The organism is Vibrio sp. B1Z05, assembly GCF_052955985.1.
The window spans coordinates 1,903,155-2,364,527 of record NZ_CP130463.1; the positions used below are offsets into that span (position 1 = coordinate 1,903,155).

At 43.6% G+C, this 461,373-nt stretch carries 402 protein-coding genes, 9 tRNA genes, 2 other RNA genes, 5 pseudogenes and 1 riboswitch (2 of these 419 running past the window's edge); of the genes and pseudogenes, 152 read left to right on the plus strand and 266 right to left on the minus strand.

Annotated features, from left to right (window positions below; genetic code table 11):
• From QV280_RS08660 to QV280_RS08695, 8 genes are all read right to left on the minus strand, one after another.
• On the minus strand, positions 1–19,060 hold the 5' portion of the coding sequence (locus tag QV280_RS08660; protein ID WP_152819651.1) for an LEPR-XLL domain-containing protein. Its footprint begins 5,237 nt before the window's first position; the window shows 19,060 of its 24,297 coding nt (coding positions 1–19,060); its start codon is at positions 19,058–19,060; its stop codon lies off the left edge, out of view.
• Between the two features lie 149 nt (positions 19,061–19,209).
• Positions 19,210–19,965: a SapC family protein gene (locus QV280_RS08665; protein WP_021712535.1), complete on the minus strand. Its 756-nt coding sequence runs from the start codon at positions 19,963–19,965 to the stop codon at positions 19,210–19,212.
• 165 nt (positions 19,966–20,130) lie between these two features.
• Complete coding sequence (locus QV280_RS08670) at positions 20,131–21,525, minus strand: TolC family outer membrane protein (protein ID WP_023402660.1); 1,395 nt, start codon at positions 21,523–21,525, stop codon at positions 20,131–20,133.
• 403 nt (positions 21,526–21,928) lie between these two features.
• Complete coding sequence (locus QV280_RS08675; RefSeq protein ID WP_152819650.1) at positions 21,929–23,197, minus strand: sensor histidine kinase; 1,269 nt, start codon at positions 23,195–23,197, stop codon at positions 21,929–21,931.
• 3 nt (positions 23,198–23,200) lie between these two features.
• Entirely contained in the window at positions 23,201–23,887 is a 687-nt protein-coding gene (locus tag QV280_RS08680; RefSeq protein ID WP_152819649.1) for a response regulator transcription factor, read from the minus strand.
• Positions 23,888–24,167: 280 nt separating this feature from the next.
• The gene (locus tag QV280_RS08685; protein ID WP_023402657.1) at positions 24,168–24,914 is read right to left on the minus strand and encodes an ABC transporter ATP-binding protein; all 747 of its coding nucleotides are present in this window, start codon (positions 24,912–24,914) and stop codon (positions 24,168–24,170) included.
• The gene (locus QV280_RS08690; RefSeq protein WP_240432730.1) at positions 24,914–25,996 is read right to left on the minus strand and encodes a FecCD family ABC transporter permease; all 1,083 of its coding nucleotides are present in this window, start codon (positions 25,994–25,996) and stop codon (positions 24,914–24,916) included. The genes QV280_RS08685 and QV280_RS08690 overlap by 1 nt, the downstream gene beginning before the upstream one ends.
• Positions 25,996–27,159, minus strand: a complete 1,164-nt coding sequence (locus tag QV280_RS08695) for an ABC transporter substrate-binding protein (protein ID WP_152819648.1) — start codon at positions 27,157–27,159, stop codon at positions 25,996–25,998. The genes QV280_RS08690 and QV280_RS08695 overlap by 1 nt, the downstream gene beginning before the upstream one ends.
• A gap of 472 nt (positions 27,160–27,631) precedes the next feature.
• Between QV280_RS08695 and QV280_RS08700 the strand changes: the two genes are divergently transcribed.
• The 3 genes from QV280_RS08700 (at position 27,632) to QV280_RS08710 (ending at position 30,217) form a co-directional block, all read left to right on the plus strand.
• Complete coding sequence (locus QV280_RS08700) at positions 27,632–28,192, plus strand: ricin-type beta-trefoil lectin domain protein (RefSeq protein ID WP_152819647.1); 561 nt, start codon at positions 27,632–27,634, stop codon at positions 28,190–28,192.
• A gap of 221 nt (positions 28,193–28,413) precedes the next feature.
• Entirely contained in the window at positions 28,414–28,884 is a 471-nt protein-coding gene (locus QV280_RS08705; RefSeq protein ID WP_447026248.1) for a toxin-antitoxin system YwqK family antitoxin, read from the plus strand.
• Between the two features lie 58 nt (positions 28,885–28,942).
• Positions 28,943–30,217 carry a toxin-antitoxin system YwqK family antitoxin gene (locus tag QV280_RS08710; RefSeq protein ID WP_447026249.1) on the plus strand — a complete coding sequence of 425 codons (1,275 nt, stop codon included), beginning with the start codon at positions 28,943–28,945 and terminating at the stop codon, positions 30,215–30,217.
• Between the two features lie 122 nt (positions 30,218–30,339).
• On the opposite strand, the pseudogene QV280_RS08715 reads toward QV280_RS08710, so the two are convergent.
• Positions 30,340–30,546 (minus strand): annotated as a pseudogene (locus QV280_RS08715) (transposase domain-containing protein); the annotation flags it as partial.
• 46 nt (positions 30,547–30,592) lie between these two features.
• Here QV280_RS08715 and QV280_RS08720 point away from each other — a divergent pair.
• On the plus strand, positions 30,593–31,711 hold the full coding sequence (locus QV280_RS08720) for an IS110 family transposase (protein WP_023403555.1): 1,119 nt from the start codon (positions 30,593–30,595) through the stop codon (positions 31,709–31,711).
• A gap of 256 nt (positions 31,712–31,967) precedes the next feature.
• Here QV280_RS08720 and tnpC read toward each other — a convergent pair.
• The 3 genes and pseudogenes from tnpC to tnpA all read right to left on the minus strand — a co-directional run.
• Positions 31,968–33,302, minus strand: a pseudogene (gene tnpC, locus QV280_RS08725) (IS66 family transposase); the annotation flags it as partial.
• An 84-nt stretch (positions 33,303–33,386) separates the two neighbouring features.
• Positions 33,387–33,731, minus strand: a complete 345-nt coding sequence (gene tnpB, locus QV280_RS08730; RefSeq protein WP_152819645.1) for an IS66 family insertion sequence element accessory protein TnpB — start codon at positions 33,729–33,731, stop codon at positions 33,387–33,389.
• Positions 33,728–34,027 (minus strand): IS66 family insertion sequence element accessory protein TnpA, encoded by a 300-nt coding sequence (gene tnpA / locus QV280_RS08735; protein ID WP_152819644.1) that lies wholly within the window; start codon positions 34,025–34,027, stop codon positions 33,728–33,730. The genes tnpB and tnpA overlap by 4 nt, the downstream gene beginning before the upstream one ends.
• A gap of 73 nt (positions 34,028–34,100) precedes the next feature.
• Here tnpA and QV280_RS08740 point away from each other — a divergent pair.
• Positions 34,101–34,208 (plus strand): annotated as a pseudogene (locus QV280_RS08740) (IS481 family transposase); the annotation flags it as partial.
• Positions 34,209–34,322: 114 nt separating this feature from the next.
• On the opposite strand, the gene QV280_RS08745 reads toward QV280_RS08740, so the two are convergent.
• The 3 genes and pseudogenes from QV280_RS08745 to QV280_RS08755 all read right to left on the minus strand — a co-directional run.
• A complete protein-coding gene (locus tag QV280_RS08745) occupies positions 34,323–35,951 on the minus strand; it encodes a toxin-antitoxin system YwqK family antitoxin (protein ID WP_152819643.1) in 1,629 nt (542 codons plus the stop codon).
• A gap of 5 nt (positions 35,952–35,956) precedes the next feature.
• Positions 35,957–36,439, minus strand: coding sequence for an RDD family protein (locus QV280_RS08750; RefSeq protein ID WP_152819642.1), 483 nt, complete (start codon positions 36,437–36,439; stop codon positions 35,957–35,959).
• A 420-nt stretch (positions 36,440–36,859) separates the two neighbouring features.
• Positions 36,860–37,245, minus strand: a pseudogene (locus QV280_RS08755) (transposase); the annotation flags it as partial.
• Between the two features lie 202 nt (positions 37,246–37,447).
• On the opposite strand from QV280_RS08755, the gene QV280_RS08760 reads away from it, so the two are divergent.
• The gene (locus tag QV280_RS08760) at positions 37,448–37,660 is read left to right on the plus strand and encodes a hypothetical protein (RefSeq protein WP_152819641.1); all 213 of its coding nucleotides are present in this window, start codon (positions 37,448–37,450) and stop codon (positions 37,658–37,660) included.
• On the opposite strand, the gene QV280_RS08765 is transcribed toward QV280_RS08760, so the two are convergent.
• Together QV280_RS08765 and QV280_RS08770 are read right to left on the minus strand one after the other, a co-directional pair.
• Complete coding sequence (locus QV280_RS08765) at positions 37,653–38,426, minus strand: hypothetical protein (RefSeq protein ID WP_152819640.1); 774 nt, start codon at positions 38,424–38,426, stop codon at positions 37,653–37,655. The two genes, QV280_RS08760 and QV280_RS08765, sit on opposite strands and share 8 nt — an antisense overlap.
• A gap of 322 nt (positions 38,427–38,748) precedes the next feature.
• Positions 38,749–38,825: transfer RNA gene (locus QV280_RS08770), tRNA-Arg, on the minus strand.
• Between the two features lie 199 nt (positions 38,826–39,024).
• Here QV280_RS08770 and folD point away from each other — a divergent pair.
• Positions 39,025–39,876 (plus strand): bifunctional methylenetetrahydrofolate dehydrogenase/methenyltetrahydrofolate cyclohydrolase FolD, encoded by an 852-nt coding sequence (gene folD / locus QV280_RS08775; protein ID WP_021714998.1) that lies wholly within the window; start codon positions 39,025–39,027, stop codon positions 39,874–39,876.
• An 81-nt stretch (positions 39,877–39,957) separates the two neighbouring features.
• Here folD and QV280_RS08780 read toward each other — a convergent pair whose 3' ends face one another.
• Positions 39,958–40,959: a lytic murein transglycosylase gene (locus tag QV280_RS08780; RefSeq protein WP_152819639.1), complete on the minus strand. Its 1,002-nt coding sequence runs from the start codon at positions 40,957–40,959 to the stop codon at positions 39,958–39,960.
• Between the two features lie 24 nt (positions 40,960–40,983).
• Complete coding sequence (locus QV280_RS08785; RefSeq protein WP_023402645.1) at positions 40,984–41,271, minus strand: YcgL domain-containing protein; 288 nt, start codon at positions 41,269–41,271, stop codon at positions 40,984–40,986.
• 178 nt (positions 41,272–41,449) lie between these two features.
• On the opposite strand from QV280_RS08785, the gene minC reads away from it, so the two are divergent.
• The 3 genes from minC to minE are packed head-to-tail and all read left to right on the plus strand — an operon-like array spanning position 41,450 to position 43,210.
• Positions 41,450–42,112, plus strand: coding sequence for a septum site-determining protein MinC (gene minC / locus QV280_RS08790; protein WP_023402644.1), 663 nt, complete (start codon positions 41,450–41,452; stop codon positions 42,110–42,112).
• A 17-nt stretch (positions 42,113–42,129) separates the two neighbouring features.
• Positions 42,130–42,942: a septum site-determining protein MinD gene (gene minD, locus QV280_RS08795; protein WP_023402643.1), complete on the plus strand. Its 813-nt coding sequence runs from the start codon at positions 42,130–42,132 to the stop codon at positions 42,940–42,942.
• Between the two features lie 7 nt (positions 42,943–42,949).
• Positions 42,950–43,210, plus strand: a complete 261-nt coding sequence (minE, locus tag QV280_RS08800) for a cell division topological specificity factor MinE (protein ID WP_021715003.1) — start codon at positions 42,950–42,952, stop codon at positions 43,208–43,210.
• Between the two features lie 90 nt (positions 43,211–43,300).
• Here the strand turns inward: minE and rnd are convergent, their stop codons facing one another.
• From rnd to QV280_RS08830, 6 genes are all read right to left on the minus strand, one after another.
• Positions 43,301–44,419, minus strand: coding sequence for a ribonuclease D (gene rnd, locus QV280_RS08805; protein ID WP_039969969.1), 1,119 nt, complete (start codon positions 44,417–44,419; stop codon positions 43,301–43,303).
• 144 nt (positions 44,420–44,563) lie between these two features.
• Entirely contained in the window at positions 44,564–46,246 is a 1,683-nt protein-coding gene (gene fadD, locus QV280_RS08810) for a long-chain-fatty-acid--CoA ligase FadD (RefSeq protein WP_367869520.1), read from the minus strand.
• A gap of 131 nt (positions 46,247–46,377) precedes the next feature.
• Complete coding sequence (locus QV280_RS08815; protein ID WP_152819638.1) at positions 46,378–47,304, minus strand: alpha/beta hydrolase; 927 nt, start codon at positions 47,302–47,304, stop codon at positions 46,378–46,380.
• On the minus strand, positions 47,226–47,777 hold the full coding sequence (locus tag QV280_RS08820) for a Slp family lipoprotein (RefSeq protein ID WP_023402639.1): 552 nt from the start codon (positions 47,775–47,777) through the stop codon (positions 47,226–47,228). Before QV280_RS08820 ends, QV280_RS08815 begins: the two co-directional genes overlap by 79 nt.
• Positions 47,778–47,814: 37 nt before the next feature.
• Positions 47,815–48,531 (minus strand): tRNA (adenosine(37)-N6)-threonylcarbamoyltransferase complex dimerization subunit type 1 TsaB, encoded by a 717-nt coding sequence (gene tsaB / locus QV280_RS08825; RefSeq protein WP_152819637.1) that lies wholly within the window; start codon positions 48,529–48,531, stop codon positions 47,815–47,817.
• Positions 48,532–48,559: 28 nt separating this feature from the next.
• Entirely contained in the window at positions 48,560–50,497 is a 1,938-nt protein-coding gene (locus QV280_RS08830) for an ATP-dependent DNA helicase (RefSeq protein ID WP_152819636.1), read from the minus strand.
• Between the two features lie 177 nt (positions 50,498–50,674).
• On the opposite strand from QV280_RS08830, the gene purU reads away from it, so the two are divergent.
• Positions 50,675–51,508, plus strand: a complete 834-nt coding sequence (gene purU, locus QV280_RS08835) for a formyltetrahydrofolate deformylase (protein WP_023402636.1) — start codon at positions 50,675–50,677, stop codon at positions 51,506–51,508.
• A gap of 82 nt (positions 51,509–51,590) precedes the next feature.
• Here the strand turns inward: purU and QV280_RS08840 are convergent, their stop codons facing one another.
• Positions 51,591–52,166: a VOC family protein gene (locus tag QV280_RS08840; RefSeq protein ID WP_152819635.1), complete on the minus strand. Its 576-nt coding sequence runs from the start codon at positions 52,164–52,166 to the stop codon at positions 51,591–51,593.
• Between the two features lie 206 nt (positions 52,167–52,372).
• On the opposite strand from QV280_RS08840, the gene argS reads away from it, so the two are divergent.
• Both argS and QV280_RS08850 read left to right on the plus strand, forming a co-directional pair.
• Positions 52,373–54,106, plus strand: coding sequence for an arginine--tRNA ligase (gene argS, locus QV280_RS08845; RefSeq protein ID WP_367869519.1), 1,734 nt, complete (start codon positions 52,373–52,375; stop codon positions 54,104–54,106).
• A gap of 186 nt (positions 54,107–54,292) precedes the next feature.
• Positions 54,293–55,324, plus strand: a complete 1,032-nt coding sequence (locus QV280_RS08850; RefSeq protein WP_367869518.1) for an acyltransferase — start codon at positions 54,293–54,295, stop codon at positions 55,322–55,324.
• A gap of 28 nt (positions 55,325–55,352) precedes the next feature.
• On the opposite strand, the gene QV280_RS08855 is transcribed toward QV280_RS08850, so the two are convergent.
• Positions 55,353–56,132 (minus strand): glycine betaine ABC transporter substrate-binding protein, encoded by a 780-nt coding sequence (locus QV280_RS08855; RefSeq protein WP_152819634.1) that lies wholly within the window; start codon positions 56,130–56,132, stop codon positions 55,353–55,355.
• Positions 56,133–56,336: 204 nt separating this feature from the next.
• Positions 56,337–56,627 carry a putative quinol monooxygenase gene (locus QV280_RS08860; protein ID WP_152819633.1) on the minus strand — a complete coding sequence of 97 codons (291 nt, stop codon included), beginning with the start codon at positions 56,625–56,627 and terminating at the stop codon, positions 56,337–56,339.
• A 632-nt stretch (positions 56,628–57,259) separates the two neighbouring features.
• Here QV280_RS08860 and QV280_RS08865 point away from each other — a divergent pair.
• Together QV280_RS08865 and QV280_RS08870 are read left to right on the plus strand one after the other, a co-directional pair.
• Complete coding sequence (locus QV280_RS08865; RefSeq protein WP_152819632.1) at positions 57,260–60,115, plus strand: polysaccharide lyase 6 family protein; 2,856 nt, start codon at positions 57,260–57,262, stop codon at positions 60,113–60,115.
• 379 nt (positions 60,116–60,494) lie between these two features.
• Complete coding sequence (locus QV280_RS08870) at positions 60,495–62,099, plus strand: ABC-F family ATPase (protein WP_152819631.1); 1,605 nt, start codon at positions 60,495–60,497, stop codon at positions 62,097–62,099.
• Between the two features lie 108 nt (positions 62,100–62,207).
• On the opposite strand, the gene QV280_RS08875 is transcribed toward QV280_RS08870, so the two are convergent.
• From QV280_RS08875 to QV280_RS08885, 3 genes are all read right to left on the minus strand, one after another.
• Positions 62,208–63,416, minus strand: a complete 1,209-nt coding sequence (locus QV280_RS08875) for a multidrug effflux MFS transporter (protein WP_152819630.1) — start codon at positions 63,414–63,416, stop codon at positions 62,208–62,210.
• A gap of 343 nt (positions 63,417–63,759) precedes the next feature.
• A complete protein-coding gene (locus tag QV280_RS08880) occupies positions 63,760–64,020 on the minus strand; it encodes a DUF5062 family protein (protein WP_152819629.1) in 261 nt (86 codons plus the stop codon).
• A gap of 122 nt (positions 64,021–64,142) precedes the next feature.
• Complete coding sequence (locus QV280_RS08885) at positions 64,143–65,489, minus strand: MATE family efflux transporter (protein ID WP_152819628.1); 1,347 nt, start codon at positions 65,487–65,489, stop codon at positions 64,143–64,145.
• Positions 65,490–65,589: 100 nt separating this feature from the next.
• On the opposite strand from QV280_RS08885, the gene QV280_RS08890 reads away from it, so the two are divergent.
• The 3 genes from QV280_RS08890 (at position 65,590) to QV280_RS08900 (ending at position 69,995) form a co-directional block, all read left to right on the plus strand.
• Entirely contained in the window at positions 65,590–66,537 is a 948-nt protein-coding gene (locus QV280_RS08890) for a LysR family transcriptional regulator (protein ID WP_023402621.1), read from the plus strand.
• A gap of 350 nt (positions 66,538–66,887) precedes the next feature.
• Positions 66,888–68,318 carry a sodium-dependent transporter gene (locus QV280_RS08895; RefSeq protein ID WP_023402619.1) on the plus strand — a complete coding sequence of 477 codons (1,431 nt, stop codon included), beginning with the start codon at positions 66,888–66,890 and terminating at the stop codon, positions 68,316–68,318.
• A gap of 222 nt (positions 68,319–68,540) precedes the next feature.
• Positions 68,541–68,699, plus strand: a riboswitch (FMN riboswitch).
• A gap of 357 nt (positions 68,700–69,056) precedes the next feature.
• Entirely contained in the window at positions 69,057–69,995 is a 939-nt protein-coding gene (locus QV280_RS08900; RefSeq protein WP_367869517.1) for a DMT family transporter, read from the plus strand.
• 93 nt (positions 69,996–70,088) lie between these two features.
• On the opposite strand, the gene QV280_RS08905 is transcribed toward QV280_RS08900, so the two are convergent.
• The 4 genes from QV280_RS08905 to znuA form a co-directional block, all read right to left on the minus strand.
• Complete coding sequence (locus tag QV280_RS08905; protein ID WP_023403476.1) at positions 70,089–70,310, minus strand: FeoC-like transcriptional regulator; 222 nt, start codon at positions 70,308–70,310, stop codon at positions 70,089–70,091.
• 75 nt (positions 70,311–70,385) lie between these two features.
• On the minus strand, positions 70,386–72,662 hold the full coding sequence (gene feoB / locus QV280_RS08910) for a Fe(2+) transporter permease subunit FeoB (RefSeq protein WP_152819627.1): 2,277 nt from the start codon (positions 72,660–72,662) through the stop codon (positions 70,386–70,388).
• Positions 72,662–72,889: a FeoA family protein gene (locus QV280_RS08915; protein ID WP_023403474.1), complete on the minus strand. Its 228-nt coding sequence runs from the start codon at positions 72,887–72,889 to the stop codon at positions 72,662–72,664. Before QV280_RS08915 ends, feoB begins: the two co-directional genes overlap by 1 nt.
• Positions 72,890–73,015: 126 nt before the next feature.
• Positions 73,016–73,906: a zinc ABC transporter substrate-binding protein ZnuA gene (znuA, locus tag QV280_RS08920; RefSeq protein ID WP_023403473.1), complete on the minus strand. Its 891-nt coding sequence runs from the start codon at positions 73,904–73,906 to the stop codon at positions 73,016–73,018.
• A gap of 161 nt (positions 73,907–74,067) precedes the next feature.
• Here znuA and znuC point away from each other — a divergent pair, with 161 nt between their 5' ends.
• Both znuC and znuB read left to right on the plus strand, forming a co-directional pair.
• Entirely contained in the window at positions 74,068–74,853 is a 786-nt protein-coding gene (znuC, locus tag QV280_RS08925; RefSeq protein WP_023403472.1) for a zinc ABC transporter ATP-binding protein ZnuC, read from the plus strand.
• The gene (znuB, locus tag QV280_RS08930; RefSeq protein WP_023403471.1) at positions 74,846–75,631 is read left to right on the plus strand and encodes a zinc ABC transporter permease subunit ZnuB; all 786 of its coding nucleotides are present in this window, start codon (positions 74,846–74,848) and stop codon (positions 75,629–75,631) included. Before znuC ends, znuB begins: the two co-directional genes overlap by 8 nt.
• Before the next feature lie 97 nt (positions 75,632–75,728).
• Here znuB and sucD read toward each other — a convergent pair whose 3' ends face one another.
• The 8 genes from sucD to sdhC form a co-directional block, all read right to left on the minus strand.
• Positions 75,729–76,601: a succinate--CoA ligase subunit alpha gene (gene sucD, locus QV280_RS08935; protein WP_023403470.1), complete on the minus strand. Its 873-nt coding sequence runs from the start codon at positions 76,599–76,601 to the stop codon at positions 75,729–75,731.
• Complete coding sequence (gene sucC, locus QV280_RS08940) at positions 76,601–77,767, minus strand: ADP-forming succinate--CoA ligase subunit beta (RefSeq protein WP_152819626.1); 1,167 nt, start codon at positions 77,765–77,767, stop codon at positions 76,601–76,603. The genes sucD and sucC overlap by 1 nt, the downstream gene beginning before the upstream one ends.
• Positions 77,768–77,964: 197 nt before the next feature.
• Entirely contained in the window at positions 77,965–79,176 is a 1,212-nt protein-coding gene (gene odhB / locus QV280_RS08945) for a 2-oxoglutarate dehydrogenase complex dihydrolipoyllysine-residue succinyltransferase (RefSeq protein ID WP_152819625.1), read from the minus strand.
• A 13-nt stretch (positions 79,177–79,189) separates the two neighbouring features.
• Positions 79,190–82,015 (minus strand): 2-oxoglutarate dehydrogenase E1 component, encoded by a 2,826-nt coding sequence (sucA, locus tag QV280_RS08950; RefSeq protein WP_023403467.1) that lies wholly within the window; start codon positions 82,013–82,015, stop codon positions 79,190–79,192.
• Positions 82,016–82,139: 124 nt separating this feature from the next.
• Positions 82,140–82,850, minus strand: coding sequence for a succinate dehydrogenase iron-sulfur subunit (locus tag QV280_RS08955; protein ID WP_023403466.1), 711 nt, complete (start codon positions 82,848–82,850; stop codon positions 82,140–82,142).
• Between the two features lie 11 nt (positions 82,851–82,861).
• Positions 82,862–84,628 (minus strand): succinate dehydrogenase flavoprotein subunit, encoded by a 1,767-nt coding sequence (sdhA, locus tag QV280_RS08960; RefSeq protein WP_023403465.1) that lies wholly within the window; start codon positions 84,626–84,628, stop codon positions 82,862–82,864.
• On the minus strand, positions 84,629–84,976 hold the full coding sequence (gene sdhD / locus QV280_RS08965) for a succinate dehydrogenase, hydrophobic membrane anchor protein (RefSeq protein ID WP_023403464.1): 348 nt from the start codon (positions 84,974–84,976) through the stop codon (positions 84,629–84,631).
• Complete coding sequence (gene sdhC / locus QV280_RS08970) at positions 84,970–85,350, minus strand: succinate dehydrogenase cytochrome b556 subunit (RefSeq protein ID WP_021711973.1); 381 nt, start codon at positions 85,348–85,350, stop codon at positions 84,970–84,972. The genes sdhD and sdhC overlap by 7 nt, the downstream gene beginning before the upstream one ends.
• A 400-nt stretch (positions 85,351–85,750) precedes the next feature.
• On the opposite strand from sdhC, the gene QV280_RS08975 reads away from it, so the two are divergent.
• Entirely contained in the window at positions 85,751–87,040 is a 1,290-nt protein-coding gene (locus QV280_RS08975) for a citrate synthase (RefSeq protein WP_023403463.1), read from the plus strand.
• 112 nt (positions 87,041–87,152) lie between these two features.
• Here the strand turns inward: QV280_RS08975 and QV280_RS08980 are convergent, their stop codons facing one another.
• Positions 87,153–87,911 (minus strand): Nif3-like dinuclear metal center hexameric protein, encoded by a 759-nt coding sequence (locus QV280_RS08980; protein ID WP_152819624.1) that lies wholly within the window; start codon positions 87,909–87,911, stop codon positions 87,153–87,155.
• A gap of 88 nt (positions 87,912–87,999) precedes the next feature.
• On the opposite strand from QV280_RS08980, the gene QV280_RS08985 reads away from it, so the two are divergent.
• Positions 88,000–88,776 (plus strand): DUF1853 family protein, encoded by a 777-nt coding sequence (locus QV280_RS08985; RefSeq protein ID WP_152819623.1) that lies wholly within the window; start codon positions 88,000–88,002, stop codon positions 88,774–88,776.
• Between the two features lie 452 nt (positions 88,777–89,228).
• Here QV280_RS08985 and pgm read toward each other — a convergent pair whose 3' ends face one another.
• Positions 89,229–90,875: a phosphoglucomutase (alpha-D-glucose-1,6-bisphosphate-dependent) gene (gene pgm, locus QV280_RS08990; RefSeq protein ID WP_023403460.1), complete on the minus strand. Its 1,647-nt coding sequence runs from the start codon at positions 90,873–90,875 to the stop codon at positions 89,229–89,231.
• A 79-nt stretch (positions 90,876–90,954) separates the two neighbouring features.
• Positions 90,955–91,509, minus strand: coding sequence for a replication initiation negative regulator SeqA (gene seqA, locus QV280_RS08995; protein WP_023403459.1), 555 nt, complete (start codon positions 91,507–91,509; stop codon positions 90,955–90,957).
• A 92-nt stretch (positions 91,510–91,601) separates the two neighbouring features.
• Here seqA and QV280_RS09000 point away from each other — a divergent pair, with 92 nt between their 5' ends.
• The 5 genes from QV280_RS09000 (at position 91,602) to QV280_RS09020 (ending at position 94,505) form a co-directional block, all read left to right on the plus strand.
• Entirely contained in the window at positions 91,602–92,372 is a 771-nt protein-coding gene (locus QV280_RS09000) for an alpha/beta fold hydrolase (RefSeq protein WP_152819931.1), read from the plus strand.
• A gap of 70 nt (positions 92,373–92,442) precedes the next feature.
• The gene (locus QV280_RS09005; protein ID WP_023403457.1) at positions 92,443–92,661 is read left to right on the plus strand and encodes a DUF2788 domain-containing protein; all 219 of its coding nucleotides are present in this window, start codon (positions 92,443–92,445) and stop codon (positions 92,659–92,661) included.
• A 54-nt stretch (positions 92,662–92,715) separates the two neighbouring features.
• A complete protein-coding gene (gene fldA / locus QV280_RS09010) occupies positions 92,716–93,243 on the plus strand; it encodes a flavodoxin FldA (RefSeq protein WP_023403456.1) in 528 nt (175 codons plus the stop codon).
• Positions 93,244–93,458: 215 nt separating this feature from the next.
• Positions 93,459–93,899, plus strand: a complete 441-nt coding sequence (gene fur / locus QV280_RS09015) for a ferric iron uptake transcriptional regulator (protein WP_152819621.1) — start codon at positions 93,459–93,461, stop codon at positions 93,897–93,899.
• 21 nt (positions 93,900–93,920) lie between these two features.
• Positions 93,921–94,505 (plus strand): type II secretion system protein, encoded by a 585-nt coding sequence (locus QV280_RS09020; RefSeq protein ID WP_152819620.1) that lies wholly within the window; start codon positions 93,921–93,923, stop codon positions 94,503–94,505.
• Between the two features lie 26 nt (positions 94,506–94,531).
• On the opposite strand, the gene QV280_RS09025 is transcribed toward QV280_RS09020, so the two are convergent.
• The 3 genes from QV280_RS09025 to nagE all read right to left on the minus strand — a co-directional run bounded on the left by QV280_RS09025 (position 94,532) and on the right by nagE (position 98,988).
• Entirely contained in the window at positions 94,532–95,593 is a 1,062-nt protein-coding gene (locus QV280_RS09025; RefSeq protein WP_023403453.1) for an AbrB family transcriptional regulator, read from the minus strand.
• 86 nt (positions 95,594–95,679) lie between these two features.
• The gene (gene glnS / locus QV280_RS09030; protein ID WP_152819619.1) at positions 95,680–97,344 is read right to left on the minus strand and encodes a glutamine--tRNA ligase; all 1,665 of its coding nucleotides are present in this window, start codon (positions 97,342–97,344) and stop codon (positions 95,680–95,682) included.
• A gap of 150 nt (positions 97,345–97,494) precedes the next feature.
• Positions 97,495–98,988, minus strand: coding sequence for an N-acetylglucosamine-specific PTS transporter subunit IIBC (gene nagE, locus QV280_RS09035; protein ID WP_023403451.1), 1,494 nt, complete (start codon positions 98,986–98,988; stop codon positions 97,495–97,497).
• Between the two features lie 464 nt (positions 98,989–99,452).
• On the opposite strand from nagE, the gene nagA reads away from it, so the two are divergent.
• From nagA to asnB, 5 genes are all read left to right on the plus strand, one after another.
• Positions 99,453–100,589 (plus strand): N-acetylglucosamine-6-phosphate deacetylase, encoded by a 1,137-nt coding sequence (gene nagA / locus QV280_RS09040; RefSeq protein ID WP_152819618.1) that lies wholly within the window; start codon positions 99,453–99,455, stop codon positions 100,587–100,589.
• A gap of 2 nt (positions 100,590–100,591) precedes the next feature.
• Positions 100,592–101,812 (plus strand): DNA-binding transcriptional regulator NagC, encoded by a 1,221-nt coding sequence (gene nagC, locus QV280_RS09045; protein WP_152819617.1) that lies wholly within the window; start codon positions 100,592–100,594, stop codon positions 101,810–101,812.
• A gap of 65 nt (positions 101,813–101,877) precedes the next feature.
• The gene (locus QV280_RS09050; RefSeq protein WP_172972776.1) at positions 101,878–103,479 is read left to right on the plus strand and encodes a cation:proton antiporter family protein; all 1,602 of its coding nucleotides are present in this window, start codon (positions 101,878–101,880) and stop codon (positions 103,477–103,479) included.
• A 246-nt stretch (positions 103,480–103,725) separates the two neighbouring features.
• Positions 103,726–104,898, plus strand: a complete 1,173-nt coding sequence (locus tag QV280_RS09055) for a GGDEF domain-containing protein (protein WP_152819616.1) — start codon at positions 103,726–103,728, stop codon at positions 104,896–104,898.
• A 171-nt stretch (positions 104,899–105,069) separates the two neighbouring features.
• Entirely contained in the window at positions 105,070–106,734 is a 1,665-nt protein-coding gene (gene asnB, locus QV280_RS09060; RefSeq protein ID WP_023403446.1) for an asparagine synthase B, read from the plus strand.
• 99 nt (positions 106,735–106,833) lie between these two features.
• Here asnB and rfaH read toward each other — a convergent pair whose 3' ends face one another.
• The 4 genes from rfaH to htpG all read right to left on the minus strand — a co-directional run bounded on the left by rfaH (position 106,834) and on the right by htpG (position 111,220).
• Positions 106,834–107,325 carry a transcription/translation regulatory transformer protein RfaH gene (gene rfaH / locus QV280_RS09065; protein WP_152819615.1) on the minus strand — a complete coding sequence of 164 codons (492 nt, stop codon included), beginning with the start codon at positions 107,323–107,325 and terminating at the stop codon, positions 106,834–106,836.
• 117 nt (positions 107,326–107,442) lie between these two features.
• Positions 107,443–108,414: a ferrochelatase gene (gene hemH / locus QV280_RS09070; protein ID WP_152819614.1), complete on the minus strand. Its 972-nt coding sequence runs from the start codon at positions 108,412–108,414 to the stop codon at positions 107,443–107,445.
• Positions 108,415–108,496: 82 nt separating this feature from the next.
• Positions 108,497–109,141 (minus strand): adenylate kinase, encoded by a 645-nt coding sequence (adk, locus tag QV280_RS09075; RefSeq protein ID WP_023403443.1) that lies wholly within the window; start codon positions 109,139–109,141, stop codon positions 108,497–108,499.
• Between the two features lie 177 nt (positions 109,142–109,318).
• A complete protein-coding gene (htpG, locus tag QV280_RS09080) occupies positions 109,319–111,220 on the minus strand; it encodes a molecular chaperone HtpG (protein ID WP_152819613.1) in 1,902 nt (633 codons plus the stop codon).
• A gap of 253 nt (positions 111,221–111,473) precedes the next feature.
• On the opposite strand from htpG, the gene QV280_RS09085 reads away from it, so the two are divergent.
• A complete protein-coding gene (locus tag QV280_RS09085) occupies positions 111,474–112,316 on the plus strand; it encodes a winged helix-turn-helix domain-containing protein (protein WP_152819612.1) in 843 nt (280 codons plus the stop codon).
• On the plus strand, positions 112,316–112,843 hold the full coding sequence (locus QV280_RS09090) for a regulatory protein ToxS (RefSeq protein ID WP_152819611.1): 528 nt from the start codon (positions 112,316–112,318) through the stop codon (positions 112,841–112,843). The genes QV280_RS09085 and QV280_RS09090 overlap by 1 nt, the downstream gene beginning before the upstream one ends.
• 72 nt (positions 112,844–112,915) lie before the next feature.
• Here the strand turns inward: QV280_RS09090 and yfcE are convergent, their stop codons facing one another.
• The 5 genes from yfcE to QV280_RS09115 form a co-directional block, all read right to left on the minus strand.
• Positions 112,916–113,461, minus strand: coding sequence for a phosphodiesterase (yfcE, locus tag QV280_RS09095; RefSeq protein ID WP_152819610.1), 546 nt, complete (start codon positions 113,459–113,461; stop codon positions 112,916–112,918).
• Between the two features lie 82 nt (positions 113,462–113,543).
• Complete coding sequence (locus QV280_RS09100; protein ID WP_152819609.1) at positions 113,544–113,954, minus strand: CBS domain-containing protein; 411 nt, start codon at positions 113,952–113,954, stop codon at positions 113,544–113,546.
• Positions 113,951–114,301, minus strand: coding sequence for a P-II family nitrogen regulator (locus QV280_RS09105; protein ID WP_152819608.1), 351 nt, complete (start codon positions 114,299–114,301; stop codon positions 113,951–113,953). Before QV280_RS09105 ends, QV280_RS09100 begins: the two co-directional genes overlap by 4 nt.
• The gene (locus tag QV280_RS09110) at positions 114,291–115,088 is read right to left on the minus strand and encodes a DUF1538 domain-containing protein (RefSeq protein WP_023403436.1); all 798 of its coding nucleotides are present in this window, start codon (positions 115,086–115,088) and stop codon (positions 114,291–114,293) included. The genes QV280_RS09105 and QV280_RS09110 overlap by 11 nt, the downstream gene beginning before the upstream one ends.
• Positions 115,085–115,810 carry a DUF1538 domain-containing protein gene (locus QV280_RS09115; protein WP_023403435.1) on the minus strand — a complete coding sequence of 242 codons (726 nt, stop codon included), beginning with the start codon at positions 115,808–115,810 and terminating at the stop codon, positions 115,085–115,087. Before QV280_RS09115 ends, QV280_RS09110 begins: the two co-directional genes overlap by 4 nt.
• Before the next feature lie 336 nt (positions 115,811–116,146).
• Between QV280_RS09115 and QV280_RS09120 the strand changes: the two genes are divergently transcribed.
• From QV280_RS09120 to QV280_RS09135, 4 genes are all read left to right on the plus strand, one after another.
• Positions 116,147–117,055, plus strand: coding sequence for a TIGR01777 family oxidoreductase (locus tag QV280_RS09120; protein WP_023403434.1), 909 nt, complete (start codon positions 116,147–116,149; stop codon positions 117,053–117,055).
• 550 nt (positions 117,056–117,605) lie between these two features.
• Positions 117,606–118,460 carry a co-chaperone YbbN gene (locus tag QV280_RS09125; protein WP_152819607.1) on the plus strand — a complete coding sequence of 285 codons (855 nt, stop codon included), beginning with the start codon at positions 117,606–117,608 and terminating at the stop codon, positions 118,458–118,460.
• 137 nt (positions 118,461–118,597) lie between these two features.
• On the plus strand, positions 118,598–119,521 hold the full coding sequence (locus QV280_RS09130) for an SPFH domain-containing protein (protein ID WP_152819606.1): 924 nt from the start codon (positions 118,598–118,600) through the stop codon (positions 119,519–119,521).
• Positions 119,518–119,970 (plus strand): NfeD family protein, encoded by a 453-nt coding sequence (locus QV280_RS09135; RefSeq protein WP_023403431.1) that lies wholly within the window; start codon positions 119,518–119,520, stop codon positions 119,968–119,970. The genes QV280_RS09130 and QV280_RS09135 overlap by 4 nt, the downstream gene beginning before the upstream one ends.
• Positions 119,971–120,037: 67 nt before the next feature.
• Here the strand turns inward: QV280_RS09135 and ligA are convergent, their stop codons facing one another.
• Both ligA and zipA read right to left on the minus strand, forming a co-directional pair.
• Complete coding sequence (gene ligA / locus QV280_RS09140) at positions 120,038–122,065, minus strand: NAD-dependent DNA ligase LigA (protein ID WP_152819605.1); 2,028 nt, start codon at positions 122,063–122,065, stop codon at positions 120,038–120,040.
• 79 nt (positions 122,066–122,144) lie between these two features.
• Entirely contained in the window at positions 122,145–123,194 is a 1,050-nt protein-coding gene (zipA, locus tag QV280_RS09145) for a cell division protein ZipA (RefSeq protein ID WP_152819604.1), read from the minus strand.
• Between the two features lie 182 nt (positions 123,195–123,376).
• Between zipA and cysZ the strand changes: the two genes are divergently transcribed.
• The 5 genes from cysZ (at position 123,377) to crr (ending at position 128,138) form a co-directional block, all read left to right on the plus strand.
• Positions 123,377–124,132 carry a sulfate transporter CysZ gene (cysZ, locus tag QV280_RS09150; RefSeq protein ID WP_152819603.1) on the plus strand — a complete coding sequence of 252 codons (756 nt, stop codon included), beginning with the start codon at positions 123,377–123,379 and terminating at the stop codon, positions 124,130–124,132.
• Between the two features lie 131 nt (positions 124,133–124,263).
• Positions 124,264–125,232, plus strand: a complete 969-nt coding sequence (cysK, locus tag QV280_RS09155; protein WP_152819602.1) for a cysteine synthase A — start codon at positions 124,264–124,266, stop codon at positions 125,230–125,232.
• 249 nt (positions 125,233–125,481) lie between these two features.
• Positions 125,482–125,739 (plus strand): HPr family phosphocarrier protein, encoded by a 258-nt coding sequence (locus QV280_RS09160; RefSeq protein ID WP_017029255.1) that lies wholly within the window; start codon positions 125,482–125,484, stop codon positions 125,737–125,739.
• Positions 125,740–125,864: 125 nt separating this feature from the next.
• Complete coding sequence (ptsI, locus tag QV280_RS09165) at positions 125,865–127,589, plus strand: phosphoenolpyruvate-protein phosphotransferase PtsI (protein ID WP_023403426.1); 1,725 nt, start codon at positions 125,865–125,867, stop codon at positions 127,587–127,589.
• A gap of 39 nt (positions 127,590–127,628) precedes the next feature.
• Complete coding sequence (gene crr / locus QV280_RS09170; protein WP_017029253.1) at positions 127,629–128,138, plus strand: PTS glucose transporter subunit IIA; 510 nt, start codon at positions 127,629–127,631, stop codon at positions 128,136–128,138.
• Positions 128,139–128,238: 100 nt separating this feature from the next.
• Here crr and QV280_RS09175 read toward each other — a convergent pair whose 3' ends face one another.
• On the minus strand, positions 128,239–129,144 hold the full coding sequence (locus tag QV280_RS09175) for a Dyp-type peroxidase (RefSeq protein WP_152819601.1): 906 nt from the start codon (positions 129,142–129,144) through the stop codon (positions 128,239–128,241).
• A 16-nt stretch (positions 129,145–129,160) separates the two neighbouring features.
• On the minus strand, positions 129,161–129,619 hold the full coding sequence (locus QV280_RS09180; RefSeq protein ID WP_039970268.1) for a DUF2919 domain-containing protein: 459 nt from the start codon (positions 129,617–129,619) through the stop codon (positions 129,161–129,163).
• A gap of 77 nt (positions 129,620–129,696) precedes the next feature.
• Between QV280_RS09180 and QV280_RS09185 the strand changes: the two genes are divergently transcribed.
• Positions 129,697–130,044 (plus strand): DUF2956 domain-containing protein, encoded by a 348-nt coding sequence (locus QV280_RS09185; protein WP_039970251.1) that lies wholly within the window; start codon positions 129,697–129,699, stop codon positions 130,042–130,044.
• Positions 130,045–130,049: 5 nt separating this feature from the next.
• Here the strand turns inward: QV280_RS09185 and QV280_RS09190 are convergent, their stop codons facing one another.
• Complete coding sequence (locus tag QV280_RS09190) at positions 130,050–130,328, minus strand: winged helix-turn-helix domain-containing protein (protein WP_023403422.1); 279 nt, start codon at positions 130,326–130,328, stop codon at positions 130,050–130,052.
• Between the two features lie 207 nt (positions 130,329–130,535).
• Between QV280_RS09190 and QV280_RS09195 the strand changes: the two genes are divergently transcribed.
• From QV280_RS09195 to QV280_RS09210, 4 genes are read left to right on the plus strand one after another with little or no spacing between them, the layout of a single operon-like run.
• On the plus strand, positions 130,536–130,886 hold the full coding sequence (locus QV280_RS09195; protein ID WP_152819600.1) for an ArsC family reductase: 351 nt from the start codon (positions 130,536–130,538) through the stop codon (positions 130,884–130,886).
• 21 nt (positions 130,887–130,907) lie between these two features.
• Positions 130,908–132,044 carry a succinyl-diaminopimelate desuccinylase gene (dapE, locus tag QV280_RS09200; protein WP_023403420.1) on the plus strand — a complete coding sequence of 379 codons (1,137 nt, stop codon included), beginning with the start codon at positions 130,908–130,910 and terminating at the stop codon, positions 132,042–132,044.
• A 1-nt stretch (position 132,045) separates the two neighbouring features.
• A complete protein-coding gene (locus QV280_RS09205) occupies positions 132,046–132,741 on the plus strand; it encodes a M15 family metallopeptidase (protein WP_152819599.1) in 696 nt (231 codons plus the stop codon).
• A gap of 11 nt (positions 132,742–132,752) precedes the next feature.
• On the plus strand, positions 132,753–132,992 hold the full coding sequence (locus QV280_RS09210) for a DUF2897 family protein (protein ID WP_152819598.1): 240 nt from the start codon (positions 132,753–132,755) through the stop codon (positions 132,990–132,992).
• Positions 132,993–133,348: 356 nt separating this feature from the next.
• Here QV280_RS09210 and QV280_RS09215 read toward each other — a convergent pair whose 3' ends face one another.
• The 5 genes from QV280_RS09215 to dapA all read right to left on the minus strand — a co-directional run bounded on the left by QV280_RS09215 (position 133,349) and on the right by dapA (position 137,269).
• Positions 133,349–133,684, minus strand: coding sequence for a hypothetical protein (locus QV280_RS09215; RefSeq protein ID WP_152819597.1), 336 nt, complete (start codon positions 133,682–133,684; stop codon positions 133,349–133,351).
• Between the two features lie 200 nt (positions 133,685–133,884).
• Positions 133,885–134,265, minus strand: a complete 381-nt coding sequence (locus tag QV280_RS09220; protein ID WP_152819596.1) for a hypothetical protein — start codon at positions 134,263–134,265, stop codon at positions 133,885–133,887.
• A gap of 435 nt (positions 134,266–134,700) precedes the next feature.
• Positions 134,701–135,132, minus strand: a complete 432-nt coding sequence (locus QV280_RS09225; RefSeq protein ID WP_023403415.1) for a GNAT family N-acetyltransferase — start codon at positions 135,130–135,132, stop codon at positions 134,701–134,703.
• Positions 135,133–135,283: 151 nt separating this feature from the next.
• Entirely contained in the window at positions 135,284–136,336 is a 1,053-nt protein-coding gene (bamC, locus tag QV280_RS09230; RefSeq protein WP_152819595.1) for an outer membrane protein assembly factor BamC, read from the minus strand.
• 54 nt (positions 136,337–136,390) lie between these two features.
• Positions 136,391–137,269, minus strand: coding sequence for a 4-hydroxy-tetrahydrodipicolinate synthase (gene dapA, locus QV280_RS09235; RefSeq protein WP_152819594.1), 879 nt, complete (start codon positions 137,267–137,269; stop codon positions 136,391–136,393).
• Positions 137,270–137,501: 232 nt separating this feature from the next.
• Between dapA and QV280_RS09240 the strand changes: the two genes are divergently transcribed.
• Complete coding sequence (locus QV280_RS09240) at positions 137,502–138,029, plus strand: glycine cleavage system protein R (protein WP_152819593.1); 528 nt, start codon at positions 137,502–137,504, stop codon at positions 138,027–138,029.
• Positions 138,030–138,045: 16 nt separating this feature from the next.
• The gene (gene bcp / locus QV280_RS09245) at positions 138,046–138,513 is read left to right on the plus strand and encodes a thioredoxin-dependent thiol peroxidase (RefSeq protein ID WP_152819592.1); all 468 of its coding nucleotides are present in this window, start codon (positions 138,046–138,048) and stop codon (positions 138,511–138,513) included.
• 94 nt (positions 138,514–138,607) lie between these two features.
• Here the strand turns inward: bcp and QV280_RS09250 are convergent, their stop codons facing one another.
• Positions 138,608–139,702, minus strand: a complete 1,095-nt coding sequence (locus QV280_RS09250; RefSeq protein ID WP_152819591.1) for an AI-2E family transporter — start codon at positions 139,700–139,702, stop codon at positions 138,608–138,610.
• 8 nt (positions 139,703–139,710) lie between these two features.
• Positions 139,711–139,932, minus strand: coding sequence for a sulfurtransferase TusA family protein (locus QV280_RS09255; protein WP_023403409.1), 222 nt, complete (start codon positions 139,930–139,932; stop codon positions 139,711–139,713).
• Between the two features lie 203 nt (positions 139,933–140,135).
• On the opposite strand from QV280_RS09255, the gene bepA reads away from it, so the two are divergent.
• From bepA to QV280_RS09270, 3 genes are read left to right on the plus strand one after another with little or no spacing between them, the layout of a single operon-like run.
• Positions 140,136–141,605 (plus strand): beta-barrel assembly-enhancing protease, encoded by a 1,470-nt coding sequence (bepA, locus tag QV280_RS09260; RefSeq protein ID WP_152819590.1) that lies wholly within the window; start codon positions 140,136–140,138, stop codon positions 141,603–141,605.
• Positions 141,606–141,617: 12 nt separating this feature from the next.
• Positions 141,618–141,968 (plus strand): arsenate reductase (glutaredoxin), encoded by a 351-nt coding sequence (gene arsC, locus QV280_RS09265; RefSeq protein ID WP_152819589.1) that lies wholly within the window; start codon positions 141,618–141,620, stop codon positions 141,966–141,968.
• Positions 141,968–142,405 (plus strand): DUF2069 domain-containing protein, encoded by a 438-nt coding sequence (locus QV280_RS09270; protein ID WP_152819588.1) that lies wholly within the window; start codon positions 141,968–141,970, stop codon positions 142,403–142,405. The genes arsC and QV280_RS09270 overlap by 1 nt, the downstream gene beginning before the upstream one ends.
• 117 nt (positions 142,406–142,522) lie before the next feature.
• Here QV280_RS09270 and QV280_RS09275 read toward each other — a convergent pair whose 3' ends face one another.
• Together QV280_RS09275 and upp are read right to left on the minus strand one after the other, a co-directional pair.
• A complete protein-coding gene (locus QV280_RS09275) occupies positions 142,523–143,755 on the minus strand; it encodes a DUF2066 domain-containing protein (protein WP_152819587.1) in 1,233 nt (410 codons plus the stop codon).
• 105 nt (positions 143,756–143,860) lie between these two features.
• Positions 143,861–144,487 carry a uracil phosphoribosyltransferase gene (gene upp / locus QV280_RS09280; RefSeq protein WP_023403404.1) on the minus strand — a complete coding sequence of 209 codons (627 nt, stop codon included), beginning with the start codon at positions 144,485–144,487 and terminating at the stop codon, positions 143,861–143,863.
• A gap of 291 nt (positions 144,488–144,778) precedes the next feature.
• Between upp and purM the strand changes: the two genes are divergently transcribed.
• The 3 genes from purM to QV280_RS09295 all read left to right on the plus strand — a co-directional run bounded on the left by purM (position 144,779) and on the right by QV280_RS09295 (position 147,691).
• The gene (gene purM / locus QV280_RS09285) at positions 144,779–145,819 is read left to right on the plus strand and encodes a phosphoribosylformylglycinamidine cyclo-ligase (protein WP_367869516.1); all 1,041 of its coding nucleotides are present in this window, start codon (positions 144,779–144,781) and stop codon (positions 145,817–145,819) included.
• 2 nt (positions 145,820–145,821) lie between these two features.
• Positions 145,822–146,406 carry a phosphoribosylglycinamide formyltransferase gene (gene purN / locus QV280_RS09290; RefSeq protein ID WP_152819586.1) on the plus strand — a complete coding sequence of 195 codons (585 nt, stop codon included), beginning with the start codon at positions 145,822–145,824 and terminating at the stop codon, positions 146,404–146,406.
• Between the two features lie 166 nt (positions 146,407–146,572).
• The gene (locus tag QV280_RS09295; RefSeq protein ID WP_152819585.1) at positions 146,573–147,691 is read left to right on the plus strand and encodes a S1 family peptidase; all 1,119 of its coding nucleotides are present in this window, start codon (positions 146,573–146,575) and stop codon (positions 147,689–147,691) included.
• Here QV280_RS09295 and QV280_RS09300 read toward each other — a convergent pair.
• Positions 147,675–148,517 (minus strand): class II glutamine amidotransferase, encoded by an 843-nt coding sequence (locus QV280_RS09300; RefSeq protein ID WP_152819584.1) that lies wholly within the window; start codon positions 148,515–148,517, stop codon positions 147,675–147,677. The genes QV280_RS09295 and QV280_RS09300 overlap by 17 nt on opposite strands.
• Positions 148,518–148,552: 35 nt before the next feature.
• Entirely contained in the window at positions 148,553–149,131 is a 579-nt protein-coding gene (gene lpcA / locus QV280_RS09305) for a D-sedoheptulose 7-phosphate isomerase (protein ID WP_152819583.1), read from the minus strand.
• A gap of 304 nt (positions 149,132–149,435) precedes the next feature.
• On the opposite strand from lpcA, the gene fadE reads away from it, so the two are divergent.
• Positions 149,436–151,886: an acyl-CoA dehydrogenase FadE gene (fadE, locus tag QV280_RS09310; RefSeq protein ID WP_152819582.1), complete on the plus strand. Its 2,451-nt coding sequence runs from the start codon at positions 149,436–149,438 to the stop codon at positions 151,884–151,886.
• 105 nt (positions 151,887–151,991) lie between these two features.
• On the opposite strand, the gene dnaQ is transcribed toward fadE, so the two are convergent.
• Positions 151,992–152,714: a DNA polymerase III subunit epsilon gene (dnaQ, locus tag QV280_RS09315; RefSeq protein WP_152819581.1), complete on the minus strand. Its 723-nt coding sequence runs from the start codon at positions 152,712–152,714 to the stop codon at positions 151,992–151,994.
• A gap of 58 nt (positions 152,715–152,772) precedes the next feature.
• Between dnaQ and rnhA the strand changes: the two genes are divergently transcribed.
• Positions 152,773–153,237, plus strand: a complete 465-nt coding sequence (gene rnhA / locus QV280_RS09320) for a ribonuclease HI (protein ID WP_023403396.1) — start codon at positions 152,773–152,775, stop codon at positions 153,235–153,237.
• Positions 153,238–153,255: 18 nt separating this feature from the next.
• On the opposite strand, the gene QV280_RS09325 is transcribed toward rnhA, so the two are convergent.
• Complete coding sequence (locus QV280_RS09325) at positions 153,256–153,981, minus strand: class I SAM-dependent methyltransferase (protein ID WP_023403395.1); 726 nt, start codon at positions 153,979–153,981, stop codon at positions 153,256–153,258.
• A 38-nt stretch (positions 153,982–154,019) separates the two neighbouring features.
• Here QV280_RS09325 and gloB point away from each other — a divergent pair, with 38 nt between their 5' ends.
• Positions 154,020–154,778, plus strand: coding sequence for a hydroxyacylglutathione hydrolase (gloB, locus tag QV280_RS09330; RefSeq protein ID WP_023403394.1), 759 nt, complete (start codon positions 154,020–154,022; stop codon positions 154,776–154,778).
• A 147-nt stretch (positions 154,779–154,925) separates the two neighbouring features.
• Complete coding sequence (locus tag QV280_RS09335) at positions 154,926–156,515, plus strand: LysM peptidoglycan-binding domain-containing protein (protein WP_023403393.1); 1,590 nt, start codon at positions 154,926–154,928, stop codon at positions 156,513–156,515.
• Here QV280_RS09335 and QV280_RS09340 read toward each other — a convergent pair.
• The 21 genes from QV280_RS09340 to rpsB all read right to left on the minus strand — a co-directional run bounded on the left by QV280_RS09340 (position 156,499) and on the right by rpsB (position 179,015).
• Complete coding sequence (locus QV280_RS09340; protein ID WP_152819580.1) at positions 156,499–157,386, minus strand: endonuclease/exonuclease/phosphatase family protein; 888 nt, start codon at positions 157,384–157,386, stop codon at positions 156,499–156,501. The two genes, QV280_RS09335 and QV280_RS09340, sit on opposite strands and share 17 nt — an antisense overlap.
• A gap of 143 nt (positions 157,387–157,529) precedes the next feature.
• Complete coding sequence (gene glnB, locus QV280_RS09345) at positions 157,530–157,868, minus strand: nitrogen regulatory protein P-II (RefSeq protein WP_023403391.1); 339 nt, start codon at positions 157,866–157,868, stop codon at positions 157,530–157,532.
• A 114-nt stretch (positions 157,869–157,982) separates the two neighbouring features.
• Positions 157,983–158,294, minus strand: a complete 312-nt coding sequence (locus QV280_RS09350; protein WP_023403390.1) for a c-type cytochrome — start codon at positions 158,292–158,294, stop codon at positions 157,983–157,985.
• A 16-nt stretch (positions 158,295–158,310) separates the two neighbouring features.
• Complete coding sequence (tilS, locus tag QV280_RS09355) at positions 158,311–159,648, minus strand: tRNA lysidine(34) synthetase TilS (protein ID WP_367869515.1); 1,338 nt, start codon at positions 159,646–159,648, stop codon at positions 158,311–158,313.
• Positions 159,649–159,747: 99 nt separating this feature from the next.
• A complete protein-coding gene (gene accA, locus QV280_RS09360; protein ID WP_152819578.1) occupies positions 159,748–160,707 on the minus strand; it encodes an acetyl-CoA carboxylase carboxyl transferase subunit alpha in 960 nt (319 codons plus the stop codon).
• Between the two features lie 46 nt (positions 160,708–160,753).
• Positions 160,754–164,233: a DNA polymerase III subunit alpha gene (gene dnaE / locus QV280_RS09365; RefSeq protein ID WP_152819577.1), complete on the minus strand. Its 3,480-nt coding sequence runs from the start codon at positions 164,231–164,233 to the stop codon at positions 160,754–160,756.
• 18 nt (positions 164,234–164,251) lie between these two features.
• A complete protein-coding gene (gene rnhB / locus QV280_RS09370; protein WP_152819576.1) occupies positions 164,252–164,872 on the minus strand; it encodes a ribonuclease HII in 621 nt (206 codons plus the stop codon).
• Complete coding sequence (gene lpxB, locus QV280_RS09375) at positions 164,873–166,015, minus strand: lipid-A-disaccharide synthase (protein WP_152819575.1); 1,143 nt, start codon at positions 166,013–166,015, stop codon at positions 164,873–164,875.
• A gap of 99 nt (positions 166,016–166,114) precedes the next feature.
• Positions 166,115–166,906 (minus strand): acyl-ACP--UDP-N-acetylglucosamine O-acyltransferase, encoded by a 792-nt coding sequence (gene lpxA / locus QV280_RS09380; protein ID WP_023403384.1) that lies wholly within the window; start codon positions 166,904–166,906, stop codon positions 166,115–166,117.
• A gap of 1 nt (position 166,907) precedes the next feature.
• On the minus strand, positions 166,908–167,339 hold the full coding sequence (gene fabZ / locus QV280_RS09385) for a 3-hydroxyacyl-ACP dehydratase FabZ (protein ID WP_052029581.1): 432 nt from the start codon (positions 167,337–167,339) through the stop codon (positions 166,908–166,910).
• Between the two features lie 107 nt (positions 167,340–167,446).
• Entirely contained in the window at positions 167,447–168,466 is a 1,020-nt protein-coding gene (lpxD, locus tag QV280_RS09390) for a UDP-3-O-(3-hydroxymyristoyl)glucosamine N-acyltransferase (protein WP_023403382.1), read from the minus strand.
• A gap of 6 nt (positions 168,467–168,472) precedes the next feature.
• The gene (locus tag QV280_RS09395) at positions 168,473–168,985 is read right to left on the minus strand and encodes an OmpH family outer membrane protein (protein WP_023403381.1); all 513 of its coding nucleotides are present in this window, start codon (positions 168,983–168,985) and stop codon (positions 168,473–168,475) included.
• 18 nt (positions 168,986–169,003) lie between these two features.
• The gene (bamA, locus tag QV280_RS09400; RefSeq protein ID WP_023403380.1) at positions 169,004–171,442 is read right to left on the minus strand and encodes an outer membrane protein assembly factor BamA; all 2,439 of its coding nucleotides are present in this window, start codon (positions 171,440–171,442) and stop codon (positions 169,004–169,006) included.
• A 46-nt stretch (positions 171,443–171,488) separates the two neighbouring features.
• Complete coding sequence (rseP, locus tag QV280_RS09405; RefSeq protein WP_023403379.1) at positions 171,489–172,844, minus strand: sigma E protease regulator RseP; 1,356 nt, start codon at positions 172,842–172,844, stop codon at positions 171,489–171,491.
• Between the two features lie 11 nt (positions 172,845–172,855).
• Complete coding sequence (ispC, locus tag QV280_RS09410) at positions 172,856–174,052, minus strand: 1-deoxy-D-xylulose-5-phosphate reductoisomerase (RefSeq protein ID WP_152819574.1); 1,197 nt, start codon at positions 174,050–174,052, stop codon at positions 172,856–172,858.
• A 24-nt stretch (positions 174,053–174,076) separates the two neighbouring features.
• Positions 174,077–174,922: a phosphatidate cytidylyltransferase gene (locus QV280_RS09415; RefSeq protein ID WP_023403377.1), complete on the minus strand. Its 846-nt coding sequence runs from the start codon at positions 174,920–174,922 to the stop codon at positions 174,077–174,079.
• Between the two features lie 10 nt (positions 174,923–174,932).
• Positions 174,933–175,688, minus strand: a complete 756-nt coding sequence (locus QV280_RS09420; protein WP_023403376.1) for an isoprenyl transferase — start codon at positions 175,686–175,688, stop codon at positions 174,933–174,935.
• Positions 175,689–175,790: 102 nt separating this feature from the next.
• Entirely contained in the window at positions 175,791–176,348 is a 558-nt protein-coding gene (gene frr, locus QV280_RS09425) for a ribosome recycling factor (RefSeq protein WP_023403375.1), read from the minus strand.
• A gap of 61 nt (positions 176,349–176,409) precedes the next feature.
• Positions 176,410–177,141, minus strand: coding sequence for a UMP kinase (gene pyrH / locus QV280_RS09430; RefSeq protein ID WP_152819573.1), 732 nt, complete (start codon positions 177,139–177,141; stop codon positions 176,410–176,412).
• A 170-nt stretch (positions 177,142–177,311) separates the two neighbouring features.
• On the minus strand, positions 177,312–178,154 hold the full coding sequence (gene tsf / locus QV280_RS09435; protein WP_023403373.1) for a translation elongation factor Ts: 843 nt from the start codon (positions 178,152–178,154) through the stop codon (positions 177,312–177,314).
• Positions 178,155–178,283: 129 nt separating this feature from the next.
• Positions 178,284–179,015, minus strand: coding sequence for a 30S ribosomal protein S2 (rpsB, locus tag QV280_RS09440; protein ID WP_021712066.1), 732 nt, complete (start codon positions 179,013–179,015; stop codon positions 178,284–178,286).
• 344 nt (positions 179,016–179,359) lie between these two features.
• Here rpsB and map point away from each other — a divergent pair, with 344 nt between their 5' ends.
• The gene (map, locus tag QV280_RS09445; protein WP_023403372.1) at positions 179,360–180,235 is read left to right on the plus strand and encodes a type I methionyl aminopeptidase; all 876 of its coding nucleotides are present in this window, start codon (positions 179,360–179,362) and stop codon (positions 180,233–180,235) included.
• Between the two features lie 62 nt (positions 180,236–180,297).
• Here the strand turns inward: map and QV280_RS09450 are convergent, their stop codons facing one another.
• Positions 180,298–183,447, minus strand: coding sequence for an HD domain-containing phosphohydrolase (locus tag QV280_RS09450; RefSeq protein ID WP_152819572.1), 3,150 nt, complete (start codon positions 183,445–183,447; stop codon positions 180,298–180,300).
• Positions 183,448–183,648: 201 nt separating this feature from the next.
• Between QV280_RS09450 and glnD the strand changes: the two genes are divergently transcribed.
• On the plus strand, positions 183,649–186,273 hold the full coding sequence (glnD, locus tag QV280_RS09455; RefSeq protein WP_039970258.1) for a bifunctional uridylyltransferase/uridylyl-removing protein GlnD: 2,625 nt from the start codon (positions 183,649–183,651) through the stop codon (positions 186,271–186,273).
• 233 nt (positions 186,274–186,506) lie between these two features.
• The gene (locus QV280_RS09460) at positions 186,507–186,890 is read left to right on the plus strand and encodes a DUF3461 family protein (protein WP_023403369.1); all 384 of its coding nucleotides are present in this window, start codon (positions 186,507–186,509) and stop codon (positions 186,888–186,890) included.
• A gap of 94 nt (positions 186,891–186,984) precedes the next feature.
• Here the strand turns inward: QV280_RS09460 and truC are convergent, their stop codons facing one another.
• Together truC and QV280_RS09470 are read right to left on the minus strand one after the other, a co-directional pair.
• The gene (gene truC, locus QV280_RS09465) at positions 186,985–187,716 is read right to left on the minus strand and encodes a tRNA pseudouridine(65) synthase TruC (protein ID WP_152819571.1); all 732 of its coding nucleotides are present in this window, start codon (positions 187,714–187,716) and stop codon (positions 186,985–186,987) included.
• Positions 187,716–188,045, minus strand: a complete 330-nt coding sequence (locus QV280_RS09470) for a YqcC family protein (RefSeq protein ID WP_039970243.1) — start codon at positions 188,043–188,045, stop codon at positions 187,716–187,718. The genes truC and QV280_RS09470 overlap by 1 nt, the downstream gene beginning before the upstream one ends.
• Positions 188,046–188,113: 68 nt before the next feature.
• Between QV280_RS09470 and QV280_RS09475 the strand changes: the two genes are divergently transcribed.
• The 4 genes from QV280_RS09475 to QV280_RS09490 all read left to right on the plus strand — a co-directional run bounded on the left by QV280_RS09475 (position 188,114) and on the right by QV280_RS09490 (position 190,352).
• Positions 188,114–189,157: a DUF3549 family protein gene (locus QV280_RS09475; protein ID WP_152819570.1), complete on the plus strand. Its 1,044-nt coding sequence runs from the start codon at positions 188,114–188,116 to the stop codon at positions 189,155–189,157.
• Positions 189,158–189,454, plus strand: coding sequence for a DUF3301 domain-containing protein (locus QV280_RS09480; protein WP_152819569.1), 297 nt, complete (start codon positions 189,158–189,160; stop codon positions 189,452–189,454).
• Between the two features lie 167 nt (positions 189,455–189,621).
• Complete coding sequence (locus QV280_RS09485) at positions 189,622–189,903, plus strand: hypothetical protein (protein ID WP_023403364.1); 282 nt, start codon at positions 189,622–189,624, stop codon at positions 189,901–189,903.
• Positions 189,903–190,352, plus strand: coding sequence for a YaiI/YqxD family protein (locus QV280_RS09490; protein ID WP_152819568.1), 450 nt, complete (start codon positions 189,903–189,905; stop codon positions 190,350–190,352). Before QV280_RS09485 ends, QV280_RS09490 begins: the two co-directional genes overlap by 1 nt.
• Positions 190,353–190,429: 77 nt before the next feature.
• Here the strand turns inward: QV280_RS09490 and QV280_RS09495 are convergent, their stop codons facing one another.
• A complete protein-coding gene (locus QV280_RS09495) occupies positions 190,430–192,043 on the minus strand; it encodes an NAD(P)/FAD-dependent oxidoreductase (RefSeq protein ID WP_152819567.1) in 1,614 nt (537 codons plus the stop codon).
• Positions 192,044–192,344: 301 nt separating this feature from the next.
• On the opposite strand from QV280_RS09495, the gene fdxA reads away from it, so the two are divergent.
• Positions 192,345–192,668, plus strand: a complete 324-nt coding sequence (gene fdxA, locus QV280_RS09500; RefSeq protein ID WP_023403361.1) for a ferredoxin FdxA — start codon at positions 192,345–192,347, stop codon at positions 192,666–192,668.
• Positions 192,669–192,735: 67 nt separating this feature from the next.
• On the opposite strand, the gene QV280_RS09505 is transcribed toward fdxA, so the two are convergent.
• From QV280_RS09505 to syd, 3 genes are read right to left on the minus strand one after another with little or no spacing between them, the layout of a single operon-like run.
• Entirely contained in the window at positions 192,736–193,473 is a 738-nt protein-coding gene (locus QV280_RS09505; protein ID WP_023403360.1) for an RNA methyltransferase, read from the minus strand.
• Between the two features lie 58 nt (positions 193,474–193,531).
• Entirely contained in the window at positions 193,532–194,308 is a 777-nt protein-coding gene (locus QV280_RS09510; protein ID WP_023403359.1) for a Zn-ribbon-containing protein, read from the minus strand.
• 1 nt (position 194,309) lies between these two features.
• On the minus strand, positions 194,310–194,858 hold the full coding sequence (gene syd / locus QV280_RS09515) for a SecY-interacting protein (protein WP_152819566.1): 549 nt from the start codon (positions 194,856–194,858) through the stop codon (positions 194,310–194,312).
• A gap of 86 nt (positions 194,859–194,944) precedes the next feature.
• Between syd and queF the strand changes: the two genes are divergently transcribed.
• The 4 genes from queF (at position 194,945) to xni (ending at position 200,586) form a co-directional block, all read left to right on the plus strand.
• Positions 194,945–195,799 carry an NADPH-dependent 7-cyano-7-deazaguanine reductase QueF gene (gene queF / locus QV280_RS09520; RefSeq protein WP_152819565.1) on the plus strand — a complete coding sequence of 285 codons (855 nt, stop codon included), beginning with the start codon at positions 194,945–194,947 and terminating at the stop codon, positions 195,797–195,799.
• 3 nt (positions 195,800–195,802) lie between these two features.
• Positions 195,803–198,109 carry a tetratricopeptide repeat protein gene (locus QV280_RS09525; RefSeq protein ID WP_152819564.1) on the plus strand — a complete coding sequence of 769 codons (2,307 nt, stop codon included), beginning with the start codon at positions 195,803–195,805 and terminating at the stop codon, positions 198,107–198,109.
• A gap of 261 nt (positions 198,110–198,370) precedes the next feature.
• Complete coding sequence (ppnN, locus tag QV280_RS09530) at positions 198,371–199,732, plus strand: nucleotide 5'-monophosphate nucleosidase PpnN (RefSeq protein WP_023403355.1); 1,362 nt, start codon at positions 198,371–198,373, stop codon at positions 199,730–199,732.
• Between the two features lie 83 nt (positions 199,733–199,815).
• A complete protein-coding gene (gene xni, locus QV280_RS09535) occupies positions 199,816–200,586 on the plus strand; it encodes a flap endonuclease Xni (RefSeq protein ID WP_152819563.1) in 771 nt (256 codons plus the stop codon).
• Positions 200,587–200,638: 52 nt separating this feature from the next.
• On the opposite strand, the gene rlmM is transcribed toward xni, so the two are convergent.
• From rlmM to thiI, 3 genes are all read right to left on the minus strand, one after another.
• A complete protein-coding gene (gene rlmM, locus QV280_RS09540) occupies positions 200,639–201,727 on the minus strand; it encodes a 23S rRNA (cytidine(2498)-2'-O)-methyltransferase RlmM (RefSeq protein WP_023403353.1) in 1,089 nt (362 codons plus the stop codon).
• 62 nt (positions 201,728–201,789) lie between these two features.
• Entirely contained in the window at positions 201,790–202,701 is a 912-nt protein-coding gene (locus QV280_RS09545; RefSeq protein WP_023403352.1) for a transcriptional regulator GcvA, read from the minus strand.
• A gap of 498 nt (positions 202,702–203,199) precedes the next feature.
• Positions 203,200–204,648, minus strand: coding sequence for a tRNA uracil 4-sulfurtransferase ThiI (gene thiI / locus QV280_RS09550; protein ID WP_152819562.1), 1,449 nt, complete (start codon positions 204,646–204,648; stop codon positions 203,200–203,202).
• A 260-nt stretch (positions 204,649–204,908) separates the two neighbouring features.
• On the opposite strand from thiI, the gene xseB reads away from it, so the two are divergent.
• The 3 genes from xseB to dxs are packed head-to-tail and all read left to right on the plus strand — an operon-like array spanning position 204,909 to position 207,939.
• A complete protein-coding gene (gene xseB / locus QV280_RS09555; protein ID WP_023403869.1) occupies positions 204,909–205,163 on the plus strand; it encodes an exodeoxyribonuclease VII small subunit in 255 nt (84 codons plus the stop codon).
• Entirely contained in the window at positions 205,150–206,043 is an 894-nt protein-coding gene (gene ispA / locus QV280_RS09560; RefSeq protein WP_039970434.1) for a (2E,6E)-farnesyl diphosphate synthase, read from the plus strand. The genes xseB and ispA overlap by 14 nt, the downstream gene beginning before the upstream one ends.
• A 27-nt stretch (positions 206,044–206,070) precedes the next feature.
• The gene (dxs, locus tag QV280_RS09565; RefSeq protein WP_152819561.1) at positions 206,071–207,939 is read left to right on the plus strand and encodes a 1-deoxy-D-xylulose-5-phosphate synthase; all 1,869 of its coding nucleotides are present in this window, start codon (positions 206,071–206,073) and stop codon (positions 207,937–207,939) included.
• A 60-nt stretch (positions 207,940–207,999) separates the two neighbouring features.
• On the opposite strand, the gene pgpA is transcribed toward dxs, so the two are convergent.
• The 14 genes from pgpA to QV280_RS09635 all read right to left on the minus strand — a co-directional run bounded on the left by pgpA (position 208,000) and on the right by QV280_RS09635 (position 220,465).
• Positions 208,000–208,503, minus strand: a complete 504-nt coding sequence (gene pgpA, locus QV280_RS09570) for a phosphatidylglycerophosphatase A (protein ID WP_023403866.1) — start codon at positions 208,501–208,503, stop codon at positions 208,000–208,002.
• A gap of 34 nt (positions 208,504–208,537) precedes the next feature.
• Complete coding sequence (gene thiL / locus QV280_RS09575; protein ID WP_023403865.1) at positions 208,538–209,506, minus strand: thiamine-phosphate kinase; 969 nt, start codon at positions 209,504–209,506, stop codon at positions 208,538–208,540.
• An 80-nt stretch (positions 209,507–209,586) separates the two neighbouring features.
• Positions 209,587–210,060 carry a transcription antitermination factor NusB gene (gene nusB, locus QV280_RS09580; RefSeq protein ID WP_021712095.1) on the minus strand — a complete coding sequence of 158 codons (474 nt, stop codon included), beginning with the start codon at positions 210,058–210,060 and terminating at the stop codon, positions 209,587–209,589.
• A complete protein-coding gene (gene ribH, locus QV280_RS09585; protein ID WP_023403864.1) occupies positions 210,060–210,530 on the minus strand; it encodes a 6,7-dimethyl-8-ribityllumazine synthase in 471 nt (156 codons plus the stop codon). Before ribH ends, nusB begins: the two co-directional genes overlap by 1 nt.
• A 138-nt stretch (positions 210,531–210,668) precedes the next feature.
• Complete coding sequence (gene ribBA, locus QV280_RS09590; RefSeq protein WP_023403863.1) at positions 210,669–211,778, minus strand: bifunctional 3,4-dihydroxy-2-butanone-4-phosphate synthase/GTP cyclohydrolase II; 1,110 nt, start codon at positions 211,776–211,778, stop codon at positions 210,669–210,671.
• 44 nt (positions 211,779–211,822) lie between these two features.
• Positions 211,823–212,479: a riboflavin synthase gene (locus QV280_RS09595; protein ID WP_152819560.1), complete on the minus strand. Its 657-nt coding sequence runs from the start codon at positions 212,477–212,479 to the stop codon at positions 211,823–211,825.
• Positions 212,480–212,492: 13 nt separating this feature from the next.
• Positions 212,493–213,611: a bifunctional diaminohydroxyphosphoribosylaminopyrimidine deaminase/5-amino-6-(5-phosphoribosylamino)uracil reductase RibD gene (ribD, locus tag QV280_RS09600; protein ID WP_152819559.1), complete on the minus strand. Its 1,119-nt coding sequence runs from the start codon at positions 213,609–213,611 to the stop codon at positions 212,493–212,495.
• A gap of 6 nt (positions 213,612–213,617) precedes the next feature.
• Positions 213,618–214,067, minus strand: coding sequence for a transcriptional regulator NrdR (nrdR, locus tag QV280_RS09605; protein ID WP_152819558.1), 450 nt, complete (start codon positions 214,065–214,067; stop codon positions 213,618–213,620).
• 245 nt (positions 214,068–214,312) lie between these two features.
• Positions 214,313–215,563, minus strand: a complete 1,251-nt coding sequence (locus tag QV280_RS09610) for a glutamate-5-semialdehyde dehydrogenase (RefSeq protein WP_152819557.1) — start codon at positions 215,561–215,563, stop codon at positions 214,313–214,315.
• Positions 215,564–215,602: 39 nt separating this feature from the next.
• Positions 215,603–216,712 (minus strand): glutamate 5-kinase, encoded by a 1,110-nt coding sequence (gene proB, locus QV280_RS09615; RefSeq protein WP_152819556.1) that lies wholly within the window; start codon positions 216,710–216,712, stop codon positions 215,603–215,605.
• 112 nt (positions 216,713–216,824) lie between these two features.
• Positions 216,825–217,214: a sigma factor-binding protein Crl gene (gene crl / locus QV280_RS09620; protein ID WP_152819555.1), complete on the minus strand. Its 390-nt coding sequence runs from the start codon at positions 217,212–217,214 to the stop codon at positions 216,825–216,827.
• Between the two features lie 113 nt (positions 217,215–217,327).
• Positions 217,328–218,566, minus strand: coding sequence for an esterase FrsA (frsA, locus tag QV280_RS09625; RefSeq protein WP_152819554.1), 1,239 nt, complete (start codon positions 218,564–218,566; stop codon positions 217,328–217,330).
• 116 nt (positions 218,567–218,682) lie between these two features.
• A complete protein-coding gene (gene gpt / locus QV280_RS09630) occupies positions 218,683–219,147 on the minus strand; it encodes a xanthine phosphoribosyltransferase (protein WP_023403855.1) in 465 nt (154 codons plus the stop codon).
• Between the two features lie 25 nt (positions 219,148–219,172).
• The gene (locus QV280_RS09635) at positions 219,173–220,465 is read right to left on the minus strand and encodes an NCS2 family permease (protein ID WP_152819553.1); all 1,293 of its coding nucleotides are present in this window, start codon (positions 220,463–220,465) and stop codon (positions 219,173–219,175) included.
• Positions 220,466–221,415: 950 nt separating this feature from the next.
• Between QV280_RS09635 and QV280_RS09640 the strand changes: the two genes are divergently transcribed.
• Complete coding sequence (locus tag QV280_RS09640) at positions 221,416–222,888, plus strand: aminoacyl-histidine dipeptidase (RefSeq protein ID WP_152819552.1); 1,473 nt, start codon at positions 221,416–221,418, stop codon at positions 222,886–222,888.
• An 84-nt stretch (positions 222,889–222,972) separates the two neighbouring features.
• Here QV280_RS09640 and QV280_RS09645 read toward each other — a convergent pair whose 3' ends face one another.
• Both QV280_RS09645 and purL read right to left on the minus strand, forming a co-directional pair.
• Positions 222,973–223,509: a DUF3332 family protein gene (locus QV280_RS09645; protein ID WP_152819551.1), complete on the minus strand. Its 537-nt coding sequence runs from the start codon at positions 223,507–223,509 to the stop codon at positions 222,973–222,975.
• Between the two features lie 185 nt (positions 223,510–223,694).
• A complete protein-coding gene (gene purL / locus QV280_RS09650; RefSeq protein ID WP_152819550.1) occupies positions 223,695–227,588 on the minus strand; it encodes a phosphoribosylformylglycinamidine synthase in 3,894 nt (1,297 codons plus the stop codon).
• A 324-nt stretch (positions 227,589–227,912) separates the two neighbouring features.
• Here purL and mltF point away from each other — a divergent pair, with 324 nt between their 5' ends.
• Positions 227,913–229,403 (plus strand): membrane-bound lytic murein transglycosylase MltF, encoded by a 1,491-nt coding sequence (gene mltF, locus QV280_RS09655; RefSeq protein ID WP_152819549.1) that lies wholly within the window; start codon positions 227,913–227,915, stop codon positions 229,401–229,403.
• Positions 229,404–229,597: 194 nt separating this feature from the next.
• The gene (locus QV280_RS09660) at positions 229,598–229,732 is read left to right on the plus strand and encodes a hypothetical protein (protein ID WP_261824290.1); all 135 of its coding nucleotides are present in this window, start codon (positions 229,598–229,600) and stop codon (positions 229,730–229,732) included.
• A gap of 47 nt (positions 229,733–229,779) precedes the next feature.
• Here the strand turns inward: QV280_RS09660 and tadA are convergent, their stop codons facing one another.
• Positions 229,780–230,262 carry a tRNA adenosine(34) deaminase TadA gene (tadA, locus tag QV280_RS09665; protein ID WP_253912515.1) on the minus strand — a complete coding sequence of 161 codons (483 nt, stop codon included), beginning with the start codon at positions 230,260–230,262 and terminating at the stop codon, positions 229,780–229,782.
• Positions 230,263–230,357: 95 nt separating this feature from the next.
• Positions 230,358–231,269 carry a LysR substrate-binding domain-containing protein gene (locus QV280_RS09670; RefSeq protein ID WP_152819547.1) on the minus strand — a complete coding sequence of 304 codons (912 nt, stop codon included), beginning with the start codon at positions 231,267–231,269 and terminating at the stop codon, positions 230,358–230,360.
• 118 nt (positions 231,270–231,387) lie between these two features.
• On the opposite strand from QV280_RS09670, the gene QV280_RS09675 reads away from it, so the two are divergent.
• Both QV280_RS09675 and fghA read left to right on the plus strand, forming a co-directional pair.
• Entirely contained in the window at positions 231,388–232,530 is a 1,143-nt protein-coding gene (locus QV280_RS09675) for an S-(hydroxymethyl)glutathione dehydrogenase/class III alcohol dehydrogenase (RefSeq protein ID WP_152819546.1), read from the plus strand.
• An 85-nt stretch (positions 232,531–232,615) separates the two neighbouring features.
• The gene (fghA, locus tag QV280_RS09680) at positions 232,616–233,452 is read left to right on the plus strand and encodes an S-formylglutathione hydrolase (protein WP_152819545.1); all 837 of its coding nucleotides are present in this window, start codon (positions 232,616–232,618) and stop codon (positions 233,450–233,452) included.
• Positions 233,453–233,547: 95 nt separating this feature from the next.
• On the opposite strand, the gene QV280_RS09685 is transcribed toward fghA, so the two are convergent.
• From QV280_RS09685 to grpE, 8 genes are all read right to left on the minus strand, one after another.
• Positions 233,548–235,107, minus strand: coding sequence for an AbgT family transporter (locus QV280_RS09685; RefSeq protein ID WP_152819544.1), 1,560 nt, complete (start codon positions 235,105–235,107; stop codon positions 233,548–233,550).
• Positions 235,108–235,396: 289 nt separating this feature from the next.
• Positions 235,397–235,801: a prepilin-type N-terminal cleavage/methylation domain-containing protein gene (locus tag QV280_RS09690; RefSeq protein WP_172972775.1), complete on the minus strand. Its 405-nt coding sequence runs from the start codon at positions 235,799–235,801 to the stop codon at positions 235,397–235,399.
• Entirely contained in the window at positions 235,791–236,687 is an 897-nt protein-coding gene (locus tag QV280_RS09695; protein WP_172972774.1) for a hypothetical protein, read from the minus strand. Before QV280_RS09695 ends, QV280_RS09690 begins: the two co-directional genes overlap by 11 nt.
• Positions 236,674–237,291 (minus strand): hypothetical protein, encoded by a 618-nt coding sequence (locus tag QV280_RS09700; protein WP_152819542.1) that lies wholly within the window; start codon positions 237,289–237,291, stop codon positions 236,674–236,676. Before QV280_RS09700 ends, QV280_RS09695 begins: the two co-directional genes overlap by 14 nt.
• Positions 237,272–237,769 carry a hypothetical protein gene (locus tag QV280_RS09705; protein ID WP_152819541.1) on the minus strand — a complete coding sequence of 166 codons (498 nt, stop codon included), beginning with the start codon at positions 237,767–237,769 and terminating at the stop codon, positions 237,272–237,274. Before QV280_RS09705 ends, QV280_RS09700 begins: the two co-directional genes overlap by 20 nt.
• Before the next feature lie 164 nt (positions 237,770–237,933).
• Positions 237,934–239,082, minus strand: a complete 1,149-nt coding sequence (dnaJ, locus tag QV280_RS09710; RefSeq protein ID WP_023403839.1) for a molecular chaperone DnaJ — start codon at positions 239,080–239,082, stop codon at positions 237,934–237,936.
• Between the two features lie 290 nt (positions 239,083–239,372).
• Positions 239,373–241,283, minus strand: a complete 1,911-nt coding sequence (gene dnaK / locus QV280_RS09715; RefSeq protein ID WP_023403838.1) for a molecular chaperone DnaK — start codon at positions 241,281–241,283, stop codon at positions 239,373–239,375.
• Between the two features lie 229 nt (positions 241,284–241,512).
• Positions 241,513–242,139 carry a nucleotide exchange factor GrpE gene (gene grpE / locus QV280_RS09720; protein WP_023403837.1) on the minus strand — a complete coding sequence of 209 codons (627 nt, stop codon included), beginning with the start codon at positions 242,137–242,139 and terminating at the stop codon, positions 241,513–241,515.
• A gap of 149 nt (positions 242,140–242,288) precedes the next feature.
• Between grpE and nadK the strand changes: the two genes are divergently transcribed.
• The 3 genes from nadK to QV280_RS09735 all read left to right on the plus strand — a co-directional run bounded on the left by nadK (position 242,289) and on the right by QV280_RS09735 (position 245,469).
• Positions 242,289–243,173 carry an NAD(+) kinase gene (gene nadK, locus QV280_RS09725; protein WP_023403836.1) on the plus strand — a complete coding sequence of 295 codons (885 nt, stop codon included), beginning with the start codon at positions 242,289–242,291 and terminating at the stop codon, positions 243,171–243,173.
• Positions 243,174–243,276: 103 nt separating this feature from the next.
• Positions 243,277–244,938 carry a DNA repair protein RecN gene (recN, locus tag QV280_RS09730; protein WP_152819540.1) on the plus strand — a complete coding sequence of 554 codons (1,662 nt, stop codon included), beginning with the start codon at positions 243,277–243,279 and terminating at the stop codon, positions 244,936–244,938.
• Positions 244,939–245,109: 171 nt separating this feature from the next.
• Complete coding sequence (locus QV280_RS09735; RefSeq protein ID WP_023403834.1) at positions 245,110–245,469, plus strand: outer membrane protein assembly factor BamE; 360 nt, start codon at positions 245,110–245,112, stop codon at positions 245,467–245,469.
• 66 nt (positions 245,470–245,535) lie between these two features.
• Here QV280_RS09735 and QV280_RS09740 read toward each other — a convergent pair whose 3' ends face one another.
• Both QV280_RS09740 and QV280_RS09745 read right to left on the minus strand, forming a co-directional pair.
• Positions 245,536–245,826: an RnfH family protein gene (locus QV280_RS09740; protein ID WP_023403833.1), complete on the minus strand. Its 291-nt coding sequence runs from the start codon at positions 245,824–245,826 to the stop codon at positions 245,536–245,538.
• Positions 245,827–245,832: 6 nt separating this feature from the next.
• Positions 245,833–246,276 carry an SRPBCC family protein gene (locus QV280_RS09745; protein WP_023403832.1) on the minus strand — a complete coding sequence of 148 codons (444 nt, stop codon included), beginning with the start codon at positions 246,274–246,276 and terminating at the stop codon, positions 245,833–245,835.
• A 102-nt stretch (positions 246,277–246,378) separates the two neighbouring features.
• Between QV280_RS09745 and smpB the strand changes: the two genes are divergently transcribed.
• From smpB to QV280_RS09765, 4 genes are all read left to right on the plus strand, one after another.
• Positions 246,379–246,864: an SsrA-binding protein SmpB gene (gene smpB / locus QV280_RS09750; protein ID WP_021712131.1), complete on the plus strand. Its 486-nt coding sequence runs from the start codon at positions 246,379–246,381 to the stop codon at positions 246,862–246,864.
• Positions 246,865–246,930: 66 nt separating this feature from the next.
• Positions 246,931–247,297: a transfer-messenger RNA gene (gene ssrA / locus QV280_RS09755) on the plus strand.
• 382 nt (positions 247,298–247,679) lie between these two features.
• Entirely contained in the window at positions 247,680–249,029 is a 1,350-nt protein-coding gene (locus QV280_RS09760) for a type II toxin-antitoxin system HipA family toxin (protein WP_152819539.1), read from the plus strand.
• A complete protein-coding gene (locus QV280_RS09765; RefSeq protein ID WP_152819538.1) occupies positions 249,026–249,529 on the plus strand; it encodes a helix-turn-helix transcriptional regulator in 504 nt (167 codons plus the stop codon). The genes QV280_RS09760 and QV280_RS09765 overlap by 4 nt, the downstream gene beginning before the upstream one ends.
• 287 nt (positions 249,530–249,816) lie before the next feature.
• Here the strand turns inward: QV280_RS09765 and QV280_RS09770 are convergent.
• Positions 249,817–250,014: pseudogene (locus QV280_RS09770) on the minus strand (transposase); the annotation flags it as partial.
• A gap of 215 nt (positions 250,015–250,229) precedes the next feature.
• Here QV280_RS09770 and QV280_RS09775 point away from each other — a divergent pair.
• Together QV280_RS09775 and QV280_RS09780 are read left to right on the plus strand one after the other, a co-directional pair.
• Entirely contained in the window at positions 250,230–251,561 is a 1,332-nt protein-coding gene (locus tag QV280_RS09775; RefSeq protein ID WP_152819537.1) for an ATP-binding protein, read from the plus strand.
• 69 nt (positions 251,562–251,630) lie between these two features.
• A complete protein-coding gene (locus tag QV280_RS09780; protein WP_253912494.1) occupies positions 251,631–251,879 on the plus strand; it encodes a hypothetical protein in 249 nt (82 codons plus the stop codon).
• A 112-nt stretch (positions 251,880–251,991) separates the two neighbouring features.
• Here the strand turns inward: QV280_RS09780 and QV280_RS09785 are convergent, their stop codons facing one another.
• The gene (locus QV280_RS09785; RefSeq protein WP_023403825.1) at positions 251,992–252,894 is read right to left on the minus strand and encodes a DMT family transporter; all 903 of its coding nucleotides are present in this window, start codon (positions 252,892–252,894) and stop codon (positions 251,992–251,994) included.
• A 90-nt stretch (positions 252,895–252,984) separates the two neighbouring features.
• On the opposite strand from QV280_RS09785, the gene QV280_RS09790 reads away from it, so the two are divergent.
• The 4 genes from QV280_RS09790 (at position 252,985) to QV280_RS09805 (ending at position 259,094) form a co-directional block, all read left to right on the plus strand.
• Positions 252,985–253,920, plus strand: coding sequence for a LysR family transcriptional regulator (locus tag QV280_RS09790; RefSeq protein ID WP_023403824.1), 936 nt, complete (start codon positions 252,985–252,987; stop codon positions 253,918–253,920).
• A gap of 136 nt (positions 253,921–254,056) precedes the next feature.
• The gene (locus QV280_RS09795) at positions 254,057–254,584 is read left to right on the plus strand and encodes a DUF4823 domain-containing protein (RefSeq protein WP_152819536.1); all 528 of its coding nucleotides are present in this window, start codon (positions 254,057–254,059) and stop codon (positions 254,582–254,584) included.
• Positions 254,585–254,789: 205 nt separating this feature from the next.
• A complete protein-coding gene (locus QV280_RS09800) occupies positions 254,790–255,968 on the plus strand; it encodes an efflux RND transporter periplasmic adaptor subunit (RefSeq protein ID WP_152819535.1) in 1,179 nt (392 codons plus the stop codon).
• Between the two features lie 3 nt (positions 255,969–255,971).
• Positions 255,972–259,094 carry an efflux RND transporter permease subunit gene (locus QV280_RS09805; protein WP_152819534.1) on the plus strand — a complete coding sequence of 1,041 codons (3,123 nt, stop codon included), beginning with the start codon at positions 255,972–255,974 and terminating at the stop codon, positions 259,092–259,094.
• Positions 259,095–259,185: 91 nt separating this feature from the next.
• Here the strand turns inward: QV280_RS09805 and ulaG are convergent, their stop codons facing one another.
• Both ulaG and ulaR read right to left on the minus strand, forming a co-directional pair.
• Entirely contained in the window at positions 259,186–260,253 is a 1,068-nt protein-coding gene (gene ulaG, locus QV280_RS09810; RefSeq protein ID WP_152819533.1) for an L-ascorbate 6-phosphate lactonase, read from the minus strand.
• A gap of 137 nt (positions 260,254–260,390) precedes the next feature.
• Positions 260,391–261,146 (minus strand): HTH-type transcriptional regulator UlaR, encoded by a 756-nt coding sequence (gene ulaR, locus QV280_RS09815; protein ID WP_152819925.1) that lies wholly within the window; start codon positions 261,144–261,146, stop codon positions 260,391–260,393.
• 358 nt (positions 261,147–261,504) lie between these two features.
• On the opposite strand from ulaR, the gene QV280_RS09820 reads away from it, so the two are divergent.
• From QV280_RS09820 to QV280_RS09845, 6 genes are all read left to right on the plus strand, one after another.
• Positions 261,505–263,298, plus strand: coding sequence for a PTS ascorbate-specific subunit IIBC (locus QV280_RS09820; protein ID WP_152819532.1), 1,794 nt, complete (start codon positions 261,505–261,507; stop codon positions 263,296–263,298).
• A gap of 80 nt (positions 263,299–263,378) precedes the next feature.
• Complete coding sequence (locus QV280_RS09825) at positions 263,379–263,852, plus strand: PTS sugar transporter subunit IIA (RefSeq protein ID WP_039970422.1); 474 nt, start codon at positions 263,379–263,381, stop codon at positions 263,850–263,852.
• A 33-nt stretch (positions 263,853–263,885) separates the two neighbouring features.
• Positions 263,886–264,584 carry an L-ribulose-5-phosphate 4-epimerase gene (locus tag QV280_RS09830; protein ID WP_367869539.1) on the plus strand — a complete coding sequence of 233 codons (699 nt, stop codon included), beginning with the start codon at positions 263,886–263,888 and terminating at the stop codon, positions 264,582–264,584.
• Between the two features lie 37 nt (positions 264,585–264,621).
• Positions 264,622–265,443 (plus strand): Cof-type HAD-IIB family hydrolase, encoded by an 822-nt coding sequence (locus QV280_RS09835; protein WP_152819530.1) that lies wholly within the window; start codon positions 264,622–264,624, stop codon positions 265,441–265,443.
• Positions 265,444–265,446: 3 nt separating this feature from the next.
• Positions 265,447–266,094 (plus strand): 3-keto-L-gulonate-6-phosphate decarboxylase UlaD, encoded by a 648-nt coding sequence (locus QV280_RS09840; protein WP_152819529.1) that lies wholly within the window; start codon positions 265,447–265,449, stop codon positions 266,092–266,094.
• A gap of 8 nt (positions 266,095–266,102) precedes the next feature.
• Positions 266,103–267,017, plus strand: a complete 915-nt coding sequence (locus QV280_RS09845; RefSeq protein WP_152819528.1) for an L-ribulose-5-phosphate 3-epimerase — start codon at positions 266,103–266,105, stop codon at positions 267,015–267,017.
• Positions 267,018–267,057: 40 nt separating this feature from the next.
• Here QV280_RS09845 and QV280_RS09850 read toward each other — a convergent pair whose 3' ends face one another.
• The 3 genes from QV280_RS09850 to QV280_RS09860 are packed head-to-tail and all read right to left on the minus strand — an operon-like array spanning position 267,058 to position 267,889.
• Positions 267,058–267,450: a hypothetical protein gene (locus tag QV280_RS09850; RefSeq protein ID WP_152819527.1), complete on the minus strand. Its 393-nt coding sequence runs from the start codon at positions 267,448–267,450 to the stop codon at positions 267,058–267,060.
• Positions 267,450–267,725, minus strand: coding sequence for a membrane protein insertion efficiency factor YidD (gene yidD, locus QV280_RS09855; protein WP_447026250.1), 276 nt, complete (start codon positions 267,723–267,725; stop codon positions 267,450–267,452). The genes QV280_RS09850 and yidD overlap by 1 nt, the downstream gene beginning before the upstream one ends.
• Positions 267,677–267,889, minus strand: coding sequence for a DUF4177 domain-containing protein (locus tag QV280_RS09860; RefSeq protein WP_023403810.1), 213 nt, complete (start codon positions 267,887–267,889; stop codon positions 267,677–267,679). Before QV280_RS09860 ends, yidD begins: the two co-directional genes overlap by 49 nt.
• A gap of 413 nt (positions 267,890–268,302) precedes the next feature.
• Here QV280_RS09860 and QV280_RS09865 point away from each other — a divergent pair, with 413 nt between their 5' ends.
• Positions 268,303–268,689 carry a hypothetical protein gene (locus QV280_RS09865; protein WP_240432728.1) on the plus strand — a complete coding sequence of 129 codons (387 nt, stop codon included), beginning with the start codon at positions 268,303–268,305 and terminating at the stop codon, positions 268,687–268,689.
• Between the two features lie 528 nt (positions 268,690–269,217).
• Positions 269,218–270,261 (plus strand): polysaccharide lyase family 7 protein, encoded by a 1,044-nt coding sequence (locus QV280_RS09870; protein WP_152819525.1) that lies wholly within the window; start codon positions 269,218–269,220, stop codon positions 270,259–270,261.
• A gap of 99 nt (positions 270,262–270,360) precedes the next feature.
• Here the strand turns inward: QV280_RS09870 and QV280_RS09875 are convergent, their stop codons facing one another.
• The 4 genes from QV280_RS09875 to QV280_RS09890 all read right to left on the minus strand — a co-directional run bounded on the left by QV280_RS09875 (position 270,361) and on the right by QV280_RS09890 (position 273,504).
• Complete coding sequence (locus QV280_RS09875) at positions 270,361–271,212, minus strand: amino acid ABC transporter ATP-binding protein (protein WP_152819524.1); 852 nt, start codon at positions 271,210–271,212, stop codon at positions 270,361–270,363.
• Entirely contained in the window at positions 271,205–271,870 is a 666-nt protein-coding gene (locus tag QV280_RS09880; protein ID WP_152819523.1) for an amino acid ABC transporter permease, read from the minus strand. Before QV280_RS09880 ends, QV280_RS09875 begins: the two co-directional genes overlap by 8 nt.
• 23 nt (positions 271,871–271,893) lie before the next feature.
• A complete protein-coding gene (locus tag QV280_RS09885) occupies positions 271,894–272,535 on the minus strand; it encodes an amino acid ABC transporter permease (RefSeq protein ID WP_152819522.1) in 642 nt (213 codons plus the stop codon).
• 111 nt (positions 272,536–272,646) lie between these two features.
• A complete protein-coding gene (locus tag QV280_RS09890; RefSeq protein ID WP_152819924.1) occupies positions 272,647–273,504 on the minus strand; it encodes a transporter substrate-binding domain-containing protein in 858 nt (285 codons plus the stop codon).
• A gap of 193 nt (positions 273,505–273,697) precedes the next feature.
• On the opposite strand from QV280_RS09890, the gene pdxR reads away from it, so the two are divergent.
• Positions 273,698–275,188, plus strand: coding sequence for a MocR-like pyridoxine biosynthesis transcription factor PdxR (gene pdxR, locus QV280_RS09895; RefSeq protein ID WP_152819521.1), 1,491 nt, complete (start codon positions 273,698–273,700; stop codon positions 275,186–275,188).
• A gap of 94 nt (positions 275,189–275,282) precedes the next feature.
• Here the strand turns inward: pdxR and QV280_RS09900 are convergent, their stop codons facing one another.
• Positions 275,283–276,596: an aspartate aminotransferase family protein gene (locus QV280_RS09900; RefSeq protein ID WP_152819520.1), complete on the minus strand. Its 1,314-nt coding sequence runs from the start codon at positions 276,594–276,596 to the stop codon at positions 275,283–275,285.
• A 217-nt stretch (positions 276,597–276,813) separates the two neighbouring features.
• Here QV280_RS09900 and QV280_RS09905 point away from each other — a divergent pair, with 217 nt between their 5' ends.
• Together QV280_RS09905 and QV280_RS09910 are read left to right on the plus strand one after the other, a co-directional pair.
• Positions 276,814–277,518 (plus strand): sulfite exporter TauE/SafE family protein, encoded by a 705-nt coding sequence (locus tag QV280_RS09905; RefSeq protein ID WP_152819519.1) that lies wholly within the window; start codon positions 276,814–276,816, stop codon positions 277,516–277,518.
• Positions 277,519–277,531: 13 nt separating this feature from the next.
• Complete coding sequence (locus QV280_RS09910; RefSeq protein WP_152819518.1) at positions 277,532–278,284, plus strand: SDR family NAD(P)-dependent oxidoreductase; 753 nt, start codon at positions 277,532–277,534, stop codon at positions 278,282–278,284.
• Positions 278,285–278,482: 198 nt separating this feature from the next.
• Here QV280_RS09910 and QV280_RS09915 read toward each other — a convergent pair whose 3' ends face one another.
• The 7 genes from QV280_RS09915 to QV280_RS09945 all read right to left on the minus strand — a co-directional run bounded on the left by QV280_RS09915 (position 278,483) and on the right by QV280_RS09945 (position 285,082).
• Positions 278,483–279,541, minus strand: a complete 1,059-nt coding sequence (locus tag QV280_RS09915) for a polysaccharide lyase family 7 protein (RefSeq protein WP_152819517.1) — start codon at positions 279,539–279,541, stop codon at positions 278,483–278,485.
• Positions 279,542–279,736: 195 nt separating this feature from the next.
• Positions 279,737–281,230, minus strand: coding sequence for a tripartite tricarboxylate transporter permease (locus tag QV280_RS09920; RefSeq protein ID WP_023403800.1), 1,494 nt, complete (start codon positions 281,228–281,230; stop codon positions 279,737–279,739).
• A 9-nt stretch (positions 281,231–281,239) separates the two neighbouring features.
• The gene (locus QV280_RS09925) at positions 281,240–281,686 is read right to left on the minus strand and encodes a tripartite tricarboxylate transporter TctB family protein (RefSeq protein ID WP_152819516.1); all 447 of its coding nucleotides are present in this window, start codon (positions 281,684–281,686) and stop codon (positions 281,240–281,242) included.
• A gap of 78 nt (positions 281,687–281,764) precedes the next feature.
• Positions 281,765–282,691, minus strand: coding sequence for a tripartite tricarboxylate transporter substrate binding protein (locus QV280_RS09930; protein WP_023403798.1), 927 nt, complete (start codon positions 282,689–282,691; stop codon positions 281,765–281,767).
• Between the two features lie 39 nt (positions 282,692–282,730).
• On the minus strand, positions 282,731–283,204 hold the full coding sequence (locus tag QV280_RS09935) for a hypothetical protein (protein ID WP_023403797.1): 474 nt from the start codon (positions 283,202–283,204) through the stop codon (positions 282,731–282,733).
• Positions 283,205–283,547: 343 nt separating this feature from the next.
• Positions 283,548–284,609, minus strand: coding sequence for an ACR3 family arsenite efflux transporter (arsB, locus tag QV280_RS09940; RefSeq protein WP_152819515.1), 1,062 nt, complete (start codon positions 284,607–284,609; stop codon positions 283,548–283,550).
• A gap of 137 nt (positions 284,610–284,746) precedes the next feature.
• Positions 284,747–285,082, minus strand: coding sequence for an ArsR/SmtB family transcription factor (locus tag QV280_RS09945; protein WP_152819514.1), 336 nt, complete (start codon positions 285,080–285,082; stop codon positions 284,747–284,749).
• A gap of 232 nt (positions 285,083–285,314) precedes the next feature.
• Between QV280_RS09945 and QV280_RS09950 the strand changes: the two genes are divergently transcribed.
• Positions 285,315–286,244 carry a LysR family transcriptional regulator gene (locus tag QV280_RS09950; RefSeq protein WP_023403794.1) on the plus strand — a complete coding sequence of 310 codons (930 nt, stop codon included), beginning with the start codon at positions 285,315–285,317 and terminating at the stop codon, positions 286,242–286,244.
• A 63-nt stretch (positions 286,245–286,307) separates the two neighbouring features.
• On the opposite strand, the gene focA is transcribed toward QV280_RS09950, so the two are convergent.
• The 8 genes from focA to guaB all read right to left on the minus strand — a co-directional run bounded on the left by focA (position 286,308) and on the right by guaB (position 296,255).
• Positions 286,308–287,783: a formate transporter FocA gene (gene focA, locus QV280_RS09955; RefSeq protein ID WP_152819513.1), complete on the minus strand. Its 1,476-nt coding sequence runs from the start codon at positions 287,781–287,783 to the stop codon at positions 286,308–286,310.
• A 233-nt stretch (positions 287,784–288,016) separates the two neighbouring features.
• Complete coding sequence (locus QV280_RS09960; RefSeq protein ID WP_152819512.1) at positions 288,017–288,628, minus strand: CDP-alcohol phosphatidyltransferase family protein; 612 nt, start codon at positions 288,626–288,628, stop codon at positions 288,017–288,019.
• The gene (locus QV280_RS09965; protein WP_152819511.1) at positions 288,618–289,268 is read right to left on the minus strand and encodes an ATP-binding cassette domain-containing protein; all 651 of its coding nucleotides are present in this window, start codon (positions 289,266–289,268) and stop codon (positions 288,618–288,620) included. The genes QV280_RS09960 and QV280_RS09965 overlap by 11 nt, the downstream gene beginning before the upstream one ends.
• Positions 289,265–290,959, minus strand: a complete 1,695-nt coding sequence (locus QV280_RS09970) for an ABC transporter permease (RefSeq protein ID WP_152819510.1) — start codon at positions 290,957–290,959, stop codon at positions 289,265–289,267. The genes QV280_RS09965 and QV280_RS09970 overlap by 4 nt, the downstream gene beginning before the upstream one ends.
• Before the next feature lie 6 nt (positions 290,960–290,965).
• Positions 290,966–292,111: an ABC transporter substrate-binding protein gene (locus QV280_RS09975; RefSeq protein WP_152819509.1), complete on the minus strand. Its 1,146-nt coding sequence runs from the start codon at positions 292,109–292,111 to the stop codon at positions 290,966–290,968.
• Positions 292,112–292,390: 279 nt separating this feature from the next.
• Complete coding sequence (locus tag QV280_RS09980; RefSeq protein WP_023403788.1) at positions 292,391–292,912, minus strand: DUF2058 domain-containing protein; 522 nt, start codon at positions 292,910–292,912, stop codon at positions 292,391–292,393.
• A gap of 158 nt (positions 292,913–293,070) precedes the next feature.
• A complete protein-coding gene (gene guaA / locus QV280_RS09985) occupies positions 293,071–294,648 on the minus strand; it encodes a glutamine-hydrolyzing GMP synthase (protein WP_023403787.1) in 1,578 nt (525 codons plus the stop codon).
• 143 nt (positions 294,649–294,791) lie between these two features.
• Positions 294,792–296,255: an IMP dehydrogenase gene (gene guaB / locus QV280_RS09990; protein ID WP_023403786.1), complete on the minus strand. Its 1,464-nt coding sequence runs from the start codon at positions 296,253–296,255 to the stop codon at positions 294,792–294,794.
• A gap of 208 nt (positions 296,256–296,463) precedes the next feature.
• On the opposite strand from guaB, the gene xseA reads away from it, so the two are divergent.
• Positions 296,464–297,813 carry an exodeoxyribonuclease VII large subunit gene (gene xseA, locus QV280_RS09995; protein ID WP_152819508.1) on the plus strand — a complete coding sequence of 450 codons (1,350 nt, stop codon included), beginning with the start codon at positions 296,464–296,466 and terminating at the stop codon, positions 297,811–297,813.
• On the opposite strand, the gene QV280_RS10000 is transcribed toward xseA, so the two are convergent.
• From QV280_RS10000 to trmJ, 20 genes are all read right to left on the minus strand, one after another.
• Positions 297,810–298,043 (minus strand): zinc ribbon domain-containing protein, encoded by a 234-nt coding sequence (locus QV280_RS10000; protein WP_152819507.1) that lies wholly within the window; start codon positions 298,041–298,043, stop codon positions 297,810–297,812. The two genes, xseA and QV280_RS10000, sit on opposite strands and share 4 nt — an antisense overlap.
• Positions 298,044–298,488: 445 nt before the next feature.
• On the minus strand, positions 298,489–299,976 hold the full coding sequence (der, locus tag QV280_RS10005; RefSeq protein ID WP_152819506.1) for a ribosome biogenesis GTPase Der: 1,488 nt from the start codon (positions 299,974–299,976) through the stop codon (positions 298,489–298,491).
• Positions 299,977–300,430: 454 nt separating this feature from the next.
• Entirely contained in the window at positions 300,431–301,591 is a 1,161-nt protein-coding gene (gene bamB / locus QV280_RS10010; protein WP_152819505.1) for an outer membrane protein assembly factor BamB, read from the minus strand.
• Between the two features lie 11 nt (positions 301,592–301,602).
• Positions 301,603–302,217: a YfgM family protein gene (locus QV280_RS10015; protein ID WP_367869514.1), complete on the minus strand. Its 615-nt coding sequence runs from the start codon at positions 302,215–302,217 to the stop codon at positions 301,603–301,605.
• A gap of 11 nt (positions 302,218–302,228) precedes the next feature.
• Positions 302,229–303,497 (minus strand): histidine--tRNA ligase, encoded by a 1,269-nt coding sequence (gene hisS / locus QV280_RS10020; RefSeq protein WP_261822952.1) that lies wholly within the window; start codon positions 303,495–303,497, stop codon positions 302,229–302,231.
• A gap of 42 nt (positions 303,498–303,539) precedes the next feature.
• Positions 303,540–304,661: a flavodoxin-dependent (E)-4-hydroxy-3-methylbut-2-enyl-diphosphate synthase gene (ispG, locus tag QV280_RS10025; RefSeq protein ID WP_152819503.1), complete on the minus strand. Its 1,122-nt coding sequence runs from the start codon at positions 304,659–304,661 to the stop codon at positions 303,540–303,542.
• Between the two features lie 2 nt (positions 304,662–304,663).
• Positions 304,664–305,590 carry a RodZ domain-containing protein gene (locus QV280_RS10030; RefSeq protein WP_152819502.1) on the minus strand — a complete coding sequence of 309 codons (927 nt, stop codon included), beginning with the start codon at positions 305,588–305,590 and terminating at the stop codon, positions 304,664–304,666.
• A 49-nt stretch (positions 305,591–305,639) separates the two neighbouring features.
• Positions 305,640–306,314 carry a type IV pilus biogenesis/stability protein PilW gene (pilW, locus tag QV280_RS10035; RefSeq protein WP_023405593.1) on the minus strand — a complete coding sequence of 225 codons (675 nt, stop codon included), beginning with the start codon at positions 306,312–306,314 and terminating at the stop codon, positions 305,640–305,642.
• A 63-nt stretch (positions 306,315–306,377) separates the two neighbouring features.
• Positions 306,378–307,493, minus strand: a complete 1,116-nt coding sequence (locus QV280_RS10040) for a bifunctional tRNA (adenosine(37)-C2)-methyltransferase TrmG/ribosomal RNA large subunit methyltransferase RlmN (RefSeq protein WP_023405592.1) — start codon at positions 307,491–307,493, stop codon at positions 306,378–306,380.
• A 156-nt stretch (positions 307,494–307,649) separates the two neighbouring features.
• A complete protein-coding gene (gene ndk / locus QV280_RS10045; protein WP_023405591.1) occupies positions 307,650–308,078 on the minus strand; it encodes a nucleoside-diphosphate kinase in 429 nt (142 codons plus the stop codon).
• Between the two features lie 84 nt (positions 308,079–308,162).
• A complete protein-coding gene (gene pepB / locus QV280_RS10050) occupies positions 308,163–309,452 on the minus strand; it encodes an aminopeptidase PepB (RefSeq protein WP_152819501.1) in 1,290 nt (429 codons plus the stop codon).
• Positions 309,453–309,676: 224 nt separating this feature from the next.
• Positions 309,677–309,871 carry a Fe-S cluster assembly protein IscX gene (iscX, locus tag QV280_RS10055; RefSeq protein ID WP_023405589.1) on the minus strand — a complete coding sequence of 65 codons (195 nt, stop codon included), beginning with the start codon at positions 309,869–309,871 and terminating at the stop codon, positions 309,677–309,679.
• A gap of 28 nt (positions 309,872–309,899) precedes the next feature.
• Positions 309,900–310,238: an ISC system 2Fe-2S type ferredoxin gene (fdx, locus tag QV280_RS10060; RefSeq protein ID WP_023405588.1), complete on the minus strand. Its 339-nt coding sequence runs from the start codon at positions 310,236–310,238 to the stop codon at positions 309,900–309,902.
• A gap of 12 nt (positions 310,239–310,250) precedes the next feature.
• Positions 310,251–312,101 (minus strand): Fe-S protein assembly chaperone HscA, encoded by a 1,851-nt coding sequence (hscA, locus tag QV280_RS10065; RefSeq protein WP_152819500.1) that lies wholly within the window; start codon positions 312,099–312,101, stop codon positions 310,251–310,253.
• 22 nt (positions 312,102–312,123) lie between these two features.
• The gene (hscB, locus tag QV280_RS10070; protein ID WP_152819499.1) at positions 312,124–312,639 is read right to left on the minus strand and encodes a co-chaperone HscB; all 516 of its coding nucleotides are present in this window, start codon (positions 312,637–312,639) and stop codon (positions 312,124–312,126) included.
• A 68-nt stretch (positions 312,640–312,707) separates the two neighbouring features.
• Positions 312,708–313,031, minus strand: coding sequence for an iron-sulfur cluster assembly protein IscA (iscA, locus tag QV280_RS10075; RefSeq protein ID WP_023405585.1), 324 nt, complete (start codon positions 313,029–313,031; stop codon positions 312,708–312,710).
• A gap of 45 nt (positions 313,032–313,076) precedes the next feature.
• On the minus strand, positions 313,077–313,460 hold the full coding sequence (iscU, locus tag QV280_RS10080) for a Fe-S cluster assembly scaffold IscU (protein WP_023405584.1): 384 nt from the start codon (positions 313,458–313,460) through the stop codon (positions 313,077–313,079).
• 33 nt (positions 313,461–313,493) lie between these two features.
• Entirely contained in the window at positions 313,494–314,708 is a 1,215-nt protein-coding gene (locus QV280_RS10085; RefSeq protein ID WP_152819498.1) for an IscS subfamily cysteine desulfurase, read from the minus strand.
• Between the two features lie 27 nt (positions 314,709–314,735).
• Positions 314,736–315,239 (minus strand): Fe-S cluster assembly transcriptional regulator IscR, encoded by a 504-nt coding sequence (gene iscR, locus QV280_RS10090; RefSeq protein ID WP_023405582.1) that lies wholly within the window; start codon positions 315,237–315,239, stop codon positions 314,736–314,738.
• Positions 315,240–315,351: 112 nt separating this feature from the next.
• Complete coding sequence (gene trmJ, locus QV280_RS10095; protein WP_152819497.1) at positions 315,352–316,083, minus strand: tRNA (cytosine(32)/uridine(32)-2'-O)-methyltransferase TrmJ; 732 nt, start codon at positions 316,081–316,083, stop codon at positions 315,352–315,354.
• Between the two features lie 156 nt (positions 316,084–316,239).
• On the opposite strand from trmJ, the gene suhB reads away from it, so the two are divergent.
• A complete protein-coding gene (gene suhB, locus QV280_RS10100) occupies positions 316,240–317,043 on the plus strand; it encodes an inositol-1-monophosphatase (RefSeq protein WP_152819496.1) in 804 nt (267 codons plus the stop codon).
• A 119-nt stretch (positions 317,044–317,162) separates the two neighbouring features.
• On the opposite strand, the gene glmM is transcribed toward suhB, so the two are convergent.
• The 4 genes from glmM to rlmE form a co-directional block, all read right to left on the minus strand.
• Positions 317,163–318,500, minus strand: a complete 1,338-nt coding sequence (glmM, locus tag QV280_RS10105; RefSeq protein ID WP_152819495.1) for a phosphoglucosamine mutase — start codon at positions 318,498–318,500, stop codon at positions 317,163–317,165.
• Positions 318,501–318,516: 16 nt separating this feature from the next.
• Positions 318,517–319,347, minus strand: coding sequence for a dihydropteroate synthase (gene folP / locus QV280_RS10110; protein ID WP_152819494.1), 831 nt, complete (start codon positions 319,345–319,347; stop codon positions 318,517–318,519).
• Between the two features lie 92 nt (positions 319,348–319,439).
• Complete coding sequence (gene ftsH / locus QV280_RS10115) at positions 319,440–321,365, minus strand: ATP-dependent zinc metalloprotease FtsH (RefSeq protein WP_152819493.1); 1,926 nt, start codon at positions 321,363–321,365, stop codon at positions 319,440–319,442.
• Positions 321,366–321,472: 107 nt separating this feature from the next.
• Positions 321,473–322,102 (minus strand): 23S rRNA (uridine(2552)-2'-O)-methyltransferase RlmE, encoded by a 630-nt coding sequence (rlmE, locus tag QV280_RS10120; protein ID WP_152819492.1) that lies wholly within the window; start codon positions 322,100–322,102, stop codon positions 321,473–321,475.
• Between the two features lie 131 nt (positions 322,103–322,233).
• On the opposite strand from rlmE, the gene yhbY reads away from it, so the two are divergent.
• Positions 322,234–322,530 (plus strand): ribosome assembly RNA-binding protein YhbY, encoded by a 297-nt coding sequence (yhbY, locus tag QV280_RS10125; RefSeq protein WP_023405313.1) that lies wholly within the window; start codon positions 322,234–322,236, stop codon positions 322,528–322,530.
• A gap of 69 nt (positions 322,531–322,599) precedes the next feature.
• On the opposite strand, the gene greA is transcribed toward yhbY, so the two are convergent.
• Positions 322,600–323,073 carry a transcription elongation factor GreA gene (greA, locus tag QV280_RS10130; RefSeq protein ID WP_023405312.1) on the minus strand — a complete coding sequence of 158 codons (474 nt, stop codon included), beginning with the start codon at positions 323,071–323,073 and terminating at the stop codon, positions 322,600–322,602.
• A 504-nt stretch (positions 323,074–323,577) separates the two neighbouring features.
• On the opposite strand from greA, the gene QV280_RS10135 reads away from it, so the two are divergent.
• A complete protein-coding gene (locus QV280_RS10135; RefSeq protein ID WP_152819491.1) occupies positions 323,578–324,651 on the plus strand; it encodes a porin in 1,074 nt (357 codons plus the stop codon).
• Positions 324,652–324,873: 222 nt separating this feature from the next.
• Positions 324,874–326,247: a serine-type D-Ala-D-Ala carboxypeptidase gene (gene dacB / locus QV280_RS10140; RefSeq protein ID WP_152819490.1), complete on the plus strand. Its 1,374-nt coding sequence runs from the start codon at positions 324,874–324,876 to the stop codon at positions 326,245–326,247.
• Between the two features lie 107 nt (positions 326,248–326,354).
• Here dacB and QV280_RS10145 read toward each other — a convergent pair whose 3' ends face one another.
• Entirely contained in the window at positions 326,355–327,200 is an 846-nt protein-coding gene (locus QV280_RS10145; RefSeq protein ID WP_152819489.1) for a magnesium transporter, read from the minus strand.
• Positions 327,201–327,654: 454 nt separating this feature from the next.
• The gene (gene tyrS / locus QV280_RS10150; protein WP_152819488.1) at positions 327,655–328,842 is read right to left on the minus strand and encodes a tyrosine--tRNA ligase; all 1,188 of its coding nucleotides are present in this window, start codon (positions 328,840–328,842) and stop codon (positions 327,655–327,657) included.
• Between the two features lie 125 nt (positions 328,843–328,967).
• On the opposite strand from tyrS, the gene QV280_RS10155 reads away from it, so the two are divergent.
• A complete protein-coding gene (locus QV280_RS10155) occupies positions 328,968–330,254 on the plus strand; it encodes a peptidoglycan DD-metalloendopeptidase family protein (protein WP_152819487.1) in 1,287 nt (428 codons plus the stop codon).
• Between the two features lie 78 nt (positions 330,255–330,332).
• On the opposite strand, the gene QV280_RS10160 is transcribed toward QV280_RS10155, so the two are convergent.
• From QV280_RS10160 to erpA, 3 genes are all read right to left on the minus strand, one after another.
• Complete coding sequence (locus QV280_RS10160) at positions 330,333–333,428, minus strand: efflux RND transporter permease subunit (RefSeq protein WP_023405306.1); 3,096 nt, start codon at positions 333,426–333,428, stop codon at positions 330,333–330,335.
• A 10-nt stretch (positions 333,429–333,438) separates the two neighbouring features.
• On the minus strand, positions 333,439–334,557 hold the full coding sequence (locus QV280_RS10165; protein WP_152819486.1) for an efflux RND transporter periplasmic adaptor subunit: 1,119 nt from the start codon (positions 334,555–334,557) through the stop codon (positions 333,439–333,441).
• 108 nt (positions 334,558–334,665) lie between these two features.
• A complete protein-coding gene (gene erpA, locus QV280_RS10170) occupies positions 334,666–335,007 on the minus strand; it encodes an iron-sulfur cluster insertion protein ErpA (RefSeq protein WP_023405304.1) in 342 nt (113 codons plus the stop codon).
• 199 nt (positions 335,008–335,206) lie between these two features.
• Here erpA and hemL point away from each other — a divergent pair, with 199 nt between their 5' ends.
• The 11 genes from hemL to QV280_RS10225 all read left to right on the plus strand — a co-directional run bounded on the left by hemL (position 335,207) and on the right by QV280_RS10225 (position 352,434).
• Positions 335,207–336,493, plus strand: coding sequence for a glutamate-1-semialdehyde 2,1-aminomutase (gene hemL, locus QV280_RS10175; RefSeq protein WP_152819485.1), 1,287 nt, complete (start codon positions 335,207–335,209; stop codon positions 336,491–336,493).
• Positions 336,494–336,609: 116 nt separating this feature from the next.
• Positions 336,610–337,695, plus strand: a complete 1,086-nt coding sequence (locus QV280_RS10180) for an AI-2E family transporter (RefSeq protein ID WP_039971153.1) — start codon at positions 336,610–336,612, stop codon at positions 337,693–337,695.
• Between the two features lie 12 nt (positions 337,696–337,707).
• A complete protein-coding gene (gene rsmC, locus QV280_RS10185) occupies positions 337,708–338,727 on the plus strand; it encodes a 16S rRNA (guanine(1207)-N(2))-methyltransferase RsmC (protein ID WP_152819484.1) in 1,020 nt (339 codons plus the stop codon).
• Between the two features lie 110 nt (positions 338,728–338,837).
• Entirely contained in the window at positions 338,838–342,224 is a 3,387-nt protein-coding gene (locus tag QV280_RS10190; RefSeq protein WP_152819483.1) for a response regulator, read from the plus strand.
• Between the two features lie 574 nt (positions 342,225–342,798).
• Positions 342,799–344,472 carry an ABC transporter substrate-binding protein gene (locus tag QV280_RS10195; RefSeq protein ID WP_023405299.1) on the plus strand — a complete coding sequence of 558 codons (1,674 nt, stop codon included), beginning with the start codon at positions 342,799–342,801 and terminating at the stop codon, positions 344,470–344,472.
• 150 nt (positions 344,473–344,622) lie between these two features.
• Positions 344,623–345,609, plus strand: coding sequence for an ABC transporter permease (locus tag QV280_RS10200; protein WP_152819482.1), 987 nt, complete (start codon positions 344,623–344,625; stop codon positions 345,607–345,609).
• 1 nt (position 345,610) lies between these two features.
• Complete coding sequence (locus QV280_RS10205) at positions 345,611–346,645, plus strand: ABC transporter permease (RefSeq protein ID WP_152819481.1); 1,035 nt, start codon at positions 345,611–345,613, stop codon at positions 346,643–346,645.
• The gene (locus tag QV280_RS10210) at positions 346,642–347,628 is read left to right on the plus strand and encodes an ABC transporter ATP-binding protein (RefSeq protein WP_023405296.1); all 987 of its coding nucleotides are present in this window, start codon (positions 346,642–346,644) and stop codon (positions 347,626–347,628) included. The genes QV280_RS10205 and QV280_RS10210 overlap by 4 nt, the downstream gene beginning before the upstream one ends.
• 29 nt (positions 347,629–347,657) lie before the next feature.
• Positions 347,658–348,653: an ABC transporter ATP-binding protein gene (locus tag QV280_RS10215; protein ID WP_023405295.1), complete on the plus strand. Its 996-nt coding sequence runs from the start codon at positions 347,658–347,660 to the stop codon at positions 348,651–348,653.
• Between the two features lie 170 nt (positions 348,654–348,823).
• Positions 348,824–350,554, plus strand: a complete 1,731-nt coding sequence (locus QV280_RS10220; RefSeq protein WP_152819480.1) for a glycoside hydrolase family 9 protein — start codon at positions 348,824–348,826, stop codon at positions 350,552–350,554.
• A complete protein-coding gene (locus tag QV280_RS10225) occupies positions 350,551–352,434 on the plus strand; it encodes a beta-N-acetylhexosaminidase (protein ID WP_152819479.1) in 1,884 nt (627 codons plus the stop codon). The genes QV280_RS10220 and QV280_RS10225 overlap by 4 nt, the downstream gene beginning before the upstream one ends.
• Before the next feature lie 4 nt (positions 352,435–352,438).
• Here QV280_RS10225 and QV280_RS10230 read toward each other — a convergent pair whose 3' ends face one another.
• From QV280_RS10230 to hrpB, 10 genes are all read right to left on the minus strand, one after another.
• The gene (locus QV280_RS10230) at positions 352,439–353,464 is read right to left on the minus strand and encodes an ABC transporter ATP-binding protein (RefSeq protein ID WP_152819478.1); all 1,026 of its coding nucleotides are present in this window, start codon (positions 353,462–353,464) and stop codon (positions 352,439–352,441) included.
• Entirely contained in the window at positions 353,464–355,089 is a 1,626-nt protein-coding gene (locus QV280_RS10235; RefSeq protein ID WP_152819477.1) for an ABC transporter permease, read from the minus strand. The genes QV280_RS10230 and QV280_RS10235 overlap by 1 nt, the downstream gene beginning before the upstream one ends.
• Before the next feature lie 76 nt (positions 355,090–355,165).
• Positions 355,166–356,179, minus strand: a complete 1,014-nt coding sequence (locus QV280_RS10240) for a Fe(3+) ABC transporter substrate-binding protein (protein ID WP_023404988.1) — start codon at positions 356,177–356,179, stop codon at positions 355,166–355,168.
• A gap of 299 nt (positions 356,180–356,478) precedes the next feature.
• A complete protein-coding gene (locus QV280_RS10245) occupies positions 356,479–357,708 on the minus strand; it encodes an ammonium transporter (protein WP_152819476.1) in 1,230 nt (409 codons plus the stop codon).
• 24 nt (positions 357,709–357,732) lie between these two features.
• The gene (gene glnK, locus QV280_RS10250) at positions 357,733–358,071 is read right to left on the minus strand and encodes a P-II family nitrogen regulator (RefSeq protein WP_023404986.1); all 339 of its coding nucleotides are present in this window, start codon (positions 358,069–358,071) and stop codon (positions 357,733–357,735) included.
• A 219-nt stretch (positions 358,072–358,290) separates the two neighbouring features.
• Positions 358,291–358,659 carry a YacL family protein gene (locus QV280_RS10255; RefSeq protein ID WP_152819920.1) on the minus strand — a complete coding sequence of 123 codons (369 nt, stop codon included), beginning with the start codon at positions 358,657–358,659 and terminating at the stop codon, positions 358,291–358,293.
• A gap of 251 nt (positions 358,660–358,910) precedes the next feature.
• Positions 358,911–361,508 (minus strand): bifunctional aconitate hydratase 2/2-methylisocitrate dehydratase, encoded by a 2,598-nt coding sequence (gene acnB, locus QV280_RS10260; protein ID WP_367869538.1) that lies wholly within the window; start codon positions 361,506–361,508, stop codon positions 358,911–358,913.
• 344 nt (positions 361,509–361,852) lie between these two features.
• Positions 361,853–364,159, minus strand: a complete 2,307-nt coding sequence (locus QV280_RS10265; protein ID WP_152819475.1) for a patatin-like phospholipase family protein — start codon at positions 364,157–364,159, stop codon at positions 361,853–361,855.
• A 70-nt stretch (positions 364,160–364,229) separates the two neighbouring features.
• Positions 364,230–366,602 (minus strand): penicillin-binding protein 1B, encoded by a 2,373-nt coding sequence (gene mrcB / locus QV280_RS10270; protein WP_367869513.1) that lies wholly within the window; start codon positions 366,600–366,602, stop codon positions 364,230–364,232.
• 15 nt (positions 366,603–366,617) lie between these two features.
• Complete coding sequence (gene hrpB / locus QV280_RS10275) at positions 366,618–369,092, minus strand: ATP-dependent helicase HrpB (RefSeq protein ID WP_152819474.1); 2,475 nt, start codon at positions 369,090–369,092, stop codon at positions 366,618–366,620.
• Positions 369,093–369,149: 57 nt separating this feature from the next.
• Here hrpB and sfsA point away from each other — a divergent pair, with 57 nt between their 5' ends.
• The 7 genes from sfsA (at position 369,150) to panC (ending at position 375,105) form a co-directional block, all read left to right on the plus strand.
• Positions 369,150–369,866, plus strand: a complete 717-nt coding sequence (gene sfsA / locus QV280_RS10280; protein WP_152819473.1) for a DNA/RNA nuclease SfsA — start codon at positions 369,150–369,152, stop codon at positions 369,864–369,866.
• 141 nt (positions 369,867–370,007) lie between these two features.
• A complete protein-coding gene (gene dksA, locus QV280_RS10285; protein ID WP_021712223.1) occupies positions 370,008–370,454 on the plus strand; it encodes an RNA polymerase-binding protein DksA in 447 nt (148 codons plus the stop codon).
• Between the two features lie 142 nt (positions 370,455–370,596).
• A complete protein-coding gene (gene gluQRS / locus QV280_RS10290) occupies positions 370,597–371,484 on the plus strand; it encodes a tRNA glutamyl-Q(34) synthetase GluQRS (protein ID WP_152819472.1) in 888 nt (295 codons plus the stop codon).
• Between the two features lie 105 nt (positions 371,485–371,589).
• Positions 371,590–372,939, plus strand: a complete 1,350-nt coding sequence (gene pcnB, locus QV280_RS10295; protein WP_152819471.1) for a polynucleotide adenylyltransferase PcnB — start codon at positions 371,590–371,592, stop codon at positions 372,937–372,939.
• Positions 372,939–373,421 (plus strand): 2-amino-4-hydroxy-6-hydroxymethyldihydropteridine diphosphokinase, encoded by a 483-nt coding sequence (gene folK, locus QV280_RS10300; protein ID WP_021712226.1) that lies wholly within the window; start codon positions 372,939–372,941, stop codon positions 373,419–373,421. The genes pcnB and folK overlap by 1 nt, the downstream gene beginning before the upstream one ends.
• Before the next feature lie 28 nt (positions 373,422–373,449).
• The gene (gene panB / locus QV280_RS10305; RefSeq protein ID WP_021712227.1) at positions 373,450–374,244 is read left to right on the plus strand and encodes a 3-methyl-2-oxobutanoate hydroxymethyltransferase; all 795 of its coding nucleotides are present in this window, start codon (positions 373,450–373,452) and stop codon (positions 374,242–374,244) included.
• A 9-nt stretch (positions 374,245–374,253) separates the two neighbouring features.
• Positions 374,254–375,105, plus strand: coding sequence for a pantoate--beta-alanine ligase (gene panC / locus QV280_RS10310; RefSeq protein WP_152819470.1), 852 nt, complete (start codon positions 374,254–374,256; stop codon positions 375,103–375,105).
• Between the two features lie 78 nt (positions 375,106–375,183).
• Here panC and QV280_RS10315 read toward each other — a convergent pair whose 3' ends face one another.
• Positions 375,184–376,641, minus strand: a complete 1,458-nt coding sequence (locus tag QV280_RS10315) for a Na+/H+ antiporter family protein (RefSeq protein WP_152819469.1) — start codon at positions 376,639–376,641, stop codon at positions 375,184–375,186.
• Between the two features lie 268 nt (positions 376,642–376,909).
• A complete protein-coding gene (locus QV280_RS10320) occupies positions 376,910–378,808 on the minus strand; it encodes a YadA-like family protein (RefSeq protein ID WP_152819468.1) in 1,899 nt (632 codons plus the stop codon).
• Between the two features lie 340 nt (positions 378,809–379,148).
• Between QV280_RS10320 and QV280_RS10325 the strand changes: the two genes are divergently transcribed.
• Positions 379,149–379,799, plus strand: coding sequence for a hypothetical protein (locus QV280_RS10325; RefSeq protein WP_152819467.1), 651 nt, complete (start codon positions 379,149–379,151; stop codon positions 379,797–379,799).
• 108 nt (positions 379,800–379,907) lie between these two features.
• On the opposite strand, the gene QV280_RS10330 is transcribed toward QV280_RS10325, so the two are convergent.
• Positions 379,908–380,678, minus strand: a complete 771-nt coding sequence (locus tag QV280_RS10330) for an ABC transporter permease (protein ID WP_119006001.1) — start codon at positions 380,676–380,678, stop codon at positions 379,908–379,910.
• Entirely contained in the window at positions 380,678–381,601 is a 924-nt protein-coding gene (locus QV280_RS10335) for an ABC transporter ATP-binding protein (protein WP_152819466.1), read from the minus strand. Before QV280_RS10335 ends, QV280_RS10330 begins: the two co-directional genes overlap by 1 nt.
• A 95-nt stretch (positions 381,602–381,696) precedes the next feature.
• On the opposite strand from QV280_RS10335, the gene can reads away from it, so the two are divergent.
• On the plus strand, positions 381,697–382,347 hold the full coding sequence (gene can, locus QV280_RS10340) for a carbonate dehydratase (protein WP_152819465.1): 651 nt from the start codon (positions 381,697–381,699) through the stop codon (positions 382,345–382,347).
• A gap of 103 nt (positions 382,348–382,450) precedes the next feature.
• On the opposite strand, the gene hpt is transcribed toward can, so the two are convergent.
• The 6 genes from hpt to ampD all read right to left on the minus strand — a co-directional run bounded on the left by hpt (position 382,451) and on the right by ampD (position 391,042).
• Positions 382,451–382,978 (minus strand): hypoxanthine phosphoribosyltransferase, encoded by a 528-nt coding sequence (gene hpt / locus QV280_RS10345; RefSeq protein WP_023405432.1) that lies wholly within the window; start codon positions 382,976–382,978, stop codon positions 382,451–382,453.
• Between the two features lie 200 nt (positions 382,979–383,178).
• A complete protein-coding gene (gene lpdA, locus QV280_RS10350) occupies positions 383,179–384,603 on the minus strand; it encodes a dihydrolipoyl dehydrogenase (protein ID WP_023405431.1) in 1,425 nt (474 codons plus the stop codon).
• Between the two features lie 247 nt (positions 384,604–384,850).
• Entirely contained in the window at positions 384,851–386,734 is a 1,884-nt protein-coding gene (gene aceF, locus QV280_RS10355; protein WP_152819464.1) for a pyruvate dehydrogenase complex dihydrolipoyllysine-residue acetyltransferase, read from the minus strand.
• A gap of 28 nt (positions 386,735–386,762) precedes the next feature.
• Complete coding sequence (gene aceE, locus QV280_RS10360; RefSeq protein WP_152819463.1) at positions 386,763–389,426, minus strand: pyruvate dehydrogenase (acetyl-transferring), homodimeric type; 2,664 nt, start codon at positions 389,424–389,426, stop codon at positions 386,763–386,765.
• Between the two features lie 64 nt (positions 389,427–389,490).
• Positions 389,491–390,261 (minus strand): pyruvate dehydrogenase complex transcriptional repressor PdhR, encoded by a 771-nt coding sequence (pdhR, locus tag QV280_RS10365; protein WP_023405428.1) that lies wholly within the window; start codon positions 390,259–390,261, stop codon positions 389,491–389,493.
• A gap of 238 nt (positions 390,262–390,499) precedes the next feature.
• A complete protein-coding gene (ampD, locus tag QV280_RS10370; RefSeq protein WP_023405427.1) occupies positions 390,500–391,042 on the minus strand; it encodes a 1,6-anhydro-N-acetylmuramyl-L-alanine amidase AmpD in 543 nt (180 codons plus the stop codon).
• Positions 391,043–391,139: 97 nt separating this feature from the next.
• Between ampD and nadC the strand changes: the two genes are divergently transcribed.
• The 8 genes from nadC to yacG all read left to right on the plus strand — a co-directional run bounded on the left by nadC (position 391,140) and on the right by yacG (position 398,072).
• A complete protein-coding gene (gene nadC, locus QV280_RS10375; RefSeq protein WP_152819462.1) occupies positions 391,140–392,027 on the plus strand; it encodes a carboxylating nicotinate-nucleotide diphosphorylase in 888 nt (295 codons plus the stop codon).
• 239 nt (positions 392,028–392,266) lie between these two features.
• Positions 392,267–392,671, plus strand: coding sequence for a pilin (locus tag QV280_RS10380; RefSeq protein ID WP_152819461.1), 405 nt, complete (start codon positions 392,267–392,269; stop codon positions 392,669–392,671).
• Positions 392,668–394,224, plus strand: coding sequence for a GspE/PulE family protein (locus tag QV280_RS10385; protein WP_367869512.1), 1,557 nt, complete (start codon positions 392,668–392,670; stop codon positions 394,222–394,224). The genes QV280_RS10380 and QV280_RS10385 overlap by 4 nt, the downstream gene beginning before the upstream one ends.
• Positions 394,217–395,425, plus strand: coding sequence for a type II secretion system F family protein (locus tag QV280_RS10390; protein WP_152819459.1), 1,209 nt, complete (start codon positions 394,217–394,219; stop codon positions 395,423–395,425). The genes QV280_RS10385 and QV280_RS10390 overlap by 8 nt, the downstream gene beginning before the upstream one ends.
• A 79-nt stretch (positions 395,426–395,504) precedes the next feature.
• Positions 395,505–396,383 (plus strand): prepilin peptidase, encoded by an 879-nt coding sequence (locus QV280_RS10395; RefSeq protein WP_152819458.1) that lies wholly within the window; start codon positions 395,505–395,507, stop codon positions 396,381–396,383.
• A gap of 26 nt (positions 396,384–396,409) precedes the next feature.
• Complete coding sequence (gene coaE / locus QV280_RS10400; protein WP_023405421.1) at positions 396,410–397,009, plus strand: dephospho-CoA kinase; 600 nt, start codon at positions 396,410–396,412, stop codon at positions 397,007–397,009.
• A 42-nt stretch (positions 397,010–397,051) separates the two neighbouring features.
• On the plus strand, positions 397,052–397,792 hold the full coding sequence (zapD, locus tag QV280_RS10405; protein ID WP_023405420.1) for a cell division protein ZapD: 741 nt from the start codon (positions 397,052–397,054) through the stop codon (positions 397,790–397,792).
• A gap of 85 nt (positions 397,793–397,877) precedes the next feature.
• Complete coding sequence (gene yacG, locus QV280_RS10410) at positions 397,878–398,072, plus strand: DNA gyrase inhibitor YacG (RefSeq protein WP_152819457.1); 195 nt, start codon at positions 397,878–397,880, stop codon at positions 398,070–398,072.
• A gap of 84 nt (positions 398,073–398,156) precedes the next feature.
• Here yacG and rplS read toward each other — a convergent pair whose 3' ends face one another.
• The 5 genes from rplS to ffh all read right to left on the minus strand — a co-directional run bounded on the left by rplS (position 398,157) and on the right by ffh (position 401,781).
• The gene (gene rplS, locus QV280_RS10415; RefSeq protein WP_021712249.1) at positions 398,157–398,510 is read right to left on the minus strand and encodes a 50S ribosomal protein L19; all 354 of its coding nucleotides are present in this window, start codon (positions 398,508–398,510) and stop codon (positions 398,157–398,159) included.
• A gap of 41 nt (positions 398,511–398,551) precedes the next feature.
• The gene (gene trmD / locus QV280_RS10420) at positions 398,552–399,310 is read right to left on the minus strand and encodes a tRNA (guanosine(37)-N1)-methyltransferase TrmD (RefSeq protein WP_021712250.1); all 759 of its coding nucleotides are present in this window, start codon (positions 399,308–399,310) and stop codon (positions 398,552–398,554) included.
• 21 nt (positions 399,311–399,331) lie between these two features.
• Entirely contained in the window at positions 399,332–399,862 is a 531-nt protein-coding gene (rimM, locus tag QV280_RS10425) for a ribosome maturation factor RimM (protein ID WP_021712251.1), read from the minus strand.
• A gap of 33 nt (positions 399,863–399,895) precedes the next feature.
• Positions 399,896–400,144: a 30S ribosomal protein S16 gene (gene rpsP, locus QV280_RS10430; protein ID WP_017027436.1), complete on the minus strand. Its 249-nt coding sequence runs from the start codon at positions 400,142–400,144 to the stop codon at positions 399,896–399,898.
• A gap of 245 nt (positions 400,145–400,389) precedes the next feature.
• Entirely contained in the window at positions 400,390–401,781 is a 1,392-nt protein-coding gene (ffh, locus tag QV280_RS10435; protein ID WP_023405417.1) for a signal recognition particle protein, read from the minus strand.
• A 150-nt stretch (positions 401,782–401,931) separates the two neighbouring features.
• Between ffh and QV280_RS10440 the strand changes: the two genes are divergently transcribed.
• A complete protein-coding gene (locus QV280_RS10440; RefSeq protein ID WP_152819456.1) occupies positions 401,932–402,726 on the plus strand; it encodes a cytochrome C assembly family protein in 795 nt (264 codons plus the stop codon).
• Positions 402,727–402,806: 80 nt separating this feature from the next.
• Positions 402,807–404,069, plus strand: coding sequence for an HlyC/CorC family transporter (locus QV280_RS10445; protein ID WP_023405415.1), 1,263 nt, complete (start codon positions 402,807–402,809; stop codon positions 404,067–404,069).
• A 69-nt stretch (positions 404,070–404,138) separates the two neighbouring features.
• Here the strand turns inward: QV280_RS10445 and luxS are convergent, their stop codons facing one another.
• The 4 genes from luxS to QV280_RS10465 all read right to left on the minus strand — a co-directional run bounded on the left by luxS (position 404,139) and on the right by QV280_RS10465 (position 409,685).
• Positions 404,139–404,654, minus strand: coding sequence for an S-ribosylhomocysteine lyase (gene luxS / locus QV280_RS10450; RefSeq protein WP_152819455.1), 516 nt, complete (start codon positions 404,652–404,654; stop codon positions 404,139–404,141).
• Positions 404,655–404,669: 15 nt separating this feature from the next.
• Entirely contained in the window at positions 404,670–406,235 is a 1,566-nt protein-coding gene (gshA, locus tag QV280_RS10455; RefSeq protein WP_172972782.1) for a glutamate--cysteine ligase, read from the minus strand.
• Positions 406,236–406,334: 99 nt separating this feature from the next.
• Positions 406,335–409,220 carry a M16 family metallopeptidase gene (locus QV280_RS10460; RefSeq protein WP_152819453.1) on the minus strand — a complete coding sequence of 962 codons (2,886 nt, stop codon included), beginning with the start codon at positions 409,218–409,220 and terminating at the stop codon, positions 406,335–406,337.
• A 9-nt stretch (positions 409,221–409,229) separates the two neighbouring features.
• Positions 409,230–409,685 (minus strand): YqaA family protein, encoded by a 456-nt coding sequence (locus tag QV280_RS10465; protein ID WP_367869511.1) that lies wholly within the window; start codon positions 409,683–409,685, stop codon positions 409,230–409,232.
• A 616-nt stretch (positions 409,686–410,301) separates the two neighbouring features.
• On the opposite strand from QV280_RS10465, the gene QV280_RS10470 reads away from it, so the two are divergent.
• From QV280_RS10470 to QV280_RS10480, 3 genes are all read left to right on the plus strand, one after another.
• Positions 410,302–410,613, plus strand: a complete 312-nt coding sequence (locus QV280_RS10470; protein WP_152819452.1) for a hypothetical protein — start codon at positions 410,302–410,304, stop codon at positions 410,611–410,613.
• Between the two features lie 157 nt (positions 410,614–410,770).
• Positions 410,771–411,421 carry an Abi family protein gene (locus tag QV280_RS10475; protein WP_023405664.1) on the plus strand — a complete coding sequence of 217 codons (651 nt, stop codon included), beginning with the start codon at positions 410,771–410,773 and terminating at the stop codon, positions 411,419–411,421.
• A 7-nt stretch (positions 411,422–411,428) separates the two neighbouring features.
• Positions 411,429–412,130 carry a helix-turn-helix domain-containing protein gene (locus QV280_RS10480; RefSeq protein ID WP_447026251.1) on the plus strand — a complete coding sequence of 234 codons (702 nt, stop codon included), beginning with the start codon at positions 411,429–411,431 and terminating at the stop codon, positions 412,128–412,130.
• Positions 412,131–412,666: 536 nt separating this feature from the next.
• Here QV280_RS10480 and QV280_RS10485 read toward each other — a convergent pair.
• The 17 genes from QV280_RS10485 to pncC form a co-directional block, all read right to left on the minus strand.
• Positions 412,667–413,797 carry a sodium ion-translocating decarboxylase subunit beta gene (locus tag QV280_RS10485; RefSeq protein WP_023405662.1) on the minus strand — a complete coding sequence of 377 codons (1,131 nt, stop codon included), beginning with the start codon at positions 413,795–413,797 and terminating at the stop codon, positions 412,667–412,669.
• Between the two features lie 9 nt (positions 413,798–413,806).
• The gene (gene oadA / locus QV280_RS10490) at positions 413,807–415,594 is read right to left on the minus strand and encodes a sodium-extruding oxaloacetate decarboxylase subunit alpha (RefSeq protein WP_152819451.1); all 1,788 of its coding nucleotides are present in this window, start codon (positions 415,592–415,594) and stop codon (positions 413,807–413,809) included.
• A gap of 29 nt (positions 415,595–415,623) precedes the next feature.
• Complete coding sequence (locus tag QV280_RS10495; protein ID WP_023405660.1) at positions 415,624–415,887, minus strand: oxaloacetate decarboxylase subunit gamma; 264 nt, start codon at positions 415,885–415,887, stop codon at positions 415,624–415,626.
• Between the two features lie 271 nt (positions 415,888–416,158).
• Positions 416,159–416,235 (minus strand) — tRNA-Arg (locus QV280_RS10500).
• 63 nt (positions 416,236–416,298) lie between these two features.
• Positions 416,299–416,375: transfer RNA gene (locus QV280_RS10505), tRNA-Arg, on the minus strand.
• Positions 416,376–416,438: 63 nt separating this feature from the next.
• Positions 416,439–416,515: transfer RNA gene (locus QV280_RS10510), tRNA-Arg, on the minus strand.
• 63 nt (positions 416,516–416,578) lie between these two features.
• Positions 416,579–416,655: transfer RNA gene (locus QV280_RS10515), tRNA-Arg, on the minus strand.
• Positions 416,656–416,721: 66 nt separating this feature from the next.
• Positions 416,722–416,798: transfer RNA gene (locus tag QV280_RS10520), tRNA-Arg, on the minus strand.
• Between the two features lie 126 nt (positions 416,799–416,924).
• A tRNA-Ser gene (locus QV280_RS10525) sits at positions 416,925–417,017 on the minus strand.
• A 29-nt stretch (positions 417,018–417,046) separates the two neighbouring features.
• Positions 417,047–417,123: transfer RNA gene (locus tag QV280_RS10530), tRNA-Arg, on the minus strand.
• Between the two features lie 32 nt (positions 417,124–417,155).
• Positions 417,156–417,248: transfer RNA gene (locus tag QV280_RS10535), tRNA-Ser, on the minus strand.
• 182 nt (positions 417,249–417,430) lie between these two features.
• Positions 417,431–417,628, minus strand: a complete 198-nt coding sequence (csrA, locus tag QV280_RS10540; protein ID WP_021712262.1) for a carbon storage regulator CsrA — start codon at positions 417,626–417,628, stop codon at positions 417,431–417,433.
• 77 nt (positions 417,629–417,705) lie between these two features.
• Positions 417,706–418,878 (minus strand): aspartate kinase, encoded by a 1,173-nt coding sequence (locus tag QV280_RS10545; RefSeq protein ID WP_367869510.1) that lies wholly within the window; start codon positions 418,876–418,878, stop codon positions 417,706–417,708.
• 162 nt (positions 418,879–419,040) lie between these two features.
• Positions 419,041–421,632 carry an alanine--tRNA ligase gene (gene alaS / locus QV280_RS10550; RefSeq protein ID WP_152819450.1) on the minus strand — a complete coding sequence of 864 codons (2,592 nt, stop codon included), beginning with the start codon at positions 421,630–421,632 and terminating at the stop codon, positions 419,041–419,043.
• Between the two features lie 162 nt (positions 421,633–421,794).
• Positions 421,795–422,262 (minus strand): regulatory protein RecX, encoded by a 468-nt coding sequence (locus tag QV280_RS10555; RefSeq protein ID WP_023405020.1) that lies wholly within the window; start codon positions 422,260–422,262, stop codon positions 421,795–421,797.
• 114 nt (positions 422,263–422,376) lie between these two features.
• Positions 422,377–423,405, minus strand: coding sequence for a recombinase RecA (recA, locus tag QV280_RS10560; protein WP_023405019.1), 1,029 nt, complete (start codon positions 423,403–423,405; stop codon positions 422,377–422,379).
• A 105-nt stretch (positions 423,406–423,510) separates the two neighbouring features.
• A complete protein-coding gene (gene pncC, locus QV280_RS10565; RefSeq protein WP_172972773.1) occupies positions 423,511–424,005 on the minus strand; it encodes a nicotinamide-nucleotide amidase in 495 nt (164 codons plus the stop codon).
• Positions 424,006–424,087: 82 nt separating this feature from the next.
• Here pncC and mutS point away from each other — a divergent pair, with 82 nt between their 5' ends.
• Positions 424,088–426,655, plus strand: coding sequence for a DNA mismatch repair protein MutS (gene mutS, locus QV280_RS10570; protein ID WP_152819449.1), 2,568 nt, complete (start codon positions 424,088–424,090; stop codon positions 426,653–426,655).
• A gap of 164 nt (positions 426,656–426,819) precedes the next feature.
• Here the strand turns inward: mutS and rpoS are convergent, their stop codons facing one another.
• The 13 genes from rpoS to rlmD form a co-directional block, all read right to left on the minus strand.
• A complete protein-coding gene (gene rpoS, locus QV280_RS10575) occupies positions 426,820–427,794 on the minus strand; it encodes an RNA polymerase sigma factor RpoS (RefSeq protein ID WP_152819448.1) in 975 nt (324 codons plus the stop codon).
• Between the two features lie 46 nt (positions 427,795–427,840).
• Positions 427,841–428,668: a peptidoglycan DD-metalloendopeptidase family protein gene (locus QV280_RS10580; protein WP_023405015.1), complete on the minus strand. Its 828-nt coding sequence runs from the start codon at positions 428,666–428,668 to the stop codon at positions 427,841–427,843.
• A 4-nt stretch (positions 428,669–428,672) separates the two neighbouring features.
• Positions 428,673–429,299 (minus strand): protein-L-isoaspartate(D-aspartate) O-methyltransferase, encoded by a 627-nt coding sequence (locus QV280_RS10585; RefSeq protein WP_023405014.1) that lies wholly within the window; start codon positions 429,297–429,299, stop codon positions 428,673–428,675.
• 1 nt (position 429,300) lies between these two features.
• On the minus strand, positions 429,301–430,041 hold the full coding sequence (gene surE, locus QV280_RS10590) for a 5'/3'-nucleotidase SurE (RefSeq protein ID WP_152819447.1): 741 nt from the start codon (positions 430,039–430,041) through the stop codon (positions 429,301–429,303).
• An 8-nt stretch (positions 430,042–430,049) separates the two neighbouring features.
• Positions 430,050–431,081 (minus strand): tRNA pseudouridine(13) synthase TruD, encoded by a 1,032-nt coding sequence (truD, locus tag QV280_RS10595; protein WP_021712273.1) that lies wholly within the window; start codon positions 431,079–431,081, stop codon positions 430,050–430,052.
• A 16-nt stretch (positions 431,082–431,097) separates the two neighbouring features.
• A complete protein-coding gene (gene ispF, locus QV280_RS10600; protein ID WP_021712274.1) occupies positions 431,098–431,580 on the minus strand; it encodes a 2-C-methyl-D-erythritol 2,4-cyclodiphosphate synthase in 483 nt (160 codons plus the stop codon).
• 2 nt (positions 431,581–431,582) lie between these two features.
• The gene (gene ispD, locus QV280_RS10605) at positions 431,583–432,233 is read right to left on the minus strand and encodes a 2-C-methyl-D-erythritol 4-phosphate cytidylyltransferase (protein ID WP_052029630.1); all 651 of its coding nucleotides are present in this window, start codon (positions 432,231–432,233) and stop codon (positions 431,583–431,585) included.
• A 68-nt stretch (positions 432,234–432,301) separates the two neighbouring features.
• A complete protein-coding gene (gene ftsB, locus QV280_RS10610; RefSeq protein ID WP_021712276.1) occupies positions 432,302–432,577 on the minus strand; it encodes a cell division protein FtsB in 276 nt (91 codons plus the stop codon).
• A 315-nt stretch (positions 432,578–432,892) separates the two neighbouring features.
• The gene (gene eno / locus QV280_RS10615; RefSeq protein ID WP_021712277.1) at positions 432,893–434,191 is read right to left on the minus strand and encodes a phosphopyruvate hydratase; all 1,299 of its coding nucleotides are present in this window, start codon (positions 434,189–434,191) and stop codon (positions 432,893–432,895) included.
• An 83-nt stretch (positions 434,192–434,274) separates the two neighbouring features.
• Positions 434,275–435,915 carry a CTP synthase gene (locus QV280_RS10620; RefSeq protein ID WP_152819446.1) on the minus strand — a complete coding sequence of 547 codons (1,641 nt, stop codon included), beginning with the start codon at positions 435,913–435,915 and terminating at the stop codon, positions 434,275–434,277.
• Positions 435,916–436,066: 151 nt separating this feature from the next.
• Positions 436,067–436,888 carry a nucleoside triphosphate pyrophosphohydrolase gene (mazG, locus tag QV280_RS10625; RefSeq protein ID WP_023405010.1) on the minus strand — a complete coding sequence of 274 codons (822 nt, stop codon included), beginning with the start codon at positions 436,886–436,888 and terminating at the stop codon, positions 436,067–436,069.
• A gap of 72 nt (positions 436,889–436,960) precedes the next feature.
• Complete coding sequence (gene relA / locus QV280_RS10630; protein ID WP_152819445.1) at positions 436,961–439,183, minus strand: GTP diphosphokinase; 2,223 nt, start codon at positions 439,181–439,183, stop codon at positions 436,961–436,963.
• 100 nt (positions 439,184–439,283) lie between these two features.
• Entirely contained in the window at positions 439,284–440,597 is a 1,314-nt protein-coding gene (rlmD, locus tag QV280_RS10635) for a 23S rRNA (uracil(1939)-C(5))-methyltransferase RlmD (protein WP_152819444.1), read from the minus strand.
• Between the two features lie 172 nt (positions 440,598–440,769).
• Between rlmD and barA the strand changes: the two genes are divergently transcribed.
• Positions 440,770–443,526 carry a two-component sensor histidine kinase BarA gene (gene barA, locus QV280_RS10640; RefSeq protein ID WP_023405007.1) on the plus strand — a complete coding sequence of 919 codons (2,757 nt, stop codon included), beginning with the start codon at positions 440,770–440,772 and terminating at the stop codon, positions 443,524–443,526.
• Between the two features lie 146 nt (positions 443,527–443,672).
• Here barA and acpS read toward each other — a convergent pair whose 3' ends face one another.
• The 11 genes from acpS to rpoE form a co-directional block, all read right to left on the minus strand.
• On the minus strand, positions 443,673–444,071 hold the full coding sequence (gene acpS, locus QV280_RS10645; protein ID WP_152819443.1) for a holo-ACP synthase: 399 nt from the start codon (positions 444,069–444,071) through the stop codon (positions 443,673–443,675).
• Entirely contained in the window at positions 444,071–444,802 is a 732-nt protein-coding gene (gene pdxJ, locus QV280_RS10650) for a pyridoxine 5'-phosphate synthase (protein WP_023405005.1), read from the minus strand. The genes acpS and pdxJ overlap by 1 nt, the downstream gene beginning before the upstream one ends.
• The gene (gene recO, locus QV280_RS10655) at positions 444,799–445,518 is read right to left on the minus strand and encodes a DNA repair protein RecO (RefSeq protein WP_023405004.1); all 720 of its coding nucleotides are present in this window, start codon (positions 445,516–445,518) and stop codon (positions 444,799–444,801) included. The genes pdxJ and recO overlap by 4 nt, the downstream gene beginning before the upstream one ends.
• Positions 445,519–445,571: 53 nt before the next feature.
• Positions 445,572–446,570 carry a GTPase Era gene (gene era, locus QV280_RS10660; protein WP_023405003.1) on the minus strand — a complete coding sequence of 333 codons (999 nt, stop codon included), beginning with the start codon at positions 446,568–446,570 and terminating at the stop codon, positions 445,572–445,574.
• The gene (gene rnc, locus QV280_RS10665) at positions 446,563–447,240 is read right to left on the minus strand and encodes a ribonuclease III (RefSeq protein WP_152819442.1); all 678 of its coding nucleotides are present in this window, start codon (positions 447,238–447,240) and stop codon (positions 446,563–446,565) included. The genes era and rnc overlap by 8 nt, the downstream gene beginning before the upstream one ends.
• A 9-nt stretch (positions 447,241–447,249) precedes the next feature.
• Entirely contained in the window at positions 447,250–448,146 is an 897-nt protein-coding gene (gene lepB / locus QV280_RS10670; RefSeq protein ID WP_152819441.1) for a signal peptidase I, read from the minus strand.
• Positions 448,147–448,243: 97 nt separating this feature from the next.
• Positions 448,244–450,037, minus strand: a complete 1,794-nt coding sequence (gene lepA / locus QV280_RS10675) for a translation elongation factor 4 (protein ID WP_152819440.1) — start codon at positions 450,035–450,037, stop codon at positions 448,244–448,246.
• A 109-nt stretch (positions 450,038–450,146) separates the two neighbouring features.
• Positions 450,147–450,641 (minus strand): SoxR reducing system RseC family protein, encoded by a 495-nt coding sequence (locus QV280_RS10680; RefSeq protein ID WP_152819439.1) that lies wholly within the window; start codon positions 450,639–450,641, stop codon positions 450,147–450,149.
• Positions 450,642–450,656: 15 nt separating this feature from the next.
• Positions 450,657–451,604 (minus strand): sigma-E factor regulatory protein RseB, encoded by a 948-nt coding sequence (rseB, locus tag QV280_RS10685; protein ID WP_023404998.1) that lies wholly within the window; start codon positions 451,602–451,604, stop codon positions 450,657–450,659.
• Positions 451,601–452,218, minus strand: coding sequence for an RseA family anti-sigma factor (locus QV280_RS10690; RefSeq protein ID WP_039971018.1), 618 nt, complete (start codon positions 452,216–452,218; stop codon positions 451,601–451,603). Before QV280_RS10690 ends, rseB begins: the two co-directional genes overlap by 4 nt.
• Before the next feature lie 24 nt (positions 452,219–452,242).
• A complete protein-coding gene (gene rpoE / locus QV280_RS10695; RefSeq protein ID WP_023404996.1) occupies positions 452,243–452,821 on the minus strand; it encodes an RNA polymerase sigma factor RpoE in 579 nt (192 codons plus the stop codon).
• Between the two features lie 379 nt (positions 452,822–453,200).
• Between rpoE and nadB the strand changes: the two genes are divergently transcribed.
• Positions 453,201–454,832 carry an L-aspartate oxidase gene (nadB, locus tag QV280_RS10700; RefSeq protein ID WP_023404995.1) on the plus strand — a complete coding sequence of 544 codons (1,632 nt, stop codon included), beginning with the start codon at positions 453,201–453,203 and terminating at the stop codon, positions 454,830–454,832.
• 113 nt (positions 454,833–454,945) lie between these two features.
• Here the strand turns inward: nadB and QV280_RS10705 are convergent, their stop codons facing one another.
• Positions 454,946–455,209 carry an FAD assembly factor SdhE gene (locus QV280_RS10705; RefSeq protein ID WP_023404994.1) on the minus strand — a complete coding sequence of 88 codons (264 nt, stop codon included), beginning with the start codon at positions 455,207–455,209 and terminating at the stop codon, positions 454,946–454,948.
• A gap of 264 nt (positions 455,210–455,473) precedes the next feature.
• On the opposite strand from QV280_RS10705, the gene ygfZ reads away from it, so the two are divergent.
• Together ygfZ and QV280_RS10715 are read left to right on the plus strand one after the other, a co-directional pair.
• The gene (gene ygfZ / locus QV280_RS10710; protein ID WP_152819438.1) at positions 455,474–456,415 is read left to right on the plus strand and encodes a tRNA-modifying protein YgfZ; all 942 of its coding nucleotides are present in this window, start codon (positions 455,474–455,476) and stop codon (positions 456,413–456,415) included.
• A 624-nt stretch (positions 456,416–457,039) separates the two neighbouring features.
• Positions 457,040–457,246: a DUF1107 domain-containing protein gene (locus QV280_RS10715; RefSeq protein ID WP_021712297.1), complete on the plus strand. Its 207-nt coding sequence runs from the start codon at positions 457,040–457,042 to the stop codon at positions 457,244–457,246.
• Between the two features lie 54 nt (positions 457,247–457,300).
• Here the strand turns inward: QV280_RS10715 and QV280_RS10720 are convergent, their stop codons facing one another.
• From QV280_RS10720 to QV280_RS10730, 3 genes are read right to left on the minus strand one after another with little or no spacing between them, the layout of a single operon-like run.
• Entirely contained in the window at positions 457,301–458,503 is a 1,203-nt protein-coding gene (locus tag QV280_RS10720) for an FAD-dependent 2-octaprenylphenol hydroxylase (protein ID WP_152819437.1), read from the minus strand.
• Positions 458,504–458,511: 8 nt separating this feature from the next.
• Entirely contained in the window at positions 458,512–459,636 is a 1,125-nt protein-coding gene (ubiH, locus tag QV280_RS10725; protein WP_253912512.1) for a 2-octaprenyl-6-methoxyphenyl hydroxylase, read from the minus strand.
• Between the two features lie 57 nt (positions 459,637–459,693).
• Positions 459,694–460,260 carry a YecA/YgfB family protein gene (locus QV280_RS10730; RefSeq protein ID WP_023405095.1) on the minus strand — a complete coding sequence of 189 codons (567 nt, stop codon included), beginning with the start codon at positions 460,258–460,260 and terminating at the stop codon, positions 459,694–459,696.
• Positions 460,261–460,548: 288 nt separating this feature from the next.
• Here QV280_RS10730 and zapA point away from each other — a divergent pair, with 288 nt between their 5' ends.
• From zapA to QV280_RS10745, 3 genes are all read left to right on the plus strand, one after another.
• On the plus strand, positions 460,549–460,839 hold the full coding sequence (gene zapA, locus QV280_RS10735; protein WP_023405094.1) for a cell division protein ZapA: 291 nt from the start codon (positions 460,549–460,551) through the stop codon (positions 460,837–460,839).
• Positions 460,840–460,869: 30 nt separating this feature from the next.
• Positions 460,870–461,054: non-coding RNA, 6S RNA (gene ssrS, locus QV280_RS10740), on the plus strand.
• A gap of 1 nt (position 461,055) precedes the next feature.
• Positions 461,056–461,373 carry the 5' portion of a 5-formyltetrahydrofolate cyclo-ligase gene (locus QV280_RS10745; RefSeq protein WP_152819435.1) on the plus strand. Its footprint extends 282 nt past the window's final position, so 318 of the gene's 600 nt are visible here — the first part of the coding sequence; its start codon is at positions 461,056–461,058; its stop codon lies beyond the right edge, outside the window.

Here is a 461,373-nt window from a genome sequence, read left to right on the forward strand (position 1 = left end):
TGTCACCAAGTATCTCACTTAGAGAAACTGTCACCAATTCGCCCACTTCTGGCTCAGTGGCAAGGCGCACATCAAACACGGCGCTTGTGCCGCCTTCAGTGACTTGGTCGCTACCTTGTGGCATTAGGATGATATCGGCTTGGTCATTATCAAATACGTTCACCACCACGTTGGCAATATCAAGACGATCAAAGTCTGGATTATCGCTGCTCACGCTATGGCTAATGACATATTCACTCTCACCTTCCATCGCGCTATCGTCGATGGCTTTCACATAAATGGTGGTGTTATCTTGCCAATTCACGCCGCTTTCATAGGTCACAACCAATGACTCGTAGAAGTTAATGTTATCGGTTGATACCAATATGCTGGCTGCTTGACCATTGGTATTGTCTTTATCACTGCTCGAGGCGCGCGCCGCCGATACCGTCACGTAAGCGACAGTCGCCACATTCGGCTCAGCAATACTCAAAGAGAGATCATAGCTGTCGGTCAGGCTGTCTTCATCTACCGTCAACTGTTGCGAGCTCACCGCAATAGCGCCGTTTTCTTCACTGGCTACATTGAGTGAAACGCCGTCAACAAAGATGCCGTTATAGGCGTCATCATCACTAAACACACTGTGGTTAATAAAGCTGCTACGGCCTTCAACAGAGTAAGAGACAATTGGCTGAGTCACATCGCTGGCGACATTAAATACATCTGCGCCTAGACCGCCAATGATGGTGGTTTCTACATCCGCATTAGTGCTTAAAATATAGAAAGTATCATCACCTTCAAGGCCATCAAGCTCGGCAAATTCCACCCCTTGATAACCAATATTTAAACCTGCGCCAAAGATGCCATCTTCGGTGATCATAAAGTTATCATCACCTTCTGTACCTAGCACCACGACCTTATCGCTACCTGCACCGCCATCAATTTTCAGTGCGGCGTTAATGCTGTATTCGATAGTGTCAGCACCTTCTCCGCCGAACAGTTCCACATCCACACTGTTATTAGTTAAACCGCTATCAGCGAGTAGGAAAGCACGTACCACAAAGCTGTCATCGCCCGCTTCACCGTACAACTTGGTGACCGCTTTGTTTGAGTACACCTTGATGCTGTCTTCACCATCGCCACCGTAAATGATCATCGGTAGACTATTACCTCGGCTCAAGAAGCCCAGCGTAGTTTCGGTGGTTTCAATCTCATCGCCTGCGGCAACCGTACCTAGTGAAGCTTGACGATCGCTACCAAATAGCTGACCAACTTGGAATGAATCATTACCAGCGCCGCCATCTAAGGTGACTATGGTTCCAGTATCATCACTGTAGAAACTGTCTGCTCCGTCTAGACCATTGATGATCAAGCGCGCATTGATATTGCCATCGTAGTTAATGCGCTCAACAGCATCACTGTAACCGCCATTGCCGTCATCATTTAGAGCGGCTACAAAGTTGGCGCGAATTAAGAAAATGTCATCACTTGCCAAACCGTTTAAGGTCAGTACATCGGCGCCATCGTTTTGTGCGCCCGAATCTTGCACATCGATAACGTAATCTTTGTCACTGCCACTGCGATTGATAATGTAGCTATCAGTACCGCCTTCACCATCAAGCACTAGCGCATCTTCACGAGTGTTCAGCTGATTGATGGAAATCTCATCATCACCACTACCAGTGTTAATACGAGTATCGCCAAGCAATGTTTGAGTATCCACTAGCACAGAATCACTGCCAGCGCCCATGTTCACCACAATACTGGTAGCATCCAAACTGCCTTGAATAACTAAGCTATCTTGGTCATCACCAGCTGATAGATTAATGTCACCACCTGAGGTCATTGCACCTTGAATATCCATGCTTGCGCCGACATTGGCATCTTGGTCGCCGGTGTCGCCACTGTCTATCTGCACATTGATATCAAGGTCAGCTTGCAGGGTTGCGCCAGATTGTAAGGTAAAGCCATCGCCTGAATTAATGTTGATGTTTTGCGAGGTTTGTAAGCTCACCCCTGAGACAATGGTAATGTCATCAAAGTCGGAGTTATCGGTAGAGGTTAGGTTGATATCCTGCTGGGCGGTCACGCTTTGCGTAACCGTCAGCGGGCTGCGAGTGATCATATTGATCTCCCCGCCGGCGCTAAATCCGCTAGAGATACCTTCCGCTACGCCACCAACATTCAGTGCACTAGTATTTTCAATATAAGTACTGCCTGTTGTAGATTGACCTTGGATATTGCCAACTTGCGTCGCGAGTGCTTTGTCACTGCTACCAATATCTAATGAAGCAAACAGATAGGTTTTGCCAGAAATGACGTTATTACCACTGGCACTGTCGTTTAAGATGCGCCCAGCTGGTGCGGCAATAAAGGCAATCGCCGCAGCGCCCGTTTGAATGGTATTTAAGTACAAGTCACCGCGAGTTTCGGTAAGGTGCGTGTTATTGGCACTGGATACCGTTAGGTTTTCACCTTGGGTTGAACCCGAGTCCACTTCAATGTCGTTACCAATTTGCCCAACGGTATCAAAGCGAGAGGTCAGCGAGATACTCGCGCCAATAATATCAGCAATCTCGGAGGCATCGTCGGCTACCGCATCCAAAATGGCCAGATGCGCGGCAAGCTCTACATCGCCTTGCGCAGACTCAACATGGTCAACATCTAGGTTCTGGTCGGTTTCATTGATGCGAATATCGTTCTGCGCCGTCGCATTTAATACTCCGCCGGTTAGATTAATATCCAGCAGATTACCTAATACGCCAATACTGCCTGCCTCTGCGGTCAAGGTAATGTCTTGCGCTCGAATATTCTCATAGTCATGGTTAAAGCTATCTAAAATAGAACCGTTTAACGCCTGCAAATCCACCTTGCCACCACTTGAATAGATAGTGGCAATATTAAGGTCTGAATTGATCTCAGTAATGTAGATATCTTGCTCGGCGCGAGCGGTCAAAGTGGCATCATCACCTAAATCGATATTGATGCGATTGCTAGCGCTACCAATGGCGCCTGAGCCTGCCTCAAGAATTAAGGTGCTGCTAGCAGAAATCGAAGCGGCAGTACCTGTGGTGTCGGTCAGCGACTGTTTGGACTTGATGCGAACATTGTCACCAGAGACTGAGCCGATCGCAATAGATTGCTCAGAGCCTAAATACACATTGCCGCTAGCCGTGGCGCTAATCACGCCTGCAACCAACACATCAATGTCTTCGCGCTGGTCAATCACAATCTTGTTCACATTGGCAATGCGGTAATCGCCCGCATCCAGTGCTACTACCGATGAGGCAATACTTGGGTCAACCTCTTCTAAATCCATTACCTGCTCAGCAATGCGATTTACTTGATAGATGTCAGAGCCAATCGAAACAAAGCTATCTTGCACTAAGCCAAGGCTTGCCCAGCTTTCGTTTTGCGTATTAATTAAGGTGGTTAAATCTGGCGTACTACTGATTGCTGCCACATCCATAGTCACTGCAATTTCTACACTTAATGCACTTGATGTCAGTGTCATAGTGCTTGCTGTGACCGAAGCAATCTCATAGAAACTGCCTTCATCGTTCGCATTGCCACTGTCACCTGCAGTGCGGATTTGCATACCACTCACAAAACCATCAGCAATCCAACTGCCGCTAGTACGTACTAGCGAATCACCACTGTCGGCTTCAATCACATTTACTTCTACATTTTGCGCGCGCTCTTCCAATAAGAAGTACACATCGTTTCGTTCAGCGGCGGCCAATTGCACTCGCTCATCGTCGCTGTAATCGCCATCAAGGTCGATTTCAACTGAGCCTACCGCAGTACCGATGTCGTCTTTAGTGACAATGGTAATATCGCCGGCTGCTGAAATGTTGGCATCTTCAATAGTGGCTTGAGTATTGGTGATCGGTTTTAGCAAACTACCGCTAATTAGGTTGGTCAGTTCATCTTCCGTCCACACATGCACGCTGCCTGAAAGTTCAGCGCGTTTCTCATCACTTAGCTGATACTCGTATTCAGAATCGTACGCTTCACCGCCATAAGAGGCGTGCAGTGCATGATATTCTGCGGTGCGTTTATTGACTAAGGTTTGAATAGCATCGTCAACGAAGGTTTGTAGTGCATCGCCTGTCAGACCATCTTCGGTACCAATTGCTTGATACACTTCGCGGTAATAAGCCTCTTCATCCACCGATAAGCTGACTTCTTCATCTGCGGTATAAGTGCCATCAAATTGGCCATTGCGGATGTTCCAGTAGGTGCCGTACTCCATCTCACGCGCGGTCACATAGGCATCAATCACATTATCAATTTTATCTTGCGCTGAGTCACTGCCTGCAATCAGCCCTAGGTTTTCCCATAGACCAGTACTCAACTCTTCATAGGTACGCTCATCTCTGGCAGTGGTGTTATTGGCATCCACCAAAGAGCCGTACGAGACATTGATAGTGACATCACCTGCGCTACTGCTGATCTCTTTCGCCAGTAAATCGCCATCAAGTTCACTGAGGTAAATATCGTTAATAGCCAATACCGTAACGCTGTCGTTGTTACCTTCACCACTGTCGACCACTAAAGCTTGGCTCGATGAACCGACATGTGCTTCGGAGCTGATAAAGATCGTCCCGCCGCGCACAATGCCGTTACTGCCAGACTCAGCTTCAATGCCACCGACAGCAGAAAGATAAACGTTGCCGCCAGTATCATTAGCCAGACCATAGGAGCCCGCAGAAGTGATATTGTTGACCACTAATGGGCCATCAGTTTCTACGATATTGATGCGCCCGCCATAGGTGCGCGCTGTAATACCACCGTTGCCGTCATTATTGAGGTTAGTGCGCAATGCGGTGCTTGCAGCATCAATACTGCCATCAACATTGGTTTGCGCGACACCGCCAATATAAGAGGCAGTGAGTTCGATATCTTTACCGCCGACCGAGCCAGTCGCTTGAGTATAAATACCAGCATTGGTGGTGATTGTGGTGGTGCCTTCTGTGTTACTAATCGCACCCTGCACTATCACATCACCGCCTTGATTGGACACGATATCGATAGAGCCTTGCTCTTTACCGGTAAAGGTAATTGCGACGCCGTAATCGGCTTTTATGGAGTGCGTTGACTCATCGCGCACCTTACTTTCATTAACAAATTTAGCGTAATAAGTTTTCTTACCCCACCAAGTACTCTTAGTCCATTTACGCACTAAAGAGGTTTCTGACGTCAACTCAATATGGTTGGTATCAAAGGTGTAGTCTTCATCAGAATCACTCGGTACATATTCAAAATAAGCCCCTTCACCACGCAGTGTTGGCGAACCTAATGGCTCTGGCTCACCATCAAATACCACGTCATCGGGATCTTTAGCAAAGGCATCAATGCCTAACCATGATGAAGTGGCCTCTGTGGTGTAACGACGTTCAAATTGCTCTTGGCCCATAGTCCAAGAATAACGCCAGCCTGATTTCGGATCGTAAGTCATGTCATCCGAACCTGTGCTAGCAACGCCATTGGTGGTGACCGTTACGCCGTTTTCATCTTTGATGTAGGTGGTTTCTAATGGGTTATCTGATGTGCCTTTGGCTTTATCACGAATGATCAATGTGCCTTTACCGCGTTGTGATGCATCCAATCCAAGGATCTTCACATCAAGGTCGGTATTGTTCACCACATCTATGTCAGCATAGCCACCCAACAGTTCAATTTCAGAGTTGCTATTGGTGTTTAAAATGTGCCCTTCAAGCTCAATGTAACCACCGCTAACGCGCATGTCACCCACTACAATTTGATCGTTAGTAGCGTCATAGAAAACTGAGAAATCTTCGCTCGCCACATCAAGACGGACTAGACCGGTCGCGCCCTTAGCTTTTAGCGCATCAATGGTATCTTCCATCGCTTTATCAATGGTGAGATTAAAGCTCTCTTTACCACTTTGAATTTTGCCATTGATATTGATGTATTCAGCGGTAATTGAAATATTATCTGCATAAATACTAGGGCCTGTAATTGAGCGGCCAATAAGATCGGCGATATCCGCATCAGAGGCTTCATCAAGACCATTGTTGCCAATCTCAGCATTCCATTTGGCGTATTCAGCGCCATCCACAGAATACACCGAACCCGGTGGAAGACTTATTACCGTAGAGCCGCCCGTCATCACAACTTGCTCTTTCACATCAATATCGGCGTAGATATTAATGTCACCTTTACCTAGTGCTGTTGAATCTTCACCACTTAAACTTTTCAGTTCAAGCTTGCCACTGCGGTTGGTGACTTCACCGTTTAAGGTGATTGATGGCCATGTCAGTACCGCATTGTTATCTGGCAGGCTAAGCGCCAATTCGGCTTGCTCTTTAGCTAGATCCACATCGTTGATGATGCTAATAAGCGGCTCATCGTCTGTGCCGACATCTTGTCTTTCGCCATTGAGATACACCCCGCCATTTTCCTGCGGAATCGTAATGTCATTCACCACTAGCGAGGCAAGGGTGTGGTTGATAATTGAAACTGACGCATCGCCCGGTGATAACACAGTACCGGTATCGGCGTATTCTCCAGAGCGAATATCAATGCGTCCTGCTTCTGCATGAATGTCGTCAATGGTAATCACAGAAGTCGACAGCTCGATAGAGAAGTATTCACCGCTTGGCGTAACGTCCATCAAGCCTTTTGCTAGCAACTCTTGTTGTAGGCGGTCAATTTCGGATTTGTAGAAGGCTTCGATATCAGTATCAGTGGCTTCACCATCATTAAAGATAGAGAGCTGCTCTTCGGCATACTCAAGGTCTGTAAATAGGCTTGAGCTAAGTGCTTCAATTGAGGTTGAGAAGCTAATGCCATCAGTTTTGCTGACCTCATCAACACTACCGTCATCATTTAAACTGGTAAATTCAATAGATTGATTACGGCGAATACCCGTTTCCAGCGTACCGGCATTACTGACCGTACCTGTAGTGCCAATAGTGACCTCACCGCCAAGGTCGGCAGTGCCACCAATGGCCGATGCCCAGTTAACGGTTTTGGTTTGCGCATCCATATCAGCAAAGCCAAAACGCTCTGAGTGCAGGTTCATTTGACGAGCGGTTTTTACATGTGCGCCCGCAGCAATGGCAATGCTGTTAGCTTGCGATAAAGTGGCAAATGCGCCCGCATCATCAATTGGAATAACGCTATCGGAGAAGCTATCGATCAGCGCGTGAACTTTATAATCATCGCGATTGAAATCAGTATCAGTACCGGCTGAGATATTCACATCGCCATAAGAGGTAATGTCTGCGCCTAAATCAATCAATACTGTATTAACTGGGGTAAGGTTAACCGTAGCGTTGGTGACCGACACCGATACCGCGCCACTAGAGTCTGCCTCAACATTACCTACTGCCGTGCCTTGACCTCGGGCAGATAACTGCAAATCACCTTCAGTAACTAACACGGCGTTCTCGCCAATGCGCACTTTTGCCAGCAATTCATCATCACTGATTTTCAGGGTTGCGCCCGTACCGGCCAGAGCGCCAGTGGCGTTAAGAACCACTTTATCGGTAATGTCTAAATCATTTAACGCATTTAACGCAATGCCGTCATCATCGCCAGTGCCCCAAGCAGTAAGCTCAGCATCGTCACCCACATCAATGGTGGTTGCCATATCCAATACCGTGCGACTGTCTGCGCCAGCGGCGCTAGCAAGACCTACCGCGACGACATCGATTCGCCCACTTTGATTTTTCTGAGCGCGGTTAATGGCATCCACATTAATGTCAGAGGCGGTAATCACTAGATTATCGCTACTGCTTGCCCCATCACCCAATACTACGGCGACATCGGCCGTAATATCATGATCAATCTCAGCACCTGAACCAGACAGTAAACCCCCAGATGCCACTACAACCTTGGCATCAAACTGCGCAATATGCTCGGCCTTAATGTCTAATACGCCGGTGCCTGAGTTTTCACCCAAGATAATCGATGACTCATCATCGACCGTTACCTTGGTATTACTGGTCGATTTAGTCTCTGCGCCAACGCCTGCTCCGGCTAACACGCCGCCGCTGCCTGCTACCGCCAGTACATAGTTATTTTCAGTAGCATTCGCAATCGCGGTTAAATCACCGCCCTGATAATCAGTTGCCGACATGCTGATTAAGGTATCCACATCAGTTTCACTATCGGCAAATACCACACCGGCAGAAATAAACCCAGCCGAGATACCGTAGGCTTCCGATGTTTGTTTAGCATTGGCAAGGGCTTTCACTTCACCATCACCTGCCACCGTGATATCCGAATCTGTCATACCAACATTGATATCACCCGTGACTTCACTTTCAACAAATACCCCTGCGCCAGAAAAACCTAGCCCTAGAGAAACCGAAGCTGCGACCCCTAGGGTATTCACATCATCGGTTGAACTTGCCGTGAGCGTGAAATCGCCACTGGCATCTAAATCAGAGTTGTCGATATCACTGTTTAGGTCGATATCTACCACATTAATTACGCGTGATGCGCCAATCGAGATGGCAAACCCGACAGGGACAAAAGCGCCAGCTATGGTTGCTGCGGCGGCTGTCGCGTCAATGTCTGACGTGCTTGAAGAGGTCACTGAAATATCAGCGGCATTCACTTGTGAGCTGTCTTTAATGTAGCTATCAACATCGGCATACATCTCATTTTCAACGCGCACTGCTGCGCCTGAAACTGCCGCGCCACCTGCGCCGCCAACCACAGCAGCACTACCAGAGCCAACGCCTGAATTAATGGTCATATCCAGCGTAGAATCGATATTCATATCGCCAGTGGCATACACTTGGCTGTTATCGACATAGCTTTGCACCGTTATGCGATCGCTCTCTTTACCAATGTCATTGATGGCCACCGAGCCACCAAGAGAAACGCCGACACCGCCACCTGCGCCGCCAGCACCTGCGACCGAAACTGCCGCTACGGTTGAGGTGATCTTAGAGGTGTTCTCCGCGGTAACGTCCACATCATCCACTGTGACATTAGCTGCGCCAATAGTGCTATTTGCGATATAGGCGCTGGTATCACCATAAATGTAATTGGCCGTTTCAGCGCCTGCGCCACTAATGGCAACGCCACCACCTACGCCACCTGCGGCGGCAATGGAAGCAGCTACAGAGGTCGCGGTAATAGTATTGTCGGTAGTCGCAGTAACGCTAATATCGCCACTGCTTAACTCACCCACATCGGTAATGTAACTTGAGGTATTGGCATCAACGGTATTTTGCGCCAGTGCTACACCGACACTTAAAGAAACACCGCCGCCCGCACCAAAGGCAGCTGCCAATGATGCAGCTCCGGCTTCTGCGGTAATTGAAGTGGTATTATCCGCATCTAAGCTGACCGAGCCGGTATCTATAACCTTGCTAGAGGCTGAGCTATTGTCGATATAGGTTTCAACATCAGCGTAAATATCATTAACTGTGCTCACTCCAGCGCCTGCGCCAGATAAACCGCCACCTGCGCCGCCTGAAATGGCCATACTGCCTGCGCCAACACCGGAAAATACCGTCATGTTACCGTCAGCATCTAGATTTAATGCACCTGTAGCGCTAATGCCGCTGTTTTTCACATACGAACGTACGCTCTGACGCGAGCTGCTATTACCAATATTATTGCTTGCAAGCGCCGCGCCAATCGCCACACCAATACCGCCACCAGCACCACCTGCGCCAGAAACCGCAACCGCGACTACCGTAGCATCAATATCAGAAGTATCTGAGGCGGTGATATCTACCTTACTGGCACTATCAATTTGTGAATTTTCGATATAAGACTGGGTTTCGCCAAAAATGCTGTTTACCGCTTCTGCGCCTGCGCCACTGATAGATACGCCTCCACCCGCACCTGCGGCAAAGGAGGCTGTAGCCGCTACAGAAGTGGCGTCAATATCGTTAGTTGCATTAGAAGAGACTGAAATTGAGCCAGTGCTATCAACCGAACCCGCTCCTTTAATATAGGCAGAGGTATCAACATCCACACTATTGTCAGCAATAGAGATACCTATGGTTAATGTACCGCCGCCACCAGCACCGCCCGCAATGCCTAATGAAGCGGAGCCGAGCTCTGCGGTCTTGGTTGACTCACTGGTTGCACTAATGGCAATGCTTGCCGCGTCTATACTGGCGCTACTTGCACCTGAATTATCAATATAGCTATCAATTAGGGCATAAACATCATTGGTTGCCACCACGCCTGAACCCGCACCTGCAAGACCGCCACCAGAGCCGCCAGCCACAGCCATACCGCCTGCGCCAACACCGGCTGTAATGGTCATTTCACCATTTGCAGTCACTGATAATGCGCCAGAGGCATCCACGCTTGAGTCGTGAATATAGGATGCAACAACCAGTTTATCGCCCGAGGTCCCTATTTCATTTTCAGAAACAGAAGCGCCAATGGATACGCCAACGCCACCACCAGAACCGCCGCCGCCAGACACGGACACAGACGCTACCGTTGCAGTGATATCCGAAACGTTCTCAGCATCAAGGGTTACCGCGCCAGCACTTTCTACATCGGCTCCATCAAGGTAGGCCAGTGTCTCGCCATTAATGGAGTTAATAGAGTTTGCACCTGCGCCACTGACCGCAATGCCGCCACCCGCGCCAAAGGCAATGCCTAATGAGGCCGCCACTGACAATGTATCGATGGTATTATCCGTGCTAGCGTCTAAATCTAATGCACCCGTTGCCAAATCAACATCAGCACCTGCTACATACGCACGGGTATTATTGTCTATCTCGTTACGAGCCAATGCTACGCCAATCGTGATAGCCGCTGAGCCACCAGAGCTAAAGCCTGCCGCCACCGTTGCCGCCGCTGCCACAGAATCTATATCTGAGACGTTACTTGCGTTAACGGTCAGTGATGTACCTTTCAGGGTTTGATTGGCAGCAGAGCTGTTATCTACATACGCATCTACCTTAGAATAAATGTTGTTAACCGCGCTAACACCCGTACCCGATGCTGCTACGCCAAAACCACTGCCACCTGCGGCAATCGCCATTGAGCCTGCACCAACGCCCGCATCAATGTCTAGATCGGCGGTAGAAGTCACCGAAATATTGCCTGTCGCATCAATATCTGAATCCAAAATATTGGCAATAACACCCAAGCGATTGCCTGAGGTGCCAATATTATTTTCAGTTTCTGCGCCGCCTACAGAGACGCCTAAACCGCCATCGGTGCCGACCGCACCGGCAACCGATACCGCGGCAATTTCTGCATTAACTTTAGAAGTGCTGGTGGCCGTGACTGACACGTCACCCGAGCTGTATACATCACTATTCGCAAGAGTCGCGCTAGTACCGCCCGTGATGCTATTCACCGCATTGGCCCCTGCGCCACTGGCGCTGATGGTGCCAGAGCCCCAACCTAGCGCAAACGATGCCGCTACTGAGGTTGCAGTAATGGTGGCATTAGTGGTCGCTAACACACTGACATTGCCTGCTCTATCATCGCTTGCACCAATATCAACATTATCAATTAAGGCAACCGTATTGTTTTCAATGTCATTTTCCGCCAGCGCAACCCCAATGCTTAGGCTGACCGCACCTGACGTTGCCGAGAAAGTGCCGGCAATAGAAGCGCCGACCACCGCACTAGTAATGGTGCTAGTGTCTTGCGCTGTTACTGAAATCGAATCAGCTATCACGCTATGATTCGCTTGGGTAGCCGTAATGCCTGACGTAGTATCAATTTTCACCGTATTATCGGTGGAGGCGCCCACGCCACTTAATGCACCTGCTACGCCATCATTTGAGTTCGCTAGTGCCACTGATGCCGCGACCACGACGGCGGTGATCTCTTGATTACTTTTGGCAAACGTATCGACCGTGCCACTTAGGTCGACACTAGAATCGGTAATAGTGGTGCTAATCGCATTGCCGTTGTCACCACCAATGGAGTTTTCCGCTAATGCCACTCCGATACCGCCGGAGACCCCCGTACCTGTGGTAGCGCCAGCCCATGCAACAGAAGCAGAGACTACCGTGGCGCTAATGTCACCTGAGGCATCGGCGCTCACAAACAATCCGTTCTCTGCTGTAGATGCATCATTTAGCGTTGTAAATTGGTCAATAGTCGTGCCATCAACCAGTGCAATCGTGTCGCCATACACTTCATTTTCTACCGAAGCACCACTGCCCGATAAGGTAATTGTTGTTTCACTGCCACTTTGTAAACCAATAGAAGGCGCAACTACTACCGCGATAATATCGCTGTCGTTATGCGCTTTAACGTCCATTCTCGATGTGTCTAAATCTTCGCTTGGTAAAGTGATCAGGCTATCAACCACTTTAGAGCGAGTATTCATGCGCACTGTGTTGTAACTGACTGCGGCCGCAACCGATAAGCCCACTTTGGTATCAAAGTTTGGCGAGGTATCTTTGCTAACACCTGCGCCAATCGCTACCGACAAAATATCCGCTTCACTGTTGGCTTGGCTGCGCACTTTACCTGTTGCAACGTCCATATCAACGTTGCTAATTAGGGCGTCAATATCTGAATCAATGGTGTTTTCAGCGTAAGTCACCGCCACCGTGCCATTGCCCGCATAAGCCACGCCGAGTGCTACCGCGTACACTTCTGAGGTATCTTTTGCTTCAATATCTACTGCGAAATTATTGCTATCTTTTCCGTTAATTGAGGCTGAACCGACATCAATTAGGAAGGCATCGATATCGTTAATCACATTGTTCACTGACACATTACCGGTAATGGCAATGCTACTGCTGTTCGAGCCAGGAGGCGTATCGGCAACGCCCGATAGCGCCGCTGAAACCGAGGCACTGACCACAGTCGTGTTGTTGATAGCATCAATGGATAGATTATTTAAAGTAAGGCTGTTAACACCGGAAATGCCGGCATCAATATCTACATCGACATCATTGCGCAGGCCAATACCGGCTGCCGCCAAGGCAAACTTTTGCGCCTCTGAGCTTGAGTAAGCGATAGGGAAAGCAAACACACCCGCGTTATCAGTCGCATCGAGAGTTAACGCCTCGGCATTTAAGCTGTTCAAGTTATAAATAGAAGCGGAAGTGGTGTGATCAACGATATTAAAAATGAACGCACCAGAGACTGAAATCCCGTATGCACTGTTATTGGTTTCTGGGGTATCACCGCCCGATGGCGCCACTTTACCTGTCGCCCACGCGGCGCTAATTGCCGAACCAATGATGAAACCATCACTACTGGCCGCCACTTTGACATCGCCGTTAACATCGATATCACCGCTGCGACTGCTAGCGTCTTGCGAGCCAATTTCCGCTTTGGTTACTTTAGTCACGATATTAACAATCGATGATGCGCCCACACCAATGGCGCCGCCCGAAGCACCGCCTCCGGCAATGGTAATAATGTCCACTCGGTTATCGGCGGTAACACTCAAGCGCTCAACACTGCCAACATTGGTGATGCGCGTGCCGACCATAAGATCAACGCCAGACTCAACTTGAGCGTACACATTGCTATCGACAATGTTATTAATAAACAAGCCTGACAGACCTAAGGTGCCTTTACCGTAGCCGGCTGAATAACCTAGGTTAATGGCAAACACATTACTATCTGCATCCACGCTGAGATCATCGGCATAAACTACCGCGCCATCTTCAATAATCGCTTTACTGTTTAGTGTCACGTTGTTGATATAAACGCTGACACCCGCGCCGTTTAGGGATTCTGACTGACCGGTTTTCTCGTAAATGGTTTTTAAAATTGGGATATTTGAGTTAGTCGCCGTCATCAACCCCACATAATCGACTTGTTGATTGATGGTATCTGATTTGATGGCGATATCACGATTGGACGCAGATAAGTCACCTAAAAATGCGTCCACTATCTGGTGATACGTATCCTCGGTCACTTCATCAAAGGTGTTTTCAAGGTCGGTTCTTTGGTTGATCTGCACTGTGCCCAAGACTTTCGCATTGGCATTTTGCGTCACATCTAAATAAGCAAAGTTAAGACCGATAGAGACTTTTGCCCCTGCCGCTTCTGACTTAACGGTGTTATCGATGAGATAAAGATCGGAATCACCACCTAGCAATTGACTCGGCAAGCTAGTGACCTTGTCACCCAATAGCTCCCACTTGCTGACATCACTAAAGTCGGTGCTCGCTAGACGTAAGGTTTGTTGTTCATCACCAATGTATTTGTACACTGCGCCTAAGTAACCGATATCCGGTTGCTGAGATTCGTTGGCTTGCTGCCAATCGTAATCTTTGTAATGAAAACCAACTAAATCGCCGGGATTAACTGTGTAATCCGTATCGATATCACTTGGCTGAATGTAGTCAGGTTTTACGTATTTAAAGGTAGTATCAGGGCTAATAAGACCAGTGAGATTTTCTGTTTTAGCATCTAAGCTAAATTTATCCAGCACATCTATGCGAGTGTTACCCTGTACCAATGCATTGGCATTGTTATCCATGTCCGCAATCATCACCGACACAGCGCCGCCAAACGGCACCTGACTGAACTCACTCTTAGTACCCGTTGAACCTGAAAGCTGTGAGGTTTGCGATACCGAGCTTGAGGTTGAAGACACACTAGTCAGCTGTCGGCTTTCCACGCTCGCATTTTGCGCCAAAGAGCCGCCTACTTGGATATCTGAGCTCTTATCGGCTAAACCAAGCAGCGCATTAGCATTGTTGGTATCATCGGCATAACCAAAGGCAATACCTAGGGTGAATTTTGTAGCTTTAAGACGATCACTTGGGGCAACACGCTTGGTGATAAATTCTGGCACTATGGTCTTAGCCAGTGCGTTAGCGGCTTTTTGTTTATATTTATCGGTAAAGTTATTCAGAATGCTTGGCACGCGATCAACAATCGCTTCAACCTCGGTGCCCCATACGCCATCCACTCGGCCTTGCTTTTGCTCAGCGCTAACCGTCAAATCACCCGCTACAATCACATTACCGGCTAGCGTGGCATTGGTATCACCGTGTTCAATATGCACAGCTACACTGGCGGCCAACTTACCTTTTGCACCCGCATCACTCAGCGCACCAACATAAGTGAAATCGGAGGTGTAAGCAGAAACCTCTAAATCCCCCTCGCCGATAATGGTGGCAGAATCAGAGACTAAAGTAGTGGAATCACTTTCTAATAAGCCAACCGCAATACTGGCGGCAAAGCCTTTAAACCCAAAGTAAGGTTCTGCAGCCACCTTCATGTAGTTTTCAACTTTTGAGGTGATTAATACATCACCTTCGGCAATCACGGTGCCGTTCATTTCTACGTTAGCGTCAGAGCGAATACTGCCGATAGCCACCGAGAACAAAATTGCTAACGGCTCAGACTTAACCCGAGCAATAGAGCGAGATTCTATGGTGACGTTATCCCCTTTGATGATGGCATTTTCATCAATGGTAATGGTGGTATCGACCTCAGAGCGAGAATAACCAACGAACAATGAAGAGCCTTCTAGCTCAGCTTTAAAGTCTTTAATGCTCAGCTCATCAGATTCTATGGTGTCGCCACCATAGTTAACTGGGCTATCCGGGTTTGTTTCGGCAAAGGCGAGAATAGTAACGTCACGACCTTCAATGGTTGCCGCGCCAATAGTGACGCTGGCACTGACATCATCATAGTTATAAAAACCAATGCCTTTGATTTCGTTTCTTGAGTCAGAGGCTATGATGTTGATGTCGCCATTTTGACTTAGTGACAGGCCTTTCGCGGAAATATTAACCCCATCTTCAACCTTAATATGGCGGGCATAAAAGCTGATATCCCCTGCAGTGTCACTGCTATCATCAGTTTCAACATCAGCGCTGACAGTGATAGTGCCGCCTGCTTCAAATTTGATAGATTGACCGACTAAAAAGACATTTGAATCAATGTTTAAATCGCCACTGGATTCATTGACGAAAGAGAAGTTATCGCCAGTAATAGCGGCAAAGCTAAAGTCGTTAACATCAAAGACATCGCTACCACCATAAAAGACCACATCATTACTGGTTGCACTGTCTGATAGCGTCACGTTTACAATATCAAGTGCGGTACGCGCGCCCACATCAATGCGAAATTCATTAATGCCGCTACTGCCTTTTAACTCGGCGGTGGTTTGCGCTGCATCTAATGTCACGTCAATACTGGCACTGCTGGCATCCAATACAGTGGCGCCAGTGGTGGCAATCACTTCCGCATGCTCAATACTATCTAGGCTAACGCTTTTATCGGTTTGTGCGTCGCCCTTCCAGACCAAAGCATCATCTGCGACATCAACTTGGGTGTGAGTAGCGGTGCTAGAGGCAGAAACGCGATCATAACCGCCTAAACCTGTAACCGATAGATCGTCATCATCGATAACAAACCAATCCACCCCTTGCGAACCGACAAAGGTATCACTGCCGCCATTACCACGTTGTGTGCTCAGTTGCGCTGAGGCCATTAAACTTAGGCTAACCCCTGTCAGCATAGAGCCTGAAATTGTATCTGGGTCTAAGCCTAATACCGTTAAAATTGAAGTGTCATCACCTGAGACATTTAACCCAGAAAGGCCTGATATCGATAGCGATGAGCTTTGCTGATCAAACGAAGCAAACAGCGCTCCCGTTTCTCTGTCATCAGCGATGTTGATCATGGCAATCAACTCTTCAAGGGTTTGCGCGGATTGGGGGTCTATTTCTAGAACGGCGCTATCATCATCTAAAGTAAATAACAGCGAAAAATCACTAACATCACTCCAACCTGAGAGTAAGTTAATCTCTGTAGTTTCAGATAAGCCTGAAAAGTCGGTAGCATCAAAGGTATCATCACCATCAGAGCCAATGAGTTCAGCGCTTTCAATGCCCAGCAAGTTGATGATGGCTAAGTCTGTAGTCAGAATATCGTTATCCAGATCAAAGCTATGCGCCGCGCCTGTATTGCCACTCATATCGGCAATCAGGGTATCTTCACCCTCGCCACCGATAATAATGTCGTTTGACTCACCAGAGACATAAATAAAGTCGTCACCACTGCCCGCATCAATCAGGTTGATCCCTTGTGCGCCAACAATGGTATCGCTGCCTTGCTGAGTGGAAATTTTACTGTTACCTGCAAATGCCGATAAATCGACATCATCCGCGCCCACGCTACCTTCAATATCCAAATAATCATTGGCATCAAAGCCCACTAAGGTATCCAAAACCTTAGTGCCAGTCTGAGAGACTGAAGTGACAACATTACCTGTCGAAGTAATAGATTCAATCATTGGCTGGCCCGAATAAAGGCCGGCAAATTCTATGCTAAAGCCGTCAGTTTCGGTGGTAACAATCAGTTGTCCGTAGGCCAAATCCAGTGCTTTTTCGATAGCGCGAGACACATCACGGGCGCGAGCATCCCAAGCAATTTCTTCAGTGACTATGCTTTGTCCATCGACTTGCATCGTAAAGGTGTAACCAGAGCCGCTGGTGATGGTCGGCAATGAAATGGAAAGGATTTCGTTTTCGCCATGCGACAGATCTAACTCATAGTCCACACCAGACACAGCCACGCTCGCGCGGCCATCAAAGGTTTCTTGCACGGTATCTACGCCCGCGCCTGCGGTAATAGTATCTGCGCCGCCAAGACCAATTAAGGTATCGCCATAAGCTGAGGCATAAATGCTATCAGCAAGTTCAGTACCTTCTAAAGTGATGTCGTAATCATTGGCAAGCCTTGCATCTAGGGTATAACCGCTAACATCATCGTCATTGGATAACGCCTTAACATAGATGCTATCAATATCGGTCAAGGTGTCCGTTTCAGTGTCACCTATTTTAAGCGTGTCGCCATCGAAGACTACATTGGCTGCGCGTACCGCAATCAGTTCGTTGCTACCTTCACCGCCGTCTATAGCGTCACTGCCTGCGCCGCCAATAAAGACATCATCACCGATGCCACCGATTAGGTAGTCATCACCCGCACCACCAAGCAAATGCACATCAAGCTCAGAGGCTGAAAAATCAAAATAGTTGTCACCACTGCCACCTTCGGCAGAAAGCAGGGCTAAATCAAATAAGCGAATGCTTTGGTTTTCGGTCTCAGTAAAGGTGGCGCCATCCCAACTGCCGCCTTGATAGATATAATTTACATCGGCATTGTCACTATCAGTCTGAACCTGTAGATCGATGCCCGTACTGCCAGTGTCTCTAAACAAAGCGGTATCATAACCGCCAAATCCATCGACACTATCGCCAAAGCCCACCACAAAAACGTTGTCGTTGGTATCTCCGACAAAACTATCGGCGTAATCAGAGCCAATAACCGTATTCATACCCGTTACGCTATCAAAACCGCTCACCAACTCATTTTCTAGGTCGACGCTGACGCCTTCGCTGTAAAGGCTGTAGTCTAAGTAATCACTGCCACTACCGCCGAGTTCATCAAAGCCTTTAAAGCTAATGCTCGTGGTGCTAGCAGAGTCTAAAATGCCGCCGACTTGGTCATCTAAGGTAGAAACAACCCCTTCGCCTTCGGCACCTATTTGCCAGTTGTAGCTGTTGTTTAAGGCGGCTAAAACATGGATAGAGTCATCACTTTGCGTCGCTTCAATGGCTTCGGTATTTAAAAACTCCACCGTGCCATTGTCACCAAGATTGCCCTCGTTATCGCCGTTAATTTGCCAGTTACTAGTGACGACCGTACTGCCTAACGCCACAGTATCAGTCCCTTCACCACCATCAAATTGGACAATAAAATTACTTTCACCCAGATCAAGGAAGGATTGATCTACGGTCAATGTATCGTCGCTAGCTGAACCGGTAATGGTGATAACGCTAGCCGCGCCAATACTGTCGAGCTTGCGCTCACCCAACACAGCGCCATTGTCTTTGTTATTGATAAGCTGGATATACTGCTCACTCGACGCATTCTCTACTACCTGCAAAGTAACGTCATTGGAGTCAGCGACTAAGGTTGCTAAAGGATCAGCAGATAAAAGCAATCTCGGCTCTAACTGCTCAATGGCAAAAGTATTATTTTGTGCAGGAGTTAACCCCCAGCGAGATGACTTAATGGCACGATTAATTCCATTCATCAAACTCGTTAAGCGAGGTTGTGAAATGGCCTTAATGCTTTGCTTTGATGATTGATTTGCGCCCATTTGTCTATCCATAACTTTAACCTTCCTTGAGCTCTGCCACCGCAGATACCCATATGCTTTATGCGGTTATTGCATTTCTAAAAGCAAAAATGCACAGCTCAAAGAGCTGTGCTATCTATTTGTTCTTTAAGGGGCAATCGGGTTGCCCCTTCCATCGACGACTAATGAACGCTTCCATGTTCATCAATATTCACTTGTTCTGACCCTGCGTTTTGCAGCATCTTATTCAGGTTACGTAGCGAGTGCAGATGCAGGTAAACCAGCTCCAAACCATCTGAATTAAACAGCTGAGATAGGTCTTCTTGCTGCAACGCTTTTAGCTTCTCTTTATTGATCACTTTAAAGCCTGTTAGGGTGCGCTCTTCGCCTGTCGGCAGAGTAAATTTCGCGCCCATATCTTCAAACAAATCAAGCTCTGCGAGTTTCTTGCAAAAGGCTTGTGTACGTTGATAGTGGCTTTGATAATCTTGTAGGAAGCTCAGCACTTTTGTTAAGTATTGAGTCTGCTCGCCATCGCCATCAAACAGACGTTCGCCTTGGTTTTCTTTATTACAGCCAGAGTAAGACTCGTCCAAACATAAAGTAAGAGTTTCGCCCTCATCAGTGCTGGCAAACACAAACGGATAACGACGAACAAACGCAGGGACGTATTTAGCCACCCATTGCCCTTGATCGTTGACGTATAAGTTTTGATCTTGCTTGATCCCCATAATCACCACAGGGAGTACTTGATCGCCTTCTCCCGCAAACACAATGGCATAGTCTTGCGCGGCATGTGGAAACTCAGCCGCCATCAGTGGTACTGAGTTGACGTTTTTTGCGAAATCATAGTTATTTTCAGCCTTAATCGACCAATCTTGATGACGCTTTTTGTTAACCGCTTCGACCTGTCCATAAATCAATAATTGAGTAGCCACATTGAACTCCTTTTCATCGGTAAAATACTTCTTCTCTCAGCACGCCTTGCCGTTATGAACGAACACTTTCTCTAGGTTGAGAAAATAGCCTGTTGAAAGAAAATTTTGTTGAGCTAAAACTGCTTATTTAAGCGCTTTGCTTACGCTAAATAATGACCGCTCAACCTAGTACAACATCAACCTAGAAATCTCTAGGTCCTCATCTAGAACACTTAAATCTGTTGGTACCTCTTTTCCTTGCAGCGTGTTGTTTATCTGCTGCAGATCAAACTCTGTCAGCGTGCCTACGGCTCGTTTGAGTCGTAAGTGGTTATAAAGATAGTCATAACGAGCAGCGGAATATTCGGTGCGGGCAATAAACAAATCGCGAACCGCATCTAACACAGTAATACTGGTCGCCACACCTGATTCAAAAGATTGTTCTTTAAAATCCACTGCCGATTCATACGCTTCTACTGATTTTTTCAGTGCTTCAACTTTACTAATTGAGCTGGTTACACCAGTAAAGGCATCGTGCGTTTCACGTGAGGTTTGACGCCAAGTTTGCTCTAGCTCGTTACGCGATTTATGGTAAAGAGACTCGGTTTCTCGAACTCGAGATGACACTGAGCCGCCGGCATAGATTGGGATTTTAAGACGTAGCATTACGTCAGCGGTTTCTATCTCACTTTTCCCATCAAACAAGGTGCCGTTGACTTCGGTAATGTTGTAATTGGCCACTAAATCAAGCTCAGGATAATGCCCACCTTTTTGGCTGCGGATATCTTCACGCGCCGCCTCAAGGGCACTTTGTTTTGCAATAATAGAAGGATTATTTTTTTGCGCGCTGGTTAGCCAACTTTCCACTTGAAAAGGATCAGGCTTGACTAATATCAGCTCTTCTCCAAGCGTTGCCATATTTGGCGGAATATAGCCGGTAATTTCATACAAACCTTGCAACGAATCTCGCAGTGAGTTTCCTACTTCAATTTTACGCGCCTGCGCTTGCAGCAATCGAGCTTCGGCATCCAATGCATCTGTTTTACGAGCAAGACCATTCGCAGCTTGGGTTTTTACAAATTCGTTTACTTGCTCTAACGATTTCACTTCGGCGTTGATGCCTAAGTAGGTGTCACGTCTTTTTAACACGCTAAAATAAGCAGTAGCCACTCGCAGCATTAACTCTTGTCGCACCCCTTCTAGCTCAGCAGCTACCCCTTTCACATCTTGTTTTGCTTGCGAAAAAGCAGCCCAATTGCTGTAGCTGTATATCGATTGAGTAAGAGAGAGGTTCAGCTCATTGGTTGGGTAATCCGTTGAATCCCGCGAAGAGAGAATCGGATTATCTGTGCTGATTATTTTTTGATAAGTCTGAGTATGACTCAGCTCTAGATCTAAGGTAGGAAGTAGAAAAGCCAGTGCTTGATCGTACACTTCTCTATCTGCGTCATGCTGGGCAATACCTGCACGATAAATAGGATCGTGTTCCAACGCTTGTTGGTACATATCAAGCAAGTTCTCTGCACTCACACTTGAGGCCAAAGCCCCAAGCGTAACTACGCTGAGGAGTTTCCTAATCATTTAATCCATCCCTGCATCTAAATGAGCATTTTATCTGTCTATGATTATGTAAATGCTCGCTCTTCTATGAGCAAACTTGATTTACTTCTCTACGAAGTATATGCAGGCTTTACAAAATCACACAAAAAATAACACTTATTATTAACACTTATGAATACCCTTACAGAAACAAGGAATTAGTTATTCTTTGTTTGTAGCGCATAACAGGTAAAATCGACTAACTAATGGATTACAGATAGGATAAAGCAGGGATAAGAGTTGATCTGACAATAAAGTAAAAGAGTTCAAATTTTTTAGAATATCTTATGACAAAACAGAAAATACATTATTAAATCCTAGCGGCATTCCTTAACCGGCACGGTTTCTTATTCTTCAATATTGCATAACCATTAGATTTGAAAACTTATGTAGTTTGCTGATGATCAAAATGAATTTCTACACGTCGTCCATCTGACAGCGTTTCATTTTTATAATACCAACCATATTGTTTGATCAATCGGTCAGTCAATTGCAAGCCAAGACCAAACCCTAAGTCATGTTGGTTATCATTATCTGAATAATTATGATTGGTAATAAGTAAGCTTTGTTGTTTTTGTTCAATAACAACATCACCTTCATAAGTATGTTGAAAGGCATTACGAATAATATTGGTAATCACGATTCGTCCCAAGCCTGGCGGTATACTTAGCATTGTAGAATCATGGCTTATGCTGACGTTAACGCTCTTACCTTCCAGTAAATAGCGCAACTCAGATTGAATTTGAAACACCAAATCACCTAATACAATCGATTCTTCAGCAAGCTGTTTGTGTTCTTGACGATTTAGCCACAGCAAGGTTTCAGTTAGATCTGTCATAGTAAAGGAAGCACGGCGGATTCTATCTAATACTTGCAGCTGTTTATCCGTATTGATACCTCGCTCAATCATTTTTTGTAGCAATTCAGCATTACTACGAGTTACTGCAATGGGCGTGCGCAGTTCATGGCTGGCATAACCTAAAAATTCTTTTTCGCGGGTGACGCTTTCTTGTACTGAATTCAAACTGGATTCAATGATCTCTGCTAATACATTGAGCTCACTGTATTGAAAGTTGGGCGTGGGTTCGTTTTTCTGCTTTTTGTCCAACCTTTTTGCCCAGTTACGCAACTGACGAACTGGCTCTGAAACCTGCTTAAGCATGATAAGCAGTATCACACCAAATAGGGTAATTGCTGCTAGCGCAAACAGTAAGATATAAAGAAATTTAGGACGTTCTTCGGCTAACGAACGCTTTACATCGCTATCATCAAAAGAGATGGAGATATAACGAAGCTTGCCATCACGTTCCAACTTCATCAAAAAGTCGCGAACAGAGGGGACTTTCAAAATAGGGATACCATCAATTTTCTTGGCTAACTTCCCATTTTCTAGATGGACATCTTTAAAGCGGTTTTGTATTAATTCTGGTAAATCTTGCCAGCGCGTTGCAATCGTCATCTCTTGCACTTGATAGGGCTTACCATCTTCTGCATCAAATTCGAATGCTTCCGAGCGCATGAAGGTGGTTAATGAAGTATCCAATCCATAAAAGAAATAATTCACCGCTACCGTAGACATGCCCGCCACCAGCAATGTGCCGGATAAAAACATGGCAACAGCGACATACAATCTTAGGCTTGCGCGAATTTTCATACGTTAGTTGCTCTCTCGTCGAAGCGCAAAACCTTGCCCAGTGACAGTATGAATCAGTTTATAGTCCGACTGGCTATCTACCGCTTTTCTAAGATTAAACATGTGCACTTTTAAGCTATTGCTGTCTGGCTGATCATCACCCCACACTACTTGCATTAGTTTTTCACGCTTAATCACATTCGGTGTTTTTCGCATTAAAGCGGCCAGTATTTTAAAACCGGTTGGAGACAACTTTAAGCTCTTCCCTGCTCGAGTCGCCGTTTCTGCTTTAAGGTCGAGCTCTAAGTCGTCCACGGTGAGTTTATTGACTTCGCCACTGCGACGCCGCGACAAAACCTGTATACGTGCCACTAATTCTTCTAACGCAAACGGCTTCACCAGATAATCATCCGCGCCACTGGAAAAACCTTTCAGCTTGTCATCCAGAGTATCGCGAGCAGTGAGCATTAGAATAGGAATATCATAGCCTTGTGCTCGCAGGTTTGAGCATACTTCTAGACCATCCATTTTGGGTAGGTTTAAGTCTAAAATGACCGCATCATAATGATTTTCTGTAATCATATTTAGACCAGATAAACCATTGGTCGCGTAGTCACAAGAGATAGAGTCCAACTCTAAATAATCAATAACCGCTGTCGCCAGATCCAAATCATCCTCGACCAACAACAACTGACAATTTTCTAAACCCATAGTGACCCGCTTACCTTTTATTATTTGTAGAGAAATGCACTGCTAGGGAATTTATCCCAGCATACATAGCATTAACTTAACTCTAAACTGGTTAATCCTAGGTTAAGGCTAAAAAGCATGCGCCTCAAGGCGAATCCAAGATTATATGTAAGATATGGGAGGGTAGATTCTGCTCCGGCTAGTTTCAGGTAGAAACTCAGCGGAGCACTATATTGAAGAGTTGGCGATTACTGTTTTAGAGAAAACAAATACACCTAAGTATGGCTATTTCAGCTTGTGATTAGTGACGCACTACAACAACGGGATGATCTTCAAGTTGGATAACTTGCGAATTAACATTAAACACATCTTGAATCAGTTGTTGGTCGATGATTTTTTTCGGTTCGCCATAAATAAACAGCTGACCATCATGTAATGCCGCCACTTTATGCGAGTATTGAATAGCTAGGTTTAAATCATGCACCACCATCAATACACAAGCGTTATTATCTACTGTATAACTTCTCACGTATTCCAGCAGTTTTAACTGGTTACTCATGTCTAATGCTGAGGTTGGCTCATCAAGAATCAGCACTTTCGGCTGATTGATCACCGCTTGCGCTAGGCCAACCATTTGGCTTTCACCGCCAGAGAGTTCAGTACACAGTTTGTTGGCAAGATGAATGATGCCCACTTGCTCTAACAAAGCTAAGGCTTTTTCGGCGCTGTGCGCTCGGGTAAAAAGTGAGCTGACACCCACATGCATGGTCGTAATTAAAAGCTCTACCACAGTGATACTAGCTGAGATCCTATGATCTTGCGGTAAATAACCAATATCGCCCAAAACTAACGGCTTATCATCAAGAGTCACAGACTTGGGATTTAAGCGAATCAGCTTGGTCATTTGCTTTAGTAGCGTTGACTTGCCTGCCCCGTTTTTACCAATAAGTGAAACCATTTCTCCTGAATGAATTTCCGGAATACTCAGATCGTTTAAAATTGTGTTGCCAGCAAAAGATACGGATATATTGCTAATTTTAAGTCCCATTAAAATCTGCCGCCCTTTTTGATGATTAAGTAAATAAAGAATGGAACACCAATGATTGACATCATTACCGTTAACGGAAGAATTTGCCCCGGCATAATCGATTTACTGGCAATGGAAGCCACTTCAAGTAATACCGCGCCAAGAAGTGCGGATGCCGGCAAGAAATAGCGTTGATCTTCGCCCAATATCATTCGTGCAATATGCGGGGCGACTAAACCCACAAAACCCACCGCACCAACAAAGGCCACTGATATTGAGGTGATTAATGACACTAACAGCAAGGTCTTGTTGCGCAGGCGATTCACATTGATACCCATAGACTCTGCGCGCTCTTGACCAATTTTAAGTGATGATAGCTTCCATGAATCTTTCATCATAATCACTAGCACAGTTGGGATTAAAATGGCTAACACAATGATTTTTTGCCAGCTGCCTCTATCTAATGAACCCATTTGCCAAAAGACCAATGTTTGCAATTGAGTCTCTGACGCTGAGTACTGCATCATGGTCAGCATACCGTCGTATGCAAACATGATGGCCACCCCGAATAACATCACACCTTCAATTGAAATACGTTTCATTGAAGATATGCCCGCAATCAAAAGCGTTGTTAATAAACACATAATGAATGCCATCGTCGCAATTTGATATTCCACGGGAATAAACGGCACCGCCACAATATTCATGATCACCAGTGCTGCGCCAAAGCCTGCCGCTGCAGAAACACCAAAGGTATATGGGTCAGCTAGTGAGTTGTTCAGTGTGGTTTGCATCTGCGCGCCCGCAAGTGCCAGTGCTGCACCAACAAATGGCGCCATTAGAGACATCGGCATGCGAATATCCCAGATGATGATTTGTGTGGCTAAATCGCTATTCTTTGGATAAAAAATACCATTAAGCACTTGTGATAAGGTTAAGCCCTGCGAGCCAATCAATATATCGGCCACCAGAAAAACGATGCTGAGTATAAAAAACACGCCCAACATGGTGACTTTCTTTCGCTCTCGAGTGCGGTGAAATGCCAAGGCACTTTCCGCCTCACTTCCTATACTCGGCGGCGCCGTTTTCTGTCGTGGGTTCACTATTGTATAACCTTAAAATTATCTTGGCCGAAGATGCCAGTCACGGTGCGGTTAGCTAATGTTTGATTCATCTCTTCAAACGTCTGCTCAGGATCTAAATTCTTGAATTGCTCTGGATAAAACCATTTTGCGAAATACTCTAAAGCCACAAGATTGTATGGCGAGTTATAAAACGGCATATAGATAGAGTAGACCTGTTTGTTCTGATACGCAGGAGTCGGTCTCATCCATGTGCGTTGCAATAGCTTATTCGTTGCCGATTTGATGGCGTCTTCATTTGGGTTATAACCAAGTGGGATCCCCGCTTTAGGATCGCCATTTTTATCCACCCAACCTGTTGTTTGCATGATGTAGATATCAGGCTGAGCAATGATGAGGCTTTCCGCTGACATGTTCCCAGAAAACGCACCTTTTAATGGCTTATCCGCAATATTGACCGCCTTTAAAAATGGAACGTAATCACCCATGTTACCGGCAGCAAATGTTTCACAACATGATTCACGTTTACCCGCAGAGCGCTCAATAAACACCTTCTTATTTAGTTCGCTAGCTGGCACTTTGGCAAGACCGGCTAACAAGTTATCTAAGTGTTTCTGATAGTAAGCTGCAAACTTCTGACCTTGTTCATGACGCCCTACCGCTGTCGCTACACTCGTTACAGACTGCACCGTATTTTTAAGCGGGTTTTCACGAAAATCCACCACTAACACTTGAATGCCAGCTCGCTCTAACTTATCAAACAAACCTTCTTCTTCTGCCAATTTCACATTCACGATATCGACAATAAATAAATCAGGCTTGTCCTTCATTTGGATAAAACGTTCAGCATCAAACTCACCCGATTTAATTTTACCGAGTTGCGTTAAATCTTTAAGTTTTGGGTAATCTTTAACATAGCTAGCATACATACTCGGCGCAGAAGTACGCATATCATCACGCCACGCCACTAAATGCGCAGCCGCTTCTTGTTGGTAAACGATGTCTAATAGCGGAAAAACTCGACCGGTTGAAATAGCAATATTCTTCGGTTCATGATCGATAGTGATAGTTCGTCCTGCAACATCAGTGACGGTAACAGGAAACGTATCAGCAAAAGCTACTGGAGAAGAAAGTAGGCACGCCAAACCAGTAAGTAATAGGCGCTTAACAATAGAGTTTTTCATAATGATTTGCATTCGCTTTGGGTGACGGTCTGGGAATGATAATCACTTTCAATTAAGTTGTAAACAATTGTAACCACGTGACACAGATCAACCAATGATTGCAGTATTTGAATAAATCACAGATCTCTACTGCATATTGATTAAGTAAGTAGCTTAGACCGACAATAAATGCCTTAAGAAGAATAGTTTAATAATGAGTTCAAAAACGCGATTTAAATGATAACAACGAGCAAGAAAACTATTTTTATAACAATAGGTTACAATTTAGAGAAACGTAAATTTGCGCGAACACTCACACAACTAAAAGGGAAATCACTAATCACTAGTCGCCCTAAAATATTCTGATATGCTTGCAAAATCTAGTTGCAAATCGAACTGCTTAGCACTCTCATTTAGTTAGAATTACATCGTATTCAACAAGCTATTATTTGACGTATTTTTCAGAAACCCATTACTGTTTAAAGGGCATAATATGAACACTTCAGTTTTAAAAGTTTCAATCCTATCTTTATTTGTCTTGTTTGCCGGACAAGTATCGGCAAAAGCACTCAACATCCCAACCCACGCACCTTACATCGCACTTAGTCAAAACTTAGACGAACCCAACGGATACGGTTTTTGCTTAGACACATTCGGCCGCGGCTATTCAGAACTGATGCACACCCACACCTGTAAGCCGCCATCAAAAGATAAAGACGCACCAAGAAACAACTCAAGCAACGACGCTCGATTTGAATACGACCCCCAAACCAAACAAATCCGTTCTTACGCCTACGAAAACCAATGCATGCAAGTGCTACTAGCAACCGGAAAATCAGAATTCGCCCTACTAGAATGTAGCGACCACCCACACCAAAAGTTTGATTACAATAAAGAAGACAAAACCATCAGATTGGATGTGGATCAAAACCGCTGTCTATCTATCGACACCAAAACCATTAAAGCTGGGCCTTGGGTTAAGCGTACATTGAAACTAACTGAGTGTGATAAAACTGAAGATTCGCTGAAGCAGTGGGATGTTGTGGCGAGCTAGTAAAATTAAAATTGCGGAGGTTACAGCTCTAAGCAACCTTCGTATTTAGAACCGCATATTAATGATTTTTAATATCTTAGTTACCACATATCGATACCTTTCTGGGGTTCGATAAACTTCAACTTAGTACGTTGAAAGCATCGAAACCCCAGACATATTTTTATTCGAAAAACACCTTGTATTTGTAGCGAGGTTTTTGTCGTTTTAGGTATCTAACAACTATGAAACTAAAAATTTTAATTCTCGCATTTCCACTCAGCCTAGCAGCCTGCGCTTCTATTTTCCCCAAAAATGGCGTGGTTGAAACACAATTTGAAAATGGTAGTTTTCAATCTAGCTATACTTACATAAACAACAAAATAGATGGCAAGTGCAAAGTCGCCTCAACGGATAACCCGCGCAATACCGAAATCTCAGAAGGCACCTGTAAAGGCCCAGCTCTAAAAGACTTCTCAGGTGTTAAGACTCGCTACCAATTGGGTCAAATCATATCAACATCCGAGTACACCAACGGCATAAATACAGGTACAACCAAAGACTTCTATCAAGACGGTAAAATTAAAGCTATTTATCATGTTGACCATGGTAAAAAATTTGGTGCTTATGAATCTTACGATGAGCGTGGAAACTTAACATCTAAAGGACAATATTCAGAAGGCAAATTTACAGGTAAAACACTACCAGTGGCATGATAACAACCAAAAAGCTCATGAGGTTACACTATCAAAAGATGTAATAACTGGTTTAGAGTTGCACTGGTTCGACACTGGAATTAAAGCTAGCGAAATAAACCACGACAGCAACAAAGCTGAAACCTACGCTAAGAAACTGAAATTGGAATCAATCCAAAACCAAACTGTCATCCGAAAGTGGGACGCCAATGGCAACCTTATCCAAGATGGTGTAATAAATATCGTAGGTTTTAGTGGCTTCTATTACTCGTACTTTCCAAGTGGCAATCTAAATACTAAGCGCAAGGTTATTAGTCTATTGGAGACTCCTGAGTATCTTTGGTCTGCGACAGCTTATTTCGATAATGCTAAAGGAAATACCAAATCAGAAACAATCGCCGATACAACTATGGACGGCCTTCTTCACTTTAAATCCACTACTAATTTCTATACAGAGCAGCACAAGTTAGAAGCAGTATTGCGCCAGCACATACCCGATGATTCAAACGAAACAATCCAACATTTAACCACATATTATGAAAATGGCTCTAAGGAACAAGAAAGCACTGCGATCGAAGGAAAAGTATTTGGTACAGCAAAAACTTGGTGGCCGAACGGCAAAATTAAAACAATCGAATCCTATAAAAAAAGCAAGCTAATCGGCCCATATAAAGAATGGAATAAGCATGGAAATCTAATGCAATCAGGTATCTATACCATTGAAGGAGGTGAATCGAAATTTACAGGTAAGTCGACTTTCTATAATGAAGACAATAATCGAGTACAATTACAAAAATTAAAAGGTATGACTCACGGCCTTGTCAAAATCACAGACTCCAAAAGTCATCCAGTATCTACCCTACTCGTAGCCAACGACAAAATCTTGCTAAAAACAGACACCACCAAAATAGAACGAAAAAATAAACTTCATCAACACATGTTCGGTTTTGGGTTCTTTGCCGATGATTCCACCTTTTCAATCAACGATTCGAACATAAATAACGTTTCATTAAGTTCTTTTAGAGTCACTCTTAGCAACGGAAATAAGCAGAAAAACTATATTGAATTTGAAAATCTAAATAACGATATATGTAATACCAAAGACCAATTGCCAAACTCTGTAAAAATCGACAATCAGAATATTAAAGTTTTAAGTTGGTGTGATCACAATTCGTATAGTCGAACCCATACCCAACTAAGAATAACTCCATCAACCGCAGCTGGAACCAAATTTCTACTGAATCATCTTAAAAAACATAGCACTATCACTGTTACTTATAACGGTATCACTAGCGAATTGGACATTCGAGGCTTTAATAAGGTCTGGAATACAGCAGGCGGTGATGCGTTGTAATTCAAACTTGAACTGACCAAAACCGGTTTGTCAGAAGATTGGCCTAGCAATATATAAATGATTGATAGCCATAAATCTTTACAGATGATCTAACAGTAAACGCTCAATAAACCAGTGAAGCTCTATTGAGCTTCACTGATCTGCACGTTCCACGGCATTAGATCCGACATATCATCGGTAGGACTTCGCTTGGGTAGCTCATTAAAAAGGTGCTGGAAGTAGTAATATGGGTTCATGTCATTGGCGCGACAAGTCATCACCAAGCTATACAAGTTTGCACTTGCGATTGCTCCGCCCACCGAAGTGGAGAACATCCAGATGGTATGACCTTATATACTTAGATTCACTACTGGTGCGTTTTTGGAGGTCATCAATATGGAATCCGTCAACTATTCTGCTTATATTGGGCTTGATGTGCATAAGGATACAATTGCTGTTGCGATCGCAAGTCCAGAACGGCAGGGAGAAATTCGATTTTATGGGAATATATCTTCAGCAAAAGAGGCCGTTATTCGTCTAATGAAGAAGCTCATCAAGCTTCACGGTTCAATCCTTGTCTGCTACGAAGCAGGCCCAACAGGCTATGGTCTATATCGATTGCTACTTAGCATGAACATAGAGTGTACAGTTGTGGCTCCTTCTAGAATACCTAAGATATCAACCAACAAGATCAAGAACGATCATCGTGATGCGGTCGCTTTAGCGAGGTTGTTGAGAGCGGGTGAGTTAGTTGATGTCTGGGTACCTGACATAACACATGAAGCTATGCGTGATCTTGTGAGAGCCAGAAGTTGTGCAAAGAAAGATACTAAAGTTGCCAAGCAACGAATCCAAAGCATTCTTCTGAGAACAGGTAAAAAGTATGAAAAGAAAATGTGGACTGTGCGCCATCGTGTATGGCTAGCAAATCAATCTTTCCCCTTAGCTTCTCAACAAATAGCTTATGAACACTATCGACAAAGCTTGGAACAAATCGAAAATCGTATTGAGCAATTAGACCAAGAAATTGATAGGTTGCTTCCTAACTGGTCACTGTATAACTTGGTTAATCAACTTCAAGCTCTAAAAGGTGTCGGACGTACGATTGCAATCTCCGTAGTGGCTGAACTGGGTGATTTCTCCCGATTTAGTAATCCGAAACAAATAATGGCATTCCTTGGCCTAATACCTGGTGAACATTCAAGTGGTAGCGTGACTCGTAAAGCAGGGATCACTAAAGCTGGAAATGTTGAGTTAAGACGGCTTTTATATGAGGCAGCATGGGCTTATAGAAACAATGCTAAAGTCGGTAGTTGGTTAATCGCAAATCGACCAAATAGTGTTTGCCAAGAAGCTAAAGATATCTCTTGGAAAGCTCAGCAGCGGTTATGTTTCCGTTACCGAAGCTTGGTAGCTAAAGGGAAAAAGTCACAAATAGCAATTACTGCTGTTGCGAGAGAGTTACTTGGATTCATGTGGGACATTGCTGTCACCACTCGAAATCAGAGAGTTTAAAATTTGCTTGGAAGTGAAGAAGCTCAGGTGAGTAACCCTCGTCAAGAATTTAAGTCGACCACTTGGTTAGATACTAGCAGCCAGATAGAGGTAAACTCATTACGAAAACCATGTTGGGGCTAAAGATCCCCGAATAAGAGTATGTATAATCCAAGTTATTGCTAATTCACTTTCAAGCAATACCTACTCTGAAACTACGCCTCGTCTCACAGAGGAGAGAGAGGTTTTGCCGAAAAACTTGAAAAAGGTCATAAGAGTTTTTTCGACCCGTCGTGAACGGTCTTATATCACGTTCAGTCACATTATTGTCGATACTGATATCACCATCTTCAAGATAAGTGAGTAACTTCGACCATTGGTTTTGAGTGTAAGAGATCGCTTTCCCAAGCAACCCTTTAGGCAAAACATTTTGAGCATCAAGCCATTGCTTGAACTCATCCAAAATAGGTTGGGCTTCTTGTTGTCGTAGTTGGTAACGTGATTGGGCATCCAGTTCTTTGGCGTTCTTTTCAATACCGTATAATTTGCCGATAAAGTTCAGTGCCTTTTCTGGTTTGCCAGCTTTTTTAGACGGTGAAGCTTTCTGAGCCTCGGTGAACTTTCTGCGCACATGTGCCATGCAAGCGGCTTGAGTGACATCTTCAAGTTTGTCGTAAGCACTGTAGCCATCGGACAGCAGATAACCTCTGTACCCAGTCAAAAAGTCTTGCACACATTGAGCTCTGCGACTTGACTGATAATCGTATATGACCACGGGATTATTAACGAACTCACCACTGCGGTAGACCCACATGTATGACTTGGACTGCGCTTTTTTATCTTCTTCTCGTAGCACTTGAACCGTTGTCTCATCTGCGCAGATAAGCTTCTCTTTCAGAAGCTCTTCTTTCATTGCATCAATGATGATTTGGACTTTACAGCCAAGCTGAACACACCAGTTAGCCAGGGTTGCCCGACTAATATCGATACCCGAACGATTGAGAATATCTACTTGGCGATAGAGTGGTAGTGCATCGACGTATTTTGCCGTCACGACAGCGGAGAATGCATCGGCACAACCGATACTTTTCGGGATCATACTAGCTGGTTTTGGTGCAGTAACGATCTTTGTCTTAGTCTGCGTTTTCTCACATTGTCGACAAGCATATTTTGTTCGCTCGTGTCGAATAACGCTGACCTTTTGTGGAATGATTTTTAGCTCTTCAGACGTTTCAACACCGCATGGGTGTAAAGGTTCGTTACAGCAGTCACAATAAGGAGCATTGAGCTCATGTTTATGAACTTCTCTTTCGAGCTCTTTAGGAAGAGGTTTGCGGCCTCGTCTCTTTTTTCCGTCATCAGCTTTTGATTTAGATACGGTATTTTGCTGCTCTGCCTCGTTAAATGTGCCTTTTGGCGTTTTTTCACTCTGTGCAGAGAAGCGTTTTGATTTGTTCAGGTTAAGTTGCTCGATTAAGAGTTGAACTTTAGTCTTGAGCTCTGCAACTTCTTCCTGTTTCGCAGCCAGTAACTTATCTTTAGCTTCATTCTTCTGATGAAGGTCAAGCAACATCGCTTTTAATTGTTCAATATCGTCAGGAAGGTCGGTCATATCAGGGCTCAGATTAAATCAAGACCCTAAGTGTGACAGCGAAAAAAGATCGTTCAAGTGCAAAATGATGATCAATATCAGCGGTCACACTTCTAGACTAAATAAAGGTCGATGAGCTTTGGCATGATTTAACGTTAGCCCTGAAAGTAGCCAACTTAATTGTTGCTTGTTGATATGGATCGCCCCATCATAACTTGGTTTGGGCCATTTGAAGGTGCCTTTTTCTAAGCGGCGGTAATAGAGCCAAAATCCATTGGTGTCCCAAAATAGGATTTTCAGTTTGTATCGGGTTCGATTACAAAAGATAAACCAAGACTCACTGAACGGATCCATCTCAAGCGTCTCGGCGACGATGAGTGAGAGGCCATCGATAGACTTACGCATATCGGTCACGCCCGATACGAGAAAAACTTTACCCGATGGCATCATTGCAGCGCTTCAACCCATTGACTAATTTGTTGAGGACTGAGCGTGGCGGGTAACTCCGCTCGAATGCCATTGCCAAAGGTTAAGATCACACACATCGAGCTATCTGTAGCAGGCTCAGTAACGACAATCGGCTGTACTTCAGTTTGAGGCTCTGGCTGGTTTAGTTTTTTCGCCCAATAGTAAAAGGTTTGATAGCTAATACTGTTATCAATGCAATACTGTTTGATACTTGAGCCGCTGCGCTGTTGCTGCTCAAGAATGGTTGTCCAATACGCCCGTTTATCTTGTTGATTCATAGTACCTCCTTAGAAAGAGATACTATGGCAGACAATCAGTTAGCTTGGTACGTGGGGTTAATTAAGCGCTTACCCTTTCTCTGATGATGTTCAAAAGTGTTATCAGCCCGAGGAAGAAAGAACCCAAGAACAGAACTATAAGCTTGATCTTGAGCTTCAAAAATTGAAACGATCTCTATGAATCAGACAAATGATGGAATATTGTTTAACTCAACTCAAATTTATCTATCGCTTTATCTAAGTCTTTAACTTTTATGTTTTTAATTCCAACTATTTCCCCGCTAAATAAGCGTTATCATCTCAACTCCCAAGAACCGACCAGTTTACCTTTCACATAATTCTCTCTTTTTATCAACGTTCCTTTTTCATTGTAAAATTTTGAAACACCATGAAGTTGACCATTAATATATTCTTGTTCATTAACTAACTTTTTATTGATGAATTTTTTCTGCAACCCATCAAGTTTATTGTCGCTATAATTATTTATAAATAAAAGCTGGCCATTTACGTCATATTGTTTGGAAGGTCCCTCAAGCCCCCCTTTTTTATATGAAGCCTCCCGACTCAGTTTTCCCGAAGGGAAATACTGCCTACCTAAACCTGAAAAAAGACCTTCTTTCATAGGAATTTCCTCATGTAAAACGCCTGTTTCATAGAACCATTTGACTAAACCAGATTCTTTACCGTCAACAAAAGAAGCTTCCGATTGTAAAGCTCCATTTTCGTAATACCACTTACTTAAACTAGACTGCTGTCCTTCATAAAAAGATAGTTCAGATTGTAAAACACCACTTTCATAGTAGCTCTTAACCAAACCGTGCTGTTGCCCATCAATGAAAGGTATTTCAGACTGTAAACCACCACTCTCGTAGTATTGTTTACCTAAACCAGATTTTTTACCATCAACAAATGGAGTTTCTGACTGTAGAGCTCCACTTTCATAATAGCCTTTGTTTACACCAATTGGCTTGCCATCAACAACCGTAACTTCACCCTGCAACGCACCACTCTCGTAGTAGTATTTGATTAAACCAGATTCTTTACCACCAACAAATGGAGCTTCACCCTGCAGCGCACCACTCTCGTAGTAGGATTTACCTAAGCCAGATTTTTTATCATCAACAAATGGAGTTTCTGACTGTAAAGCTCCATTTTCATAATAGTCTTTCTGTAAACCAGATTTTTTACCATCAACAACCGTAACTTCACCTTGCAACGCACCACTCTCGTAGTACCATTTGACTAAACCAGATTGTTTACCATCAACAAATGGAACCTCTGACTGTAAAGCACCACTCTCGTAGTACGATTTGGCTAAACCAGATTCTTTACCATCAACAAATGGAACCTCTGACTGTAAAGCACCACTCTCGTAGTACCATTTGGCTAAACGAGATTCTTTACCATCAACAAATGGAACCTCTGACTGTAAAGCACCACTCTCGTAGTACCATTTGGCTAAACGAGATTCTTTACCATCAACAAATGGAACTTCTGACTGTAAAGCACCACTCTCGTAGTACCATTTGACTAAACCAGATTCTTTACCATCAACAAATGGAACTTCTGACTGTAAAGCTCCATTTTCATAATGTAATTTTCCATTTCCATTAATAGGCAAAATACCTCGGATTTTACCAGATTTATGGTAAAGCGTTTCTTCTGTAACTCTTTTTCCAACACTGTAAGTGCTTTTAGATGCTAGTTCACCTGTATCATAATAACCTTTAACATACCCATCTATTAGATAGTTATTACAAGCGTAAGTGACTGAATAGTCGCCTTCTACCTTAGTGATTTCACCCTCCGACAGTTCGGAACATGGGTTCTCCTTAACAGAAGTTTTAATTTGAGTAGATTGACAACCAGCAACTGTAAAAATGAGCAAGATCGAGGCGAAAAACCTGTTCATAAAATTGGGCATATCAATTAGCCTTTAACAACTAAGGAACCAGCCATAAAATCGTGTAGCCCTTGTTTCTTTTTAGTGAATGGAATCATTATCAAACCGATGAATAAAATTAATGAGCTAAATATCTTACTAATAAATCGCCACATTGCTCGGAAAAAAGATAGTTTTCCTCCAGTTTTAGTGATGATTTTTATTCCCATGATTAACTTCCCAAAAGTAGCTTGTTTTTTGGAACTATCCATAAAAGAAAAGTACAATAACGAAATCAAAAAACCAACTAAGTTGCTTAAGGCGTCAACTGTCGCATCAAGCCTTGCTTGAATTTCGAAACTGCTCATTCCTCCTGCGACCATAGAATCTATAGATGTAGTATTTTGATAAACATTTAATTCAAGAAAATAAACGAATATGAAAATTGGAATAACAAGAATGATAGAGTCGATAATCCAAGCTAAAACCCGTTTAAATGCTCCAGCATATTCAATATTATGATTTAGCATATAGTTACCTTATTAATTAATTTAAGACTCAATAGAAGTAAAGCTTCTTACAACTTTAGAAGCTTCACATGTCATCCTTGAATAGTTTTATAGCTTTTCAAGTGATATGGTGTAGCGCAACCAGACAGAAATAGAACACTTGCAATTGCAGTGGTGATCTATAGTGAGATTCTCAATTTTTTTCTAGGTGATTTTAATTAAAACCACCACCATAAGCAATTGATTGCGTTAGATAATTTGTGATTAATTGCACGGTTTTAGAAATATTGAATTCAGTCATAGACTTTAGAGTTTAAGTTCATGAATATTGAAGAAGTGTAAATTAGGCACAGAATATGCTGAATTTCTTCAAACCATTACTCAATGTCAAGGCAGACCTTTTGGGCAGTTGAATAATTTTACGTTTGGTATTTGTGATGAGGCGCCATACCACTCATCGAAAGCATTGACGATATCGCGAGTACTCATTCCTTGGGCATAGAGCCACAAGATTTTGTCATCCATAGAGGTAAATCGTGATTGGCTCGTTTGACCAGTTTAGGTTCAAACGAGCCAAGGCCCCGAGGGGTATCGAGTTCAAACTCTCCATCTTCGGTTTTTACGCGTTTACTGCTCTTGCCATTACGGTAATTATTAGACTTAGAGGGCTGATTCTTTTCGTAGCCAAGGTGCGCATCCATCTCTGCATTGAGAGCAGCCTCAACCGTGACTTTCTTCAGCATTTGACTGAACTCAGTTAAGTCTTCAGGAGTTTTAATTCCTTTAGCGGCTTCCTTAGCGAAAGCTTCAAGTTCTTTCTTATTCATATTGCCTATCCTTAGCCTTTAAGGCTTAGTTTAGGCAATTACACAGAATTTAGGACAGTCTCCTCACCATAGTTCGCGCATCACTTTATACGCCTTACTGAACGAGATAATGACATTGTTATTGTTTTGTGATGAATTAATCAGAAAATAAAATTTTACTTATGTATATTAACAATTATATTTGAAATTTATGGAGTGTGTAATGTTTTATAAAGCATGGAAACCAACATTGTGGTTTTTAAAGCTAGGTGCAATTGGGACAGTTATTTCAATGTTAATTAACTTTAATCAAGGTGGTGCTGCGATAGCCGAAGCTATGGTTGGTATAGGTGGTGCTACGATTATGTTTTCTATCGTTGTTTACATTATTTCTGCTGTTTATTTCGGAGTTAAAAAATCTATTAGACCTAAATGAAGACCTTTAACACTGCTCTCTTTTTCTTATCCTCAGTAAAGAATCTTTGAACTGTCTTCTTTGAAACTGATATTTTCTTTTCATCATCCGCTAGTTGAGCATTTAACTCATCAGTAAGCTTTGTTGCTACGCGCCCTGCAAGCCAAGAGTCACTTTTAGTTGGATGAACTTGTTTCAAGCTCTGTTGTAGCTCTATAGCCCTTTTCGCTTTCTCTGCACTCTGCTTCTTTCTTTCTTCATTCGCTTCATGAAATGATAATTTACTTGCAGCTGAAATTAATGGCTCATAGCGTGCTGTTGTCAGTTGAGCCCCGCAAAGAAGGCTTTCCATCATCAATTTATAGTCATCATCGGATAACGAAGAGTCAATAAAGCGTTTATAGCAAAAATCAATGTATACGCTTACAGCATCTCCTATGGCCTTATATATCGCTTGATTTGTTTCGTAAGACCCAAGTCTCAATAAGTTATCGACACTTACTTCTCCGTTTTCCACTGGATACATATTATTTAGAGTATTTTCTACTAAAGAAATTCCTACCTGATTCGCAGATGTAATAATTGTTTCCCACACTAAGTTATTCGAAGGTTCGAATACCTCTGGCTTGAAGGCTAACAAGCTCTGTATTTGATGTAATTTATTTGCACTCTCAGACTGAACTAAATCCCAAAAGTCGGGATCTGACAAATCAAACTTTAGAAAAGTTCTGGGATAAATGCCTTCTCCACCATTTATTCGTATGGATTTTAAATCACAATTTCTCATTGATGCTCCTTTGAGTACAAACATACTTAACTGCTGTTCAAATATATTTTTACTTCAAAAGCTCTTTGATGTGCAAGTAAATGAGTACAAACGAACCAGATATGGACCTTGATGCTTGATTTCGTTTTCACATACTTTAGCAAACAAAGCTATTCAGTTACTTTCTAAACCCAGCACTACACTCCACAAAAGCATCAATAAGCTTCATCAGGTAGCACCAAACCCCACCCTTACTTGACCACTTACTTGACCACTAAAGTGAAAAACCACCAAAAACGCAAAAGGCCTGACAACTTGAAAAGCTGTCAGGCCTTATAGAATATGGCGCGCCCTGTAGGATTCGAACCTACGACCACATCCTTAGAAGGGACGTGCTCTATCCAGCTGAGCTAAGGGCGCGCTACAGGAAAGAATTATACGAGTTGAGCGTGATTGGTCAACGGGTTTATTGAACATTTAGAACTAAGTGCTGAAAAAAAGGGCAGTAACATTAAAAATGCATATAAAGCGGACATAGCAAACGTTTGCTATGTAGCAAAAGTGTTTCTTTTCTGCGACAATGCGCCGAAACATTGAACTGCCTAATATAGGGATCGTCATGACTGCTCAAAATATTGATGGAAAACTGATTTCTCAAACTGTTCGTTCTGAAGTAAAGGCTCGCGTTAAGTCTCGTACCGACGCTGGACTGCGTGCTCCGGGCTTGGCTGTGGTGCTTGTGGGTCAAGATCCTGCATCGCAAGTGTATGTGGGAAGTAAGCGTCGCGCTTGTGAGGAAGTGGGCTTTGTGTCTAAGTCTTTTGATCTTCCTGCTACGGCGACTGAAGAAGAGTTGTTATCGCTAATTGATCAACTGAATGTTGATGACGAAATAGATGGAATTTTGGTTCAATTGCCGCTGCCTGCGGGCATTGATTCTACGCCTGTGCTTGAGCGTATTACTCCAGAAAAAGACGTGGATGGCTTCCATCCTTATAATGTGGGTCGTCTAGCGCAGCGCATGCCTAAGCTTCGCTCTTGTACGCCAAAAGGGATTATCACTCTTTTAGAACGCTACAACCTGCCAACGCACGGTAAACATGCGGTTGTGGTGGGCGCATCCAATATTGTTGGTCGTCCGATGACGTTGGAGCTGTTAATTGCTGGCTGTACCACCACTACCTGTCACCGCTTTACTAAAGATTTAGAAGGTCATGTTCGTCAGGCGGATATTTTGGTAGTTGCAGTGGGCAAACCTAACTTTATTCCGGGTAATTGGATTAAAGAAGGCGCAGTGGTTATCGATGTAGGCATCAACCGTTTAGAAAGCGGTAAATTGATTGGTGATGTGGAATATGACGTTGCGAGTCAACGCGCTGCCTACATTACTCCTGTCCCTGGTGGTGTTGGCCCTATGACAGTGGCAAGCTTAATTGAGAACACTATGATTGCTTGTGAAAAATCTTGGTAAATCACTCTTAATTTAACGCACACTAATAAAAATGAGCGAGGATATGTCCTCGCTCATTGCTTTTTAATTTTTCGATTTAAGCTATTTGATCTGATCGGCTAAATGGCTGACTGCTAATCCAAAATAATACGACCGATTCCATTTCATTAATACCTGATAATTGTTGTACACCAAGTACACGCGTCCTGAAGGTGAGTCTGGCGCAATAAGCCATGCCTTAATTGGCGTAGTGAGTTTAGGTAACGCATGCCCTTGCAGGTTACGCACCCCTAACGCTTGCCACTCTTGCAATGTTTTTCCTTGTTGTGACTTTAAGCCAAACAGCGACTTATCTAAAGATGCCGATAAAGTAACTTGTCTGCCCCAAGTGTAGGTATTATCCCAACCAAAGGTGTGTAAATAATTGGCGGCGGATGCAAATACATCTTGTTTGTTGCCCCAGATATTTTTGCTGCCATCACCATTACCATCGGCTGCGTATTTCAAAAATGAACTGGGCATAAACTGTGGTTGTCCCATCGCTCCCGCCCATGAGCCTTTCATATTGGCGGCGCTAATATGCCCTTGATCTAAAATGGTTAACGCAGACATTAATTCACTGCGGAAAAAGGATTCGCGACGCCCTTCATAAGCCATGGTGGATAACGCATCAATCACGTTATATCCGCCAGTGAGCGCACCAAAATTACTTTCTACGCCCCACAGTGCCACTATAAATCGAGGCTGAACACCGTATTGCTCGCCAATGCGCTGTAAGTCAGCTTTATACTGACGATACTTTTGATTGGCTTGCTTTACTTTCCATTGTGGCACCGCGCGTGGGAGGTACTCATCAAGTGTGATTTTATTTTCAGGTTGAGAACGGTCAGCAGAAATTGCTCTAGGTTTAAACTGCACATTTTGAAAAGCACTATCGACCGTTTTAGGTGTTATACCCTGCTCTATTGCTGCATGTTTTAAACTTTCGACATAGCTATCAAAACTGATATCACGCCCCGAAACCTGATCATTGGCCGACACCAACAAACTGTTCGCCAATAACATTAAGCCAAGGCTCTTTTTACACTTAAATATCCTTATCATAGTGTTGCCTCTTTTTTAGTTTCTCTATTCAGCGTTGTCACCTTGCTGTTTTTTACGTAGCTTGTAATTTTCCAGTTCGTTTTCTACTGGAGGTGGCAATTGCAAGAAGTAACCATCTTCAATTAGTGACGCTTTAACTTTCGCCACATCTACAGTCGCAAGATCGCGTTTTGCTAAGTTAATCACCATCACCATAGTGGGTTTGCCAAACATTTCCATCAATTGATCTGGGACAGAAGAGAAGTCATCTTTTTTGGTAATGTAAAGATACATACCTTGCTTTTTGGTACTTTTATAAATTGCGCAAATCATACATGGCCTTGATCTATTGGGTTCATATCTAATCTTAAGTCGTTAAAATGGAGTTTTTAAAGACTTAAGTCGATTTTGAGTCTAAAACTAATATTTGACAACAAGTTTACTTGTCGAGTGTCGCTTCGATGGATAACATGACAAGTAATTGTTTGATTATATGCCAAGGCTAGCTTCGATGTCTCAAACTCCAGACTTAAAGGGAACCAGTTTTCCACTTACGGTGCTTCATATGTATGAACACAGCACTGCTTCAGCAATTTGTTACTTGGATGAGAAAGTAGCCAAAGCTCCAGCTTTTTTTAAATCGGCTCCACTAGTCATTAATTTATCGCAAGCCAGTTCTGAGTTAGATCTGGTACAGCTAAAACAAGGTATTATTAATATTGGTATGGTGCCCGTTGGCGTGACTGAATGTTCCGATAAGCATTTAGAAAAATGCGCCAGGGAAGCAGGGCTTGCTGTTATGACAGGTACCAATCGCCCCGATAAAGCACCTGTTGAAATAACACCAAGTAAAGTAGTGCGTAATCCAGTGCGATCTGGGCAACAAATTTACGCAAAAGACAGCGATCTTATTATCCTCAATCACGTCAGTGCTGGCGCAGAGGTTATCGCTGATGGCAACATTCATATTTATGGTACATTGCGCGGACGCGCTCTAGCAGGAGCAAGTGGGCAAGACGCATCAATAATTTGCCATAACATGCAAGCAGAACTAGTTTCTATCGCAGGAAACTATTGGCTTAGCGAGCAAATCGAATCTCACTACTGGGGAGAGCAAGTGATCTTAAGTTTGACGGATCAAACTCTGCACTGTGACTTTCTCAACATTAAATAAAGGATAAAGGATAAAGTATGGCACGTATCATTGTTGTCACTTCAGGAAAAGGCGGCGTAGGGAAAACCACCTCTAGTGCTGCTATTGCATCGGGTCTTGCCTTGCTGGGCAAGAAGACCGCCGTTATTGATTTTGATATAGGCCTGAGAAACTTAGACCTTATTATGGGTTGTGAGCGTCGAGTTGTTTATGATTTCGTTAACGTTATCAATGGTGAAGCAACGCTTAATCAAGCTTTGATTAAAGACAAGCGTACAGAAAACCTATTTATTCTTCCTGCATCGCAAACTCGTGACAAAGATGCCCTTTCAAAAGAAGGCGTGCAACGAGTACTCAACGAGCTAGATGAAATGGAATTTGACTTCGTTATCTGTGATTCGCCTGCAGGCATCGAGCAAGGCGCGCTAATGGCACTTTACTTTGCAGATGAAGCCGTTGTGACCACTAACCCTGAAGTCTCCTCTGTTCGCGATTCAGACCGCATTTTAGGGATTCTTGATTCTAAGTCTCGCCGCGCTGAGCAAGATCTTGAACCTGTAAAAACTCACCTATTGTTGACTCGCTATCACCCTGCTCGCGTAACACAAGGTGAAATGCTAAGTGTTGAAGATGTAGAAGAAATCCTACACATCAACCTACTGGGTGTTATCCCAGAAAGCCAAGCAGTGCTTAACGCCTCTAACAAAGGTATTCCGGTAATATTTGACGATCAATCTGATGCAGGTATGGCTTACCACGACACTGTGCAACGTCTACTTGGTGAAGAAGTTGAGTTTCGATTCCTAACCGAACCGAAGAAAGGTATCTTTAAGCGTCTATTTGGGGGTTAATTGATCTATGTCTCTGTTAGAATTTTTCCGTCCTAAGAAAAAATCGACGGCCAACGTTGCTAAAGAACGTTTACAAATCATCGTTGCTGAGCGCCGCAGTCATGACGACCCGGCGCCCTCTTACTTGCCAGAGCTTAAAGCAGATATTCTGCGGGTGATCAGTAAGTATGTGGAAGTGGAACCGGATATGGTGAACGTCTCTTTTGAACAAAAGGACGACGATATTTCCGTGCTAGAGCTCAACGTTAAACTTCCTGAAGAAGAATAGCGTAGACAAACCACCAGCATAATAAAGAGAAAGGCGATGAATATTCATCGCCTCTTTTTTGTCTTAAATTTTTACTGCTAATTTGGCTTCTTATTTTAGCTTTTCTAGCAATTTGTCGCCCAGTAACGGCTTGCGCCAACCTTGCATTAAATCAGGGGTATATTCCACCGCCTGATCTTTTCGCCACACCCAAGAAATTAACTGATTCACTTGTTTCTTCGAGGCTAAAAACTCCGGAGCAAGATGCGATTGTTTCACCACCTTATTCACTTCATCTTTGAGCACTTTAAATGTTTGCTTATAAGTGGGTAAATCCACTAAGCGATCCACCTTTTGCGGCCATTCTGACTCTGGCGTCGATTGTGCTTTACGCACAATATTGGCTATCACAGCGCTATATCGGCGCACTGAACGTACGTCGCACTGCTCACGCTCCATATCGCGACTAGAGGTTAGATTAAAGCGAGCGACGGTGAGTAAGTCAGCTTCTTTAAACACAAAGTTAAGTGCTAAATCTTTACGCAGTGCCGTTTCATAACGCCATGTTGCCAATGGCTTAAGTACACTCAGTTGTTTTGGTGACAACTGCCATGCGCCTTTAATATCTAAATATGCTTTTTCTGGCTCATGATGACGAATGCGTTTTGATACCTGCAATTCAGACTCTTGCAGTGCATTGTCCCAATATCCTGACTCTTGCAATGACGCTTGCAGTTTGTCAAATAAAGGTTGCAGATAGAATACATCGGCTGCGGCGTAATCTAATTGCTTTGCGGTCAACGGTCTTGCTAGCCAATCAGTGCGCGCTTCACTCTTATCCAACTCGACGGACAAATACTCATTCACTAGGCTGGCAAACCCTGTAGAAAGCCCGTGCCCTAAAAACGCCGCCATTACCTGAGTATCAACCATTGGCGTTGGTATGGTGTGAAAGTGATGCTGGAATACTTCAATATCTTCACCACAAGCATGCAGAACTTTGAGTAAGTCTGGGTCTTCAAGTAACTCCACCATTGGCGTGATATCGTCAATAACAGAGGTATCAACTAGGCTAAGAAGTTCGCCATCATACATTTGCACCAAGCCAAGCTGTGGAAAAAAGGTGCGGGTACGAACAAATTCTGTATCCAACATAACGGCTGCTTTCTGTCGTGCTTGGTTGCACGCTTGTGCCAGAGTTTGAGTGTCTGTCACTATTTGATAATTCAAAATGCTCTTATACCCTAATTAAAACGCCCCCACATCGCATGCGCCGACTGCGCTTGCTTAGTGAGGGCTTACGTTCCGTATCGGTTTGCTAAGACTATAACTTTACTCGTTATAACTTTACTGGTTATAACTAAGCGAGTTCAGCTATGCCGATTTTTCTGCCGTTACCTCGGTGCGTAATTCGCGACGCAAGATCTTACCCACGTTTGTTTTCGGTAGATCTTCCATAAAGGTAACAATCTTAGGTATCTTATAACCAGTTAGATGCAAACGGCAATGGCTAATTAGCTCATCTTTGGTTAAAGAAGGGTCGCGTTTCACTACGCAGATCTTAACCACTTCTCCTGACACTTCATGCGCCTCACCAATGGCAGCCACTTCTAACACTTTTCCGTGCAAGGCAACCACATCTTCAATTTCGTTTGGATAGACATTAAACCCTGAAACCAGAATCATATCTTTCTTACGATCGACAATGTGTAAGAAGCCCTCTTCATCAAACTTAACCACGTCGCCTGTCGATAACCAACCATCTTGTGAAATCACTTCGCGAGTGGCTTCTGGGCGCTGCCAGTAACCTTGCATTACTTGAGGACCACGAACTTGCAGCTCACCTACTTCGGTATTCGGCAGTACTTCACCGTCATCATTCACAATACGCACTTCGGTAGAAGGCACAGGCAAACCAATCGAGCCATTGTAATCTGACATGTCGTGTGGACAGCCAGAAACCAACGGTGAACACTCAGTCAAACCGTACCCTTCTAGCAAAAAGACACCTGTGGTCTTTTTCCATTTTTCCGCTACCGCTTTTTGCACGGCCATACCGCCACCCACAGCTAAATGCATGTGACTAAAGTCTAGCTCATGGAAATCTTCGTTATTGACCAAAGCATTAAATAAGGTATTCACCCCAGTAATGGCGGTAAACGGTACTTTTTTCAGTTCTTTAACAAAAGTTGGAATATCGCGAGGGTTAGTAATAAGAAGGTTGTTAGCACCCAACTCTAAGAATAGTAAACCGTTCACTGTCAGCGCAAAAATGTGGTAAAGCGGCAATGCGGTAACCACTAATTCTTTACCGACTTCAAGTTTACCTAAGTACGCACCTTTTGCTTGCAGTACATTAGCGACCATATTGCGATGAGTCAGTACCGCGCCTTTTGCTACACCTGTAGTGCCACCGGTGTATTGTAAAAAGGCAATATCTTCACCGCTTAAAAATGGTTTCACATACTGTAGGCGACGACCTTTATATAACGCTTTTCTAAATGACATTGCGCCCGGCAAATCGTACTTAGGTACCATACCTTTTACGTATTTAACCACAAAGTCGACTACGGTGCCTTTTGCTCTAGGAAGCATTTGTCCTAGGCTAGTCAGAACCACGTTTTTCACCGATGTGTTATCAACAATTTGCTCTAGTGTGTTGGCAAAATTAGACACGATAACAATGGTTTCAACCTGGGCATCATTGAGTTGATGCTCAAGCTCACGCGGGGTGTATAACGGGTTTACGTTTACGGCAATACAGCCTGCGCGCAATACACCAAACAAGGCAATCGGGTATTGCAGCAGGTTTGGCATCATTAAGGCAACTCGGTCACCTTTTTTCAGCTTTAATTCATTTTGTAGGTAAGCTGCAAATGCACGACTTCTTTCTTCGAGCTTACGGTAGGTCATTACCGAACCCATATTGGTGAAGGCGGGTTGGTCGGCAAATTTATGCACACTGCTTTCAAACATCTCAATCAAAGAAGAATAAGAATCTGGGTCGATCGTCTCTGGAACGTCAGAAGGATATCGAGAGAGCCAAGGTTTATTCACGTTAATACTCCTGAAAAAAATAGTAGCGCATTATATACGACTATCAGGTTGAATTTATTTGTTTTATTGCGATTCCATTACAAGATAGTAGGAATTTTGATATTCACTCAAACTTGAGTCACAAAAGCTCACTATAACGGCAAAATTAACTCGAAGATTGCGAGAGCGATAGGTTGTGGCGAGGTAAAATGACAATGATGCCCCCCTGCAACCTGTATGATTTTTGTGTTTGATGCGCAATTTACATCCAAATGCTTAAAACCTTTATCTCCTAACACTAGTAAGTTGGAGCTAGGTAAAGCCTCTATCACCTGCTGAGCATGGTTAGGTGACATACGATACAGCGAATTTGCTTTGAGTTTTTTGTCGTGCCGCCATTGCCACCCTTTATCACTACGTTGACTGTCTCGTTCCACCAGCGCTGCTACTTGTGAAGCGGTCAAACCATAACGCATGGCACGCAATTCTTTCATCTGAGTCTGGCTATTAAAATAGCGCTCAGTTTTTTGCATCACACGCTGACGGCTAAGCACGCCTTTTCTCAGTCGCTGCAATGCATTGGGTTCCGGCTCAGAAATAGGCCCGTAACCTTCTATTTGTACAAGATAATCAATGTGCTCAGGAAATGCCGCGCTATAGCAACTGGCTATCAAAGCACCAAGGGAATGTCCAACTAATACCACAGGGCATGCGCACTGCTGCTTAAGCTGAATAATGACTTGATTAAGTGTATCGATATAATCATGAAAGGGATAAAAGCCATCTCTAGCATGAGAGCTTAAACCGTGACCGGGAAGATCCAAAGCCACTAGCTTCATAGCAGAGTTTTGCTTTTGCATCTCCTCTATCAGAGGGAGAAAGGACGCGGCATTATCTAACCAACCATGCAAAAATACAATGCATCTTGTGAACTGTTCAGGTTCGAAGCACAATGCAGATAACGCATAATGTCGAACCTGAAAGGTTTGCTCGGTTAGCACTACTCTACGCTCTGAATAACTTGTCCAGTGCTGTGGCCATAGCCATAACGAGATTGACGACAGTGCAATGAACGACATGGGAAGCCAGTTAATGGCTGATCATACACAATGACTTTTTCGCGAACTTGCCACAAATGGTAACCGCTGGCACTCAACACCGGAAAACGATAATCAAACTCGCCTACTTTTCCTTGCTCGATGCCATCAGATTGACCTAATACAGTCACCAAACGCCCTTCGGAAAAGGTAGTAGGATCGATAAAGCCATCAATGTAAGCCACAAATCGCCCTTTAGGCTCTACGTTAATATCAGGCTTGCCATTCTTGCCTATCGGTAAATTGACCAATTCTAAACGCGTTTTTTGTTCTAAATTAGTCACCTTAGCAATCACACCGCCAAGACGAATCTCAGCAGCATCACCTTGTTCATCATTGAGCCAAGTATCGTAATCGGTAATAACTGCCTTATTTGATGACACTAAAGGTTCTGGTAAAGAACTGCACCCAGCCATCACCGCACTCAAAATCAATATCCCTAAAATCCTAACCATAATACCTCCATGTATTTGCCCATTCATTTTTTACCAATTACTCACGACCCGGTAATTTTTTCCAAGCTACCTTGTCACGTAAATACACAGGAGAAGCTTGCTCTGCGCTCATTTGATGACCGGCTTCAAGTTCATGTTGTGCAAGTACGACAATATCTTGTGATTCAGGATAAAGCACGCCTGTTTCACTACGTTTGAATTTAAGTGCTTTAAATTCATCAGCATACGCATCCCAACCGGTACCAACTTGCGCCCAAATCTGGCTGTTTTCAACTTGGCTATTTTCAAGTTCTTGCTCGGCAAGTTGTTGTGGCGGCACCACACATTCAGCATCTTGAGTTTGCCATTTGCCTGACGCTAAACGATTGTAACGCGCCCAGTACACTTCACTCATACGCGCATCAATTGCCGCAGCAACATGAGTGGCGCCTTGTACACGATACGCGCCTTGCGCCATAGCTTGTAGGGTAGACACACCTAACATAGGTAAGTCTGCGCCAAACGCTAGCCCTTGTGCGATACCAATGCCAATTCTTACCCCAGTAAAGCTGCCCGGACCGCGACCAAATGCTAACGCATCTAAATCCGTCAATTTAACGCCAGCATCCACCAATAATTTATCAACCATAGGTAAGATCTTGGTGGTGTGCTCTCTAGGAGCCACTTCACCGCTAAACAATACTTCGCCGTCAATCATAAGAGCGGCTGAACAAAATTCAGTGGAAGTATCTAGTGCTAGAATTTTTGCTTTCATCTATTTCTCAGTTATTCATTGTACTTATTTATGAGTCTGAAACGCTTTCATCGCTCCCTGACTGCAAAAAATGTATCGTATTTGACAGACTGCGGGTGCGCGGTATCGGCGGCAAACTGGATAAAAACATTTTGCCGTAATCGCGAGTGACTAAACGATTATCACAGATAATCAACGCACCTTTATCGCTTTTGTCTCGAATTAGACGCCCCACTCCCTGTTTTAATGCGATCACCGCATCAGGAAGCTGAACATCAAAAAAGGGTTCACCGCCATTGAGCTTACAATCTTCAATGCGCGCTTTTAATAATGGATCATCTGGAGCGGTAAAGGGTAATTTGTCAATAATAACACAGCTTAACGCATCACCTCTAACATCTATCCCTTCCCAAAATGCGCCCGTTGCCACCAGCAGTGCATCGCCTAATTCCGTAAACTCTTTTAGTAGTGCCTGTTTGCTGCTTTCCCCTTGCATCAATACAGGAAACTGTAGACGCTGACGAAAGCGCTCAGTGAGATCTTTCATCATTGCATGTGAGGTGCATAAGCAAAAACAGCGACCTTTGTTTGCCTCAATGACTGGCGTTAACATCGACACCAGTTTCTGCGCCATTTGCGGGCTATTGGGTTCAGGTAAGTATCGTGGCACGCATAATCTGGCTTGAGACTGATAATCAAAGGGGCTGTTCAGCGCCAAACTGTGCTCAGTATTTAATCCTAAGCGAGAGGTGAAATAATGAAAATCTCCCGACACCGAAAGAGTTGCTGAGGTAAATATCCAAGTGCCTCCATGATTATCCACTTGCTCTTGAAACTTGTTCGCCACCGATAACGGAGTGATGTTGAGGGAAAAATGACGAGGGGTGCACTCAAACCAATACGAATAACCCATGATTGAGATATCACAGACTCGCGTCAGCCTGTTTTGGATCTGGGTGGTGCGATCAAAAGCAGTGTCGAGCAACTGACTTCGCCCCAAGGCCACTTTCAATACTTCTCGGCACAAGGACAGCGCATCTTGCAAACGCTCGATTTCGCGTTGTACTTTAGGATTTTTTAATGCGTCACGCCAATTGCCGCGAAAGCCCGGCTCACCTAATGCTAGGCGCATTTCAGAAGCTGAGCTGATTAATTTATCCGCCACTTTTTGCAATTGACGCATGTCTTTAGCTTCGGTGCGATAGCCAATTTCAATGTCTTTAGCTAAATCGGCAATTTGCTTGGAACTCATCGACTGCCCAAAGTATTGGCTGGCAATATCTGGAATTTGATGCGCTTCATCGAAAATAAACACTTCCGCTTCTGGCAATAATTCACCAAAACCGGTTTCTTTAACCGCCATATCGGCTAAAAATAGGTGGTGGTTAACCACTACTAAGTCTGCCTCTAAGGCTTTGGCGCGGGCTTTAAACACAAAACATTCGTTAAAACTTGGGCAGTCTTTACCTAAACAGTTTTCATTGGTCGAGGTGATATCTGGGATCACCTTACTGTCTTCGGCCAAGTCTTCACACTCACCCAGATCGCCACTTTGTGTCGAAGACGACCAAGAGCGCACTTTAACTAGCTGACTCAACAGTTGCGGGTCCGAGTCATGGCTATGACTTTCCACTAACTGACGACTTAATCTGTCCAAACACAGATAATTTGAGCGCCCCTTTAACAATGCAATGCGCCCAGTAAAACCCAGCGCATCTTTCATTAATGGCAGGTCGCGGTGATACAACTGCTCTTGCAAGTTTTTTGAACCGGTTGAGACTATGGTTTTTTTACCACTTAATAGCGCAGGCGCTAAATAAGCAAAGGTTTTACCCGTACCTGTGCCCGCTTCCACCACCAGCTGACTTTGCTCTTTGATGGCTTGCACGACACTTTGCGCCATGCGCGTTTGCTCATCCCTAGGCTGAAAACCAGAGATTGCTTTACCAAGAGCGCCATCGCGAGAAAAAACCGTGCTGATATTCAAAAAAAGCCTTTAGATCCGTTTTGTGCATCAAAAAATAATTATGTCAGCTTTTGGAGGCAGGCGCGATACCCGACAGCATAAGCGGTTCAATTTGCAAGCTAGACGATAATTCGATACTGTCAAGGAAGAGGATGAAAAAATCATCAATCATTATCAACCTGTTATCAAAGAGTTATCATGGAAAGAAAAACCCTATTAACGCATTGCTCAGACGAGCCTGGCTTGATCGCAAAGATCACCAATATCTGTTACAAACATCAACTGAACATTATTCACAACAATGAATTTGTTGATAATACCAGCGGGCATTTTTTTATGCGTACCGAGCTTGAAGGTAACTTTAACGATGCGGTATTTAAAGAAGATCTCGACTTTGCACTGCCAAATAATGCAGAGAAGACTCTAGTTGATTCGAGTAAAAAGAAAGTTGTTGTATTAGTGACCAAAGAATCTCACTGCTTGGGTGATATTTTGATGAAGACGTTCGATGGCAGTTTGAATGTCGACATTACGGCAGTGGTCAGCAACTACGATATTTTGCAGCCCTTGGTCGAAAAATTTGATATTCCATTTCGTCACGTCAGCCATGAAGGCTTGTCGCGCGAAGGACACGAGCTGAAAGTTCAAGAAGCCATTGATGATTTTGACGCCGATTACATCGTGCTAGCAAAATACATGCGCATTTTAACTCCGAGCTTCGTTGAGCATTATCAAAATCGCATTATCAATATTCACCACAGTTTCTTGCCAGCATTTATTGGTGCAAAACCTTATCTGCAAGCGTATGAGCGCGGCGTGAAAATCATCGGCGCCACTGCGCACTTTGTGACAAATGATTTAGATGAAGGCCCAATCATCAAACAAGATGTGATTCCGGTGGATCACAACTTTAGTGCACAGGATATGGCGCAAGCCGGTCGTGATGTTGAGAAAAACGTATTGAGTAAAGCGCTCAATAAAGTGGTGAATGACCACGTATTTGTGTACGGCAATAAGACGGTTATTTTATAAGAACGCTATTTATAGACGCCACGTAATAGTGGCGCCCTATAAACACTAGACTGTAAGCAACTGCGCTATAACTCGCAGTTGCTTATCCTTGTTCTGATTCAACAATTTGCTTTAAAGAATGCGGGTGCAACTTGATGCAAATTCCGTCTTTTTTAAACGCCACCGTTGGATTAGATAACCGCTCACCTTCGCCTTTCGGGCTCGATAATTTCATTTTCACATCATCATTAGGTAAAAAGCGAGTAAAGCGCTGCTGCAAATCAGCTAAATAGTCACTGGCGTGTTCTTTATCTGACGGCACCACAAATTCAATATGTTCCCAATCTTGAGCCGGATAGATTTTGCCCGCTGCAGGATATGGAAGCTCCAAACACTCGATAGACCAAGCGCCTACCTGAATGGGTGTATTAAAAGCGATGACTACGATTGGTCTGCCATTAATCTGCGCTTCTGACAGTGTCTGCCCCTGCTCTAGCCACGCTTGATGTGCCAATTTGGCTAACTGCGCATCATTAATGCGTAGCGCAATATGATCGGCCTGAAATTGAGTCAGATCTAAGCCTATCTCTTGCCCTAATGCTGCTATCTTTTGCGCAAACGCTTCGACTCGTTCTAGCATCTGTTGTGGGTGCAGACCGGCTGCCACTAAAGGTGTCATTTTTTAGCCTTTTCTTTATTTTTTAGCACTTTTGCAAAAGTTTACCTGCAACACAGAGTTTTACTATAGATTTATTCGAGATTGCACTCATTGGAGCACTTTTAGATTGGGCATTAACTTGTTATTATTACCTACATTTTTGTGAACTACGGCACGAAAGCACTTTATTAGCTTTCTTGACACTCCTTGAATTGAAGGAATTGCGTGTGAATATTCAAGCACTTATTAACGACAAAGTATCTCAAGCACTAGAAGCGGCAGGCGCCCCAGCGGGTAGCCCGGCAGCAGTGCGTCAATCTGCAAAAGCTCAGTTTGGTGACTACCAAGCCAACGGCGTAATGGGCGTAGCAAAACGACTAGGTACAAACCCACGAGAATTTGCTCAAAAAGTGCTTGAGCACCTAGACCTTGACGGTATTGCTAGCAAAACTGAAATTGCTGGCCCTGGCTTTATCAACATCTTCCTTAGCGAAGATTTCCTAGCGAAATCTGCAAAAGCGGCACTGGCAGACTCTCGCCTTGGTGTATCTACTGACGCGCCAACCACTATTGTTGCTGACTACTCAGCACCTAACGTGGCAAAAGAAATGCACGTAGGCCACCTTCGCTCAACCATCATTGGTGATGCGGTAGTGCGTACTTTAGAGTTCTTAGGTCATAAAGTTATCCGTGCTAACCACATCGGTGACTGGGGTACTCAGTTCGGTATGCTGATTGCTAACCTTGAACGCGTTCAAGAGCAAGAAGGCGAAGTTTCCATGAAACTGTCTGATCTTGAAGGCTTCTACCGCGAATCTAAAAAGCTATACGACGAAGACGAAGAGTTTGCGGTTAAAGCACGTAACTACGTCGTTAAGCTGCAAAGCGGCGATAAATTCTGCGTAGACATGTGGAGAAAGCTGGTTGACATCACCATGCAACAAAACCAGCTTAACTACGACCGTCTAAACGTATCACTTACTCGTGACGACGTGATGGGCGAAAGCCAATACAACCACATGTTAGCGAACGTTGTTGCTGACCTTAAAGAAAAAGGCTTAGCGCAAGAAGATGACGGCGCTCAAGTTGTATTCCTTGATGAGTTCAAAAACAAAGATGGCGACCCTATGGGCGTTATCGTGCAAAAACGTGACGGCGGCTTCCTATACACCACCACTGATATTGCGTGTGCGAAGTACCGTTATGAAGAACTGGGCGCAGACCGCATTCTTTACTTCATCGATTCACGCCAGCATCAGCACCTAATGCAAGCATGGACTATCGTACGTAAAGCAGGTTATGTGCCAGAAGAAGTGTCTCTAGAGCACCACGCATTTGGCATGATGCTAGGCAAAGACGGTCGTCCATTTAAGACTCGTGCTGGCGGTACGGTTCGCCTTGTCGATCTTCTAGATGAAGCGGAAGAGCGCGCACAAAAACTGATTGAGTCTAAAAACCCAACGCTTGCGGAAGATGAGAAAAAATCCATCGCAACCACAGTGGCAATGGCGGCAGTAAAATACGCTGACCTATCTAAACACCGCACTACGGACTACGTGTTCGATTGGGACAACATGTTAGCATTTGAAGGTAATACAGCGCCTTACATGCAATATGCCTACACTCGTGTTGCCTCTATCTTCGCTAAAGCAGGCGTGTCTATGGATGACTTGCAAGGCGATATCATCGTTACTGATGAAAAAGAAAAAGCGCTTATCGCTAAACTGCTACAGTTTGAAGAAGCGGTACAATCTGTTGCTCGTGAAGGTCAACCGCACATCATGTGTAGCTACCTATTCGAACTAGCAGGTCAATTCTCTGGCTTCTACGAAGCATGCCCTATCTTAGTAGCAGAACACGAAGAGGTTAAACAAAGCCGTCTACAACTTGCTGCACTAACAGCGAAGACCATCAAACAGGGTCTATCTCTACTGGGTATCCAAACTCTAGAGCGCATGTAATTAGCCGGCTGTGCTTGCCAATGTTTGGTAAGCCAATGTTTGGTGAGCTATAGCAATAATAGTAAAGGGTCTGAATATAGCATTCAGACCCTTTTTTAATGTGCTATGACACATTAGCGTTCGCTGAGCGAGCGAATTTTCGCAAAATAATGTTAGATTGGGCGAAATGACTTCGAGATAAAAATAGTGAACAAAACCCATCACTCACGCCTACTATGGGCCGATAACCTGCGCGCTTTAAGTGTCATTGCAGTGGTGTTATTGCATGTCGCTTCCGAGTTTGTCAGTGACATCGATGTTCACAATCCACTCTATGGCAGCGCCAGTTGGTGGGCAGGCAATATTTACATCTCTATCAGCCTGTGGTGTATCCCGCTATTTGTGATGATCAGTGGTTATTTTTTATTAAATAAAACAGACAGTCACCGTCTGTTCTTCAAAAAACGTTGTCGACGAATTTTAACGCCTTTAATTTTTTGGTCTGTATTTTACTCACTGTGGGTGATAGTAAAACACGCTCTAAACGACGACTTATCCAGTGCTTATTTTACCGTAGCAAAAGGTTGGGTATTGGGAGAGCCTTACTATCATCTTTGGTATTTGTTTATGATACCTTTCTTATATATCATCACCCCTGTATTAAGGATCATCAGCAACTCAATCACGCAAAAAGAGCTATTACTCCTCATTAGCCTTTGCTTTGCATTAGCAATGCTATCTGCTGTGTCCGACATTGTTCTGCTGTATTTTAACTTGAATGCAAAAATCAGCTTATTTACCCATGAGTTTTTAAACTATATCGGTTATTTCTGTTTAGGAGGCTATATTGGGAAATATGAGATAAAGCTGAATTCGAGATGGGCAACCATCGCCCTGATTAGCAGTGTAGTAATCACAGTCTTAGGTAGCTATTTCATTACCCATTTGTATTTTTATTCTTACTTGAGCACCAACGTGGTTATTGCTTCAATTGCGTTATTTTTCTTAATAAAACAGCATCTCAATAGAAACTTAAAACTATCTCAATTGGCAACGTATAGTTTTGGGGTCTACCTAATACACCCTTTATTTATCAAATCTATAACGTCAATGTTTGATCATTGGCTATTGGCATACATAGACGTGGCAATTTATATCCCGCTCGTCACACTAACAAGCGTCAGCCTCTCTTACCTAACCATGCACCTCACCTACCGCACTTGCGGGGTCAGGTCTTGAAATTTGCACCTGCCCCAATCATCTCAGTTTAAGACTGCGCGTCTAACCACTCTCGCGTCACTTGATCAATTTCGCGCCCTTCACGAGAGACTTTATAATCGAGCTCAGCAATGATTTCATTTGAGAATCTTAAGCTATCTAAGATATCTAGCTGATCTTGAGAGAAGACTTTCGCTTGGTCTTCACGCAGCAGCAATACAGCGCGGTCAACAATTCCTAACAAGCCTTTAGGCTCAATCACTTCTCTGATCGCGTATTTATGGTGTAAAAATTGCGGCTTCCATAACGGCACAATTAGCCACTGTTTCTCAGCCACAGCTTGTTCAAACGCGCTAAAGCAATCTTGCTCTGTGCCGGTATAAAAACGATAACCCGCAGCACTCAAACCATACTCTTCCATCATTTGAATGGAAAAACGAGTGATCCCTGCCCCTGCATTAATGCCTTGAATATCTTTATTCATACGCGCTAAAACTTCGGGCTTGAGTAAATCTGCTACTTCTTTGACTGATTGTTCAGGGACATAATCAGGCACACCCCAATGTGCGTAAGGTTCGTAGTGTAACCCTAGCTCAACTAAAGGCTCGACTTGCTCTACATCAGCTTTATAAATGCCGTGACTTGATGGCAACCAAGCCGATGCAATCATTCCCACTTCAGCCGATTTTAACTTAGCAAAATTCTGTTGATGCGGTGAATAAATGCGCTGCACCTGAAACCCCATATCACTCAACACATGGCTAACAATAGAAGCGGTGATACGATGAAAAGAGAGGTCAGTAACCCCCATTTTGATTTGTTTAGACATAAATACACTCTGGTGGATATTGCGGTGGATTATCGTGCTGAATAGTGTTTTGGAATGACTCGATCTTCTGGGCGGAAAATTCCCCCCAGATCAGCAAGTGACACTATCAAGCACAATTAATATTCTCAAATAACGCAAGATACGATTAGTAGGATAGGCTTATTTTTATAGCGCGCTAGGACAAGCCACACTTACTGCAATTAGTTACGCTATATGAGTCATTTCATTTAACGTAAAGCTCGCAACTGCGCCTTCCGTTGCGGCCATATATTCAGCCAAGTGAGTGTTACCCATGTGTGTTTGCCATAGTTCACGAGATGCCCAGTTCTCATAGAAAGTAAAATGAGCTGGGTTTTCATTGTCTTGGTGTAAGTCGTAGTTGATGCAACCTTCTTCTGCACGAGTCACCTCAATCAGCTTTAATAACTCTGCTTTTACCAATTCAATTGTGTCTGGATTCGCTACGATGTTAGCTACGATTGTTAGTTTAGTCATTTGATGTCTCTCTATAATTATCTGCAAATGAAGCGACATGCCTCAAGGTATGCATATAGATTAGAATCTCTAACAAAATACGTAAACATGCTAATAATTGAATTATTATCAAATTTTAATTGATAATAGAGTCACAAGGACCAATCAATCACGATACTGCAAATTTCAAGACCTGACCCCGCACTTTGAGATAATTATTCAACGGGGTCAGGTCTTGAAATTTGCATGCTTTAGGGGTTAAGCAGGAAGAGGCTTTTATCTATTGGGATTTTTAAGTCTAACCTTATATCTTTTATTTAATTAAATAAATTACATTTCTTAACATGCATAAATATTAGAATATTATTAGGGATATTTATCCTAAATCATGGATAAAATAACCTCTACCATTTCAATATATTCGATAATTATAAAATAGAGATCTTTATCACATATATATTAAAATAATACAAGAAATGAAGTGACAGGCAGCAATAATCTAAATATCTGTTTTTACAGGAAAAATAAAGGATAATCACAGTAAACACATGTTATTCAAGACTTTATCAGAAATAAAAATAAGATATATATCACTGTTTAGCGAAGACCCAAGCGTAATATATTGTAAATAAATATTACAAGAGGTCACGAATATGAAAAGAAAAACATTAGCTATATTAATTGGCTTGGCACTCGTTGGGTGTAATAGCGAATCGAATACAGCAGCACCGTCTCAGCAAGCTGTTAAAGCACCAACTAGTACAGCTGCAGTACAGACTAATTCAACAAAACTCACACCGGATACTGAGGTTGTTGACGCAGCAAAAATTGAACCATCAACAGAAATTCCACAAATGGCTGAGATTTCGCCTGCAACCGATATTGTGCAAACACCGACTCTGCCTATTAGTAAATTTGAAGCAAACGACGCGGCATTTAGATCAACCGGTATTCCTGAAGGGGTGACTAAAATCCCTGAAGTAAAATGTGACAAAGTATTTGATTCACTAGAGGATTTAGAAAAGGTTGCTAAGGATTCCGAAAGACATCCTGAGACTTTAGCAGCAGGTTCTACGCTATGTTTAGCCGATGGGGAATATAGTGATGACCTTGACCTAAGAGTGGTAAGAGGCATGACTGTAGCTGCTGAACACTCAGGTAAAGCAATTATAAAAGATGGTGTTATTTCTATCTCATTAAATGGTGAACATAGCCGACTTCAAGGTTTAGTGTTTAAAGACATCACCTATAAAAGTGCCATGATCAATACTCGTGGTCATGACAACACTACTTGTACAGATTGTCGTATTACTGAAATTTCAGTTATTGATCCAAAAACTGTAATAGACAAACGAACAGGACAAGGCAAAGCCGGTAACCTAGTTAAACTTTATGGTGATGGTAACTGGTTTGATCACAGTATTCTAAGTGGTAAAACATCCGCTAACCCTATGATTTCATTAGTGCGTGAAAAAGGTCTGACTGACGAACAAAGAGCGCACAATATCGTGGTTTATAAAAACTATATTGCCAACCGTGCTCCCGCTGATGGCAAAATTTATGCTGGTGCACAAGATAATAACTACGAAGCTATTCGTACCGGTTTAAGCGAAACTCACGAACAAGCCAGCCACTCTTTTGTTGTTGGCAACTTGTTTGAAAACATCCAAGGTGAAGCAGAAGTTATCTCTAATAAAGCCAGTGAAAACACTATTAGTTTCAACACCATCAGAAACAGTAATGGCTCACTCACTAACCGTCATGGTCATGACAACAATATCGAAAACAACTTTATTTTAGGCGAAGGTTACCCTCTTGCCGGCGGTATTCGTATCGTTGATAACGGACACGTTATCCAAAATAACTACATCGATGGCGCACGTTACCTAAGTACAACTCACCATGGTGGTATTGTTCTATTAGGCTCTGATGGTGCAGGTGATGGCGACAACGGCTATCAACAAGTTGAGAATGTTCATATTGCTCACAACACTATCGTTGACAGCGTAAACAGCTTGAACTTAGATGGCGGCGGTAAAAAAACACAGCCTCAAAATGTGTTCATCGAAAACAATATCGTTGAAAAAGCGATTGGTCCTATCTTTAAAAGCTCTGACCGTGGCCTACCACCTAACTCAGAAATCTTAGGCAATATCTTCTCTGGTAATCAATTCGCGGATAGCGATGGTATTAAAGAGTCTCAACTTGCCAGTCAAAATAGCTTTGAGTCTGCTGAGCTTGAACGTAATACACAAGGCGACCACCTATATCGTCCAACAGCCAACACACCAAACTTAGATGCTACATTGCACGTTACCCGCAACTTCACTGCGCCTACTTATGACATGGATGGACAGTTGCGTAGTGCGATGACCACTATTGGTGCCGATGAAAGAAACGCAACCACTCGTACTGTTGCGCCATTATCCTATAAAGATGTAGGTCCAGTGACTTATAAAGTCACCAAACCAAGCCCAATTGTTGTCACCGCTGACATCAAAAATAGCAACTTTGACAACTGGTTAGAAGATTGGCAAGGTCAAGGCGGTTACACAGTGACAGGTGCAGAAGCCTTCTCAGGTCAAACACTTGCTCTTAGTGACAATGGTTATATGCGTCAGGATATTGCCGTAATGCCAAACCATCATTACGAATTAAGTGCATTTGTGAAAGGCAACTACAAACTTTCAGTTGATGGCATTGCAAGCACCAAAGGTGATGTGAAAGGTGACCAATACAAATGGGTAAGAGTACCGTTTGATACTGGCTCAAATGACACAGTGACTGTCTCTCTAGGTATTCCAGAAACAGTAACAGTAAATGCACCTCTAGTTGATGGTGACTTCACTCAATACTACAAAGGCGATAGAGAAAACTGGGTTGAGCATGAAGACAGTGTTGCAGGCCTAGGTGAAGTAGGCGGTTCTAAAGACAGCGCCTTCTCTGGCGAAGGGTCTATTCGTTTACGCTTCATTAATGGTACAGATGAGGATGGCAACAATATCGATGCCAAAAATGACTTTACTGCACAACCTAGTGTAACTCGTGTTGTCAGTGGATTACCAACCAACACAGATGTGACATTCTCTATGTACTACTGTGACAAAATGGGGGATAAATCCCTTGCAACCCTTGGCTTTGGCGCACGTACAGTAGCTGCTGAATCTCTTAAAGGAACATTACTAAAAGAAGATTTTGCGCATAACAAAGACCTAGCCAACGCACCAGAAGGTTCGAACAAAGATTGCTTCAAAAAAGTCACCACTACATTTAATACTGGTGACAATACTAGCATCGAACTCTTTGCCAACATGATAGTCGACAAAGACGGCAGTTTGACCAACGATCAAATTAAAACCGATAGCTTCTATCAAAAAAATAAATTTGAAGTGCGTCTAGATAACTTCGCCGTTTCTTACGAAGCCAAAGCAAGCGATGATTTAACCGCAAGTTTTGATGAAATACGTGCTGCAACTCGTATGGACCAAAAACCTCAACAAGCTGAATAAGTAAATCATCAACAAAGCCATGCCGTTCACTCCTGTGAGCGGCATTTTTTATTTAGGGGGTCAGGTCTTGAAATTTGCACCGACTTATCTTCTATTTTATGTTCAACACACCAACCATTTAAATCAGCGTTGGCAATACATCTTTTATAAATAGTCCTTTCTTGCAAATTTCAAGACCTGACCCCTGTAACTTATTTGCCACCCTATTGACGGTATATCCTCCATAAACAGCCCTTCCGTGCAAATTTCAAGACCTGACCCCGCTTGTGACTTACATCTCATAACTGTCTTTTGTGTGATAAGTCTGTATAATTCGTCGCCTCTAAATTCATTGTCTTTGATTAGGCAATTTCCAACTTCTATACCTAGGAATTCTTCTTTGATATCTACCGCAAACATCACCATGCAATTTGGCGCAGAGCCGCTATTTGAAAACATCTCTGCTAAGTTTGGTAACGGCAACCGCTATGGCCTAATTGGCGCAAATGGGTGTGGTAAATCAACCTTTATGAAAATCCTAAGTGGTGCACTAACACCGAGCTCAGGTAACGTGTCGATTACTCCAGGGCTTAAACTTGGCGTGTTAAGCCAAGACCAGTTTGCGTTTGAGCAATACAATGTTATCGACGTTGTGATCATGGGTGATCGCAAGCTTTGGGAAATCAAACAAGAGCGTGACCGTATTTATTCTTTGCCAGAAATGAGCGAAGAAGATGGCATGAAAGTCGCGGAGCTCGAAAGCGAATTTGCCGAGATGGATGGCTACACAGCAGAAAGCCGCGCTGGGGACATATTACTGCAAGCAGGCATTGAAGAAGAGTTTCACTTCGGCTTAATGCAGCAAGTGGCTCCCGGCTGGAAACTGCGTGTGTTGTTAGCGCAAGCCTTGTTTGCCAACCCAGATATTTTGCTACTTGATGAACCTACCAACAACTTGGATATCCACACTATTAACTGGCTAGGCGAAGAGCTAAATCAACGTAAGTGCACCATGATCATTATCTCGCATGACCGTCATTTCCTAAACTCAGTCTGTACCCACATGGCTGATATCGATTACGGCGAGCTTCGTATCTATCCGGGCAACTACGAGTACTTCCTTGAAGCATCAGGGCTTATTCGCGAGCAGTTATTAGCAAGCAATGCCAAAAAAGCGGCTGAAATTAACGAACTACAAGACTTTGTGAACCGTTTTGGCGCAAATGCTTCTAAAGCTAAACAAGCCAGTTCACGAGCTAAGAAGATGGATAAAATCAAGCTAGACGAGGTTAAGTCTTCTAGCCGTATCAGTCCTTCTATCGACTTTGGTGAAGGTAAAAAGCTGCATCGACTTGCACTAGAACTGCAAGATTTAGGCCATGCATTTGACGACGAACTGCTATTTGAACAAGGTAATCTACTGCTTGAAGCAGGTACTCGCCTAGCAGTGATCGGAGAAAATGGCGTCGGTAAATCCACATTATTACGCTGCCTAGTCAAAGAACTAGAACAAACCCAAGGCGTAGTGAAATGGTCAGAAAACGCCTCAATCGGCTATTGCCCGCAAGACAGCACCGCCGATTTTGACAATGACCTGTCTATCTTTGATTGGATTTCACAATGGCGCACCGTCAAGCACGATGATCTTATGGTACGTGGCATTCTTGGCCGTTTACTGTTCACCGCTGACGATGCCAACAAAAAAGCAAAAAACTGCTCAGGTGGCGAGAAAAACCGTCTGTTATTTGGCAAGTTAATGATGCAAGACATCAATGTACTGGTCATGGACGAGCCAACCAACCACATGGATATGGAAGCCATCGAAGCACTCAATAACGCATTAAAAGAGTACCAAGGCACGCTTATCTTTGTCAGCCATGACCGTGAATTCGTTTCATCATTGGCAACTTCAATTATCGACGTAAAAGATAAGAAACTAGTTAACTTCCAAGGCACCTACGACGAGTACTTAGCTCACCAAAAGAAAGAGCTCGCGATAGCCTAAACTTGCGGGGTCAGGTCTTGAAATTTGCAGCCGGTCCCTTCATTAAGCATTGCCAATAAAAAAGACCTGATTCTCACAAATCAGGTCTTTTTCTATAAATAGTTGAAGCTATTTTTTACTGCTAATAATATTGTGCGTCACAAAGTCACGGTTTTTCACCAGTAACCACATCACCAATCCCAAGCAACCTACTCCAATCTGAATCAATCCAAGATCTTCAATAAGCGATTGCTGACGAAGCGACACTAATACCATGCCCAAAGAACCCGCCATCATGCCGCTGAACTGAATAATTGCAACCGCAGAGCCCGTATCCTTCTCTTGCTGATCTAGCATTAAATTGGTACCAGGAATTCGAGTCGTAATAATTGCCATGGTGATTGGTGCGGCAATAAAAGCGAAAATCCAAGGCGATAGATGACCAATAGTAAGTGTCAACACACCTAAGAATGCAATCATGACATAACATGCGGTAATGATGCTTTGGGTGCGAACGCGCTTGGATACTTTCATGTAGATCGTTGGACCAAACGAGGCAAACAGTGCGTTAAATGCAAACGCGTAGCTAAATTGCTGCTCAGTCAAACCAAAGCCATTAATGTAAATATAAGAACCGGCAGCCAAGAATGCCATTAGCGCCATCGGAGTAAGAGAAAAAATCGCCAGCAACGCAACAAAGCGTGGATTTTTAAATACGATAATAAGACGACTCCACGAACGTATCATCGACCCTTCGTAGCGGTGCTCTAATGTCTCGGTATAGCAAAGCGCCACTAGAGTTGCAACAAGCCCAAACGATGCTAAAAACACAAACATCATGTGCCAAGAAGCCACTTTCAATAATAGTGCGCCAATCACTGGCGCGACCATAGGCGCAATAATCACCAACGACATAATGGTCGCCATGATTTTTTCACGCTCGCGACCGCTGAACATATCTTTGACAATTGCCGTTGCCACCACTGTGATAGCACTGCCACCAAAGGCTTGTAGAGACCTTGCGCCGATTAAAATATCGATATTAAAAGCAAAGGCACAAAGTATGCTCGCCAACATATACACACCAAGTCCAGTCAGCAATATAGGCTTGCGCCCAAACTTTTCACTCAATGGCCCCCAAAATAGTAAGCCAACCGCGTAAGTGACAAAGTAAACACTAAGAGTGAGGTTCACCATTACTTGGGTCGTATTTAAAATCTCAACCATTTGTGGCAATGCAGGTAGGTATAAATCGGTCGTTAAGGGAGGAAAAGCACTGATAATTACTAAAAAGAACAAAGTGCCTTTGTTACCAAGGATTGGTTGGTGTTTTGTCAAAATAAATCTCTATATCAAAGGTTAAGCGGGGTAAATGCGGGGGGTGATTCTGAGCTTAAGTCATACAAGTGTCAATTAGATATCCAATCTAGCCTTTAATTACCACTTTCGGAGAGTCGGCCTATAGAGAAAACTTTAGCTTAAAAATCATACTAGTCATAGTATTAATTCCTATGCCGTAGGTAGTGCCACTTATGTTATTTGATATTTTCTTATTCTGTTACCCCTCAAAACCTGCAAAATTCAAGACCTGACCCCGCAATTACTGCAAAGCTCATCGAGTTCAGGCCTTAAAAGTATGATAAGTGCAAATTTCAAGACCTGACCCCGCAATTTTGACCTGCTATTTTAGAGGGTCGTTGTCTGGGAGGACTTTGTGCATCCATAGGGCTAGGCGTTTTTTGATGTTTGGGCCGTCTTGTTTGTCTTCTGGGAGAGGGGCGATTTGTTTTACGCCGACTAAGAATAGGTAGACAGATTGTACTTTTAAAGGCTGTGTCGAACTTGGCAAATCAAACCCTTGCATCTTTGCCATCTTAAAACCGACTTCTATTGCTTTTTTAACTAGCTTGTCTTCGTTATGGATCTTAGCGGTTTTTGACATAGTAAACTCATCCTTTGCATTGATTTAAGAATGAGTATACCAAACAAGAAAGGTTACACGTATATCTAGATCTCAAGTTGGGAAAGCATCCACAAACTGTCATACACACCTTCGCTCACAAATTATACGGCAGGAACAAGTTTTATCGAGCACACACGTTTCGTTTCAAAAATAAGTACTGTTAACAACAATATACCTGTTACGCCAAGTCCAATGCCTATTCCGCCCCAAATGCCCGCTAAGCCGTAGCTTTTCATTAAAAACCAAGCTGCTGGAAGGCCAAATACCCAGTAGCCGATAGCGGTCATAATAGTGGGCACTACCACTATTTTCATGCCTCGCAGAAGGTTAATGGCGAGCAATTGCCATGCGTCTACCACAAAGCACAATGCCACTACCCAGATAACAGAAATCAGCATATTGCTAAGCTCATGGCTGCTGCCGCTATCGAGCTGGAACAAATTGGCAATCACCTCTGGCCAAATCGCAAAGGCACTGGCAATCACTAGGCTTAATATGGTGACCGCAATAAAGCTCTTACTGGCTATTTTCTTGATGCCCGCAAAGTTATTCGCGCCATATTCTTTACCAACCAAAATGGCTGATGCTTGAGCAAAGCCAAAATTCACATTCCAAGTAAAGGATAAGCACTGCAACATAATTTGGTGTAACGCCAAAGATGCCACGCTGATACTCCCTGCCATCAAGGTTCCGCCATAAATCAACCCATGCTCTAGTAAAGCGGCTAACGCAATTGGGCTTCCCATGGCTAGCATAGGTAATAGCAGTTTTGCTGAGTATTCATCGGTATTTATCCAAGGAGAAAATCGCTGGTATTTATGTTGGCGAAATACCCAAAATCCGTAACCTAAAAGCACAATCCAAGCCGATAACGCGGTGCCATAACCTAGCCCGGCAATGCCCAACTGCAAATTAAAGGCCATGAAGTAACTAATGGGTACATTGATGAACACCGTAATAATAGACATGATCATCACAGAGCGTACATCACCAAAAGTGCTGGTTAATCCTCTGAGTACCAATAGCAATAAAGTAGGCAACATGGCCCATTTAAGCGCATTCAAATATTGCATTGCGACGGCAACTACTTCAGGTGATTGCTTCGCCTCGATTAATAATTGTGGCGCAAAATGAAAACTGAACGTGAGGGCGATGCTTAACAGTACAGAAAGCATGACCGCCCCTTTTACTGCAAAACGTATCTGCTGATGACCAAACTCCGGACGGGCAATACTTTGTCCATAAGCAATCGCAATTAGGTTGGCGACACAACCGACAATGCTTCCTGCCACAAGAAAAACAAACGAATACACCGAAGCACCTAGTCCACCAGCAGCCAAATCAGCGACACTAATATGAGACATCATCCATACGTCGGTGAGCACCAATGCCATACCGATGAGTTGGGATAATGTAAGTGGCAACGCCAATTTTAAAATGTTTTTCATAATGACCTCATTGAATAGCTAGCCAAAGTAATGATTATTGAGCTAGCATTCAATTAACATTTACGCCTCTTGGCATTACTTGAAGTCATGTGAAGTTACAATGAAATCGTATCCAGACATTCCCTATTCTCACAACAGCCTAAAAATGTTTGAAAGTGTGGCAAGGCACTTAAGCTTTACCGAAGCCGCCAACGAGCAAAATGTCACGCAAAGTGCCGTCAGTCGCCAAATAAAGCAGTTGGAACAAGGGATTGGGGTTAACCTTATTATCCGCAAACATCGCAGTATCGAGTTGACGGCGCAAGGCAGTGAATTGTTTGCTGTATTGCAAAGAAACTATCAAAACATACAGACACTGCTTGAGTCGTGGCGACCTGAGACACAAAAGCGCATTGTAATAAAAGCGGCGTTAAGTTATGCCACGCGATCCTTATTGCCTAAGATCCAGCAGTTACAAGAGCGTTACCCTGAGTATGAAATTGTGGTGATCCCAACCATTGAAGAAGACGAAGCGCTAAGCTCAACCGACTATGACCTATTGATCTTAAATTCACGCGTGCCTCATCGTTATAAAGATCGCAGCGATGTGCTCTTTTTAAGAGATGAGTATATGGCTCCAGTATGCTCACAAGAGTTATATGCCCATGACCCCAATTTTGATGCCCTACTGCGTTTGCCTCGCTTGCACCCTACCCTTGATCATCACGATTGGAAAACATGGCTCAGCACTGTTGGGCATCAAGATGCCATTAAGGTGCGCAATACCACCTTCTTTACCTTAGATCTGGCATTAAGTGCCTGCTTATCAGGACAAGGCGTCACCGTGACTGATTTACTGCTCATCTTGCCAGAGCTAGAACATGGCTATCTAGTTTGCCCTAACAAAGCACAAATTCAGCCCAGCGCTTGGCAATACTTTTGCCATTGCAGAAGCACGTCAACTATCGTCGCCGACATAAGCCAGTGGATACAAAGTGAGACAAAGAAAGAGCTCGATACATTACAAAGGCTTAGTCATGATTTTGAATGGTATATGGTGCAGACTTAGCCCATAGAAAGGTGGGTTTTATCGCAATAATAATAGGGTGGGATATTTATGAGATTAAAGTGAATATTCAGTCACATTTTATAAATATCAATATCTTACTGAAATTAGAAAAGGCTTTTACAATGCGGAGGAAGGAGAATAAACAAAGATTTACACAATAAATAAGCTCTTGATCACATTTTTCAAATCAAGCGCTCATAAATACAATTTTCAGGGTTTCAACTTTACCTACAAACTGATTAACTTGCCACACCTAGAGCGTGAGTTAATTTTTATATAAGTGTACACTTTTGTTTACACTCTCTTTTTTAGCGCCTAGTTCTACATATAACAGATAATTTGGAGACATTGTGGCGACTGGAAATACAACCGCAGCCCCTCGTGATAACTGGGGTTCAAAACTTGGATTTGTAATGGCAGCAGCAGGTTCGGCTGTTGGTCTTGGTAATATTTGGAAATTCCCATACACAGCTGGTGAAAACGGTGGCGGTGCTTTTGTACTTATCTATCTTGCCTTTGTTATTGTGATTGGTTTTAGCGTCATGCTAACAGAATTTGCCATCGGTCGTCATACAAGTCGCTCTGTCGTAGGCTCTTTTAAATCTACGGATAAACGTTGGAGTTTTGTCGGCATTATCGGTGTGCTTAGTGGTCTATTAATCATGGGGTTTTACCCAGTTGTCGGCGGTTGGGCACTGGCCTATGTACCAAAGATAGCCACCGGCTTACTCGATACTCCAGAAGCCATCGGTGACAGCTTCGGCGGATTTATTTCTGATCCTGTGCAGCCACTACTATGGATGGCAGCTTACCTAGTCCTCAACATTGTGATTGTGAGTAAAGGCATTTCAGGTGGTATAGAAAAAGCAGGCAAGATCCTTATGCCTCTACTGTTCCTTATCCTTATCGTAGTTGCGGTTAAAGGGCTTACACTACCGGGCGCAAGTGCCGGTCTTGAGTTCCTGTTTAAACCTGATTTCAGCAAAGTAGACAGCCATGTTGTACTGGCCGCACTTGGTCAAGCCTTCTTCTCTCTATCTCTAGGTATGGGCGCGATGATTACTTATGGTAGCTACCTGAAGAAGAAAGAAAACCTAGTACAAACCACAGGTATGGTTGTTGGCATGGATACCGCAGTTGCACTACTGGCAGGTATCGCCATGTTCCCTGCAATGTTTGCCTTTAACATGGAACCTGCAGCAGGCCCAGGCCTAGTATTCGTTGTTGTGCCACAGCTATTTGCTGAAATGGGACACGTAGGTTTGCTATTTGCCCTGATGTTCTTTGTCGGCCTAACAGTGGCGGCACTGACCTCTTCTGTTTCACTACTTGAAGTTGTGGTTTCTTACCTTATTGAAGAAAAAGGCATGAAACGTGTGACAGCGGTACTTTCTGCAAGTTGCGTAATGGCTGTGATGTGTGTGTTTGCGTCACTCTCTCTTGGCGGCATTGGACCGAAACTGTTCGACACAGGCGTGTTTGATATTTTCGATCTTCTGACTGATAAAGTATTCCTAGCGGTTGGCGGCATGTTTATCTGTATCTTTGCGGGCTGGCGTTTAAATCGTATCGATTTGGAAAAAGAAATCACCAACAATGGCAAAGTCTCTTTCCCACTGTTTGGTCTTTGGTACAACCTAGTTAAATACGTGATTCCATTTGCGGTTGCCGTGGTCGCTTGTGCCGGCATATTGAGCGGATTTGAAAGTGGCAAAGGTGCTATCATGATTTTAGCTTTGGTTATTATCGGTAGCACGGCGCTGATTTCTAAGAAGCTTTAAGCTCTAGTTAGTTATTGCAGTTTAAACATTACGGTCAAATCTTTGTGACCCTAGTGCTGAATAAAAGGAGTTCATTATTGAACTCCTTTTTTGCGTTAGGTGTTTGTTTATCACTGCATTGGTTTTAAATAAGAGGGGCTGATTGGTTTCCCCCCCCCCCACCAACAAATACCCACAACCTCAATAAACAGATTTGCCTCATCCACAAAATTTGATACCTTAAACGGACTTCAGGGCGGGGTGAAACTCCCTACCGGTGGTAAAGCCTAGCTTGAGCCCACGAGCGCCTTAGTCTCTACCTTTATAAGTAGCGATTAAGGGACAGCAGATCTGGTGTGAATCCAGAGCCGACGGTTATAGTCCGGATGAAAGAAGTGACACAATTGATTTAACCCAATGACGCCTAGTGATCCTCACTTAAGGCGGTTTTGTGTTTTGCGTAAACTCATCCACTAGCCTTATACCAATCACACTAAGTAAGTGATCAGAGCTAGCGCAGGAAAAATACTCGAGAACAAGGCAGAATTTTTCGATAAGTAGTTATTCTACAATCAAAAATTCTAACGCCGTTATCGAGCATTTTAACAAGCTAGAATGACCAGTTATTTAGTACTATTGGTATTAGTGGCCGTGCAGTTTATCGCGCCGATTGCCTAACCTCTTAGCTCTGTTCACGTATATATCAAACCAAGCACACAAGTCGATTTTGGCTTGCATGGCTTATATTTGGAGATCCTCGTGGCAGGTATTATTTTTGTTATGATCGCAGCTGGTCTTTGGGCTGCCGATACGTTATTTCGCTATCCTTTACTGGAAAGCAACAGCACCTTACAAATCGTGTTCTTTGAGCATTTGGTGTTGGTTGTCATCATTGCGCTATTGCAGATTATGGTGCCTCGTTGGCGGTTTGCTTATATCAAAGGTTCGCTGTTTTCTTTTATTTTAATTGGCGTGATTGGCTCAGCGATTGGCACCCTTGCCTTTACTAAAGCCTTTACTTTGATGAATCCTACCATCGTTATTTTGCTGCAAAAGCTGCAGCCAATTGTGGCAATTTCACTGTCTGTCATTTTACTCAAAGAGAAGCTGCAAAAGCACTTTTTGCTTTGGGCAAGCGTAAGTTTGCTGGGCAGTATTGTGATGATTTCACCGGATATTATGGCGTTATGGTCGGAAAATTCAGTTTGGCATTATGACCCGAAACTGGTCAGTATTTTGCTCGGGTACGGCTGTGCACTGCTTGCGGTTATAGCGTGGGGCGCATCAACGGTTTATGGACGTAAGCTGACTATGATGGGCTATAACACGATGCAAATCCTCTCTGGTCGATATACTTTTGCGCTCTTTGCTTTGACGATTGCAATGCTAGGTTATGGTGAACAATTTTCTCTTTCTCAAGGCAGTTTTAGCCACCTCTTTTATATGGTGATGTTATCAGGCTTGTTGGGGATGTTTATCTATTATAAAGGTCTAGAAAGAATACCAGCGCGCTATGGCACCATTGCTGAGCTCTTTTTCCCTGTATCGGCGGTGGTGATTAACTGGTTTGCGTTTGGCGTCACCTTAACGCCACAACAAATCGTTGGGGCTGTATTGCTTATTGGTGGCGCATTGATGATAAGTCGCGAGCCAAAGCAACAACAGCAATTGGAAACTGACGTTGTTATGGCTCGATAAACAATAGACAAAAAAAAGCTAGGCAACTGTAAAAACAGTGAATGCCTAGCCGATTGGAAAATAGCGGATGTAAGTTGTGATGGTTATAACAACCTACATCTGTACGTTTAAGCTAATGCCTTGGTTGATGGTGTAACGTACGCCTTTTTCTTTACCTCTGATGGTATCGAACATACGCGACACTTTACCTTTCTTGATCCAGACTTGTAACATGGCATCGACGCCATCTTCAGACAAACCGAAGTGGTTAGATAACGTCACTCTATCTGTAGTGCCGTGCTCTTCAAGGTAAGCTTTGAGCTGTTGTAAAATCATAATACTGCCTTACTTCTAGGCTCTATATTTGAACGGTACTGCTGTATCGTACAATCCAATATAGAGCCTTATATCTTATACTGCGGGTTGTGGATCATCGTGCCATTGTTGTTTTCTTGCGTGGTGTTTAAGCCCTAAGAAAGTGGCAAATCCAGCAACAACAATACCGACAATCCAACAAGCACTTGCCACTGGATTCATGCTAAACATCATGATTTGGTAGTAAAGAACGGCACTTGAATACGCAAGTCCCATAGTCCATACCGCAATGAATTTAGCGTAGTCACGACCAAACTCTCTCACGTATGCGCCAAGTGCGGCCACACATGGTGTGTACATCAGGATGAAGAGTAAGTAAGCAAATGCCGCATGACCTGACAAGAATTTACTTTGTAGGTTGGCGAATACTGACTGATCAACATCTTGCTCATCGGCAGCAACTGCTGTGTCATTCAACTCACCGACTTCAATGCCTAGCGGATCACTAAAGCTTAGACCGGATAAGTTTTCAGGAATAGACATCACCGCTTCTTTTAAGCTACCGACTAAATCATATTCAGCGCCTTCGTCCGCTGGAGATGCGTAAAGGTTATTTAGCGTACCTACTACCGCTTCTTTAGCAAAAATACCCGTCACAATACCGACTGTTGCAGCCCAGTTATCTTCTTTGATACCCATAGGAGCAAATACAGGTGTGATAACTTGCGCCACTTTCGATAACGCTGATGCTTCACTGTCTTGGTTACCAAAACTGCCATCGGTGCCGATAGAGTTTAGGAAACTTAGGATAGTGACCACGATAACGATGGTTTTACCTGCGCCAAAGACAAAGCGTTTTAGTTTCTGCCAAGTTTTAATAATGACATTACGTAGACGAGGGATTTCGTAATCCGTCATTTCCATAATAAAGCTATCGTTGCCGCCCGGATAAATCGTGTGTTTTAGCACAAGTCCGGTAAAGACGGCGGCTAGAATACCAATGATGTACAGAGCAAATACTACGTTTTGTCCAGCGCTTGGGAAAAACGCGGCTGCAAATAATGCGTAAACCGGTAGACGAGCACCACAAGACATAAATGGCGCCATTGAAGCTGCTAGGCGACGCTCACGCTCTTGGTCTAGGGTACGGCTTGCCATGATAGCTGGCACGTTACAACCAAAGCCTAAAACAAGCGGTACAAACGCTTTACCCGGCAGACCGACTTTTTGCATCACTTTATCTAATACAAAAGCGGCGCGAGACATGTAACCTGAACCTTCTAGAAGAGTCAGGAACAAATACAAACCCGCAATCACAGGAATAAAGGTAGCAACTGTTTGAATACCGCCGCCGATACCATCAGCAAGGACAGTCACTAGCCATTGTGGTAGCAAAGGATCGAGTAGATGGTGAGTACCATCGACCAGTACTGCGCCAAATGAGATATCAAAGAAATCGATGAATGCCCCACCAATATTAATGGCAAACATAAACATCAAATACATGACGCAGAAGAACAATGGAATACCTACCCATTTATTCAACACAACAGCATCAATGCGCTCACTCAGACGACGAGTGATTTTACCTTCAGTAATTCTAAATGATTTAGTCAACTCATGTAGGAAGGTGAATTTCACATCAGCGATGTGCAGGTCAATATCCAAATCCAGTGAGTGACGAGCTTGAGCCACAATGTCTTTTACTTCAGAAGAAACGTTGTTTAAAACCAGTTTATCGTCTTCTAATGCACGAATCGCCAGAGCGCGTTCATCTACCATTTCATTGGTGAATTGTGAACGAATATCCTCTGCAACCGCTTCAAATTCAGCACCGTAATCAAGTGCTAACGGTTCAACTTCAATACCTTCAGCCAACATGCTATGCAGGTCTGCTTTTAGTTTATTCACTTCGTTTTCACGAGTTGCTGTCACCGTCAGAACTGGACAACCTAATGCTTTAGATAAGCCTTTCGTGTTAACTTTTTGGCCATTTCGAGCTAGCGCATCCATTTTATTTAGGATAACGACCATAGGTCGGCCTAGCTCTCTTAATTGCAAAGTCACGTACAAGCTGCGCTCTAGGCAACTTGCATCAATGACGTTCACAATCACATCTGCAGGTGTAGAAAGAACGGCGCGAGAGGCAATCGTTTCGTCCACACTGTTAGTATCGTTACCGCTGTCTAAAGCATAAATACCTGGCAAATCAGTAAGGCTGAACTCAGCCCCAGCTAAAGAATAGACACCGACTTTTTTCTCAACTGTAACACCGGCCCAGTTACCTACTTTTTGGTTTGCTCCGGTAAAAGCATTAAAAAGTGTTGTTTTACCGCTGTTTGGGTTACCAACGGTTAAAATCGAGTAGTCCATTAGTTAACCTCTACCGTAATTTGATTGGCAGTAGATTTACGAATCGCAACACTTACATCTCGAATTCTGACTTGCAACGGGTCGCCCATTGGCGCTTTACGAATGAGTGTTACTGCTGTATTCGGCAGTAGTCCCATGACCATTAATTTTTTTCTAGTCGAATTATCTAGTTGTTTTAAAGAGCAAATATTTGCTTGTTGCCCAACTGTGAGCTCTGATAGTTTCATAATCTAAATGCCAATTATTATCATTTGCATAAAATGTATCATACATTCTTACAAATTTACTTGTTTTAAATCAAAAAAAGCGCCCTATAGAGAGGGCGCTTTATCATTCATTCGTTTCACCTGAAGCTACTTCAAACAAGTCTCAAATTGTTGAGACAGTTGTTTTAGGAACGTAAAATAAGCGCCTGGTCTTTCTTCTACATCGGTCGCTAGTGGATCTAATTCACCAGAATTAACATGACTACCACGAGTCACTGTTTCAATTACCGCTGGAGTGTACTGTGGTTCACTAAAGACACAATATACGTCGCCTTTTGCTAGGCGTGTTTTAATTTCAATTAGGGTTTTTGCACCCGGTTTTCTTTCTGGACTCACGGTAAAGTGACCTAAATGGTTCAAACCGAAGTAATCTTCAAAATAACCGTAACCATCATGGAAGACATAGTAACCATGACCTTTGACTGATTTTAACTTAGTGCTAATTTCAGAGGTTGTTAGTTGTAAGTTGTTTAAGAAGTTATCAAGATTCACCGCATAACGAGCGGCGTTTTGTGGATCCATTTCGCTCAATTTATTCGCAATCGCCTTCGCCACAACAGCCACGTGTTTTGGACCTAACCAAAAATGCGGGTCTGTATTGCCATGATGATGTCCAGCATGTGAACCATGATCATGGTGATGCTCATGCCCTTCAGCAAAGTGACGAAGATCCAAACCAGAAATTGTGCTAATAGTTAAAGTGTTTGATTGGTCTTTCACGACTGCTGTCATAAAGCTTTCTAGATCTGGTCCAAACCAAATCACTAAATCTGCATTGCGAAGTTTTTTCACATCAGATGGGCGTAAAGAATAGTCATGTGGAGACATCGCCGTCCCCAATAGAGCTGAAGAAGTCCCGATGTTAGTCGTGATCTCTTGAGTGATAAGATGTATCGGTTTGATACTACTTACAACTTCTATCGCTTGAGCGTTATTAATAAACGCAAACGATAACAAGCACAGCAATATACGTTTCATTGATGTGTTCCATTATATTAGAGAAATTTTAGCGCAGATGTTACATTATAACACTCAGGTAGAGCAAATGAATAATATGATTGCAAAAATGGTAAAAAGAAGCTCTTTCAATTAATGAGAAGATACTCATTGCATAACAACTAGATACAGGCCCACTCACTATGACCCAAATCGTCACATTAAAAGACGTGACCGTTCAATTTAATCAACGTAAGGTTTTGGACAACATCAGTCTTTCAATCAACGAGTCTGAGATCACCACTTTAGTTGGCCCCAATGGCGCAGGTAAATCGACCTTAGTCAAAGTGATATTAGGAATACACAAAAAGTATCAAGGGAAAGTCACTAAGGCCCATAAATTAAGAATTGGCTATGTACCGCAAAAGTTGCATTTAAACGAGACACTGCCGTTAACTGTGGATCGCTTTTTACGTCTTGCCGGAAAATACAGTCAACAAGAACGCCAAGAGGCGCTGGCACTGGTTGGGGCAAGTCATCTTATCCATTTAGATATACATAAATTATCTGGCGGCGAAACCCAACGAGTATTGATCTCTAGAGCACTATTAATTCGCCCGCAATTACTGGTATTAGATGAGCCAGCGCAAGGGGTGGATGTACAAGGGCAAATTGATCTGTACAACCTTATTGATACCATACGCCACCGCTTTGGTTGTGCGGTATTTATGATCTCGCACGATTTACACCTCGTAATGGCTAAAACCGACAATGTCATTTGTTTGCAGCATCATATTTGCTGTTCGGGTTCACCCTTAGCGATTTCCAGTCACCCTAGTTATTTAAAAATGTTTGGCGGCGCCCCTGAAGCCAGCTTGGCACTGTATCGCCACCAGCACGACTACCATCACCACGACTTATCCGGCGACCCTGTCTCTGGGGATATTAATACCTGCCACCACCATAAACACGGACACCAACATGATTGAGTTTTTACTGCCTTCGATACTTGCAGGGTTAGGCATCGCCATTATTGCAGGCCCGCTAGGCTCTTTCGTTGTATGGCGAAAAATGGCCTATTTTGGCGATACCCTCGCCCACGCCTCGCTAATGGGTTTAGCGCTGGGCTTTTTGTTTGATGTAAATCTTTATCTCGCCTTGGTTGTTTGCTGTTTGACATTGGGCGTTATTTTAGTGGCATTACAACGCCAACAAATGGTGGCAACCGATACTTTACTTGGGATATTAGCGCATAGTTCATTATCACTGGGCTTAATTGCAGTCAGTTTTCTGGACAATGTTCGTGTTGATTTAATGGGCTATCTATTTGGGGATTTACTGGCGGTAAATTCACAAGATGTGATGTTTATTTTTGTTGGGGTGGCTATTGTGATGCTACTGCTCGTAAGCTTTTGGCGTCCCCTACTTTCAAGTACAGTAAACGAGGAGTTAGCGGCGATTGAGGGCGTTAATATTTCGCTGATGCGTCTGCTCACTATGTTGATGATAAGTTTGGTGATTGCGGTAGGCATGAAGTTTGTTGGCGCACTTATTATCACCTCCTTGCTCATCATACCGGCGGCAACGGCGCGACGTTTTTCTAAGAGCCCTGAGCAAATGGCGGTTATGGCATCGGTTATTGGCGGAATATGCGTCTTATCGGGGCTGAGCCTTTCTTGGCAATATGACACCCCTGCTGGCCCATCAGTTGTGGTTAGCGCTGCGCTGCTGTTCCTCTTAGTTCAGCTTAAACCGCAAAATAATTAGCCTTGTCTCTCAATAAATCGAATCCAAACAAAAAGCCTCTGATGGGAACATCAGAGGCTTCTATTACAGTTCTCTATTAGTAGAGCGAGTTATCTCATTACCAGCCGGTAATTTCGCGTAGCCCTTGACCAATATCGGCCAGGCTTTTCACGGTTTTAACACCAGCGGCTTCCAATGCTTGGAATTTATCTTCAGCAGTACCTTTACCACCTGAGATAATGGCCCCTGCGTGGCCCATACGCTTACCAGGAGGCGCTGTCACACCTGCGATATACGAGACTACAGGTTTAGTGACGTGCTCTTTAATGTAGGCTGCAGCTTCTTCTTCCGCTGTGCCACCAATTTCACCAATCATCACAATAGCTTCAGTTTCAGGGTCTTGTTCAAACAGCTTTAAGATGTCGATAAAGTTAGAACCCGGAATTGGGTCACCGCCGATACCGACACAAGTAGACTGACCAAAACCTTCGTCTGTGGTTTGCTTAACCGCTTCATAAGTCAGGGTGCCAGAGCGAGACACAATACCCACTTTGCCTTTCTTATGAATGTGACCTGGCATGATGCCAATCTTACACTCATCAGGAGTGATGACGCCCGGACAGTTAGGACCAATCATCACTACGCCGGCTTCGTCTAAGCGCACTTTAACGTCAAGCAAATCCAATGTTGGGATGCCTTCGGTGATCGTAACAATCAGCTTAATGCCTGCATCAATTGCTTCTAAAATGGCATCTTTACAAAACGGCGCTGGCACATAAATTACAGAGGCTGTCGCACCGGTTGTGTCTACTGCTTCACGTACGGTATTGAACACAGGTAAACCAAGATGCGTTTGACCGCCTTTACCCGGAGAAACACCGCCGACCATTTGCGTGCCGTACTCAAGTGCTTGTTCTGAGTGGAACGTACCTTGACCGCCAGTAAAACCTTGGCAGATAACTTTAGTCTCTTTGTTAATTAATACAGACATTATTTGCCCTCCGCTGCAGCTACAACTTTTTCTGCTGCTTCAGTCAGAGAGTTTGCAGCAATAATGTTTAGACCACTTTCCGCCAGTTTCTTCGAGCCTAAAGGTGCATTGTTGCCCTCTAAACGAACCACAACTGGCACCTCTACACCCACTTCTTCAACGGCGCCGATAATACCGTCAGCAATTAAGTCACAACGAACAATACCGCCAAAGATATTCACTAGAACGGCTTTTACATTGCTATCAGAAAGGATGATTTTGAAGGCTTCTGTTACGCGCTCTTTGGTTGCGCCGCCGCCCACATCAAGGAAGTTTGCCGGTTGTCCGCCGTGCAAGTTTACGATATCCATCGTACCCATCGCTAAGCCTGCACCGTTCACCATACAACCAATGCTGCCATCAAGAGCTACATAGTTAAGCTCCCATTGCGCTGCGTGTGCTTCTCGCTCATCATCTTGGGATGGGTCGTGCATTTCACGCAGTTTTGGTTGGCGGTACATTGCATTGGAATCGATGTTGATTTTACCGTCTAGGCACAGCAGGTTATCTTCTGCGGTGATCACTAGCGGGTTAATTTCCAATAACGCTAAATCGTACTGTGCAAACATGTTGCCCAGACCTAAGAAGATCTTAACGAATTGTTTAATTTGATCGCCTTTAAGACCTAACTTAAACGCCAGCTCACGACCTTGATAAGACTGAGGCCCTACCAATGGATCGATAGCCGCTTTATGAATCAACTCTGGCGTCTCTTCCGCAATCTTTTCAATATCTACGCCACCTTCAGTGGATGCCATAAATACAATGCGACGTGAAGCGCGATCAACAACCGCACCTAGGTACAATTCGTTGGCAATGTTTGAGGCTTCTTCGACTAAGATTTTAGTGACGGGTTGGCCATTAGCGTCTGTCTGATAAGTCACTAGGTTTTGACCTAGCCACTTTTGCGCAAATTCTTTTACGCCTTCTTTAGTATCATGCAACTCAACGCCGCCCGCTTTACCGCGACCCCCAGCATGTACTTGGCATTTAACCACTTTTTTTGCTGTGCTAATGCGCCCAGCTGCTTCAAATGCTTCTTGTGCTGTATTGCAGGCATACCCCTCAGGTACAGGTAACCCAAATTCAGCAAATAATTGCTTAGCCTGATATTCATGCAAATTCATTAGTATCTTCCATTTTAATTTGTCAGTGATAACAAGGTCATCACCTTCATTATTTCCTCATGCTAAAAGAGAGCTTTAGCAGGTGTGTAGGGGTACTTCTTTGTCTATGACTCAAATGCTAATTGCGATAAATGCCATATTTACCACGACTAATATAAGGTCAAAATAAGGGCGCCAACTGGCACCCTTAATTCTAATTAAACATCAAGTAGAAGACGCGCTGGATCTTCTAGTAGCTCCTTGATTGTGACCAAGAAACCAACCGACTCACGACCATCAATTAAGCGATGGTCATAGGACAGTGCCAAATACATCATTGGCAAGATTTCAACTTTGCCATTGACTGCCATTGGGCGGTCTTGGATTTTGTGCATGCCCAAAATAGCGGCTTGCGGTGGGTTGATGATTGGTGTCGACATCAATGAACCAAATACGCCGCCGTTGGTGATAGTAAAGTTACCACCCATCAACTCGTCGACTGTCAATTTTCCGTCACGACCTTTAATAGCAAGATCTTTGATGCCCTTCTCGATATCAGCAAAACCTAACGTATCACAGTCTTTTAGAACTGGGGTCACTAGGCCGCGCGGAGTTGATACCGCCATGCTAATGTCAAAGTAGTTGTGGTAAACAATGTCATCGCCATCAATAGAAGCGTTCACTTCTGGGTAGCGTTTTAGCGCTTCAGTAACGGCTTTCACGTAGAAAGACATAAAGCCTAAACGGGTATCATGGCGCTTTTCAAAAGAGTCTTTGTATTGCGCGCGCAGATCCATGATTGGCTTCATGTTCACTTCGTTAAACGTGGTCAACATGGCCGTGCTGTTTTTCGCTTCCAGTAGACGTTTTGCTACCGTCTTACGCAAGCGTGTCATTGGCACACGTTTTTGACTGCGAGCCGTCGCCGGCGCTTCAATTGGCGCAGCCACTGGTGCTTCTGGAGCCGCTTTCTTAGCATTAGCTAAGTGCGCGTCCACATCTTCACGAGTGATACGACCGCCAACACCTGTACCTTTCACATCCGAAGGGTTCAAGCTGTGCTCTGCAAGTAAGCGTCTTACCGCAGGACTCAAGGCTTCATTGCTTTCTTCAGTCAATGTCGCTTTATGGCGTTTGTCTGGAGAGGCTTCAGTGGCTTCGGTTGAGTCTTTAGTTGGCTCACCGGCTACCGCGCCCGGTTTGATTTTGGCAAGAAGCTGCTTGGCAAGTACCGTTGCACCTTCTTCTTCTAGGACTTCTTCAAGCACACCGGCTTCTGGAGCTGGCACTTCAAGGACAACTTTATCAGTTTCAATATCCACTAATACGTCATCACGCTCTACTCTATCGCCAGGCTTTTTGTGCCATGTTGCAACGGTAGCATCTGCAACTGATTCAGGTAAATCAGGAACCAGAATTTCAATTGTCATTTGTTGGGCTTCCTTATTCTTCTAGTTCTTTATCAATTGTAAGAGCGTCATCGATTAACGCTTTCTGTTGTTTCAAGTGCACAGACATGTAACCCACAGCAGGTGATGCTGACGCTGGGCGACCGGCATAATTCAAAGTGGTGTTAAATGGCGTTGCTGCGCGGAAGTTGTGTTGGCTTGAATACCAAGCACCTTGGTTTTGAGGCTCTTCCTGACACCAAACGTAATCGGTCACTTGCGGGTAAATAGAGATTACTTCACGCAAATCTGCGATTGGGAATGGGTACAACTGTTCAATACGAACAATCGCCACATCATCAATTTCACGTTTACGTCGTTCATCCAGAAGGTCGAAATACACTTTACCCGAACAGAACACCACACGGCGTACTTTAGACGGTTCAAGATCATCTACTTCAGGAATACAAGGTTGGAACGTACCTTCCGCTAAATCTTCTAACGACGACACACACAATGGATGACGCAGTAAAGATTTAGGAGACATCACAATCAAAGGACGGCGCATTGGGCGAACTACTTGGCGGCGCAACATGTGATACACCTGCGCTGGGGTTGATGGCACAACCACTTGCATGTTTTGTTCCGCACACAGCTGTAAATAACGCTCTAGACGTGCTGAGGAGTGCTCAGGACCTTGACCTTCATAACCGTGTGGCAGCAGTAAGGTAATACCACATAAGCGGTTCCACTTTTGCTCACCCGAGGAGATGAATTGGTCAATCACTACCTGTGCACCGTTGGCAAAGTCACCAAACTGTGCTTCCCAGATAGTCAGGCCGCCCGGCTCTGCGGTGGTATAGCCGTATTCAAATGCCAATACTGCTTCTTCAGACAATACAGAGTCAAAGACTTGGAATGGCCCTTGTTTGTCATGAATGTTGGCAAGTGGCACGTACGTGCTCGCATCACCTTGGTTGTGCAATACTGCGTGACGGTGGAAGAAAGTACCACGGCCCGAGTCTTGCCCTGAGATGCGGATACGCTTGCCATCGTCAACGATAGTGGCATATGCCAATGTTTCCGCCATGCCCCAGTCAATGGCTTTTTCGCCTTCAACCATGGCTTTACGGTCGTTATATAACTTGTTAACGCGGCTTTGCAATTGGTGGCTATCAGGATAATCGCACACTTTTTTGCCTAGCTCTTTTAAACGAGTCAGCTCTAATTTGCTGTCCCACTCAATATCCCATTCATGGCCAATATAAGGAGACCAATCCACAGAATGCAGAGCCATCGGGCGCCACTCTTTCACCACCACTTCACCGTGGTCGAGAGCATCACGATATTCATTCACCAGTTGCGTGGCGGTATCGATGCCAATCTCATCACGCTCCATCATCACATCAGCGTATAGCTTACGTGGCGTTGGGTGCTTTTTGATTTTTTGATACATCAATGGCTGAGTTGCGTTTGGCTCATCGGCTTCGTTGTGACCATGGCGGCGGTAACATACCAAGTCAATCACCACATCACGCTTAAAGGTGTTGCGGTAATCAAGAGCGATACGAGTGACAAAAGCCACCGCTTCTGGATCATCGGCATTCACGTGGAATATCGGCGCCTGTACCATCTTCGCGATATCGGTACAGTACATAGTAGAGCGAGTATCTCTAGGGTTCGACGTAGTAAAACCAATTTGGTTATTCACTACGATTCGCACCGTACCGCCCACTTGGAAACCGCGTGCTTGAGACATATTAAATGTCTCTTGTACCACCCCTTGTCCGGCAATCGCCGAATCACCGTGAATGGTGATAGGTAATACTTTTGAGCCGTCTTTATCAGCCAGACGGTCTTGACGAGCACGTACTGAGCCGATAACTACTGGGTTTACAATCTCTAAGTGAGATGGGTTAAAGGCTAACGCTAAGTGAACGTTACCACCGGGAGTGGCAAAGTCTGCGGAGAAACCTTGGTGATATTTCACGTCACCGGTACCCCAAGTCTCATCGTGCTTACCGGCAAACTCATCAAACAAGTCTTGCGGTTTTTTACCTAGCACGTTGACCAGCATATTCAAACGGCCACGGTGAGCCATGCCTACAACCACCTCACGCATACCACTACGGCCTGCATGACGAATTAACTCTTTGGTCATAGGAATCAGCGCATCACCACCTTCTAGAGAGAAGCGTTTTGCACCGGGGAATTTAGCACCAAGATAGCGTTCTAAACCTTCTGCCGCTGTGAGCTCGTCAAGATAAGTAATTTTCTCTTCTAATGAGAATTCCGGCTGAGATTGAACTGATTCAAGACGCTGCTGAACCCAACGCTTTTGCTCTGTGTTGGTCATGTGCATGTATTCTGCACCGACTGAACCACAGTAAGTCTTGTTGAGCGCTTTATAGAGGTCTTTCAACTGCATGGTTTCTTGCGCGACCGCAAAAGAACCGACGTTGAAATTTTCGTTGAGATCATCTTGTGTGAGATTATGGAACGCAGGGTCCAGTTCAGGCTGAACTGGGCGTTGCCATAAACCTAACGGATCTAGGTTAGCCGCTTGATGGCCTCTAAATCGATAGGCGTTAATAAGTTGCAAAACCCTTACTTGTTTCGCATCGACATCAGGATCACTTACTTGGACACTATAATGCTTAGTCTCTTGTGCGAGTCGGCGAAAGTAGTCACGGACGCGAGTATGGGATTGCTCCCCTTGTTCTGATGCTTGCACAGGCAGTTCATCAAATACGCGTTTCCATTCCTCACTCACCAAGTCTGGATCACTGAGATAAAGTTCGTAGAGTTCTTCTACGTACGTTGCATTGGCGCCAGCCAAGTGTGAAGACTCGAGCCATGCCTTCATCACACTGTTATGCATATATTCCCTTAATCTGTAGATTAATACTTGTTGTTTCGGTCTTTGCCGAACTTATCTTCAACCCAAAAAGGTTGGCTACAACAGGCTTAACAGTAAACCTCGAAAAGCCCGTAATTTCAATAATCTAAACCGAACGATTGACTAACATCGTTTTGATATGCCCAATCGCTTTGGTCGGGTTTAACCCCTTAGGACATACACTGACACAATTCATGATGCCATGACAACGGAAAACACTGAATGCATCGTCTAAACTGCTTAGTCGCTCATCAGTTGCCGTATCTCGGCTATCAATTAACCAGCGATAAGCCGCTAGTAGGCCCGCAGGACCGATGAACTTGTCAGGGTTCCACCAGAAAGATGGGCACGATGTGGTACAACACGCACACATAATGCACTCATATAATCCATCCAAATGTGCACGCTCTTCTGGCAACTGTTTGTGCTCACGTGACGGAGGTAATTCGCCATCAGAAATCAAAAACGGCTTCACTTTGGCGTAGTTGTCATAAAACTGAGTCATGTCGACAATCAGATCACGTACCACTGGTAATCCAGGTAATGGACGAATGGTCAGCGTATCCCCTTTCAATGCAGAAAGTGGCGTGATACACGCAAGACCATTTTTACCATTCATGTTTAAACCGTCACTGCCACACACACCCTCACGACAAGAGCGGCGGAAGGAAAGCGAAGGGTCTTGTTCTTTCAACAAGATCAGTGCATCAAGCACCATCATGTCCGAGCCTTCTTCCACCTCTAGGGCGTACTGTTTCATGTAAGGTTTGCTGTCCACATCTGGGTTATAGCGATAGACAGAAAAATTCAGGTTCATATCTCGCTCCCTTAATAGGTTCTAGCTTTCGGTGGAAACGCTTCACGATGTACAGGTTCCATATTCACATCACGCTTAGACATACTTTCCGTTTCTGGATTGTAAATTGAGTGGCATAGCCACTGCGAATCATCGCGGTCTGGATAATCAAAGCGGGCATGTGCGCCGCGACTTTCTGTACGGTAGTTAGCAGCAACCGCAGTTGCTACAGCGGTTTCCATCAAGTTATCAAGTTCGAGACACTCAATACGCTGTGTATTGAACTCTGTGGATTTATCGCTAAGGTGCGCATCTTGCAGACGCTCACGGATAACTCGCAGTTCTTCAAGTCCCGTTGCCATCGCTTCACCTTCACGGAATACCGAGAAGCTGTTTTGCATGCAACTTTGCATATCTTTACGGATTTGCGCTGGGTCTTCACCACGGGTGCTGTTCTCCCAACGCATAGTACGCGCCAAAGAGGCTTCAAGATCGGACTCAGATACTGGGCGAGCTTCAGATTGTGCATCTAAGGTATCGCCTAGGTGTAAACCTGTTGCGCGACCAAACACCACTAAATCAAGCAATGAGTTTCCGCCAAGTCGGTTTGCACCGTGTACCGATACTGAGGCGATTTCGCCACAAGCAAACAGACCTTGCACTTCCACGTCTTGTCCGTTGTCATCAAGCTTAATCGCTTGACCGGAAACTTGAGTCGGAACGCCGCCCATCATGTAGTGACAGGTTGGGATAACAGGAATCGGTTCTTTCACAGGATCTACGTGGGCAAAGGTACGTGATAGCTCACAAATACCCGGCAGACGTGACTCGAGTACGTCTTTACCTAAATGGTCCATCTTCAGTTTGATGTGAGGTCCCCAAGGGCCATCACAACCACGGCCTTCACGAATCTCGATCATCATCGAACGCGCTACAACATCACGACCGGCTAAGTCTTTCGCATTCGGTGCATAACGCTCCATAAAGCGTTCGCCATCTTTATTAAGAAGATAACCGCCCTCACCGCGACACCCTTCGGTCACAAGTACGCCAGCACCTGCGATTCCGGTTGGGTGGAATTGCCACATTTCCATGTCTTGCATCGGCACGCCAGCGCGCAGCGCCATACCTACGCCATCACCAGTGTTGATGTGTGCGTTAGTAGTAGAAGAGTAAATACGCCCTGCGCCGCCAGTGGCTAAAATAGTGGCCTTCGATTTGAAGTAACACATCTCGCCCGTTTCCATGCAGATTGCGGTACAACCCATCACTACGCCATCTTGGTTTTTCACCAAATCAAGGGCGTACCACTCACTAAAGATGGTGGTTTTGTATTTGATGTTTTGTTGGTACAAGGTATGCAGTAGTGCGTGACCTGTGCGGTCAGCAGCAGCAGCAGTACGCGCAGCTTGCTCACCACCGAACTGTTTTGACTGGCCACCAAACGGACGTTGATAAATAGAACCGTCTTCGAAGCGAGAAAATGGCAGACCCATTTTTTCTAGCTCGATGACAGATTCTGGACCGTTCTTACACATGTATTCGATAGCGTCTTGGTCACCAATGTAATCCGACCCTTTAACCGTGTCGTACATGTGCCATTGCCAGTTGTCTTCGTGAGAGTTACCAAGAGCAACAGTAATACCACCTTGCGCTGATACGGTGTGAGAACGTGTCGGAAATACTTTTGATAGTAATGCGCAAGTTAACCCTTGCTCAGAGATTTGTAGTGCTGCGCGCATACCTGCACCACCAGCACCAATGACAACAGCGTCAAATTCGCGAACTGGAATTGTCATTTATGCCCCCCAAAGAATAAATAGGCCAGAGAAGAAATAACCAAATAGCACCGCAACAAGGACCAGTTGCAGGCTGCCGCGGAGCAGCGTTGGTTTAATATAATCAGTTAATACCTGCCACACTCCAATCCACGCATGAATAAGAATGCAAAACAGGGCAATCATGGTAAACACCTTGGTGAACAGTCCACCGAAGAAGTGTGTCCACTGCAAATAACCTATGTCGCCAGTAAATAAGAAGAAGCCACATAGATAAATGGTGTATAGGGTCAAGATGATTGCTGTTGCACGAACCAACAAGAAATCATGGACGCCATTACGCCCTACGGAAGAAATAGGATTTACCATACAATTACCCCCGCAACGATTGCTAGTACGCCTGTCACAATAAAGGAGATTTGCGCACTTTTTGCGCCGCTCTCTAATTCTTCAAAGTAACCTAGGTCTTGGCAAAGATGTCGAATACCGCCCACGATATGATAGAAAAGTGCAGTCAGTATTCCCCACAAAATAAATTTGACGAAGAAGCCATCCACGTAACTGGCCGCCTCCATAAATCCTTTTGGTGATGATAGAGAAATAGAAAGTAACCAAAGCAAAATCCCTACAGCGACAAAGGTAATAACACCAGATACCCTGTGCAGAATCGAAGCAATGGCAGTGATTGGGAAATGAATCGTTTGCAGATCCAAATTGACGGGTCTTGTTTTTTTCTTGTCCACGGCGTGCTCTCTCAGCTCCTTTGAACAGTTACAAATCGTAAACAATTGCGCTTTCTTAGCAAAAACTTAACAAAAGCTTACATAAGTTAGGGTTAAACCTAATTATTTTGTCACTTTAATCCTCTATAACTTAGAACTACCTCCCACTAACTAAAAGTAGTGATAGAGATAACTCAATGATATAGCTTTTAATTCACCGCCACTATAACGTTTGTTAACAATGACACACAATATTATTAACAAATTTTGTTACATAGGCCTGATTTTTAGTTATTCTACTTATAGAAATCGAGACAAGTGCACACAAAAAGCTATATAAATTGACTTCTAGTGCGAACACCAGTACAAATTTGGTGCACCATTGAATCAAGATGGAAAATAAATAACAAAGGAGAATGTTATGGCAGATAAGCAAGCGACTCTGACTATTGAGGGTCAAGCGCCTATCGAATTGCCGATTATGAAGGGAACCGATGGCCCAGACGTGATCGATGTTCGTACATTAGGAAGCCAAGGGTATTTCACCTTTGACCCTGGTTTTCTTGCCACCGCATCTTGTGAATCTCAAATCACCTACATCGATGGCGACGCTGGTATTTTATTACACCGCGGCTATCCAATCGATGAATTAGCAAACAACGCAGATTATTTAGAAGTTTGTTATATTTTGCTCTACGGAGAAGCACCCACTCGCGAAAAATACGATAACTTTAAGAAGATTGTTGGACGCCATACTATGGTGCATGAACAAATCGCAAGCTTCTTTCATGGTTTCCGTCGCGACGCGCACCCGATGGCAGTAATGTGTGGGGTAGTAGGAGCATTAGCAGCCTTCTATCACGATTCACTTGACGTTAACAATGATGAACACCGCGAAATTGCAGCATTTAGATTGCTATCTAAAATGCCTACACTTGCGGCAATGTGCTACAAATACAGCATAGGTCAGCCGTTTATTTATCCACGAAATGACCTTACTTATGCAGAAAACTTCTTACACATGATGTTTGCAAACCCATGTGAAGAATACGAAGTTAACCCTGTGGTTGCTCGTGCAATGGATAAAATTTTCACTCTGCACGCCGACCATGAGCAAAACGCCTCTACGTCGACCGTTCGTTTAGCGGGGTCTTCTGGCGCTAACCCATTTGCTTGTATTGCCGCGGGTATTGCCTCTTTATGGGGACCGGCACACGGCGGCGCAAATGAAGCGTGTCTACATATGCTTGAAGAAATAGGCAGCGTTGACAACATTGAAGAATATGTTGCTAGAGCAAAAGATAAAGATGACCCATTCCGTTTGATGGGCTTTGGTCACCGCGTTTACAAGAACTACGATCCTCGCGCAACGGTAATGCGCGAAGCATGTCACGATGTGCTTAAAGAGCTAGACATCAAAGATCCTCTGCTAGATGTCGCAATGGAACTGGAACGTATTGCGCTTTCTGATGAATACTTTGTGGAGAAGAAACTCTACCCGAACGTAGATTTCTACTCAGGCATTATTCTAAAAGCCATCGGTATTCCTGTATCTATGTTTACCGTTATCTTTGCCATCTCACGTACTGTGGGTTGGATTGCCCATTGGAGCGAAATGCACGACGATCCGAATAACCGTATCGGCCGACCTCGTCAGTTGTACACAGGTGAAACTAAGCGCGGCTTTAAGCCACTTCACGAACGTGAATAATGTCAGCTAAAAATTGCGCTGCTTACGCTATGATTTAGTACAAGCAGTTCGAATAGAAAAGGCTTGAACACTATGTTCAAGCCTTTCTTTTTATTACACTATTTAAACCCAATTATACTGGGTTATTAATATCAACAAAGGTAACCTCAAAACCGTATTGCTCTGCCAACCACTCGCCTAACGCTTTAATACCATAACGCTCAGTGGCATGATGCCCCGCCGAAAAATAATGAATGCCCTGCTCACGCGCCACAAATGTTGTTCGCTCTGAAATTTCCCCAGAAATAAACGCATCCAGTTGATGATCTGCGGCAAGTTGAATGTAATCCTGACCGCCACCAGTACACCAACCTACACTTTCAATCATTTTATCGGCAAAGTCAGGCGCAATATGCAAAGGTTCACGATTGAGCACTTGCGCAATACGCTGCGCAAATTCCGCGCCAGTGACAGGCGATTTTAGACGTCCATACAGCGCGATAGATTGAGCGTGCCCTTCAAGGCCCCCTTCAATCTCAATATCCAACAGCTCAGCTAATTTTGCGTTGTTGCCTAGCTCAGGATGAATATCTAAAGGTAGATGGTAGCCATAAAGGTTAATATCATTTTTGATCAGTGCACGAATACGACGCCCTTTCATACCCACTATCGGCTCAGGTTCGCCTTTCCAAAAATAACCGTGATGCACCAAGAGTGCATCCGCATTAAGTCGAATAGCTTCATTGATTAACGCTTGGGATGCAGTCACTCCAGTGACTATTTTTTTGATATTTTCAGTCCCCTCTACTTGCAATCCATTCGGCGCATAATCTTTAATTTGTTGGGCACTTAGTTTGTCGTTTAGCAGTGTTTGCAATTTTAAATTGTTCATTTCTATTCCAAATATTTGAAAATGCATCGGATATGTAGCAAGTTAAATAGACCATCCTTGACAGGTTTGTATCTCTAACGGTTTATCTATGCCTAACTATACGGTCAATGCTTCAATTTTAACTCAATTTGCCCAGTGGATTGCAACAACAGCGCCGCTATTTCGAGAAGATGAGATCATTGTGCAGCATTTGCCCTTTCGCAATACAGAGACGGCGCAGTTTGCTGATTACTGCAAAAACTCACGGCTGGGCTTTATTTATCAGCACCTTTGTCAGGAACTGTTCGTACAATGCTCTGACTTATCTGTTGAGCAAACAGAATTACAACTAAATGATGCAGGGCGAACCATAGGCGAGCTGGATTTTGTTTTACGCCACCCGCACCAAAATAAGGCTCAGCACTGGGAAGTAGCGATTAAGTTTTACTTGTTGCATGAAGATAAGTGGTACGGGCCCAATGCGAGGGACCGCTTAGATAAAAAGCTGCGTCATATGTTGACTCATCAGTTGCAACATACGCATATGCCGTACTTTGTAGCGCAATACCCGCAGTGGCAATACCTGTCGCAACACCTGTTAATGCAAGGCCGTTTGTATATTAACCCTTTCCAACAACAGACCATTCCTAGCCATTGTGACGACAAAGAGATAAACCCAAGTCAAATCAATGGTTTTTGGTGCTATCAAAAGCAGTTTGCACAAATTGATGAACCGCTCTATCAACTGGACAAAGCGTATTGGGCTATCGGCAAAACCTCATCGTCACCTCGGGTAACAGAAGCCTCGCAAGGTATTTTACATTGTCAAAGTGAATCAGGTCGATTTTGGTTTGTAGTACCAAATGATTGGCCTAATAATCGCTAGTTAATTATTCAAACAGTGATTGCACTTTCTAGCAAACAGCGATTAAAAATAAAGTTAAAACCAATAAAAACAAAGTGTTAGGTGAATAAACTCAATACGCTTTCGGCACAGGCATTCACGCATGTCTCAGGGCGCATATTGAACCTGACCAAGCATAGGAATAAAGTCGGGCTACATTCAAAGCATTGGCTAGTTTATCTAGAAATTCACATGGCACAATTAGTAGAAGCATTGTTCGTTTTTATGCTGATGGTCTGTATTCCTATCTCAATCGTTATTCTGTTTCAGCGAAAAAACGATAAAAAAGCCGCGCGACGCTTATCACGCTGAGCAACTTCTGTGCAAAACTCTATAGCGCGATAGATTCAAACATAAAAAAACCCATTTACCGTTAGGCAATGGGTTTTTATGATTTGAGCGAATGGCTTAATCGTTATTTAAGGCGATTACGGTTATAAACCTGCTGCCTTGAATACTTGATTCACAATCTCTTGCGCTTCAGTTTCAATCAGTTTTAGATGCTCTGCACCTTTGAAGCTCTCACAGTAAATCTTGTAGATTTCTTCTGTGCCAGATGGACGAGCCGCAAACCAACCATTTGCAGTAGTTACTTTCAGACCACCAATTGCAGCGCCATTGCCTGGAGCATGCGTTAGACGAGCGGTAATCGCGTCACCCGCTAACGTATCCGCAGATACCATCTCAGCAGACAGTTTAGTGAGCACGTCTTTTTGTGGGCCGTTTGCTACCGCTTGAATACGGTTGTAGCTAGACTCACCGTGTTTCGCCGCTAACTCGTTGTAGTATTGCTGAGGGTTTTTACCCGTTACTGCGGTAATTTCAGCCGCTAGTAAACACAAGATGATGCCATCTTTATCTGTTGCCCAAGGCGTACCGTCTTTACGTAAGAAAGACGCACCTGCGCTCTCTTCACCGCCGAAGCCAAACTTGCCTTCGTACAGACCGTCTACAAACCATTTAAAGCCAACAGGCACTTCACATAGTTCACGACCAAGATCAGCCACAACGCGATCGATAATAGCACTAGAAACCAGTGTTTTACCCACGGCAACTTCTGCGCCCCAACCTTCACGGTGACGATATAAGTAATCGATACACACGGCTAGGAAATGGTTTGGATTCATCAAACCTGCTGGCGTTACAATGCCGTGACGGTCATAGTCAGGGTCGTTACCAAATGCTAGGTCGTAATCGTCTTTCAGTGCCAGTAGACCTGCCATCGCGTAAGGCGAAGAACAATCCATACGTACCACACCGTCTTTATCTAAAGACATGAACTGGAAGCTAGGGTCAATGGCTTCACTCACTAGAGTTAAGTCTAGGTCGTACGCTTTTTGAATTTGACGCCAGTAATCAATGCCTGAACCACCTAGTGGATCAACACCGATTTTTAAGTTGGCTTTTTGAATCGCTTGCATGTCAACAACGTTGACCAGATCAGCCACATAAGGAGCTACGAGATCTTTTTCAACGAACAACTCGCTCGCTTTTGCATCCGCAATGCCTACACGTTTTACATCCACCAGACCCGCAGCAATGATTGCATTAGCGCGATCTTCAATTGCTTTAGTCAATTCACCTTCCGCTGGACCACCATGTACAGGGTTGTACTTGATGCCACCATCTTGCGGCGGATTATGCGAAGGAGTGATGACGATGCCGTCAGCTTTAGCATCGTTGACTAAGTTATGAGTCAGGATTGCATGGGAGATACCCGGAGTTGGGGTATAACCTTCATGCTCTTGACAGATAACCTGCACACCATTTGCCACCAACACGTCTACCACAGTAGAAAATGCCGGTTCAGAAAGTGCGTGAGTGTCTTTACCCACGAATAACGGCCCGGTCACTCCGTGACTCGCGCGAACTTCAACGACCGCTTGCGCGATGGCTAAAATATGATTTTCGTTAAAGGTTACCTTGTCAGCACTACCACGATGGCCCGAAGTACCAAATGCAACTTTTTGTGCCGCATTGCCAGCTTCAGGTTGCAACAAATAGTAGTTAGCCACCAACTGAGGGATGTTGTGTAGATCTTCTTGCTGAGCCTTTTGCCCGGCACGAGGATGCATAGCCATTGAGTTGTTCCTTTTATAGTTCTTAAAATCAAAAATACCCACGAACCTGGGGGGATTCTGTGGGTATTATTCCTTGGGATTATATCGAACGTGTGACACGTTCTATTAATTCGGCGGGAAAGGACATTCGTACCATTAACTGTTCAACCATCTGACGTTTACGGCTGGTATTGTTATTGGTGATCACCCAAAACGGTGATCCAGGAATGGCTCTTGGTTTGGTCGTAGTGCCACTTGCCAAGAGTACCGCTTCGTTGTCTGCAAAATAAACACGCTTGCGCCCTTTTACTTGAGTCGCTTCGGCAAATCCGTCTTTATCGATTCTATGCAGCGCAGACAGCATAAACATAAATCTATCAATCGCCTTATCAAGAGAGGCAAATTCATCTGAAATCAATTCGCTGCGGATTTGCTTGATAGGGTCAATGGACTGTGTCGGTTTACCAACGGTGATCGGTGTTGCAGGTCCAGTAGGCTCAGCTTCAGTTACTTCTTGAGCCGCTTCGACTTCTTGTTCTACAGCACCATTCACATCGAGTAAACGTCGTAGAATATCGGATGCACTCTCTCCAATACGTTGGGTTCGGCTCGCGATAAATCTATACAGTTCTTCGTCAACTTCGATGGTTTTCATTCGCTTTTCACAATCTTATTAGTTTAAACTGCTTCAGATTATACCCAGTTATTGAGCAAGTCTCTACGGAAAGAAAAAAGGAAATGGATAAAATGTCGAGCCAGTTGCACTATAAAATCCAAGGTAACGGTAAACCTATGCTTCTGATTCATGGTTTATTTGGCAGTTTAGATAACCTTGGGTTACTTGCGCGCGATCTCAGTCAAGATCATCAAGTGATCAGTGTCGACCTGCGAAACCATGGACGCTCCCCTCATTACCCTGAGCATACTTATGCTGCGCAAGCGGCCGATATCCTCTCTCTTATCGACGATCTTGAGCTTACAGGAGTCACTCTAGTTGGGCATTCGATGGGTGGCAAAGTCGCGATGAAGTTAGCCTCACTAAGGCCGGAGCTCTTTGAGCAATTGATTGTGTTAGATATGGCCCCAGTGGCTTACCATGTTGATCGCCACAGCAATGTATTTGCTGGCATTCAAGAAGTAGCAAAACAAAAACCTAAACTTCGTTCTCAAGCCATGTCACTGCTGGCGCAGCATATTGAGATGGAAGGCGTGAGTCAGTTTTTGAGTAAGTCCCTATATAAAGAGGGAGAGACGTTAAGCTGGCGCTTCAATTACATCGCCTTACAAAATCAATATCAACAGATCATGACATGGGAGACTTTAGCGCCAAATCCAGTCGCTACCCTGTTTATGAAAGGCGCTAATTCCGACTATATTCAAGCCGAACATCAAAGCAGCATCATGCAGCAATTTCCCAATGCTAAAGCGCACATCATTGCTAATACTGGGCATTGGTTGCACGCAGAAAAACCGGACATGGTATTGAGAGTAATTCGCAAGTTTATTGCACAAAATTGAGATTCAAGGGTAAACAGAAGCCGTTAGGTTATGTTATAGTTCCGCGATTGATTAAGCATAAAGGGATGCCATGCTATACGATTACATTAATCAAATTGAATCCATAGGGCTCGATTTGCTGTTTGCTTCCGTATTTATACTTATCGGGTTAGCAATCAAGGATGTTCTAAAGCAGGGCAATGTTCCTCCATTTGGGCGTCGTATCGTATGGTTAGTGCTGTTTCTAGGTTGTGCCGGCTTTGTCACTAAGGGTGTTATACAACTCTCTTGGGAAGGCTCGGGTTTATAATCTATAACGCCAATATAAACGCATCCCATTACATCCAATATAGGTACTGATTCTATGGCAAGTGTAGGTCTCTTCTTCGGCAGTGATACTGGTAATACAGAAGCTGTTGCAAAGATGATTCAAAAACAACTAGGTAAACAACTGGTTCATGTTCAAGATATAGCAAAAAGTAGCAAAGAAGACATTGATAACTTCGATCTGCTACTACTTGGTATCCCTACTTGGTATTACGGTGAATCTCAATGTGATTGGGATGACTTTTTCCCTGAACTAGAAGCAATTGATTTCAGCACTAAACTTGTGGCTATTTTCGGTTGTGGTGACCAAGAAGATTACGCTGAGTACTTCTGTGATGCTATGGGCACGATTCGTGATATCGTAGAAGCGAAAGGCGGTACTATTGTCGGTTACTGGCCTACCGAAGGCTACGAATTTGAAGCCTCTAAAGCATTGGTTGATGATGATCACTTCATCGGCTTGTGTATTGACGAAGATCGTCAACCTGAATTAACCGAAGAGCGTGTTAAAACTTGGGTTGAGCAGATTCATTCTGAAATGTGTCTTGCCGAACTAGAAGACTAAATCGTCTCCATTTTTAAAAGGGGGCCTTGTGCTCCCTTTTTTAGTTTTGCGCGACAATCACTTACAATAAACCCATCAATGGCACATACTGTTCGTGATGGCCTTCCATTTTATAGAGAAAAAGAATACCCACAATTAACACATTGTTTATTGTTGTCTATTCTTTCCATATAATGAACAATTAACAAGCAGCTCAAATTTTTAAAGGAATATACATGCCAGATAACAACAAAGCCCTAAAAGAAGCTGGATTAAAAGTCACTTTACCCCGCTTAAAAATTTTAGAGCTCCTGCAACAACCGGGTTGTCAGCACATCAGTGCGGAAGAGCTGTATAAGAAACTTATCGATATCGGTGAGGAAATTGGGCTAGCAACCGTTTACCGAGTATTAAACCAATTTGATGATGCAGGCATTGTTACTCGCCATCATTTTGAAGGCGGAAAATCTGTATTTGAACTTGCAACTCAACACCACCATGACCATCTTGTTTGTCTTGACTGTGGTGCGGTTATCGAGTTTAACGACGAAGTGATTGAACAACGTCAGCATGAAATTGCTAAAAAACACAACATCAACCTAACCAACCATAGCTTATACTTATACGGTCGCTGTGCTTCAGGTGATTGTAAGACAAATCCTAACGCACACAGTTAATCTGATACAAAAAAGGGTTTTATGTCATTCAGCAAAAATGGATTTACGCTGATTGAGCTAGCCGTCGTTATTGTTATTCTTGCGGTGCTGACTGTTATAGCAGCGCCGCGATTTCTCAATCTCAATGCTGATGCTAGAGAATCAATGCTACGTGGTGTTGCCGCTGAGATGCAACAGGCCATCAATTTCGGACACCAAAAGTGGGCGATTGAAGGTAGAGCTAATCAGCCACAAATTGATCTTCCAAACTACGCCAATGGCGAGGTGGATTTCAATGAAGTGGGCTTTCCTATTGGCACTACCAAACAGGCTGTGTTTAGAGCACCTTATAACATAGGCAGTGGTGAAGTAGCATGTTCACTATTGTTTGATGCCATTCTCGTCACCTCTCTCACCGCTACCCGAAGCTATAATCAAGCCGACAACTTTGACTTTGTTGCCCGCCGAACCAGTAGCGATCTCACCGGTGAAAATAGTGGTCCCTATCAAACCAAATGTCATTACATTTATACTAAAGATGGCTTTGATAGAGATCCTGAGGTTGCCACGCATGTGATTTGGTATAACTCGCGCACCGGTAGCGTGTATTACGTTAACAACGGATAAAACACTCTCCTACCCTATTTTCACACTCAAGCTTGGCTAACACGCATAAATCGCTTAGAAGCAAATTGCGCCATGTGCGGAGCTAATAACACCACCATCAACAAACGTACAATCTGCATACTCATCACAAAGCCTAGGTTGACTTGGGTATGGCTTGACAGCGCTATCGCAGTAACTGCATCTAACCCTCCAGGAGTCGTTGCCAGATAAGCGGTTAAAGGGCTCACATGGAACACCTGCACCAACAGCACTGCCACCAAACCGCATAATGAGATTAATCCCAGGATAGACAATAGAATTTTAGGTAGCGCAAACAAGGCTTGTTTGACTATCTCAGGGCTAAATCTCATACCGATACTCACGCCAAGCACTAAATATGCGATATCCAATATCCATTCAGGCACTTCAAGTACCGCAACGCCGGAGTTAACACAAAAGGCACTGACAAATATCGACACCAGAAAACAGCCGGCGGGCAAACGTGATTTCACGCCAAGATAAGAGGTCGCCACAATAATAAACAGCGTTTCCAGCACCGCCAACAATGGATGTGGATCTAGCCAGTGCTGTATATGTAATTGAGTGGATTGAGCCGCGCCAATCGCTAAAAAATGCGCAACGGTAGCCGCCAGTAAGCTCACCATAACCACGCGCAAATACTGCATGAACGCGACTAAGCTGGGGTCATTACCATAAGACTCCGCCATCACTACCATAGCGGATGCACCGCCCGGGGCGCACCCCCATATCGCTGTACTGCCCGGTAAAATGCGTAACTTAGCTAGGCTATACCCCATCAACTGACAGGCTAATAGCACCACCAGCGCCACCCCAACAAAGATCCACCAAATAGACAAGAACGGCTTTAAGATACTTAAATCCAACACTCGACCTGCCATCAACCCAATCACAGATTGAATCAGGTAAATGGCCGATTTTGGCGTCTTCACTGAGCATTTATAAAAGCTAAATACAATAGCGGCTAACATTGGGCCCAGTAAGGTAGCCGCCGGAATATGCACGCTATCAAACAGAACGCCAGCCAATAAGCATGCGCTATACACAAATAAAGCTCGAAATGAAAACATAAAAAATGCCAGTCAGAGAAACTGACTGGCATTTTACCTATTGCTTATCGCGAATGGTTAAATATTAACGCAATGTAATTTTGTAACTAACTCACTTTAGCCCAAGTATCACGTAAACCAACGGTGCGGTTAAATACCAATGCCTCAGCTGTGCTGTCTTTGCTATCAATGCAGAAGTAACCTGTACGTTCAAACTGATAACCTGCATCTGCAGCCGCACTCACTAAGCTTGGCTCAACAAAACCTTGTTTAGTGGTTAAAGACTCAGGGTTAATCACCGCTTTAAAGTCTTCTGCTGCCGCAGGGTTTGGCACAGTAAATAAACGGTCGTATAAACGAATCTCAGCAGGCACACCTTTACTTGCTGATACCCAATGGATAACGCCTTTAACTTTACGGCCATCGGTTGGGTTTTTACCTAATGTCTCATCATCGTAAGTACAGAAGATAGTGGTGATGTTACCTTGCTCATCTTTTTCGATGCGCTCAGCTTTAATCACGTACGCGCCGCGTAGACGAACTTCTTTACCAAGCACTAAGCGCTTGTACTTTTTGTTGGCTTCTTCGCGGAAATCATCGGCTTCAATCCATACTTCGCGAGTAAATGGTACTTCACGATTACCCATTTCAGGTTTATTTGGATGATTTGCCACGGTCAGTGTTTCGACCTGATCTTCAGGGAAGTTTTCAATCACAACTTTAACGGGCTCAAGAACAGCCATTGCACGAGGTGCGTTTTCATTAAGGTCGTCACGAACACAAGACTCTAAAGAACCAAATTCAATCATGTTCTCTTGTTTTGTTACGCCGATACGTTTACAAAATTCACGAATAGAAGCCGGAGTAAAGCCACGACGGCGCAAACCAGAAATAGTCGGCATACGTGGATCATCCCAGCCGTTAACCAAGTTTTCAGACACCAGTTGGCTTAGCTTACGCTTAGACATAACTGTGTATTCAAGGTTAAGGCGGCTGAACTCATACTGATGTGGTTGAGTTTCGATAGTGATGTTTTCCAACACCCAATCGTATAGACGACGGTTGTCTTGGAACTCAAGTGTACACAATGAGTGAGTAATGCCTTCTAGCGCATCCGAAATACAATGCGTGAAGTCGTACATTGGGTAAATACACCATTTGTCACCGGTTTGATGATGGTGAGCAAAACGCACACGATACAAAACAGGATCGCGCATCACCATAAATGATGAGCTCATGTCGATCTTAGCACGCAGACAAGCCGCACCTTCAGCAAAGCCACCGGCACGCATTTTTTCAAACAGTGCTAAGTTTTCTTCTACTGAGCGAGTACGGTATGGGCTTTCTTTGCCTGGAGCGGTCAAAGTGCCACGGTATTCACGAATTTCGTCAGCACTTAGCTCTTCTACGTACGCTAAGCCTTTATTAATCAGTTCAATGGCATACGCATGCAACTGATCAAAGTAGTTAGATGAATAACAAATCTCACCAGACCAATCAAAGCCTAACCACTGCACGTCGCTTTTGATTGAGTCAACGTATTCAATGTCTTCTTTTTCAGGGTTAGTATCATCAAAGCGCAAGTTACACTGACCTTGATAATCTTGAGCAATACCAAAGTTTAGACAGATCGATTTAGCGTGCCCGATATGCAGGTAGCCGTTTGGCTCTGGCGGGAAACGAGTATGCACGCTGCTGTGTTTACCATCCGCGATATCTTTATCGATAATCTGACGGATAAAATTCGATGGTCGAGCCTCAGCTTCACTCATCTATAGCACCTCATGGTTCAATTTTGCAAAAGTATTCTATGACCTTACATTGTATTCGCCTCATTGATGAAATCTAGATGTTTATGTTCTAAAAAGTAAAAAAAATGCCTCCCGAAGGAGGCATAAGGACAATAATTAACTGTTATTGAATTAAGATGGAAGCTCTACTGCTGTTAAGTCAGCATCTACAGGGATTTGTTTCATTTCGCCTGCAACGATTTCAGCTAGAGGACCTAGGATAACTTGAACGTTATTTGAACCTAGTTTCACCACGCCCATCGCACCTAAATCTTTCAACGTTTTCTCGTTTACAACATTGGTATCGTTCAATGTTAGACGTAGACGAGTAATACAAGCATCGATAGATGAAATGTTGCTGTGACCACCTAGTGCTTTTAGGTACTGTTTTGCAAGCTCAGAAGAGTTTGAAGAACCAGTTACTGTTGATGCTTCACCTTCGTCATCTTCGCGGCCTGGAGTTTTAAGACCAAACTTAACGATAACGGTGCGGAACACTGCGTAGTAAATACCGAAGAACGCGACACCTTGTAGGATAAGCATGTACCAATCTTTCGCCAGAGGGTTACGGCTAGAAAGAACCATATCCACAAGACCTGCCGAGAAACCAAAGCCTGCAATCCACTGCATTTGTGCTGCGATGAATACAGAGATACCAGTTAGTGCTGCGTGCAGAACGTATAGGCCTGGTGCTAAGAACATGAATGAGAATTCTAGTGGCTCAGTCACACCGGTGAAGAAAGATGCAAAGCCCGCTGCAATCATGATAGATGCAACTTTCTCTTTATGCTTAGACTTAGAAGTGTGGTAGATAGCCAGTGCTGCGCCCGGTAGACCAAACATCATGATTGGGAAGAAACCTGCTTGGTACATACCTGTAACACCTAGTGTTGCAGTACCTTCAGCAATAGATTTCGCGCCGCCTAGGAAGTTAGGAATATCGTTAATACCTGCAACGTCAAACCAGAATACTGAGTTCAATGCGTGGTGTAGACCGATTGGAATAAGTAGACGGTTAAAGAATGCGTAGATACCAGCACCTACAGAACCCATGTCTTGAATAGACTCACCGAAGTGTACAAGGCCACCGTAGATTGCAGGCCATACGTACATAAGTACGAATGCCATTACAATACCAGCAAATGAAGTCAAGATAGGAACTAAACGCTTACCAGAGAAGAACGCCAACGCTTTGTGGAGTTCAACGGTAGAGAAGCGGTTATAGATTTCAGCAGAGATAATACCCACAAGGATACCGACAAACTGGTTTTGGATTTTACCAAATGCTGCAGGAACTGCGTCGCCGCTGATCCCTTGAATCTGAGCCACTGCTCCAGGTGATAGTAGTGTAGTTACAACATACATCATAACTAAGCCAGAAAGTGCCGCGGCACCGTCTTTGTCTTTTGACATACCGTAAGCAACACCAACGGCGAATAGCCACGACATGTTATCAATGATTGCTGCACCGGCTTTGATAAGGAAGCCAGCCAGTGGGCTGTTACCACCCCAACCGGTTGGATCAATCCAATAACCAATACCCATTAAGATTGCTGCTGCTGGTAGGGTAGCAACTGGCACCATCAGTGCCTTACCTACCTTTTGTAAATATCCAAGAATGTTCACGTTACTTCTCCTCCTGAGGAACCTATTAAAACTTTTTTTAGTAAATTAATTTAGTCCTCTTCATCTTAAAGAGATAATTTTGCGTCGCAAATTAAAACCCTATAAAGTGTGACCAGTGTCATATGAAAGCGGAGACCTAAACGGATTTTGTTACCTAGATCATAAAACTTATTTCACTATATAAAATAACTGTTTTTTTCAGTATACTCATTTCAATTAAATAAAATTGAATCTCAATTAGGTGTTCTTTCGAGGCTTATCCGAGACAAATTGAGTGTCAGACTAAAAGCGAGCGACAAAAAACATATTGTCAATGCAATCAAAGAGTTTAGTCCTACACTAGGTATAAAGTTATTGATAAGTTTTCACTAGACAAGTGCTGTTGCAAGCACACAGAAGGCCTATGAACTGTTTTACGAATTAGAAGCACATAACATCAAACATTTTTATCAGGAGATGCAATCATGTATGCATTAACGAACTGTACCGTATATACCGGTAGTGACATCTTATACAACCACGCTGTCGTCATAGAAAACGACCGCATTAAAACCGTTTGCTTAGAGCAAGATGTCGATCAAAGCATCGAACGAATTGATCTTAACGGTGCCAACTTAAGCCCTGGCTTTATTGATGTGCAGTTAAACGGTTGTGGTGGTGTGATGCTCAATGACGCAATCTCTCCTGAAACGCTACAAACCATGCACAACGCAAACCTAAAATCTGGATGCACAAGCTTTTTGCCGACCCTGATTACCTCTTCAGATGAAAATATGCGCTCTGCTATTGAAGCTCAAAAACAATTTCAAGAGCAAAATGCCCATCAATCTTTAGGTTTGCACCTAGAAGGCCCATACCTAAACGTTGCTCGAAAAGGCATTCATACCGAATCTTTCATTCGCCAATCTGACGATGAGATGATTGATTTTATCTGCCAGCATGCTGATATGGTGGTCAAAGTAACCTTAGCGCCTGAGCAAAATAATCCAGAGCACATCACGCGCCTAACTGAAGCTGGCATTGTAGTCTCTATCGGACACACAGCAGCAACCTATCAACAAGCAAGAGATAGCTTTGAGCACGGTATTACCTTTGCCACTCACCTATTTAATGCAATGACGCCAGTTACGGTTCGTGAACCGGGCGTTGTCGGCGCTATTTTTGATACTCCGGATGTATACGCAGGCATTATTGTTGATGGACACCACGTCAACTACGCTAATATTCGCATGGCGAAAAAACTGAAAGGTGACAAATTAGTTTTGGTGACTGATGCCACAGCACCTGCTGGCGCGGAGATGGACCAATTTAATTTTGTAGGCAACACAGTGTATGTTCGTGACGGCATGTGTGTTGGCGCAGATGGCACTTTAGGTGGCTCGGCTCTAACTATGATTGAAGCGGTTGAGAACTGTGTGAAGCACGCTGGATTCGCTTTAGATGAAACTTTACGTATGGCAACGCTATATCCTGCTAGAGCAATTGGCCTAGATCATAAGCTAGGACGTATAAAAACTGGTATGATAGCAAACCTTACAATTTTTAATCGCAACTTTGACGTTGAAGGGACCGTAGTAAACGGTCAATTTACAAAAGGATAGTTATGACTGGCGGACAAATTGGCAACGTTGACCTTGTAAAACAGCTGAATAGTGCAGCTGTTTATCGTCTAATCGACCAACAAGGGCCTATTTCTCGAATTCAGATCGCCGAATTGAGCCATTTAGCACCAGCAAGTGTTACTAAGATCACTCGACAATTATTAGAGTATAACTTCGTACAAGAAGTTGCCCAGCAAGCCTCTACAGGTGGCAGGCGGGCGATCTCATTAACCACTCAGGTGACTCAATTTCATTCTATCGCGGTTCGAGTTGGTAGGGATTACATTCAATTGTCCTTGCATGATTTGAGTGGTGAGGTTCTGACCAAAGCAGAATCTTCCATTCAATACAGCAACCAAGAGCAATTAGTTGGTCAACTTATTGATAAGATAAAACTATTCAAGGCAAGCCTTGAAGGTTCCGACTACAACCTAATTGCTATCGGTGTCACTTTGCCCGGCCTAGTAAACCCTGATGAAGGTGAAGTGCAGTACATGCCGAACACCAAAATCGACCACCTACCTTTAGGTAAAATTCTACAAGAGCAGTTCCAACTCGAATGCTTTGTCGGTAATGACATTCGCGCCATGGCACTGGCAGAATATTACTTTGGCGCTACGCGCGATTGTATGGACTCAGTACTGATCAGTGTGCACCGAGGTACTGGCTCCGGTATTATGGCAGGCGGACAAGTCTTCCTAGGTTCAAATCGAAATGTCGGAGAAATTGGGCATATTCAAATTGATCCGCTCGGCGAGCAATGTCAGTGTGGCAACTTTGGTTGTTTAGAAACTGTTGCTGCCAACCCAGCCATCATCAAAGGTGTTAAAACTCGCCTAGCAAGAGGCTATAATTCTACCCTCTCTGATGAACCGAACATTACGATAAAAACCATTTGTGATCATGCACTTCTTGGCGATGCACTGGCTACACAGAGCATTGTTCGTGTTGGTGTTCAACTGGGTAAAGCCATTGCAATTGTAATAAACCTATTTAATCCGCAAAAAATCGTTTTAGCAGGTGATATTACGGCAGCAAAAGAGTTATTATTCCCTGCAATTCAAAGGAATGTGAACAGCCAATCGTTAACAGCGTTTCATAAAGACCTACCTATTGTTTCATCTGAACTCGATCAGTTCCCAACTATGGGTGCTTTTGCAATGGTAAAACGTGCGATGTTAAACGGTATGTTGCTACAAAAATTAATGGATTCAGCACACTAGCTATTCAGCAGACTCGTTTGCGGTTGGGCGGTTGCTGACCCTCAACCACTTCGAGACTGCATAAAATGGACATAATGCTCATCTGTGGCGCTTTTTTAGCTGGATTTATCGCCCAAAGATGTAACCTTCCCCCTTTAGTCGGCTTTTTACTGGCCGGTTTTGCCCTCAATGCCTTTGGTTTTGAAAGCAACAACGCTATCAGCGAAATCGCTGATCTCGGCGTCACCCTACTGCTATTTACTATCGGTTTGAAACTGGACGTCAAAGTTCTGCTCTCTAAAGAGATTTGGGGAGGTGCTACGCTACACAATGTTGCCTCAACCGCTTTCTTTAGCTTATGTCTATTTGGACTGCAAGCGATTGGTGTAAGCCTGTTTGCCGACATGCCCTTTTCTCAACTGGTCATTTTAGGCTTTGCACTGTCATTCTCTAGTACCGTATTTGCCATAAAAGCACTACAAGACAACGGCGAAATCAACTCCACCTACGGAACTATGGCGATTGGTATCTTAGTCATGCAAGATATTTTTGCGGTGGCCTTTCTTACTGTATCAACGGGGAAGACCCCTGAATGGTATGCCATTTTCTTATTTGCTCTGCCTTTGGTTCGCCCGCTATTTTACAAAGTATTAGATAAAGTCGGACACGGTGAGTTACTGGTTTTATGTGGCATCTTTTTTGCGCTAGTGGTTGGCGCAGGGTTATTCGAGCTCGTCGGTGTTAAAGGCGATTTAGGTGCATTGATACTTGGTATGTTGCTAGCCGGTCACTCAAAGGCATCAGAGCTATCTAAGTCTTTGTTTAATTTAAAAGAAATGTTTTTAGTTTGTTTCTTCTTAAACATAGGTCTTTCTGAACAACCGACCATGGCTGGGTTAATCCTCGCCCTAGTATTCATGCTACTGCTACCGGCGAAAGGGCTTTTATACTACGTCATCTTAGACAGATTCAAATTTCGCATTCGCACCTCACTACTCACCTCTTTAACTCTATTTAACTACAGTGAATTTGGCTTGATTGTTGGCGGACTGGCTTATAAAGAAGGTTGGATTTCTGGAGACATCATGGTTTCTATCGCACTTGCAGTTTCTATCTCCTTTGTTTTAGCCGCACCGTTAAACCGCTTTAGTAATAGTATTTATCGCCGCAGCGCGACTTGGCTTAAAGAACACAGTGATAGCAAGATTCATATTCGAGATCAGGCTATCAACATCGGACAATCACAAATCTTAGTGCTCGGGATGGGGCGTATAGGAACTGGCGCCTATGATGAACTCAGCGAACGCCATGGTGATATCTGTCTTGGCATAGAAATACGCAATGACACATCCGAGCATCACGCAAAACATCAACGAAACATTCTCTGTGGTGACGTGACAGATTCCGATTTTTGGGAAAAAGTGCAGAATTTAGAACAAATTAAGTTGATATTACTCGCTATTCCAAACAATAAAGGTAACCGCTACGCGTTAGAACAATTAAGGCTAAGGGGTTATACGGGCAAAATAGCGGCGATTGCGGAATATCAAGATCAGGTGGATCAATTCATAGAGTTAGGGGCAGATGCTGCGTTTAATATCTATCGAGAAGCAGGCAGTGGTTTTGCTCGTCATGTATGTGACACTTTATCGCCTCAATTTGCATCTAAAAATAATTTGAAACAGTGATACCGACTACGAAAAGTATGCAACATAACACGGAAATTATGCTCGATAGCAAAGTAATATGTTTAATAAGTCATTATTATATAATAAAAAATTACAATACAACCATCGAACATAGTAACTGTTAGGATGATAAGCTACTGGTATTGGATACTTCAAATACCTAGCTTTCCTTATTGGCTTAGAGCTTAGTTTTCTACACTTTAAAGATGAACTAAGCTCTAGTCGTAATATCATTATCGAGAACACATGGACAAAGTGACCGGCACTCTCTCAAACTTGCAACAAGTTCAATTTCAGAACTTTATCACAAGCTACAATCGTAAACAGTTAAGAATATGGCTACCTATTATTGCCCTATGTTTATTTTCATTTGGACTAGTTATGCCGTTGTGGAGCCCGAAAAGTGCTCTACTTGATTCTGCAACCGATATACAACACTTTCGTGATTACCTGCTACTGTTCGGCCCGTTCACCTGCTTGTTAATTTGGTTTTTTGTACCTCGCCTGCCATCTAACAACAGCTACAATATACTGTATCTGTTTTTAACCACATGCGTGCTGACCATTTTCCATGCGGCATTAATTAGCCATTCGTACACCCTTGCGCCTATTTCCGTCATTATGATCACCGCTTTAGTGAAAGTCACCATACTCAAAAGTCGCGAGATCGCCATTATTTACGGCAGTAGTATTGTCTGCGGCTGTGCCTTTGTCATGTGGCATCAAGAGCGCACTGATATCCTGAGTGTACATTTACTGATTTCAAACTTAATCATCATTACTTGGTTGCTCTACTTAGGCAAAGATCACTATTCATCTCAAACTCTTACCTTTATACACAATCAACAGCAAAGTAAGGCAAAAAAACAAATCACCTTGCAATTAATGGAGCTAGAAGCACAAAAAGTACAACTTAAAGTGTTACTTGGACGAGATACTCTAACCGGTTTGTATAATCGTCGTTACTTTGATCAACAGCTTATCGAAGAAATTCAGCGTGCTACTCGCGCTCAATCACCACTAGGGTTACTGGTCATAGACATCGATCATTTTAAAATGGTCAATGACACACTAGGCCATCAAATCGGTGATAAATACTTAAAGAAAATCGCTATTGCCCTAAATCAAACCTGCCGCCGAGAAATAGATACCGTAGCTCGATTTGGCGGAGAAGAGTTTGTTATTCTGTTACCTAACACTGACACCAAGGGCTTGACCCTTCTTTGCAACAGGTTGCTGCAAGCGGTGGCTGAACTCAATATCCCCCACCCTAGCCAACCTAAATTGAGTATCAGCATTGGTGGTTGCCAATTTGATGAAACCACAATGAATAGTGCCCAATTTTTTGAAAATGCCGACCAAGCGTTATATCAAGTGAAAACTTCTGGACGTAACAACTTTATGATCCATACTAGTTAACTGGTCTTTTTTGCACCATTAATTAGAAACTATTTGCCAAATAATCACATTAATTAAACGCTATCTAATCAAGAGTGGCTTTTACTATCTAAATGTCGATTTGTGGGTTGATTTTTTTACAAACAATGGCAAATTGAACTTATATAAAGTGAATTTTTTTAAGGAAGAATTATGTGCTCGGTATTTGGTATCCTCGACATAAAAAGTGATGCGGACAAGCTACGTCCAGTGGCGTTAGAAATGTCGAAGAAACTTCGTCACCGCGGACCAGACTGGTCTGGTATTTACTCATCAGAAAAAGCCATTTTGGCACACGAGCGTTTAGCTATCGTTGGTCTTAACAGCGGTGCACAGCCTCTCTATAGCCCAGATAAAAAATTAGTGCTGGCAGTAAATGGTGAGATTTACAACCATAAAGAAATCCGAGCTCGTTATGAAGGAAAGTACGAGTTTCAAACTGATTCAGATTGTGAAGTCATCCTAGCCCTATACCAAGACATGGGTGCTGACCTGCTAGAAGAACTGAACGGCATCTTTGCTTTTGTTCTTTATGATGAAGAAAAAGACACTTATCTTATCGGCCGTGACCATATCGGTATTATTCCGCTATACCAAGGTCATGATGAGCACGGTAACTTCTATGTGGCTTCAGAAATGAAAGCGCTAGTCCCAGTATGTAAAACCGTGAGCGAATTCCCTCCTGGTAGCTACCTTGAATCAGGCGCAGCAGAAGCCACTCGCTACTACATCCGTGACTGGAATGAATATGCTGCAGTACAAGGTAACTCCACCAGCAAAGAAGAGCTGACAGAGGCTTTAGAAGCAGCGGTTAAACGTCAATTAATGACAGACGTACCTTACGGTGTATTGCTTTCTGGCGGTTTAGACTCATCTATCACATCAGCAGTGGCAAAACGTTTTGCAGCCATGCGTGTGGAAGATGACAGCCAATCAGAAGCATGGTGGCCACAGCTACACTCATTTGCAGTGGGCCTAGAAGGCGCACCTGATCTGAAAGCCGCTCGTGAAGTTGCAGATCAAATTGGCACTGTTCACCATGAAATGACCTACACCATTCAAGAAGGTCTAGACGCTATTCGTGACGTGATTTATCACATTGAAACCTACGATGTCACTACTATCCGTGCTTCTACGCCTATGTTCTTAATGGGCCGTAAAATCAAAGCGATGGGTATTAAAATGGTACTGTCTGGTGAAGGTGCTGATGAAATATTTGGTGGCTACTTGTACTTCCATAAAGCGCCAAATGCTCAAGAATTCCATGAAGAAACAGTACGTAAACTACTTGCATTGAACATGTTTGACTGTGCTCGTGCCAACAAATCTTTGGCAGCATGGGGCGTAGAAGGTCGCGTACCTTTCCTAGACAAAGAGTTTATTGACGTAGCAATGCGCTTAAACCCTAAAGATAAAATGTGTGGCAACGGTAAGATGGAAAAACACATCTTGCGTGAGTGTTTCGAACATTACCTGCCAGAAGCTATTGCTTGGCGTCAAAAAGAGCAATTCTCTGACGGCGTTGGCTACAGCTGGATTGATACACTACGTGAAGTGGCTGAAGCTAAAATTACCGATAAGCAAATGGAAACCGCAAGCTTCCGTTTCCCGTACAACACGCCGACGACTAAAGAAGGCTATGTGTATCGTGAAATTTTTGAAGAACTATTCCCTCTTCCATCGGCGGCTGAATGTGTTCCTGGTGGTCCATCGGTGGCTTGTTCATCAGCAAAAGCGATTGAGTGGGATGAATCATTCAAAAACAATGCCGATCCTTCAGGTCGCGCTGTGAAATCAATCCATAACGAAGCCTATTAATTCTGGCTGAACACAGACACAATTAAATGTAAAAGGGGCGCTAACATTAGCGCCCCTTTTTAATGCCTGTCTCGGCTGTTGTCTTGTATGGAAGTCGGTTTACAGATTAAGATCGGTATTATCAACTTTTACCGCAACTTGTTTATTGATCATAGTAATCAATAGTATCGAGCGAGTTTCACCGTCTGCCTCATGATAAATCGCATCAATTCCTGAAAATTGACCTGAGATAATTTCAATCTTGTCTCCAGCATTTGGCGCACTATATTGCACCACATCTGAGACTTCTTCTTGCTGTTTTAAGGTATAGACAAGATCGCCTTGCAGCTCAGTTGGGTACGCCCCAGTACGGATAAAATCAGCCACACCACGAGTTGAGCGCACTGTGGTAAATGAAGGACCTTGCTCATAATCAAAGCGTACAAACATGTAGCTTGGGAACAAAGGCTCTACCTTTTGTTGGCGTTTACCGCGCACTAATTTTTCTGTTACCAGCTTTGGGTAGTACACCTCTACACCTTGGTTTTCCAGGTGCGCTTGAGCACGCTGCTGATCACCACGCTTACAATACAACAAATACCAACGTTTCATGATCGTTACCTCAAAACCTAAATACTGTTCTGCACCGATACTTGGTGGTCGCAGATTACGGTATTTATATTATCAGTTCGTTCAGAAAGTTAAAAATAAACCAAGCGTAAGTGCTCACTAACCACGCAATATTTGTTCGTTAACTAAGCTCGCCATTAAATCTATGTGGGCATCATCGTCATTTAAACAAGCAACGTAGTTAAATTGTTCACCCCCTGCATCCTTAAATATCTGGCAACACTCTTCTGAGATTTCTTCTAATGTCTCTAAGCAATCAACCGAAAATGCTGGAGCCATGATGGTTAAATTTTTAATCCCTTTGTTAGGCAAAGCTTGCAGTGTTTTATCCGTATAAGGTTGTAACCACTCTTCACGGCCAAAACGCGATTGATAGGTCATGCCAATCTTACTGGAATCTAACTGCAGTTCTTTGGCGAGCAAATCCGTTGTCGCTTGGCAATGCAGCGGATAGATATCGCCATTGTCAGCGTAACGCTTAGGAATGCCGTGATACGAACAAAGTAGGTACTCACTTTGCCCTTGCTGTTGCCAAGCACTGCGAACCGAATCGGCTAACGCTTTTATGTATAAAGGATGATCGTGATAGTCGCCGATGACAGTAAAAGAAGGCACTACGGTCATCTGCTTAAAAGCTTTGCCCAGACCATCTACCACTGCCGCTGTTGTTGTCGCAGAATATTGAGGATATAAAGGAAGTACGATAACTTTTTCGACGCCTTGTTTTATTAAAGACTGCATGCCGTCAAGTAGACTTGGATTGCCATAGGTCATACCCAACTCAACCGGAATATTCAGCTTTTGCTTGAGTTTATCGGCTTGTCTAGTGGAGTACACCATCAAAGGTGAACCCTCATCCATCCATACACTCTGATAGAGTTTAGCGACTTTAGGCGCCCGTATTGGCAGTATCACACCATGCAGTAAAGGACACCACAACCAGCGGGTCATATCGACCACTCGCTTATCATGTAAAAATTGACTTAAGAAGCGCTTTACCGCTTTGGGCGTTGCTTGGTCTGGTGTTCCTAGATTAACTAATAACACACCTGCTTTAGGTTGATGTTCCATAAGATCCTGATATTTAAACAATAAAAAGGACGACCAGAGGTCGTCCTTATAGTATCTAAATTTGCGTATCAATAAGCAATAATTAAGATAGTGCTTTTTCGATGTCAGCGCTCACTTCTGCAACTTGCTTAGTACCATCAAATTTAAGGTACTGAGTTTTGCCAGCTTCTGCTTCTTTACCGTAGTATTGAACAAGTGGTGCAGTTTGAGAATGGTATACACCTAAACGAGCACGAACGGTTTCTTCTTTGTCGTCATCACGAACAACTAGCGCTTCACCTGTTACGTCATCTTTGCCTTCTTCTTTAGGCGGATTAAAAGTAACGTGGTAAGTACGACCTGATGGAAGGTGAGCACGACGGCCCGCCATACGCTCAACGATCACATCGTCAGCAACATCAAATTCGATAACGTAATCAACAGCAACACCCATTTCTTTTAGGCCGTCAGCCTGTGGAATAGTGCGTGGGAAGCCATCAAGTAGGAAGCCTTTTTCACAATCATCTTGTGCAATACGCTCATTGATAAGACCAAGAATGATGTCATCAGACACCAATTGGCCAGCATCAATAACATCTTTAGCTTTTTTGCCTAGCTCAGTGCCCGCTTTGATAGCAGCACGTAGCATGTCACCAGTAGAAATTTGTGGGATACCGTATTTTTCCATGATGAACTGAGCCTGAGTACCTTTACCAGCACCAGGAGCACCCAAAAGAATGATGCGCATTGTTTTTCCTCTTTAATGTTCTTCTTTTATACCGAAGCTCACAAACTTAAAGCAACCAGTAACTAACTGATTTTAATGAAAGTTTCGGTATAACTCTGTTTTTAATAACGATTGAGCCCAGAATATTATCACAATTCTGAGCTCAATGTTTAGCTTTGAGTTTATTGACCCTATTGCTTATTTAACCAATAGTTTGTTCACGGCACTCAAGAACTGGCTTGGATCCTCTAAAGAACCGCGTTCAGCAAGCATTGCTTGACCTAATAACAGCTCAACCCAACGACCAAATTCGATGTCATCAGCAGTGTCTGCCATTTGTGTTACTAAATCATGCTCTGGGTTAAGTTCCAGAATGTACTTCACTTCAGGAGCGGCTTGACCCGCAGCTTCTAGAAGTTTCGCCATCTGTGTACCCATTTCCATATCGTCAGTGACCACAACGGCTGGAGTATTGGCCAGTTTAAAGGTAGTGCGAACTTCTTTCACACGATCGCCAAGGTACTCTTTAGTACGCTCAACAACAGATTTAAACTCTTCTTCTGTTTCTTTGTGTTTTTCTTTTTCTTGCTCATCTTCAAACTGGCTTAAATCTAGACCGGCTTTAGTGATGGATTGGAACTGTTTGCCATCAAACTCAGTGAGGTAGTTCATTAGCCATTCATCGATGCGATCGTACATCAATACAACCTCAATGCCTTTTGCTTTAAATTGCTCAAGGTGTGGGCTGTTTTTCGCTGCCGCATAGCTATCAGCCGTTAGATAATAAATCTTATCTTGGCCTTCTTTCATCCGTTCAACGTAGCTTGCAAGGCTCACTGACTGCTCACTGCTTTCCACTTCCGTTGAAGCAAAGCGCAATAGACCGGCTACTTTTTCTTTATTAGCGAAATCTTCAGCAGGACCTTCTTTTAGCACTAAGCCAAACTCTTTCCAGAACGACAGGTATTTTTCATCGTCTTTCTTAGCCAGTTTTTCTAGCATAGTGAGCACGCGTTTTGTACACGCACTGCGTAGCGACTGGGTCACTTTATTGTCTTGTAGAATTTCACGTGACACGTTCAATGGCAGATCGTTTGAATCAATCAAGCCTTTTACAAAGCGCAGGTAAGACGGCATAAACTGCTCGGCGTCATCCATGATGAATACGCGCTGAACATACAGTTTTAAACCGCTCTTATGATCACGATTCATCATATCCCAAGGGGCTTTCGCTGGGACGTATAGCAAACTAGTGTAGTCGTTCTTACCTTCTACTTTATTGTGTCCCCACAATAGAGGATCAGCAAAATCGTTAGAAATATGTTTGTAAAACTCAGTGTACTCTTCATCTTTTATTTCAGACTTAGCACGCGTCCATAGTGCTTGCGCTTTGTTGATCTGCTCCCACTTAGTTTCGCCAGTTTCTTTGCCTTCGTCGTCAGTCACTTTAGTCAGGATAGAAACAGGAATACCAATATGGTCAGAGTACTTGCTGATAACATCACGTAAACGCCACTCAGATAAGAACTCTTTGCCTTCTTCACGCATGTGCAAAATGATTTCTGTACCACGAGACTCTTTAGTGATGTCTTCGATGGTGTAATCACCCTCACCCGCAGAATGCCACTGCACACCTTGATCTGCTGTAAGACCTGCAGCGCGAGTGCGCACGGTTACCGCATCTGCCACGATAAATGCCGAATAAAAACCAACACCGAATTGGCCGATGAGTTGAGAATCTTTTGATTGGTCTTCTGATAGCTTAGAGAAAAACTCTGCAGTGCCGGATTTAGCAATGGTACCTAAATGTTCGATTACGTCGTCACGGCTCATACCAATACCGTTGTCCGATACTGTGATGGTGTTGGTCTTCTCATCAAAAGAGAGTTTAACGCCTAGGTCGGCTTCACCTTGATACAAATCAGGCTGAGATAAAGCCTGAAAACGAAGCTTATCGGATGCATCGGATGCATTTGAAATCAGCTCACGCAGGAAAATTTCTTTGTTTGAATAAAGTGAGTGAATCATAAGGTGCAGAAGTTGTTTAACTTCAGATTGAAAACCTCGTGTTTCTTTATTCGCTGACACAGTTTCGCTCATTTTAACTCCATGGGTTTTATGTTACTCATATACGCACCAAGGCGCACATGCCTTTATGTGATACCTATGAAGAATAAATAAGGGTCATAAGTGCAATTTCAAGGTCGATTGCGACAAAAAAACTGCTTTTTAGATAAAATTTTATTATGCTATGCCTGTCATTCGCTACAAAACAGCGATTCATCTCACACTGCATCGAGAATGAGTGTGACGATTCATCAATCATGCAAACAAAAACTCAAAGAAGATCTAAATGAGCAAAATCGGTATTAAATACTTACTAGCCCAAAAGTATATTTTTGATCCAAAGAGCAATTCACTTATTGATCAATCAGATAACGATAGTTTAGTGCGCCTTGGTAGCAATGAAAGCCGAATTCTTATGTTGCTTTGCGAGCATCCTAATGAAGTGGTCACTCGTGATCAATTACACGAATACGTGTGGCGTGACCAAGGTTTCCAAGTCGATGATTCTAGCTTAACTCAAGCGATTTCTACGCTGAGAAAAATGCTAAAAGATTCTACAAAATCCCCTCAGTTTGTAAAAACTGTGCCAAAGCGTGGTTATCAGCTAATTTCTACTGTAGAAGCGACTTCTCCAACTCTGCAAGCCGAAGAAATTGTTGTTCCAACAGCAGAACCGGCACTGGCTTCAATCACCACCGCGCAGCTAAAAGAGCCAAAAATTGAAGTTGCTGCTAAGAAGCAAGCATTTTGGTCTAATTGGGATTTCAATACGCGTGTAATCCTGATTGTGGCGCTGCTTTTACCTGTTCTAGCATTGTTGTTGCCTCACTCATCTCCGGCGAAATTTCGCTCGGTAACCGTCGTCAATGGCGTTCCGGTAAAAACCACTGAAGGTCATCCACCACTCACCAATTGGTTGGATAGCATCAAAAGTTGCGTGAACTATTATATGGAAGCTTATCCTGATGAATCAGCCCCAGTTGAAGTGATTGCCACAGCAAGCCAATCTCAGCAACTATTTCTCAATTACATACACAGTGCTGAGTTTTCTTCAGAAAATAGCACTGTGCGCCTAGTCGCAAACCAACAAGAACTCTCCAAGATCTGTGCAACAGGAGACCGCAAATAATGAACCAGCGTGTAGCATTAATTCTATTAGCGATTTCTACAATAATCAGTGGTTGGTTATTTTGGGAAAGTGATGTAAAAGTTGAGCAGGTATTAACGGCTCGAGAGTGGCAAACCAACTTAGATGCGTTTGTACACACTGACCTGATTGATGAAAATCTTGTCGGCCCACTCAGAAAAGTTCATATTACGTCAAACGTAAAATATCTACCTAACGGTGAGTACATTCGTTCATCGCGTATTCAGCTATTAAGTGACAATGACCAAGAAGTTCATATCCTAAACATTGATGAGTCTGGTATTTGGCAACTTAGCGACAACTACTTACTGATCGATTTAAAAGAGTTTAAGCAATCTACTGGGATCAGTAGCCAAGACTTTAAAGAGTCACAACTCACTATCATTAAACAAATACTGCGCACCGATGCTCAGCAAAGTCGTCGTGTCGATATTATCAACGACAATTCGATCCTACTGACCAGTTTAGGGCATGGTTCTCGAGTATTGGTCTCTGCGCCAAGTCTTTAAAATAAATTAAACGCATGAAAAAAGGAGACTATAGTCTCCTTTTTTATTGGCTCTTTTTCGCCATGATGTCGTTTAGATCTGTGTGTTAGCCAACACGTCACCCGTAAAGCTCAGCACGCTAAGTTCAGTGCCATCTAATAATCCATAGCTTGCCACATTGCCGCCTTTCGGTATGGTCGAAGAGCCTGGATTAAACAGGGTGTATTCACCCATCGACTCCGCTACAGGTAAGTGCGTGTGACCGTGCGCCAACACATCACCTGACTTCAAAGGTGGGAGTTTGTTTTGGTTGTACAAATGCCCGTGAGTTAAAAATAAGCGCTGACCGCTTTCTAGTAACACCATGGCAAAATCGCTCATTAACGGAAACTCCAACAGCATTTGGTCAACTTCACTGTCGCAGTTGCCACGAACCGCAATAATATTATCTTTATAATTATTCAATAGCTCTGCCACTTGTGCAGGAGCATACGCTTCTGGAACCGGGTTTCTTGGACCGTGATTAAGCACATCGCCCAGTAGAATAAAATGTTCAGCGCCAGAGGCGAGATAGGCTTCCACAACCTTTTTTGTTGACGCAAGACAGCCGTGTAAATCAGAAGCAAAAAACAGTTTCATGGTGAATCACTCTATTATTCTATATTTTCTCAGAGTGTAACAATGCCGGTGCTTGTGCACCAGAGACAAAATGCGCTATCACTTATTCACCTTGGTCTAACACCATGCCTTTAATAACAATATTATTGTAACTGACCATGCCCATCACTTTGCCTTCTTGCACCACCGGTGCTCGGCTTATGCCAAAACGCTCAAACAGACGTGCACAATATTTGACGTTCATCTCTGGTGATACGCACAAAGCCGGTTTACTCATGATTTCGTACACATTAGTGCGCGCTGGCGAGCGGTTCTGCGCCAGCACTTTTTTGGCGATATCATTCATCAGCACTAATCCATACTCATCATCGTCATGACGTTTATTCACAATTAATGCCTTTACTTCATTTGCCCGTGCAATGCCTATCGCTTCCTCTACCGTCATTAAACCATCGACAATGGCGTAGGTGGCCGACATCACATCCTTAACTCTTCGATTGGTTCGGCTTTTCATATTTCCTCCTCGACTATTTTGGTCAGCGTTTCCACCTGATGCGCAACCCCAACCGCATCTTCAACGTCAATTTGCACCGCAATACCCTGCCCTGATTCCTGATCAAACTCGCCAATATCACTTATTTTTTCTAGTATTCGACGGCTAAGATGCTCTTCAACCACAAACAGCAGCACGTCGTTTTGTACTTCCAAAGTCAAACCTAAGAAGGTGCGCTTTTTATTTAGCCCCTCTCCTCTGGCATTACTGATAACCGTCGCACCTGTTGCGCCCGCCTCTCTGGCGGCATCGAGCACGGCGTCTGTTCGAATATCTTCAACAAAAGCTAATATCAATTTAAACCTCATTGGAGTCCTCCTGTTTTATCGGACGGCGCTGATTAAGCCAGCGAGTGATTTGCGCGTAAGCCATGACGGAGATGATAGGAAATAGACTGGCAAATGCGATAAGGCCAAAGCCATCAATTAAAGGACTTCTATCGGGCACAGTAGAAGCCAGTCCTAATCCTAACGCTGTCACCAGAGGGACAGTCACTGTAGAGGTAGTAACACCTCCACTGTCATAGGCAAGGGGAATAATCATGGCCGGGGAAAAGTAAGTTTGGATAATGACCACCACATAGCCTGCGATGATGTAGTAATGAATTGGGTCTCCGGCCACGATGCGGTAACAGCCTAAAGTAATGCCTATTGCCACTCCCAGCGCCACGGCTAAACGTAAGCCATTCACTTGGATACTGCCACCAGAGACTTGATTAGCTTTAATCGCTACCGCAATCAGCGAAGGCTCAGCAATGGTGGTGCTAAACCCAATACAAAAAGCAAATAAATAGACCCAGTAATAATCAAACCACTGTAAAACGCCTATTTCAGAGAGACGCATCTGCTGTAAAAACTGTGGCGTGGTTAACTGCATTGCCATGGTTTCACCCAATGGAAATAGCGCAGCTTCTAACCCCACCAAAAAAAGTGCCAATCCAATAATGACCAATACAAAACCTAAAATAACAGACCATAAATTACGGATTGGTCGGCGCAACACGGCCGTTTGAAAAGCCAGTAAAATAACGGCAATCGGAAACACGTCCGTTACCGTCGAAGCGAATACATCTATGGTGTTGGCTAAGCTAATCATGCTAACCACATGCCATACAACAAAACAAAAATCATCGGTAACAAAGAAGCAAAAGCAATCAAACCAAAGCCATCCAACATAGGGTTGCGACCTTTAATGGCCGAAGCAAGCCCTACGCCTAACGCCGTCACCAATGGCACTGTAATGGTCGAGGTAGTCACACCTCCAGAATCATAAGCAATGCCAATAATGCTTGGTGGTGCAAGAAAGGTGAGAAAGACCACCAGCGCATACCCACTGATGATCATGATATGGATGGGCCACCCCTTAATAATTCGGTACACGCCCAATAACAAGGCACAGCCTACCGATAGCGCCACCGTCAATCGTAAATGATCGGCATATTGCTGCATGCTGTTATTGTTCGCTGTTATTACACCCTCTTTTGCCGCCACTTCGGCCGCTTCTGTCGCCACTGCGGTCAAAGCAGGCTCAGCAATGGTGGTTCCAAAACCTAAACAAAATGAGAAGCACAATAACCAGAACACACTCCCTTTTCGAGCAAAGGCTTGCGCCATAGATTCGCCAAGCGGAAACAGCCCCATATTGAGACCAAGTACAAACAAGGTTAACCCTAAAACGACCAACAACATGCCAAATAAAATCGTCAAAAAATACGGCAAAGGTTGTTGTAGGATCGCTAACTGAAAAAATGCCACCACCAATACAATTGGCGTCAGATCTTTGGCGCTATCAATAAAAGATCGGATAAAGGCATTCATTGGTAATGGTGACTCCTAGTGAATAAAACCCTAAGTAGCCAAAGTCAGCTACTGTTGTAAATAAAGTGGCTGAATTCTCCTTCTTTCAAATTTGCTCACAAAACCAATCAATATTGGCGGATATAAGCGGTAATCTTGTTAGACTTTAACTATGGTTAATTATTCGCCACTTAGGTGTGACGTGAGCCGCGAAATGATAGGTCTATAATTATAAGTTCATTACTCTAACCATAACGTTGCGAACGAAATGTTTAGATGTGATACAAAAGTCTAATTGTGATTTTAAGATGTGGGCTGAGATGTGAAGTGGAATATGAAGTGGAAAGTGGAGTGGGTATGCATATATTGATTACTGGCGGTACGGGGTTTATTGGTCGCTCTTTGATCAAGCAACTGATCCCTCACCAAATGACTATCTTAACTCGAGATTGCGATAAAGCCGCCGAGCAGTTAAAACATGTTAATCCCAACTGCTTACGATTTATCGATTCATTACACTCATTTAACTGCCTATCTGAGTTTGACGCCGTAATAAACCTCGCCGGTGAACCCATTGTTGATAAACGTTGGTCCCAACAGCAAAAGCAACGCATTTGTGACAGTCGTTGGGGCTTAACTCAGCAGTTGGTTGAGCTCATTAATCAAAGTAGCGCTCCCCCTAAAGTGTTCATCAGTGGCTCTGCTGTTGGAATATACGGCGATCAGAAACAACTCATCGTCGATGAAAACAGTCCCTATCAAGCAACCGGGTTTCCAAACTACGTCTGTCAAAAATGGGAAGAGATCGCCAACCAAGCACAATCGCCATTAACTCGTGTTATCACTATCCGAACCGGCATCGTATTGGGCACGCAAGGTGGAGCACTCAATAAAATGCTTTTACCTTACAAATTAGGTGTCGGTGGACCAATCGGCACTGGACAACAATACATGCCATGGATTCATATTGAAGATATGGTGCGCGCCATTCAATTTTTGCTTGATACACAAACTGCGCGAGGCGTATTTAATATGGTTGCCCCTCACCCAACAACCAATAAAGAGTTCAGCCAAGTCTTAGCTAAGACTCTGTCACGACCACACTTTTTATTTACCCCTAAGTTTGTTCTTAAATTGGCGTTAGGTGAATCAAGCTGTTTATTATTTGACAGTGTAAAAGCCAAACCTAAGCATTTAACCGAGCTAGGCTTCACTTTTACCTACTCTAGAGTGCAGCCAGCATTACAGCATTTGCTTTCACGTTGATCTTGTCTGTTTTGAGAAAATTAAAAACCAAAATAATCAATAAATAGCTAAAGGTCAGTTTCTCAATCAAAAACAACAACTTGGCAACATTTACACTCAGAATAATGCGTTTAACTTCAAACTTTATCAAATTAATTTCATAGAATTTTCATTTAGCCATAATTTTGTAATAAACAGTGTGCAAAATATCATCTATTGCAATTAATCCTATTAAAGATTGAAGAGAAGAGTATGTCTTTAAACAAGCTTAATTGGTTAAGCGTAGGGATTGTGGTACTGGTTTTAGTGCTATTGTAACCCTCACATAAACCAAACTTACAGAAACTCAAGCTCACTCCGTTAACTTTCAAGATTAACGTGATTGGCCTGAGTTTTTCTTTTTGTGCAGAGTATTGCTGTATACCAAATCACAAACTGCTGCTGATGTTTTTTGCCAACGCAATTTCTGGACATTTACTGACTATGATTGGCATACATACCTTGAGATTGTATAAACTAACCCAATCTATAACATAATTAGCATACTTATCATTAGTCTAGGGACACGTACATGCATTCAGAATTCATCGTAGAAATGAACCAGCAAAACTTCCAACAAATCTTGGAAGGCTCTATGAGCACTCCCGTTGTTGTCTACTTCTGGGCACCAATGAGCCAAGAAAGTGCGGATCTTGTTCCTCAAATGCAGCAATTGGCGCAAAAATATGCCGGAGCGTTTACACTCGCAACCCTTAACTGCGAGCAAGAACAGCAAATCGCAGGTCAATTTGGCATTCAAGCCCTGCCGACTATTGCATTATTTAATCAAGGACAAGCCGTTGATGGCTTAGGTGGCCCGCAACCGATTCAAGCTATTGAAGCCATGTTACAAAAACACCTTCCAAGCCAAGATGAATTAAACCTGCAACAAGCGCTAACCTTAATCTCAGAGCAAAAACACAGCGAAGCCTTAGCCTTATTGAGCACTCTTCCTGAAGCGCTACAAAACAAAGGCGAAATCAAATTAGCCAAAGCCGATTGTTTACTGGCAACCGCGCAGTTTACTGAGGCTGAAGCCCTGCTGGCACATATTCCATTAGAGTACCAAGACAACTACTACAAAGGATTACTCGCCAAACTAGAACTGCATGCTCAAGCGGCAAACAGCCCTGAGATCCAAGCGTTAGAGTCGCAACTGGCCAGTGACGAAAGTAATGCCAAAATTGCTAATGAATTGGCACTGCAATACCATGAAGTCAACCGCAGTGACGAAGCACTCGCACTTTTATGGTCTTTCATTGCCAAAGATCTTGGCGCACTTGATGGTGAGATGAAGAAAACCTTTATGGATGTCTTATCCGCGCTAGGACAAGAAAACACCACGGCTAAGCAATATCGCCGCCAGCTGTATTCCATTCTTTACTAGAATGTTTGCATAGCCAGTTGATGATAGTTATCTAAAGCGCGAATATTTCGCGCTTTTTTTAATCTTTAAGCGCATAGAACTCGTAAAAAATAAGGTATAGTAAATTCTTCAACTACTCCATTTAGAGGAAAGTCAGCATGGATTCAACCCTCATTACTATCGTTATTTTTATCGCCTTAGTTATTATTGTTCTCGTGGCCGGTATTAAAACGGTTCCCCAAGGAAGCAACTGGACCGTAGAACGTTTTGGTCGCTATACCAAAACACTTCATCCAGGTCTTAACCTAATCGTTCCATTTGTTGACAGTATTGGCAATAAAATCAATATGATGGAGCAAGTACTCGACATTCCTGCTCAAGAAGTCATTTCTAAAGATAACGCTAACGTCAGCATAGATGCTGTCTGTTTCGTGCAAGTGTTCAATGCTTCAAAAGCCGCTTATGAAGTAAGCGCACTTGACCATGCTATTCGCAACCTAACATTAACCAATATCCGTACGGTTTTAGGCTCTATGGAGCTAGATGAAATGTTAAGCCAGCGCGATATGATCAATACCCGCCTACTGACGATTGTTGATGAAGCGACTAACCCTTGGGGCGTTAAAGTAACGCGTATAGAAATCAAAGACGTCCAACCACCAGCTGATCTAACGGCAGCGATGAACGCGCAAATGAAAGCGGAACGTAATAAACGTGCCGACGTATTAGAAGCAGAAGGCGTACGACAAGCTGAGATCTTAAAAGCAGAAGGTCACAAACAAGCGGAAATTCTAAAAGCAGAAGGCCAAAAACAAGCGGCCATCTTACAAGCCGAAGCGCGCGAACGTTCAGCAGAAGCGGAAGCAAAAGCAACGCAAATGGTATCGGATGCAATTGCCGCCGGTGACATGCAAGCGGTGAACTACTTTATCGCGCAAGGCTATACTGACGCACTGAAATCTATCGGCCAAGCAGAAAACGGCAAAGTGATCATGCTACCGCTTGAAGCAACTGGGCTTATGGGCTCTATTGCTGGGGTGGCTGAAATGTTTAAAACCACCAACGACAAGGACAAAGCGTGATAGAACTGCTACAACATGTTAATCACTGGCATTGGCTAGCGTTTGGCCTTGCGTTGCTTTGTTTTGAAGTGCTAGGTACGGCAGGATACTTCTTGTGGTTAGGCATTTCTGCGCTACTGGTGGGTATTCTACTGAGTATTTTACCGCTAGGCTGGCAGATGCAATGGATGAGCTTTGCCAGTTTTGGCTTAGTCACTACTTGGCTATGGTGGCGATACCAGAAAAACAAAGATAAACAAGATGAGAAAACCACCACTCTCAACAAGCGCTCGCAAAGCTTGATCGGTCAATTCACCACCCTTGAACAAGATTTTCCGGTTGGCAAAGGCCGTCTTAGCTTAGGCGATACGTCTTGGACTGCGGTAGCCACCGAGAGCTTCAGCTCTGGCACTACTGTGGAAGTGTATAAAGTGGAAGGGATTGTGCTCTATATTCGACAAAAAGCGTAACTTGATAATATAGAGCAAACATAACGAAATGGGGTCTTAGACGAAAAATCTAAGACCCCATTTTTTATTACGCGATACCGTGCTGCTGCATTAATGTGACTAAGGCTTGTTCGTCTTGCACTTCAACACCTAACTCTTGTGCTTTGGCCAATTTAGAACCAGCCGCTTCGCCAGCAAACAAAATGTCGGTTTTCTTTGATACGCTGCCAGTTACTTTGGCACCCAGCGTTTGCAACGCCGCTTTGGCATCAGAGCGAGTTAATTGCGACAAAGAACCCGTCAATACCACCACTTTACCTGCAAGCGGTAATTCGCCGGCATCCGCCACTTCTTCTATTTCTGGCCAATGAATACCACTTTCAATCAGCTCAGCAATCACCTCTTGATTTCGCTGTTGGGCGAAAAAGGCTTTGATGTGCTCTGCCACAATCGCGCCGACATCAGGCACTTCGAGTAGCTGTTCAATAGTGGCACTTTCGATGTTAGGTAAGCTCTTAAAGTGCTGCGCTAAGTTAGCCGCTGTTGCCTCGCCCACTTCACGAATGCCTAGTGAATACAAAAAGCGAGCTAAAGTTGTTTGTTTAGATTTTTGCAGCGCATCAATAACGTTCTGCGCCGATTTGGGTCCCATTCTTTCTAAAACGGTAATGCGGCCTGCGCTGAGTTTGAAAAGGTCGGCTGGGGTTTTCACCATCTCTTTATCGACCAATTGCTCAACCACTTTATCGCCTAAGCCATCAACATCCATCGCTTTACGAGACACAAAGTGCTTTAACGCTTGCTTACGTTGCGCTGAGCACACCAAACCGCCAGTACAGCGAGTCACCGCCTCACCTTCTGTGCGCTCTGCATCTGAGCCACACACTGGACACACTACAGGGTAAATGATCTCTACCGCATCTTCAGGGCGTCTCTCAAGAACCACTCCCGTTATTTGCGGAATGACATCACCAGCACGACGAATGATCACCGTATCCCCAATGCGCACCCCTAAACGCTGAATTTCATCGGCATTATGCAAAGTGGCATTACTGACGGTTACCCCGCCAACAAACACAGGTTGCAGTTTAGCAACAGGAGTAATCGCGCCGGTACGCCCTACTTGAAACTCAACGTCGTTAAGTAAGGTCAGCTCTTCTTGAGCAGGGAATTTATAGGCAATCGCCCAGCGAGGCGCTCTAGCCACAAAGCCTAGCTGTTCTTGGCGCTCGATATCATCTAACTTAATCACCACACCATCAATTTCATAATCAAGTTGATCGCGGGTTTCTAAAATATGTCGGTAGTAAGCGATCACTTCGTCTAAAGTATCCACCTTGCGTACCGCAGGACACATAGGTAAGCCCCAACCTTTTAGTTGAATAAAGCGTTGGTAGTGACTCTCAACCAGTTCGCCCCCTTCTATCACCCCTACGCTATACGCATAAAACCCTAAAGGACGTTTTGCGGTAATGCGAGAATCCAGCTGACGCAAACTGCCTGCGGCGGCATTTCTTGGGTTAGCAAACGGCTTTTCACCTTTGGCCAATGCTTGCTCATTAATACGTTCAAAACCCGCTTTAGGCATAAAGACTTCACCGCGCACTTCTAAGCGGGTTGGAAAGCCTTCGCCTTGCAGTTTCAATGGAATAGCGCTGATGGTGCGTACATTTTGCGTAATATTTTCGCCGGTGGCACCGTCACCACGGGTTGCTGCTTGTACCAAAACCCCGTTTTCATACATTAAGCTCACCGCTAGACCATCTAGCTTAGGCTCACAGCTGAACGCACCAAGATCATCACTGTTTAAACGGTCTTGCATGCGCTTATAAAAAGCCTTTAGTTCATCATCATCAAATGCATTATCAAGCGATAACATAGGCACTTGATGGCTTACTTGCGTAAAGCCTGACAGTGGCGTGCCGCCAACACGTTGCGAGGGTGAATCTAGAGTGACTAATTCTGGATTACTTTCTTCCAGTTCAAGCAGTTGACGCATTAAGCGATCATACTCAACATCGGGGATCTCTGGGCTATCCTCAACGTAATAACGCACTGCATGATAATGCAATGATTCAGAGAGCTTAGCGTGTTGTTGTTGAATAGAATCGGACATAAGGGTTTCTCAAAAATTGGGAAAAGAAAAGGCTCTTATGCAGAGCCCTTTTTTACTATTTATAGTGTTAACCAGTGAACTAGATAATGTTGCTGGTTTCTTTTGGCTCTTGGCGATGAACAAACTCTTGGATCTGACGTTTGTACGCATCGATACGATTACGAGTCATTAAAGTGCGTTTGTCATCTAATACGTTGCCACTTAAATTATCCGCTATCATCTGCGCAGTATGCAGCATGATCTTAAAGTTCTGCTCAGGGTCGCCATAGCATGGCAAGGTCATGAAAAACGAAATCCCTTTAGTGGTAAAGTCCGCAGGATCGTCATGCGACAATGTACCCGGCTTAAGCATGTTCGCCACGCTAAATAAAACCTTACCTGTGCCTGCGCTATCCACATGGCGGTGGTAAATATCCATAGGACCGTAGTGCAGGCCGTGTTGTTCCATGCTAATAAATAAGTCACTACCCACAAAGTCTTCACTGCCACGTGCTTCAACGTGCAGTACCAGCACTTCCATCTCAGGTTCTTCAACCTTAGCAGGCGCTTCAGGAACCACTTCCACTTCTGGTTCAACTTCTGGCTCTGTTACCGTAAATGCACTATTGCTATTAAAGCCTGCATTGGCTTCATCAGTCGCACTAAACGGCGTCGTGATAGGCGCTTCAGATACCGGCTCTTTGGTAATAAAAGCAGACGATGGTTTATCATCGTGCTTAGAGTATGCATCAGAGCTAATAGTAATAGTAGGTAGCTCATCAGGCTTCACCGTTACCGTAGGTTTAACCACTTCTGCTGGCTGATGCGCTTTACTAAATTTATCACCCTGCGCTGTTTCTAACAGAGGGTCGCCAATATCATCATCAAAACCTGAGAAACTTGGCTCTTTCTTGTCATTCTTTGACGTTACCTTCACCACTTCAAAATCATCTTCTGCAGCGGGTGCTGGTTTAACTGAATTAGTTTGAGGTGCACTTGATCCCGATAACGGCTCATCATCAAGTTTGCTCAGTGGCTTATCTGAAAATCGACCACTTTGTTCTCGTTTATTCGTCCATAAACCATGGATAAGTAGGCCCGCGATGGCTAAGACACCTACGACTATCAATACGATTCGCAATTCCTGCATTTTTTGCTCTCTGCTTTACTCTGGTGAGACACCGAGATTGGGTGACTTAAACTACTTTAACAAAACTCTGATGTAGAGTTGAACCTTTTAACAATATCTATGTACTTTATGCTGTGATTTTGAGCACGCTTTTCTTATATTAGAGCTAATCCGCTGAAAACTCAGTATTTGGGACGAATAAGATGCATCAAAAATTACACACAATGTCCGGTTTCGGTTATTTCTTTTCTGGATTTAAACTGGCTATGCAACCAGGTTTACGTCGCTATGTTTTTATGCCACTACTCATCAATATTATATTAGTGGGCAGTGCGTTATTTTATCTATTTAGCCATCTCAATCAATGGATAGAACAATGGATTGGGGTGTTACCTGAATTTTTAAGTTGGTTGAGCTACATATTGTGGCCATTGCTAACCTTAACTATTTTAGCCACCTTTTCCTACTTCTTCAGCACTTTAGCCAACTTTGTGGCTGCCCCTTTTAATGGGTTATTAGCGGAAAAAGTGGAACAGCAACTAAGCCCAGAGGGCATGCTAGAGCAAAGCGTCACCGACTTAATCAAAGATGTACCAAGAATATTAGGTAGAGAGTGGCGAAAACTGGTCTATTTACTGCCAAAAGCCATCGGCCTGTTCCTGCTATTACTAATTCCTGCCTTTGGTCAAACCGTTGCGCCTTTTGTGTGGTTTATTTTTACCAGTTGGATACTTGCCATTCAATATTGTGACTATCCGTTTGATAACCATAAAGTCGACTTCAATTCGATGCGCTTTGCACTCAAGGCGAAACAAAGTAAAGCCTATGGCTATGGCGCTATGGTGGCCCTGTTTACTTCTATCCCACTTTTAAACTTGATAATCATGCCTATTGCCGTTTGCGGCGCAACCTTGATGTGGGTCACAGAATTCAAACAAGATCAGAAAGTTAGCTATTAGATATAACGTTTTATTCCTTTGTTAGAGCCAAGAACAGCTCTATTCTAAAGGCGTATGATTTAACTAATCAAATTACCGAATAATACAGAAACCCTAATACAATTAGCGTGTTAACCCACAAGGAAGCAAGCATGAGCAAGATTTACGATGATAATTCTCAAACTATTGGCAATACGCCTCTCGTTCGTTTAAACCGCGTCAGCAACGGCAACGTTCTCGCTAAAATTGAAGCTCGTAACCCTAGCTTCAGCGTGAAATGTCGTATCGGTGCCAACATGGTTTGGGAAGCAGAGAAATCAGGTGCACTAAAAGAAGGCATTGAACTTGTTGAGCCAACCAGTGGTAACACAGGTATCGCGCTTGCTTATGTAGCAGCAGCTCGTGGTTATAAACTGACTCTAACTATGCCTGAGTCAATGAGTCTTGAGCGTCGTAAACTTCTTAAAGCATTGGGCGCTAACCTTGTGTTAACAGAAGCGGCAAAAGGCATGAACGGCGCTATCGCAAAAGCGGAAGAAATCGTTGCAGCAAATCCTGAATCTACATTGCTTCTACAACAATTCAACAACCCAGCAAACCCTGAAATTCACGAAAAAACCACTGGCCCTGAGCTTTGGGATGCCACTGACGGTGAAATCGACGTATTGGTTTCTGGTGTAGGTACTGGCGGTACTATCACAGGTACAACTCGTTACCTTAAGAAAACAAAAGGCAAAGCAATTACTGCTGTAGCGGTTGAACCTGCTGAGTCTCCAGTCATTAGCCAAGTTCTTGCTGGCGAAGAAGTGAAACCAGGTCCACATAAGATTCAAGGTATCGGTGCCGGCTTTATTCCTGGAAACTTAGATCTTGAACTTATCGACAAAGTTATTACTGTAACTTCTGATGAAGCGATTGAAATGGCTCGTCGTCTAATGGAAGAAGAAGGTATTCTAGCGGGTATTTCTTCTGGTGCCGCCGTTGTTGCAGCAAATAAAGTTGCGGAACTTCCTGAATTTAAAGGAAAAACAATTGTAGCCGTACTTCCAAGCTCTGGTGAGCGTTACCTAAGTACAGCTTTATTTGCAGGCATATTTACTGAGAAAGAAAATCAGCAATAGCCACAAAAAAACTGTGCCCAAATCAAATTTTCAGTCAAAAAAGCCCCTTTCTGGGGCTTTTTTATTGATTAGTGGTCAGCATTTGGTAGTATTTCTAGGCTTTATTTTTTGCTTCAAAATAAAAGAAGCGATAATTTAGGCTGTAATTAAAAGTCATAAGAACTTACTCAGCCAAGGTCACGAGCCAATACATTTGTAATTGAGTCTTGGACTTCAAAACATAATCTAAATATCAACGGGGTATATCACATGTACGAGAAGCAAGTAGAAATCACTGCAGAAAACGGTCTTCACACTCGCCCAGCGGCGCAGTTTGTTAAAGAAGCTAAATCATTTGATGCAGATATCACTGTGACTTCTAACGGTAAAAGCGCTAGCGCTAAAAGCCTATTTAAGCTTCAAACTCTAGGTCTAGTAAAAGGCACTATGGTTACTATTTCTGCTGAAGGTCCACAAGCTACTGAAGCTGTTGACCATCTAGTAGCTCTAATGGATGAGCTGCACTAAGAGCCTACGTTCATATTATAAAAGCCACTTTGTTGTTCCCAGCTAAGTGGCTTTATTGAAATAGACTCTACAAAAGCTAAAAAAATTAGTTACCCGCCCACAATAGACCAAGTTAAGGTAAAGCTATGATCTCAGGCATTCTAGCATCTCCAGGTATTGCTTTTGGTAAAGCACTACTACTTCAAGAAGATGAAATCGTTCTAAACAAAAACAAAATTTCAGCCGACCAAGTTGACTCTGAAGTACAGCGTTTCTATGACGCTCGAAACAAATCAGCTGCGCAACTTGAAATCATCAAGCAAAAAGCACTTGAAACTTTTGGCGAAGAAAAAGAAGCGATCTTTGAAGGTCACATCATGCTTCTTGAAGATGAGGAACTGGAAGACGAGATCCTTACTCTTATCAAGAGCGACAAACTTTCTGCTGATTTTGCAATTTACTCAATCATCGAAGAACAAGCGACTGCGCTTGAATCTCTAGATGATGAATACCTAAAAGAGCGTGCAACGGATATCCGTGATATCGGTACTCGTTTTGTTAAAAACGCACTAGGTATCAACATTGTTTCTCTAAGTGACATTGATGAAGAAGTTATTCTTGTTGCTTACGACCTAACGCCATCTGAAACAGCACAAATCAACCTAGATTACGTTCTAGGCTTTGCTTGTGACATCGGCGGCCGTACGTCTCACACCTCTATCATGGCGCGCTCTCTTGAGCTTCCTGCGATTGTGGGTACTAACGACATCACTAAACAAGTGAAAAACGGCGACACTCTAATCATGGATGCGATGAACAACCGAATCATCGTAAACCCAACGGAAGCAGAACTAGACGAAGCGAAACAAATTCGTGATACGTTCCTCGCTGACAAAGCAGAACTTGCTAAATTAAAAGACCTTCCAGCAGTGACTCTTGATAACCGTCACGTAGAAGTATGTGGCAACATCGGTACTGTTAAAGACTGTGACGGTATTATCCGTAACGGTGGTGAAGGCGTTGGTTTGTACCGTACAGAATTCCTATTTATGGACCGTACTTCTCTTCCAACAGAAGAAGAACAATACCAAGCTTATAAAGAAGTGGCTGAAGCAATGGCAGGCCAACCAGTGATTATCCGTACTATGGATATCGGTGGCGATAAAGACCTTCCATACATGGATCTTCCAGAAGAAATGAACCCGTTCCTTGGCTGGCGCGCAGTTCGTATCAGCTTAGATCGTCGTGAAATTCTACGTGATCAACTTCGTGGTATTCTACGTGCATCAGCGCACGGCAAACTAAGCATCATGTTCCCAATGATTATCTCTGTTGAAGAAATCCGTGAACTAAAAGCTGCTATTGAAGAATATAAAGCTGAACTTCGTGCTGAAGGCTTAGCATTTGACGAAAATATTGAAATCGGCGTAATGGTAGAAACACCAGCAGCTGCAGCAATCGCTCACCACTTAGCTAAAGAAGTTTCTTTCTTTAGTATTGGTACAAATGACTTAACTCAGTATACTCTAGCAGTAGACCGTGGTAATGAGCTTATTTCTCATCTATACAATCCACTATCACCAGCAGTGTTAACTGTGATTAAACAGGTGATTGACGCTTCTCACAAGGAAGGTAAGTGGACTGGGATGTGTGGTGAATTAGCGGGCGACGAACGCGCAACACTTCTTCTACTAGGTATGGGCTTAGATGAGTTCTCTATGAGCGGCATCTCTATCCCTGCAGTTAAGAAAGTGATTCGTAACGCACACTTCTCGGAAGTAAAAGCAATGGCAGAAGAAGCTCTGCAAATGCCTACTGCCGCAGAAATCGAAGCGCACGTAGCGAAATTTATCGCGGATAAATCAAACTAATAATATAATTTAATAGAATAAACTGCTTAGGAGCATGTAATGGGTCTGTTTGACAAACTTAAGAAGCTGGTATCGGACGAAGGCAACGCTGCAGGTTCAATCGAAATCATTTCACCACTATCTGGCGAAATCGTTAACATTGAAGATGTGCCTGATGTAGTTTTCGCTGAGAAAATTGTTGGTGACGGTATTGCTATCAAACCAACTGGCAACAAAATTGTTGCTCCAGTGAATGGTACTATTGGTAAAATTTTTGAGACCAACCATGCGTTCTCTATCGAATCAACTGACGGTATTGAACTATTCGTTCACTTTGGTATCGACACTGTTGAACTTAAAGGTGAAGGTTTCACTCGCATCGGTTCTGAAGGTCAAGAAGTTAAAGCTGGTGATACTATCATCGAGTTTGATCTTGCATTCCTAGAAGAGAAAGCGAAATCTACTTTGACTCCAGTTGTTATTTCTAACATGGATGAAATCAAAGAACTGAACAAACTTTCTGGCGCAGTAACTGTAGGTGAAACTCCAGTACTACGTGTAACTAAGTAATTTCTACTTAGATTCAAGTGATTAAAAACGCAGCCAATGGCTGCGTTTTTTTATGCTTGTAAATCAGCAACTCCTCAACAAGTAAGGAGCGCTTATTCGCTTAAGCAGCCACTAAGTTTTTTAGCATAGTTTGGCTAGGAGCAAAGAAGTATGCGCCTGTTACCGCTTTAGTGTAATCAAGCAGTTGATCGGTCTTGCCGTCGACTTGGCCATACATGCTTTCTAGCATTGCAGTAAAGTTATGTACGGTTTTACAGTAAGCGATGAACAGCAAACCGTGCGGGCCAGAAACTGTGCCGTATGGCAGGCTGTGACGAACGATTTTAAGGCCTTTGCCTTCTTCTTTGATGTCTACTCGGCCTACGTGTGATTGCGCCGCTACATCGTCTAGCTCAACAGAATCTTCTTTGGTGCGACCTACAATTTTTTCTTGCTGTCCAACTGACAATTTATTCCATGCCGGTAAGTTGTGCTCAAAGCGCTGCACCATAATGTAACTGCCACCAGCAAATGGACCTTCAGGAATCAAAGCCACTTCTGCTCTTTCTTCGCCCTCTGGGTTCTCAGTGCCGTCGATAAAATCGGTCATATCACGAGAATCAAGGTAACGATAAGAATAAGTTTCATCAACAATTGCCACTTCTTCAGACACTTCTGACATCAGCTTGCGTAGCAAGTAGAAATGCAAGTCATGACGATGAGAGTGACAATGCAAAAGCACGTCTACTTCGGTACTTGGCGCAATTTGATCATCACATTCAAGCACTGGGAATGGCACAAGTTCACTTGGAACTTCTTCAGAAATGCTGCTGCTCCAAAACTGATGAGAAAACGCAATGCTGGTTGCTAGAGATGCACCCGGTTGGTTTGCGTTGATTTCCTCAACCCAACCATCTACTTTTTGTAGCGCTGTTAATACTTTGTTTTTATCGCCCGTGACCTTCATAAGGACATATAAAGCAAATGGGCTTGGCTCTGGAACTATAGCCGCTTGAGGTTGAATCATAATTACTCCGTTCAAACTAGTTATCGGAAATACTTTGGAAACAGTCTTTTACTCGTCGACTATTAAATAGATAAATGATTATCCAACTTAAGCCAACAACAGAGAGGGCACTCCCCCAACTAAACTGACCATCTTGTAGTGATATATAATGCAACTCTAACGCGAGTTGCGAAACGCTAAGCAGAATGGAAACAGCTCGTCCTAATCCAATCAACTTATTTAACCAATGTCTGTCTGGGTTTCTGAGCCCTATCACCCACATGAGTAATAAACTAGGAACCCCCATACACATCATCATGTATAAACTGGATGAATTTGGATAGATCATCGCCAGTATATCACTGCCGCGATCTTTGGTTACTCCAGCCAAAGCAAACACTATCCATCCACGAGCCAAAAACAGCCAACATAACCACAACCAAAACGGTGCTTTTAGATAGCCATTCTTATCATACTCTTCAATCAGGTACCGCACACTACTCACTTTATATTGAGGCATTTATTTGTATTTAAAGGCATAATTAACCTCAAATCTTTACTTACTAAACGCTTATGAAGAACAACAATACAACTGTATCATCCCAAACCCAGCAACAAGCTATGCAAGTGGCTAAAGCGACCCAAAAACCGGGGCAAACTAAAGAGCAAACCAAGCTGATTGCTCAAGGAATTGAGAAGGGTATCGCTGAATATAAAAAACGTCAAAAACAGAAATCACGAGACGCCGATAAACTTAAAAAACAAAACCTTAAGAAAAAACAACAGCAACTATCAACGCCAGACAATACGCCATCTGCTCAAGATAACGTATCAACAGCTAAGTCGAACCGACTGCCTTGGGTTTTGTTGGTCATTAGTTGGGTAGGATTTATTGCCTATACCCTACTCACCTCGCACTAATAACGCTAAGAAAGGTGTGAAACAATTGTGGTTGTATTACCAGCAACCCACTCTTCATCCAATGGTCCCCAATCTGAAACCTGATAATAGCCGTCATTATGGCGGCGACCATCTTGGATAAAACACAATGATACCCCGATCCCAGGCAATGCTTTTAACACGTCTTGGATTGTACGGCGAGGCCAACCAGTATATTCCACCAATTTAGGGACATTTGGACGCTCCATACTTGCGACCAAATGCGCAAGATATAAACGACGAGCAAAAACAGGATTGAGTTCCATTGCTACCTCCAAAAATAATTTAACAATTATTGCGAATATCTAAGATAGGAACTTGCGTCTGATCAAATAACCGCAACTTATGTCTATATTCATCTGTTTTTCTATTCTTGTTTCTCGTTCTGCACAAACTCAACTTGACTTAGTGATACACCGCACCGGAATTGTTTGATAGGATTCTACTTTCGATAAACGCACTAAGGACAGACGATGAGCGTAATTATGTATGGTATTCCCAACTGCGATACCATAAAAAAAGCCAAGAAATGGCTGCAAGAACATCAAATCGAATTCACATTTCATGACTACCGCAAACAAGGCATCACCAGTGACATGGTTAGCGAGTTTTGTGACCATTTAGGCTGGGAGTTAGTATTAAATAAACGCGGTACCACCTATCGTCAACTGGATGATGAGCAAAAACAATCCCTCAATCATGACAGTGCCATCACTCTTCTAGTAGAACATCCTGCGATGATTAAACGTCCTATCATTCGTGTTGGTGAACAACTGCATATTGGCTTCAAAGCCGATCAATATGACCGTATTTTTAACGTTTAATCCCCATATTAAGGAAATAGGATGAACTCCAGTCCCGTTTTAGATTTAGCTATCGATCTTATCAGCCGTCAGTCTGTCACTCCTGAAGATGCAGGATGCCAACCATTAATGATTGAACGCCTCAAAGCACTGGGCTTTGACATTGAAATTATGCACTTTGACGACACCCTTAACCTTTGGGCTCGTCGAGGCACACAAGCACCATTATTTACCTTTGCTGGACACACAGACGTTGTGCCTGCGGGTAACTTAAACGACTGGAACACACCACCGTTTGAACCCACTGTCGTTGATGGCTACCTGTATGGTCGTGGCGCTGCCGATATGAAAGGCTCACTGGCCTCTATGGTCGTCGCGGTAGAGCGTTTTATTGCTGAGCATCCTGACCACAAAGGTTCTATTGCCTTTCTTATCACCTCAGATGAAGAAGGCCCGTTCATCAACGGCACAACGCGCGTTATTGACACACTGACTGAGCGCAACGAAATCATTGATATGTGTATTGTCGGCGAACCTTCAAGCACAGATTATGTGGGTGATGTAGTGAAAAACGGCCGTCGCGGCTCTTTCACTGGCGAGCTAACCGTAAAAGGCATTCAAGGCCACGTTGCTTACCCGCACATTGCCAAAAACCCGATTCACCACGCACTGCCAGCGCTAACGGAACTGACGCAAATTGAATGGGACAACGGCAATGAGTTTTTCCCGCCAACAAGTTTCCAACTGCCAAACCTAAACGGCGGCACTGGCGCGAGCAATGTGATTCCGGGTGAAGTACATGCCATGTTTAACTTGCGCTATAGCACCGAAATCCACCACGAACAAATCAAAGAACGCATCTATGAAGTCTTAAATAAATACGACTTTGATTACGATATTAAGTGGACCTTAAACGGCGAACCTTTCCTAACCGATACGGGCGATCTGCTTACTGCTGTAGTTGATGCGGTCACTACCGTAAATGGTAAAGCGCCACAACTATTGACCACTGGCGGCACCTCTGACGGTCGCTTCATCGCTAAAATGGGCGCGCAAGTGATTGAATTAGGGCCAGTCAACGCCACTATTCATAAAGTGAACGAGTGCGTAAAAGCCGAAGATTTAGACCTGTTAGCGGATATGTACCAAAACGTATTGGTTAACCTACTAGGAAAGTAACATGAATGAGACTAGCGATTGGACCCAGCAGCAATTAACCGGTATTGATGAGTCACACCTTACCGCTATCACTATTGATAAGCGTGAGGTAAAGGTTCATCAAGCCGTTAGTGAAGCTCTTTTATCGCTAGTTCATCATGCGGCGCAACACGGCTTTGAACTGAGCATCGCCAGTGGTTTTCGCGATTTTGAGCGACAAAAAATGATTTGGAATAACAAGTACCTAGGCGTGCGACCTATTCTAGACATTGATGGTAATCCACTCGATGCTCATTCTCTTGCCCCGTTGCAGCGCATTCATGCCATTTTAAGGTGGTCAGCACTGCCTGGGGCAAGCCGTCATCATTGGGGCTGTGACTTTGACCTTTATGCTAAGAACCTGCTTCCAGAAGGCGTACAGCTACAACTAGAGCCTTGGGAATACTTACAAGGACATCAAGCGCCCTTCTATGAGTGGCTACTCACTTACGCACCACAACACGGCTTCTTTTTCCCCTACGCCAAAGACAAAGGCGGCGTTGCAGTAGAACCGTGGCACCTAAGCCATCAAGCCACCTCTGATAAAGCATTGGCCACCTTCAACAGCCAAATGCTTGCTGATATTTTGCGCCTTAATCCCATAGAAGGTAACAACGAGGTATTAATGCACCTCGATAAGATCTACACTCAATATGTCAGCAACATCACCACTTCGTAGGAAGGTCACTCATGCTCGTAGACCTGTTATTTAACCCTTGGGTCATTATTTTCATCGCCGTTAGCGTCGTAGCGGGCAACATAGCCGCGCTCAAATACACGGCAAATATGAAAGTAGGCACTATGTCTAAGCAGCAAAAAGACGACATAGAAAAGCTAAAACAGCTTGATGCCGAACGCCAAAAACAGACCAATAAGAACTTGAAAGATAAGAGCCCAGCCGATGGTGAATCGGAAAGTGGGGATGAGTGATTTTGTTAAAATAGGCGATTAACACCTTCTTCGCTAAGTTATGACCTGATTGTGTAATTTGGCCTAGTTGGAATATCAACGGTTAATACACCTACAATGATACTCAGTGTTACGCTACTTCCTACTAAATATTTACTTTTAGTAGTCGATTCTTAGGTAGTTACTTTATAGGTAAGACATAATAAAAAAGCCTCTTTCTGCATATGTCATATCCTTCGCTAAACAAGGTGTTTCTTTCACAAATTACCTGCGAAAGATGGTGATCCTCAAGTCAATATTAAGCAATGACGTCATGTTTGATAAAGACACGACTGCACATTAGCTGTTAGTGCAATAGTCGTTTGTTATAAAGCACGTTAAGTTATTTTCTTATCAACTAACTTTGAAAATTCTTTCATCACATTCAGCTGTTCATTATTAAGGCACTCTCTTGGATGAAAGCTATTCAATACCAAACGTTTTTTACTAAAGGCTGGATGTTTACCGATAAAATTTGAGTAACCTCGAAGAAGTTCAATTTTAGTCGTTGGACGAGAAAGAGCCTTTTTCACTTTTTCCTCGTACCGCTTTATTTCCAACTCATCATCATCCTCAAACTCATCCATGTATAGCTCACGGGCAAGTTTCTTTTGAGACCAGCCTAGAAGGTCAAGTAGAGCCTTAATTTCTCGTTGAGTTTCACTAATGTCCATTTAGTCCCCAATTGTCCCGAAACACTATCGTAAATTATCCCTGTCTGATTGAGACACCAAAACTAACACGATTAAGGAAGACAACATGGCTAACAACACTCCCCAAAATGGTCCAAGCAAAACTGGCAACCCTTCAGGCGGCGGTCGTGGCAATAATCCTCCACGCTCGAAGTAAGTATATGAGTGCTAGGTGCTTGTACCTAGCACTCATGAATATTCCGCCTCAAACTTTGATCAAAAAGGTGCTTAGACGACTTAAAATCTGAATAGCTAATATCATTTATTGCGCCTCGAACAGCACACAAACAGAGCGTTTGCTTTTTCTGATACTGACTTGAACTCAATGATCTTCCTGAGCTATTGATACACGCATCAGTAAGAGAGAACTCAACTTCCATCGGATATCTACTATCAAAAAGAACCGATTCAGCAGATTGACCGACACCATAGCCAACAACACCAATAATTCCGATTAATTTCAGCTTTTTCTTTAGTTGCCATCCTTTTATCGATTTATTGCATGTGGCACATGTATATGATGTCTTTATTTTAGGTGCTCCTTCACATTCGCAATTACTCAAACTTACTCCTCAACTCGAATTGCTGGGTGCTTATAACATTCTTAATAACAGACCCACTCGTTTTCCTAGTTATCTAACTGCCACTCAATCTACCATAAACTACTGATATATAAAGAGTATACGTCACAACTCACATTCAAGGTTTATATAAAAAAGTGGCTGAACCCTCGACAAAACTAGCATTTTCATATTCAAACCTAATAAACGACATAAATACGCAGAAAAACCCCACTTACTATTGAACTAAATACTTCATTTCATCTGTGGGTGAATAAACAAGTTTGACCAGATAGTTGGAGCGCTAGAGATGAAGAAAGGTAAGTCAAATTACTTAGATTCAAAAAGGTGCGATACAACACCCGCACATACGGAAACGCCCAAAGTTATTAGCTTTGGGCGTTTCTTCTAACAAACTTGGTTACGACAAACCGAGCTTTAAAGAGTCATATGCAGAATTGGAAAAGGTTTTCCCATGCCATCAAGGGGTGAGCGTGAAACGACGTTAAAACCCATATGCTGGTAGAAGCCTACTGCCTGTGGGTTTTGTTCGTTTACATCGACTTTGGTTGCGCCTAACTGCTCTATTGCGTGTTGCAGTAGCACCTTACCTATGCCTTGCCCTCTTGCCTCGTTTAGGATGAAAAGCATTTCAATCTTAGACTCGTAGGTACCTACGAAGCCTTGAATTGAGCCACTTGCATTTTTCACACATTGTAACGTGACAGCAGGAAACGCCTGCTCAATGATAATGGGTTTAAAAAACTCAATATCGTCTTCTGTTATGAAGTCATGAGTTGCTCGGACTGAATTTTCCCAAACATTAAGCATTTCTGCGTAATTTTCAGGAAGCACATTTTCTACAATCATTGGGGTTCTCTATAGTTGACTGAAATGAATGTGCAGCCGCGAGTGCGTATTTTATCGACAATATCTATGTCCGTCTATTTTGCATTAACATAAATAACAAAAAAGGAGCACCCATTGAGTGCTCCTTTTGCTATTCATTAAAAAGTATTCACTACTCTTGGTCAGCTTCGCCGTCTTTAGCTGCGCTAGTTTGTTCCATCATCTTAGCTAATACAGGTAGCATTTCTTTTAGCATCTCTTCTGTCACTGGTTTTCCAGCTTCATTGGTAATGTTAATCGAAGTTCGGTTACCTAAATCACCTAACAAGAAGGTGTATGTTTGTGAGTCGTAGCTTAGTGGCTTCATGCCGATGCTTTGCCAGAAATCGTCATTTGGCTGAGCAAAAGATGTTTTGATTGTGCCTTGAGATTGATTACGCTCATCCATGCTAAAGCCCATGGTTGGCAATAGCTCTGGGATACGTTGCCAGAAGACATTGTAAGGTGCGCGCGCAATAATAATAGGCAGACCGCTACGATCTTGTCCCATGCTCAAAGGAATGATCTTCACCAGTTCCAACGCTTTCTTAGCGGCTTCATCACGAACCACTTGGTCGTAACGAGACATCACTAAATTAGTCATAAAGGTGTTATAACGTTCTTTGTTGGTCAAGCTAACTTCTTGCTCTTCACCACCTTCTCTCCACGCAATTAAGCTAATGCGGAATCCAAAGCGAGAGTTTTCTTCAAAGCGTTCGATAAGGTAACGGCTGCTTAGCGTTTCCTCTTCGTCTTCTTCTTCCCAAACGATCCAATCTGTTTCAATGCTGTCGTCAGTAGAGGTTAGGCGTTTGATATCACGAGAATCCATCATATCTTGCGCTGTTTGCCATACTTTATCGCGCTCGTCTTTGGTCAGTAACCATAAGGTCACTACCCCATCAACTTGCTCAGTACGAGCACCAGGAATCAGTTCTAGAACCTGTTGTGGCGGGCGAATATCTACCTGTTTGCCAATACCACCGACATAATCCCCACTCGGGATATTATAGTCAGGGTAAAACTCAAGCTGCTGATCTTGCGCTGATACAAGATCAGGGCGAGGTTCAGCTTCAAGGTATTTAAAGTCGTCTTTTGCTTGACGACGCTCCGCTGCGCTACCAGCACAACCACTTAAAATAGCGACAGCCAGTGTACTAAGCACTAGCTGATTAACAAACTTCATTGAGACTCCTGATCCTTAGCACCTGATTGAGGTTCGAATCGTAGATAATTAGGTTTAACGAATGCCAGCTTGGTCAAGTGCAGCGTTTACTACTTCTTGGCCTGCTTCTGACAATGGCATCATAGGTAAACGCAATGCGCTGTTTCCAACAAGATGCAATTGCTGCGCTGCCCATTTAACAGGCGTTGGGCTAGATTCAACAAATAACCCATGATGTAAGCCCATTAATCGTTCATTGATAATTTCGGCTTCAGCGTACTTGCCTTCCGCTGCTAGGTTAAACATATCAGCCATATCTTTTGGCGCAAGATTGTTGGTCACAGAAATCACACCTTGACCACCCAGCTTCACAAATTCGAGACCTGTAGCGTCATCACCACTCAGTAAGACAAAATCATCGCCACAAAGTTCTTTGTGTTTTGCCACTCGTGATAAATCGCCCGTTGCGTCTTTTAACGCTACGATATTATCTATTTTAGACAGACGAGCTACCGTTTCTGGAAGCATATCTACGCCGGTACGGCTTGGCACATTGTAAAGAATGATAGGTACTGCGCTCACCTTTGAAATTTCAACAAAGTGTTGATAAATGCCTTCTTGGGTTGGCTTATTGTAGTACGGTGTCACGCTCAAGCATCCTGCAATGCCAGAATCATTTAGCAAACGGCTAAATGTGATGGCTTCATGAGTTGCATTTGCACCTGTGCCCGCAATAACAGGAATGCGACCGTTAGCAAATTCGACTATCTTGCCGACGACCTTCACATGTTCTTCAACGGTAAGCGTTGCCGACTCACCTGTAGTGCCTACTGCGACAATTGCAGATGTACCCGCATCAACATGGAACTCAACTAAGTTCTTAAGACTTTGGTAATCTACTTCATCATCTGTATTGAAAGGCGTTATCAAAGCAACAATACTTCCCGAAAACATGACTCACTCCCTAAATTTCATTAATATCGCATGGTACTTGATTGAGATTAGAAAACACAAGCGGATATAGGCACTGGCGTCAAGTTTTTACCAATTATTTGCATTCAAGTTGACAGGATCGACGTTCATCAAAGCCGATATGTTAATTCAGTTAAAGTTTCCAACATTTACCGGCACTAAAACAAATGATTGCGTGTAGACTATTAAAATTCGTCAGTCAAAGGATACTATTATGGCGCAGCATTTAATTATCACTGCCGTTGGTACAGATCGCCCGGGTATTGGCAACAAAATCATCCATCTTATTTCTGAACTTGGCTGTAATATCATTGATACCCGTATTGCAATATTGGGTAACGATTTTACGTTAATCATGCTAACTTCAAGCACACTTTCTCAAGCCACTCGCGTTGAGCATTCTCTTCCCCAACTTGGGGCACAACATGATTTACTGACCATGGTAAAACGTACTTCGCCACATACCGAATTGGCACCCAAATTTACCATTGAAGCGCATATTCAAGCACAAGATAGAATTGGCCTGACGGAACAAGTGACCTTTTTCTTTGCCAGTAAAGAGATTGGGATTAACTCGTTAAGTGCCAAAATGCTCAGCGGAGAAAACAAAGATAAGTTTCAAATTGCATTGAGCGCATCTTTATCAGATGAGTATAATTTAATGCAGTTACAAGAAGACTTTGCCGCATTTTGTGAATCGCTCAATGTGCAAGGGACTCTTAATTTCATCAATAATGGATAATGTTCAAGGACTTTCAATGCAAACATTAACGGCAGGCACACCCGCACCTGATGTCACTCTACTCGATCAGGATGGCAATTCAGTCTCTCTAAAAGACCTAAAAGGGCAAAAAGTTCTGTTTTACTTTTACCCAAAAGCAATGACTCCAGGTTGCACCGTGCAAGCGCAAGGTTTACGTGATGTGAAAGCCGAGCTTGAAGCACACAATGTCATGGTGCTCGGTGTCAGTATTGATCCAGTAAAACGCTTAGGTAAATTCATTGAACGCGATAGCTTAAACTTCACGCTGTTATCCGATGAAGATCACTCTGCAGCCGAAGCCTTTGGCGTTTGGGGAGAAAAGAAATTCATGGGCAAAGTGTATGACGGCCTACACCGCATCAGCTTTTTGATCAATGAAGAAGGCGTGATTGAACACGTATTCAACAAGTTTAAAACTAAAACGCACCATGAAGTGGTGTTGGATTATTTAAACCAAGCTTAATGACTGCCTGCGAATAATAACGACAGACATAAAAATCAAAAGCCAGTCTCATTTAAGCGACTGGCTTTTTCGTTTTTGCTATATGTGCTAAATACTATTGCTGTGACTCTTGTACTTTTTGCTGGTCTTGCAAAGCGTCTAAGTCAGGGTGAGTAAAGGCATTGACTACCGCTTTCACTAACGTGGCAAGTGGGATGGCGAAGAATATCCCCCAAAAGCCCCATAATCCACCAAAGACCAATACCGCAATAATAATGGCAACCGGATGCAGGTTGACCGCCTCAGAGAAAAGTACAGGTACGAGTACATTGCCATCAAGCGCTTGAATAATGCCGTAAGCGATTAAAAGATAATAGAACTGCGGAGCAAGTCCCCATTGGAACAGCCCTACAATTGCCACAGGGATAGTGACAGCAGCGGCGCCAATGTAGGGAATTAACACCGATAAGCCAACGGCAACCGCGAGCAACACCGAATAGCGCAAATCTAATATGGCAAAAGTAATGTAACTGGCACTGCCGACGATAACAATCTCCACCACTTTACCGCGAATATAATTAGAGATTTGACCGTTCATTTCATGCCATACCTGATAAGCAAGATTACGGTTTTTTGGCAATATACCGCTAAGCATACTTAACATTTGCTCTTTATCTTTAAGCAAGAAAAAGATAAGCAGCGGTACCAAAATAAGGTAAACACCAACCGTAGCCAAACTCACCAATGATGCTAATGAGCCTTTTACTGCGCTTTCACCCAGCCCAACGAATTTATTTTTCATGTCGGCAAACATAAACTCAGCGTTAGTGACGGTGGCAAATTCAGGGAAACGTTCTGGGATTGAGTTAATAAAATCTTGCAACTGACGGTACATGTTCGGCACATCATTGAAGAAATTACCAATTTGTTGCCAGATAGTTGGCACTATGCCAATAAATGCAACAAGCACTAAGCCAACAAACAGCAACAACACTAAAATAACAGCTAGAGTTCTAGGTACGCCAATGCGAACTAACTGCACCACAGGCCACTCTAAAAGGTAGGCTAATACGATAGCAACTAGCAGCGGGGCAATAAGATGCCCAAAAAAATAGATGGTGATAAATCCAAATAGAATGATGGTCACTAAGCTAACGGCGTGAGGATCAGAGAATCTGCGTTTATACCATTGCTTCATCATATCAAGCATAGTAAGAGTTACCCTTTGGTTATGGTTAAGGAATAAAAATCAGCACCTTGCTTTACATCCACCAACATACCGTGATGTAAAAAGTAAGCTTTCATATCTTTGATGGAGACTAAATCTAGCACTAAAAAAGTGAGGCTTTGAGACGTTGATAATGCCCTACTTGCACGCTTAGCCAGCAACAAAGTCATAGGACATCGTTCTTCAGTAAGATCAATGATTTCGACTGACATATTTGAACGAGTTCTATTTATTCTAAATACGCCTATTGTAAATCTTTTTTAGTTCAAAACCACTATTATCCCGTGTTAACCTAGTGACTAAGTTGTTAACAAGTGTCATTTTGCTCTTATCAAGAAACCAAATGGACTCAATAGGGTCTTACCATTAGACAGCCCTCTTTAAAATGGAAATCGGATCTCACGTTAATTAAACAATGACTGCCACTAATTTAAAACGCAAAGTATCGATATTAGCCACGCTATTAAGTGCATCTTTATGCTTTAGCGCCCCTAGTCTTGCCAACTCAACAGACTTGCCCGATATCGGCACAACCGCTGGTGCGACCCTGACCATAGATCAAGAACGCAATTATGGCGATGCTTATATGCGTATCCTTAGAGCCAGTCAGCCCATCGTCAGTGATCCCGTTTTAAGTGAATATGTTTCAAGTTTAGGCTATCGACTCGTCGCCAATGCCTCTGATGTAAAAACGCCTTTTAAGTTTTTTTTGATTCGTGACCGAAACATTAACGCCTTTGCCTTTTTTGGCGGACACGTTGCTTTGCATACTGGTCTATTTTTACACGCTAACACTGAAGGCGAACTTGCCTCTGTGGTTGCCCACGAAATTGCCCACGTTACTCAGCGCCACTTGGCAAGGCGCATGGAAGATCAAGCGCGTAAAACGCCAGTAACGATCGCCGCATTAGCCGGTTCTATTTTATTGGCGATTGCCGCCCCAGAAGCGGGAATCGCGGCTATAACTGCCACGCAAGCAGGCGCAATGCAAAGTGCCATTAACTATACTCGCAGTAATGAGAAAGAAGCAGACCGAGTGGGCATGAGCACCTTGATCAAAACAGGCTATGACCCGCATGCGATGCCGCATTTCTTTGGACGCTTAGCCGATCAATATCGTTATGCGAGCAAGCCGCCGCCAATGCTGCTGACTCACCCATTACCCGAAGATCGTATTACAGATACTCGTGCTCGTGCTGACGCATACCCTTCCAAGCCGCATGCTCCAGTACTGGATTTTCACATGGCAAAAGCACGAATCGTAGCCCGCTATGTAGGTATCAATAGCGATGGCGCGTTAGATTGGCTTAAACGCAAAGAAAAATCCGCATCAGCCGAGATAAAGCCCGCCTATCAATATGGTAAGGCACTGGTTTATTTAGACACTAAACAGCTAGACAAAGCCGAAGCTTTGCTCGTGCAATTGCAAAAACAGTTGCCCAATAGCAACTTTGTACTGGATGCGCTGGCCGATTTAAACATTGCCAAGAAAACACCATATAAAGCGCAAGTATTGTTAGAAAACGCATTGAAAACCAAACCGGGTAACCCAACATTAGAGATCAATCTGGCCAATGTTCTGATTGAACAAGATAAAAACAAAGAAGCGATACGATTATTACAGCGATACACGCACGCTAATTCTGATGACAGCAACGGCTGGCATCTATTAAGTAAAGCGCACGCTAACTTAGGGGATTCGGCAAATGAAGTTGCCGCTCGCGGTGAATTGTATGCCCTTAGTGCTAACTGGAATCGTGCGATTCAAAGCTTTACTCAAGCGGCTCAATTGTCACAGCTAGGCAGTAATCAGCAAGCTCGCTTTGATGCGCGTATCGATCAGCTTTTACAACAACGCGACCAGTTTATGGCGCTCCAAAACTAAAAAGGAAATTTCATGTCTGTTGTTATTTTTCATAACCCTCGCTGTTCAAAAAGCCGAGAGACATTAGCTTTACTAGAAGAAAAAGGAATAGCACCAGAAGTGGTTCTGTATTTAGATGCTGAGCTGACCCTAGATTCACTGCGCACTATCTACAGCCAATTAGGGCTAACTGAAGTGCGTCAAATGATGCGTACCAAAGAAGCCATCTATAAAGAGCTAAACCTTAGCGATAGCGCATTAAGCGATGATGCTTTGTTTGAAGCTATGTTAGCCAACCGCAAACTGATTGAGCGCCCGATTGTTGTGGCAAATGGCAAAGCCAAGCACGGCCGTCCACCAGAGCAGGTTTTAGAGATCCTATAATGCCTAATTCTAACGCCATAGAAATGGCCCCTAACACCAAGCTATGGCTACGAACAGCGCAAATAGGTCACTTTTGCTTATTAGTTTGGGTACTGCTTTGGCACAGTGTCATTTCACCTCCGGCTGAAATTAACCCTTGGTTTTTAACCATTGCTTGGTGTGTACCTTTGCTATTCCCTATCAAGGGCATATTGGCGCAAAAGCCGTATACCTTTGCTTGGGCAAACTTTATATTGCTACTCTACTTCCTGCATTCACTGACATTGGTGTATGTGGATGAAGGAGAGCGAACTCTGGCTATTATCGAGTTGGTTATTACCAGTATCGCTTTTATTGGCAACACGCTATATAGCCGATTAAGAGGACGCGAGTTAGGTTTGAAGCTAAAAAAGCTGTCTGAATATAAGCAAGAAGAACAGCAACGCTTTGGTCGCTAGTTTTTCTGGTGGCTAAAAAGCCCATACAACAAACAATAAAAAGCCCCTGTATTATCTATTTTTAGTAGTAATACAGGGGCTTTTTTAGATTACGCTAATTCGTCAGTAATGAAGAAGCTAAGATTGCCACTCATAGTCAAGAGTTTGCGCTTCTTCCTCTGCAACAGGAGTGGCAGGTGCGCTCTCCGTTGTCGCTGGCGTTGCCACAGGCACTGAAACTGCAGTCGACGGCTGTGTTGTGGTATCTGTATTGCTGCTGTCAGCTTGTACTGGTGCAACGGCTTGCGTTTTTTCTGTCGCGGGTGCCGTTGGTACGGGAGCTGCAGGAACAGGCTTAGCCGCTTTGTTCACTTTATTACTTCTAAGTAATTGACGTTCAAAGTCGGCTTTATCGGTAATTAAGTTAACTTGAAAATCAACATCATCACCCACTACATGACTCAGCTCTACCGATGCAACGCTTGGTAAACTTTCTAACATACGTTCAATGCTGAAAAACGAGAACGCGTCATTTACGCCAGAGAATTTAACATCAATTGATGAAGCCACTTCACCGCTGCTTTTGGTTGCGCTTTTGTTCGCGTAGTAACGACCTAGCTCTGCCACTAAAGCTTCTGTTACTTGTTTATTTGTACCTGAAGCCTCGCCAGAAACCGGAGACAATGCACTGTCGTCGATAAACTGAGGTTTATCATCGTAGAGTGTCCAACGCAGACGTTGCTGATGACCATTACGGGCAATTCGAGCCACTACGACGGCATCAACATTGTAGCGACGACTGCTACTCGAGATTTGCTTGGTAAAACCACCCCACAGCTCTGTCGGCTTGATGCTAGTGACATCATCAATATCACCAACAGGAACAATAATAGGAAGCCCTTTTTGACCTGCCACATATCTTAGGTTCGCCACAGAGGTTCGCTCTGACTGCTCCCAGCTAATGGTTCTATCATAGCCATTGTCTTCTACAACCCAAACCAACAAACGGGCGCGCTCTTCCGGCCAATAAGGTAAATTTGCCTGAGCTAGTAAAGATTGGATCTGCTTGGAGTTAAAAGACATTTTTAAGATAGGTTGACCATTTCTTTGAGATGGCATGATCGTCGACAAAAAACGGCTACTTTGGGTAATGGCTTTTTGCACAACTGGATTATCTAAAGAGGCTGAATCACCCGTTGCTCGTACAATAACTTCTCGCATGCCTTCGCGGCGCGCTAACTCTTCACCACTGTGTTTGGCTCCTTCTTGCTGTTCAAAAACGACAGCATCAGTATCAAACACATTCACTTTGGTAACCGCAAGTGCAGAAAAAGAGGTTAATGTTGCTAGCAAACAAGCTAATAATCGCATAAATAACTCAGTAATATTAATTAGTTAGAAAAGGATAAGCGAAGATACTAAAACCAACAAGTAGAGCCTGTTTAAAAGTACCCTACCGTATGGTTTTATTTAGCGTTACTTAGTACCAAAAATCTTGTCGCCCGCATCGCCAAGACCCGGAACAATGTAGCCTTTGTCGTTTAGGCATTCGTCGATAGCTGCAGTGAATAGCTCGATATCTGGGTGCGCTTTTTCTAGCGCTTCGATACCTTCAGGAGCGGCAACCAAAACCAGTGCTTTAATAACTTTACAGCCTTTCTCTTTCAATAGATCAATAGTTGCAATCATAGACCCGCCAGTTGCTAGCATTGGGTCAACAACTAGAGCAATACGTTGATCAATGCATGATGCCAACTTATTAAAATACGGTACAGGTTCTAATGTTTCTTCGTCACGGTAGATACCCACAACACTGATTTTAGCACTCGGCATGTGTTCCAATACGCCGTCCATCATGCCAAGACCGGCACGTAAGATTGGCACTACAGTTACTTTTTTGCCTTTAATTTGATCAACTTCAACCGAACCATCCCATCCTTCGATAGTGACACGTTCTGTTTCAAAATCAGCGGTTGCTTCATAAGTTAGTAGGCTACCCACTTCAGTTGCTAACTCTCTAAAACGCTTAGTGCTAATGTTACCTTCGCGCATTAAACCAAGTTTATGCTTTACAAGTGGATGTTTTACCTCAACAACTCTCATATCTTTCTCCAATCTGAATTCAATAAACCTCCGAATTATATACCCAAACTATGCTAACTTACGAGCTACATAGGTATTAGTGAGCAATTAATTATTGATTGCGAGTACAATCTGCTTATTGCTTCAATTTACCTATCTAATTCGGTTTTTGTGGTTATTTTTCTCTCACATAAGGGGGATAAATCAATAACAAACGTAAATAACCACGCAAACGTTTGCTATTGTCGATTATCCCTTGTTAGAATAGCGCCGATTTTTCTTCCCTAACTTTATCTAAACGAGGAATTTCCCGTGAGTAGTAACAAGGCTTCTCTTAGCTACAAAGATGCTGGTGTAGACATTGACGCTGGCAACGCACTGGTTGACAAAATTAAAGGTGCTGTAAAGCGCACACGTCGTCCAGAGGTCATGGGTGGCATTGGTGGCTTTGGCGCATTATGCGAATTGCCAACCAAATATAAGCAACCGGTACTGGTTTCGGGTACAGACGGCGTTGGTACTAAACTGCGTCTTGCACTAGACATGAAAAAACATGACACCATCGGTGTTGATTTAGTGGCTATGTGTGTAAATGACCTTATCGTTCAAGGTGCTGAACCTCTATTTTTCTTAGATTACTATGCAACAGGGAAGCTTGACATAGATACAGCCGCTGACGTTGTTGCGGGTATTGCTGAAGGTTGTGTGCAATCTGGTTGTTCACTAATCGGTGGCGAAACAGCAGAAATGCCAGGCATGTATGAAGGTGACGATTACGATGTTGCTGGCTTCTGTGTAGGTGTTGTTGAAAAAGAAGACATCATTGATGGCACTAAAGTTGCCGCTGGTGATGCACTTATCGCAGTAGGTTCAAGTGGCCCACACTCAAACGGCTACTCACTAGTTCGTAAAATCCTTGAAGTGTCTAAAGCGGATCTAAACCAAGATCTAGAAGGCAAACCTCTAGGCGAACACCTATTAGAACCAACAAAAATCTACATCAAATCTGCACTTAAAATGATTGAGAAGCACGATATCCATGCTATCTCTCATATTACTGGTGGCGGTTTCTGGGAAAACATCCCACGCGTTCTACCTGAAGGTACTAAAGCGGTTATCGATGGTAACAGCTGGAACTGGCCTACTATCTTCAACTGGCTACAAGAAAACGGTAACGTTGACACTCGCGAAATGTATCGTACATTTAACTGTGGTGTTGGCCTAATCGTTGCTTTGCCTCAAGATCAAGCTGAGCAAGCTGTTCAACTTCTTAAAGAAGAAGGTGAAAACGCTTGGGTTATTGGTCAAATTGCACAAGCAAATGGCGAAGAAGAGCAAGTAGAGATCAAATAATAATGACTAAAATTGTCGTCTTAATTTCAGGGAATGGAAGTAATTTACAGGCTATTATTGATGCTTGTATTAAAGGCGACATTGACGGTCAAGTCAGTGCGGTTATCAGTAACCGCGCTGATGCATTTGGTTTACAGCGAGCACAGCAAGCCAATATCCCTACCCATGTAAAATCGCATACCGACTTCTCTGACCGAGAATCCTTTGATCAAGCGGTGATGAGCATTATTGATGACTATCAGCCCGATATCATTGTGCTAGCAGGTTACATGCGTATTCTTACCGACGGTTTTGTGAATCATTACCTAGGTAAAATGATCAACATCCACCCTTCTTTGTTGCCTAAATATCCAGGTTTACACACCCACCAGCGCGCGATTGAAGCTGGAGATAGTGAACACGGCAGTAGCGTGCACTTTGTCACGCCAAAGCTAGATAGTGGCCCTATCATAGAGCAAGCGAAAGTTGCGATTGAAGCGCACGATTGTCCGCAATCACTATTAGCTAAGGTGCAAAAAGCGGAGCATATTCTTTACCCTAAAGTGGTTCAAGATATCATTTCAGGTCGCGTAGTTTGGCAGCAATAACTACCCCATAACGCTTCTTTTTACCGCAAATAGATTGATTTTTTTCAATACTATTCTCTGTTTTCATGTCACAAATAATAAAAAACCCTTTCTCTGAAAATTTGTTGCATATGGCGAGTATTTAATCAGCATTATAGAATCTTAGTTTTCATATAACGAGGTTAATATGCGCATTCCATGGCTCACTGTTCTTCTTAGTTTATTCACGGTGAGTGCTCACAGCGCACCAACTCCAGAAAATCAAAATAGCGCTTATATAGTCAACGGTATTAATGCTACCGTAAAAGACTATCGCTCTTTTGTTAGCTTATATTATGACCCCTCGGGATATGGCTCCAATGACCGCTATTACCCCTATTGTGGTGGCGTATTAATTGCCCCACAGTATGTGCTAACCGCTGCGCATTGCATTTATAATGATCGAGAAAATCAACTGTATACCTCAGTTGTATTTATGCCGCAAAATCAACGAGTCAATCACCCTACCATTTCAGGCTTCAGTCGCCGCATCAGCAATATTTACTATCGAAATGATTATAATGACGATATAGCGACCAGACTGCCCAATGACATTGCAATATTGAAGCTCGAAGCTCCAAGACAAATTGGTGACCCCGTCGACTGGGCAATTGATGAATCATATCGATATGATGCCATGGCACACTTCATTGCCGTTGGACATGGTCGCAACACATACCAAAAGAAAGAGACCCTTACGCTACAAAAGGTAGAATTATCGTTAGTGGATAACGAAAAATGTCGACAAGAATTCGGCGATAGTATTACCCAATCGCACTTATGCTTTGACGGCGATTATAATCCCATAACTCAGTTAAAAAATTCAACCTGTAGCGGTGACTCAGGTGGCCCGCTTTACTGGACGCACAATGGACGAAATATCTTAGTAGGCATCACTAGTTTTGGTCCTAAAATCTGTGGCACACCTTTGCGTAGCCTTACCTCGGTATTTACTGAAGTCGCCGATTACGACTTCTGGATTACCGATGTACTCAACAACCAAATTGATCCAGAGATCACCACTCACCTGCGCATTAGCGAGGAAAACCGACAATCTGGCATTGTTGAAAAGGTAAATCATAAGGTTGAGAAGGTGACTGTTGAGGAGAAAGAACCAACGCATATTAGTGAGCCAGTAACGGTGGATTCAAGCAGTAATTCAAAAAGAAGTGGCGGTACGATGGGAATGTGGTGCTTGTTGCTAATGGGGCTGTTGGCTGCTCAACGAAGAGCAACCAATAATATCAGCTCTAAAGCGCTTCAGTAGGTGCTTGACTGCGCGGTTTGGCTTCTGCATGGGCAACATCAGACAAAGCCTGCACATTGCTGTCAATCACTTCACCGAACTGAAATAAGGTAAATTCACCCGGCTTAAGTCGGTGCCATACCTCATCTTGCGTCAATGGTTGTGTGGCGATAACGGAAACAACGTCGTTGGGTGTGGTTTCTTCTTGGAAGTTAATCGTCACATCTTCATCAATCAACCTTGCCTTGCCAAACGGGGCTCGGCGAGTAATGTAATAAAGGTGGTTGGTACAGTATGCAAGTACGTACTCACCATCTGAAAGTAGCATGTTAAATACGCCCATCTTTCTTAATTCATCACATTTCTCAACTAAAAATAGGAACACTTCTTTCATATCTTTAGGCGGATGAGGGTAACGAGCTTCTAAATTATCCAAGATCCAACAAAACGCTTTTTCACTGTCGGTTTCCCCTACAGAGCGATGGCGAGATATCGGTAGATCTTGATAACCTGTCAGTTGACCATTGTGTGCAAAGGTCCAGTAACGTCCCCACAACTCACGAGTGAAAGGATGGGTATTTTCCAGATTGACCCCGCCACGGTTTGCTTGCCTAATATGACTAATAACAGCACGACTCTTGATAGGATAGCTTTGCACCAATTCTGCAATTTTTGAATCGCAGCTTGGGTTAGGATCTTTAAAGGTGCGAAACCCTTTCCCTTCATAAAAGGTAATCCCCCAGCCATCTCTATGCGGGCCAGTATTGCCACCGCGTTGAATCAGGCCAGTAAAGCTAAAACAGATATCTGTTGGCACATTGGCGCTCATGCCAAGCAGTTCACACATATAAATCTCCTACTAAGGTTTTCGTTGTATTCTTATTAAGCTTCCATCTCTTTTTCGATTAACTGAATAATAATATGGATAATCTTGATGTGGATTTCTTGAATACGATCCGCATACCCAAAGTGTGGTACGCGTACTTCTACATCCGCAACACCTGCCATTTTACCACCATCTTTACCGGTTAAGGCGATAGTTTTCATGCCTTTTTCTTTGGCCGCTTCAATAGCTTTTAAAATATTGCCAGAATTACCGGAAGTAGATAGACCAAACAGTACGTCACCTTTTTGAGCCACTGCTTCTATATAACGAGAAAAAACAAAGTCATAGCCAAAATCGTTGCTCACGCATGATAGGTGGCTTGGATCTGAAATAGCGATGCCAGGATAACCCGGGCGGTTTTCACGATAGCGACCGGTAAGCTCTTCGGCAAAGTGCATAGCATCACAGTGAGAGCCACCGTTACCACAAGATAAAACTTTACCACCTTGCTTGAATGAGTCGGCAATCGTTTTGGCGGCCAATTCTATCTGTGCAATGTTGTTGTCATCGGATAAAAATGCCTGCAAGACAGTAGCCGCTTCCGATAGCTCACTCTTGATAAGGTCTTGGTACATAGCCGATCTCTCCTAAAATTATATGCTATTGCTGTAACCTCGAATGTAACAAGAAAAGTTTAGCAGTGTCGAGGGGCATGTCGTTAGATTTCTAACTCAATTGTTTCATTGTCTACTATTGCGCCAGCTTTTCCTCCTGTTGCATGCAAACGGCCCAATTCACAAAACCACAACACTTACTCTTTACAAAATCTTAACATTTGCGATACTAAAGAAACTGGTTCGACCTCTTACCTTTACTTGTGCGTATTGAGTTATTGGGTTTTAGGTTGTGATAAACATGGTTAATGGAGAGACCTTTTACATGGATATACTTTTTGCTCTACTCACACTGTTTGTGGTGTCAGGCATTTGCCTTTATCACCGCAAGTCTTTGTTTATTGGGTTTGTCAGTAACGCTGTGGCACTGCTGCTGTGCTCATTTATCGTTGGAGTCTCGTTCATTGCTTGGTTTGTCTTACTGGCAGTTACCGCATTTATGCTATTTGATGAATGGCGTCAAAAAACCGTCACTAAAAAACTGCTCAAAGCATTTAAAAGCGTACTTCCTCCTATGTCTCAAACTGAAAAAGAAGCCTTAGATGCGGGCACAACTTGGTGGGAAGCCGAATTATTCCAAGGCAAACCCAACTGGCAGTTTCTAAAAGACATACCTAAATCTGAACTCAGCGACGAAGAAAAAGCGTTTCTCGATGGCCCAGTAAATGAACTGTGCGCCATGATCAATGATTATGAAATCACTCACCAACAAGCGGATATGCCACCGGAGATTTGGCAGTACTTAAAAGACAACAAGTTCTTTGCCATGATCATTAAAAAACAATATGGTGGCTTGCAGTTTTCCGCTTACGCACAAGCCCTTGTTCTGCAAAGATTGGCTGGCTCATCAATAGTGGTTGCCTCTACCGTAGGAGTACCTAACTCCCTTGGGCCGGGTGAGCTTTTGCAAATGTACGGTACAGAGGAACAACGCAATCATTACCTTCCTCGATTAGCCAATGGCCAAGAGATCCCCTGCTTTGCATTAACCAGCCCAGAAGCGGGCTCTGACGCAGGCGCTATTCCTGATTTTGGTGTGGTCTGTAAAGGAAAATGGCAAGGCAAAGATGTACTAGGGATGCGTTTAACTTGGAATAAACGCTATATTACCCTTGCCCCTGTTGCCACTGTATTGGGTTTAGCCTTTAAACTGAGAGATCCTGATGGACTGCTCGGCGATAAAGAAGATCTAGGCATAACTTGTGCGCTTATTCCGACTCAATTGGACGGAGTTAAAATTGGTCGCCGACACTTCCCTCTTAATATTCCCTTTCAAAATGGCCCTACGCAAGCTAAAGATTTGTTCGTACCGATAGATTTCATTATAGGTGGACACAAAATGGCGGGCCAAGGCTGGAAGATGCTGGTTGAATGTCTGTCAGTAGGACGCGCGATCACCCTGCCATCGACCAATACCGGAGGTATCAAGACCAATGCATTGGCCATTGGCGCCTATGCGCGTATTCGTCGTCAATTTAAACAGCCCATTGGTAGAATGGAAGGTATTGAAGAGCCGTTAGCCCGTATCGCCGGCAGTGCTTATTTGCTGGAAGGCGCCAACCTGCTCACCATGGGCGCGATTGATAACGGTGCTAAACCTTCGGTTATCTCTGCCATTGTAAAATACCATTGTACTCACCTAGGACAAAGAGCAGCCATTGATGCTATGGATGTGGCTGGCGGTAAAGGGGTGATGTTAGGTCCATCCAACTTTTTAGGTCGTGCTTATCAAGGTGCACCTATCTCTATCACCGTAGAAGGTGCCAATATATTAACCCGTTCATTAATGATTTACGGGCAAGGTGCAATTCGTTGTCATCCATACGTTTTAAAAGAGATGGAAATCGCCCATTCAGATGCGCCAGATGCACTGAGCAAATTTGATAAGGCACTCTTCTCGCACGTTGGTTTTGCCATGAGTAACTTATCTCGCAGTCTAGTCTTTGGGATTACCGATGGCATCGGCTCAGATTCACCGGCTACAGATGCGACTAAACGTTACTATCAACAGCTTAACCGTTACAGTGCCAACCTTGCCTTTCTATCGGATATTTCGATGGCCTTTTTAGGGGGGTCACTCAAACGTAAAGAGCGTTTATCGGCGCGCCTAGCCGATATGTTAGGTCAGCTCTATCTATGCTCAGCCATGTTAAAACGCTTTGAGCTAGATGGTAGCCCTAAAGAAGATCTTGCCCTTGTGCATTGGTGTGCTCAAGACAGTCTATTTAAAATAGAATCGGCTATGTATGACTTCTTAGTGAATTTCCCAGTGAAGTTTGTGGGTTTAAAACTGCGTGTATTGCTCATGCCAATGGGACGTGTGCGCAAGGCCCCATCCGATAAACTGGATAGTGCATTGGCTAAAATTTTACAAACGCCAAGTGCAACCCGCAGTAGACTTGGACGCAACCAATACTTTGAACCCTCAAAGCACTGTGTACATGGGCAACTAGAATTAGCGCTAACCGTTGTTCTGCAAGCTGAACCTATTTTTGACAAAATCTGCCAACAACTGGGTAAGCGTAAACCTTTTACTCATTTAGACTTGGTAGCAAAACAAGCGCTAGAAGCGAACATGATTAGCCAAGAAGAGGCCGAAATATTACAAGAAGCCGAGTTACATAGGCTGAAAACCATCAATGTCGATGATTTTGATCCTGCTCACCTCGCGGCAAAAAATAAGCAACATCAGCAACAAGCCGATACCGCCCATTAAGTCTTAACATCAAAAAACAAAATAGCCCTGAATATTCAGGGCTATTTACTGTCTATCGCATTTTAACTATTGCCTGATGAATCAAGGCAAGTCTTGGCTGTTAACTTACCAATTGGGCTCGCCAGAGAGCAAAGTTAAATGCTCAGCGTGAGCGGCAAGTTCTTCATCGCTGGCTTTAATTATGCGCAGTGGCGCACGTCCTGCTTCCACACGTTGAATGGTTGAACCTGCCGCCCCTTCAGAATTACCACCACCAAATTGAATAGCCGTTTGACCACCCGTCATAAACAGATAAACGTCGGCTAAGATCTCGGCATCGAGTAATGCGCCGTGCAATACACGAGCGGAAATATCGATAGTAAAATGTTTTGCTAATGAGTCTAAGTTTTTACGCGCTGGCATATTTGGCAAGCGTTTTGCCATCGCCAAGGTATCGGTAATTTTACAGTAGTCTTGGGTTTTACCTACCGAAGCGCCAATTTTGCTAAATTCATAGTCCATGAAGCCGACATCGAAGGGCGCGTTGTGCGCGACTAGCTCAGCACCGTCGATAAATTCAAGAAACTCTTGATGAACGTCTTTGTATTCTGGCTTATCAAGCAAAAACTCATCGGTAATACCGTGTACCGCAATCGCATCCGGTTGTATTTCTCGATCAGGCTTAATATAAACATGAAAGTGATTACCCGTTAGCTTGCGGTTCACTATCTCAACGGCACCAATCTCAATGATTCTGTGCCCAAGGTAAGTGGGACCGCCTTCACGGTTCATACCGGTTGTTTCTGTATCGAGCACCACTATGCGGCGCGAATTGTTACTAGTATTCATAAAATTAAAACTGTGTCAGACTAAAGGTAAGGCTGTTATTAGGCAATCATATCAAATCATGAATAAACAAGTTGAGATTTTCACCGATGGTTCGTGCTTAGGCAATCCAGGCCCCGGTGGCTATGGCATCGTCATGCGTTACAAAGAACACGAGAAGCTGATTTCTAAAGGCTTCATTCTGACCACCAACAACCGTATGGAGATGATGGCGGCAGTAGAAGGGCTAAAACTTCTTAAAGAGCCATGCAAAGTGGTATTGACCACCGATAGCCAATACGTGCGTCAAGGTATCACCCAATGGATCCATGGCTGGAAAAAGCGCGATTGGAAAACATCCAATAAAAAACCAGTTAAAAATGCCGACCTTTGGCAGGCTCTCGATGCAGAAAGCCAGCGACATGATGTGGATTGGAAATGGGTAAAAGGTCATGCAGGTCACAGAGAAAACGAAATCTGTGACGAAATTGCTCGCCAAGCGGCTGAGTCCCCGACCGATGAAGACACCGGCTATCAGCCATCTTGAAGCGGCAAAAATTAAGAGTTAAGACTTAACTCGACAATTAAGCCTCACTGGCGCAAGACGACGTTTCAGTTTCCAGTGGGGTTTAATCGGTTTTAATGGATAGGTTCTTTTGCGCGCCACAATAAAGTATTGGCTACAAAAAGGAGCGCTCCAATTGCCAATGCCATTTTCTAACCATGTCCAAATTGCCCTTTGCTTTTTCACTGGCACTAAACCATAGCTATCCATATGCACCACTTGGTAATTAAGCACACTGAGCCAATCTTTAACCCTGTGTGGGGTAAACATTCGTCCACACCAAGGCATAGTGCGCCGGCGCCATGGCATCAAGCTATTAAGTCCAGATAAGCTAATTGGATTAAATCCAGTTAAGATAAGATAACCATCATCAATCATCACCCTATCCACTTCACGCAATAAACGGTGCGGGTCCAAGCAATAATCCAATTGATGTGCCATTAAAACCACATCGATGCTTTTTTCTAGAAACGGTAAATCATAAGCATCAGCAATCACATTGTGCACTGGATTTTTGATGTCCAAGTTGATTTGATGCTGAATATTACAGTTACAACTGGTAATCTCACAGCTCAAGCCACCTAACTTAAGCATATGGTAGCCAAATAATTTCGGGCACCACTCATCCAAACGCATCTGTATAGCGTCACGAACCCACTTATGCTTAGGTAGGTCATCCCAAGAATGGGGTTGGGTTATTTTCCGTGATATCCGAGCTGGTCGCATTCAGCAGTCATCCGTAAAGAAACAATAGGAATATCTTAATGTTAGTCGTAAAAAGCATACCTGCATTTAATGATAATTACATCTGGCTTATTCACAATAACCAAGGTCAATGTGCCGTTGTCGATCCGGGCGACGCAACTCCAGTTTTGGCTTACCTCAAAGAACACGATTTGCAACTGAACACAATACTGATCACTCATCACCATTCGGATCATATTGGCGGCGTCTCAGAGCTTAAACGTGAATTTTCTGACGTCACTATTGTGGGTCCGCAAAAAGATGCCGTAGCTGGCCTTACTCACTCTGTAGGCGCAGGGCAACAGTTAGAGTTATTTGGTGAACACTTTATCGTACTTGATTTGCCGGGACACACCTTAGGCCACATTGGTTTTCTAGGTGATGGCAAACTGTTTTGTGGCGATGTGCTATTTTCGGCAGGTTGTGGCCGAGTATTTGAAGGAACACCGGCACAAATGTGGCAATCACTGCAAAAACTGGCATCACTACCCGTGGAAACCGAAGTGTACAGCGCGCACGAATACACCTCGAACAACCTATCGTTTGCCATGGCAATCGAGCCTAGTAACCCGCAGTTACAAATTTACCGCGAAAAAGTAAATCAGCTGAGAGCCCATCAAAAGCCCACTCTACCGACTACAATTGAACAAGAAAAATGGATTAATCCTTTTTTAAGGGTTGATATGCCTGAAGTCATTAACTCAGTAGCACATAAAACTGAAGATCTTTCCCCTGAAGGTGTTTTTACCGCACTGCGTAAATGGAAAGATAGCTTCTAATTAAGTACACTCTGGCACAATATTTTATTTACACCCATTTAATAACCCGTTTCTAACGACAACGGGTACAACACTTTTGTTCATAAAACCAATAACACTGAACAGTGATTACAAATAATGGGAAAGACATAGCACGAAGGCTTTTGCATGAAATTGAAATACAGCTGGATATTAGCTCTGGTACTTACAGGCTGTCAGACACCACAGCAGCCCACAGAAAAAGAGGTCACAGAGCTTCCTCCAACAACACAACAAAGCCAAGTTGAGATTGCGCCACCAGCCCAAGAAAAACCTCAAGAAGTGGCTGTAGAGCCCGTTGAAGAAGTGGAAAAGGCGCCTGAGCTAACCCCTCAGCAACAGCAAGACTTGTGGAAACGTATTGGCATGCAACTTAAGTTGCCTGTCGCCAATGATGAAAAAGTAGAATATTACCGTAACTGGTATATCAAACACCCAAGCCACCTTAGAACCGTCTCTAAAAGAGCCGAGCCGTACCTACACCTTATTGTAGAAAAGATCGAGCAAAAGAACTTACCAATGGAGTTGGCACTGCTTCCTGTTGTAGAAAGTTCTTATGATGCCTTTGCCTATTCTCATGGCAGTGCAGCAGGCTTATGGCAGTTCATTCCCGGAACCGGTAAATGGTATGGGCTTGAACAAAACTATTGGTATGACGGTCGTCGTGATGTTTCTGCCTCTACAGATGCCGCTTTAAAATACCTTGGCGACTTAAATAATCGTTTTGATGGTAACTGGAATCACGCTATTGCGGCCTACAACAGTGGTGGTGGTCGCGTGAGCAGTGCTATTCGCAAAAACCGTCGTCTAAATAAGCCAACGGACTTTTTCTCCCTAGAACTGCCGCAAGAAACCAGCGCCTATGTGCCTAAACTAATGGCAATTGCGGATATTGTGGCTCACCAAGAAAAATACGGCGTTGAAATCCCAGCCATTGAAAACAAACCAGTGTTAGTGCAAGTCGACCCTAAAGAGCAGTTAGATCTTGGCATTGCCGCTCAGTACGCCGATATAAGCGTTAAAGAACTGCAAAGCTATAACCCAGCTTATAATCAATGGGCAACCGCGCCTGATGGGCCTCATAAACTTCTGATTCCTATTGAGAAAAAAGAACAGTTTTTAGCCAAAGTAGAAAAGAACCGTGGCAAAGGCGTTAAGCTGATTCGCTACAAGGTAAAAGCGGGTGACAGCCTAGGTTTGATTGCACAAAAGCATAAAACCACGATTAAAGTGATTCAAACGGCTAACGGTATGTCTAACTCAAATATTCGAGCTGGACACTATTTGCTGATCCCAACATCAACTCAATCAAACAGTGCTTATATACTGAGCGCCGAGAATCGACTCAAACAGACTCAGTCTCGCAGTCGAGGTGATTATAAAGTTTCACATACCGTAAAATCGGGTGAAAGTTTTTGGAATATTGCCAAACAACACAACGTCTCAGTACAATCTTTAGCTAAATGGAATGGTATGGCGCCAAAAGATACTTTGCGCGTTGGCCAGAAGTTAGTAGTTTGGAAAAAAGGCTCTCCTGGCGCTGTGATGCGCACCGTTTACTACAATGTGCGCAGTGGTGACAGCATCAGCAGTATCGCGCATCGCTTTAAAGTACGCTCTAGTGACGTGGTCAAATGGAACAACTTGAACACGTCGAAATACCTTAAGCTAGGACAAAAACTGAAGCTGTATGTCGATGTAACTAAAGTGACGGTTTAGCAGCTATTAACGCAAAACTTGCCAGTAATGGATTATGATCAGAGGCGTCACTTGTTGGCGCCTTTGCTGTTATTAACTGCAGATCACGATAGTAAATATGATCCAATACATGCCCATTCATAAACTCTGAGCGCTGACCACTAGGGAACACTGCTTCTTTAAAATGTGCGGTAGCCATGATTTGGCCAAGCTTTTGCATTCGTTCATCACTCCAAGTATTAAAATCCCCACCAAAAATCACCGGACCTGGGTGCCTTTTTAGTTTGTTCACCAAAGTAATTACCTGTTGTCGATACTCGTCAGTACCCAGCGTAAAGTTAATTGCGTGCAAATTACCTACCGCTAATTCACTGCCATCAGACAAGGGATAAGTGGCGAATAACGCCGACTTTGGCAGTTGTAGCCACGGCTCTGAATCTAACTGAGCACAAATACGAAGCGGATAAACCGGCGCTAAATTGAGTACCCCAGCACTGACATCAAAAGCTTCAAAAGCTTTGGCTTGTTGCCCTATCCACTCAATTTGATACAACCAACTTTTGAACTCATCGGTTAAGCTCACCTCTTGCAATAGAGCTAACTGCTTACCTTTAAGTAATTCACTCAGTACTGGTTTCCAATTTTCTCTATTTTGTTTGTATAAGTTCCACACCAGAACATCAATCTGTCCATTATCATCTAACGTGCGGCCATTTCGCTCAAAGCTCTGGCACTCAAAGCGGCTCTCAACTTGGGTATCTTTCACTCCATCCGTGACCACTAAATGTTCGGCATCAGGCACAGAGAATAAAACTTTAAACACTATTACTGTGGCTATGGCGAGCCCTGCAATAATGAACAAAAACCAACGTGTTTTTTTATGTGCGGACATAGATTACCTGTTGAGAAGATCTGAACTAACGAAGTGTGATGTCATAGTAGCAATTTGGCTAAGTATAGAAAACAACAAGCCCCCGCACTAAGGCAGGGGCTTAAAAGATTAATCTACTATTTAAGGTGCAATACTACCTAAGATTAGATTGCGTCTTCGTCTTCTTCGCCAGTACGAATACGTACAACTCGCTCAACATCAGAAACAAAAATCTTACCGTCACCAATCTTGCCCGTTTGCGCTGTTTCAACGATCTTATCGATACATTGTGCCGCAACATCGTCAGAGACTACGATTTCTAACTTAACTTTTGGTAGAAAATCAACCATGTATTCAGCACCACGATACAGTTCAGTATGGCCTTTTTGACGTCCAAAGCCTTTTACTTCAGATACGGTCATTCCTGTAATACCGACTTCTGCTAATGCTTCTCGTACATCGTCGAGTTTAAAAGGTTTTATGATAGCTTCAATCTTTTTCATTTCTACTCCCTAATTTGCTCAGCCTATGGCAAGTTCAAGTATTATCAATGTTTTTTCCTAAATTACCAAATAGGAATTCATCTATATTGGCCAAGCTAAGACAAAATAGCCTTATTATTTCATTGCTGCATAATAAGCGGCTAGATTTTCCATATCTTGATCATTAAGCAGCGATGCTTGTGCTTGCATTACCACCGCTAGCCCGCCGCTTCTTTCTTTGGCTTTATAAGCCTTGAGTGAGCTAACAATGTATTTCGCATTTTGCCCATTGAGATTTGGGTAACCATCGATCACAGCTTTTCCATCAGCACCATGACAAGCTGCGCAGATTTGAGCCTTTGCTTTACCTGCTTCAATATCAGCAGCGTTCGCCGTTGCACCGATAACCGATGCCAAAAGAGCCGCAACAACCAGAGACTTTTTCATAATATTACCTTGTTGATTATTTTTTCTTCCAATAAAAACGGTGACTTGACCCAGTAAAGTCGCGACATACAAACAAATCGCCAACCGCTACCACTTTATCGTTATACATCAAAATGGGTATAAGTGATCGTTTCCATGGCGGAATTTGATACTCCTGAAACAGTTTTTTTAGTTTTCGACTACCGACGCGCCCTGCAGGATGGGCACTCAAACCACTAGGATTGAACTGAACCCAAGCTTTTTCATCGGCATTAGCCGCACGTACGCCAAGGCCAAGATCGCTGTGATTACCTAATACAACACTGCCTAATTGATGCGGCAGATCTAAGATTTGATTGCTCTTTAACACTGACTGCCACTCTTGTGGCGGCTCAATCTCTTTAACCAAGTGAATCGAGTTTTGGAATCGGCGCACTGTCCTATCTCCAATGACCAACTTAGGATTAGCATCTGCGCCCGCCCCTATCACTTCATTGAACAATAAAATAAGCTGCTTGCGACTGGGCATTGGTTGATTGTGCTGCTTAAACCATTGACGAATTAAGCGATGACGAATCGCTTCAGACACCGCACTTAAACGTTGCATACTCAGGCTATTATCAGGGTTCAGGGTTTGCTGATATTGATGTTGCAGTAATTCATCAAGCAGCTGCTCTTGTTCAAAGCATAGCTCAGCACTGCGCAGGGCATTTTTTTGTATTTCTGGCCAGCGCTTCGATAGTTGCGGAACCACTGCATGCCTTAAAAAGTTGCGATCAAACTTAGTGTCTTGATTGCTTTCGTCTTCTACCCACTGCAATTGATGCTCAACGGCATAATCATGCAGTTGTTCTCGGCGTAAGGACAGAAAAGGCCTTACTAGTAAGCTGTCCTGAAAAGCAGATGACGCCCCCATTCCAGCCAACCCTCTTGGGCCACTACCACGCTTTAATGCCAATAATAGAGTTTCGAGTTGATCATCGGCATGTTGCGCCGTTAATAACAAATCACCGTTCTGCAGGTGCTTAGCCAATAACTCATAACGTGCGTCTCTAGCTTGCGCTTCTAGGCTCTGTTTACTGTTGATATCTAAATGGGCATGTTCTACGCAAAAAACGATTGAGGAGGCTTCACACCACTGCTGACATTGCGTTGTCCAGTGCGCCGCATTTTGGCTTAAACCATGATTAACATGCACCGCCATCACTTTAGTTGTTTGGTTTTGAGTTTGATAACGAGCCAAACCCTGATAACGGGATAAGCAATGAAGCATCACTCGAGAGTCTAGCCCTCCACTTAATGCCAGTACGATTTTTGAATCAGAACTTCGATAAGCTTCAATGACTTTGCAAAAAGTATCGAAAATAATGTCCACGGCATTTCTCACTATATTCATGGTATTCATAAAGCAAAAAAGGCGAGCTAGTGCTCACCTTTCTCATTATTTCATCATTTGCGGTTGAGCAAATTTAGCTTAGCAGTAACCGTAGCTCATCAAGCGCTCGTAACGGCGCTCCTGTAGCTCTTCTTCACTTTTGCTGTCTAGCTCTTTTAACTGCTGAATCAATACCGCTTTAATATTCTCAGCTGTATGGACTGGATCTCTGTGCGCGCCGCCTAGCGGTTCAGTAATGATTTCATCAATCAAGCCGTACTCTTTCAAGCGCGGTGCAACTAAGCCCATTGCATCTGCAGCTTGTGGCGCTTTTTCAGAGTCACGCCATAAGATAGAAGCACAACCTTCTGGAGAGATAACCGAGTATGTTGAGTACTCAAGCATGTTCACGTAGTCACCGACACCAATCGCCAATGCACCACCAGAACCGCCTTCACCTACAACGTTACAAATAACAGGAACAGTAAGACCTGCCATCGCTTTTAGATTCGTTGCAATTGCTTCAGATTGACCGCGCTCTTCCGCACCGACACCTGGGTAAGCACCCGCAGTATCAATAAAGGTAATAATAGGCATGTTAAAGCGCTCAGCCATCTTCATTAGACGCAGGGCTTTACGGTAACCTTCAGGTTTTGGCATACCGAAGTTACGGATGACTTTCTCTTTGGTTTCACGGCCTTTTTGATGACCAATAACCATTACCGGACGTCCATCTAGACGAGCCATGCCACCAACGATAGCTTTGTCATCGCCAAACGCACGATCACCGCATAATTCATCAAATTCAGTGAAGGCATTTTCAATGTAATCATAAGTGTAAGGACGCTGTGGGTGACGAGCAAGTTGAGCCACTTGCCACGCACCTAGATCACCAAAAATTTTCTTTTTCAGTTCTAAGCTTTTCTTTTCAAGAGAAGTGATTTCCTTGTCTAGGTCTACTCCATCTCCTCCGCCGTGGCGACTTACATCGCGTAGGGCTTCAATTTTAGCTTCAAGCTCTGCAATTGGCTTTTCAAACTCTAGAAAGTTCAAACTCATCTAGCATTCCTTCATTTTTTTGCTCTGAATACAGGGTGTTCTGTAATCAGTTAAATTCGAGTTCTACCTGGTCATTCCCAAGTAGCTGCTTTAAATCGTCAATCAACGTATCGCTTGGCGTAACTCGCCATTCAACACCCAAGGATAACTTGGCTCTTGCGTCGCTACGTTGATAATAAATATGGACTGGAATAGTACCAGCGCGATGCGGCTCTAACACTCGACTGAAGCGTTCAAAGAACTGTGCATCAATTTGAGACTCTGATATCGAGATACTGAGTCCAGAAGCGTATTTCTCACGAGCATGGCCAAGATCCATGACTTCACGAGCCGTCATTTTAAGGCCACCATTGAAATCATCAAAGCTGACCTGTCCAGAAACCACTACAATTCTATCTTTTTCTACAAGTTCTGCATACTTTTCTAGCATATCAGAAAATAACATCACTTCCATTCGCCCCGAACGGTCGTCTAAAGTCAGAATACCAATGCGAGTTCCGCGCTTGGTGGTCATCACTTTAGCCGCAATAACTAAACCTGCTAACGTAACAGATTGGTCACGTCTGGTTGGTGTGGCGTTATTTAATCGACAGCTAGTGTATTTTGCCAACTCGCGTAGATACAAGTTAATAGGGTGGCCAGTTAAATATAAGCCGAGCGTTTCTCGCTCCCCTTCTAGCCACACTTTTTCAGGCCATTTAGGCACTTGCGCATAGGCTTGCTCAACATCGGAATGGGTATCGGTTAATACGCCAAACATATCCGACTGTCCAAAGGCTTCTGCTTGGTGGTATTGACCCGCCGCTTTTACCGCTGCATCTACAGAGGCCATCATAGCCGCTCGGTGTGGGCCTAGACGATCTAGTGCGCCTGCTTGAATAAGCTTTTCAATCACACGCTTGTTGCATTTTTTAAGATCAACACGCGCACAAAAATCAAACAGATCTTTAAAGTGGCCGTCTTTGGCTCGCGCCTCGATCATGCTATCAATTGGGCCTTCACCGACCCCTTTAATCGCGCCAATACCGTACACAATCGCGCCGGTTTCATCAACGTTAAAGCGATATAGACCCGAGTTTACATCCGGCGGTAAGATTTTCAGCCCCATACGGATACATTCATCGACCAAGCCGACCACTTTTTCCGTATTATCCATATCCGCGGTCATTACCGCCGCCATGAATTCAGCTGGATAATGGGTTTTTAGCCATAGCGTTTGGTATGAAACCAATGCATACGCCGCCGAGTGCGATTTGTTAAAACCATAGCCGGCAAATTTTTCTACCAAGTCGAAGATTTTCATCGACAACTCGCCATCTACGCCGTTATTTTCTGCCCCTTCTTTAAAGACTGAGCGCTGTTTCTCCATCTCTTCCGGTTTTTTCTTACCCATAGCACGGCGCAACATATCTGCGCCGCCGAGCGTATAGCCCGCCAAAATCTGGGCGATTTGCATAACCTGTTCTTGATACAGAATGATGCCGTAGGTCGGTTCTAGGGTTTCTTTTAATGAATCATGTTGCCATGTTTCATCAGGGTAAGAGATGGCTTCTCGACCGTGCTTACGGTCGATAAAGTTATCTACCATGCCCGATTGTAATGGGCCGGGACGAAATAGCGCCACCAGTGCGATGATGTCTTCAAAACAGTCCGGTTTAAGACGCTTGATCAAATCCTTCATGCCGCGAGATTCAAGCTGGAATACCGCAGTCGTTTCGGAGTTTTGTAGCACTCTGAACGAGGCTTCATCTTGCAAAGGAATCGATTCGATGCGAACCGGCTCTTCACCCATTTTTTCAAGCCTTGGGTTAATTAGCCCTAGCGCCCAATCAATGATCGTTAGAGTACGTAACCCCAAGAAGTCAAACTTAACCAGACCTGCGGTTTCTACGTCATTTTTATCAAACTGAGTAACTGGGAAGTGCCCTTCAGCATCCGCATAGATCGGTGAAAAGTCCGTAATTGTGGTGGGTGAGATCACCACGCCACCGGCGTGTTTACCTGCGTTACGTGTACACCCTTCTAGGATGCGACACATATCGATAAGATCTTTGACCTCATCATCGGCATCATAGAGCTCGCCAAGTTGTGGCTCAGCATCAAATGCTTTGCTTAGCGTCATGCCCGGATCGGGTGGCACTAATTTGGAAATACGATCAACAAAACCGTATGGGTGACCTAACACTCGGCCTACATCACGAATAACCGCTTTGGCTGCCATAGTACCGAAGGTGATGATCTGCGATACCGCATCTCGACCATACAACTCAGCCACGTGATCGATAACCTGATCGCGCTTATCCATACAAAAGTCGATATCGAAATCGGGCATGGAGACACGTTCAGGGTTTAAGAATCGTTCGAATAGCAGATCGTATTCTAATGGATCAAGGTCAGTGATCTTCAGCGCATAAGCCACCAATGAACCCGCACCTGAACCACGGCCTGGGCCTACTGGAATGTCGTTGTCTTTCGACCACTGGATGAACTCCATTACGATCAGGAAGTAACCGGGGAAGCCCATCTGGTTAACAACGCCTAGCTCGATTTGCAGTCGCTCATCATATTCAGGGCGACGCTCGGCGCGCACTTTAGGATCGGGGAATAAAAACTCTAAGCGCTCTTCTAAGCCTTCTTCAGACTTATGCACTAAGAATTCTTCAATGCTCATATCACCGGTTGGGAAGTTAGGTAAGAAATACTCCCCTAGACGTACGGTAACGTTACAACGTTTAGCAATTTCAACACTGTTTTGTAAGGCTTCAGGAATGTCTGAGAACAGCTCACACATTTCTTCTTCAGTGCGCAAATACTGCTGAGCACTGTAATTTTTTGGACGACGCGGATCTTCTAGAGTAAAACCATCGTGGATCGCCACACGTATTTCATGGGCGTCGAATTGTTCTGGGTTTAAAAAGACCACTTCGTTGGTTGCCACGACAGGCAAGTTACTCTGCTGTGCGCATTCTAGCGCAAAATGCAGATAGCTCTCTTCGTCAACGCGGCCTGTACGGGTCAGTTCCAAATAAAAACGATTGGCAAAATGTTGCTGATAAAAATCGATGCACTGCTGAGTCAGGTCGTCGTTGCCTTTTAATAAAGCTTTGCCTAACTCGCCACTTTTACCGCCAGAGAGAACAATTAAACCTTCGTTAAGCTCGGCTAACCATTCTTTATCGATAACAGGTTGGTGTTGAACATGACCGCGCAGGTAGGCTTTAGAAATCAATAGAGTCAGGTTTTTATAACCTTGGTTATTAGCAGACAAGACTGTGATACGGGTTAATTCATCACCAAACTCGGGTGACTGCATCATAAAGTCAGCGCCAATAATGGGCTTAACGCCCTCGCCGTGAGCCTTGTTATAAAACTTCACCAGACCACATAGGTTAGTAAAGTCGGTCAATGCTACCGCAGGCATACCAAGCTCTGCCACTTTCTTGACTAAAGGCGGTACTTTCGACAAGCCATCCACCATGGAATAGTCACTGTGGACGCGTAAATGTATAAACTTCGGCTCTGTCATAATTACTCTGTTGTTCCGTTAGTCAAGTAAACCTAACGCTCGTTTAACTGGCTTAAAACTTTTTCTGTGCTCAGCAATCACGCCGTGCTCTTCGATGGCGGCAAAATGTGCCTTAGTCGGATACCCTTTATGTTTCGCAAAACCAAATTGTGGGTACTTTTCATCAAGCTCAACCATTTCTTGGTCGCGCACCACTTTAGCGATGATAGAAGCGGCGCTGATTTCAGCCACTCTTAAATCGCCTTTCACGACCGCAAGCCCCGGCATCGCGATGGTCGGCACTCGATTACCATCAATTAAGGCAAAGTCTGGCTTAATGGACAGGCCTTCAATGGCGCGCGTCATCGCCAGCATAGTAGCATGCAAAATATTCAACTCGTCGATTTCTTCAGGTGAACAGCGACCGACTGACCATGCTAGCGCTTTTTGTTTAATTTCTGGAAATAACGCCAAACGTTTCTTCTCAGACAGCGCCTTTGAATCAGTCAGCCCTTCGATAGGGTTATTCGGATCTAAAATAACCGCTGCAGTGACGACATCACCCACCAGTGGGCCTCGCCCGACTTCATCCACTCCGGCAAACAAAGAGTAACCTTTTGGGTACTCAAAGGGAGGGTATTCTACTTTTGCTTTTGCCATTTATTTGCCTATTAAATTCAATACCGCGTTGGCTGCTTGAGTATCAGCGTCACGCTTTATCCACGCGTGCATTTCGCTAAACTTATCCGTCATATAGGTGGTATCACCATCGATAATATTCTGCATCGCTGTGAATATTTGCTGTGGATTACATTCTTCCATAATCAACTCAGTAAGTAGCTCTTCATCCGCTAGCAAGTTAGGCAAGCTGTAATACTTATTCAGCATCATACGCTTAGCAATAAATCCGGAAATTTTATTGACCTTGTATGCGGTCACCATTGGGCGATTAACCAGCATGCCTTCTAAAACCGCTGTGCCACAGGCCAGTAAAATAAAATCGGCTGCGGCCATAATATTACGCGCCGAGTTTTCTTCAATGATTTGAAAGTCGAGTTCAGGTGCGGTTTGTTGCCAAACTTCTTCAAACTGAGCTTTTCGTGCTGGGTTGACCGCTGATACGATAAAACCAATCTCTGGGTATTTTTCATGCAGCAGTTTACAGCCTTCAATAAAGTCTTGCGCCATTAACTTTACTTCACCGCGACGACTGCCCGGCAGTACCGCAAGCCAGCGTTTGTCTTGCTGTAGGCCAAAACGTTCACGCGCTTCGCTTTTGCTTGAATGCATAGGGATTGCGTCGGCTAAAGTGTGTCCAACAAACTCACACGCCACTTGATACTTATCGTAAAAGGCTTTTTCGAAAGGAAGAAAAGCTAACACAAGATCGGTTGCGGCATCGATTTTAAAGATGCGCTTCGGACGCCATGCCCATACTGAAGGGCTCACGTAATGCACGGTTTTTAAACCGGCATTTTTCAATTCTAGCTCAAGTCGCAAATTAAAATCAGGGGCATCAATACCGATAAAAACATCCGGTTGCCACTGCTTGAAAAACTTAGCGGTTTCTTTTTTGATGTGCAAAATTCGACGCAACCGCCCTAGGACTTCAACCAATCCCATGACCGATAACTCTTCCATGTCAAACAGAGAGCGACAACCTAATGCCTGCATTTTTGGTCCGGCAATTCCAACAAATTCAGCATCAGGATATTTTTGCTGAATTCCCTTGATAAGACCTTCACCTAGTGTGTCCCCAGACAACTCTCCAACAACAACACCGATACGTAATGGTCGACTCATACATTGCACTCCCAGACAAAAAAAGGAAACAAAAAAGCACACAAATAAAAAGATCGCCCATTACAGCGATCTTTTAAAAAGGAAAACTAAACGCTGTTATTAGCGAATGATGCCACGATTAACATCATTATTTAGGTAATCAATGAATTGCTTAACCGCAGGGTATTCGTCTGCTGATTTGGCAATTTCAACTTTAGCTTCATCTAAAGTTAGACCTGATCGATATAGGGTTTTAAATGCACGACGCACAGCGAGAATATCTTGCTTCTCAAAGCCGCGGCGTTTCATGCCTTCAGAGTTAATACCGATAGGACTACAGTGGTTACCTTGCGCCATCACAAATGGAGGGATGTCTTGCGCTACAGTAGAACCGCCGCCGATGAACGCGTGCGCGCCCAAAGTACAGAACTGGTGCACAGGAACGAGCGCAGTAAGAATTACGTAGTCTTGTACTTTAACGTGTCCTGCAAGAGTGGCGTTGTTACCAAGAATAACGTTGTCACCAATCACACAATCATGTGCAATATGTGCATTCACACAAAATAGGTTATCACTACCTACTTGAGTAATGCCCTTATCTTGAACTGTGCCACGGTGCATCTGCACGCTTTCGCGAATCACGTTACGATCGCCTACCACAAGTTGGGTAGCTTCACCGTGATATTTCTTATCTTGGTTTTCTTCACCTAAAATGGCAAAAGAAAACACGCGGTTTCCATTACCAATTTTGGTTAAGCCTTTAATCACGACATGAGACATAATCTCATTGTCTTCACCAATTTCAACATCGCCACTGATGTATGTAAATGGCCCTACGCTAGTGTTAGCGCCAATTTTTACATTGCCTTCAATAACTGCAGTTGGGTGAATTTTTGCAGTAGGATCAATCATATTAGAATTCTCGACGAGCACATTTTAATTCTGCAGAACAAACAACCTCACCATCAACTTTAGCAACACCGTTAAACATCGCAATGCCGCGACGGTTTTTTAACAGTTCTACTTCGATGATCATTTGATCACCTGGAGTTACGGGTTTACGGAATTTTGCTTGGTCTACGCTAGCAAAATAATACAATTCATTTTCTTTTGGTGCACCAAAGGTTTTAAATGCAAGCAAGCCCGTTGCCTGAGCCATAGCTTCTAGGATAAGTACCCCAGGAAATACAGGCAGTTGCGGGAAGTGACCAGTGAACTGAGGTTCATTAAAGCTCACGTTTTTCAAACCAACTAGATATTTTCCTTCTTCGTAATCGGTGACACGATCAAGAAGTAAAAACGGATAACGGTGTGGAAGAAGAGATTGAATCTCCATAATATCCATGGTCTTTTTTTCAGAAGTCAAAGTGCATTTCCTTTAATGTAACGCTTTAATTTATTTACGAATTATAGACTAAAAAGACCTGCTTATTGCAGGCCTTAATAGAGAATTTAAGAGCCGAGCTTTTTCTCGAGTTCGTTGAGGCGATTGAGCATGTCCTCAAGCCTGTTAAGACGAGCAACAGATTTACGCCATTCTCGATTCGGTTGCGCTGGCATACCTGACGAGTAAACACCTTTTTCCGTGATGCTGCGAAGCACCATTGCACGACCAGAGATCATACTGCCGTCGGCAATTTCTAAGTGTCCTGAAATGGCTGCGCCACCACCAATAATACAATATTTACCAATGTGTGTACTACCACCGACGACAGTGCCACCTGCAATACAAGAGCCGTAATCGATACGTACATTATGACCAATTTGAATTTGGTTATCTAAAATCACATTGCTGCCAATAACGGTGTCGTCTAACGCACCTCTATCGACGGTTGTGCTTGCCCCAATTTCAACACGATCGCCAATTCTGACCGTACCTACTTGAGGAATTTTGATCCATTCGCCACGCTCGTTAGCGTAACCAAAACCGTCTGCACCAATCACTGAGCTAGAATGGAAAACACAACGTTCACCGACTTGCACATGATGATAAATCGTCGCATTGGCCCACAATTGAGTGCCTGCGCCAATGACCGCGTTTTTGCCCACATAAGCACCGGCGCCAATAGAGACATTGTCTCCTAGTACAGCGCCTGAATCGATAGTGGCGTTTGGACCAATAGAAACATTACTGCCTAAAACTGCATCATCAGCAATACTTGCCGATGCTGCAATTCCAGTTGCAGGTAACTGTGGCGTATTTAACGCTTGAGCTACCTTAGCGTAAGCAACATAAGGATCAGCGACGACCAGAGTATTACCTTTACATAATTCTCGTTCGCTTTCCTTTACCATGACTACTGACGCCTTACACTCAGGCAATTGCTTTTTATAGCGCGGATTAGACAAGAAAGTAATGTGCCCTTCTTCTGCCTTATCCATTGCAGCTACCGAAGTAACCTTAGTTGCAGGATCACCGTAAAGTGTGCCACCGGTAATTTGTTCAAGTTGTTGTAGCGTCAGTTCTGTCATAATTTATTACTTATTTAGTTCGTCAATCACTTTTTGTGATAGGTCTAGTTCAGGCTTAGCGTATTGAAGAGCTTGCGCGTCAACAACCATGTCTACACCTTCACGTTTAGCAACAACATTTACCGCGTCTTGAATCACTTTAAATAGTTTTTGCTTCTCTTGAGCTTCACGACGTTTGCCATCACGCTCTAAAGATTGACCTTTCAATTTGTATTCAGCTTCTAGACCAGCGATTTCGATTTGTAGTTTACGAACGCCATCATCACCTAGGAGTGCCGCATCGCGACGTGCTTTATCCGCTTTAGATTTAATCTTAGCTTCAATTGCTTTTAAATCTGCTGTTTTGTCTTTGAACTCTTCTTGCAGAGTTTTCAGAACAGCTTCTCGTTGTGGTAGCTCTTGGAAAATTTGAGCGGTATTTACATAAGCAACTTTTTGAGCAGCTTCCGCGGCGTGCGCAACCAAAGATGTAGACAAGACTACAAGACTCAGGCCTGCTGCTTTAATTAGTTTTTTCAATTTATTATCCTCAAATGTTTAGAAGGTTCTACCAATTGTGAAAGTGAAGACCTCTTTGTCATCACCCTCATAAATTTCAATCGGAGTCGCTAATGAGAACACTAATGGTCCCATAGGTGACATCCACTGTACTGCGGCACCTACTGATGCGCGGTATGCAAATGGGTCTGAATAGTCGTAATAGTATTCAGAGCCCGGTAAGTTATCATCTACGTCAACGTCGTTAAACTCTGTGTCCCATACACTGGCGACATCTAAGAACAAACTAGTACGCAGTTGATTACGGAAGCTATCCCCTGCAAATGGTGTAGGTACGATTAACTCAATACTACCCAACATGGTGGCGTTACCACCCGCAGATTCATCGGTTGCGGAATAACATGGGTTGTTACCACCGGCGTTACCAGAACAGCCTGATGGATCATCGTATACCGCTTTTGGACCCGCACTGTTTGAACCAAAGCCACGCAAGGTAGTGAAACCACCCGCATAGAAGTTCTCATAGAATGGGAACAAGTTATCATTGCCGCCTGTTTTAGCGTAACCGTTGCCATAACCTAAACGACCGCGAAGCAATAAAGCAAAGGTTTGTTTGTGGTTAAGCGGGAAGTACTGTCTCGCATCGTACTGAATTTTATAGTACTGCGCATCAGAGCCCGGAACGGTAATTTTACCGGTCAAACGTTGGTGGTTACCCGACGTAGGGAAGATACTTCTGTTTAGATTATTACGCGTCCAAGTCAGAGAAACGTCAAAATCGTCAGTTTCTAACGTATTTTCAATCGCATTGTAGTTACTACCTTGAGATTGAAGGAAGTTTTCTATCTGAACATAAGGGTCAAGGTTAGATAAACTGTTGTGTGTGTAGCCAATACCCACTTCCACAAAGTTCAATTCATCAAATGGGAAACCCCAAGTTAAAGAGCCACCGTAGCTTTCATTGGTATAGTCAACAATACCCGCTTCAGATGCTTCAAACTTGTTGTAGAAAACCTTACCCCCCAAACTGACACCGTCTAAGTTCCAATATGGGTCACGGTATTCTAAGCTCACATTCTTCTGATAATCGTTCATCATGGCATTAATACCAACGCGATTACCTGTACCTAAGAAGTTGTCTTGTTGCAGACCAACTTGGAAACTAATACCTGATTCAGTACCATAGCCGACACCAAAGTTAACACTGCCTGAGTTGGCTTCTTTTACCGAGTAAACCACGTCTACTTGGTCATCTGTGCCCGGTACACGCACGGTTTGTACATCAACAGTTTCAAAGAAACCAAGACGATTCAAACGTGTTTTACCTGTTTCTAGGTTTTTAGAATTTAACCAGCTTCCTTCCATTTGACGCATTTCACGACGCAACACTTCATCTTTTGTAGAGTTATTACCCACAAAACGAATATCACGCACATAGATACGGTTGCCCGCTTCTACGTTAACCACTAGTGAAACCGTATGGTTCTCATCATCAAATTCAGGGATAGTTCGAACGTTAGGATAAGCATATCCTGACTCGCCCAATACGCGCTTGATGGACTCTTCCATGCCAGTAACGGCGCCACCGCTGTAAACATCGCCTTTTTTGAACGGGTTCATCTGTTCAAATTCATCGCGCTTACCAATGAGCTCACCACGAACTTTTACGTCTTCGACTGTGTACTGTTCACCTTCATCTAAGAATAGCGAGATATACACGCCTTTCTTATCCGGGGAAATCGCCACTTGGCTAGAATCTACTTTAAACTTGAGGTAGCCCTGATTCAGGTAATACGACTTCATTGCTTCGAGATCGCCAGCAAGTACTTGCTTTTGATATTTCTCATCGGCCATGAAGTTCCACCAAGGCACGTCTACATTCAAGTTGAAACGAGATAATAATTCGCTGTCAGTGAATACGGTGTTGCCAATAAAGTTGATTTGCTGGATCTTAGCTGAAACGCCTTCCGAGAAAACAAATTTAAGATCGGCACGGTTACGAGGAAGTGGTGTTACCACCGCTTGTACTGAAGCGTTGTATTTACCTACGCTGTAGTAAAAGTCTTCAAGTCCCTTTTCAATGGTGCTTAAAGCGGTGCGATCTAACGCTTCACCCACTCGAACGCCAGAGGAATTAAGGTTTTGTTGAAGTTGTTCTTCTTCGATGGCTTTGTTGCCCGAAAAAGAAACACTCGCAATGGTAGGACGTTCCGTAACACGGACAACTAAATCGTTGCCGTCACGCATCACTTTTACATCTTCGTAGTTACCAGAGCGGTACAAAGATTTGATGATGTCAGATACATCTTTACTGCCAACAGTATCACCAACACGAACAGGCATCTCCAATAGAGCAGCACCGAGAGCTACACGTTGAAGACCTTCAATTTTAATATCTTGGACCACAAAATTTTCTGCACCGTAAACTGCACTACTTCCAAGTAGTAACGCGGTAAGCAGGATACGTTTTAGCGACATATCGACTTCTAATTTCCTATAAAAATACGCTGTGAGCTCAAAAGAATTACAGACGCATAAAATCGTTTAAAATTGCGATAGACATCAGTGCAAACACTATTGCGCCACCGACGCGGTACCCCATTTCTTGAATTTTTTCTGGTACCGGGCGACGGGTAACCGCCTCGACCGCAAAAAACAACAGATGACCACCATCTAAGATGGGTAGTGGCATCAAGTTGATAATTCCTAAATTAATACTTATTAAAGCCAAAAAGCCTAAGAAATACACCAAGCCATAATCGGCCGTAGCACCTGCTCCTTTAGCTATAGAGATAGGCCCACTGAGATTATTCAATCCAACATCGCCTACCACCAACTTTTTCAGCATATTGAAGGTCAAAGATGTGACTTGCTTAGTTTTTTCAATCGCTCGACCGATAGAATCTAGAGGACCAAACCTCAGATCGAATCGATATTCCTCTGGCCATGTGCCCACTTTAGGTGACACTCCAGCGAATCCTATCTTGCCATCTGCCGTTTCTCGAACGCCAGGAATAAGAGTAATAGGTAACGTCGTGCCATTGCGCTGTATTTCAAGTTGTAATGACCGGTCCGGATTATGGCGGATAATGGAAGCAAAATCTTGCCACTCGCTCACAGAGTTGCCATTCACTGATAAAACAGTGTCCCCTACTTCTAATCCAGCCTTAGCCGCGGCCCCTCCCTCTTGAACATTTGCAAACGTGAGATACAGTTCAGGAGAGTAAGGTCTGAATCCTAAAGTGGTCATCGCCGACTCAGTTTCCAGATCAAAATGCCAATCTTCGATATTAAGAGTGACGGTTTTCTGTTGGCCAATTTCATCCGCTGATGCCACGGTCATTGTCATCTGCTTATCGCCAATACGGGCAATCAGCCCCATATTAACAGATTCCCAATCTGCGGTTTTGACGCCATCAATGGATTTAAGTTCCATTCCTTGTTGAATTCCGGCTTGTGCAACAATGGAATTGGGGGTTACTTCACCAATTACGGGTTTTACGGCGGGAACGCCAATCAAAAAGACCAACCAATAAGCCAGAATAGCGAACAGGAAGTTGGCCATAGGGCCAGCAGCCACAATTGCGCTACGTTGCCAGAGTTTCTTTTGATCAAATGCGAGAGGTTTTTCGTGCTCGGCAACTTCTTCCACGCGGCTATCAAGCATCTTGACGTAGCCGCCTAGTGGTATCACAGAGATAGAGTATTCAGTGCCCGTTTTGCCTATTTTTTTCCAAATAGACTTACCAAAGCCAATCGAAAATTTATGAACTTTTACGCCACAACGACGGGCGACCCAGAAATGTCCGTATTCGTGCACGGCAACTAAGATGCCAAGTGCCACAATAAATGAAGCAAAATTCCATAAAGCGGAGGCCATTACATCTATCCCTAATTTAGTTGCTCACTAGCAAAAATACGTGCCATTTTATCGAGCTCAATCAAGCTTTCCAAGCTATCCAATTGATGAGCGTGTTCAGTTGCACACACCTTGTTCATTACACTTCGGTTCACTTGCACGATATCAGTGAAAGCAATTTTTTGTTGTAAAAACGCATGTACCGCCACTTCGTTAGCCGCATTCAACGCGGTAGTGGCGTGTTGTCCACTATAACAAGCTTCAATCGCTAGTTCCAAGCACGGATAACGAGCAAAGTCTGGTTTGATAAAGGATAGTTCACCCATTTCAGTGAAATCCAATGGCTTAACGCCCGCTTTGACACGATTTGGATACGCCATAGTCAATGCAATCGGGGTACACATATCTGGCTCACCCATTTGCGCCAGAGTAGAACCGTCTTTGTATTGCACCATAGAGTGGATAACGGATTGCGGATGAATAACCACTTTCAGCTGTTCTTTATTGGCATTAAATAACCAACGAGCTTCAATATACTCAAGCCCTTTGTTCATCATGCTAGCGGAATCAACAGAAATCTTAGGCCCCATAGACCAGTTGGGATGAGCAATAGCTTGCGCAGGTGTCACCGATTTAAGTGATTGGATATCGCTATATCGAAATGGACCGCCAGAACCCGTTAACAGAATTTTATGCACGCCAGCATTGTCTAGATCGCAATGTCCCAGATTGGTTTGAATACGTTCAGGCAAGCATTGAAAAATGGCGTTGTGTTCACTATCTACTGGCATAAGCTCAGCGTTGTGTTTTTTCACCGCATCCACAAATAACTGCCCAGACATCACTAGCGCTTCTTTGTTAGCCAGCAGCACTCGCTTACCCGCTTTAACGGCTGCCATGGTTGACAATAGACCTGCTGCGCCAACAATCGCCGCCATCACCATATCCACTTCAGGCAGTTGCGCTATGTGACAAAGGCCTTCGTCTCCAGCCAATACTTGAGCGGTATTGCCAACGGCACGCAGCTCTTTTTGTAATGTAAGAGCCGCTGACTTATCAGCCATCGCAACGTATTTAGGTCGCCACTGCTGGCACAAGGTGAACATTTGCGCGTGGTTTGTGCCCGCGCCTAGCGCGTACACCTGATAATGCTCAGGGTTTTCAGCCACAACCTTTAAGGTGCTGCTACCGATAGAACCGGTAGCGCCTAGAATAGTGATATTTTTCATGCTAATTGACCAATCAAGTGCGGGTTACTGCAACATGAAATAAAGAATGGCAAAGACAGGGAATGCAGCTGTTAAGCTATCTACGCGGTCTAATACACCGCCATGTCCTGGAATGATGTTGCTACTGTCTTTAATACCAGCAACACGTTTAAACATACTTTCTACTAGATCGCCTAGCACTGAAATCACCACAGTCACGAAAGTCAGTAGTATCATCAACCAAGGGGTAGAGAATTTAAGCTCAAACCATGTCGCCATGCCCCATCCGACTAGTAAAGCAACCACTAAGCCGCCCACTAAACCTTCGATGGTTTTATTTGGGCTAACATGAGGGGCCATTTTATGTTTACCAAAGCGTCTACCCGCAAAGTATGCACCGCTGTCTGCCGCCCATACTAATGCGCAGACGTACATAACAAGTTTAGCGCCATAGTAGAAATCCACATCTAAATTAACCGCTCTCAGCGCTACGATGCTCCAAAAGAAAGGCAATAACGTCAGTAGACCGAAGGCAAATCGAAGAATGTCTGAGTCTTTCCATAGCTTGGCGCTTTTGGGATAAGTAATCGCCAAACCGCTGGCGATAATCCACCAGATAGCACCTATGGCAATCACCACCGCCAAACTGCCCATCAAGTCGGGAGCAAGTACGGATTGCGAAGGGATACAAGAAAATGAGGTGAGAAAGCCCGTTAACAACAAAATCATTTTTGTTGCGCGGTTGCCGGATTCAATAAACTGAGTCCACTCCCACAAGCCGATCAAAGTGATTGCGCCTAACATCAGCATAAAACCAATAAATGGCAGCTGAAATACGCCTAAAATGACCAGAGGGCCGAGGATTAAAGCCGTTATAATACGTTGCTTCAAGGCTACTTCCTTATTTGTTATCCATAAGTGCTTTGATCTGCTCTCCAGTACAACCAAAGCGACGTTCGCGATTGATATACCAAGAGATTGCTTCGGCTAAGCCGTCTTCATCAAAGTCAGGCCAGTGTTTGTCGCAAAAGTAAAATTCTGCGTAAGCAACTTGCCATAATAAAAAGTTACTGAGACGAGATTCGCCACTGGTGCGAATCAAAAGATCCACATCTGGTAAATCTGCGAGGCATACTTCTTGTGAAATCAGATCTTCGGTAATATCAGAAGGTTGAATTTCACCGCGCATCGCTTGTTCAGCAATACGTCTTGTTGCCTGTGTAATATCCCATTTACCACCATAGTTGGCCGCCACATTGATAACCAATCCGTTATTATCTTGTGTAAGCGCTTCGGCTTCTGCTATTTTTTTTTGTAAACGAGAATTGAAACCACTTTTATCGCCAATTATTCTCAGTTTAAGATCATTTTTATGCAAACGCTTCACTTCCGTTGATAGCAAAGTGATAAACAATTCCATTAAAAGGCTAACTTCTTCTTGTGGTCGACGCCAATTTTCACTGCTAAACGCAAACAGAGTCACTGACTTAATACCCAGCTTAGCCGCTGCGGTAATGGTTTTTCTGACTGCGTTCACCCCTTTCTTATGGCCATAAACTCGAGGTTTACCATGAGATTTCGCCCAACGTCCATTTCCATCCATGATGATGGCAATGTGTTGAGGAATAGAGCTAGGTGTTATTGAAGTGTCAGACATAGAGAAGATAGTGAATAATTAACAGGTGGGAGATAATAGCAGAAAAAAACGCTGCACTGTAGATGTGCAGCGTTTTAAGAATCAATCGACAGTCAGTTTTGATTAAACTTCCATCAACTCTTTTTCTTTTGCAGCAAGAACTTCATCAACATTCTTAACGGCAACGTCAGTCAGTTTTTGAATTTCGTCTTGTGCTTTACGATCTTCATCTTCAGAGATTTCTTTGTCTTTTAGAAGCGCTTTAAAATCACTGTTTGCGTCACGACGGATATTACGGATTGCAACACGTGCACCTTCAGCTTCGCCACGAACGATCTTAACAAGATCCTTACGACGCTCTTCTGTTAGCGGTGGAAGTGGTACACGGATAACCGTACCTGCAGACATAGGGTTTAGACCTAGATCTGATTGTAGAATTGCTTTTTCTACTTTAGGCGCTAGTTCTCTATCAAATACTGTAATAGCAAGAGTACGAGCATCTTCAGCAACAACGTTTGCTACCTGATTAAGAGGGGTTGGTGCGCCGTAGTATTCTACTGAAAGACCAGATAGAAGACTTGGGTGAGCACGACCAGTACGTACTTTTGAAAGAGTGTTCTTTAGCGCTTCAACGCTTTTGTCCATACGCTGTTGCGCATCTTGCTTGATTTCGTTAATCACGATTTCACCTTTGAAATTGTCTAGGCCAAATGAATGGCCATTCTAAGTTGTGCTAGGGCGATTATTCAGCGCTGCTGATAAGAGTACCTTCAGCTTCACCCATTACCACGCGACGTAGTGCGCCTGGCTTGTTCATATTAAATACACGAATTGGCATGTTGTGATCGCGTGCCAATGTAAACGCCGCTAGATCCATAACTTTAAGCTCTTTATCTAGAACTTCATTGTACGTTAACTGGCTGTAAAGTTCAGCGTCTGGGTTCTTCGCAGGGTCAGCATTGTATACGCCGTCAACTTTTGTCGCTTTAAGTACTAGATCAGCTTCAATTTCGATACCACGTAGACATGCAGCGGAGTCTGTTGTGAAGAACGGGTTACCTGTACCTGCAGAGAAAATAACCACGCGGCCTTGACGTAACTCACGAATGGCATCCGCCCAATTGTAGTCGTCACACACGCCTTTCAGTTGAATAGCAGACATTACGCGAGCGTTAACATAAGCACGGTGCAGAGCATCACGCATTGCAAGGCCGTTCATTACCGTTGCTAGCATACCCATGTGATCGCCAACAACGCGATTCATACCTGCTTCTGCAAGACCTGCGCCACGGAAAAGGTTACCACCGCCGATAACAACGCCCACTTCTACACCTAGTTCAACTAACTCTTTTACTTCCTGAGCCATACGCTCAAGAATAGTCGGGTCAATGCCAAAACCTTCTGAGCCTTGTAGAGCCTCACCACTCAGTTTTAATAGGATACGCTGATATGCTGGTTTAGGATTTGTAGTCATGAAGTATACCTTCTAAAAGAGTTATCGATTAACAGTTGAGGATAGAGACTTGCTGATCTTGAAAGAAGATAGGCTAAATCCCAATTCTCAACCACTAACTATTTAGTGTTTATTCGTAAAAAGACCGCAGCAAAGGCCACGGTCTTTTAAAATATTAACAAGGCTATAAATTAACCTTTTTGAACCGCTGCTACTTCGTCAGCAAAGCTCATTTCGGCAGCTTTCTCGATGCCTTCACCTACTTCCAAGCGAACGAAATCAGATACTGATGCGCCACGCTCTTTTAGGATTTCACCAACAGATTTCTTAGGTTCCATTACGAACGCTTGACCTGTTAGAGAGATTTCGCCAGTGAATTTCTTCATGCGGCCGACAACCATTTTTTCAGCGATAGCTTCTGGTTTGCCTTCGTTCATTGCGATTTCAACTTGAACCGCTTTTTCTTTTGCAACAACTTCAGCTGGTACGTCTTCTGGGTTTAGGAACTCAGGACGAGAAGCAGCAACGTGCATTGCTACGTGCTTAAGTGTTTCAGCGTCGCCTTCACCAGCAACAACTACACCGATTTTCTCACCGTGACGGTAAGAAGCGATAGCAGTACCTTCAACGTACTGTACGCGACGGATGTTGATGTTTTCGCCGATTTTAGCAACTAGAGCAATACGAACTTCTTCGAATTGTGCTTGAAGTTCTTCAGCAGTAGCTTTAGAAGCTAGAGCAGCGTCAGCTACTTCGTTTGCGAATGCAGTGAAGCTTGCATCTTTAGCAACGAAGTCAGTTTGACAGTTAACTTCAAGAAGAACAGCAACGCCGTTTGCATCTTTAACAATGATTTTGCCTTCAGCAGCTACGTTGCCTGCTTTTTTAGCAGCTTTAGCAGCGCCTGATTTGCGCATGTTTTCAATTGCTAGTTCGATATCACCGTCAGTCTCGTTAAGAGCCTTTTTACAGTCCATCATACCTGCGCCAGTACGGTCGCGCAGTTCTTTTACTAGAGCAGCAGTTACAGCCATTCTCTAATCCTCAAGTTGATTCAAAAGGTAAAATTCAGGGGCCTAAATTGGGGCCCCTGATGTATACTAGCACTTAGTCTTTATTAATCGGTATTCCGACAAACGACTAAGTGTGACGCGGAGCAGATATTATTCAGCTTCTTCTACGAAACCGTCTTTATCAGCAGCAGTTGCAACGTCTTTGTTACGACCTTCAGTCACAGCTAGTGCAGCCGCGTTAAGGTATAGTTGTACCGCGCGGATTGCATCGTCGTTACCAGGGATGATGTAATCAACACCGTCTGGGTCAGAGTTAGTATCTACAACAGCGTATACAGGGATACCTAGGTTGTTCGCTTCTTTAACAGCGATATGTTCGTGATCAGCATCGATAACGAATAGAGCGTCAGGTAGACCGCCCATGTCTTTGATACCACCAAGAGATTTCTCTAGCTTCTCCATTTCACGAGTACGCATTAGAGCTTCTTTCTTAGTTAGTTTCTCAAAAGTACCGTCTTGAGCTTGAGCTTCAAGTTCTTTTAGACGCTTGATTGATTGACGAACAGTTTTGTAGTTAGTCAACATACCACCTAACCAGCGGTTGTTAACGTAGAATTGGTTGCTTGCGATAGCAGCTTCTTTAACAGCTTCAGATGCAGCGCGTTTAGTACCAACGAAAAGAACTTTACCTTTTTTCTCGCCAACTTTAGCAATTTCAGCTAGAGCGTCGTTGAACATAGGAACAGTTTTTTCTAGGTTGATGATATGAACCTTGTTACGAGCACCAAAGATGAATGGCTTCATTTTTGGGTTCCAGTAACGAGTTTGGTGACCGAAGTGAACACCAGCTTTTAGCATATCGCGCATTGATACAGTTGCCATTTTATAATCCTCTATTGGGGTTAGGCCTCCACATTCCCCATGAACTCGACTCCATCAATTTGCATAAGCAAACCGTGGAGCACCCCGAATCATGTGTCGAAATGTGTGTGATTTAAATTAAGTAAGTATGTGAGGTAGGTGTCCATATCGCCCAAAAATAGGAAGACAATGGAATCTATCTCGGCGCGCTTTATACCATATTTATCGGCCTGATTACCAGAAATATCCTATTTATTTTACGTTTGAGACTAAAGGTGTCGCTAGCTGAGTTTTATTTTCATTTGCGAGTAAGCACAGTATTGTTAGAATAAAGGTAATTGTAGAAAGAGTTAACTGAGTACAGCATGTCGATAAAAATTAAAACTGAAGCTGAAATCGAAAAAATGCGCGTTGCAGGTAAATTAGCAGCGGATGTTTTAGAGATGATTACCCCGCACGTAAAAGAAGGGGTAACCACCGAAGAGTTGAATAAGCTCTGTCATGAATTTACTTTACAGAACGGTGCCTACTCGGCTCCTCTGGATTACCACGGATTCCCAAAATCAATCTGTACTTCTATTAACCATATTGTCTGCCATGGTATCCCTGCACTAGAAGATGAAGTGGGCAGTAATGGTCAGAAAAAACCGGCTGTACTTAAAAACGGTGACATTGTTAATATCGACATCACTGTGATTATCCCAGACGATGAAAATGCCGATCTTAGCACTCGTCCAGAAGGCTATCACGGCGATACGTCTAAAATGTTTTTGATTGGCGATGTAACGCCAAGTGACAAACGTCTGTGCATGGTGGCGCAAGAGGCGCTTTACTTGGGTATGAAACAAGTAAAACCTGGTGCCACCGTTGGCGCTATTGGCACCGCCATTGAAAAATACATCAAAGAAAACAACAAAAAGAACCCACGTAATAAGTTCTCAATTGTTAAAGATTTCTGCGGTCACGGCATTGGTAACGAGTTCCACGAAGAGCCACAAGTCGTGCACTACAAAAACTTTGACCGTCGCGTGCTAAAAGAAGGCATGTGTTTCACCATTGAACCTATGATCAACGCCGGCAAGTTCGGTTGTTCTATCGATGCCAATGATGATTGGACGGTGTACACCGGTGATGGTAAAAACTCAGCGCAGTGGGAACACACCATTGTGGTGACTAAACAAGGTTGTGAAGTACTGACTCTGCGCAGTGATGAGTCCATTCCTCGTTTAATGAACAACTAATCAACGCGATTAAATGAATAAAAGCCAGCAGATGCTGGCTTTTTGTTTATACAGGTCGCGAATCACACCCAATAATCTTCAATATCCACATCATCTATTTGTTCAGGCGTTAGATACTGCTGAGCATAGTCCAGATAAATCTTGCTGTGTAAGAACAAACGATACACTTCTTTATCCAAATGCTCATCGAGCACCATAAACTTCATGATCTTCAAAGATTCGCTGAGCGTTTTGGCTTTTTTATACGGTCTATCTGCTGCGGTAAGAGCTTCAAATACATCCGACAGTGCCATAATGCGTTCAGGAATGCTCAGCTCTTCACCTTTGAGTTTTCTTGGATAACCAGTGCCTTTCATTGTTTCATGATGCGTAGAAGCGTAGCGTGGCACTTTTGATAACTCTTCAGGGAAAGGCATTGCTTCGAGCATTTTAATCGTACTGATAATGTGCTCATTAATCTTAAACCTGTCCTCTTCTGTCAAAGTACCTTTACGAATGCACAAGTTATAGATCTCACCTCGGTTAGCAAGATACTCGGGCACTTCCATTTTAATGGCAAAACTTGGGTCAAATTCCACCTTCTGCGGATGGGCGATGCAATGCTCAGGTTTATCCGCAAGCAAAGGTTCAATGGCCGGTGTATTTGCCGGCTTTGATTGCGCATAGGCTAAATCAGTTTCGCTATAATGGCGCTCTTCTTCAGGAGATAACCCTATCCGATTATCTAAATAACGAACCCACGTTTTTTGCGCAATTTGCTGGATGCGCTCAATGGCCTCATCATCCATCATTTCTCCACCGACATTGGCTTTAGCAACCAATGAAAACTCATGTTTTAGCGCCTCAATGTTGGCTTGCAGTTGGCTATCCATATCCGGATTTAACTGTGGGGATTGCTGTTGATAAAAGGTAATAATCTGATCGCGAATCATCACCTCAAAACGAGTTCGAATTTCGTGAATGCGGTTATAATTCACCTCTAATTTTGAGCCTTTATCAACAATATGCTCAGGGGTGGTGATCTTGCCACAATCATGCAACCAAGCGGCTATTTTGAACTCCCTTCGCTGCGCATCATTGGCAAATTCAAATTGAGCCAATGAGCCCCTAGCCGACTTTTCCGCTTCATTGGCTAACATAATTGCCAACTCTGGAACTCGATTACAGTGACCTGCTGTATAGGGCGATTTATCATCGATGGCTTGCGCAATTAGCTTGATAAATGAATCCACAAATTCTTGCTGTTGCTGTTCGTAACGGCTCAACTCGTCGGCCGTTGTTTGAATCGAAACCGACAGTTCATCCAACTCCTTAATCATGGTTGGCACTAGCTCAACACTGCTGTATTTACGCTCGCGGACTTTCACCGTTTGTGCAATCAGAGCATGAATAGGCTTTACAATAGGGTTGGAAAAAACATGCGATAACGGGATCAGTAACAACAAAATAGCGGCTGAACCTAATGTCACCGTCATGACGTTACTCAGCGCCACCTTTAACAACGATTCGGCAGGAATGGTAATGCTCAGATATTCGGTGCCGTCTTCATATAAGTTCAGTTGTTGCACAAAGCCAAAATAAGGCACGCCATCCACATTAAATTTAGACAGTTGATTGCGCAGACTAGGATCTTTGGTCGCATCGATGAGGAACTTGTATGGGACTACGCTGTTAGGGCTTCCTGAACCAAACCATTTATTTTCCAGAAAATGAATTTCACTCGGCGTTAAACTTTTGATCGCTAAATTCATGATCTCAGCAAGCTTAGGGTCGATGCTTTTCGCCACAAAATGAAACGAGTTTTGCACCTGCAATAGACTTGCCGAGTCGATACGATGAACCTTAAGTCCCTCTATAAAGTGTCGATCAATTTTACTTTGTAAAATCACCGCCAGATCAATCACGCCATCCAGCTGACCATCTTCTATTTGTATCAGACCTGTGTATATATCATCCAATTCCACCAACTCAATCGAAGGTTGTTCACGTCTAATTTCTTCGACAATTGACCATCCTTTTAAGATGCCAACTTTTTTTCCTTTTAATTCACTCAGCGTTTTAATTCGTGTATTAGAAACCACCACTGCGAAATCAAAATGCGCTAATGGCGTACTCAGTTCTCCCAAGCCTCGACTGGTCGCGTTATACGCCACAGGGAATAAAACCTCAATATCACCGTCTTTATACGCTTGCACCATCTCTAGCCAACTCAGTCCATTAATGAACTTGAACTGGATTCCCGTTTTTAGCGATATGATGCGCATAACATCAATAAAATACCCCGTAGGTTTACCCGAAACGGCAAAATCTAAAGGTGGCCAATCGGTTTGGTTTGATACTTCAAGCGTATCGGAGGCATTAATCAGTGCGTGTTGCTCAGGAGTAAGTTCAAGAGGGCTCACTCCCGGCAATAATGAATATTTATCCTCGTGCGATGAAGCCTTTAACGTGCCAGTTTGATCATAAATAAAAAACTGAGCAGGCAAATGAGTTTGCACCGGTCCTAATCCAGCTTTTACTTCGTGAGCTAAAGAAGCGACCACCACATCAATCCCGACCACACTGCCATATTTTGAATTTTTAATACGCGACGCGTAAGTTTGGCCGTTTAATTGCACATTGTGGAATAAATAGGGATCGGTTTTATACACTTGCGCATGGTTAGCACCTACAAACCAAGGGCGTTCAACCGCATTAAATTTGCTCCTCTCGATAACACTGTCCCTGAGTTCAAAGGCATCACTGTAGTAAGAGGTCACTTTCGTATTGGTCTGCTGATCTTTTTTTATTTCCACCAGCGCCCAACGGTCTTGAGTCTGCGCGCCAATTCGCGGCCGCAATCCTTCTACAGAATCTAAATTAATGAGCTGGTAAAAATGCCCGTTTTTTCTAGCAATATAAACGCTATAAAACATCGGGCTGTTTTCCATCAACTGAGCAAATGCATTGCGCGCGATATGGTTATGCTCAAATTGCTCCAGCTCTTGTTCAAGGCTGGCAAGGACTTTGGTTAGATTGGTCACAAACTCATCAAATTCACGAACTTCATTGCCAATGCTGTGAGAGATACCTTGATACTTTTCTAACGCAGTATGAAGAGCTTGTTGACGACTAAAATAGTATTGCAAACTGATTGCAACACTAGCGGTTATACAAGTTGTCAGGATAAAGAGACTGATCACTGTCACCTTTATCGTAAATCGCCTTTTCATCCAACCCTCATTAATGAAACTCCCTCACTAAATTAGATTAGAACAATAATTATGAAAGTGTATGAATATATTGGTTTTTTTGCCTAATTAACCATATGCAAACGCTTTTGTTTGCTAACTTTATCTTGCTATCACTCACAATTTCAGGAAATATCAATTGTAGTGACTCTACTGCATAAAAGGACTTCGTGCGTGCCAAACATCGATGCTCTATCCCCAGCTCAACTGTCTGATCAACAACTGGATATTCAAAACCTACGCCATTTACTGCACCTTTTTAGTGAACAGCAAAAAAGCGCTTTTCTAGAACGTCAACCTGTCTCTGGGTTGGTTCAACAACGCAGTGATTTTATGGACTCGCTATTAGAGCGAATCTGGAATTACTTCGGCTTTCAGAATATGGAAGGTATCTCTCTGGTTGCCGTTGGCGGTTACGGTCGTAGCGAACTGCACCCGCTATCAGATATTGATATCTTGATCTTGTCTAAACGACCGTTAAAAGAAGAAGTCACACCAAAAATTAGTGAATTTGTCACTTTGCTATGGGATCTCAGACTTGAAGTTGGGCACAGTGTACGTAGCATCAGTGAGTGTATTGAAGTGGCAAAAGACGATTTAACCGTTGCCACTAACCTGCAAGAATCACGTTTAATTTGTGGCAGCCAAAATTGCTTTCAGCTATTGAGAAACGAAATTCATGCTGAGACTTTTTGGCCAAGCGCGGTGTTTTATCGCGCTAAGTTAGAAGAGCAAAAACAGCGTCACGCGCGCTATCACGACACTGGCTACAACTTAGAACCCGATATTAAATCCAGCCCCGGTGGTCTGCGTGATATCCATACATTAAGTTGGGTGGCAAGACGTCACTTTGGCGCATCCTCGTTACTAGAAATGAGCCATCACGGTTTCTTAACCGACGCTGAATACCGCGAACTGCAAGAGTGCCAAAACTTCCTTTGGCAAATTCGCTTTGCCCTGCATATTGAATTAAAACGCTATGACAACCGTCTCTCTTTTGCCTATCAAGCAAAAGTGGCTGAAAACTTAGGCTTTACCGGAGAGAGAAATCAACCCGTTGAGCGCATGATGAAAGAGTTCTACCGCACTTTACGTCGCATCATAGAACTGAACAAAATGCTGCTTAAACTTTTTGACCAAGCGATTTTAAATCAAGGTAAGTTAGTTCCAGCAGACATCATCAATGACGATTTTCAGCGTCGTGGGCACTTAATCGAAGCCAGAAAACCCGCACTCTTTCAAGCTCGCCCCGACACCATATTGGATATGTTTATCCATATCGCCAATGACTCAAGCATTACCGGAGTAGCGCCGCCTACCCTTCGTCAACTGCGCACCGCCAGAAGACGATTAAACCGTTTTCTGCATGATATTCCTGAAGCACGCGAAAAATTCATGTTGTTGGTCAAGCACCCTAACTGTTTAAACAAAGCCTTTAGTCTGATGCATCAACTCGGGGTATTGTCCGCCTACCTGCCACAATGGAGCCAGATTGTAGGGCAAATGCAGTTTGATCTGTTCCACGTGTATACCGTTGATGAACACAGCATGCGTCTGCTCAAACACATCAATACCTTTAGTGATATTCAAAACAGAGAAAAGCACCCTATTTGCTGTGAAGTACTGCCTAGAATTCAAAAACCTGAGTTGTTGATCATTGCCGCTATTTTTCACGATATCGGCAAAGGACGCGGCGGCGATCACTCGGTGATCGGAGAAGGTGAAGCGTATGATTTCTGTATTGAACATAATTTATCGAAACCAGAAGCTAAACTGGTTGCTTGGTTAGTCAGACATCACTTATTGATGTCAGTTACGGCACAAAAACGAGATATTCAAGACCCAGAAGTGATTGCCGATTTTGCGAAAAAAGTAAAAACCGAAGAGTATCTGGAATTTCTGGTCTGCCTGACGGTGGCCGATATTTGTGCTACTAACCCTGAGCTATGGAACAGTTGGAAACGCTCACTTTTGACTGAGTTATTCTATTCAACGCAAAGAGCTTTGCGACGAGGGCTTGAGAACCCTGTCGATGTCAGAGAAAGAATAAGACATAACCAACAACAAGCATCTGCGGTATTAAGAAGCCAAGGCTTCACCCCACGAGAAATTGAACTGCTATGGCAACGCTTTAAAGCCGATTACTTCTTACGCCATACTCCACAACAGTTGGCGTGGCACGCTCAGGCTATTTTACAACAAGAAGATCCAGACTCGCCGTTGATACTGATCAACCCACAGCCAACTCGTGGCGGCTCTGAGTTATTTGTGTATACCAAAGATCAACCGGTATTATTTGCCAGCGTAGTGGCAGAGCTTGATCGTAGAAATTTCAATGTGCACGATGCGCAGGTGATGATCAGTCGTGATAAATACATTTTAGATACCTTTATCATCTTAGATCAAAATAATCAGCCGCTAGAAGAGAGCCGACATGCGGGGATTATTAAGCATCTGCAAGATGTGATCAAAGACGGTCGCTTAACCAAAATAAAACCAAGACGCACACCGCGTAATTTAGTGCACTTTAAGGTAAAAACTCGCACCGAGTTCATTGCCACAAAAAATAACAGCCAAACCTTAATGGAATTAGTGGCACTCGATACTCCGGGGCTGCTGGCCGCGGTTGGTGCCACCTTTGCCAAGCTCGATTTGCATCTGCATGCTGCCAAGATCACCACCATTGGTGAGCGAGCGGAAGATTTGTTTATTATCACCTCTCCCGAGGGGAATAAATTAGACGAACAACTGCAACAACTACTGCGCACTAAACTGATTGAAAACATCAGTAAACTGGCTCCCCATTAATCCCATAAATATTAATGTGAATAAGAGCAGAGTTGGGAGGTAAGTAACTACCTAAGTGCTTGCTTCCCTGCTAAATTGAGGACTCTATATAAAAGGTGTTCTCTTGAATATCAATCACAGTCAATCAACACTCATCTGCGGCCTTTTAGCCGGCTGAGTTATCAATGATTAACTTCGATGGATAACACGACCTTTTGTAAACATCTCCATCATATTTGTCCACAGAGGTGCCTATGTATCCACACCTAACCGGGTTGGGAATCAATGAGCCAACGCAGATTGAACGCTATTCTTTGCGCCAAGAAGCTCAAAAAGATGTACTGAAGATCTACTTTAAAAAGCAGAAAGGTGAATTGTTTGCAAAGAGCGTGAAGTTCAAATACCCAAGACAGGTAAAAAGCGTGTTACTTGATGACGGTAGCGGTCAATACCGCAACAAAACTGAGATCAACCGTAATCTAACCTTAGTGATTGATGAGCTAAATATGCTGACCAAGCCTACTGTGCCAACCAAGCTCACCACTAAACAAAAAATATTGTCCGATTTACGCCATTTAGAAAAAGTGGTTTCAAGCAAAATTGCCGAGATAGAAGCGGATTTAGAAAAGCTGAAATAGTGCATACTGGCTTACCACTAAAAGCGCATAAAAAAGCTCATAAGGATCACCCTATGAGCTTTTTCGTTGAGAAAGCAAATTACTCTCCGGACGATTACTCCTCAGCAAATACCTCTTGCCAAGCAAAGCGCTCAATCAACTGACACCAAGTTTCATCAAAGCGAGCTTCCAGAACTAACTGAACGCCAGTAAACGGGTGTTCAAACTCTAGCCTTGAGGCGTGCAATAGTAAGCGGTCACTTTGCAGATTATCTTTAAACAAACGATTGTGCTTACCGTCACCGTGCGTAGTATCACCGACAATGGGATGACGTAGATGCTTCATATGGCGACGAAGTTGATGCTTGCGACCAGTCAGAGGTTGCAGCTCCATTAAACAATAGCGAGAGGTTGGAAAACGCCCCGTTGAGAATGGCACTTCTACCTTTGCTAGAAGCTTATAATCTGTGATTGCCTCCTGCGCTTCTTTATCTTTGTTGGCAAACTTATCGGCAATTTTGTCGTATTCCACTTTCAGGGCATAATCGAGTCTATCGCCCTCTTCAATCCAACCACGCACAATCGCATGGTAGGTTTTCTGCATTTGGTGTTCGGCAAACATCGGCATCATTTGTGAAGCCACTTCGCTAGACAAGGCAAAAACCAATACCCCAGAAGTTGGACGATCTAAGCGATGCAAAGGGAACACATGTTGACCAATTTGGTCGCGCAATGTTTGCATCACAAACTGGGTCTCTTTTTTATCTAACCAAGAACGATGCACCAACATACCGGCAGGCTTATTGACTGCCACTATGTACTCGTCTTGATAAATAACATCTAACATTACGCACAAACCTCATCAATCTGTCTTAGTACTTCTAACACTGGATGCCAGCGAACATCATCACTACACACTTGCTCAAAATAGGGCGTAATCTCAAACCCGCGCGGCAAGGCTAAATTTGCATTAAGCAGTTGATTCATTCTAGGAATGAAAATCCATTGCAGCCATTGCTCTGGGCGCAAAGTATCAATAGCGAAAGGTTGTTCACTGCTCAACGCCTCTAATGAAGGCCTATCAGCCTCCCACAAATCGGCTTGTTGGAGCCTACTTTGTGCAGATAATAGCAATTTTTGCATTTGTTTAGAGATAGTATTCAAGGTATTTCTCATTTGCTCTTGAAATTCGGCGCAAGATTACCATGTTATAGGGAGAGTATGGGCTATTTAGACGCAGGCAAATGAAAACTATTTCAACACTGACACAAATTTTGAACGACAGCGACTGTCAATTTAAAGTACATGACCTAGGTCGTCGCATTGAATTGATTGCAAACGACGAGTTTGAAAACATTGAATTAGGCCGACAAGCCTACCCTTATCCAATTCAGCGCCAAGCCCAATTTGCCATCACCTATTGGAATGAGCAAAAACAGCCGTGGATATGGTTCCTTAAATTTGACCTCGATGAGCGCGGTCTATTAAGCGCTACCGATATCGGTAATTTTATTAAATTTGTACTAGAAGCAATGGGCTCTAGATTACAAAAAGAGCTCAGCGAAGAAGCTCAAGAGCAACTGGCAAGCAACCCATACACCTTTAAACCCAAAGAAGATAAGTTGGCGGTATTTAACAGCCAAGTAAGCGCAGAGCTTGGCCTATCGGCAAGCCAATACTACGCCCACGCACTGACTTACTTTAAAGGCGATTTAGGTTGGAGCAACTGGCAAACGGTTGGACTGCAAGGTATTACCGATATTTGTGCACGCTTAAAAGAGTCTGGCAATGAGCTGATGGTGAAGAAAAGCTTACCTCACCTACCCACTCAACCATTGTACGCGCTATTAGGCGCATTAGAGCACTGCGATATTAGCGACTCACTAGCCGCTAGATTGTACGACTTAGCCTTAGAGCAGCTTAATAACCCGCAAGGGGATTTGTTTTTATTATCGGCTTTGGTTCGTGCACTTGCCGGAGACAAAGGCAACAAGCTGTCGTCACTGGTGACAGCAATACTGTCGGAAAGTAAGTTCAGTCACCAAGAAGTATTGATTGCAATAGCCGGTCGCTGTTGGAGCCCACTGCAAGACAGCGCGCTGGCGGAGCAGTTTTTAATACGCTTGGCAGAAACCAATAATCAAGAGCTGTTCAACCAGTTGTTTGCTGATTTGGTAATGCAGCCAAAACTGCGCATGGTTATTTTGCCGATGCTACATCAAGCACCATCTGAAAAATTAGCCGATGCTCTTATTCACTTACAAAAAAGTGCAAAAGGGCGAAGCTAAATGGAGCACCTGCTGGCAATACTTGGATGCGCCATATTACTGACCCTGTTCTGGCAACATAGACGACAAGCCGAACTGGCAAAAGTCGCGATTTCGCGTCATTGCAAGCAACTCGAATTGCAAATTGTCAGTATCTCTTCGGGTAGCCATCGAGTTCGTTATCCCGATGGCAAACTAGGTTGGCATACTGTGTTTTGCTTTGAGTTTTCAGCCTTGGGCGACGACTGCTATCACGGTGAACTGACCATGCATGGCATGCGATTAGCGCACTTTTATACCCAGCCTTATCGCATTTAATTTTGCAGCTTAACCCTCACAACAAAATCTAAGAGACTGGCATCCAGTCTCTTAGATTTATATTTCTCATCTGTATAGTGCTCATTGAGATATTACGTATCGAGACAGTGTACTCGTGATACCGATTTCGATAGGATGAACCTAAACCTTCAACGAAAAAACAGACTATGCCAACCAAAGAAGTGACTGACGAACTCAACCAAGTGTTCCTATCCCTAGAAGCAGAAGGCAAAGAGCCGACTTTAGCGCTCGTTAAAGCGCGCCTAGCAAGCAAAATTCCTATGCCCGCTCTAATTAGCGCGATTAAAAATTGGAAGAGCAGCAAACGCGTACCTAAAATTGAAGTGGCTGATGACAGTCGCAGCGCCGACTGCAAAATCGAAGCCCTTGAACAGCAAATAGTGGCGCTAACTCGTCGCATAGAAGCCCTAGAAAAAGGACAGCAGTAATGAAGATTTGGGTTGATGCCGATGCCTGTCCAAAAGTGATTCGAGAAACCTTAATTCGCGCCTCAGAGCGCACCGGTATTGAGTGTATTTTCATTGCCAACCACCCGATCCCGCTTCCGCAACGAAACACCATTCGTTTTGTTCAGGTAAGCCAAGGCTTTGATATCGCCGATGACGAAATTGCTCTGCGCATTGAAGCTAATGATCTAGTAATCACCTCTGACATTCCCTTAGCTGATGAAGTCATTAGCAAAGGCGGACAAGCCCTGAGCAGTCGCGGTGAGCTATTTACCAAAGACAATATTAAAGCACGCCTTAACGTGCGTGACTTTATGGATACCATGCGCTCATCAGGCGTACAAACCGGCGGCCCTAGCGCATTATCACAAACAGATAGACGCGACTTTGCCAATGCGTTAGATAAAATTCTTGCACGTGCTCCGAAGTAAACTTGAGTTACCGTCATTGTTACAGATATAGAAAAGGGCTCTGTTGAGCCCTTAGTGCTATTCGATGTAAATCGAGATTAACCTTGCGCTTTCTCAACCATAGACAGTGCTAACGCTTCTGCGACTTTAATACCGTCGATGCCTGCAGACAAAATACCGCCCGCATAACCAGCCCCTTCACCCGCAGGATAGAAGCCTTTTAGATTAACGCTTTGATAGTCTTTATCACGCTTAATGCTAAGCGGTGAAGATGTGCGCGTTTCTACGCCAGTCAATAAACCATCGGCGCTAGCAAAGCCTTTAATTTTCTTATCAAAAGCTGGGATCGCTTCACGAATCGCTTCGATAGCGTAATCAGGCAGTGCTTTGGAAATATCGGTTAGCTTGATGCCCGGTGTGAATGATGGTTCAACATTGCCAATCGCTGTTGGATCTGAGCCTTTTAAGAAGTCGCCAATTTTCTGCGCTGGTGCATCGTAAGTTTCGCCGCCCAGTTTAAAGGCGCCTGACTCCAACTCACGTTGCAAGCGAATACCGGCCAATGCATCACCTGGGTAATCTTGCTCAGGTGAAATGCCCACCACAATGGCGCTGTTTGCGTTACGCTCAGCGCGAGAGTATTGACTCATACCATTGGTGACTACGCGTCCCTCTTCTGAGGTTGCAGCAACCACAGTGCCACCTGGGCACATACAGAAGCTGTATACCGTGCGACCATTTTTGCAGTGATGCACTAGTTTATAATCCGCCGCGCCCAAAATTGGGTTGCCTGCATTTTTACCAAAGCGAGCTTCATCAATCATAGATTGTTTATGTTCGATGCGAAAACCCACTGAAAACGGTTTGGCTTCCATGTATACGCCGCGCTCATGCAGCATTTCAAACGTATCACGCGCACTGTGCCCGACCGCTAATACCACATGACGAGATTTGATCTCTTCACCATTAGACAAGGTAACGCCCGTCAGTTGGCCATCTTCGATGTGCAAATCATCCACGCGCGTACTAAAGCGGATTTCACCGCCCAGTTCGATAATTTTAGCGCGCATTTTTTCAATCATAGTCACCAACTTAAAGGTGCCAATGTGTGGCTTGCTAACGAATTTGATTTCGGCAGGAGCGCCTGCATCGACAAATTCATTAATCACTTTGCGACTATAAAACTTAGGGTCTTTGATTTGACTGTATAACTTACCGTCAGAGAATGTACCTGCGCCGCCTTCACCAAACTGTACGTTAGATTCAGGGTTTAGATTACGCTTACGCCAAAAACCGAAAGTATCTTTGGTGCGTTCACGCACTTCTTTACCGCGCTCAACAATAATTGGCTTAAAGCCCATTTGTGCCAATACCAGTCCCGCAAACAAACCACAAGGACCAAAGCCAATTACAACTGGACGCTCGGTCAGATTCTGCGGCGCTTGCGCAACAAACTTGTACTCCATATCAGGAGTCACTTTTACGTGCGGATCGCTAATAAAGGCTTCTAATAGCTCAGCCTCGTTTGCCACTTCTACATCCAGTGTGTAAATCAATAAAATCTTAGATTTTTTACGAGCATCATAGCCACGTTTAAATACATTAAAAGAAAGAACTTCTGCTGCGGTAATGCCAAGCTTTTTAGTAATGGCTGCCTGAATCGCCTCTTCCTCATGATCTAAAGGAAGTTTAATTTCGGTTAAACGTATCATAGTGATGTCTCGTAGTCGGTGTCTTAGCTAGGTTTTGATTTATTCTTTTGCTGCAATAAGCGGTGAATAATTGTACGCCTAGCTCACAATGGCAGGAATTTTACGCCAACTTGAAGGTGCTGTCATATTTATTCCCCGTCCCTTGCCATAATTTCACTTCCCTTATCAGTGCTAAACTAAGCAGTACAGCTAAGCAATATAGCCAAAGGTGAGATATGGATATTTTCAGCGACAAATATTGTTTTTTGTAACGGTATCCGTATCATCGCCCCTCAGAAAAACAGAACATAGAGAGCTCATCATGGCGTTTGTCGTAACCGATAACTGTATACAGTGTAAATATACTGACTGCGTGGCGGTATGCCCTGCGGACGCATTTTATGAAGGGCCTAACTTTATGGTGATAAGTCCTATTGAATGCATCGACTGTGGATTGTGCGTACCTGAGTGTGACGCGCAAGCTATCTTTCAAGAAGATGAATTAACGCCAGACCAAGAAGTGTTCATTGCGTTAAACGAAGAACTTGCCGAAGTTTGGCCTAACATCACTGAAGTAAAGCCGGCACTGCCTGAAGCTGAAAAATGGAATGGCGTACCCGATAAATTGGATATGCTCGAAAAATAGAGCCTATAGCAAAAATAGAGCCACTGACGGCTCTATTTATTTAGGTTAGCGGCTTGCTGTATAGCGGCTAGTTACTGTGCTGACGGCGAATATTATCCAAAATAATACCCGTTGCCATGGCAACATTCAGCGACTCTGCCTGACCAAACGCAGGAATGGTCACTTTATCAGTGACAAACTTTGCTGCAGCCTCACGCACGCCGTGCGACTCACTGCCCATCAGTAAAATCCCTTCACTGCTGAACGCTTTTTGATGGGTACTTTCCCCTTCCAAAAACGCGCCATACACAGGAATTTGTGCTTGCTCTAAATAGCTTGGTAAATCTAACTGACTGACGAATACGCGCCCAAAACTGCCCATAGTGGCACTGATGGTTTTAGGGTTGTATGGGTCTGCGCAATCGGTGCTGGCAATAATGTGCTTAATGCCATACCAATCCGCAACGCGAATAATCGTGCCTAAGTTACCCGGATCGGAAACACCATCTAAAGCGATCATCAAACCTTGTGCAACTGGCGTTGCAACGGTTGGGATCTCCACCACCGCAATGGCCGCATTGTTGCTGACCAAAGTGCTGGCTTTAGTTAAATCATCAAGAGAGGCTTCTACGCAGTCAAAGTTTTGCAGAGCTTGACCGTTTGCCTGTAAAAACTCTGAGGTTGCAAATACGGTTTTAACGACTAACTGGCTATTACACAGCTCTAACACGTTTTTCTCACCTTGCACTAAAAACAAGCCATGAGCTTTACGTTGTTTCTTTTGCCCTAGTGCGCGAAGAAGTTTAATTTGGTTTTTCGAGATCATTATTTTTCCACAAAATTTGTTCAGAAAGTCCACCTAAAATACTGCTGAATAAAGCTAGCTACTTTAGGTGATCCCATGAAATATTGGACAGCAAACGGCATTGGTCGCATTTAAAATGAAACATGTCATGCAAAGGCTCATCTAAGCGCCATTCACCACCACATTTAGGGCATTTTCGTTGCTGCTCTTGCTGTAAGTTTTCTCCACCTACTCGATATAGATAGTAGTAGGTTGGGATCTTGGTAATGTATTCAATGCGGCCGCGCAAATCCCAACCACGACGATAAATATCACTGTCGATAGAGGTAAGCTCACGCAAAGCGGCAAATTCGGCCTTACAGCCACCCGCCATTTGCAACTCATCGCAGGCTTGCCATTCTGTTTGCCATTTTACTATGGATTTATGATCGCCATTTAGCGTCGGGGGGTTACGATACAGCGGAATCGGCATAAAAGAATCGCCACTGCGCAGCGGAGAGCAGGTATGTACATAAGTGGTGTACAAAATTTGCCAGCTTGGCTGTTCATCTGGCGCTGTTTGCTCTGAATTAAGATCTTGCCCTAGCACGCGGATCTTTGGTGTTAATACCCCCGCTTCAGAAAGTTTAGCCAGTGAAAAACGCACAAAATCTGAATGATTTCTAGGGTGCAAACTGTCCTCTTCAGGGCAGACACAACGCAGGCTAAAACTGGCGTCGTCCATAGCTAATGGAAATTCTCGACCTAGCACTTGTCCATTAAAGCGCAACGCTTCCATTAAGCCATTTATAGATTTTTCTACTGCGGTGATCGTGGTGTTTTCAAAGCACTCGAACTGCATTTCACACACGAACATACTAAACCTCTACGTCCAATGCTGACAAAAACTCTACAAGATTGTCAGCCAGCACTTCTCGTTTGCTAGTACCTAACGTTTCCAAAACCACATTCCCGCTCAGGTTACAGATAGAGATAACATCCAGATCGGAGTCAATGGCGGCAATAAAAACCGTCGGCTTAATTTTCAAGCGGCGCTGAGTGACTAAATGCCCCAAAATATTTTCTTGCAGACGCATATAATCTTCGTCACTCCACACTTGCAGCAGCGTCAAAGGTTTGCCTTGCCAACTCATCTCAAGATCGGCGCTGTAGTAACTGCCATAAAACTCAGCAATACTTGGATGAAGCAGCAACTCAATGCCCTGCTCTACATTACTAAGGTCGGCTTGCGGGTCTCGCAGTACGGGTTTCCAGTACACCACTTCCCCTGATTTTGTTTCTTCAATACAAGGTGAAGCTACCCCGACTAACTCAGCACTAGCGGGCAAAGTACCGTGCTCTTGCTCAAACGTTTTTAGATATTGTTGATGAATTGAGCTAAGTGCACTAGCGATTGAATTTGACATAAGTAACCCTACAAGCGTTCCGTTGATGACATCTAAGTATCTATTCAGTAAAATTCCCAACATTCTACTCTATAACGCAGTGTAAAATGAGCAAATATTCAGACGCAAAAGAACTCGCCGGCCTAACGCTTGGACAAAAAACGCAATATTCGTCGTCCTATGACCCTAAACTATTGCAAGCCGTACCAAGAAGTTTGAACCGAGATGACCTGAAGCTTGGCGATACACTGCCGTTCAAAGGGCAAGATATTTGGACTCTTTACGAACTGTCTTGGTTAAATAACAATGGCTTACCGCAAGTAGCTGTTGGACATGTGGTGATTCCGGCAAACACGCCAAACCTCATTGAATCCAAATCTTTTAAGCTCTATCTCAATAGCTACAACCAAACCCAATTTGCCGATTGGGATAAAGTACAAGCCTTACTTGTCAAAGACCTGTCTGCATGTGCCGGTGGGGAAGTTTCTGTCTCGCTGAGTAAAGTACAAGATTTTAATCAACAACCCATTGTCGATATGCAAGGCTCTTGTATTGATGAGCAAGACATTACTATCACAGCTTATGAATTTAATGCCGATTATTTAAAAGACAGCGTAAGCGACGAGTTAGTCACTGAAACTTTACACAGCAACCTTCTTAAATCTAACTGCCTGATCACTAACCAACCAGATTGGGGTAGCGTTGAAATTCGCTATACCGGTAAAAAAATCAACCGCGAAGCACTGCTGCGTTACATTGTTTCTTTCAGAGAACATAACGAATTTCACGAACAGTGTGTTGAACGTATTTTCACGGACATTATGCTGTTGTGCCAGCCTGAAGAACTGTCTGTTTATGCTCGCTATACCCGTCGTGGAGGCTTAGATATCAATCCTTTCCGTACCAGTTTGCATAATCCAGATTCTTTACCTGACAGCACTTTACGCTTGGCGAGGCAATAACACATGCTTCGTTCACTCAGGTTCGTTCCGTTTGCATTAGTTGTTTTTGCATTATTTTCGTTTTCGATCCCTGTCACAGCACATGAATCCAGCGTTTATACACCGAAGACTCTACTCGATGCTCGACGACTGGTGAAAGTCACCCCTTTGCAATCAAAAAATAAAGCAATGAGGTTCCTGAGTGATCAAAATAGTCCTAACTATGAAGAAAACTACTCCACCAATGGCGTGCAACGAAAAGTCACCCCGTTGGCCAAAGCCAGTAATCAAATTCATGCCTATCAAACCATCGGTATGGCGGATTATATTCTAGGTAATTACCGTTCTTCTTTGGCCAGTTTGGATAAAAGCATCTCTATTGCAATGACCAAGCATTTATTCGTTCCTGAAATTGAGTCGAAAATATTGCGTGTCAGCCTATTATGGAAAATGACGAGAGATTTTCGCAAAGTTGAAGCCCCATTAAACAAGATTGAGGAAAAGCTAAATACTTTACATATTAAGCATGAAGACAAACTGCGACTGGAGTATTGGCTAAGCCTTGCTCATGCAAAAATATACTCAGATTCCGGGAAAAACGAACAAGCAGAGGCCAGCTATCTTTTTGCTAAGGACTATGCGCAAAACTATGGCACTTATGAAGACGGCTTAGAAGCTAGCTTGCGCTTAGGTAAACACTATCTGAAAGCACACCATTTTAACTTGGCGTTAAAAGAGCTAATAGAAAGCTACTGGGTCGCTATTGGCAAAGATGATGCACAATATATCGCACGCGCTAACCACCTGTTGGCCGATCTGTATTTACAATGCCAAATTTATGATAAAGCCCAGGAGCATCTTTCTCAGGCAGCCAGTTATTATGGTCACTATGAACAATCTCCGATGTTCGCCACCGTGTTACAAAAACTGGCCGATGTGTATTTTATTCAAGGACGTTATAACCTTGCGCTCGTGCATTACTTCAACGTATTGGACCTAGAACTGGCAGAGAAAGACATCAGCAAAATCATCGATCTGCGACTAAAACTGACTGAAACTTACCTAAATTTATACAATTTCACTTTAGCAAAACGCTATCTCAATCGCGCCACCGATCTTCTTGAATATACAGATATCAAAGTACCAAAGGTTAAAGCGATACTATTGACCGCTAAACTGGATTTTCTGCAAAAACATCCCAAAGAAGCGGAACATCAAGCTAAATATGCCTTGCAACAAGCAAAAGCACTCAACAACAGTGACATTCAGTTGCAAACGCTGTCACTGCTTCATTTGATCACCAAGTCTACCAATAACACCAAAGACTCGTTAAATTACCTCGAAGAATACAATCGACTTACTGCGCTTAATCTTCAAGATAAGGAAGAGCAATTAAGTCAGAGTTTTCTGAACCAAATTACCTCTATCGAGCAATCGCTACACTACCAAGATCAAGTAAACAAATTCAATAACTTAAACACAGATTACAGCCAAACCAAGACCCTGACTCTGGCATTGTCCGTATCTTGTATCGTATTGTTCTTCTTGTTTGTATTCAATTCACGTCGATTAAATCGTAAACATAAGTTGATCACTGAACTCAACAAAGAGCTATATACTCACCCTCGTTCGGGTTTAAGAAACATGCGAATGTTAAGTAGAAAACTGCCTGATTCTTTAAACCGCTCTACCACTAATTACGAACAATGGCGTTTTGGACAATTAATTGATGAACCATTAAATGATCGGTTAAAGTTCTCGTTAATTGATATTCCTATGCTGTCGGATATCTACACTAAGCATGGTTATAAAGCGGGACGTAGCGAAGAAAAAGCCTTTGGTGAGCACATTGCAAGTTTGATTCCAGATGAAGCGCGTCTGTATCACCTATCTGATCGTTCATTTTTATATATTGAACCGAACCCCGAAAAACTGCACCAACCTAAACGACTGTTTGAGCAATTTAAAAATATTATTGATAGCTTTGAAACAGACTTTGCGGTCAATCGACTGTTTAGTCTTAGTCTTGCCGACTACCCGTTTTTACCGCGCGCCTATACCGCTATCAATGATGAAGATCTCATTGATCTGTTGCTACTCGCCTCAGACATCAGCAACACCTTAGTGCGATACGAGCAGCAAAGCCAATGGGTCTCTTTTGTGGCAATACCTTTAGCACCAGCGGCCTGCTTTGCCCAAGATGACATGCGCCGCTCCAGTCTGAACGCTATTCAAAAGGGCATGATTAAGGTGCACACATCAGGCTCAGAAGAAAATCTTGCCACTGTATTGAGTGAATTGCCCAAGCATGAACAAAGTGAAGACCAATAAGAATTAACTTAAATTATTAATTCTATTAGTCTTTATCATTGCTATTGTGCGTAAGGTATCTAGTATAAAGATTAGGTTGCGTGTCAACATTTGAAACCAATGGCCATGTTACTGCGTATTAATTGGGAGCTTTTTTGCAAGCTCATCACTGACCTAAGCAACATTGCTGAATCATGCGACATAAAAGTATCAAGCTATCTCAAAGCATCAGCTACTTTAATGTCATGTGGTAGAGGTCAGTACCATGAATAAGGAGCCGTTATGATAACAACGATTAACCCTGTCGGAAGTATGGATCTTCTTTCTCAACTCGAAGTTGAGCGTCTCAAAAAAACTGCCTCGAGTGAACTGTATACCCTGTATCGAAACTGTACTCTAGCGGTGCTTAATTCTGGCAGTCACACCGACGACAGTAAAAAATTACTAGAACAATATCAATCATTTGACGTCAATGTATTACGCCGTGAGCGCGGCATTAAATTAGAGCTCAACAATGCCCCAGAAGAAGCTTTTGTCGATGGCACCATCATCAAAGGGATTCAAGAGCACTTATTTTCGGTACTACGTGACATTGTATTTGTGCACATGAATATGGCGCAAAACACCAGCTTAGACCTTGCAAACCCCGTGCATGTTACCAACCTCGTATTCGGCATCTTACGTAACGCCAAAGTCTTGATTCCCGGTATCGAACCCAACTTGATTGTGTGTTGGGGTGGACACTCGATTAACGAAATCGAATATCAATACACCCGCCTTGTGGGACATGAGCTTGGTTTAAGAGAGCTGGATATTTGTACCGGTTGCGGGCCGGGGGCAATGGAAGGACCAATGAAAGGCGCCGCCATTGGTCATGCGAAGCAAAGACACAAACAAACTCGTTATATTGGCTTAACCGAGCCATCCATTATTGCCGCAGAGCCGCCAAACCCAATCGTAAACCAGCTGATCATTATGCCAGATATTGAAAAGCGTCTGGAAGCCTTTGTGCGTATTGCGCACGGCATAGTGATTTTCCCCGGAGGCCCGGGCACAGCCGAAGAGTTGCTGTATGCGTTAGGGATTATGATGCATCCTAAAAACAGAGATCAGCCACTGCCTATCGTATTAACGGGCCCTAAAGAGAGTGAAGACTACTTCCGCTCTATTGATCAGTTTATCCACGATACTTTAGGTGAAGAAGCGCAAAAATATTACGAGATTGTCATTGATGATCCGGCAAAAGCAGCGCGCATCGTGAAAAGTGCCATGCCAAAAGTAAAACAGCATCGTAAAGAAAACGAAGACGCTTACAGCTACAACTGGTCTTTATACATTGAGCCTGAGTTTCAAATGCCTTTTGATCCGACTCATGAAAACATGCACAACCTCGATCTGCATATGGAGCAAGCGCCAGAAAAGCTAGCGGCTAATCTACGCAAAGCCTTTTCTGGCATTGTTGCGGGCAACGTTAAAGCAGAAGGCATCCTAGAGATTGAGAAAAAAGGACCGTTCATTATCGATGGCGATAAAGAGCTCATGAAGAAAATGGATACTTTGCTTGGTGATTTTGTCAAACAGCAGCGCATGAAATTGCCGGGGTCAACGTATACGCCTTGTTATAAAGTGCAAACCTCAGACTAACCCCTTATCTGTTATTTAACATTAAACAGTTAAGGCAGTTTTCGATACAATAGGGCTACGGCCCTATTTTTTTTACTGATTTTATGTCTATACACCTGGTTATCATTGATGCACTGAACCTCATTCGCAGAGTACACTCAGCCCAGCCTGATGAAACGGATATCCAACGGACAATAGACACCACCTCTCGCACGCTCAAACGCATCCTAAGTGAAACAGAGCCAACGCATATCATCGCAGTATTTGATCACCACCAGCAGGTGCGTGGCTGGCGAGAAGAGCGCTTTCCTGAATACAAACAAAATCGCAAACCTATGCCAGAGCCACTGGCTTTAGGCTTAGATGCTATTCAACAAGCGTGGTGGGAGTTGGGAATTGACTCTTTGCTCTCCGATGGTGATGAAGCTGACGACTTAGTCGCAACCCTAGCGGTTAAAGTGGCAAACCAACAACATCAAGTCACCATTATTTCTACCGATAAAGGCTATTGCCAACTGCTATCCCCTTCACTACGCATCCGCGATTACTTCCAGCACCGCTGGCTCGATCAAGCTTTTGTCGAAAAAGAGTTTGCGGTTAAGGTGGCACAGTTAAGTGATTATTGGGGACTGACTGGGATAAGTGGTACAGGTTTAAGTGGTATTGCTGGCGTTGGACCTAAAGCAGCGCGGGAAATTTTGGCCAATCACGAGACCTTAGAGCAAGCCTTTGCGGATGACGAACTGCCAGAAAAGTACAAAAAGAAAATAGCAGGAAATGAACAGCATGCGCTGTTATGCCGAGAATTGGCATCGTTGAAAACAGACCTAGAGCTAGGCTTTAACTTACAAGATTTACGCTGGACTAAACCGTAGACACTGCCCATACAGCAGGTCTACGATTTTATCGTTTATAGCGCTAAATCGATTACCAACCTAAATTGGTATGCGATTGCACATGTACCGTGATCTCTTCACGGTCATGGTAAAGATGCTTAGCTTGTAGGGTAAACTTGATGCCATTTTCTTTTAAGAACACTTTCAAGTTTTCAATATCACCCAATACTTCATCATAACGGCCTTTCATTGGCAGTTTTAAGTTGAAAATTGCTTCTTTACACCAACCTTGAATGATCCACTCACCCATTAATTGTGCGACGCGAGACGGTTTTTCAATCATGTCACACACCAGCCAAGTGACATTCTTACGTGGTGGTTCAAACTTGAAGCCATCCGCTTGATGGTGTTTCACCTGACCAGTATCCATTAAGCTTTGCGCCATCATGCCATTATCAATGGCGTGGACAAACATAGAGCGCTTCACAAGCTGATAGGTCCAACCGCCAGGACAAGCACCCAAATCGACAGCCCACATGCCTGAAGCCAATCTTTCATCCCATTCATTACGAGGGATAAAGACATGAAAGGCTTCTTCAAGTTTCAAAGTAGAGCGACTTGGCGCATCTGCAGGGAACTTCAAGCGAGGAATACCCATGAAGAACTGAGAGTTGTTACTTGGGTAAGAGTATCCAACATAACACTTACCCGGTTCAACAAAGCACAAGTGCATGACAGGCTTATTCAAATTGTCTTTTTTATACAGAAGCCCTTTACCGCGCATCGCTTGACGCAATGGCACAGTAAACTTACGACAGAACTTCAATAGCTCTTTTGCTTCATTGGTATCAGGTGTTTCGATACGCAAATCACCACAAGTAGGAACGGCTTCTTGCTCAGACAGTGCCTCTAAAATTGGCGTAATACGATCAGATACCGGCAAATCTTCTAGACTTGCTGCCACAGCAAACATTTGGCGAGCAAAAATTAATGTTTTAAAATCAATTTCACGAACCAGACGGTTGGCATCGCCTTCTGTATAACATTCAAATAAAACATAACCACTGTTACGTTTTACGCGTGGAAAGCCAAACACTTCGATGTTGTTTGCCTTATCTTGAATCTCACCAGCACAATCTTTTTCAAAGCCAGCGCGACAATACAAAATAACCTGTTTCAAGTTAAACCTCGTTTTCATGCGCTGAATTTCTTCAGCGCGCGACGCAATTGCGTCAAAATAAATTAGTGTTGACCAATAGAAGGATCGCCTTCACTGGCCGCAATACTTAGCATCCAATCTCTAAATGTCGCAATACGCCCTACGTCAGCTTGCTTCTCGTGGCAAACAACGTAAAACGCATTTTTACTGACTAAGACCTCATCAAACGGGCTAACTAATCGTCCTGCTTCAATATCCGGTTGCGCTAATACGTTATTACCTAAAGCAATGCCTTGCCCATGTACAGCGGCTTGCAGCACCATAGTTGAATGACTAAAAATAGGCCCGTAGTTAACGTTAATCGTATTTAACTGATGCTCTTTGACAAACTGCTTCCAATCTTTACGTGACGTATCATGCAACAGAATATGCGAGCTAAGATCGCTCAATGAATTCAATGGCTTATTGCCATCCAATAAACTAGGCGCACACACAGGAACCAAATACTCTTGATAAAGCTTATCGGCGCGCAAGCCAGGCCAGTTACCCCTGCCATAATAGATAGCTACATCAACATCGTCAGTTAATGAACCTTCGTCCATATCTACCGCTTTGATACGCACATCAATATCGGGCTCTTGAGCATTAAAATCCGCTAATCTAGGCACCAACCATTGAATCGCAAAACTCGGTTGCAAGCTAATAGTCAAAGAACCTTTCTCACTGCGCTCCAATACTTTATCGGTCGCCTCAGATAATGAAGTGAAGATATCTTTAATATCTAAGAAGTAGCTCTGGCCTTCCTCTGTGAGTAACAAGGAGCGATTGCGTCTTCTAAACAGTTTTAAGCCTAAAAACTCTTCCAGTGCTTTGACCTGATGGCTCACCGCAGCTTGCGTAACAAACAGTTCTTCAGCCGCGCGAGTAAAGCTTAAATGCCTTGCGGCTGCTTCAAAAACCTTCAATGATTTTAATGGGGGTAATCGTCTTGCCATTCACTCTTATCTAGCATTAGTTTTTCTTATGTGAAACATTATAAATTGTCCGTTGCTCAACAGCCAGAGAAAATCTATATTGCGTCCCAAGCGATAGGGTCTAAACGGCATGCCTTTGGCATGGATCCGACTCGCAATGTTGTGTTTGTGAGCTCACTTTGAGCACGGTAGTCTCTACCACTGCTTTGGATATACCCCAAAGCACATCCTATTTAATGAACTTGTCTGTCATTTTAACACCGCTCTTTTGAGCGGTGTTTTTTTATGTGCATAAAAAAGAAGGCCGGAGTCAACTTATACCAGTCACACTAAGTAAGTGTTCAGAACTAGCGCAAGAAAAATGCTCGACAACAAGGCAGAATTTTTCGATAAGTAGTTATTCTACAATCAAAAATTCTAACGCCGTTATCGAGCATTTTAACAAGCTAGAATGACCAGTTATTTAGTACGATTGGTATCATGTGCTGACACCGACCTACTAATGACTCAACCCAATATTTACGGGCGATACACCTTCACATTGCTAAAGCCTTGCTCTTGCAGGTACAGTGCTTGCAAACGGCTCATTACGCCTCGGTCACAGTACAGCAAGTAAGTTTTCGATTGATCTAAATCGCCAAACTTAGTGGCTAGTTTATAGAAAGGAATGTGTTGAATTTCAACACTTTCAATTTCCAGTGGTTTATCTTCTTCTTCGTCAGGGCTGCGGATATCCAACACAACAGCTTGATCTTGAACAGCATTCACTTGTTCAACTTCTGGCGCTTGTTCTAGACTCTCTTTTTCAATATCTCTGATATCCATAACGCGCGCTTCACTGACCACTTTTTCAAGTACAGAGAAATCAAATTTCTCTTCTTCAGCTTCTAGCTTACTTTTCACAGCTTTCACTGTAGGACGACGAGAAATAACGCCACAGTATTCAGGCATGACCTTAGCAAAATCTTCAGTACCAATAATGCGAGACAAATCGATAATGTCTTCTTTATCCCAGTTAATTAACGGACGCAAAATCAAAGAATCGGTCACGCCATCAATGTGACGTAGGTTAGTTAGGGTTTGACTCGATACTTGACCTAGTGCTTCACCGGTAACCAAAGCTTCAATTTTAAAACGATCGGCAATCATGCCACCAGCACGCATAAACATGCGTTTTAAGATAACGCCCATTTGTCCGTCTTCGACGTTTTCTAGGATTTCCGCTACCACAGGTTCAAAATCAACCGCAATGAACTTCACTTTTGCCGAAGAACCGTATTTGTTCCACAGGTAGTGAGCCACTTGCTTAACACCAATTTCGTGCGCAGGACCGCCTAAATTAAAGAAGCAGAAATGCGTTTTAGAACCGCGTTTAATGTGCAGATAACTAGACACACCAGAATCGAATCCACCCGAAATCAAGCTCAGTACATCTTCTTGCGTTCCTAGAGGGAAGCCACCAAGACCTTTATGACGCGCTAATACTTGGTTTAGTTTGTCACCCGCCACTTCGATGTTAACCGTCACTTCAGGGCGAGTTAGCTTAACCTTGGCACTGGCAACCGCTTGGTTTAAACCACCACCAACATAACGCTCTAACTCTATTGAGCTAAAGTCATGCTTACCGCGACGTTTAGCACGAACAGAGAAGGTTTTATCTTCAATTCGGCTTGCGCTTAGCTCAAGTACTTGCTCGTAGATGTTATGCATATCAGTAAAGTCTGTTTGCTTAACTTCTAAAGAGTGATGAATACCCGGCGTGCGAGTTAAAATCTCTAGCACTTGTGGGTAGAATTCATCGCTTTCAGAAGAAATCTCAATATGATCTCTACGATTGAATACCGCCACTGATTCTGTGCGACGTTGGATGATAATCCTTAGATTGCACTCCAAAATACGTGTAAAGCGCTTCCTTACTGATTCGCTTTTTACAAAAATTTCTGGATGTGGTTTTACGATAAACTTCATAGATAATTTCACTTCTGATTAGTCAATGACTCGAGTCTAGCCTAAATTATTTTGCCAATTGGCACAGCGTACACAATTGAGGGCGACGAATTATATACTATTTATAGCCGAGTAAAAATAAAACAATATGATAGGCTGTTCATTTATCTAGCAACAAATGAACTAAAGTTAGTGATAAAGCAGGATTTTTAACTGCTAAAATTGACCATAACCCTTGGCTGAGTTACCTTTCCCAGATCCTAGTGTAGAAAAGAATAATCATGGCGACTAAAAAACCAGAAAATATGAGTTTTGAAGAGTCTCTTAAAGAGCTCGACAACATAGTAAATCAGCTTGAACAAGGTGATCTTGAACTTGATTCTGCACTGAAGAATTTCGAACGAGGCATTGCGCTTGCTCGTGCAGGACAAACTAAATTAGATCAAGCAGAACAACGTGTTTCAATCTTGATGGAAAATCAAGTAGAAGCAACTCCTCAGGATTTCAAACTTGACTCTGGCGATGACTCTTTTTAAACAACAACTAGAACAGTATCAAACCCGCAATAACCAACAATTAGAAACTTGGTTAGACTCATTGCAGGCACAAAATAATAGCTTAATCAAAGCGATGCGTTACGGACTGCTACTCGGTGGTAAACGTGCTAGACCGTTTTTGGTCTACGCGACGGGAGCGGTGTTTGGCATTGACACCCCATCTTTAGATACGCCTGCATCGGCAATTGAGTGCATTCATGCTTATTCACTCATTCACGATGATCTGCCCGCGATGGACGACGATGAATTACGTCGCGGTCAAGCGACCTGCCACATTGAATTTGATGAAGCAACCGCCATTCTTGCCGGAGATGCCCTGCAAACTCTCGCTTTTACTATTTTAGCGGAAGGGACTCTTGCCCCTCAGGCTGAGAGTCATCGCATAAAAATGGTGCAAAGTTTAGCCAGTGCTTCTGGCGCATCAGGCATGTGTTTAGGTCAATCTTTAGACCTTGAAGCGGAAAATCGTCAAGTTTCCCTTAAAGAATTGAAGGTTATTCATCGCAACAAAACCGGAGCTTTGATAAAATCAGCGATTCAACTTGGTGCCTTAGCGGCAGGTGAAGCAGGTATTGAACAGCTTCCTCGCCTCAATAAATTTGCAGAAAAGATTGGGCTCGCTTTCCAAGTTCAAGATGACATATTGGATATTACTAGCGATACTCAAACTCTAGGTAAGCCACAAGGCTCAGATGTAGCCTTAAATAAGTCGACCTACCCATCTCTTCTCGGACTGGAAGGGGCACAACAAAAAGCAGCCCTGTTGTTAAAAGAAGCTTTACTTGAATTAGAGAGCATTCCGTACAACACCGATCTCCTAGAGCAGTTTGCTCGCTACGTGATCGAACGCAAAAACTAACTTATTAACTTATCAGCGCGAATACTTATGACACTTGATATATCAAAATACCCTACATTGGCATTAGCCAACACGCCTGATGAGTTGCGCTCTCTGCCTAAAGAGACGCTACCAACACTTTGTGACGAATTACGAACCTATCTATTAAATAGCGTAAGCCAATCTAGCGGGCACCTAGCCTCTGGCTTAGGTACTGTTGAGCTAACGGTAGCGTTGCACTATGTCTACCAAACCCCTTACGATCAATTGTTATGGGATGTAGGACATCAAGCTTATCCACACAAAATTTTAACCGGTCGTCGTGAACAGATGTCGACTATTCGCCAAAAAGATGGGTTGCATCCATTTCCTTGGCGTGGTGAAAGTGAATACGACGTCCTTTCTGTTGGGCACTCATCCACTTCGATCAGTGCGGCATTAGGCATCGCCATTGGCGCACAAAAAGAGGCCAAAGACCGCAAGGTAGTCAGCGTTATCGGTGATGGTGCCATTACCGCAGGTATGGCGTTTGAAGCCATGAACCATGCTGGGGATATCCATCCTGATATGTTAGTGGTGCTTAACGACAATGAAATGTCTATTTCAGAGAACGTGGGCGCACTTAATAATCATCTGGCGCAAGTACTATCAGGTAGCCTTTACACCTCCATCCGTGAAGGGGGTAAAAAAGTATTATCTGGCGTTCCACCAATTAAAGAATTAGTGCGGCGCACCGAAGAACACCTAAAAGGCATGGTCGTCCCTGGCACTATGTTTGAAGAGCTTGGCTTTAATTATATTGGGCCTGTAGACGGTCACGATGTACTTGAGTTAGTCAAAACTCTGAAAAATATGCGCCACCTAAAAGGCCCTCAATTTCTACACATAATGACCAAGAAAGGCAAAGGCTACGAGCCTGCTGAAAAAGATCCTATTGGTTATCATGGTGTACCTAAGTTTGACCCAACTGAAAGCTCACTGCCTAAGAGTAAAGGCGGGAAGCCTACCTTCTCGAAAGTATTTGGCGATTTCTTATGTGATATGGCCGCGCGCGATCCAAAATTGATGGCGGTGACACCTGCCATGCGTGAAGGCTCTGGTATGGTGCGTTTTTCTAAACAGTTCCCTGAGCAATATTTTGATGTGGCTATTGCCGAGCAGCACGCGGTCACTCTTGCGACAGGTCTGGCTATTTCTGGCAACAAACCGATTGTGGCAATCTACTCAACCTTTTTACAGCGTGGCTACGACCAACTGATTCACGATGTGGCTATTATGGATTTGCCGGTATTATTTGCTATCGACCGCGCAGGATTGGTTGGCGCAGATGGCCAAACTCACCAAGGTGCATTCGACCTTAGCTTTATGCGTTGTATTCCTAATATGACCATTATGGCGCCAAGTGATGAAAACGAATGTCGTCAAATGCTCTACACAGGTCATCAACATAATGGACCTGCTGCGGTTCGTTACCCTCGTGGTAATGGTATCGGCGCTGAGATTCAGTCAGAATTTACCGCCCTTGAAATAGGCAAAGGTCGCACCGTTCGTCACGGTAACGGCAAAGTGGCTATTTTAAGCTTTGGTACTTTCCTCGACAACGCAATGCAAGCTGCTGAACAACTTGATGCCACAGTGGCCGATATGCGCTTTGTGAAGCCTCTGGATGAAGCTTTAATCCTTGAACTTGCGGATAAGCATGAAGTGTTAGTGACGATTGAAGAAAACGTTACAGCAGGCGGCGCTGGTAGCGGCGTAGTTGAGTTTTTGATGAGTCAAAAGCAGCTTAAACCTGTGCTAAACCTTGGCTTACCGGATAGTTTTGTCGCGCAAGGAACTCAACAAGAGATGCATCAAGAACTAGGTTTAGATGCGCAAGGCATTCAAGAGAGCATTGAACAGTATTTAGCAAAATAAGCGTATTTTAGTCCTAGAGCTATCCGCTCTAGGACTACTCGCAATTCAAGAAATTAACTTCTAAATCCAGCCAGCGACAAAACCTAAAATAGCCAAACAAATCCCGGCCATCACACCCGCTAGGATATCATCGATCATAATGCCAAAACCGCCATGCACTTGCTTATCTAAGTAGCTGATTGGCCAAGGTTTGATCATGTCAAAAGCGCGGAACAATACAAAACCGGCAATCAACCACTTCCAATCGTTAGCTGCAATACCGAGCAAAGGCACTACGCTCATGGTGATCCAAAAACCGGCAAATTCATCCCATACGATTGAGCCATGATCGTGCACGCCCATATCTTTTGAGGTCACATCACATATTTTGATCCCCACAATGCAACTGATAATCACAAACACCCAGTACGCGCTTAAAGGCAGTTGCACTAAAGCAAGATAAAGAGGAATAGAGGCTAAGGTACCCATAGTGCCTGGAATAATTGGTGACAGTCCACTGCCAAAACCAGTTGCTAATAGATGCCATGGGTTGTCTAGCGAAATTTTATCAAGGGGGTTGCTCATTGAGAGTATCTCTAAGTGGTTATATCAAATAGGTTCAAGAACGAAAGTGGTCAAAGCCAGCCACATCATCCTCTAATGCTTGTCCGTTATCAAATAAGTGTAGGGTATTGGAGTCAGTGATCTCTCCAATTTCAGTAATCATCACATTATGCTGCTGGGCAGACTGACGCACAGACTCTAGCAGATGTTGTGGCAGGGTAAAGCAAAGCTCATACTCTTCGCCGCTTTTTAGTGCGTATTGCTGAGCAAGGTGCTTATCTTGGGTAAATTCGATAAGCTCGGCTGACAGCGGCAGTTTATCGCAGTGTATCTGCGCGCCGACATTCGAACGTTGCATGATGTGCTGTATATCAGATACAAGCCCATCAGAGATATCAATGCAGCTACTTGCTTTTCCTCGCAGCATCATACCTAAAGCGACTTTAGAGCTTGCGCAGTAGTGACGACGTTCCAACTCACTAGCATGGGCGCGTTCTCGCTTGCTGGGATCTAAAATCACTTCAAGACCGGCATGACTGTCACCAAGACAGCCACTGACCAAGATTTTATCCCCCACTTTTGCGCCAGAGCGTAGCAATGCTAACCCCTGCGGAATAAAGCCCTGTACCGTTAAAGTGATGCCCAGCGGGCCACGAGTCGTATCGCCACCAATTAATTGCAGATCATGTGCGTTAGCTAGCTCAAAGAAGCCCTCACAAAAGCCCTCAAGCCAGGTTTCGTCTGCTGAGGGTAAAGTAATAGCCATCGATACCCACGCCGGCTCTGCGCCCATAGCGGCAAGATCGCTAATGTTGGAGGCTAAGGCTTTATGTCCTACCCATTGTGGGTTGGCGTGTTCGAGAAAATGCGTGCCCGCAATCAAAGAATCTGTACTTACCGCTATATGAGTATTCTCAGGTGCCTGCAACAAAGCGCAATCATCCCCTTGGGAGAGCGCTACATCACTGCGTTTAAGTTGCTGATTAGCAAAATACTTACTGATAAGGTCAAACTCTCCAGCCACGTGTTTTCCTTTAAGTTATACAAAAAAAGGCCAGCAGATGCTGACCTTTTCACTATAGAGTTTTCAACAGTCGATTTCGACTATTTTCTGTTTTTACACAGTGTTGGTGCCGCTTTATCAAGCACACCATTAACGAATTTATAGCTGTCTTCAGCAGCAAATACTTTCGCTAATTCAATCGCTTCATTAATTACAACTTTATGAGGTACGTCTTCACGACGAGTCATCTCATAAACGGCTAGACGAAGAAGTGCTAACTCCATCATATCCAAGTCTTGCATAGGACGAGAAAGGAATGGACGTAGTTTGCTGTCAAGCTCTTGGTGAGACAGTGCAACACCAGTTAACAGGTCACGGAAGTATGCTACATCTGTTTCTTGTTCGTTCAGTGCCGGCTCATCAGCTTGGGTTTCTTCTTCCCCGTACTTCCCTGCGGACAAAAACTGTTCTTCTACAGTTGCGATATTCTCTTTAGTGATCTGCCAAGAATAAATAGCTTGTAGAGCAAATTGACGTGCATTACGACGTGCGGCTGGTTTCACACTGGCCCCCATTAGGAATCGATTTCAGAAAGAACGTTGATCATTTCAAGCGCGCTTAGTGCAGCTTCAGCACCTTTGTTACCTGCTTTGGTTCCGGCACGCTCGATAGCTTGATCTATGGTATCAACGGTCAATACACCAAATGCTACTGGTAGACTGTGCTCCAGTGACACTTGCGCAAGACCTTTATTACACTCACTACAAACATAGTCAAAATGTGGTGTTCCACCACGGATAACTGAACCTAGAGAAACGATAGCATCGTATTTCTCGGTACGAGCAACACGTTGAGCAACTAGGGGTAATTCTACCGCACCAGGGCAACGTACTACTGTTATGTTTTCTTCTGCAACCTGTCCATGGCGCTTTAAGGTATCGATAGCACCAGACAACAAGCTTTCGTTGATAAAGCTGTTAAAACGCGAAATAACGATCGCAATCTTAGCGTTGGGTGCTGGAAATCCACCTTCGATGACTTTCATAAGTTTTCCTTCAACTATCTCATGAGTGAGAATCGCCGGATTCTAGCACAATTATGTGACTAGGATCTAATCTCATTTCAGCTAATTCTCTAGTTATTGATTAAACGGGTCGAATCTGCAACCCGTCCATATTAAATGTTATTCACACACATACTCTACAACGTCTAAGCCAAAGCCAGACAAAGAGTGGTAACGCTTGTTGCTTGATGACATTAATTTCATCTTGCTTACGCCCATATCGGCAAGGATCTGAGAACCCACACCCACACGGCGTGATGTACCTTGTTTCTTAGCCATAGCAGGCGCTTCGCCTTTATCTTGCTGTTCAAAAGCTTTTAGTTTGTAGATCAGTTGCTCAGTGGTTTCTTCGTTACCAAGCACAACCAATACTCCACCTTCATCACCGATACGTTTCATCGCTTTGTCCAAAGACCAGCTTCTGTCCGAATTACGGTTTGAGTTAAGAAGATCGGTAAAGGTATCTTGTAAGTGTACACGCACCAAACAAGCTTCTTCGGAAATTTCACCTTTACGCAATGCGTAGTGAATTTGGTTATCGATAGTATCGCGGTAAGTCACCATGTCGAAATCGCCAAACTCAGTTGGCATTTTGCATTCAGCAACACGCTCAATGGTCGTTTCGGTATTGTTACGATACTCAATCAAATCTGCAATAGTGCCTAGCTTAACGCCGTGCTTCTCAGCAAAGATTTCCAAATCTGGACGACGTGCCATTTCGCCATCGTCTTTTAAAATCTCAACGATAACAGATGCTGGCTCACAGCCTGCTAGACGAGCCAAATCACAACCCGCTTCTGTATGCCCTGCGCGAGTCAATACACCGCCGTCTTGTGCTGATAGAGGGAAAATATGACCCGGTTGAACTAGATCGGCTGCTTTAGCATCTGCTGCTACCGCCGCTTGCACAGTCACTGCGCGATCCGCTGCCGAAATACCTGTGGTCACACCTTCAGCCGCTTCAATTGATACGGTAAATGCCGTTGAATATTGAGCGTTATTGTCTTGAACCATAGGTGGAAGACCTAAGCGAGCACAGCGCTCTTGAGTCATAGTAAGACAAATAAGACCACGCCCGTAAGTTGCCATAAAGTTGACAGCTTCTGGAGTAATATGTTCCGCAGCCATGATCAGGTCGCCTTCGTTTTCACGATCCTCATCATCCATTAGGATAACCATTTTACCTAAGCGAATATCTTCAATAATTTCTTGTGGGGAGCTAATAGGCATCTTTTATTTCCTGTTTTAGAGTCAGTCACACGCGTTAATCACGCCTATGCAAATCCGTTTTGTTGTAAAAATTCCATGGTGATATTAGAGGTCTGTTGCTGCTGCTCAGAACCGACTCCGAGCAATCGCTCCATATAACGAGCAAGAACATCAACCTCAAGGTTTACTTTTCTTCCTACTGCAAACTCATCAATAATAGTTTGCTCACTAGTGTGCGGGACGATCGTCAGTTTAAAGCCGTTCTTACGCAGATCGTTGACAGTTAAACTAATACCATCCACCGTTATTGAACCTTTTTGAGCGACATAACGCTCTAATTCAGTGGGTAATTCAACCCAATATTCCACAGCGCGACCGACCGGAACTCTTTCAACAATAGTCCCAATACCATCGACATGCCCTGAAACAATATGTCCGCCAAAACGAGTAGTAGGAAGCATGGCTTTTTCTAGATTTACCCTGTCGCCAACTTGATACTGGCTAAAACCTGTTTTGGTCAGTGTTTCAACCGAAAGATCAGCGGTAAATGAGCGCTGATCAAAACGAACCACCGTCAAACAGATACCGTTAGTTGCAATGCTGTCACCTAACTGCACATCGGACATATCCAAAAGCCCAGTATCTACGGTAATAGAAATATCTTCGCCCTGATTGGTAATGGCACTTAGTGTGCCAACGGCTTCGACAATACCGGTAAACATAGTAATTCCTACTCTATCTTGATGATTTAAACGTAGCGACCAACTTAATATCGGGCCCTACTTGAGTGAGTTGTTCGATATTTAACTCTATCGCCTGATCCATTTTGGTTAACCCCAATAGGTTGACCAAGCCACGACCATCAGTGCCCATAATTTTAGGCGCTAAGTAGACGATAAGCTCATCGACTAAGCCTTGTTCGATGAAACTGGCCGCCAATGTAGCGCCGGCTTCAACCCAGATATGGTTGATATTGTGTTGCGAGGCTAAGTTTGCAAGTAGTTGTGGCAAATCAATTGTTGAATCTGCTTTGGTTTGCTCTGGCCCTGAGATGACTAACACTTCACCTGCACTGTTAAACAAACGCAAATCTTGGGTGAGCTGTTGCTGACGATCTAAAATCACTCTTAGTGGCTGTCGCAGTTTTTGACCTGAATTATCCGCATCAGAACGCTCAGTATCGGGATAAATAGATCGCACCTCTGCAGTAAGATCTTCCCAACGAACATTTAGCGAGGCGTTATCGTCGATCACAGTTTTAGAGGTTGAGAGGATAGCGCCGGCTTGCGCTCGGTATAGCTGTACATCAGCGCGCGCCAAACTACTGGTAATCCATTGGCTGTTGCCATTTTGCAAGGCCGTTTTACCATCTAAACTGGCGGCCATTTTCAATTGTACCCATGGCATGCCGCTGCGCATTTTTTTCAAAAAAGGTCGATTGATACGCTCAGCTTCGGCTTCTAAAAGCCCAACTTGCACCTCAATTCCCGCCGCTTTTAACATGGCAATGCCATTGCCCGACACTTCGGGGTTAGGGTCTTGCATAGCGCAGATAACGCGCGCAACACCGGCATCAATCAAGCCTTTAGCGCACGGTGGCGTACGTCCATAGTGAGAACACGGCTCTAAGGTGACATACGCAGTAGCACCTTTGGCTTTATCGCCTGCCATGGCTAAGGCATGCACCTCCGCATGAGGACCACCAGCACGAATATGATAGCCTTGCCCAACAATGGTCTCGCCTTGTGTGATCACACAGCCAACATTAGGATTAGGGTGCGTAGTAAATCGGCCTTTTTCAGCCAATTTAATCGCCTTTGCCATCATCTGATGCTCAAATACCGAAAAGTTCATTGCGCTTTAATCTTCTAGTCTAGCGATCTCTTCGCCAAATTCTTTGATGTCTTCAAAACTGCGATACACAGAAGCAAAACGGATATAAGCTACCTTATCGAGCTCTTTTAGTTGATCCATCACTAGATTACCTATCATATCGCTAGAGACTTCTCGCTCTCCGGTTGCGCGCAGTTTTGATTTGATAATACTCATGGACAACTCAACTGCATCAGCGCTAACGGGTCGTTTCTCTAACGCACGATGTAAGCCATTAGCCAGTTTATCTTCGTTAAAAGGTTCACGGTTGCCATTGGATTTAATCACCTTTGGCATCACTAACTCTGCGGTTTCAAAGGTGGTAAAGCGTTCATTACACGCGATACATTGACGACGACGACGTACTTGATGCCCGTCAGCAACCAATCGAGAGTCGATGACTTTAGTCTCATTTTCTGAACAAAATGGGCAGTGCATACAAGCTCCATAAGTGTGATAAAAAGGGAAAGGTACTTTGTAGTAAAGTACATTAAATTAGGCTTCTGCATTACAAAGCCACTCGCTATAACCAGTGTAACGGATTTACCGCACTGATTCGAGAAAGATGCTATAAAGCATAGAAATGAAAAAAGGGCTCTGTGATAGAGCCCCCATTACTTTTATTGGAAATAACTCTTTAAAGTATCAATCGGTTAGCCATAACAAGGCAAACGACTTAGCCTCTAAGGTCTTGGTAAATAGTTACCTTTACCCACCCATTTGTAACTGGTGAGCTCTTCAAGCCCCATTGGGCCACGGGCATGCAGTTTTTGCGTAGACACTGCCACTTCCGCGCCTAAACCAAACTGAGCACCATCGGTGAATCGCGTTGAGGCATTCACATACACCGCAGCCGATCCTGCTGTATTGATAAAGCGTTCAGCATTATTGAGATCATTGGTCATAATGGCATCAGAGTGACTGGCGTTGTGATCGCGCATATGTTGAATTGCACCCTCTACATCATCAACCACTTTAACCCCTAGCACAAACGCCAACCATTCGGTGTCAAAGTCACCTTCGGCTGCTTCTCTTACTTTGCTTGCATGAGTTAGATACGGCAATGCAGAGTCATGGGCAACAAATTCAACTTTGTCTTTTAATGATGCCGCCAATTGACTTAAAAAGGTTTCGGCTACAGCTTTATGCACCAATAAGGTGTCTAATGAGTTACACGCCGATGGACGCTGTACTTTTGAGTTTTCTACGACCGTCACTGAGCGTTCAATATCAGCGCTTTCATCCACAAAAATATGAGAAATACCAAAGCCGCCAATAATCACTGGAATGGTGCTGTTCTCTTTACACATTTTATGTAAGCCTGCACCACCGCGCGGAATGATCATATCCACGTATTCATCCAGCTTTAACAGTTGAGAGACCAATTCACGATCGGGCTTTTCAATGTATTGAACCGACGCAATCGGCAATCCCGTTTGTTCTAGTGCAGTTTGAATCACTTTTACCAGCGCCATATTGGAATGGAACGTCTCGCGTCCACCTCGCAAAATGCTGGCGTTACCTGTTTTAAGGCACAATGAAGCAATATCAATAGTAACATTAGGTCGCGCTTCATAAATCACACCGACCACGCCTAGCGGAACGCGGCGACGCGATAGTGAAAGGCCATTTTCCAGTACGCGACTGTCTAATTCACTGCCAATCGGATCATTTAGAGTAATGACATTACGTACGTCATTCGCAATCGCTTTTAAGCGATCTTCATTGAGCAACAAACGATCCAGCAGCGCTTCGCTCATGCCAGCATCGCGAGCGGCTTGAATATCGATAGCGTTCGCTTCAAGAATGGTTTTTGATTGCTTTTCCAGTTCATCCGCCATGACCGCTAATGCATTATTTTTAGTGGCGGTAGTGGTGGTAGCAAGAGCAAATGATGCTTGTTTTGCGCGCTGGCCTAGTTGAATTAAATCCAAAATATTGTCCTCTATAATTTTATCTCGGCTGGTCAGCCGTTAATCTTGCATCATGACTAAATCGTCACGGTGGATGATCTCTGAGCCATAATCGTGCCCGAGAACCTCACCAATTTCTTTGCTGTGCATACCTTGAATTTGAATCATATCTTCACTGGAATATTTAACTAATCCTTTGGCAATGAGAGTGCCTGATTGATTCACAATACGCGCGACTTCGCCACGCGCAAATTCGCCGTTGACCTCAGTCACCCCTTTTGCCAACAAGCTACTGCCTTTACGTTGCAGCGCATTCACTGCGCCATCATCAATGACAATGTCACCGGAAGCGGCAGGGCCTGCCAATATCCAACGTTTTCTATTTTCTAAAGATTCAGGCAACGGCAAGAAGCGCGTACCGCACGGAGAAGCAGACACACTCTCTAAAATCACGTTATCGGCACTGCCTGCGGCAATAATAACTTCAATCCCAGAACGTCTGGCAATGTCGGCTGCTTGCAGTTTGGTTGCCATACCGCCAGTGCCCAGAGTTGTGCCACTGCCACCGGCAATTTTAATCAAGGTTTCATCAATGGTAGAGACTTCACGAATCAGTTTCGCGTCAGGGTTGCTTCGAGGATCGGCGGTAAATAAACCCGGCTGATCGGTCAGCAAAACCAAAGTATCAGCGCCACATAAAATGCCCACCAACGCCGATAGGTTGTCGTTGTCCCCGACTTTGATTTCGGTCGTGGCAACCGCATCATTTTCATTCACGATAGGGATAATGTTGTGTTCAACCAGCGTATTAATCGTGTCGCGGGCATTTAAGAAACGCTCTCTGTCTTCAAGATCGGCACGAGTCAATAACATCTGCCCTATCTTCAAATTGTAGATAGAGAAAAGAGATTCCCATACTTGGATTAGATGTGACTGACCGACAGCAGCTAGCAGTTGTTTGGTGGCCATTGACTTAGGCAAACTGGGGTGACCCAATTGTTCTCGACCTGCGGCAATTGCACCAGAAGATACCAACACTAAATGATAACCACGTTGTTTCAATTCAGCGCATTGGCGAACTAATTCGACCATGTGAGCGCGATTAAGATATTGAGACCCGCCAGTTATTACACTAGTGCCTAGTTTTACAACAACTGTCTTAGCTTGCATTTGTTACTCATTCATATTGATAAAGGAGCTTCTTTTTTAACAAGCTAAGCACAGTTTCACAAGCAAAAAAGCAAAAAGGCACCCTAAGGTGCCTTTATTCTCAAATTTTCATTTAAGCAACCGCTTCAGAATCCTCATGCAGCTCAAACTCAAATGCAAATTGTTCGCTCAGCTGAGCTTGGATTTTGCTTTGAAAAACCGACTGAGTCCGTTTCACTTCCGCTTCCACAGCCGCTGGCAGTTTCTCATCTACCCATGTGCCTGAGGCGTTGTATTTGCCATGATGAAAATGGGCGATACAAGTTGATGCATCATCTTGTTTTTCAAGCTCCATCCACCAGCCCCAAAATTCACGACATTCCGGTGACTTTTTATCATCGACGCAAACGGACAGGCAATCAAACAAAAACAAATTTGGCTGACATTCTGATTCACGTAAATACGGACCGATCGCTTTTAGCTTAGCGATCATACGATGATAAGTTGGTTGCTTCCCTAGCATAATAACTCCATTTTTTATTATTTTTCGTTCGCAATAGCAGAGTGCGATACGTTTTATTGTTGCTCATCAGTTACATAAGCAGGAGTTATAGTGCCATTAAATTAACATTGCTGTCACGACTTTAATTCATTTAACAACCAGTCAACCGCTAAATCTAACGATTTTTGATAACCTTGACTTAAATTCTTCGACGGAACTTTTACCGCTTGTCCCACTTTACTCGACATTGAGATCAACTTGTTATCGCTGTGAGGAGCAATAGGATCGCCATCTAAAGAGATAGCTAACAAAGGCACGCTAGTGCGTCTTGAAGCGAGTAAGCCTTGTGTTTTTAAAGACCATGCCGACATTTGCCCAGCTAAGCTTTGAATATCCAGCGGAGATTTACCCAGTCGCGATCCTAGAACATCCAAATACATCTTAGGCATACTCGCCACTTTATCAGGAGAAGCAAAAATATCATGCACTGGGGCACCGATAGTGACACATGCCTTAATGCGGCTTTGCTCTAAAAAGCTCAACCTAACCAATGCATTACCACCAAAGCGGAAACCCAGTAATCCGACATTCCAGTGATCAATAAAAGGAACTTGGGGTAGATGATCTAATACCGCTTTATGCAAACAACTTGAATCTTCCGATAATGTCCACTTACTGCTTTTACCTATTGATGGCATATCTATGGTCAGCATCGCAAACTCATTTGGCGCAAGGTGCTCTAAGAAGAGTTTCCACATGTCGGTTTGTACGCTATCAAGGCCGGCGCACACGATTACAACGGGCAATGGACGCTCAGTGTGTGGCAAGTGCAAATTCGCCTGAATAGTTTTGCCTTTGTAGGGTACATTGATTTGCTTGAACACGTATTTACTTAAACGTGATGCTTCATCGTAAGCTTTATTCGCCAGCACTTGAGCTTGTGAGGCAAGGTTGTCACCTTTGATGTGTGGATAAGCGGCAATGCTAAAGTACAAACTGGCTTTGTACAGAGCGAGGGCAGCTTCATCCCCTTTTAATTCATTGGCGTGACGCTGATGTTCCATACCGGCCTGAGTCCACTCATAGGCCCAGTTTCCCGAACGAAACCCCGTCACAGTATCTAGCCATTCATCTTTAGAACGAGAGTGTGTTGATGAGGAGATGCGAGCTAATACTTGCTCCTGCTCAATAGGATCGGCACCTTGCCATATCCACTGTAAGCGGCGCAGGTTGCGATACCAAGATTGAGCAGGCTTATCTTCAAGCAGGCTTAAACTGCTTGGCATATATTGAGTCAAGCAGGATGTTTCTTTGGCTTTTAGATGTTTGGTAAACAGTTTTTCAGAAAGGTTCTTATTGTTGTCATCATTCATAAAGGGGTGTCTACATGTTGAACTTATCACTAAGCATAAACAAAAAATGCCTCTAAATAGAGGCATTTTGCATAAATTTTATTTTAAGGCATTAAGCAAAAGCTCAATAACCTTAACTACTTGCGTTTGCGATTGATAGGTTCAACAAACGTTAGCTGCATGTCCCATGGTTGCTCAATCCAGGTTTCCTGTTCAATATCGACAACATAGTCATCTAATAGATCAGCGCCAGAAGGTTTTGCACAAACCGCAATCAGTTTAGCTTTAGGGTACATTTCACGTAATTTACGTGCTGTATCACCGCTATCCACTAAATCTTCAACGATAAGGAAGCCTTCACCATCACCCTCAGGAGCTTTGAGAACGCTCATATCACGTTGGTGATCATGGTCGTAACTTGAGATACAAATAGTATCCACATAACGAATACCTAATTCGCGAGCAAGGATAGCAGCAGGGACTAAACCACCACGGCTAACACCCCAAATTCCTTTCCATTGTTCAGCAGGCATTTGACGCGCAGCAAGTTCGCGACAGTTGGTCTGCATTTCATCCCAAGTAATGATGTGTTTTTTTGGCATAACGGGTAAACCTATTTAAGACTAATTAACCGGCAAAAGCATATTTTAGTATAAAGATAGCTGACATAATCCACACACTTACGGATACATCGCGCCCTTTACCGCTTAACAATTTTATTGCAGCGTAAGAAATAAAGCCTAATGTAATGCCCTCTGCAATAGAGAATGTTAGTGGCATTAGCAAGCAAGTGACTACAACAGGAGCCGCTTCTGTAATGTCACTCCAGTCGATGTTAACCAGACCAGATAGCATTAAGATCGCAACATAAAACAGTGCGCCGGCTGTCGCATAGGTCGGAATCATACTAGCTAATGGAGAAAACAGCAAAGCCAATAGGAAAAGTACGCCAACGGTAACAGCAGTTAAACCCGTACGACCACCCGCAGCAACACCCGCAGTAGACTCAACGTATGACGTTGTGTTTGATGTACCAAGCAAAGCACCAACAGAAGTTGCTGTTGAATCAGCAAGTAACGCTTTGTTTAGACGAGGCAGTTTGCCATCTTCTTTAATCAAGTTAGCTTTAGTTGCCACACCGACCAGCGTACCTGCGGTATCGAATAAATCCACAAACAAGAATGCAAACACAACCGAGATCATGCCCACTTCAAATACGCCAGCAAAATCAAGTTGCATGAAAGTAGGCGCTAGGCTTGGTGGTGGTGCCATAATACCGTGATATTGAACGTCACCGAAAATCATGCCCAAAACAGTGACACAAAGGATAGCAATCATAACCGCGCCGCTTGTTCCACGATGAACAAGTGCAATGGTAATAAAGAAGCCAACCGCTGCTAAGATAGCGTGTAGACCTGTGATATCACCTAAAGAAACCAATGTTGCTGGGTTATCAACGACGATGCCGGCATTTTTAAGACCGATAAATGCAAGGAAAAGACCGATACCAGCAGAAATACCAGTACGTAGTGACATAGGAATTGAGTTAATGATCCATTCACGAATGCGACATAAGCTCAATAGAACAAACAAGATACCTGACATAAATACTGCTGCCAGTGCCACTTGCCACGTGTAACCCATTCCTAGCACAACGCCATAGGTAAAGAAGGCATTTAGCCCCATACCCGGTGCTTGAGCAATTGGATAGTTAGCGTATAGACCCATCACAAAACAGCCAATTGCCGCAGCCAAACAGGTTGCAACAAAGACAGCACCATGATCCATACCTGTTGCTGACAACATAGTTGGGTTAACAAAAATGATGTAAGCCATTGTCAGGAAGGTAGTGATACCTGCAATGATTTCCGTGCGAACCGTTGTACCATGTTCACGTAGTTTGAATAGCTTCTCCAGCATTATCAATTCCTAAAAATATATAAAAGTAAACGTTTGCGTAAATAAATTGGCGTGAATTATAGAGAGTAACATGACGAAATACCATACTGATTGGTCTATTTCTTTACTCAACACTCATTCTGCGTCTATCCCCTTTGCAACTCACCAAGGTAAATTATTGATATCAATAAATATATTTTGATTAAATACACGAAGTTACATTGAGTGTTTTTTATTCAGCTTAAAAGTTTTCAGCTCTGAAACCATTAGCATTTAAGCATGTAGCACATAAAAACCCCCTACTCGCTCTCGGAAAGCTCTCTGAGCAACTAAAGTGTATGATTTACAATTTGAAATAACTAAGACTTCCATTAAAAAACAGAAACGACAGACGAAAAAAAAGCCGTTCCAGATGGACGGCTTATGAAATCAGTAATTAATTTCCAATATATCAGGGGTGAACCGAAGTTCAATCACATGCTTAAAAACCCTATTACAGGGTTGAAACTGTAGATACATAATAATCTCGACCGACAAGTCCAAAAGTTACACATCTATAATCTCAAGGCTAACCAGTTGAAAAACAACAAGTTTGCGCTTTAATTTAGCATTGGTACAGACCAAATAATGAGTGGGGTGACTCACAGAAGGGTGGTCTGTATCGACAGGAAAGATAATACCAATACTGTAATTTAATTACAAGTATATTTATTCAAAAGCGTCAATTTTTCCATTTAGTGCAATTTACGAGCTTGTTTCTGTAATTTAATTTCATCAGTAAAATAAATTAACTAAATACACATTGATTGCAATTAATTAACAACTCACTATAAGCTGACATCACAAACCTTTCTTTGCCTGTCCAACCCTAGCAGTGAGTGATATCCTAACCCCATTAAACTGAGCTATATCAATGCCAGTCAATGTACCGTCTGTAGAGACCGTACTTTTAAGCATGAAGGAGTATCACCATGTCTACATTTCTTAGCCAGATCACTGCGCAAACGCAAAACCCGATCTGGCCATTTTTCGATAAGATTTGCTCTATCCCTCACCCATCAAAACATGAGCAAGCACTTTCTGACCACATTGTAGAGTGGGCAAAAGCACAAGGTCTGGCGGTGAAATCCGATAGCGCTGGTAATCTGTTTATCAAAAAACCTGCCACCGCAGGCATGGAAAACAAAAAAGGGGTTGTACTACAAGCGCACCTCGATATGGTTCCGCAAAAAAACGAAGATACCGAACACGACTTTACCCTTGATCCTATCCTTCCTTATATTGATGGCGAATGGGTAACAGCAACTGGCACTACCCTTGGCGCTGATAACGGTATTGGCATGGCATCCTGTCTTGCTGTACTAGCCGCAACAGATATTGAGCATGGCCCAATTGAAGTACTGCTGACTATTGATGAAGAAGCAGGGATGACAGGTGCATTCGCTCTTCAAGAAGGTTGGTTAGAAGGTGACATCCTACTTAATACCGATTCAGAGCAAGAAGGCGAAGTCTACATGGGCTGTGCTGGCGGTATTGACTCTAGCCTTGAATTTGACGTGCAACGTGAAGCAATTCCGGAAGGCTTTGTCGCGAAAAAGCTGATTTTAAAAGGCTTAAAAGGCGGTCACTCTGGTTGTGATATTCACACAGGCCGTGGCAATGCCAACAAACTATTGGCTCGCTTCCTTGCCGATCACGCTTTACAACTTGACCTAAAATTGATTGATTTCAATGGTGGTAGCCTGCGCAACGCTATTCCTCGTGAAGGCTCTGTCACTCTCGCCGTAGCAACGCAAAACATAGGCAAATTAGAAGCAGCACTTACCGAATATACCCAAACCTTAACCGCTGAGTTAGGTGCCATTGAAACCACTATCGCAACTTTCATTGAAGATGTAGAAGCGCAGTTCGGTGTATTCTCCCAGAAAAGCCAGCAAGCGTTAATTGCTGCGCTAAATGCATGCCCGAATGGTGTAATCCGCATGAGTGATGCGATTGAAGGTGTGGTTGAAACCTCGCTAAACCTTGGCGTGATTACTACCGAGCAAGATAAAGTGACTGCCCTGTGCTTGATTCGTTCTTTGATTGATTCAGGTCGTCGCCAAGTTGAAAGCATGCTCACTTCAGTGGCAACTTTGGCTGGCGCAAAAGTGACTTTCTCTGGCGCTTACCCTGGCTGGAAACCGGATGCAGATTCAGAAATTATGGCGGTATTCCGCGATATGTATCAGCAAGTATACGGACACATCCCTAACATTATGGTTATCCATGCTGGTTTAGAGTGTGGCCTATTCAAAAAGCCTTACCCGAATATGGATATGCTGTCGTTTGGCCCGACTATCCGCTTCCCTCACTCACCGGATGAAAAAGTAAAAATTGATACCGTTGATCTTTACTGGGAACAAATGGTCAATCTACTAAAACACATTCCAAACAAAGGCTAGTTAGCGCTTAGCTATACTCAACAACTATGCCCTAAAACGATAAAAGCCGAGCAATGCTCGGCTTTTTCTATTCTATAGCTAACACTAAGCTTTAGTTGCAGCTAGCTCTTGCAGTTGTGCGAGTGTCGTTTCTGCGACTAAGTCACCATTGTAGTAATAGCTAACTTTGTCACCGTCACGTACACCTTCAATAAGCGCTTTGTCACCATTATTATAAGTGACATTCATTTGCACTGTATTGGCATCAATCGCTTCAAACGTCGATGATTCAACCTGACGCATACTAATAGGATCTAGCGGCGCTTCGGTGAGTGATGGGTCAAGATCATCGTTCATGTTGTACATAGTTTCAACTTTTGAGTCGAAGATATGCGGTTTGCCATTTAGCGGGTTTTTGCCTGCCCAGAATTCAATAGAGTTGAAGATCAATGTATCGGCAGCCACTGACAAAGCATACACAGGCGCAAGTAGCATGTTCACACCACCACGAGCGTAACGGTTATCCACTACTTCAAGGTTAAACTTCATCACGTAACCTGTTACTGCGTTGCTACCAATACAACCAGTTAATGATGCGGCTAACACAGCGGCGCCAATGGCTTTCAAACAAAATTTTCTCATACAAACAATCCCTTATAGAGCATAGAAAAATTAATTAGCTCTATTAAGGTAGTTCACTATTAAACCTTTGCCATTGAAAACTAAGAAATATTTACATTTTTATTCATATTGCATGACCAGATCGCATTTATAAAAAAAGCGACCGTTAAGGTCGCTTATTAAATAATGTTGCTATGGAATAACTATTAGCCGATGTTCTTACGAACATTACGGAACATGCGCATCCAAGCAGAATCTTCACCCCAAGACTCAGGAGCCCAAGAGTTTGCCACAGTTCTAAATACACGCTCTGGGTGAGGCATCATGATAGTTACACGGCCATCTGCGGTTGTTAGACCTGTGATTGCGTTTGGTGAACCGTTCGGGTTGTTCGGGTATTGTTGAGTCGCGTTGCCGTTGTTATCAACGTAACGAAGCGCAACCGTACCGGAGTTCTCAATCGCATTCAGGTGAGCTGAGTCTTTCACTTCTACGCGCCCTTCACCGTGAGAAACAGCGATTGGCATGCGAGAGCCCGCCATACCATCAAAGAATACCGAGTCAGATTTTTGCACTTCAACCAAGCTAAAGCGAGCTTCAAAACGCTCAGATTCGTTGCGTACAAAGCGTGGCCATAAGTCAGCACCAGGAATCAACTCTTTAAGATTTGATAGCATCTGACAACCGTTACATACACCTAGTGAGAAAGTGTCTTGACGGTTGAAGAAACCAGCGAATTGGTCACGAGCTTGCGCATTGAACAATACAGACTTAGCCCAACCTTCACCTGCGCCCAGTACGTCACCGTAAGAGAAACCACCACAAGCCACTAGGCCTTGGTATTCTTCAAGTACCGCTTGACCAGTTAAAATGTCGCTCATGTGGATATCCACAGAATCGAAACCAGCACGGTCAAAAGCAGCCGCCATTTCTACGTGAGAGTTCACGCCTTGCTCACGCAAGATAGCCATCTTAGGTTTAACGCCAGTAGCAATGTAAGGCGCTGCAATGTCTTCGTTTACGTCAAAAGTCAGATCCACGTTCAGACCAGGGTCTGAGTTGTCTTTCTTGGCGGCAAATTCTTGGTCAGCACACACAGGGTTATCACGCAGTGCTTGCATCTTATGCGTAGTTTCAGCCCAGATAGTACGTAGCTCAGTACGTGAACGGTCAACAATGGCTGAGCCGTGAGCGTAGATTTCTACTTTATCAGTTGCTTCAACTGTGCCAATAACATGAGAACATGCTTCTAGGCCGTTGCTTGCCAATACAGTGCGCACAAAGTCTAGGTCGCTATTGTTAACTTGAACAACTGCGCCTAACTCTTCGTTAAATAGTGCTGCTAGAACGTCTTCGCCAAGCTCAGAGATATCTGCTTTCACGCCACAGTGACCGGCAAATGCCATCTCTGCAAGCGTAACAAATAAACCGCCGTCGCCTTTATCGTGGTAAGCCACTAGCTTGTCATCACGAACTAAGGTTTGCATTGCATCGAAGAAGCCTTTTAGCTGCTCTGCATTGTCAACGTCAGCTGGCTTGTCACCCAGTTGTTTGTACACTTGTGCTAGCGCTGTTGCGCCTAGACGGTTTTTACCGTTACCAAGGTCAACCAATACTAGGCTTGATTCGCCTTTATCAGTGCGTAGCTGAGGAGTCACAGTCTTGCGAACATCTTCAACACGACCAAATGCCGTAATTACTAGTGAAAGAGGAGAAGTCACTTCTTTGTCTTCGCCGTTTTCATTCCACTTAGTCTTCATTGACATTGAATCTTTACCCACAGGGATAGTTAGACCCAGTGCAGGACATAGCTCTTCGCCTACCGCTTTAACCGCTTCGTAAAGACCCGCGTCTTCACCTGGGTGGCCCGCTGGAGACATCCAGTTAGCCGAAAGCTTAATGCGTTTAATATCGCCGATATCAGTACCTGCGATGTTAGTTAAAGACTCACCTACCGCCAAACGTGCTGATGCGCCAAAGTCTAGCAGAGCAACCGGAGTACGCTCACCGATAGACATAGATTCGCCGTGGTAAGTATCGTAACTTGCCGCGGTTACCGCACAGTTAGCGACTGGAACCTGCCAAGGACCTACCATTTGGTCACGAGCCACAAGGCCAGTAACGCTGCGGTCACCGATGGTGATAAGGAAGGTTTTCTCAGCAACCGTTGGCAAACGCAGTACGCGATCAATGGCTTCGTTTAGCTCAACACCGTCACGGTTGATAGCAGGGCTATCGACTTTTAGTGTTTTCGCATCACGGAACATCTTAGGTGTTTTGCCAAGCAACACATCCATCGGCATATCGATTGGTGTGTTATCAAAATGAGTATCTTCTAACGTTAGTTCACGCTCTTCAGTTGCAATACCCACTACAGCGTACGGTGCACGTTCACGCTTACAAATAGCGTCGAACGTTGCCATGTTTTCATCAGCAACCGCCATTACGTAGCGTTCTTGAGATTCGTTACACCAAATTTCAAGTGGGCTCATGCCCGGCTCATCGTTTGGCACGTCACGTAGCTGGAATTTACCGCCACGCTCGCCGTCATCCACAAGCTCAGGAAGTGCGTTTGAAATACCTCCAGCGCCCACATCGTGGATAAAGGCGATTGGGTTTTCTTCACCTAGCTGCCAACAGCGGTCAATCACTTCCTGACAACGACGTTCCATCTCTGGGTTTTCACGTTGTACTGAAGCAAAATCAAGATCTTCGGCTGATTGGCCTGAAGCCATAGAAGAAGCCGCGCCGCCGCCAAGACCAATGTTCATAGCAGGGCCGCCAAGAACAATCAGTTTTGCGCCCACTGGGATTTCACGTTTTTGCACGTGTTCGTCACGGATGTTACCCATGCCACCTGCCAACATAATCGGCTTGTGGTAACCACGGATTTCTTCACCGGCGTGAGAAGTCACTTTTTCTTCGTAAGTACGGAAGTAACCCAATAGGTTTGGACGACCAAATTCGTTGTTAAATGCTGCGCCACCTAGCGGGCCTTCAGTCATAATATCCAACGCGGTTACGATGCGACCTGGTTTACCAAAGTCCGTTTCCCAAGGCTGTTCAAAACCAGGAATACGTAGGTTAGATGTGGTAAAGCCCACTAAACCTGCTTTTGGTTTACCACCAATACCAGTTGCGCCTTCATCACGAATTTCGCCGCCAGAACCGGTAGAAGCACCCGGCCAAGGAGAAATAGCGGTTGGGTGGTTATGAGTCTCAACCTTCATTAAGATGTGTGCATCTTCATGGTTGTAAGAGTATTGACGGGTTTCTGGATCTGGGAAGAAACGACCCACTTTAGAGCCTTCCATAACCGCTGCGTTATCTTTATAAGCAGACAATACATGGTCAGGAGTCACTTCCATGGTGTTTTTGATCATTTTGAACAATGACTTGTCTTGCGCGACACCATCAATTGTCCAATCTGCGTTAAAGATCTTATGACGACAATGCTCTGAGTTTGCTTGAGCAAACATCATCAGTTCGATGTCGTTTGGATTACGGCCTAGTTTATTGAAGTTTTCAACTAGGTAATCAATTTCGTCTTCGGCTAATGCAAGACCTAGTGTGATGTTTGCTTCTTCAAGGGCTTTGCGGCCACCAGCAAGCAAATCAACCACAGTGTGTGGCGCAGGTTCTGCAACCGTAAACAATGCTGAAGCTTGTTCCATCTCATTAAAGACCACTTCCATCATGCGGTCATGAATCAATGCTTTCACTGCTTTGATTTGAGCTTCATCTAACGCTACTGATGTCTCAACGTAGTAAGCCGTACCACGTTCTAGACGCTTCACTGTGTCTAGACCACAATTATGGGCAATATCAGTCGATTTAGATGACCATGGGGAGATGGTGCCAGGGCGTGGAGTAACAAGGAATAAAGTCCCTTGAGGTTCATGCTCTTCGATCGTTGGACCATAGGTAAGCAGTTTTTCTAGCTTATCTGTCTCTGAGGCGTCAAGTTCTGCACTTACGTCTGCGAAGTGCATAAACTCAGCATAAATACCTGTAACAGGTAGGCCTTGTTCACGACAAAGTTCTAGTAATTTTTGTACACGAAACTCAGAAAGAGCTGGGGAGCCACGCAAAATTCTCATGTGCTTAGGTCTCTTGATGATGGATTAAAGAAAATATTCAAGTAAAAACAATAGGTTATGATTTCTTATTATTTTTACTTCAGTATTGCCTCTGCTGTTTCGGGCGTATTATAAAGCAAATCTTTTTGTGAAGTAACACAAAAAGCAACCGTTTGCGCAAATTTTTGCGTCAAAGCCTTAGTTGAAGATAAATTACGCCTCATAAAAAATGAAACTGGCGTTAAGTACTTGTTAATACTGTTTCACTTCCCCCTTGATAGTGGGTTTGATATAAAGGCGTATAATTAAAATAATTACCCTCGATTGTTGGAGTGACAAAACACTATGCGCACGTCAGTGTTCACTAAATGGTTAACGAAATTTTGTACATTGGCTATCACCATAGTGACCTTGCTTTCTGTTGTTGGCTGTCAATACGATACCGATACACAAACAGAGCTACAAAAAATCCAAGAACGTGGCGTATTACGTGTCGGCACGCTAAACAATCAACTTTCCTATTACATTGGCCCCGACGGCCCCACAGGTATGGAATACGACCTTGCCTCTGCTTTTGCTAATCAATTAGGGGTTCGTCTAGAAATCAAACCCGCTTATCGCCTCTCTGAACTGTTCCCTGCTCTGCAAAATGGTGAAATAGATATCGTGGCGGCTGGGCTCACCCAAGCGCCCAATCGAGTAAAAACATTTCGTGCCGGACCGGCTTACTACTACGTCAGTCAGCAAGTGGTATATAAAAAAGGCACTTGGCGTCCTCGTAACCTAAAACAGCTTATCGACAGTGGCGAATCTATCACTGTGGTCAAAGGCTCACACTTTCAACAAACCTTGTTGGATTTAGCCAAAACGCACCCCGACCTGAAATACACCATCACCGATAGTTACGATACTAACGATCTGCTAAAACAAGTTTCCACAGGCGAACGTTTATTTACTGTGGTCGACTCTATCGAACTGTCACTTGCGCAGCGCATCTACCCAAACATCGCCTTAGCTTTTGAGCTTACCGAAGATCAGCCGACGTCATGGTACTTACCGCGCGGGGTTGATGAGAGTCTATATGCCTTAGTTATCGAGTTTTTTGGCAACATTCACCAAGACGGTCAGCTGCGTCTTATTGAAGAAAAGTACTTCGGCCACATCGACGACTTTGATTATGTAGATACTCGCGCCTTTGTCCGCGCACTGGACAGCAAGCTGCCAAAATGGGAATCACTATTTCAAAAATACGCTGGCGAATTTGATTGGCGTTTAGTGGCCGCGCTCGCCTATCAAGAATCTCACTGGAACCCTAAAGCTAAGTCTCCAACGGGAGTGCGAGGCATGATGATGTTGACTCTGCCTACCGCCAAAAGCGTCGGGGTAAAAGACCGTCTAGATCCAGAGCAATCTATTCGTGGCGGCGTTGAATATCTGAGAAAAATCGTCAATCGCATTCCTGATAGCATCAACCAACATGAAAAAATCTGGTTTGCCCTGGCTTCTTATAATGTCGGATACGGTCATGTAATGGATGCCAGACGTATTGCTAAAGCTCAAGGAGCCAACCCCGATCTGTGGAGTGATGTGAAAACGCGCCTACCTAAACTGCGCAAAAAAGGCTACTACGAATACACCCGTTACGGCTACGCCCGTGGTGATGAAGCACTCAACTACGTAGAAAGTATTCGCCGATACTACCAAAGCATCATTGGCCATATTGATCAGCGTGATCATAATCAAGTTGAAACAGGCACAGATGATCTAACGGTAATTGAAGCGCCAAACATGACACATTCGGCAGCAAAAACAGCAATAGATAGCGATACAGAATAGCAATCGCATTCAAACGATTGATATAGCTCACATTTTAAATGCAAATATGCAAGAGCTTGCTTTATTTGAGAGATATTTCCTTTGTTTAAATTAATATTACGGTAACAATCATGCTCTATATATGAGTACAGCAAACGATAAGAATGTGAGTAATTCAAACGTTTGCTGCCGTAAATTTCATAGGAGATTGTTCGTTGAAACTGAAAAGAAAACTGTCAAAGAAATTATCAAGTGGCACTGTTTCAGCTAACCGTCGTAAGCGTATGCGAGCCAATAATAAGAAGAAGCTTCTTTGGCGAAATCGTTCTTACGTAACGTTAGCTATCTAGTCATACCCGCGCGCAAACATTTGGCACTTAACTAGCGAAATGTTTGCCTAATCCCCTTTCTGCTGCGCCTCTTTTTGTAAACGCTTTAACTCTTTTTGTTCCTTGCGACGTCGTTTAAAAAACGCTTGTAGTTGTTCCCGACACTCTTGTTCTAATAACCCCGATTCAACATCAGCAAAATGATAGGCTGCTTGGCTAGAGAACAAGTCTAACACTGTGCCTGCTGCGCCCGCTTTTAAATCAGGTGCACCAAACACTACGCGCTTTACTCGGCTATGCAATAGTGCGCCTGCACACATTGGGCAAGGCTCTAGTGTCACATATAAGGTAGTGTCTAATAGACGATAGTTTTGTAGTGACTCACCCGCCTTTCTCAAGACTTGGATTTCTGCATGTGCGGTGGCATCGTGCGTGCCGATACAGCGATTCCATCCCTCAGCGACAATTTGATTATCTCGAACCAATACCGCCCCAACAGGAACTTCACCTTCATTTTCGGCATTGTGTGCCAACTCAATAGCACGACGCATAAATTGCTTATCTTGCTCAGAAAACTGGCTTACTTCTACGTCATTCACTGTATTACTCACTCTCTTTACTGCTGTGCTTATTGAGCATGACTCGTCTACCATGTTGTTCCATTATATGAATTGGTGCAAAACTTACCTTGCGCAAGTTGTTCACTCAAAAACTCTATGGCCAATTTTACTTTGGGTGATAAATGCCTATTTTGTGGATAGAGCGCCCAAATGGTCTCTTTTTCTGCACGATAATCTTTTAATAGTTCAAGCAAGCTATGATCTTGCAAATAGCGGGCAACATAAAAATCAGGCAGTTGCACAATGCCATTACCTTGCAATACCGCTTGGGTGAGCACATTACCGCTATTACAACGAAGTCGCCCTTTCATAGTCAGGCTTAGCTTTTTGTTGTTTTCCGTAAAACGCCACGTAGAGGATGAACCCAATAAGCAGGGATAGTCGGTTAGTTGTGCAGGGTGTGTCGGCTTTCCATATTGGGCAATAAATCCAGCCGAAGCACACACATATTGTTGTCGCTCAGTCAGTTTCTTCGCAATCAATGACGAGTCAGGAAGCGTACCTATACGTATCGCAATATCAAATTTATCGGCAATAAGATCTAAACGTTTATTGCTCAGCTGTAAATCTAATTCTAATTGCGGATAACGGGCAACAAATTGCATTAGCATTGGCGCAATAACACTTTCACCGTAAGTCGTTGGGGCGGTAATTCGCAGACGTCCTATGGGCTGAGAATGCACTTGAGTCACTTCTCTTTCAGCTTCAGCAAGCCCATCAAGTAACATGCGACAATGCTGAGCATAACCTAAGCCCACTTCGGTCACAGAAACGCGGCGAGTCGTTCTTTGTACCAACTTTACCCCTAAGCGAGCTTCTAAAGCAGACAACTTACGGCTCACTTGCGCCACGGATGTATCTAGCATTTGCGCCGCTTTAGTAAAACTCTCGCTATCCGCCACTGCGACAAATTCTTCAATGCCTTCCCACTGCGACATTATTACACCTGCGTAAAAGTGATTTTCATAAAGGCTAGTTTATCACTTCAAAAGAAACAATATAATCGTCCCTATAGTCTAAAGTTTTAATTCATACGTTCGCCAATAGGAAACCATCATGACCAAGACGACCACTGACCAATTTATCAAATCACGCGCCGCTGTTGCATGGGGGCCAAACCAGCCACTGAAAATGGAAGAAGTGGATGTGATGCTGCCTAGAAAAGGCGAAGTTCTGGTTAAGATTATCGCCACCGGCGTCTGTCATACCGATGCCTTTACTCTATCGGGTGACGATCCTGAAGGCATCTTCCCTTCAATTTTGGGGCATGAAGGTGGAGGCATTGTGGAAATGGTTGGTGAAGGGGTGACGAGCGTTGCGGTTGGCGATCACGTCATTCCTCTGTATACCGCAGAATGTGGTGAGTGTAAGTTCTGTAAATCAGGAAAAACCAACCTTTGCCAAGCGGTTCGAGAGACACAAGGTAAAGGCCTAATGCCCGATGGCACCACGCGCTTTTACAAAGATGGACAACCTATTTATCACTATATGGGATGCTCAACTTTCTCTGAATTTACCGTATTACCTGAAATTTCACTGGCTAAGGTCAACAAAGAAGCGCCCCTTGAAGAAGTCTGTTTGTTAGGTTGCGGCGTCACTACAGGTATGGGCGCGGTGCTCAATACCGCCAAAGTTGAAAAAGGCGACAACGTAGCAATCTTTGGTCTAGGTGGCATCGGCCTTTCCGCCATTATTGGCGCAAAAATGGCAGGCGCAAATCGCATCATTGGCGTTGATATAAATGAAAGTAAATTTGAACTGGCTAAACAGCTTGGCGCGACTGATTGCATCAACCCTAAAAATTTCGATAAGCCTATCCAAGAGGTGATTGTTGAGATGACCGATGGCGGCGTGGAGTATTCATTTGAATGTATCGGCAATGTCGATGTAATGCGCTCTGCACTCGAGTGTTGTCATAAAGGTTGGGGAGAATCTGTGATTATTGGCGTGGCAGGCGCAGGGCAAGAGATCTCCACTCGCCCATTCCAATTAGTCACCGGTCGAGTATGGCGCGGCAGTGCCTTTGGCGGAGTAAAAGGCCGCTCTGAATTACCAGAAATTGTTGAGCGTTATATGGCGGGTGAATTTGGCCTGCAAGATTTCATTACCCACACCATGGGTTTAGAAGATATCAATGAAGCTTTTGAGCTGATGCACAAAGGTGAAAGTATCCGCACTGTGATACATTTTGATAAATAGGTCTTTCTTTTGGGCGCTGTACATTATTCATTAATCGCAGCGCCTTTTCTTATTATTAGAAAGCAATATGACTACAGGAAACACTATGTCCATCCAACTTCTCAGTCAAAATACCGTGTTTGGTGGACGCCACCAGCGATACACCCATCAAGCACACTCAACCCATACCCAAATGACCTTTGCCATTTTTTTGCCGCCACAAGCACAGCAACAAGCAGTGCCTGTGCTGTATTGGCTATCAGGCTTAACTTGTAATGACGAAAACTTTATGCAAAAAGCAGGCGCATTTCGTAAAGCCGCAGAATTAGGCATCGCTATTGTTGCGCCAGATACTAGCCCCAGAGGAGAAACTGTTGCAGATGATGCTGAGCAGGCCTATGACTTAGGTTTAGGCGCAGGATTTTATCTCAATGCCACTCAAGCACCTTGGGATAAACACTATCGAATGTATTCTTATATTGTTGATGAACTGCCAGCACTCATTGCAGAGCACTTCCCTGTCACCGATAAAAAATCACTCGCTGGGCACAGTATGGGCGGTCATGGCGCATTGACCATTGGCTTTAAAAACCCACATCAATATCAATCGATTTCGGCGTTTAGCCCTATCACAAACCCAACAGAATGTCCGTGGGGCATCAAAGCATTTTCTCATTATCTGGGTAATGACCAAAGTACATGGGCCGAATATGATGCGTGTAAACTGCTCGCCAAACACGGCAGTCGTTTACCTATCCTGATTGACCAAGGTGATGCGGATGGCTTTTTAGAAGAGCAGCTCAAGCCTAATCACCTTATCGATGTTGCCGCGCAGCAAGACATCAACTTTGAACTGCGTATGCAAGCGGGTTATGACCATAGCTACTTTTTCATTTCTAGCTTTATCGATGATCACTTGAGTTTCCACGCCAAACATTTGTAGTAGCACTGCCTATTTTTAAAGCTTCTTTTTAAACACAAAAAACCCGCTATGTAACATAGCGGGTTTTGTTATTTAGAATCCGTTTATCGCAACGCTTACATTGTATAAGTGTAAGGCGCTTGAATACCTAGCGGGATACCCAGTGCCCAGTACGCGAGCAAGAACACAGTCCAACCAACAAGCATGGCAATGGAGAATGGCATCATCAGTGACGCAAGTGTACCAATACCCGTATTCTTCACGTATCGCTGACAGTACACCACCACCAGCGGGAAGAACACCATCAATGGTGAGATGATATTCGATACTGAATCACCCACACGGTACGCTGCTTGAGATAGCTCAGGAGAAATGCCTACCGCCATCAACATAGGTACAAGGATAGGACCAATCAATGCCCACTTAGCTGATGCTGAACCCACCAGAAGGTTCACAAATGCGGTCAGTAGAATCATGCCCACAACTGTCGCTTCACCTGGCAGATTCATCGCTTTTAGACCTTCTGCGCCATATAGCGCTAGCATAGTGCCTATGTTTGATTGACCAAATGCCACTAGGAACTGAGCACAGAAGAACGACATTACCATGTACGCGCCCATTGTGTTCATGGTTTCAGACATAGATTTAATTACGTCGTTGCTGCTTGAGAACTTACCTACTACACGACCATAAACGATGCCAGGGATGATAAATAGGATAAAGATCAGTGGCACAATCGACTGCATGATAGGGGCTGAGAACGCAGTAATTTCACCTTCTGGCGAACGTAACGCCGAGTTTTCAGGCATGATAGCAAACACTAATAGTGCTATACCTGCCATCATTGACCAGCCAGCATATTTAAATGCTTTTGACTCAAGCTCTGTCATAGAACCCAAATCAGGCGCTTCTTCTGCATCTTCATCAACATTTGTTGTGGCGTTTAAACGCGGTTCGATAATGCGCTCAGTCACAAACCAACCAATAGCAACAATCAATACCGAAGATAGACCAGTAAAGTAGATGTTAGCCAGTGGGTTAACAATATACTCAGGGTCTAATACGTTTGCTGCAGTCTGCGTGAAACCAGCCAGTAGCGGGTCGATACCAGAGGGAATAAAGTTAGCAGAGAACCCCCCTGATACGCCCGCAAACGCTGCTGCAATACCCGCCAATGGATGGCGACCTGCCGCATGGAAAATGATACCGCCTAATGGGATAACTAATACATAACCTGCATCTGCGGCTGTGTGAGACACAATAGCCACTAGGATCAGCATTGGCGTTAACAGTTTTGCTGGCGTAAAGCTCAGCATTTTTTTCAGGCCAGTAGTAATAAAGCCTGAAGAGTCAGCAACACCTACACCCAGCATTGCCACTAAAACGATACCTAGCGGCGCAAAACCGGTAAAGGTTGTGACCATATTAGCTAAGAAACTGGCTAACGCATCACCGGTTAAAAGGTTAGTAATTTCAAGAGGATTACCAGTGCGTGGGTTAACTAAGTCAAAAGAAACATGCGATAGTAAGGCTGAAGATACCCAAACTATAATTAATGCCCAAAAGAATAAAATTGCGGGATCAGGGATCTTATTACCTGCTTTTTCAATCAGGTTTAAGAAGCGATCCATACCACCTTGTTTAGGTGTAGCTGCATCAGCTAATTGGTTGCTCATTGGATTACCACCGTATCAGGTTACAGAAATGTAAAACCGTTAAATATAGGTCTTATTTTTATTAAGGCGGGCATTCTAACCAATTAGTCAGACAAAAACAGAATCTAAGTTTGCAAAATGTGCTACTTAGCGGAAGTTTTGCATATTGAAAACAACTGCAATACAAATAAAAACACAGGCACAAATAAACAAAAACAGAATAGTAACTTTTTATTCACTTGCATTCACCTCACTTATGAGTTTTATCTCATAAGGAAAATTTACCATTAACAAAAAACACACATTTCTATTATTTGAATGCGACCCAAGTAGATAAGGATAAGCTCTGCTGACGACGCCATGGATCAATCCAACTGGCTGAAACTGTAATATGCGTACCCGATATTCCTAGCGATGAAACTGCATATTTTTTCTGACTGGATATTTGAAACTCTGCTATTTGTAGAGTGCTACTGGCGTGCTCATTTTCGAGCGCTATGCTCTCACCTGTTAATATTTCTAATCGGTGTAACTCTAGCCTGTTCTCAACAACATTTAATACTTGTAGACTTTGCTCAGCGAATTTGACTTCTCGCTGTATAAATACGCTACCTTCTATCAGCAACACAGACAACAGCGAAACCAAGGCGCTGGCGGTAAGCACCTCTAATAAGCTAAAGCCGGCTTGCACTTTAGATGCGAAATTAGAAATCACGCCAACTCCCTTGAAGCCAACTTCGCTTAGCAAACTTAACTCTGGCCTCTTGCAGGCTGTACGTATTTTCAAGCACCAGCAATTCGGCTTGGCTTGTATCCATAGGTTCAGCAAGATGCAGCTGTAATCCTCCATCAATGCTTAACGTCCCTTGCATAACCACAGTTTGTGTAGACTCTGTTTGTTGCCAAATAGCCAATATTCCGCGCAATGTACCCGAAACCATCAGCTCAATAGAGTCACCGACAAACAGTAAGTTGAGCGGAGCTTGCTGAGATCTAGCAACAACTTGTTGCCACTGCATAAGATTGATAGCGCAACTGCCTTCTATCACGATATCTGTACTGGCGGTTTGGGTTAAATAAGTCAGCAGCTCACTGCCGCAGGTTTGTTTGGATGTCACCTCTAGAGTGCTCCCCCACCGCGGCTGTAATAATGCAATATCGTTATAAGCATAAAATGACAGTAATGCCGAAGGCTCAACTAAGCTCGAGGTTGCGGTAAATGCACTATCAAGAGCAAAGTTACTTATCACGGCGTAGTCTTGATCCATATCGCCAAATTGAATAACGGCACTGGTGGCAATGCTCTCTTTATGCGCTTCAATTTTATATTGATTAGCAGCTTGTTGTGGCTCAATTACAACCTGCACTTCAGCGTCATTATCACATTCGTTGTTAGGTAAGTTTTGTATCACGCTTAAATGCATAGCCTGACAATTGAGCATGGATTCCAACTCCCAATCCAAACTAGCTCGTCTTTGATACATGTAAGACTGCCCACTTAATGCGTTAGCAAGATAGCGAGCGTTATCCAGCGCCAAAAAGCCTAATACAAACAACAAACTTAAAACCGTTAACAGCACATAACCTTTATTCGAGTGCATTGCTTTGCTCGTCAGTCGAGAATTCAATATTGCGCGAAGCAACCAGCACCTGATGAGTTACAGAGGACTCGCCTTTAATTGCAATGCCGTATTCAATATCAATCAAGTGTTCAGCGGAACCTAAGCCTGTAACGTCCAACTGCCTAAAAGAAAGAAGTTTGTCATTTAGCATCGAGTAATTGATATTTTCTGAGCAGGTTTGCGCGAGAGGTTGCGGTGCGTCAGTAGAGTCTGCGCAGTATTTGAGTTTGTATTGCGCAGCGTCACGCCAAATCAGTATTCGGCGATAACCTCCTTGTTCATCTTGATAACCCAGCCCCAACTTGGATGCTTCAATATAGGTCGATTCCAACTGCTGATACCCCGCACGACGGACTTCCCCGCGTAAATAGCTGGCAAGATAGTGGCTTTCTATAAAACGTTGTGTGTGCTTAATTTGTTGGGCTAGTAATTGTTGTTGATGGACAAGTAAGGTGCACACCGCGACCAATAGCACGCTTGATAACCCTAAGCTCAATACGAGTTCAAGTAACGACAGCCCTTGCTGACAGCGATAAGTTACAGTGCGGGGAGAACATACGGAATTAACACGCTGGATAACCATAGGCTCGCTCCTCAATTGCGCAGATACGCATTCGGCCGGTGATATCGTGGAAGATAACTTTAACTCGTGGTTCGTCATTGAGCCCAATACTGATATTGCCATTACCGTAAGGTCTGCCAGTTACGCCACTAAAACGAAGCGTGCTAAAAGTAGTGCTAATAAAGGTGCCAGCAAGAGTTTGCGGATGAATTGCGCCATTGAACAATGACTCTGAATTACGCTCGCTACTATCTGTGTGTAGCGCAAATAATTGCTGCGAGTTAGACGAGGCGGTATGCAGCCACAGATCTTTTTTCATGCCATACGCACTATCGCTGGCGCTGGTTAATAATCCATGCACTTGAGCGGCGGCGGCTTTTATTTTTTGCTGTGCGAGTTGCTCGGCAATCGAAGATACTGTCCATTGCCCTACTATGCCGAGCACAAGGCAACACACTAAAACCTCTAATATTGAGAAACCATAAGATGCTGTTTTCATCTGCCAAGCGTAGTGCATAAGCCTTAGCAATTATTGATGTAGCCAACGCCTTTGGAGGGAACTCGCAAGCCGTCATACTTTTATAGACGATTTTTAGGCACAAAAAAGCCAACACTAGGTTGGCCTTTGTTTGTACGCTTTTTACTGCCAGCTATTACTTTTAATTAGCTAGTCAGGTCGTCAAAGAATTTCTTAACGCCATCGAAGAAACCTTTCGATTTAGGCTTATGCTTGTTGGCAGCATCACCGCCACAAGACTCTTCAAACTCTTTAAGCAGTTCTTTTTGACGAGCATTTAGCTTCACAGGTGTTTCCACCACTAGCTTCACAATCAAGTCACCTTGTGGACCGCCACGTACGCCTTTCACACCTTTACCACGCATACGGAACATACGACCCGTTTGTGTTTCCGCCGGTACTTTTAGGCTTACTCGACCATCTAAGGTTGGTACTTCAACTTCGCCACCCAGAGCGGCCATAGTAAAGCTAACAGGGACTTCACAATACAAGTTGCTGCCATCACGCTCAAAGATGTGGTGCTCTTTAACATGTACTTGTACATATAAGTCACCGGTTGGAGCGCCGTGCTCTCCCGCTTCACCTTCGCCAGAAAGACGAATGCGATCGCCAGTATCAACACCGGCTGGGATCTTAACGTTAAGTGATTTAGTTTTGTGCTTGCGACCTTCACCATGACATGAGTTACATGGATCTTTAATGATCTTGCCTTTACCATGACAGGTTGGACACGCTTGCTGAACCGCAAAGAAGCCTTGACGCATTTGTACTTGGCCGTGACCATGACAAGTGCCACAAGTTTGCGCAGAAGAGCCTTTCTTAGCACCTGTGCCATCACACACGTCACAACCGACTAATGTAGGAACTTCAATTTCTTTCGAACAACCACGAACCGCTTCTTCTAAAGTCAGCTCCATGTTGTAACGTAAGTCAGCACCACGTTGTGCGCGTTGTTGACCACCGCCACGACGGCCGCCACCAAAGATATCGCCAAACACATCACCAAAGATATCGCCGAAGTCACCGCTACCGCCGCCGCCAAAGCCGCCGCCACCGCCCATACCACCTTGTTCAAAAGCGGCATGACCGTATTGATCGTAAGCTGCGCGTTTTTGAGAGTCTGTTAGAATCTCATACGCTTCTTTCACTTCTTTAAACTTCTCTGCCGATGCTTCATCACCGTGGTTTCTATCCGGGTGGTATTTCATCGCAAGACGTTTATAAGCTTTTTTGATATCACGCTCAGAAGCATCTCGGGCTACGCCAAGTACTTCATAAAGATCACGTTTAGACATGTGTTTCGTCACCAATTTGTTTACTGTAAACGGAGAGACCGTTTAGTGTTTATATCGATATAGATGGCGGTTCTAGGTTCTAGGTTCTAGGTTCTAGGTTCTAGGTTCTAGGTTCTAAAACTATCATCTATAGCGACAACGCTTTTACAAACAGAAGGGCGTTAAGGTTTCCCTAAACGCCCAACTTCAATATTGAAGAGCAAGCTTTCCCGAGTGGGAAACTTTACTAAAGAGATCGCTATTTAATTATCTATCGTTAATCAAGCGTCGACCTCTTTAATCGGGAAGAATTATTTCTTCTCGTCTTTCACTTCTTCAAATTCAGCATCAACTACGTCGTCGTCTTTCGCTTGCTCTTGGCCTGCATCAGCACCTTGTTGAGCTTGAGCTTGCTGTTGAGCGATTTCCATTAGCTTTTGAGCTGCTGTCATAAGCGCTTGAACTTTAGCGTCGATAGCTTCTTTGTCATCGCCAGACTTAACTTCTTCTAGCTCAGTGATTGCTGCTTCGATCTTAGTTTTCTCGTCAGCTGGAAGTGCGTCACCCGCTTCTTCCATTTGTTTACGAGTACCATGGATCAATTGGTCAGCTTGGTTACGAGTAGTTACTAACTCTTCGAACTTTTTGTCCGCTTCTTTGTTAGCTTCTGCTTCTTGTACCATTTTCTCGATATCGTCGTCGCTTAGGCCACCAGACGCTTGGATAGTGATTTTTTGCTCTTTACCAGTTTGTTTGTCTTTCGCTGATACGTGCAAGATACCATCCGCATCAAGATCGAATGTTACTTCGATTTGAGGCATACCGCGTGGTGCAGCTTGGATACCTTCTAGGTTGAATTGACCTAGAGATTTGTTGTAAGACGCTTGCTTACGCTCACCTTGAAGAACGTGGATAGTTACCGCATTCTGGTTGTCTTCTGCTGTAGAGAAAACTTGGTTCGCTTTAGTTGGGATAGTGGTGTTTTTCTCAACTAGCTTAGTCATTACGCCACCCATAGTCTCGATACCTAGAGACAATGGAGTTACGTCAAGAAGTAGTACGTCAGTAACGTCACCCGCAAGTACACCACCTTGAACTGCAGCACCCATTGCTACTGCTTCATCAGGGTTAACGTCTTTACGTGGTTCTTTACCAAAGAACTCAGTTACCTTAGCTTGAACCATAGGCATACGAGTTTGACCACCTACTAGGATAACATCAGTGATGTCGCCTACAGATAGGTCAGCATCCGCTAGAGCAACTTTTAGAGGCTCAAGAGAACGTTGTACTAGGTCTTCAACTAGTGCTTCTAGTTTTGCACGAGTCACTTTAACGTTCATGTGCTTAGGACCAGTCGCATCAGCGGTAACGTAAGGTAGGTTTACGTCAGTTTGAGTAGTAGAAGAAAGCTCAATTTTCGCTTTTTCTGCTGCTTCTTTAACACGTTGCATCGCTAGAGGATCGTGTTTAAGGTCGATACCTTGTTCTTTTTTGAACTCGTCAACCAAGTAGTTGATCATACGAGTATCAAAGTCTTCACCACCAAGGTGTGTGTCACCGTTAGTTGCTAGAACTTCAAAGGTTTTTTCGCCTTCAACTTCGTCAATCTCGATGATAGAGATATCAAAAGTACCACCACCAAGGTCATAAACTGCGATAGTGCGATCGCCGCCTGACTTGTCTAGACCGTAAGCTAGAGCCGCTGCTGTTGGTTCGTTGATGATACGTTTAACATCAAGACCTGCAATACGACCCGCATCTTTAGTTGCTTGACGCTGTGCATCGTTGAAGTAAGCAGGAACTGTAACAACAGCGCCAGTTACTTCTTCACCAAGGAAGTCTTCTGCAGTTTTCTTCATTTTTTTCAAGATTTCAGCAGATACTTGAGGAGCAGCCATTTTTTGGCCTCTTGCTTCTACCCATGCATCACCGTTGTCAGCCTTAACAATTTTGTAAGGCATGATTTCGATATCACGCTGAACTTCTTCATCTTCAAAACGACGACCGATAAGACGCTTGATTGCAAATAGCGTGTTCTCTGGGTTGGTTACCGCTTGACGTTTAGCAGGCTGACCAACCAAAGTTTCGCCGTCTGTGTAAGCAATAACAGAAGCGGTTGTACGCTCGCCTTCTGCATTTTCGATTACGCGTGGTGCGTCACCGTCTAGAACTGAAACGCATGAGTTAGTTGTACCTAAGTCAATACCAATGATTTTACCCATCAGGCTATCTCCAAGAATTTAATTATCTGTTTCTTTATACCCCATAAGTGGGGATGATTGGCTTGGTTTCAACCCCAAGCCTAAAATTTTTTAAAAGCAGTTAGCTTATGATTAATTGCTCTGCACCATAGATAGGGTCTCGATTCTATGTTTCAAGACTTCATGCAAAAAAAAACAAAAAAAGAGGCTGAAACAGCCTCTCTTATTGAGTTTAATCAATCGAAATTGATTACTTAGCAACCATAACCATAGCTGGACGAACTACGCGACCATTTAGCTCATAACCTTTTTGTAGAACAACAGTAACCATGTTGCTGTCGTGATCTGGGCTTTCAACCATAGACACTGCGTTATGCAGTTCAGGGTTAAACGCTTCACCTACAGGATTAATTTCTTTCAGGCCGTTTTTAGACACAACATCAATAAATGATTTATGCGTCATCTCGATACCTTCAAGTACTGGCTTAATCACCTCGTGCTCAGCATCTGCCGCTTCAATAGCGCGCTCTAGGTTATCAATAACTGGTAATAATTCTTCTGCAAACTTGTTGATCGCAAATTTACGAGCTTTAGACATCTCTTGCTCTGTACGACGACGCATGTTCTCAACTTCAGCTTTAGCACGAATAACGCTATCTTGCTGCTCTTTCAAACGTGTTTCTGTTTGCAGTAAAGCGGCTTCTAATTGAGCAACTTTAGATTCTTCAATCTCTTCGGCTGTCTCAAAATACCCATCAAGATCACCGTCATCACCGATAATTTGTGCTTCTTCAGCTGCGTCTTCTGCAACTTTTTCCGCTTCGTTCACCGCTTGCTCTAGTTCTTCTTCGTTAATCTTATTTTCTTTATCGCTCATGATTTCTCCGACATGGGTACGCTAATTTCTGAAAGTGCTATTATTTTCACAGAAATGCCCCCATAAAAATTAGCATCTAAATTCAACTTGCCTTTATTATGGGGATCATCGTTTCTGAATCAAGCCTAACCAATTATTTTGGGACTAAAATGAGTAACCAGTTCTCTACAATCGCTATTTTAGGTAAACCTCGCGACATCAGTGCCACCCAGACTCATAATGAGATCTACCATTGGCTTACTGAGAAAGGTTATCAAATCCTGATTGATGATCGACTTCAAGATCTTATGCCTGAGATCGACGACGCCGTATTTTGCAACTTAATGCAAATAGGTAAAAACGCTGATTTAGCTATTGTAGTCGGTGGTGATGGCAACATGCTAGGGGCCGCTCGTGTGCTTTCTCGATTTGATATTTCTGTCATTGGCGTCAACAAAGGTAACCTTGGCTTTCTTACCGATTTAGATCCTGAAGACTTTAAAGGCCCCCTTGAAGAAGTATTGGCCGGCCAGTATATAAAAGAGCAGCGATTTCTATTAGAAACAGAAATTCATCGCCACGGCTTAATCAAAGGTCAAAACTCAGCCTTAAATGAAGCAGTGCTTCACCCCGGACAAGTTGCGCATATGATTGAATTCGAAGTTTATATTGATGATTCCTTTGCCTTTACCCAGCGCTCCGATGGTTTGATTATATCCACGCCCACAGGCTCTACCGCCTACTCACTCTCTGGCGGCGGCCCTATTTTATCCCCAAGTTTGAACACGATTTCTTTAGTACCTATGTTCCCACACACGTTATCGAGCCGACCATTAGTTGTGGATGGAAACCGACAAATTAAACTGGTGTTGGCGCCGGATAATCGAGGTACACAAGAAGTCAGCTGTGACGGTCAGGTATCTTTACCTGTAGAACCGGGCGATGAAATTCATATTTATCGTAGCGATAATGTACTGCAACTGATTCATCCTAAAGACTATAGCTACTACCATGTTTTACGAGAAAAATTAGGCTGGTCAAGCAAACTTTTTTAATTAACAGCAAAAATTAGCAAAAAAATTCACCACCTGACTTTACTGTATGTAAAACCAGTATATACTGTTCCTATATACAGTGTTTCAGTCAATGGATTTCCGTATGCTTGCTCATCTAAGTGTTAATAATTTTGCTATCGTAAAATCACTACAAATTGAACTTCAGTCCGGTATGACAACCATCACTGGTGAAACAGGCGCCGGTAAGTCTATCGCTATCGATGCCCTAAGCCTTTGTTTAGGTAGTCGTTCCGATTGTTGCATGGTGCGTCAGGGAGAAGACAAAGTCGATCTGTGCGCCAGTTTTATGGTTGAAAACAACCTAAGTGCTCAGCGTTGGTTAGAAGACAATAAACTTGCCGATGGTGGTGAATGTATCCTGCGCCGAGTAATTAGCAAAGATGGGCGCTCACGTGCTTTCATTAACGGCAATCCTGTTCCTGTCTCTCAACTAAAAAGCTTAGGGCAAACACTGGTTAGCATACATGGACAACATGCTCATCATCAGCTATTGAAAAAAGAGTACCAACTGAACCTTCTAGACCAGTATGCCGGCCATCAACACCTAATGCAGCGCGTTCAAGCGCATTACCAAACATGGCGTCAGGCGGATAACACACTCAAACAAACGATCAAAAATGGTCAACAGAATCTGGCACAAAAACAGTTACTTGAATATCAAATCAATGAACTTGATGAGCTAGCCTTATCTGAAAATGAATTTTCTGAACTAGAAGACGAGCACAAGAAACTGTCTAACTGCGGTGAACTTGTCTCTCTTAGTCAATTAAGCCTAGAGCTTATCACTGACAACGACGATACCAATGCCAGCACTTTACTGCACAGCGCTATGAATCAAACCCAGCAGTTGAGTGAGCTAGATAACAACCTCTGTGGTGTCAATCAGATGCTAAACGAAGCTTTGATTCAAATAGAAGAAGCATCCAGTGAGCTTAGAAACTACCTCGACTCTATAGATATGGACCCGATGCGCATGAAAATGGTCGAAGACCGTTATTCTCTGGTCATGTCTCTAGCTAAGAAGCACTTAGTATTGCCAGAAGATCTTTATCAGCATCATCAAGATTTAGCCAAGCAAATTGCCATGCTAGATTGCTCTGATGAGCGTATTGCACAGCTGCAATCAGATGTAGACAACAGCCATGCAAAATACCTGAAAAGTTCTGAAAAACTGAGCACTTCACGTAAGCGTTATGCCAAAGAACTCAATAAGCTCATCTCACAAAGCATGCATCAATTGAGCATGGAAAAAGCGCAATTTGATATTTGTATCAATAGTGATGTTACCTATACCTCTCCTCTGGGCATCGATGATGTAGAATACTTAGTCTCGGCAAACCCTGGTCAACCATTGCAACCTTTAGGAAAGGTGGCATCGGGTGGTGAGTTGTCGCGTATCTCTCTAGCCATTCAAGTGATTACTGCGCAAAAAGTTGAAACGCCAAGTTTAATTTTTGATGAAGTCGATGTGGGGATTAGTGGACCGACGGCTGCCGTTGTTGGACAAATGCTAAGAAAACTAGGGGAAAGTACCCAGATCCTTTGTGTCACTCACCTACCTCAAGTGGCAGGTAGCGGGCATCAACAAATGTTTGTGGCGAAGAAAACCAAAGCAGGCACTACCGAAACTCAAATGTTTACCCTAAATACAGAACAACGTGTTGAAGAGCTTGCTCGATTATTAGGTGGTAGCGAAATCACATCCACAACACTGGCCAATGCCAAAGAGTTAATGGCGGCATAAAGGGAACTCATCTAAATATTGGTGGTCAATAATCATGAAAACTTGGGGAATGTCATGTTTTGCGTGCTCAATAATGGACAATCCCCACTCTCATGGCTGTTTCCCTATACAAGCAGGCTTAGCTTGTTTATTATCTGCCAAGTTTTATTTAGAAGTTAAAGACCTGATTATATGCAGTTTAAAAAATGGTTAATCGCAGTCCCACTAGCACTTTCAATGCTAACGGGCTGTTCTATATTAGAGAAATTGGTGTATCGAATCGATATTAGCCAAGGCAACTTTGTCGAACAATCGGCTGTGGATAAACTGCGTGTAGGCATGTCTAAAGAGCAAGTTCGCTATGTACTCGGCTCTTCTATGTTGATAGAAAATGGTAAACCAAACAAATGGTACTACATCTATCACTTCACTAAAGGGCATGAAGAACCAATACAGAAAAACCTGTTTGTTTTCTTCGGTGCTGATGATCGCTTAGAACGTATTGAAGGTGACTTTAGCCCTGGTGCTAACTTTAACCAAGCGATTCAATAGCCGTCATATTGAATACAAAGAAGGGGGAGCATTTAATGCTCCCCCTTCTGCTTTTTATCACTAATTTTACTTGGCGGATTTTTCTGCGGCCTGTTGCGCTCGCTTACGTCTAATCTCTTTTGGATCGGCAAGCAATGGGCGGTAGATTTCAATACGATCTTTATCTCTCACCACAGCATCAAGCTTAATGTTTCGGCTAAAAACGCCGACCTTATTCACGCTAAGATCAATCTCAGGAAACAAAGTTAATAAGCCTGAGCGTTCAATAATCTGCTCAACCGTTAATTCTTTGTTTACCACCAGTGACACAACGCGTTGATCATCTGGTAACGCATAAACTACTTCTACATGAATCATATAAAATTAATACTCATAACACGGGTATATTTGCTTAGCTCTTTGAGTAAAAGCGCTAACCATATTAGATGTTAACTCATTAAATATTTTACCAAACGCCATCTCAATCATGCGACTTGAGAACTCAAATTCAAGTTTAAGTTCAATCTTACAGGCGCCTTCATCTAAAGGGGTAAAGAACCAATCACCTTGTAAACGTTTGAACGGGCCATCCACCAAATTCATTTCGATACGACGGCCAGCATGCAACACATTATGAGTGGTAAAGGTTTTGCTAATGCCTGCTTTTGCAACATCAACAGACGCCACCATTTTATTCTCATCAGCCTCTTGGACATTAGAACCAGAACATCCAGGCAAAAATTCAGGATAGCGCGCGACATCATTGACCAAATTAAACATCTGCTCAGCGCTAAACGATACCAATGCTGAACGGGTCACCTGCGGCATAACTACTCCTCAACTACTAAATCACTAATTTTTCAGACCTTTACTCAAAACCGAGTAAAAAGAATTTCCCTATAATAAGGCAATACGTATAATGAGCCTATTATGGCAAAGAAAAAATCAAAAACCAAAGCGACTAGTAATACTATTGCGCTAAATAAAAAAGCCCGTCACGAGTACTTTATCGCAGACGAGCTTGAAGCTGGCCTAGAGCTCCAAGGTTGGGAGGTAAAATCTCTACGTCAGGGTAAAGCAAATATCGCCGAAAGCTACGTCTATTTAAAAGATGGCGAAGCCTTCATTAGTGGTATGAGCATTATCCCGCTTAACCAAGCGTCTACTCACATAGTAGCTAACCCTACTCGTATCCGTAAGCTTCTGCTTTCGCGTAAAGAGCTAGACAACCTTTTCGGTAGCATTAACCGAGACGGCATGACCCTAACAGCACTCTCTCTGTACTGGTCACGCTCGTGGGTTAAAATCAAAATCGGCGTAGCTAAAGGTAAAAAGCTGCACGACAAACGAACCGATCTTAAAGATAAAGACTGGGCGCGCGATAAAGCACGAGTTATGAAGAGTAAACTGCGCTAATATTGAGCATACAGTCAGCATGGTGCTAGACAGACTAGTCTTTTCTGGTACTATGCAAGAACACTAGGGGCTGATCTAGGATTCGACGGGAATTCTGAAGTCTGAGGTGCATGTCGTGGGGCGGTTGGCCACGTAAAAAGCCGCAAAAAAATAGTCGCAAACGACGAAAACTACGCACTAGCAGCTTAATAACCTGCTGAGAGCTCTCTTACCCTAGCTTCCGCTTTTAAGACGGGGACCAATAAGAGATCAAACCCAAAAGAGCTAGCCCGGATTCTCCCGCCTGAGAGATGAACGGCGAATTATAATTCAGGATAGTCATTTACTAGCGTGTCGGTTCGCAGGTACTTGGTGAATTTAAAGATCGACTAAGCATGTAGTACCAATGATGAATGATTTTCGGACGCGGGTTCAACTCCCGCCAGCTCCACCAATCGATTGGAACGGGACACCTCAGGGTGTCCCGTTTTTTTGTATCTAAAGCATTGTTTTACATAGTATTAGAATCCTAATTCAACTTATCTTATCCAACCCAGACCCGCTCCCTTTGTTCCTCGTTGCGTTCCCCTCTACTCATTGCTAATTTCTTGGGAGGATTACCCTAGAGCTACCTCCTACCTTTCTGATACAAAAATCAGTTCGAAAATTTTCAAAACCTATTCAAATCATCACCTTTTCTCATAACTAAAGTAGTAATGATTACTTTAGGTTACAACAACCTTTAAAATTTAGATTTGTGAGTAATTAAAGTTACACAATTTGAAATTCAGCACCTTTATGAGTAAAATAGTGCACATAAAGATCTGGAGATAGCTATGGAATCACTCACTATACAAGCTTACATACTAGAGCAATGGACTGATATAGCTTGTGTTACCTTCCCTAAAAGTAATGAAGGTAACTTTATAACCACAGAAGTTCATTACCTAAACGAATATGCTATAGAAAACTTCGAGAAAGATGACAACCATGCCGTTTCACTTAATCACCCTGTTAATTTCTTCTTTGATGATAAAGGGCGCTCAGGGTGGCAGAGGTTTCTCGATGACATAATGCCGAGTGGAGCAAGTAGGCGGTACTGGGTCAAGCAACTTGATATTGGGGATCTAGCTATTGACCAGCAAAATTTCATCCTTTTGAAGTATGGAACTATCTCTCCAGTTGGTAATTTGAGAATAAAGGAATCATTACCAAAGCGGACTGAAAAATCAGATTCACTGTCCTTTGCCCTTAATGATGTAATAGATAGAGCTAGTGATTTTTTAGATTACGCACAAGAAAGGGGGGCTGCCGCTGGAGGTGCGACTGGTGCAGGAGGTGAAGCTCCAAAACTACTACTGCGTTACTCCCAAAAGGGGCGAATCTGGATTGACAGTTATCAAGATGACGTTACTAATCAAGATTTATATTATCTAGTAAAGTATCCGCGAGGATCTAGAGGGAAAACTGACAGCAATATTTTACGAGCTGAATATTATTACTATCATGAGTTAACAAGCATGGGAATAGATACTATTCCAATAGAATCGATGCGATTAGAAGAAGGCGAGAATTACCCTTCTCTCTGGTTACCAAGGTTTGATATCTATGTAGGTGATAAGCAACACATGCAGCGCTATGCCATGGAGTCGGTTTACTCAGTTTTAAATAAAGGACCAGGTAGCCTTCTTGACCATGAGGATACTATTAGACAATTGATTGATAAAATTATAAATAGTCATATGGTTACTGAACAAGGCTATCAATTTAACATCCAAGAATTTGTTATTGAATGGGTAAAAAGGGACTTACTCAATATCATATTTGGCAATAGCGATAACCATGGAAGAAACACATCTTTCATCAAAAAAGAAGGTTTTATCAAACTTGCTCCAGTCTATGATTTTGCTCCAATGAAAGCAGACCCTGAAGGGATACCTAGAGCTACCAAGTGGGAATCACCTTTAGAGGTAGGAGGTGAGTATGATTTTGACGGTATCGCGACTTCACTGTCAGATTTAGTTCCTAAAGAGACTCTATTAAAAGAACTTAAAGTGCTTGCGCAAAACTGCCTTACTTTAAAAGAAAGGTTAGAAGAAAGAGGAACACCAAAGCAGATTTTGGATATGCCTGGTATAGGTATGGATTTCATTGCGGCAAAACTTGGTAAATGGGGGCTGATATGAGTTCTAACACTGACAGTTTAAGCCGATTAGATCGGCTTTCTCTAAACACTTCGGCAGAATCTGTGCATGATGCAATCTCCCGACTTCGTTTGAATAAAGAACACTTAAGTACGGCAATTACAATACCAAAAGAGCATGCTCAAACCTCGATTGGTCAGATTGAAAAAGTGGCAAAGCGTACGCCTAAAAACGTACAACCAATATCAGTATCAGAAAGAAAATATAAGATAAATAGAGTTATTAGATCGTTGCTTATGAACGAACTAACACAAGGATTAGCTCTCAAGGAGCTTAGGATAAACGTGTTAGGTGTCAAACAAGATACTTTTGCCAAAATGGTTGGGGTTTCCAGAAAAACTATATCTGAGATTGAGAATGATCGAGGTACTTTCAAAACTGATATTCTCGATAAAGTATTCAAGCCGTTTGGACTAAAAGTAGGACTAGTACCTGTATCGACTAACCTACTAAATTCAGCACTTAGCAGCCATGACGACTAAATGTTGAGATATAAACAAAGCTTAAATTTTGATGTTATTATTCAATAGACCATTATGAGTACGATCCATTACATTAAAGGTGAAAAACCTATTTAGTGAGTAGTTTTAGTTACACAGATAAATTTTTAACAATGATATATGCTGCTTTTATCAAGCGAGAAAAAATCATTAGATTTTCAGAAAAAAGATACAACCAGTTCGGTTGGCTTTAATTCTAATAGGAAAGCATATCGAAATTAAAGCTAACCAAATTACCGAGGCTGTAACAGATTCTGTGTAATTGCCATTTAGTTAATGTGCTTTTCGAGACGTTCCTCGAACTCGATAATAAACCGACTCATAGCCTGACGCCAGTTTTGAATGGGCATCGTCCATTTCTTGCTGGCGTCTTTGATCGCTAGGTATACCATTTTCGTTGCAGCCTCATCGTTTGGGAAGATCTTCCGCTTTTTTAGTGCTTTACGTATCACGCTGTTGAGAGATTCAAACAAATAATGAGAGCAACGGCATTCTTGATGAAGAAGATTGGTAATATCGTAATTTCCCAAGTGTATAAAATCAAAAATCAACATTTTAATGCGCATATAAAACAACCTTTACCACACTTTTATGCGCATAAAAGTGTAAGATAGAAACACAAATAAGCGCATTAATATGGTAGAGTGAGATTAAGCGTAACCAAAAATACGGGCAATATGGTATGAAGCGATCAATCTTAGACAAACTGCTGAGTTGGAAAAATAAACCATCAAGAAAGCCACTCTTGATCGATGGTGCCAGACAGACGGGTAAAACTTATCTGTTACAGGAACTACTAGGTCAAAATTTTAACAAGGTGATAAGAATTGATTTCTTAGAAGAGCCCCAGTTCAGAGAAGCATTTTCTAACTCTCTAAATCCTGACGATATCATTACCAATATTGAACTATTAACGGGAGAGGTATTTGACCTCGCCACTGATCTACTGATCCTCGATGAGATAGGTGAGTGTCCAAAAGCGGTCACTGCCTTGAAGTATTTTGCCGAAAAAGCACCCCAAGCTTATATCGCGGCAAGTGGCTCTAACATTGGCTTACTTACATCCTTTCCTGTCGGTAAGGTTGAACAACACAACTTAAGACCATTAACGTTTAAAGAGTTTCTATGGGCAAGTGAAGAAAAACCACTCATTAAAGCATTTGAGCAGCAAATGAACTCTGAAGTTGCGCATACAAAGCTATTCGACCTGCTCACTGATTATTACTTTGTGGGTGGAATGCCTGAAGCTGTTGATGCATGGTTTACTCATTCAGACAGAAGTATCATTGAACGAACGGAGCTTGTTTCAGACGTTCACAGCAACTTAATTCAAGGTTACTTACGAGACTTTGGCAAATACTCGGATAAAGTCGATGCCACACTTATAGAGTCCGTATTCAGAAACATTCCTTCACAGTTATCGTCAGTATTTGATGATTCAGTAAAACGTTTCAAGTTTAAAGGCGTCCATCAGCGTAAATCTCGATATGCTGAATACGAAAGTGCCATTACATGGCTACATAAATGCAGGCTAACCTTGAAGAATTACCCTATAGATGGGCAACCTAGATCGCCCTTATCAGCCTATCAAAAAGAGAATGCTATAAAGCTGTTTCTATTTGATGTAGGACTACTTAATCACATGCTCGCGACAAGTTACCGTGAAATAAAGCAACAAGGGTACGAATACAAAGGCTACGTTGCTGAAAACTTTGTTCAACAAGAACTTGCAGCACTAGGCTACGAACCGACTTTTTCATGGGGGGATGCTAGAGCTGAGATTGAATTTGTTATTGCCGATGAAATTGGTCGTATAATTCCTATAGAAGTAAAGAGTGGCAAAAGGACTCGTGCTAGGTCACTGCAATCCTATATAACGAAGTGTAAGCCACACAAGACAATCAAGCTAACAGGAACACAAGGCTCCAATGCACTAGAGCAAGATAATGTTGTAATGCCTTTGTATTACACACAATACTTGAACGACCACCTTAAGGTTCAGATAGAGAGTTAGCCATACTTTATTACATCATGCTATATGGAGGCACAAGTTGGTGGAATTGGAACAGATAGATCAGGTGCCATGATGTTCTTATCCGAAGCTGTTTATCAAGTTCAAACTGAAACCTCTTTCAGCCCAATCGATGATAGTGAATTAATTAAGAAGCTATCTGACCCTGAACTTTGGTATTTAGATGTATGGGAAGGTAAACCAAGACTACCAGTATCGGGGGGGCAATCTAAGCTAAACGTTTTATCTATCGATGGAAACTTAGGGGTTGGAGAGGTTGAGCTATGCTCAACTCATATTGTGAAGTTCGAAAAAAAATGACCACCAACACCTTGTCATAAATGAATTTATGACAAGGAAGTTAGCGAAGCTAATTGGACTAGATGTTGCTGACGTTGAATTGCGATATTTTGACCAATTTTCAGCCTTAATTCTAGGATTTTATCTTTATCGAAGTCATCAACACACAAAATAGGATAATCAGTCCTCCAAACAATTGTATTACACTCAAAGATTCGTCAAGCCAGAGCATCGCGAACGCTGCTCCGAATAATGGCTCACTCCCCATCAATAAAGAAACACGTGTCGGCGAGGTTCGGCGGACAGCGTAATTCTGTACGAAAAATGCAAACAGCGTGCAGCACAACACCAAATAAAGCAGGATCAACCAAAATTTTGGCTGTTCAGGCAGAATCAATTGATTCACAGGCAAATAGATACTTGCTACTAACAATGTGACTAAAGCAACCGTTAGTGATTGTAAGGAAGTAAGCGTACTTGTGGTGATTGATTTACCCTCGATTAAGCATTTAGTTGTCGTAACCATTATTGCCCTCAATACTGCCGCACCTAAAATAAAGTAATCACCGACATTTAAGTTATATGTATTGCTGGGTTGATAGGTAAGCAAGAAAACACCCAACACACTAGCAAAACTCATCCCCCATAAAAGTAACGACACCTTTTTCTTGTTGATTAATAGTTCTGCAAATGTCGTAAAGATCACCGATAAGCTAATCAAAAAAGCGGCATTAGATGCTGATGTCTGTGATACACCAAAAACTTCGCAAAAGAAGATCGCAGATAAAACCAAGCCTGTGGGGATAGCAACTTTCCAATCTCTATTAAGATCTTGCTTAAAGTCCCTTATCACAACGGGTAGCATCACCAGAAAGGTCAACAAAAAACGTAATATGATAAAAACTAAAACGCTAGAATAAGCTAATGCCTCCTTAGTTAGCCCGTAACTGGTTCCCCAGAAAATCGCAACTAGAAGTAACATTGGCTCAGTAAATGATATGGTATTTCGCTGTTCTCGAAGTGATTTGACTAGCATTCCTCATCTTCCTTTATCTATTGACGGTATCAGTATCCGAAACTAACCTCAGAAGAACAATCCATTGAATGTGCAAAGGAATTTTGCGTTTTGAACATAAATCAGATGATTTCTTTGCTGCCAGAAATGGCTATTTTTGTTCATGTTGCTGAGTCTGAAAGTTTCTCCAGTACCGCTAAGTCTTTAGGAGTAGCACCTTCATCTGTGAGCCGCTCTGTCACTCGACTTGAAAATGCTCTAGAGCAAAAGTTATTGCATCGCACCACCCGAAAAATGCGCTTAACCCATAAAGGCGAGGAAATTTATCATATCTGCCGTGACATAATGAAAAGTGCAAAGCTTGTGACAAATGCAGTTAAATCAGACAATGCAAAGATTAGTGGAGCTTTGAAAGTTGCCGCGCCAAAAGCGCTTGCTAAACAAGTTTTAATGCCTGCCATCCTAGATTTTATGACACTGCACCCTAATGTGGATTTTCAACTCAATGTCACAGACCAACCTATTGATTTAATTCGTGATGATATCGATTTACTGATTCATATTACTGATACTCCCATTGAGGCAATGGTAGGAAAAGTTTTAGCGGAATGCCGATTAATTATGTGTGCTAGCCCAGCGTATATTACTCAATATGGCGAACCTCTATCCCCACAGCATCTACTGAAACATAATTGCTTATGCCTTGGTGAAGATCTTAAAGATCGCAATTGGAAGTTAACTTCGTCTAGCCAAACTTGTTCTATTAATGTGGAGGGAACGTTTCATGTCAATCATAGTGAAATTCGAAGAGAAGCAGTCTTACGTGGTCTAGGTATTTCCATTTTCCCTGAGTTTTCTATTCAGCAATATATTCATTCTGGTGAGGTAGTGCCTTTATTAAGTGACTGGCGTATCAGTGGTAATTACCAAGGTGAGATTATCGCGCAGTATCCACAATCAAAATATTTACCGACTCAATTAACGCACTTTGTAAAATATTTAGTGGAGTATTTTCAAAGAAAAAATAGTGAGAAAAATCAACCCTAATTTAAACTATTTATTGCAAGAAAGCTCTGGCAAGCTTAAAGCTAACCCCTTTCACATACTATAGCCAAGTCACTTTGTAGCATTAGCAAAAATGGTAAACTGAAATCAGGGTAAATTAATCTAAATCGGGTTTTATATGAAATTAAAGACATTACTATTTTCCTTGTTGCTCCTTCCTTTTTTATGGGGTTGCGCTGACTCTCACAATCTTGAATTAATGGCATTAAATACCAATATTAAGCTGAAGTCAGGTGACTCCGTGTACATTGCACAGTCAAAAGATGGCATATATGGTAGCAAACACTATCAAGGTTCAGGTCAGATGGTAAACCAAGTCATTCAAGCTGAGCTGCTCACTAAGCTAAACCATATAGACACCGCAACGGCGTATAGTTCTTATAAAGATACTATTCAGTACGCCACAAAAAATGACTATGACTTCCTTATTTACCCAACCATTTTACACTGGGAAGATCGTGCGACGGAATGGTCTGGTATCCCTGATAAAGTGAAATTAAAAATAACGATTATTGACTTAAAAACCCATACCGAAGTAAAAACGGGCATTATTGACGGACAGAGTGGCCTTGCTACATTAGGAGGAGATCACCCACAAGATTTATTACCAGAACCTATCAAGGCATTTATGCAAGACGTCCTATAAGAAGCCACCAATGTCGACAAGCATTAAACTATAAACAGAAAGCACCGCTCTCTAAATTAGCGGTGTTTTTTATTCCCGTTCAAAAAAGACAGACTCCCCCCATTTTGAGATTACCCCCCCCCCCCCCTTAACCCAAACTTAACCATTGAATCGCTATGCTATTTTCATACTTGGGTTATATCTATCATTGAAAGGTGCTGTCTCTATGTCTTTATCTAAATCGCTAAGAATTTCTTGGTGCTTATTACTCTCTGTTCTTTTGCTTGGTTGTGGAGAACAAGGTCGAGATCACAGACCACCACAAGGCCCTTTACATGTGGATGTGTTGACCTTAACACCGACTACATTGCGTTTGACTCGTGAATTACCGGGGCGTGTTACTGCGTTTAAGCAAGCTGAAGTGCGACCTCAAGTAACTGGCATTTTGCAAAGCCGCCTTTATAAAGAAGGCAGCCAAGTGCAGGCTGGTGATGTGCTGTATCAGATAGACCCATCAACTTACCAATCAACGGTAAAAAGTGCTCAAGCTCAGCTAACTAAAGCATTGGCGAGTGAAGCATCAAGTAAGAAAACGGCCGACCGTTACGCTCAGTTATTAAAGAAAAAACTGACCAGTCAGCAAAACTATGATGATGCCGATGCCGCGTATCAAGAAGCTAAAGCGGAAATGGCTATCCGCCAAGCAGATCTTGACTATGCCAACCTAGAACTTTCTTATACTCAAATTAAAGCGCCTATCTCAGGTCAAGTGGGCTTATCTCAAGTTTCGGAAGGTTCACTGCTTACCGCTCAACAAACCTCTTATCTGACGACGATTATTCAAACATCAAATGTCTATATTGATATGCAGCAGTCTTCGCTTGCACTTTCTAAGATCAAACAAACGTTTACAGGGTTAAATAAAAAGCCAAAAGACATCCCTATCTCTATCATTTTAGAAGACGGTACTACTTACGATCAAACAGCGTATTTAGAGTTCTCTAGCACTAAAGTGTCTAACTCAACCGGTACTGTTACTTTACGCGCGATTGTGTCAAACCCACAAAACCGCCTGTTAGATGGCATGTATGTACGTGCTCACATTGCCCTACCAGAAGCGCGTGATTACTTAGTTGTACCGCAATCTGTTGTGGTAAGAAGTCAATCAGGTCAGCCTTTTATCTTTACTGTTGACCAAAACAATAAAACCGTTAAAAAATCAGTCGTGTTAGGTGATGAAGTCGATAATGGTTGGATTGTTGAAGAAGGTCTGGTTGCGGGTGAGAAAGTTGTAATCAGCAACCTAAGCAACATAAAAAATGACATTGCCGTGGTTATCGATAGTGGCGCCGATGACGCGCAATCAGCGCCGGATTCTCAGTCTGCACCAGCAGTAGAGGAGTAAGCCATGTCTCTTTCTAGATTTTTTATTCAAAGGCCTATTTTTGCTTGGGTAATTGCCATTGTCATTATGCTCACGGGTATCATTTCAATTGTCACATTACCGGTTGCACAATACCCAAGTATTGCGCCACCCGCGGTGACGATTTCAGCCTCCTACCCGGGCGCATCCGCTAAAGCGATTGAAGACAGTGTGACGCAAGTTATTGAGCAAAGTATGACTGGTCTTGATAACTTGCTGTATATGTCATCCACCAGTGACTCTGCTGGTAACGCTAGCATTACCTTGACCTTTAGCGCCGATACCGACCCTGACACTGCTCAAGTACAAGTGCAAAACAGTTTACAACAAGCGACCAACCGCTTGCCAACTGCGGTGCAAAACCAAGGTACAAAAGTAACAAAGAGTACTTCTGGCTTTATGTCAGTAACCAACCTTTACTCTCCTGATGGCAGTATGAGCGCGGCGGATATTCAAGACTACGCCAATACCAGCCTCAAAGATGTGCTTAGTCGCGTAAGTGGCGTGGGCAGTGTGACAGTATTTGGTCCTTCTTACGCTATGCGTATCTGGCTTGATCCTGCCAAGCTAAATAGCTACAGCCTAACCCCTGTCGATATTTCTAGCGCAGTATCAGTACAAAATAGCCAAGTAACTGTAGGTCAACTCGGGGGAACTCCCGCGATTGACTCACAGCTAATCAATGCCACTATTACCGCTCAGAGCTTATTGACAACTGTTGACCAGTTTAAAGACATCCTTATTAAGGTTGACGCAGATGGCTCACAGATAAAACTTAAAGATGTGGCTCGTGTTGAGCTCGCCAGTGAAGATTCATCTATGATCCCTAGTTATCAGGGACTAGAAGCATCCGGTATTGCGATTACGCTAGCAACGGGGGCAAACTCGTTAGATACACAAGCGGCAGTTGATGCAAAACTAGCGCAACTAGAAAAAGGTTTTCCTGAAGGCTTAGCTATGATTAAGTCAATGGATAGCAACTCGTTTATCCGTCTGTCGATTAGTGAAGTAGTAAAAACGCTATTTGAAGCTGTAGGCCTTGTATTTTTGGTCATGCTACTGTTCTTACAAAACCTTCGCGCAACCTTAATCCCAACCATTGCAGTACCAGTCGTACTACTTGGCACCTTTGCTATCATGTCTGCACTTGGCTTCTCTATCAATACCTTAACCATGTTTGGTTTAGTGCTCGCCATCGGCTTGCTGGTTGATGATGCCATCGTTGTAGTAGAAAACGTTGAACGAATCATACATGAAGAGAACTTATCGCCATTAGAAGCTACCAAAAAGTCTATGGATCAGATCACCAGTGCTCTGATTGGTATCACTATGGTGCTGTCGGTAGTATTCATCCCAATGGCCTTTATGTCTGGCTCAACCGGGGTAATTTATAAGCAGTTCTCCTTAACCATAGTGTCAGCAATGGTGCTTTCGGTCATCGTGGCGCTGGTCTTAACCCCAGTACTTTGTGCAACGCTACTTAAACCAACCAAAAGTGAGTCAAAACTCAAATTCTTTGGCGCTTTCAACCGCTTCTATGACAAGTTGTCATCGAAGTACCGTGGTTCAATTAATCATGTACTGCTGCGCCCTGCCCGCTTTATTTTGATATACATCGTTTTAGTCGGCGGTATGGCGTACATGTACCATTCCTTACCTAGCTCTTTCTTACCCAATGAAGACCAAGGTGACTTTGTTGTTATGGTGCAAGCCCCAACAGGTACAACGCTAGCCCAAACCCAAAAAGTGATGTTAGACGTTAAAGATTACCTTGAACAAGAAGAAGCAAACACCGTAAGTCATGTATTTACCGTGGCAGGCTTTAACTTCTCAGGTAAAGGTCAAAACGCAGGTATGGGGATCATTAGCCTTAAAGATTGGAGCGAAAGGACCACACCAGATACCAGTCTTGATGCTGTACTGCAGCGATTCATGGGCCATTTCTCTGGTTACAAAGACGCGAAAGTATTTGCCTTTGGTAGTCCAGCTATCAGGGAATTAGGTCAATCAACAGGTTTTGACTTCTACCTAGAAAACGTCGGTTCTTTAAGTCACAACGAGCTGATTGCCATGCGTAATCAACTATTAGGTAAAATGGCGCAAAGTCCGATTTTACAAAACATCCGACCAAACGGATTAGAAGATACTGCGCAACTGTTCTTAGATATTGATTACGAAAAAGCAAAAGTGCTGGGCATTTCTATCTCTGATATTAACCAATCACTGTCTATTGCTTGGGCTTCCTCTTATGTAAATGACTTTATAGACCGCGGTCGCTCGAAAAAAGTTTACATTCAAGCTGACGCTCAATATCGCATGACCCCAGAAGATCTCGATTTATGGTTTGTACGTAATAACCAAGGCGAAATGGTGCCAATTTCAGCCTTTAGTACAACCCATTGGGGACAAGGTTCACCGCAGTTAACTCGTTACAACGGTAACTCTGCTATCGAAATCTTAGGTGAAGCCGCTCCTGGTTACAGCTCAGGAGAAGCGATGGATGAAATTGAACACCTTGCAGCGGAACTGTCAGACCAAGTTCAAGTGAGCTGGACGGGGATGTCATACCAAGAGAAAGAAGCGGGTAATCAGGCTCCTATCTTATATGGCATCTCTATCTTAATGGTATTCCTATGTTTGGCCGCGCTTTATGAAAGCTGGACAATCCCGATTGCGATTATTCTTATCGTGCCATTGGGCATACTTGGCGCACTGTGTGCCATTACCTTACGTGGCCTTGAGAATGACGTTTACTTCCAAGTAGGGGTATTGACCACCATAGGTTTGACCGCTAAAAATGCCATCTTAATCGTAGAGTTTGCCAAAGAATTGTATGAAAAAGGCGTTAACTTGCTAGATGCCACAGTACAAGCCTGTGAAATGCGATTGCGCCCAATCATCATGACCTCGCTGGCATTTGGCTTAGGTGTATTGCCACTTGCGATCAGTACCGGCGCAGGGGCCAATGCGCGAAATGCTATCGGCACCTCGGTAATGGGTGGCGTAATGGCGGCAACCTTATTGGTTATCTACTTTGCACCACTATTCTTTGTCTTAATTCTTAGAATGATAAGATCAATAAAAGCAAAACAAATAGAAGCGAAATAGTACAAATAGAGTGAGCGTTATGCTCACTCTATTTACTAGACAAAATAAAAGGAGCCTAGGCTCCTTTTATTTTTACTTGTTGTTTGTATTTTTATAAAAATGCACGATATGGTAATTCTGGGTCATTTTTAAATATATCAGCAAAGCCTCTAAAGTGTTGGTAATGCATACGACCTTTATCTGTTGGGTATGTATAACGACCACCTACCTGCCAGAAGAAAGGTGCAAATCCATATTGCAGACGCTCTTTTTTCATATTCCATAGCATCTCAATTTCACGCGGATCATTTTGGAAGTTTGCCCAAATATCATGGTGGAATGGCACAACAACTTCACAATTTAAAGACTCAGCCGCACGCAAAATATCAGAAGAGGTCATTTTATCTGTCACCCCTCTTGGGTTTTCACCGTAAGAAAGTAACGCCACATCAATTTTATAATCATTACCATGCTTCGCGTAATAGTTAGAGTAATGAGAGTCACCAGAGTGATAAACAGAGCCACCGGTTGTTTCAACTAAGTAGTTCACTGCGCGATCATCCATACCATCAAGAATGCTCTTATCTAAAGACGATGTCCCTTCTGGAAGCGTTACTAACGCTGTACGATCAAACGCATCTAATACTTTAATTGTGACGTCTTTAATGCTAATTTCGTCGCCAACACGCGCAATCACGCAGCGATCTTCAGGAACTCCCCACTTCATCCATAAATCAACACACGCTTTAGGTCCGATGAATTTAACGTGATCTTCGCAGTTTTGTAAAACAGCCGCCGCGACATTAATATCAATATGATCACCATGATCATGAGAGGCCATCACTGCATCAATCTCTTTAATCGCAAACGGGTCTAGAGGAAAAATCGCTGTACGTAAGTTAGGTTGCAACGCTTCAACACCGCCCATACGCATCATCTGATGCTGATTTTTCATTTTTTGTACTTGCTGAGTTTTTTTACCCGTACCACACCAAAAATCCATTGATAGGTTTGCGCCACCTTCAGATTTTAGCCAGATACCGGTACACCCTAACCACCACATAGAGAAAGTATTTGGTTGCACAACCGTTTGCTCGATCTCTTCATTCAACCAAGTGCCCCACTCTGGAAATGTATTTAGAATCCATGACTCGCGAGTAATTTCATTTACATTGCTCATATATTATACCTTCTATTTCTTAATTTTTATTTTATGTAGGGTGTAAGGTGCTAGGTGTCTTAATTAGAAATTAAGACACTTTGCTTATTTAATAATATTTATGTATTAAGTTATTTAAAATTCAATATTAGAGATTATTAAACTAAAATAACTTTTGTACCTTGTTTTTCAATTGCTCGAATAACATCAGGATCAGCATTTTTACCCGTCACAATGATGTCTATCTGTGTGACTGAACAAAATAACATTCCTGTCCTTTGGCCTATTTTAGAGCTGTCGACCACAACGACTAATTTATCAATTTGTTGCAACATCTGCTGCTCAGCAACCGCTGTCAACATGTCTGCTTTATACAAGCCCGCTTCCGTCAATCCCTTGCCAGACGTAAACATCCAGTTGCCCGCATAACCACTTAGTGAGTTAGGTGCCGGATTTAAAAAGATCCCTTTGGCTTTGTTATATTGGCCGCCCAAAATAATCACATCATCATGATCTTCGTTGATTAAGTAACTCGCGAGTGGAAAATAATTGGTTACAATTTGCACATCATCGCTACACAATTGCTGACCCAGTAAGAAAGCCGTAGAACCACAGTTCACAACCACACTATCACCGGGTTGGCATAACGCCGCAGCTGCTTTCGCGATCAATGCTTTCTCTTCATAAAACTCAGTGCTGTTGATATTTAAAGGCGACCATTTGCTTTTGAAACTCTCAATACGCTCAGCGCCATTACGCACTTTCTTTAGCTTGCCTATCTCATCCAGCTTTGAAATATCTCGCCTTGCTGTAGCAGGAGAAACATTAAAGTTATCAATGATATTGGAAACACTGATTGTCTGCTTATCTTCCAATAGCGACAAAATCCCATTGTGTCTTTGAACTTCATTCATCTTAAACGCTCGATTCATCTCAATGATGATTTGATGACTCACTTTGATTACTTATGATTCTAGTAATCATCAAAGTGATTGTCAATACTCTTGAAAATAGATCTCAATTAGAGGTCAAAAAACGCGAGCTAAATCACAATTAAGGTTAAGTTATTGATTTTATTCGGTTTATACATTTCACAGTGATCATAATCTCGTTTATACGCTTTACTCAGTAGAATAATTGACTCATATCAAAGTAATCACAATCGAGCATTGCATGATTACTTTTGATTGTTAAAGTCTAGTTCGTGAGCAAAAAAATAGTAACTAAATCCTACAAACCATAAAAACAACAAATATTATTAGGGGTAAAGATATGGAGTTCATTTACGATATTTTCTATATTTTTTACAGTCAGGTAATGACCAAAGCACCATTGTTGCTCGGGTTAGTGACTTGTCTGGGGTATATACTTCTCAAACGGGATGCCACAACGGTCATCTCGGGTTCAATAAAAACCATTGTCGGCTTCATGATTGTACAAGTGGGTGCAGGCACGCTGGTTGCAGGTTTTAAACCTGTCATTGCGAAGATGAGTGAAATTCACGGCCTTACTGGTTCAGTGATAGACCCGTATACAACCATGATGGCAACCATGGAAACCATGGGGGATAACTACTCTTGGGTTGGATACGCTGTATTACTGGCGTTAGGACTCAATATCCTTCTGGTTGCGTTTCGTCGTATAACCGGTATTCGAACTATCATGCTAACGGGACACATCATGTTCCAACAAGCGGGTTTGATTGCGGTATTTTACTTCGTACTAGGCACTAGCATGTGGGAGACCATCATATATTCCGCTATTTTAATGGCGCTATATTGGGGTATCTCGGCAAACATCATGTTCAAACCTACCCAAGAAGTCACTGGCGGGGCTGGTTTTTCCATTGGTCACCAACAGCAGTTTGCATCGTGGATTGCAGTTAAAGTTGCACCAAAACTTGGCGACAAAAATGACAGTGTTGATCATATAAAGCTGCCGAAATGGCTGCATATTTTCCACGACAGCATCGCCGCAACTACCCTTGTAATGACGGGCTTCTTCGGCATTATCCTTCTTTCTTTTGGCCTTGATAACCTGCAAGACATGGCAGGCAATACACATTGGCTAATCTACATTTTTGAAACCGGTCTTAAGTTCGCCGTTGCTATCCAAGTTATTGTTACTGGCGTACGTATGTTTGTTGCTGAGCTTTCTGAAGCCTTCAACGGTATTTCACAAAGACTTATCCCAAATGCGGTACTTGCGATTGATTGTGCGGCGATTTATGCCTACTCACCAAATGCAATGGTATTCGGTTTCATGTGGGGCGCTGTAGGTCAGTTTACTGCTGTACTCGCAATGCTTGCCTTTGATGCACCAATCATGATTATCCCAGGCTTCATCCCAATGTTCTTCTCCAACGCCACCATAGGTGTGTTCGCAAACCACTTCGGCGGTTGGAAAGCGGTAATGAAGATCTGTTTTGTGATGGGTATTATCGAAGTCGTCGGTTCGGCTTGGGCAATCCATATCTTTGCACAATCAGGTACTGAGTTTAATGGCTGGATGGGCATGGCCGATTGGGCATTAGTCTTCCCTCCTCTAATGCAAGGTCTGTCAGCTTCAGGTCTATTCTTCTTCCTTATTGTGGCTCTTGCTGGTGTCTACATGTACTTTGCTTCAAAACAGCTGCGCGCTGAAGAAGACGCTGAAATGGAAACTCAAACCATGACAGCAGTTACCCCTGAAGGCATTGAAGTTGAGCTACCTGTTCAACAGGCAGCAACAGCGACACAAGCATCAAGCGTAAGCACTGAAAACCAAACACCGGTTCGCATCTTAGTCTGCTGCGGTTCAGGCCAAGGCTCGTCAATGATGTGTTCCAAGAAAATCAAAGAGTATTTAGATAAGCAAGGCGTTCCAAGCACCACCTTTAATAGCGCTATTACTGATTATAAATCTCACCTTTCTTCATTCGACATCATTGTCACCTCTGTCGCTCTAGCTGAAAAAATCACTGGGCTACCAGAAGGCAAACAACAACTTGCAGTGAAGAATATGATTATGGTGAAAACCTTTGGTGATGAACTGGTTTCATTAATCAAAAATAATTTTCATAAGTAGTCACTAAAAATCTAAATAACAACCGCTCAGTGGGATTCGCCCACTGAGCTATAAAAATAAATAAAAAGATGGGTAAGACTATGAACTTAAAAGAATCTCTAATCCACAACCACTCTATCCTACTCAATGCAAAAGCTAATGATTGGAAGCAAGCCATTAAATTGGGCACAGATGTTTTAGTTAAAGCCAATGTTGTCGAAGAGCGTTATTACGATGCCATTGTCAGCGCCGTCGCCGAAGAAGGCCCTTACATCTGCATTCATGATGCTTTTGCTCTCTCCCACTCTCGCCCTGAAGATGGCGTAATAAAAACTGGCTTTGCATTAACCGTCTTAGAAACCCCAGTATTTTTTGATGGTGTTGATGAGCCTGTTGATGTGCTAGTCACTTTGGCTGGTAAAGATTCCGAGGAGCATATTGAAGGCACCATGCAAATCGCAAATCTGATTGAATTTGACGAAGACTTCTCTTTACTTCGAGCTTGTAAAACTACCGACGAAGTCATTCAGTTAATTGATGCTGCACTTGCCGCAGTGGAAGACGAAGCCGCTTAAGGAGATAACATGCCAGAATGTAATACACCTTCTGTGTACCAAAACCTAAAACAGCGCGTTCTTAAAGCCAATCTACAATTACCAAAGTATGGCTTGGTGACTTTTACTTGGGGCAACGTTTCTGAAATTGACCGCGAACTGGGCGTGATTGCGATTAAGCCATCGGGAGTGGAATACGATGATATGACGATCAATCACATTGTAGTGGTCGATCTAAATGGCGCAATCATTGAAGGAGAATTAAACCCTTCTAGCGACACTGCAACGCATATAGAAATCTATAAAGCTTTTCCCAACGTTGGCGGCGTTGTGCACACGCATTCACGCAGTGCGACAATTTGGGCGCAAGCAGGCATAGATATTCCGGCGCTGGGAACCACTCATGCTGACTATTTTTACGGTGATATTCCCTGTACTCGTCGTTTATCCAACACTGAAATCGCTCAGGAATATGAAAGAAATACTGGCCTTGTCATCGTGGAAGAGTTTTCTCAACGCCGCATTGATCCTATGGCTGTCCCTAGTGCCATTGTTGCTGGGCATGCACCATTTTCTTGGGGTAAAAACGCCAATGATGCCGTGCACAATGCGGTAGTGCTAGAGGAAATATCAGCCATGGCGCTTGCCACCAGAGCGCTCAATAGTGGTATCAAACTGCAACCTGAACTGTCCGATAAACATTATTTACGTAAGCATGGCGAAAATGCTTATTACGGACAGGATAGGCATTAACCAATAAGGGTTAACGCCATGTATGAGAGCCAATTTTATGTATAAAGTGTTAGCGTTAGATCTTGATGGTACAGTGCTGACCGATAAGCACACCATCCACCCCAAAGTAAAACAAGCCATTGCGGATTTAAAGCGCGATTATCATGTGGTCATAGTGACAGGACGACATCATACCGCCGCCAGACCTTACTATTATGAGCTCGGGCTAGATACTCCAATCATCTGCTGTAATGGCACTTATATTTATGACTATCACAATGAAGCCATACTGCAGCAAAATGCCATCAGCCATTTTAATGCATTAACGTTTATTGATTTAGCGGAAGAGTTTCAACTGAAAATGGTCATGTACATTACCGATGCTATGACCTATTCCAACTACAACCCATTTGAATACATGTTGGCATTGGAAAGCTGGGCAGAAACCGCCCCTGAAGCGCATCGCCCCAAAATTTATCGAGTTAATTCATTTATTGAAGCCGCGAATAAGACCCAATATATCTGGAAATTTGTCGTCGAGGGCGATCAGCAATCCATTGATATCCTCATGCAACACTCATGGATAAAAGCCAACTTTAATGGTGAACGTTCATGGGCAAATCGAATTGATTTTTCTGCCACAGGAAACAACAAAGGCCTGCGTCTGGCCGAGTATGTCGAGCGATTAGGTTATCAAGCCTCACAAGTCATCGCAGTCGGTGACAATCACAATGATATCTCCATGCTCGAATACGCAGGATTAGGCGTTGCCATGCAAAATGCTGATGACCTCGTTAAATCTTACGCACAGAAAGTGTGCCCAACAGACAACAATTGCGATGGTTTAGCCCATCTATTACGTGAACAATTAAAAGGATAACCCATGACTAAACCAATGATTCAAATCGCCCTAGATCAAACCAACCTAGCCTCGGCTATAGAAGTAGCCAATAACGTGGAAAGCTTTGTCGATGTAATTGAAGTTGGAACAATTCTCGCTTTTGCTGAAGGGATGAACGCGGTATCCACATTACGCAAAAATCACCCCAATCACATTCTGGTCTGTGATATGAAAACAACCGATGGCGGAGCAATTTTAGCGCAGATGGCCTTTGAAGCTGGCGCTGACTGGATCACCGTTTCCGCAGCGGCTCATATCGCAACAATTGATGCATGTAAAAAAGTGGCCGACAAATTTGACGGTGAAATCCAAATTGAAATTTATGGAAACTGGACCATGCAAGATGCGCAATCTTGGGTTGATTTAGGTATTTCACAAGCCATTTATCATCGCTCTAGAGATGCTGAGCTTGCGGGTGTCGGTTGGACCGAAGAAGACTTAGTCAAAATGCGCGCCCTGTCAGAGTTAGGTATCGAGCTATCAATTACTGGCGGCATAGTCCCAGAAGATTTGTACTTATTTGAAGGCATCAAAGCCAAAACCTTTATTGCAGGACGCGCTCTTGCTGGTGACAAAGGCAAGCAAACAGCAGAGGCGTTAACAGCCCAAATCAATCGCTACTGGAATTAGGTGTCGATATGTATACAAACTTATCACGTCATCGTGTAGGGCTATATGAAAAAGCACTGCCAAACACTATGGGCTGGGAAGAAAAGCTCATCACAACCAAACAGCTCGCATTCGATTTTTTAGAAATTTCGATTGATGAATCCGATGAACGTCGCAGTCGACTTGATTGGACTGATGAGGAGATCTACACGCTAAGAAGGCTTTGTGAAAAACACCAGATTCCTCTGCAATCTATGTGTTTAAGTGCTCACAGAAAATTCCCGTTTGGCTCTGCTGATCCTCAGATTAGAGAGCAAGCGGTAATCCATATGCAAAAAGCCATTACCTTGGCCTACAAGTTGGGCATTCGCACTATTCAGCTTGCCGGTTACGATGTCTATTATGAGCCTGCGAATCAAGAGACTCATCAACGTTTTATTGAAGGCATGAAGCTTTGCGCCCAACTTGCTGAGCGCGCTGGGGTCATGTTGGCTGTAGAGATCATGGATACTGACTATCTAAACTCTTTGAGTAAATTTGAAGTATTAAATAGAGAAATCAATTCACCATACTTTACTGCCTACCCAGATGTGGGCAACATTTCTGGTTGGAACTATGACATTGTTACTGAGCTTAAATTAAGTAAACCCCATATCACCCAGATCCACTTAAAAGATACCTATAAAGTCACCTCTGACTACCAAGGACAGTTCAGAGATCTCATTATTGGTGAGGGTGAGGTGAACTTTAATGCCATTTTTAACACCCTTAAAGAAACCGAATGTTACGTACCATTAGTGATAGAAATGTGGGCGCATGATGACAACTGGAGAAAAAACATCATTACAGCTCAAAGGCGTTTAAATGAGGCTTGTAGCCATGCCCAATTGCCTTGGTTATTTGAACTCAACCCAGATACTTGCTTAAAAGCTATCTTTCGTTAAATACGAGCTTAGGCAATTTATGCACTTGCACAAATTGCCTTTACTTTCCTAGCTGCAAATCAGTATAAATTTGATAGGACACTTGATAGTTGTAGTTTCTGGCGATTCTTTGCGAAAAAAACAGCTGTGGTAGCTCAAACAAAAACAGAGCGATAAAAAACCAAATACCCCAACTTTCTCCAAGCATAAACCCCACTAGTGCCAAAATAGACCCCAGTAATTCAGCAACAAAAAGCCAATACCTTTTTAGGTAACAATGATGAATACCAAATAGGAAAAACCAATTTAAACAGGCATAGGTATCGGGATCTTTAAGTTGTTTAGATTGCTGCTGAAAATAAGATTTTCGATGGCTATCAGACAGTTGAGCAACCAGTAAACGCAGTTGCTCTTCTTTATACTCAACCTTCTCCAGTGAATCATAAAAATGCATCAAGGTACCTTATCTACGATTTTTTCGACTAAATCAGGTTGGCTACAGCGTTTAATCCGAGCCAAACCTAACTGCCAGCCCTTTCGAGCCCCATACTTTTGAATACATTGCTTCGTATATTCAGAGCAGGTCGGCTCAAAATTGCACTCAGTATTAAAATATCGCCGAGAGCCACCGCCTGCTTGATAACGCTTAATCAATGCTAAAGAGATAATCTTAAGCAATATTAGCGGCCTAAAGTAATGATGGCAGCTTCTCGTGACCAAAATAACCAAAAGCGTTTATGTTCAATAACTTGAAACACTAATTGCCAACCATCTTGTGCGTATTTATTAAGTTCTGCCTCAATTTTTTGCATAGGCAAACCACTTGAGCCTAACAAAATAGTGCCACAACCGCCCTCTACAATATGAACTACTTTGTACTCACTAAATCTCATTGATAATTATCCTTATTTGCTAAAATAGATATTGCTTATAGACAAAATCTTACTCCAATTTAACCTAAGTTATAACCTTAACTTTTTACTATTAAGGACAGATGAACATATAATATTCTTTATTAACAAACAGATACAAACATCACTCGTTATCTAGAATAGATAAAATATATTCTAGAATTCATATTTCATAATAACCCTATGATAAAAAAAGAAAACTTCGCCTGAATTCGAAAAGTAAAGTTGCGTAAGCTATGCTCAACTTTAACAATGTTAATATTGTTAATAAATAAACATTCACAGGGGTAAAAAATATGAATATAAAACCGATAAAAATTGGTGTCTTGTTGAGTCTATTAACAATATTGTTTGGTTATGGACTAGGTTGTATATTTGGTGCAGCAAATAGTAGTATGAAAGATTATTTTCACGAACAGGTTTATGTCGTACATGCCGATAACTTCTCTAATGTGAAAGATCAAGATACTGCATTTTCTAAAGCCAAAGATTACATTAAGCGTGCTCACTTACACTCTGCTGCAATGGGTACAGCCTCACTAGTGACTATCTTAGCTTTAGGCTTTTGCAACATTTCGGATAAAAAGAAAAAAGTTGTGAGTACAGTGACAGGCTTAGGTGCATCAGGTTACGGCGTCTTTGTCTGGACATTAATGGCTTTTGTCACACCAATGATTGGCAAATCCGCAGCTCACGAAGCCATCGCAATTCTCGCCATACCGACAGGTTTAGCACTGGTTTTTGGTACTATGGCAACCATATATTACGTCTTCAAAGAGTAATTGTTGTACAAGTCTAAAATAGCGATTGAGCTCAATCGCTATTTTTATTTACCACTATCTATTCAAACAATGAATTTAATTCACTCTCTAAATACAACTTCACTCTAAATTACATTTTACTGTATTGAGCAATATTAATATCACCTTAGTAAAATCCTACTGTGAATTAATCTGTTCAAAAACTCACTTCAATATCCCACCAAGAAATACCTTTAGTTTCATAGCGTAAGCACTAATCACCACTAATTACTCATACCTATTAATCAATAGTAACCCCGATCCTCAATCGATCTAGATCACATAAAATGCCATTATCTAATGTACATTCACATTCATTTTGTTTGCTTGAACAAGTAGCGTAACAGGGACAATTTTCTGGTCTCAATAACCTTAATTGTTCAATTATCAAGATCGAATAATCAATATATTTTAATTTGTGATCAAACAAACATATCCTAACTTAGAGGCTTTTTTTTTAAATCCACCTAACTATTATGTATGACAATAATACATACATGGGGTTACATTATGAAAAAGAGTCTCGTTATAGCTGGTTCGCTTTTATTTGCAGTACCTGCTTTTGCCAACATCAATAGCAATGGGGTTTCTCACCCAGTGCCTGCTGACAAGTTTGATATGACCAACTGGAAAATCACCATTCCTTCTGATATCAACAAAGATGGCAAAGTAGATGAAATTGAAGGCGTAGCAATGCTTAGCTACTCACACGACGATTTCTTTCATCTTGATAAAGACGGCAACCTAGTTTTTGAAGTACAAAACAAAGCTATTACTACTAAAAACTCTAAGAATGCTCGTTCTGAACTGCGTCAAATGCCTCGTGGTGCTAACTTCGATAACATTCTGACGGATTCAAAACTAAACCAGTGGGCTCTATCTAGCCACCCTCAAGCAGATCAATACAGCGCTGTTGGCGGAACGTTAGAAGCAACATTGAAAGTTAACCATGTTTCTATTCACGCTAAATACCCAGAAAAATACCCAGCATTCTCTGTTGTTGTAGGCCAAATCCACGCTAAGAAACACAATGACCTGATCAAAGCAGGTACTGGATATGGTCACGGCAACGAACCATTGAAAATTTTCTACAAAAAATTCCCTGGTCAAAAATACGGTTCAGTATTCTGGAACTACGAGCGTAACCTAGCGAAAAACGATCCAAATCGCCAAGACATCTCATACCCAGTATGGGGTAACACTTGGGAAAACACCGCAGCACCTGGTAAAGCAGGTATCGCACTTGGTGAAGAATTTAGCTACGCGGTGAAAGTTGAAGGCACTATGATGCACCTAACTTTCAAAACAGCAAGACACGATACAGTGACTTACGATATCGACCTAAGCAAAGGTATTGATAAGAAAGACCATGCAACAGGTTATGCTGAAGATGATTTCTACTTCAAAGCCGGTGCATACGGTCAATGTAGCGTACAAGAAAAACACCCTGTTTGGGGCCCTGGCTGTGCAGGTACTGGCGACATCACTATCGACAGACAAAATGGCGACTACAACAGTGTGACCTTCTCTGCCTTGAAACTAAATGGTAAGTAATATTGTAAAACTCCTTCCTAGCAATATTTAACTCCCCACTTTGGCCTTTCACGCACCTACCGTGGAAGGCCTTTTTTTGTCCTTATTCTTTAATAAAGTTCAATCCAGCTTCAAAAACTGTCTTACCCTTGGCGAGTCAGGATCAGTAAAGAATTTCTGAGGCGGGCTTTTTTCTATTAATATCCCTTTTTCTAGAAACACAACTTGGTTAGATACGTTTCTCGCAAACTCCATCTCATGAGTCACCACCACCATGGTGTAACCCTCTTTTGATAACTTCTGCATAACCAATAGCACCTCATCCACCAGCTCAGGATCCAGCGCTGAGGTTGGCTCATCAAACAGTAAAACCTCTGGCTCCATTGCCAGCGCTCGAGCAATAGCAACGCGCTGTTTCTGACCGCCAGAAAGCATGCTGGGGTAACTATCCAATTTGTGTGACATGCCTACTTTTTCTAACTGCACTTTTGCTATCGCTTCCGCCTCTGGCTTGGACATTTTCTTAACGTGTAATAAAGCTTCCATCACGTTTTTTAGTACGGTTAAATGTGGCCAAAGGTTAAAGCCTTGAAACACCATTCCAATGCGCTCTCGCATTTTCGCTAACTCGCGATACTTCAGAGGCTTATTGGTTTTAGGATTAATCCCTATGCGCTCTTCTGCAATATGAATAGTGCCTCTCTCGGGCTGTTCAAGCCAGTTCATGCAGCGTAGCAATGTGGATTTGCCTGAGCCAGAAGAACCTAAAATACTGACAACCTCACCTTTCTTAATGGTTAAATTGATGTCTCTTAACACCTCAATGCCATCGAATTGCTTTGATAGGTTAAACACCTTCACAATATCTTCCGCTGCTATTGCAGGCTCAGTTGGCTTAACAGGCAACTCAACAACAGAGGCCGCCTCTTCATAGGATTCAACTGATGGGGTTTCTCTGTTCTGATTAAGCATGACTTAGCCCTCTTTCCTGAACTTTATTTAGCGTAATTTTAGATAGCTGTTCAATGACGATACTGATCAGCCAATACAAAGCGATGGCGACAATAAACGCATTCAGCGGGATGAAATAAGTAGATTGGATACTATTGGCCGCAGCGGTGATTTCCCCTACCGTGATAATGCACAAAAAGGCGGTATCTTTAAGGCAAATAATCAGCTGATTCGCTATCAAAGGCACAGATTTAAACAACACATTCGGAACGACAACACGTGAAAATATTTTAAACTTAGAAAATCCGCACGCTTGCGCGGCCTCGATGTATCCTGAATCTAACCCCTTGCGAATCCCGCGAAAAATTTCGCAGAAATACGTACCGTGATAAAGGCTTAGTGAAATAACCCCAGCGGTAAATGCATCCATACGAATGCCCACTTGCGGTAAGCCGTAGTACAACAAATACGCCAAAATCAAAAAAGGCAATGTACGCATAATATTGATGGCTAACACCACCCCAGCTTTTAATCCCTTTGCGCCATTTTCTAATACATACAGCAATACCATTCCTAAGCCAAAGCTCACCAGTGATGCAATGATGAACAGCAGGAAAGTGTTGCCAAACCCAGAGATAAATATCTCCTTTTGTTGCCAGATGATTTCCCATTCACTCATAATGACTCCTTAATGTGGTGGTATTAGCTGGTTAAATAGTCAGCTTTACGTTCCGCAATCTGTTGCGCCTTAATCAACATACCGATGATCAGCATATACAGTACGCCAGCACACAAGATAGGCAGCAAAGGCTCATAGGTCACAGCGGCAATTCGGTTGGTCACTCGTGTTAAATCAACTACGCCGATGACAGCAATGGCTGGACTTCCCTTGATCAAAAAAGACATTTCATTAACCAGAGCAGGAAGACTCATGATCACCATTTGCGGAAACATAATGCGTCGAAAATAGGTTAGGCGCTGCATACCCAAAGCTTCCGCCGCTTCTTTTTGACCGTTAGAAAAGTTGATGAAGGCATTTCTCCAAATCTCTGCATTAAATGCCGCGGTGTTTAGGGTTAAACATAAAATGGCTGAAAAATGTTTATCTAAGTTAATGCCAAAAGAAGGAAAAGAGAGAAAAATAAACAACGCTAAAGTCACTAAAGGCGTTGCTCTAGCCCAGCTGACATACACCCCGAGCACTTGGTCAATGATAGGCAGTTTAGCCATTCTCAACAGAGCAATCACAAGCCCGATGACAACCCCTAAAGCAATAGAGACCATTGATATCCATGCCGTTGTCCATGCCCCATGAAACAATTGCATCCATGCGTAGTAATCCATATACACCTACTTGTCTGCTTGACTCATTAAACGGATAAAAAGGTAGGACCAAGGCCAATACAGTGTCAGAACTCTCTCAGCCAAGGTCGCTACAACGAAGATAATGGGGAATTAGTGCACCGCCGTTAGCTTGCGGTACTGCTCAACTGACACAATCGCCTCTGTCGGTAAGTCATCAAAAGACTCTCCAAACCATTTCTCCTGCAGTTCAGCCAAGCGGCCAGTCTGTTTAAGGTGAGCAAAAAACTCACTCAGATACGCCAGCAGTTCTGGGTGGCCCTTAGGCACAGGCCAGCTGACAAAACCTGGGCCTGAAACAGCCTCACCTTTCTTAAAGATTTTCGATTTGGCTTTAACCACTTCATTGACTGAGACCACGCTATTTATGACATAGTCCAAACGGCCATTGGCAAGGTCGGCATACGCTTCAGGGTAAGATTGATACTCAACCACTTTACCGAGTTTTTTACCTTGAGACTCAAGCATGGCCTTTAGCTCAGGCAATCTTTCAAGTAACGCACTGCCTGCTTGTAGACCTAAGGTTTTACCGTCTAAGTCACTGATTGTACTAGTACTGTCATCCTTAGCTCTTGCTATAAAGTAGTGCTGTGCTGACGCAATCGGTGGCGTAAAATCAAAAACTTTTAGGCGAGCATCAGTGATAATCGCCCCGGTCAATGCCAAGTCATACTGACCGGCGGACACAGAGGCAAGCAATCCTGTCCAAGGTAAAATATCTTGCTTCACCTCAAACTGAGAGTAGTTACGAAGCTCGTCCAGTAGGTCTTTGTTAATGCCGGTTGCTTTGCCTTGCGCAATAAAATTAAAGGGAGAGTAGTTATCCTCGGTAGCCACCTTTAATCCTGCACTGGCAAACGATGGCATTTCATCCGCGATGGCTAAGCTAGACATACCTAAAGTCATTGTTGTGGCTGCAATCGCTAGCCATTTTGTCATTCCTTGTCTCATCATTCTTTCCTTGCTGTATTTTGTGGACACCTTCACTTTAGAGATGAGACAGCTTGATGGGTTAGATCCAATTATCAAAACCGCTTGGGACAGCATGTTAAAACAGCCGAATAATACCAAAGAGGTAGGTTGGCTCATTTATTGCAACGACTAACGTAATACCATGAGTAACCAATATAGGGAGATTGACTCTATGGCGATCAATTACAGCTGTTTCATTGAATTTGATAGTAAAAGAAGCCTGCAAGAACAAGTTCGTGAATATTTAGTGAAGGCCATACTTGAAGGTATCTTCTCGGTCGATGAGGCTCTCCCCTCGTGTCGCAAGCTCTCTAGCCAATTGAAAGTATCTCGCAATACTGTCTCATTGGTGTACGAGGGATTAGCGGATGATGGTTACCTGATTAGTAAGCCAAGAAGTGGTTACTATCTGTCTGAAAAATATAGATTTAGACAACAAGAAGTTGAAGATGAGCTGGATCATTATGAAGCAGATAATCCAGTAAGTGCACCAAACTGGGCAAGTAAGCTAAAAATATCCACCGACCGATTTCCACGTATTGTAAAGCCTTCACATTGGAGCTGTTATCAATACCCATTTATTTATGGCCAGCCCAGTATCAACGATTTTCCCTTAGCGCAATGGCGTGAATCGACACGCAAAGTTATTGCCGATCCTAACGATCATGGCTGGTTGTGTGACAAGGTAGATAAAGATGTGGAGTTGCTTGTTGAACAAATTCGCACTCGTGTTCTTCCGCAACGGGGAATTCATGCTAAAAGTGATGAGATTCTGATCACAATAGGCTCACAAAATGCCTTGTATTTAGTCTCTCAATTATTAATGGACAAAGGTTCTCGAGTTGGCGTTGAAAACCCCGGTTACAAAGAAGCAAACAATATTTTTGGCCTTGCTGGAGCGCAGCTCCACCCACATACCGTTGATGAAGAAGGCTTAGTGCTCAATCAACTCTCCGCTATGTGTGACTACTTTTATGTCACTCCTAGCCATCAAGCTCCTACGGGAGTGACCATGAGTAAACAGCGTCGCAATGCATTATTGCAACAAGCACGAAAAAACGATGCCATTATTATTGAAGACGATTATGACTCTGACAGTAACTCTGAATGGGCTCCTTTACCCGCGCTTAAAGCCCATGATAAAGACAATAGAGTCATTTATGTCAGTAGCTTCTCTAAGGTACTCGCTCCGGGGTTACGCCTTGGCTATATTGTTGCTCCTGAAGAGCTGATCTACGAACTGCGTACATTACGACGTTTAATGTATCGACACCCACCAAGTCGAGTACAAATGGAAATGGCGCATTTTATCTCGCAAGGCTATTACGACAGTTTTCTTCGTCGCTTCAAAGAGAACACTCGTCAGCGCTGGCAAACCATTAATGACGCCGTTGAGCACTATCTTCCGGATTGTGCTCGGCTGGCTAAAAATCACTACAGCAACGCATTGTGGTTAGAAACGCCAAACCAAATGAGTAGTCAGCGCCTCGCATCTCGCGCCTTATCCGGTGGCGTACTCATAGAGACGGGGTATTCGCACTTTATGGACCACAAGCAGTCTCATCCCGAAACCAACACCTTTTTTAGACTCGGGTTTCATGCCATAGATAAAGCGCTCATTACTCCCGGAATTGAACAGTTGGCTAAAGTGATACGCAATTAACGCTCCTTAATAGTGTTATCAATAACGGTAAAATAATAACGCCAAGACAGATGTCTTGGCGTTATTAAGATAGGTGTTAACGTCTAATAAACGTTTAATCAAGCTCAGCCAGAGCTTGGCTAATGATAGCAACGCCTTGCGCAATCTCATTTGGCTTAATGATCAACGGCGGGGCAACATGAATTCGATTATTCACGATGAAGGTCAATAGCCCTTTTTCCGTCATATTCGCTTTTAGAGAAGCAATCTTACTGTTGCTCAACGGCTCACGAGTCGCTCTATCCTCCACCAGCTCCAATGCCCAAAACATGCCTTTACCACGAATATCACCAATGCTCGGATGTTGCTCCATTAGCTCAATTAATGCGGGCCCTAACACCTTATTTCCAATCTCATCGGCATAGCGAACAATGCCCTCTTCTTCCATTGCATCTAAAGTGGCCACGATCGCTGACATAGCCAATGGATGCCCAGAATAAGTAAGGCCACCCATAAAGAAATTACTTTTAAAGTATTCCGATATTGCTTCGCTGACTATCACACCACCGGCGGGTACATAACCAGAGTTCACACCCTTAGCAAAAGTGATTAAATCAGGAGTCACGTTAAAGTGTTCAAAGGCAAACCAGCGGCCTGTTCGACCAAACCCAACCATGACTTCATCAAAAATAAGCTGAATACCATGCTCGGTTGCAAGCTCTCTAACCCCTTGCAAGTAACCTTCTGGTGGTAACAAGAAGCCCGCCGTTCCCGGAATGGTTTCAAGGATAATCGCGGCAATGGCGTGCGGGCCTTCACACTCAATGACACGCTTTAGATGTTGCAGAGCGCGTTCACACTCTTGCGCTTCGGTTTGCGCGTTGAACTCAGTGCGATATAAGTAGGGATTAAAAAAATGCACATGCCCACGGCTGTATTCATTAGGTACTCGGCGAAAATCCCCAGTCGCGGCAATCGCGCTCCCCGTATTGCCATGGTAGGAGCGATAGGCTGACAGCACCTTGTCACGACCGGTGAACTGCCTTGCCATGCGGATAGCATTTTCATTGGCATCCGCTCCTGCATTGGTAAAAAACACCTTTTTAAAGTTGCTCGGCGCTCTGTCTAAAATACGCTTAGCCGCCTCACCACGGGTAATATTAGCCGTAGCGGGAGCAATAGTGACTAAGGTTTCTGCCTGCGCTTTAATCGCATCAATAACCTTAGGATGCTGATGACCAATATTGGTATTCACCAACTGACTGCTGAAATCGAGATATTGCTTGCCCTCAAAGTCCCATAAGGTGCATCCCTGAGCACCTGCGATTGCAATCGGTGGCGCTGACTCTTGTACTGACCAAGAGTGGAAGACATTCTTGTCTAATTCTACGACGTACTGATTTGAACTCTCTGTGCCAAAGCCATCCATATTCATTCTCCTGTGCGATACCTAGACCATGTCGTTGTACTTGTTGTGTCCCAATATTTTGGCGATAAGTGATGCGAAAGGCGTAGGGGCAGTTTAAAAAAAGCCTTGGGTCAGGCAACAACAAAGCTCTGCCTCAAACAATCTTTACAACTGGCTCTATGGCGAAATCCAATGCCTGATTACATTGATGAAATAAACAAATGACAGGTGAATGAGCATGGGGTTAGCAGCAGTATTAGTCTTCTTTGCAGGTATTGTCAGAGGGTACTGCGGCTTTGGTTTTGCCATTATTGCCGCCTTGTGTCTTAGCTTTATTTACTCCCCCTTTGACTCTATTGCCATTGCTTTGAGCTTAGATTTATTGAGTAGCCTAGGACTACTTCGCGGAGTGAAACAAGAAATAAACAAGCGACTGCTGCTTTTGCTGATTGTAGGAATGCTAGGGGCAATACCACTTTCCTTGCTATTTATTACACAGGTGTCAGCCTATCAATTGAAAATGATGATCGCCGGCTTATCTTTGCTTGCAGGTGCATTGATCATGCTTAATTTGAAAATGAACTGGTTAAACCAACGTTATGCTTTATTAGCTGGTGCTATCTCAGGTTTTAGTATGACTACAGCCTCTGCCGGTGGCCCACCTCTGGTGTTATACCTGTTAAATCTATCCCTTAACGCCCGCGAGTTAAGGGCAACGGCTATTGTATTTTTTATCTTCAGCTCAACGGCGTCATTAATTGGCTTGCTGTACGTGGGCGCTATCTCTACTCACTCTATACAGTTTAGCTTGTTGCTCTTTCCGGCTGCCATGATTGGCAATCTTGCGGGGAAGAAGCTGTTTCGTCAGTACCCAAATCCATCACTCAGAAAAACCATAGCGCCTATTTTAATGCTATTAGCGCTACTCACTATTTTATTTTAAAAAGGAATTCAGCATGAAAAAGATCGCATTTATCACAGGTGCTACCTCAGGCTTTGGCAAGGCAGCCGCACACCGATTCGCCAAAGAAGGTTGGTCATTGGTGCTGTCCGGTCGCCGCTTAGAGCGACTCTTAGATTTAAAAGAAGAGCTCTGCGTACCGGTACATATCATACAACTGGATGTGCGTGATGCTGAGGCGGTAAAGCAAGCGGTCGATACGTTACCCGATGAGTTTTCAACTGTGACGGCATTACTCAATAATGCTGGGCTTGCGCTTGCGCCGCAAGGCGCGGCAGAAGTTGAACTGTCCGATTGGCATACGATGATCGATACAAACGTTACGGGATTGGTGAATGTCACACACGCATTATTGCCTACTCTCATCAAGACAGGTGCTGGGGCAAGCATTATCAATGTTGGCTCAATAGCCGGTCAATGGCCTTATCCAGGAAGCCATGTTTACGGCGCTAGTAAGGCTTTTGTGAAGCAGTTCAGTTACAACCTAAGATGTGACCTGCAAGGAACGGGCGTGCGTGTTACTGACCTATCTCCAGGCATCGCTGAAACTGAGTTTACTTTAGTGCGTACCAAGGGGGATCAAAGTGCTTCAGATAATCTATACCAAAGCACAACCCCATTAAGCGCAGAAGATATTGCTGAGCAGATGTTCTATATTGCCTCACTACCGGATCACATCAATATAAACCGAGTTGAGGTGATGCCAACGCGTCAAGCTTGGTCTGCCTTTGCCATTGATCGTGATTAGTTATTTACTGACAAAAAGTACAGGCAAAAAAAAGAGCTTGCATATAGCAAGCTCTGAAAAAAACCGCGAGGGAAATCAAGCGTTAATCCTATAACTTACTTAATCCCCTAACCCTCACAGTTAATCAAGATGGCTAGCCCCCACCAGACATCTTGACTTGTTTGGTTGGCATTACTAAATAACGCCACTAAACCAATATTATTGGTCTAGGTTTAGCTTGTAGAAGCTAACTTGAGCGTAATCGCCTGCTTCAAGGCCGTTGTTTGAACAACCTGCTGAACCAGTATTACATTGGTTGTAGTTACCTGCTTTAAAGTACATCCAGTCATTTGCATAACCTTGGTCGTATTTGTCGCCTTTTAGGTGACCTTTAGCTAGGTTAACGTCAAACTCTTTAACTTCTTGGTTTGGCTGACCTGGGTTTTTAGTAAATGTTAGGTGCATGATGTCACCTTTAACGTTTACGTCGTAAGAGAAGATATCACCAAGTTTGATGCCATCAACTGGTTCTGCAGAACCTTGACGTAGGCCGTTTTGACCAAATACGTCTGTGCTGATGTCGTGACGGAATTTATATTCGTCACCTTTAGCGTTTGTTTCGTAGTTCCAGTAAACAGAGCCGTATTCGTGCTCAGGTAGTTTACGGTATACGATTTTTAGAGGTTCGTTTTTAGAACCGTGGATTTGGCCGATAACGGTCGCGAATGCGCCACCTTTTTTGTAGTTACCGCTTGTACTTACCCAATCAACCGCAAGAGTTGCGCTCATGTGACCGCCAATCGCACCGTATTTTTCTGCATCTTTAGTAGATGCAACAGTGAAGTTGTTCTTAGGTGATGAGTAATCGTCAGATAGCATTGCACGAAGTTCACTACGAGCATTCTTAGAGTTAGGTGTTGTCATTGCTTTGTTAGGAGCTTTGAACACCATTGCACCTGTAGTTTGGTCAGTGTAGAACCACTGCGCTTGAGAGAAAGGCTTCTCTTTATTGTTTAGCATTGACTTGTAAATTTCCATTACTTTGCCAGCGCGTTCAGCCTTATCGTCATCCATAGGCAGGTTTAGTTTAAACTTAGATAGGTCAAAGTTCTCAGCAGGAGCTTTGGTTACGTCCAAGTTGTATTGAGCCGCAAGTTGCGGATCTTGGTTAGCCGGTGTGGCTGATGCAGTATCAGGAGAAGAAGCTGTAGAACAACCTGCTAGGCCAGCGACAAGCGCTGAAACAACAACAGCAGCAATCTTATTTTTTGTATGCATTTTAACCTCTAAGATTTTTATTTATAGCATAGCTGGCCACGAGAAAATTCTGGTGGCCAGCAATAAACATGCTAAAACAATACATTAATATAGTATTACAATATAGATGCAAAGATCACGATTTGAAACAATTGCGTCTGAATTATCTACAATCTTACTTTTCGGTTATCGACAACAAAAATATAAAAAGCTCACTTAATCAGTATCAACCTGCATTTGTTTTTTCTTTTTCATCTTCATTGTCGAGTACACCGAGAACACCGCTAGCAAGATAAAGGCTAGTGCTATTGGTCTCTCATATAAGAAGGACCATGAGTTATCGTACATCAACAACGCCTTACGTAGGTTTGTCTCTGCCATTGGTCCTAAGATAATCGCTAATAGTATAGGCGACGATGGGATATCTAGCTTACCTAAAACAAAACCTAAAATACCAAAGCTAATTGCAATGCCTACATCAAACATAGAGTTGTTGATAGCGTAAGCACCCACAACAGATAAGAATATGATGATAGGGATCATCAGCATCTTAGGCACTTCAATAATGCGACAGAAGAAACGAATACCGATAAGACCTACGATCAGCATGACAATATTTGCTACCAGCATTGAGCTAAATACGCCGTACACAACTTCAGGGTTTTGTGCAAACAACAGTGGTCCCGGAGTTAATCCTTGCACAATCAATGCACCAAGCAATACCGCTGCCACCGCATCTCCTGGAACGCCTAAAGTAAGCAAAGGCACTAGCGAACCGCCCGTAACACCATTGTTGCCCGCTTCTGCTGCTGCCAAACCGCGTACCGATCCTTTACCAAATTCTTCTGGATTCTTAGAAGATCGCTTAGCTTCGTTGTAACACACAAAGGCTGAGATATCCGCGCCGGCGCCGGGAACAGAGCCAATAGAGGTTCCCATCAAGCCACTTTTAATTGCGGTAGGCATCATCTCTTTAAGATCTTTTTTGCTTAGCAGTTTGTGGTCAAACTTGGCCACTTTGGCTTGCTTCTCTTTCAGGATTCGTTCGATTTGGTTGATCGCTTCAGATAAAGCAAATAAACCAATAAGCACAGGGATAACATTGATGCCGCTATAAAGATCCATCACGCCAAAGGTAAATCTAGGCACACTACTGATTGGATCTAGACCAACCGTTGAGACAAGCAGACCAATGGTACCGGCTAGCAGTCCTTTCAAAATGTTTTGCGCGGACACACTCGCAATGATGGTTAAACCAAATAACGCCAACGCAAAGTATTCAGGGGCATTAAAGCGCAGCGCAAAGTTTGCCAATAAAGGAGCAATCGCGATTAATACTATGGTACTGATCAGTCCGCCGACAAAAGAGGCGATAGCAGAGATACTTAACGCTCTTGCCGCCTGTCCTTTGGCCGCTAAGGTATGTCCATCAAGGACAGTGGCGGCGGAGGCGGGAGTACCCGGCGTTTTTAATAAAATGGCCGCTATCGAACCGCCATATATACCACCTATGTACACGCCGATCAGCATCACTAGTGCAGCGGTTGGTTCCATACCAAATGTAAAAGGCAATAGGATTGCCACACCCATGGTCGCGGTAAGTCCTGGCAAAGCACCAAGTACAATTCCCCCTACCACACCAAAAATAAGAATAGGTAAAACGGCTGGGCTGAACGCGGTCAGTAAGCCATTCAATAAATGTTCAATCATACCGCCTCCTTAATAAAATAGACCTTCAGGAAGCGCTATGTAGAACACCTCACCAAATAAGTAATAAACACCAAACACAAATGCCCAAGCGACAACGTAATACAGCGGCTTTTTCACTTTGAACAACACAAGGTATACGGTAAAGGCGACCAAACTCGCCAATAGGTAGCCAATCAAGCTAATTAAAAAGGCGTATCCAATTAAGAATGCCACGCCAAATATCGCCATTTTAGAGAAAATGGCGGGCTGTTTTTCAACAGCGATAGATTTAAGTTTGTGCTGCACCAAAAGTGCAATACAAATAAGAATTTGTGCAATCGCAATTGCGGTAGGGAAAAACTTTGCATCGACACTCGCATCTTGAAAGCGAGGCTCTGCGAACTGACCGATAAAAACCAAAATAACTGCGCTTAGGGCAATGATTAGGGAGGGGAAGACAACATTTCTATTAATCATAATGCTACCCGTTAAAGCTAGACTTTAAGGAAATGGGGAGCTCTTAGGCAGAGCTCCCAAGTGGAATCAGAAGTGGAATTAGTTGATCAATGCACCAAGGTTTTTAGTGTCTTGCTCAACAAAAGCTGTGAACTCTTCTGCATTCATGTTGTGGATAGTCATCGCACCTTTTTGCATGAACTCTTTAAATTCAGGAGATGCCATTGCTTGGTCAAATGCTTTACCTAGAGTTTCGATAACAGCATCTGGCGTATTTTTAGGAGCGCCAATACCACGCCATGTACCCGTTACTACATCAACGCCTTGCTCTTTAAGAGTTGGAACTTCTGGCAAGAAAGCGATGCGCTCTTCAGACATAACACCTAGTGCTTTAAGTTGGCCTGAACGTAGCTGAGCAATAGCTTCACCCGGAGTAACCATAGTTACGTCAGTGTGCTTACCTAGTACCGCAGGAATCGCTTCAGATGCACCGTTGTAAGGAATTGCGTTTAGTTTGATGCCTTGGTCTTTTTCTAGAGCCATTAGGTAAAAGTTTGGAGCTGCTGTTGAAGCAAATTTAACTACGCCATCGCCTTTCTTTGCTTCTGCAATAAGGTCGTTAATCGTGTTGTATGGGCTGTCCGCAGAAACTAGCACTACCGCAGGATCAAGGTTAACCATACGAATCAGTTTAAAGTCACTCGCATCGTGCTGCATTAGGCCCATTTGCGGTAGAGAAGCAATTTCACGCGTAACAACAGTAAGCGTGTAACCGTCTGGACGTTGCTGAGCGCCGAAGCTCATACCTACAGCGCCAGCGCCACCGGTACGGTTCATTACTGCAATGTTCTGACCAAGAATGTCTTTTGCTGAATTCGCAAGAGTACGACCTACAGCATCAGTACCGCCACCCGCTCCAAAAGGAACAACTAGACGAATATTTTTGCTTGGGTAATCAGCGGCAACCGCCGTTGCAGATACCATGATGCCAGCGGCAACAAGAAGTGATTTAAGAAGTTTATTCATGATAATTCCTTTTGTTTCAATGTTTGAATATGAAATTGATTAATTTCGAGTAATTTGAGTAGGGTTATTGATTTTATTATTTTGATACTCAGCCATGCACAGCTGCTCTATTGCTACTGCAATCCAACCACTGATTAGCATGTCGTACCATTGCTCAACGCCACTGCAACCTACAACTACGTCGCCATAGACAAAAGAGCCATAGAACAGTAAGTCATCTTCGTTGAGTGATGCGGTGTGTAGAGTTTGATTAGTCATGTTAGCGCGGGAGTTGCGCCATGCTTGTTTTGCTTTTTTGCGAGCAAACTCATCAAAAGGGATGGTCCACTGTTCTGGGTTGCCCAGTGAAGACTCAACTAAAATTGCTTCTTCAAATGAAGATTCCCAAGGTTTTACTCGTGGGTCCATCACTACAATGTGCAACTCTTTACGATTAGTTCGTTCAAATAATCGTTCAATTGCTGGTGTTACTAGTTCAATAGCATCTTTTGCTATCTCTGCATGAGTTTTCATCGCCTAACCTCTGTAATAGACACAAACCTGACTGATGAGTTAACTATATTGTATGACTTGATCGGCTGATATTGGCGACGGAGGCAAATGCTACCTAGATCACCCACCTTGCTCTGAAAGAGTCTAAGAGATCGGATTTTTAAGCAACTATGTACATTTTTATATGACATTACTCACACTCATCACAGAGTAAAAAGTGTGAGTAAGTCGACATTTATTAGCGGTATTTGAACTTGGAGGGATTACGTTTTTCTGGCTTTAGAGAAAAGTCATTGCCTAAAGTGAATTATTGACAATGAAAGAAAGATAAAGCCAGTCAATAACTGGCTTTATCTATTCACAATTAAGCGATTTTTATTGCATATTTTGCTTTCATACGCAGTGCAACATTAACCAATGCAATTAATACAGGCACTTCAATCAGTGGACCAATGACGCCAGCAAATGCTTGATCTGAATTGATACCAAACACGGCAATCGACACCGCAATCGCTAATTCAAAGTTATTGCCCGTTGCGGTATAAGCAATTGAGGCATTTTTGTCATATGGAATGCCTAGACGCTTACCGACATAAAAGCTAACAAAAAACATAGTGACAAAATAAATAGTCAAAGGGATTGCAATACGAACCACATGCATAGGCAGTTCAAGAATCATCTCACCTTTAAGGCTAAACATGAGAACAATTGTGGCCAATAATGCAATAAGAGTAATCGGCGAAATGCGAGGAATGTACACATCGTTGTACCACTGCTCACCCTTAGTCGAAATAAGGATTTTACGCCCTAAGAAGCCAGCTAAAAATGGAATACCCAGATAGATGAACACGCTTTGTGCGATATCAGCCATAGAGATATTCACTATCATTCCAGTGTAACCAAATACCGGAGGTAACACTGTGATAAAGAGCCATGCCATGAAACTGTAAGTGACGATTTGGAATGCACTATTTAATGCAACCAAAGCCGCGCCATATTCTTTGTTTCCGCCACCGATGTCGTTCCACACCAATACCATTGCAATACAACGGGCTAAACCAATCAGGATAATACCGACCATGTAACCAGGGTGATCACCTAAAAATATCAGCGCTAAAGCAAACATTAAGATAGGACCAACTAACCAGTTCATGATCAATGACAGTTTAATCGCCGTCTTATCTTGCGTGACTTTACCAAGCAGACTGTAGTCCACTTTAGCTAACGGTGGGTACATCATTAAAATCAAACCAATTGCCAATAGAACATTGGTACTGCCGATAGACATACTTTCATTAATTTCCGCTACTTGAGGAAATAACGCGCCAATCGCTACGCCAACAGCCATAGCTAAAAATATCCATAGGGTTAGATATCTGTCTAAAAAACCTAGCTTGGGTGTTGCACCCGCTATTTCTTTGCTCATAACCGATCACTCTCTGTGTTTATGAATTGCTATTCGTTAACTTACGTTTGTTAATTTGCGTTCGTCAATCGTCGAATAACGATTGAATTAAGTGTAGTCTATCTCTATAAAGTAAAATAGATCCGCTGTTCTACTGGTTAAAATAAACTATCAAGTAAATGCTGTATTCTTTGCATTGCGGGCATTTCGATGCGGTAACAGACCTTAGGAGGTTGAGGTTCACTGCGCACCAACCCTGCTTGACGTAATATACGCAAATGCTCAGATACAGTAGATTGCGCCAAACCAAGTTGCCCGACTAAAACACCATTCAAACATCCGCCTTGCAGTTCTAACTCTAGAAGTACTCTTAAAATTCTAATTCGCGCTGGATGCGATATCGCTTTTGCCAGTGTTGCCAACTCCTGCTCTTGCTTCTCATCCTCGATAGAGATGCTTGGTGCTTGGCATTTTTTTACTTGGCAATCTGTCATGCTTATCTCTTACTTATCGTCGAATGGCGATTAATATACAAACTAATCAAAAAAACCACAACACTTACTCTAAGTGAATTTTGCTTCTCTTTCATGAGTAATCTCTAAAAATATGCAAGTGGTTACACTTAACCTTTGATATCAATAGAATAAATATTGAACTAACCTTTCAAGTAGCGCAAAATCTAAACATCAGTAAAATTGATACTTAGTTTTCAATAATGGGGGTTGCATGTTTAAATTTTCTTTAAAGCAAATTGCGGTATTTGATGCCGTAGCAAGTTATGAAAGCGTGAGTATTGCGGCTAAAAAACTGTCTATGACACAGTCTGCAGTGAGCATGTCTCTCTCTCAATTGGAATCGGTGCTTGATCGCCCTTTATTCAACCGCCAAGGCAATCGTTTAGTGCTCAGCCATTGGGGACATTGGTTACGACCTAGAGCCAAGCACTTATTACAAGAAGCACAACAAATTGAATTTGGCCTGCATGACCAACACCTGATCAGTGGTACGTTAAGCCTATGTTCAAGCCAGACAGCGGCTAAACATTTAGTGCCCTCACTCATCAGTAAAATTGATAACGACTTCCCAGAAATGCGCATAAAATTGAACATTGAGAATACTGAGAACGTCATAGAATCACTGCTCAACTACGATTGTGATTTGGGTATCATTGAAGGTCGCAATACCGATAGTCGTCTGCAACAAGAGCACTGGCTAGATGATGACTTGGTGATTGTATCATCGCCTAATCACCCCTTCGCACAATACAAGCAAGTGACTCTGGCACAGCTAGAGCAAGCAAAATGGATATTAAGAGAGCCGGGAGCTGGCACTCGCCGTATTTTTGATGGTGCGATACATGGCTATATCGACAACATAAAAGTATGGAAAGAGTATGAGAGTATTCGGGTCATTAAATCGCTAGTAGCCAATGGCAGCTATTTAGGCTGCGTGCCTTATCTGGATATTTTACCTGAGCTGGAAAATAATCAATTGGTAGTACTGCCGACGCCGCAATTGAACATGCAGCGAGAAATCTCTTTTATTTGGCGTAATGACAGTGGTGAGTCACCACTAAGGGAGTGTTTACTTTCTGAGGCGAGAAGATTAACTAAAGGTAAATCTTTCAAGCCACGCAAAGATTGGACCCCTGCGTGACCTAAAAACTTAGTTGTGCTTTTTTAGATAGGGCGTCACAGGCCCTAATGTCATCGCTCAGAATTAAGCGACTGACAGATCCTTCTTTTGTTGCGTTTGTGGCTGATTGTAATTTGCCACCCACTGCGCAATCGCATCACGATTAAGCAGCCCAACATACTGACCATTAAAGACTACCGGATAAGCACTTGGCATTTTACTTGCCGCTTTTGCTAAACGCTCTTTAAATGACAGTACTTCTCCGCCCATGTAGAAACCTCCTTGGTTAACAGGGTAAAGCACATCTTGATCGACAATCATCGGCTCAAGAGCAGAAAGAATGCTTTGCTCTGGCGTCAGGGTGCAAACAGGTGATTGCATGTAGTCTTTAACCGGCATTTCTATCTCTGGGTCAAAATCTTGTCCCCACATTCCTCGAAGTAGATCTTGCTGTGAAATGAATCCCTGCACTTGATGATCTGCACTTAATACTGCGGCTCCTGCTTGCTCGTTATCGATTAATAGCTTTAGTGCAACTTGGCAGTTTAAGTCTTCTGCGAAAGTGATCTGGTTGTCAGAGGCTAGATCAGCAACTCGTAAACGTTTCATTTGTTCTAACATGGCATGCTCCAATGAATTTAAAGATGAAAAATTGATGTCTGTGTTTTTTATCGGATAAATTGACGCAGTTGAGCTTTGTTTTGGCTCTATGCTCCAATAAGCTAGCCCAACCAGAGCCGCTCCCCCGAAAATGTTCCCCAGAGTGACTGGGATTAGATTTGCAGTAATAAATTGTTTTATCGTTAACAGCTCTAGATGAATCCCGGCTGTTAGTGCTGCGTTGAGCAGTTGCGTATCCGCGGTTGCCTTAATCGCAATTCCTAGTGGCACCATAAACATATTGGCAATGCTGTGTTCAAAGCCTGAGCTCACAAACATAGCAACAGGAAGCAGCACCAAAAACGCCTTGCCTGCACTCTCCTTGCTACTAAAGCTCATCCAAATACCAAGGCATACCAATAGGTTACACATGACCCCTAACGAGAATGCTTGCCACCAAGAGTGCTCTAGCTTATGAGTGGCAATGCTCAGTGCATTCAACCCCCAATTACCATGATCAAGGATGTGCATCTTTGCCATCATAATGAAGGTAAGGGTGAGCATAGCGCCCACAAAGTTCCCCGCATAAACACGAGCCCAGCAGAGCAATAACTGCTTTGTAGTGACCCTTTTTTGTGCCCAAGCGACAGAACTCAACACTGTGCTAGTAAAGAGCTCCCCACCGCAGACAACCACCAGCATTAAACCAAGACTAAAAGCCACACCACCGATAAAGCGGGTTAAGCCCCAACCATTGTTATAAGAGCCCGTGGTCACTGTAATGTAGAAGACAAAGGCTAATGCGATAAACGCACCGGCAAATACCGCTAATACAAATGACTGCTTAAAAGGTTTAAGTACTTTTTTGTGCCCATAGTCCGCAGCTTGCATGGTTAGACTCGGCTTCGTCACTGACGAGCTGACATCAACCAATTCTGGGAATGGGCGTTTTATCGGCATAGTTTCCTCCTTCTCTGTAGGTAAATAACTAGGTGAATAACATCACCCGTTTAATTGAGTGCTTTTCGTGAAAGCCCATTCAGATTAAGAGAGTCGAAGTGGAAATAATATCTAGTAGTTTTGAAGATCAGTGTTAGGAAAACTGATGGAGTGCGCAAGGTTGCACAAGCGTGCAGTATCACAAAATAGAAAGAGTGCTGGATTACGGTTTTTAAACTCAGTAACCCAGCAGATTAAGAGTCTTGCAAAGTATGGAAACCAGAATAAATACGAGTTGCAGTAGTAAACCAACACAGACTGCCAAATACAAAAGCCAACTCAGCAAAATACTCAGGGAATAAACACATGACGATAAAGCAGGCAATGGTTTCCGTGCCTTCAGTTAACCCACTCATGTAATACAAAGATTTATGCTTATAAACTGGATTATCAATGCCGCGTTTGCCCGCCATAACCGCAAACGCTAAGAAACTGCTCCCAGTGCCAATAAAAGAGAAGATCAAAAAAGCACCCGCAATACCATTGATATCAGAGTTAGCGAGTACAAAACCAAACGGCACTAAGGAGTAAAACAAAAAATCTAAACTGATATCTAAAAAGCCACCGGCGTCCGTAATACCTTGTATTCTAGCCAATGCACCATCTAAGCCATCACAAATGCGATTTAGCACAATAAATAGCAACGCAATCTTGTATTGCTCTAGTGCCAGCATAGGCAATGCCAAACAGCCTAATACAAAGCCAAAGACGGTGATTTGATTCGCTGTCACCCCAAAATGATTAACAAACTTAGCCCCTTGAGTTAAAGGCCATTTGATCACCTTAATACTATAACTATCCAGCATGAGAACTCTCCCATGGCCAATTCAGTGTCACGCTATTACTCGGAATGTCTTGTTCATCATGGGTCACCATTAATGCAGGGATGTTAGCGCGCTTTAATTGTTCAAATACCCAATCGCGAAACTGTGCACGAAGTTGCTTATCAAGTTTACTGAATGGCTCATCCAATAATGCTACCTCAGGCTTCGCTAGCAACATTCGGGTCAGGCTCACTCTCGCCCTTTGTCCGCCAGAAATTTGCTCTGGGTACGAATCGGCCAGTTGACTCAACGAGATTTGCTGCAACGCGCCAATGGCTTGCTGCTTTCTTTGCACGCCTTTCACTGAATTAGGTAAAGCAAACGCTAGGTTTTCCCAGATATTTAAGTGCGGAAATAACAGATCATCTTGAAATAAGATCCCGACCTTACGCTTATGTGCTGCAATAGAGTCTAAGCGGCGCTGGTTTAACAGCACTTCACCTTGATAGGTGAACTCAGAAGATAAATGCCCCGCAATAATATCCAACAAAGTAGACTTTCCACATCCACTTGGCCCCATTAACGAAACCACTTCACCAGCATGAATACCCATATTCAACTTAGTGAATAACGTACTGCCATCAGATTTATGTACGGTAAGATTTTTAAGACACAGACTCATTTGATCAAAGCCCCTTTATTTTGCTGCAACGCGATCGGTGGGCGTAAACATCGATTGTGAAGTCGACTGCCCAATATGGCGATAAAGAAAAAAATCAGTGGTAACAATGCTTGCCATAACCCGTATATACCGGTCACGCGACGATCAAAGCCACTGGATAACGCCACCGCTTCGGTGGTTAAAGTAGAAATTCGCCCTGCCCCTAATACCAGCGTAGGCAGATATTGAGATAAGCTGACACTGATGGCCACCGCCCAAGCAAATAAAATGGCAGGCAGCAGAAGCGGCAGTTTCACAGTCATAAAAACACTCAGCGGCGTTTTACCAAGACTCAATGCCACTCTGGTCATGGCCTCGTTATAACTGCGCCAAGGGCCATCTAATGACAAATAGACAAAAGGAAAAGCAAAAAACAGATGTGCCCAACAGACCCACAACCAATGATGATCACCATCAATAAATAAGGTGCTTACCTGCAAACCAAATAACACCGAAAGCTGTGGAATCAGCATAGGTATCGCAATAATGTAGCCCGGGATTTGCCAGCGATATCGAATTCGATATTCATGAGCGATAAGCGCCAGCAGCACCGCAATCGAGCCGGAAACCAAGGCTAAACTTAGGCTTTGTTGTATGGTGCTGATAATGCCCGACCATTCGTACTCCCAAAATCTAAGGGAATAACGACTAGGTAAAAGATCAGGAAAACGCCAGCGGTGCGCAACACTCCACAGCATCATCAGCGGCAACATAATCCCCGTTAACAAAAGCATAGAGGTAAACAAACTCTTGCCTGGCAGTGATGCACCTTGCCTGCCAGAGACTTGCCACGCTCTGGCCCACTTGCAGATACTCCACTCCACTACTCTGGCAAACACAATAATCAAAGAGGCAAGCATAAATAGCACGATGGCCCCTGCCGATGCTCTAGGCAGTAGTGATAGATCTGGGTCGTTAAACCACTGCCATACTAATACCGCAAACGTAGGCGGATTGGTTGGCCCTACAATCAAAGCCACATCCACCACCGACAAGCTATAAGCTAATACTGCTAACATAGGAAAGCGCAGCTTAACCAACCATTGTACAAATAAGGTTTTCCACCACATCTGAGTGCGGTTATAGCCCATCGATGCGCTGATTTTCTCAGTCTTTTCGATATTTAATTGCTTTAACACCGGAATACTCATTAACAGCAGAAAAGGCACTTCTTTAAAGGCCAGCATAATGACCAGCCCCAGAGCATAAGGGTCATGAATTAACAGCGCTAATTCATGCGCCGACGCTTGGTTTAAGTCATGCCCAAATAGGCTATGTACCAAACGTACCCCTAGACCTGTAGGATCAAACAAAAAAGCAAAACCAATCGCAAACGCCACATGCGGAATAGACAGCAATGGCGATAACGATAGCTCTATTTTTTGCCACCAGCGCGTGTTCCAACAGCGCTGTAGCACTGCAAAGCTAATCAAGCAGGCAAGATAGCTGCTCACAATGGCAGAAAATAAAGTCAAAGCAATGGAGCGCCAAACACCGTTCCACGCAAAAACCTGCTCAAAACCGGTTAAAGAAACGGAGCTCATACCTAAAGGAGGAATATAGCTGAGTGACGATGAGACGACACCCAGCATGCCCGGCACTGTGGGCAATACGCATACCACTACAACTAATGCGTAAAAAAATCGAAGCATATTAGATCATTGCCCGTAGCGTTTAAGCCACTCTTTTTCTAGCATCACTTGCCAACTTGGGTGAGGCTCATCAATAGAGTCAAATTTCTCGGAGTTTTGCGCGCTGCCTTGTAAGTATTGACGCTCTAACACTGATGGGTCGCCCCATACATCCAAATCCCCTTTGCGTGATTGCGCTTCAGGGCTTAATAAAAAGTTAATCGCCACCAAAGCACCTTCTGTAGCAGAGGCGTTCCAAGGTATGGCTAAAAAGTGAATATTAGACAAAGCGCCACGGCTCATCGCGTAAGGCTTAGTGCTAGGTTCAAGATTACCTGCCGCTTGCGCAGAATAGACCGCATTAGGATTAAAGGTCAGCGCAACGTCTAGCTGTCCATCATCTAATAAACGGATCATTTCAGCTGTGCCAGCTGGGAATTGCTTACCACTGCGCCATGCTAAAGGGTGGAACTCATCGAGGTAGTTCCATAGTAATGGGCTTAATCTTGCAAATTCTTTATCGGTGACAGGTTTAGATAGCGCGGCATCATTGTCTGAAAGCTCAATTAATAACGCTTTTAAAAAGCTCGAACCATGAAACTCAGGAGGCTTTGGGTAACTTAAGCGATTTGGATGCGCTTTGGCATATGTTAGCATTTGTGCAAATGACGTTGGTGGAGTGCTCAATTGCTTTTGATCGTAAATGAACACCAGTTGCCCTACTCCCCACGGCGCTTCTAAGCCCTCGGTAGGTTCAGAAAAGTCCACAGTCACTGGCAAAGTTTTGTCGACGTATTTCCAGTTTGGCAAATTTTCAGTGAAAGGGCCAAACAACAGTTGGTTCTCTTTCATTGATTTGAAGTTTTCACCATTGATCCACACCAGATCAATACTGCCACCTTCACTCTTTGCTACGGCTTTTTCCGCAATAAGACGAGGGGTACTTTCCGCAATATCAGAGACTTTAACGTGCTTTAACGTCACAGCATAGCGCTGCTGAAGCTGTTTATTAGCCCACTGAATATAGCGGTTAATTTCCTGACTACCTCCCCATGCATGGAAGTAGACGGTTTGTCCTTGCGCGGTTTTCTCTATGCTATTCCAATCAAGTGTTTTCGCACCCACCCCAAACGTTGCACATAACGTAAGCATTGCCGTGAGTAATTTATTCATAATGATTTTCCGTTAGTTTCCTTGGCTCAAGCCTTTAACGATGACAGGTAATACGTAAGTAAATACCGATTTATCTCTTAGATATATTCACTAGACCTTACACAGACAGATTTTCTTTCCCTAATCCCGTCTAAGTGGTCAAATAATATCAATCACAGTCCGTCTGTGATCAATAGTGCATAGAAAAATGCCCTATTTGTGAGTTAGACATAGCATTTGTGAGTTTGATATAAAAATGGGCAGCATTACGCTACCCAATTACTGATGATATAAAATCAATTACCACATTAAATCATCTGGTACGACGAAGTCTTTGTACGGATCATCTTCATCTGGCGTTTCTTCTTCAGGCTTGATGGTTTCAACAATCGCTTCAGGCACTCGGGTAGCGATTTTTTCTGCCACAACCGTTGGGATCACCGCATAGCTTTCGCCGTCACGAGCAATGCTCAAAATACCTTTAATAAGCTGAGTGCGATTTAACTCCTCAACGTACAAAGATTTTACTAAAGTACCGTCAGTAAAGTTGTACTTGATCTCACCTTTTGAGGTATCGATGCGGTTCATATCAATCAACTGTTTAACTTGCGCTTTTAGCTCTTTAGCCAAACGTTGCTGTTCACGCTCTTGGTTGATCTTTTTGTCACGCTCTTGTTGAGCTAAACGGTTTTCTTCTGCAGCGGCCTTTGCTTCTCGTGACTGTACGCGAGACTTCTTAGCGCCTTTCTTGGCTTTCTTTAGCTTTTTCTCATTCACTAAGCCAGCTTTTAGCATTTGTTCTTGAAGGGTCAGTTTTGCCATTTCTAATACTTCTATTTACCGATTAATCTAATTGCGTTTATTTTCGCACGCCTACCGCTATATGTCCTAATTTTGCGTCACAATAAAAAAACCCGTAAGACTAAACTGGCTCACGGGTTTTTGTATCACTGATTATCTAAAACGAGAAAAGCGCAGGCTTATTCCCATTCGATAGTTGCAGGTGGTTTACCTGAAATATCGTAAACAACACGTGAAATACTGTCTACTTCGTTGATAATGCGGTTTGAAACCTTACCTAGGAAGTCGTATGGCAGATGTGCCCAATGCGCAGTCATAAAGTCGATGGTTTCTACAGCACGTAGCGATACAACCCAATCGTATTTACGGCCATCGCCCATTACGCCAACTGAGCGTACTGGTAGGAATACTGTAAAGGCTTGCGATACTTTGTGGTAAAGATCGGCATTGTGCAGTTCTTCAATAAAGATAGCATCGGCGCGACGTAGCAAATCACAGTATTCTTTTTTGATTTCGCCAAGAACGCGAACACCTAGACCAGGACCTGGGAATGGGTGACGGTAAAGCATGTTGTATGGCAGACCTAGCTCTAGACCAATCTTACGTACTTCATCTTTAAACAGTTCACGCAATGGTTCAACTAAGCCCATTTCCATATCGTCAGGCAAACCGCCCACGTTATGGTGCGACTTAATCACGTGCGCTTTACCTGTTTTAGAAGCCGCAGATTCGATAACGTCAGGGTAGATAGTACCTTGCGCTAGCCATTTAGCATTTTTCAGCTTCTTCGATTCTTCATCAAATACGTCGACAAATACGTGACCGATAGTCTTACGTTTTTGTTCTGGATCCGATTGACCTTTCAGTGCGTCTAAGAAACGGTCTTCCGCTTCCACTTTGATGATGTTTAATCCGAAGTGATCGCCAAACATATCCATCACTTGCTCGCCTTCGTTCAAACGAAGCAGGCCGTTATCAACGAATACACAAGTCAGTTTGTCGCCGATAGCGCGGTGAACTAGCATAGCCACAACAGAAGAATCAACGCCGCCAGAAAGGCCTAGAATCACTTCATCATCGCCCACTTGCTCTTTAATACGAGCAATTGCATCATCGATGATTGATTGTGATGTCCACAGTTTTTCACACCCACAGATGTTGATAACGAAGTTTTCTAACATACGTGCGCCTTGGCGAGTATGCGTTACTTCTGGGTGGAATTGAACACCGTAGTATTTCTTCTCTTCATTTGCCATCGCAGCAAACGGACAAGTTTCTGTTTCGGCAATCTTAGTAAAGTCAGAAGGAATTTCGACTACTTTATCACCGTGACTCATCCACACATCTAACAGTGCGTTGCCGTCTTCAGCAATAGCGTCTTCAATACCTTGGAATAGAGAGGATTCTTCAACAACTTTAACCTGTGCATAGCCAAACTCACGTTCGTTAGAACCTGCAACCTTGCCGCCAAGTTGTTCAGCCATTGTTTGCATGCCGTAACATACGCCCAATACAGGAACACCAGAATCAAAAACATATTGAGGAGCGCGAGGAGAGTTTGCTTCGGTTACACTTTCTGGACCACCAGAAAGGATGATGCCGTCAGGATTAAATTCACGGATATCCGCTTCTTCTACATCCCAGCTCCATAGCTCACAGTAAACACCAATTTCACGAACGCGACGCGCGACAAGTTGAGTGTACTGAGAACCAAAATCTAGGATCAAAATACGTTGGTCGTGGATATTCTTTGTCATTTAGAAATCTCAATAGTATTAGATGGATGGAGGCAAATGGCCTCCAAAACTTTAAATAATCTGTTACCCCTATAAATAGAGGCAGTTAGGTTGGTTTTTGCTAAGTTGAATCCCTTGAACTCAAGGGATTCATCGACGCAAAATTAACCTAGGCGGTAGTTTGGAGCTTCCTTGGTGATCTGCACGTCGTGTACGTGTGATTCATTCAGACCAGCGCCAGAAATACGAACAAACTCAGCTTTAGTACGCATATCTTCGATAGTTGCAGAGCCAGTTAGACCCATGCTAGAACGCAAACCGCCCATTTGTTGGTGAACGATTTCTTTTAGGCGACCTTTGTAAGCGATGCGACCTTCGATACCTTCAGGAACGAGTTTGTCTGCTGCGTTATCTGTTTGGAAGTAACGGTCAGATGAGCCTTGAGACATAGCTGCAAGAGAACCCATACCACGGTAAGACTTGTATGAACGACCTTGGTAAAGAATAACTTCACCCGGTGCTTCTTCAGTACCCGCGAACATAGAACCTACCATCACACAAGATGCGCCCGCTACGATAGCTTTACAGATATCACCTGAGAAACGGATACCACCGTCAGCAATAACTGGAATATCAAATTCTGCAGCAACTTCAGCAGCGTCTGCCACTGCAGTCACTTGAGGAACACCAACACCAGTAACGATACGAGTAGTACAGATTGAACCCGGGCCGATGCCCACTTTAACTGCACTAACACCTGCGTCGATTAGCGCACGAGCGCCTGCGCCAGTAGCTACGTTACCACCGATAATTTCTAGATCAGGGTAAGCGGCGCGAGTTTCACGAATGCGGTTTAGTACGCCTTCAGAGTGACCGTGAGAAGAGTCGATAAGTAGCACGTCAACGCCAGCTTCTACAAGAGCGGCTACACGTTCTTCGTTACCAGCACCTGCGCCAACTGCAGCGCCTACACGTAGACGGCCACGCTCATCTTTACAAGCGTTTGGTTTACGTTCTGCTTTATGGAAGTCTTTTGCAGTGATCATGCCGCGTAGTTTGAACTCGTTGTTCACAACTAATACTTTCTCAACGCGAGCTTCGTGCATTTTCTCTTGAACTTCTTCAGGAGATGCACCTTCAGTTACTGTTGCTAGACGCTCTTTAGGAGTCATCACTTCAGACACTGTTTTGCTCATGTCAGTCACAAAGCGAATGTCACGACCAGTAATGATGCCCACAAGCTCTTGGCTGTCAGTCACTACCGGGAAACCGGCAAAACCGTGTTTTTCAGTAAGCTTAAGCACTTGATCAATGGTTTGTTCTGGACGAACAGTAACAGGATCAGAAACGATGCCCGCTTCAAAGATTTTAACTTGGCGAACCATTTCGGCTTGCAAAGCAATAGGCATGTTTTTGTGAATAAAACCAATTCCGCCTTCTTGAGCTAATGCGATAGCTAAGCGAGCTTCTGTAACTGTATCCATAGATGCAGAAATCATTGGGATATTTAGATTGATATTCTTCGTCAAGCGGGTGCGAAGATCCGCTGTATTTGGGAGAACGGTGGAGTGAGCTGGAACCAGTAGGACGTCGTCGAAGGTCAGCGCTTCTTTGGCAATACGTAACATTTGCAATATCTCACAATAGAGGTGGTAAAGTAAGGAAACCAATCATTTATACGGGCTGTATTAAATAGTTGGAATTGATATTGCGGATGGATTATACGCAGAGCGCAATCGTTTTGCTACTCATTTTTTGAAATTTAATTTGCCTTTTACCTATTGCTGTGTATTATATTGGAGCTATCTTCCATACCCATGTCTGAAGAGCGTCAATTTGCCCTCCCCGCAATCCAATAATATTTTTACTGTTTCACGCCTCAATGCTGAAGTGCGCTTACTCCTAGAAAATGAAATGGGAGTGGTTTGGCTTATCGGTGAAATTTCCAATTTTTCATCTCCAGTGTCTGGACATTGGTATCTAACTCTTAAAGATTCCCGTGCCCAAGTGAAGTGCGCCATGTTCCGTGGCAATAATCGTCGTGTGACTTTCCGCCCTGAAAACGGCAAGCAAGTTTTAGTCAAGGCGCGCTTATCGCTGTATGAACCGCGTGGTGATTATCAGCTGATCATTGAATCTATGCAGCCTGAAGGCGATGGTCGTCTGCAGCAGCAGTTTGAAGCGCTGAAAATGCAATTGGCCGCTGAAGGCCTGTTTGCCCAGTCGAATAAACTGCCATTACCAGAACACCCAAAATGCATTGGTATCGTCACCTCCTCTACTGGAGCTGCTTTACACGATATTCTACAAGTATTGAAAAGACGCGATCCTAGCCTACCGGTGATCATCTACCCAACTATGGTGCAAGGGGAAAGTGCTTCCATTAGCATTGCCCAGACGATTGGCCTAGCCAATGAGCGCAATGAATGTGATGTATTGATTGTCGGTCGTGGCGGCGGTTCATTGGAAGATCTTTGGTGTTTTAACAACGAGATAGTGGCGCGAACCATTGCCTCTAGCCAAATTCCAATAATCAGTGCCGTGGGTCATGAAGTGGATGTGACAATTGCAGATTTTGTGGCAGATATGCGCGCCGCGACACCATCGGCCGCCGCTGAGCTAGTTAGCCGAGATCAGAGCTTTAAGTTGCAGGGTCTGCTTGCCAAGCAAAAGCAACTGATGAATGCGATGAATCGTTATCTGACACAGCAGCAGCAACAAATCTTGATTCAAGAGCATCGATTAGACAAGCTGCACCCTAAGCATCAATTGCAAAAACAAAGTCAGCAATTAGATGAAAAAGAGGCGCAATTAAAACGTGCAATGCTTGGACAAATTAGCGCCATAAAACAGCGTCTTTCTCGTTTGCAGATGCGCCTTGAAATGCATGCTCCTGCCAACAAAATTGCCAAGCAACAACAAAATCTAGTGTATTTAGAACAGCGACTAAATAAGGCTATTCAAAGCCAAGTTCGTCAAGATAGGCACCAGTTTGAGTTGTTGACAGAAAAACTAGACGCGGTAAGCCCGTTAGCGACTATGCGCCGTGGTTACTCTATCTCAACCAAAAATAACCAAGTGGTTACGCAAGCAACGCAACTCAAACAAGGTGATACCTTAGCCACTCGTTTTGCTGATGGTGAAGTAACGTCAAGCGTACAATCAATAAACGCGGCGCAATCTTAACTGCTTTCTACTCTCGTAAACTCAACACGAGCTCGAGACTTTGACTTGAGCTCGTTGCAAGCGGCATTACAAAAGTAACTGGCTGCGCCACAGGCTTGCAGTTTTTCCAACTCCGCATCGCAATCAGGGCAAAAGGCTAACTTTTTATAGTGCGCCTGACAGCCTGCACAATAATACTGACCATCCCATTGCAGTTCTTGATTACACTCAGGGCAAATGTTTTGTGTCATTCGCTACTCTCCACTGTTGAATGATGCTACTCATCAAAGCCATTAATTTATCTTAAAAATAACCTATAGTTTCACATAGCTTGCACAGATAAAATGAGTTTGATTAAATAGCCATCAATTTATGTTCATTGTTGCTTATTCTTCTATCAAAACCGCCGCATTACAGCTTTAACATGATCTTTGTTTGATCTTCTACTTTATTGCTCGTGATCAGCCTTCTACCGTAAAAAGAACATTTATATAACCACACACCGAAAGCATAAGTTACATATGCTGTTTTTCAATTTACAGAAGATTATTATTCTACCCTCTGTATTTTGAATGGCATTTTAAGAATAAAATAAAAAGATCTCCTATATCGATTTTGTGTAATTGTCCTCTTTTTAGGGTAAAAAAAAGCCGCTTCGGCGATCGAAGCGGCTTTAAAAATGATAAAGCGTAACTGTTACTTTTTGCTACTGCGGCCTTTCAGCATTTGTGACAAACGTTTTTTCTTACGCTCTTGCGAGATTGTCATCTTGCTAGATTTACCCTCAAATGGGTTTTCACTGCTTTGGAACTGAATACGAATTGGTGTACCCATGATCTCTAAAGAGCGGCGGTAGTAGTTCATCAAGAAACGCTTGTATGACGCAGGAAGCTCATTAACCTGATTACCGTGTATAACAACGATAGGTGGGTTATAACCGCCTGCGTGAGCGTATTTAAGCTTCACACGACGGCCTCTAACCAATGGTGGTTGGTGATCGTCGGTTGCCATTTTCATAATGCGAGTAAGTACCGAAGTACCCACACGGGTTGTCGCCGATTTATACGCTTCTTGTACAGATTCGAACAAGTTACCAACACCAGTACCATGCAATGCAGAGATAAAGTGGATACGCGCGAAATCAACGAAACCAAGACGACGATCAAGCTCTTTCTTAACGCGTTCTTTAACGTCAGTATCAAGACCATCCCACTTATTCACAGCAATCACAATAGAACGACCAGCGTTCAATGCAAAACCAAGTAAGCTCAGATCTTGATCTGAAATATTTTCACGAGCATCGATAACCAATAATACTACGTTGGCATCTTCAACCGCTTTCAGCGTTTTTACCACTGAGAATTTTTCTACCGTTTCGTTAATACGACGACGACGACGAACACCCGCAGTATCAATCAATACGTATTCACGCTCATCCCTTTGCATTGGGATATAAATTGAATCGCGTGTCGTGCCAGGCATATCGTAAACCACAACACGTTCTTCACCTAAAATACGGTTAGTCAGTGTCGATTTACCTACGTTTGGACGGCCGATAATCGCCAGTTTGATAGGCTGATCTTGCAGACGCTTGAATTCTTCTTCTGCTTCTTCTTCGGTGTACTCTAGCTGTTCTTCTTCGTCTTCAAAGCCAGTAAGGTCTTCAATTTCGCCTTGTTCTTTTAACAGGGCTTCAACGAATGGATCTAAAGCGCGATCAATCAATGCTGTCACACCACGACCGTGCGCCGCCGCGATTTGATACATATCATCTACACCTAACTGCCAAAATTCAGCACTCGCAGCGTCAGCATCGATACCATCAACTTTGTTTACTACCAGCATCGCTGGCTTTTCAATCTTGCGTAGGTGTTTAGCAATCGCTTCATCAGCAACGGTTAAGCCTGCTCGGCCATCAACCATAAACAGAACCACATCAGCTTCGTCAATCGCCGCTAGCGACTGCTCTGCCATTTTGGTTTCCACACCTTCTTCTGTGCCATCGATACCACCGGTATCAATAACAATAAACTCATGCTCGCCAAGCTTAGCTCGACCGTATTTTCTATCACGTGTCAGACCGGGAAAGTCTGCAACTAACGCATCTCTAGTACGAGTTAAGCGATTGAATAATGTGGATTTCCCTACGTTAGGACGTCCAACAAGCGCAACAACTGGAACCATAATGACCTCAAAGTAAAAGCGTTGTGTAGTTATACCAATCGTACTAAATAACTGATCATTCTAGCTTGTTAAAATACTCGATAACGGCGTTAGAATTTTTGATTGTAGAATAACTACTTATCAAAAAATTCTGCCTTGTTCTCGAGCATTTTTCCTGCGCTAGCTCTGATCACTTACTTAGTGTGATTGGTATTATTGGTAAATATATGCTTATACCAATTCCGATAAGTCAGTGTTCATCAAACCCGATAGCAAACAATTACTGCACAGCAAGCAATGGTTTGCACCTTAATACATAACACAAGGTATCGATGTAATCGGTAAGTACGATCACATATTTATCGGAATGGGTATGACCTATAACTACACTAAAATTAATAACAAAACGGCTCTTAACTGTTTCCAGTCAAGAGCCAATTGCGAATTATATCACGTTATGGGAACGTCTGGAGATCTAATTGATCTTCATCATTTTAACGTCACCGTTGCGTGTTGTGATAACAAAACCATCTTCCACCTCTAAAGGTGCGACGGCAAATCCGCTATCATCTTCCATCTGTTGAGAGATGAACTCACCAGTATTACGATCTAGCCAGTATAGATAACCTTCGCTATCTCCAAGCACTAATTTACGATCGATAACCGCAGGTCCAGTCAACAAACGATATTCAAGCTGACGGTTTTCCCAAAGCTCTGTACCACTGCGAGCATCGACCGCAACAATATGATCTTTATCTGTCACTAGGTAAATATTACGACCATCGGTCGCCATATTTTGTGCAGAAGAATAGTTGCGTTTCCATGCCGCAGAGCCAGAACGAAGGTCGATAGCAATCAGCTGACCGTTAATACCAATAGTATATAACATACCGCCGATAACGAGTGGCTGAGCATCAGAGTCAACTAAGCGATCAATCTCAGTGGCACCTTTTGGTGTACCAACTGGTTGCTGCCAGATCATTTGACCGCGATCCACTAGTGCCGCCGCTAAACGACCATTAGACGTACCCCAGAATACACCACCAGAAACCGCAACCGGAGAACTGGTTCCACGTAAAGTCAGAGTGGGTACTTCAGTACTCACAGTCCACTTTTCGTTACCGGTTTCTTCATCTAGTGCGACTAACGCGCCGCGAGTAGTATGCACAAGCACAAGGTTTGAGTCAGTTTCTGGCACTGATAAGACTTCGCCATCCACCTCTACTCGCCACTTCTCTTCACCTGTGGCTGCATCTAACGAAATCACTTCGCCGTTTTCAGAACCAATGAAAAGCTGTCCGTAAGAGGCTTTAATGCCACCGGCCAAACGAGCTGGGACATCTTTTTCTAAATCGACAGACCACACTTTATCACCGGAGGTGGCATCAAATGCTGCCACATCACCATCACGACTCGCCACAAACACTTTGTCATAAGCGTAAGCTGGCGTCAGCTTTGAAAAGTATTGTCCAACACCATCACCCACTGAGGTAGACCAGACAACAGAAGGCGTAAATTGACTTTCTACAACTGGTACTGGCGCCATAATAATGGTGTCTTCTTCGCTAGCACACCCGACTAACGCTACAGTAAATGTAGTGAGAAGTATGCGACGAAGCCACTTGTTAGTTAGCATGCTAAGCGATCCTATTTGGCTAAATCATCAAGTTTGAACTGGATAGTTTGGCTAGCATCTGTAGCTTGTTGTGCTGCAGAATATGCTGTGTATGCACCTTCACTATCACCGTTGCGAAGCAATAAATCGCCTTTTAGCTCAGCAATACGACCTTCCCAACCAGCTGCTTTTAGCGTGTCTAGTTCAGCAATTGCTGCATCCAGTTCGCCTAGCTCAGCTTTAACACGCACAGCACGCAAAGCGATAACCGGCGTAAGAGCTTCGTCTTTAGTATTGGCTTTTGCCCACTCAAGTTGAGTCAAAGCAGACTTGTAATCCGCTTGAGCTACTTGAGCTTGTGCAAGTTGCAATGCAGCCAGTACCGCGTATTCACGGTCAGAGTGAGCATTGATAAAGGCTTGAATGTCATCAGAAGCTTCTAAACCTTTAGTGTTCAGTGCTTGAATAGTTTCTGCGTACTCAGCCGCTGCGTCTTCTTGACCTGTGACGATTGAATCTTGGTAGTAACGCCAGCCAAATAAACCACCTAGGCCAATTACTACACCTAAAACGACTGCTTTACCGTTTTCTCTCCACCAATCCTTGATGGCTTCAACTTGTTGTTCTTCGCTATCGTACAATTCCACGACGGATCCTCTTAAATGAATTCTTTTAGTTTGTTTACCAGATCTGCTTGCGCGATAGTGATTTGTTCACCGCCGATGAGATCCTTTATTACGACATTATTCTCTGACACTTCGTTTTCGCCCAGCACTAGCGCAACTGCAGCACCGACTTTGTCAGCTCGTTTAAATTGTTTTTTGAAATTGCCACCGCCGAAGTGATTCATAACACGCAGCTCTGGCAATTGCTCACGTAACTCTTCAGCAAGTTTCATTCCCGCTAACATAGTGCCTTCGCCTGCTGTCACAACATAAGCGTCTACAGAGCGACGAACATCAGCAAGCTCTAACGTTTCTAGCATTAGCACTAGACGCTCTAAGCCCATAGCAAAACCAACTGCTTTAGTTGGTTTACCACCTAACTGCTCAACCAGTCCGTCGTAGCGACCGCCACCACATACTGTACCTTGAGAGCCAAGGCTTTCAGTGATCCACTCGAATACGGTGCGGTTATAGTAATCTAAACCACGCACTAAGCGTTGATTAACTTGATATTCGATACCAGCCGCATCGAGAAGTTCACATAAACCAGCAAAATGTGCTTTAGATTCAGGGTCTAAGTAGTCAGCTAGGCGTGGAGCCTCACCTAAAATCGCCTGAACATCAGCGTTTTTGCTATCTAAAACACGCAATGGGTTGGTGTACATGCGACGTTTGCAGTCATCATCTAAAACATCAATGTGCTGTTCTAGATATTCAATCAATGCAGTGCGGTAATTAGCACGCGCTTCTAGAGAACCAATCGAGTTCAGCTCTAAACGTACGTGTTTGTCGATGCCTAACTCACGCCATAAACGCGCCGTCATCATGATCAATTCAGCATCAACATCAGGGCCATCAAGACCAAACACTTCCACACCACATTGGTGGAACTGGCGGTAACGGCCTTTTTGTGGACGTTCGTGGCGGAACATAGGTCCCATGTACCATAAACGTTGTTCTTGGTTGTACAGCAAACCATTTTCGATACCAGAGCGTACGCAACCTGCGGTACCTTCTGGACGTAGTGATAGGCTATCGCCGTTACGGTCTTCAAAGGTGTACATTTCCTTTTCAACCACATCGGTAACTTCACCGATAGCACGACTAAATAAGTTCGTCATTTCGACGATTGGCATACGCACTTCATTGTAACCGTATGCGCTGACCACACGCTTAACTGTCGACTCTAATTTCTGCCAAAGAGGCGATTGAGTAGGAAGGCAGTCATTCATGCCTCGAATTGCTTGGATTGTTTTTGCCACTATTAAATACCGTATATTGTCAGGGCGTGCGCCCTGAAACATTTATTTTTGAATATTGTTCACATCGATGCGATTTTGCGGATCGAGTTGACTCGCTTTAGCGCGGATCTTAGCTTCAAGCTGATCGATGACATTATCGTTATCAAAACGTTCTTTCTGGCGTTTGCCATCAAGATAGTAAGCACTCTTTCTATTGCCACCGGCGATCCCCATATGAGAGACCTCAGCTTCACCAGGACCATTCACTACACAACCAATAATGGACACATCCATAGGTGTAATGATGTCTTCTAGTCGCTGCTCTAGTGTATTGACCGTATTGATCACATCAAATTCTTGACGTGAACATGTAGGACAAGCAATAAAGTTAATGCCACGAGAACGAATGCGTAGCGATTTAAGAATATCAAAACCCACTTTTACTTCTTCAACTGGATCAGCCGCCAGTGACACACGCAATGTATCACCGATGCCTTCAGAAAGAAGCATGCCTAAGCCTACTGCTGATTTCACCGAACCAGCGCGTGCGCCACCAGCTTCGGTAATACCTAAGTGCAAAGGTTGATCAATCTTAGTGGCAAGCAGTCGATAAGAATCTACCGCCAGAAAAACATCCGATGCTTTTACGCTCACTTTAAACTGATCAAAGTTAAGACGATCTAAAATATCCACATGACGCATAGCGGATTCAACCAGCGCTTCGGCTGTTGGTTCGCCATACTTTTCTTGAATTTCTTTCTCTAAAGAACCACCGTTTACGCCAATACGAATAGGGATATTCATATCACGCGCGCAATCGACTACCGAGCGAATTCGATTTTCATTGCCGATATTTCCTGGGTTGATGCGTAGGCAGTCTACCCCGTATTCCGCCACTTTTAAGGCGATTCGGTAATCAAAATGAATGTCCGCGATCAGTGGGACTTCGACTTGTTGCTTAATGATTTTAAACGCTTCTGCGGCATCCATTGTTGGAACAGAAACGCGCACCAAATCAGCGCCTACTTTCTCTAAGGCATTGATTTGCGCAACCGTGGCTGCAACATCCGTGGTACGGGTGTTCGTCATCGACTGTACAGCGATGGGAGCCCCATCGCCAATGGGTACGCCGCCGACATAGATTCGTGTCGAAGGGCGACGCTTTATTGGTGATTCTTGATGCATAATTACTCTGCAGTGAAACGTGCTACTTTGCCCGCAGTATACCTAGAAAGGTCGATAGGTTCACCCGAAATTGAAAGTGAAACCACCTCTGGGGCGCCAAGTACGAATTTGAAAGGACCTTCACCGTCCAACTCAAGTTTCTGTCCTTCTTTTTTTACGCCAGTCCATAGAGTCTTACCACGGACATCTTGGATTTGGATCCAACAATCAGCAGTAAAGCTCATCGCAATTTTAGGCGCATTCTCAATTGCTTTTGCGGCAGTCTCAGTGGTTGATTCATGCTTTGGCACTGTCGCCACCAGCACGGTATCTTTTTCTGTATTCGTCGCCGCTTGAGTACCTGCGTCGCTGTCACTTGCTAACGTTGTTTCTTCATTTGCAGGCTGCGGATTGGCAACTAATTCAGGTGCAACGTTTGCCTCTGAAACTTCGCCATCAACGGGAGCGCTGACTTCGGTTGTCGCAAGATCATTGACAATAGCGTCAGTATTTTGTTCGCTCTGCCACCACCAAACCGCTGAGATACCTATGATGATAGTAAAAATACCCCAAGTGAGCTTCATAATATTATTATCATGCTTCTTTTTCTTGGTCTGTTGAGAAAAGCTCTGCATGCTGTCTTCATGAGGCTGAACTAACAAAGAGCTATCAAGTAATTCAACAATGGCTTTTTCATCAGCACCCACCGCGCGCGCATACGAACGAACGTATCCACGGGTAAATGTATGCACTTGTCCTTCTTGAAAGTCGTTACTTTCAATGCCTTGTATAATGGCTAATCTCAACCGTAAGCGATCTGCGATCTCTTTTTGGCTGATTCCTAAAGATTCTCGCTTGGCACGTAAAATATCACCAATCATGGCTGTGTTCGTATCGCCATCGGTTGAATCAGAATGCTGTTCTTCTACGTTGTTTGAGTCTTTGTTCATTATTTTGATTACTTCATTCTAATTAGGAAGTTAAATTAAGGATCGACCATCAATAATTCATAGATGATTTGCGATCAAGTTCATCTTGTAATTGTTGCACTTCTACTCTTGGACCAAACCTTGAGTGAATAGTTTGCAATCTTTGTCGAGCTTCGCTAAATGCGCCGAAGTGAATCGACAATTTGGCCAACTCAATATGACTTCGGAAGCGTGATGGCTCATACTCTAAAGACTTATGAAAATAAGTTTCAGCCAGCCTAAAATCGCCCTGCATTATTGCACAGATACCTGCATTTTCGTAGCTTGCGGCAACATACTCATAACGGGTCTGTTTTATCGCTTGCTTAAACTGCTTCTGAGCGGATCTGTATTTTTTCTGTCGGCATAAGAATACGCCGTAATCATTTAGCACAGTACCGTCATACGGTGATTGGGCTAATGCTTTTTGATACCAAATATCAGCAACATTAGGCTCTGATACTTGCTGGTAATAATAGGCTATTGCAGAGGAAGCGCGTACATAATTGGGCGCATAACGGTATGCTAAGTCAAGATTTTGCTTTGCTCTGACATTGTACCCAAGGGCAAGGTAGTTTATACCCAGCTCTATACGAGCATCCGCAGCTTTGAGGGGGTTAAATTTCGCGGTTCCAGCCTCGCTATCAACTGTAACACAACCGAAAGTAAGACTGAGTAAAAAAAGTGTGACCAATCCTTTAAACATAAGGTTCCCCGGCAAGTATTATCGGGGAACCTCACGCCATGTAATTAACTAGTTTAATATCTGTTATAGAGTTTTAACAGGAATGGCTTCCCCAGTGTTTCGCTGAGTACGCTTAGTTCGGTCAATAACATCACCGACTAATTGACCACATGCCGCATCAATATCATCGCCACGAGTCTTACGTACAGTTACCGTGTAATCGTATTGCATCAAGGTTTTCATGAAACGATCAATGCGTGAATTACTTGGCTTCTTATAAGGTGAACCAGGATATGGATTAAAAGGTATTAAATTGATCTTTGCTGGGGTGTCTTTTAGCAATTCTGCGAGTTGTCTCGCATGCTCCATGTCATCATTCACATGATCCAACAAGATATACTCAACGGTCACTTTGCCACGGTTCGCATTTGAAGTTGCAATATAACGACGTACCGACTCTAAGAATTCTTCAATATTCCAACGATCATTGATTGGCATGATCTGGCTACGTAATTCGTTGGTTGGGGCGTGCAATGAGATCGCTAGCGCCACATCGATATTACCTGTCATTTGGTCAAGACCAGAAACCACACCAGAAGTAGACACAGTGACGCGACGCTTAGATAAGCCAAAGCCTAAATCATCTAACATGATGTTCAATGATGGCATCAGGTTATTCATATTCAGTAATGGTTCACCCATGCCCATCATTACCACGTTGGTAATAGGGCGACGGCCTGTCTCTTTTTCGATACCAATTTCACGTGCAGCACGCCAAATTTGACCGGCAATCTCAGATACGCGTAAGTTACGGTTGAAGCCTTGCTGACCCGTTGAACAGAATTTACATTCTAGTGCACAGCCTACTTGAGAAGAAACACACAAGGTGGCTCTATCGCCATCAGGGATATAGACCGTCTCTACGTCTTGATCGCCTACGCGCATAGCCCATTTGATGGTGCCATCGCTAGAGTATTGCGCATCAGACACCTGCGGAGCACGGATCTCAGTAAGGCGTTGCAATTTTTCACGCAACTTCTTATTTAAGTTGGTCATTTTCTCAAAGTCATCATAACCAAAGTGGTATATCCACTTCATTACCTGCTCTGCGCGGAATGCTTTTTCACCTAACTCATCAGCGAAGTACTGACGGAGTCCTTGGCGATCAAAATCAAGCAGATTAACTTTAGCTTTAGTCATGGAGCCTCTCAACAACGAACATCAAATCTCGGGGCGCAGATTGTACAGTGTTTGTGCAACCGCAACAACAATTATGTGAGCGAAGTAGAAGAAAGCGAAGAATTGAGTTTTAAAGGCTAGACCCTAATAAACTAGGGCCTAGTCGCTGTTTTAGCTTTAGGTTCTTGGATGGATTTCTGAAGCTGGGAAGAAAAACTCAATTTCACGAGCTGCAGAAATTGGGCTATCTGAGCCGTGTACCGAGTTGTAACGCATGCTAAGCGCATGGTCAGCACGAATAGTGCCACAAGCGGCTTGCTCAGGGTTAGTTTTGCCCATCAACTCACGATAACGAGCAATTGCGTCTTCGCCTTCAAGCACTTGCACCATAATAGGGCCAGAGGTCATAAACTCTTTAAGCTCCGAAAAGAATTCCTTTTCAGCATGTTCGGCATAAAATCCACCCGCCTGCTCATCGGTTAGATGTAGCATTTTTGCGGCTACAATACGTAGACCTGCTTGTTCAATTCGCTGATAAATAGTTCCGATGATATTGCGTTTTACCGCATCCGGTTTCACGATAGAAAATGTTCTTTCAATGGCCATTTATATTCCTTATAGCTCTTGAACCGTCTAAGACAGTTGTTTTGTTTCTATAAAAAAAGGCCCCAAAGGGACCTTAATTTCTAATTATTGATTGTTTAGAAGGTTTGCTAGTGTACGAATACCCATTCCTGTACCTCCAGCAGCCCACTTGTCTGAGGCAGACTTGCGATATGCCCCTGCACAATCAAAATGCAACCAACCCGTTTTATAATCTTCAACAAAGTAGGATAAGAACGCCGCTGCTGTGGATGCACCTGGGGAGTAATCACCGCTACTGATATTGGAAAGATCCGCAAAGTTAGATGGCAACATACCACGATGGAAATCAGCCAAAGGTAGAGGCCATAGACCTTCTTTTTCTTCTGCTGCGCAAGCTAATGCTTGCTCCGATAGTGCGTTGTCAAAGCTAAGCAGTGCGTGGAAATCATTACCTAATGCATTTTTTGCCGCGCCAGTTAATGTCGCGCAATCAATGATCAATTCAGGGTGCTGTTCACTGGCGTAGATAAGGCCATCAGCCAACACTAGACGCCCTTCAGCATCGGTGTTCATCACTTCTACTGTTTTGCCATTTTTATAGGTGATGACATCACCTAGTTTAATTGCACGTCCAGAGATCATGTTCTCCGCACAACACAGGATCAATTTCACGCGTTTGTTTAAGCCGCGAAGAATCGCTAATGCTAGGCCACCGGTGATGGTTGCCGCGCCGCCCATATCAGACTTCATTGCGGTCATGAATTGAGAAGGTTTTAAGCTGTAACCACCTGAATCAAAGGTGATGCCTTTACCCACTAGACACGCCATTACAGGAGCGTCTGGGTTACCCGTAGGGTTAAAGTCCAGTTGTAGCATTGCTGAGGTGCGCGCAGAGCCGCGTCCTACTGCGTAAATACCTTCCCAACCGCCTGTTAGTAGATCTTTATCTTTAACAATGCGGTAAGTTACCTGACCTTCTTCGGCTACTGATTTAATCAGTTCACCAGCCATAGTTGCAAGCTGACGAGGTGCAACTTCTTCTGCACTCTTGTTGATGATGTCACGAGTCCAGTTAGCCACTTTAATGCGGTCTTGAAGCTCTTTTTCATCCGCTTCAGCCAGTGGTTGCCACTCGAGTGTGTTGTTACGTTTTGGATTACGGAAACTTTGTGCAAAAGACCAGATAGTTTCTAGATCCCAAAGCTCGCCTACTAAGCTGACTTCTTTAATACCTTGCCCATCTAATTTACGCGCTGCTTTTTGAATTGCGCTGTAATCAAGAGTTTGGCCAATATGGACTAAGCAACCTTGCTCTGTGTGAGAAAGAACGGCGTTTTCGCCCCATTGAGGTGCTGCTTTATCTGTAGATAATGATACTTGCATTGCTGTCGACATGACCTCTCCTTGCCCTATATTTTACTTATATATTTTCAAGATACAGGAATCCTAGTTCCTCTGACAGAGGAAACTCTGCTATGCCATGAAAAGTAAGATCCCCTTCCTAGCAAGCCCTGCCTGATAACTTACTTATGGAGCCTATTATGCCTAGGCTCAATGCCAAAAACATAAAAATCGGGCGCAAAGGCCCGATTTTTATTAAATAAATGTTAAGTAGACCGTTAATCTGCTTCATCTAGCCAGCAAAGGATGATGGCTTCTAGAATTTTTTCATTCGAATGATTTGGTTCATCATCAAACTCTTCTAGATCTAATATCCATTGATGTAAGTCGGTAAAGCGTACTGTTTTAGGGTCCATTTCAGGAAACTGTTCGACTAACTCAATAGCAATATCACGACTGTCTGTCCATTTCATGTCGCACTCCTTTATTTATGACAATTGATTAATGATCTTCTGAAGCGTGATTTAATGTATAACGAGGGATCTCAACCACAAGGTCTTCATCCGCAACCACGGCTTGGCAACCTAAGCGAGACTCTGGCTCAAGGCCCCACGCTTTATCTAACATATCGTCTTCTAGCTCTTCACTCTCTTCAAGAGAATCAAAACCTTCACGTACAATCACATGACATGTGGTGCAAGCGCAAGACTTCTCACAAGCATGCTCGATGCCGATGCCATTTTTCAAAGCTACATCTAATACTGTCTCACCTGAATTAGCCTCAAAAACAGCGCCTTCTGGACAGAGATCATCATGGGGTAAAACTACAATCTTAGGCATAGTACTTTATCTCTATATATCATCTACTGACTGGCCAGATAACGCCTGGCGAATCGATTTATCCATACGACGAGACGCAAACTCTTGGCTTGCTTTATCCGTCTTCTTAATTCCATCTTCAATTGCATCGGCGTTGTCACTATTACGCAATGCGATCAAATCTTCAATTACGCTAAGCAGTTGGGTGCGCTCTTGCTCACTCAATAACTCATCGCCGTCTGCTTGCAGTGCTGCAATTAGACCTTCAATAACACGATCCGCTTCTACGCGCTGCTCAGCTAACGCTCTAGCGTGCATATCTTCTTTGGCAAACGCCATTGAATCTTTCAGCATGTTAGTCACTTCAGTATCGCTCAAGCCATAAGAAGGCTTAACTTGGATCTCTGATTGAACACCGGTGCTTTTTTCCATTGCAGTAACAGACAATAAGCCATCTGCATCCACTTGATAAGTGACACGAATATGCGCGGCACCTGCGGCCATTGCAGGGATACCTTTTAAGGCAAACTTAGCTAGAGAACGACAATCATCAACCATCTCGCGCTCACCTTGTACGGTGTGCACTGTCATAGCCGTTTGCCCATCTTTGAATGTAGTAAATTCTTGTGCTCTAGCAACCGGAATAGTGGTGTTACGCGGAATGATTTTTTCCACTAAGCCACCCATGGTTTCAATGCCAAGAGAAAGTGGAATCACGTCAAGTAACAGCATGTCTGAGTCAGGTTTATTACCTGCTAGAATATCCGCTTGAATGGCTGCGCCAATCGCAACCACTTCGTCTGGATTAATGCTAGTGAGTGGCTCTCTATCAAAGAAATCACCTACCATTGAACGCACTAAAGGGGTACGAGTTGAACCGCCGACCATAACCACTTCAAGCACTTCATCGGTGCTAACTTCGGCGTCTTTAATCGCGCGGCGACAAGACATCAGTGTTTTCTTCACTAGTGAACGAATCAGATCGTCGAAAGTTTCTCGGCTGATCACGCCTTGCCAATCAAGTACCGAGACTTGAGTTTGTTCATTATCCGACAGTGCAATTTTGGTGCGCGCCGCAGCATTGAGCAAAATACGGGTTTGTTCCGCGGTTGGCGCGTCTAATCCCATTTCATTTTGAATGTGCTCGGCAAGAAGATGATCAAAGTCATCACCACCGAGAGCAGAATCACCGCCAGTAGAGAGCACTTCAAATACGCCTTTAGATAAGCGCAAAATAGAAATATCAAAGGTGCCGCCACCTAAATCATAAACCGCAATCACACCTTCTTGGGCGGAATCTAAGCCGTAAGCAATAGCCGCAGCCGTAGGTTCATTTAGTAGACGTAAGACATTTAAGCCCGCCAGTTTAGCGGCATCTTTAGTACCTGCTCGTTGCGCGTCATCAAAATACGCCGGAACGGTAATGACCACTCCGGTTAAATCGCCACCTAATGTTTTCTCGGCACGTTGCCCTAAGCTACGCAGAATATCAGCCGAAACTTCAATAGGGTTTTTACTGCCATTGTTGGTTTGTAAGATAGGCAAACCATTCTCACTATCCACAATTGAATACGGTAAATTAGGGTAGCGCTGCTTGATATCAGCCACAGAGCGACCAAGAAGGCGCTTCACTGAAATAATGGTGTTTTGCGGGTCACTTTCTGCAGCATCAATAGCTGAATATCCAACACTGACACTGTCAGTTTGATAATGCACCGCTGAAGGCAATATAGCGCGACCTTCAGAGTCTAATAACGGGCTAGCTTGGCCACTGCGCATTGAAGCTACCAGTGAATTGGTGGTACCAAGGTCAATACCTGCCGCAAGCTTGTGTTCGTGTGGTGCAGAACTTTGGCCCGGCTCTGCTATCTGAAGTAATGGCATGACATTCCTATAATTTGTACGACTAACCGAGTAGTCTTTCTTCTAATCGTTCAATTTCTACTAATAATTTAGCGATAAACTTAAGCTTTCTTACGCTGTCTGCAGCTGCAACCCAATCTTCATTATTCAATTGCTGCTCAACAACTTGTAATTGCTGTTTGTGCATTTTGGAGACTTTCTCTGCAAAATCAAACAACCGGTCTTCTGCGCTATCACTGTCACCGATCTCTTCAAGCTCTTCCCTTAATTCCATCTGTTGCATTAAAAATAGAGGGTCTTGCATGGTTTGTTGTTCGGCACGAATATCATGCTGGTTTTCGGCCAAGATATATTCTGCGCGAGAGATGGGATTTTTAAGGGTTTGATAAGCATCATTGATGGTCGCTGCTTTCTGAACGGCCATGAGTCGATCTCGTTCGGAAGCGGTAGCAAATTTATCGGGATGAAAACGACGCTGTAATTCTCTAAATTGAGAAGAAAGAAGGCCACCATCCACTGTAAATTGTGTCGGTAGCCCAAATAGTTCGAAGTGGTTCATAATGAAACTCTCGATATCTTAAAGAGAGAGGGCCCATCTGATGACGAGCCCAAGCCTTAACTCGCTAGTTAAACGTTGAAGCTCTCGCCACAACCACATTCACTCTTAGCGTTTGGATTGTTAAATTCAAATCCTTCGTTAAGACCTTCTTTTACGTAATCTAACTCTGTACCATCAAGGTATACAAGGCTCTTGGCATCGATTACAACTTTCACACCGTCATGCTCGAAAACACTGTCTTCTTCGTTTACTTCATCTACGAATTCAAGCACATACGCCATACCTGAACAGCCGGTAGTCTTTATACCTAAACGTAAGCCGAAACCTTTACCTCGACTGTCTAGAAAAGCTCTAACGCGTTCTGCCGCGGTTTCTGTCATTGTGATGGCCATACTACAACCTTTATTGCCAATGAGGGGGAGCTCCCCCTCTAGTTATTACTCTTGATGTTTTTTCTTATAATCTGATACCGCTGCTTTAATAGCATCTTCGGCAAGAATAGAACAGTGCACCTTAACCGGTGGCAGCTCTAACTCGTCAGCAATTTCAGAGTTTTTAATTGCAGCGGCTTCGTCTACCGTTTTGCCTTTTACCCACTCAGTTACAAGTGAACTTGAAGCAATGGCACTACCACAACCGTAAGTTTTAAATTTTGCATCTTCAATAATGCCCTCTGGGGTCACTTTGATCTGCAGTTTCATTACGTCACCACACGCGGGTGCACCTACCATACCGCTACCTACGTTTGGATCTTCTTTATCAAAAGAACCAACGTTGCGTGGGTTTTCGTAGTGGTCAATTACTTTTTCACTGTAAGCCATAATATTGTCCTCTAATCCTCTACTTCCTTGGAATTAGTGATGTGCCCACTCTACAGTGTCCAAATCAATGCCTTCCTTGTACATATCCCAAAGTGGAGATATGTCGCGTAATTTAGTTACCGCTGTGCAAATTTGCTCAGCAGCGTGGTCGATTTCTTCTTCAGTGGTGTAACGACCAAAGGAGAAGCGTACTGAACTGTGTGCAAGTTCATCATTTAAACCTAAAGCACGAAGTACGTATGAAGGTTCAAGGCTTGCCGAAGTACATGCCGAACCTGAAGAAACCGCTAAGTCTTTTAATGACATAAGCAGAGACTCACCTTCAACAAAAGCAAAGCTTACGTTCAAGTTGTTTGGTACACGTTGCTCAAAATCACCATTCACAGTAACGGCTTCAAGACCTTTGATTTTATCCATCAAACGGTTACGTAGCGCCAGTGCGTGTTGGTAATCTTGTTCCATTTCTAGCTTAGCGATGCGGAATGCTTCACCCATACCCACAATTTGATGAGTCGGTAATGTGCCAGAACGGAAACCACGCTCATGACCGCCACCGTGCATTTGTGCTTCTAGGCGAATACGTGGTTTACGACGAACATAAAGTGCGCCAATCCCTTTCGGACCGTAGACTTTATGTGCAGAAAGAGAGATAAGATCCACTTTCATTTCTTGAACGTCGATAGGTAGTTTACCCGCTGATTGCGCGGCATCTACATGGAAAGTAATTTTGCGTTCGCGACACATTTCACCAATTGAAGTGATGTCTTGAATAACGCCGATTTCGTTGTTTACATGCATGATAGAAACAAGAATGGTGTCTTCGCGAATGGCGTCTTGCAGCTTGTTCAGATCAATTAGGCCATTAGGTTCTGGCTGTAGGTAAGTTACCTCAAAGCCTTCACGCTCTAATTGGCGGCATGGATCTAAAACCGCTTTATGTTCTGTTTTACAAGTAATAATGTGCTTGCCTTTCTTAGAATAGAAATGCGCAGCACCTTTAATCGCAAGGTTATCAGACTCGGTTGCACCAGATGTAAATACGATTTCACGAGGATCTGCATTCAATAAATCTGCGATATTCTCACGCGCCGTGTCGACCGCTTCTTCTGCTTGCCATCCATATCGATGTGAACGAGAGGCTGGGTTACCGAAGTTACCATCCATCGTCATATGCTGGAACATCTTCTTCGCAACACGTTCATCGACTGGGCAAGTTGCTGAGTAGTCTAAATAAATTGGCAGTTTCATTATTTACTCCAAGTAAAACTGTTTGCTCTATGAGCGGACATTGATGCCGATGGCTTCTGCAATTGATCTAGAGCTAAATCCATGATTTGACGCTAAATCCATGTCTTGGCGACCTGAAATTTCTAAAACTTCATTATCTTGCATCAACTCACCTAAGGTGATGTTGTTTAAAAAATCGCTAATTCGAGAACTCAAATCTCGCCACAGGGTATGAGTAAGACAACGTACGCCTCCCTGACAACTAGCTTTACCGTTACAACGAGTCGCTTCTACAGACTCATCAACCGCTGAGATAATAGTGCCAATAGCGATAAATTGCGCTTCTTTGCCCAAATTATAACCGCCACCAGGACCTCGAACACTTGCTACTAAACCTGCTTTACGCAGCTTTGAAAACAACTGCTCCAAATAAGAGAGAGATATACCTTGGCGCTCCGATATATCGGCCAGTGGTACTGGGCCACACTGAGAATGCAATGCTACATCAAGCATGGCGGTTACGGCATATCTTCCTTTCGATGTAAGCTTCATATCACACTCTTTCCGATTACGTTTGATAGGGAAAGTCTCCCATACCCGACAAAAACGGTCAAGTATTTATTTGACCAATTTACTCAAGTATTTATCCCCAAACTTAATACGGTTATTTTTTGTGCGATATTTCCTTTTGTACTGCGGTCAGTACGCCACGTAAAATGTTGATTTCTTGGGCTTCAGGACGAGCACGACTAAACAGTCTTCTCAGCTTACTCATTACCTGATTTGGTTTATCCTTTTCAATAAACTGGGTATCAACAAGGACATTTTCAAGGTGTTGATAGAACATTTCTAGCTCATTGTGTCTTGAATAAACAGCAGGCTCACTCTCTGGGTACTGAGCTTTGTCACTTTCAAGAAAGGCCATACGCACTTCATAACAAAGGGTTTGCACCGCCATTGCTAAGTTTAATGAACTGTACTCTGGGTTAGCAGGGATTGCGACATGGTATTGGCAAAGCTGTAATTCATCGTTTGTCAGGCCCGTTCTTTCACGACCAAACACTAATGCAACTTGTGAATGAGTTCCTTCTTGTACAAACTTAACGCCACACTCACGCGGCTCAAGCATAGGCCAGTTTAAGGTGCGAGAACGCGCACTAGAACCGACAACAAGGGCGCAGTCTGCGACAGCTTCTTGCATCGTAGAAAAGATCTGAGCATTGTTCACCACATCGTCCGCACCGGCGGCTAACGCCATGGTTTGATCGTCTATTTCACATTGAGGATCAACCAACACCAGTTGCTTGAGTCCCATCACTTTCATTGCTCTTGCTGCTGAGCCGATATTTCCTGGGTGAGAGGTTCCCACCAACACCACTTTGACGTTTTGTAACATCAAGCTTACCTCTGTTTATTAGAACCGAAGCATGTTATCACATACCCATAGTGGCGCAAAAAAAACACACGAACAAAAAATAACCACTTCCCTTTTGCCAAGAACTTGCTTATACTCCGCACCGCTTTCGTTCTTTAACATCCGTTGGGTATAACTATGCATCCTATGCTAAATATCGCTATTCGCGCTGCGCGAAAAGCTGGCAATCATATTGCGAAATCTCTAGAAACTGCTGACAAGATTGAAGTCTCGCTAAAAGGCGAAAATGACTTCATGACTAACATCAATAAAGACGCAGAACATGTGATTATCGATACCATCAAGTCTTCTTACCCTGACCACAGCATTGTTGCTGAAGAGTCTGGTTTGACTGCTGGTAAAGATGACGCAGTTCAATGGATCATTGACCCACTGGATGGCACCAATAACTTCGTTAAGGGTATCCCACACTTCGCTGTATCTATTGCTGTTCGCATCAATGGTAAAACAGAAGTTGCTTGTGTTTATGACCCAATGCTTAACGAGCTATTCACTGCACAACGCGGTGCTGGCGCTCAGCTAAACAACTCTCGCATCCGCGTAAAACAACTTAAAGATCTTCAAGGTACTGTGCTTGCTACTGGCTTCCCATTCAAGCAAAAACAACACTCTGAATCTTACTTTAAAATCATGAGCTCTCTATTTACCGAAGTAGCTGACTTCCGTCGCACCGGTTCTCCTGCTCTTGACCTATGTTACCTTGCAGCTAACCGTGTTGATGGTTACTTTGAACTTGGCCTTAAGCCTTGGGATCTTGCTGCTGGCGACCTTATCGCTCGTGAAGCTGGCGTGATTCTTACTGACTTTGCTGGCGGTACTGATTACATGAAGTCTGGCAACATTGTTGGCTCTAGTGCTCGCGGCGTTAAAAACATTCTTCGTCACATCCGTGAAAACGCAAACGAAGGTATGTTGAAGTAATCGCCTCAGCGAATACAAAAAACATAAAAAAAACGGCCATCATCTGATGGCCGTTTTTTTTATTTCGAATTTATACCAATCACACTAAATAAGTGATCAGAGCTAGCGCAGGAAAAATGCTAGCAATTTTCGCGAACGGTATCGGCAATACGGTTAGCAAGGTTTAATACAAGCTCACCATCTTCACCTTCCACCATAACTCGAATCAATGGCTCAGTACCTGACTTACGCAGTAATACTCGACCTTTGTCACCTAGCTCTTGCTCAGCTTGTGCGACTGAATCTAGCACCACTTCAAGTTGCATTGGATCAGATTCACCAGAGAAGCGTACGTTGACAAGCTCTTGCGGGTAAAGAGTCATGCCTTGTGACAAGTCAAACAAGTTCATTCCGCTATCCACGATAGAAGCCAATACTTGCAGTGCTGCTACAATCGCATCACCAGTAGTCACTTTATCTAATAGAATAACGTGGCCCGAGTTTTCAGCGCCAATGCTCCAGCCTTTTTCTTTCAGCTGCTCCATGACATAACGGTCGCCGACTGCTGCGCGAGAGAATGGAATGCCTAATTGCTTAAGGCCATTTTCCATACCAAGGTTAGTCATTAGCGTTCCCACTACACCACCTTTTAGCTCGCCGCGACGCAGTGCATCACGAGCAATGATGTAAGCGATTTGGTCGCCATCCACTTTATTGCCTTTGTGATCGACCATAATGATGCGGTCACCGTCACCATCAAAAGCCAGACCAAGGTCAGCTTGCTCTTCAACCACTTTAGCTTGTAGTGCGCGAACATCAGTAGCACCAACTTCTTCGTTGATGTTAAGACCATTTGGCTCACAGCCCATCAATACGAGCTCAGCGCCTAGCTCTTTAAATACATTTGGAGCGATGTGATAAGTGGCGCCATGTGCACAATCAACCACAATTTTCAAACTCGATAAGTTTGCTGCACTTGGGAAAGTACTTTTACAAAATTCGATATAACGACCTGCCGCATCGGTCATGCGCGCCGCTTTACCGAGCAATGCAGACTCCACACACTCGATGTCTTTATCCAGCTCAGCTTCAATAGCAAGCTCGATGTCATCTGGCAACTTTGTGCCTTCTGATGAGAAGAACTTAATACCGTTGTCATAGTATGGGTTATGCGAAGCGGAAATTACGATGCCGGCTTCAGCGCGGAAAGTCTGCGTTAAGTAGGCCACGGCAGGCGTTGGCATTGGGCCCGTCAAGGTCGCTTTAAGACCTGCGGCCGCTAAACCCGCTTCAAGAGCAGATTCAAGCATGTAACCCGAAATGCGCGTATCTTTACCAATAATGACTTTTTTAGTGCCTTGCTTTGCGAGCACACGGCCAGCAGCCCAGCCCAGTTTTAATACAAAATCAGGAGTGATTGGGTATTGCCCAACTTTTCCGCGAATACCATCAGTACCAAAATAACGTCTTTTAGACATTGTTCATTCCTAGTTATTATTTTAATGAATTCATAAAGCTTACCACGCGCACGGCATCTACCGTTTCTGCGACATCGTGAACTCTAATAATTTGCGCGCCTTTTTGTGCGGCAATAACCGCGCACGCGACACTGCCAGACACACACTCTGCTGGCGTTTTATCTAGCAGTTTAAATACCATAGACTTTCTAGACATTCCCGCCAATATTGGCATATTAAAGCGGTGAAACTCGTGAAGTCGCTCTAATAGATGGTAGTTATTCTGTAAAGTTTTACCAAACCCAAATCCTGGATCAAGGATCAATTTGTCACGACTTATGCCCACTTTTTCACATGCCAAAATACGCTCATCTAAAAACTGAGACACTTCAGAAAGTAAATCATCATATTGGGGATTAAGCTGCATGGTTTTGGGTTGCCCCTGCATATGCATTAAGCAAATCGGCAAACCAGATTTGGCGGCAGCCTCTAACGCTCCCGGCTCTTGCAGTGCTCTAACATCATTAATCAAATCAGCGCCAGCATCAGCGGCTTGCAGCATTACTTCCGCTTTGCTGGTATCAATGGATATCCACACATCCGATTCTGCTCGTAACGCTTTAATCACTGGGATAACACGTTGCAACTCTTGCGCAAGGGACACTTCTGGAGCGTTGGGACGAGTTGATTCACCACCAATATCGATAATGCTAGCACCTGCGGCGATCATTTTTCTAGCTTGGGTAAGAGCGTCTTCGATTTGATTGTATTTGCCACCGTCAGAAAAAGAGTCTGGAGTGACATTGAGTATGCCCATCACTTGAGGTGTGGCAAGGTTGAGTTGTTTGTTTCCGTTACTAAGAATCATGGCACTAACAAGGTTTGAAATTTAACACGATTTTGTGAAGGGGCTAAAACAGAAAAACCCCGAGAAGTCTCGGGGTTTAATTAGCTAAATGCTTATTCTGAGTCTTTTTCAGTTGGCTCTGTTTTAGATTCTTCAGCCTGTTCTGGCTTAGCTTGCGCTTCGGCCTTTGGCTCTTCTTTAACAGCAGCGGTAGGTTGTTCACCCCAACCGGCTGGCTCACGAATATCAGTTCGGCGTTCCATTAGGTCGTCAATCTGACCCGCATCTATAGTTTCGTACTTCATCAGAGCATCTTTCATCGAATGCATGATATCCATATTCTCTTCTAGAATTTGGCGAGCACGAGCGTAGTTGCGGTCAATGATTTGACGAATCTCATCATCGATAAGCTTAGCGGTATCATCAGACATGTGTTTAGTCTGAGTTACGCTACGGCCTAAGAAAACTTCACCTTCTTCTTCAGCATAAAGAAGAGGACCCAGTTTTTCAGAGAAGCCCCACTGAGTAACCATTTTACGAGCAATATCAGTTGCACGTTCGATATCGTTTGAAGCACCTGTTGATACGCGTTCTTTACCGTAGATTAGCTCTTCAGCAAGACGACCACCGTATAGGCTTGAAATCATCGACTCTAGATGACGACGGTTCATGCTCACGCGATCTTGTTCAGGTAAGTACATAGTCACACCTAGCGCACGGCCACGTGGAATAATCGAAACCTTGTACACAGGATCGTGCTCAGGAACCAAGCGACCAATGATTGCGTGGCCTGCTTCGTGGTATGCCGTTGACTCTTTAATGTCGTCGGTCATTACCATAGAGCGGCGCTCTGCACCCATCATGATCTTGTCTTTCGCTTGTTCAAACTCAACCATTGAAACGTTGCGCTTGTTACCGCGCGCGGCAAACAATGCTGCTTCGTTAACAAGGTTCGCTAGGTCTGCACCAGAGAAACCTGGTGTACCACGAGCGATAAGTGAAGGTTCAACGTCACTGGCTAGCGGCACTTTACGCATATGAACTTTAAGAATCTGTTCACGACCACGTACATCTGGAAGTCCTACGACAACCTGACGGTCGAAACGACCTGGACGTAGCAATGCAGGGTCAAGTACGTCTGGACGGTTAGTTGCAGCAACGACGATAATACCTTCGTTACCTTCAAAACCATCCATCTCTACCAACATTTGGTTCAAGGTTTGCTCACGCTCATCATGACCACCACCTACACCTGCGCCACGTTGGCGACCTACAGCATCGATTTCATCGATAAAGATGATACAAGGAGCGGCTTTCTTCGCTTGTTCGAACATGTCACGTACACGAGATGCACCCACACCAACGAACATTTCAACAAAGTCAGAACCTGAAATAGTAAAGAATGGTACTTTTGCTTCACCGGCAATCGCCTTAGCAAGCAATGTTTTACCTGTACCCGGAGGACCGACCAACAATACGCCTGTTGGGATCTTACCACCCAATTTTTGGAATCGGCTTGGGTCACGTAGGTAATCAACCAGCTCTTTAACGTCTTCTTTAGCTTCATCACAACCCGCAACATCAGAGAAAAGCGTTTTGATTTGCTCTTCACTCATCATACGAGCTTTTGATTTACCGAAAGACATTGCGCCTTTACCGCCACCGCCTTGCATTTGACGCATGAAGAATATCCACACACCAATCAGCAGAATCATTGGGAACCATGAAATGAAGATAGTACCAAGAAGGCTTTGCTCTTCTGGTGGTGTACCTGACACTTTCACGTTTTTATTGATCAAGTCATCAAGAAGCTTGCTGTCATACACAGGCATATAAGTCACGTTACGTGAGTTATCGCTGCGATAAAAAACGATTTCTTTATCGTTAATTTTAGCTTCACGAATCTGGCCTTGGCCAACTTCCTGTACAAAAGTGGTGTAATCCACTGATTTCCCGTCACTGTCTCCTGGGCCAAAGCTCTGGAAAACGGACATTAGCACTACAGCTATCACTAGCCACAGAATTAGATTTTTTGCCATGTCACTCAAGGTGTAAGCCTCTCGATAACTAATTGTAATTAAAAGTAGATTACTACAGTTTAGGTGCTGTAGCCAGAATGTAACTCTTTCTCAAGCTAGAAGTTAGACTAGCCTTTGTAACCGGTTGCTACAATAAACACTTCACGAGAACGAGCTCGAGAAGAGTCAGGTTTTCGAACTTTTACAGTTTTGAACATATCACGTACATCTTTTACGTACTGGTCAAAACCTTCGCCCTGAAACACTTTAACAACAAAACTACCATTTGTAGCTAGAACTTGTCGACACATATCAAGAGCTAATTCAACCAAATACATTGCCCTTGGTTGATCAACAGAATTGTTACCTGCGATGTTAGGTGCCATGTCGGACATCACCACATCCACCATGTTAGGCTGAATGCGATCTAGTAACGCCTCAAGAACACTGTCCTCCCTAAAATCACCCTGTAAGAAGCTTACACCAGCAATAGGGTCCATTGGCAACAAGTCACAGGCAATTATTTGTCCATTGTCACCAACTATTTTTGCGGCGTATTGAGACCAACCACCAGGGGCGGCTCCCAAATCCACAACCGTCATACCTGCATTAAACAGCTTATCTTTAGTGTGGATTTCTTCCATTTTGAAATAAGCACGCGAACGATAGCCTTTTTTTCTCGCTTCGTTAGCGTATTTATCATCAAAATGCTCTTTCAACCATCGACCCGAACTGGCCGAATGCTTTTGTTTACTCATTCAACTTCCAAAGTGGTTGGAGTAGGCAATTTGCCTAATATTCCCGTTTAATGGATAAAGTATAGTCTTGAGACCTATATGACGTTAAAATAGGATTTTTCAACCCTTACATAAAAGAAATTGGCCGCGATATGAACTTAAGCACCAAACAAAAGCAGCATCTTAAAGGCTTAGCACACGACCTAAAACCGGTTGTGTTGATGGGCGCAAATGGACTTACTGAGGCTGTTCTAGCGGAGATTGAAATTGCACTGGATCATCATGAATTGATCAAGGTTAAAGTTGCCTCGGAAGACCGTGACACCAAAAACCTTATTATTGACGCTATCATTCGTGAAACCGGCGCAGAGAAAGTACAAACTATTGGTAAAACACTAGTTATATACCGCCAATCAGAACAACGTAAAATCGAAATCCCTCGTAAGTAGGCTGTTTCGATTCATCGTACTAAAAAAGGCTGCTTACGCAGCCTTTTTGCTATCACTAACCAATCTCTATTAAATATACTCTACTTGGTCAATTTCGTAATCTTTTACGCCGCCTGGGGTGCTAATAGCCACATCATCACCTTCCATTTTACCAATCAAACCGCGGGCAATAGGTGACGTTACTGAAATACGGCCTAATTTGATATCGGCTTCATCTTCACCAACGATTTGATATTTAAACTCTTCTTCTGTATCAACGTCGATCAAAGTCACTGTAGTACCAAAAATAACTTTGCCTGTGTTATCCATTTTAGTTACGTCAATCACTTGAGCTACTGACAGTTTATATTCGATATCACGAATCTGCGCTTCACAAATACCCTGCTCTTCACGAGCGGCATGATATTCAGCGTTTTCTTTAAGGTCACCCAGTTCACGAGCTTCAGCAATCGCTACTGAAATTTGCGGACGCAATTTCAATAGTCTTTCTAGTTCTGTTTTTAGTTGCTGTTCGCCACGAACAGTCATTGGCACTTTTTCCATATCAAACCTCTTTGTCCACTAATTTTAGGACAGCAAAAACCTATCAAGCATAAGCTCAATAAGTAAAAAACGAATAGTGATGGGCTAATTGTACAGAAAGATCGGTTTTTTTTCATCTTTATTCGATTTAGCAATAACTATAGGGAGTGTGATGCATATCACGAATAAAAAAGTAAAAAACGAAGCGATTCAATTAGATAAATATAAATTAAAGTAAAAACAAATAATATGAATCGGATTGCACAATGGCAATAAGCTACTGATTTCATTGAAACTGTAATTTTGAGACTCTATTTTGCTATTAAAAGTTCCACTAATTTATATCATTTTACTATCACCCAATTCTTCTTCTAAGTCAGAATCCTAACTCGATGACAAACCTTGATAGATAAAAAATATCGCGAATTACAATAACTTAGCGCGGAAATTTATCAGGGGTTTGTTTTAGGGAGTTGAGGTTTATCAAACCTTTTTTATCGGATAAATACATTCTAGGACTTAGAAATGAACAAAAAAATTATTGCTCTAGCCGTTGCTGCAGGCGCATTCGGAACTCAAGCAACAGCTGTTGAATTATACAACCAAGATGGTTCTACTTTCTCTATCGGTGGTCACGTATCTGTTAGTGCTCTTGGCAACACAGGGGATGTATACAATTCAGATACAAATGCTTACCAAAGCGGTTCTACTGACATCATTGCAAACTCTCCACGTATCAACTTCAACGCAACTCAAGACCTAGGCAATGGCTTTACCGCTGACGCTAAAGGCGAATGGTCGCTAAATTACCTAAATGGTGGCGCGAACTCATTTACAACTCGTTTAGGCTACATTGGCGTTTCTCACGATGATTTAGGTCGTGCTGTAGCTGGTACACAATGGTCTCCATACTATGATGTGGCGGGTATTGCAGATATGCCAATCGCATTTGCCAATGACTTCCTATACGACAACCACGGTGCGCTAGGTACAGGCCGTGCAGAAAACATGCTTTCTTACCGCAACGATATTGAACTGGGTGACAACCTTTCTATCTTCGGTGGCCTAGGTTGGCAGGACAATGCAACGACTGGTTTTGACTCTCGTGGTCAAGTGACTGTCGGTGTGAACTTCCAAGACTTCATGCTGGGCTACGCATACAGCGCAGGTGATCGTACTGACGGTTTAGCAAGCAAAGAAGAAGCGACTTCACACGCACTTTCCGCTAAATACGGTTCATACGGTAACGGCCTATACGTTGCTGGTGTTTACACTATGAACGAATACATGCACGGCACAGCTAACTACAACACTGGCGCAAACACCGGTGATGTTCTAGATGACTCGAACGGTATTGAATTCATTGCCGCTTATGCATTTGCTAACAGCTTAAACCTATCGATTAACTACGAAGCGGTAGAAAGCAACGATAAGAGCGTCGTAGACGGCACAGTATATAGCCAAATGGCGTTCCAAGCTGAATACAACTTCACTCCAACATTCGTTGGCTTTGCCGGCTACCAAGTTGACCTAGGTTCTGACATCGACACATACAAAGAAAATGATATGTGGAACATTGGTGTTCGTTACTACCTGTAATCGCTATTTGTAAGCGCGCCAGTTTGACAGACATTAGGGCATAGGTTGGTATAAGTTGCGGCGAAAAATTGTCTGCTTAATAATGAATGCTATTTAGGCAAGGCCATTAGCCACAACAAATACTTACTTAGATTGCTATAATTATACAAAACACCTGCCTTTTGGCGGGTGTTTTTGTTTATACTGTTTTGCAAACAGCCTAATGCCGTCAGTAAGGATTCTATGCGCGCGCTCACCACCCTAATACTCGCCGGAGTCACTTTCGCGGCATCAGCTTCAATCTCAACGCCTTATGATGTTCTGCCAACAGGACATCTTTCTAGCGTCATTGTCATGCAAGGGAATGAAGTACAATCAAGCACCAATGCCGATCAGCTATTACCTCCCGCCAGTACCTTAAAGTTAGTCACCGCACTCGCGGCTAAACTGCACTGGCCAGACGGGTATCAGTTTTCTACCAAGCTTTATAAGCAAGGAAATGATTACAGCTTGCGCTTTTCTGGCGATCCTAGTTTAACCCGTCAAGATCTTGAGCAATTACTGAGTCATTTAAAGAACAAAACCATTAGTGGTGATTTGTATCTGGATGGTTCGGTATTCGATGGCTATGATCGCGGTGTTGGCTGGCCTTGGGATGTATTAGGTGTGTGTTATGCAGCGCCTGCTTCAGCATTAAGTCTGGAAGGTAACTGCGTACAAGCATCATTAAAAACACTTAAAAATGGCAATACCTCCATTTTTGTTCCTCAATATCAACCTATTACCGTCAAAACCACGGTAAAAGCAGTCACCAAAGAAGAAAAACGAACCAGCTACTGTGATTTAAACCTCTCCACTGAGCCCAATAACAGCTACACACTGAGTGGCTGTTTAACCTATAGAGATAAATTACTGCCACTAAAATTTGCGGTGCAATCACCTAGCCTTTATTTGAAGAAAACCATTGCGGCTATCTTTGCTCAGCAAGGCACTCAACTGGAAGGTAAGATCAAACTGCAAACCGCCAGTGATGATGCGGTATTGGTTGCCGAACACAAATCAGATCCATTAGATGACATGCTGCAATTGATGCTGCACAAATCTAATAACCTTTATGCGGACAATATTACTAAACAGCTAGGCGCTGATTATTATGGCGAACACGGAAGCTTCAATAGTGGCACTTCCGCTATTCGTGAGATCCTGAAAAAACAGGCCAATATTGATTTGGGCAATTCGGTTTTAGAAGATGGCTCTGGCCTTTCAAGAAACAACCGAATATCGCCAAGAGTGATGATGCAAGTGATGCAGTTTATCAAAAACCATGACCAGCAACTGCATATGATTGCTCTACTCCCTACATCCGGTATGGACGGTACATTAAAATACCGACCAAGCATGCAAGATGCACCGATTAAAGGACATATCAAAGGCAAAAGTGGCTCTTTATTTGGCAGTCATAACATGGTCGGTTACACCTATGACGAACAAGGGCATATCAAATATACCTTTGTACAGTATGTCAGTAACTATCACCCAGAGCCGGCAATTAAAGGGGTTAAACCCGCTATAACACGCTTTGAAAAAGCGTTTTATCATTCGCTAGTGACTGAATAACAGCGCTTAATACCTGCTACTTAAAAACTGGGTTACAACTAGGTTAAAACAGCAAAAGGGGCTAAATGATTAGCCCCTTTTGCTGTCATTAATTTGGCTGTTTCAATTCAGCTAATACCTAAGAAGTAATTGACCACGCTAAAGTAAACCCACATCCCAGTAATATCCACAATAGAGGCCAGCACTGGACTCACCAGTACCGCAGGATCAAGCTTAAAGGCTCGGGCAATAATAGGCAGTACGCCACCTAAAATAGTCGAGAATACAATCTGAATAAAAAGCGCAATCGCGATGGCAAACGCTATCATGTTTACATCATAGCCTCCTGTAGAAATGCCATCACTGAACCATAAAATGCGCCCGACAATCACTAGCGCGATCACCACGCCAATGCACAAAGCAACGCGACTTTCTTTCCACAGCACCGATAACCATTGACGTTTTTTAAGCTCACCGGTTGCTAATGCTCGTATCACTAAGGTAGCCGCTTGAGTGCCTGTATTGCCTCCTGCGGCCGCAATCACCGGCATATAAATAGCCAATAAAACCAACTGACTAAGGGTATCTTCATAGCTGGCAATAATCAGCCCAGAGACAATTCCCATCAAGGCTAAACCTATTATCCAGCCAATGCGCTGCTGCACGTGCGCCAGTACGCCCGTAGATAAATAGCCTTTGTTTGGCTCGGCTTCAGAGCGAATAAAGCCAAGCTGATGGGCAAAATGACGCGCTCTGACATCTTCTCCAATCACTTCCAGTTCCGCAATAATATGCTGAACAAAAGCCACAGAGCATTGATGCAGTACTGCGACCGCCTCTTCAATAGGCATGACTTGCAGTAACTTAATCTGCTGTTTTTCTTCGTATTTTAAAAATGCATTGGTCGCTGCATAAATTTCCTCACTCGAAAATAGAGTTTCATCGTGAGTTAAAGCTGTATTCATTACCGTCATGGCGAATCTCCCGATTAGCTGTGTCGACATCTATTTTTAAGCAAGCTCGTCAGCATGATTACTGCCGTTAATAACAGCTAAAAATAGATACAAATGGGGTAACGACCATCGAAATTACACGTACAGTTCACTGCAGAACAGCAAAGCTATTTCTGTGAAATTTTAGGCTAGAGTGTCAGGAGAAAAAAGAATAAGAGAATTCAGAAAGTACTTAGCAAAGTGCTTGGAGAAAGGCTCTCTACCGCTGAGGTAGAGACGTGAAACGTACATACCGACAGTGGCTATTTTTCTCCCTGCATACTAGGAGGATGGTCGGTAGTGTTCATAAAGTTCTCCAATAATTACTGGGGTGCCCAGTGGCGGCTAATATACAAAAATCAGACCGTGTTCACAAGTTGCTAAAATAAAAATAGGCGCCAAAAAGGCGCCTATTAACAGAAGTTTACAAGTTAGCTTACTTGAAGGTTAGTCGAGCAAATTTACGCTTACCGACTTGGAATACGTAAGTACCAACTTGAGGGACTAGTTTGCTATCCGCAACCTTTTCGCCGTCCATTTTAACTGCGCCTTGCTTAACCATGCGCATCGCTTCAGAAGATGAAGCACATAGACCCGCTTCTTTAAGTAGGTTGCTTACAGGGCGACCCACTTCAAATTCAAACTCAGGCATTTCGTCTGGGATTTGACCTTTTTGGAAACGGTTGATGAACTCTTGCTCAGCTGCATCGGCATCCGCTTGTGAATGGAAACGGGCAATAATTTCCTTAGCAAGCAGGATCTTCACATCACGTGGGTTTTTGCCGTTTTCAATGTCGGCTTTGAATTGCTCAATTTCAGCCAAAGGACGGAAAGAAAGTAGTTCGTAGTAGCTCCACATAAGCACATCAGAGATTGACATGATCTTACCGAACATATCGCTTGGAGCGTCGCTCACACCAATGTAGTTGTGTGCCGACTTAGACATTTTCTTCTCGCCATCAAGACCAACAAGAAGAGGCATAGTCAATACAGCTTGTGGTTTTTGACCGTGTGCTTTTTGCAGTTCGCGTCCCATCAAAAGGTTGAACTTCTGATCCGTACCACCAAGCTCAACGTCTGTTTCCATAGCAACAGAGTCATAACCTTGCAGCAATGGGTACATGAATTCGTGAATTGCGATAGGTTGTCCACCCGCATAACGCTTTTTAAAGTCATCACGCTCTAGCATACGAGCAACCGTTTGGTTAGCCGCTAGACGTAACATACCTTCCGCGCCCAATTCACCTAACCACTCAGAGTTAAATGCAATTTTGGTTTTTGCTGGGTCCAAAATTTTGAACACTTGCTCTTTATATGTTTCAGCATTACGCAGAACGTCTTCACGAGTCAATGGAGGACGAGTCGCATTTTTACCTGTTGGGTCACCAACCATACCGGTGAAATCACCGATTAAAAATGTAACATCGTGTCCAAGGTCTTGGAATGTGCGCAATTTGTTTAGAATAACAGTATGCCCAAGATGGATATCTGGTGCTGTTGGATCCGCGCCCAGTTTAATACGTAAAGGACGGCCTTCTTTTAGCTTCGCGATCAGTTCAGCTTCTGGTATTAGCTCTTCTGCGCCGCGCTTAATTTCAGCTAAAGCAGCTTCAAAATTTGCCATATTGGTTTGCTCCCACAAAATCAGGAAAAAATATATCTCGACAGTGTACTTGAATAGCCATTAGTTTTGAAAGCAGTTAGACTGATCAAAGACCATTTTTTACTGATTATTTAATGAATCGGGATATGCTGACCATTTTTCATCGTCTACCCTTCTTACATCAAGCGTTAATCTGCGGTTTTAGTGCCCTCATTGTGGTGGCTTTATTCTTATTGCCGCACCCAAGTCAACTTTACAAACAAGAAAATAATTACCAAGTTGGTCGCCAATACCCATTAGAAATAAATGCCAAAGCGCTCTCTCCTATTGAGGAGAAAAAGCCGATGGTGATCATGCGCTGGGAAACCCATAAAGTTCGCTCCGGAGAAAGTGCCTCGGTACTGTTTAGTCGGCTCGGTCTCTCCCCTAGCCTATTGCACAACATGGTCACCAGTGATCCCGCGATCAATAAGCAGTTATCACGGCTTCGTCCCAATGATGAGCTTGTGTTTGGCTATGACCAACAAAACAACCTCATTCAACTGCAACGTAAGATCAGCCCGTACGAAACATTTAAAGCCGTCAAAAGTGGTGACAAATTTAAAGCCGTCACAGATAAAAAAGACATTAATGTTCAGCTCAATTACGCACAAGCCAATATCAGCTCTAGCTTTTGGAATGCCGCCATTAGCGCCAAGCTCACTCCTAATCAAATCATGAGTATTGCCGGGATCTTTGGCTGGGATATTGATTTTGCGTTAGATATTCGTCCTAACGATAACTTTAAAGTGCTGTTTGAAGAGAATATTGTAGAAGGTGAGTTTGTCGGGTATGGACGTATTTTAGCGGCGCAGTTTACCAACCAAGGACAAACCTTTAAGGCAATTCTGGACCCGAAAAGTGGCAATTATTACGACGATAAAGGCCGCGCGATGAAAAAAGCCTTTCTTCGCTCTCCGGTGGATTTTCGCCGCGTAACGTCTAACTTTAACCCGAACCGACGCCACCCTGTCACCGGCAAAGTAAAAGCACACCGAGGCACGGATTACGCCGCTCCAGTAGGCACGCCAATTTATGCCGCAGGTGACGGGGTTGTGCTTAAATCTGGCTACAACAAATTTAATGGTAATTATGTATTTATTAAGCACAGCAATATCTACATTACTAAATATCTGCACTTACAAAAGCGTCGCGTAAAAGGCGGTCAGAGAGTCAAACAAGGCCAAACCATAGGCACACTAGGCGGCACAGGACGAGTGACTGGGCCTCACTTACATTATGAGTTCTTGGTTAATCACGTACATAAAAACCCTCGTACAGTAAAACTGCCCGAAGCTAAATCGCTCACAGGTGAAAAGAAGAAAGCATTTATGCAGTTAGCTGAAAAACGACTAGGCGAATTAGAACGCTATAGGGTGTTGCTAACCCAATAATAAAGTCAAACAAGTAATAAGATGGCAGATAAGGGGCGAATTTACTCGCCCCTTACTTTATTGAGTGTATTGAACAGTTTATACACTCTTTTCCCCAACCACTTTCCGACCAAACATCAGCAAGCATGGCGTGAGTACTAAGGTTAATACAGTGGCAAATGCCAAGCCTCCCGCGATAGCAGTCGCCAGTTGTGTCCACCACTGAGTACTGGGTGCGCCTATCTCTATTTTTTGATTAATCAGATCAACGTTGGTCTGCAGCACCATTGGCATTAAGCCTAAGATAGTGGTTACAGTGGTTAACATGACCGGACGCAAACGCTGTACGCCCGTACGTAAAATGGCCTCTTCTTTAGATAAACCGCGTCTGCGCAACTGGTTAAAGGTATCAATCAATACAATATTGTTGTTCACTACAATCCCAGCCAGCGCAATCACCCCTATGCCGGACATGACAATGCCAAACGGACGCTGGAAGATCAGAAGTCCAGCAAACACCCCTACTGTTGAAAACAGCACTGCGCTGAGAATTAAAAACGCCTGATAAAAGCTATTAAATTGGGTAATTAAAATCAGCGCCATTACCGCCAGTGCGGCTAAAAAGGCAGACTGTAAAAAGTTGGAGGAATTTTGCTGCTCTTCGTTTTGTCCTTTAATGCTAATTTCGACATTGGCTGGCAGGTTTAAGGCTTGTAACGCTTGCTTAATCTTGGGCAATTCAATCGCTAGGTTATAGCCTTCTCTCATATCAGCGACCACGTTCACAATACGCTTGCCATCTAAACGATTAATAGTGTCTTGCTTAGGCTCAGGTTTTACCTGAGCAAAGTTCGTGATCGGAATAAGCCCTAGCGCTGTTTTCACTCTTAACTCATCAAAGCGCCCAATGTCTCTTTTGTCTTCTGGATAGCGCACCAAAATATCAACTTCATCATCGGTGTCATCAGGCAGATAATCACCTATTTTCAATCCATTAGTTACAAACTGCACCGTATTTCCGACCAATGACGCATCTGCGCCAAAACGCGCGGCATTGGCGCGATTGACATCTATAGTCCAGTCGATACCTTCTTTACTCGAATTATCACTGACATTGGTCAGCGCTTCATTAGCATCAGCCCATAAGCGAATTTGTTTAGCAGCTGCATCCAATGCGCTAGGATCGCGAGAGGTCACTTCAATAACCAAATCATTTTCCACCGGAGGCCCGGCATCTGGGAATTTATACTCGATTTCAACCCCAGCAAATTGATCGGTTTTTTGCCTTAATTGCTCGATGATCTCTTTTACCGAGCGGCGATCTTGCCAATCCACAGGCGTAATCTGAATAGTACCAATCTCATCTTTGCCTCCGGTACGGGTATAAACACTTTCTAACTCGGGATGACCAATAATCTCTTTTTCGATATCGCGCATGATGTGATCTTTTTCCACGATCGACAGATCGCCATGCGAGCGCACTTTAATATTAAAATACGGCGGGTCTACTTCAGGGAAAAACTCGGCGCCTAAACCGGCTTTGTTGTATGCCACACCCACAGCACCCGCTAGCAAAATCGCGCTCAGTAACACTTTAATAGGATGCTTAATAGCTAATGAAAGCGTATTAAAATACAGCTTGGTCATGCCGGTTGCTTTAGAAAAATCTCCGTCATGTAGCTGCTGCATGCGCGTTTGAGTGTGCGCATTCATGTATTGCGGTTTGCCGATTAAACTGCCCAACACTGGTACAAATACTAACGCCATCACCAAAGATGCACTCAAAGTAGCAATCAAGGTTAACGGCAAGTACTTCATAAACTCACCTGTGGTATCAGGCCAAAATAACAGGGGCGCAAAGGCGGCTAAAGTGGTCGCTGTAGAGGCGGTGATCGGCCATGCCATGCGCTTGGCGGCGTCACGATACGCTTCTTTGCGAGGCGCACCTTCTTGCATTTTTCGGTCAGCAAATTCCGTCACCACAATAGCGCCATCGACCAACATGCCAACGGCCATGATCAAAGAAAACAGCACCACAATATTGACGGTTAAACCAAATACCGACAGCACCAACAAGCCGGTAAGAAAAGAGCCGGGAATAGATATCCCCACTAATAACGCGGTGCGCACGCCTAAAATAGCGATAATGACGATCACCACCAAAATAATGGCTGATAGCACGTTATTTTGCAGATCCGTCAACATCTGATCGACGTCTTTAGAGCCATCATAGGTGTATTTAACCAACAGATTACTTGGCCAGTCTGGCATTTTCTGCGCTTCGGCTAATACTGCTTTAACAATATCAACCGACTGAATAATGTTCTCGCCCGCCCGCTTTTTAACGTCTAAAACAACCGCGCTTTCCCCTTCTAAGCGAGCAAAGCTTTCTGGGTCGCGAAAAGAGCGGCGCACCGAAGCTACATCACCAAAAGTGACCACTTGCTTACCATCAACCTTAACCGGCAACTCAAGTACGTCTTTTAAAGAAGAGAATACCGAGGGCACTTTTACAGAAAAACGCCCATAGCCGGTATCGACAAAGCCTGCTGCAACAACTCGGTTACTGGCAGCGATCAGATTATAGATATCCCCTTGATCTAATCCGTAACTCTCCATCAGCAAAGGATCGACAATCACTTCCACAATGTCTTCTCTATCGCCAGCAATATCTACTTCCAGTATTTGCTTGAAGCTCTCTAGCTTATCTTGAATTTGGCGGCCAATTTGCACTATGGTTCGCTCAGGGACCGTGCCGTACAGTGCTACCGATAAAATCGGCTGTTCGCTGGCTAAAGTGACTTCATTAACGGTTGGATCATCACTGTCATCCGGCAGTTTTGATTTCACCAAATCCACCGCTTCACGTACATCGGTCATGGCTTTGTCTAAATCACTTCCCGCCACAAACTCTAACGTGACCGAGCCATGCCCTTCAGACGCTACCGAAGTCATCTTTTTCACGCCCTCAATCGAGCGCAGTTCTTGCTCTATTGGGCGCACTAACATCCTCTCGGCATCAAGGGGAGAAATACCTTGATGACCAACGGACACATAAATAATAGGAATGGTAATATCGGGGCTGGATTCTTTGGGGATGGTGATATAGGTGTACACGCCGGCAATGATCAGCATCACCAGTAAGGTGAGCACCGTGCGGCTACGAGATAGAGCGGCATCAATAATGGCAAGCATACTCTACCCTCTATTCTTTGATGGCGATAACAGGATCGCCATCGCGCACAAAACCTTGTCCTTTGGTGACGATATCAACGCTATCGCCCAAACCACTGAGCCAAACCCCTTCTTTTTCGGCTTTGACTATTTGGATGCCAACAAAACGAATGTGATCTTCTTGCAGGGTTTTCACCCCTAGCTCACCTTTTTCATTTAACGCCAGCATGGCAGGCGTTACCTTGACGGCCATTTTGGTTGCAAGCTTTAGCTCCACTTCTGCGCTCACGCCAGAGGGGAGTCGCTGTGCTTTATTGGCAATTTCTATTTCGATAGGGAAAGTGTTGGTGGTCACCGATGAATTGCGAGAAACGTAGCGTAATACGCCTTCAATTTTCTCACCGCCAAGCAAGGTGATATAGGCGCGACTGCCCTGTTTTACCTGCTGAATATGGCGCTCACTAAGGTCGGCTTCAATCACTAACTTATCAAGATCGATAAGATGCGCGACTTGATCCCCTCGCGCTACATAATCACCGAGTTCAACGTGTAAACGATCAATAACCCCGGCAAACGGCGCACGAATAATGCTGTTTTTAAGCCCCAATTTTACGTTGGCGACGCTTGCTTTGGCATTGGCTAATTCAGCTTCAGCGTTAGTAAAAGCAACTTCGTTCTGTAAACCGCGTTTTTTTAAGGTAGTGGCAGCATTGAGCTCTTTTTGTTTTACCCGTAATAGCGCAGTAGCGCGCTCTAACTGGATATCTAGATCCCCTTTATCTATGGTCGCAATAATTTGACCACGCTTGACCACTTCACCTTTGCGCACTTTTAATTGGTCAATTTTGCCTGCCAACTCTGCGCTTAACTCAACATCACGATTGGGCGCAGTGCGTCCATACAGATCTATTTTTTTAGCTATGGGCTCTGCTTTAAAGTGAGACACCACCACTTTTGCCAGTGGCACAGCTTGATCGTTACTTGCTGAAGTATTCGTGGTATTTGCAGAAGAAGATTCAGGGGGTGTTGCGGTAGATGACTTATCACCAAGCACACCGACTAAAAGCCAAGCGCCCAAAGCAATAATGAGAATAAGTGAGATAATCCAAGGATACTGAGCAAACAGCTGCCTGGTCCTTTGTAACGGCATAATTAAATCCTTTTAATTACCAACGGGCGACCTTGCCACATTGTTTTACGGCACACCTTTGCTAAAGATCAGTGTACCGATATTTGCCTGTCATTACTGAGGGAGGGATCACACGCTAAATGAAGCTCCACAACCACAGGTTGTTGTGGCATTAGGGTTGTTGATGAAAAAGCGTGCACCTTCTAAACCTTCGGTATAATCAACCGTACCACCAATTAGATACTGTAAAGACATAGGATCGACCACTAAAGTCACTTCATCTTTAACAATAATGGCATCGCCTTCATTTACCTTTTCATCGAAGGTAAAGCCGTATTGAAAACCGCTACAACCACCACCAGTGATGTACACTCGTAGTTTAAGTTCTGGGTTTTCTTCCTCTGTAATCAATACTTTAACGCGAGCTGCTGCTGCGTCAGAAAAATTCAAAGGGACATTTAATTCGCTCACCGAGACCTCTCTTTATTCGATGTAGCCGCTAAAAATAGCGGTTTTGATCTGCTGATTATGTAATACCTGAGCAAAGTGTTCAAGTATTGTAATCTTTGTACTTAACCTAATAGTGCGACACAAGCGTTAGACTTGTCAGCAATATTTATTACAATGCTGTCATTCTCAAAATGCTATTCGAAAAGCAAGGATCCTCTAAATGAGCAAGTCAGAAGCACTTTATCAACAAGCCCAAGCCATTATTCCCGGTGGCGTAAACTCTCCAGTACGAGCTTTCAACGGTGTAGGCGGTTCTCCCCTGTTCATTGAACGAGCAGATGGATGCCGTATTTATGACGCTGACGATAAAGCGTATATCGATTATGTAGGCTCTTGGGGACCTATGATTTTAGGTCACAACAACAGCGCTATCCGTGATGCGGTTGTTGAAGCGGCGCAACGTGGTCTAAGTTTTGGTGCGCCAACCGAGCTTGAAATCAATATGGCTAAGCTAGTTTCATCGCTAGTTCCTTCTATGGAACAACTGCGTATGGTGAGCTCAGGCACTGAAGCGACCATGAGCGCAATTCGTCTCGCTCGTGGCTACACTGGCCGTGACAAAATCATGAAATTTGAAGGTTGCTACCACGGTCATGCTGATAGCCTATTGGTAAAAGCAGGTTCTGGCGCTCTAACTCTTGGACAACCAAGCTCTCCTGGCGTACCTGAAGATTTTGCAAAACACACTTTAACTGCCACTTTTAATAACCTTGAATCGGTACAAGCACTGTTTGATGCTAACCCTGAGCAAATTTCTTGCATCATTGTTGAGCCAGTAGCTGGCAATATGAACTGCATTCCACCAGTTGCAGGTTTCCTACAAGGTCTGCGTGATATCTGCGACCAAAATGGCGCACTACTGATTTTTGATGAAGTCATGACCGGCTTTCGCGTAGCATTGGGCTGTGCACAAGCTCACTACAAGGTAAAACCTGACTTAACCACTCTAGGTAAAGTGATTGGTGGTGGCATGCCTGTCGGCGCTTTTGGTGGCCGTAAAGATGTCATGCAGCATATTGCGCCAACCGGCCCTGTCTACCAAGCAGGTACGCTGTCAGGTAACCCAATTGCTATGGCCGCGGGCTACGCATGTTTGACTCAGCTTTCACAAGCGGGCAATGCAGAGCGTCTTAACGAAATCACTGCAAAATTAGCCGCAGGCTTTAAAACTAAAGCGGACAAGCACGGTATTCCGCTACTGGTTAGCCAAGTGGGTGGTATGTTTGGTTTCTTCTTTACTGACCAAGCACAAGTGACTTGCTATGAAGAAGTGGCGAAGTGCGACGTTGAGCAATTTAAGCGTTTCTTCCACTTAATGCTTGAAGAAGGCGTATACCTTGCTCCTTCTGCTTTTGAAGCCAGCTTTACGTCACTTTCGCATACCGATGAAGATATTGAACAAACATTAGCTGCAGCTGATCGCTGTTTTGCCGCTCTCGCCGCTTAACACTTCTGCTGTTTTGTTTAAGAGGAGCCGCAAGGCTCCTTTTTTTATTTGTAGCGATTCAAGTTGCATAACGCTATGATTTATCTTCACAAACACTAATAAGTAGTCGGTTTAACGTGCCTAGAAGAATTCAGCTTACCTCCAGCCAGTGGCTGTTAATTATCGCTTTACTGTTTTTTGCGTATGCTTGTTTTGTCTTAATAAGACCGTATGTGAATTCCATTGTGATGGCATTTATTATTTCGCTGTTGATGTTCCCTATCCATGAACGTCTAGACAAGAAAATGCCGAGCATGAGAAATACCTCGGCGCTACTGTCGTGCGTGATTCTTACCGTCATTATTGTTATTCCATTACTATTGGTTTTTACCGCCATCGTCCAACAAGGCTCTTCTTTTTCTCAAGGGGTGTACCATTGGGTATCGGACGGCGGCGTACAAGATCTGCTCTCACAACCCTTTATCGTCAAAATATTTAATTTTGCCAATAGCTACCTGCCATTTGATACCTTAGAGCCTGCTGAGATTGCACAGAAAGTTGCCGAGCTTGCCAGTTCCTTTGGAACACATTTGGTCGGCATTAGCGCTTCTGTGGTCGGCAGTGCCACCAGCTTTTTGATGAACTTTGGTTTGATGTTATTCGTGCTGTTTTTCTTACTGCGCGACCATGAGCGAATCATCTCAGCCATGCGTCATATCATCCCGCTATCACGCTCTCAAGAAGACCGATTGCTTGATGAGATAGAAAAAGTCTCTAAATCGGCAGTCATGGGCTCGTTTCTGACCGCAATAGCGCAAGGTGTTGCCGGCGGGTTTGCCATGTGGCTGGTGGGCTTCCCCGGACTATTTTGGGGTACTATGATGGGCTTTGCCTCGTTTGTGCCTGTGATTGGCACCGCGCTGATTTGGATTCCTGCTTGTTTGTATTTGCTGTTGATTGGCGATACTGGTTGGGCGATATTCCTATTGATCTGGTCTGTAGCTGTGGTTGGCTCTATCGACAACATCTTGCGTCCACTGCTGATGCAGGGCAGCGCTGGCATGAATACCTTAATGATCTTCTTTTCTTTGCTTGGCGGTTTGCATGTTTTCGGCTTAATTGGTTTAATCTACGGCCCGCTGATCTTCGCCATTACTATGGTACTGTTCACCATGTATGAAGAGGAGTTTAACGACTTCCTTGATAAGCAAGATAACAACTAGTAAGAGTAAAATATGAGTGTCTACACCGCCCCAAGTCAAATCGCCGAACGTCAACTTGCTTACTTTGCAGGTAAACGCATCGTTATCGCAGGTGAAACTGAAGATCAGTTTCCAAAACAACTGCTGCAACACGCGGAATCGGTCACCGTATTTACCACCCACTACGGCTACCATCAGCAGATGCAAGGTATTGGCGTAGACAGTCAGTTTGGCATTGAATTTAATAATGCTAACGATGCCAATTTACTATTACTGTACTGGCCAAAAGCCAAAAGTGAAGCGCAATATCTATTGGATATGATGCTCAGCAAACTGGCACCAGAAACCGAAGTAATCGTGGTCGGCGAAAACCGCTCTGGGGTAAAGAGCATTGAAAAAATGTTCGCCAACTTTGGCCCAATGACGAAGTATGACTCAGCCAGACGCTGCTCTTTTTATGCAGGAGTCATCCAAACACCTCCACAACACTTTAATGTCGACAGTTACTTCAAATCTTATCCAGTGGAATTAGCCGGGCTATCTTTAGAAGTGCAAAGTTTACCGGGCGTATTTAGCCATGGTGAATTTGATTTAGGCACTAAACTACTGCTGGCCAACTTACCAAAACTTAGCGGCAAGGTATTAGACTTTGGCTGTGGCGCTGGCATCATCGGCGCGGCAATGGCATTGCAAAACCCGAATATTGAATTAGAGATGTGCGATGTGAGCGCATTTGCTGTGGAATCCAGTAAACGCACCCTAGACGCGAACGGCATTACAGGTAAAGTGTTTGCCACCGACGTCTACTCACAAGCTAGCAAAGACTATCAATTTATTGTCAGCAACCCTCCTTTTCATTCAGGTTTAGACACTAGCTACAGCGCAACGGAAACACTTTTAAAAGAGGCTCCCAAGCATCTTTCAAGAAATGGTAAGTTATTGATTGTTGCCAATAGCTTTTTAAAGTATCCACCGATAATTGAAAGTGCATTTGGCAATTGTGACACTCTAAATAAAACCAATAAGTTCGCGATCTATCACGCAACGAAATAATAAAACTGTGTGAGGCAACACGCTTTTCTAAGCGTTTGCTTGCCTCACTTTAATTGGCTAGTACATTTCAGCAATGGTGATCTTATTATCAGGGCTTAAATCCGTACCTTATGTCAAAACATCCCTCTCGACCAAAGTTTAAACGACTGAAAAGTACCTTAATGGGTGCCTTTTTGTTGGTTAGCCTTCCCCCAATGCTGCTCATTGCGTTCTTTTTTCTTCAATCTCATATTGAAGATCTTCAAGAGCAGAGCAAAACCTATTTAACTTCGATGAGAGATGGCACCACCACTCAAGTAACCGCCTACGTCAAAAACCTAGACTCAGAAGTGATTGGTTTTGTTCATTCCGAACTTGCTTATGCCAGTGGTGGACGTTTTTACGGGTTGATTGACTCTTTTCGACGCCTAGGCCCTGATATTGAGACATCTCGACTAATTGGTCAGCAGCAATACATTCCAGGTTCTGGAGATAAGGTCAATGCGCAAACCGCTAAAGAAAACAGCAATTACCTTAGCGTAAGGCGCTATCAACTATTACATACTCGCTATCACTCAACCTATCAAAGTCTGTTACAGCGTTCTGATTTTGACGATCTTGCCTTGGTAGATCTCGATGGTAATGTCGCCTATTCAGTGCAAAAACATAATTACTATTCTACCAATTTAAATACTGGGCCTTATAAAGACAGCAACTTAGGTGTGTTATTTCAACGATTAAAGAGTTACGTAAAAACCAATAAAAACACCTTCGATAAATACAATGATATTGTACTAATGAGCGATTTTGCCAAGGACTCAAACTCTCATGATGATAAAGAAGTCGCTTGGTTTGCCGCCCCTATCGTGCAGCAGGGATACCTGCACAGCTATGCATTTTTCCGCTTACCACTCTCCTCTTTAACGCACCTGATCGACAACACCAATAGCGGCTATCCCAAGCTATTATTGATTGATGAATCGCATAAACTCTTAACTCAAACTGCCGCTAAAAACGTAGAAAAAAGCAGTTTTATCACCGAAAAAGCACTGCAAGGGATCAACCAAGTTGAAACCTATTCTAACGCCAAAGGCCAAAGCATGATTGCCGCTTATTCGCCTCTTTATATTCACGATTTGAAATGGGCGGTTATTGCGGAGACACCCGAAAACATCGCCTTTTCTCGGGTGAATAAACTCTACTCTATCTTTTTATTTATCGTACTGAGCGTGACTGTCGGCATTGTCATTTGCTCACATTATTTGTCGAACTTCATTACTCGTCCGCTACTCAAATTGGCATGGACAGCAGAGCGTATCTCTACCGGTGATCTTAATGAGCACGTTGAAGGTACCGAGCACGAAGATGAAATAGGTCGCCTTGCGATTAGCTTTGAGCGTATGCAGCGATCGATTCGAGAGAAAATTGATCTTATCCATCAACAAAACAAAGAGCTCGCCTACAACTTAGAAACCATTGCCATTCAAAACAAAGAGTTGCAGCGAGCAGATAAGTTAAAAGATGAGTTTCTTGCCACGACATCTCACGAACTACGCACCCCTCTACACGGCATGATTGGTGTTGCACAAGCCATCATAGGTGAGGCTCATGGCAGCATCCCTGCGGCGCAACGCTATCAATTAGAAATTATCATCAATAGCGGGCATAGACTGTCGAACTTGGTGGATGATCTTTTGGATTATCACAAAATGCAGTACGGACAATTAAAGCTTGAGTCAATGGCGGTATCTCTGGCTTTAACATCACAATTGGTGATCGAACTCTCTAAGCATTTAATTGATAAGAAACCGGTGCGTATTATTAATCAAATTGGTGATGATCTGCCTATGGTCAGCGCAGATCCACAAAGATTAGAGCAAATCCTATATAACCTCGTGGGTAACGCGATGAAGTTTACCAACGAAGGCAAAATCATTTTGACCGCCGAGCCCGATGGTGATGCCTTGAAAGTGCAAGTTATCGATACCGGGCATGGCATTGCTCAAGAGGATCTTGAACATATCTTTGAGCCGCTGATCCAAGGGCATTCAACGAGTTACCATCAAGGTACGGGACTAGGTTTATCCATCAGTAAACAATTGATAGAAATCATGCATGGCGAGCTTAGCGTCAGCAGTCAGCCTATGCTAGGCACCACCTTTACTATGCGCCTTCCGCTTGCCAATGAAGAACAACTGCAAGCCTTTGATAGCAATCGAGAAGTGGTACACTACACCCGTGAAGACATCTTATTTGAAGAGCCTTCACAGCCTCAACTCAATAACAGCAACGGTAAACGAGTGTTAATTGCTGATGATGAGCCGGTTAATTTAAAAGTACTGGAAAGCTTTTTACGCATTGAAGGTTATAGCGTAATTAGCGCTACCAATGGGCGACAGGTACTCGATATCATCGCGCAAGAAAAGCCTGATATTTTACTACTCGATATCATGATGCCAGAGCTCAGCGGATTTGAGGTATGTAAGTACTTACGCGAGCTGTATTCCTACAATGAACTTCCCATCATTATGCTCACCGCGCTTGGACAAAATGAAGATAAGATCAAAGGCTTTGAATGTGGCGCTAACGACTACTTAGTTAAACCTTTCAATAAACAAGAGTTGTCTGCGCGTATTCAAGTGCACATTGATGCCAGCCTTTCTGAGGAGCGTAAGCAAGAGAATGAATCTCTAAACGCGGAATTAATGCAAAGGGAAAAGGTCGAATCTTTGCTATTGGAAACTCAAGCTAAATTGCTAGAGCAATTAGAAAGCACCCCAGAGGCCATCATCTGCATCAATGAAAGCCACAAGATAACCTTTGCCAATAAAACCGCCATCGACCTCTTTAAGCGCTCTAGTGAGCAGATAAAACGCTCGCAAATAGAAGAGTTTATTGCGCCAAAATATCTGCAATTTGATCAGCCACATCGCAGCGTCAATATTGATTTATTCGTCGGTGGAACTAAGCAAGTGATCGCCAGTGATATCTTTACTCTGCCTCTAGAAACTGGGCTTCGCGGTATGATCATCTTTAACTTTAGCCCTGATGAAGCAAACCAAAGAATCAATAACCTTGAGGTCGCATTAGATGCGCTAGCCAATTACGCCTTTGCCGGCGATAAATCCCAGTTAGAGCAGCTCAAAGAGCTTGGAGATGAGTTCTCTGGCTTAGTGAAAATGATGCACTATGACAAAGAGAGCAAACAAGAAAATATGCGTCAGCTGTTGGTGGATTGCATGTCGAGTGCATTGGAGTATTGGGATAGCCATCAAGGCAACAGCAAGTTTACTTTTGCTGAACAAAGTGGCTTGTGGCGAGTGTATCTAGACAGAAGCACCCTACAAACTCGCACCTTAGATAAATATCTAAGAGTTGAAACTTTACCTAAAACGCCTCGCTGGCGCACGGTACTCAATTCATTAGACTTTATCCTAGCCAATAGCGATAACGACAATGCACAGCGAGCACAACTGCTAGAGCTACGTGAGCAATTACAGCATATCGTTTCTCAGTAACCTCAACGGCAACATTCTTCCTTAATTAAGCGACAGGCTCTTTTTTTACACACTAAAAAAAGAACCTGTCTGTTAGCAAATTTAGATAAATCCATTCTTAAAACTCATTCATAATTGCGCTTTTATTTGAATATGCGAGCACACTCACAACAAATTGTACGCTGTATTTTTAACCAACAAATAAAGTCGCACTTGCTGCTCCTTGCAAAGTCACATCAATACGAAAGCGTAGCGATAAGCTTATTTAAAAAGAAACAGAAGAATAGTAAGCACTCACATAAGACAACAAAAAAGACAAATCCAAAGAAATAACATCAATATGCAATGTGTTGAAAATATAATTGTTTTAACGTTTTTAACAGCAATTGACGCTGTTTTAACGTTTTTGACGGGAATGTAAATTGACGATCTTAGTTTGAAAGATAATTCTAGCGTTAACCAATGGTTCTTCGAGATACATCATACCCTATAAGTAAAAACATAGAGTCATTGGATGGCACTGTAAAAGCCGTAACCTAGGTAATCAAATTTGGTTACTTAATAATAAGAAGCAAACAGAGACAAAGGATATAACATGCTTGCTAATATAAAAAAAACAGCTCTTGCTACAGTAGTAATCGCAACAGCGGCCACCGCCATATCAGCTCCAGCAATCGCAAGATCGGAACTGACTATCGTACCTGATTTTTACCCTACAATGGTTCGCAACTTTAACCCTTATCTAGCGACGAATCTTCGTACTACCACTGACTTCATCTATGAGCCTTTAGTCGTTTTCAATGAGATGCACGGCAACACCCCTGTTATGCGTCTAGCGGAAAACTTTGCTATGGCTGATGATCTAAAAAGCGTGACTTTTGATATCCGTAAGGGCGTGAAATGGTCAGATGGCAAAGCATTCTCGGCAGATGATGTTGTTTTCTCTTTCGAGCTTATCAAGAACAATACCGCGTTGGACCAAACAGGTATCAACAAGTGGGTAAGCAAAGTAGAAAAAGTAAACGACCATGAAGTACGTTTCGTTCTTACGGAAGGTAACTCAAATGTGCCATACGAAATTTCTAAAGTGCCTGTAGTACCTAAGCATGTTTGGTCTAAAGTCGAAGATCCAACGTCTTTCACCAATGAAAACCCTGTAGGCTCAGGACCATTCACTGAAATTGATACCTTTACTCCGCAACTTTACATCCAGTGTGCTAACCCTAATTACTGGGATGCAGATAACCTAGATGTAGATTGTCTACGTGTTCCCCAAATTGCTAACAACGATCAGTTGCTAAGCAAAATCGTTAACTCTGAGCTAGATTGGACTTCGGCGTTTATCCCTGACATCGACCGTACCTACAAAGCTGTGAACCCTAATCACGGTTACTGGTACCCGCCAGCAGGTACTCAATCACTGGTCGTTAACTTTAAAAACCCAGATCCAGCTAAGAATGAAGCATTAACTGATGTGAACTTCCGTCGTGCAATGGGCATGGCTATCGACCGTCAAACTATCATCGATATCGCATTCTACGGTGCGGGTACTATCAATGACTTCGGTTCAGGTCTTGGTTACGCATTTGAAGCATGGTCTGACGAAAATGTGCATAAGAAGTATCAGAAATTCAATACTTACAACCCAGAAGAAGCTAAAAAGCTACTGAAAGAATCAGGTTATAAAGACCTTGATGGTGATGGTTTTGTTGAAACTCCGTCTGGCAAATCTTTTGAATTGCTAATCCAATCGCCAAATGGTTGGACTGACTTTAACAACACTGTACAGCTTTCTGTAGAGCAGCTAAACGAAGTAGGCATCAAGTCTCGCGCTCGTACACCTGAGTTTGCGGTATACAACCAAGCAATGCTAGACGCAACCTATGACGTGGCTTACACCAACTACTTCCACGGTGCCGATCCACACTTGTACTGGAACAGTGCTTATAACTCAGCACTGCAAGAAGGTAGCGGCATGCCTCGCTTTGCAATGCACTTCTACAAGAATGCTGAGCTAGATAACCTACTTAACAGCTTCTACAAAACAGCAGACAAGAACAAGCAGTTAGAAATCGCTCACAGCATTCAGCGCATCATTGCTGAAAACCAAGTAACGATTCCTGTTCTATCTGGCGCAAGTAACTATCAGTACAACACAACTCGATTCACGGGTTGGTGGACTCAAGATAACGCACAAGGTCGTCCAAACATTTGGGCCGGTATCCCTGAGCGCTTACTCCACGTACTAGATTTAAAACCTGTCAAGTAATTGACCTCTAAATGGCGCACCTCCTGGTGCGCCATCATTACCCTTTAAAGTTAACAATAATTATGACGCGATTGCGTTAGGGATTCTTTCACTCAACGGGTGGATTTTATTCGATATATGGACAATAAATCGGATAGTTAAGGTGTAGGTATGGGATATTTTCTAAGACGTTTGTCGTTCTACTTTATAGCGCTATTAGTGGCCGCTACTATCAATTTCATTATTCCGCGAGCAATGCCCGGTGACCCAGTTACCATGATGTTCGCTAACGCAACAGCCCAAGTTACTCCAGAACGTATTGAAGCGATGCGCCAACTGCTTGGTTTTGTTGATGGGCCGCTTTGGGTTCAATACTTCACTTACATGAAGAGCATTCTTAGCTGGGAGCTAGGAACTTCTATTAAATTTTATCCGTTAAGCGTGAATGAATTACTTAGTGGTGCTTTTGGTTGGTCTTTATTCCTAGCCGGAACCGCCGTTATTCTTTCGTTTTCTATCGGTTCCATTCTTGGCATTTTTGCCGCATGGAAACGAGGCAGCAAATACGACACCTTTATCACTCCGGGCATGCTCATTATTCAAGCGGTGCCGCAGGTAGTTATTGCCATGCTCGCGATGTTTATCTTCGCGATTGGCTTAAAGTGGTTCCCTACAGGTTACGCTTATACCGCTGGTGTCACTCCCGATTGGACCAGCTGGGAGTTCATCAAAAACGTCGCCTATCATGCGGTATTGCCTCTGGTTTGTGCCTCGCTGGTGCAGATTGGCGGATTCCTAGTAAACATGCGTAACAACATGATCAATTTACTTTCTGAAGACTATATCACTATGGCAAAAGGCAAAGGCCTGAGCGAAAACAGAGTGGTATTTAACTACGCGGCACGTAACGCACTATTGCCAAGTGTTACCGCCCTTTCAATGTCTTTAGGTATGGCTATCGGTGGCCAGCTTATCATCGAAATCATATTTAATTACCCAGGACTAGGGACGGTCCTATTTAACGCAATTACCTCGCGTGACTACCAAGTACTGCAAGGGCAATTATTAATCATGACCTTGTTCATGCTGTTCTTTAACCTACTCGCAGACATGCTGTATGTGCTGTTAGATCCTCGCCTACGTAAGGGAGGTAAATAAGATGAAAAACATATTAAAGCTAGTTCGTGGCAATACGGTGGCGATGATCGGAGTGGTGATATTAAGCGCTTTCTTATTTATCGCACTGGCGGCACCTCTTATCACCCAACATGCGCCCGATAAACGTACCGGTAATCCGCACGAGTATCCAGGCATGATAGTAAAAGCGGCGCAAAACAACCCTGATGGTTGGATTGCAACCAATTTTGCTGATGACAAACGCACCTTACGCATGTCAAAAGATGCAGAGCATACCCTTGGCACAACTCGTATGGGCCGTGATGTCTGGGCGCAAATTGCCTATGGCGCACGCGTATCGTTAGCCGTTGGCTTTGGCGCAGGATTAACCGTGTGTTTCTTAGCAACCATTATCGGAATTTCTGCCGGCTACTTTGGTGGCAAAGTGGATGAATTTCTCACCGCAGCCATGAACATAATGTTGGTCATCCCTCAGTATCCATTGCTGTTTGTGGTAGCCGCCTTTATCGGGGAAGCGGGGCCTCTGACCATTGCCCTCATAATCGGTTTCACCTCTTGGGCTTGGGGAGCAAGGGTGGTTCGTTCGCAAACTCTCGCACTGCGTGAAAAAGAGTTCGTGAAAGCGGCAGAAGTGCTGGGTGAGTCTTCATTTAGAATTATCTTTGTGGAAATTTTACCTAACTTAATCTCCATTGTAGGTGCAAGTTTCATCGGTTCAGTCATGTACGCGGTAATGATGGAAGCAACAATTTCCTTCTTAGGTATGGGCGATCCAAACACCATTAGTTGGGGCATCATGCTGTACAACGTACAAACCTCATCTTCAATGCTTATTGGTGCATGGTGGGAGCTATTAGCCCCTTGTATGGCCTTAACCTTATTGGTCACAGGACTGGCACTGCTTAACTTTGCGGTTGATGAAATTGCTAACCCGCAACTTCGCTCTCACAAAGGAATGCGTCGCTGGAAGAAGCTTGCTACGCAAGATAAAAAAGTGCGTAAACCTCAACCAGAAGAACTCGCAAACCGTCAAGTAGTACACGGAGAACAATCATGAGTAATCCACTAATTTCTGTTCGTAATCTGTGTGTAGATTACATTACTGATGCCGGTGACGTTCGCGCGTGTAACAACGTCAGCTTTGACATTGCTCCGGGTGAAGTATTTGGCCTTGCCGGTGAGTCTGGCTGTGGTAAATCCACCGTGGCATTTTCACTGATGCGCTTACATAAGCCACCTGCATTTATCACTGGCGGAGAAGTCATCTTTAACGGTGAAGATATTCTGCAATACAGCGATAAAAGCATGCAGGCGTTTCGCTGGAATGAAATGTCGATGGTATTCCAAAGTGCTATGAATGCCTTAAACCCAGTATTGCCGATCTCTGAGCAGTTTTGTGACGTGCTCATGCACCACACAACAATGAGTCGCAAACAGGCACTAAAACGCGCGGAAGGTTTGTTGGAAATTGTCGACATTCACCCTAGCCGTCTAAGTGACTATCCGCACCAGTTTTCTGGTGGTATGCGTCAACGCTTAGTGATTGCAATTGCGCTAGCGCTCAACCCGAAAATGATCATCATGGATGAGCCTACTACGGCGCTGGATGTGGTGGTGCAACGTGAAATATTGCAAAAAATCTACGCCCTAAAAGAAGAGTTTGGATTTTCGATTTTATTCATCACTCACGATTTATCCTTAATGGTTGAGTTCTCCGATCGCATCGGAATTATGTACTCAGGCGAACTGATTGAAGTAGCGCCGGCTAAGCAAATACTGGAAAACCCTTTTCATCCTTACACGCAAGGTTTGGGCAGTTCTTTCCCACCGTTAACAGGGCCAAAAACCAAGTTAACGGGAATACCGGGCAATCCATTGAATTTATTAGAAATTCCACAAGGATGCCGCTTTCAAGCTCGCTGCTCTCAAGTGACGCCAATGTGTAGACAAACAGAAACTCAGTTGCGCCAAATCGAAGCACAACGTTTTTCTAACTGTCATTTATTTGGTGAACCCATTGCACAGCAAAAAGTCAGCTAACGCTAACAAGACGTATTCGGAGAAGTAACATGAGCAAACCAACTGGCGAATTACTCATTGAAGGCAAAAATCTAGTTAAAGACTTTCCTGTGAGTAGTAATGCACTGAAAAACCCAATGATGCGCGCCATTAACGACGTATCGTTCAAAATGTACAAAAGTCGCGGCTTATCTGTGGTAGGTGAATCGGGTTCAGGCAAATCCACTACCGCTAAAATGATAGCGAAAATGTACCCGCCGACTGACGGCTGTATCGAATACCGTGGACGCGATATTCAAACCATCAAAAAGAAAAATGATTTGATGCACTACCGTGAAGGCGTGCAGATGGTATGGCAAGACCCGTTTGGGTCATTAAACCCAACCCATAATATTTTTCACCATATTGCTAGGCCGCTGTTGATCCATAAAAAAGTCACTCCGGGCAATAAAAAAGAGCTCGAAGAACGAGTGCACGATCTTTTAGAGCAAGTGGGACTGATTCCGCCAAAAGAAACCGCGGCTAAGTTCCCCCATCAGTTATCTGGCGGACAGCGTCAACGTGTCAATTTGGCAAGAAACATTGCTGTCGGTGCTGAGGTGGTGTTGGCCGATGAGCCAACCTCGATGCTGGATGTATCAATACGCGCCGGTGTTTTGAACTTGATGGAAGAGATGAAGTTTGAAAAACAAATGTCTCTGTTATACATCACGCACGATATTGCCACCGCTCGTTATATTGCCGAAGACATTGCGGTCATGTACGTAGGGCATATGGTGGAATGGGGAGATACCGATGAGGTTATCGCAAACCCACAACATCCATATACCCAATTATTAGTCTCTGCTGTGCCCGATCCAGCAAAATCAATCCATACTAAGCTTGCAGGAAATAAAGGGGAAATTCCTTTATGGACGCCAGAATCTTTTGGATGCCCATTTGCAGGTCGATGCCAACAAGTGACTGATAAATGTAAAGAGCAACTCCCTAAGGTCACGCAACTGTCCGAGAACCACTTTGTTCGTTGCTATTTGCACGAAAGTTAACAGTGACCTTCCTTTTTTAGCCTCCTTAACCGGAGGCTACTTTTATTTAAAGCGTTTTGCTTATACCAATCACACTAAGTAAGTGATCAGAGCTGGCGCACTTTAACAAGCTAGAATGACCCGTTAGTACGATTGGTATTACACACTTTTTAGGCAAGGGATAGCGACGTATGCAGTTGTTAATCAATCAAATTGGCTACTCAGCGACTGCGCATAAAGTCGGTGTTCTGCATGCACCTTCCCCCCTCTGCTTACAAAAAGTCGATACTGCCGATGTCGTTATTATCGAGGTGCAAACAAAGCAAGAAGTAGCGCGAGTCCCCCTACAACCCGGCCAACTTGTTGAGCAGTGGGACATAGGTTGGAGCTACCCTTTTGATTTTAGCAAACTGAATTTACAGGGTCGCTTTGTGGCGCGCTTTGAACACGTTGAATCTTTGCCCTTTGATATTCAGCCTCAGCTTTTGTATCAGCGCACCTTTTCTGATCTGCTGCATTATTTTAAGTCGCAACGTTGCACGGGTATGTTTGATCACGCCGATAAAAACGTGCGCATATTTGGCAGCGATGCTCGGCGTGATGTCCGTGGCGGCTGGTATGATGCATCAGGGGATGTCAGCAAATACTTAAGCCATTTATGCTACGCCAATTATTTAAATCCTCAGCAAACCCCAATGCTGGTATGGAACTTACTCTCTAGTCTAGAAGTGCTCAGCGCGCGGGATAATTGTGCGCCGTTTACTCGTACTCGTCTTATTGATGAGGCGCTATTTGGCGCGGATTTTTTAGTGCGCATGCAAGCTAACGAAGGCTTTTTCTACACCACGGTATTTGATCAATGGAGCAAAGAGCCTGAAAAAAGGGAGCTGTGTGCCTATAAAACCCAAACCGGTAAAAAGCTCGTCACCTATCAAGCTGGATTTAGACAAGGTGCAGGCATCGCCATTGCCGCACTTGCCAGTGCGGCTCGGCTTCAACAAAATGGCGAGTACAGTTCTCATCACTATCAACAAGCTGCGCAAAAAGGCTATTGGCATTTAAAAGAGCACAACAAAGCTTATTTAAATGATGGTAAGGAAAATATCATTGATGAATATTGCGCTTTATTAGCCAGTGTTGAGCTGTACAAAACTACCCAAGATCAACGCTACTTAGATGACAGTCGCGACTGGGCACTGCGCTTAACTTTACGTCAGCACAGCGACCAAAACTGGTCACATTTTTGGTCTGCTACCGCGCAGGGTGAACGCCCCTATTTTCATCCCTCTGATGCCGGATTGCCTGTCATAGCCCTATGCTGTTTTTTAGACATCGAAACCGATTCTGTTTTTATAGAAAAGAACACCTCCAGCATTGAGGCGGCGCTGTCCTTTGAATTAAAGATCACCCATGCAACTTGCAATCCTTATGCCTACCCAAGGCAATATGTAAAAAATCTCGGCGGAGAAAAGCGCGATGCCTTTTTTATGGCACAAGACAACGAATCAGGCTATTGGTGGCAAGGGGAAAATGCCCGCCTCGCCTCTTTGTCAGCCATGGCATATAGAGCAATACCCTACGTATCAGCGTCATTTTTAAAGCCACTACAAAGCTACGCTCAATCTTGTTTAAACTGGATTATAGGATTAAACCCTTACAATATGTGCATGCTCGACGGGCATGGCGATAACAACCCTAACTATTTACCACACTTAGGTTTTTACAACGCTAAGGGGGGTATTTGCAACGGCATAACCGCAGGCTTTAATCACCCGCAAGGCATTGCTTTTAACCCAACCGCACACGCTGATGACTTACAACAAAACTGGCGTTGGGCAGAACAATGGTTACCTCACAGCGCGTGGTTTTTATTAGCGGTAGCCTATCAAACAAACGATGAATTATCAGGAGACTCACCATGAGCCTATTTCGCCTTGACCTTAAAGTAGTCAATGAAAGCGAGCAACGTACCCGTTTTGCGTTATCTATAGTCAATAACTCTAAGGCGCAACTGACTGACTGGACGCTGCATTTTTCAATGACTCGTTTCTTAGACAGTAGCAGCTGTACGGTAGGGCAACTTTCGCAAACAGGCAGTTTTTGCACCTTGAGCGCCCTGCCTGCTTTAGAAAGTAATCAAACCTTTAACACCGAATTTGAAATGCCAACGCCACCATTGCAACTGCAATGTGACGGTATTCTTGAAGCATTTATTCAATCCTCTGAACGCTATTCAGTCGCAGTAACCCCATTACAGTTACTTGCGCCAAAATCGGTTGCCCACGGCTTAGAGCCCGTAGAAAAGGCCGATATTGCTATCATTCCTAAACCGAACAATCTTGACCTGATGCAAGGGACATTTAAGTTTGTGATAGGCGAAGAATTGCATGTAGAAAGCCCAATCGCCAAAGAGGCAGCCTTATGGTTGTGTGAAAGTGCACCGCAACTAAAGCTAAAACTAACCCAGCAAGGTGCTCGAATCCACTTTAAACCAATGAGCTGCTTATCCGCATCCGCTTATCAACTGGATATCTCAGCCACAAGCCTGACCGTCAGTGCCAGTGATGCACAAGGCTTTGCACATGCGGTTGCGTCTCTATTGCAGCTATTTAAAGATGAAACATCACTCTGTTGCGTAAAAATCTCTGATAGCCCTGCTTATCCTTATCGCGGCATGATGCTTGACTGCTCTCGTCACTTTCACCAGATAGAGCAAATTAAACTCATCATCGATCAGTTAGCACGCTACAAATACAACCATTTCCATTGGCATCTGACCGATGATGAAGGTTGGCGAATCGAAATCAAAGCTTTCCCTGAATTGACCGATATTGGCGCATGGCGCGGCAAAGACTTACCTCTTGCTCCGCAATTTAGACATATAGAGTCCAAATACGGCGGCTTTTATACGCAACAACAGATCAAAGAAGTGGTGGCATTTGCCCAGCGTCGCGGAATCATTGTGGTGCCCGAAATTGATATTCCCGGTCACTGCCGAGCGGCAATAAAGTCTTTGCCGCACTTGTTATTAGACAAAGATGACGCATCCATCTATCGCAGCGTACAGCACTACACTGACAACGTGCTATCACCTGCCCTAGAAGGCACTTATGAGTTCTTAGATAAAGTTATTGCCGAAGTTGTAGAGCTGTTTCCAGCCCCTTATGTGCACATTGGAGCGGATGAAGTGCCGGAAGGCGTATGGGCACAAAGTGACAAATGTCAGGCACTGATGAAAGAACACGGCTATACCGAAGCCAAAGATCTACAAGGGCATTTACTGCGCTATGTAGAGAATAAGCTCAACAGCTATGGCAAACGTATGTTGGGCTGGGAAGAAGCGCAACATGGCGATAAAGTCAGCCAGCAAACCGTGATCTATTCTTGGCAAAGTGAGCAAGCGGCTATCGAATGTGCACGTAAAGGATTTGATGTGGTATTACAGCCGGGACAGTACACCTATCTGGATATGGCGCAAGAATTTGATGCGAGCGAATCAGGCTTTTACTGGGCGAATATTACCCCGCTCAAACACGCCTACCACTATCAACCCCTGCAAGAAATTGCCACCGATGATCCGATTCAGAAAAAGGTATGGGGCATTCAAGCAGCGCTATGGTGTGAGTTGGTTGATAACCCGCAAAAACTACAATATATGGTGCATCCTCGCCTGCAAGCCATTGCAGAAGTGTGCTGGACTGATGCCAGCAACAAAGATTGGACTGACTTTTTATCTCGCCTAAAATCTGATTTAGAACAGCTTGATCAACGAGGAATCCACTACCGTAACCCTTGGTACTAAATCTTTAAAAAGCCAGTAGTTGAGTTGATGTGAGCTGCACATCAACTCGACTACCGACATCCAGCTGTTCAATCGAACTAGACAGTAATCGATGCCCTTTTACATCCACAACATAACGGAAATGGTCACCCATAAACTGCTGTTCCAATACCACAGTTTCTCCCGCCGTATTCGCGGTTAATTGCAGATGTTGCGGACGAAATAAAATCATGGCGGCTTCATTACTGTCTTGCTGTTTGCAAGTTGCCTTCACCACTCCCAAAGCCGTTTGATACATCCCTTGATCTATCTTTGTGCCCTGCAAATAACTACCGCCACCTAAGAAATCAGCCACAAAACGACTTGATGGAGTGTGGTAAAGATCGCTGGCACTGCCAAATTGCTCAATCACGCCTTTATTCATCACCGCCATTTTATCGGCAAAAGCAAACGCCTCTTCTCGACTGTGAGTTACAAAAATAGCCGTCACCCCCGCTTGTTTAAAGATACTGCGGATCTGCGCGATCAACTTGTGGCGTACTTGGGTATCTATGTTAGAAAAAGGCTCATCAAGCAATAATAGATCTGGCTTATAAGCAAGAGATCGGGCAATTGCAACGCGTTGTTGCTGACCACCCGATAACTGGTGTGGGTAACGATCACCTAGGTTCTGTAGATGCACCATAGTCAGCATTTCTTCAATGCGATCTTTTTGCACTTCTTGAGACAACTCTTTGATGCCAAAGCTGATATTTTGCGCCACTGTTAAGTGCGGAAATAAAGCATAATCTTGAAAGATCATCCCGATATTACGCTGCTCTGGCGCTACCCAATGCTCACCATCATCAATCGCAGTGCCATTGAGTTCAATAAAGCCTTTCGTTAGCGGAAGTAACCCAGAAATGGCTTTAAGCAACGTGGTTTTGCCACAACCACTGGCTCCCAACAGACAAACAATCTCACCTTGCTTTACCGTCAAGGACAGTGATTCAAGCACCACTTGATTGTCGTATTTACAGGTAAGATCTTTAATGGCTAGAGTTCGGCTCATCAGTGGGGTTGCTCCAAAGAACGATTGATAATAATTAACGGAATAAGGCCAACCAAAACTAACAACACCGCAGGCATAGCTGCAATTTCCAGTTGTTCGTCTGAGGCAAAGTTGTACACATAGGTGGCGAGTGTTTCAAAGTTGAATGGGCGCAGCAATATAGCGGCATTCAACTCTTTCATCGATTCAATAAACACCAATAAAAAGGCAATTAACGCGCCGCGTTTCATCAATGGAATATGCACTCTTTTGAGCATTTGCGAGCTAGTGCACCCCATAGTGCGCGCCGCCATATCTAAAGAAGGCGATACCTTGCTCATGCTACTTTCAATTGTGCCTATCGCCACCGCTGAAAAACGCACCACAAAAGCAAATACAATCGCAAATATCGAACCGGAGAAAACAAGCCCCGGCCTACCCCAATCCATTGCTTTAGCAATATCATTCACCAAATGGTCGGCACTTAATACAGGTAGCATGACGCCTATAGCAAGTACTGTCCCCGGCACGGCGTACCCCATAGAGGCCAAACGCACAAATAAATTACTGCTGGTTGTGGCCGATAAACGACTGTAAAAATTAAGAACTACCGCAATAATCAAAGCAATCAGGGCCGCAAGTATCGATACTTTTAAACTATTAATGGCATACTGATAAAATTGGCTTGTCCAACTTTCCAAGAAGTAGTGATAGGCGTACAGACAAAGCTGTAACAATGGGAAAATAAACGCCACCGCCACAATCGACCAACACCAAGTCACTGCTGCCCACTTCTTCCAACCCGTCAGTTGGTAACGAAAGTTCTCATGACTATTAAATTGACTCTGAAAGAGCTTTTGTTTGCGACGACTAAAGCGCTCGCCACTGATCAATAAAATAATCACCAGCAACATAATGGCCGAAATTTTCGCCGCCGCACCCAAGTTGGAATATCCGAGCCATGTATCGTACACCGCGGTAGTCAAAGTATTGACGGCGAAATAACTCACTGTACCAAAATCACCAATCGCCTCCATTGCCACCAGCGACAAACCAACTGCAATTGACGGGCGAATAATCGGTAATGAGATTCGCCAAAAGCTCTGCATTGGTGAGCATTTTAAAAGCCTTGCTGACTGCAAAATGCTAACACTTTGCTCCATAAAAGCCGCACGACACAGCAAATACACATAGGGGTAAAGCACTAAGGAAAGCACCCATATCGCACCTCCTAAAGTGCGCATATCAGGGAACCAGTAATCACCGGGGCCCCAACCCGTTACATCGCGTAGAAAAACTTGCAGTGGCCCGGCAAAATCAAACCAATTGGTAAACACATAGCCCACAATATAGCCAGGCATTGCCAATGGCAGCACCATAGCCCATTGCAAAATTCCTTCTGATGGTAAACGACACATCGCCATTAACCATGCACTCGGTATCCCTATCAACAAAGACAGCAACATCACACCAAATACAAGCCAGAAAGTATTCGAGATATAGGTAGGCAATACCGTATCAAATAGGTGCACAAACAGATCGTTGTCACCACCGAGGCTGGTATAAAAAATAGCTAAAATTGGCAAAACCAGTAGCGCGGCTAACAGCGCACTACTGGCTCTAAATAAGGGATATTTTTCTTTCATCAAATAACTTGAAAAGGCGCCTTAAAGACGCCTTTACTCTAAACCTTAAAGTTTATATGTGTTTTCTTGCAGTGTATTACAGGTCGAACTTAGTTTCATCTAGCAACTTCACAGCAATAGCATGATTTTCAGCAATCTTTTCTAAAGGCAGTTTGTCCGCCTTAAAATCACCCCATGAAGCCACAAGCTCAGAACGCTTCACGCCCTCTTTCACTGGGTATTCATAGTTAATTTCTGCATACATCTGTTGCGCTTTATCACCTGTTAAAAATTCCATTAACTTAAGAGCATTGGCTTGGTTTGGCGCATGCTTAGCCATTGCCATACCACTGACGTTGACATGAGTGCCATTGGCTTCTTGACCTGGGAAGTTAATGTAAACAGATTCAGCCCAGCTCACTTGCTTAGGGTTGTTTACCATTTTTCCTAGGTAGTAGCTGTTGCCTAGAGCAATATCACATAGACCTTCTTTAATCGCTTTAACTTGAGCGCGGTCATTACCTTGTGGTTTACGAGCAAGGTTAGCTTTTACACCTTCAAGCCATGTTTTCGCTTCCGCTTCGCCGTAGTGCGCGACCATAGAAGCCACTAAAGAAACGTTGTAAGGGTGCTTACCGCTACGAGTACAGATCTTGCCTTTATACTCAGGGTTGACCAGATCTTTATAATCAAAATCAGAGCCTAGTTTACCCACGCGATCTCGAGACGAATATACGTTACGAGTACGCAATGTTAGGGAAAACCACTCATTTTCACTGTCGCGGTATTGCGCAGGAACATTCGCGTCAATCACTTTACTATCAACAGCTTGAACTACTTTTTTATTGCTTAGTTCAACCAAACGGCTGATGTCAGTCGTCAATACGACGTCTGCAGGGCTGTATTCACCCTCTTGTGCTAATTTCTCTGCAATACCGGTTTTAGAGAACTTAACGTTAACCGCAATTCCTGTTTGCTTAGTAAATTCGTCAAACATAGGTTCAACTAAAAACGGCTGACGATATGAATATACGTTAACCTCTTCTGTCGCTGATGCGATTGGTGCAAATACACTACTAACAGCAGCAGTCAACATAAGTAGTTTTTTCATTACAAGTCCCTTAAGTGAAATTGAGAATGGTTATCAATACGACCATTATATGCAATAACTCCCTGCAATCAATCGCGTATTCCGTTCTATATCTCATTTCCTTTATTTTCATGTAAGCAAATATGACTAATATCAATCAAATCTCAAAACAAAAACAACTTTTTTTAAAAAAATATGCTAGCAAACACAGTCAGTTATCTCCGTTCTATTTCCTCAATACCGCAACCACCCCATAAGATCTTGAAACGAAAAAGGCCCGCTAAAAAGCAGGCCTTCTATTACTAAATGGAGAGTAAAGATTATTTAACTGTCATGAACTCAGGATATGCGCCGATACCACAATCATGTACATCCATACCTTCAAGCTCTTCTTCTTCAGTTACTCGGATACCCATAGTTGCTTTTATGATAGCCCACACAAGCATACTTGCTAAGAATACCCAGCCGAAGATTACAGCAGCACCTAGTAGCTGAGCGCCAAACGTTGCATCTGCATTGCTTAGAGGAACAACCATCAAACCAAAGAAACCACACACGCCGTGTACAGAGATAGCACCTACTGGATCATCAATCTTGATTTTATCAAAGCCAACAATACTAAATACAACCACTACGCCTGCAACTGCACCGATAGCCACTGACGCTAGTGGTGAAGGTGATAGTGGGTCTGCTGTGATAGCAACTAGACCTGCTAACGCGCCGTTTAGAATCATAGTTAAATCAGCTTTACCCCAAGTGGTCTTACACACAAGTAGCGCAGCAATTGCACCGGCAGCGGCAGCGGCATTGGTGTTAAGGAAGATTTGACCTACTGCTGTCGCATTTTCAAAGTCAGACAGCATCAACTGAGAACCGCCGTTAAAACCAAACCAACCGAACCATAGGATAAAGGTACCTAATGTTGCTAGTGGCATGTTTGAACCAGGGATTGGGTGAACAGAGCCGTTTTTACCAAACTTACCTTTACGAGCACCTAGCAAGATAACAGCGGATAGTGCTGCAGCAGCACCTGCCATGTGTACAATACCTGAGCCAGCAAAGTCACTAAAGCCTGCTTCAGAAAGGAAACCACCACCCCAAGTCCAGTAACCTTCGATTGGGTAGATGAAGCCTGTAAGAACCACACTAAAGATTAAGAAAGACCACAGTTTCATTCGTTCCGCTACCGCACCTGACACTACTGACATTGACGTAGCAACAAACACCACTTGGAAGAAGAAATCAGATTCTAGAGAGTGATCTGCACCCTCAGCCTGACTACCAATCAAGTGTCCAAATGAAGGTAACCAGCCACCAGCACCATTATCTACGTACATGATGTTGTAGCCAACTAGCAAAAACATCGTACAAGCTATCGCGTAAAGCACGAAGTTTTTAGTCAAAATTTCGGTGGTGTTTTTTGAGCGAACTAAACCCGCTTCAAGCATGGCAAAACCTGCGGCCATCCACATGACCAAAGCACCTGAAATTAAAAAGAAAAATGTATCTAGTGCGTAACGTAACTCCGTTACTGTCGCTGTAAGTTCCATAATAAGTTCTCTCGTCCGTTAGTCTTAAAGGGCTTCTGAATCCATTTCGCCAGTACGAATACGTACCGCGTGTGATAGGTCGTAAACAAAAATCTTACCATCACCAATTTTGCCGGTGTGCGCCGCTTTGCTTACTGCTTCAATAACACGATCAACATTCTCGGCTTGAGTGGCAATTTCCAGTTTCACTTTTGGTAAGAAGTCGACTTGATACTCCGCGCCACGATATAGCTCTGTGTGTCCTTTCTGACGACCAAATCCTTTTACCTCAGAAACAGTCATACCTTCAATGCCCACATCAGATAGGGCTTCACGGACATCATCCAATTTGAACGGTTTAATAATTGCATTAATAAGTTTCATCGCTTTCCCTCTGCGTAAGTCATATCTGCATTAACATTTGTGCTGATACTTTACTTATACAAAGGACGTGCCAAGTTTTTAAGCCATTGAATTATAAAGAAGTTATTAATAAAGGAAGTGTAAGGGGGATTTTTGCGCACTATTTTGGTGCATAAGACTCACCAAAAAAGCTCAAGTTATTAACAAATGCCACAAAAAAGTGCAACAAGAGGCAGATGCCTATCTTCCTGTGGTCAAAAAGCGTTGCCATTGATGAATAAGCGCAGAAAAATCTTCTAATCCACACGCCGCCGAACTTTCACAATTGTAAAAATCCATATCAGGCTCAAACTCTTGCTCAGTTTGTTGCTGCAACACATTTTCTTGCACAGTAACTTCACCCGCTTCAATGCTCATACTGATCTCAGTACCAGACAAAAGCTGTGCTTCACTTTGGTTGTGGGTGGCTTGCTCAATTAAGGCAAATACCTGTTGCAGTTTGTCTGCATCGCGGCCGATTTCTTCTTGTAACCAACGACCGACGATCTCATGCCCCATACTGGTTTTTATTGAGTACTCACCAAATGCTCGTTTAAATTCAAATTCCATCATCGACCTCAATAATATTGTTCTAAATAAGATGCTTAAAGTACTTGAGCCATAAGTGCTCTCTAGCAGTAATGTAGGCAATTCTACCGTCATTCGCCCTTTGAAATCTACATCATACCAATCGTACTCAATAACGGGTCATTCTAACTTGTTAAAATACTCGATAACTGCGTTAGAATTTTTGATTGTAGAATACAAGCATAAAAAAACCGCTGACTAGCAGCGGTTATTGTGAGTAAGCGTGTTAACGATTAGGCCGGTTCTTGAAAGATCACGGTATCGGCTTTTTCAGTGTATTGCGCCATACGGTGGAAGTTCAAGTAACGGTAGGTGTCGGCAGCTGTCGCATCAATCTGAGAAGAGTACTCTAAGTATTCTGCTTTAGTTGGTATACGCCCTAAAATTGCCCCTACTGCGGCTAATTCAGCTGACGCTAGATACACGTTAGCACCCGTACCAAGACGGTTCGGGAAGTTACGTGTTGAGGTAGACATGACGGTCGCCTTGTCGGCAACACGTGCTTGGTTACCCATACATAGCGAACAGCCCGGAGTTTCAATACGCACCCCTGCACGTCCAAAGATGCCGTAGTAGCCTTCTTCTGTCAGTTGATCGCGATCCATCTTAGTTGGCGGAGCCACCCATAGGCGAGTTTCTAGCTGACCGTTAAACTTATCTAGCAATTTACCTGCGGCGCGGAAATGCCCAATATTGGTCATGCACGATCCGATAAAGACTTCATCGATATCAGTACCTTGTACTGCAGATAGCGGACGAGCATCATCAGGATCATTCGGTGCGCACAAAATTGGTTCATCAATTTCTGCAAGATCAATCTCGATAACGTGCGTGTATTCAGCGTCTTTATCCGCTTCCATTAGCTCTGGATTATCTAGCCACTCTTGCATCGACTTAATACGACGTTCAATGGTGCGCAGATCTCCATAACCTTCAGCGATCATCCACTTAAGCATGGTGATGTTAGAGTTTAAGTACTCTTCGATAGACTCGCGAGACAACTTAACAGTACAACCTGCCGCACTTCGCTCAGCAGACGCATCTGAAAGCTCAAAGGCTTGCTCTACAGAAAGGTGCTCAACACCTTCAATTTCAAGTACGCGACCAGAGAATTCATTCACTTTACCCGCTTTTTCTACCGTCAATAAGCCTTGCTTGATGCCGTAGTAAGGGATGGCATGAACCAAATCACGTAATGTAATACCCGGTTTCATTTCGCCTTTAAAGCGCACCAAAATTGACTCTGGCATATCCAGTGGCATTACGCCTGTTGCCGCCGCAAACGCCACCAAACCAGAACCTGCTGGGAAAGAGATGCCCAGTGGGAAACGAGTATGGGAGTCGCCACCTGTACCTACTGTATCAGGCAGAAGCATGCGGTTTAACCATGAGTGAATAACACCATCACCCGGACGCAGTGAAACGCCGCCACGGTTCATAATAAAATCAGGCAGTGTATGGTGCGTAGTCACATCAACAGGTTTTGGATACGCTGATGTATGACAGAAAGACTGCATCACTAAGTCAGCAGAGAAACCTAAACACGCCAGATCTTTTAGCTCATCACGAGTCATAGGGCCGGTAGTATCTTGCGAACCTACTGTCGTCATCTTCGGCTCACAGTACGTTCCCGGACGAATGCCCGCAACGCCACATGCTTTACCAACCATCTTCTGCGCTAAAGTAAACCCTTTGCCAGTATCTGCGATTTCGCCTGGCTTACGAAATACCTCTGATGGCTCAAGCCCTAGTGAAGTACGCGCTTTGTCTGTTAGGCCACGACCTACAATCAAAGGAATACGACCACCAGCACGAACTTCATCAATAAGCACGTCTGTTTTTAATGCAAACTCAGCGATCACTTCGCCGCTTGCATGATCACACACTTTACCTTGGTATGGGTAAACATCGATAACGTCACCCATGTTCAATTTAGTGACATCCACTTCGATTGGTAATGCGCCTGCATCTTCCATGGTATTAAAGAAGATAGGTGCGATTTTACCACCAAGCACATAACCACCTGCGCGCTTGTTCGGCACGTGAGGAATATCATCCCCCATAAACCACAACACCGAGTTAGTCGCGGATTTACGAGAAGACCCCGTACCGACAACATCACCCACATAAACCAGTTGGTGACCTTTCTCTTTTAACACTTCAATTTGTCCAATCGGACCAACTGTGCCAGCATTATCAGGATTTATACCTTCACGCTCATTTTTTAGCATAGCTAAAGCGTGCACTGGGATATCAGGGCGAGACCAAGCATCTGGCGCCGGAGAAAGATCATCGGTATTGGTTTCACCTGTGACTTTAAACACAGTCAAAGTGACTTTTTCTTGTAGCTCAGGTTTTGACAAGAACCATTCAGCGTCAGCCCAAGACTGCACCACTTGCTTCGCATATTCATTGCCCGCTTTGGCTTTCTCTTCTACATCATAGAAAGCATCAAACATTAGCAAAGTGTGCGAAAGTGCTTTGGTTGCGATAGGCGCAAGCTCTGCGTCATCTAGCAGGCTAATCAGTGGTTCAATGTTGTAACCACCGAGCATAGTACCAAGCAGTTCGGCTGCTTTTTGTTTTGACACTAGCGGCGATATAACGTCACCTTTAGTGACTGCGGTTAAGAAGCTAGCTTTGACATAGGCGGCTTCATCAACACCTGGTGGAATACGATTTTCTAAGAGATCTAAGATGAAGGTATCTTCACCTTGAGGTGGGTTCTTTAGTAATTCAACAAGTGCAGCGACTTGTTCTGCATCGAGGGGCTTTGGAACCACTCCCTGTTCAGCACGCTCAGCTATATGATTGCGATAAGCTTCAAGCACAACTTCATTCCTCTGGTTGTGGTCTGTAGCAAAAACTACAGACATCCTTTGATTAGACACTTCTTCCTATTGTCGTAACATTGCTGTATGCGGTAAGCATTACAGTAAACAAGCGCCAAAATGGTGTAGCGAGAATATCAAATTTAACATCAAATTAAAATCTCACCATTTTGACCAACATAGCAACTTAGGATGAAAGTACGGGGAAATCCTAGAAAAAACTGTAAACCTAAGCAAATCGTTAGGCTAGGTTTACAACCTTACATTTAAACTGATTATTCAGTTCACTCAATGAATGACTCTACATTCACAGGTTTTATACCAATCACACTAAGTCACTGGTATTACTTATAAGCATTACCTATCGAAAGATAAGCGGCGCCCATGCCGTCTTCTGTCTGACCGTACCCCAACAACACCGGGCCGATCGGAGAATCAATACCAATATAAGCCGAGCCTGCGACAAATAACGGCGCATTCTTAATACTGTGTTTTGAACCTGACCAGACTCCGCCATATTCCGCAGATAAACCCACATAAATAGGTGACTGGAACATGCCAAAGTCATTTTCAAACCAGCGATAACGGTACACGAGCATGGCAAATGCTTTGTTTTGGCCTATCAAGCTATTGCGTGGAATACCAGATAGGTGTTGGAAGCCACCAAGATCATATGGGTCAATGGGCGCGACATTATTAACCGAATCAAACAAACCTAATTCAGCATTACCAACAAAGGTGTGCTTTTGATGGAAAGTGACCGCCGATAGCCAGCGAACCTTATATTCATCCACTCGCTCTTCATCGTAACTTGAATCCTCATTATCAACCTTATCAAATGAGGTTAAGTACTCCATAAATAAGTAAGAGCCTGTGGTCGGCAAACTGGAGTTATCTAAGGTGTCTGCGACATACTGTACATAAACACCTTTACGATCGTATGAAATATCTCCGGCGGATGAGAAGGTCGACAGTTTCGCTCTGCCAGTTGTATAACGTAGCCCGACTGATAACTGGTTCCATAACGCTGGCTGCAAACCAATGCTGGCATCGGCTTTAAATTCAGAGTAAGTCACAGGGATATAGTTAGTGACTTCTGATAAATCGGTGATCTCACCACCTTGCACATTGGCAATAGCCACGTTGCGGTTTTCGTCAGAATATTGAACCAATACGGTGTTGTATAGCACCTGATTGGAAAAGAAAGGCGTATATAGATCGGCGGCAATTAACTTGTCGGTACCCAACTCAGCACTGGTTCTCATCTCGCCCCCTTCCCAACCAAGGTCGGTAAAGTTGGCAGAAGCGCCAATGGCATATTGACTAGTGGTTGTAAAATCATCTTCTAGGAAGAAACGAAAGTTTAAGTAGTTAGGACCCCAATCTTTTTCATCGACATCGATCACTAAGGTATTTTCTAAATCTTGCTGTTCGTATTTATAGGTGATTTTTTCAAAGCGATCTAACGCATACAGGCGTGAAACCGCATCTTCAATATCTTCAGATGTAGGGGGATGTTCAGGGTCGATAGCAAGGCGGTTATACAGCACTTCTGAATTGAAATGGGTTTGGTTCACCATTTCAATCTTATCAATCGGCACATCATCACCAAATATGATTTGCTGCGCCTTGCGCTCTTTTTGTTGCTTGTAAGCGGCGTAATCTTCTTCTGATAAAGCAAATTTTCGCAGCTCGGCCTTATGCTTCATCGCATCTTCGTAGCCACGTTGATAGGCTTCAGGCATGGCACTGAAATCCGTCGTGCCTATTTCTCCTATCTCAGGAGTTAACAGTACATCTTTATCTGAAAGCAATTTGCCTTGATCGATAGTGCCGCGTTTGACCAAATAATTCGAAAGCTGCCCGCCAACATCGAGGAAACTCGCCAGTTGTTCTTTGGTTTTATAATCAGAAGAGATATCGACCGCAATGATGTAATCCGCACCCATTTTCTGGGCTAAATCAACGGGCATGTTATTCACCACGCCACCATCAACTAAAAATTGACCATCAAGCTCATAAGGTGGCAATGCACCCGGCACCGACATGGATGCCATCATGGCATCGACTAAGTAGCCTTTATCTAACACCACTTGTTTAAGATTAACGATATCTGTCGCCACCGCACGATAGCGAATAGCAAACTCATCAAAACTGTCTACTTTGAGAGGAGAACGAGAGGTTTCACGTAAAATGCGCAGCATTCCTTGCCCTTGCACTACGCCTTTGGGGGTTTTTATCTTTCCCCAACCTATGCCTAAATCGGCATTGATTTGGTATTGGTCGTCATAGGCCTTATCGCGAATACGTCGGTCAGCGCGATCCACTTGATCGCGATAACCTAAATTCCAATCTATCGAGGTTAAGTAAGATTGAATTTGATCAGCACTTTGTCCCGTAGCGTATAACCCGCCAACGTACGACCCCATGCTAGTACCAGTAATAATATCCACTGGAACTCGCATTTCTTCTAAGGCTTTTAAGACACCAATATGAGCGGCGCCTTTTGCTCCGCCCCCTGCCAATACCAGTCCAATCGTTGGTCGCGATTTAGACGTAGCTTGATTGAACTCTGTCGCCGAAGCGGGGCTAGCACTAACTGCAAATGTGAAGAATACAATTATGCCAACCAATAATGCATTACGCTGCAATTGAAAATCCTATAAATCCATTTACGAGAATATCTACAAATCTAACATACTTTTCGACTTTTCATTGCCACTACCAAGGTAATATTTTTTTAAACCAAGGCTTTGCATTAGATTCACACTCACTTAAAGCTTCACCGCTGGCATCCCAGACCGGTAATTTAAATTGACTATTACAGTCCACAGTAAGGCTGCCATCCTCAAGTTTACGATAACCTAAAGTACGAATACCTTCAGGCCAAGGCAGGCTAAGCACTTCTGGTTCACGTTGCTTCAAGTAATCATCGTAAACTCGCAATGCGCCAGATGAACCGGTTAAATGCGCTTCTTTGTTATCATCTCTGCCCACCCATAGAGTCACCACTTCTCGTCCGTCTACGCCGACAAACCAACTGTCACGACCATCATTACTGGTACCGGTTTTGCCAGCTAAAGCAAAGCGAGAAAAATGATTGGTTAGATAACGACCAGAACCTTCGCTGATTACTTTTTTCATTGCATAGGTTGCCAGCCAAGCGGCCTGCTCTGGCACCACTTGTCGAGCGCGAGGCAATGATTGATACAGCACTTCATCATCTTGGTTTTTCACTACTCGCAGCGCCGTTAACGGCACTTTTTTACCTGAGTTAGTCAGCGATTGATACATCTGTGCCACTTGATATGGCGTTAAGGTAAATGCACCTAAAAACATAGATGGCAATGGTCGAATCTCACCTTCATCAACGCCCAGTTTTTCAATAGTGTGTTGCACATTTTTAATGCCTAAGCTCATCCCTAATCGCACCGTAGGTACATTTAGTGAATGTGCTAAAGAGCGATAAAACGGCACTTTACCTCTGAATTTTCTATCGAAGTTTCTCGGTGTCCAAGTGCTGCCTTTATTGCCTTTTAATGAGATAGGCTCATCAATTAAGGTGGTGGCTAGTTGATACTTATCCGGCTGCATTAAAGCATCTAAATAGATGGCAGGCTTAACCAAAGAACCGATTTGACGTGAAGCATTTAATACCCGATTAAAACCGTCATAACCGGTTCGCCTGCCTCCAACCATAGCGCGGATTTCACCGGTTTTTCTATCTACCGCTATCGCGGCCGCTTCCAGTTGCGAAGGTTTGCCTTTCTCTAGTCTAGGTAAGGTTTCTCGCACTGCTTTTTCCAGCATCGACTGAGATACAGGATCTAAAGTAGTAAATAGACGCAATCCCATATGTTGCTCAAAATCACTGCCTACATTTTTTTGCAATTCATTTTTTAATTGCTGGAAATAGGCTGGCTGGCGGCTGGCGATACGCGGCGTTTTTTGCAGATCCAAATCACGGCTGATCGCTTGTTGATACTGCTCAGCGTTAAGATAGCTTTGCTCAAACAAAAGCTTCAAAATCAGATCGCGACGCTGTTTTGCTCGTTGCGGATGACGTATTGGGTTGTAATACGACGGCCCTTTTACTAAGCCCACCAGCATTGCCATTTGATCAATACGTAACTCTTGAATCGGTTGCCCAAAGTAAAAACGCGCTGCTAAGCCAAAGCCATGAATAGCCTGACCTGCGCTTTGCCCTAGATAAACTTCATTAAGGTAGGCTTCTAAAATTCGATCTTTGTCGTAGCGATGATCAATGATGATCGCAATCAAGGCTTCTCGAACTTTACGCCACAGGGTTTTCTCTCTGGTTAAAAAGAGGTTTTTACTCAATTGTTGAGTTAAGGTGCTGCCCCCTTGCACTGCTCGACCCGCTTTTAAGTTCACTATAAATGCGCGGGCAATTGCGGTAGGAGAAACGCCATCATGATGATAAAAATCACGATCTTCGGTGGTCACCAACGCATCCACCAAAAACTCTGGATAATCTTGCCTTTTGACAAACAGTCTTTGTTCGGTGACGTTTTTCTCTAGCATGCCAAGCATCTTCGGCTCTAAACGCAAAAAGCCTAATTGACCCTTTTTCTCCAAAGATTCAATTTTTGTCACGCCAGTGTTGTTGAAGTACAACATGACATGGCGCTCTGGCTCTGGCCCATCTTGGAATTCAAATGGACGACGGATCAGCTCAATTTTAGTGCTAGAAGCCGAGTATTCCCCAGGAAACTTAGGTGAGCGAACCTTACGATAATGCAGAACATCGAGCTCTTTTAGCATCTGAGAATGGGTGATTTTAGCGTCGGGAGTAAGGTTTAAGATTCGTGCATACACTACGGTAGGCAAATCAAATAACTGCCCTTCAAAGCGTCGCTCGACAATCGTGTTTAAATACACCATCACAAACGCCAATACCGCAAATCCCGCCAAGCTGGATTTCCATGTTATGCCCCATAACGTTTTCTTCCACGATCGAGAATGTTTCGGTTTTGCCGCACGTTTTGAGGAGACGGATTTTTTCAGCGGCTTTTTCTTAGCCACTGTTTTTTTAGTTTGACGAGTTTTTGGCGGAGTCCGTTTTTCTGGCACGCTATGATTCCATTTCTATTTTAAATGACGTTTGGTTTTACTGGTGGCTTGGTGTGACGCAGGATCATCAGGCCAAGGATGTTTAGGGTAGCGACCCTTCATTTCCTTTTGCACCTCTTTGTATGCTCCTTGCCAAAAGCCCGCAAGATCTTGAGTCACTTGCAGTGGTCTTTGCGCCGGTGACAATAACTCAAGAGTTACCTTCACTCTCCCTTCCGCTACGGTCGGTGATTGTGGCTCACCAAACATTTCTTGCAGTTTAACCGATAATTTGGGCGGTTGATCTGCACTGTATTGCAGTGTTTTTGTTGAGCCAGAAGGTACTTTTATGCTTCTGGGCAACAATGTATCTATCTTTTGATTCAATGGCCAACCCAATGTGGCATTGAGAATATCCAACATATTCAATGCCTGTAAGCCCTTAACTGAGCGAATACCGCTAAGGTAAGGCAACAACCATTGTGCTAACGAATTAAGTAGCCCAGCGTCACTCCAATCAGGCCATGACATCTCAGGTAACCATTGCTTGGCACAGTTGACTCGACTACGCAGCAGTATCGACTCTTTGCTCCACGGCAAAACGGATAAACCTTTCTTTGCCACGTAATCGAGCATGCCACTTGCCAACAGTTCAGGGGAAAGATCCGCTGTCGCCATCGGCTTTCTTTGCACCACTAATTGCCCCAAGCTAAGTTGCTGCTCAGCAATTAGAGATTGCTTTTCATCACTCCATTGCAACACCTTTTTCTGCTCAAAGATATGCAATGCTTCAAGTTCAGCGCGACTCACATGTGCGCCAGCCAGTATTCGACTGGACGATTGTCGCCCTTTTTGTAGCAAAGCCGCCACTAGATACTCATCACCTGATAAACGACTGTTGTCATCGACAAATGCGCCATGCCCAGAGGTTAACTGATATTGAGAGCCATTGGCACTGCGTTGCTTAGCGATTCGGTCTGGGTACGCCAAACTTAAACAGACACCTATTTGCGCACTTTTCACCGCTGACAAAGTAAAAGAGCTGTGCATGCGTTTAGCTAAAGTATCCGCTCGCCTTTTTAATAGGCCCTGCTTGGGGTGTTTACGCTCCACAAACAGCGCCACTTGAAAGCCAATGTCATCGCTATTGCGCATCGGCTCTTCGAGCACTACGGCACAGGCTAATGCCGTATCAAATAATTCACTTGGCACTCTTAATAACATAGCGCTAAGGCGAGGTTCTAAGCCCAATTGTAGTGCTCGCTTGCCTTGCTGAGTCAGGGTGAAGTCAGGAGTAAGCAAGGTTAAACTCTGCAATAGCGCGCACGCCACACTCACTGCCGCTGCCGGCGGTTGCTGCACAAACTGCATACTGCTTACATCACAGCTCCCCCACTGCGCCGCCTCTAGCATCAAAGAGGAAAGATCACTGCGCATAATTTCAGGAACTGTGTGTGACGGGTTTTGTTTAAACTGAGATTCAGAATAAAGACGAATGCAAATACCGGGCTCTGTACGCCCCGCACGCCCCGCTCTTTGCACCGCCGATGACTGCGATACCCACTTTTGTTCAAGGCGAGTAACGCCGCTATTTAAATCGAAACTGGCACGATTTTCTAAGCCACTGTCGATGACAATTCTTACGCCTTCAATGGTTAACGAGGTTTCTGCAATGTTAGTGGTTAAGACCACTTTTCTTTGCCCTTGCGGGCTTGCTTGAATCGCTTGCTGCTGAGCAGAAAAATCTAAACCGCCATGCAATGCCATAATTTTGACCTGTTCATTACCAGAACACTCATCAGTTAACGCCTCTAAACACGCATTGATCAAACCTATGCTGGGTAAAAACACCAAAATAGAGCCTTGCTCTTCATGCAATGCTTTCAGGGTTTGCTGACAAATTAACCCGATAATATTTTGATTGGCTTTGGCTGGGGCGTAGCGCTGTTCTATCGGAAAGCCTCGCCCCTCAGAGGTATGCAGCGCGGCATCAGGGATAATCGAGTGTAAGCTGGATTGATCCAGCGTCGCCGACATCACCACGATTTTGAGTTGTTCGTTGAACACTTGCTGAACTTCTAGCGCTAACGCTAATCCCAAATCGGCATGAATGCTTCTTTCGTGAAATTCATCAAAAAGGAGCATATCAACCCCAGTTAATTCGGGATCTGACTGGATCATGCGGGTTAATACGCCTTCCGTGACGATCTCTAGCCGAGTGGCATTGCTGCACTTGCTCTCACCACGCACCCGATATCCGACCCTTTGACCTACCGGTTCTGCCAATTGCTTGGCAATAAAGCTTGCGATACTTTTTGCCGCTAATCGCCTTGGTTCAAGCATGATGATTTTGCCACTGCAACTGGCGTTTAACAGCAACTGCAATGGTAAAAAGGTTGATTTACCCGCCCCCGGTGGCGCTTGAATAATCAGCTGTGAATGCTGCTGCAAAGAGGCAATGATGTCATCTAAGATAGCGTTAATGGGCAGATTGGATAGTACTTGAGTCAAGAGATGGGCCTATGCCATGATGTGTCCTTTCTTTAATTCTACCCAAATGATTTAGAAATGGAATTTTATCCTCCCTTACAAAGCGGAACTTTGATCAAACGCTATAAGCGTTTTCTTGCAGACCTCACCTTAGATGATGGTTCTGAAATCACCATCCACTGCGCCAATACCGGCGCTATGACCGGGTGCGCTGAGCCTGGCAGTAAAGTGTGGTTCTCTACCTCGGATAATCCTAAACGTAAATACCCTAATAGCTGGGAACTCAGCGAAACCAAAGCCGGCCATCGCATCTGCGTAAATACTATCCGTGCTAATGCTTTAGCTGTTGAAGCGATTAACAATGGGGTTATTTGTGAGCTGTCAGGCTATTCAGTTCTCAAAACTGAACAAAAATACGGTTCTGAAAATAGCCGTATTGATATCCTATTGCGTGACGAAAACAAAGCGGATTGCTACGTGGAAGTCAAAAGTGTGACTTTACTTTCTGACGAACAACAACAACTTGGGCAGTTCCCTGATGCTGTCACTACTCGCGGCCAAAAACACCTCCGAGAATTGATAGAAGTTCAACAATCGGGAAAAAGAGCGGTACTTTTATTCATTGTTTTGCATTCAGGCATTGAAAAAGTGTCACCGGCACTCCATATAGATGGCCAATATTCAGTTTTACTAAAACAAGCTCAACAGGCCGGTGTAGAAGTAATTTGTTACAAAGCAGACCTGTCCGTTGAATGTGTGCAAATCTCACGTAACTTACCGTATCTTGGGAGTTAAAGTGACGAACTGTTCACATTTATACGTATATTTAAACATGTAACTTACAGACTTTATTGCTTAGTCAGAGACTTTTTGCTATAGATACCCGCCTTAAAATTAGACCACTTGTGGTTCGATAAGGTTACTAGGAGATGCGGTATGCCAGAATCTAAGAAAAAAGCGCTAGGCATTCTAGCCATAGCAGGCGTCGAGCCGTACAAAGAAATTGCTGGTGAAGAGTACATGTCACCAGAACAAATGGCTCACTTTACAAAAATTTTAGGAGCTTGGCGCGACCAATTGCGTACTGATGTAGAACGTACCGTTGTACACATGCAAGACGAAGCAGCTAACTTCCCTGATCCTGTTGACCGTGCATCACAGGAAGAAGAATTCAGCTTAGAGTTACGTAACCGTGACCGTGAGCGTCGTTTGATCAAAAAAATTGAGAAAACGCTGAACAAGATTAAAGAAGACGAATTCGGCTTCTGTGATTCATGTGGTGTTGAGATTGGCATTCGTCGCCTTGAAGCTCGCCCAACAGCGGATCTATGTATCGATTGTAAGACCCTTGCTGAGCTAAAAGAAAAGCAAATGCAAGGCTAATTGAGCATTACAGTTTTAAACTAATGCCAATCACGGTAATGACAGCATCAGACATAGCCTTTTAACCCGCTAGGATGATAAGTTAGTTGCTACGATTGGTACAAAGGGAGCCTTGGCTCCCTTTTTGCGGTAAAAAGTTTGTATGAAATACGTTGGACGATTTGCACCCTCCCCTTCAGGCCCACTGCATTTTGGTTCTTTGGTAGCGGCATTAGGCAGTTACTTTCAAGCCAAATCTCAAGGCGGTGACTGGCTGGTGCGCATGGAAGACCTTGACCCTCCTAGAGAAATGCCGGGCGCAGCTAAACTCATCCTAGAAACATTGGAAGCCTATCATTTATATTGGGATGGTGAGGTTGTCTATCAAAGTCACAGACACTCATTGTATCAACAGCAAATTGAGCAATGGCTCAGCAAACAGCAAGCCTACTACTGCCAATGCACCCGCAAACAAATTAAAGCCGCCGGTAACTACTATCAAGGGCAGTGCCGAGATAAAAGCCTCACCGCAGACAACTGTTCTATCCGCATCAAAATAGACGCTCCGGTCACTGAATTTGTCGACCTAAAACAAGGTAAAATCGATATTCCAACCGCAATTGCCGCAGAAGATTTCATTATCAAACGTCGTGATGGGCTATTTGCCTATAATCTGGCAGTGGTGATTGATGATATCGACCAAGGCGTAACACAAGTGGTGCGCGGCGCTGACTTGATTGAACCAACCGGGCGACAAATCAGTCTTTATCAATTACTGGATGCTAAGCCTGTGCAGTATTTACATCTGCCATTAGCAGTGACCGCAAACGGCGCTAAATTATCTAAACAAAACCACGCCCAAGGGATTAGCTTATCTAACCCAATCCCTACCTTAATTTGCGCGATGCGCTTTCTTGGTTTTACGTTGCCAAAACAAATAGAAACAGCAGATATTGATGAAATTCTTGCTTGGGGAGTAAAACATTGGCATCTTGAGCAACTGCCAAAAGAGACTCAAGTCACAACCTTGTTCTCAAATCGCATCAGCTAGGCTATTATATGCGCGGATTTGAAGCTCATTCAAACCAAATTCTTATGGAGTGCAATATGATGTATTGCCTTCTTGTTCCTACTAAAAAAGAAACTGACAAACTCGATGACATCTGATTTCGATACCACTAACTCAGTTGGGAAAATAGACCTTAACGTTTACCCAAGAGACCAGCACAATATTTCTAGAGAGCATATCAGTGAGAATGCACTCAAGGTATTGTATCGATTACAAAAAGCTGGATACGATGCATTTTTAGTAGGGGGCGGTGTTCGTGATCTTCTTCTTGGAAAAATACCAAAAGATTTCGATATTGCCACTAATGCTACCCCAGAGCAGATTAAGCTACTGTTTCGTAACTGCCGCTTAATCGGACGACGTTTTCGACTTGCTCACATCATCTTTGGTCGCGATATTATTGAAGTCGCCACCTTTAGAGGCCATCACCAACAACCCGAAAAGCAAACTTCCGTTCAATCAGAAGAAGGGATGTTATTGCGTGACAATGTATATGGCTCTATTGATGAAGATGCAGAACGCCGTGATTTCACTATCAATGCCATGTATTACAACATCGCAGACTTTTCTATCCATGACTATGCCAACGGCATGCGTGACCTCAATGAAGGCATGGTGCGTTTAATTGGTGATGCTGAGGTTCGCTATCGCGAAGACCCAGTGCGCATGCTTCGCGCGGTAAGATTCGCCTCAAAATTGGACATGGACATCAGCTTTGAAACCGCTGACCCAATCAACTACTTATCGCCTTTACTGCAAGGCATTCCTGCGGCACGTTTGTACGAAGAATCGCTAAAACTTCTGCAATCAGGCCATGGGCTAGACACTTACGATTTATTGCGTGAATTTGGTCTATTTGAGCATTTATTCCCGCAAGTGGCTGAACTGTTTACCGAAGAAGAAAACTCTAAAACGGAACAAATGATTGATTTGGTTTTAGAGTCAACCGATCAGCGCATTGCTGAAGGCAAGCGAGTTAACCCTGCCTTTATGTTTGCCGCTATGTTGTGGTATCCAGTCGAAGCCTACGCTGAACGATTGATAAATCAGCAAGGCATGAGCCATTACGATGCCATGATGACCGCAGGCAACTACATTCTTGATGAACAAGTTCGTAGTACCGCTATTCCACGTCGTCATACCGCCACCATCAGAGAAGTGTGGCAATTACAGTCTCGCCTTGAAAGACGCTCAGGTAAACGCGCTTTCCGCCTACTTGAATTAAACAAGTTTAGAGCTGGATTTGACTTCTTAGAGATGCGCGGTCAAGTAGAACAAGGCGACACTCAAAAACTGGCGCAATGGTGGCATACGTTCCAACATTCAGGTCGCAACATGCGCCAAGCTATGGTGACAGATCTTGGCGCTTCAGGTAACCGCTCTGGCAGTGGTCGCCGCCGCCGTCCTGCTAAGAAAAAACCAAAGAAATCCAGTTAATGATTACTGCGTATATTGCCGTAGGCAGCAACCTAGGTGACCCAATAGCACAAGCTCAACAAGCGATTAAGAGCTTGGAGTCACTGCCTAACAGCCGCGTGATAAAAGCATCATCACTGTACAGCAGCACGCCTATGGGGCCTCAGAATCAACCTGACTACATTAATGCGGTAGTTAAGATTGAAACTGACTTATCCCCTATCGAACTTTTGGATAACACACAAAAGATTGAAAACGAACAAGGGCGCGTGCGCAAAGAAGAACGTTGGGGACCGAGAACACTCGACCTCGATATTATCCTCTACGGTGATGAAGTCATTGACCTCCCTCGCTTAGTCGTACCTCACTATGGTATGAAGGTTAGAGAATTCGTTCTTTATCCTCTGCAAGAAATAGAATCAAACTTAATACTTCCAGACGGAAGTGCACTCAACAAACTCGTAGAATCAGTCGATAGAAACGGTTTGCAAGTGTGGGGCTAAGCCCCAACTTCCAGAAAAAGGCATAGAAATGAAAAAAGTAACCATTAATACGCTAATGAAGCTAAAAGAAGAAGGGCGTAAATTTGCTTCTTCAACGGCTTATGATGCAAGTTTTGCTCAACTATTTGAACAACAAGAGATGCCCGTACTCCTCGTTGGTGACTCTTTAGGAATGGTACTGCAAGGTAAAGCTGACACACTTCCTGTTACTGTTGAAGATATTGCTTACCATACGCGCTGTGTACGTGCAGGTAGCCCAAATAGTTTGCTTATGTCTGATATGCCATTCATGAGCTATGCCACCCCTGAGCAAGCGTGTTTAGAAGCAGGCAAGCTGATGCAAGCGGGCGCAAACATGGTGAAATTAGAAGGTGGTTCTTGGCTTGCTCCTACCGTGCGCATGCTGACTGAGCGCGCTGTACCTGTCTGTGCTCACTTAGGGTTAACACCACAATCAGTCAATATTTTTGGCGGATTTAAAGTGCAAGGTCGCGATCAAGAACAAGCGGATCAAATGGTTAAAGATGCACTAGAGCTACAAGCGGCTGGCGCACAAATCATTTTACTTGAGTGTGTTCCTTCGGCATTGGCTGAACGCATTACCCAAGCGCTAAATGTACCGGTTATCGGTATTGGCGCAGGCAACGTAACCGATGGTCAAATTTTGGTTATGCATGACATGTTCGGTATTGCTGCCAACTACATGCCTAAATTCTCTAAAAACTTCCTAGCAGAAACTGGCGATATGCGTTCAGCAGTCACTAAATACATTACCGATGTAGAATCGGGTGCCTTCCCAGGTCCTGATCATACGATTGCTTAGGAGCTGAACATGTTAACTGTTAATAACACTGCTGAACTTCGTCAGCAAATTCGTGCGTTTAAACAAGCAGGAAAAACCATCGGCTTTGTTCCAACCATGGGTAACCTGCACCAAGGTCATCTCACATTGGTACGCAAAGCGCAGCAAGTCGCAGACGTGGTTGTGGTCAGCATCTTTGTTAATCCATTGCAGTTTGGCAATCCAGAAGATCTGCAAAACTATCCAAGAACGCTACAGCAAGATCTGGCATTACTGGAAGAACAAGGCACAGCCTTGGTGTTCACTCCAACGCCTGAGATCATCTACCCTCAAGGGTTAGATAAGCACACCTTTGTGGAAGTGCCGGTACTTTCCGACATGCTAGAAGGCGCATCGCGTCCGGGGCATTTCCGTGGCGTAACCACGATTGTATCCAAGCTATTTAATTTGGTTCAGCCTGACATTGCCTGCTTTGGTGAAAAAGATTTCCAACAAGTAGCAGTTATTCGCCAAATGGTTGAAGACTTAGCAATGGATATCGAAATTATTCCAGTGCCTATCGTGCGCGAAGAAAATGGTCTGGCGATGAGCTCGCGTAATAATCGCCTAACTGAGCAAGAGCGAGCTATTGCTCCGCGCCTTGCTCAAGCCATGCACAAAATGGCCGATCATTTACTGGCTAACCCACTAGACGTTAAATCAGCGATCCAATTTGGTGAAGCTGCGATTGTGGACGCGCAAATGAAGCCAGATGAGCTGTTTATTTGCGATGCTCGCACCCTTGGCGAGGTCAATGCTGACACTAAAGAAGCGGTCATTTTAATCGCCGCTTTCTTAGGTCAAGTGCGACTGATTGATAATGTGGTTGTAACGCTAAAATAAGTACGCGATAAAGCTATATAAAACAAGGGCCGCTTCATATGAAGCGGCCCTTGTTTTATTTAACGTCTTATAGGTTCTCTATAGAACCAAAGCGGCGATCCAAGCAAATAACACCATGCCAAAGTTGGCATGGCAGAAGGTGGGTATCACCGAATCTCGAATATGGTCATGCTGCCCATCGGCATTTAAACCTGATGTCACGCCAAGAGAGATGGTTGACGCTGGCGAGCCTGCATCACCAAGTGCCGCTGATGCGCCTAATAAAGCAATTGTCGCGGCTGGCGAAAAGCCTAACGATAGTGCCAATGGTACGTAAATAGGAGCAAGAATAGGCACACTGGCAAAAGAATCACCAAAACCAATAGTAATAAACAAGCCCACCAGCAGCATCAATAATGCGCCAACAGCTTTGTTATCACCAATCAGAGCTCTAGTTGCTTCTACTAGCGAGGGGATCTCACCGGTCGCATTCAACACCCCTGCAAAGCCTGAAGCAATAGTAATAATAACGGCAATTTGCACCATCATACGCATGCCTTCAGTGAACACATCATCTTGTTGTTGCCAAGTGAAAATCCCTGAGAAGCTTAATAAGACAAAACCTATCATTGCGCCTAATAGCAAAGAATCAAACTCGATCTGACAAATCAAAGCGACCGCAACAGCGGCAATCACAAAGAACAGCTCTTTAAATTTCAGTTTTGTCGCTTCAGAGCGAAACACCATCTTATTAGTCAGTTCATCATCGTACTCACGAGGTTTTCGGTAAGTGATGAATACTGCGACTAGCATACCGGCAACAATACCCATTACTGGCAAGAACATCGCCTTTGGTACTTGTCCTGCTTGCACAACCAATCCATAGTCTGCACCTGATGAATTGATATTCGGTAACAGAATTTCAAACAGATAAATCGCACCAAAACCTGTTGGCAGTAATAAATAACTGACACTAATCGAACAAGCGATGATACAAGCTACAGCTCGACGGTCGATTTTAAGGTGGTTAAAAACGGTAAGAAGTGGCGGGATCATGACGGGAATAAACGCAATATGAACCGGAACTGCGTTTTGCGACATGATAGATGCCACTATAAATATTGAAAATAGTCCCCACTTTAACGAGCTTGATTTCACGCCACGAGAAACTGCGCCGCTCATCTTATCCGCCAACATATCCAAAAGACCACTGCGTGCTAATGCAACCGCAAAGGCACCAATCATTACGTAGGTCATCCCGACTTGCGCGCCTTCAGATAAATTATCATTAATCGCACCAATCGATTCATGAACATCTAATCCACTGTGTAAACCACCAACAATTGCCCCTGCGATTAATGCTATAGGCACAGGCAAACGCAGCAAACACATTGCAATCATTAAACTAATAGAAAGTAAGACTGAATTCACCGGAAGATAACTAGGGAATACAATGGCAACAAAGCTAATAATCGCAACGGCTGCAATTGAAAGCTTCTGTAAAGGAGTGCTTTGAGTGGATACTACCGACTCATCGCTAGAAGTTGTGTGTGTCATGTTGTTGTCTTTTTATATAGATAGATTTCCATTAAATCAATAATGCTACTGCTGAGTAAATACTTTTTTGAAGCAAAGATAATAATAATCACCGACAGTCCGTGAAAAGCATCACATTTAAGACAGTGCTTTCATAAATAAGATTGACAACACAAGAATTAAAAGGACTCCCTAACGCTCTTTGTCACTATACTTTATACAGATAAAACAGATGGATAGCTCTTCTGAGCTATCCATCTGTTTTATCTAAAGTGACGGTAAATATTGATTACCATTCGTAGCCAACACCAGCACCGATTGAAACTTGTTCAGAACCAGTATCGTATGCAAGGTTAGAACGAGCAGTGAAGTTTTCAGTAAAGCGGATACCAACACCACCAGCAATCGCATTTGCATCACCAGAGTGACCTAATGCAACAGTTGTACTAATTTTACCAACGTTGTAAGGCATAACTAATGAACTTGTTGCAATACCTTGCGCCATTGCACCGTCCATAATTTTCGCTTGTTGTTCTAAATCAGCACGTAAGCCTTTAATGTCTTGGCTATTTTGTTCAATACTTTGCGTATTTTGGTCAATAGCGTATGCATTGCTATCTATACGTGATGTGTTGCTAGTAATGTGGTGTGTGTTACTAGTAATAGTTTGTGTATTGGCTGTAATATGCTGTGCGTTAGTTGTTGAACGAGCGTCTACTGTTTTAGCTAATTGAGTGTTTGAATCAATTGCTTTGGTATTAGCAGTAATATGTTGTGCGTTAGTTGTTGAACGAGCATCTACTGTTTTAGCTAATTGAGTATTTGAATCAATTGCTTTGGTATTGGTTTCTATACCTTGAGTATTAGTATCAATAGCTTGTGTATTGGTTTCTATACCTTGAGTATTAGTATCAATAGCTTGTGTATTGGCTACTATACTATGTCCATTTGAAACAATAGCTTGTGAATTACCAATAATACCTTGTGCATTATGTACTGAACGTACGCTTGCTGTTTGAGCTACTTGAGTGTTCTGATGAACAACTTGTTGAGTTTCATCGATGGTTTGGGCATTTGCTTCAGCTTTAACTTCTGCATTATGTGCTAAACCTGTATTTTGTAGCATTGTTTGGTGATCATCATTAACTGTAGAAGCTACTTTTTGAATATCATTACTGTTTTGATCAATCATATCACTATGTGATTGGACTACAGTTGCTACTGTATTTATATCTGCATTGTTCTGATCAATCATATCTGCATGTGCTTGAACCGCAGTTGCGACCGTATTTATATCTGCGCTGTTCTGGTCAATCATATCTGCATGTGCTTGAACCGTAGTTGCGACTGTATGTATATCTGCATTATTCTGGTCAATCATATCTGCATGCGCTTGAACCGCACTTGCGACTGTATAAATATCTGCATTGTTCTGATCAATCATATCTGCATGTGCTTGAACCGCACTTGCGACTGTATAAATATCTGCATTATTCTGATCAATCATATCTGCATGCGCTTGAACCGCACTTGCGACTGTATTTATATCTGCGTTGTTCTGGTCAATCATATCTGCATGTGCTTGAACCGCACTTGCAACTGTATTAATGTCTGCATTGTTCTGATCAATCATATCTGCATGCGCTTGAACCGCACTTGCGACTGTATTTATATCTGCGTTGTTCTGATCAATCATATCTGCATGTGCTTGAACCGCACTTGCAACTGTATTAATGTCTGCATTGTTCTGATCAATCATACCTGCATGCGCTTGAACCACACTTGCAACTGTATTTATACCCGCGTTGTTCTGATCAATCATATCTGCATGCGCTTGAACCGCACTTGCAACTGTATTTATACCCGCATTGTTCTGATCAATCATATCTGCATGCGCTTGAATATTATCCTCATTTTTTTCTGAACGTAAATTAGCAGTCTGGGCAATAGTTTGCGGTGTAACTTGTGGTACTGGAGTCGGTTGCTGCATTTTTGATTTTCGTGTAGCAGTCAAATAAGTACTAACTTGTGGAGTAGTTTGTACAGCGTTGATTTTTTTACTGTGTGATAAAACAGTGATTGAACTTGATTGATCCCCAACCTGATTGCTTTGAACAGAGTCATTTGCCAATACACCAGTTGAAATAATTGCAGATACGGCTGCAGCCACTAAAGTTAATTTTCTCATCTTCTTACACCTTTCTACGCTCTACATGAGCACAGACAAAAACAATAAAGAAAACGAACGGTACACACTTGTTATCGAACGATTCACCATGAGGATTAATATATGCCTTTAAATTTATTATTCACTGTCAATAACTGCATACATACTTACCATTTTTGGTAATTATGGTATTATCTTTTTTAATCAATAACTTAAGTGCCAATTACCAAAAATGGGTGGTAATTTCACCATACACCCCACTATTAAAAACATGCTAGACATCACATTTTTTATTTGAAAACGGCATAGAATACGCGAGGATATGTACTGAACACTACACTCGAAATTTGTAGGAAAACATATGCAATCTAAACAATCCGTTCTTGCTAAGAACATTGAAAAACGAATGCATGATTTAAACATTCCATCTAACTTAGCGCTGTCAAAAGCGTCGGGGGTAAGTCGTGTCGTAATCACTAATATTTTGCGACATCCAGAAAAATCAATCATGGCTGATAGTGCATTACTTCTCAGTAAGCATCTAAAATGTCGTGTTGAGTGGCTTCTGACTGGAGAGGGTCCAATAAATCATGACGATGAAATAAACCACCAAAGACGCTCAGGTGCGCCGTTACTTTTGCTCAACGATATTACTGAGCAAAATATTGAAGATCTGTTATTGAAGGTTTCACAAAGTGATACTATGCCGCGCTTTATGTGCCCAACAGGTAATAAACCAAGCATTTTTGCCATTTGGCAAAGCCAACCAATAGGTAGGATCAACCATGCTGGATACCTTTATTTTGACCATAAAAAGCTCCCCACTTCAGGGCAACTGGTTATCGCAAAAACTACCCCAGAATCAGCTGCAGAATACATGGAATTTTACGCCACATATGACAAGAAATTTTTACGTTATATAGAAAGGAATATTCCTGAAGAGCTGCGAATGATTGAGCTAAAAGAGACTATGCAGATCATTGCAACATTTGAGAGTTTTGTTATTACATAAGGAAGGTAAGATTGAGCTTAAATCATCGATATTTCATAAAAATACCGCATTAAAAATGGCAGTCAATACTGCCATTTTTTGTTTATATTACGGTCACTTACTACTTAGTTAGCTTCTTAAGCCAATGCCTTTATCTACCAATCGATAAGCAATGGCAAAAAGCACGGCCACAAAAATAATCAGTACTGTAAATGAGCTTACAATACCCACATCAGATACCCCTAAGAAGCCATAACGAAAAGCATTTACCATGTATACTATTGGGTTGATCTTTGAGACTGCTTGCCAAAAATCGGGGAGTAGATTAATTGAGTAAAAGACACCGCCAAGGTAGGTAAGAGGCGTCAATATAAAGGTAGGGATAATTGAAATATCATCAAATGTACCGGCAAAAACCGCATTAATTAAACCGCCCAGAGAGAACACTACTGAGGTCAAAAATACGGTGGCAATGATAAGGCCCCAATGATGTACATTCAGATCAACAAAAAATAGGGACACTAACGTCACTATACTGCCCACCAACAAGCCTCGCACTACGCCGCCCATAACAAAACCTGCGATGATGACATAGGTAGGTACAGGGGCTACCAATAGCTCTTCAATGTTTTTTTGGAATTTGGCGCTAAAGAATGAAGAAGCCACATTAGAATAAGAGTTGGTAATCACGCTCATCATAATAAGGCCTGGTACAATATATTCCATGTAGCTAAAGCCGTTCATTTGACCAATTCGAGAACCGATTAGATTGCCGAAAATGATAAAATAGAGAGTCATGGTAATTGCTGGCGGGACTAATGTTTGCACCCAAATACGGGTGAATCGATTGATCTCTTTTCTTAGCAAGCTTTTAAATGCAGTCCAATATACCGCGTACATTATTGTTGTTCCTTAGTTTGATCTCGAACGATAGTGACAAACAGTTCTTCTAAACGATTAGCCTTATTACGCATTGAAAGTACTTTGATACCTGCATCACTCAACTGAGAAAATACATGGTTAAGCCCTTCTTCTTTCTTTAATTCTATTTCAAGCGAACCATTGACAAGATTTTGACTCTCGACACCTTCTAGTGTCCCTGGCTGCGCCCCTTCCTCTAGATCGAGAATAAAGGTTTCTACCTGCAGTTTATTCAATAGGCTTTTCATACTGGTATCTTCAATCAACTCACCGCGATTGATAATGCCAATATTGCGACACAGCATTTCAGCTTCTTCAAGATAGTGAGTCGTCAGGATAATGGTGATCCCTTCTTTATTAATCTTTTGCAAGAACTCCCACATGGAACGTCGCAGTTCAATATCAACTCCAGCAGTGGGTTCATCAAGGATCAGTAGCTTTGGTTCATGCATTAACGCACGCACAATCATCAATCTGCGCTTCATGCCGCCAGATAGGCTACGCGCTCTCTCATGGCGCTTCTCCCATAGATCGAGCTGAGTTAGGTACTTCTGTGCCCTTTCTTTTGCTTCGCTTCTAGAGACGCCGTAGTAGCCTGCTTGCTGCATAACTATCTGCTCTACAGTCTCAAACATGTTGAAATTAAATTCTTGCGGAACTAACCCTAAATACTGCTTAGCTAACTCTAAATCTTGACTTAAATTATGACCAAATACCGAGACATCCCCTGATGTTTTATTCACCAGTGATGAAATAATACCAATTGTCGTAGACTTACCTGCGCCATTTGGCCCAAGCAGAGCATAAAAATCACCTTGCTGCACACGAAGAGAGACTCCCTTTAGTGCTTCAAAGCCACCTTTGTAAGTTTTACGTAGATTATCTATTTCTAATGCATACATATGATTTGAATTTCTCAATGGTTATTTGTCACAAATCCGATTTGATTTGGCAATATTTTAGGTATAGTAACTGAATATACAAAAAAGGACTTAACATGCCAGAAATTAAACTTTTGTTTGAAAACAATTCTAAATGGTCACAAACACTTAAAGACGATCAACCTGAGTATTTTTCTACTCTAGCACAAGGACAAAGCCCCGATTTTCTATGGATTGGTTGCTCTGACAGCCGAGTTCCGGCAGAGCGTCTTACCGGTCTATTCTCAGGAGAACTGTTTGTTCACCGCAACGTAGCTAACCAAGTAATACACACGGATTTAAATTGCTTATCTGTAGTGCAATATGCGGTAGATGTTCTCAAAGTAAAACACATTATTATCTGTGGTCACTATGGCTGTGGCGGTGTAAACGCTTCAATTGAAAACCCTAAACTGGGTTTAATTAACAACTGGTTACTGCACATTCGCGACCTATACCTAAAGCATCGCGATATGCTCGACCAACTGCCTCCAGAAGTCCGAACTGACAAATTATGCGAAATCAACGTGGCTGGGCAAGTGTACAACTTAGCCAACTCAACCATCATGCAATCGGCATGGGAGCGAGGACAGGAAGTTGAAATTCATGGCGTTGTTTACGGTATCAGTGATGGCAAACTGGAAGATCTTGGTGTGCGCTGTTCTAGCCATGAAAGCTTAGAGGAAAACTTCCCGAAAGCGATGGCAAAAATATTAGGCCAAGATTAAGTTCTAGCGTTTTAAAGAACAAATACTCGCATGATTCATGTCGAGTATTTGTTTCGATCCCATTCGATAACCAAGTCAATAACCTAGCTTTTAATCTCTGTTTTTATAACGGGATAACTTTACCGATGTACGGAAGATTACGGTATTTTTGTGCGTAATCGATGCCAACACCTACTACAAATTCGTCCGGAATTTCAAAACCAATCCACTTCACATCAACATGCACTTCACGTCGAGAAGGTTTATCTAATAACGTCGCGATTTGAATAGAGTTTGGCTCACGAATCGACAAAATTTCGCACACTTTACTTAGCGTATTGCCAGTATCAATGATGTCTTCTACTAGCAAAACATCTTTGCCCTTAATATCGTCATCGAGATCTTTAAGGATACGTACGTCACGAGAACTTTCCATGCTATTGCCATAGCTAGAAGCTGTCATAAAATCTACGCTATGGTTCACAGTGACAGCGCGAGATAAATCCGCCATAAAGACAAATGAACCACGTAGAAGCCCTACTAAAACTAATTCGTTGCTGTCTTTATAGTGCTCATTAATTTGAGCGCCAAGTTGTTGCACTCGTTCCTGAACCTCTTGTTCAGAGATCATCACTTCTACGGTATGTTTCATACAGTTCTCTCGTTAACTAGACTCGCATCAACTATAGCTATAAGCCTACAAATTTGGCTAATATTTGCCTTTCTAATTGTGAAAATCCGTTGAGCTTAAAATAGGCGAGCATTGTAACAAACAAATTTTCAAACAGAAAAACAAAACCCAGCGAAAGCGCTGGGTTTTATAGTGAATCTTAATTTTCAGAAGTTAATCAATTACTTCTTTTTAACTGCTTTTTTGTTTGGAAGGTCAGTAATAGAACCTTCAAATACTTCAGCAGCCAAGCCTACAGATTCGTGTAGTGTTGGGTGAGCATGGATAGTCAATGCGATATCTTCCGCATCACAACCCATCTCGATAGCTAGACCGATTTCACCAAGAAGTTCACCACCGTTAGTACCGACAATAGCACCACCGATTACGCGATGAGTATCTTTATCAAAGATCATCTTAGTCATACCGTCAGCACAATCTGATGCGATTGCACGACCAGAAGCAGCCCAAGGGAAAGTAGAAACTTCGTAGTTAATGCCTTCAGCTTTTGCTTCTTTCTCAGTCTTACCTACCCATGCCACTTCTGGCTCAGTGTAAGCAATTGAAGGAATCACTTTAGGGTCAAAGTAGTGTTTCTTACCAGAGATAACCTCTGCCGCTACGTGACCTTCATGCACACCTTTGTGCGCAAGCATAGGTTGACCAACCACATCACCAATAGCGTGAATGTGCGGTACGTTAGTACGCATTTGCTTATCAACGTTGATGAAACCACGCTCATCCACTTCAATACCCGCTTTTTCAGCATCGATTAGTGCGCCGTTTGGTACACGACCGATAGCCACAAGAACCGCATCGTAACGCTCAGCTTCTGCTGGTGCTTTTTTGCCTTCCATTGAAACGTAGATACCGTCTTCTTTCGCTTCAACCGCAGTTACTTTAGTTTCAAGCATTAGCTTGAACTTGTTTTTAATGCGCTTAGTGAAGACTTTAACGATGTCTTTATCCGCCGCTGGGATAACTTGGTCAAACATCTCTACAACTTCAACTTTAGAACCTAGAGAGTGGTAAACCGTACCCATTTCTAGACCGATGATACCGCCGCCCATGATAAGCAGTTTCTCAGGGACTTCTTTAAGCTCAAGTGCATCCGTAGAATCCCAAATACGTGGGTCTTCATGTGGAATGAATGGCAGTTTGATTGGGCGAGAACCCGCCGCAATGATTGCGTTATCAAAAGTCACTGTTGTCGACTCTTCGCCTTCAACTTGAATAGTGTTAGGGCCAGTAAATTTACCGTAACCATTCACTACTGTTACTTTACGCATTTTAGCCATGCCGTTAAGGCCGCCAGTTAGCTGATCAACAACTTTTTCTTTCCAGATACGGATTTTGCTGATGTCTGTAGTTGGTTCACCAAATACAACACCGTGCTCAGCCATTGCTTTTGCTTCTTCAATTACTTTAGATACGTGAAGAAGTGCTTTCGATGGGATACAACCCACGTTTAGACAAACACCACCTAGGGTGCTATAGCGTTCAACCAGTACCGTTTCAAGACCTAAATCTGCACAACGGAAAGCAGCAGAGTATCCAGCAGGACCTGAACCAAGTACTACAACTTGGGCTTTAATTTCTTTGCTCATTTTGACCTCTTGTAGTCATTATCCCTAACAGGCTAATTGGATTTTGCGTCACTCCAGTTTACAAATTTGTAAACTAAGAGAAAACTAATTCCATTTAGGCTGTGAGCTATACAACAATTCGACGTCTATTATCTTAGATTTCGCCGAATTTTGTTAAAAAATTTCGATAAAAATCACTCACATAAAATAAGGGGATACCCTTTACTGTGAGTGAGAAAGAGCAGCTCTTGTGAGCTGCTCTCTATGATTACATTACAAGGCGACGAATATCGCTCATGCACTGGTTCAAGAAGGTAATGAAACGAGCACCTTCTGCACCATCAATCACACGGTGATCATAAGATAGAGACAGTGGAAGCATTAGACGAGGAGTAAACTCGCTGCCATTCCATACTGGCTTAATCTCAGACTTAGACACACCAAGGATACCGACTTCAGGAGCATTTACGATAGGCGTAAATGCTGTACCACCAATGCCACCTAGGCTAGAGATAGTGAAACAGCCACCTTGCATATCACCTGCAGTCAGTTTACCTGCACGAGCTTTCTTAGAAATCGCTGCAAGTTCTGCTGATAGCTCGTAAATGCCTTTCTTGTTCACGTCTTTAAAGACAGGAACCACTAGGCCATTTGGCGTATCTACCGCAATACCTACGTTTACGTATTTCTTCAGAATGATGCTTTCGCCGTCTTCAGAAAGAGATGAGTTAAACGATGGGAACTCTTCAAGTGCTTTCGCTACTGCTTTCAAGATAAACACTAGAGGTGTGATCTTGATGCCAGAATCTTTCTTGGCTTCAAATGCGTTCTGCTCTTTACGGAACTTCTCAAGCTCAGTGATATCAGCATTATCCCACTGTGTAACGTGCGGGATCATTACCCAGTTACGGTGCAGGTTAGCGCCAGAAATTTTCTTAATCTTAGAAAGCTTCTTAACTTCTGTGTCACCAAATTTGCTAAAGTCCACTTTCGGCCAAGGTAGTAGGCCAAGTGCACTGCCGTCGCCTTTGCCAGATGCTGCTGCACCAGACTCAAGACGTTTAAGCGCATCTTTAACGAAAGACTGTACGTCTTCTTTTAGGATGCGGTTCTTACGGCCAGTACCTTTAACTTTAGAAAGGTTAACACCAAATTCACGAGCAAGACGACGAACCACTGGAGAAGCATGAGTGTACTCATGATTTTCTTGGAAATCGTTAGCTTGTGGAGCGGCTGCCGCTTTAGGTGCCGCAGCTGGCGCTGGAGCAGGAGCTGCTGCTGGTGCCGCTGCTTGAGCAACAGGAGCTGCAACAACTGCGCCGCCTGCTGTTTCAAATACCATGATTAAAGAACCAGTAGAAACTGAATCGCCTTCAGCAACTTTGATTTCTTTCACTGTGCCAGCAAATGGTGCAGGTACTTCCATAGAAGCCTTGTCACCTTCAACAGTAATTAGAGATTGCTCTTCTTCTACTGTGTCGCCAACCGCAACCATGATTTCAGTCACTTCAACTTCGTCACCGCCGATATCAGGTACATTAACGTCTTGTACTGCAGAAGCAGTCGCAACAGGCGCGGCCGCAGGTGCTGCAGCAACAGGAGCTGCTGGAGCGCTAGCGCCAGTTTCAAATACCATGATAAGAGAACCAGTAGAAACAGCGTCGCCAGATGCTACTTTGATTTCTTTAACTGTACCTGCAAATGGAGCCGGTACTTCCATAGAAGCTTTGTCGCCTTCAACAGTAAGAAGTGATTGCTCTTCTTCTACTGTATCGCCAACCGCAACCATGATTTCAGTAACTTCTACTTCGTCGCCACCGATATCTGGAACGTGAACTTCTTTTAGTTCAGAAGCGCCCGCAGGAGCAGCTACTGGAGCCGCTTCAACTGCTGGAGCAACTGGTGCTGCAGCAGCACCAGACTCTTCTTCAAAAATCATAATTAAAGAACCTGTAGAAACTGAATCACCTTCAGCTACTTTGATTTCTTTAACAATACCCGCCTGAGACGCAGGAACTTCCATTGAAGCCTTGTCGCCCTCAACAGTGATTAGTGACTGTTCTTCCTCAACCTTGTCACCAACGTTAACTAGAATCTCAGTTACTTCAACCTCATCAGCACCAATGTCAGGTACATTAATTTCGATTGTCATTGTTTATTTCCCTTACTCAATGGAAGTCTTATGCAAATTGCGGGTTAGTTTTTTCTGTATCGATGTTGAATTTAGCAATTGCCTCTGCAACTACAGATTTCTCAACATCACCACGTTTAGCCAATTCAGTTAGCGCAGCAACCACAACGTAGCCCGCGTTAACTTCAAAGTGACGACGTAGATTGTCACGGCTATCTGAACGACCAAAGCCGTCAGTACCCAGTACTTTATATGACTCAGCAGGAACGTAAGCACGTACTTGCTCAGCGTAGTTCTTCATGTAATCTGTTGCCGCGATTGCTGGCTCATTACCCAGAACAGTAGTGATGTAAGGTACTTGATCTTCAGCTTCAGGGTGAAGCATGTTGTAACGCTCAACATTTTGACCATCACGAGTCAGTTCGTTGAAAGAAGTTACAGAGAATACGTCAGATGCTACGCCGTACTCTTCGCTTAGGATTTCAGCCGCTTTGCGTACTTCATTCATGATAGTACCAGAGCTCAATAGCTGAACTTTACCTTTGCTACCTTCGTGAGATTGAAGCTTGTAAATACCTTTACGAATGCCTTCTTCAGCGCCTTCTGGCATTGCTGGCATTGCGTAGTTTTCGTTCATTACTGTTAGGTAGTAGTAAATACTTTCTTGCTCCGGACCGTACATGCGACGGATACCGTCTTGCATGATTACCGCTAGCTCGTAAGCAAACGTTGGGTCGTAAGTCACACAGTTAGGGATAGTGTTCGCTTGGATGTGCGAGTGACCATCTTCGTGCTGTAGACCTTCACCGTTCAATGTTGTACGGCCAGCTGTAGCACCTAGTAGGAAGCCACGAGCTTGTTGGTCACCTGCTAGCCATGCCATGTCACCAATACGTTGGAAACCGAACATAGAGTAGTAGATGTAGAACGGAATCATTGGCAGGTTGTTAGTGCTGTATGACGTTGCAGCAGCAACCCAAGATGCCATTGAACCTAGTTCATTGATACCTTCTTGCAGAACTTGACCAGAAGTTGCTTCTTTGTAGTAAGAAACAATGCCCTTATCTTCAGGAGTGTATTCCTGACCATGCGGGTTGTAGATACCGATCTGACGGAATAGACCTTCCATACCAAATGTACGAGCTTCGTCACAGATGATAGGTACGATGTTCTTACCGATATTTTTGTTTTTCAACAAAATATTCAAAGTACGAACATAAGCCATTGTAGTCGAGATTTCACGTTTCTGCGCGCCAAGTAGTGGAGCAAACTCTTCTAGCTCAGGAACTTTAAATTCTTGAGTGAATTTAGGCAGACGTTGCGGCGTGTAACCGTGCAGAGCGTTACGACGAGCGTGCATGTATTCGTACTCAGGCGTACCTTCTTCTAGTTTCAAGTAAGGTAGTTCACTTACTTTTTCATCAGAAAGAATGTCTTGTAGGCCTAAACGATCACGTAGATGTAGAACATGAGTCATGTCCATTTTCTTCACGCCGTGTGCAATGTTTTTACCTTCAGCTGCATCACCCATGCCGTAACCTTTAACAGTTTTAGCTAGGATTACCGTTGGCTTGCCGCCTGTTTCTTTTGCATTGTTAAATGCAGCAAACAGTTTAGATGAATCATGACCACCACGCTTAAGAGCGAAGATTTCGTCATCAGTCATATCAGCAACAAGTGCGGCTGTTTCAGGGTATTTACCAAAGAAGTGCTCACGTACGTATGCGCCATCTTTAGATTTGAATGTTTGGTAGTCACCGTCGACAGTTTCGTTCATTAGTTGAAGAAGCTTACCAGTGGTGTCTTTAGCAAGTAGTGAATCCCAGTTGCTACCCCAGATAACTTTAACAACGTTCCAACCTGCGCCTTTAAATAGACCTTCAAGTTCTTGGATGATGCTACCGTTACCCATTACAGGGCCGTCTAGACGCTGTAGGTTACAGTTAATTAGGAAACATAGGTTGTCCAGTTTTTCACGAGCAGCAAATGAAATTGCACCGCGTGATTCTGGCTCATCCATCTCGCCATCACCTAGGAAGGCGTATACGCGTTGCGCTGAAGTTTCTTTCAAGCCACGGCCTTCTAGGTACTTAAGGAAGCGAGCTTGGTAGATAGCTGAGATTGGACCTAGGCCCATAGATACTGTTGGGAACTGCCAGAATTCAGGCATCAACTTAGGGTGTGGGTATGAAGGGATACCTTTACCATCAACTTCTTGGCGGAAGTTATCTAGTTGCTCTTCAGTTAGACGACCCTCAACGAATGCGCGAGAGTAGATTCCTGGAGAAATATGACCTTGATAATAAACTAAGTCGCCACCGTCCGTCTCATTTGGAGCACGGAAGAAATGGTTGAAACACACTTCGTAGAAAGCAGCTGCAGACTGGTAAGACGCCATGTGGCCACCAAGGTCTAAGTCTTTCTTAGAAGCACGCAATACAATCATAATTGCGTTCCAGCGAATGATTGAGCGAATACGACGCTCAAGCGTTACATCACCAGGGTAAGCTGGTTCTTGCGCTGCTGGAATGGTATTAATGTAGTTAGTGTTAATGCCAGTTGGCATATCAACACCGTCTAAACGCGCCTTATCTAGAACTTGTTCTAGTAAGAATTGTGCACGCTCTACACCTTCTTCACGTACTACTGACTCAAGCGCTTCTAGCCAATCTTGAGTTTCCAGAGCATCAACGTCATGCTTCTTATCAGACATTGCGAACTATCCTTTTATTAAGTTAGGTCAACTACTAGGGTCACATACCCTAAGCAAAAGCTTACTATTTGTTCTGTTGAATCCGACGTAATGACAGAGCTCGTCTTTCTTGCTCTTCGGTCAAATCCGACAATATTTCATCGATAAAGGCCAAATGAACTTCACACAGCTCGCGAGCTCGTTGTGGTTGTCTAGAAGTGATAGCGTCTACTATCTCTTCTCGGTATTCATTTAGCTTTTGTATGGCGTCATCACGACCGTGCAAAAGCATCAGGTTTTGTGACACGTTCTCTTGTAATAGTGGTGCAAGACTACGAACAATATGCAAAAGCACTACATTGTGTGAAGCCTCTGAAATAGCAATCAAAAACTCCATGATTGCTTTAGTTTCACTTTCTATATCATCGCTATTTACTGGAATACTCAGCGATTTTTGACATTCAGTAATACGCTGAAAATCTTCAGCCGTTCCTCGTAATGCCGCAAAATATGCTGAGATACCTTCTAAAGCATGACGCGTTTCTAATAAATCTCTTTGCGTATCAGAATGACTCGCCAACAGATTAAGTAACGGATCAGCTAAATTAGAAGACAAGCTTTCACTGACGAAAGTTCCGCCACCTTGGCGTCGAGTAAGCAATCCCTTAGCTTCTAGCCGTTGAATTGCCTCTCTTACTGAAGGTCTTGAAACATCAAACTGTTTCGCCAGCTCTCTCTCCGAAGGTAGTTTTTTCCCAGGAGATAAAATTCCGTCCAAAATTAATGTTTCCAACTCTTTTTCTATCACATCAGATAGCTTAGGTTGGCGAATACTTCGAAAGGAAACTTTTGGCATTTAATTCTCTGCGTCCTGCACGTTGTAAATTGGTATTACCAATTTTAACTTGAAGCGAAACTTAACATAGCAATTTATTTTCTGTCTAGGGAAAATTGATTTAAATCATAGAATGGCGATAGCGATAACATAAAATCGCTATTTAAAGCCCATAATGTAAATATTTTGTTACCTAAGTTGTCGTGTTCGAGCTTAACGCCATAAACTCTATTTGTATGACAAATTTATCAAACATATATTATTTTGCAATCAACTTATTAAATTTTGACCAATGAAATGACAATCCGGGGTCGGTTTTGCGCAATGGTGCAATATATTGATGCCCAGTGATACGCAACGGCGTTAATTTTGGATACTGCTGGAGTAAATACCTTGTTACTTCCGCTAACGCTTGGTATTGCGCATCGGTATAGGCAACAAAATCTGTCCCTTCAAGTTCAATACCAATAGAAAAATCATTGCAACGTTCTCTGCCTGCAAAAGAGGAAACGCCCGCATGCCACGCCCTTTTTTCAAATGGGACAAACTGGATTATTTCTCCGTCTCTTTTGATAAGGCAATGTGCAGAAACTCGCATCTGACTGATTCTTTCAAAAAAAGGATGCGCATCAGCACTTAACTTCCCTTGAAAAAAAGCTTCGATATTGTTTTGCGAGAACTCCCCGGGAGGCAGGGAAATATTATGTATGACAAGTAGTGAAATGTCTCGAAGGTTTGGCCTATCGTCGCAATAGGGAGAAGGCACAATTTTCGCGTTCGAATACCATGATGAAGTGGACATTTTTATTATCCTAGATCAATTGTTGCTGAATTATAATTCAAGCCAGAGTATCATTCAGCACAAATTGGTTTTAAACAACATAGTGAAAGTTTTGGATATGAAAAATACCCACGACAGCGGTGCTCGTTTAGCGTACCTAAAGCAACAATTACCTCATGAAGTGACTCGCGCAGTAGAAGAAACTCTAAGAGAAGATCTTGGCGGTACTTCAGATGCATCTGTAGATATCACAGCAAACCTTATTGCGGCTGATACGCAAGGTGTCGCCACCATAATTACTCGTGAACATGGCGTCTTTTGTGGAAAAATGTGGGCTGATGAAGTCTTTAAGCAACTTGGCGGACAAGTCTCGATTGACTGGCACGTAGAAGATGGCGACACCGTTCAGCCAAACCAAACGCTATGTACCTTAAGTGGTCCAGCCCGCACCCTGCTTACTGGTGAGCGTAATGCGATGAACTTCATCCAAACCTTATCTGGCTGTGCGACGGTAGTTGCGGAATACGTCAGCAAGATTAAAGGCACTGGATGTAAATTGCTCGATACTCGTAAAACTATCCCATGCCTGCGCAGTGCTCTTAAATATGCCGTCGCTTGTGGTGGCGGTTTTAACCATCGCATCGGTGTGTTTGACGCTTACTTGATTAAAGAAAACCACATCATTGCTTGTGGTGGCATTGAACAAGCTATCTCAACGGCGAAAAAACTATCACCGGGTAAACCTGTGGAAGTGGAAACCGAAAGCATTGCTGAGATGCAGGCCGCTATTAAAGCTGGCGCAGACATTATTATGTTAGATAACTTTACGTTAGATATGATGAGAGAAGCGGTAGCAATCAACCAAGGTCAAGCGGTACTAGAAAACTCAGGTAACGTGACCCTAGAGACTATTCGCTCAATTGCGGAAACAGGCGTCGATTACATCTCGGTCGGTGCGCTGACTAAGCACCTGAAGTGTATGGACCTATCTATGCGTTTCAAATAAATAATTTCAAAAGAAATTATTCCCGATAAGGTCAGCGTAGCTGGCCTTTTTATTGCCCAGTATTAACTCACGACTGCCCTACTCCTACCTAGCTCTCATTTTTTCATGCGCAGCTTTGCATGCCCTCAACATAGAATTGCGAGACGGTTGCCAAGCCCTGCTGCACACTCTTTTATTCCTCCTAATAGCTTCTAGTTTTACAGCCACCAGCAATTATTTGTCGAGGTACAGAAGTGAATATGAATAACAAGCAAAAAGGATTTACCTTAATTGAACTGATGATAGTGGTTGCCATCATTGGCGTACTCTCCGCGATTGGCGTTCCTATGTATAAGGATTATGTGAAGAAATCAGAGCTCGCCTCCGCCACTGCAACCTTAAGAGGTTTGCTCACCAAAACCGAGCTGTACTATCTAGACAACGGAGCGTTCCCCTCTTCCCTTAGTGAAATCAACGCTGTTTCCAGTGCCGCAGGAAGTTTAGGAGAAATCAGTATTGCAACCAATGCCTTACAATTCACTTTTGATAGTGATAAAAGTTCATTAGATGGTGCGTCAGTTTCGTTTAGTCGAGATGAAAGCAACGGTTGGAGTTGTACCGTCAGTGGTGCGAGTGGTGTTGATGCGCCAAAAGGCTGCCAGTGAGTCATCCTTTAATCCACATACTCTCTCCAACTTTACTAACGGCAAAGCAAGCCGAGGTATTGTTGGAGCGAAAAGCCCTTTCTACTGAACAATTACTGTATTGGGTCTCTCAGGTTAGCGGTCATTCTCAGGCCGATATCAGCAAATTTTTGGCAAATCAGCATCAGTTACATTACGAGCCTCAACCTACACAGCAATTTGAACTCTCAAAAGTGATGGCGATTATCATTGAGCTTAAACTAGAGCCTATCACCCTGACTCAGCCGCTCATTCCCATTGCATTAAGCAAACACGGCTTACAATTACTCAGCTACGATCCTTGCCTAAAAACACTCGCATTAGAATTGCAATTTCATCATAACCTGCCAACACAACTGATACTGACCGACCTTGAACAGTTCCAATTTCTACAGCAAAAAGTACATAGTGAGCTAAAAGATCATCATAACTCAAACGAACACGCAAGCTTGCTATTTGAGGTCATGCAAATCAGCTTACAGCGCAATGCTTCCGATATTCATATCGAACCGGATAAAGAGCAAGCTCGGATACGGATGCGTTGTGATGGGCTACTGATTAGCGTCATGACGCTATCCAATCGTGAAGTAAAAGCACTCATAAGCCAGATAAAGATCAATGCTGAGCTAGATATTGCAGAGCAACGTTTACCGCAAGACGGGCGAATGCATTATTCCCTTTCTAAGGAACAATCTATCGAACTGCGCGTCGCCACACTGCCGACATTATGGGGCGAGAAACTGGTGATGAGGTTAGCCAACAATACTCAAGCACTACCGACATTAAACCAGTTAGGGATGAACCAAGCACAGCACACTTTACTTGAACAAGAATTGCATCAACCACAAGGGCTGATATTAGTCACCGGCCCCACCGGCAGTGGCAAAACGATCACTCTCTACTCTTGTCTCAATAGCATTGCCAATGACAACATCAATATTTGTACGGTTGAAGATCCAGTGGAGATCCACTTAGCGGGCTTTAACCAGATACAGGTGAACGCTAATATCGCCCTTACCTTTGCCAAATGTTTACGCTCACTGCTTCGGCAAGATCCTGACGTGATTATGCTTGGGGAAATTCGCGATCAAGAAACGGCTGAAATGGCGATACAAGCGGCGCAAACCGGGCACCTAGTGCTCTCGACACTGCATACCAACTCTGCCTTTAGCGCGTTAGAGCGTCTTTATCAGTTAGGCATTCATCCCACCGATTTGCAAAGCAGTTTACGGCTAGTGATTGCACAAAGGTTATTGCGTAAAAGCTGTCCGTATTGTGCCAAGATTGGTGTCAAGTTTGCTGAAAACAGCGGCTGTTTTCAATGTAATCAGGGATACAAGGGCCGAGTCGGTATTTTTGAACTGCTGCCAATCAATCGTGAACTGTTGCAACAAGTCACCCAGCCAAACTTCGATGCGCAGCAAATAACAGCGCACTTGGTTTCACAGCAAGATCTCAAAGCCTGCGCAACGCAACTGCTCAAGCAAGGCCTCACTACAACACAAGAGCTGCAAAGAGTATTAGGGCATGGGTAAACTTCGTCTTTATTACTGGCTAGGAGTGAACTCATGCGGGCAAAAAACTACAGGCAGTCAATTGGCGTACTCTGCCGAGCAATTACAAAGAGAAATGAAGCATAAAGGAATTCGCCTACAAAAAAGTATCGCCAAACCTATGCCCTTCTTTACAAGTATCAAACACAGCGTCAATGACCGCCAGATCACCACCTTCACACAACAACTGGCAATCATGTTAGATGCTGGGCTTCCTATCAGCTTGGCAATGCAAGAGCTCAGCCAATCTAATTATCGACAAGGGCTAAGCGCATTGCTCGAAGAGCTAACTTTTCAGGTTCAGCAAGGACATTCGCTATCCACTGCTATGCAAGGCTTTACTCATTTTGATGCTCTGTATTTGCAGTTTGTTCGTATTGGAGAGAGTAATGGCGACCTCGCGCAAGCACTGAACTACTGCGCTGAGCATAGAGAGAAAAACCACCAGCTGATAAAACAGATCAAATCAGCGCTGATCTATCCCCTATCGGTGCTGATTGTCGCCTGCATTGTCATGATCATTATGATGATCTTCGTGGTTCCACAATTCTCCAGTCTATTTCGAAGCTTTGGTGCGGAGCTTCCAGCTTTAACGCAATTTACCTTAGATGCTTCGCAGTGGTTTCAAGCGCATATTGGCACAATCCTTATTGCCACTGCGGTACTTGGTATGAGTTTGCATATCCTAATACGCAAAAGCCCAGCGGTGCGCCGTCAATGCGCTCAATTGCTTTTAAGGCTCCCTATACTTGGGCCGTGTATTTTGGTTGGCGAATTGGCTCGTTTTAATCTGTTATTATGTAACGGCATCCAAGCAGGACTGCCCCTTTTATCCTGTTTAGACAATGCCATAGGCGCCATACACAACCCTTTCCTTAAACACAAACTCAGTGGTATCCATCATCAAATCCGTGCAGGAAGCAGTTTTAGCTTGGCTCTGTCCTCGGTATCTCTTGTGCCTCCCTTAATGTTAAAAATGCTGAATATTGGCGAGCTAACCGGCAGACTGGCATTTATGACCGAAAAGCTGGCTAGACTATTTGAAGAGCAGCTGAATGAGTCAACTAACAAGATAGGTCAGCTGATCGAGCCATTAATGATTGTTTTTCTTGGCAGCTTAGTGGGCGGATTGGTGTTATCTATGTATTTGCCTATTTTTAGCCTTATGAGCGCGGTTGGTTAGCTTTATCTCTATGATAAGGATAAACAACTGCCCTAAGTTGCGATAACATACCAATAGAATTTTTTATTGTGAGCCGACAATGCTCGATTATTATTTTACGTACTTCCCGATGCTGTTTCCGATAATGGTGACCATTCTTGGTTTGATTATTGGTAGCTTTCTCAATGTGGTGATCCATCGACTTCCTATCATGATGGAAAGAGAGTGGCAGAAAGAATTTGCCGAAGCCTATCCTGAGCTTAAATTAAAAGTCCCTGAAGGGGTGTTTAATATCAGCCTACCCGGCTCACATTGCCCTAAATGCAACACCCCAATAAAAGCTAAAGACAATATTCCAGTATTGGGTTGGCTGTGCCTTAAAGGTCGTTGCCGTGCTTGTAGCACTAAAATCAGTGCGCGTTACCCTCTGATTGAACTGTTATCTGGCGCATTATGCTTAACCATTTCTCTGTATTTTTCTCCGGGTCTATACGCGGTCGCATTACTTGGGTTTACTTGGGTATTGATCTGCGCCACCTTTATTGACCTTGATACTATGCTGTTGCCTGACAGCCTGACCTTACCTTTAATGTGGGCGGGTATTGCGCTGTCTGTACTCGGTATCAGCCCTATCTCACTACCTGATGCCATTATTGGCGCAATGGCAGGCTACCTGTCTCTATGGAGTGTCTACTGGCTGTTTAAACTGCTCACAGGCAAGGAAGGTATGGGTTATGGCGACTTTAAACTGTTAGCTGCGCTAGGAGCATGGCTAGGTTGGCAATCGCTACCTTTGATCATTTTGTTGTCGTCTCTAGTTGGACTGATTTTTGGCATTATTCAGCTACGCCTCAAAAAACAAGGCATCGAAAAAGCCTTTCCTTTTGGTCCATATCTGGCAATTGCCGGTTGGGTCTATTTGATTGTGGGTAATGATATTGTGGCTTGGTATCTAAGCCATTACATCCCTGCGTATTAATAACGATTTACTAGAAGGATTGAGTCATGGGATTAGTCATAGGTATCACAGGTGGTATTGGTAGCGGAAAAACAACCGTCGCCAATCATTTTCATGACAATTACCACATCGATATCGTAGATGCTGACCTTGTGGCACGAGAAGTGGTTGAGCCTGGCAGTGACGGCTTACAAGCTATAATTACTCAATTTGGTGGTGACATCATCCATAGTGATGGCACCCTTAATCGAGTGAAACTGCGAGAATTGGTTTTTGCCGATCCTAAAAATAAAGCGTGGATCGACCAACTGCTGCATCCAATGATACGCCAAAAAATGCAGCTACAACTGCAACAATCAACATCTGCTTACTGTTTATTAGTGATTCCACTGATGGCAGAAAACAATTTGCAGAGCATGGCTGATAAAGTATTAGTCGTTGATGTGTCACCAGAAACACAAATACAGCGCACCTTAGCCAGGGATGGTGTGTCGAAGGAACAAGTACAGGCGATTTTAAAAGCACAAGCGAGCAGAGAGCAAAGATTGGCTATTGCGGACGATATTATTTGCAATGATGGCTGTAGCGAATTGCTAACTGAAAAAATTGCCCAGTTACATCGTAAATATCTGGCGTTATGCAAATGATTTCGTGACAATACCTATTATGTCTAAAGCAGGATGCAATATATGACCATTCAAAAATATGAACATCCTCTGAATGAGAAAACCAGAACTTACCTGCGTATTGAAAGCCTTCTACGTCAGATGCAACACTGTGCCACTTTTTCAGATACACAACATTATCAAGTTCTGTTTCGTTCATTGTTTGATCTTTTAGATATATTTGAACAGATTCAGCTCAAACCAGAAATTCTAAAAGATCTAGATAAACTCAAATTAACCTATAGTAACTGGCTAAATGTACCCGGTGTTGATCAACAACGCCTACAAGGCTTACTCGGTGAAATTGCGTTAGTGCACACCGAAGTGATGCAAGCACAACGATTTGGCACCGAGCTAAAAGAAGACAGCTTCTTGTCTTCTATTCGACAGCGCTTCAACCTACCCGGTGGCGCCTGTTGCTTTGATTTACCTGCATTGCACTACTGGCTCCACCAACCATTAGAAAAACGTATGGCTGATGCACAGCAATGGCTGACCTCTTTGGCGCCACTCAACCATGCTTTGCAACAATGGTTGAACCTCACTAGAAGTTCGGCACAATTTAAGTCGCAAATAGCGCGCAGTGGCTTTTATCAAAGCGATGCCCATGAAGCGAATATACTCAGAGTGCATTTTAACCATGAATACGGTGTATACCCTATGGTTTCGGGACATAAGAACCGTTTTGCGATAAAGTTCATTCACTTTGATACTGGCCAAGCCAGTACCCAAGATATTGAGTTTGAATTGGCTATTTGTAGCTGATTCTAGTGGATATGAGCATGGAACATCTTTGCTCTGTTCTGCTTTAGCTAAAATGATCTGTAGGTATCAACCAAGAGAATGAAACATGAGCAAAATTACCATCGTACCTTGCCCAACCTGTGGTGTAGATGTTGAGTGGGGAGAACAGAGCCCACATCGCCCTTTCTGTAGCAAGAAGTGTCAAATGATCGACTTTGGAACTTGGGCAGATGAAGAGAACGCCATTGCCGGCGCACCTGATATGTCAGACAGTGACGGTTGGTCAGAAGATCAGTACTAAGCTAATACCTGATACAAGTAAAAAGATAAAAAAACGGGAGCCAATTGGCTCCCGTTTAACTTTATGAGAAATGCAGGTTGTGCATTACTTCTTAGCAAGTTTCTCTTTAATACGAGCTGACTTACCAGAACGCTCACGTAGGTAGTACAACTTGGCACGACGTACTGCACCACGGCGTTTAACTTCAATGCTATCAACCATTGGAGAGTGAGTTTGGAATGTACGCTCAACACCTTCACCGTTCGAGATTTTACGAACTGTGAATGCAGAGTGTAGACCACGGTTACGAATAGCGATTACAACGCCTTCGAATGCCTGTAGACGCTCACGGTCGCCTTCTTTAACTTTAACTTGAACTACTACAGTGTCACCAGGTGCGAATGTAGGTAGGTCTTGTTTCATTTGCTCTTGCTCAAGAGCGTTGATGATATTACTCATGTTTCTATACCCTAGAATAAACTGAATCTATATTTAATAGGTTACTTGCTGTCTTTGCTCGTGCGCTTTCGCTCAATCACGAACTCGGCTAGTAAATTTTCCTGTTCGTCAGTCAGAGCTAGGTTTTCCAGCATCTCTGGCCTTCTTAGCCAAGTACGGCCTAACGATTGTTTTAATCGCCAGCGACGAATGTCCTTATGATTTCCGGATTTCAGTACCGCTGGCACTTCTTCTCCGTCTAACACTTCAGGACGCGTATAGTGGGGACAATCCAGTAACCCATTAGCAAAGGAATCTTCCTCTGCTGACGCAAAATCTCCTAGTACACCCGGAATAAACCGAGATACTGAGTCGATTAAGGTCATGGCTGGCAGTTCACCACCTGTCATCACAAAATCACCAATTGACCATTCTTCGTCAACTTCGGATTGAATGATGCGCTCATCTACCCCTTCATAGCGACCACAAATAAGAAGCAAGTTCTCGCTTGTTGCCAACTCTTCTACGCCTTGCTGGTCGAGCTTTCGACCTTGAGGGCTAAGATAGATAACCTTCGTCTTGCCGGGTGCTGCTTGTTTGGCTGTGTTAATAGCATCGCGCAAAGGCTGTACCATCATCAACATGCCAGGGCCGCCCCCGTAAGGTCTATCATCAACAGTGCGATGTTTGTCATGAGTAAAATCGCGGGGATTCCACGTTTCTACCGACAAAAGACCTTTCTTTACCGCTTGACCTGTTACACCAAAATCAGTGACAGAGCGGAACATCTCTGGAAACAGGCTTATTATGCCAACCCACATAGTTCACTCTCTAATTTTGATTTAAAAGGCAGGATCCCAGTCAACTTCGATCCGTTGAGCTTCGCGATCAACTTTGATGATCACTTGCTCTTCAAGGAACGGAATTAATCGTTCCTTTTGGCCAAAAGCATCTTTCAAATTAGCTTTCACTACTAAAACATCGTTTGAACCCGTCTCAAGCATGTCTGAGACTTCGCCTAAGTCGTAACCTTTTGTGGTTACAACCTTCATTCCAAACAATTCACGCCAGTAGAATTCTTCTTCTGACAGTTCTGGTAATGAAGATGGGGCTACCGAGATTTCAAAGTTAGTCAATAGATGCGCGTCTTCACGTACATCAAGACCTTCCAGCTTACACACATAACCTTTGTTATGACGCTTCCAGCTTTCTACTTTGTGCTCTACCCATGTCCCCTTTTGGTTCAAGAACCAAGGGCTATAATTGAAGATGTTTTCAGCATCGTCTGTAAAGGAATGAACTTTAAGCCAACCACGAATGCCATAAGTAGCGCCGAGCTTTCCTACAACAATTTTCTCGTTTTGTTCACTCATTCATTCTTTTCCTTACATCAAGATATTTGCTGATTAAGCCGCTTTTTGAGCGTCTTTAACTAGCTTAGCTACGCGGTCAGAAACTGTAGCGCCTTGTGAAACCCAATGGTTCACACGGTCTAGGTCTAAACGTAGACCTTCTTCTTGACCTTGAGCAGTAGGGTTGAAGAAACCTACTTTCTCGATGAAACGACCAGTAGCTGCGCGACGGCTGTCTGCTACTACGATTTGATAAAATGGACGCTTTTTAGCGCCGTGACGTGCCAAACGAATGGTAACCATGTCGTCCTCTTTGCTTTCTCAATAATAAAATTAACCCCAAACTACTCCTCAGAGTTGTGTGGGGTCTCGTGCCAAAATGAAGCTCGGGAATTTTACTCTTATTCCCAGTCTTTGCAAGGGGTTTAGCTATTTTTTAGCCAACTAATTGAATGTGAGCCAGTTAACAGTTTAAAAATAGAGGCTAGAAAAAGCTAAGGCCCCAATAAATTGGAGCCTTACAAGACTTTAAGCAAATAGTGCGTGGCTTATCGGCCGAATGGTCCACCCATTCCGCCCATACCGCCGCCACCCATGCCGCCCATCATGCCTTGCATGTTGCGCATCATGCCGCGCATGCCACCTTTCTGCATTTTTTTCATCATCTTCTGCATCTGGGTGAATTGCTTAAGCAAGCGGTTAACGTCTTGTACTTGAGTACCAGAACCTGCCGCGATACGTTTTTTACGAGAGCCTTTAATAAGCTCTGGGCGCAGACGCTCTTTCATGGTCATTGAGCTGATGATCGCTTCCATCTGCTTAAACATTTTGTCGTCGACTTTGTCTTTCACATTGTCAGGTAGGTTACTCATGCCAGGCAATTTACCCATCATGCTCGCCATACCGCCCATGTTTTGCATTTGGCCAAGCTGTTCACGGAAGTCTTCAAGGTCGAACCCTTTCTTCTCCTTGAACTTCTTCGCCATTTTTTGGGCTTTTTCCGTATCGACATTGCGCTGCAGATCTTCGATAAGAGACAGTACGTCGCCCATACCTAAGATACGTGAAGCAATACGATCTGGGTGGAAAGCTTCTAGTGCGTCGGTTTTTTCACCCACACCCAAGAATTTGATTGGCTTACCTGTAATCTGTTTAACAGAAAGCGCCGCACCACCACGTGCATCACCATCAACTTTGGTTAGAATCACACCTGTTAGTGGTAGAGCATCGCCAAAGGCTTTAGCGGTGTTCGCCGCATCTTGACCTGTCATGGCATCCACCACAAACAAGGTTTCAACAGGGTTGATTGCGGTATGCAGCTGCTGGATCTCAGCCATCATTTCTTCATCGACCGCTAAACGACCGGCGGTATCGACCAAAAGTACGTCGTAAAATTTCTTCTTCGCGTGGTCAATTGCCGCATTAGCAATATCGATAGGCTTTTGATCAGCGCTAGATGGGAAGAAATCCACACCCACATCAGCGGCTAATGTTTCTAACTGTTTGATCGCCGCAGGACGGTAAACATCGACAGAAACAACCAGTACTTTTTTCTTATCACGTTCAGATAGAAGTTTAGACAGTTTACCTACACTGGTGGTTTTACCCGCACCTTGTAGACCTGCCATCAATACTACCGCTGGCGGTTGCGCAGCTAGGTTAAGCCCTTCGTTGGACTCCCCCATCACCGCTTCTAATTCAGCCTGAACAATTTTAATGAATTCTTGACCCGGAGTAAGAGATTTAGAAACCTCAACACCCACAGCTCCCTCTTTCACGCGTTTAATAAATTCACGTACAACAGGAAGGGCCACATCCGCTTCAAGAAGTGCCATGCGCACTTCACGTAGCGTCTCTTTTATATTGTCTTCGGTCAGACGACCTTTACCGCTGATGTTCTTCAGCGTCTTGGATAATCGTTCACTTAAGTTATCAAACATCTTGCTCTCTTCGCGTGAAATTGCGATTCATTAGGTAAAGTATAACCCAGAGGCACTATTTACAAAACCATGCAAAAGAAGTACATAGCCAGTAATGTGGTATTAGGTGTATAATTTTCTTTTAACTCTAAATACTAGTATCGACAATATATGAACTTTGTAGTTGTTATTTTAGCCGTGCTTTTATACTTAGCGGCAACCTTTCTTATCCTTCCCGGGCTGTTACGTCAGTCTGAGATAAATAAAAAAGTTGTTTTAAGCATAACCTCTATTGCTTTGATCCTACACTTTTCAACTCTTATCGAGACCATCTTTGCCTCATCAGGGCAAAATATGAGTATTCTCAATGTTGCTTCGCTAGTCAGCTTTATTATTTCATGTGCCTTAACCTTGGCAATGTTTAAGATCCGTTTGTGGTTCTTACTGCCTATTGCGTTTGGCTTCTCATGTTTAAGTCTTATTGCTGCTGAGTTTATCCCAGGTACGTTCATTACTCATTTTGAACACTCTCCGGGCTTAGTTGTTCATATTATTCTAGCGCTATTTGCCTACGCAACACTGATGATTGCCGCACTGTATGCTATGCAGTTGGCGTGGCTAGATTACAAATTAAAGCAAAAAACCTGTCAGGCATTAAATCCTAACCTACCTCCATTAATGAAGGTGGAACGTCAGCTTTTCAATATCATTCTGATTGGTAATAGCCTACTTACCCTGACTTTGATTAGTGGCCCTATGTTTGTCGACGACTTCTTCAGTAGCGGCAAAACGCACAAAGCTCTGCTCTCTTTTATCGCTTGGCTAGTCTTTAATACTCTGCTTTGGGGGCATTATAAACTAGGTTGGCGCGGTAAAAAGGTTTCTTGGTTCTCAATTATTGGTGCTTTTATTCTAACACTGGCCTACTTTGGCAGTCGTTTCGTGCGCGAAATCATATTGACCTAACCTGCAATCTTAGTTTTATTGACACTGGCTCATAACTCATTCATTAATTGAAAAGACCATAACAAAAGGATTCTTTGCACTTGGACAACATATCAACGGAGTTATTATTCACTCTCCTTGCATGTCTTATCGTTATCTCCGGCTATTTCTCAGGCTCAGAAACAGGAATGATGTCTCTTAACCGTTATCGATTAAAGCATCTCTCTAATCAAGGGCATAAAGGGGCAAAGCGCGTTGAGAAGCTACTTGACCGTCCAGATCGCCTTATTGGTCTTATCCTTATCGGAAACAACCTTGTCAATATTTTGGCGTCAGCCATCGCTACCATCATAGGTATGCGCTTATACGGCGATCTAGGTGTAGCCATTGCAACGGGTATTTTGACCTTAGTGGTGCTGGTCTTTGCTGAAGTGACCCCTAAAACTCTTGCCGCTATCTATCCTGAGCGTGTCTCTTATGCCAGTAGCCTGCTGTTAAGAGTGCTGATGAAGGTGCTTGCGCCACTGGTTATTCTGGTTAACTTTATTACCAATGGCTTTCTGCGTTTACTCGGCATCAAGAGCTTAAACAATAAAGCTGATCATCTTAGCTCAGAAGAATTAAGAACCGTGGTCAACGAAGCAGGAAGCCTTATCCCTAGTCGTCACCAAGATATGTTGGTGTCGATTTTAGATTTAGAGCACGTGACCGTAGACGGCATCATGGTGCCACGTAACGAAATCACAGGTATCGATGTCAATGACGACTGGAAATCCATCGTTCGTCAGTTGACCCACTCTCCGCATGCGCGTGTGGTGCTGTATCGTGACCAAATTGATGAAGTGGTAGGTATGGTTCGCTTACGTGAAGCCTATCGTTTGATGCTAGAGAAGAATGAATTTAATAAGCAGACACTGCTAAAGTCTGCCGACGAAATTTACTTTATTCCAGAAGGCACACCACTGAATGTGCAGTTGATAAAATTTCAACGTAACAATGAACGCATCGGTTTAGTGGTAGATGAATATGGCGACATTATCGGCCTAGTGACACTCGAAGATATTCTGGAAGAGATTGTAGGTGAGTTTACCACTTCTATGGCGCCGAGCTTAGCAGAAGAAATTACCCCACAAGCGGATGGTTGCTATCTCATTGAGGGCAGTGCCAACATCAGGGACATCAACAAAGGACTGCAGTGGAGCTTACCTACCGATGGTCCACGAACACTAAATGGTTTGATTTTAGAGCATCTGCAAGATCTTCCTGAAACCAACATCAGTATCATGATTGCCGAGCACAATATGGAAGTCATCGACTTTTCGGAAAACAAAATCAAGATGGTTAAAGTGCATCCGATACAGTAATACCCCCCACCAGCTAACAGACATAAAAAAGGCTCCTTAATCGGAGCCTTTTTCACGAGTATTACCCAATCACACTTTTAGTGTTTGTAGCATCTCTTCTGGCAGTGCTAATTCGTCATTCTTATTCACAGATACACCCGCTTCTAAGATAGCGCTAGCAATGGCTTTTGCTTCTTCTAAAGAGTGCATTGCCGCTGTACCACATTGGTATTCGTTCAGCTCAGGAATTTTGTTTTGACCTTCTACTTTAAGTACATCGTGCATAGATGCAACCCAAGCGGTTGCCACTTCAGACTCTGATGGTGTACCAATTAGGCTCATGTAGAAACCAGTACGGCAACCCATTGGAGAAATATCAATAATCTCCACAGCAGCACCGTTTAAGTGATTACGCATAAAGCCTGCGTAAAGGTGCTCAAGAGTATGAATACCCGTCTCAGACAAAATGTCTTTGTTTGGCTGAGTAAAACGAAGATCGAAGACAGTAATTGTATCACCGCTTGGAGTCTGCATTGTTTTTGCCACACGTACAGCTGGTGCATTCATTTTAGTGTGGTCAACGGTAAAACTATCTAGTAAAGGCATATCGGCTCTCCAAGGTTATTTCAGATACGCAAAGTAATCTTTTAAGTATTGTTCAAAATCTACCGCATCGGCAGCTTCGATTTGATGTTGCTTTTCGAGTGAATCAGTCACTTCTTGATCCATGATCGCTTTCGAATAAGCACCGTAGTTATGTTGACGATATTGCTCTTGATAGCTGTCGCCTAGCTGCATACCAAATTGATTATTACCACCATACTGTTTCACTTTTTCCAGCATTTTGCCCGACAGTGTCAGTTCTGGCTCATCAATCCATTCACGCAGTTCAGTTAATACATCTTGGTAATCGTTAGTACCATGTGCCGCATCCATCTCTTTAGCGATCATTTCAAATTGATCAAAGATGCTGTGTACCCACTGTTGCAAGGTTAACTTCTCACCATCACAACCTATGGTTAAGTACACGCCCTTACGACGACCTTCGGTAATAACGGAATTCCAGTTGCGCTGCCAACAGGTCAACTCACAGTCATCCATAGGCGCAGACTCACTCAGCGCACACCAAGTAATGAAGATATCTAAGAAACGTATTTGACGCTCACTGATACCGACAGAGCTAAATGGATTCACATCCAGTGCACGAACTTCGATATATTCCACACCGCCACGCTCTAGCGCTTCAGACGGTTTTTCACCGCTTTTCGCAACACGCTTAGGTCGAATTGGTGCGTACAGCTCGTTTTCAATTTGCAGAACATTGCTGTTCAGCTGTTTAAGATGCCCATCTTCTTCAAGACCAATCTTAGAAAACGCTTCTGATGGTGTACGAATGGCTCTATTTAAACCTTGCAGATACTCTTCAACGCTATTAAAGCTGATTTTTAGATCGCTTTGTTCGCTATTGGTATAACCCAAATCGCTTAAACGTAAAGAGGTGGCATGTGGAAGATATAAAGTGTCATCCAACTCTTCAAAAGGAAGATTGGTTTCACGCCCTTTGACAAAGGTATTGCAAATGGCTGGTGACGCACCGAAGAAGTATGGGATTAACCAACCAAAACGATAGTAGTTTCGAATCAGGCCAAAGTAAGCCTCTGATTTCGATGCTTGGCGAGCGGCTTGGTCTTGCTCACCATATAAGCTATCCCAGAAGCTTTCAGGGAAAGAGAAATTAAAGTGCACACCAGAGATGATTTGCATCAAGCTTCCATAACGATGCTTTAGACCTTGACGGTACAAGGTTTTCATTCGTCCTGGATTAGAGGTGCCGTATTGGGCAAGCTCAATATCATCTTCATTTTGTACCGCACAAGGCATGGACAATGGCCAAAGTTGCTGACTGTCTAGTTTACTGTGTGCGTAGTGATGAATATCCTGTAATTGAGCTAGCAGCTCTGGAATATCGTGCGAGACAGGAGTGATAAACTCCATCAAAGATTCTGAGAAATCTGTCGTGATCCATTGATGAGTTAAGGGAGACCCTAAACTCTCTGGATGCGGAGTAATTGCGATTTGCCCATCGGGGTTATAGCGTAGCGTCTCTCGCTCCACTCCACGTCCATACTGTTTAAATACCTGCTTGTTAGCAGTTACCTGCTTCAGGCGCTGAGAAAAAATAGTCAAAACAAGATCACTTATATATTTAGAGAGTACTCTCTCAATAGACAGTCCAGCATCTAATAAATAGATGCTGGACATACAACTGCTTTATAGATGGGTCAATTAAGGCTCAATTTCAAGTGTTTGAATCGGGAAATTTAGCGTCTTAAGCTGAGGCATTAACTGTTTAGCATCGCCAACCACAATAATTTGATAGTCAGCAGGCTTAAACCACTTACTCGCAACCTCGTTAAGTGTTTGTTTAGAAACATCTGCAACTATACTATTGCGAGTGGCTAAATAGTCATGATCCAAATTGTAAGTCAGTATTGAGCTTAATAAATAGGCTTTTTGCTCAGGGGTTTCATACTTAAGAGCATCTTGTTGCCCCACGGCTAAACGCATGAACTCAATTTCTTTATCAGTAAAGCCCTCTTTTGAGGCCTTGTCCATCTCTTTAATGATCTCCTCAATAGCAGGAGCGGTAACGTCCGCTCTCACTTGAGCGCTGACCACAAAGGCACCTAACTCTCTATTACCAGTGACATAACTGCTCGCACCATAGGTGTAGCCTTTATCTTCACGCAAGTTTTGATTGATGCGGCTATTAAAGTTGCCACCTAAATTAAAGTTGGCTAATTGCGCCAAATAGCTCTCGCCAGTGGCATCAAAAGGCAGCCCGCGTCGCACTAAACGCACAACAGATTGCGGTGCTCCCGGCTTATCAACCACATACAGTTTTTGTGGCGCGGGTTTGGTCAACTTATGGTGACGTAGCATAGGAATCACTTCACCCTGCCACTGCTGTAAACTGCGAAGCTCTTTCTTCACTTGTGACTCAGAGATATCGCCAACCACTAAGATTTGCGTCCCTTTAGGCGTATAGAACTTATTATGGAAATTCTTCACGTCTTGCAAGGTCAGGCTTTTCACCGAAGGCATTGTGCCGGATGAAGAACGAGCATAAATGCTATTGCCATACAGCACTTCTCTGGTCGCCTGTGAAGCCAACCAACTTGGGGTTTGATGTTCATACACCACACCTTCTAGCATCTGACGTTTCACGCGAGCAAAGTCTTCTTTACTAAATAACGGTTGGAAAAAGGCTTTTTCTACCAGTGCCATAGTCGCGGTAAAGTTCTTACTTAAACTTGAAACGGTCAAGGTTGTCGCATATTGACCTGCACTCAATGATGCCGAGCTACCCAATTTATCCAGCTCAGCTTGAAGTGCTTCACTGCTTAATAAAGTGCTTCCCTCTGCCACCATAGAAGCGGTCAAACTGGCTAAGCCTTCTTTACCTCGCGGCGCATAACGATTACCCGCTGGCATTCTGATCTGCATCATCACCGTTGGCGTTTCTGAGGTTTTACTGCCCAGCACCTCGATATCATTTTGCAGATGGAATGAATAAAGCTCTGGCATGGTGCCTGTAACCGCTGATTGAACTTGCGGCATCACCGAGCGATCAAAATCGTCATGCACAAACCGATACTCTAAATCACTGTCGGTAATTTTTTGATGCTCGGGTAATGTTCTTGGTGGCGTAACAAACGTTGCCTCTTTCGCCGCCAGTTGCAGTTTACCTTTTGGCACAACGGACAAGGTCACTTTGTGCTTATTATGAATAAACCTTTGATAAGCCTTATAGATAGAATCTGGTGTGACTTGATGTAAACGATCTAACTCAATTTGCAAACGATCCGGTTGCTGATAGAAGGTTTCGTTTGCAGCCAGTTGCGCCACCTTGCCGTGCACACTTTGCAAAGCAAAAATAGCGCTCGCCTCAGCGCTGCCTAATACTTGTTGTAATACATCAGGGTCGATATCCGAAGTCTGCATACCTTCAATGATGTCATACACTTCGTCATATAAAGGAGTCAGGTCGGCACGCTTGCTTGAATCAGCCATAACATACACATAAAAATTGCACGACAGTTCTTCACAGCGATGAAAAGCACCGGCATCTAAGGCTTTGCCTGTCTTGACTAATTTTTGATACAGAATACTGTTTCTACCACTGCCTAACACCGTAGCTAATACATCAAGATCCGCATTATGTTGCTCGCCAAGATAGGTGGTAGGCCAGCCAATCACTAGCATTGGCTGCTGTATGCGATCTTCTAGGGTGATATAACGATCTTCGGTAAGTACCGCAGGCTGTTTTGGCGCAGCTTTCACCTCTGGCCCTTTTGGAATAGAAGCAAAGTATTTTTCTACCCATTGCAGTACTTGCTGGGTATCAAAATCCCCACCTATGGTCAGTACCGCATTATTCGGGCCATACCAACGCAAGAAAAAGGCTTTGAGATCGTTTACATCAACTTTGTCGAGATCTTCAACATAACCAATTGTTTGCCATGAGTATGGGTGGCCTTCTGGATACATAGCCTCGCCCATTTTCTCCCACATTAAACCATAAGGACGGTTTTCATAATTTTGTGCACGCTCGTTTTTCACTGTGGAGCGTTGTATTTCAAATTTATGTTGAGAGACGGCTTCTAGTAAGAATCCCATACGATCAGATTCTAACCACAGAATTTTTTCTAATTGATTGGACGGTACGGTTTCAAAGTAGTTAGTGCGATCGCTATTGGTTGTTCCATTTAGCGAGCCACCAGCTTGAGTAATCAGTTTAAAATGCTCTTGATCAGCAACATGCTTAGAGCCTTGGAACATCATATGTTCAAAGAAATGCGCAAAACCCGATTTACCGATTTCTTCTCTTGCAGAGCCCACATGATAAGTCACATCAACATGCACTAAAGGGTCGGAATGATCAGGGGCTAAAATTAAGGTTAAGCCATTTTCTAGCTTATATTTTGCGTAGGCAATTGAGGCTGTGCCCGGAGTCGCATCAACTTGCTCCACCAATTGAATGCCTAAATCGCTCGATTTCAATTCTGCAGGTTTATCTTGAGAGCTACAGGCAGAAAGTAGCGCCACAACGGTCAGCGCCCCCACTAACTTATACTTCGACAATGACAAATTGAAATGAGGTAAAATCATTAATATTCCTTATAGATTACTTAAACTAGTAAATATCCAAACTAGCGTCACATAACGAATTAGCTTTCCAAAAGTGATCAACAGCAGACAGGGTAAAAAGCGCATCCGAAGCCATCCCGCCGTTAAACATAATGTATCACCAATAATTGGTGCCCAGCTAAATAATAACGTCCAATATCCATATTTATGTAACCAAGCTATAGCCTTATGACCATGCTTTGCTCCTTGAGTTCGATTCGGGATCCACAAACCAATCCAATAGTTGGTTAATCCTCCCAAGGTATTGCCTAAAGTCGCCACAATTATAATGTCTGACACAGGATGTTGATGCTGACTGAGTGCACCAAGCAACGCAGCTTCAGAGCCTCCGGGTAAAATCGTGGCACTTAAAAATCCGGTAACAAATAATAAAGTGAGAGTAGAGCCTGCAAGCAAGGTATCTAATTGAGCAAATATGGCATCCACTAAATGATGTCCTCAACGGGAAATACAGACATCGGTAACACCTGATACGTCATGAGCCTAAGCGGCATAATATTGTTGTCTAATTTAAAAGAAGTCGCGTTACATAGTACCGATTATCATATTGAAGATCATTGTTTTGCGGTGTTATTTGGTCGTACTCAGAGCAAAAACAGGTGTACTAGGTTAAGTCGTTGCAGATTCGGGGATCGAATAGAAATGGAGAGCATTATTAAGTGATTTTTCTGTGAGGCGATAGCTTAAAGCAAGTGTGATTGATGTATGAGAAAGGCGGGTGGCTGACCCGTTTGTACCCAAAGCTTACTATCACAAACTCGTCGATGACCTATCATTTTTAGTGATAGGTACGCAGGAAACATTTTTCTCTTTGCAAAATTCAAGACCTGACCCCACTAACTATTCACATCCTAATTGTTCGGGTCATACAGGACGCCATTCAATATCGAGATTAATGACGAAAATACTAGACGGAAAAAAGTGATACCGAGCTGAAAAAATTATTCAAAACCTACTGCACTATTAGAGATGAGCGTTCGCAAAATGACTATCAGGAAATAAACTGGCAAAGTTTGCGTGAAAAAACTAAGGATATGTTTAAGTGAGATATTTACTGACAACGGGGCATCGCATCCCTAAATTCTATAACGCTGATGGTTCAATAGTAGAAATTGAATTGAACTACGTTGACACTAAATTAGTTTCATCCATTGATGAGAGTGGCAAACTAACTCACAAGCAAGTCTGCGGAACATCACCTTGCATTGGCAACATTTGGCTGGTGGACTCTGTAGATAAGTCACTATACCGCTTAGCTGAGCATGATGTTTACCCGTACATTAATAAAGCGGCAGCGAGAGAGAATGCTAAACGTTTGGGTTTGCAGACGTTTAAATACATTTCTGTACCTTAGAAACGAAAAAACCTGCACACTGGCAGGCTCTCTCTTTATCATATGTCTTTGGTGGGCTGCCGAAACAGGGATATCCAAAGCTCTCATGACGTATACTAGGCCAATTTGCCCTGCTGGTCAATAACCAATAATAACCAATAATATTCAAGGAACTTCAATGCCTCACAATGCTATTGAACAAACTCTGTCGGTGAGTCGGTTTTCTACATACCGAAATGCCATTATTGCAGCTCAAGGGGCAGACTGCCCAATTACCGCGCTTCAACTTTATGAGTGGAATGCTCAGTTGGCCTCCAGGTTTTTCTTTCCATTACATATCTACGAAGTTGCACTACGTAATGCGATCTCTGAAGCCTTATCAAAGCGATATGGACAAGACTGGCCTACAAATGCCGTATTCGTAAATTCACTCAATAGCCAAGACAAATACACATTGAATCAAGCGCTTTCAGATGGGTATAAAGGTGTAGGTAAACTATTGCCTGAACTTAAATTTGTATTCTTTGAGAACATGTTAACCAAACGCCACGATGGGCGCATTTGGAAGCCATATATCAATGATGTATTTCCTAATGCACCTAAAACCATTACAGCACCAGAGCTAAGGAAACAACTTAAAGAAGCGTGCTATGTCATCAGGAAATTTAGGAATCGTTGTGGTCATCATGAGCCTGTGTTCAATAACCAGAACCTTGCCAACATCATGCCTTACATGGCAGAAACTATGAAATGGCGATGCTCCGATACATACCATTGGTTCAATCAGCAAGAAACTGTTTCAGACCTGCTCACTAACCCCATTATTTGAGATTGCAATGACTGAGAAACCAAGCAAAACCCAAACCTCTTTTCTTAGGCGTCTGCTAGTGGCTTACTTAATTGATACAGGCAAAAATACAGTACCGCTAGTGATGGATGCGACTGGTATGCCGCGAAGAACAGCGCAGGACACGATCAAAGCCTTAAATGAGTTAGAAATAGATATTGAACAATTCAATCGTGGTGAATATCGCATCAACAGTTGGGGAGCTGTTAACCGCAACTGGATAAAAAACAACTTTACGCACGTCTGTAGCGTGCTAACATATCCTCAATATGAAATTAGTGAGGTAAGTGAAATGCCATACGAGCAAGTTGTCCATGATCAAACTCTTTATTGTGCGAACCAATCGCTAGAGTTAGCACAACAGCTTTCTGTCTTATCTAGAGCACCTGAGTCCGAAGATAGAACTCGTAAGGCTAAACAGCTTATTCAAAAGTTAGACAGCAATGAGAGCCGCATAGCAGCTCTGCGTCACATGTATCGTACCGTTGGTAGAGATGATTTAGAGCAACTAATGTTTGAGCTTACCGAGCTAACAATAGAAGAGCACTCAATAGCTCTAAGTGATCCAGATGGATGGAAAGAAGTATTGCAAATTGCAGGACAAACGAATGATGAGGAATCTTATTTCGCTCCAACGGAAGAAATAACTCAGTGGCGTGTTAAGTTCATCAAAGCTATTCAATCTAAGTAGAAGTGTAAAATAAGCAACCTAATTAAAAAACGACCTACACCTGAAACAATTTACGTTTTGAAAGTGGTCAGTGTATCTATGTGGAAAGTGTCATTTACGATGAGGATCTGGTGAGTATGCTTGACCTTGAACCAGAAGATAAGGTTAGTGGTGCGGAACTAAACAAAATTCGCTCTATGTTAAAAAAACAGTAATGGAAAACTTGTCACTTATTCAACAGTGAATATAGAGGAACTTTGAATGACAGGATATGAACTAATACTTCATTCTGAAATGAAGGGAGGGCCCATTTTGATTAAAGATACTGAGTCTATAATCTAAACTTCCTATGAAACAATGGTACACAGTACTACAGTTCTAAAACACTTTGCCCAACCATGAGTTTGAAAATTCATATTGAAATAACTCTCTGAACAACTGTTAATTCCAGAAAAAACGCCTCAATAGACACTCTATTAAGGCGTTTTAATTTCTGTACCAACCCATATTTATAGCAAAACACAATGGCTTAGCACTATTTTTAGATTTGTATTTTATTAACCCACTAGCGCCAACAAAATACCCGCTGCAACAGCTGAGCCAAGTACACCTGCAACGTTTGGTCCCATTGCATGCATTAACAAGAAGTTTTGTGGGTTGGCATCTAGACCTACCTTATTCACTACTCGTGCGGCCATTGGAACGGCGGAAACGCCTGCTGCACCAATTAATGGGTTAATGTCTTCTTTAGATACCTTATTCAGCAGTTTCGCCATTAGAACGCCACCTGCTGTACCAATACTAAAGGCTACTGCGCCTAAGCCAAGAATACCTAGTGTTTCAACATTTAAGAATTTATCCGCTTGCAGTTTAGAGCCTACGCCTAAGCCTAAGAAGATAGTCACAATGTTGATCAACTCGTTCTGAGCGGTTTTGCTAAGACGATCCACCACACCGGCTTCACGCATTAAGTTACCTAAACAGAACATTCCCACTAACGGAGAGGCTGATGGTAAGAAGAGTATGGTCATCAGCAATACGCCCAGAGGAAAACAGACTTTCTCTGCTTTACCGACATGACGTAACTGACCCATTTTGATCTTACGCTCTTCTGGGGTGGTCAAGGCTTTCATGATTGGTGGCTGGATAATCGGCACCAACGCCATGTAGCTATACGCTGAAACCGCAATTGCCCCTAGCAGTTCGGGTGATAACCGACTGGCTAAGAAGATGGCGGTTGGCCCGTCCGCACCACCGATGATGGCGATAGATGACGCATCTGCCAAACTAAATTCCATGCCCGGTACATAGTTAAGTAAGATTGCGCCAAACAAAGTCGCAAAAATACCAAACTGAGCTGCCGCACCTAACCAAAGTGTTTTAGGGTTCGCAATCAAGGCACCAAAATCGGTCATTGCGCCTACGCCCATGAAGATAAGTAATGGGAAGATCCCCGTCGAGATCCCCACTTCATAGACGTAATACAGCAAACCACCCGGCTCGGTAAAGCCGGTATTTGGAATGTTTGCTAATACTGCACCAAAACCAATTGGTAGCAATAGTAGGGGCTCAAATCCCTTACGAATGGCAAGAAATAACAGACCACAACCGACCAAGATCATACAGATTTGGCCAAATTCAAAGTTAGCGATGCCCGTCTCTTTCCAGAGAGTAATTAAACCATCCATGTTGCTTCCTTACGCTAGGCTAAGTAACGGTGAACCAACAGAGACAGCATCTCCTTCTTTAACATGTAAACCTTGTACTACGCCGCCTCTTGCCGCGCGCACTTCAGTTTCCATTTTCATCGCTTCTAGGATAAGCAGTACATCGCCCTCTTCCACAACTTCGCCACTGCTTACATTTACTCTAAAGATATTACCCGCTAAAGGTGCAGGAACGTCTTCGGCATCTGTTTTAGGTGCAGGAGCGGTGGCAGGAGCTTGTTGTGTAGCCGCCGGTGCAATCGAGGTAAGCTCCCCTTGAGGGCCAACTTCTACGTTATATACTTGTCCGTCAACTTTAACGCTATACGCTTCAATTGCCGTATTGGTGCTTGTTGCTGCAACTGCAGGCGCTTTTTCTTCAGCAGCTTCTGTGCCAGGCGCAGGTTCAAACATCGCAGGGTTATGACGATTTTTCAGGAACTTAAGACCTACTTGCGGGAATAGCGCATAAGTCAGTACGTCATCTTCGATATCTTCTGCAAGTGAGATGCTCTCTTCTTTCGCTTTCTTTTGTAGCTCTAAAGTGAGTTCTGCAAATTCATCATCAATCAGATCAGCAGGGCGACAAGTCACAGGCTCTGCACCATCAAGAACTTTTAGCTGTAGCTCGCTGTTGAGCTCAGCAGGTGCTTTACCGTATTCACCTTTTAAAACACCGGCGGTTTCTTTAGTGATGCTCTTGTAGCGCTCACCAGTGAGTACATTAATTACCGCTTGCGTGCCCACAATTTGCGAAGTTGGTGTAACCAAAGGGATATAGCCAAGATCTTTACGTACACGAGGGATCTCTTGCAATACTTCATCTAAACGATCGGCTGCGCCCTGCTCTTTAAGCTGGCCTTCCATATTGGTCAGCATTCCGCCTGGTACTTGAGCAATTAAGATGCGTGAATCTACACCTTTAAGCTGGCCTTCAAACTTGGCGTACTTTTTACGCACTTCGCGGAAGTAAGCTGCGATAGGTTCGATTTGATCAAGTTTCAGGTTGGTGTCGCGCTCAGTGCCTTCTAGCATAGCGACAACGGTTTCTGTCGGCGTATGCCCGTAAGTGCAACTCATAGATGAAATGGCGGTATCTAGGATATCTACGCCCGCTTCTACCGCTTTCACTGCTGTGGCAGTGCTTAATCCAGTCGTAGCATGGCAATGCAAGGCAAGAGGCACATCACAAGACGCTTTAATGCGCGTGATAAGCTCTTCGGCTTCATACGGCTTAAGTAATCCAGACATGTCTTTGATACATAAAGAGTGACAGCCTAAATCTTCCAGTTTCTTAGCTAAATCAACCCACGTCTCTAAATTATGTACAGGGCTAGTGGTATACGAAAGTGTGCCTTGCGCATGCGCGCCAACATCGACCACTGATTTGACTGCGGTTTCAAAGTTACGTACATCGTTCATCGCATCAAAGATACGAAATACATCCATACCGTTTAAATGGGCACGCTCTACAAATTTTTCTACTACGTCATCACCATAGTGGCGATATCCTAGAAGGTTTTGACCACGAAGTAGCATTTGCATTGGGGTATTAGGCATGGCTTTTTTAAGTTCACGCAGACGCTCCCACGGATCTTCACCTAAAAAACGAATACACGAATCAAATGTCGCTCCCCCCCAAGTTTCCAAAGACCAGTAACCCACTTTATCTAACTCAGCAGCGATAGGTAGCATGTCTTCTATACGCATACGAGTGGCAAATAAAGATTGATGTGCGTCTCGCAAGACCACATCAGTTATAGCTAGCGGTTTAGTCATTTTAATTAACTCCTTTTAATTTTTATATTCTATTGAGCTACAGTCGAGCGATGACGATGCACAGCGGCCGAAATAGCGGCCACAATTTTTGGATCGTTCTGAGCTGTCGAATCAGCAGTCTTAACTTGTTTTGTATTCTTGGGGCGTACAGGCGCAGTCGGTTGTTCAGTCGGAAGGAGTTTCGACATTAAGCGAACAACAAATACCAGCAATGTAAGAAAAAGAAAAACCATGGCCATACCAATAGCCATAATTGAGGCTGCTTCAGACAGCAAACCTGTGATGTTATCCATAATATTTATTCCCTTAGTTGTCATCCTGACAAAGTGATGCATTCACACCAAGCATCTGATTATCTAGATTGATAAGAGTTTGTCAATTTTCTTTACGCATATAATTGCACAGGAACAATTGCACATAAAATATCTGAAAGGAACAAGAAATGCGCAGATCTGCCAAAAACTTATCAAAAACGGCAAAAAGGCAACATTAAATGTTAATTTTTTGTGGGGAATGTGAATATTAAGATATAAAAAAACCCCGCCGAAGCGAGGTTTTTAAAAGTGGCGCGTCCTGGAGGATTCGAACCTCCGACCGCCTGGTTCGTAGCCAGGTACTCTATCCAGCTGAGCTAAGGACGCGCAATGCTTCTTTGCAGAAGACTTTATAGAATTGCTGATATAGGTATCAACATTTCGTTGTAGTGGCGCGTCCTGGAGGATTCGAACCTCCGACCGCCTGGTTCGTAGCCAGGTACTCTATCCAGCTGAGCTAAGGACGCGCAATGCTTCTTTACAGAAGACTTTGTAGAATTGCTGATATCGCTATCAACACTTCGTTGTAGTGGCGCGTCCTGGAGGATTCGAACCTCCGACCGCCTGGTTCGTAGCCAGGTACTCTATCCAGCTGAGCTAAGGACGCGCAATGCTTCTTTGTAGAAGACTTTATAGAATTGCTGATATCGCTATCAACACTTCGTTGTAGTGGCGCGTCCTGGAGGATTCGAACCTCCGACCGCCTGGTTCGTAGCCAGGTACTCTATCCAGCTGAGCTAAGGACGCGCAATGCTTCTTTGCAGAAGACTTTATAGAACCGTTAATATTTCTATCAACCATTCGTTGTAATAGTGGCGCGTCCTGGAGGATTCGAACCTCCGACCGCCTGGTTCGTAGCCAGGTACTCTATCCAGCTGAGCTAAGGACGCGCAATGTTTTGTACAATGCTGGTTGTACAATTTTCTTTTTCAAGAATGTTCTCTTTCAAGAAGGGTGCGAAGTCTATCACACTTTCCAAAATGAGAAACAAAAAAATTGACCAAACGGTCAATAAATGGCGGTGAGGGAGGGATTCGAACCCTCGATACGGCTACAAACCGTATACTCCCTTAGCAGGGGAGCGCCTTCGGCCACTCGGCCACCTCACCGCATTATATTTTATATCGAATAAACGATATGGCGCGTCCTGGAGGATTCGAACCTCCGACCGCCTGGTTCGTAGCCAGGTACTCTATCCAGCTGAGCTAAGGACGCGCATTGTTCTCGATTAAGAGAGTTCGCAAGAATGGCGGTGAGGGAGGGATTCGAACCCTCGATACGGCTACAAACCGTATACTCCCTTAGCAGGGGAGCGCCTTCGGCCACTCGGCCACCTCACCGTCTTGCGGAGGCACATATTACGATTTACCAAAAATATGTCAAACATTTTATTGGTAAAATGACAGAAAAATCAGTCAACAGAACAACTTTCAACCAAACAGCTCAAAATTGTCAGTTCTATGTGTTTATTATCCCCTCAAAACAGAAAGACTAACCGTTAAGGTTAGCCTTTATAAAAAACTTAGTAGTTGCCTGTTGCAACGTTTCCATTTCCTTTTTCTGCCTGAATACGCATATAAATTTCTTCACGATGCACAGAAACTTCTTTTGGTGCATTTACACCGATACGTACTTGGTTACCTTTAACACCTAATACGGTCACAGTAACCTCATCCCCTATCATAAGGGTTTCGCCAACGCGGCGAGTCAAAATTAGCATTTGATAGCTCCTTGCTGTCACTCAAATTCATTTGAGATCCATTATTCAACAAAAATAACAACTTGGTAAAGAACTTATTACAATATAAGCTCTTTTTTGTCTTTAGCAACATAATGAGACAGCTCAATATAATGAGCGTGTATAAAATTAGCGGCTCGATCCAGATGTTCTGGTAATAGTAACAATTTCACTACCCTATCACACCTAAAACTATCAAGAACTTTGATATCATTCTCTAATAGTTGCTTTTCGACTTGATGAAATAACTCATCAAGTTCTGCTCCAACCACTGTCAGCGTGCTTACAGGGGCGACATCAATCACATCCGCTTGTAACATCTGCAGTATTTTAGACAGATCATGGCTGTCCACTGCAACAATAGAACCTGAGTGCCAGTGCAGTGTAATTCCCAGTAACTGACATTGGGTGATGATGGCCTCTGTCGATAATGGGGCTAAATCAATACGATAAACGTCTCTTTGCAATGCTAGACCACAAACAGGCGCTCGGCTTGGTAAACGTGTCACTAAAGTCCCATGTAGCGGAGAGAACGACGACAACACACGGATATCTAAGTCGTATTTAGCCGCAAATTCAACACAAGGAAGGTGTAACACCTTAGCGCCATGTTTCGCCATGGCTTGCATATCGCTAAAGTCAATTGTATCAAGCTTAATAGCGGTATCGACCACTCTTGGGTCACAACTATAAACACCGTCTACGTCAGTGAAAATTTGACATTCATCCGCGCCAAGAAGGCCCGCCAAAGTAACCGCACTGGTATCAGAACCACCTCGACCGAGAGTCGTTACATCACCGTTTTGATTCATGCCTTGAAAACCTGCCACTATGACAATGTGATCATCAGCAAGCAAAGTGTTGAACTTATCATTATCGATAGACTTGATCGTTGCTTGATTGTGTCTATCGTCAGTAATAATCCCAGCCTGCCAACCCGTCAATGACGTAGCTTTGTAGCCTAACTTATGCAAAGTCATCGCTAATAAGGCAACCGTCACCTGCTCGCCTGCGGACAACAGTACATCAAGCTCTCTAGCATTCGGTACGCTATCCACTTCACTGGCTAAACTTTGCAAGCGATTCGTTTCACCAGACATAGCCGATACCACCACCACAACTTGTTTACCTTGTTGTTTGGTTTTAATGACTTGCTCGGCGACGACTTGGATTCGCTCAACTGAACCAACAGATGTTCCACCGAACTTCTGTACGATTAATCGGTTTTCCACTAACTTTCCACCTTCCTAAACAATATGTTGTTCGTTGTACATTTATACATATGCGTACATTGGACAATTAAAAACAATAAAACCAAGCACTTTAGATTCCAAAATGCCTGGTTTCGATTTTGCGTTATTGAGCCTTAACGGCTCAATAATTAGCGACTGTAATTAAAGACGCTCTTCAAGCCAGCTATGCACTGATTTTAACGCCTCTGGAAGTGCAGCAACATCGGTGCCACCCGCTTGTGCCATATCAGGACGACCGCCGCCTTTACCGCCAACTTGTTGCGCGACCATATTCACCAACTCGCCCGCTTTCACTTTGTCAATCAGATCTTTGGTGACGCCAGCAATCAAGCTAACTTTGTTGTTATCAATGTTCGCGATAAGGATAACACCACTGCCAACACGATTCTTAGTATCATCCACCATGTTACGTAGGTTCTTATTATCTGCACCTTCGAGTGCGGCAATTAATACCTTAGTACCCTTGATCTCTTGAACCTTACCCATAATGTTGGCACTTTCAGCAACGGCCATTTTCTCTTTCAGTTGCTGAATTTCTTTATCAAGCTGTTTGGTTTTTGCTTGCATGTCTGACACTTTTTGAGCGTGGCTTAATTGCTCGGCTTCAATAGAATCCAGTGCAGCTTCACCCGTTACCGCTTCAATACGACGGATACCAGCAGCAATACCACCTTCTGAGATAATACGGAACAAACCAATGTCACCGGTATGCGCAGCGTGAATACCACCACACAATTCAACCGAGAAGTCACCCATTGAAAGAACGCGAACTTCATCATCGTACTTCTCGCCAAACAACGCCATAGCGCCTTTTTGTTTAGCTGATTCGATATCCGTGACTTCTGTCACTACATCGTTGTTTTTTCTGATTTGCTGGTTAACTAGACGCTCAACAGTGCGCAACTCATCCGCTGTCACAGCTTCAAGATGAGAGAAGTCAAAACGTAGACCTTCAGGCTTAACTAATGAGCCTTTTTGCGCAACGTGTGTACCTAACACTTGACGAAGTGCAGCATGCAATAAGTGCGTTGCAGAGTGGTTTAATGAAGTTGCTAAACGACGCTCAGCATCTACGATAGCTTCAACACTGTCGCCGGTACTCAATACGCCTTCGGCTAACACGCCGTGATGTGCAATGGCATTACCTAGCTTCTGAGTATCATCAACTTGGAAGCTGCCTAGTTCAGTTTTTAATAAACCGGTATCACCACATTGACCACCTGATTCTGCGTAGAACGGCGTTTCACTCAGGATGATAATGGCTTTATCACCTGCAGAAAGTGATTCAGACGCTTCACCTTCCACAAAAATTTCTGTCACTGTGCTGTGACCTTGTGTGGCGGTGTAGCCACTAAAGTCAGAGGTTGCTTCTGTTTTAATCGTGGCGTTGTAGTCAGTACCAAAATGGCCTGCTTCACGAGCACGCTGACGCTGCTCTTCCATCGCTTTTTCAAAACCGGCTTCATCGATATCGAAATCACGTTCACGTGCAACATCATTGGTTAAGTCAGCTGGGAAGCCGTACGTGTCGTACAGTTTAAATACTGTCTCACCATCTAGCGTGGATTTGTTTTCAGACTTAAGCGCATCTAGTGCATCATTAAGAATATTCATGCCGCGCTCTAGAGTGCGACCGAAGTTTTCTTCTTCAATACGTAGAATTTTTTCAACAAGTGCTTGTTGTGCTTTAAGTTCAGTACCCGCTTCGCCCATCACCTCAGCCAGTACGCCGACTAGTTTATGGAAGAAGACATCTTTAGCCCCCACTTTGTTACCGTGACGCACTGCGCGACGAATAATGCGGCGTAGCACATAACCACGACCTTCATTTGAAGGCATAACGCCGTCAACGATAAGGTAAGAACATGAACGGATGTGGTCGGCAATTACGCGTAGAGATTGGTTTGATAGATCATCACAGCCAACAACTTCAGCGGAAGCTTTGATTAGCGTTTGGAAAACGTCGATTTCGTAGTTTGAATGCACACCCTGCATGATTGCAGAGATACGCTCAATACCCATGCCTGTATCTACAGATGGCTTTGGAAGCGGCTCCATAGTGCCGTCAGCATGACGGTTGAATTGCATGAATACGTTGTTCCAGATCTCGATGAAACGGTCGCCATCTTCTTCAGGAGTACCTGGACGGCCACCCCAGATGTGTTCACCGTGATCGTAGAAAATTTCTGTACAAGGACCGCAAGGACCGGTATCACCCATTGCCCAGAAGTTATCTGATTCAAAAGGCTTACCGCCTTTCTTATCGCCAATGCGAACAATACGATCGGCAGGAATGCCCATCTCTTTGTTCCAAATATCAAAGGCTTCATCATCAGTTTCATAAACTGTAACTAATAGCTTTTCTTGTGGCAGTTTTAGAACTTCGGTCAAAAACTCCCAAGCATAGCCAATAGCATCATGCTTGAAGTAATCTCCAAAAGAGAAGTTACCTAGCATTTCAAAGAAAGTATGGTGACGAGCAGTAAAACCAACGTTTTCTAAATCATTATGCTTACCACCAGCACGTACACAACGTTGTGCCGTAGTTGCACGAGTATAATTACGTTTCTCGGCTCCTAAGAAACAGTCTTTAAACTGGTTCATACCTGCGTTAGTAAACAGCAAAGTAGGATCGTTGTGAGGTACAAGAGAAGAACTCTCTACTATCTGATGCCCTTTACTCTCAAAGAACTTTAAAAAGGCACTACGAATCTCGGCGGTACTCATGTACATGTGGCTATTCCTGAAGTGTTCAAGTTAGATTTTTGCCACATTGTAAAACAAGCAAGAGAGAACGACTAGTTTTCTGTCTTAATTGACCACAAATGCCGATTATTTTGTAAAAATTACGCTAATTCCTTTAAATCTGGCTATTAGATTAAGGGTTATTTTCGATTAATTAGTAGAAAGGGATGTCGATGAGAGTGCGTATTGGATCTGTTCAAGGCTAAAGCCTAAAAATTGCAGTGTGCGTACTTGTCGGGCATATTCTTGGCTATCAACAGTCAATGCATCATGCAAATGCTTCTCCACTGACAACTTAGCCAACTCAAACCAATCTTGAGGCTCCTCTCGAAGTGCTTGGTTAATGACATCGCCGCCAACCCGCTTCGCTTGTAATTCTTGGCGAATACGATGTTCACCATGGCCTTTACTTGCTTGTAGCCTGACCTGATCTTTTGCGTAGCGCAAATCGTCCAAATAGTGATGTTCATGACAAAAAACAATGGCGTCATCAATATCATTTAAGCCAAAGCCTTTATTGAGCAATTTTTGTTGCAACTCATAACGCCCATGATCACGAAGACTCAAAAAGCGTAATGCTTCTTTTTTAGCAGCATTGTTGGGGGATCGAGAATACATACACACCTCGGAAAATTCAGTGCGAAAGAGAAAATGGATAAATTGAAAATAAGGAGGTAATTACTGAGCCTTAACAATAAGACTCAGTAATTAGGAGCATAATTGGGGAAGAGATTATTCGGCTTCGGTCGCTTCAGTGACTTCTTCAGCAGTCGCAACTGTTAGAAGCATTTCACGAAGTTTGGCGTCAATAGCCGTTGCCGCTTCAGGGTTTTCACGTAGGAATTTACCCGCGTTTGCTTTACCTTGACCAATCTTATCGCCATTGTAGCTATACCAAGCACCGGCTTTCTCAATAAGCTTATTCTTAACGCCTAAGTCGATAAGCTCACCTTCACGGTTAAAGCCTTGGCCGTACATAATCTGAGTTTCAGCTTGCTTAAATGGTGCCGCAATTTTGTTTTTAACCACTTTAATGCGAGTTTCGTTACCGACAATCTCATCGCCATCTTTGATTGCGCCAGTGCGACGAATATCCAAACGAACAGAAGCGTAAAACTTAAGTGCATTACCACCGGTAGTGGTTTCTGGGTTACCGAACATTACACCAATTTTCATACGAATTTGGTTAATGAAGATACACATACAGTTAGACTGTTTTAGGTTACCGGTTAGCTTACGCATTGCTTGAGAAAGCATACGTGCTTGCAGACCCATGTGGCTATCACCCATTTCACCTTCAATTTCAGCTTTTGGTGTTAGTGCAGCAACAGAATCGACAACCAATACGTCAATAGCACCAGAGCGTGCTAGAGCATCACAAATTTCTAGCGCTTGCTCACCAGTATCTGGTTGAGAAACTAATAGAGAATCGATATTTACGCCCAGCTTTTGTGCGTAGATAGGGTCAAGTGCGTGCTCGGCATCGATGAATGCACAAGTTTTGCCTTCACGTTGCGCCGCTGCTATAAGCTCAAGAGTTAGAGTTGTTTTACCTGAAGATTCTGGACCGTACACTTCTACGATACGTCCCATAGGTAGGCCACCAGCACCCAGTGCGATATCTAATGCAAGTGAGCCTGTAGAGATAGTTTCCACGTCCATGGTGCGGTTATCACCAAGGCGCATGATAGAGCCTTTACCGAATTGCTTTTCAATTTGACCAAGTGCAGCCGCGAGCGCTTTTTGTTTGTTATCGTCCATTTTATGCTCCATGGAATAGGGTCTTTCAGTTTGATGAATCAATTATTACTGTTAATTCATACAGTGTCTAGATGAAAACGTGTTTTTTTTAGCATTTAAGTGTAATTAGTTACTTTCTATATGTTTTTCAATAATTTGAAGAGCATGACAAACAGACTGATTTCTTACTTGCGTGCGATCACCTGTAAATAAACAGCGTTGTACCTGTATAAGTTCGCTTCCTACTGCCAAGCCAAAACATACGGTGCCAACGGGCTTATCTTGTGTACCACCACCGGGGCCGGCAATACCTGTGATGGAGACCGCAATATGAGCACGAGAGTGTTGCACAGCGCCGAGAGCCATTTCTGCGGCTACCTCGGTGCTTACTGCTCCAAATTGCTCAAGGGAGCTCTCTTTTACGGCTAGCATCTCAACTTTGGCTTCATTGCTGTAGGTCACAAAAGCTCGGTCAAACCATTGTGAACTGCCCGCTATCTCAGTAACGGCTTGCGCCACACCGCCGCCGGTGCAAGATTCTGCTGTTGCCATTATATAACCTTGCTTTTTGAGTAATTCCCCTACTCTAAGGCTCAATTTATTCAATGTTGTGTCAGACATTTGCTTAATTCACTTTACCACTCATTTAAGATTCATTTATCCTAAGCCCCTAGAGAATTAATGGAAAGCAACAGAACCTATTATGTCGGTAAAATCTAAGCCAAAACACACTCCAATGATGCAGCAGTATCATAAGCTTAAAGCAGAGAATCCTGAGATCTTGCTTTTTTACCGCATGGGTGATTTCTATGAATTATTTTATGACGATGCCAAACGCGCCTCACAGCTGTTAGATATCTCTTTAACCAAACGCGGCGCGTCTGCTGGCGAACCGATTCCTATGGCTGGCGTCCCTTTTCATGCCGTTGAAGGCTATCTCGCCAAACTGGTGCAATTGGGTGAGTCCGTCGCCATATGTGAGCAAATTGGCGACCCTGCTACCTCAAAAGGCCCGGTTGAGCGAAAAGTAGTACGTATTATCACCCCCGGCACGGTCACCGATGAGGCCTTGTTAAGCGAGCGCGTAGATAACCTCATTGCCGCCATTTATCAGCACAACGGTAAATTTGGTTACGCCACTTTAGATATTACTTCAGGGCGCTTCTTATTGAGTGAGCCTGAAACAGAAGAAGCTATGCTTGCCGAGTTGCAACGTACTAGCCCAAAAGAGCTATTGTTCCCCGAAGAGTTTGTTGCTGTACATATCATGGAAGGTCGTCATGGCAATCGCCGTAGACCAGAGTGGGAATTTGAACTGCAAACGGCCAAACAGCAGTTAAACATTCAATTTGGCACCAAAGATCTCATTGGTTTTGGCGTTGAAAAATCCGAAGTAGCGCTGTGTGCAGCAGGCTGTTTAATCCAGTATGTTAAAGACACTCAGCGCACCGCTTTGCCACATATACGCTCTATTACTATCGAGAGACAAGACAACTCAGTTATTTTAGATGCCGCAACTCGTCGTAACTTGGAAATTACCACCAATTTAGCCGGTGGCATGGATAACACTCTGGCAGAGGTTCTTGATCATACGGCAACGGCAATGGGTAGCCGCATGTTTAAACGTTGGTTACATCAGCCGACTCGTGAGTTGACCGTATTAAACAACCGCTTAGATTCCATTACAGAGCTAAAAGAGCAGGCTTTATATCCAGATCTAAATCAGATCCTAAAACAAATCGGTGATATTGAACGTATTGTCGCAAGACTTGCGTTGCGCTCCGCTAGACCAAGAGATCTGGCTCGCCTTCGCTCAGCCTTGCAAACACTTCCTGAATTAGAAGTGGCCTTGCAAACCCTGCAAAACTCACACTTGCAAACTCTCGCCACAGACTCAAAGCCAATTGAAAGCTTGTGTGAACTGTTAGAGCGTGCCATTAAAGAAAATCCGCCAGTGGTCATTCGTGATGGTGGCGTATTAGCGGAAGGTTATAACGAAGAGTTAGATCAATGGCGCGATCTCGCCAATGGCGCAACCGAATACCTAGAAAAGCTAGAAGCAGATGAGCGTGAAAGACACGGCATTGATACGTTAAAAGTCGGCTACAACGCTGTACACGGCTTCTATATTCAAGTCAGCCGAGGACAGAGCCATTTAGTTCCGCCGCACTACATTCGTCGCCAAACTTTAAAAAATGCCGAGCGGTATATTATCCCTGAGCTAAAGGAGCACGAAGACAAAGTCCTTAACTCAAAATCCAAAGCATTGGCCATTGAGAAAGGTTTATGGGAAGAGCTATTTGATCTGATATTGCCACATTTAAGCCAACTGCAATTACTGTCGGCTGCTCTATCAGAAATGGATGTATTGCAAAACTTAGCAGAGCGAGCCGATACCTTAGAGTATTGTCGCCCAAATATTCACGACAATATTGGGATTGCTATTACCAATGGCAGACACCCTGTTGTGGAGCAAGTGTTAGAGGACCCATTTATTGCCAACCCAGTCGACCTACACCCACAGCGTAAAATGCTGATTATTACTGGCCCTAATATGGGGGGTAAATCGACTTATATGCGTCAAACCGCGTTAATTGCATTACTGGCACATATTGGCGCTTACGTTCCGGCACAATCGGCAGACATTGGGCTTCTTGACCGCATCTTTACCCGTATTGGTGCTTCTGATGATCTTGCCTCTGGTCGTTCTACCTTTATGGTTGAGATGACGGAAACCGCCAATATTTTACACAACGCCACCAATCGCAGTTTGGTTCTGATGGATGAAATTGGGCGCGGTACAAGTACCTATGATGGTTTGTCTTTAGCTTGGGCAAGTGCGGAGTGGCTGGCTAATCAAATTAGCGCACTAACCTTATTTGCTACTCACTACTTTGAGCTTACTGAATTGCCGGCTCAATTGCAGGGATTGGCAAACGTACACCTTGATGCGGTTGAACACGGTGACGATATTGCCTTTATGCACGCTGTCCAAGAAGGTGCCGCCAGTAAGTCTTATGGCTTGGCTGTTGCAGGGCTTGCCGGTGTACCTAAAGCGGTAATCAAAAATGCACGACAAAAGTTAAGCCTACTGGAACAGCTCAGCGCTCAACCACAAAGCAATGTCGCATCGACGGTCGAGGTTGCCAACCAACTCAGTTTGATCCCAGAACCTAGTGATGTGGAGTTGGCATTAGGCAATATTGATCCTGATGATCTTACGCCACGACAAGCGCTTGAAGAGCTGTATCGTTTGAAAAAAATGTTATAGCGCTTTGTACCAATCGTACTAAATAACTGATCATTCTAGCTTACTTAGTGTGATTGGTATTATTCGACAAGCTATCTCTAGACTAGAAACACAAAAGAGCCTGACTTCTTACGAAATCAGGCTCTTCTTTTTCAATCGTTATACTATTGCTTATTCGCTATCAATTATTCGCTATCAAAGTTAAATAGCGATTCCATGTTCAAACCTTGCTTCAATAAAATCTCTCTTAATCGGCGTAGGCCTTCTACTTGGATCTGACGAACACGCTCACGAGTCAGGCTAATTTCACGCCCAACTTCTTCTAGAGTAGATGGTTCGTAACCCAATAAGCCAAAACGACGTGCAAGCACTTCTTTTTGTTTCGGGTTCAGTTCATCTAGCCAATCAATTAGAGAGTGTTTGATGTCGTCATCTTGGGTAGAGACTTCTGGATCTGAGTTGTTGATATCTGGAATGATATCCAGCAATGCTTTATCGCCATCACCGCCAATTGGCGTGTCCACTGAACTCACGCGTTCGTTCAAACGCAGCATTTTGCTGACATCGTCTACCGGCTTATCCAGTTTTTGCGCGATTTCTTCAGCAGTCGGTTCATGGTCTAGCTTTTGCGAAAGCTCACGAGCGGTACGCAGATAAATATTTAGCTCTTTAACGACGTGAATAGGCAAGCGAATAGTACGAGTTTGGTTCATCAAAGCGCGTTCGATAGTTTGACGAATCCACCATGTAGCGTAAGTCGAAAAACGGAAGCCACGCTCAGGATCAAACTTCTCTACCGCACGGATAAGACCAAGGTTACCCTCTTCGATAAGATCGAGTAGAGCCAAACCACGGTTGCTGTAACGGCGGGAAATTTTCACAACCAAACGCAGGTTACTTTCGATCATACGTTTACGAGCGGCTTCATCACCGCGCAAAGAGCGTCGTGCATAGAGCACTTCTTCTTCGGCTGTGAGAAGAGGCGAGAAACCAATCTCACCAAGATACAGTTGGGTTGCATCTAAATTCTTTGCTGAAACATCAAACTCTTCCTTGGCAGGGGTTTGTTCAACCGCTTCGACGATGCCAGCTCCTAGCTCGTCATTAGCTTTATCTTCAACTAAGTCATCCACTTTTGCTGCTGTGTTATCCATACTCATATTGCCTCCAATGGCTCAACAAACGTGCATTTTCAAATGCTATCTGTCAGGGTAAATATCTCTCCGGGTTAACGGATTTTCCTTGATACCTAATTTCAAAGTGCAACTTGACGCCATTGGTACCTGAACTGCCCATAGTGGCAATTTTTTGCCCTGCGGTAACTTGCTGTCCCTCATGGACTAGCAACTTATCATTGTGAGCATAAGCACTAAGATAGTTGTCGTTGTGTTTCACGATAATCAGGTTTCCATAACCACGTAACGCATTACCCGAATACACAACACTACCTTTGGCAGTTGATATAACAGCTTGTCCACGCTGACCGGCAATATCAATCCCTTTGTTTCCTGTTTCGCCAGAGGAGAACTTGTTAATTACTCGCCCTTTCGTTGGCCATTTCCAAGACGCAATTTTTTGGTTTGATGATGCGGTTGATGTTACAGCACTGTTAACACCTTGTTTAGAGCTAACATACTCCTTTGTTGAATGCTTATCAACCTTTGCATGTGCACTTTTTTGCATTGTGCTAGAGGTCTTATGAGTGTGACTGGTAGGAGCGCTAGCCACCGCAATGGATTTACTTGAAGTATAAGCTGGAGTTTCTGGATACCACAGGCGGATCCTCTGTCCAATCCGCAGAGTATAGGGGGCTTTTAGATTATTAAACCGAATCAGACCGTTAACATTCCGATCAGTCACATAGGCAATATAATACAGCGTATCGCCTTTTTTTACCGTGTAATAACTACCACGATAACTACCTCGATCAGCTTGTTTATAACCACGATGATTACTTGTTTGTCCACTAGGCGCACAACCTACTAGTGAAACAATCATTAAAGCAGCAATGACTAAGCGTAATAATCTTTCCATAAACCTAAGCCAGTTCTCCCTGAACTAAAGGTACAAACCTAACGTTTTCAATAATTTCAGAGCGAATACCCGACTCTTGTTTGACAATTTTCAGCAATTGCTGATCCGTTTCACCAATAGGAATAATCAAGCGACCACCAATGGCTAACTGATCCACTAATGCTTGTGGCAATTCAGCGGCGGCGGCAGTCACTATAATGGCGTCAAAGGGAGCATGAGCACTCCAACCTTTCCAACCATCACCATATTTTGATGACACGTTATAAATATCAAGCTTAGCTAATCTGCGCTTAGCATCCCATTGCAGAGTTTTGATTCTTTCAATGGTATGCACTCGCTCAACTAACTGTGCTAACACTGCTGTTTGATAACCTGAACCTGTTCCCACTTCTAAGACCTTAGAGTGGTATTCAAGTTCAAGCAACTCTGTCATTTTTGCGACAATATAAGGCTGAGAGATGGTCTGCCCATTACCAATCGGTAAAGCATTATTGTCATAAGCCTGATGACGCATAGCCTCAGACAAAAAAAACTCGCGCGGTAAACTTGCGATAGCCTTTAAGATTGTCACGTCCTGAATACCTAACAATTGCAGGTGTTCAGAAAGCCGTTGTGCTTGATAATGTCCCATTCTATCCTTTTAGCCAACTGTCCATACTAAGCAGTGATTCGTGCGCTGTCAGATCAACTTGCAAAGGCGTAATGGAAACATGCTTGTGCTCGATAGCATAAAAATCGGTTCCCATACCCGCATCTTGCTCTTTCCCTGGAGGCCCTAACCAATACACTTGCTTGCCTCTAGGATCGAGCTGTTTGATCATAGTTTCAGCATGATGTCTTGCGCCCAGTCGCGTCACTTCCGTTTCTGTAATCGCATCCCATGCCACATCGGGCACATTCACATTCAATAAACGATTGGTCGGAATCGGTTTGCTGAGATGTTGCTCTACTAACTGACGGGCAATCTTAGCTGCCGTCTTAAAGTGTGTGCTACCTACTAGTGATATTGCAATGGATTGAACACCTAAAAAGTGCCCTTCCATAGCAGCTGCCACCGTACCTGAATACAACACATCATCTCCCAGATTCGCACCGTGGTTGATGCCACTTAATACAAGATCTGGGTAGTCATCTTTCATTAATTCATTTAACGCAAAATGCACGCAATCTGTTGGGGTACCCTGTACAGAAAATACATTTGGCTCTATCTCATCCACTCGTAGCGGGTTTTCGAGAGTCAATGAATTAGACGCACCACTACGGTTTCTATCGGGTGCGACAATCACGATATCGGCAATCTGTTTTAGCTCTTCGGCAAGTACTCGAAGACCTTCGGCATGCACGCCATCGTCATTACTTAATAAAATTTTCATGCAATCCCTTAGTCAAACGAACGTTCAAACGGGATCTCTTCAACGACCTCTCGCATAATAGAAGTAGCGAAACAGCCAGAGTCTAACCAGAACTTAATCACTACTTGGTCGCCTTCACTAGACCAAGTTAATTGCTCAGGGATCAGTTTGATGATTCGGCGATCATGACGCATGCGATTGCCTCGGATCAAGGCCATCAAATCAGGTTCGGCATCTACTGCAACTTGTTCTATCTCTAGCGCTTTATTTGCCGTTGGCAAGGCATTATCACCCGCTAAAGCGGCCGTTATTGCGCCAAGGCTTGGCGCATTGGCAAGTGTCGCTTCATCCAGCAACACAGTGCCCGTAGAAGAGAGCAATACATCGCCGAGAATAGCGCTATCAAAGCACTGCTGCTCTATGCGTGCCGACACGATTTGGTTGAAAATCCATGAACGAGCTGTAGAAAGGTACAAGCTGCGTTTGTTTTGATTACGAGTACGTACGTTATCACGGCCCCAACGACGAGCTTCATCAAGGTTATTGCCGTTATTACCAAAACGTTGCGCGCCAAAATAGTTTGGCACACCTTGCTCAGAAATGGCTTGTAGACGTGCTTCTACCGCTTCAACATCGGTCACTTCACTTAGAGTAAGCTCAAATGAGTTACCTTTTAGATCGCCTGGACGCAATTTTTTATTGTGTCTGGTGGTCTCTAAAATTTCGATGCTTGGGTGCATTTGGGTAAACAAAGCAAAGTTAAGATCATCACTTTTAGGAAGATGTACACTTAACCACTGCTCAGTAACAGCGTGGCGATCTTTCAATCCAGCCCAGCTTACATCTTTTGATTTTACGCCACAGAATTTGGCCAGTTCGTTCGCCACAAAGCTAGTGTTCTCACCGGTTTTGCGTACTCGTAGCATTAAGTGTTCACCACTGCCTGCCAACTCAAAACCGAGATCTTCTTTAACCACAAAGTGCTCAGCTTTTGCTTTTAATTTTGCTTTTGCTTGTGGCTTACCGTGTAAATAAGCCAAGTTTGATAATATGTCACTCATAAGATGGAGTGCGCCTCTAATTATTAGGGTGTTGGATCAGAACCACAGCTTCTACTGCAATTCCTTCTTTGCGTCCGGTGAAGCCCAAACGCTCTGTTGTGGTGGCTTTCACATTCACATTGCCGATCTCTGTTTGTAGATCTTCGGCAATGGCATTGCGCATAGCTTGAATATGAGGTGCCATTTTAGGGGCTTGCGCCATAATGGTCACATCTAGGTTGCCCAGCACATAGCCTTGCTCTTTCACTAGGCGATACACTTCTTTTAACAGTTCACGGCTGTTCGCACCCTTCCATTTATCATCAGTATCAGGGAAGTGGTAACCAATATCGCCTGCGGCGATAGCCCCTAACAGCGCATCACTGACCGCATGTAAGACAACATCACCATCAGAGTGAGCCAAAAGCCCTTGTTCATACGGAACTGAAATCCCACCAATAATGATTGGGCCTTCACCGCCAAATTTATGTACGTCAAAACCATGTCCAATTCGGATCATAATTACTCCTGGGTTGTCGTCGCAGTTAAATAAAACTCAGCCAAAGCTAAATCTTCAGGTTGGGTCACTTTAAGGTTGTCCGAACGTCCCTCTACCAACAACGGAGATCGCCCTATAAGCTCCATACAAGACGCTTCATCTGTGACAGGATGATGATTGTGCAAAGCGGATTGTAAAGCGCTATGTAGTTCAGGCGTACGGAACATTTGTGGTGTTAATGCATGCCATAGATGCGCACGTTCGACGGTAGAATCGATTTCATTGTTGCTCGATGAGCGCTTCATGGTATCGCGAACTCGAGCGGCCAAAATAGCGCCAACGCCATGTTGCGTGCCTTGCTCGATTAATGAGGTGATATTGTCCAAGCACACATTCGGTCTGGCAGCGTCATGCACTAACACCCAATCTTGATAACCTTGCTCGATAAGATGATTGAGCGCACTTAATACTGAGTCACTGCGTTCTTTGCCACCCGCAACGCGGGTAACTAAAGGATGACACGCCAGAGAGGTATCAGAAAAGTATCCATCGTTTTCACTAATTGCTACTACCACCTCTGATATTTGAGGATGTGATAACAACTTCTCTATTGTGTGTTCTAGGATAGTTTTCCCATGCAGCATGAGATACTGTTTCGGCTTATTCGCCTGCATCCGACTACCGACTCCGGCAGCGGGGACAATAGCTATATATTTATTCAAGTTGAAAACCGCTTGTAAAGTTAGTCGGTATCGATGATTCGATAAAAGGTTTCACCTTTTTTAACCATGCCAAGTTCATGACGCGCTCGTTCTTCAATAGCATCAAGGCCTTGTTTAAGGTCGTCAATTTCAACAAACATTTCATCATTGCGCTTGCGTAATTCAGAGTTTACAGAGCTTTGTATCGCTACCTCATCTTTTACTTGGCGATAATCATTCACACCATTCTTACCAATCCACAGCGTAGCCTGCATCAGTAATAGTAAGCAAAATAACAATATAGAAAATAAACGCACGACAAAATCCTTACTTAATCGCCAAGGGTTCAAACCAATTATGCTTATCCAGATACGTTATTATTTCGCCTTAAACGGGCAAACATACTCAACAGCGTATTTGGATTGGCATTATCCTCAGCCAATTAATATTTATAACATATTCAGCTAATAGACGACACGCATCTGGGTTAATGACGAGAAAAATACGCCAATGATGCGAAAAATACAAAAAAAAACACCCCGCTAACGCGAGGTGTTTAAAAGTATATGCAAATAATTCAACATTGTTATTGCAATAATCTGATGACTCAGTTACCGCAATAAGTTAGTAAATTATTGGCCTTTAACTTCTTTAAGACCGTTGAAAGGAGCACGTTCACCTAGTGCTTCTTCGATACGGATAAGTTGGTTGTACTTAGCAACACGGTCAGAACGGCTCATAGAACCAGTTTTGATTTGGCCTGCAGCAGTACCTACCGCTAGATCAGCGATAGTTGCATCTTCAGTTTCGCCAGAACGGTGAGAGATAACTGCTGTGAAACCAGCATCTTTAGCCATCTTGATTGCAGCTAGAGTCTCTGTAAGTGAACCGATTTGGTTGAACTTGATTAGGATTGAGTTAGTGATACCTTCTTTGATACCGCGCTCAAGGATCTTAGTGTTTGTAACGAATAGATCGTCACCTACTAGTTGAAGCTTGTCACCTAGTAGTTCTGTTTGGTGCTTGAAGCCAGCCCAATCAGACTCGTCAAGACCGTCTTCGATAGAAACGATTGGGTATTGGTTAGCAAGGTCTTGTAGGTAGAAGTTAAATTCTTCAGAAGTGAAGATTTTGCCTTCGCCTTTCATGTTGTACTTGCCAGTTTCTTTGTCGAAGAACTCAGAAGCAGCACAGTCCATAGCAAGAGTAACGTCTTTACCTAGCACGTAACCAGCAGCTTCTACAGCTTCTTTGATTGCAGCTAGAGCAGCAGCGTTAGACTCAAGGTTTGGAGCGAAACCACCTTCATCACCAACTGCAGTGTTAAGGCCTTTAGACTTAAGTACTTTAGCTAGGTTGTGGAATACTTCAGCACCGATGCGTAGTGCTTCTTTAAGAGTTTTAGCGCCAACAGGTTGAATCATGAACTCTTGGATATCAACGTTGTTATCAGCGTGCTCGCCACCGTTGATGATGTTCATCATTGGTAGAGGCATAGAGAATACGCCAGGAGTGCCGTTTAGTTCAGCGATGTGCTCGAACAAAGGCATGCCTTTTGCAGCTGCAGCTGCTTTAGCGTTCGCTAGAGATACAGCAAGGATAGCGTTAGCACCGAACTTAGATTTGTTTTCAGTTCCATCTAGGTCGATCATTACTTGGTCAATAGCAGCTTGGTCTTTTGCGTCTTTGCCGATTAGAGCATTAGCAATGTCGCCATTTACAGCAGAAAGAGCTTTAAGTACGCCTTTACCTAGGAAACGAGACTTGTCGCCGTCACGTAACTCAAGAGCTTCACGAGAACCAGTAGATGCGCCAGATGGAGCAGCAGCCATACCTACGAAACCGCCTTCAAGGTGTACTTCAGCTTCTACTGTTGGGTTACCACGTGAGTCGATAATTTCACGACCTAGAACTTTAACGATCTTAGACATTAAATGTTTCCTCTTATAATCAAAAAAATGTCAATTTTTAAGGGGTGCTATAAAAATCCGCTCAACACCCCTTGCATCCTTTCTTACTTTTCGAATTCACCGCGATGGTATTGACCAGCTGCTTTAACGAAACCTGCAAACAATGGGTGACCATCGCGAGGAGTCGATGTGAATTCTGGGTGGAATTGTGCCGCTACGAACCAAGGGTGCGCAGGGTTTTCTACTACTTCCACCAGTTTTTTGTCTGCTGATAGACCTGATACTTTAAGACCAGCTTTCTCAATCAACGGACGTAAATTGTTGTTCACTTCGTAACGGTGACGATGACGCTCATGAATTTCAGCGCTACCGTATAGCTCGTATGCTTTAGTCCCTTTCTCTAGGTGACATAGCTGTGAACCAAGACGCATTGTACCACCAAGGTCAGAAGTTGCATTACGCTCTTCAACTTTACCTTCGCTATCAACCCATTCAGTAATCAAGCCTACCACAGGATTTTTAGTGTCTTTATTAAATTCTGTTGAATGTGCATCTGCAAGGTTAGCAACGTTTCGTGCAAACTCAATCAGTGCCACTTGCATACCTAGACAAATACCAAGGTATGGGATTTCATTTTCACGTGCATATTGTGCCGCGCGAATCTTACCTTCAACACCACGATCGCCGAAACCACCAGGAACAAGAATTGCGTCAAGACCAGCCAGTACTTCAGTACCTTTGCTTTCAACATCTTGTGAATCTACATACTTAATATGGACGTTAAGACGGTTTTTCAACCCTGCATGTTTTAATGCTTCGTTAACTGACTTATAAGCATCTGGTAATTCGATGTATTTACCCACCATACCAATGGTCACTTCACCCGTTGGGTTAGCTTCTTCATAGATAACTTGTTCCCATTCAGACAAATCAGCTTCTGGAGCGTCAATACCAAAACGAGTACAAACAAGATCATCTAGACCTTGAGATTTGATCAGTTGTGGGATTTTGTAGATTGAATCTACATCTTTCATTGAGATAACTGCTTTTTCTTGTACGTTACAGAATAAAGCAATTTTCTTACGCTCGTTTGCAGGAACCATGCGGTCACTACGGCAAACAAGAATATCTGGTTGAATACCAATTGATAGCAACTCTTTAACCGAGTGCTGAGTTGGTTTGGTTTTCACTTCACCCGCAGCAGCTAGGTAAGGAACTAGAGTCAAGTGCATGAACATCGCACGCTCACGGCCTAATTCAACCGCTAGCTGACGAATCGCTTCCATAAATGGTAGAGACTCAATATCACCGACTGTGCCACCCACTTCAACGATAGCCACGTCGTGGCCTTTAGAACCAACGATTACGCGGTCTTTGATCGCATTAGTAATGTGAGGAATAACCTGAATAGTCGCACCTAGGTAATCACCGCGACGTTCAGCTGCTAGTACGTCTGAGTAAACACGACCTGCAGTAAAGTTGTTGCGCTTAGTCATCTTGGTACGAATGAATCTTTCGTAGTGACCAAGGTCAAGGTCAGTTTCAGCGCCATCTTCCGTGACAAACACTTCACCATGCTGAGTCGGGCTCATAGTACCCGGATCAACGTTGATGTAAGGGTCAAGCTTCATCATGGTCACTTTAAGACCACGAGCTTCTAAAATAGCAGCCAATGATGCTGCTGCAATACCTTTACCGAGTGAGGAAACAACCCCGCCAGTAACAAAAATGTAATTTGTCGTCATGTTTAACCTGAAATTGGTTGAATGAGGGAAATGGATATCTTCTAGACGGGATGTAAATATACCAGAAGCCCTTTATCGCCACAACGTGAAACTTATCACAAGCCTTTTTTTAATTTTTTGCTTCAAATCAAATCAGCCTGTTTCGGCGATTTTACTTCCGTTCATCTAGCTTCACTAAGTCCCACAGCGAATCTAAATATTCTAGATCACACTCGTCCAATAATTTACCTTGTTCGCGCACTTTTTGCTCTACGGCTTTAAAGCGACGTTCAAACTTATTATTGGCTTTAGCCAGCGCAACTTCGGGGTTGCAATTCAAGTGTCTGACAAGGTTGACGGTGGCAAATAACAGATCGCCCAACTCATCTTCCACTTTATGTTGCTCAACCGTGACTTGCAGAGCTTCATCTAAAACTTCTTGTACTTCTTCATGCACTTTATCCACTACCGGCCCAAGACTATCCCAATCAAAACCATGTTTAGCACATCGTTTTTGGATTTTATTGGCGCGACTTAATGCCGGCAAAGACTTTGGTACAGAGTCTAGAATACTTTTTTCAACATTGCCTAACTGGGCTTTTTCTTTCGCTTTTTCCGCTTCCCAGTTGTCATTTATTTCTTGTTCGTTAGCAAATTTAGCATCTGAAAAGACATGCGGGTGACGGCGCACTAATTTTTCATTGAGTACATCAACCACATCGCCGAAATCAAACAAATCTTGCTCTTTGGCCATTTGCGAATAGAAGATTACTTGAAACAGTAAATCGCCTAACTCTTCCTTTAGATTATTCCAGTCCTTGTTGTGAATAGCATCCACGACTTCGTAAGTTTCTTCGATGGTGTGCGGCACTATGCTATCGAAATCTTGCTTAATATCCCATGGACAGCCCTGCTTTGGGTCTCGTAGCGTAGCCATGATAGTAAGCAGTTGTTGAATGGAGTTTGCCGAAGTGTTTGCTGTTTCAGATGACATGGGAGTTCCAATTTATTGATAAAAAAGCCCCTAATAAGGGGCTTAGTAAATTTACGATTTGATACAAATAAGTTAGCCAAGACGCTTAACGGATATCACATCTTTGATTTGCTCGATGCGTGATTGTACGCGAGAGCTGATTTCAATATTACTGACTTGAATATCCAAATCCATGATGGCTAATTGACGTTTGTAATCCGTGCGAGAACGCATGCTGGCGACCTTGAGCTTCTCATTGGTAATAAGCGTAGTAATGTCCTTTAACAGACCCGTACGCTCAAGGGCTTCCACTCGCAAGGTCAGTATAAACGACCCCACAAAACCACTCCCCCACACCGTATCGATAATACGCTCTGCGGCATGCAATCTAAGCTCGTTTAATTGTTCACAATCACTGCGATGCACTGAAATGCCGCGACCTTGGGTAATATAACCACTGATGCGATCGCCTGGAATCGGCTGACAACAGCGCGCCAAGTGAGTCATTAAGTTGTCTACCCCTTCCACCACTACTGCGTCTTTGTGAGGCTTGCTCGCAACGGGCATAGTGGAGTCTGGGCTTTTTAACTTAGCCAGTGCTTGTTTGTCTTCTTCTTCCGCGGTCGGTTTATTGACCACTGCATTGATGTGATTGATGACTTGGTTGATACGCAAATCACCACTACCAATACCCGCATAAAGCTCATCGACTGAATTGACGTTAAAGCGCTTCAGCGTAGATGCATCCGCATCTTTTAAATTTGCGCCAATTTTAGACAGCTCATGCTCAAGGATCTCTTTGCCTGCAACAACGTTTTTCTCACGGCCTAGTTTTCTAAACCATGCGTTGATTTTGGCGCGCGCACGACCTGAATGTACAAAGCCCAGTGAAGGGTTTAACCAATCACGAGAAGGGTTGGGTTCTTTTTGCGTGATGATCTCGACCTGATCGCCCATTTCTAGCTTATGGGTAAACGGCACAATGCGACCACCAACTTTGGTACCAATACAACGGTGCCCAACTTCAGAGTGAATGTGGTAAGCAAAATCTAGTGGCGTTGCTCCCATAGGCAAATCGACCACATCACCGCGCGGGGTAAAGGCATACACGCGATCGTCAAAGACTTGCGAGCGCAGTTCATCCAGCATTTCGCCAGAATCGGACATCTCTTCTTGCCAATCCAGTAGCTTACGTAGCCAAGTAATTTTCTCATCGTAGCCACTGCGCCCGCCAGATGCGCCTTCTTTGTACTTCCAGTGCGCCGCCACGCCAAGCTCAGACTCTTCATGCATCTGCTTGGTACGAATTTGCACCTCAATGGTCTTGCCTCCAGGGCCAAGAACCACGGTATGAATGGATTGATAACCATTAGGCTTAGGGTTTGCTACGTAATCATCAAACTCACTTGGCAGGTGTTTATATTTGGTATGAACAATCCCTAATGAGCCATAGCAATCTTGTAATTCATCGGCAATGATACGCACAGCACGAACATCAAACAGCTCATCAAAGGCGAGCTTTTTCTTCTGCATTTTGCGCCAGATACTAAAGATATGCTTAGGACGACCACTGACTTCTGCCTTGATGTTGGTCCGCTTCATCTCATCTTTTAATGAAGCGACAAACTCTTCAATATAGTGTTCGCGGTCTATGCGACGCTCAGCCAGTTGTTTAGCGATTTTCTTGTATGTGGTTGGATTTTGATAGCGGAAAGCATAATCTTCGATTTCCCACTTAAGCTGACCAATGCCGAGGCGGTTAGCTAGAGGCGCATAGATATTGGCGCACTCTTTGGCGACCGCTTGGCGCACCTCATCGGGTGCATTTTTGACTTCACGTAGATTACAGATACGCTCAGCCAACTTGATGACCACACAGCGGAAGTCATCAACCATAGCTAAGAGCATACGTCTGACGTTATCAACTTGAGAAGAAGCGCTGCTGTTTTCTAAAGATGCGTTGAGCTGACCGATAGCAGCCATCTCTTCCACACCTTCGATAAGCTTGATAATTTCTTGTCCGTAGCGCTCTTTAAGCTCTTCGGTATCAAACAAACCACTAGATACCACAGGGAACAACTGAGCCGCCAACAACGTAGCTCTATCCATTGATAAGGTGATTAGGATTTCTATCATCTCTCGTCCACGCCACAGCAATAATTCCTTTTGCTCATGGGTAGCCAACATCTCTTCACAATCAATATAGAGCTTGCGCAGTTTATTCTCTGTTTTTTGCCCCTGCTGTAGGCTCTCGATCCAAGAATCGAGTTTAAATTCTTCATCCTTTTTTATGTGCGCACTGCGAACCGCAACCATACCTCTTCCCTAAATTACTCTACGTTTACTCTTACTATCATTGATACCACAGTATACCCTTTGCAGGATTCTGCTGTTTAGCAAAACCCAGAAATTTGCGCTATTTCTCAAATAACACCATAGATTCAAGGTGCCCGGTATGTGGAAACATATCTAACACCTTCATTTTCACTATTTTGTAGCCTTGTTTTAGCAAAGATTCACTGTCACGAGCTAAGGTGGCAGGGTTACAAGAGACATACACAATTTGCGTGGCGCCAAACTGCGACAGTTGTTCAACCACACCAGCTGCGCCTGCTCTTGCCGGATCAAGCAAGATTTTATCAAAGCTTTCTTTAGCCCAAACTTCTGTGCCTGTTAGCTCAGCAAGATTGGCTTGATAAAAGTGTGCATTGTGAATACCCAATGATTGAGCATTATTGTTGGCGCGAGAAACCATCTCATCGACCCCTTCAATGCCGACCACAGCCGATGCCTTTTTGCTTAGTGCAAAAGTAAAGTTACCAATCCCACTAAAGAGGTCTAACACTCGATCACTGTCTTGCACATCTAACCATTCAATGGCTTGTGCGACCATTTGTTGATTGACTGAGCGATTGACTTGAATAAAGTCAGTTGGCAAGAAATCTAACGCAACACCGGACTCTTCACATATTGGCGATTCGCCACACAGTTGTTCTGGCTGACTGTGTCCTTGATGCAAATATAAGGTCAGCTGTTTTTGCTCGGCAAATTGCACGAGCAACTGACGGTCTTTCGCTCGCAACTCAGCGCTAGTACGCAGCAAAAGTACACTGCCGTTATCGGCTTGCACCAACTCTAAATGCCCCAGTATTTTAGGCTGTGAGATTTTTTCTAACACTGGCTTAATCAAAGGCATAATTTCGGCCAAAGGCTGTGCAACCACAGGACAAGTGTCTAGCGACACAATGTTATTGCTTTGACCTTCCCTAAACCCAAACTGCAATCTATTCTTTTTGATATCCCATAACAGGCTGATGCGAGCTCGACGACGATAATGGATGTCCTGCGCAATAATAGGCGCTTCTAAAGTGTGCTCTGGCGCAACTTTCGACATCATTTTGCTAAAGGCTTGCTGTTTTACCGTCAGTTGTTGGGCATAGGGCATATGCTGTAGAGAGCAACCGCCACATTGAGAAAACTTAGGGCAAAAAGGTTCGATTCGTTCATCGCTGCTTTTTAACAGTTTAATCATCTTAGCGCGGATGAATTTTGATTTGGTTTCTATGGGTTGGCACACCACTTGTTCACCGACCATAGTTCCGGGAATGAATACAGGCTTTCCTTGGCTATACGCCATACCAGCACCTTGATTGTCATATTTTTCAATCGTTAGACTTAGGTGTTTTTGAGTGCGATTGGTGTTTTTTTGCGGTTTATAAAAGTTAGCCATAAAGGTGCCTAGTAATTTTAACGGTCATACATCAAGCTTTTCGCTACATTTTTAGCCTGACTCTGTTCTTAGGAAGCAATTTTAATTTCAATGATTTAGACTTAGGTCCAAGTTTACAAAATTTGAAAGCCTTTCACGGCTTATTTTTTCACATCCGACGCATTAATAAAACATGACCAGATATGGACTTCGTGCCCGCGTAATAACACTCACTCTTGCACCGACGCTGATTGTCGGTATGTTACTGAGCCTGTTTTTCACCTCTAATCGATATAACGACCTAGAGGCACAGCTCATTACTGCGGGTACTAATATTGTAGAACCATTGGCCATTGCCAGTGAATTTGCCATGTTGCAGCAAAATCGCGAAGCGGTGCGACAATTAATAAGCTACAGCCATAGAAAACGTTCCGATGTAGTGCGAAGTATCGCAGTATTCGATGCGCATCACGAACTATTTGTGACTTCAAATTTTCATCCTAACTTTCAAAGTTTGATGTTTAAGAAGTCCGAACCTATTCCACTGCACAGCACGGTGGAACTTATTGATACCCGCTTAATTATCCGAACCCCGATTATTGCAGAAGCGCAATTTGTTGCCCCGCAAGCGGATGCCAAACAAAGTGACCAAATTCTCGGTTATATCGCTATTGAACTCGATCTCTCCAGTTTGCGCTTGCAACAGTATCAAGAAATTGTGGTGGCGTTAGTGGTGATGTTTTTGGGGGTCGGGCTTTCCGCCTTCTTTGCTTATCGGTTAATGCAAGATATTACCGCGCCGATCACCCACCTTAAAAACAGTGTTGACCGCATCCGGCGCGGACAATTGGATGTGCGTATTGAAGGTAAGATGCACGGTGAGCTCAACTCGCTAAAAAATGGTATCAACTCGATGGCAATGTCGTTGTCGGAATACCATATAGAAATGCAGCACAGTATCGATCAGGCAACCTCTGATCTTCGAGAGACCTTAGAACAGTTAGAAATTCAGAACGTTGAATTAGATATTGCGAAAAAACGGGCTCAAGAAGCAGCAAGAGTCAAATCTGAATTCCTTGCCAATATGTCACACGAGCTTAGAACGCCACTAAATGGGGTGATTGGCTTTACCCGCCAAATGCTCAAAACCAATCTTTCTCATAGCCAGACCGATTATTTACAAACCATTGAACGTTCGGCAAATAATCTTCTGAGTATCATCAACGATATTCTGGACTTCTCTAAACTCGAAGCCAGTAAGTTACTACTGGAAAACATTCCGTTTGATTTCCAAGAATCACTGGAAGAAGTGGTCAACCTGCAAGCGCCAAGTGCCCATGAAAAAGGTTTGGAGTTAACCCTTAAAGTTGATCCTAAGATCCCGGCAGGCGTTGTTGGTGACTCACTGCGTATTCAGCAAGTACTGACTAACTTAGTAGGTAATGCGATCAAGTTTACAGAGCGTGGCAACATTGATGTCAGCATTGAATTACGCACCCAAAAAGAAGAGCAAGTTGAAATTCAGTTTATGGTTAAAGATACCGGTATTGGTATCTCTGAGCGTCAGCAAGCTCAGCTATTCCAAGCCTTTAGCCAAGCCGATGCCAGCATCTCTAGACGCTACGGCGGTACAGGTTTAGGGCTAGTGATTACCCAAAAACTGGTGCGTCAAATGGGCGGAGAAATCAGTTTAACCAGTCGTCTACACCAAGGCTCAACCTTCTGGTTTACCATTCGACTCAATGCTACTGACTTACCTATGGAGCAGACGGACCTTTCTTCTATCCGAGGTAAAGAAGTACTGCTTATTGAACAGAATTTACAAGCGGCGAATGTGTTGCAGCAAATGCTGACTCAAGAAAACATTGCTACGCAATATCGCTCAGCCTTACCAGAAACCATCACCCCTCACGATTACATGATCTATAACGTTCCAGTCAACGAGATCATCAGTGAAACAGAGCTTATCGACTTTATCAGCCAAGCCAAAGCGGTCTGCCCTAATGTCATTATTGGTCTGCCAAGTAACCAACTTGCGCTGTCTGAAACCTTGATCGAACAACATGCGGTGTCGTGTATTATCAAGCCTCTGACCCGCACTAAGATCATACAAGCTATGCTGAGAAATCAAGATGATGACTTGTCTGTGTATGACAAACCTGAGCCTATCTTGTTAGATAAATTGCCATTAAAAGTCATGGCCGTTGATGATAACCCAGCTAACCTAAAACTCATTTGTGCCCTGCTCAATGAACATGTTGAGTCTGTTGTCACCTGCTCCGATGGACAGTCTGCGGTTAATGAGGCCACTCATCATCAATTTGATTTGATTCTAATGGATATCCAAATGCCGGGCATTGACGGTGTGGCGGCTTGCCAAGCGATTAAGAAAACCGCCAGCAATAAAGATACGCCAATTATTGCCGTAACAGCTCACGCAATGAGTGGCGAGCGAGACCGATTACTTAAAGCAGGCATGGATGATTACCTCACCAAGCCAATTGAAGAACCGGTACTTTTAAAACTGCTTAATCACTGGGGTGGACACTCCATAGAAGTGCCAGAGCCTATGATTCCGCCTCTGATTGCATCTAAGCCTTCCAGTAGTGACGTCATTATCGATTGGCGCGCTGCGTTAGCTCAGTCAGCAGGAAAAGAAGAGTTAGCCAAAGAGATGCTACAAATGCTGGTTGACTATATTCCAGAGGTCAATCAGGTTGTCGAGCAAGCCATTGATGAGCAGTTATCATCAAAAGATGAGCTTATTCATCACATTCATAAGTTGCATGGCAGTTGCAGTTATTGTGGCGTGCCTAAACTGAAAAAAGCCTGTGCTCAATTAGAGCAAATGCTGCGTTCAGGAGACTCGATGGATGATGTGGAGCCAGAGCTTTTAGAGCTGCAAGATGAAATGGAAAAGGTACAAACTACCGCAAATTTGTACCTTTAGAATGAATACCAAGCACACTAAGTAAGTGTTCAGAACTAGCACAAAAAAATGCTCGAGAACAAGGCAGAATTTTTCGATAAGTAGTTATTCTACAATCAAAAATTCTAACGCCGTTATCGAGCATTTTAACAAGCTAGAATGATCCGTTATTTAGTACTATTGGTATCACTTTCAAAAATGACGGTGGCGACCGCATAGTGCCTTTCATCGGATATAGAAAGGTGCACATGAGTTGTCCCCAATTGCTTAGATATTTGCAATGCTTTACCCGATAGGTGCAATTGTGGCTTGCCTAGCTCATCGTTACTGACCGTAAAGTCTTGAAACGAAACGCCTTGTGCAATACCTGTACCTAACGCTTTTGAAGCGGCTTCTTTAGCGGCAAAGCGTTTAGCCAGAAACTTAGCCTTTAAATTAAGCTTTTCAAACTGAGCCATTTCTGACTCAGTTAAAATGCGTTGTGCAAAAGGTAGCCCTGTTCGATTAAGTGCTTTTTCGACACGCTCAATCTCAGCAATATCCGTACCTAAGCCAACAATCGCCATTATTTACGAGCCTGATCCATAATCGCTTTCATATCTGAAACGGCTTTTTCTAAGCCTTCAAATGCAGCGCGGCCGATAATTGAGTGGCCAATATTAAGCTCATAGATTTCAGGTAAAGCGGCTACTGCGGCAACGTTGTGGTAAGTCAGACCATGACCCGCATTCACAATGATGCCTTGCTCAGATGCATAGGTAGCAGCCTTAGCAATCACAGCCAACTCTTTGTGTTGCTCTTCTTCTGTTTCTGCATCTGCGTAGTGGCCAGTGTGCAGTTCGATAAAAGGAGCACCTGCCGCTTTCGAGGCATCAATTTGCGCTTGGTTTGGATCGATAAACAAAGAGACTTTAATTCCTGCTTCGCTCAGTGTTTTGGTCGCCGCTGTGATTTTCTCTAGCTGACCGACAACATCTAGCCCACCTTCTGTGGTCAGTTCTTCACGTTTTTCAGGCACAAGACAAACAAACTCAGGCTTTGTTTTTAAGGCAATTTCAACCATTTCATCGGTCACTGCCATTTCTAAATTCATGCGCGTTTGCAGAGTTTCGGCCAATAGACGTACGTCTCTGTCTTTGATGTGGCGACGGTCTTCTCTTAAGTGAACGGTAATGCCGTCAGCGCCAGCACGCTCAGCAATATCTGCCGCATGTACAGGATCTGGATATTTAGTTCCACGAGCATTTCGTAAGGTCGCAATATGGTCAATGTTGACCCCAAGTAAGATTGGATTCATTTTTTGATACTCCGTGTTCGGGGCATAAACAACTCCCGACTTTTTATTGGTTTTCCGCCAAGATAAGGCTTTAAGGCTATGCGTGTAAAGCGCTTTGCCGAACTCAGTTGTGATTTTGAGATAAAGCGCCTTTCACTTAATGCGATCAGATCTTCTCCCTTAAAAGTGAGGTTATCTTTACGCACGGATGCAATGAATCCTTGCTGTTCTCGATAGCGATAAGTCATCTGTGGATCGATAGGCATACCCGTGCCAGTACAGTGCAGAAAATCCACACCATAACCGAGTGCATTGAGCAGGGCTAATTCAAAACGGCGCAGCGCAGGCTCAGGGTTATCCGCTTGCGCAAGCTCAGTTAAAGCATGCAGATAATCAATAAACAGCTCTGGATATGGGACTTCTTGAGCGATGACACGGGCGAGGATTTCGTTGATATACATAGCAGAGTAAAGGCTTACTCCACTCAAAGGTAATCCGAGACTGATAGGCTCTGCTTGGCGCAATGTTTTCATTGATCCGCCACCAGACCACTTTAGCAGTAGTGGCGTAAAAGGTTGCAATGCGCCTTTTAAAGGTGAACGCTTGCTTCGACCTCCCTTACTGAGGATCGTGACTCGACCAAACTCTTCAGAGAAGACATCTAAGATCAAACTCGATTCTGTATAGGGACGACGATGTAATACAAAACAGCGCTGAAATCCGTCAATTACCGACATAAATAGATACTATAAAAAACTCCACCAAGGCGGTGGAGTTTTGGGATGTGTTTTTATAGGTCGTCCATGTAGCCTAATGAACGAAGTGCTCGCTCATCATCTGCCCAACCCGACTTAACTTTGACCCAAGTTTCAAGGTAGACCTTGCGACCAAACAACTCTTCCATATCCAGTCGAGCTTCACGGCCGATGGTTTTGATTTTTTCGCCACCCTTGCCGATCACCATTTTCTTCTGGCCACTTCTCTCAACTAAGATAAGGGCATTGATATGGAAACCATCGTTATCAGGGTTGTAATCAAAACGTTCAACTTCAACTGTTACTGAATAAGGCAGTTCATCACCGGTGAAACGCATGAGTTTCTCACGCACAATCTCTGACGCCATAAAGCGCTGTGAACGGTCTGTGACATACTCTTCAGGGAAGTGATGGGTTGCTTTAGGCAAGAAATCACGTACGTGCTTACGCAGTACATCGGTGTTCTTACCTAATTTAGCTGAAATAGGAACCACATCAACAAAGTCCATTTTGCCAGTCATTTCTTGCATATGTTGCATCACAAGGTTGCGGTCTTGAACCTTATCAACTTTGTTCACACACAGCACAACAGGGAAATTAGCGGCTTTTAATTTGTTTAGCACCATTTCATCGTCAGCAGTCCAGTGAGTGCCATCAACCAAGAAGAAAACCAAGTTAACATCACTTAAAGAACTGTTTGCAGCACGGTTCATCAAACGGTTGATCGCACGCTTTTCTTCGATATGTAACCCTGGGGTATCAACGAAAATAGCTTGATAATCACCGTCGGTATCCACACCCATAATGCGGTGGCGCGTGGTTTGTGGCTTGCGTGACGTGATTGAAATCTTTTGCCCAAGAATATGGTTCAGAAGCGTTGATTTACCTACGTTTGGTCGACCCACAATGGCAATAAAACCACAGTGTTGGTTTTCCGTTGAGGTAGCTTCGCTCTGATTGTTCGAGGCAAAATACGCATCCAGATCAATGCCTTGATCTTCTGCTTGGTCTTCTGGTTGATCGTGATTAGACATTTGTTAGTTTCTCCAATGCAAGTTCGGCAGCCGTTTGCTCAGCTTTACGGCGACTTGTTCCCTTGCCAGTGAAAGGCTTTTCAATACCCGAAACAATACAATCAACAGTGAACTCTTGGTTATGAGCCTCACCTTTTATCTTGATCACTTCATAAGTCGGTAGAGGCTTACGACGCCCCTGCAAGAATTCCTGTAGACGTGTCTTAGGATCTTTTTGTGATACGCCAGGTTCAATCGCTTCAAGACGGCTCATATACCATCCTAAGACCATTGCACGTACCGTTTCTGTACCACTGTCTAGGTATACAGAACCGATAATCGCTTCTACCGCATCCGCTAGAATTGAATCACGACGGAAGCCGCCACTTTTCAATTCACCTGGACCTAATTTTAAGTAGTCTCCGAGTTCGAATTCACGTGCTAATTCAGCCAGAGTTTTTCCTCTTACCAAGGTTGCGCGCATTCGACTCATATCACCTTCGTTTACCTTAGGAAAACGATGGTACAAATCATCAGTGATGACAAAACTTAAAATTGAATCGCCCAGAAATTCTAGTCGCTCATTATGTTTGCCATTGGCGCTGCGGTGTGTCAGCGCCAAGTGTAGGTTATTAATGTCGTTAAACTTATAACCAATGCATTTTTCTAATCTGTTTAATTGAGAATTCATACTCTCTGATTACTCTATACCGCCAATGCGGTTCAAACGAATACCGGTTGGAATCCATGAAGGTAAGAAGCTGTCGTTGTCACGATCAAACTCAAAACTCATCCAAATACCAACTGCTTTGCCAACTAAATTGGCTTCTGGCACAAAGCCCCAATAACGGCTATCAGCGCTGTTATCACGGTTGTCACCCATCATGAAATAATGCCCTTCTGGCACAATCCACTCACGAACACCAGGTCTAGGCTGATACGCAGACACGTTATCTTGGCGTAGAGGGTTCACCAATACTTGGTGCTGATGTTCACCCATAGTTTCATCTAGACGAATCAATGGGACATTATTTTGTACAAACTCGCTTTCCGTATAGTTAGTTAGAGGCACTGGTTTACACTGCTTCTCACCACTTGGTTTAATACAAAGTTTCTTCTCTTGAGTATAGCGAATAGTATCGCCCGGCAAGCCAATTACTCGTTTAATGTAGTCAATGCTCGGTTGCGGTGGGAATTTAAATACCGCAATATCACCGCGCTCAGGCTTACCTGTTTCGACCAACTGTGTGCGCCATACTGGATCTTTCAAACCGTAAGAGAACTTCTCTACTACGATGAAATCACCCACTAGCAACGTTGGCATCATAGAACCTGAAGGGATTTGAAACGGTTCATAAATAAATGAACGCAAAATCAATACAAAGGCAATCACTGGGAAGATAGAAACGCTGTTTTCTACCCACCACGGTTGGTTTTCTACTTTTGCTTTCGTTTCTTCATCCAAACCATTGGTTTGCGCTTCAACGTCTGCCACCTTGGCTGCTCGTTTCTTCGCCCAAACTAGCTTCTCTAAAGCGTAGACAATACCAGTAACCAAAGTCACTATGACTAGGATTAGTGAAAACGTATTAGCCATTGAAATCCCTTAAAATTTATATGTTTCTAAAACAACGAAAGTGAAAGAGCCAATAACTCTTTCACTTTGCAATTATTATCTAACCATTTTTGAATGGTTAATCTTTGCCGACATGAAGAATAGCAAGGAAAGCCTCTTGCGGAAGCTCAACGTTACCGATTTGCTTCATACGCTTTTTACCTTCTTTCTGTTTCTTCAATAGTTTCTTCTTACGACTCACATCACCACCATAACATTTTGCTATTACGTTTTTGCGTAACTGCTTAACGGTAGAGCGAGCAATAATGTGGTTACCAATCGCGGCTTGAATTGCAATATCAAACATTTGTCGAGGAATGAACTCTTTCATTTTCTCAACCAATTGGCGACCACGAGTTTGAGAGTTATCTTTGTGCGTGATAATTGCCAATGCATCTACTGTATCACCATTAAGCAATACATCTACGCGAACCATGCTTGATTCTTCGTAGCGATGGAAGTTGTAATCCAATGATGCATAACCACGAGAAGTGGATTTTAGACGATCAAAGAAGTCCAAAACAACTTCTGCCATAGGCAGGTCGTAAGTCAATGCGACTTGGTTACCGTGATAAACCATATCCACTTGAATACCACGTTTTTCAACACAAAGCGTAATAACGTTACCTAGGTAATCTGATGGCACTAAGATATTACAACGTGCGATTGGTTCACGGATAGCTTCTAAATCGTTAACTGCAGGTAGCTTAGCTGGGCTATCTACATATAAAACTTCGCCGTTAGTTTTCTCAACTTCATACACTACGGTTGGTGCTGTAGTGATTAGGTCAAGGTCGTATTCACGCTCTAGACGCTCTTGAATAACTTCCATGTGAAGCATACCCAAGAAACCACAGCGGAAACCAAAACCTAGTGCAGCTGAGCTTTCTGGCTCATAAAACAGTGACGCATCGTTTAGGCTCAATTTACCTAGTGCATCACGGAAGTTTTCATAATCATCTGATGATACAGGGAATAGACCCGCATATACTTGAGGCTTCACTTTTTGGAAACCTGGCAGTGCTGTTTCACAGCCGCCTTTAGCGTGAGTTAGGGTATCACCTACTGGAGCACCAAGGATATCCTTGATACCACAGACTACCCAGCCTACTTCACCGGTATTTAACCCTTCGGTATCAATACGTTTAGGGGTAAAGATACCTAGACGATCCACACCCCATACTTGGCCTGTGCTCATCACTTTAATTTTGTCGTTTTTCTTTAGCTTGCCGTTTTTGATACGCACAAGTGAAACAACGCCAAGGTAGTTATCAAACCATGAATCGATGATCAACGCCTGCAATGGGCCGTCAGGATCACCTTCTGGTGCTGGGATCGCTTTCACGATTTCTTCCAACACTTCATCAACGCCAAGACCTGTTTTCGCCGAACAGCGCACAGCTTCTAAAGCATCGATGCCAACAATTTCTTCAATTTCTTCAGAAACACGCTCAGGATCAGCGGCTGGAAGGTCAATCTTGTTTAGGATTGGCACAACCTCTAGATCCATTTCAATGGCGGTATAACAGTTAGCCAAAGTTTGCGCTTCAACACCCTGACCTGCATCAACCACCAGCAATGCGCCTTCACAAGCGGCAAGTGAACGAGATACTTCGTATGAGAAGTCTACGTGTCCTGGAGTATCGATGAAGTTCAATTGATAGGTTTCCCCATCATTTGCTACGTAGTCTAAGGTCACACTTTGAGATTTAATGGTGATGCCGCGCTCTCTTTCAAGATCCATAGAATCAAGAACTTGCGCCTCCATTTCACGAGAGCTAAGACCCCCACAGACTTGTATTAAACGATCTGATAGGGTGGATTTACCGTGGTCAATGTGGGCAATAATCGAAAAGTTACGAATGTTCTTCATAGTAAGGTGTGGTTAGACTCATACAAAATTGAAAGGGGAAATGATGTTTATACTCATCATTTGGCTCAGATTGGCAGATTCTACCGAATTTCGGCGCTTGTCGCTATCTTCATTTTACTTCTAGTGGTTGACCTAAGGTGCGAATTAAGGTGACTTGTTGCGCAGCTTGGTGATTAGTACGCTTTAATTTTGCTTTTACCACTACCCCACCAATACACGCAAAGCCAACGCCAAGCACTATGCTGAGCCATTCGTGACCATCTAACATCACATTAGAGATCTCGGTGCCAACTAGAGCGCCAAGAAACAAGAATAGTAAAGGTACTAGGTACACTATGGCTGCGGCTGACAGTAACGCTTTTTCAGGCAAACCTATTTCAACAATATCGCCTTTAGCTACCGCCGTGGAGGTAGTCACTGACCAAGCATGCTCTTTATTGCCTATAGCTTTGGTCACCTGCCCTGTGGCACAGCTTGATTTAGAGGCACAGCCACTACAACTGGTCTGTTGCTCACAGGTCAGATCGACTTTAAATATCGCTTCATCGGTTTCAGGTGATGACACTTGCGTCACTTTGGTCACCTGAGCTAATGCATTCATCATGGTCTTTACACCTAGCTAGTGGAAAGTCACCGATTGTAATATACGCTGCGCCGTACGTGGAGGAATATCTCCGACTACAATGACTTCATGTTTATTCATAATAGCACTTTGTAGGGTACGTCTGCCTTGTCGCACCAATTGACGCTTCAATGATTGATCGTCTTCTGGGGCAACATAAATGGAAAACTGGAATAATCCATCTGAATATATTTGGCTTTCAACTATGCGATCTGAACCAAATAATGGGTGACTTTGCATTTTTTTACTCACAAAGCCTTTTGGCATCCATTCAGCATTCCATGAGATCTCATCCACACTGCCGTCGGGCAAGGTGACCACATCCGGCAAGGTCGCTTTTTCTAGCCCCTTCATAATGGGAATCAAATGATCAGAAATAGAATAAGACACGGTTCTATATTGCTCGATGATTTCGCCGTCACGATCAATAAGATCGGCACGCAAAGGTAACGCTGTTCTTTCATCAATCCACATAATGTAAGAGTAACGTTGACCATCTTTTGGTACTACACGTACAACTTCACTAGCTGCACCGGCTTCGCGAGCACGCCCAACTTTAACAAAATCGTAATAGATTTTTAGCTTGTCAGGATTGATGCTAAGCATAGGCATTAATGGAGCAACCATTTTATCGGATGCGATGGTAAAAGGATCAATGCCGGGCTCGATGTAACTGATCTCTCCACCACGACGAATGACTTCTCGTACCGGTCCACTTAAATACAACAATTGAGCAAATCGAGTGTCATTATCATTGGCTTGGCGATACACCAAAGGCTCAATGCTGCTCTTTCGAATCAACACGTATGACATCTCGTAGTTGAGAGTCTCGGTTGCAGTGCTCATTTTGTAGATTAGGGCCTCAGCTGAGTTCTCATCAGCTAAGGCTAAGGGAGAGGCTGTTAAGCTGAGCAGCGCGCACACACTGGCCAGAAATTTCTTCATTTGATTTCCGTTTCTACGTCGGAGCTAGTTTCGCTATGGTTTAAACGAAGTTGTAACTCATAATCTTGCAATACTGTATTGATGCGACGACGTTGCTCTGCAAGTTGTTCATCTTTCGCTGAGATTTTTGCCGACTCTGACTTAGTACGCACTGAGTCACGAGTTAAGCTCACCGGCTCAGCACTACCTGCAATAGGAATCGTCTGTAGCACAGGCAGTGTTTCCGGAGCTTGTGACGCATTACCGTCTACGCTACCGCCGTATTGCTGAACTCCGACAATGACCGCAAAAGAAACGCAAGCAGCCACGGCTACCTGACCAAATTGGGTGAGCCATTGGGGAAGAGCCTTTTTAACTGTCGCTGGTGTTGGTTGTTCTTCTAGCATTGGACGCACATTGCTTGAGTGAGCAGGCTCATCTTCAAGGGCAAGAGCAACTTTGCTCGCAATATCCCAATCTGCGCCTTGTTTTGCGTCACCGCGCATAACATCACCAATGAGATGGTAATTCTGCCACGTTTGTTGAGCATCCTTCTCGTGTTCTACCTCAGAGATCAAGCTCAAGTCTACCGACTCTCCATCCATCAATGCTGAGATTTTCTCTTTGTTAGACATTACATTCACCATTGTGATTATTTTCTAACGCTGAAGAAGCGGTTGCATTTTTTTCTCTACCGCTTCTCGAGCTCTAAATATTCGCGAACGAACTGTGCCCACTGGACACTCCATAACGGCGGCTATGTCTTCGTAGCTCAAGCCATCAAGTTCTCGCAACGTCATTGCTGTTTTTAAGTCTTCTGGCAGTGCTTCAATTGCATTGAACACTACCTCTTTCAATTCATTGGACAACGCTAAGTTTTCAGGGTTCGAAATTTCTTTTAGCGCATTACCAGTTTCTATATATTCAGCGTCTTCAGCATCCACATCCGTTGCAGGCGGTCTGCGCCCTAACGCAACAAGGTGATTTTTTGCGGTATTCACCGCGATACGATACAACCAAGTATAAAAGGCACTTTCTCCCCTAAAATTAGGGATAGCACGATACGCCTTAATAAAGGCTTCTTGGGCTACATCAGCGACATCACTTTGGTTGTTCACATATCTAGAGATCAAGTTGCACACTTTATTTTGGTATTTAACCACCAAAAGATTAAAGGCTTGCTTGTCTCCATTTTGAATTCGCTCAATCAATACCTGATCGGTCAACTGCTCGTTCATTCGAGCTTTTACTCCTATGTTCAGCTCTCATCTTCTCAGATATGAGTTTTATCAATGCATAATGTATTATTGACACCATCGATTACTAGAGCACTATTGTGACTCAATCGAGACACAAAAGTTCATTTTGGTTATGTTTTTTTTATAACTTGGTCCAAAATGTGATGTACTAGACGCTTGATGGCCATTAGAAACGAACTTAAGTCTAAGATTAAAAACTTGATACAACGCATTGCTTTGCGTGGCAACTAGTAGTCGAATAGTAGCACCCTAGTCCTCGTCTGGGTTAAGAACACGTCAAAACTATAAGATATAAAGTGTTCGACGAGTGGTTAATGGAAGGCGATAGAGCCTAATCGAAATAGGATAAAATATATCAATGAATTCAATCGCTCAGCATCAATGTGATGTATTGGTTATCGGTAGTGGTGCCGCAGGACTTTCGCTAGCCCTTCGTGTCGCAAAAAAATCTAAAGTTATTGTGTTAAGTAAAAGTCTAAGCCGAGAAGGGGCTACCTTTTACGCACAAGGCGGTATTGCCGCAGTATTTGATGAATCAGATACCGTTGAGTCTCACGTAGAAGATACGCTGATTGCAGGCGCAGGCTTATGTGAAAAAGACAAAGTTCAGTTTATTGCTGAAAACGCCAAAAAATGTGTGCAGTGGCTTATTGATGGCGGTGTTCCTTTTGACCAAGAAGAGTCACAAAAAAGTGGCGAGCAGCCTCGTTATCACTTAACTCGTGAAGGGGGTCATAGTCACCGCCGCATTCTGCACGCCGCAGATGCAACAGGCATGGCAATGCAAACTTCTTTGCAAGAGAACGTACTAAACCACCCTAACATTACTGTGCTAGAACGCCATAATGCTGTTGACCTAATCACCGAAGATAAAACCGGTGGTGACTCAAGCAAAGTGGTTGGTGCTTATGTATGGAACCGCGACTCTGAGCATGTAGAAACAATTGCCGCAAAATTTGTCGTGCTTGCCACTGGTGGTGCATCAAAAGTGTACCAATACACCAGTAACCCAGACGTATCATCGGGTGACGGCATTGCTATGGCATGGCGCGCAGGCTGTCGTGTGGCCAACCTTGAGTTCAACCAATTCCACCCAACGTGTCTCTTCCACCCAGAAGCACGTAACTTTTTGCTGACTGAAGCACTTCGTGGTGAAGGTGCCTATCTGCGCCGTCCGGATGGCACTCGCTTTATGCCCGATTTCGACCCGCGCGAAGAACTTGCGCCACGCGATATCGTTGCTCGCGCCATTGACTATGAGATGAAACGTTTAGGTGCAGACTGCATGTACTTGGACATCAGTCATAAATCAGCTGAATTTATTACTAAACACTTCCCGACTATCCATCTACGCCTACAAGACCTAGGTTTGGATATGACCAAAGAGCAAATCCCAATTGTTCCTGCAGCACACTACACCTGTGGTGGCGTAATGGTAAACCCTCAAGGGCAAACCGATGTGGAACAACTGTATGCGATTGGTGAAGTGAGCTACACCGGCTTACATGGTGCAAACCGCATGGCATCTAACTCACTGCTAGAGTGTGTGGTATACGCTTGGTCTGCCGCTGAGAGCATTCTTGAGCAATTGGATGATGCGCAAATGCCTGGCAATCTACCTTGCTGGGATGAAAGTCAGGTGAATAACTCTGATGAAGAAGTTGTTCTGCAACACAACTGGCATGAACTAAGACTGTTTATGTGGGATTACATGGGTATTGTACGTACAGATAAACGCTTAGAGCGTGCCCTGCACCGTATTCAACTTCTACAACAAGAAGTTCATGACTACTACAGCAACTTCCGCGTATCAAATAACCTGCTGGAATTACGTAACTTGCTGCAAGTGGCGGATCTTATGGTGCGTTGTGCAATGGAACGTAAAGAGAGCCGTGGCTTACACTACACGCTTGATTACCCAGAGATGCTTGAAGAAGCTAAACCGACTATTTTGGTGCCTCACCATTCAAATAGAACATACCCTAACTAAGCTGTATGTAGCCCTAAAATAAACGGTATGCAACCTAAAACTAAAAAGGCGCTCAATGCTAAATGTCATTGAGCGCCTTTCTTTTTATTCTCTTTATTTTTCAAGAAGATAAATTACGAACGCACTTTACTTAAATTATGTGCCACAACTTTATCTATCATAGCGGCCAGTGCTAAATTTTCACTGCGTCCATGTCCCATAACCCAAGTAAACAAATCTGGATCGTCACACTCAAGCAGTGCCACAAAATCTTTCTTTTCTTGCTCGGTTAGCTCATCAAAGCACTCATCAAAGAACGGCATAATCACGACATCCAGTTCCAACATGCCTCGACGACACGCCCATTTAATACGTGCCTTTTGTTCAGGTGTATACATGCTTTACCTCAAAATAATCACATTCCTTTCAGTCGAGTGTAACAGCAGTCAACTAAGGTAACTATTAGATCAATCACAGTAATTTAGTATTCAGAAATAACCAAGGAAAAATGCTGAAAACAAGCTAGGGTAATAAGTGACAGACTGCGATGGGTTTTATCGCTGAATATTATTGAAAATAGTCTCTTAACTAAAATTCCGCCCTTAGACATCAAGCCAAATTCTGATTACCATAGACAAAACGACTGAGTTCAAGGAACCACTATGAGCGCGCAACCTTCTGTATCTTTAAATACCCCACCTTTAGCATGGACTGAATTGGCTGATTGGCAATCGATCACTGCAATTGGAGAAGAAAGTAAGTCTTACCTGCAAGGTCAAGTGACGTGTGATGTCGTGCAATTAGATGCGACAGAAGCCACCTTGGGTGCCCATTGTGATGCGAAAGGCAAAATGTGGAGTCTATTTCGCTTATTTCACCACAACGGTGGCTACGCTTTATGGCAGCACAAGTCGGGTATAGAAACGGCTCTTCAAGAAATCAAAAAGTATTCGGTATTCTCAAAGGTTGATATTGAAATCAACTCACAACAAGTTAGCCTTGGCATACTTGGTGAGCAAGCCGAAGCGTTTATCGACTCAATTAGTGAAAGCACTGGGGATGTACGAGACCTTGGTTTTGGTAGCGCCGTTAAAATTGACGCTATGCGCTGGCTATTGCTGGTAGATGAAAGTGCCGTTGCTACGTTAACTGCAAAATTAACCGCGGCTGAAAAAGTGCCATCGAATGATTGGGACTACTTTGATGTAAGTGCAGGGCTTCCTCGCCTTACCGCCGCTCAACAGAACACGCATATTCCTCAAATGCTAAACCTACAAGTATTAGGTGGCATTAGCTTTGAAAAAGGCTGTTATACCGGACAAGAAACGGTAGCCCGAGCCAAATATCGCGGGACTAATAAAAAGGTAATGCGCCTAATCCAAGGCAAGGGAAATACCACAACTCCATTTACGTTTGAACGCGCGGTCGGCGACAATTGGCGTGGAGCGGGCGAAGCCATTGCTCAATATTGTAATGAAAATGGGGATGCGCTAGCTCTGATCGTGCTAAACAAAGATATTGAATTTGATACTGAATTTAGACTAGCAGACGATAACGACAACCTTTGGGCTTTAGTTGAATTACCCTATTCGCTAAATGACTAGCCATAGCTAATCGCAACTCAGACTAACTTACACCAGCGGTTGATAAGTCTCTATCAACCGCTTTACTTTGCAACACTTCCCCTCTCACGTGATCTCTCAACACTTATACCAATCGTACTAAATAACTGCTCATTCTAGCTTGTTAAAATGCTCGATAAACGGCGTTAGAATTTTTGATTGTAGAATAACTACTTATCGAAAAATTCTGCCTTGTTCTCGAGCATTTTTCCTGCGCTAGTTCTGATCACTTACTTAGTGTGATTGGTATTATTTAGCGTAAAAGAGACAACATCAAATTTAAAAATTGTGCTTAACTCTTTGAGTAACTTATTTTTTTGCGATATTTACTCATAAAAATAGAACTTTTCATCAATACCTAGTGTCTACTTAATGTGCATATGAGAGCAGGTGCATCAAGCCCCTACTCACTAGCACTAATAACTAGTCACAAACAAATGGCCGCAATAAAAATTCAAACTAGGCCACAAAACCAGATAAAAAGGTCAAGAAGCCTCAAGATTCTGTTTATAAATCTAGTTGCATCACAATTTTGTAAACCAAACTATTTATAATGTGCCCCGCCATGGAGGCAAAGAATAAATTAAAATTATAAAGGTATCAGAAATGAGACTGTTCAAGCGTTATGTTCCGAGCATGATTGCAAAACACGTAAGTAGATTATTCAAAGGAAGAATTTTTATTTACGGTATTGGTAAGTTTGAGTTTGATAACGGGAAGCTAATCCTCCCACATCACGCCGAAGAACGTCACTTCAAAGCGGTAACAGAAGTGAATACTGAGGTGAAAAGACTTAGAGCTTGCTACATTTAGTTGGCTAAAATAAGGAGGCAATTGCCTCCTTTTTTATTAGTTAGTCACACACTTTTATTTTGCCAATTTTGGCAGGTCGCCTTTTAGGCCAAGGGCGTGACGTATCACTTCATTTTTCATTCCGGGCAAGGTCCCGACTAGGCTCATGCCTACACCACGAAATAGTTTCTTTAATGGATCATCACCGGCAAAAAGCTCTTTAAAGCCTTGCATGCTAGAGATCATTTTGACCGCTTCGGCTTTTCTCCAACGCTCAAAATGACGCAGATTGGCATACTCACCAATATCCTTGCCCTTGTTCCAATATTTTTCGATTTCTTCGGCTAACGTTGCAGCATCAAGCAGCCCTAAGTTGACACCCTGTCCAGCCAATGGATGAATGGTATGCGCTGCATCACCAATTAACGCCACTCGCTCTTTAGCAAAATCCCGAGCGTAGCGCATTTTCAAAGGTATCGCATTGCGTCCACTAAGTTGCTTAACCTTACCTAAACGCATGTCAAAATCGACCGCCAGTTGCTTGCAAAACTCTTCTTCGGTCACTTGCATAAGTTGCTGTGCTCTATCAGTGTTTTGCGACCAAACTATTGAACATAAATGAGCTTCATGTAGCGGTAGAAAGGCTAATGGACCAGAGGGCGTAAACACCTGTCTGGCCACATTTTGATGGGGCTCTTCCATCACGACATTACTGACAATAGCGGTGTGGTCATAGTCCCACTCCGTTAAGGGGAAATCTTGTTGCTGACGAACCCAAGAATTGGCGCCGTCAGCAGCCACGACAAGTTTGGCGGTCAGGTTTTGTCCGTTATCTAAGGTTAACCAAGCTTCTCTTTCTCCAACGGCTAAATTGGTACAGAGGTTGCTATGAAATAAGGTGACATTCTCTAGCTTTTTTACTTGTTCAAGCAAAGCATGCTGAATGATTTGATTTTCGACGATATGTCCGAGGTTATCCTCAAAAAGATCAGCCGCAGAAAAATCAATGTTGGAAAAGGTATCTTTTTCCCATACTTGCATAGCAGTGTAAGGCGCATGGCGGTGGTTTAATATTTCTGGCCAAGCACCCAGTTTATGCAATATTTTTTCACTGGCTCGGCTCAGTGCAGATACTCTTGATGCAGGCTCTTCGCTCACTTCAGTCGGTGCATTGCTTTCAATAACGGCAATTCGAATGTCCGTCTCTTTTAATGCCAAAGCTAGGGTTAACCCAACCATGCCACCACCAACAATCACTAAGTCTACATTTTTAATCATTGTATGTTCTATACCAGTCCTAGACTACGGTTCTTAACCGGGCCTTGTATGGAGGGGGCTATATCGAAGATAGCAAGCCCTAGGTTCCTAGCTACCACCATAGGTAGCCAATCATTTGAAAATATTCGGACCAATGCTGAGGTCATGTCACAAGTAGCCTCGCGATCCGCTTCTCGGTTATCCCGAAATTGCGCTAAGCACGAATAATCACCGCAATCAGTATGCTGGGCCAGTACATCCACTAAACCTGCCACATCACGAATGCCTAAATTAAAGCCTTGCCCAGCAATTGGGTGTAGGGTTTGTGCCGCGTTGCCAACAAAGGCAATACGATGATGAACTAAACGTTCACGCTTATGCAACTGTAAGGGATAACTGGCTAAAGCACCCACTTTATCAAAGCGGCCTAAACGCCAACCAAACTCTTGTTGTAACTCTTCTAAGAACTGCGTTTTACTCCAAGACAATGCGTGTTGCAGCATCGACTCTTTCATACACCAAACCAAAGACATGCGTTTACCTGTCATAGGCAGTAACGCCACTGGGCCATGGGAAGTAAATCGCTCAAAAGCCTGATTGTTATGCGGTTTATCTAACTCTACATTGGCAATCAGCGCATGCTGTTCAAAGTCATCCAGTGATTTGGGGTTATTGATCAGCTCAGCAACTTTTGAATTGGCTCCATCCGCAGCCACAACTAATTGCCCGCATAAACGAATGCCTGACTTTAATACAGCTTCAATATGTTGTGGCTCTTGTACAAGATCGACAATGGCGTCAGGGCAAAAAACGTCGATATTTGGATCACGCTGTAACTGCTCTCGATAGACCGCACCAACATTGGCAAGCTCAACCACTGCGCCCAAAAGAGGCTTATTCAGTTCATCGGCACTAAAGCCTGTTTGAGCGAAGTGTCCACGATCCGATACATCTATGCTATTAATCGGCGTTGCCTCACTAGAGAGCGCATCCCACAATTTATAACGACGCAACAAGTCAATGCTACCTAATGACAAGGCTATTGCTCTGGAATCGAATCCAGGGTGTTGTTGTGACTCAGAGAAAGCCTCTACTACCGCCACTTTTTTATTCGCGGTACGGCTTAATGCAAGCGCGAGTGTCGCTCCACTCATTGCACCACCAATAACAATCACATCGTACTGCAATAGAAAACTTCCTTTCTTATTCGATTAATGAACAGTCTTTGGTTCAGGTTTTGCAGGTTTACCACCTAACTCTCCATGGATAGTCAGCACGCAAACTTTAACATGTTCAAGCACTTGCTCTAAAAGTGCTGCTTGTTCTTCTTGATCATCTTCTGGGTCTACTTCAAGTTTTGCGATCTCTAGCAAATCTTGTAGTGCTTCTTTTGTTTGGGCACTCGCTTTATTTATTTGCGCGTCAATTAAGCCCAAACCTGATACAAAGTGACTCACCCACTCCACCATAGCCTGTGCGTAGACCTGAATATCTTGGTCTTCAGGTAGCAATGTACTGAGTTCAAAATTATCATCCGCTAGCTCAGCACGAGCCACTTTAAGGCTTTGTTGTGCAATTGCTAAACACGCCATTGGCCAACCCATTCCATCATTGGTGTAGTCAAATAATAGGGATTGCCATGCTTCGCTATCGTTGCTTAATCCACCGCTTAACATGCCAATTAGAAGACCATGCATTTCAGCAGGAGTAATTGCAATTTCTGCTGTCTTTAGTTCATCAGCAACGGTGAGGTAATTAGGTAAAGAGATCTGACTCATGAGGTACAATTCCTATTAGGGATTAATCGCATTATCTTATCATTTGACTGGAACTCATTACAGATGCAAATCAGCATGCAAACTAGTCAGTTCTGTTCAAATACTACTATGCTTCTATATCAAGAATGTAGATCAAATGAGCAAATTGCTTTGTTTCTGACTAGTTAGCACCATAACCTGATGCTCATGTTCGGAAAAGCTTGAATCTTGGTGGGGGTTTTTCTATAGTTTCTTGCCTGTATGTGCATAGGATGCACAGACTTTTGGAGCAGCAATGAGTTATCTAGCATGAGCAGTCAAGCAGTTGAAGTTGAAATTTTAGGTAAGATCACTCGAGTAAATTGCCCTGTCGGCAAAGAAGATGCATTACGACAGGCTGCACTTAACCTTGATCAACGTATTAAGGATATGGCGGACAAAACAAAAGTCGCTAATACCGAGAAACTCATTACCATAGCAGCTCTAAATATTTGCTATGAATTGTTAGAACAAGAGGCAAGTAGCGAAATTCAACAAGATATCGCACAGCGCCTTGAGTTTCTGGATGACAAGCTAGACAAAGCTCTAACGAAAGAGTAAAAAAGTAGCCAACTGGACGGCAGAATTAAAATTACCCTGGGGTGTGCGTCAGCTGGATTTATGTCCCTGAGCCGATAAGCAACCCTTAAGGGTTAGTACTTGATGGCTATTGAGCAAGCTCGACTCGTATCGAGAAGCCTACGGTCCTCATTGCTGATCCGCCTTGAACCAGCTGGTTCAAGGGCCAAAATCCGCAACGGCACTCTGGGGTCCCTCATGCAATTACCTGTAACTCGTAATGAGATACGTAAGCACATCCGTAAACTTCGCATTGCACTGACCACGGCTGAGCAAAACCTTGCTTCCTTACAGTTAGTCGAGCAATTTAAACAGCTTGCCGAACTTACTCAGGCTAAAAATGTTGCGCTGTATTTAGCGAATGATGGCGAAATCAATCCCGAACTCGCCATTCAATGGTGCTGGGAAAACAGCATCAACACTTATGTTCCTGTGCTGCATCCTTTTACAAAAGGCCAATTGCTTTTTCTTAAGCTAACGCCGACAACCGAGCTTATAGCCAATAAATACGGCATT

Coding starts and splice junctions, on each gene's coding strand:
- arsB (WP_152819515.1), bottom strand. CDS start 284,609: ATGAGCAAAGAAATAGCGGGTGCAACACCCAAGCTAGGTTTTTTAGAC.
- pdxJ (WP_023405005.1), bottom strand. CDS start 444,802: ATGAATCCAATCTTACTTGGGGTCAACATTGACCATATTGCGACCTTA.
- asnB (WP_023403446.1), top strand. CDS start 105,070: ATGTGCTCGGTATTTGGTATCCTCGACATAAAAAGTGATGCGGACAAG.
- trmD (WP_021712250.1), bottom strand. CDS start 399,310: ATGTGGGTTGGCATAATAAGCCTGTTTCCAGAGATGTTCCGCTCTGTC.
- QV280_RS10495 (WP_023405660.1), bottom strand. CDS start 415,887: ATGGATAACATCACAGGTTTGCTGTCTGAAGCAGCCTCAATTATGGCT.
- QV280_RS10245 (WP_152819476.1), bottom strand. CDS start 357,708: ATGGAACTTACAGCGACAGTAACGGAGTTACGTTACGCACTAGATACA.
- rnc (WP_152819442.1), bottom strand. CDS start 447,240: ATGAATTCTCAATTAAACAGATTAGAAAAATGCATTGGTTATAAGTTT.
- QV280_RS10145 (WP_152819489.1), bottom strand. CDS start 327,200: ATGACGGTAATGAATACAGCTTTAACTCACGATGAAACTCTATTTTCG.
- QV280_RS08890 (WP_023402621.1), top strand. CDS start 65,590: ATGAAATCGTATCCAGACATTCCCTATTCTCACAACAGCCTAAAAATG.
- ptsI (WP_023403426.1), top strand. CDS start 125,865: ATGATCTCAGGCATTCTAGCATCTCCAGGTATTGCTTTTGGTAAAGCA.
- QV280_RS09760 (WP_152819539.1), top strand. CDS start 247,680: ATGGAATCACTCACTATACAAGCTTACATACTAGAGCAATGGACTGAT.
- QV280_RS10585 (WP_023405014.1), bottom strand. CDS start 429,299: ATGGGACATTATCAAGCACAACGGCTTTCTGAACACCTGCAATTGTTA.
- truD (WP_021712273.1), bottom strand. CDS start 431,081: ATGAGTGACATATTATCAAACTTGGCTTATTTACACGGTAAGCCACAA.
- purN (WP_152819586.1), top strand. CDS start 145,822: ATGACTAAAATTGTCGTCTTAATTTCAGGGAATGGAAGTAATTTACAG.
- QV280_RS10715 (WP_021712297.1), top strand. CDS start 457,040: ATGAGACTGTTCAAGCGTTATGTTCCGAGCATGATTGCAAAACACGTA.
- pepB (WP_152819501.1), bottom strand. CDS start 309,452: ATGTCGACAGCAATGCAAGTATCATTATCTACAGATAAAGCAGCACCT.
- QV280_RS09090 (WP_152819611.1), top strand. CDS start 112,316: ATGAACCAGCGTGTAGCATTAATTCTATTAGCGATTTCTACAATAATC.
- QV280_RS09700 (WP_152819542.1), bottom strand. CDS start 237,291: ATGGTTATCCAGCGTGTTAATTCCGTATGTTCTCCCCGCACTGTAACT.
- QV280_RS08955 (WP_023403466.1), bottom strand. CDS start 82,850: ATGAACCTGAATTTTTCTGTCTATCGCTATAACCCAGATGTGGACAGC.
- ulaG (WP_152819533.1), bottom strand. CDS start 260,253: ATGAGCAATGTAAATGAAATTACTCGCGAGTCATGGATTCTAAATACA.
- QV280_RS08855 (WP_152819634.1), bottom strand. CDS start 56,132: ATGTCTAAACAAATCAAAATGGGGGTTACTGACCTCTCTTTTCATCGT.
- lpxD (WP_023403382.1), bottom strand. CDS start 168,466: ATGACAGAACTGACGCTACAACAACTTGAACAAATTACCGGTGGCACA.
- QV280_RS09020 (WP_152819620.1), top strand. CDS start 93,921: ATGTCATTCAGCAAAAATGGATTTACGCTGATTGAGCTAGCCGTCGTT.
- QV280_RS09635 (WP_152819553.1), bottom strand. CDS start 220,465: ATGCTGGAGAAGCTATTCAAACTACGTGAACATGGTACAACGGTTCGC.
- barA (WP_023405007.1), top strand. CDS start 440,770: ATGACCAGATATGGACTTCGTGCCCGCGTAATAACACTCACTCTTGCA.
- map (WP_023403372.1), top strand. CDS start 179,360: ATGTCGATAAAAATTAAAACTGAAGCTGAAATCGAAAAAATGCGCGTT.
- ygfZ (WP_152819438.1), top strand. CDS start 455,474: ATGAGCGCGCAACCTTCTGTATCTTTAAATACCCCACCTTTAGCATGG.
- QV280_RS08705 (WP_447026248.1), top strand. CDS start 28,414: ATGAAACTAAAAATTTTAATTCTCGCATTTCCACTCAGCCTAGCAGCC.
- QV280_RS09745 (WP_023403832.1), bottom strand. CDS start 246,276: ATGCCGCAGGTGACCCGTTCAGCATTGGTATCGTTTAGCGCTGAGCAG.
- rpoE (WP_023404996.1), bottom strand. CDS start 452,821: ATGAACGAGCAGTTGACCGATCAGGTATTGATTGAGCGAATTCAAAAT.
- lepB (WP_152819441.1), bottom strand. CDS start 448,146: ATGGCTAATACGTTTTCACTAATCCTAGTCATAGTGACTTTGGTTACT.
- glnS (WP_152819619.1), bottom strand. CDS start 97,344: ATGAGTGAAGCTGAGGCTCGACCATCGAATTTTATCCGTCAGATTATC.
- QV280_RS09100 (WP_152819609.1), bottom strand. CDS start 113,954: ATGAAAAGCCGAACCAATCGAAGAGTTAAGGATGTGATGTCGGCCACC.
- znuC (WP_023403472.1), top strand. CDS start 74,068: ATGACCCAAATCGTCACATTAAAAGACGTGACCGTTCAATTTAATCAA.
- xseB (WP_023403869.1), top strand. CDS start 204,909: ATGGCGACTAAAAAACCAGAAAATATGAGTTTTGAAGAGTCTCTTAAA.
- rlmE (WP_152819492.1), bottom strand. CDS start 322,102: ATGAGTAAACAAAAGCATTCGGCCAGTTCGGGTCGATGGTTGAAAGAG.
- dnaK (WP_023403838.1), bottom strand. CDS start 241,283: ATGGGTAAAATCATTGGTATTGACTTAGGTACAACTAACTCATGCGTT.
- QV280_RS09275 (WP_152819587.1), bottom strand. CDS start 143,755: ATGCGATTATTAGCTTGTTTGCTAGCAACATTAACCTCTTTTTCTGCA.
- pgpA (WP_023403866.1), bottom strand. CDS start 208,503: ATGAGCAACCCCCTTGATAAAATTTCGCTAGACAACCCATGGCATCTA.
- rseP (WP_023403379.1), bottom strand. CDS start 172,844: ATGGCCTCCGCTTTATGGAATTTTGCTTCATTTATTGTGGCACTTGGC.
- QV280_RS08760 (WP_152819641.1), top strand. CDS start 37,448: ATGTTTTATAAAGCATGGAAACCAACATTGTGGTTTTTAAAGCTAGGT.
- eno (WP_021712277.1), bottom strand. CDS start 434,191: ATGTCTAAGATCGTTAAAGTTCTAGGTCGTGAAATTATCGACTCACGT.
- QV280_RS09175 (WP_152819601.1), bottom strand. CDS start 129,144: ATGATTCAACCTCAAGCGGCTATAGTTCCAGAGCCAAGCCCATTTGCT.
- minC (WP_023402644.1), top strand. CDS start 41,450: ATGTCTCAAACTCCAGACTTAAAGGGAACCAGTTTTCCACTTACGGTG.
- QV280_RS10580 (WP_023405015.1), bottom strand. CDS start 428,668: ATGGAAAGATTATTACGCTTAGTCATTGCTGCTTTAATGATTGTTTCA.
- panC (WP_152819470.1), top strand. CDS start 374,254: ATGTTAACTGTTAATAACACTGCTGAACTTCGTCAGCAAATTCGTGCG.
- oadA (WP_152819451.1), bottom strand. CDS start 415,594: ATGACTAAACCGCTAGCTATAACTGATGTGGTCTTGCGAGACGCACAT.
- QV280_RS10190 (WP_152819483.1), top strand. CDS start 338,838: ATGTCAAAACATCCCTCTCGACCAAAGTTTAAACGACTGAAAAGTACC.
- QV280_RS08695 (WP_152819648.1), bottom strand. CDS start 27,159: ATGAAAAACTCTATTGTTAAGCGCCTATTACTTACTGGTTTGGCGTGC.
- fadE (WP_152819582.1), top strand. CDS start 149,436: ATGGATATACTTTTTGCTCTACTCACACTGTTTGTGGTGTCAGGCATT.
- pdxR (WP_152819521.1), top strand. CDS start 273,698: ATGGCGATCAATTACAGCTGTTTCATTGAATTTGATAGTAAAAGAAGC.
- QV280_RS09125 (WP_152819607.1), top strand. CDS start 117,606: ATGCATTCAGAATTCATCGTAGAAATGAACCAGCAAAACTTCCAACAA.
- QV280_RS10160 (WP_023405306.1), bottom strand. CDS start 333,428: ATGCTTGCCATTATTGATGCCGCTCTATCTCGTAGCCGCACGGTGCTC.
- lpxA (WP_023403384.1), bottom strand. CDS start 166,906: ATGATTGATCCTACTGCAAAAATTCACCCAACTGCAGTTATTGAAGGC.
- QV280_RS09950 (WP_023403794.1), top strand. CDS start 285,315: ATGTTTAAATTTTCTTTAAAGCAAATTGCGGTATTTGATGCCGTAGCA.
- recN (WP_152819540.1), top strand. CDS start 243,277: ATGCTTGCTCATCTAAGTGTTAATAATTTTGCTATCGTAAAATCACTA.
- purL (WP_152819550.1), bottom strand. CDS start 227,588: ATGAGAATTTTGCGTGGCTCCCCAGCTCTTTCTGAGTTTCGTGTACAA.
- zapD (WP_023405420.1), top strand. CDS start 397,052: ATGACCATTCAAAAATATGAACATCCTCTGAATGAGAAAACCAGAACT.
- QV280_RS09460 (WP_023403369.1), top strand. CDS start 186,507: ATGTATCCACACCTAACCGGGTTGGGAATCAATGAGCCAACGCAGATT.
- QV280_RS09980 (WP_023403788.1), bottom strand. CDS start 292,912: ATGGCAAAACTGACCCTTCAAGAACAAATGCTAAAAGCTGGCTTAGTG.
- fghA (WP_152819545.1), top strand. CDS start 232,616: ATGTCCATCCAACTTCTCAGTCAAAATACCGTGTTTGGTGGACGCCAC.
- QV280_RS09495 (WP_152819567.1), bottom strand. CDS start 192,043: ATGATACGTTTAACCGAAATTAAACTTCCTTTAGATCATGAGGAAGAG.
- hemH (WP_152819614.1), bottom strand. CDS start 108,414: ATGGAACATCAACCTAAAGCAGGTGTGTTATTAGTTAATCTAGGAACA.
- nrdR (WP_152819558.1), bottom strand. CDS start 214,067: ATGCACTGCCCATTTTGTTCAGAAAATGAGACTAAAGTCATCGACTCT.
- mltF (WP_152819549.1), top strand. CDS start 227,913: ATGCGCACGTCAGTGTTCACTAAATGGTTAACGAAATTTTGTACATTG.
- guaA (WP_023403787.1), bottom strand. CDS start 294,648: ATGACAAAGAATATCCACGACCAACGTATTTTGATCCTAGATTTTGGT.
- luxS (WP_152819455.1), bottom strand. CDS start 404,654: ATGCCTTTACTAGATAGTTTTACCGTTGACCACACTAAAATGAATGCA.
- grpE (WP_023403837.1), bottom strand. CDS start 242,139: ATGAGCGATAAAGAAAATAAGATTAACGAAGAAGAACTAGAGCAAGCG.
- dacB (WP_152819490.1), top strand. CDS start 324,874: ATGCGCGCGCTCACCACCCTAATACTCGCCGGAGTCACTTTCGCGGCA.
- QV280_RS09965 (WP_152819511.1), bottom strand. CDS start 289,268: ATGAGTCTGTGTCTTAAAAATCTTACCGTACATAAATCTGATGGCAGT.
- QV280_RS09910 (WP_152819518.1), top strand. CDS start 277,532: ATGAAAAAGATCGCATTTATCACAGGTGCTACCTCAGGCTTTGGCAAG.
- rnhA (WP_023403396.1), top strand. CDS start 152,773: ATGAATAAACAAGTTGAGATTTTCACCGATGGTTCGTGCTTAGGCAAT.
- QV280_RS10240 (WP_023404988.1), bottom strand. CDS start 356,179: ATGAAAAAACTACTTATGTTGACTGCTGCTGTTAGTAGTGTATTTGCA.
- QV280_RS09215 (WP_152819597.1), bottom strand. CDS start 133,684: ATGGACATTAGTGAAACTCAACGAGAAATTAAGGCTCTACTTGACCTT.
- QV280_RS10230 (WP_152819478.1), bottom strand. CDS start 353,464: ATGAGCCGAACTCTAGCCATTAAAGATCTTACCTGTAAATACGACAAT.
- QV280_RS10220 (WP_152819480.1), top strand. CDS start 348,824: ATGCAGTTGTTAATCAATCAAATTGGCTACTCAGCGACTGCGCATAAA.
- QV280_RS08700 (WP_152819647.1), top strand. CDS start 27,632: ATGAACACTTCAGTTTTAAAAGTTTCAATCCTATCTTTATTTGTCTTG.
- QV280_RS09130 (WP_152819606.1), top strand. CDS start 118,598: ATGGATTCAACCCTCATTACTATCGTTATTTTTATCGCCTTAGTTATT.
- recA (WP_023405019.1), bottom strand. CDS start 423,405: ATGGACGATAACAAACAAAAAGCGCTCGCGGCTGCACTTGGTCAAATT.
- QV280_RS09050 (WP_172972776.1), top strand. CDS start 101,878: ATGGACATAATGCTCATCTGTGGCGCTTTTTTAGCTGGATTTATCGCC.
- QV280_RS09480 (WP_152819569.1), top strand. CDS start 189,158: ATGGAGCACCTGCTGGCAATACTTGGATGCGCCATATTACTGACCCTG.
- QV280_RS10225 (WP_152819479.1), top strand. CDS start 350,551: ATGAGCCTATTTCGCCTTGACCTTAAAGTAGTCAATGAAAGCGAGCAA.
- QV280_RS09860 (WP_023403810.1), bottom strand. CDS start 267,889: ATGAGATTTAGTGAGTACAAAGTAGTTCATATTGTAGAGGGCGGTTGT.
- tnpB (WP_152819645.1), bottom strand. CDS start 33,731: ATGATGCCATCGGGTAAAGTTTTTCTCGTATCGGGCGTGACCGATATG.
- QV280_RS08840 (WP_152819635.1), bottom strand. CDS start 52,166: ATGACACCTTTAGTGGCAGCCGGTCTGCACCCACAACAGATGCTAGAA.
- ftsH (WP_152819493.1), bottom strand. CDS start 321,365: ATGGCAAAAAATCTAATTCTGTGGCTAGTGATAGCTGTAGTGCTAATG.
- focA (WP_152819513.1), bottom strand. CDS start 287,783: ATGCCGATAAAACGCCCATTCCCAGAATTGGTTGATGTCAGCTCGTCA.
- ispA (WP_039970434.1), top strand. CDS start 205,150: ATGACTCTTTTTAAACAACAACTAGAACAGTATCAAACCCGCAATAAC.
- frsA (WP_152819554.1), bottom strand. CDS start 218,566: ATGAATGATGACAACAATAAGAACCTTTCTGAAAAACTGTTTACCAAA.
- QV280_RS09255 (WP_023403409.1), bottom strand. CDS start 139,932: ATGTCAGTCGAAATCATTGATCTTACTGAAGAACGATGTCCTATGACT.
- dnaJ (WP_023403839.1), bottom strand. CDS start 239,082: ATGTCTAAACGTGATCTTTATGAAGTACTTGGCGTAGCCCGAGATGCT.
- QV280_RS10620 (WP_152819446.1), bottom strand. CDS start 435,915: ATGACGACAAATTACATTTTTGTTACTGGCGGGGTTGTTTCCTCACTC.
- era (WP_023405003.1), bottom strand. CDS start 446,570: ATGTCTAATCACGATCAACCAGAAGACCAAGCAGAAGATCAAGGCATT.
- QV280_RS08980 (WP_152819624.1), bottom strand. CDS start 87,911: ATGAACAATTTAAAATTGCAAACACTGCTAAACGACAAACTAAGTGCC.
- rpsP (WP_017027436.1), bottom strand. CDS start 400,144: ATGGTTACCATTCGTTTGGCACGTCACGGCGCTAAAAAGCGTCCATTT.
- QV280_RS09865 (WP_240432728.1), top strand. CDS start 268,303: ATGAAAGATTATTTTCACGAACAGGTTTATGTCGTACATGCCGATAAC.
- nagC (WP_152819617.1), top strand. CDS start 100,592: ATGACTGGCGGACAAATTGGCAACGTTGACCTTGTAAAACAGCTGAAT.
- QV280_RS09890 (WP_152819924.1), bottom strand. CDS start 273,504: ATGAGACAAGGAATGACAAAATGGCTAGCGATTGCAGCCACAACAATG.
- iscA (WP_023405585.1), bottom strand. CDS start 313,031: ATGGCCATCACAATGACAGAAACCGCGGCAGAACGCGTTAGAGCTTTT.
- QV280_RS10165 (WP_152819486.1), bottom strand. CDS start 334,557: ATGCCGTTACAAAGGACCAGGCAGCTGTTTGCTCAGTATCCTTGGATT.
- QV280_RS08670 (WP_023402660.1), bottom strand. CDS start 21,525: ATGATTAGGAAACTCCTCAGCGTAGTTACGCTTGGGGCTTTGGCCTCA.
- guaB (WP_023403786.1), bottom strand. CDS start 296,255: ATGTTACGTATTGCCAAAGAAGCGCTGACCTTCGACGACGTCCTACTG.
- syd (WP_152819566.1), bottom strand. CDS start 194,858: ATGTCAAATTCAATCGCTAGTGCACTTAGCTCAATTCATCAACAATAT.
- QV280_RS10460 (WP_152819453.1), bottom strand. CDS start 409,220: ATGATTTTACCTCATTTCAATTTGTCATTGTCGAAGTATAAGTTAGTG.
- QV280_RS10320 (WP_152819468.1), bottom strand. CDS start 378,808: ATGAGAAAATTAACTTTAGTGGCTGCAGCCGTATCTGCAATTATTTCA.
- smpB (WP_021712131.1), top strand. CDS start 246,379: ATGGCAAAGAAAAAATCAAAAACCAAAGCGACTAGTAATACTATTGCG.
- QV280_RS09295 (WP_152819585.1), top strand. CDS start 146,573: ATGCGCATTCCATGGCTCACTGTTCTTCTTAGTTTATTCACGGTGAGT.
- QV280_RS10205 (WP_152819481.1), top strand. CDS start 345,611: ATGAAAAACATATTAAAGCTAGTTCGTGGCAATACGGTGGCGATGATC.
- QV280_RS10705 (WP_023404994.1), bottom strand. CDS start 455,209: ATGTATACACCTGAACAAAAGGCACGTATTAAATGGGCGTGTCGTCGA.
- QV280_RS10235 (WP_152819477.1), bottom strand. CDS start 355,089: ATGAAAGAAAAATATCCCTTATTTAGAGCCAGTAGTGCGCTGTTAGCC.
- pgm (WP_023403460.1), bottom strand. CDS start 90,875: ATGGCTATGCATCCTCGTGCCGGGCAAAAGGCTCAGCAAGAAGATCTA.
- QV280_RS08680 (WP_152819649.1), bottom strand. CDS start 23,887: ATGGGTTTAGAAAATTGTCAGTTGTTGTTGGTCGAGGATGATTTGGAT.
- rseB (WP_023404998.1), bottom strand. CDS start 451,604: ATGAAGAAATTTCTGGCCAGTGTGTGCGCGCTGCTCAGCTTAACAGCC.
- QV280_RS08820 (WP_023402639.1), bottom strand. CDS start 47,777: ATGGTTAGGATTTTAGGGATATTGATTTTGAGTGCGGTGATGGCTGGG.
- QV280_RS09960 (WP_152819512.1), bottom strand. CDS start 288,628: ATGCTGGATAGTTATAGTATTAAGGTGATCAAATGGCCTTTAACTCAA.
- fabZ (WP_052029581.1), bottom strand. CDS start 167,339: ATGGATATTATGGAGATTCAATCTCTTCTTCCACACCGTTATCCGTTT.
- QV280_RS09875 (WP_152819524.1), bottom strand. CDS start 271,212: ATGCTTAATCAGAACAGAGAAACCCCATCAGTTGAATCCTATGAAGAG.
- rfaH (WP_152819615.1), bottom strand. CDS start 107,325: ATGAAACGTTGGTATTTGTTGTATTGTAAGCGTGGTGATCAGCAGCGT.
- QV280_RS09675 (WP_152819546.1), top strand. CDS start 231,388: ATGACCAAGACGACCACTGACCAATTTATCAAATCACGCGCCGCTGTT.
- QV280_RS08985 (WP_152819623.1), top strand. CDS start 88,000: ATGCCTAACTATACGGTCAATGCTTCAATTTTAACTCAATTTGCCCAG.
- sfsA (WP_152819473.1), top strand. CDS start 369,150: ATGGAATTTTATCCTCCCTTACAAAGCGGAACTTTGATCAAACGCTAT.
- QV280_RS08885 (WP_152819628.1), bottom strand. CDS start 65,489: ATGAAAAACATTTTAAAATTGGCGTTGCCACTTACATTATCCCAACTC.
- proB (WP_152819556.1), bottom strand. CDS start 216,712: ATGCAAGCTAAGACAGTTGTTGTAAAACTAGGCACTAGTGTAATAACT.
- QV280_RS09670 (WP_152819547.1), bottom strand. CDS start 231,269: ATGTCGCAGTGGGAAGGCATTGAAGAATTTGTCGCAGTGGCGGATAGC.
- dnaE (WP_152819577.1), bottom strand. CDS start 164,233: ATGACAGAGCCGAAGTTTATACATTTACGCGTCCACAGTGACTATTCC.
- ispD (WP_052029630.1), bottom strand. CDS start 432,233: ATGCAGGCGAATAAGCCGAAACAGTATCTCATGCTGCATGGGAAAACT.
- pncC (WP_172972773.1), bottom strand. CDS start 424,005: ATGTCTGACACAACATTGAATAAATTGAGCCTTAGAGTAGGGGAATTA.
- QV280_RS09085 (WP_152819612.1), top strand. CDS start 111,474: ATGAGCAAAATCGGTATTAAATACTTACTAGCCCAAAAGTATATTTTT.
- QV280_RS09695 (WP_172972774.1), bottom strand. CDS start 236,687: ATGCACTCGAATAAAGGTTATGTGCTGTTAACGGTTTTAAGTTTGTTG.
- fur (WP_152819621.1), top strand. CDS start 93,459: ATGCCAGATAACAACAAAGCCCTAAAAGAAGCTGGATTAAAAGTCACT.
- accA (WP_152819578.1), bottom strand. CDS start 160,707: ATGAGTTTGAACTTTCTAGAGTTTGAAAAGCCAATTGCAGAGCTTGAA.
- cysZ (WP_152819603.1), top strand. CDS start 123,377: ATGCATCAAAAATTACACACAATGTCCGGTTTCGGTTATTTCTTTTCT.
- QV280_RS09805 (WP_152819534.1), top strand. CDS start 255,972: ATGTCTCTTTCTAGATTTTTTATTCAAAGGCCTATTTTTGCTTGGGTA.
- QV280_RS09005 (WP_023403457.1), top strand. CDS start 92,443: ATGCTATACGATTACATTAATCAAATTGAATCCATAGGGCTCGATTTG.
- feoB (WP_152819627.1), bottom strand. CDS start 72,662: ATGGACTACTCGATTTTAACCGTTGGTAACCCAAACAGCGGTAAAACA.
- seqA (WP_023403459.1), bottom strand. CDS start 91,509: ATGAAAACCATCGAAGTTGACGAAGAACTGTATAGATTTATCGCGAGC.
- QV280_RS08815 (WP_152819638.1), bottom strand. CDS start 47,304: ATGTCGTTCATTGCACTGTCGTCAATCTCGTTATGGCTATGGCCACAG.
- dnaQ (WP_152819581.1), bottom strand. CDS start 152,714: ATGAATACTAGTAACAATTCGCGCCGCATAGTGGTGCTCGATACAGAA.
- QV280_RS10680 (WP_152819439.1), bottom strand. CDS start 450,641: ATGATGAATGCATTAGCTCAGGTGACCAAAGTGACGCAAGTGTCATCA.
- QV280_RS09905 (WP_152819519.1), top strand. CDS start 276,814: ATGGGGTTAGCAGCAGTATTAGTCTTCTTTGCAGGTATTGTCAGAGGG.
- QV280_RS08750 (WP_152819642.1), bottom strand. CDS start 36,439: ATGCTAAATCATAATATTGAATATGCTGGAGCATTTAAACGGGTTTTA.
- QV280_RS09785 (WP_023403825.1), bottom strand. CDS start 252,894: ATGCTAGTCAAATCACTTCGAGAACAGCGAAATACCATATCATTTACT.
- pdhR (WP_023405428.1), bottom strand. CDS start 390,261: ATGCCAAAAGTTTCCTTTCGAAGTATTCGCCAACCTAAGCTATCTGAT.
- fldA (WP_023403456.1), top strand. CDS start 92,716: ATGGCAAGTGTAGGTCTCTTCTTCGGCAGTGATACTGGTAATACAGAA.
- QV280_RS09820 (WP_152819532.1), top strand. CDS start 261,505: ATGGAGTTCATTTACGATATTTTCTATATTTTTTACAGTCAGGTAATG.
- QV280_RS09225 (WP_023403415.1), bottom strand. CDS start 135,132: ATGATTGTAGAAAATGTGCTTCCTGAAAATTACGCAGAAATGCTTAAT.
- sucC (WP_152819626.1), bottom strand. CDS start 77,767: ATGAATTTGCATGAATATCAGGCTAAGCAATTATTTGCTGAATTTGGG.
- QV280_RS09000 (WP_152819931.1), top strand. CDS start 91,602: ATGTCGAGCCAGTTGCACTATAAAATCCAAGGTAACGGTAAACCTATG.
- QV280_RS09250 (WP_152819591.1), bottom strand. CDS start 139,702: ATGCTTGATATGATGAAGCAATGGTATAAACGCAGATTCTCTGATCCT.
- iscU (WP_023405584.1), bottom strand. CDS start 313,460: ATGGCTTACAGTGAAAAAGTAATTGACCACTACGAAAACCCACGCAAC.
- QV280_RS09505 (WP_023403360.1), bottom strand. CDS start 193,473: ATGATCTCGAAAAACCAAATTAAACTTCTTCGCGCACTAGGGCAAAAG.
- QV280_RS09485 (WP_023403364.1), top strand. CDS start 189,622: ATGCCAACCAAAGAAGTGACTGACGAACTCAACCAAGTGTTCCTATCC.
- csrA (WP_021712262.1), bottom strand. CDS start 417,628: ATGCTAATTTTGACTCGCCGCGTTGGCGAAACCCTTATGATAGGGGAT.
- QV280_RS09800 (WP_152819535.1), top strand. CDS start 254,790: ATGTCTTTATCTAAATCGCTAAGAATTTCTTGGTGCTTATTACTCTCT.
- rsmC (WP_152819484.1), top strand. CDS start 337,708: ATGAGTGTCTACACCGCCCCAAGTCAAATCGCCGAACGTCAACTTGCT.
- recO (WP_023405004.1), bottom strand. CDS start 445,518: ATGTCGGTAATTGACGGATTTCAGCGCTGTTTTGTATTACATCGTCGT.
- zapA (WP_023405094.1), top strand. CDS start 460,549: ATGAGCAGTCAAGCAGTTGAAGTTGAAATTTTAGGTAAGATCACTCGA.
- rpoS (WP_152819448.1), bottom strand. CDS start 427,794: ATGAGTATGGATAACACAGCAGCAAAAGTGGATGACTTAGTTGAAGAT.
- QV280_RS10155 (WP_152819487.1), top strand. CDS start 328,968: ATGCTGACCATTTTTCATCGTCTACCCTTCTTACATCAAGCGTTAATC.
- QV280_RS09640 (WP_152819552.1), top strand. CDS start 221,416: ATGTCTACATTTCTTAGCCAGATCACTGCGCAAACGCAAAACCCGATC.
- QV280_RS09210 (WP_152819598.1), top strand. CDS start 132,753: ATGCTCGTAGACCTGTTATTTAACCCTTGGGTCATTATTTTCATCGCC.
- QV280_RS08915 (WP_023403474.1), bottom strand. CDS start 72,889: ATGAAACTATCAGAGCTCACAGTTGGGCAACAAGCAAATATTTGCTCT.
- QV280_RS09835 (WP_152819530.1), top strand. CDS start 264,622: ATGTATAAAGTGTTAGCGTTAGATCTTGATGGTACAGTGCTGACCGAT.
- odhB (WP_152819625.1), bottom strand. CDS start 79,176: ATGACAATTGAAATTCTGGTTCCTGATTTACCTGAATCAGTTGCAGAT.
- lpxB (WP_152819575.1), bottom strand. CDS start 166,015: ATGAGTCGACCATTACGTATCGGTGTTGTTGTTGGAGAGTTGTCTGGG.
- tadA (WP_253912515.1), bottom strand. CDS start 230,262: ATGCGTCGTGCTATTGAGTTGGCACACAATGCCGAAAATGAAGGTGAA.
- QV280_RS10390 (WP_152819459.1), top strand. CDS start 394,217: ATGGGTAAACTTCGTCTTTATTACTGGCTAGGAGTGAACTCATGCGGG.
- QV280_RS10720 (WP_152819437.1), bottom strand. CDS start 458,503: ATGATTAAAAATGTAGACTTAGTGATTGTTGGTGGTGGCATGGTTGGG.
- QV280_RS09115 (WP_023403435.1), bottom strand. CDS start 115,810: ATGAATGCCTTTATCCGATCTTTTATTGATAGCGCCAAAGATCTGACG.
- QV280_RS09885 (WP_152819522.1), bottom strand. CDS start 272,535: ATGGATTACTACGCATGGATGCAATTGTTTCATGGGGCATGGACAACG.
- glnB (WP_023403391.1), bottom strand. CDS start 157,868: ATGAAAAAGATTGAAGCTATCATAAAACCTTTTAAACTCGACGATGTA.
- suhB (WP_152819496.1), top strand. CDS start 316,240: ATGCATCCTATGCTAAATATCGCTATTCGCGCTGCGCGAAAAGCTGGC.
- fdx (WP_023405588.1), bottom strand. CDS start 310,238: ATGCCTAAGATTGTAGTTTTACCCCATGATGATCTCTGTCCAGAAGGC.
- nusB (WP_021712095.1), bottom strand. CDS start 210,060: ATGGGGGCCAGTGTGAAACCAGCCGCACGTCGTAATGCACGTCAATTT.
- tyrS (WP_152819488.1), bottom strand. CDS start 328,842: ATGGCAAATTTTGAAGCTGCTTTAGCTGAAATTAAGCGCGGCGCAGAA.
- bamB (WP_152819505.1), bottom strand. CDS start 301,591: ATGCTAACTAACAAGTGGCTTCGTCGCATACTTCTCACTACATTTACT.
- cysK (WP_152819602.1), top strand. CDS start 124,264: ATGAGCAAGATTTACGATGATAATTCTCAAACTATTGGCAATACGCCT.
- QV280_RS10485 (WP_023405662.1), bottom strand. CDS start 413,797: ATGGATGGTTTAATTACTCTCTGGAAAGAGACGGGCATCGCTAACTTT.
- QV280_RS10315 (WP_152819469.1), bottom strand. CDS start 376,641: ATGACACACACAACTTCTAGCGATGAGTCGGTAGTATCCACTCAAAGC.
- ampD (WP_023405427.1), bottom strand. CDS start 391,042: ATGTCCACTTCATCATGGTATTCGAACGCGAAAATTGTGCCTTCTCCC.
- rpsB (WP_021712066.1), bottom strand. CDS start 179,015: ATGGCAACTGTATCAATGCGCGATATGCTAAAAGCTGGTGTTCACTTC.
- QV280_RS10200 (WP_152819482.1), top strand. CDS start 344,623: ATGGGATATTTTCTAAGACGTTTGTCGTTCTACTTTATAGCGCTATTA.
- QV280_RS10730 (WP_023405095.1), bottom strand. CDS start 460,260: ATGAGTCAGATCTCTTTACCTAATTACCTCACCGTTGCTGATGAACTA.
- nadK (WP_023403836.1), top strand. CDS start 242,289: ATGAGTAACCAGTTCTCTACAATCGCTATTTTAGGTAAACCTCGCGAC.
- nadB (WP_023404995.1), top strand. CDS start 453,201: ATGAATTCAATCGCTCAGCATCAATGTGATGTATTGGTTATCGGTAGT.
- pyrH (WP_152819573.1), bottom strand. CDS start 177,141: ATGACTACAAATCCTAAACCAGCATATCAGCGTATCCTATTAAAACTG.
- QV280_RS10000 (WP_152819507.1), bottom strand. CDS start 298,043: ATGACACAAAACATTTGCCCTGAGTGTAATCAAGAACTGCAATGGGAT.
- QV280_RS09780 (WP_253912494.1), top strand. CDS start 251,631: ATGATGTTCTTATCCGAAGCTGTTTATCAAGTTCAAACTGAAACCTCT.
- QV280_RS10195 (WP_023405299.1), top strand. CDS start 342,799: ATGCTTGCTAATATAAAAAAAACAGCTCTTGCTACAGTAGTAATCGCA.
- QV280_RS09490 (WP_152819568.1), top strand. CDS start 189,903: ATGAAGATTTGGGTTGATGCCGATGCCTGTCCAAAAGTGATTCGAGAA.
- QV280_RS09185 (WP_039970251.1), top strand. CDS start 129,697: ATGAAGAACAACAATACAACTGTATCATCCCAAACCCAGCAACAAGCT.
- QV280_RS09450 (WP_152819572.1), bottom strand. CDS start 183,447: ATGAAAAGGCGATTTACGATAAAGGTGACAGTGATCAGTCTCTTTATC.
- QV280_RS09055 (WP_152819616.1), top strand. CDS start 103,726: ATGGACAAAGTGACCGGCACTCTCTCAAACTTGCAACAAGTTCAATTT.
- queF (WP_152819565.1), top strand. CDS start 194,945: ATGAGCAAATATTCAGACGCAAAAGAACTCGCCGGCCTAACGCTTGGA.
- fdxA (WP_023403361.1), top strand. CDS start 192,345: ATGGCGTTTGTCGTAACCGATAACTGTATACAGTGTAAATATACTGAC.
- bamA (WP_023403380.1), bottom strand. CDS start 171,442: ATGTCGCTAAAACGTATCCTGCTTACCGCGTTACTACTTGGAAGTAGT.
- QV280_RS09735 (WP_023403834.1), top strand. CDS start 245,110: ATGCAGTTTAAAAAATGGTTAATCGCAGTCCCACTAGCACTTTCAATG.
- QV280_RS08720 (WP_023403555.1), top strand. CDS start 30,593: ATGGAATCCGTCAACTATTCTGCTTATATTGGGCTTGATGTGCATAAG.
- QV280_RS09765 (WP_152819538.1), top strand. CDS start 249,026: ATGAGTTCTAACACTGACAGTTTAAGCCGATTAGATCGGCTTTCTCTA.
- QV280_RS08780 (WP_152819639.1), bottom strand. CDS start 40,959: ATGATAAGGATATTTAAGTGTAAAAAGAGCCTTGGCTTAATGTTATTG.
- QV280_RS10335 (WP_152819466.1), bottom strand. CDS start 381,601: ATGTATGCATTAGAAATAGATAATCTACGTAAAACTTACAAAGGTGGC.
- QV280_RS09595 (WP_152819560.1), bottom strand. CDS start 212,479: ATGTTTACCGGTATTGTCGAAGCCGTTGGCACACTAAGTGCCATTACC.
- lpdA (WP_023405431.1), bottom strand. CDS start 384,603: ATGAGCAAAGAAATTAAAGCCCAAGTTGTAGTACTTGGTTCAGGTCCT.
- lepA (WP_152819440.1), bottom strand. CDS start 450,037: ATGAAGAACATTCGTAACTTTTCGATTATTGCCCACATTGACCACGGT.
- QV280_RS09120 (WP_023403434.1), top strand. CDS start 116,147: ATGCATATATTGATTACTGGCGGTACGGGGTTTATTGGTCGCTCTTTG.
- arsC (WP_152819589.1), top strand. CDS start 141,618: ATGTCTGTTGTTATTTTTCATAACCCTCGCTGTTCAAAAAGCCGAGAG.
- QV280_RS09190 (WP_023403422.1), bottom strand. CDS start 130,328: ATGGAACTCAATCCTGTTTTTGCTCGTCGTTTATATCTTGCGCATTTG.
- ppnN (WP_023403355.1), top strand. CDS start 198,371: ATGATAACAACGATTAACCCTGTCGGAAGTATGGATCTTCTTTCTCAA.
- QV280_RS09945 (WP_152819514.1), bottom strand. CDS start 285,082: ATGACAGATTGCCAAGTAAAAAAATGCCAAGCACCAAGCATCTCTATC.
- sucA (WP_023403467.1), bottom strand. CDS start 82,015: ATGCATAACAGTGTGATGAAGGCATGGCTCGAGTCTTCACACTTGGCT.
- QV280_RS08765 (WP_152819640.1), bottom strand. CDS start 38,426: ATGAGAAATTGTGATTTAAAATCCATACGAATAAATGGTGGAGAAGGC.
- QV280_RS09925 (WP_152819516.1), bottom strand. CDS start 281,686: ATGATTAATAGAAATGTTGTCTTCCCCTCCCTAATCATTGCCCTAAGC.
- QV280_RS09935 (WP_023403797.1), bottom strand. CDS start 283,204: ATGAAAACTCATGCAGAGATAGCAAAAGATGCTATTGAACTAGTAACA.
- znuA (WP_023403473.1), bottom strand. CDS start 73,906: ATGAAACGTATATTGCTGTGCTTGTTATCGTTTGCGTTTATTAATAAC.
- ispF (WP_021712274.1), bottom strand. CDS start 431,580: ATGATCCGAATTGGACATGGTTTTGACGTACATAAATTTGGCGGTGAA.
- QV280_RS09880 (WP_152819523.1), bottom strand. CDS start 271,870: ATGAGTGAATGGGAAATCATCTGGCAACAAAAGGAGATATTTATCTCT.
- QV280_RS09840 (WP_152819529.1), top strand. CDS start 265,447: ATGACTAAACCAATGATTCAAATCGCCCTAGATCAAACCAACCTAGCC.
- QV280_RS09335 (WP_023403393.1), top strand. CDS start 154,926: ATGAAATTGAAATACAGCTGGATATTAGCTCTGGTACTTACAGGCTGT.
- rnhB (WP_152819576.1), bottom strand. CDS start 164,872: ATGGCAAAAGCAAAAGTAGAATACCCTCCCTTTGAGTACCCAAAAGGT.
- QV280_RS09510 (WP_023403359.1), bottom strand. CDS start 194,308: ATGTTCGTGTGTGAAATGCAGTTCGAGTGCTTTGAAAACACCACGATC.
- QV280_RS08675 (WP_152819650.1), bottom strand. CDS start 23,197: ATGAAAATTCGCGCAAGCCTAAGATTGTATGTCGCTGTTGCCATGTTT.
- hscA (WP_152819500.1), bottom strand. CDS start 312,101: ATGCCATTACTTCAGATAGCAGAGCCGGGCCAAAGTTCTGCACCACAC.
- bepA (WP_152819590.1), top strand. CDS start 140,136: ATGACTGCCACTAATTTAAAACGCAAAGTATCGATATTAGCCACGCTA.
- QV280_RS09325 (WP_023403395.1), bottom strand. CDS start 153,981: ATGCGACCAGCTCGGATATCACGGAAAATAACCCAACCCCATTCTTGG.
- lpcA (WP_152819583.1), bottom strand. CDS start 149,131: ATGTACCAAGACCTTATCAAGAGTGAGCTATCGGAAGCGGCTACTGTC.
- minE (WP_021715003.1), top strand. CDS start 42,950: ATGTCTCTGTTAGAATTTTTCCGTCCTAAGAAAAAATCGACGGCCAAC.
- QV280_RS10210 (WP_023405296.1), top strand. CDS start 346,642: ATGAGTAATCCACTAATTTCTGTTCGTAATCTGTGTGTAGATTACATT.
- QV280_RS09025 (WP_023403453.1), bottom strand. CDS start 95,593: ATGTTTTCATTTCGAGCTTTATTTGTGTATAGCGCATGCTTATTGGCT.
- purU (WP_023402636.1), top strand. CDS start 50,675: ATGGAAAGAAAAACCCTATTAACGCATTGCTCAGACGAGCCTGGCTTG.
- QV280_RS09685 (WP_152819544.1), bottom strand. CDS start 235,107: ATGAGCAACCAATTAGCTGATGCAGCTACACCTAAACAAGGTGGTATG.
- QV280_RS09975 (WP_152819509.1), bottom strand. CDS start 292,111: ATGAATAAATTACTCACGGCAATGCTTACGTTATGTGCAACGTTTGGG.
- nagA (WP_152819618.1), top strand. CDS start 99,453: ATGTATGCATTAACGAACTGTACCGTATATACCGGTAGTGACATCTTA.
- folD (WP_021714998.1), top strand. CDS start 39,025: ATGACTGCTCAAAATATTGATGGAAAACTGATTTCTCAAACTGTTCGT.
- QV280_RS09845 (WP_152819528.1), top strand. CDS start 266,103: ATGTATACAAACTTATCACGTCATCGTGTAGGGCTATATGAAAAAGCA.
- der (WP_152819506.1), bottom strand. CDS start 299,976: ATGGTTCCAGTTGTTGCGCTTGTTGGACGTCCTAACGTAGGGAAATCC.
- QV280_RS09270 (WP_152819588.1), top strand. CDS start 141,968: ATGCCTAATTCTAACGCCATAGAAATGGCCCCTAACACCAAGCTATGG.
- zipA (WP_152819604.1), bottom strand. CDS start 123,194: ATGCAGGAATTGCGAATCGTATTGATAGTCGTAGGTGTCTTAGCCATC.
- coaE (WP_023405421.1), top strand. CDS start 396,410: ATGGGATTAGTCATAGGTATCACAGGTGGTATTGGTAGCGGAAAAACA.
- QV280_RS08865 (WP_152819632.1), top strand. CDS start 57,260: ATGAAAAGAAAAACATTAGCTATATTAATTGGCTTGGCACTCGTTGGG.
- QV280_RS09300 (WP_152819584.1), bottom strand. CDS start 148,517: ATGTGTGAACTGCTTGGCATGAGCGCCAATGTGCCAACAGATATCTGT.
- QV280_RS10480 (WP_447026251.1), top strand. CDS start 411,429: ATGACTGAGAAACCAAGCAAAACCCAAACCTCTTTTCTTAGGCGTCTG.
- QV280_RS08785 (WP_023402645.1), bottom strand. CDS start 41,271: ATGATTTGCGCAATTTATAAAAGTACCAAAAAGCAAGGTATGTATCTT.
- QV280_RS10555 (WP_023405020.1), bottom strand. CDS start 422,262: ATGTATTCTCGATCCCCCAACAATGCTGCTAAAAAAGAAGCATTACGC.
- QV280_RS10690 (WP_039971018.1), bottom strand. CDS start 452,218: ATGTCTAACAAAGAGAAAATCTCAGCATTGATGGATGGAGAGTCGGTA.
- QV280_RS09240 (WP_152819593.1), top strand. CDS start 137,502: ATGGCGCAGCATTTAATTATCACTGCCGTTGGTACAGATCGCCCGGGT.
- surE (WP_152819447.1), bottom strand. CDS start 430,041: ATGAAAATTTTATTAAGTAATGACGATGGCGTGCATGCCGAAGGTCTT.
- QV280_RS09105 (WP_152819608.1), bottom strand. CDS start 114,301: ATGAGGTTTAAATTGATATTAGCTTTTGTTGAAGATATTCGAACAGAC.
- QV280_RS10330 (WP_119006001.1), bottom strand. CDS start 380,678: ATGTACGCGGTATATTGGACTGCATTTAAAAGCTTGCTAAGAAAAGAG.
- pcnB (WP_152819471.1), top strand. CDS start 371,590: ATGACATCTGATTTCGATACCACTAACTCAGTTGGGAAAATAGACCTT.
- ligA (WP_152819605.1), bottom strand. CDS start 122,065: ATGTCCGATTCTATTCAACAACAACACGCTAAGCTCTCTGAATCATTG.
- folK (WP_021712226.1), top strand. CDS start 372,939: ATGATTACTGCGTATATTGCCGTAGGCAGCAACCTAGGTGACCCAATA.
- QV280_RS09645 (WP_152819551.1), bottom strand. CDS start 223,509: ATGAGAAAATTTTGTTTGAAAGCCATTGGCGCCGCTGTGTTAGCCGCA.
- ribD (WP_152819559.1), bottom strand. CDS start 213,611: ATGAACTTTTCGGTATTTGAGCATCAGATGATGGCAAAGGCGATTAAA.
- QV280_RS08880 (WP_152819629.1), bottom strand. CDS start 64,020: ATGTCAAAAACCGCTAAGATCCATAACGAAGACAAGCTAGTTAAAAAA.
- QV280_RS09930 (WP_023403798.1), bottom strand. CDS start 282,691: ATGAATAAACTTCTTAAATCACTTCTTGTTGCCGCTGGCATCATGGTA.
- aceF (WP_152819464.1), bottom strand. CDS start 386,734: ATGACAATCGAAATTAATGTACCTGACATTGGTGCTGATGAGGTTGAA.
- znuB (WP_023403471.1), top strand. CDS start 74,846: ATGATTGAGTTTTTACTGCCTTCGATACTTGCAGGGTTAGGCATCGCC.
- truC (WP_152819571.1), bottom strand. CDS start 187,716: ATGTTAGATGTTATTTATCAAGACGAGTACATAGTGGCAGTCAATAAG.
- hpt (WP_023405432.1), bottom strand. CDS start 382,978: ATGAAACATACCGTAGAAGTGATGATCTCTGAACAAGAGGTTCAGGAA.
- QV280_RS09825 (WP_039970422.1), top strand. CDS start 263,379: ATGAACTTAAAAGAATCTCTAATCCACAACCACTCTATCCTACTCAAT.
- gluQRS (WP_152819472.1), top strand. CDS start 370,597: ATGAAATACGTTGGACGATTTGCACCCTCCCCTTCAGGCCCACTGCAT.
- sdhA (WP_023403465.1), bottom strand. CDS start 84,628: ATGACAATTCCAGTTCGCGAATTTGACGCTGTTGTCATTGGTGCTGGT.
- iscX (WP_023405589.1), bottom strand. CDS start 309,871: ATGAAATGGACAGACAGTCGTGATATTGCTATTGAGTTAGTCGAACAG.
- QV280_RS09525 (WP_152819564.1), top strand. CDS start 195,803: ATGCTTCGTTCACTCAGGTTCGTTCCGTTTGCATTAGTTGTTTTTGCA.
- dxs (WP_152819561.1), top strand. CDS start 206,071: ATGACACTTGATATATCAAAATACCCTACATTGGCATTAGCCAACACG.
- QV280_RS09705 (WP_152819541.1), bottom strand. CDS start 237,769: ATGAAAACAGCATCTTATGGTTTCTCAATATTAGAGGTTTTAGTGTGT.
- QV280_RS09195 (WP_152819600.1), top strand. CDS start 130,536: ATGAGCGTAATTATGTATGGTATTCCCAACTGCGATACCATAAAAAAA.
- sucD (WP_023403470.1), bottom strand. CDS start 76,601: ATGTCTGTATTAATTAACAAAGAGACTAAAGTTATCTGCCAAGGTTTT.
- QV280_RS09795 (WP_152819536.1), top strand. CDS start 254,057: ATGAAATTAAAGACATTACTATTTTCCTTGTTGCTCCTTCCTTTTTTA.
- xni (WP_152819563.1), top strand. CDS start 199,816: ATGTCTATACACCTGGTTATCATTGATGCACTGAACCTCATTCGCAGA.
- QV280_RS09160 (WP_017029255.1), top strand. CDS start 125,482: ATGTACGAGAAGCAAGTAGAAATCACTGCAGAAAACGGTCTTCACACT.
- QV280_RS09740 (WP_023403833.1), bottom strand. CDS start 245,826: ATGATTCATGTAGAAGTAGTTTATGCGTTACCAGATGATCAACGCGTT.
- QV280_RS10475 (WP_023405664.1), top strand. CDS start 410,771: ATGCCTCACAATGCTATTGAACAAACTCTGTCGGTGAGTCGGTTTTCT.
- relA (WP_152819445.1), bottom strand. CDS start 439,183: ATGGTTGCGGTTCGCAGTGCGCACATAAAAAAGGATGAAGAATTTAAA.
- tsf (WP_023403373.1), bottom strand. CDS start 178,154: ATGGCTGTAACTGCTGCTCTAGTAAAAGAACTGCGCGACCGTACTGGC.
- QV280_RS08905 (WP_023403476.1), bottom strand. CDS start 70,310: ATGATTTTACAACAGCTCAAAGCTTACCTTGAAGAGCACGGCACTACA.
- iscR (WP_023405582.1), bottom strand. CDS start 315,239: ATGAAGCTTACATCGAAAGGAAGATATGCCGTAACCGCCATGCTTGAT.
- minD (WP_023402643.1), top strand. CDS start 42,130: ATGGCACGTATCATTGTTGTCACTTCAGGAAAAGGCGGCGTAGGGAAA.
- dksA (WP_021712223.1), top strand. CDS start 370,008: ATGCCAGAATCTAAGAAAAAAGCGCTAGGCATTCTAGCCATAGCAGGC.
- QV280_RS09110 (WP_023403436.1), bottom strand. CDS start 115,088: ATGATTAGCTTAGCCAACACCATAGATGTATTCGCTTCGACGGTAACG.
- gpt (WP_023403855.1), bottom strand. CDS start 219,147: ATGCCAAAAAAACACATCATTACTTGGGATGAAATGCAGACCAACTGT.
- QV280_RS09870 (WP_152819525.1), top strand. CDS start 269,218: ATGAAAAAGAGTCTCGTTATAGCTGGTTCGCTTTTATTTGCAGTACCT.
- ubiH (WP_253912512.1), bottom strand. CDS start 459,636: ATGAGTGGAGCGACACTCGCGCTTGCATTAAGCCGTACCGCGAATAAA.
- QV280_RS09470 (WP_039970243.1), bottom strand. CDS start 188,045: ATGAGAAATACCTTGAATACTATCTCTAAACAAATGCAAAAATTGCTA.
- htpG (WP_152819613.1), bottom strand. CDS start 111,220: ATGAGCGAAACTGTGTCAGCGAATAAAGAAACACGAGGTTTTCAATCT.
- QV280_RS09915 (WP_152819517.1), bottom strand. CDS start 279,541: ATGCATACAAAAAATAAGATTGCTGCTGTTGTTGTTTCAGCGCTTGTC.
- sdhD (WP_023403464.1), bottom strand. CDS start 84,976: ATGGTAAATCCTATTTCTTCCGTAGGGCGTAATGGCGTCCATGATTTC.
- dapE (WP_023403420.1), top strand. CDS start 130,908: ATGAACTCCAGTCCCGTTTTAGATTTAGCTATCGATCTTATCAGCCGT.
- QV280_RS10395 (WP_152819458.1), top strand. CDS start 395,505: ATGCTCGATTATTATTTTACGTACTTCCCGATGCTGTTTCCGATAATG.
- glmM (WP_152819495.1), bottom strand. CDS start 318,500: ATGTCTAAAAGACGTTATTTTGGTACTGATGGTATTCGCGGAAAAGTT.
- QV280_RS09340 (WP_152819580.1), bottom strand. CDS start 157,386: ATGTCCGCACATAAAAAAACACGTTGGTTTTTGTTCATTATTGCAGGG.
- QV280_RS10440 (WP_152819456.1), top strand. CDS start 401,932: ATGAACTTTGTAGTTGTTATTTTAGCCGTGCTTTTATACTTAGCGGCA.
- ribBA (WP_023403863.1), bottom strand. CDS start 211,778: ATGCCTATTAGCTCCCCACAAGAAATTATTGAAGATATTCGCTTAGGT.
- hscB (WP_152819499.1), bottom strand. CDS start 312,639: ATGAACCACTTCGAACTATTTGGGCTACCGACACAATTTACAGTGGAT.
- QV280_RS09920 (WP_023403800.1), bottom strand. CDS start 281,230: ATGATTGAACATTTATTGAATGGCTTACTGACCGCGTTCAGCCCAGCC.
- QV280_RS10255 (WP_152819920.1), bottom strand. CDS start 358,659: ATGGAATTTGAATTTAAACGAGCATTTGGTGAGTACTCAATAAAAACC.
- QV280_RS08745 (WP_152819643.1), bottom strand. CDS start 35,951: ATGCCCAATTTTATGAACAGGTTTTTCGCCTCGATCTTGCTCATTTTT.
- QV280_RS09350 (WP_023403390.1), bottom strand. CDS start 158,294: ATGAAAAAGTCTCTGGTTGTTGCGGCTCTTTTGGCATCGGTTATCGGT.
- QV280_RS10040 (WP_023405592.1), bottom strand. CDS start 307,493: ATGACTAAAGCTAAAGTTAATCTGCTTGATTTTGATCGCCAAGGACTC.
- rlmD (WP_152819444.1), bottom strand. CDS start 440,597: ATGGCTAACTTTTATAAACCGCAAAAAAACACCAATCGCACTCAAAAA.
- mazG (WP_023405010.1), bottom strand. CDS start 436,888: ATGTCATCTGAAACAGCAAACACTTCGGCAAACTCCATTCAACAACTG.
- yfcE (WP_152819610.1), bottom strand. CDS start 113,461: ATGAAACTGTTTTTTGCTTCTGATTTACACGGCTGTCTTGCGTCAACA.
- hemL (WP_152819485.1), top strand. CDS start 335,207: ATGAGCAAGTCAGAAGCACTTTATCAACAAGCCCAAGCCATTATTCCC.
- bamC (WP_152819595.1), bottom strand. CDS start 136,336: ATGAAGTTTGTTAATCAGCTAGTGCTTAGTACACTGGCTGTCGCTATT.
- folP (WP_152819494.1), bottom strand. CDS start 319,347: ATGATTCTTAGTAACGGAAACAAACAACTCAACCTTGCCACACCTCAA.
- upp (WP_023403404.1), bottom strand. CDS start 144,487: ATGAGAGTTGTTGAGGTAAAACATCCACTTGTAAAGCATAAACTTGGT.
- QV280_RS09475 (WP_152819570.1), top strand. CDS start 188,114: ATGAAAACTATTTCAACACTGACACAAATTTTGAACGACAGCGACTGT.
- tnpA (WP_152819644.1), bottom strand. CDS start 34,027: ATGAATCAACAAGATAAACGGGCGTATTGGACAACCATTCTTGAGCAG.
- bcp (WP_152819592.1), top strand. CDS start 138,046: ATGCAAACATTAACGGCAGGCACACCCGCACCTGATGTCACTCTACTC.
- QV280_RS10380 (WP_152819461.1), top strand. CDS start 392,267: ATGAATAACAAGCAAAAAGGATTTACCTTAATTGAACTGATGATAGTG.
- ndk (WP_023405591.1), bottom strand. CDS start 308,078: ATGGCCATTGAAAGAACATTTTCTATCGTGAAACCGGATGCGGTAAAA.
- QV280_RS09850 (WP_152819527.1), bottom strand. CDS start 267,450: ATGCATTTTTATGATTCACTGGAGAAGGTTGAGTATAAAGAAGAGCAA.
- rimM (WP_021712251.1), bottom strand. CDS start 399,862: ATGAGTGAACAAAACGAGAAAATTGTTGTAGGAAAGCTCGGCGCTACT.
- QV280_RS10215 (WP_023405295.1), top strand. CDS start 347,658: ATGAGCAAACCAACTGGCGAATTACTCATTGAAGGCAAAAATCTAGTT.
- trmJ (WP_152819497.1), bottom strand. CDS start 316,083: ATGTTACAAAACGTCAAAGTGGTGTTGGTGGGAACCTCTCACCCAGGA.
- tsaB (WP_152819637.1), bottom strand. CDS start 48,531: ATGAAAGCAAAAATTCTAGCACTAGATACTTCCACTGAATTTTGTTCA.
- aceE (WP_152819463.1), bottom strand. CDS start 389,426: ATGTCTGATAAGAAGCATGACGTTGATGCTCTGGAAACTCAAGATTGG.
- thiI (WP_152819562.1), bottom strand. CDS start 204,648: ATGAAGTTTATCGTAAAACCACATCCAGAAATTTTTGTAAAAAGCGAA.
- mutS (WP_152819449.1), top strand. CDS start 424,088: ATGTCGGTAAAATCTAAGCCAAAACACACTCCAATGATGCAGCAGTAT.
- greA (WP_023405312.1), bottom strand. CDS start 323,073: ATGGAAAAAGTGCCAATGACTGTTCGTGGCGAACAGCAACTAAAAACA.
- pilW (WP_023405593.1), bottom strand. CDS start 306,314: ATGTTTAAAGGATTGGTCACACTTTTTTTACTCAGTCTTACTTTCGGT.
- QV280_RS08685 (WP_023402657.1), bottom strand. CDS start 24,914: ATGGGACTTAAAATTAGCAATATATCCGTATCTTTTGCTGGCAACACA.
- yacG (WP_152819457.1), top strand. CDS start 397,878: ATGAGCAAAATTACCATCGTACCTTGCCCAACCTGTGGTGTAGATGTT.
- ispG (WP_152819503.1), bottom strand. CDS start 304,661: ATGCATCAAGAATCACCAATAAAGCGTCGCCCTTCGACACGAATCTAT.
- adk (WP_023403443.1), bottom strand. CDS start 109,141: ATGCGCATCATTCTTTTGGGTGCTCCTGGTGCTGGTAAAGGTACTCAG.
- yhbY (WP_023405313.1), top strand. CDS start 322,234: ATGAACTTAAGCACCAAACAAAAGCAGCATCTTAAAGGCTTAGCACAC.
- QV280_RS09970 (WP_152819510.1), bottom strand. CDS start 290,959: ATGCTTCGATTTTTTTACGCATTAGTTGTAGTGGTATGCGTATTGCCC.
- QV280_RS08975 (WP_023403463.1), top strand. CDS start 85,751: ATGGCAGATAAGCAAGCGACTCTGACTATTGAGGGTCAAGCGCCTATC.
- QV280_RS09545 (WP_023403352.1), bottom strand. CDS start 202,701: ATGGCAAGACGATTACCCCCATTAAAATCATTGAAGGTTTTTGAAGCA.
- crl (WP_152819555.1), bottom strand. CDS start 217,214: ATGCTAGGGAAGCAACCAACTTATCATCGTATGATCGCTAAGCTAAAA.
- QV280_RS09205 (WP_152819599.1), top strand. CDS start 132,046: ATGAATGAGACTAGCGATTGGACCCAGCAGCAATTAACCGGTATTGAT.
- QV280_RS09900 (WP_152819520.1), bottom strand. CDS start 276,596: ATGGATGGCTTTGGCACAGAGAGTTCAAATCAGTACGTCGTAGAATTA.
- panB (WP_021712227.1), top strand. CDS start 373,450: ATGAAAAAAGTAACCATTAATACGCTAATGAAGCTAAAAGAAGAAGGG.
- QV280_RS10085 (WP_152819498.1), bottom strand. CDS start 314,708: ATGAAACTGCCAATTTATTTAGACTACTCAGCAACTTGCCCAGTCGAT.
- ispC (WP_152819574.1), bottom strand. CDS start 174,052: ATGAAAAATATCACTATTCTAGGCGCTACCGGTTCTATCGGTAGCAGC.
- nadC (WP_152819462.1), top strand. CDS start 391,140: ATGAAAAATACCCACGACAGCGGTGCTCGTTTAGCGTACCTAAAGCAA.
- glnK (WP_023404986.1), bottom strand. CDS start 358,071: ATGAAACTTATTAATGCAATTATTAAACCGTTCAAATTGGATGATGTC.
- QV280_RS09775 (WP_152819537.1), top strand. CDS start 250,230: ATGAAGCGATCAATCTTAGACAAACTGCTGAGTTGGAAAAATAAACCA.
- QV280_RS09420 (WP_023403376.1), bottom strand. CDS start 175,688: ATGTCTGACACTTCAATAACACCTAGCTCTATTCCTCAACACATTGCC.
- ulaR (WP_152819925.1), bottom strand. CDS start 261,146: ATGAATGAAGTTCAAAGACACAATGGGATTTTGTCGCTATTGGAAGAT.
- ribH (WP_023403864.1), bottom strand. CDS start 210,530: ATGAAAGTCATCGAAGGTGGATTTCCAGCACCCAACGCTAAGATTGCG.
- gloB (WP_023403394.1), top strand. CDS start 154,020: ATGTTAGTCGTAAAAAGCATACCTGCATTTAATGATAATTACATCTGG.
- can (WP_152819465.1), top strand. CDS start 381,697: ATGCCAGAAATTAAACTTTTGTTTGAAAACAATTCTAAATGGTCACAA.
- alaS (WP_152819450.1), bottom strand. CDS start 421,632: ATGTACATGAGTACCGCCGAGATTCGTAGTGCCTTTTTAAAGTTCTTT.
- QV280_RS10030 (WP_152819502.1), bottom strand. CDS start 305,590: ATGAACAAAGACTCAAACAACGTAGAAGAACAGCATTCTGATTCAACC.
- ffh (WP_023405417.1), bottom strand. CDS start 401,781: ATGTTTGATAACTTAAGTGAACGATTATCCAAGACGCTGAAGAACATC.
- rplS (WP_021712249.1), bottom strand. CDS start 398,510: ATGAGTAATATCATCAACGCTCTTGAGCAAGAGCAAATGAAACAAGAC.
- QV280_RS10325 (WP_152819467.1), top strand. CDS start 379,149: ATGCAATCTAAACAATCCGTTCTTGCTAAGAACATTGAAAAACGAATG.
- crr (WP_017029253.1), top strand. CDS start 127,629: ATGGGTCTGTTTGACAAACTTAAGAAGCTGGTATCGGACGAAGGCAAC.
- QV280_RS08860 (WP_152819633.1), bottom strand. CDS start 56,627: ATGACTAAACTAACAATCGTAGCTAACATCGTAGCGAATCCAGACACA.
- QV280_RS10135 (WP_152819491.1), top strand. CDS start 323,578: ATGAACAAAAAAATTATTGCTCTAGCCGTTGCTGCAGGCGCATTCGGA.
- dapA (WP_152819594.1), bottom strand. CDS start 137,269: ATGTTTTCGGGAAGTATTGTTGCTTTGATAACGCCTTTCAATACAGAT.
- acpS (WP_152819443.1), bottom strand. CDS start 444,071: ATGGCGATTGTTGGCTTAGGTACGGATATTGCTGAGATTGAGCGTGTC.